Source organism: Nesterenkonia xinjiangensis (assembly GCF_013410745.1).
GTDB lineage: Bacteria > Actinomycetota > Actinomycetes > Actinomycetales > Micrococcaceae > Nesterenkonia > Nesterenkonia xinjiangensis.
Genome location: NZ_JACCFY010000001.1, coordinates 1 through 461,373 on the forward strand (window position 1 = coordinate 1; position 461,373 = coordinate 461,373).

Consider the following 461,373-nt stretch of genomic DNA (forward strand, 5'->3'; position numbering starts at 1 on the left):
TCGAAGAGGGCGATGAGCTCCTCACAGGTGTGGTGGAGCCGCTCGACGGGCACCGCGATGTCCTCCAGCAGGGCGGTGGTGCCGCTGGGCCGACTGCCGGCCACGGCGGTGAACAGGCCCTTGCGGATGTTCCACAGCGCCGTCCGCCGCGCGGAGTCCTGGGAGAGCAGGCTCCCGGGGGCGTCCGGGGAGACGGCGTCGATCGTCGCCAGCGGCAGTCCTGCGAGCGCCTGATCGGCCGCGGCGATCCGTTCGGCGAGGGCGGCGGCGTCGGGCTCCTGGAGCTCCACGAGGAGAGCGGCGTGCCCCACGACGTCGAGATCGGCGAGATCGGCGGGAACCTGAGGGGCCTGCTGCGCGACCCGCAGACTGGCGGCATCCATGAGCTCCACGGTGGCGAACCCGACCTCTACGAGTGCAGGGATGGCCCGGGCGGCGTCGGCGAGGCTGGCGAAGACCAGCAGGCCGGTGGAGGCGTACGGCCGAACCGGCACGGTGCGGAAGGTGGCCTCGGAGAGGAAGGCGAGGGTCCCTTCGCTTCCGATGACCAGATGCTCGAGGATGTCCGCCGGGCGGTCGTGGTCGAGGAAGGAGTTGAGCCCGTAGCCCATCGTGTTCTTGAGGGAGTGCAGCCGCCGCAGCCGCTCCACCGACTCCGGATCGCTGCGGATCCTTTCGCGCAGCTGCTGCAGGCCGGCGTGGATCCGAGGTTCTCCGGCCTGCAGCCGGGCGTCGGCGTCCTCGGCCCCGGTGTCGACGACGGTGCCGCTGGGCAGCACCAGGACCGCAGAGTCCAAGGTGCGGTAGGTGTTGGCCTCGATGCCGCAGGCCATCCCGGACGAGTTGTTGGCCACGACTCCCCCGATGGTGCAGGCGATCTCCGAGGCAGGGTCCGGCCCGAGCTTGGTGCCGTAGGGCATCAGCCGCGCATTGACCGAGCGGACGGTGCTCCCGGGGCCGGCGCGCACGCGGGCACCGTCGTCGAGCACCTCCACGGAGCGGAAGCCGCGCCGGGTGTCCACCAGGACCGCGTCGGTCACGGACTGGCCGCTGAGGCTGGTGCCTCCGGAACGGAACGTCACCGGGACGCGGGCGTCGCGGCAGGCGGCGAGGACCCGTCCGACCTGTGTGACATCGCGGGGCCGGACGACCACCTGCGGGGTGAGCAGGTAGTGGGAGGCGTCGTGGGCGGCGGCCAACCGGTCGGTCGCCCGGAGGCCGAGCGCCACACCTGTGGCCTCGAGTACGGACAGCAGCGTCTCGTCCGGCGCCGGCAGCGACCCGACCGCCCCCCGCGCGGCAGCCGAGTCCTGCGTCTTCTCCGTGGTTCCGCTCACAGCGACTGAGCCCTCAGCTGCTCGGCGATGTACTCCGCCTGGCGGATCGCCAGGGCGACGATGGTCAGGGTCGGATTGGCCGCCGCACCAGTGGTGAACACCGAACCGTCGCTGATGAACAGGTTGGACACATCATGGGTGCGTCCCCAGCGGTCGACGACGCCCTCCTCGGGCCGCTCGCTCATCCTGGTCGTCCCCAGATTGTGCGTGGACGGGTACGGCGGAGTGCGGTGAGTCGAGACCGCGTCCACCGCTTGGTAGACCTTCTCCCCCTGCCCGTAGGCATGCTCTCGCATGGCCACGTCGTTCGGGTGGTCGTCGTAGTGCACGTTGGGCACCGGCAGCCCATTCTGGTCCTTCACCGTGGAGTTGAGCGTGACGCGGTTGGACGCCTGGGGCATGTCCTCCCCCACGATCCACGTCCCGGCGGTGTTTGCGTAGGCATCAATGAGTCGAGTGAAGTCCGGCCCCCAGGCACCGGGCTCGGCGAAGGCCGCCATGAACGCCGGTCCGAGGGAGATGGTCTCCATGTAGTAGCCGCCGGCGAATCCGCGGTCCGGGTCGTGCAGCGACTCGTCGCAGATGACCCCGGCCATCGTCTCCCCGCGGTTCATCCGCACCGGGTTCTCGAACTGGCCCCACACGGTCCCGGTGAGATGGCGCATGTAGTGGCGTCCCACCTGACCGGAGGAGTTCGCCAGCCCATCGGGGAATGCCGGGGTGGCCGAGAGCAGGAGCAGCCTGGAGGTCTCGATCGCGTTGGCCGCCACGCACACCACCTTCGCTCTCTGGCGGTGAAGATTCCCCTCAGAGTCGAGATACAGGACGGCATCGACCGTGCCTTCGGCGTCATGGGTGATCTGCACGGCCTGGGACTCCGGGCGGAGGTCCAGCAGCCCGGTCTTCAGCGCTCGGGGGATCTCGCGGACCATGATCGACCATTTGGAGCCGTTCTTGTCCCCTTGGAAGTTGAAGCCGTCCTGGATGGAGGCCGGTCGCCCGTCATACTCCTCGGCGTTGGTGGCATAGGGGCCGGTGGCGTAGAAGCGGTAGCCGACCCTCTCGGCGCCGTTGGCGAAGACCTTGTAGTTGTTGTTGGCAGGAAGCGGCTTGCGCCCGTGCACATGGGTGGATCCCATGGCCTGCTCCGCCAGGTCGTAGTACGGCTCGAGTTCCTGAAGACTGATCGGCCAGTCCAGGAGATCCGCGTCGTCGACCCGCCCGTAGACGCTGCGGGCCTTGAACTCATGGCTCTTGAACCGCGGTGTGGCACCCGACCAATGGGTGGTGGTCCCTCCCACCGCTTTGACGATCCAGGCCGGAAGGTTGGGGAAGTCCCGGGCGATGCGCCAGGAACCGCTGGTGGTCCGCGGATCCAGCCAGGCCATCTGATTGAAGGCCTCCCACTCATCATTGACATAGTCCTCACCCGTGAGCTGGGGACCGGCCTCGAGGACCACCACGGGGATACCACGGCCCGTGAGCTCGTGGGCCAAGGTCCCTCCACCGGCGCCGGATCCGATGATGACCACGGCGTCCTCCTCCGCCTCGATGCGGGCGCCGTTCGTGGATCCTGCCATCACTTCTTCACCTCTTCCATGTCGCAGCTCGTGGTGCCGGGCTGATTGGTGCTGTCGACGCGCCGTTCCGCGGCGGCCGGGCGCGGCACCTCGAGAGCGTGCGGGGCGATGTCGGGCATCTGCTCGCCCTCGGGGTACTCGATCCTCGGGTCAGGCAGCCAGTCGAGGTCGTCGAACCCGCGGTGCAGGTAGCCCCCTCTGTCGAAGGACGGCCCCTCATAGCCGACGGCCTCCCACACCTCGGCGTCGTCATAGAGGTTCAGCACCGCGGTGCGCCGGACGAAACCGAAGAACTCGGTACCGTCGACCCGCCGCAGGATCCTCAGTGCCTCGTCCGGGTCGACCTCACGGAAATCGCCCCCGGCGAGGTGGTTGAGCGAGAGCAGTCCCTGGGTGAGCGCGACTCGGAACCAGGTCTCCTCCTCGGCTTCCTTGAGGATGGTGTCCGCGGTGCGCTCATAGGGACCGTCCGAAAATTGCGGATGGGGGAAGGCGATGCGCAGGACACGGATCAGCGCCTGCCGCGCCTCCTCCGTCATCTGGGTCGCATTGAGCGAGGGGTACTTCGCAGGGAAGACCATGAGTCTGCTCCTTCGTCTGCTGCGTAGGCTGCTGCCAGCGGGTGCCCTGAAGCTATGTGATCTGCCACACTGTCACCAGGTCGATTCTCATCACATGAGAACCCCGATCCGTGCCCGGGGCGGGCACGGGAAGAGGAGGAGCCCATGCCACAGACTGCTGTGATCACACGGGTCTTCTCCGTGCTGGAGGCGGTCTCCGGCAGCGGCAGCGCGAGCGCCAAGGAGGTCGCCGAGCGCCTCGAGATACCTCTGCCCACCGTCTATCGGCTGCTGCACAAGCTGGTCGACGCCGGGTATCTGACCCACCTGCGTGAGGCGGGCCGCTTCGAACTGGGTCCGAAGGTCTTCGACCTCGGCCTGTCCTTCCGACAGCGGCTGATCGCCCCCTCCCCGATCCGACAGGCCACCGACGAGCTGCACCGCACTCTGGGGACCGCGGCCTACTTCGCGATCTACCGGGGGTCGGACATCCTGCTCACTCACCTCTCAGACTGCGAGACCCACCCCCGGCTGCGGCCGCTGCGGTTCGGCTTCCATGAGGCAGCCCACGCCACGGCCTTCGGAAAGATCCTGCTCTCCGGGATGCCGGAGGATCAGTGCTCGGCCTATCTGCGGGCCCGAGGGATGGTCCGACTGACCGAGCACACCATCGTGGACCCCGTGCTGCTGGCCGACCACCTCCAGGACGTGTCCACCCGTGGAATCGCCTGGGAGCAGGAGGAGTTCATCGCGCGACAGACCTGCGCGGCGGTGGGCATACGCAATGCCCAGGGGGTCAACGTGGGCGCGTTGGCGATCAGCATGCCCGCTCAGCAGAGCAGCAGCCGGGAGCGGGAGGTGGAGGCGGCGCTGCGGGAGTACGCCGGACGCTGCAGCCGATACCTGCGCGCCGCCGGCTGACCCGGCGTCCCGCCTCTTCCTGCCTCAGCGACTCCAGGCCGCCGTGTTCTCATCTGGTGAGAACGTGACTTCCGCCACGTGGATGCGATGTGAGCAGAATGCTGCCACCGATCGTCTCGCCGGCATCTCGGCGCCCCGCATCGGACCAGTCCATCGATCCAGCACTGGAGGCTGACATGCGCACCGAACCCATCCCTGACGCCGTTGCGGGGGCCCGCCATGAGGAGCACACAGCTCGAACCGCCGTGGTCACCGGTGCGGCCCGAGGCATCGGCCGGGGCATCGCCGAACGACTCGGCCGCGATGGACTGCATGTCGTGGTCGCTGACCTGCCAGGCGCCGTCGAGGGGGTGGAAGAGACGGCGCAGACGATCCGTGAGGCCGGCGGCACCGCCACCGAGGCGGAGGTCGACATCACCTCCGAGGCATCCACCGAGGCACTGGTCAGGACCGCCGCGGATGTCGGCGGGCAGCTGGACGTCTTCGTCGCCAATGCGGGAATCGCCCAGGTGGAGGAGCTGGTCGACTACTCCGTCGCCGACTTCCAGACCATGCTGGACGTCAACGTCACCGGGATGTTCCTCTCCTACCGGACCGCCGCCCGGCAGATGATCGCCCAGGGCACCGGGGGCAAGATCATCGGCGCGGCCTCGATCGTCGCCTTTCGGCCCTTCGCGCTGCTTGGCCCGTACTCCGCCTCCAAGTGGGCAGTCCGTGGGCTGACCCAGGCAGCTGCGATGGAGTGGGCCGACCACGGCATCACCGTCAACGCCTATGGTCCCGGAATCGTGGGAACCGCCATGTGGGATCTCATCGATGAGAAGCTCGGCGCGAAGGAAGGGCTGCAGAAGGGCGAAGCCCTGGAGCAGAACGCGCGCTCCATCCTGCTGGGGCGGGTGTCGGTGCCAGCGGACGTGGCCCAGCTCGTCTCGTTCCTCTCGTCCCCCGATTCCGACTACATCACCGGACAGACCATACTGGTGGACGGCGGCATCCAGTTCTCCTGACGCCTGCCCGAAGCCCATCCCCCTCCCGACCCGAAGGAGAGAACCATGATCTTCATCGTCGTGAAGTTCCAGGTCAAGCCAGAGCTGGCTGACCAGTGGCCCGAGATCACCCGTGAGTTCACCGAGGCGACGCGGGCCGAACCCGGCAACAAGTGGTACGAGTGGTCACGCAGCCTGGAGGACCCGAACGAGTACGTCCTCGTCGAGGCCTTCGACGACGACGCCGCGGCCGCGCACGTCACCAGCGAGCACTTCCAGAAGGCCACGGCCCAGGGGAGCCCCATGCACCAGGCGCTGGTGTCGACCCCGAAGATCATCTCTCGGAAGATCGACGGCGACGACTGGGACGAGATGGGCGAGATGACGGTCAGCTGAACCTGCCCTCTCCGCTGCCGAGCCCGGCCCGTCGGGCCCTCCGTTCCGGGAGGGCCCGACGGGGCTCAGCCTCGGGCCGGGGGTGTCGCGCTCTCGGTCAGCGTCGCGGTGGCCCGCTGGCTCTCTGCGCTGGGCGGCCGCAGCCAGGACCCCACCACACAGATCCCGAAGTTCAGCAGCAGCCCGTAGGTGCCGCCGTGCACACCGAGGAACGTACTGTGGCCGCTGAGCGTCATCACGGCGGCGACTGCGGCCCCGACCAGCATGCCCCAGAACACCGCGGTCGAGGACAGCCGCCGCCAGTAGAGTCCGAGCACGAACGCCGGCGCCACCTGGACCAGGATCTCGAACTTCAGCACGAAGATCTGATACAGCGTGCCCGGCGGGTTCCAGGCGATCCACAGCAGCAGGGCGATGAGCACGATGCCGGTGATCTTGCCCACCAGCACCTTCTGCCTGTCCGAGGCGGCAGGACGGATGAGCTTGCCGTAGATGTCGTGGGAGATCATCGAGGAGAAGCTCAGCAGCACCGAGTCCGCGGTGGAGACGATCGCGCCGACCACGGCACCGAACAGGATCACCATCGTCCAGTAGAAGAACGGGTTGAGTGAGGCGACGTCGTTGGCCAGCATCCCGACCAGCTCCTCGGAAGCAGAGACGTCCAGCCCCGGGTAGAGGTCGATGCAGATGATGCCGACGACGAACACCAGCCCGGAGGTGATGAACGGCATCCAGGTCATCCGGGCCAGGGACCGCTTCAGGATCCGTTCGGACCGTGAGGAGTAGATGCGCTGGATGGCGTGGGGGTACATGGCCGCGCCGAATCCCACGATCACGAGCATCGAGAGCCAGTTGATCGAGGTCAGCGTGTCAGGAACGCCGATCTTCTCCGGCTCGTTCTCCGCGATGGAGGCCGTGAGGTCCGTGATCCCGCCGCCGGTCAGGGCGAGGGCGCCGACCAGCATGATCACGATGCCGACCATGAGGATGATCCCCTGCATCGCATCGGTGATGGCGACCGCGCGCATGCCGCCCAGCCATTCATAGACCAGCATGACCACGATGAAGGCGATGACGGCCCATCCATAGGGGATGGCCCCGCCGGTGAGCCCGGAGACGGCGTGGCCGATCGCGACCAGCTGCTCCAACAGGTAGTTGGCCAGGCCCCAGAGCATCAGCACGATGGCCAGTGCCGTGACCGCCCGGGAGTGGAAGCGCTGGCTGATCCAGTCCGTCGGCGTGACGAAGCCGCGCTTCTTCCCCACCGCGTAGAGCCGGGGCGCGAAGAGCAGATAGATGCCGATGATCACGGTGAAGAACGGAATCGACTGCAACCAGGAGAAGCCCTCCCGATAGGCCTGTGGAGCGTAGCCGACCACCGTGTTGCCGCTGTACTGGGTGGCGTACAAGGTGAAGAAGAGCGTGATCACGCCCAGGTTCCGCCCGGCCAGGTAGTACTCGCTGACGCTGCGGCCCAGACCCTTGCCCCGGCCGCACAGCCAGCCGATGAGGATCATCGCGGCCGCGTAGAGACACAGGATGATGATCGCGTCGGCACCGGCGAAGGCGAGCTGAGCGTCCATGGTCTCGTCATCCATGGTTCTTCGCCTCCTCCTCGTCCTCGACGATGTTCCATTGCGTGAGGCAGACCCAGGTGAGGAACGCGCTGAGCCCTGCCGAGAGGGCGAGCACGATGACGACCCAGTATGGGATGCCGAACAGGAACGGCTCGATGCTGCCCTCCGGCAGGAACCATGGGGCGTTGAAGAGGACGAGCGCGCCCAGCACGGCCCAGATCCATGGCCTTCGGATGGGTTCCTTCATGTCCATATCCTTCGGAAAGTTGTATACGAAGCTGCTGCCACTTGACTGCCCCACGTGTGCTGCGGAGGCCTGAGAGGCTCCACTGCAGCCATCTGGTGTCGATTCGGCGACGGCGGACGCGGCGACGGAAGGAATCGTATACTATTGTGTGTGATTTCGCTCACTGCGCCCGCCCGAGGCGGCCGGCCCGACCCACCCAGGAGGACCCACCACGATGGCCCCATCGACGACGGCCGAGGACCCGAGAGGCGAGGCCGCTCATCCGGCGACAGGACCGCTGGCCGGCGTACGGGTCGTGGAGATGGGCCAGCTGATCGCCGGTCCGTTCTGCGGCCAGCTCCTCGGCGACATGGGCGCTGACGTCATCAAGATCGAGGAGCCCACCACTGGGGATCCGCTGCGCCAATGGGGGCGCGCCCATCCGCAGGGCGAGTCGCTGTGGTGGGCCGTGCTCGGTCGGAACAAGCGCTCCCTGGCCCTGGACCTGCGCTCGGCCCCCGGCCAGCGCATCGCCCGCGAGCTCATCGCCGGATGCGACGTGCTCATCGAGAACTTCCGGCCCGGCTCGCTTGAGCGCTGGGGATTGGCACCGGAGGAGCTCATCGAGGACAACCCCGGCCTGGTCATGGTCAGGGTCTCCGGATTCGGCCAGACCGGCCCCTACTCCACCCGCCCCGGCTACGGATCTATCGGCGAGGCGATGGGCGGACTGCGCTACATCGTCGGCGACCCGCAGACCCCGCCCTCGCGGGTCGGGATCTCCATCGGGGACACGCTCGCCGCGACCTTCGCCGCGCTCGGCGCCCTGTCGGCACTGCACGAACGCCATCGCAGCGGCCGCGGCCAGATCGTGGATGCCTCGATCTACGAGTCGGTGCTCGCCGTCATGGAGTCCTTGGTGCCGGACTGGGCACTGGGCGGAGTCCAGCGCGAACGCAGCGGCTCCATCCTGCCGAAGCTCGCTCCCAGCAACGTCTATCCCACCCGCGACGGAGTGTGGACCATCATCGCCGCGAACCAGGACACCGTGTTCCGACGCCTGGCCGAGGCCATGCGCCACCCTGAGCTTGCTGAGGATCCACGATTCGTCGATCATCACGCACGTGGCGAGCACCAGGCGGAGCTGGACCAGATCATCGCCGAGTTCTCCTCCGGTCTGGATGCCGAGGAGCTCGAGGAGCTCCTTGAGGCCCACGCCGTGCCGGTGGGCAAGATCTTCCGCCCGCAGGAGATGCTGACCGACCCGCAGTACCAGGCACGGGAGTCGATCACCGCCGTGCCCCATCCGGTGCTCGGGGAGGTCCCCATGCAGAACACGTTCCCCCGGCTCAGCCGCACCGACGGAGCCGTGCGGTGGCCCGGCCCGGCGCTGGGCGCTCACACCGACGAGATCCTGTCCGAGCTGGGCCGTGACGACGATGCCCGCGCAGGGCTGCGGGCTCAGGGAGTGATCCGATGACCGCCCACTCCACGCCCACCACGCTGAGACAGGCCTGGGGGCTGCCGGACACGACCCGTGTGGTGGAGGTCGGTCTGCGCGACGGCCTCCAGGCGATCAGCACCCCGGTGAGCACCCAGACCAAGCTCGAGATCGTCCATCGGCTCATCGACGCCGGGGTCCGAGAGATCGAGGTCGCCTCCTTCGCCCACCCCCGGGTGCTCCCCCAGCTCGCCGACGCCGAGGAGCTGCTGCGACAGGTCCCTCGCGACCGCGGTGTCACCTATCGGGCGCTCGTGCCCAACCTGCGCGGCATGAGACGTGCCGCCGAATGCGAGATCGACGACGTCGCCGTCGTCGTCCCCGCCGACGACGGGATGGCCCTGAAGAACCAGAACCGCACGACGGCCCAGCTGATCGCAGAGGTCCAAGAGATCGGGCGGATCGCCGCTGACGTCGGTCAGAGGCTCATTGTCGCAGTGGCCTGCGCGTTCTTCGCGCCCTGCCGTGGACCGGTGTCTCGGGCCGAGCGTCTCGCCGTCGTCGAGGGCGCCCTGGAAGCCGGAGCGGCGGCCGTGTATCTGGCCACCACCACCGGCGAGGAGCACCCTGGCGAAGTCCACGACGGCATCGCCGAGGTCCGCGACCGTCACCCGGAACTGGGCTGCGGCGCGCATCTGCACAATCGCAACGGGTTCGCCCCGGCCAATGCGCTGGCCGCACTCTCCGCCGGGGCGGACTGGCTGGAGACGTCCTTCTCCGGCCTGGGCGGGGACATGTGGTTCCCCGGCGATCCCACGGTGCTGGGCAACATGGCCACCGAGGACCTGCTCCACCTGCTCCACAGCATGGGCATCTCGACGGGGATCGACTTCGAGCAGCACCGCCGACTGGCCGCCGACGTCACCGCGATGACCGGCTTCCCGGTCACCTCCTTCGTCGCCCGCGGCGGCAGTCGCGACGATCTCGCCGCCGCCCGATGGCCGGACCAGACGCAGGGGAGAGTCGATGGCCCCGCTCAGCGATGACGTGCTCGGCCTGATCGCGGTCGGCGAGTACACCGGCGGACAATGGCTGCGCGAAGGTGCCCTCGCCGAGCGGCTCGGCGTCTCCCGCACGCCGGTGCGCGATGCGCTGCGCGAGCTGGCGGCGCTGGGGGTCCTGGACCTGGTGCCCCACCGGGGCGCGCGGATCCGGGAGTACGCGTTCGCGGACATCGAACAGATCTATCACGCTCGTGCGCGGGTCGAACCCGCGGTGGTGGCCGACGCAGTGCCCCGTCTGCGAGAAGATCACCTCGAGCGGCTGCGTCAGCTCAGCGACCGCATGCATGCCATGGCACACGACTCCTCGCGGCGCCCCGAGCTCTCGCGGCTGAACAACGAGTTCCACCGGGTCTTCCTCGACGCGGCCGACAACCGTGCGCTCGCCTCCTCGGCCCTGCACCTGGTCACTCCCCTGCTGGTGGCTCACGTCTTCGCCGCCTACTCAGAGGAGGCCCTGGCCCGATCACTGATGCATCACGACGAGCTGATCCTCGCCGCTCAGTCCGGAGACGCCCGCTGGGCCGAGGCGATTATGACCTCGCATATCCTCAGCGGCCTCCATGGGCACCGCGCCGCTCACGCCGCAGCCGGAGAGTCAGGCCCCTCCGCAGCCGATCCCGGGGGCTCCCTCGGACGGTGAGGGGACTCGCCGGACCTGTCACCTGGGCACGGATCCCCGTCACACCCGGACGTCCCGGGACGTCGCCACCACAAACGTGCGGGGAATCCCTATGATGGGACCTGTGCAGATCATGAGCGTGTCCAGCTTGAAAGGCGGGGTCGGGAAGACCTCGGTCACCATGGGGCTGGCGTCGGCAGCCCTCCAACGAGGAGTCAGGACGCTGGTCATCGACCTCGACCCGCATGCTGACTCGACCACCGGCCTCGCGGTCTCCCGTGGCTCAGGCACGGAGGCAGGTCAGCTGCTCAAGGACGCCCGCCGCACCCGGATCTCCGAACACGTGGTGCGGTCCGGCTGGCTGGACCTGCTCCCCGAGGAGCTGCGCGCCGACGCCAGGCTGGACGTCGTCGTCGGCTCGGCCCTCTCTGCCACCTTCGACCGCCCGGACATCCGGCCACGGGACATGCGACGGCTGCGCACCCTGCTGACTGGCCTGACCGACTACGACCTCGTCCTGGTGGACTGCCCGCCGTCGCTGGCCGGGTTGACCCGCATCGCCTGGGCCGCCTCCCACCAGGTGCTCCTGGTCGCCGAGCCGAGCCTGTTCTCAGTGGCCGGCACTGAGCGCACGATGCGTGCGATCCGCCTGTTCTCCAACGAGTACGCCCCGCAGCTCAAATCCGCAGGCGTGGTGGTCAACCGTGCCCGGGCGGACTCCACCGAGCACGAGTACCGCCTCCTGGAGATGGAGCGGCTCTACCAGGAGAAGCTGATGCTGCCGGTGCTCGAGGAGAACGCCTTCTGGCAGCAGATCCAGGGCGCCGCCTATCCGGTTCACCAGTGGCCCGGGGACCAGGCCCGCGACCTGGCGCGATCCTTCGACGAGCTGCTCAAACAGCTCCTCTGAACCGTCGCGGGCAGAGGTCCTGGCATGGCGAAGGGGCCCGATCAGATGATCGGGCCCCTTCGCCATGCCAGGACCTCTGCGTGGGCGTTCCTCTGCCGCCGCGTCCGTCCTGCCGCTCAGGAAGCCTGGGAGCGGCGCCGAGCGCGCATCTTCGCGATCTCATCCTGCTGGCTGAATGCTGAGAGCTCCGAGCCGGCCGCCTGCTCGGCGGAGACCGGAGCGGGAGTCTGATCCTCCACGTCGGAGCGTTCACGAGGAAGTTCGGCAAGGCTGCCCTCAACCTCGCGCCACACCCTGCCCACGGCGATGCCGAACACCCCCTGACCTCCCTGGACCAGGTCGATGACCTCATCCGCGGAGGTGCACTCGTAGACCGAGGCGCCGTCCGACATCAAGGTGATCTGCGCCAGGTCTTCCACGCCGCGTTCACGCAGGTGCTCGATGGCGCTGCGGATCTGTTGCAATGAGACTCCGGTGTCCAGCAGCCGCTTCACCACTTTGAGCACCAGGATGTCCCGGAACGAGTACAGGCGTGCCGAGCCGGAACCGGAAGCGTTGCGCAGGGAGGGCTGCACCAGCTGAGTGCGCGCCCAGTAGTCCAACTGACGGTAGGTGATGCCCGCGGCGGCGCAGGCGATCGGGCCCCGATAGCCCATCTCCTCGTCGAGGTCCGGAAGACCGTCGTCGAACAGCCGCTGCTGCAGCGCGGGTCTGGAGGACGCACGGTGCGCGCCCTCCGGGGTTCTGCTCTGCGCCCGCTGCTCGTCGGCGCGAGAATCAAGACTCACGTGTTGCCTCCTCGGTGCGGTCCCGCCGGGGGAAGTTCGTCGCCCCCAGACCGCACCTCGCGGTGACGACTGAGCAAGTCCGGACGACGCATGCGGAAACCTTCTTCCTCGACGGTAGAACGGCGACAGCCAGGGGTCAAAGACATCCGGTCCTGCCCCCTCGGCGTGTCGTCAGATGCGCGTGTCACCTGCGGAACTGCCCCGCCCCATGACGTCCACACTCTACTCCCCGGGGCTGACAGGCGCACAGGCCCCACGCTCAGGAATTCGACTTTCCGAAGTCCTCCGGTTCCGCACCGTCGAGGAACTTCTGGAACTCCTTGATCTCGTCGGCGGAGATGGGACCACGCTTGGCCACATCCGAGGCCTCCGGGCTCGTCCCCATGGGGGATGCGGGCCGCTGGGGCCCACCGGCGGCACCCTGGGCTTCCCCGCCCTCAGCTGTCCGATAGCGCGGAGTCACGGCCACGGCTCGCAACGTGGACTCGGCCATGGTGATCGGGGAGCCGGTGCGCACGGCCACCGCGATGGCGTCCGAGGCGCGGGAATCGAGCACCTGCCCGCGACGCAGCCGAATCGTGCCGAAATAGGTGGAGCTGTCGAGTAGGCCGATCTCGATGGATTCGACGCCCTCGGCCAAAGTGGAGAGCGCCTCCACGAGGAGATCGTGTGTCATCGGCCGCGGTGGGGTCTGGCCGTCCATCCCCATCGAGATGGCGGTGGCCTCCGAGGTTCCCACCATGATCGCCACGTGGAGATCCTCAGTTCCTGGTTCCGCCCCACGGAGCATCACCACGGGCTGGTGCGAGGGCACTTCAATGCGGACGCCCACCACATCTAGTCGGATCTGCCGCTGTGTCATCGGACTGCGACCTCCCCCGCTCCGGTGCACGTCGCCTCGGGTGCGGCGCGAACTCTCGCGCACGACGTCTGTGCACTTCCATAGTCACCGGGACAGGGAGCAGTTGTCCAGACCTGCCCGCACGTCAGCGGCCTTCAGGCATGATCGCGACTACGGTCGGGGCGGTGACGAAGACGGCCCCCGGTCCACGCGCCGTGTCAGTCCTTGTCGAGGGACTCCACGGCAGTGTCCATCATCGAGGAGCGCAGATCCTTGAGGGACTGCAGCATCTCCTTGGATGACTCGGCCACGCGGGCACGGGCGGCGGCGTCCTTGCGGGCCGCGTAGGGCGCCATAGCCCGGCCGATGAGATCGAGCTCGTTGTCCGCTGAGCGGCGGATGTTCACCAGATGCTTGGGCTCGAGCCCATAGCGGGCGAGCACACGCACAGCCTTGACGGCCTTGAGGTCGTGATGACTGTAGGTGCCCTCCGCATCGGCTCGGATGATCCGAAACTTCTCCAGGGTGTCCAGCATCCCGCGCGTGGCACCCGACTGGGCACGCAGTTCCTTCCGGGTCAGCGGACGGATCCGCCCGGTGATCTGCGCGGCCATCTCAGTGGTGACTTCACGGGGTCCCACCGGCGCCGCCTCGGGGAGGTCATCCGGCTGCTCGCCGGCATCCAGGGCGTCCATCGTCTTCTTGATGACGTCCAGGGGCATGTATCGGTCCCGCTGCAGAGCCAGGATGAAACGGAGCCGCTCGACGTCGGCGGCACAGTACTTGCGATAGCCCGAGTGGGTGCGTGCCGGCTCGACGAGATCCCGTTCCTCGAGGAAACGGAGCTTGGACGCCGTCAGGTCCGGGAAGTCGCTCTGCAGCTCACGGAGGACCTCGGAGATCGTGAAGACGTGCTTGGTCGCCGGGTCGACGTCCTCGACGGACGCCTTCGGCTTCCTCAGGGGCGAGACACTCACGGCGCATCCTCTTTCGGGCTCAGGGGGAAGGAGCAGAGACCAGCCTCAGGATAACCTGCTCAGCAGCAAACCCGGCTCATTTGCTGCCGGCATAGTAGGTGAGCCGGAACTTTCCGATCTGCACCTCGTCCCCGGCCCTGAGGGTGTAGCGGTCGACACGGTCGTGATTGACGTAGGTGCCGTTGAGGCTGCCCAGATCCTCGAGCTCGAAGCCGCCGTCGACCCGGCTGAAGGTCAGATGCCGGCGCGAGACGGTGACGTCGTCGAGGAGGATCTCCGCCTCCGGGTGACGCCCCACTGTGGTGACGTCCTTGTCCAGGAGGAAGCGTGCCCCCTGGTTCGCCCCCGAATGCGCCATCAGCAGCGCCGACCCCTGCGGCAGGGCGGCGATGGCTTCACGGTCATCCTCGGTCAGGCGCGGCTGCGCGGCACTCGCGTCAGCCGGCGGCAGCGAGATGCTCGTGGTCTCAGCGATGTTCTCGCGCTCATCCGGTGCACCCGGCGTCGTGGACACAGCGGCCTCCCTTCCCTTCAGCGATCTCGTCTCAGCCTACCTGGCTTTCATAGTCTTCGGCAGAGAGCAGCGAGTCCAGCGCTGCCGCGTCCGTCAGCTTGACCTCGAACAACCACCCTCCGCCGTAGGGGTCGGAGTTGACCGCACCCGGGTCGGCCTCCAGGGCCTCGTTGATGGCGACCACCTCGCCCGCGACCGGGGCATAGATGTCCGAGACGGACTTGGTGGACTCCACCTCACCGACGACGTCACCGGCGGCGACGATGCTGCCGGTCTCAGGGTGCTCCACGTAGACGACGTCGCCCAGGGCGTCCTGGGCGAAGTCGGTGATCCCGACACGGACGACGCCCTCGGTGTCCGTGGTGGCGATCCACTCGTGCTCGGCGCTGTACTTCAGCTGGGCCGGGATGGTGCTCATGTTCAACTCCGCTCGTCATCGGGCAGGGTCCCCTCGGGGCGCCGGAGAGGCGATCGAGGCGGACGATCCATGGACAACTTAGCACCTGTTCCGGGCCAGGTCAGCCGAGGATCCCCTCATGCAGGGCACGCAGCACCGCATTGGTGCGGTCCCGTGCCCCGAGCTTCTGCAGGATCGTGGAGATGTGGTTCTTCACGGTGCCCTCGGCCAGGTGCACGAGCTCGGCGATCTGCCGGTTCGCGTACCCCTCCGCCACCAGCCGCAGCACCTCCAGTTCGCGCTCAGTGAGCTCCTGGATCACCGCAGGGCCCTCCCCTCCCGGCGCAGGCCCGCTGCGGATGGCCTCCAGCAGCCTGCCGGTGATCGACGGAGCGATGAGCGTGCCACCGGCGGCCAACGTGCGGACAGCCACGGAGAGCTGCTCCACCGTCACGTCCTTGAGCAGATAGCCGCGAGCCCCTGCGCGCAGCGCCTCCAGGACGAGTTCGTCATCGTCGAAGGTGGTCAGCACCAGCACCGGCACCTCATGGCCGTCCTCACGCAGGCGACGCAGCAGCCACAGGCCGTCGTGGCGAGGCATGCGCAGGTCCAGGAGCACCACATCGGGCTCTGTCCGCAGGATCTCCTCCAGCCCCCGGGCGCCGTCGGACGCCTCGGAGACCACCATGATCCCTGCCAGGTCCAGCAGAGTGCGGATGCCCTGCCGCACCAGAGTCTGGTCGTCGACGACGACGACGCGGGCCGGGGTCGACCCGGATGCGCTGGGCGGGGACTCTCCGCCCCCGGGAGCTTCAGGCGCCGCGCCGGGCACGTCAGCGACCATGCCCGACTCTGTCCCGGGACACGGGGAACCAGGCCTCCACCTGGAAGCCGCGGCGTCCCTCGAAGGCGACCTCGCCGCCGAGATGCCCGATCCGTTCCCGCACGCCGGTCAGACCGTGGCCGGGGCGGATCTCCGGCGAGCCTCGGCCGTCATCCGCCGCCTGCAGCGTGACCCTGCCGTCCCGGGCGGCGATCGTGATGCCGAGCTCATGGGCCTCGGCGTGTCGAAGCGTGTTGGTGATGATCTCCTGCCCGGCGCGGATGAGGGCGGCGGTCTGCTCCTCGTCCAGCTCGACCTCAGGGTCGACGTCCACTCTCACCTCGAGGTCAGCCGCGCCCGCGGCGATCCGGCGCAGGGCTTCCTCGACGCCGAGATCTCCCTGGGCACGCAGCTGTCCGACGGTGCGACGCACATCTGCCAGCAGCTCCTTGGCCACGCCTGCCGCCCGGACCAGGTGCGACTCGGCCTCGGCCACGGCGCGATGCCGGGCCGCTTCCAACTCCAGGTTGAGCACCGTGAGCTGGTGCCCGATCTGGTCATGGAGCTCTCGTGATATCCGCAGTCGCTCAGCGTTGCGCGCCTCGGCCTCGAGGACCACAGAGGCGGCCGTGAGCTCGACGGTGCGCTGCTCCAGCTCACGCCTGAGCCGCGACTCGCGGTTCAGAGCCACCGAGCTGAACACCGCGGCCAGGTGGATGAACAGGTAGAAGACGGTCGACGCGCTGGCCTCGACAAGGTCCGCCCGATGCAGAGCCATGGATGCGGCGATGACGAGGCAGTTCAGCCCCACCACCGTGAGCGTCACCCGGAGCGACACCACGTACGTCCCCACCGCGGCGATCACCACGAGCAGGACGGCCAGCATCCCCTGCTGCGGCATCGTGCCCATGACTATCCACGAGGTCACCACGGCGGCGCCGTAGGAGCCCAGCTCCAGCGCACGGCTACGCGGGGCGCTGGCGGCCACCAGCACGGCCGCGAGCGACACACCGAAGAGCGCCGCCCAGGCGGGCAGCGGGATGAGCGGGCGCTCCCCTGCCACGAGCAGCAGGATGCCGATCCCGGCACACATGACCAGGATCAGACCGCCTGAGAGCTCCTCCGCACGACGTGACATGGACCCACCCTATCCACCTGCTCCGAGAGGCAGGGGTGCCGAAAGTCATGGGCACAGGTCATGACCCCGGGCACAGGCGTCGGCGTTGGCCGGCCGGAAGAGTGGAACCATGACGAGACGAACCCAGCACAGAACACCCCCGGACTCGGCCCCTGCGAGACTGCAGAGCCGAGGTCACTCCAGAGAACTCGCCGTCGAGGCGCGGGGGCTCACCAAGAGCTACGGCACGCGCCGCGCGGTCGACGGCGTCTCCCTGGGTATCCGGCGCGGGGAGGTCTTCGGCCTCCTCGGCTCCAACGGAGCGGGCAAGACCTCGACCGTGGAGATGATTGCGGGACTGCGGAGCCCTGACGCCGGAGAGGTCCGCATCCTGGGCCTGAACCCCTGGCGCGACCGCACCGCAGTCCGTCAGATCCTCGGAGTCCAGCTGCAGGAGGCCATGCTGCATGGCTCGCTGACCTGTCGAGAGCTGGTCCGCCTCTACCGCAGCTTCTACCCCGACCCGCTCGGAACAGACCAGGCTCTGTCGATGGTGGAGCTCACCGACAAAGCCTCCACCCGTTTCGACGATCTCTCTGGCGGGCAGATGCAGCGGCTCTCGATCGCTCTCGCCCTGGTCGGCGATCCCTCCGTGGTCATCCTCGACGAGCTCACCACAGGGCTTGACCCGCGCGCACGACGGCGGATCTGGGCCCTGATCGAGTCGCTGCAGGACCGGACCGTGCTGCTGGTCAGCCACGCGATGGACGAGGTCGAGACCTTGTGCGACCGGCTCGCCATCCTCGACGCCGGTCAGATCATCGCCGAGGGCACCCCCGAGCAGATCCGGCAGAAGGCCGGAGCCGACACGCTGGAGGACGCCTTCGTCACACTGACAGGCGGTCCGATCACCACCGAGGAGGACGATGATGAACACTGAGACCCACTCCCCCGGCGGCACCGCCGCACCCGCCGACTCGTCGGTCCGTTCCGGGCGACGCCCCGGGCCCCTGGCCTGGCTGCTCATGGTCGACGCCGAGGCCCGGATGGTCGTCCGCGACACCGCGGGCCTGGTCATCCCTCTGGGTCTGCCGCTGCTGATCATGGTCATGAGCGGCTCCGCCGCAGCCGGTGAGAGCGTCGGCGGAGGCCTGACAGCGATGGACGTCTACGTCATGCCGCTGGTGCTGGTCCTGGTGATCGCCACTGTGGCGGTCATCAACATGCCCAGCTTCCTGGCCAGCTACCGGAAGTTCCGGATCCTGCGGCGTCTCGCCGTCACACCGGCCTCACCGATGATGGTGCTGGTCGCGCAGTTCGTCGTGAGCGCCCTGCAGATCCTGCTCGGGCTGGCCTTGGCCGTGGGCGTGGCCATGATCTTCTTCGATGCCAGTCTGCCCACCCACCTCCTGACCGCCCTGGCGGTGCTCCTGTTGGTCTTCGCCGCCATGTATGCCGTCGGGCTGGTGATCGCTGCACTGGCACCGACTACGAACTCCGCAGTGGCGATCGGACTGGTCCTCTTCTTCGGGATGGGCGCGCTGGGCGGACTCTTCGGCGGCATGGCGAACCTGCCGGACACGCTTGCCGACATCGGCGCCTGGCTTCCCTTCGGCGCTGGCGTCGAAGGACTCCAGGCGGCCTGGCTCGGCGAGAGCATCGACTGGCAGCACTGGTTCAGCCTGGGAGTGACGGCGGTGGTGGGAACCGGGATCGCCACGGCGACCTTCCGCTGGGACTGACGTCTCCGTCACACCTCGAGGGCGTGCGCCCGCACATGGTCGATCGCACAGCGCACCGCTCCGGCCCGCACGGCGTCCGCCCCCAGCGTGGAGGCCTCCACCTGCAGCCAGGGGGCGTAGGGGTTCTCAGGCAGCCGACGCCGCACCGCGTCCATGAGGTCTCCCAGGGCCGGGGCCACGGCGCCGCACAGCACCACGCGGTCAATGTCGAGCAGGCCGCCGAGCAGCATGCACACGCGGGCGAGCCGTCCGGCCAGATCCTCGACGATCTCCAGGGCGAGCGGGTCTTCCCGGTGGGCGGCGGCAAAGACGTGCTCCGCCTGGACGCGGTCGGCGCCGACGCCTGCCAGGCTGCTGTCCCGCCTCCCCTCCGCCAGGGCATCGCGGGCCAGCCGGCGGGCGAGGCCGCCGAGCCCCTCGGACGACCCGACGCCCTCGACCATGTCCAGGAAGCCCATCTCCCCGGTGCGGCCGCGCGGCTGGCGGACGAGCTCGCCGTTCATCACGATCCCGGCGCCGAAACGCTCCCCCGAGAGCAGCGCCGCAAAGGAGGACTCGGGGGCCTCGGCGCTGAGGCGGAGCTCCGCGAGGGCGGCCAGGTTGGCGTCGTTCTCCACGATGGCGGGCCACCCCCGTGCATCACCGAGAGTGATGAGGTCGGGGTTCATGCGTTGCCAGAAGGGGTTGGCGTCCCCCGGGGACAGTCCGTCCAGATCCACCGGGGCCGGAACCCCGAGGACGATGGCACGGATGCGCTCCGGCTCCACCGCCGCCGCGGTCAGGGCTGAATCGATCGCCTCATCGACCTCGTCACGCCGGAATCCTGGGTCCAGCACCTCTGGATCGAGACGGCGATGCGCGCGACCGACCTCGTTGGCCCGAAGGTCGGCGACAGCCGCCGAGATTCCGTGCTGTCCCGCGTCAACTCCGATCACGTAGGCCGCGTCGGGCCGGAAGGCGTAACGCAGCGCGGGCCGCCCCGTCGAGTGTCCACCTCGACGCCGGGCCGTCCCCGCGGAGGTCAACCAGCCCTCGTCGACCAACGCCTTGCACAGGGTGAGGACGGTGGCGCGCGTCAGTCCTGTGACCTCCATGAGCTCCGAGGCCGTGGCCGCTCCGGATCCCCACATGTGCTCCAGAACGCGCTGGGCGTTCTCCCGTCGCAGCTGCTGCATGGAGACACTCCCTTCTGATAGCACCCCGGGGCCCTGGCCGGATCAGCCAGCGGAGCTGCTCTGACGCCCCCGATCCGCCGTCACAATAGTATTGCGTCACTTTTATTTATAGTCTATATTTATGTCGTAGCTCACCCGTCTCCCGGCTCACCGCGTCGCCGATCACCCGTGGTGTCAGGTCGATCACGGGCCCGTCGCTTCACGCTCCCGCCGACGACTCACCAGCCGCGAGCCTCCCGAGACCGGGGACGATCTGCCCACGCTTCTCCAGGAAAGGACCAGCAATTGAGCACTGACACCCGCGCCGCCGCACCCGAGGTGCGAATCTCCGGCATCGACCCGCACTGGTGGCGCCAGGCAGCCGTCTACCAGATCTACCCGCGCTCCTTCGCCGACGCAGACGGCAACGGCATCGGCGACCTGCAGGGCATCATCACCCGGGTCCCCTACCTGGCCCAGCTGGGCATCGATGCCGTCTGGCTCAGCCCGTTCTACCCCTCTGCCCTGGCCGACGGCGGCTACGACGTCGACGACTACCGCGACGTCGACCCGAAGATCGGCACCCTCGAGGAGTTCGACCAGATGGTGGCCGCCCTGCACGCCGAGGGCATCAGAGTGGTCGTGGACATCGTCCCCAACCACTCCTCGGACCGCCACGAGTGGTTCCGTCAGGCACTGGCGGCCGAACCCGGTTCACCGGAGCGCGAGCGCTACATCTTCCGTGACGGCACCGGTCCCGAGGGCGCCGAGCCGCCCACCGACTGGACCAGCATCTTCGGCGGACCGGCCTGGACCCGAGTCCCGGACGGCCAGTGGTACCTGCACCTCTTCGCCCCAGAGCAGCCCGACTTCAACTGGGCCAATCCCGAGGTCCGTGCCGACTTCCTGAAGACGCTGCGCTTCTGGTCCGACCGCGGCGTGGACGGCTTCCGCATCGACGTCGCCCACGCCCTGACCAAGGACCTCACCGACCCGCTGCCCTCGGAGGCGGAGCTGGACGCGATCCCGCGCGACGCCGGCCAGCACCCGATCTGGGACCGTGACGAGGTCCACGAGATCTATGCGGAATGGCGCAGGGTCTTCGACTCCTACGACCCGCCTCGCACCGCGGTGGCTGAGGCCTGGGTGGAACGGCACCGTCGGCCGCGGTATGCCAGCGCCGAGGGCCTGGGGCAGGCCTTCGAGTTCGACCTGCTCACCCAGGAGTTCGACGCCGCGGCGTTCAAGGACGTCGTCGTGGACAGCCTCAGCCTCGCCGCCGAGTCCGGATCCTCCTCGACGTGGGTGCTGTCCAACCACGACGTCGTCCGCCACGCCACCCGGTACGGCCTCCCGCCGCTGCCGGAGACCGTGGGCACCACGGAGCAGGATCGGAAGCAGGGCGCTGCCTGGGTGCTCGCCGGTGCTCCCGAGGACCAGCTCGATCGTGAGAAGGGCGAGCGCCGGGCCCGGGCTGCGACGCTCTTCGAGCTCGCGCTTCCTGGGTCCGCCTACCTGTACCAGGGAGAAGAGCTGGGACTCCATGAGGTCGGTGACATCCCCGACGAGGCTCGGCAGGACCCGACGTTCTTCCGCAGTCCGGGCGTCGACAAGGGTCGCGACGGCTGCCGGGTCCCGCTCCCCTGGTCCAGCACGGGCCTCACGTTCGGGTTCGGCTCCAGCTCGGCCCACCTCCCGCAGCCGCAGTGGTTCGCCGACTACGCGGTCGAGGCACAGGAGCGCGTGGACGGATCCACGCTGGAGATGTACCGTGCGGCCTTGCACCTGCGACGCGAACTGCAGACCGACGAGACCCTGGAGTGGATCGAGACTGGCCGCGACGACGTCCTGGCCTTCCGACGCCCGGGAGGGTGGGTGACGGTCACCAACTTCGGTGAGGATGACGCAGCGCTGCCGTCAGGCGAGGTGCTCCTGGCCAGCAGCCCGCTGGTCGGCGGAAGGCTGCCCGGCGCCACCACAGTCTGGCTGCGCGAGTCGCAGAGCTGACCCCCTTGCCGGCCCCGGCGGTCGAGGCCGACACTGGGCCAGACAGAGGAGCCCCGCACCGCCATGACAGCGGTGCGGGGCTCCTCTGTCCTCCAGGTCAGGCGTTCTTCTGGGCGGCACGCTCGGCGTCGCGCCGGCGATCCTCCCTCGCCAGCCGGGTGAGCTCCTCCCCAGCTTCGGCGTCCCGGGTGAGGTTCTCTCCGGTGGCCGGGTCGAACAGGTGGATCCGCCGAGAATCGACCCACAGCGTGGCAGAGTCGCCGCCTCGCAGACGCGAGGTGGCGTCCACCGCGACCACCAGCTGGGTGCGCAGCTCGTCGGCGTCCATCTCTTCGGCGAGGGTCTGCATCGTCTCGGCGACGCGCGGATCATTCTCATAGGAGACGTACACGTACTGCTCGTTGCCCAGCCACTCGGTGTGGGTCAGCTCCGCCGCAAAGGTGGAGCCCTTGGAGAGCTGCGGCTCGCTCAAGGTGGCGGCGTCCTCGAAGAAGTCCGGACGGATGCCGGCGAGCACGATGTCCCGGTCTCGGCCCGCCGCAGCGGTGTGCTCCGGCAGCTCGATGTCTCCGACCGGGCTGCGCAGCACCGAGCCCTCGATGGTTCCAGGAAGGAAGTTCATCGACGGGGCACCGATGAAGCCCGCCACGAAGAGGTTCGCCGGCTGCTCATAGAGCTCGCGCGGAGAGGCGATCTGCTGCAGCTCGCCCTTCTTCAGCACCGCCACCCGGTCCCCGAGCGTCATAGCCTCGGTCTGATCATGGGTGACGTAGACCGAGGTGGTGTTGAGGCTGCGCTGCAGCCGGGAGATCTCAGCGCGCATCTGCCCACGCAGCTTGGCATCCAGGTTGGAGAGCGGCTCGTCGAAGAGGAACGCGTTGGCGTGCCGGACGATGGCCCGGCCCATCGCCACCCGCTGGCGCTGACCACCCGAGAGGTTCGCCGGCTTACGCTCCAGATGGTCCGTGAGCTCCAGCATGTGGGCGGCGTTGCGCACGCGCTCGTCGACCTCCGTGTCGGAGAACTTGCCCTTGGCCAGCCGCATCGGGAAGGCGATGTTCTCGTAGACGGTCAGGTGCGGGTACAACGCGTAGTTCTGGAAGACCATGGCCAGGTTCCGATCACGCGGAGCCCGTTCGTTGACCCGTTCTCCGCCGATGAGCAGCTCACCGGAGGTGATGTCCTCCAGCCCCACGATCATCCGCAGCAGGGTGGACTTCCCGCATCCCGACGGCCCCACCAGGATGACGAACTCCCCATCCTCAATGTCGATGGAGATGTCATTGACGGCCGGGAAGCCGTCGTCGTACTTCTTCACGATGTTCTTCAGGGTGATGGATGCCATGTTGACGTCTCCTCCACGGTCACGACGCTTCCGACAGCGTCCGGGGCTTCAGGTCTGGGGCTCCCGCTGGGCGGGGTGGTGCGTGGGCCGACGGCACCGACGGGACCGGATGCTCTCATCCCTTCACCGCTCCCTGCGTCAGGCCGGAGACGATCTGCCGCTGGAAGAGCAGCACGAGGACCACCACAGGGATGGTGACCACGATGGCCGCCGCCGAGATCGCCCCGGTGGGTTCCTCGAACTGCGAGGCGCCGGTGAAGAACGCCAGCGCCGCAGGGACTGGACGGGCCGCCTCCGTCGAGGTCAGCGATATCCCGTAGACGAAGTCGTTCCAGGCGATGAAGAACGCGATGATCGCCGTGGTGAACACTCCGGGCATGGCGAGCGGGATGATGGCTCGGCGGAACGCCTGCCACTGGGTCGCGCCGTCCACCTGGGCCGCCTGTTCCAGCTCCCAGGGGATCTGCCGGAAGAACGCCGCCAAGGTCCAGATGGAGATCGGCAGGGTCAGCGACAGGTACGGGATGATCAGGCCGAGCCAGGTGTCATAGAGACCGATGGTGCGCCAAAGGTTGAACAGCGGGGTCACCACGGAGATCACCGGAAAGATGGAGACCGCCAGCGCGGAGCCCAGGATGATCTTCTTGCCCGGGAAGTCCAGGCGGGCGATCGCATAGGCGCACAGCGTGGCCAGCACCACCGCGATGAAGGTGGCGATCAGGGTGATGCCGATCGAGTTCCGCAGTGCGGTGAGGAAGAGCTCCTGGGCGTTGCCCACGAAGATCATCTCGTAGTTGGCCCAGGTCCACGTCGTCGGCAGGAAGGTGTTGTTGCCCAGGTCGCCCGGGGTCTTGAAGCTGGTCGCCAGGATAGCGGCGACCGGGAACAGCGCGTAGACCAGGACCAGAACGGTCAGCACCGTCCAGCCGAGGCGCTTGCGGCCGGTGAGCTTGCCGGGAGCAGCCATCACTTCTTCCCTCCCTTGCCGCCGGAGGCGTCCGTGCCGCTGGCGAGGTCGACTTTGAAGAACTTGATCGCGATGAAGCAGATCAGCAGCACGCACAGGAACAGCACCACGGAGATCGCCGAGCCGAGGCCGATCTCCAATCGCCCGATCGACGTGCGATAGGCCAGCAGCGAGAGCACCTCGGTGTCCGCGTCACCGCCGGTCATGATGAACACGTTGTCGAATATCCGGAAGGCGTCCAGTGCCCGGAAGAGCACCGCCACCATGATCGCGGCCTTCATGTTCGGGATGACGACCCGGCGCATCTGCTGCCACCAGGTCGCCCCGTCCACGCGGGAGGCCTCGAGGAGCTCTTCCGGGACCTGGGCGAGACCAGCCAGCAGGAGCAGCGCGATGAATGGAGTGGTCTTCCAGATCTCCGAGGCCATGATCACGGTGATCGCCGTGCCGAAGTCGGCGAACCAGTCCAGCTCCGCTCCGATGCCGGGCACCCAGCCGAACCAGCTGTTCACGAAGCCGGAGTTGATGTCGAACATGTAGTACCAGGCGAAGGCCGAGACCACAGTGATGATGCCATAGGGCACCAGGATCGCAGTGCGCAGCAACCCACGGAGCCTCTTCAGCGCTCGGTGCATCACCAGGGCCAGGGCGAAGCCCAGTACCAGCTCGACGGCGACCGTCACGATCGTGACCAGTACCGTCACACCCAGAGCGCTCCAGAAGACGCCGTCGGTGAAGATCGTCGTGTAGTTGGACAGAAACACGAAGTCCCGCTCGTCCGGCGCGGTGAGCCGGAAGGCGAACATCGAGTCGAAGACCGCCTGGGCGATCGGGTAGGCGGTCACGGCGAGCATGATGACGAAGGCGGGGCCGGCCAGCAGCCAGCCCAGACGCGCCTCCGCTCTGGATCGGTCCGATCTCACCGCGCGGCGCTGGTCGGTGGCCCGCCGTCGTGCACGGCGGCTGTCATCTGCGGTGGTGGTCACAGGAGACGCTCCCCTCTCAGCACTTCACCCACGGTGGTGTCGGCCTCGGCGGGCGTCCGCTCGGGGTCCACTCCGCTCAGCGGGGTGTAGTTCAGCTGGATGGTTGTCGAGATCTCGTTGTAGTAGGGCGTCTGCGGCCGCGGCGCCGCATTGTCCAGCGCCTCGCGGATCTCGTCGGCCATCGGATAGTCCTCCTCGACGCGCGCGTCGTCGAAGGCGGCTTCGGAGGAGGGCGGATTCCCATTGGTGACGAAGTACTCCGCCTGGTTCTCCGGGGCGACGATGCACTCGATGGCTTCGTAGGCCAGCTCAGGGTGCTCCGACTCCGCTCCCACGCCGAGGTTGATGCCGCCCAACGGCGGTGCTGAGGGAGTGTCCGCGTCCATTCGTGGGTACTGCGCCCAGCCGATGTCATCGGGGAGGTCCGCGTCCACGGTCCCTTCCTCGGCGGCCGCGTTGGTCGCCGCCCAGACGAAGGGCCAGTTGAGCATGAAGGAGCCTTCGTCGCGCTGGAACAGCAGCATCGACTGGTTCTCGTCCATGGAGGCGATGCCAGGGCCGCCGAGGCCCTCGGAACCGATCCGGTGGAGCACCTCGGCGGCGGCACGTCCGGCCTCGGAGTCCAGGTTGGTCTCCAACTCCTCGGAGGCGGCCGAGGGGTCCACCAGGATCGACACGTCCTGGGACTCGACCAGCGCATTGAGCCAGACCGTCATCGACTCGGCGCGGATCCCCTGGACGGAGAGGTGCTTGTCCTGCTCCTCGGCGACGTCCATGATCTGATCCCAGGTGACCGGCTCGTCCATGTCAAGCCCCGCCTCCTCCACGACCGACTCCCGGTACCAGAGCAGCTGGGTGTTGGCCCAGAACGGAACAGTGACCAGCTCGTCGTGCCACATGGCTCCGGCCAGCGCACCCTCCAGCGTGTCGGAGGTGGTGCGTTCAGCGACGCCCTCGGGGATCGGGGCGAGGAAGCCCGGCTCCGCCAGTTCGGGGATGAACGGCGGGTCCAGACTCATGATGTCTAACGAGGTGTCTCCAGCGGCCAAACGCCGGGCGAGCTGCTCACGCTGAGAGGGAGCATCGTTGGGCAGCAGCGAGGTCTGTATCCGATAGGCTCCGTCGGCCTCCTCGGAGCACTGCTGCGCCAGCGCCTCCTGGCCTCCGTCGTCAGGATTGATGTACCAGGTCAGCAGTGGGGTGTCGTCCCCGCCTCCGCAGGCGGAGAGCACAAGTCCTCCGGCGAGGACCACGGCGGCGGCGCGGACGGGACGGGCACGGAGGTGCTGCCGCGAGGAGGCGGCCCTCCCCTCCCGCGAACCGCCTGCAGCCCCGGCGGGCCCTCCCGGCATCGAAGTCTCTGGCATAGACCGTCCACCTCTCTCAGGTCCGAGCGGCATCGGTGAGAAGGCGTCGGTGAAAGGCCCGCCCCCCCGCGATGACTCTGTGAGTGCCCTCACTATATACCCAGGGAAGACCTGGTCAGAGGGATGACATCCCCGCGTCGACTTCGACGGCGCTGGAGGAGGATGACACCGAGGAGGAATCCCCAAGACAGGTGAGTCCCCCGCCGAGATACATCAGCGGGGGACTCACCACATCAGAGAGGGGCGAACGGCATTCTCAGGCCTCGTGGTGAAAGGCTCAGGCGGACTTCTTGCGCAGCTTCTTGGCCTCGGCATGGGTCAGCAGCACCGGATCCACGCCCTCGCGAACGACGTCCTCGGTGATGGTGACCATGGAGACGTCATCCCAGCTCGGCAGATCGAACATCACGGGGTTCAGCACGGCCTCCAGGATGGACCGCAGCCCACGGGCGCCGGTCCCCCGGGCCTCAGCCTGCTCGACGACGGCGGTGAGCGCACCCTCGTCGAACTCGAGTTCCACGCCATCGATGGCGAAGATCTTCTGGTACTGCTTCAGCAGGGCGTTGCGGGGCTCGGTGAGAATCCGGATCAGCGCCTCCTGGTCCAGGTCCTCGACCGTCGCCACCACCGGCAGACGGCCGATGAACTCGGGAATGAGACCGAACTTGTGCAGATCCTCCGGCTCGACGTCGGAGTAGGAAACCTCATCCCTGCTGATGGTGCTCAGCGGTGCGCCGAAGCCGATGCCCTTGCGCCCGGCCCGCGAGCCGATGATCTCATCCAGGCCCGCGAAGGCCCCAGCCACGATGAAGAGCACGTTGGAGGTGTCGATCTGCATGAACTCCTGCTGGGGGTGCTTGCGCCCGCCCTGCGGGGGAACCGAGGCGACGGTGCCCTCCAGGATCTTCAGCAGCGCCTGCTGCACGCCCTCGCCTGAGACGTCGCGGGTGATCGAGGGGTTCTCCGACTTACGCGAGATCTTGTCGATCTCATCGATGTAGATGATGCCCTGCTCAGCCTTCTTGATGTCGCCGTCGGCGGCCTGGATGAGCTTCAACAGGATGTTCTCGACGTCCTCGCCGACATAGCCGGCCTCGGTGAGCGACGTCGCGTCGGCGACGACGAAGGGCACCTGCAGCTTCCGCGCCAGGGACTGGGCCAGATAGGTCTTGCCGGAGCCGGTGGGACCGACCAGCAGGATGTTCGACTTGCCGATCTCGACGTCGTCAAGCGGGCCCTTCTCCAGCGAGGCGGTCTTCTTCGCCGAGCCGGTGGCCTGGATGCGCTTGTAGTGATTGTGCACCGCCACGGCCAGCAGACGCTTGGCCTTGTCCTGCCCGATCACGTACTCATTGAGGAAGTCGCTGATCTCACGGGGAGTGGGCAGCTCGAAGTCGTCCGGCTCCTGGACCTCGTTCAGGTACTCCTCGATGATCTCGTTGCAGAGTTCGATGCACTCGTCGCAGATGTACACCCCGGGGCCCGCGATGAGCTTGTAGCGGACCTGCTTCTGGCTCTTCCCGCAGAAGGAGCATTTCAGCAGATCTGCGCTCTCTCCGATTCGTGCCATGCCTCGCAATCCCCTCAGATCATCGGGTCCTGGGCATCCCCCGGACCATGCCGCCGGAACGATGACCGCCGCCCAGGACGGTACCCGACAAGCCTACTTCACCCCGGTGACATCCTCCGTGACATCGGCCCGTCCCACCGTGTCCGGCCGGCCACCTCCTGGCGACAGGTCAGAGGGGCAGCTTGCGGGAGGCCAGAACCTCGTCCACCAGGCCATAGTCCTTGGCGCCGGCAGCAGAGAGGAACTTGTCCCGATCGATGTCCTCGCGGACCTGCTCCGGGGTCTTGTCCGTGTGCTGAGCCAGCACGTCCTCCATCCAGGTGCGGATGCGCGCGACCTCGTCGGCCTGGATCGCCAGATCGGTGGCGGTGCCGCGCTGGCCGCCCATCGCCGGCTGGTGGATGAGCACCCGGGCGTTGGGCAGCGCCAGACGCTTGCCCGGGGTGCCTGCGGCCAGCAGCACGGCGGCCGCCGAGGCCGCCTGGCCGAGACAGACGGTCTGCACATGCGGGCGGACGAACTGCATCGTGTCGTAGATGGCCGTCATCGCAGTGAAGGAGCCACCCGGGGAGTTGATGTAGAGGGTGATGTCCCGTTCGGAGTCCATCGACTCCAGCACGAGCAGCTGGGCCATGATGTCATCGGCCGAGGCATCGTCCACCTGGCTGCCGAGGAAGACGATGCGGTCCTCGAAGAGCTTCGCGTAGGGGTCCTGACGCTTGAAGCCGTACGGGGTGCGCTCCTCGAACTGCGGCAGGATGTAGCGCGAGCTGGGCATCGCCGGGAGGGTCGGCGCGGCGGCCGGGAGGCCCTGGGCGGAATCGTGGTCGAAGAGGTTCATGTCTGTGGTGCTCCTGTGGTCCTGCTGATCCGCGGGCAGATCAGTCCGGGTGATCGGTACGGAGGTCAGTGGTCCCCGCCGACGCGCGGCCGGCGGGCGCTGCCAGCTGGACGGATCAGACTCCCCCGCCGCCGGAGACGGTGGAGGAACGCTGGGCGATCTTGTCGAAGAAGCCGTACTCCAGCCCCTGCTCGGCGGTGAACCACTTGTCCCGTGCGTTGTCCTTGAGGATCGTCTCCACCGTCTGACCGGTCTGCTCGGCGGTGAGCTCAGCCATGACCTGCTTCATGTGCTGGATCAGCTCCGCCTGGATGCGCACGTCGGATTCGGTGCCGCCGATGCCTCCCGAGGGCTGGTGCATGAGGATGCGGGCATGCGGGGTGGCGAAGCGCTTGCCCGGGGTGCCCGAGGAGAGCAGGAACTGTCCCATGGAGGCGGCCAGGCCGGTGGCGACGGTGACGACGTCGTTCGGGATGAACTGCATGGTGTCGTAGACGGCCATGCCCGCGGTCACCGAACCCCCGGGGGAGTTGATGTAGAGATAGATGTCCCGCTCGGTGTCCTCGGCGGAGAGCAGCAGCATCTGCGAGCAGATGGCGTTGGCGTTGTCATCGCGGACCTCCGACCCCAGCCAGATGATCCGCTCCTTGAGCAGACGGTTGTAGATGTAGTCGTCGCGTGACGCCGGGTCCACGGTCGACATGCTGGGCAGGCTCTCAGACATGGACGTTCCTCCACTCCAGTGTTCTCTCAAGTCCGGGATCGGCCGTCGGCGGGGGACTCGGTCCCGCATCGCCCACACGGCCGTCCGTGCTGTCCCCGACATTACCTGGTGATCGGCCGGGCCCGCGGCACACTGCGGCATCGTTCGCTGTTGGCGCAGGGTGCGCAGGTCAGCTCAGCCGTGGGCAGACGACGACGGCGGGCCGCGGCGCCTCTCGGCTCCACGGCCCGCCGTCGTCGGGCTGGCGGTGCGGCGCCCCGGACGCCGCGGAATCACCGCCGGATCACTTCTCCTCGGAGGTCTCCTGCGTCGACTCCTGAGCCTGGTCGTCGGCGGCGGTCTCGGCCTCGGCGGTCTCGGCGACCTGCTCGGCCGCACCCTCCTCCTCGTCCTCGCCCTGCGGGGTGACGAAGTCGGTCAGGTCCACGGCCTGGCCCTCCGAGTCCTTGACCACCGCGAGCTCGAGGACCTTGGCCAGCGCCTTGCGACGGCGGACCTCACCCATGATCATCGGGACCTGGCCGGCCTGGTCGAGCATCTGCGCGAACTGGTTGGGCTCCATGCCGTACTGGGATGCGGTGGAGACGATGTATTCGATGAGCTCACCCTGGTCGACGCCGATCTCCTCCTTGTCGGCGATCAGGTCCAGCACGACCTCGTTGCGGAAGGCCTCGCGGGTCTGCTCCTCGATCTCCTCGCGGTGCTCTGCGCTGTCGTGGTCGTCGCCCTCAGCGTGGCCGCCCTGGCTGAAGTGCTGCTCCACCTGACCCTCGACCACAGATGCGGGGACGGGGACCTCGACGAGCTCCATGAGCTTCTCGAGGACCTTGTCCCGAGCCTCGACGCCCTGCTCGACGACCAGGTTGTCCTCGGCCTTGGTCGCCAGGTCCGCGCGCAGCTCCTCGATGGTGTCGAACTCGGAGGCGAGCTGGGCGAACTCGTCATCGGCCTCGGGGAGCTCACGCTCCTTGACCGCCTGCAGGGTGACCTTCACCGAGGCGGACTCGCCCGAGTGCTCGCCGCCGGCCAGGGTGGTCTCGAAGGCAGCGTCCTCGCCGGCCGACAGCCCCTCGAGGGCCTCGTCGATGCCCTCGAGCATGGTGCCGGCGCCGACCTGGTACGAAAGCCCGGTGGCGTTGTCGATCTCCTCGTCGCCGATGCTGGCGACCAGGTCGATGGTGACGAAGTCGTCGGTGGCGGCGGGACGGTCGACGTCCTTGAGCGTCCCGAACCGCGAACGCAGCTCGTCCAGCTGCTCCTGGACGGCCTGGTCGTCGGCGGCGCGCGCCTCGACCTCGACCTCGAGGCCGGCGTAGTCGGGCAGCTCCACCTCGGGCTTGACGTCAAGCTCGCCGGTGAACTTCAGCACGCCCTCGTTGGTCTTGGGGTCCGGGATCTCCTCGATCTCTACCTCCGGACGCGACAGCGGAGAGATCTCCGCCTCGGCCAGGCCCTGCTGGTAGAACTCGTTCAGGCCGTCGTTGATCGCGGTCTGGACGACGTATTCACGGCCGACGCGCTGATCGATGATGGGCGCAGGGACCTTGCCCTTGCGGAAGCCGGGGATCTGAACCTGCTCCGCGATGCTCCGGTATGCGGCCTTGATCTTGGGCTCAAGCTCCTCAGAGGTCACCTCGACGGTGAGCTTGACTCGAGTCGGGTTCAGATTTTCAACGGTGCTCTTGACCACGTGGGGGCTCCTGATAGATGACGACTGATCATGTCTGATGCGAGCTCCTCGGCAGAGCCCACAGCGTCGGCCTCGACCGACATCCACCCGGAGAACGACGTTCTCAGGGCGACTCGGCCGCCGTCGGGGTGACAGGATTTGAACCTGCGACCTCACGCTCCCAAAGCGCGCGCTCTACCAAGCTGAGCTACACCCCGATCATCCGCCGGTCTGGACGAGGAGACTCCGCAGGGCGGCGACCCCGCGGCCAGCAGACGGCACGGACCGACTCACAATACCGTGCCGCCGTCGATCCCGGCGAATCCTCTGCCAGGGGATCATCAGCGCCGAACAGACGCCGGGCCTCCCCCGGGGGTTCCTCACGGCCGGCCGTCGACCCTGTCACGGCACAGCACGGCCAGCACGGCCAGCACCGCGAGGAACGATGGCCCCATGCCGGTCAGGGCTCGTAGTGGATGGGCGAGTTCGGCCCCAGCGGAAGGTCCAGCCACATCCAGCCCGTGGTCATCAGCGTCCACGCCGCCATGAACGCCAGGGAGTACGGCAGCATCACCGAGATCAGCGAACCGATGCCGATGCGCTTATCGTAGCGCTGGGCCACGGCGATGACGATCGCGAAGTAGGTCATCAACGGGCTGAGGATGTTGGTGGCCGAATCCGAGACGCGGTAGGCGGCCTGGGTGAACTCAGGAGAGATCCCCAGGTACATCATGATCGGCACCATGATCGGTGCCAGCATGGCCCACTTCGCCGAGGCCGAGCCCACCAGCAGGTTCACCACCGCGACGAAGCCCATGAACACCAGGATCAGCGGCAGCCCGGTGAGGTTGATGGACTCGAGCAGGTCCGCACCCGCCACCGAGACCAGCAGGCCCATGTTGGACTGGTTGAAGTAGGCGATGAACTGCCCGGCGGTGAAGGCCAGCACCAAAAACATGGCCATACCGGCCAGAGTCTTGGAGACGTGGTCCACGACGTCGGTGTCGTTGCGCACCACCTTGGTGACGATGCCGTAGACCAGCCCGGGAACGAAGAACGCGATGATGATGACCACCACCAGAGAGCTCATGAACGGCGACTGGACCACCGCCCCGTCCTCACCGCGCAGGACCGCGTTCTCCGGGACGATGAGCATCAGCAGCAGACCCACGGTGACGACCAGTGAGACGCCGGCCCAGATCATGCCCTTCTTCTCCACGGCAGTGACCTTCAGCTCGGCGCTGTCCTGGTCAGCGATGACGCCTTCTCCGTGCCAGTCTCCGAGACGGGGCTCGATGACGAACTGACTGACCAGGGTCCCCACGATTGCCAGCAGGGCGGTCGAGGCGATGATGAACCAGTAGTTCATCGCCAGATTCATCTGCTCCGCGTAGGCCGGGTCCACCGTGGCGGCGGCCTCGATGGTCAGCTCCCCGAGCATGACGTCGGTGGCGGAGAGCAGCAGGTTGGCGCTGAATCCGGCCGAGACTCCGGCGAAGGCCGCTGCGATGCCGGCCAGCGGGTGCCGCCCCAGCGCGACGAAGAGGATCGCGGCCAAGGGCGGGAGCACGACGTAGCCCGCGTCAGAGGCCACGGAGGACATGATGCCCGCGAAGACGATGCCGAAGGTCACCAGGAATCGCGGGATGGACAGGATGAAGGTCTTCAGAGCGGTGCCGATGAGGCCGCTTTGCTCGGCCATGCCGATGCCGATCATGGTGGCCAGCACCACCCCCAGCGGAGCGAAGCCGATGAAGTTGTCCACTGCGGAGGTGAACATCCATTCGATGCCCTCGGCCGAGAGCAGGTTGAAGACCTCGACCTCCTCCCCTTCGAGGGGATCGGTGACGCTGAGGCCCGCCTGGGACAGCGCCCAGGAGAGCACGACGACGAGTCCTGCCAGCAAGGCGAAGAGCGTGGCCGGATGCGGCAGCTTGTTGCCCAGGTACTCGATGACGTCGAGGAAGCGTTGGAAGCCTCCTCGGCGCTTCCTCGCGCTGGTGCCCCGGCCGCGGGGAGCGTCGTCGCCCTCCGGACCTGACGCGCTTGAGCCGGATTCCGGCTCCTCAGTGGTGGTGCTCATCGGGTGGGTGTCCCCTTATGTTGTGCCTGCACATGGTGATGCGCCCGCCGACAGGTCGGCCCGCGGGCGCTGTGGCACAACATCTTCCGCCCCTCTGTGACTCAGGTCAACTCTGACATGTGCGTGAGAGCTGTCCCACGCGGGGCTCCGAGGGCGGCCGGGGCGGCGGGCGGACCGTGTTTCGTCATCCCCGTGTGCGCTGATCAGGACAGGCGTCCCTGCGCCCCAGAGAGCCGGATCGGGGCCGAGATGCTGACGGATTCCAGTGAGGTCTCGGAGTCTTGTGGGCCATGTCGGGGAGGCCTATCCTGACGACATCTGGACGGAGCTGCCGCCCAGAGAGACCACGAGGAGAATCGCCATGACCAGCCTCGCCCCCGTCGCCTCCTGCGAGGTGACCGCCTGCGCATTCAACGACGGTGCCTGCCGCGCGGACGCCGTCACGATCTCCGGCTCCACGGGTTCACCTACCTGCGGGACCTTCATCGCCCTCGACGTGCGGGGCGGGCTCCCCACCGCAGAGGGACACGTCGGCGCATGCCAACGCCTGGAGTGCGTGCACAACACAGACCTGATGTGCACTGCCGAGGCTGTCACCGTCGGCGGCGACACCGCGAACTGCCTGACCTACTCCCAGGAGTGACACACGCCCGGCGCCGGTGATCTGCGCTCGCGGGCGTGCGGCTCAGGCTGCGGCCGTACGCCAGGACCGCAGGGCCTCCAGCAGGTCGCCTTCATCGCGGACCGGCTGATCGAAGGCGAGGAACGCCGTGCGCACCTGGCCGCCTTCGGCGACGAGCCATGTGCAGCCCTCGGTGTCCACGTCCAGCAGCAGGTGCCTCGGACCCTCGCCGCCACAGTGCGGCACGCCCGCCATGGGCCTTCCGAGGATGCCCCGCCGGGTCCCCTGAGCAAGGTCCTGGAGCAGAACCCCCACGGTGGAGCCGGCGAGGGCGGCCACCGAGTCGACGGCCTGCCACTCCTGTCCGACCCGCGGAAACGCCGCTGCCTGGGAGACTTCGCTCCAGGGCAGCTTCTCCACATCCTCACGGGCATGGACGAGCACGGAGCCGACCTCCGCCATCGCGAGGCATGATCCGGCGGCGCCTGCGGCGTCCCTGACCGGGTCCGAGACGGCATCGTCGGCGAGCAGGAGCTCCGCCTCGGACGCTGCGAGGGGCCGCAGGGTTCCCAGTGCGTGCAGGCTCGCCGTGTGCACACGGATCTCGGCCGGTGCGCCCAGCTGATCGACCTGGATCCGCACCTCAGTCTGCGTGTGAGCACTCAGCCCTGAGGCGTCGGCGAGGGCGAGCAGCCAGTCACCGGCGCCACTCACCCCGTGGGCCAGCACCTGCAGCTCCTGCTGCGGATCCTGCCGATAGGCGACGACGCCGGCGGACCCGGCACCCTGTACCAGGCGGCGAGCCGTCGACTGCGCGCAGCGGCGACGCAGCCCTGCGCCGCCCACGAGACGCGCGACATCACGAGCCGTCCCTGCCATCTCTCCCGCCATGCGTGCTGCTCCCTCGATCGCCTCGGATGATCCTCGGGTGAATCCTGATCCATTGAAGCACAGACTCGGACTTTTACATCATGCGAACATGCGGTAATTATGGTCCCACAGATGGCCACGGATGTGGAGCGGCATCCGTGGACAGCTTCTCCGTCCAGGTCAGGACCGCTCTCCCCGACCCGCGCCTGTCCTCGCACGCTCATTCCCAGCGGACGTCATCGGGCGACTTGTCGAGCCGCAGACCACGCCAGACAGGCTGACGAAGGCGACCCTCACGAGTACGGCCTGAATGGCGCACCTCCCCCACCACCTTCGGGGTGGCCCACCGGACCTCATCGGTCGGCACGGGGAACGTCTCCGGTCGGCGGAGTCTTGCGTTCGATGCGCTCCAACCTCGACCGCAGCGACTCGAGCTCCGCGTCCGAGAAGCCGGTGCCCACGCGCCCGGCGCAGCGCAGAACGCCGTCGTCGACTACAAGGACATCAAGCGCGCCTACGAGGAGGACTCCGACACTGTCATCGTCACCCGGGAGGAGCTCGCGGGACTTCCCGTGGACGAGAGCCGGGAGATCACCGTCCAGCGGTTCGCCCCCGCCGAGCAGGCCGATCCGATGCTGCTGGACCGCAGCTACTCTCTCGAGCCGATCTCAAAGTCCCCCAAGGCCTACGTGCTGCAGACGATGCGATGGGCCGACGAGGTCCGCCAGCCCGTGGTGGAGGAGGACAAGGGCGCCGAGGTCATCAGCCTGATGGTGGCACTGAAGAAGCCAGCCTGAGCCGGGCGTAGACTGTACCCATGGCATCACGCGCATATGACGGACCGCAGAAGGACCCGGGGATCGCCCTGGTGCTGACCATCGTGGGCTTCTTCTTCGTGGCCGGGCTGCAGTACTTCTACCTGGGCAAGATCCTCATGGGACTCCTGTTCCTGTTCACCTTGGGATTCCTCTACGTGGGCACGGTGATCTCCCTGTTCACCATCCGAGGCGAGACCCGCAGGGTCAACTACCTGCGTGCCCGCGGGATGCGCTGAACCACATCCCGCTCGCGGAGCAGCCTCGTGTGCGGCACGCCTGACCGGACGGCTCAGAGAGGCCCTCTCTGAGCCTCTCCGGCCCGCTGAGCTGGTGAGATGAGGATCACGACCCCTGATCTCCCTCCGAGTTGGCGCAGCCTGAGACCCGATGCTAGAGTTTCATGTCGTTGCTCGGGTGACTGAGCAGCACATCGCGGAAGCGACAGCCTGCAGCCGAGGGCCTCTAGCTCAACTGGCAGAGCATCAGACTCTTAATCTGCAGGTTCCGGGTTCAAGTCCCGGGGGGCCCACTCTGACGAGTGCAGGCTGTCGCCTCCGTCCGACGAGGGCCCGGCACCTACAGGTGCCGGGCCCTCGTCGTCGTTCCCGGACGACGGAGGGGGTACTGGCCCAAATGTGTGCACGGGGCCGACCGGGCTCACACCTCAGCGGACCTGCTCAGACCGGGTTCATCTCCTCCAGCCGGTCCATGAAGAAGTCGACGAAGTCGTAGAAGTCCTCCACATCGTGACGCTGACCCAGGGTCACGTCCGGCAGGGCCTCGAAGCTCACCTGAGGATGCACCTCCAGGACGACGCGGTGCCCGGTGGACATCGCGATCTCCAGCTGACGCCCCTCCGCGGCCATGCCCGCCAGATTGGTCAGATTCACGGGCAGCGGCACCGCGGGGACGGCGTCCGCCGCAGGATCCGGGGCAGCACGTGCGACCCGGGAGAGCACGTCGTCGAGATCCACGGGGCAGAGCACCAGCTCCATCGGCTGCCGGCGGTACCCCACCAGCAGATGCTCCGCCAGGCTCACCCCGTCATGGACCGAGCTGATGTGGTGCTCCTGGCCCGAGGCACGGGCGTCCCGGGCATGCAGGTTGGCCGCGTAGAGGATGTTGTAGGACCCGAAGTTCATCACAGAGACGTCGAAGGTGCCCCGCAGCGCGCTGACGAGGCGTTCTTCACTCTCTCCTCGGGTCGGCTGCTCCGCCGTGGGCTCCTCCACCATGCCGGCCAGTCTACGGATCGGGGTCTGGTGTGCACAGCATCATGCGGTCCGAACCTCAGCACGTCGATAGGGTGGAGTCCGCACCGGAGTCGGGCCGGCGCCCTGTCGCACCCGGCTCCGCCGCAGCACATCCGCGTCGCAGTCCCTGCGACACCCCTCGTCGAAAGGTCCCCCGCCATGGCACATCGACTCGCACCGGGCGACGTCGCCCCGACCTTCACCCTTCCCGCCGCCGGCGGGGGCACCGTCGGCCTCGCCGACCTCCGTGGGCAGAAGGTCATCGTCTACTTCTACCCGAAGGCCTCGACGCCGGGCTGCACCAAGGAGGCCTGCGACTTCCGCGACTCCCTCGAGTCCCTGCAGGCCGCCGGGTACGCCGTTCTGGGCGTCTCCCCCGACCCGGTCTCTGCGATCGGGAAGTTCACCGAGAACGAGTCGCTGAACTTCCCGCTGCTCAGCGACGAGGACCACCAGGTCGCCGAGGCCTACGGCGCCTGGGGGGAGAAGAAGAACTACGGCCGTGTCACCGAGGGCCTCATCCGCTCCACCGTCGTCATCGACGCGGAGGGGAATGTCGAGCTGGCCCAGTACAACGTCAAGGCCACCGGGCATGTCGGGCGGCTGCGCGACAAGCTCGACATCTGAGCCCCTCGACGGCTCCGACCTCACGAGCCGCCCCGCTTTCTCGGCGGGGCGGCTCTTGTAGACTGAGGGGCCGCGCCTGCCCCGTGCCTGACGACGGCCCCCTCCGGGCCTCGGTCAGAGCCCGCCGCAGGTGCGACGCGCGGGCGTGGCGGAATTGGTAGACGCGCTGGATTTAGGTTCCAGTGTCTTTGACGTGGGGGTTCAAGTCCCCCCGCCCGCACTCGAGGCGGCGCCTCGGCTGCCGCACGGTCAGCTGACGACCGGGCGGCGCCGTGCGGAGCCCCACAGCACGCCCGCGACCACCAGCGCCCCGCCGAGGATCTCCAGCCCGGCGGGCCGCTCGCCCAGCGCCAGCCAGGCCGCGAAGAACCCGACGACGGGGACCAGCATCGAGAACGGCGCGACCGCCCCGGCGGGGTGCCGGCGCAGCAGCCAGGCCCAGATCGTCGGCGCCACGAGGGATCCCACCAGCACCGTGTACACCAGCCCCGCCCAGGCCGGCACGGCCTCCCAGGAGGAGGAGCCGGAGACCGCCTCAGCGATCTCCTCGGGCCCCTCCACCATCAGCGACAGGCCGAGCATCGGCACCGGTGGCACCACGGACATCCACAAGACCAACGCCAGCGGCCGCTCCGGCATCGCTCGGCGTGAGGCCAGGTTCCCCAGCGCCCAGCCCAGGGCGCCGAGCAGCACCAGCAGGAACGGCCCCCATCCGTCCAGTCCGCCCCGCACCGACCCGGCGACCCCCAGCCCGACCAGCGCCAGCCCGACGCCGGCGGCCGCACGGCCCGTGACCCTCTCGCGCAGCATCAGCGCGCCCAGCAGGACCGTCAACGGCGCCGCACAGGTGAGCACCAAAGAGGCCAGGCCCGCCGGGAACCCTGCCGCCATGCCCAGGTACAGCCCCACGAACTGCAGAGTTCCCGTCCCCAGGCCGAACCCCAGCAGGTGGCGCACCCGGACACCGGGCCAGGGGACGAACAGCACAGCCGGCACCGCCAGCAGCAGGAAGCGCAGCCCGCCGAGGAAGAGCGGGGGGAAGTGTTCGAGCGACTGATGGATGGCCACGATGTTCAGCCCCCAGAAGGCGGCGGCGAGCGCGGCGAGGAGGGCATGTCGGGTAGGCACGATGCCATCCTCCGGTGAACTGTCCTATAGGTCTACCTAATACTTCTGATGGAATCATTTAGGCTGCTTACATGGAGATCAGGCATCTGGAACTGCTCAGGGAACTGTCCGAGCGTGGCAGCCTCGCCGCCGTCGCCCGAGCCACCCACCGCACGCCGGCCGCGCTCTCCCAGCAGCTGCGCACCGCCGAGCGCGAGCTCGGGGTGAAACTGGTCGAGCCGGTCTCCCGAGGGATCCGGCTCACCTCAGCCGGCCAGCTGCTCGCCGACGGCGCCACCGAGATCCTGCACAGCCTCGCGTCCCTGCGTGCTGAGCTCGACGCCGCCACCGGCGAACCCCGGGGGAAGGTCACGGTCCAGGCCCTGCCCAGCGCCGGGGCACCGCTCCTTCCGGACCTGGTCCGGCGGCTCGCCGGGAGTCCCCTCACCGTGCAGCTCAGCGACTTCCTGTCCATGGAGCGTTTCGCCTCCTTCGCCCGCGACGCGGACATCGTCATCGGCCACCACACCACCCCGCGTCCTGCCCCGCAGACTGCCGAAGGACTCATCACGACCGTCCTGGCCCACGAACCGCTCGACATCGCCCTGTCCACCCGCCACCCGCTCGCCGACCAGGACGAGCTGCACCCTTCCCAGCTGGTCGGCCTCCCCTGGGTCGGGGTCCCCGAGGGGTATCCGTTCGATGCCGTGCCGGCCGCCGTGGAGCAGGCCACCGGCGAGCCGGCGCACCGCGTGTGTCGACTGCGCGACAACCATCTGGTCGAAGCGCTCGTCGCCCGCGACGTGGGCGTCGGGGTGCTGCCGCGCTTCGCCTCGCGACCCGGTCCCGGGATCGCGCTGAGACCGCTGGTCGGCGCCCCGGCGGAGCGGACGATCATCGCCCTGAGCCGTCCTGAGCGGCACGCCCGACAGGCCGTGCGCACAGTGCTCGACGAACTCCGGGAGATCGGGCAGACGCTGACCGCTGAAGGGTGACGACGTCGCCGGGACGCCGCGCGGCGTCGGTCCGGCACGGGCGGTAGCATGGGCAGACGCGCCCGGCGGCCGAGGCCCGACGACGAGACCCTGACGACGCCGCGCCACGCCCCTGATGACTGTGTGACGACCTCGAAGAGGAGTGCCTGGATGGCCGACGAGCTCAACCGGCGGCAGATGCTGGGCGCCTCCTCCGCGGCCGCAGCCACCGGACTGCTCCTCGCGCCCTCCATCACCTGGCCGGCCGCCTCCGCAGACCCCGATGACGGGCCGGCCGAGGACGCTGAGCACGAGGCCGAGGAGCTGCGCGAGCGCACCGTGGTGGTCGCCGGCGTCTCCGCCGTCACCTCCCTGGACCCGGCCCTGGCGGTGGACACGGAGACCGAACGCGTCTGCCGGCAGGTCTTCGAGGGTCTGCTGGGCATCGATCAGGAGACCGGAGCCACCCGTCCGCTGCTCGCCCGAGACTGGGACGTCGACGACGACGGCCTCGTCTACACCTTCCAGCTGCGCCAGGGCGTGGTCTTCCACGACGGGACCGCGCTGACCGCCGACTCCGTGGTGGCCAACGTGGAGCGCTGGGGCCGGCTCGACGAGCTCTACGGCACCGGCAACCTGCGCCGCACGGCCACTCTGCCCTTCGAGTCCCTGTTCGGGGGCTATCTGGGCGACGAGACCTGCGTCCTGGATTCGGTCGAGGCCGAGGACGAGTCCACCGTGGTGCTGACCCTCTCGGAGCCGATCGTGTTCCTGCCCCAGGCCCTCACCCTGCCGGCCTTCGGCATCGCGTCGCCGGAGGTGCTCTCCGACTCCGACCCCGACCTGGTCTCCCGCTCCCCGATCGGCACCGGCGCCTACCGCGTCACCGAGGCCGCGGACGGTGACGTCGTCATGGAGGCCTTCGAGGACTATTGGAACGGCGCGGTGACCGCCGGCGCAGAGGACGACGGCCCGGCCGGTCCGCCACCCGAGCGGGTCGAGGTCCGGGCGGTGCCACGGTCTTTCGACCGGCTCCGTGATCTGCAGCGCGGCCAGGTCGACGTCTACGACTACATCACCGCCGACAACCTGCGCCCGCTGGTGCAGTCTGGCCGGATGATCCTGCAGCGCGACCCCTTCTCCATCCTGTATCTGGGATTCAACCTGGAGCACCCGATCATGGAGGACCGCCGGATGCGGGAGGCCGCCGCCCGGGCGGTGGACCGTTCCGCGCTGATCGACGGCCTCTTTCTGGACGGCACCCGCCCCGCCCACCAGTTCACCCCCGCCTCGCTGGGAGTCCACTCCGAGTCCGCCGAGCGCTACGGACGAGATCTGGAGGAGGCCCGCGCGCTGCTCGAGGCGGCCGGCTACGACGGCGAGCCGCTCCGCTTCCACTATCCGATGAACGCGACCCGCAGCTACCTGCCCAGGCCCGAGGCCGTCTACGCCTCGATCGCCCGGGATCTGACCCGGGTCGGGTTCGTCGTCCAGCCGCATCCCGTCCCGTGGGACTCCGGGTACCTGGAGGAGGTGCTCGAGGACGAGGACCGGGCGATGCACCTGCTGGGCCGCAACGGCGGCTACCGCTCCCCCCATTCCTTCTTCGGGCCGCTGTTCCAACGCACCTCCCGTGAATTCGGCTACGACTCTGAGGAGGTCCGGGACCTCCTGCTGCAGGCCCGGGGCGAGACCGACGAGGAGGACCGCGCCGAGCTGTATCGCGAGGTGGCCGACATCGTCGCTGAGGATCTTCCCGCGATGCCGCTGGTCCATCCCATCTCCGGGCTGGCACTGGGGCGTCGGGTGTCCGACTACCCGATGTCTCCGGTGCTCTTCGAACCGTTCCGAGAGATCCGCATGAACCAGGTGTGATCCCTCCGTCACACTGCCCGCGGGGATTTCATGGCTCGTCTCCCCCAGCGGTAAAGTCTCCTCGGAACCCGTCCGAGTTCAGCCGCCGCGCAGCCCCGGCTGACCCTGCGGCCAGCACCCGGCTTGCCGCCCCTCATCCGCCGGACAACCTCAAGGAGAGTTCTGTGGCCACGTCATCGTCGACCAGCGCCGAGCAGCAGTTCGATGTCATCCTCATCGGCGGGGGCATCATGTCCACCACCCTGGGGACCATCCTGAAGGAGCTCGAGCCGAACTGGTCGATCGCTCTCTACGAGACGCTGGACCAGGCTGGCCAGGAGTCCTCGGACCCGTGGAACAACGCCGGCACCGGCCACGCCGCCCTGTGCGAGCTGAACTACACCCCGCGCGGCACCGACGGCGCGATCTCCACCGCTAAGGCACAGGGCATCAACGAGCAGTTCCAGGTCTCCCGCCAGCTGTGGTCCCACTGGGTGGAGAACGGCACCCTGGGTTCCCCGCGGACCTTCATCAATGCGCTGCCGCACGTGAGCTTCGTCTGGGGCGAGGAGAACGCCCGGTACCTGAAGGATCGCTACGAAGCCCTGAAGCCCCTGCCGCTGTTCCGCGACATCGAGCACACCGAGGACCTCGATGAGATCTCGACGTGGGCACCGCTGCTCACAGAAGGTCGTGATCCGCAGCAGCGGGTGGCGGCCTCGAAGATCGACTCCGGCACCGACGTCGACTTCGGGTCGCTGTCCCGTCAGCTGGCCAACCACCTCACCGGCTCCGATGTGGACCTGCGCTACGGCCACGAGGTCACCGCCGTCTCCCGAGGCGCCGACGGCCGCTGGCAGCTGAAGGTCCACAACAAGGCGGCCGGCCAGAAGTTCACCGCCTCAGCTCGTTTCGTGTTCGTCGGGGCCGGCGGCGGCGCTCTGAGCCTGCTGCAGTCCTCCGGCATCCCGGAGATCAAGGGCTTCGGCGGATTCCCGGTCTCCGGCAAGTTCCTGCGCAGCACCGACTCCTCGGTGGCGGAGCGGCATCACGCCAAGGTTTACGGGCTGGCCTCGGTGGGAGCGCCCCCGATGTCCGTGCCGCACCTGGACACCCGCTTCGTCGAGGGGCGGCGGACCCTGATGTTCGGCCCCTACGCCGGATTCTCGACGAGCTTCCTGAAGCACGGCTCCATCACCGACCTGCCGTTCTCGGTGCGTCCGCACAATCTGCTGCCGATGATGCAGGTGGGCGCCTCGAACACCGATCTGGTGACCTACCTGATGAAGGAGGTCACCACCTCCCAGAAGCGCAAGATCGAGGCGCTGCGTCACTTCTACCCGCAGGCCGATGACGAGGCCTGGGAGCTGATCACCGCCGGTCAGCGCGTCCAGGTGATGAAGAAGGACGCCAAGGGCAAGGGTGTGCTGCAGTTCGGCACGGAGCTGGTCGCCGGGGCCGACGGCACCATCGCCGGCCTGCTGGGCGCGTCCCCCGGGGCCTCCACCGCACCCTCGATCATGTTCAGGCTGCTCGAGCGGTGCTTCCCGGCCCAGCTGGAGACCTGGAGGCCACGGCTGCAGGAGATGATCCCCTCCTACGGTCACCAGCTCAACGAGGATCCCCGCCTGCTCGCCGAGATCTCCGCGGCCACGAGCACATCCCTGCAGCTCGACGCCTGACCCTGCCCGGCTGGTGGATCCCGTGAGACGCCTATATCACCCCGCTCCGGAGACCTTCCGCACTCCGTCCGGGCTCACCGCCCATCTGTGGCGCGGCGCCGACGCCGCCCCCGCACCTGTGGTGCTGATCCACGGCTACGGGTCCAACGTGCTGTTCAACTGGGTGAAGACCGGGTGGCTCGAGCCGCTGGCCGAGCACGGGCGCAGCATCCTGGCCGTGGACCTGCCGGGGCACGGCACCTCCGCCGAAGTGGACCCGGCTGGGGTGCGTGCCGAGGACCTGCTGGTCGATCTGCGCACTCTGCTCGTCGATCATCTCCAGGCCGGCGTGTCCACGACTCCTGTCACCGTCCACGGGTATTCCCTCGGTTCCCGGCTGGCTTGGCAGTTCGCCGCCGCGAACCCGGAGCTGTTGGCCCTGCTGGTGATGGGCGGCTCGCCGGCCTCGGACCGGCTCTCCGGGCTGGACTCCGACGCGGCCCGCCGCTGGGCGCGGGAGGGGACTCCTCCGCGGGACGGGCTGACCCGCGCTGTGGTCACGGTGGCCGCGGCGATGCCGGACCAGAACCTGCCCCATGTGGTGGAGTTGCTGCTCAGCCTCGCCCAGGAGCCCTTCGATTTCGCCGCTGCGGTGCCTGCGGTCCCGACTCTGGTGGTCGCCGGGGAGAAGGACGAGATCGCTGTGGGTGCTTCGCACCTGGCGCAGCTGGTCCGCCGCACCGGTGCTGCGGCACGGTTCGTGGAGATCGCGGGCCGCACCCACGTCAATGTGCTGACCTCCCGGATCTACAAGGACTCCGTCCTCGATGCCCTCCCCTGAACGGGCGGTGCGGACCGCTGCGGCCGCAGCGTCAGCATGGCCGGCACCAGCGCACCGCCGACGACGACCGCGGCCGCCCAGGGGCGGCCCGCATGCTCGGCCACCAGACCGGCGGCGCTGAGCCCCAGCACCAGACCCACCAGCAGCGCCCCCGCGACGGTGCTCAGCGTGGAGACCAGGTCCGCGGTGGGCGCACGACGGGCCACGACACGATAGACCTCCACGACCAGCACACCCAGGGAGACTCCGACCCCCAGGAACATCACCGCGGAGAGGACCAGGCCTGGCAGGCCGCCCTGCTGGGCCAGGATCGTTGCGACCACCGCCGCCAGAAGCGCCGCCCACCAGGCCAGGAGCACGGCGAAGAGCCGCCGACGCCTTGGCACGTCCAGGGCGGTGAATCGAGCGGGAAGCCAGCGGGAGCTCAGCATCCCGGCCGCGCCGCAGCACCCCAGCAGCAGGCCTGCCGCACCCGGGCGGTGCACGTCCTGGGCGATGATCAGCGCCACGATCGCTGAGCCGCCCGCGACGATCCCCAGTCCGAGGCTCACCGCCGGCGCCCCCGCCAGGGAGGAGCTGCCGGCACGTCCTCCGGGACCCACAGGGTGAGTGGGCTCTCCCGGGTGTTCCGGGGCGAAGCCCCTGGCCTCGATGACCATCTGCTGGCCGTGCTCCACTGCCGTCAGCGGCACTCGCAGCGGCTCCAGGGGACCGTCCTCGTCCGGGCGCGTGGTCTCATGTGTGGCGTCAAGCTCTGCGGCGATCGGTTCCATCGCATAGGCGGGCACCGCCAGCGCGCCGAGGAGCGCGGCGACCATGAGTCCCGCCCCCGCTCCGAGCGATCCGCTGAGCAGTCCGACCAGCAGCGGAGAGAGAACCAGCAGCAGGTCGTCCACAGACGCTTCCCGACGCATCCACGGGCCGGCAGCGATGCCTCGCTCGGGCCGGTGGCGATGAAGGTGCCAGCCTCGCACTCGGTTCATGGCGCTCACCGCCGGTGCGGTCAGACCGGCGGCGAACGAGAAGACCAGGGCAGCGGCGAGCAGCGTCCACGAAGGCTCCTGGCCCGGTCCGGGGTTCACCGCGGGGATGACCGCCAGGATCAGCACCAACAGGATCACATGGAGCCCGGCAGTGGCCAGCAGCACCGCCCGTTGACCGAACCGATCAGCCGCGGCGCCGGCGCAGGGCACCGAGAGGGCGAGTCCGATCAGGGCGAAGCTGGTCATCAGGGCCGTGACGGTGAGGGAGCCGGCGCCGGTCGCGGCGAAGAGCATCCCGACGGGAAGCAGCGCGGCCGGTGCGCGCGCGGCACCGCTGAGCCATCTCGACGGTGCCACCCGGTACATCCTGCCTCCCTCTCGTCACGACACGAGCCGCTGCACCGGCCTGATGCTGCGGCCGCCGCGCGGCCTGGCCCCGACACACATTCCGCGAGCGAGGGCCGCCCACGGGACGACCTCGTTCAGGGAACGCTGAGCGTGTCCTCCGCAGAGTGTTGCGGGGAGTCTATGGCACCGGGGATCAGCATGCTGACAGTGGAGCCGGTGCGCCGTCGGATGACCTGCAGCTGAGTGGGGATCGCCCGGTGCATCTCTGTCACGTGGCTGACGACCCCGACCCGCCGCCCTTCGCCCTGGAGACGGTGCAGGGCGGCCATCACGTGGTCCAGGCTCTCCTCGTCCAGTGAACCGAAGCCCTCATCGATGAAGAGGCTCTCCAGTCCCACTCCCCCGGCTTCGGACTGCACCACTTCAGCCAGTCCCAGAGCCATCGCCAGGGAGGCCATGAACGTCTCCCCGCCCGAGAGCGACGAGGTGGGTCGCTCATGGTCACTGTGCTCATCATGGACCTTCAGCTCCAGCCCGTGACGCCGTCCCGTGCCCTCGGCATCATCGTGGAGCAGCTGATAACGCCCTTCCGACATGGTCTGCAGGTGTCGGGTCGCGGCGGACGCGACCCTCTCCAGCCGGCCGGCGAGCACGTAGCTGGTCAGCGTCATGCGGCGAGGATTGTCCGGACCGGCACCGTTGAGGGTGGAGGCGAGCTCCGCGAGCCGACGGTGCTCAGCCAGCTCTCCGTCCCGGGCCCGCAGCGCCGCGGTCATCCGCAGACAGGCCTCGCCCGCGGCGCGTCGTCGGTCCTCGAAACGGTCGCGGGCGCTCTGTGCCTGGTGATGACGTGCGTCCGCAGCCTCGGCGTGCTGCTCGGCGGCCCGGACTGTGACCTCCTCGGGGAGCGTCGGCTCCTCCTCGCGGAGGGCGTGGGCCGCCACGATGTCCTGAGACTCCTCCGCAAGACCCAGCCGCTGTTCCTCCCTGTTCCACGCCTGGATCATCTTCTGATGGTCGTGCACGGCGGCGTCGTCCAGGAGAGCGGAGTCGAGCTCCTCCTCAGCGGCCACCGGCGAGTCCTGCAGATGCTGGCGGGCAGACTCGCGAGCCGCCCGGGCCGACCCCTCAGCGTCCCGCCACCGGTTGAGGACCGTCTCGGCCTCCCGGCACCGGGTCTCGAGGAGCTCGAGCGCGGTCAGGCGTGCTCCGACGTCGGGGTGAGAGCCGCGCAGCCGGGTGAGGAGCACGTCCGACGTGGTGATCTCGTGGGTCAGTCGATCCACCTCAGCCTCGGCCCGCTCGAGAGCATGGCCCCCGGCGAGACGGCCGCGCCGCGCGGCGGCGAGCTCCTCGCGGAGCCGCGCGAGGTCCGCCTCCCGTCGGCGCTGGTCCCGCAGACTCTGCTCCGCCATGTCATGCCGCCGCTGCGCGTCCTCGAGCTCGGCGGCGGCAGTCTCCACGAGCGCCTCGCCCGCGCACACCTCCACGCGCGTCGCGGGGGCGGGGTCGGCAGGGTCGGGGTCGGCGCCGCCTGCTTCCCGGAGCTGCCGGGCGAGCTCGGACAGGTCCTCCTCGAGCTCCCGGACCGCTTCGCGGGCGGCCTCGAACGCGGAGTCCGCCCGGGCGCGGGCGCGGGCGGCGTCATGGAGGTGTTCGGTGGCCTGCTCGACGTCCTCCTCACCGACCTCCCGCGCTGGCTCCTCAGAGGCCTCCTGATCGGCGCCTCTCGCGGGATCGGGATGATCGGTGGAGCCGCAGACCAGGCAGGGCTCTCCGGAGACCAGGTCTGCGGCGAGGCGGCGTGCCACCGTGCTCAGGTGCCCGGCGAGGAGCCGGCGCCTGCGGGCGTCGGCCGACTGCTCGGTGCGTTCAGCCTCCAGCGCCGCGGCCCGGGCTTTGTCGGCACGGCCGCGGCGCTGATCCAGCTGACCCGCCAGCTCGGCACGGCGCCGGTGCAACCTCAGGAATCCTTCCAGGACCCTGCTCCGGTGCTCGAGCTCCTCGACGTCTTGCCAGGCTGCGGCGAGCTTCTGCTCACCTTCGGCGATCCCGGTGATCTCCTCGTCGAGCCTGCGGCAGATCTCCTGCTGTTCGCCGACCCGACGCCGGGCGAGGGTCAGCTCGTCGTCGACCTCGCGTCGCCGCCGTTCCAGCCGCGCGGCGTCCTGCTCCTGGAGGGCTCCGCGCAGCTGCGCCAGCTCATCGAGCAGCACCCGGAGCGGCTGCGGATCCGGGGTTCCGTCAGCGGACACCAGCGCGGCGGCCGCCGTCCCGTCGGTGTCGACATCCTGTTGTGCGCCGAGCGTCGCCCGCAGCGCGACGATCTGTTCTGCGGCGTGGTCGCGCCGCGTGCCGGCCTCATGTTCGAGGCGCTCGGCGTTGACAAACCAGTGGCGGATCTCCGTGGCCTGCTGATGCCGGGTGAGCTCGGTGCGGTGCTGCTGCACCGCCTCGCGCCGAGCCTCATGGGCGGCACGTCGCTCCTCGTGGGCAGCGAGCCCCTGCAGCAGGGTCCGACGTCGGCGGAGCACCTCTGCGCGGTCACGCGCAGCCCCTTCCTCGGCGGCGGCGGTCTCCACGCTGCGCGCCAGGTCCCGAGCCAGCCAATCAGCGAGAAGCTCCAGGGCCTCGCCCAGTTCCCCCGGAGGCACCGCAGTGAAGCGCGAGAGGTCCTCCCCCAGCGCCGGCTTCAGCATGGCCTGCGCCTGGGAGCGGACGCCGTCGGCGGTGACCTCCACGCGGTGCTCGGCCCGGGCGATCCGTTCGCGCAGCTGCTTGGCCCGGTCGTTGAGCTCGGCCTCCAAACTCTGGAACAGAGTGGTGTCGAAGAGCTTCTGCAGGAGCTTCTGCTTCTCCATGCTGTTCGCGTGCAGGAACTGGGCGAACTCGCCCTGCGGCAGCAGGATAACCTTGGTGAACTGATGGCGGTCCAGCGGCAGGATGTCCTGGATCTCCTTGGAGGCGGCCTGCACCCCGCTGGTGACCTCCCGCCACTGCTCGCCGTCGTGGACCTGGAGCAGCACGGTCTGGTTCTGCGCGACGAAGCCGGTCTTCGCCCGACGACTCGGCCGCCGATGCGGAGGGGTGCGGCGGATCAGCCAGCGCCGGTCCGACTGGGTGAACTCCAGCTCCACGCTGGGCTCGCGCTCCGGGGGCGCGAGGTGACTGTGGAGCCCTGCCACGTCACGCTGACCCGGCACGTCGCCGTAGAGCGCGAAGGTGACGGCGTCGAGCACCGTCGTCTTGCCGGAGCCGGTGCGGCCGTGCAGCAGGAACAGCCCGTCGGCGCTCAGGGCGTCGAAGTCGATCTCCTCGGTCCCGGGGAACGGGCCGAAGGCGGTCAGCCGCAGCCGATGGAGCCTCATGACGTCCCCTCCTCCGGAGCGGGGCCTCCGGTGCGGGCCAGGTCCACGCGCACCGCGGCCAGCGCCTCGATGAGGATCTCCTGCTCCTCCTCCCCCGGCCCACGTCCGCGGACGTGCTCGAGGAAGGAGTCCACCACCTGCCCCGGCGTCTCCGCCTGATGCAGGGCCTCGGCGTAGCCGGCCGCGGCGCCGGGTTCCTGCGGGGGACGGTGGGCGAAGGTCGCCAGGTGCGGATAGGCCTCCTGGACACGCTGGAATGCGCGCTCAGGGCGCACGGCGTCGGTGACGGTGACCTGGACGAAGTCCTCGCAGTGGCGCCTGACGGTGGACTCGTCCAGGATCTCCTCGAGCGCGCCGCGCAGCTGGGCGAGGTCTCGGCCGATGTGCCAGTCCAGTCCGGTGATCGCGGACCAGTCCGTGCTGTCCCAGAGCCAGGCGCCCTTGGCCTGCCGCGCCTCGGAGAAGGAGTAGCGCAGCGGCGAGCCGCTGTAGCGGACCTGCGGGGCCAGACGCTGCCGACCGTGCAGGTGTCCCAGCGCGGTGTAGTCGAAGCCCTCGAACAGGGACAGCGGGACCACGGCGAGACCGCCGGAGCTCTCCTCCGAGTGCTCCATGGGCTCCCCTGAGGGTGCCTCGACGCCGATGGCCCGCTCCGAGTCGGAACCCACCCCGTGGGCTGCGAACAGGTGGGCCATCAGGACGGTCCGCAGCGTCGCTCCGGGGCGGATGTCCTGGCGGCGGCGGTCGACGTCCGCCTGGATCCTCCTGATGACCTCCTCCATGAGCGCGGTGTGGCTGACCCGCCCGAGACCCAGGCGTGAGGCATAGAGCTGCGGCTCCAGATAGGGCACCCCGTAGACCAGGACGACCTCCTCGCCGTCGTCGAGCGTCACCGGGGTCCAGGCGTCCTCCAGGGAGGTGCGCAGGTGGACGCCCGAGGCCGCCATCAGGCCACGCCCGAATCCCAGCCGCTGGGCGGAGTCATGGTTTCCGGAGGTGATGATGACGGTGACCCCGGCGTCGGCGAGCCGCAGCAGGCAGCGCTCCAGCATGCTCACCGCCCATTCCGGGGGCAGGGCGCGATCGTAGACGTCTCCGGCGACGAGGACCACGCCCACCCGCTGGTCCTCGACCGTCCGGCAGACGGTGTCCAGCATCTCCTGCTGGGCGTCGACCAGAGAGGTGCCGTGGAAGCCGCGTCCCAGATGCCAGTCGGAGGTGTGGAGCCATCGCATGGCTCCACGGTATCGGCAGGCGGTGACGCGTGCCGGCAGACGCGCAGCAGGGCACGCGCGCGGCAGCGGCCACCGGGCGGGTCAGCGGCAGCAGGACGGACTGGTTACAGTATGGGCGTGACCCCCGACGATCCCTCCCTCAGACCTCCGGCCCCCGATGGCTTCTCCGACGCCCGACTGATCACCCGCTTCGCTCCGGTGCTCCGCGCCGGTCTCGGCGCCGCCCTGGCCGCCGGCGACTCCGGCCCCAGGCTGCACGCCGAGGCCCTGCACCAGGTGTGCCTCGCCGATGGTCTGCTGGAGCTGCTGGACTGGACCCGGCAGGGTGTGGCCGCCGACCCGCTGGCCTGCCTCTGGCTGGCCTCGCTGCGCTGGCATCGGCTGCTGACCGGCTCCTTCCCGGAGGGCGCCCCCGAGCCGCCGGCCCGCGCCACCGACCGGGCGCTGGCCGAGCTGCTGAACGGCCGGTCTCCGACGCTGGCACTGATGCCGGACAGCGGAGAGGTCTCCCGCCGGGGACTGGCCACCGGAGAGATGGCCTACCCCTCCTCACCGGCGCAGCCGGAGTGCGCCGACCCTTCCGGTCTGCTGCGGCTGGTGCCGCTGGCGCTGGTCCCCTACGTGGAGGACTCCATGCTGCTGCGCTGGACGGAACAGGCGCTGGCCCTGACCCAGGGCCATCCCCGGCTCCATGCCGACGCAGCTCGGCTCGTCGCGACGGTGCGTGGACTCGGCGCCCAGGAGGAACCCGGTCCGGCGGCGGTCCGGGCGGCGCTCGCGCAGGCGCGAGACATCATGACCGATGCCGACGAGGTCACCGCCGCCGCGGTGCTGGCCCAGGTGCGGGCCGCGGGCGGTCAGCAGCCCGACGTCACCGCCCTTCCGGACGAGCTCGAGGCGACCCTGCAGGCCGCCCTGCTGACGCCCTGGCAGCGCGTCACAGCCCCGGTGTGAGTCGGACGGCGGCGGTCGGCGGCGGACCTGCGGTCGCGGGCCAGGACTCTCCCAGCAGCTCACGGAACTCCTCCTCGGCGAGCACCTGCAGCGCCTGCCCCTGCCGCCGGCGCCGGAGGGCGTCCCGGGACTTGTTGGTCTGCAGCGGGACCTGCTCAGTGGACTCCGTCGAGCGGTAGCCGTCGCCGACCACCAGCAGAGTCGTCCCCGCGGTGACCCGGGAGGTGGTCTGCCCGCCATGGGCGGCCACCAGACGTTTGGCCTCGGGGCGCGGAATGCTCAGACTCCCGGTGAAGACCACCTGCTCCCCATGGAGCGGATGGGCCGGGTCCGCGCCCTCGGAGGGCGGGAGGTTGCGGCCTTCGTCCTGCCAGCGCAGCAGATCCGGCAGCGCCTCGTCGGGGACCGTCCGGACCCGCGAGTCGAAGATCGGCCCCATCGCGCGCACCTGGGCGGTGGCCCGGGAGGGCTCCTCCGGGGATCCGGTCCAGGCCGGCAGATGCAGGGGCTCGAGGCTGCAGGAGAGGAAGAGCTCGTCCAGCTCGACGATCCCCTGCCGAGCAGAGATGTCGCAGACGATCGCCGCGCAGGCCCGTGCGTCCTCCAGGGCATGGTGATGGCGGCCGAGCGTGTGCCCGGCCTCGGCCGCGGACTTCGGCAGCGCGTGGGAGGGCAGATCGTAGACGACCCTCGACAGCTGCACGGAGCACCAGCAGCGCAGCCCTGGGGAGTCCATCCCGCTGACCTCGAGGGCGGCCTGGAAGACCTCGACGTCGAAGGCGGCATTGTGCGCCACCAGGGTGTCGGTGCCGATGAACGCCTCGATGTCCGCGAACGCCTCGGAGAAGCGCGGTGCCACGGCGACGGCCTCCGGGGAGAGCCCGTGCACGGCGACGTTCTTCGGGTCGAAGCGGTCGAAGCCCACCGGGGGGCGCAGTTCGGTGTAGTGGCTGGCCACCTCCACGCCGTCGCGAATCCGCACCAGACCCACCGAACAGGGCGAACCGCGGAACCCGTTGGCCGTCTCGAAGTCCACCGCGGTGAAGTTCAGGCTCACCGTTCGCGTGCTCCCTGCAGGACCTCGACGATCTCATCGCGAAGGGCAGCGAAGGCCTGGCCACGGTGGGAGATGGCGTTCTTCTCCTCCATGGTGAGCTCCGCACAGCTGCGGGTCTCCCCCACCGGCCGCAGGATCGGGTCGTAGCCGAATCCCCCGTCGCCACGGGGTGCGGTCAGCAGCGTGCCCTCCAGCCGGCCCAGCCGGGTGACCTCGCGGCCGTCGGGCAGGACGAGCGCGGCGGCGCAGACGAAGGCCGCGCCGCGGTGCGCGGGGGCGATGTCGGCCAGCTGCTCGAGCAGCAGCTCCAGGTTGCGGGCGTCGGTGGCGTCCGCGCCGGCCCAGCGGGCGGAGAAGATGCCTGGAGCTCCGCCGAGGACCTCCACCGCCAGACCGGAGTCATCGGCCACCGCAGGCAGACCGGTCTCGGCGGCCACAGCATGGGCCTTCAGCAGCGCGTTCTCCTCGAAGGTCACTCCGGTCTCCGGCACCTCGGCGCAGCCGGCGGTGGCGGCGTCGACGACGGCGACGTCCAAGTCCAGGTCTCCGAGCGCGGGGGCCCCGGCCAGCAGGGCGCGGAACTCACGGACCTTCCCGGCGTTGCGGGTGGCCAGCACGATCTGGGCGTCACGGGCGGCGGAGGTCACGAGGCCAGAGCCTCCTGCTGGAGCCGCGTCAGCTGCGCGGTGCCGGCGAGCGCGAGGTCGAGCAGCGCGTCGAGCTCGTCTCGGCGGAAGGGGGCACCCTCCGCGGTGCCCTGCACCTCGACGAACTCTCCTGCCCCGGTGGCGACCACGTTCATGTCGGTCTCGGCGGTGGAATCCTCCGAGTACGGGAGGTCCAGCACCGGGGTGCCGTTGAGCAGGATCCCCACGGAGACGGCTGCCACCGAGTCGGTGAGCACCTCGGCGCGGCGAGCCACATGGCCCTGCTCCCGGGCCCAGGCGACGGCGTCGGCGAGCGCCACGTAGGCGCCGGTGACGGCCGCGGTGCGTGTGCCGCCGTCGGCCTGCAGGACGTCACAGTCCAGGGTGATCATGTTCTCCCCCAGGGCGGCGGTGTCCACCACGGCGCGCAGCGAACGGCCGATCAGCCGGGAGATCTCGTGGGTGCGGCCCCCGATCTTCCCCTTCACGGATTCGCGGGAGGAGCGGGTGTTGGTGGCTCGGGGAAGCATGGCGTACTCGGCGGTGACCCAGCCGGTGCCACGGCCCTTGAGCCAGCGCGGGACGTTGGACTCGAAGGAGGCTGTGCACAGCACCCGGGTGCCGCCGAACTCGATGAGCGCCGAGCCTTCGGCGTGCTCGGACCATCCGCGGGTGATCCTCACCTCGCGCAGCTGGTCGGGGGCACGTCCATCGGCTCGCTGGAGGTTCTCAGTCACGCTGTGCTCTCACGGTCCTCTCGGGGTGGTCGGATGCGACGACGACGGCGGGTGCCGGCGAGGTCTGGGGTGCGGCGTCTCCGGAGGGCCCGACCCGGTAGGTCACTCCCCCGACAGCTACCGCGATGTCACCGGTGAACGTGCCGCGGGCGTGCTCCAGGAGGATCCGCTGGGAGGTCCACACCGGGATGTGGGTCAGCAGCAGCCGCCCGACGCCTGCGGCGGTGGCCATCTCGCCGGCACGGTGGCCGTTGAGGTGCACTCCTTCGATGTGGTCGTCCCGGCCGTCCTCGAAGGCGGCCTCGCAGAGGAAGAGGTCGGCACCCCGGGCGGCCTCGACGAGATTGTCACAGGCGTCGGTGTCCCCGGAATAGGTCAAGGTGCGCAGTCGGCCGTCCTCGCCGGAGACCTGCACCCGCAGCGCGTAGGCCTCGTCGATGGGATGCCGCACCGGGACCGGAGTGATGGTGAAGGGCCCGATCTGTTCGGCCTGCCAGGGGTTCCAGCTGCAGAAGTCGAAGTCCGGGTGCATGCCCGGGTCCGGTTCCATGCCGTAGGCGTTGGCGATGCGCTGGTCGGTGTAGATCGGTCCGAAGACCGGCAGGTGCTTGCCGGGCCAGCCGCCGGGACGCCAGCGGATCGCCACGTGGAGTCCGCAGAGGTCCATGTAGTGGTCGGGGTGCAGGTGGCTCAGGCAGACCGCGTCGAGGTCCTCCAGCGCGATGTGCTGCTGGAGCTTGCCCAGCGCGCCGTTGCCGAGGTCGAGGATGATCCGCCAGGTGCGCCCCTCATGCTCCGCGCTGAGCATGTAGCACGATGCCGGCGACTCGGGCCCGGGGAACGAGCCGCTGCATCCGATGATCGTCAGTTCCATGTCCTGCCCAGTCCCCTCAGGTCGTCTCTCCGCCAGCGGCGGCGCGCGGCACCGATGCAGCCGGTGGCGATGACGTCGACGGCGCGGTCGCACCGGCCAGCATAGCGTCGGTGATCTGTGGAATCACACCGGTGGGGTAGGTCTCCGTCACATGGTCGAGCTGCCGCACCTCCGCGACCTCGGGTCCCAGGAATCGGCGGGCCAGCCGACGGAACGAGTCGGCGGGCCCGGTGGAGAGGAAGATGTGCTCCCCGACCGAGGCGTCGGCGTCACGCAGCAGCCCATGTCGGGTGAGCGCGGCGAAGAGGTCCTTGGCGGTCTCCTCGGCTGAGGAGACCAGGGTGACCGAGTCGCCCATGACATAGGAGAGCACCCCGGTCAGCAGCGGGTAGTGGGTGCAGCCCAGCACCAGGGTGTCCACCTCCTGCTCACGCAGCGGAGCGGTGTACTCCTCGGCGGCGGCGATCAGTTCGGGCGAGGCGGTGATCCCGCGTTCCACGAACTCCACGAATCGTGGACAGGCCGCCGAGGTGACGTGGAGCTGCGGGGCCGCGGCGAAGGTGTCCTCGTAGGCGCGGGAGCCCACCGTGGCGGCCGTGCCGATGACGCCGATCCGTCCGGAGCGGGTCGCCGCCACGGCACGCCGCACCGCCGGCTGGATGACCTCCACCACGGGGATCCCGTAGCGCGCCGTGTACCGCTCCCGTGCGTCCCGGAGCACGGCAGAGGAGGCGGAGTTGCAGGCGATGACCAGGGCCTTGACCCCCGAGTCCACGAGCTCGTCCATGACGCCCAGGGACTGCGCCCGGACCTTCGCGATGGGCAGCGGGCCGTAGGGCCCGTGCGCGGTGTCCCCGATGTAGAGCACCGACTCGCCGGGCAGCTGGTCCAGCACCGCCCGGGCGACGGTCAGCCCGCCGACCCCAGAGTCGAAGATCCCGATGGGCGCCTCGGGATGAGGAGCAGCGGCCTTCACTCCCTGCCCTCCTCGTCGTCCTCGTCCTCGGGGAGGAACTCGACCATGGCGGTGAAGAGGGTCTCCTGCAGCCAGGTGATGAAGGTGTAGATCTCGGCCATGAAGGTCTCGGTGTTCTTCACCCGGCCGGAGACAGCGGCGCGGTGCACCCGCTCGGCATCCTCCTCGGTGCGGATCTCCATCCGGGTGGCCAGGGTCAGGCGCACGTCGTTGATGGCACGGCCGAACAGCGGCGCCTGGTCCTCTGCCAGCTGGACCGGGGAGGACTCCAGCAGCATGCGTGCGGTGCGCAGGTCGGCGATCTTGGACTCACGCAGGGAGGCCTCGGCGAGGCGCCGCAGCTGTCCGGCCTGCTCCGGGTCCCGCGAGGCCGCGGGAAGCAGGCGGGCGAGCACCTCGTCCCGCGGGGCGTCCAGGACCTCCGAGCCGCCGAGTCCGGCCAGCTCGGCGCTGAAGTGGGCGAGGACGGGGTCCTGCCGCAGATGCTGCGTCGACTCGGCATCCTCGTCCGTCACGGGCTCCGCGGAGTCCTCAGCGACCTCGTCGGTCCGCGACTGCAGCAGGTCGATGACGTCGCCGCAGAGCGAGCTCAGCAGACGGCGCTCATGGGCGTCCAGATCGGCGCGATAGCCGTGGGAGGTCGCGCGGAAGGCGGTGGCCATGGGTTCAGGCCTCCTCGAGGGTGGCCTGCAGCCCGAAGTGGTGCATGGCGGTGACGTGACGCTCGACCTGTTCGCGGGTCCCGGTGGCCACCACGGCGCGACCCTGCTCGTGGACCTGCATCATCAGCTGGTGCGCCCGCTGCCGAGAGTGCCCGAAGTAGCTGCGGAACACCCAGGCGACATAGGACATCAGATTGACGGGGTCGTTCCAGACGACGACCTGATACGGACGCTGGACGTGCTGGAGCGTCGAGAACTCTGCCTCGAGATCGGTCTCCTCACGGGTGAGCGTCGACCCTTCCACGGAGCTCATGCTGGTTATTCTACGCTGGGGGGCGTGACACATTCACTCCGACCGGAGGCTCGCGGCTTCTCACCGGCCGCGCCCCGCCCCTCCACCGCGCTTCTCACCGACCAGTACGAGCTGACCATGGTCCAGGCCGCCCTGCGGTCGGGGGCGGCGCATCGCCGCTGCGTGTTCGAGGTGTTCGCCCGCAGCCTGCCGGCAGGGAGGCGCTACGGGGTCGTGGCGGGCACCGGGCGGCTGCTCGAGGGCCTGGCGGACTTCCGCTTCGGGGGTCCGGAGCTGGACTTCCTGGCCGATCACCGGATCGTCGATGACGCCACCGTGGACTTCCTGCGCGAGTACCGCTTCAGCGGGAGCATCCACGGCTATGCCGAGGGCGAGGTCTTCTTCCCGCACTCCCCCGTGCTGCGCGTGGAGGCCAGCTTCGCGGAGGCGACCCTCCTGGAGACCTTCGTCCTCTCCGTGCTCAACCATGACTCGGCCATCGCCTCGGCTTCCTCGCGGATGACGGTGGCCGCAGGTGAGCGCCCCTGTGTGGAGATGGGATCGCGCCGCACGCAGGAGCACTCGGCGGTGGCCGCGGCACGGGCGGCGGTGATCACCGGGTTTTCGGCGACCTCGAACCTCGAGGCCGGGCGTCGTTGGGGGCTGCCCACTCTCGGCACCGCCGCGCACGCCTTCACCCTGCTCCACGATTCCGAGGAGCAGGCTTTCGCCGCACAGGTGGAGGCGTTCGGCGCAGGCACGTCGCTCCTGGTGGACACCTACGACGTCGAGGCCGCCGTGCACCGCGCGGTCGAGATCGCCGGACCGGAGCTGGGCGCGGTGCGGCTGGACTCCGGGGACCTGATCGAGCAGGCCCATCAGGTCCGCACACTGCTGGACTCGCTGGGCAACACCGAGACCCGGATCATCGTGACCTCGGACCTGGACGAGTACGCGATCGCACGTCTGCAGTCCGCCCCGGTGGACTCCTACGGCGTGGGCACCCAGCTGGTGACCGGCTCGGGCGCGCCGACGGCCTCGATGGTCTACAAGCTGGTCGAGCGCACCGACGACGACGGCGTCCCGGTCCCCGTTGCGAAGGCGGCGGTGGGCAAGACCAGCGTGGGCGGAGTCAAGCACCCGGTACGCACCTACGGCACCGACCATGTGGCGCAGGCCGAGGTGGTCGGCATCGGCCGGGCTCCCACCTTCGAGGCCGACGGCCACCGCGAGCTGATGGTGCCGCTGGTGGTCGACGGGGAGATCCGCGCCGAGCACACCGGCGCCGAGGGCGTGGAGCGCGCCCGCCGGCGCCACCGCGCCTCCGTGGACGAGCTTCCGGCCACTGCGACCAGCCTGCAGGACGGCGAGCCGGTGCTGCCGACGATCTTCAGCTGACCTCGGAGTCGACGCGTCCGGCGTCCCCGCCCGTCTGTTCGGGATCGGTGTGCGGCCCCATGGCCTCCTCGCTGAAGAGGCTGATGATCTCCGCCTCCCCGGGGCCGGCCGCGCTGAACGCGTGGGGGATCAGCGTGTCGAACTCCGCGGCCTCCCCGCGGCTGAGGATGACCTCCTCCTCGCCGAGCTGCAGGCGGAGGCGGCCGGAGGTCACATAGAACCATTCGTAGCCCCGGTGGGTGTGGAGCCGCTCATGCGGGGGCCGCTCCGCATAGGTGATCCGGAAGGCGTTGACCGGGGAACGCTCCTCGGAGAGGGGCTGGACCTCCATCCCCTCTGCGCGCCATCCGGGGCGGCTGACTCGGGGGTCGGATGCTTCGTGGACCAGCAGGTCGTCCACTGCGATGCCCAGTTCTCGGGTGAGCGGCAGCAGCAGCTCCAGACTCGCCTGCCGCTTGCCCGACTCCAGACGCGAGATCGTCGAGGTGGAGACCCCTGAGGCTCGGGCCAGCCGGTCCAGGGTCCAGCCCCGTGCCGTGCGTGCGCCACGCAGTCGGATCCCCACCTGCGCGAGTTCTCGGATCACGGTGCCTCGCCCTCCTTCGACGCGTGCGGATGCTTCCAGCCTCCCCAATTATTGCCAATTCTGCAAGATCGCTTTCTGTGAACCGTTCGCAGGAGGAGGATGGGAGCATGAACTCCACTCCTCCCCCCTCCTCCCGTCACACTGTCAGCGCCTCCGACCCTCGCCCTGAGTCAGGCGAGCTCTACGACGCAGTAGTCATCGGTGCGGGGCCGGCCGGCCTCAGCGCCGCCGTCGCCCTGGGCCGCGCCCGCCGTCGGGTGCTGATCATCGACGCCGGCTCACCCCGGAACCGGGCCGCCTCGCACCTGCACACGGTGCTGGGTCACGAGGGCCTGGATCCCGCCGAGCTGCTGCGCACCGGTCGCCAGGAGGCGCTCAGCTATGGAGCGGACCTCGTGCCCGGCGTCGTCGCCCGGGTCTCCGAAGCCTCCGTGGAGAGCGGGCCGGTCACTCTGACGGTCACCCTCGAGGACGGAAGCCAGGTCCTCGGCCGTGCGGTGATCGCCGCCGGCGGGCTCACCGACGAGCTGCCCGACGTGCCTGGGCTCGCCGAGCACTGGGGGTCCTCTGTGCTGCACTGCCCCTACTGCCATGGCTGGGAGGTCCGCGACAAGCGCCTGGGCGTGCTCGCCGCCGGGCCGATGGCCCTGCATCAGGCCGAGCTGCTGCGCCAGTGGACAGATCGGCTGACCTTCTTCAGCGCCGGCGCCGAGCCTCTCTCCGAGGAGACCACACGACGGCTCCGTGCCCGGAGCGTGGCCATCGAGCCTGCCGTCGTCACAGCGGTCCACGGCGAGGGCGGCGCGGTGACCGCCGTCGCGCTGGCCGACGGGCGCGAGGTGCCCGTGGACGCGATCTTCACCGCTGGCGCCCTGCGACCGCACGACGCACCCCTGGAGGAGCTCGGACTCGCACGCAGCGCCACCCCGATGGGTGAGTTCCTGTCCGTGGACCGCACCGGGCGCACCAGCCACCCGCGGGTCTGGGCCGTGGGCAACATCTCCGATCCCGCCGCCAACGTGGTGATGTCGATGAGTGCAGGGACCTTCGCCGGAGCCACGGCGAACATGACTCTGGTCAGCGAGGACTTCGACCTCGCGGAGTCGATCTCCATCCCCGGCTGAGCACGCCAGGGACTCTCCTGCACGCTGCTGCACCGCCGGCCTTCGGTGCAGTAGCGTGGGGGCACGTGGAGGACCCCACGCGCGCCGTTGAAGGAGGAGATCCATGGCCGAGGCCCTGATCATCGTCGACGTCCAGCACGACTTCTGCGAAGGCGGCACGCTCGCCGTGCAGGGCGGAGCCCATGTGGCGGGCGAGATCAGCGAGTTCTTGGAGGAGGCCCACGCGGACTTCGACGCCGTCGTCGCCACCCAGGACTGGCACATCGACCCCGGCGCCCACTTCGCCGAGAACCCCGACTTCCGCACCAGTTGGCCCGTGCACTGTGTGGCGGGCACCCCGGGGGCGGACCTCCACGAGGACTTGGACACCGACCACATCCAGACCCGCTTCCTCAAGGGGCAATACTCCGACGGATACTCCGGGTTCGAGGGCATGGTCGGAGACCCCGAGCGGGTGGGCACCCTCGAGGGCGAGAACGGCACCAAGGTGACCGCCGGCGACGCGGTCGCCGAGGAATCCCTGGACCTGCACGCCTGGCTCACCGATCAGGAGATCGACACGGTGACGATCGTCGGACTGGCCACCGATCATTGTGTGCGGGCCACCGTGCTCGACGCCGTGGAGAACGGCTACCGGGTGCGCGTCATCCGCGAGCTGACCGCCGGAGTCGATGCCGCACGCTCCGCCGAGACCTGGGAGGAGTTCGCCGAGGCTGAGGTCGAGGTACTCAGCCTCGAGGATCTCTGAGCCGACGCGCCGCGGAAGCTCCGAACCGCGCCGGACTCACTTCCGGCCCACGAACCAGTTCTGCAGCTTCTTGAGCCGGGCCTCCAGCTGCGCCTGCGTGGCCTGTCCGACCTGCGGACCGCCGCAGGCCTCGCGCAGCTTGTTGTGGACCGTGCCCTGGTGCATCCCGGTCTTCGCCGAATAGGCCGAGACCGAGGTGTTCAGCTGGCCGCGAATCTTCTTCAGCTGCCGGTGGTCCACCACGTCGGCGGGCCGTTCCTGAGCGACCTCCGGGCGGCGCTTCAGCTGCTGGGCCTGGTGCTGCTTGAGCAGCGTGGACACCTGGTCCGGCTCCAGCAGGCCGGGGATCCCCAGAAAGTCCATCTCCTCCTCGGAGCCCACTGCTCCCCCGAGTCCGAACTCGTCACCGTCGAAGAGGACCTTGTCGAAGGAGGCATTCGAGTGCAGGGCCGCGAACTTGCCCTTGGTGAGCTCCTCGGAGGCACGGTCCTCCTGCTCCGCCTCGTCCAGGAGATCCTGCTCCGGGATCTCGGATTCCTCGCCGGTCTGCGGGACCTCCAGGGCGTGGTCACGCTCCTCCTCCATCTCATTGGCCAGGGCGGTCAGCACCGGCACCGAAGGCAGGAAGACACTGGCGACCTCGTTGGCGTTGCGGCGCCGCACGAAGCGCCCGATCGCCTGAGCGAAGAACAACGGAGTCGACGTCGAGGTCGCATACACGCCCACGCACAGCCGTGGGACGTCCACGCCCTCGGAGACCATCCGCACCGCCACCATCCACATCCGGGACCCGTCCTCGGAGAAGTCCTCGATGCGCTGCGACGCCTCCTTGTCGTCGGAGAGCACGATGGTGGTCTTCTGCCCGGTCAGGCGGTCCAGCTGCGCGGCGTAGGCCCGCGCGCTCTCATGGTCGGTGGCGATGACCAGGCCGCCGGCGTCCTCCACTCTCTCCCGGACGTTGAGCAGCCGCTTGTGCGCGGCCGAGAGGACCGAGGGGATCCACTCGCCCTCCGGATTCAGCGCGGTGCGCCAGGCATGATTGGTGATGTCCTTGGTGGCGGCCGCGCCGAGCTGCGCCTCCATCTCCTCTCCGGAGGAGGTGCGCCAGCGCATGTTCCCCGAATAGGCCATGAAGACCACCGGGCGGACGACCTTGTCCTTCAGCGCCGGGCCGTAGCCGTAGGAGTAGTCGGACTGCGAGCGTCGTACACCGTCGGCGTCCTCGGTGTAGTCCACGAACGGGATCGGAGAGGTGTCGGAGCGGAACGGTGTGCCGGTCAGCGCCAGGCGGCGCGTCGCCGGGGTGAACGCCTCACGGATGCCGTCACCCCAGGAGAGCGCGTCGCCTGCGTGGTGGATCTCGTCGAGGATCACCAGAGTGCGTCCGGCCTCGGTCTTGTTCCGGTGCAGCGCCGGCTTGTTCGCCACCTGGGCGTAGGTGACCGCGACGCCGATGAACTGCCGGCCATGACGGCCGTCGGAGTTCTTGAAGTTGGGGTCGATCGCCAGACCGATGCGGGAGGCCGCGTCGGCCCACTGCCGCTTGAGGTGCTCGGTGGGTGCCACCACGCAGATGCGGTTGATCTCGCCTGAGTCCACCAGCAGCTTCGCCACGCGCAGGGCGAAGGTGGTCTTTCCCGCACCGGGCGTCGCCACGGCCATGAAGTCCTTGGGCGACCTGCGGATGTAGAGATCCAGCGCCTCCTGCTGCCACTGCCGCAGCTTCGGGGCGGTGCCACGAGCGGCTCGGTGCGGATACACCGGTGGCATCGAGGCTCCGACGTCGGTGCCGACGTCGAACAGCGACTCCGTCTGAACGCCTGAGGAATCAGTCACAGCTGTGCATGCACCCTTGAAGGTCGAGGTCCGGTGGTCTGGTTCCGCCCACGCCGGGTCTGCCGCGGGCTCAGGGAACGGCCCCCGCACAGGCAGGGGCCGGGCTGAGGCCAGAGATGCTCACGCGGCGGAGGGGCCCGCCGTCGTCAGGATGGGTCAGCGGTTGCGTCCGAAGCCGAAGAAGCCGCCGCCGCGGCCGGCTGAGCCGCCGTCACCGTCGCCACCCTGGATGCCCTCGTAGATCTCCTGGCACTCGGGGCAGACCGGAAACTTCTTCGGATCACGGGAGGGGATCCAGACCTTGCCGCACAGGGCGACGACCGCGCCCCCCTCGAGAGCCGACTCCATGATCCTGTCCTTCTTCACATAGTGCGAGAAGCGCTCATGGTCGCCCGGCTCGGACAGCTGCTCCTGGTGCTCACGCTCGATCGTGGTCGCCCCGCCCGGGGACGGTGCGGAGGCCGGATCTGCCGTGTGCATGCCGGAGGATGCCACGGTGGGCACGGACGGGAGGTCCTGCGCGCCGGGCAGGCGGACGCTGTGCTGGTGAACCATCATGGACGTCATTCTACCGCTCCATCCCTGACACAGTCATCGCGACGCCACACGGCCGGGATGCTGATCCATCCCCAGCGACCCTCTCTCCTCCCCGCGCCCGGCACCACGGGGCTCAGGCGTGGGCCCGGACCTGCTGGAACAGCTCGGGCTGGCTGCGGTCGTAGATGCGGGCGCCCAGGACCAGCCCCGCGATGAGCAGCGCCGCACCCTTGAGCACGGCCAGGATCCCCGTCAGCACCCCGATCCAGGCGATGTCGACGACCAGCCAGACGATCCAGCCGGCGAGCTCCGGGATCATCAGCACGACGATGGCCAGCATGGAGAGCAGCTGGACGGCCATCACCCGCCCCATCGCACCCTGCGGCTGCTTGAAAGGGCTCTCCCCGGGCCTGGGCACCGGATACGTGAACCGGGCGGAGACGACCAGCGAGACGCCGACCGCGGTGAACAGGGCGCCCAGGCTCAGCCCTGTGGTGAGCAGCACCTGCATGGCGGCCCCGGCGATGAGGGCGGGGATCACCGCGGCCACCAGGGTCGCCGGCAGCGCGAACAACAGCAGCGCGAAGGCTCTGCCGAATCGATCATCGATGCCGCGGACCCCTGACGTCACGTGCAGACTGAAGGCCGTGTGGTCATAGGCCACATCCGCAGAGATGGCGAAGCCCAAAGTGAAGGCCAAGAAGGGACCGAGGGCATAGAGGAAGCCGGTCTGTCCGGTCTGCAGGTGCATCACAGTCACGAGGATCACCAGGCCGGGCACGACCACGAGCGAGCCGCCGTACCGGGGGTCCTTCAGCCAATAGGTCAGGGCACGGGCCGCCACCGCGGCCCACGGGCGATCCGGCAGGAGGGCGAACAGCCCCAGGCGACCCTGCTGGGCGGCTCCGCGGCGGACTGTGGCCGAGCCGGGGCGCTCCGTGATCTTGACCAGACCGGCGCGGATGACCAGCACGGCCGCACCGGCGGTCCCGGCGAGGATGAGCAGGTGGATCAGGAAGCCTCCCCAGTCGCCGGCCGCGACGTCCCCGGGCAGCGCGGTCCCCGCGCCCAGCGGGGTGTAGGAGATGACTCGGGTGACCGTCGGCAGCGCCTCGGCGAGGCTGCCGAAGGCATCCTGCAGGAGCGTGGACGCCGGCCAGATGAGGATCGCCAGGCCCAGCCCGGTGACCGCCATCAGATCACGGAAGCGGCGTCCGTCCAGCCAGGCGCTGGCCGTCGTGGTGACCGCTTGGCTGACCAGCGAGAAGGTCACCAGCAGTATCGGAGCGCTGGCCGCGGCAGTGATCATGGCCGCCGGCTCGGCGCGCCAGTAGAGCACGTGGCCGAGCAGCCACACCACCGTGAGCAGGGCTCCGAGGGACAGCAGGCCACACAGCACCAGGCCCGTGACCAGGGACCGTCGAGGCACCGCTGTGGTCACGAAATGTCGGGGGTCCATCAGACTGTCACGACCGGTGAGGAACAGCGGGATCAGCAGCCAGAGCAGCAGCACGGCAGCACCGAGCAGCACGGAGACGGTGTGCCGAGTCTCCAGCGCCAGGCCGGCGACAGGAGACCCGCTCACCACCAGAGCGGTGACCAGCAGACTCGTCATGCCCAGCCCGTAGAGCAGCATGAACAGCGTGCCGACGACCTGCCAGGCGGAGCGTCTGAAGCTGTTGGCGGCCAGCGCGAGCTTCAGGCGGATCAGAGTCGCAACCATGACAACTCCTCGTGCCCGCCCTCGAGCCCGATCAGCTCCACGAAGCGACTCTCCAGGTCACCGCCGTCTCGGACCTCCTCCACGGTCCCCGAGACCAGCAGACGCCCTTCGGCGATGATGCCCACGTGGGAGCACATCCGTTGCACGAGGTCCATCACGTGGCTGGAGAGGATCACCGTGCCACCGGAGGCCACGTAGCTGTCCAGCAGGCCTCGGATGGTGCGGGCAGAGACCGGGTCCACCGCCTCGAAGGGCTCGTCCAGGACGAGCAGCTCCGGAGCATGGATCATCGCGGAGGCCAGCGCGATCTTCTTGGTCATGCCGGCCGAATAGTCGGCGACGAGCTGACCCGCCGCCTCAATGAGGCCGAGCACGCGCAGCAGGTCCGCCGTCCGCTCGGCGACGGTCTCCCGGTCCATCCCACGCAACAGGCCCGCATAGGTGACGAGCTGCTCCCCGCTCAGCCGGTTGAAGAGCATCACCCCGTCGGCGAGCACACCCATGCTGCGCTTGGCCTGGAGCGGCCGGGCCCACACGTCGACGCCGCCGACCTCCGCTCTGCCGTGGTCCGGGCGCAGCAGGCCGGTGGCCATGGAGAGCGTGGTGGTCTTCCCGGCGCCGTTGGGGCCGACGAAGCCGTAGAACGACCCTCGAGGGACCTCCAGGTCGAGACCGTCCACGGCGAGCTTCTCACCGAACCGCTTCCCCAGGCCGCTCAGCCGCAGGGCGGGCGGGCGGTCGGTGGGTTCGCTGTCGTGCGGCAGTACCGGTGCGGGCGACGTCGTGCGGCCGAGCTCTGTCATGGTCGTCAGGCTAGTCTGTCGGCTGGAGGGCCGGCATCACCCGCGAGGATGATTCATCGGCTCAGAACAGCGCGCGGGCCAGTTGCTGACGCGACGTGTTCACCCGAGGGTCGGTGTCCCCGACGATGGAGTAGAGCTCCACCAGGTGGGCCCTGGCCCGCTCCCGCTCTTCGCCGAAGTGGCCGCGGATGAAGGTGATCAACCGGGCGAAGGCGTCCTCCACGTGACCGCCGAGGACGTCCAGGTCGGCCACAGTGATCTGCGCGCCGACGTCGTCCGGGCTTTGCGCCGCCGCCGAGCGAGCCTGGTGGAGGTCCACGTCCTGGGTGCGCCGCATCAGCCGCACCTGGGCCAGACCGATCGAAGCGTCGGTGTCGCCCGGGTTCTCCCGCAGCGCCTGCTCGTAGGCGTCGATCGCTCCGTCGAGGTCACCGATCTCCAAGCAGTCGTGGGCTTTCTGGTGCAGCGGAGGCAGCTCGGGCTCCTCATCGGCGGCACGCGCACGCCGGCTCTGCGGGGGAAGCTTCTGGGTCATGCCGTTCTGAGTGGCCAGCTGGACCATCTCGGTGACCACCTGGCCGAGCTGGTCGGCCGGCACCGACGAGTCGAACTCGCCGACGGGACGCCCACCGACGAAGGCAGTCGCCACAGGGATCTGATCCGCTCCCTGGGCCTGCGCAAGCTCCGGGCTGATCGAGGCGTCGACCTCGGCGAGCAGCACACGGCCCTGCTGGGCGTCCACGTGGTCTGCCAGCGTGGAGCGCATCGTCGTGGAGGCTTCGTCCTCCCCGTGGATCAGCACGATCACCGGCGCCTGGGCCGAGAGCTGCACGATCTGCTGCAGCTGCTCAGGACGGATCGGCACCACCCAGCTGTCGGCACCGGCGGCGTGCTCGCCGCCGGGCTGTCCCGGCTGGGGGTCCGGCCCACCGGCTCCTCCCAGCTGCGAGAGGTCCACCGCACCACGGGCGTTCACCGAGGCGGTCGCGCCGGTCTCGGATTCGGGTCCTGACTGGGTCACAGAGCTCACTCCTCCATCACTGCTGCTGGTCCGTACCGACTGCTCCCTCCCCGTCGGCCAGAGGCCGGGCGGGCACGGTCAGTCGAGGATGTTCACGTCACTCACGATATCGTGCACGCCGAGCAGGACCACCTGGTCCTCGTCCTCGGCGGGGATGTGGAGGATCATCGACTCCCGGTTGATGACGTCGGCGTCCGCAGTGGTCGTCTGTGTGCCGGCCAGCTCAGCGAGCGTCTCGTCCTCGAAGATGATCTGGTCCCCCGGCTCGAGCGGCCGCAGCTGCATCGTGGAGTCGAAGGACCCCACGGCGAGCACGGAACCGTCGGGAAGCCGCAGCGCGGTGGTGCTCCCCTCCACCAGGGGGCGGGTGTAGGAGATCTCCACGTCGGCAGCCGCCTCGCGGACCTCCTCCTGATAGGACTGCAGGTCCTCGATGTAGGGGTTGTCCTCCACGTGCGCGCCGAAATAGTACTCACGGTTGTTCAGGAACACCGCCGTGCGGATCATGGCGTAGTCCGGGGCGAAGCGGGCGACCTCGGCCTCCGGGTCCACCGGGACGATTCCCCCCTCCTCTGCGGCGATGGCCGGGAACTCGGTGCCGGGCATCATCATCACGGCCTGAGTGAGCCGGTAGTTCTCCCGCGGCGAGTCCTGTTCGATCACCAGCACCTGGGGAATCTCGGACTCTTCGTGTCGGGTGATGACCACGGCCTGGCGCGGGAACTCGGTGGATGAGGTGACGGCGGCGGCGAGCGGTGCGGAGCCGATGGGCTCCGGGCCGGCGGCGTCGCTGATCTCCTGGTTGCGGTAGGTGAGCTCACGGACCTCGAGGGCGTTCCCGTCGACGCGCTCTTCGAGGACCTCAGCATCCTGGTCCTCGTCACCGGCCTCGACGACCTCGACGATGTCCTCCAGGATGTGCTGGAGCTGGCTTTCCAGAAGCACCGAGTACTCACCGGCCTCGGGAACATCAGCGCCGGCGTCCTCAGCGTCCGCGTCGTCGAGCTCCTCCTCAGCCTGCTCATCGGACTGCTCATCGGCCTCCTCGGGCGAGGCGCGCAGGCTCCCGGTGACGTCGGCGCCGGGCACTGCGGTGACGGCCACGGCCGCGAGCACCGCGACCGAGGAACTGCGCCACCAGAATGAGCGGCGTCCGGGCTCCTGGCTGTCAGCGGCAGGGCCCTCAGCCGCAAGATCCTCAGCTGCAAGGTCCTCATCAGGGGTTCCCGCGGGAGCGGGGGCGGTTTCGTCGTCCTCCTCACGCACCGGCACCCCCTCCGAGCCTGCGGTGGTCTCACCGTCGGCTGGGCTCTCCTCCACACCGGGGGTCGCAGGGATCACAGTGGTCTCCTCCGAGGTCAGATCCATGACCTCCTCGCCATCGACGTCCTTGTCGTCGGCATCCTCCTCGTCGATCTCGGCACGATCAGCGGCCTCAGCGTCGGCCGGAGTCCCGGAGGAGGCCTCGGACTCCTCACCCGCGGCGGGGGTGATCGTCGTCGCCGGGGTCGCGTCCGTGGGTTCGGAGGCCCCTGCGTCCTCGACGTCGGCCCCCTCTGCCTCCTGCGCGTCCTCTGGCACCACCTCGCCGTCATAGGCCGCGGCGAGCACATCGCGCTCCCTCCGGCGGGCGGCCATGGCGCGGTAGAACAGCAGCAGGGCCAGCAGGATCAGCAGCGCACCGGCCACGCTCAGCGCGATGCCCAGGGTGCGGTCCACCGGCTGCTCGACCTCGACAGCGACTGCGGCCGGGGCGGCTTCCTCTCCGTCGCGGAAGAGCATCAGCCCCCAGTCCCCGGAGTCATCGGGGGCGACCCAGCGATACTCCAGAGATCCTTCGGCGATCTCCGTGGCGACCCACAGGTCAGAACCTGAAGGGTCCGGCACCTGGGCCTCGCCGTCGACATGCTCCGCGACCACGCTCGGCGGCTCCTCGGCGGAGCCTTCCTCCACACCGGTGATGCGCACATGGGCCGCATCGTCCACCCAGGCGTCGATGTCGTCAAGACGCGCCAGAGCGATCGTGAACTCGCCCTCAGCTTCGATGGTGAACTCCTCACGCCCCTGCTCGGGATCCACTACGCCGTCGGTGATCACCGTCAGCGGGGCCTCCTCGACCTCGGACGTCTGCGCGGTGGAGACCTCCTGCGGAGCCCAGACGGACAGCAGGCCGATGCCGGCCGCCAGGGCGGCCAGTCCGAGCAGGAAGGCGAGGATCGATGACAGGAAACGCACGGATGGGTGTCCTTAGATGTGGAGGGCACATGAACGGACGGACCGCCGCCACATCGGCGGCGGTCCAACACTTTAGACTAACTCACGATAACGATCCGGTCACGCTCGGGAGCACCTTGGCCGGCTCGTCGGCGCGACGTTCCGGACCGCCTCCCGCGCCCCGACAGGGCGCACAGCTAGGCTGACCTCGTGAGTCTCCTGCAGCGAGCTCTCCGGCGACTGACCCCACGGGGGCGTCGCGCGGGGACAGAGGACGCCAGCCCGGACGCCCCCGCGCGCCCTGACGCCGACCTGGGCAAGACCTCTCCGCGGCGCATCTCGCGCCTGCGCCGCTCGCTGCGCCCGATCCTCGAAGACCCTGACGAACCCGTGCGGCGCTACGACGCCTATGGACTGCCGCCCGAAGTGGACCCGAGCCCCGCTGAGCGGGCCACCCCCGGGGCGGTCGGCCCAGCCGGGTCCGCCGTGCGCCCAGCAGACGGCTCCCAGGGGACCTCGTCGGGCTCCTCGCCCCAGCCGATGCAGGACGAGCCCTCCGGACACCCGGACACCGCCGTGACAGGCGTCGACGTCGCACCCACCGACTCCTCCCCGCCGGGTCCCACGCAGCGCGATCCCACGCAGCCCGATCCGCGGGCTCCGCGCGCCCTGCAGCAGTTCACGCAGACCACGCGTCCGGTCTACACAGGCTTCATGTTCACCGTCGGCGTCGGCCTGGCACTGCTGATCTTCTACATCGGACAGACGAACACCCAGCTGCTCGTCTGGATCGGGGCGGCGCTGTTCATCGCTTTGGGCCTGGACCCGGTGGTCCGCGCCCTGGAGCGCCTCGGACTCCCTCGCCCCGCCGGGGTCACCGCGACCATGCTGACCTTCGTCACCACAGTCGCCTCCTTCATCGCGTGGCTGGCTCCCGCGGTGACCCAGCAGATGTCGAACTTCGCAACCTCGATCCCGCAGATCGTCTACGACATGTCACGCACCCCCTGGTTCCGGCGTCTGGACGACGACTTCCAGCTCCAGGACATCATCGACACCGAGGTCAGCCGCTTCGTCGCGGACTCGTCGAACATCACCAATGCCCTGGGCGGACTCTTCGGCGTGGGCGCAGCTGTGCTGACCACAGGCTTCGGGATGCTCGTGGTGGCGGTCCTGGCCCTGTATTTCTTGGCCTCGCTGCCCACCATGAAGGCCTGGGGCTATCGGCTCGTGCCTCGAACCCGCCGCCCGCGCATCCAGCACCTCGGTGAGAGGATCCTCAACGGCGTGGGCTACTACGTCATCGGCCAGGCCTGCGTGGCGTTCCTCAACGGTGTGGTGGCCTACATCGCGATCACCATCGCCGGTGTGCCATTCGGGGCCCTCTTCGCCGTCGTCGTCGGGGTACTGGCCTTCATCCCGCTGGTCGGACCGGTGACCGGCGGCTCACTCGTGACGCTCGTGGCCCTGACCGTGGACTGGCAGACGGCGCTGACCTTCGCGGCGATCTACTTCATCTACCTTCAGATCGAGGCCTACCTGGTCTCTCCGCGCATCATGTCCCGGGCGGTGAAGATCCCAGCCGCGGTCGCCGTGATCTCAGTGATCGCCGGAGGCACGCTGCTCGGCGTCCTGGGCGCCCTGATGGCCATTCCGACGGCGGCCGCCCTCATGCTGCTCATCCGTGAAGTGCTCATCACGCACCAGGACAGTCGCTGAACCCGCGCACCGCGTCCCACCGTCGACCTCAGCCGATCCGCCAGCAGTGGCTGTGCCAGTGGCGACGCTCCGCGGCGGCACGCTCGTCGCCGAAGATCGAGTCCGCCCGCCACGCCACCACGTGCGCGGTGCCGGCCGGGATGGCCAGGTGACATCCCGGGCAGATGTACTCCTTGGCCGCACCGGCTGCGGCGATCCGACGCACATGGTACTCCCCGTCACGGCGGGAGACCGTTCCCGCGGAGAATCCTCCGGCGGAGAGCAAGCCCGGATTCAGGGGACGGGCCTCGCGCTGCCATTTGGAGGGTCCGCGCCCGCCGCGCCGTGATCCTCGAGAGCCCTTCGCCATGGACCCCATTGTGGCAGAGCCGCCCCGGCATCTCACCGCACGGCGTGCACCGCACGCAGCGGCGGAGCGGGTAGGATCGATCACCGTGCGATTGGTGATTGCGACATGCTCCGTGACCTATGCCGGACGACTCAACGCCCACCTGGCCCAGGCGACCCGCCTGCTCATGGTCAAGGCCGACGGCGCGGTGCTCGTCCATTCCGACGGCGGCTCCTACAAGCCGCTGAACTGGATGTCCCCTCCGGCCACCCTGCGCGTCACTGAACCGGACGCCGAGGAGGCCGAGGCCGGCATCGTCGAGATCTGGACCGTCAAGGCCGATAAGAGCGACGACACCCTGCGCATCTCGCTCTCCGAGATCCACCATGACTCCAGCCACGAGCTCGGAGCGGACCCCGGGCTGGTCAAGGACGGGGTGGAGTCTGATCTGCAGCGGCTGCTCTCTGAGCAGATCGATCGTCTCGGCGATGGCCACAGCCTCATCCGCCGCGAGTACCCAACCCCGATCGGCCCGGTGGACATCCTGGCGAAGGGCCCCGGCGGCACCATCGCCGTGGAGCTGAAGCGGCGTGGGGACATCGACGGCGTCGAGCAGCTCACGCGCTACCTGGACCTGCTCAACAGAGACCCGCTGCTGGCCCCGGTGGAAGGCGTCTTCGCGGCGCAGCAGATCAGGCCGCAGGCGCGCACGCTGGCCGAGGACCGGGGCATCCGCTGCGTGGTCCTCGACTATGACGAGATGCGCGGCGTGGACGACGCCGAATCCCGCCTGTTCTGACCCCGCCCCGGCCTGACCTCCCCGCTTTCCATTCGGCACCAGCAGCGCTACGGCGCCAGAGGCCGAGCCCTGCGGTGCGCGCACACACGTAGGCCGCCGTCGGGCCCCTCACGGGGTTCGACGGCGGCCTACGTGTGTGTGAAGTGAGTGTGCCGGTCAGTCCGTGACCAGCTGGGCGTCGTCAGCGACGACGGTCACCCGGTCGGAGTCGACCGAGAAGAAGCCACCGTTGAGATGCGCCCGGACAGGGGCACCCTCCACCGGCTCGATGACTAGCTCACCGGAGGACAGCAGCGCCAGCACCGGAGTGTGACCGGGGAGGATCCCCATGTCACCCTCGATGGTGCGGCCACGGATCGCCTTCGCGGTCCCGGACCACACTGCGCGGTCCTGGGAGACCACCTGGACGTCGAGTTCAGCCATGATCTGTTCCTTCCCCGTGATGTCCGAAGACTCAGGAGTTCTTCTGCAGCTCGGCGTACTTCTGCTCGACGTCGTCCAGGCCACCGACGTTGTAGAACGCCTGCTCCGGAATGTGGTCGAGATCGCCGTTGCAGATCGCGTTGAAGCCCTCGACGGTGTCCTTGATCGGCACCGTCGAACCCTCGACGCCGGTGAACTGCACCGCGGTGTAGGTGTTCTGGGACAGGAACTGCTCGATGCGGCGGGCGCGCGAGACCATGATCTTGTCCTCTTCGGAGAGCTCGTCCACACCGAGGATCGCGATGATGTCCTGCAGTTCCTTGTTCTTCTGCAGGATCTGCTTCACGCGGGTCGCCGTGTCATAGTGCGCCTGACCGATGTACTGCGGGTCCATGATGCGCGAGGTCGAGCTGAGCGGGTCCACCGCGGGGTAGAGACCACGCGAGGCGATCGCACGCGAGAGCTCGGTGGTCGCGTCCAGGTGGGCGAACACGTTCGCCGGCGCCGGGTCGGTGTAGTCGTCGGCGGGGACGTAGACGGCCTGCATCGAGGTGATGGAGTGGCCGCGGGTCGAGGTGATGCGCTCCTGGAGCACACCCATCTCGTCCGCCAGGTTCGGCTGGTAGCCCACTGCCGAGGGCATGCGCCCCAGCAGGGTGGAGACCTCCATGCCGGCCTGGGAGAAGCGGAAGATGTTGTCGATGAAGAGCAGCACGTCCTGGTTCTTCACGTCCCGGAAGTACTCCGCCATCGTCAGAGCGGACAGCGCCACCCGCAGACGGGTGCCGGGCGGCTCATCCATCTGGCCGAACACCAGAGCGGTGTCCTTGAGCACGCCGGCCTCTTCCATCTCGACCCAGAGGTCGTTGCCCTCACGGGTCCGCTCACCGACACCGGCGAAGACCGAGGTGCCGCCGAAGTTTCGGGCCACACGCGTGATCATCTCCTGGATGAGCACGGTCTTGCCCACACCGGCACCACCGAACAGACCGATCTTGCCACCCTGGATGTAGGGGGTCAGCAGGTCGATGACCTTGATGCCGGTCTCCAGCATCTCGGTGGAGCCCTCCAGGGCCGCGAAGTTCGGAGGCTGACGGTGGATCGGCCAGCGGTCCTCGATCTCCAGCTCGGAGGTCGGCATGTCCAGGGTCTCCCCCAGGACGTTGAAGATGTGGCCCTTGACGGAGTCACCCACCGGCACGGAGATCGCCGAGCCGGTGTCGTGCACCGGCAGGCCACGCACGAGACCGTCGGCCCCCTGCATCGAGATGCCCCGGACGAGGTTGTCGCCCAGGTGCTGGGCTGTCTCGAAGGTGATCGTCTTGGTCTCGCCGCCGAGGGTCACCTCGGTGGTCAACGCGTTGTAGATCTCCGGCATGGCGTCAGCAGGGAACTCGATGTCGACGACCGGGCCGATGACCCGGGCGATACGACCGGTCGCACCCGACGGAACGGCCACGGCGGACTGTTCTGCAGTACTGGCAGTCATCTCTCTCACTTCACTTGATGTTGGATGATGTCAAAGCGGTCAGTTCGGGCGGTCGTTGGCTCCGCCCCGTGGGCTGCTTAGCTCGCGGACAGCGCGTCGGCGCCCGCGATGAGCTCAGTGAGCTCCTGGGTGATCTCGGCCTGTCGTGCGTTGTTGCGCAGCAGCGTGTACTTGCGGATCAGCTCGTCGGCGTTGTCTGCGGCAGACTTCATCGCCCGCTGACGTGCGGCCAGCTCCGAGGCTGAGGCTTCGAGCATCGCCGAGAAGATGCGCGACTCGACGTAGCGCGGCAGCAGCGCGTCGAGCACGTCCTCCGGAGTCGGCTCGAACTCGTAGAGCGGCAGCAGCTCGTCCTCGGCCTCGACCTCTTTCTCGACGACGGCCAGCGGCAGCATCCGGTGGACCACCGGCTCCTGGCTGATCATCGACTTGAACTCGGTGTAGACCAGGTACAGCTCGTCCACGCCGCCCTCGGAGGCGTCCTGGACGAAGCGCTCGATCAGGGCATCCCCGATCTCGCGGGCGGTCTCCACCGCCGGAGAGTCAGTCCCTCCGGTCCAGACCTGGTCGTACTCACGCTCACGGAAGTCGAAGTACGCCTGGGCCTTGCGACCGTAGAGATACGGACGGACCTCCTTGTCCTCCTCGCGGAGGTAGGCGATGAGCGACTCGGCACGCTTGAGCACGTTGGTCGAGTAGGCACCGGCGAGACCGCGGTCAGAGGTCATGATCAGCACCGCCGCGCGGGTCGGGTTCTCCGACTTCTGCGTCAGCACATGCTCGATGTCGTCCTGCGAGGCCACGGCCGAGACCGCGCGGGTGATGGCCTCCGAATACGGCAGCGACGCGCGCACGCGCTGGCGCGCCTTGCCGATCCGCGAGGTCGCGATCAGCTCCATCGCTTTGAAGATCTTCTTCATCGACGAGGTCGATGCGATCTTCTCACGGTAGACCCGGATCTGGGCTCCCATGCTTGTCCTTCCCTGAAGTGGTCGGCTCCGCCGCCGACGTGGCGAAGAGCTGGCTCTGCAGCGAGCCCTCTCCTGTGCCGACGTCGACGGCTGGAGTCAGAGTCAGCTCGACTCAGCGGTCCTGAGCGACGATCTCTTCCTGACCGATCTCGTCCGCGGACAGCGCCTCGGCCTGCTCGTTGCCGACGATCGACTGCGGACCCTCCGCGTGGAAGGACCGCTTGAACTCCACGATGGCCTGCTCCAGCTCGGAGAGAGTGTCGTCCTCGAGCTTGCCGGACTCCGCGAGGTTGGTCAGCACGGTCGTCTTGCGACGCAGGTGCTCGATCCAGTCCTGCTCGAAGCGCTTGACGTCGTTGACCTCGACATCATCCAGGTGGCCCTTGGAACCTGCCCAGATGGAGACGACCTGCTCCTCGACCGGGTACGGGGAGTACTGCGCCTGCTTGAGCAGCTCCATCTGACGCTCACCGCGGACCAGCTGCTGACGAGTGGTCGGGTCGAGGTCCGAGGCGAACATCGCGAAAGCCTGCATGTCGCGGTACTGCGCGAGGTCCAGCTTCAGCGTGCCCGCCACCTTCTTCATGGCCTTGACCTGGGCTGCACCGCCGACGCGGGACACCGAGATGCCGACGTCGACCGCGGGGCGCTGGTTGGCGTTGAAGAGGTCCGACTGCAGGAAGATCTGCCCGTCGGTGATGGAGATGACGTTGGTCGGGATGTAGGCCGAGACGTCGTTGGCCTTGGTCTCCACGATCGGCAGTCCGGTCATCGAGCCGGCGCCCAGCTCGTCGGAGAGCTTCGCACAACGCTCCAGCAGACGGGAGTGCAGGTAGAAAACGTCGCCCGGGAAGGCCTCGCGCCCCGGCGGGCGGCGCAGCAGCAGCGAGACCGCACGGTAGGCCTCGGCCTGCTTCGAGAGGTCGTCGAAGATGATCAGGACGTGCTTGCCGCCGTACATCCAGTGCTGGCCGATGGCCGAGCCGGCGAACGGCGCAAGGTACTTGAAGCCCGCCGGGTCAGAGGCCGGCGAGGCCACGATGGTGGTGTACTCCAGCGCTCCCTGCTCCTCCAGCGTCTGGCGCACGGCCGCGATGGTGGAGGCCTTCTGGCCGACCGCGACGTAGATGCAGCGGACCTGCTTGGTGACGTCGCCGGAGTCCCAGTTCGCCTTCTGGTTCAGGATCGTGTCGATGGCGATGGCGGTCTTGCCGGTCTGACGGTCGCCGATGATCAGCTGACGCTGGCCACGGCCGATCGGGATCATCGCGTCGATGCCCTTGATGCCCGTCTGGAGCGGCTCGTGCACGGACTTGCGCTGCACGACCGAGGGGGCCTGGAGCTCCAGCGCGCGGCGACCCTCCGGCTCGATGTCCCCCAGGTCGTCGATCGGGGCTCCCAGCGGGTCCACGACGCGTCCCAGGAACTTGTCGCCCACCGGCACCGAGAGGACCTCGCCGGTGCGGTGCACCTCCTGGCCCTCCTCGATCCCGGAGAAGTCACCGAGGATCACGACGCCGATCTCGCGGGTGTCGAGGTTCTGAGCCAGGCCCAGGGTTCCGTCCTGGAAACGGAGAAGTTCGTTGGCCATGGTCGAGGGCAGTCCCTCGACGCGGGCGATGCCGTCGGCCGCCGAGATCACCCGTCCGACCTCGACGCGCTCGGTGCGCGCCGGGTCGTAGGACGCTGCGAACTCGTTCAAAGCATTGCGGACGTCGTCGGCGTTGATGGTCAAGTCGGCCATCTGCAGTCCCTGCTCTCCTGTGTCGTGGCCGCAGCTGCGGCCGAGTGGTTCAAAGATTCACGTGTATGCCAGCGCCATCGGCGCTGGATGTCAACGGCGCTGCGAGACGCGTGCGCTGCTCCGGGTCCCCGGATCAGCCTGCCAGTCTCCGGTTGAGGTCGTTGAGTCGTGTCGAGACCGTGGAGTCCACCACCTCGTCACCGACCTGCACCCGGATGCCGCCGACCACGGAAGGGTCGACGACGACGTCGAGTTTGAGCTCTCGTCCGAAGTAACGGTCAAGACTGGAGCTCAGCCGCCGCTGGTGGGCGACGTCGAGCTCCTTGGCGACGGTGACCTGGGCGATCCAACGCTGCTGACGCGCCGCCACCTGCCCGGCGAAGCGCTCCACGAGCGCCTCCGGACGCAGACCACGGGGAGCGGTCACCGCCCGATCGATGAGCAGACGGGCTTCAGCGCCGACTCCGGCGGAGAGACGCCCGGCCAGCTTCCGCTTGGCCTCGGCCTCCGCCTGAGGCTCGGTGAGCGCATGCTGCACCTCGTGAGAGGAGGACACCGCGCGCCTGAAGCTCAGGAGATCGGACTCCAGCGCCTCGAGACCCTCGAGACCGCCCTTCTCCGCCTGAACGGCGGCGACCGAGACCGCGAGACGCTCGACCGCGTCACCGAGGTCGCGCTCCCGGCTCCAGCGCTGTGAGGCCACGGCCTCGAGCACGGTCGCGGTGCCGGCCCGCACCTTGGCGCCGAAGAGCGCGCGCACCACAGAGGCACGATCCTGCGCCTCACGGGAAGGGTCGGTCAGGCTCCTGCGCAGCGCGGGCGAGGAGTCCAGCACGTCCAACGCGTGGAAGAGCTCAGCCGCGACCGCGAGCTCGGCACCGTCGAGCGTGTCCGCCAGCTGCTCCTGCAGCGAAGCGAAGGATTCTCCGGTCACCGCAGCCATTACTGTGCCGCTCCTGTCCTGTTCGACTGCTCGGCGTCGAGGTCAGCGAGGAAACGGTCCACCACGCGCTCTGAGCGGGCGTCATCCTCCAGAGCCTCTCCGACGATCCGGCCGGCCAGCTGCGTCGCCAACGCGCCGACGTCCTGGCGCAGCGTCACGGCCGCCTGCTGGCGCTCCGCTGCGATCTGCTGCTGAGCCTGCTCGGTGATGCGAGCAGCCTCTGCCGCCGCCTTCTCCTTGTGCTCGGCGACGATCTGAGCGCCCTCCGCGCGAGCCTCCTCGCGGATGCGGCTGGCCTCGGCACGGGAGTCAGCCAGGTTCTGCTCGTACTCGGCCTTCATCGCCTCGGCCTCGGCCATGGCCTCCTCGGCCTGGCTCAACCCACCCTCGATCGCCGTGCGGCGATCCTGGTAGGCCTTCTCGAAGGCCGGAGCGATGAACTTCACCACGACGGCGAGCAGCGCCAGGAAGCCCAGGATGACGACAAGGGTCTCCCAGAGGTTGGGAACCAGCGGGTTGGCGTCCTCGGCCGCTGCCTGGATCAGTGAAGTGCTGATCATGTGTTCACCCATTTTCACTAGTCAGACGGTCTGAAGGGGGTCCAGGCCAGCTGCACCCCTCACACGGGCTGTGTCAGAGCCTGGTCAGATCACGAAGGCGAAGACGATCGCCAGGACGAAGACCGCCTCAGCCAGGGCGAAGCCGAGGATGGCGATCGGCTGGAGGACACGCTGGGCCTCGGGCTGGCGAGCGACACCGTTGATGTACGCGGCGAAGACCAGGCCGATGGCGATGGCAGCACCGAGACCGGCGATGCCCATGCCGAGCATGTTCAGGGATCCATCCATGGAATTTCTCTCTTTCTGTCTCGATCCCGGTGCGTGTCACCGGGACTGTCTCTGGTCGTCCGGCCGGGGCTGCCGGCCGGACGATCGTTTCTGCGGGTGGGGCGCTCCGTGGAGAGCTCCCCGGGTCTGCGTTCTTGTCCTCGTGCCGATCGCGAGTCTGCCGATGCGGAAGGACGGGGTCAGTGGCGTCGGCCTCGATCGAACCCTGGATGTAGATCGCCGTCAGCAGCGCGAAGACGAAGGCCTGAAGGACCATCATGATCAGTTCCAGGAAGTAGAGCGGGATGGAGCCGAGCAGGATCAGGAAGCCCAGACCGCTGGAGCCGATGCCTTCCTGCTGGGCGATGAGGAACTCCGCACCGGAGCCGGCCAGCATCACGATGATGTGACCTGCCAGCATCACGGCCATCAGACGCAGCGAGTGGGTCAGCGGGCGGATGAGGAAGTTCGAGAGGAACTCGATGGGGACCAGAAGCGGCAGCAGCCACTTCGGCACGCCCGAGGGCACGGTCATCAGTTTCACGAAGCGACCGCCGTGGAGCTTGAAGCCCATGCCGATCCAGGTCACCCAGATGATCGCGGCGATGGCGTAGGCCGAGCCGGCGTGGGAGAAGGTCGGCATCTGCAGGAGGGGCACCGCGCCGAAGAGGTTGTTGAACAGCACGAAGAAGAAGACCGTGAAGAGGAACGGCACCCACGGTTTGAAGTGCTTCTCCCCGAGGATGTCCCGCCCCAGGCTGTTCCGCACGAAGGAGTAGCCACCCTCGGCGATGAACTGGAGCCTCGACGGCACCAGCTCGTGCTTCCGGATGGCGAACATGAAGAACCACCAGATGGCCAGCACGGCGAGGATGACCATCAGCATGTTCTTGCCGAAGCCGGTCCCCCATTCCGCCATCCACGGGAAGATCTCCGGAAGATGGGTCTCACTGATCGTCGGCGGGGTGAAACCACCCTCGTCGGCGGCTACGAGCGCAAGCGACTGCAACGCTGGTCCTCTCTGCGGTGTCCGTCATCGGGCACATGGGGCATGGGCCCCGGGCATCGGCGAGCCGGAGGGTCTCCGTCTCTACGTCGTTCTCGGCGCGATCGGCGGATGCTCTCCAGTGACATGCACACAGAGATATCCCTCAACCCCGGAACGGGGATGAGCTGGGGAATGGTGGTTGGACAGAATCCATCACCGTGATGCGGCCCTCAGTCAGCCTATCAAAGACCGAGGGGACGCACGGCACCTCCCTCGCGCCAGGTACAACTGTACTACGAGCTGTAGAAGTCCACGTCACTGTGACTCACCCCTCGCGACCTCACCCGCACAGCCGTCTCGGTCCGAGGACTCGTGCGACTCCGCCGGAACCAGCACGCAGGAGACGGCTTCAGCCCTCTTCGGGATCGACGGCGATGCGCATCCTCATGAAGGCAGTGATCTCGGCGATCTGCCAGACCACGACGACCCCGGCTGCGGGGAAGAGCGTCCATCCGGGGACGATCCACCCCGGTGCGGGCACCGAGGTCAGCACCACTGCCAGCAGGATGATCTTCACCGCGAATCCCAGCATGAAAGCCGTGATCGCCTGGGCGGGGACCACTCGCTCCGCGATGTCCACCAGCAGCAGGCTCAGCGCCGAGAACACGACCACGATCATTCCGCCGAGAGACGCGCTGAGCGCGGCGTCGGCACCGGCGACCGCCAGGCCGGCCAGAGCGGCGAGCAGCGTCGCGGAGACGCCCGCCGCCAGGGAGACCAGGAGCACCCTCCTCCAGCCGGTGGCACGCGGGAACAGCTTCGTCGTCATCCAGACCTCTCTCGTCGGGCGCGCAGGGCCCGCTCCGCCGCCTGTCGGTTCACCCTGCGGGCTCGGCGGCGCAACCAGGGGCTCAGGGTCAGGGCAGTGGCGGCACCCAGGGTGCCCAGCATCACCAAGCTCACGAACCACCATGGCAGGAAGCTGAAGGAGACCGCGCCGAAGGAGAAGAGTGCGGACCACAGGTAGAGGAGCAGCACCGCCTGCGGATGGGAGTATCCGCCGTCGACCAGTTTGTGATGCAGGTGTCCGCGGTCCGGGCTGAAAGGTGACGCCCCGCGGGCAGTGCGCCGGATGACGGCCAGCGCCAGGTCCAGGAGCGGCAGCAGCGTGACCGCCAGCGGCAGCAGGATCGGCATGTAGGCAGGGACGTTGCGGAAGCGCCAGCCCTCGGAGAGCTGCCCGACGTCCGAGGTCACCGCCACCGCACCGGCGGCCATCACCAGACCCAGCAGCATCGCCCCAGTGTCGCCCATGATGATGCGCGCGGGATGGAAGTTGTGCGGCAGGAAGCCCAGGCAGGCGCCCACCATCACGGCCATGAGCAGGGTGACGAGGTTGGAGGCGTCGAACTGATTGATCGACAGGGTCAGCAGATAGCTGTAGATGAAGAACGCGCTGCCGCCGATCGCCGCGACCCCCGCGGCCAGCCCGTCGAGACCATCGATGAAGTTGAAGGCGTTGATGGTCAGCACGACCAGGAACACCGTCAGGGCCGCCTGGACCGGGGCATCCCCCACTCCCAGCCAGCCGACCGGCATCACTTCCAGCCGCACGCCGTGGATCACGAGCAGAACTCCGGCGCCGATCTGGCCGATCAGTTTGAGGAACCAGTGGATGTCCCAGGCGTCGTCGGCCATCCCCACGATGAGGATCAGCACCATGGCGGCGAACACCCCGCGCACCGGGGTGAGATCGGCGAAGATGCCGCTCAGGTACGGCACTGCGGCCGCGGCCGCCAGACCCACCACCATACCCAGGAACATCCCTGCCCCGCCCCAGCGGGGCAGGGTCTGCCGGTGCATGTCCCGGTCACGGACGGGCGTGTAGACGCCCAGCGTGAGCGCGACCGTGCGCACCAGCGGCGTGACGGCATAGGTCACCACCGCGGAGATGGTGAGCACGATGAGGAAATAGATCATGAGGACGTCGGGGGCCCTTCAGCCCTCGGTGCCGCTGGAGGTGGTGTCCGACTGAGCACCGTGCACCTCGGGGACCACCGCCTGCAGCTCGGCCAGACTGATCGCACCCTCACGCACCACCTGCGGCGGTGTCACGGTGCAGTCCACGATCGTCGAGGGGCGTGTGGTGTCCCGCTCACCGTCGTCGAGGTAGACGCTCACAGCCTCTCCGAGCATCTCGCGGGCCTGCGCCACCTCGGTCGCGGCCGGCAGGCCGGTCCGATTGGCAGAGGAGACCGCCATCGGCCCCGTCTGGTTGAGGAGGTCGAGGGCGAGGTCGTCTGCGGGCATCCGCAGCGCCACGGTGCCACGGGTCTCCCCCAGGTCCCAGGCCAGTGAGGGCTGGGACCGCAGGATGAGGGTCAGCGCGCCGGGCCAGAGGGCCTCGGCGAGAACTCGTGCGGCCTCCGGCACCTCGTCAGCCAGCGCGTCCATGACAGCCTGGCGTCCGATGAGCACCGGCGGTGGCATGGTCCGGTTCCGTCCCTTGGCGGCCAGCAGGATGCTCACCGCCTGCGGGGAGAAGGCGTCCACGCCGATCCCATAGACGGTGTCGGTGGGGATGACGACGCATTCGCCTCGCTGCACAGCATCACGGGCCGCGGCGATCCCCTCGGAACGGGCTTCGAGATCATGACAGTCGACAATCTGGCTCACGCGCGTCATTCTCCCATGCTTGTGCCGCTGGACGGGCGGTGCCCTCGAGCTGTGTCTGGTCGGGCGGCATCGCCACGACCGCGGTCCAGGTCCTGGTCCGCGCGGCGCAGTCGGAGGGCGCTGGTGGCACGGTCCCGTCCGGTGAGGTCCTGGTGAGTGCGCACCTGCGCGAATCGCCGGTCGGACAGCAGCCGGTCTGCAATCGCTCGTGCCTGCGCCTCGGCGTGCTCCATGATCATCCAGCCTCCGTCGATCAGCAGCGACGCGGCGGCCTCCACCACGGCCAGCGGCATCTCCAGACCGTCCGCCCCGCCGCCGTAGAGGGCCAGTCCGGGGTCATGCTCCCGGACCTCGATCTCGGTGGGCACCATGTGCGGCGGGATGTAGGGCGGGTTGGACACGACGACGTCGAAGCTCGCCTGCCATTCCTCGGGCAGGCGGCGCAGATCTCGGCGGTGCAGCGTCACCCCGTGCGGGGTGAGGTTCTCCTCCGCCCAGGCCGCCGCCTGGTCCGAGAGCTCCACGGCGTGCACCTCAGCCGACGGGTGCTCCGCGGCGATCGATGCGGCCAACGCGCCGGAGCCGGTGCCGAGATCGATCACCCGCGGGGACGCGGTCGGCTGTGACCTCAGATGGTCCAGCACCGCCTGCGCGACCTGCTCCGTCTCGGGCCGAGGGATGAACACTCCCGGCCCGACGCGCAGCTCCAGCCCGCGGAACGGTGCCAGACCGGTCAGGTGCTGCAGCGGCACACGGCGGGTGCGCTCGTCGACCAGCGATTCGTACCGAGCCGCCGTGGCCTCGTCGACCGGTGAACCGACCAGCGCCAGAGCGACTGCCCGTCCCCTGCCTTCATCCAGCACGTGGGCCAGCAGCAGCTCGGCGTCCGCACGTGGCGACGGCACCTGGGCCGCGGTGAGACGGTCCACGGCCGCGCGCAGCAGGTCATCGAGCGCAGTCTGCGTCTCCGCTCCCCCGCCGATCATGTGCGGGAGTCCTCGGCCAGTGCGGCGAGCCGCTCCTGCTCGTCCAGCTGGAGGCAGGACTGCACCACAGCCTCCAGATCTCCGTCCATGACGGCGTCGAGGTTGTAGGCCTTATAGCCGGTGCGGTGGTCCGCGACGCGATTCTCCGGGTAGTTGTACGTGCGGATCCGCTCCGAACGGTCCATGGTCCGCACCTGGGACCTGCGCACCTGGGAGTTCTCCGCGTCGATCTGTTCCTGTTGGTGGGCCAGCAGTCGGGACCGGAGCACTCTCATCGCGGCGTCCTTGTTCTGCAGCTGCGACTTCTCGTTCTGCATGGCGACCACGATGCCGGTGGGCAGGTGAGTGATGCGCACCGCGGAGTCCGTGGTGTTCACGCTCTGGCCGCCCGGCCCGGACGAGCGGTAGACGTCGATCTTCAGGTCGTTCTGCTGGAGCTCGATCTCCTCAGGCTCCTCGACCTCCGGGAGCACCAGGACCCCCGCGGCGGACGTGTGGATGCGCCCCTGGGACTCCGTCTCCGGGACCCGTTGGACGCGGTGCACCCCACCCTCGAACTTCAGGTGGGCGAAGACGCCCAGTGCGGGGTCGGTCGCGCCGGACCGGATCGACATCTGGACATCCTTGTAGCCGCCCAGGTCCGAGGGCGTGGAGGAGATGATCTCCGTCTTCCAACCCTTCGACTCGGCATACCGGGTGTACATGCGCAGCAGATCCGCGGCGAACAGTGCAGCCTCGTCCCCGCCGGCGCCTCCCTTGACCTCGATGATCACATCGCGGACGTCGTTCTCATCCCGCGGGATGAGCATGCGCAGCAGACGCTCCGCGGCGGAGTCGAGCTGCTCCCGCAGCAGGATGGCCTCGGCGGCGAAGTCGGCGTCCTCCTCCGCGAGCTCCTGGGCCGCCTCGAGGTCCTCGGTGAGCTGGAACCACCGACGGTGGGCCTCCACCACGCCGCCGAGCCGTGCATAACGACGACCCAGTCGGCGGGCGAGGGCCTGATCAGCATGGACATCAGGGTCGGCGAGGCGTTCCTGAAGCTCAGCATGTTCGGCCAGCAATGTGTCGACCGAGTCGAACATGCGCTTCTCGATGAGGGGATCTGGGACTGCCATGGGGACGGTGACCTTCTTCTGCCGGACGAGAGGGACGGGCGGGCGATGCGACGACGGCGCCGGGAGAGGGCTGTGCGCCCTCTCCCGGCGCCGTCTGTCGTCGTCGGGCCGCTAGTCCTTCTTGTTCTTGTCCCCCAGCGCCGTCTTGCTGGCCAGCATCAGGAACTCCGCGTTCGAGCTGGTCTCCTTGAGCTTGTTGATGAGCAGCTCGAGACCCTGCTGCTGCTCCAGTCCGGAGAGGACACGGCGCAGCTTCCACATGATCTTGATCTCCTCGCCGGAGAGCAGGTTCTCCTCGCGGCGAGTGGAGGACGCGTTGACGTCCACCGCCGGGAAGATACGGCGGTCGGCGAGGTGCCGCGAGAGACGCAGCTCCATGTTGCCGGTGCCCTTGAACTCCTCGAAGATGACCTCGTCCATCTTGGATCCGGTCTCCACCAGCGCCGTGGCGAGGATGGTCAGCGAGCCGCCGTTCTCGATGTTCCGTGCCGCGCCGAAGAAGCGCTTCGGCGGGTAGAGAGCATTGGCGTCCACACCACCGGAGAGGATCCGGCCGGAGGCCGGGGCAGCGGTGTTGTAGGCGCGGCCCAGGCGGGTCATGGAGTCCAGCAGCACGACGACGTCCTTGCCCAGCTCCACCAGTCGCTTGGCCCGCTCGATGGCGAGCTCCGCGACGGTGGTGTGGTCATCGGCCGGCCGGTCGAAGGTCGAGGCGATGACCTCGCCGTCGACGGTGCGCTGCATGTCCGTGACCTCTTCAGGGCGCTCGTCGACCAGCACCATCATGAGGTGGACCTCAGGGTTGTTGATCTTGATCGACTGCGCGAGCGCCTGCAGGATCATCGTCTTGCCCGCCTTGGGCGGGGAGACGATGAGACCACGCTGGCCCTTGCCGATGGGAGCCAGCAGATCGATGACTCGAGGGCTGACCTTCTTGGGGTCGCCCTCCAGACGCAGCCGCTCCTGCGGGTACAGGGGCACCAGCTTGGAGAAGTCGACGCGGTCCGTGTTGGACTCGGCCGGCCGGCCGTTGACCGACTCCAGCTTCACCAGCGCGTTGAACTTCTGACGCTTGTTCTGGTTCTCGCCCTCGCGCGGGGCGCGGATGTGGCCGTGGACGGCGTCACCCTTGCGCAGCGTGTAGCGCTTGACCTGCGCCAGCGAGACATAGACGTCGTTCTGCCCGGGAAGGTATCCGGAGGTGCGGATGAACGCGTAGTTGTCGAGGACGTCGAGGATGCCGGCGACCGGCACCAGGACATCGTCCTCGGTGAACTCGGTGTCGTCGACCTCAGGATCGTTGCGTCCCCGACGACGGTTGCCGCGCTCATTGCGGTTGCGGTTCCGCCGGTTGCGGCGCCCGCCCTCGCCGTCGCGACCACCATCACGGTTGCCATCACGACCACCATCACGGTTGCCGTCACGACCACCATCGCGGCTGTCGCGGCTGTCACGACCACCATCACGGCTGTCACGACCGCCATCGCGGCTGTCACGGCCACCGTCACGGCCGCCGCGGCCTTCGTTCTGGCCCTTCTGGCCGGAGCGCTGACCGTCCTTCTGGCCTCCACGCTGGTCGCCCTTCTGACCCTCGCGCTGCTCGCCCCTCTGGGGCTGGTCCTCACCGCGGCCACGACGGCCACGGCCGCGCTGCTGATCCTGCTTGGAGGACTCGCCGCCCCCCTGGCGGTTGTCCTGGCGGGCGTCCTGGTCCCTGCCCTGATCCTTGCCCTGCGACTTCTCCGAGGACCTGTCGCGGTCCTTGTCACCGGTGTCTGCACGGTCGTCGCGGCCGGAGTCGGCATCCTGCTCGGCCGGCTTCTCCGCCTGATCCGAGCCCTTCGGGCCCTTCGACCCCTTGGCGGAGTCCTTCGGGCTGTCCTTGCTGGAGTCCTTGGCGGAATCCTTCTTGGCACGCTCCTCGCGGTCCGCGACGGCCCCGCCGCGCTGGTGGGCGGAGATCGCCTCGACCAGGGCAGACTTGCGCATCCGGGAGCTTCCCGTGATGCCGAGCTGCTGGGCGAGCGCCTGCAGCTGGGCGAGCTTCAGTCCCGCGAGCCCGGCAGCCTTGCCGTCGGCACCCTCGGTCTCGGTGCCCTCGGCCTTCTCCGTCTTCTTCGCGGCGGAGGCCCTCCTCTGGGTGGTCTTCTTCTCCGCCGGGGCCGAAGTCTCGGCTGTCACGGCGGTCTGTGTCGAGCCGCTCGTCTCGGTGGACTCGGCTCCCTGAGCCTGAGCGGTCTCAGTGGTGGTGTCTGTCACGAAGGATTCCTTCCCCCTCGTCAGGCAGGGGCGGCGCGGGGCGTCTCGGTGCAGAGGTGATCTGCGCGGTTGACGCGGTCCGACGTCGTCGTCCTGCATCGTGTCTTCAACGGCTCCTCAGATGGCCGTCGGCCTGTTCGTCCACTTCCACGCGTCCACAGTCGGGAGAGATTCTCTCTGATGGCTCCGGAACGTCATGCCGACATCGCAAGGCGCGTCCTGTTCCGGGTCGAAGCCCGGAGGCTGGACATGGTGCGCACAGAGAAGAAAGCGACTCGCGCAGAAGAAGTACGGCGATCATCCGCAGGAACTGTGATGTCGTCCTGAGAACTGTGCGGAGTGCTGTCCACGGGAGAACCTCATCCGACCATTGGTCGCATGGGCTGCTGCCGTTGAGCACACCGCGGCGATCACCGCGGGTACCCCTCCACTGTAGCACCTGTGCGGCTGATCGGAAGGATCGCGGGACGCCACGTGTCGCTCGCGATCCCCTCATGTGCGTCGATGTGCGCCTGGGCCTCACGGGCCGACGACTCGCCGTCGGCGAGCACCAGCACCGAGGGACCCGCGCCTGAGATCATTGCGGCGTGCCCCGCGGCCCGCAGCGAGTCGACCAGGGCCATCGACGGGGCGAAGGCGGCGCGCCGCTGCTCCTGATGGAGGCGGTCCTCCGTGGCGGCGAGCAGCAGCTCGGGCGCGGTGGTCAAGGCGTGGACCAGCAGCCCGGTGCGCGCCGAGTTGGCCGCCGCCACCGCATGGGGGACGGTCTCGGGCAGCACCCCACGAGCCTCCGCGGTGGACTGCTCGAAGTCAGGCACGGCCAGCACGGGGCGCAGCCGTTCGTGCGGGATCAGCGGGGTGGTGCGGAAGAGCTCCCCCTCCTGCCAGGACAGGGCCACTCCCCCACGCAGTGCGGGCACGTAGTTGTCCGGGTGCCCCTCGACACGCGCACCGATCTGCAGCTTCTCCTCCTCGGAGAGCCCCACCGGCAGCAGCGCGTCGGCGACGACGACGGCAGAGGCGACGGCGGCAGCGGATGACCCCAGGCCTCGGCTGTGGGGGATCTGGTTCCGGGCACTGACCTGGAGGTCAGGGAGCCGGTACCCCTTCCGAGCCAGGATCTGCCCGACCAGCGAAACGACCAGGTGGGACACGTCGCGAGGCAGGGTGGATGCGCCCTCTCCCTCCACGGTCACTGAGATCCGCGGCTGCGCAGGGTCCTGGCACGGCGAGGCGACCACGTCGATGACGTCGTACAGCTGCAGTGCCATGCCCATGCAGTCATAGCCGGGACCGAGGTTCGCCGACGTGGCGGGCACCCGCAGCCGGAAGGAGAACGTCTCCTCCAGCGGCTCCGCGAGCTCCTGCACGTGGCCGCCGGTCGCGCTCACAGTCCCAGCTGGCGTGCGACGGTCTCCACGTCCTGCGGGAGGCGCGTGGGACTGATGTCACTGCCGTCGGCGTTCTTCAGGGCCCAGTCGGGATCCTTGAGACCGTGCCCGGTCACCGTGATGACGACCTTCGACCCGGCCCGCACCTCACCGGCTGCGTGCTTGCGGATCAGCCCCGCCACGCCGGCGGCCGAGGCGGGCTCGACGAAGACACCCTCCTTGGAGGACAGCCAGCGGTGTGCCGCGAGGATTTCCTCGTCGGTGACCGCTTCGATGACGCCGCCGGACCCTTCACGGGCGGCCTCGGCCTGCTCCCAGGAGGCCGGGTTGCCGATGCGGATCGCGGTGGCGACGGTGTCCGGCTCGGTGATCGGGTGGCCTTCGACGATCGGGGCCGCTCCGGCGGCCTGGAAGCCCCACATGATCGGGGTCCGGGTGGCCTGAGGGGCCAGCGGCTCGGCCCCCTCTCCGTGGTGCGGGTTGCTCCAGGAGGTCGCGTACTCCTGGTACCCCTTCCAATACGCGGTGATGTTGCCGGCGTTGCCGACGGGCAGGAGGTGCAGGTCCGGAGCGTCGCCGAGTGCGTCGACCACTTCGAAGGCACCGGTCTTCTGCCCCTCGATGCGGGCGGGGTTCACAGAGTTGACCAGAAAGACCGGATAGGCCTCGGCAAGTTTGCGGGCGACGTCGAGGCAGCCGTCGAAGTTCCCGTCGATCTGGATCAGCTCGGCACCGTGGGCCACGGCCTGGCTGAGCTTGCCCATGGCGATCTTCCCTGCTGGGACCAGCACCGCGCAGGTCAGCCCCGCCTGGGTGGCGTAGGCCGCGGCGGAGGCGGAGGTGTTCCCCGTGGAAGCGCAGACCACGGCCTTGGCCCCCTGAGCCACCGCGGCAGTGATGGCCATGGTCATCCCACGGTCCTTGAAGGAGCCGGTGGGATTCATACCCTCCACTTTGAGGTGGACCTCACCATCGATGAGCTCGGAGAGCGCCGGGGCGTGCACCAGAGGCGTTCCACCTTCCCCCAGGCTGATGATGCGGGTGTCGTCGTCGACCGGGAGACGGTCGGCGTATTCGCGGATCACTCCGCGCCACTGGTGCGCCACGGCGTTGCTCTCCTGTTCCTGCGGATCTGACGATGGGCGGGCGGGCCTGTCTCGAAGGCCCGCCCGTCGAGGCTACTGTTCGATCTCCACGCGCAGCACCGAGGTGACGGCGCGCACGACCTCGAGGGCCTTGAGGGTGGCGACCGTCTCCGCCAGGGACTTCTCCTGGGCGGGGTGGGTGACCACCTGCAGCACGGCGCCGTTGTCGTGGTCGGTGTCGACCTCACCGTCCACGGAGACGATCCCTGGCTGCCGCATCGCTTCGATGGAGACGTGGTGGTCGGCGAAGACGCGGGCGATCTCAGCGATCACGCCCTCCTCGTCGGCCACCTCCATGTCGATGTAGTACTGGGTGCGGGCCTTCTCGATCGGCAGCGCCGGCACGATCTCCGCCGGTTCCGAGGGCTCCAGCACCGTCGTGCCCTGGCGCAGTAGGCGTGCGGCAGAGACGAGATCGCCCAGCACGGCCGAGGAGGTGGGCACCCCGCCGGCGCCCTGGCCGTAGAACATAAGCTCACCGGCGTTCTCCGCGACCACGAAGACGGCGTTGAAGGCCCCGCGCACGCTGGCCAACGGATGGGTCCGGGGAAGCAGCGTCGGGTGCACACGCAGCACCGCGCCCTCTCCGTCGAACTTCTCCGCGATGGCCAGCAGCTTGATCACATAGCCGGACGCCGCGGCCGCTTCGATGTCGGCGCCGGTCACCGCGGTGATGCCCTCGCAATGGACGTCATCGATGGTGAACGGCGCGTGGAAGGCCAGGGCGCCCAGGATCGCCGCCTTGGCGGCCGCGTCGTGCCCCTCGACGTCGGCCGTCGGGTCCGCCTCCGCGTAGCCCAGGCGCTGGGCCTCGGAGAGCGCGTCCTCGAAGGCCGCACCGGTGGTGTCCATCTGGTCGAGGATGTAGTTCGTGGTGCCGTTGACGATGCCCATCACCTTGGTGATGCGGTCACCGGAGAGGGACTCCTGGATCGGCCGCAGGATCGGGATGGCGCCACCCACGGAGGCCTCGAAGTGGAGCGGCGCGCCGGTCTCGGCGGCGGTCGCAGCGAGCTCCCCGCCACGGACGGCGAGAAGCGCCTTGTTGCCGGTCACGACGCCCGCGCCCCGGCGCAGCGCACGATCGATCAGCGCGCCCGCCGGCTCCAGCCCTCCGAGCAGCTCGATGACCAGGTCGGCCTGGTCCACCAGGGACTCGGCATCCGTGGTGAGCAGCTCACCGGGGATCCGCCAGTCACGGGGGGCCTCGACGTCGCGCACGGCGACACCGATCAGCCGGACCGGCGCACCGACCCGGGCGCTGATGAGGTCACGCTCCTCCACGAGAGTCCGTGCCACCTGGGCACCGACGCTCCCTGCTCCGAGCAGTCCGATCGTCAGCGGTTCTGCGGCGCTGGCCATGGTCACCCCGTTCTGTGTGCGGTCGTGGTCAGGTCGTCAGGGCTGCCATCGTCTCGAGCGCCCCGCGGGATGGTCGGCGCAGGCACACACCTGCGGACGGCTCTCAGCCTCCCGGCAGGTAGCCGGTGTCGCGGCCGAGCATCTGCTCCTCGGTCTCGCGGCGGATGAGCACCTGAGAGGCCCCGTCCTTCACCGCGACGACTGCGGGCCGGGTCAAGCAGTTGTAGTTGCTCGAAAGCGAATGGCAGTAGGCACCGGTCGCGGGGACCGCGATGAGGTCGTCCCGCGCCGTCGTCGTCGGCAAGTATACGTCGCGGACGACGATGTCTCCGGATTCGCAGTGTTTGCCCACTATGCGAGACAGGACATGCTCCCCGGTCACCTGTCGACCGGCGAGCACCGCTGAGTAGTCAGCGTCGTAGAGGACGCCGCGGGCGTTGTCGCTCATCCCTCCGTCGACGGCGACGTAGCGGCGTGACAGGGTCTCACCCGCCGGCCCGTCGACCTGCACGTCCTTCTGCACGCCGACTCGATAGAGGGTCACCCCGGCGGGTCCGACGAGGGCTCGGCCGGGCTCGATGGAGATCCGCGGGATCGCGATGCCCGCCTTCGCGCTGGCGCTTCGGACCGCCCCGGCCAGAGCCTGTGCGATCTCCTGCGGCTGACGCGGAGCATCCGCCTCGGTGTAGGCGATGCCGTGCCCTCCACCGAGGTCCAGCTCAGGGAGCTCCGTTCCGTGGACCTCCCGGACCTGCCCGAGCAGGCCGATGAGCTTGGCTGCGGCGACTTCGAAGCCCTCGGGCTCGAAGATCTGCGACCCGATGTGACAGTGCAGCCCGCGCAGCTCGATGTGCTCGGCCGCCAGCGCCCGCTCCACCGCGGTCCAGGCAGGGGACCCGGCGAAGGGATTCCCGCCGGTGGTCCGCCCCGCATCCTCGATCGAGGCCGGGGTCAGGGAGAGCCCGAACTTCTGGTCCTCGTGCGCGGTGGCGATGTACTCATGGGTCGAAGCGTGCACCCCGGGGGTCAGCCGCAGCATCACGGGAGCGGCGACCCCGGCGGCCGCCGCCAGCTGCTCGATGCGCTCCAGCTCGTCGAGGGAATCGGCGATGATGCGCCCGATGCCTGCCTCCAGAGCCCGGCCGATCTCCGCGTCGGACTTGTTGTTGCCGTGCAGCCCGATCCGGGAGGGCTCGACCCCGCCGGCCAGCGCAAGGGCGAGCTCGCCGCCGGAGGCGGTGTCCACGCACAACCCTTCCTCTGCGGCCCAGCGGGCGACGTGGGTGCTCAGGAAGGCCTTGCCGGCGTAGAAGACGTCGACCTCCGCCTCCGGAGCGAAGGCCTCCGCGAAGGCGCGCCGGAAGGCCCGGGCACGAGCGCGGAAGTCGGCTTCGCTGATGACATAGAGCGGGGTGCCGTGCTGCGCGGCGAGACTGACGACGTCGACACCGCCGAGCACCAGGCGCCCTTCGGGGTCGCGGTGGGCGTCTGCCGGCAGCAGCTGCCGCTCCAGTGCGGCCGAGTCGGTGAGCGGGCGCAGCCATTCGGGGGCCAGCGGATGTGGTGCGGTGATCGCCTCGGCCATCGGGCTCACATCCTCTCCGGGGCGGAGACGCCGAGCAGGGCGAGACCGTTGCGCAGCACCTGGGCGGTGGCATCGTTGAGCCAGAGTCGGGTGCGGTTGGTGTCAGTGATCTCCTCGCCGGCGCGGGGCACCATGCGACAGGTGGCGTACCAGGAGTGGTAGGCCGCCGCGATCGACTCGAGGTGGCGGGCCACTCTGTGGGGCTCGCGCATCTCGGCGGCACGGGCGACGACGGAGGGGAACTTCCCGAGGTGGGCCAGCAGCTCCTCCTCCGCGGTGTGGGAGAGCAGCGCGGCGTCGAAACCGGTGCGGTCCACGCCCGCCTCGACGGCGTTGCGCGCGGCGGCGCAGGCGCGGGCATGGGCGTACTGGACATAGAAGACCGGGTTGTCGTTGGTCTTCGACCGCAGCAGCTCCGGGTCGATGTCGATCGGCGAGTCCGCGGGGAAGCGGGCCAGCGTGTAGCGCAGAGCATCGGCCCCCAGCCAGGTGATCAGGTCGGCCAGCTCGATGATGTTTCCGGCGCGCTTGGAGAGCTTGGCTCCCTTGACGCTCATCAGCTGGCCGATGAGGATCTCGATGTTGCGGTCGGGGTCGTCCCCGGCACAGGCGGCGATGGCCTTGAGCCGGACCACGTAGCCATGGTGGTCCGCCCCGAGCAGGTAGATCTTCTCCTCGAAGCCGCGCTCCCGCTTCGAGAGGTAGTAGGCGGCGTCGGCGGCGAAGTAGGTCGGCTCACCGTCGGCCTTGAACAGCACGCGATCCTTGTCATCGCCGAAGTCGGTGGTGCGCAGCCAGACGGCGCCGTCGCGGTCCTCGATATGGCCCTGGCCGCGCAGCGTCTCCACCGCTGCGGCCACTTTGCCGTCATCGTGGAGGGACTGCTCGGAGAAGTAGACGTCGAAGTGCACGCCGAACTCCGCAAGGGTGTCCTTGATCTGCCCGAACTGCGCCTGGTAGGCGAGCTCTCGGACGATGGGCAGGGCCTCCTCCCGCGGCAGGTCCACCAGGTCGGCGCGCGCCGCGAGGGCCTCCTGGGCCAGCTCCTGAGTGTACTCCCCCGGGTAGCCGCCCTCGGGGACGGCTTCCCCGTGGAGACGCGCCAGCACCGAGGCCGCGAAGACGTTCATCTGGTTGCCGGCGTCGTTGATGTAGTACTCGCTGGTGACCTCGGCGCCGGAGGCACGCAGCAGGCGGGCGAGCGCGTCTCCCAAGGCCGCCCATCGGGTGTGGCCCAGGTGCAGGGGCCCGGTGGGGTTCGCTGAGACGAACTCCATGTTGATGGTGTGTCCGGCCAGCGCCTCGTTGTGCCCGAAGGTCTCCCCGGTCTCCACGATCGTGCGCGCCAGCTGACCGGCCGCCGCGGCGTCGAGGGTGATGTTGATGAAGCCAGGTCCGGCGATCTCCACCGCCGCGATGCCCTCGGCTTCGCGCAGCCGAGCGGCGAGCAGCTCGGCAAGCTGCCGAGGTGCCATGCCCGCCTTCTTGGCCAGCTGCAGAGCCACGGTGGAGGCCCAGTCGCCGTGGCCTCGGCTCTTGGGTCGCTCGATGATGATCGTCTCAGGGATCTCGACGGTCAGCTCACCGGCCTCGACGGCCTCGGAGAGCACATGGGTCACTGCTGAGGAGAGTTCTTCGGGAGTCACCCGAACAGTCTACGGCGGCGGCGGCAGAGCCTGAAAGCGCCACGACCACGGGCCACCGAGCCGCCAGCCCTTGACGGTGGGAGGAGCGGGGCATAACGTACAACCTGATGGTTTCATATCGAGTGCCGCAGACTTCCGGCGTCGCCCCTCTGGAGGACGACGACGTCGACCGGATCTTCCGCGCGCTGGCCGATGCCACGCGGCGCGACATCATTCGCCGCACCCTGGTGGAGGAGGAGACCATCTCCGCCCTGGCGGAGGCCTACGACATGTCCTTCGCCGCCGTGCAGAAGCACGTCACCGCCCTGGCCGCCGCAGGCCTGGTCGCCAAACAGACCCGGGGCCGGGAACGCCTGGTGCGCGCCCGCCCCGAGACCATCCGACACGCGCAGTCCCTCCTGCACCGATACGAGGAGCTCTGGCGCACACGCCTCACGCGACTCGACGACCTGCTGGCTGAGGACTGAGCCCTTCAGGAAGGCAGCACCATGCCCATCACCTCAGTGGACAAAGACCTCGAGGCCCTGACCATGACCGTCACCGCGGACTTCCCGGTCCCGCTGCGCCGCCTGTGGGACGCCTACGCCGACCCACGCCAGCTCGAACGCTTCTGGGGGCCGCGCGAGTGGCCCGCCACCTTCACCCGACATGACATGTTTCCGGGCGGACGCTCCGCGTATGTGATGACCGGCCCGGAGGGGGAGACCTCGGCCGGCTGGTGGGAGTTCCTCGCCGTGACGCCGCCCCACTCCTTCGAGGTCCTGGACGGGTTCGCCGGACCCGACGGCGAGCCGGACCGGAACATGCCGACGATGCGGATGGCCTTCAGCTTCGAGGAGTCCGCCGACGGGTCCCGCCTGCTCGTCCGCACCTTCTTCAACTCAGCCGACGAGCTGGAGGAGCTGCTGACTATGGGAATGGAGGAGGGCCTCCGCTCGGCACTGAGCCAGGTGGACGAGGTCCTCCACGACCCCCTGCCCCGCTCCCCCGCCCGCTCGCAGCTTCTCAACGACACCCAGGTCCGCATCAGCCGGGTCATCGCAGGATCCGTGGAGGATGTCTGGCAGGCCCATCGCAGCCCGGAGCTGCTGCGGCGCTGGATGCTCGGACCTGACGGATGGACGATGCCGGTGTGCGAGGTGGCCGAGGATCCCGGGGACGCGTACCGGTTCGAGTGGGAGTCCGACGAGGGTGAGCAGCGCTTCGGCTTCACCGGGGAGATCCTGGAGTCCCAGCCCCCGCATCGTGAGGTGACGACCGAGCGGATGATCGGCGTCGAGGGCTCCAGCACCACCAATGAGCTGACGCTGACCCCGGTGGACGCAGGGACGCTGCTGAACGTGGTGATCACCTATCCGGACAAGGAGCTGCGCGACACCGTCCTGGGCACCGGCATGGTGGACGGCATGGAGACCAGCTACGCCCGACTCGAGTCAGAGGTGCTCCCTCACCCCTGAGGCACCGGGCGCACCGTGCACCCGACGGGGCCGACCCCGCGGGCGCTCGGCCGATTCCGGCCGCCCACGGAGCCGGCAGCCTGGAGGGGTCACGGTGGGCCTGCCTGTCTCTCGACGACCGTTAGCGCGGCACACCCTTGACATGAACATGCAACGTTGTAACCTGAGCCACATTCCAACGTTGTACATCGCGACACCGGCAGGTGCCGCGAGCTGCGACACAGGGAACCCAGGCGCCGTGGTGCGCCCCACCGGACCATCGCTCGACCGATGAGGAGAACCTGTGACCATCCGGAGCACCCCCCGGAGCGCCGCGGCGACCACGCTCGCCGCCGCGCTGACCCTCACCCTGGCACCGTCGGCCTCCGCGGCCCCGCCGGGGCCCGACCTGCCAGACCCTCCCGCCTTCACCGAGGTCACCGTGCACGACCCTGCACTGGTCGCCGCCGGCGACGAGCATTGGGTCTTCGGCTCCCACCTCGCCGCCGCCAAGACCGAGGACTTCATCGACTGGGAGCAGACCGCCCATCACGTCACCCCGGAGAACCCGCTCTTCGAGGACGTCACACAGGAGCTGGCCGAGACACTCGAATGGGCGGAGTCGGACACGCTGTGGGCGCCCGATGTGGTCCAGCTGCCGGACGGGCGCTTCGCCATGTACTACAACGCCTGCCGTGGCGACTCGCCACGCTCGGCGATGGGTGTGGCCATCGCTGACGAGGTGGACGGCCCCTATGAGGACCAGGGCATCATCCTGCGCTCCGGACATCGCGAGGGCGAGGGTCCCAGTGAGGACGGCACCGCCTATGACGGCACCGTCCACCCCAACGTGGTCGACCCGGACATCTTCTATGACGAGCACGACGACCTCTGGATGGTCTACGGCTCCTACTCCGGGGGCATCTTCCTCCTGGAGCTCGACGAAACCACCGGGCTGCCGAAGCCGGACCAGGGCTACGGCACCCACCTGATGGGCGGCAACCACAGCCGGATTGAAGCGCCGAACATGATGTTCGACGAGGAGAGCGGCTACTACTACCTCTTCACCACTTTCGGGGGCCTCGACGCCGACGGCGGCTACAACATGCGCGTGGCCCGCGCCGAGGACCCGGCCGGACCGTACTACGACGCCGAGGGCCACGACATGCGCGAGGTGAAGTCCGACCCCGAGCTGCCGATATTCGACGACGAGAGCATCGAGCCCTACGGCACCAAGCTGATGGGCAACTTCCTCTTCCAGCGCGAGCTCGGCGACCCCGGCGCGGGCGACGGAGTCGGCTACGTCTCCCCCGGCCACAGCACGAGCCACCTGGACCCGGAGACCGGCAGGATGCACCTGATCTTCCACTCCCGCTTCCCCGGGGAGGGAGAGCGTCACCACGTGCGCACCCATGAGATGCATATGAACTCCCAGGGCTGGCCCGTGGTGGCGCCGTACCGGTACGCCGGCGCCGAGGCGCAGAAGGTGCATCGCCCGCATGCGGTGGGCGACTACCGCCTCATCGATCACGGCAAGGCCATCAGCGATGAGATCGCCCGGGCCGTGGACATCACTCTGGAGCGGAACGGCCGCATCAGAGGCGACGTGGAGGGCCGCTGGAAGCTCACCGGTCAGCACGGGGCCGAGCTCACCATCGACGACGAAACCTACCACGGGGTGTTCACCCACGAATGGGATCCCACCACCTCCGACTGGGTGCTCAGCTTCAGCGTGCTCTCCTCTGCGGGAGTCAGCCTCTGGGGCAGCCAGCTGGAGCCGATGAGCGACGAGGACGTCGTCGCCGCGATCCGCGACGAGCTGCCGCTGCAGGGGGTGGACGAGGTCCTCTCGAGCCTGGAGCTTCCCCAGGAGGCCAGCCGCGGGGCCCAAATCACCTGGACCAGCAGCGACGAATCGATCATCACAGCCGACGGCGACGTCACCCGCCCTGAGCCCGGCTCGGCGGATGCCGAGGTCACGCTCCACGCCGAGATCACCCTGGGCGACCACCAGGAGACCGCACGCTTCGACGTCGTCGTCCCCGCCCGGCCCGAACCCGGCATGGTGGCGCACTACCGCTTCGACGGCAACCTCTCGTCGGCCGAAGGCAGGACCGGGGACGCGGCCGGGGACGGCGTGGTCACCGGAGACCGCATCGAGGACCTCCGCCCGGATGAGCAGGCGAGCTTCACCCAGGGAGTCGACGGCCAGGCCCTGCAGCTGGACGGTGACTCCGGGATCCGCCTGCCGGACGGCCTGATCAGCGATGCCGACTATGCCGTCAGCTTCTGGGTGCGGCCGGCCACGGTGGCCCCCTACACCACCACCTTCTTCGGCGCCCGGTCAGACACCGCCTGGGTCAGCCTGGTGCCCGATGCCGGACCCGACACGGAGGGCAGGACCACCCTGTGGTCCGGCTCGGCGCAGCGCTACCTCGGCGATGCGGGTGAACAGCTGCCCGTGGACGAGTGGACGCACGTGGCGTTCACCGTGGAGGGCGGTGCTGTCGAGGTTCTCCTGGACGGCGAGCTGGCCCATTCCGGTGAGGACTTCCCCGAAGTGTTCACGACCGCTGACGGCGTGTTCGCCCTCGGAGTGAACTGGTGGGACACGCCGTTCCACGGCGCCATCGATGACCTGCGCGTCTTCCACGGCGGGCTCGACACCGAGGAGCTCGCGGAGCTGGCGACACGCTGAGGCAAAGCACCCAGCGCTGACAGAACGTCACGGGAGGGGCGGTCGACCCGAGAGGGTCGACCGCCCCTCTGGCGCGTCAGCCGGATCAGGAGCGACGCCGGGCGCGGCCGCCGGCGCCGACGCTCCAGCGGCGTTGCATCGATACAAGAAAACGATTCACTTTGTCCCACAAGAATGTGAGTCTTGACACACTCCCTCTTTCCGTTGATAGTTGAGCGCAAATGTTGATCATTGTTCGAACGCGTTGACCTCTCCGCCTCGGACCGCACTCCGCTCCTGCCGCACGAAAGGGCACCACCCATGCATCAGCTTCCCCCGGAACCTGCCAGCCGACTCTCTCCCGAGGCGGGCAGCTTCAGCATCGGCATCGTCGGCGCCGGCCAGTTCTCCAAGAGCTTCGCCACACTCTGGGACCGGCACCCCCACGTCTCCCGGCTCAGCATCACCGACCTGCAGCCGGAACGGGCTGAGCAGCTCGCCGCGAATTACGACGGAGCCACCGTGGTGGGCAGCTTCGAGGCGATGCTGGCCTCCGACGTCGACGCCGTCGCGATCTTCACCCAGCGCTGGACGCACGGGCCGCTGGTGCTGGCCGCCCTGGAGGCCGGTAAGCACGTCTACTCCGCGGTGCCGATGGCCGTGGAGCTCACCGAGATCGAACAGATCATCGCCGCCGTGGAGCGCACCGGTCTGACGTACATGATGGGCGAGACCAGCTACTACAACCCGGCCACGGTCTACATGCGGGAGAAGGTCCGCACCGGCGACCTCGGCCAGGTCTTCTACTCCGAGGGCGACTACGTCCACGACATGGACCTGGGCTTCTACGCGGCCTACCAGTACAGCGGCGGCGAGAACTGGAAGGCCACGGCCAGCTACCCTCCCATGCTCTACCCCACCCACGCTGTGGGCGGGGTCCTCGGCGCGCTTCCAGCCAGAGCCGTCAGTGTGAGCTGCCTCGGGGTGAAGGACCGGCGAGCAGACGGCGTCTTCGACCGCGAGGTCAGCCAGTTCGACAACGACGTCTCCAACGCCACCGCCCTGTTCGAACTCTCCGACGGGGGCGTGCTGCGCACCAATGAGATGCGCCGGGTGGGCTACCCCTCCCATATCCGCGAGTCCCGCTTCCGATTCTTCGGCACCGAGGCGAGCTTCGAGCAGCTCGCCCACCAGACGGTCTGGAACGACAAGACCGAGTCCCGCGACATCTCCGATGACTTCCTTCCGGTGCGGGACAGCAGCGGGGACACCGACCTCAGCGACGTCGACCCCGCCCTGCGCGCCGCCTTCACCTCCGGCACGGCCCCGGTGCACGACCGTTCCCGCCTGCCCGCGGAGTTCGAGGGGGCTCCCAACGGCCACGAGGGAGCCCACCACTACCTGGCCGACGACTTCGTGCGCGGCGTGGTCACCGGGGAACGGCCCCCCGTCGACGCCTGGCTGGCCGCGAAGTTCACCGCCCCGGGCATCGTCGCCCACGCCTCGGCCCGTGCCGCCGGCACCCGCATGGACATCCCCGACTTCGGCGACGGACCCGGCCGCTGACGGCGGCGGAGCCCCTGGGAGGACCTGATGAGCGCAGTCGAGAACCCCGCCCCCGCACGGCCGCGTCTCGGCCGACCCCGCACGGCCGGACGCCGCGATGACACCCGGCTGGCCCTGATGTTCATCCTGCCCGCCGCGATCGGACTGGTGGTGTTCTACTTCTGGCCGCTGGTCCGCGGGATCTGGCTCAGCTTCACCTCCTGGGACATCCTCACCCCGGCCCGCTTCGTCGGGCTGGCCAACTATCAGGAGATGATCGGTGATCCGGTCTTCTGGAACGCCGTGCGGGTCACGCTGATCTATGTGGTGATCAACATCGGGGTGCAGACCGTGGTGGCGCTGCTGCTGGCCGTGCTGATGCAGCGCCTGAGCCGCTCCATCCTGCTCCGCTCCCTGGTGCTGACCCCTTTCCTGGTCTCCAATGTCGTCGCGGCCCTGGTGTTCCTGTGGATACTGGACTTCCAGCTCGGCATCGGCAATCAGTTCCTGGACTCGCTGGGGGTCGGCCGGGTCGGCTTCTTCACCACCGAGGCCTGGGTCATCCCGACCATCGCCCTGGTCAACGTCTGGCGACACATGGGCTACACGGCGCTGCTGCTCTTCGCCGGCCTCCAGGCGATCCCGTCCAACCTCTACGAGGCCGCACGGGTGGACGGGGCGTCCGAGCTGCGGCAGTTCTTCACGATCACGGTGCCGCTGCTGCGCCCCATCCTGGGGCTGGTGCTGATCATCTCCGTGATCGGCTCATTCCAGGTCTTCGACACCGTGGCAGTCACCACCAACGGCGGCCCTGTCGACTCCAGCCGCGTGCTGCAGCTCTACATCTATGACAACGCCTTCGGCCAGTTCAACTTCGGCTACGCCGCCGCGCTGAGCGTGGCGCTGCTGGTGATCCTCCTGGTGGTCACCGTCCTGCAGTACCGGGTGACCCGAGCCGGCCAGACGGACCTGAACTGAGGAGGCCACGACCATGACCAGTGCTGCGACCGCCCTCGACCCGACCGAAGCCCGCCCGGCCTCTCCGCCGCCCGCACCTCGACGACGTCCTCCCCCTCCGGGCAGGATCCTCGCCTGGGCCCTGATGGTCATCCTGCTGATCATCACGCTGTTCCCCTTCTTCTGGATGCTGCGCACGGCGCTGTCCAGCAACAGCGCGCTCTACGCCAACACGATCTCGCTGATGCCTGCCGATGCGAATCTGGGAGGGTTCCAGCGGGTCTTCGGACTGCAGGAGACCGAACAGGCCATCGCGGAGGGCGGGTCCGGAGCGTCGATCGACTTCTGGCGCTACCTGATCAACACCGTCCTGATGGCCACCGGCATCACCCTGTGCCAGGTCTTCTTCTCCGCCATGGCGGCCTACGCGTTCTCCCGGCTGCACTGGCGCGGACGGGACTTCGTCTTCGGGCTGTTCCTGATCTCGCTCATGGTGCCGGTGATCTTCACCCTGCTCCCGAACTTCCTCCTGGTACGCGAGCTGGGCCTGATCGACACGCTGCTGGGGATCATGCTGCCCAGCATGTTCATGACCCCCTTCGCCATCTTCTTTCTGCGGCAGTTCTTCATGAACGTGCCCCTGGAGGTGGAGGAGGCGGCGATGATCGACGGCGCCGGCAGGATCAGGGTGTTCTTCACGCTGATCATTCCGATGACGGCGGGGCCGGTCGCCACAGTGTCGATCCTGACCTACATCACGGCCTGGAACGACTACCTGTGGCCGCTCATGGTGTCCTACACCGACGATTCCCGGGTGCTGACCGTGGCCCTGGGCAACTTCACCGAGCAGAGTCCACAGACCGGGCCGGACTGGGCGGGACTGATGGCCGCGACGCTGGTGGCGGCGCTGCCGATGCTGCTGCTCTTCCTAGCATTCGCCCGGCGCATCGTCAGCTCCATCGGCTTCAGCGGGATCAAGTGAGGAGGTCGGAGATGAGAGGCTCACAGGCACCCCGCCACGCGGCACGCTCCGCCGGACTGGGACTCGCCGCCGCCCTGGCGGTCACGGCGACTGGCTGCGGGGTCGCCGTCGGCGATGACTCCGTGGACCTGGACTACTGGCTCTGGGACGCCAACCAGCTACTGCCCTATCAGCAGTGCGTGGACGCCTTCGAAGAGGAGAACCCGGATGTGCGGGTCCGGATCAGCCAGTACGGGTTCGACGACTACTGGATGAAGCTCACCGCCGGCTTCGTGGCCGGCACCGCACCGGATGTGTTCACCGACCATCTCTCGCGCTACCCGGAGTACGTGCAACGGGACCTGCTGCTGGATCTGGACTCCCTGGACGCCACCGCCGCGGTGGACGCCGACGAGTTCCAGGAAGGTCTGGCGGATCTGTGGGTCGGCCAGGACGGCGGCTGGTACGGAATGCCGAAGGACTTCGACACGGTGGCGGTCTTCTACAACGAGACCATGCTCTCCGAGGCCGGGCTGACGCCTGAGGACCTGCAGGACCTGGACTGGAACCCCCAGGACGGCGGCTCCTTCGAAGAGGTCGTGGCCAGGTTGACGGTGGACTCCCAGGGGCATCGCGGGGACGAGGAGGAGTTCGACCCCGACGACGTCGTCACCTACGGGCTGGCCTCGCAGGGATCCGGGGGCACCTCCGGGCAGACGATGTGGTCCTGGACGGCGGGCTCCACCGGTTGGCGGTTCACCGACACCGATGTGTGGGGCCAGGAGTACAACTTCGACGATCCGCGCCTCCACGAATCACTGGACTGGCTGTTCGGCTTCGTGGACAAGGGCTATCTGGCCTCCTATGAGGAGGTCGGTGGCGACGCCAACGCTCAGCAGCAGCTGGGCTCCGGGCAGGCCGCGATGACCACCGACGGGTCCTGGATGATCAACTCCTACACGCGTCTGGACGGCGTGGACGTCGGGATCGCTGGACTTCCCTCGGGCCCGACGGGCCATCCGGTCTCCATGTACAACGGCCTGGCGGACTCGATCAGCGCCGACACCGACCATCCGCAGGAGGCCGCTCGGCTGGTGGCCTTCCTGGGGTCGGAGACCTGCCAGAACATCGTGGGCGACGCGGCGGTGGTCCTCCCGGCCCGGCCCGCGTCCACGGACCGAGCCGTCGAGGCCTTCGCCGAGCGGGGGATCGACGTCTCCCCGTTCACCGACCTGGTGGAGGAGCAGCACACGATGTTCTACCCGGTGACCGACCAGTTCGGAGCGATCGACGCCCTGATGACTCCGGCGATGGATGAGATCTACATCGGCGGCCGCGACGCGGAGACCCTGGCCGACCTCAATGAGCGGGTCAACGCGATGCTGGAGTGACAGGAGCCCTGACCTCCGACACCGCCGAGGCGGGTCAGCGCAGCACCACGGTCTTGCTCCCGTGCAGGATGACCCGGCCCTCTGCGTGCCACCGGACGGCCTCTGAGAGGGCCTTGCACTCGGTGTCCCGCCCGGCTGCGACGAGATCCTCAGGGCCGTGGGTGTGGTCGACCTCCACGACTCGCTGAGCGATGATCGGGCCCTCGTCGAGCTCGCTGTTGACGTAGTGGGCCGTCGCCCCCACCGTCTTGACGCCCCGCTCGTAGGCCTGGTGGTACGGCTTGGCCCCCTTGAAGCTGGGCAGGAAGGAGTGGTGGATGTTGATGACGCGGCCCTCCATCCGTGTCGCCAGCGAGTCGCTGAGGATCTGCATGTAGCGCGCGAGGACCACCAGGTCGATCGACATCCGGTCCACGAGGTCCAGCAGCTCCTGCTCCGCCTGGGGCTTGGTCTCCCGGGTGACGGGGATGTGGAAGAACGGGATCCCGTGCCATTCGACGAGTCGCTGGTGGTCCGGATGGTTCGACACCACCGCCACGATCTCGATCGGCAGGTCGCCCTTTCGCGTGCGGAAGAGCAGGTCGTTGAGACAGTGCTCGAACTTCGAGACCATCACCAGCACTCGAGGCTTGGCGTCGGCGGCACGCAGAGTCCAGTTCATGCCGAAGCGCTCGGCCACGGGGCGCAGCGACGCCTCCACAGCGTCCAGGGAGGACTCCGCGGATGTGGACGACCCGCCGTCGGTGGTGTCGGCCCGTGCCCGCAGGAAGAAATGGCCGGCCCGCGGATCGTTGAACTGGGCGAGCTCCATGATGTTGCAGCCGTGGTCCAGCAGGACTTCGCTCACGGCATGGACGATCCCCAGAGTGGAGGGGCAGTCCAGGGTCAGGATCATCCCACGGTCGCTGGGCATGAGACCTCCTCAGGATGGTCGGACAAGGATGCGGGGCGGTGCTCGCGCGCAGCGTCGAGGAGCCACCGTGCCACGTAGTCGGCGAAGGAGGCCCGCGGCATCAGGCGGAAGCTGTGGAGCTCAGTGCGCCACAGCAGCACAGGGACCGTGCTGAGGGTCGTCGCCACCGCTGACCCCGGGGGCAGCGCACGGGGGTGCAGATCGGCAGGGACCCCCTTCTCCAGCAGGCTCCTGGCCTGGGCGCCACGGACCTCGATGATGGTCCGGTTCGCCGACAGGTCCACCGCCTGACCGGGCGCGTCCCCAAGGGCGGCCCCCAGGGCGGCGGCCAGCAGCGGGTGGCTGTCCGGGGGCGCCACGACGAGGAACTCGTCGGGTGCCAGCCAGAGCACGCCGACCCCGTCCGGGCCGCCGCGGACTTCGCCGACCTGCGCCGGCAGCCCCGCTCCTGTGGCGTCGGCGAGCGCGCGGTGTGCGGCGGTGCCGGGCATCGCGCGCAGACCGATCTGCGTGCTGAAGGGCTGTTCCTGCAGCGTGATCTGAGTCGGCGCCTGCGCGGAGCAGGACGCCAACGCCTCTCGGAGGTGGTCCAGCGGAGCTCGTCTCAGCTCGGCCGGGCCTCGGGTGTGGATGTCAGCCATCGCGACGGCTCCCTTCAGGGTCGAAAAGCACGGTGGGCGAGACGACGACCTCGACTGGTCGATCGTCGACGATCGCATGGAGCGTCTCCCCGATCCTGGTCCGCCCGCCGGTGATCAGCGCCAGCCCGAAGGTGCGCCCCAGCGCCGGGGAACGGTAGGAGGAGGTGACCCACCCCTCCGTGGGCACCGGTATCTTCGTGAGGTCGTTGTCCGGATCGATCAGCTGGGAGCCTTCGGGGAGCCGGAGCTGCTCGTCCCGAGGCAGCACCGAAACCAGGTGTTTGCGGTCTTCTCGCACGTTGTCCGGACGCGAGTACGAACGCCGACCGATGAAGTCCTTGCGGGACGAGACGACCCAGTCCATGCCGGCGTCCTGAGGGGTCACCGTGCCGTCGGTGTCCTGCCCGACGATGATGTACCCCTTCTCCGCGCGCAGCACATGCATGGTCTCGGTTCCGTAGGGAGTGATCCCATAGGGCGCCCCGAGCGCGGCGATGTCCTCCCAGACACGCAGTCCGTACCAGGAGGCCACGTTGACCTCGAAGGCGAGCTCGCCCGAGAAGGAGATCCGGCAGATCCGCGCGGGGATGCCGGAGGCGAGCACCGTCTCACGGAAGGCCATGAACTCGAAGCCCTCCGCGGAGACGTCGAGATCCGGCGCCAGGGCCGCGATGACGTCTCGGGAGCGCGGACCCGCCACGGCCACCGTCGCGTACTGCTCGGTCACCGAGGTGCAGGTGACGTCGAGCTCGGGCCACTCTGTCTGGAGCCACTCCTCCAACCAGTCCAGGACTCCCGCCGCCCCTCCGGTGGTGGTGGTCATCAGGTAGCGGTCGTCCTCAAGGCGGAGGGTCACGCCGTCGTCGAAGATCATCCCGTCCGGGGCGCACATCACCCCGTAACGGGCCTTGCCCGGCGCGAGCTTCTTGAAGGCATTGGTGTAGATCCGGTTAAGAAACTCGCCGGCGTCTGCGCCGCGGATCTCGATCTTGCCCAGCGTGGTGGCGTCCATGAAGCCGACTGAGTCGCGCACGGCGGCACATTCACGCAGCACAGCCGCATCCATGGTCTCTCCGGACCGCGGGAAGTACCAGGGCCGCTTCCACTGGCCGACATCCTCGAACTCGGCCCCCTGCTCCAGGTGCCACGGGTGCATGGGCGTGATCCGCGCCGGGTCGAAGAGCTCTCCTCTCCGTGTCCCGGCGAGCGCGGCGAAGGTCACCGGCGTGTACGGAGGGCGGAACGCGGTGAGCCCGATGCCCGCCGGGTTCTCCTTGCCGAGCAGAGAGGCCAGGGTCGCGACCAGGGCGGCGCTGCTGGTCTTGCCCTGGTCATGGGCGGTGGAGATGGAGGTGTACCGCTTGACGTGCTCCACCGAACGCATCCCGGCTCCGGTGGCACGCATGACGTCGGCGACGGTCTGATCCCGCTGGAAGTCCACGAAGTGGTTCCGGTAGGCCTCCGCGTCGTCTCCGTGGAGCGAGGGCACGAGCCACACGGGCCGGGCCGGCGCCAGCTGCTCCTCCTGGGCCTGCGGCACCTGGGCCGTGCGGGCGAACCCGGTGTCACTCGCGGCAGCCGCACCGGCCTCTGCGCCCTCCAGGAGGGCCCCCGCGAGGTCTGCTCGGCCGTTGATCATGCCGGCTGTCCGCTGGCCCGGCACGGGAGCGTCCGGCACGAAGGCCGCCAGCGCGTCGTGCCACCGGATCCGTCCCTGACGCTGGGTGTGCAGGTGGATGGTCGGGGTGAACCCCCCGGAGAGGGCCAGCACGTCTGCGTCACGGCTGAGGACCTCACCGGTGAGCGTGCCGTCCTCGGCGATCCCGCTGACCGTCACGGAGGCCAGGCCGCCGTCCTCGTCGGCGCCGGTGCCCACGACGACGGAACCGGTGTGGACGGGCACCCCCGCGTCCTGTGCCCGACGGGCCCGTGCGGAGAGCTCCGGGCGGGAGTCGACGACGGCGACGACCTGTCCCCCGGCCTTCCGAAGGTCCTCGACGACCTCGTAGGCCCAGTCTCCGGTGGTGGCGACGACCGTCCGATCCCCGACGAGCACGCGGTGACGATTCAGATAGGACCGCACCGCGCAGGCCAGCATGATGCCGGGGCGATCGTTGTCGGCGAAGACCAGGTGCCGTTCGTGGGCCCCGGTGGCCAGGACCACCTGGGCGGCGCGGATGTGCCACACGCGTTCCCGGGAGACGCCGTCGGGCCTCGGACCCTGCCCGTGGGCGGCGCGGCGCTCGACGGCGATCATGTAGTTCGCGTCGTAGCTGCCCACCACGGTGGTGCGTTGCAGGTGGACCGCTTCGGACTCGTCCTGCAGCTCGCCCACGACCCCGCGCACCCAGGCATGCGCCGACTGGCCGTCGATGCGGGCGTCGCGCCGGGAGAGGAGCTCTCCGCCGGCTTCAGCTCGCTCGTCCAGCAGCATCACCCGGGCCCCAGATCGAGCGGCCTCCCGCGCGGCGACCAGCCCCGCAGGACCGGCGCCCACCACCAGCACGTCGGTGTGGACGTGCTTGTGGTCGTAGTAGGCCTGATCCTGTCCGGGGTCGAGGGTGCCCAGTCCGGAGAGCAGCCTCACATCCATCCCGTCGACCAGCTCCACGCTCGGGGCGGTGAGCATCGACTCGGTGACCTGGTCAGGGTCCCCGGGTCTGACGGAGATCAGTGCGTTGGGCTCCTCGACGCCGGTGGAGAAGATCCCTCGGGGCCGCCGCCGGTAGATCGAGTCGCCGACACGCATGCGCCCGTTGGCGAGCATGGCGCTGGCGACGGTGTCGCCCTCGGCGCCGGCCAGCTCCTCTCCGTCCAGCATGAAGCGACGCGGCCGGGTGGTCTCGATCCGGGCATGCGGAGTCGTGCCTGCGGGGACTCGACGTGACGTGCTGGTCATGTGTGTGGGCCTTTCCCCGGTGTGGACTCGGTCTCGAGCATCCGGCCGACACGGCGGACCTCGTGGAACTCATAGGTGGTGGTGTGCCGCACCGCGTCGAACCACTTCCCGCAGCCGGTCGCGTGCATCCACCGTTCGGCGAAGAGGCCCTTGGTGTTGTCGCGGTAGAACAGGTAGCGGGCCCAGGCGGCGTCGTCCAGGGCGTGGGGGTCATCGGGGTAGGCGACCTGCGCCTGGCCGCCATAGGTGAACTCGTTCTCGTTGCGTGGTCCGCAGTGCGGGCAGGGGATCAGCATCATGGTGGGCACCTCTTCGGGCAGGTGTTCAGTGGGCGACGGCGGCGGCGCCGTGTTCGTCGATGAGGAAGCCGGTCTCAAACCGTTCCAGGGAGAACGGTGCGTTCAGCGGGTGCGGCTCGTCATGGGCGATGGTGTGGGCGAAGGTGTACCCGGCGGCCGGAGTCCCCTTGAAGCCGCCGGTGCCCCAGCCGCAGTTGACGTAGAGCTGGTCGATGGGGGTCTTCGAGATGATCGGCGAGGCGTCGAAGGTCGTGTCCACGACTCCGCCCCAGGTGCGCAGCACATGGGCCCGGGCGAAGATCGGGAACAGCTCGACCGCGGCCGCCATCTGCTCCTCGATGATGTGGAAGGCGCCACGCTGCCCATAGCCGACGTATTGGTCGATGCCGGCGCCCATGACCAGTTCGCCTTTGTGCGCCTGGGAGACGTAGACATGGACGTGGTTGGACATCACCACGGTGGGGTGGACGGGTTCGAAGAGCTCCGAGACGAGCGCCTGCAGCGGGTGCGACTGGATGGGCAGGGGAAGTCCCGCCAGCTCCGCGACCATGGAGGAATGTCCCGCCGCGCAGAGGCCGACCTTCCCGGCATGGATGCGTCCGCGGCTGGTCTCCACTCCGACCACGCGCTCCCCGTCCTTGAGGAACCCGGTGACTTCGCAGTTCTGGATCAGGTCCACGCCGAGCTCCGCCGCCCGCCGCGCCAGCGCCCAGGCCACATGGTCGTGCTTCGCGATGCCGGCCCGGGGCTGGTACGTCGCCCCCATCACGGGGTACCGGATGTCCTCTCCGATGTTGAGGATCGGGCAGACCTCCTTGACCTCCTCCGGAGTCAGCCATTCGGCGTCGACCCCGTTGAGCCGATTGGCCTCGACGCGCCGCACGGACTCGCGGACGTCTCCCAGCGTGTGGGCGAGGTTGAGCACTCCTCGCTGGGAGAAGAGGAAGTCGTAGTCGAGCTCCTCCGGGAGCTGCTCCCACATGCTCAGGGAGCGCTCGTAGAGGTGGGCGCTCTCGTCCCACAGGTAGTTGGAGCGGATGATCGCCGTGTTGCGCGCCATGTTCCCGCCGGCGAGCCAGCCGCGTTCCAGCACGGCCACGTTGGTGATGCCGTGGTGGGCGGCCAGGTAGTAGGCGGTGGCGAGCCCATGCCCTCCTCCGCCGACGATCACCACGTCGTAGGAGGACTTCGGCTCGGAGTTCTCCCAGAGGAACTCCGGGTGCTCAGGCAGCTGTTCGGCCATCAGACGACCTCCTTCACGACGGATTCCATGTGGGGATGCAGCGGAAACCTCCCAGCCAGGGAGGAGACCCGTTCACGCAGCTCCGAGTGGTCTCTGGCGGTCAGCTGAGGGGCAAGAGCGAAGGCGATGATGTCGGCGACCTCGCGGAACTCCTCGTCTCCGAAGCCTCGGGTAGCCAGAGCCGGGGTGCCGATGCGCAGCCCGGAGGAGATCATCGGTGGTCGTGGGTCGAAGGGCACCGCATTGCGATTGACCGTGATGCCCACCTGATGAAGCCGATCCTCCGCCTCACGGCCGTCCAGCTCGGAATGGCGCAGGTCCACCAGGACCAGGTGCACGTCGGTCCCACCGCTGACCAGGCTGATGCCGGAGGCTGCGACGTCGGGCCGCCGCAGCCGTTCCGCCAAGACCTGGGCGCCGTCGAGGGTCCGCTGCTGCCTGTCCCGGAACTCCGGGGTGGCGGCGCTGCGGAAGGCGACCGCCTTGGCGGCGATCACGTGCTCCAGAGGCCCTCCCTGCTGGCCGGGGAAGACTGCTGAGTTGATCTTCTTCGCGAGGCCGGCCCGGGAGAGGATCACACCTCCCCGGGGTCCGCCGAGGGTCTTGTGCGTCGTCGTGGTGACCACGTCGGCGTATGGGATCGGGCTGGGGTGGAGGCCCGCGGCCACAAGCCCGGCGAAGTGTGCCATGTCCACCAGCAGATAGGCTCCGACTTCGTCCGCGATGCGGCGGAACGCCGCGAAGTCCAGCTGGCGGGGATACGCGGACCACCCGGCGATGATCACCTGCGGGCGGTGTTCACGGGCCAGGCGGGCCACCTCATCCATGTCGATCAGATGATCGGACTCCCTCACCCTGTAGGAGACGGCATCATAGAGTCGGCCGGAGAAGTTCAGCCGCATCCCATGGGTCAAGTGACCGCCGTGGGCAAGGTCGAGTCCGAGGATCGTCTCACCGGGCGTGAGGAGGGCGGAGAGCGCCGCCGCATTGGCCTGGGCTCCGGAATGGGGCTGGACATTGGCCGCTTCAGCCCCGAAGAGCTCCCGCACACGGTCGATGGCGATCTGCTCGACCACGTCCACGTGCTCGCAGCCGCCGTAGTATCGAGCACCTGGGTACCCTTCGGCGTACTTGTTGGTCAGCACCGAGCCCTGAGCCTCCATCACGGCCGGCGAGGTGAAGTTCTCCGAAGCGATCATCTCCAGCGTGGTGCTCTGTCGCTCCCGCTCGGCGTCGATCGCCGCGGCGATGTCCGGATCCTCCTCACGCAGCGAGGAGATGGTGTCTGTCATAGGTGTCGCTCCTTGTCTGGTTCGAAGTTCTTGCGGCTTCCCCCGGCTGATCAGCGGCGGAGCTTCAGCATTCGATGACGTTCACAGCCAACCCGCCCTGAGCAGTCTCCTTATACTTCGAGGACATATCCGCCCCCGTCTCACGCATCGTCACGATCACCTCATCCAACGAGACCCGATGCTGCCCATCCCCCATCAACGCCATCCGCGCCGCATTGACCGCCTTAGTCGCCGCAATCGCATTCCGCTCAATACACGGCACCTGCACCAACCCCGAGATCGGATCACAGGTCAACCCCAGATTGTGCTCCATCGCAATCTCCGCAGCATTCTCCACCTGCTCCGCAGACCCACCCAAGACCTCACAAAGCCCAGCAGCCGCCATCGAAGACGCCGAACCCACCTCCCCCTGACACCCCACCTCAGCACCAGAGATCGACGCCTGCTCCTTATACAGCACCCCAATCGCCGCAGCAGTGAGCAAATACCGCACCACCGCCTCTTCACGATCCTCCGGCGCGATGAAACTGCCTCCCGGCCCATAATGGGTCGCATAGAACCCCACCGCCGGAATGATCCCCGCCGCCCCGTTGGTCGGCGCAGTCACCACCCGGCCACCCGAGGCGTTCTCCTCGTTCACGGCCAAAGCCACCAGATTGACCCACTCCTGCCAATACGCATACGACCGATCCGGATCCTGCTCCGTGAGCCGGGCATGCCACCCCGGGGCACGACGCCGGACGTTCAACCCACCCGGCAGCACCCCGGCGCGGCCCAACGCGGAGTTCTTACACTCCTCCATGACCTGCCAGATGTGCAGCACCCCAGCCCGGACCTCCTCCTCCGGGCGCATCACGGTCTCATTGGCCATCATCACCTCAGAGACAGCCCGGCCGGTGCTGCGGCAGTGCTCCATGAGCTCGGCCGCCGTGGTGAAGGGGTGAGGGACCTCCGCCTCCGCGGACTCGACCACCTCACCCAGGGAGGCAGCCTCCGCCTCGGTCACGGTGAGCACGAACCCTCCGCCGATGGAGAAATAGGTCTGCTCAGCCAACGGTGCGCCGGCACCATCGACGGCAGTGAGGACCATCCCATTGGAATGCTGCGGCAGGAAGGTCAGGGGCCGCTGCACGAAGTCCTCCACCCGCAGGGTGACATCCACACCAGAACCAACACCGACCTGGGCACCGACCTGGACCGTCCCGGTGGCGCGCATATCCTCGATGCGCTCATCGACCTCCTCGGGCAGGATCGCCTCTGCGTCCCAGCCCTCCAGGCCCAGCAGCACCGCCTCGAACGTGCCGTGGCCCTGCCCCGTAGCGGCCAGAGACCCATAGAGATCCACCCGGACCTCCACCAGCCCACCCAGATCCTTCTGAGCAGGCAGCTCCTCGACCACGAAACGACGAGCCGCACGCATCGGCCCCACCGTATGGGAAGACGACGGACCGATCCCGACACTGAACAGATCAAAGACACTGATCGTCATCGAGACGCCTGCGCCGCCGTCGCCTGCTCGTCGCGAGCCTCTTTCGGCGCACGCCAGCCGAGAGCTTCATACCACCAGTCGTGGAATTCACTGATGTGGTGCTCGCTGGGCACCAATGCCCCGCCCGAGGCGTAGACCTTCGAGGACATCGACGGCTGCGTCTGTTCACAGGCCTCGAAGTCCTGCTGATTGACCCGATGGAAGAGCTCCACGGATTTCGACACGTCCAGGGACCCTGCGCGGATCTGCTCGACCACCTCGGGCAGGAACAGCCAGTCGCACTCGACGATGGTGCGGCTCTCCGAGACCGGGAACATCCGGTGGAGGATGACGTGGTCCGGAACGGTGTTGATGAAGACCTGTGGCCGGACGGTGATGGCGTAATACTTGCGTTCCTGGTCCGGCGCGATGGCGGGCAGTTCGGAGACCCCGGAGGAACCGTCGACGGTGAAGCCGTCGATCTCGCTGCCGAAAGCGGCTCCATGGACCTCGCCGTTCTCGCGCTGAGAGGCGAGGCCGTCGGCGAACTCGGGGATGACCTCGGTCAGCTCAGGATGGATCGTGGCGCAGTGGTAGCACTCCATGAAGTTCTCGATGATGAGCTTCCAGTTCGCCTGGACGTCGTAGGTCTTCGTCTCCCCGCAGGCGAGGTTCTCGATGCCGTAGTTGTCGATGGACTCCACCTCACCGAAGCTGGTCCTGACCTCGCCGAGCACGGCCTGGTCGAAGTCCGGGGGAATGTCGGCCAGGCAGACCCACACATACCCCAGCCATTCGCGTACGTGGACCGGTCGCAGGCCGTAGGCCTTGTTGTCGACATCGGGCATGGAGGTCAGATTAGGAGCGGCGACGAGCTCCCCCTCCAGCGCGTAGGTCCAGGCATGATAGCCGCACTGCAGGGTCTTGCTGCGCCCCTGATCGGTGGTGCAGACTCGCATCCCCCGATGGCGGCAGACGTTGTAGTAGGCGGCGATGCCGGATCGTCGGGTCCGGACCACGATGATCTCCTCGCGGCCGATCGTCACCTTCTTCCATTCACCGGCCGAGGGCAGAGAATCAGCTCGGAGCACGCAGTTCCACATCTTCTCGAAGATCGCTGCCTGCTCCTGGGCGAAGATCTCCGGGTCGGTGTAGGTGTCCCCCGGCGGTGTGGACCGCAGGGAGGAACCGGGAAGGGGCTCGTCCAGGTGATCGATGATCATGGGGATGTGTTCTCTCTTTCCGGGGTCAGGGGCTCGCCAGGGGCTCAGGCGACCAGCACGTCTGCGGTGCGGATCTGCCGCTGCTTCCGCCACCGCTTGACCTCACGCAGGCGGTTGAAGCCGAGGATCCCCACCTCTGCGCCGTCACGCAGGTAGCTGAGCAGCAGGTCATCGGTCTCGATGCTGCCGTCGACCACGCGCACCTCGTTGGCGTGGCTGATCCGGCCGGCGGCCTGGATCTTCACCTCGTACTGCTCGGACCAGAAATACGGTTCCTGGAAAGGGGCCGGTGAGGTGCCGGTGAGGGATGCTGAGAGGATGCCCGCCTGTTCGACGGCCTCCTGCCAATGTCCGACGGGACGCAGCCCCGACGCCTGCGATGCCCACTGCGCGCAGTCCCCCGCAGCCCAGATGCCGGGCATGCCGGTGAATCCGGTGTCATCGCAGAGGATGGCCCCGCTGGTGGGGTCCAGGCTCAGGACGCCGTCTCTCAGCCAGGAGGTGGCCGGAGTGGCGCCGATGGCGCAGATCACGATGTCCGCCTCCACCCTGTGGCCGTTGGCCAGCACCAGCTCCTGCCCACTGGGCACGTCCCGGACGGAGTCGGCCCGGCTCGCCGGCGCGAAACTGACACCGTGCCGCTCATGGAGCTTCCGCACAGCCTGGCCGACGGGGACTCCCAGTCTGGCGGTGCCGGGGTAGTCCTCTCCGGCGGCCACCGTGACCTCGGCGGCTCCTCGCTCCACGCAGGTGGCTCCCGCCTCGAGAGCCAGGAAACCTCCACCGACGATGGCGATGCGCTTGTTCTCGATCACTCGACTGCGCAGCGCCATCGCGTCGTCGATGTTGCGCAGCACGAAAGTGGCTCCCCCGGACAGCGGCAGACGGCAGGCCTGCGCTCCAGTGGCGACGACGACGGCATCAGCGGCATGGAAACGACCGTCGGAGGTGTGGACGCCCAGGGGAAACGCGGAGAGATGCTCGGCCGCGGCCCCGCCGAACCATGTCACGTCCAAGGGGTTCTCAGGGTCATCCAGCACGAGGTGCTCGAACGCCGCGGCCCCGCTGAGGAAGGCCTTGCTCAATGCGGGACGGTCATAGGCGGGGTGCAGCTCGTCGCCGAGGACGGTGATCGGACCGACGTGGCCGGTGAGCCGGGCCCCGCGTGCCACGTGGTAGCCCGCCAGACCTGCGCCGACGATCAGCAGGTGTCCTTCGGCGGGGAGGCCGGCGCTGGGGTTCTGCATCGAGGTGGTGTCCATCAGACCGTCACCCCCGGAGGCAGGTTCGGTGCGTCCTGGGAGAGCTCCACGAGGACGTCCTCGCCGTCGAGTTCGACGCTGTGGACTCGCACCCCGCGCTTCGCGGGCGGCTGATCGACCGCTCCTGTGCGGAGCGAGAACGTGCTCTCATGCAACGGGCACTCCACCCTGCAGTCCTCGACCCACCCGGCGGCCAGAGAGGCATCCTGATGGGTGCAGGTGTCGTCGATCGCGTGCACCTGGCCGTCTTCGGTCAGGAACACAGCGATCGGGGGGCTCACTGCATCGATGCGCAGACCTTCCCCCGGAGTCAGATCCTGCAGGGAACAGACACGGAAACTCACTTGCCATCACCACCGGTTTCACCTAGTGTTGCCTATAGAGCAACATGATTTGCTATGCGCAACATGTTGTGTGATCAGTTTCACCGCACCTGCTGGTCACGTCAAGGGAATCCACCGATTGATTCGAGAGAAATTTTCATGAAGCCAGAGAACCTGAGCCGCATCCAGTCCGTGGACCGCGCGGTCGAGATCCTGAAGGCCCTCAGCGAAGAGCCACACATGACGATCGCCGAGGTCGCGCGACACCTCGACGTCCACCGCTCCACGGCTTTCCGCCTCCTCGGAACCCTCGAGCTCCACCACCTGGTCGAACAGGAGTCGGAACGCGGCGCCTACCGCCTCGGCATCGGACTGCTGCGCATGGCGAACTCGGTCACCGCCCAGATGGACTTCACCAAGGACGCCCAGATCTGCTGCAACGCACTGGCGGCGCAGCTCAACGAGACGGTCAACATCGCCATCCTCGACGACGGATACGCCGTGACCATCATCCAGGCCACCGATGACCAGATGCTCAGCGTCAGCCACCAGTACGTGGGGCAGCGCGGACCCCTGCATGCCACCTCGACGGGCAAGATGCTGCTCGCGCATGCGGAGGAGGACGAGTTCGACCGACTCGTCGAACGCGGCCTCGACAGCTTCACGGGCATGACGATGACCGACCCCGGAGTCTTGCGGACGGAGCTCGAGACCATCCGTCACCGCAACTGGGCCTCCGCCGTGGCCGAATGGGAGCCGGGGATCAATGCTCTGGCCGTGCCGGTCCGGGGCGAGGGCGGCCAGGTGAAGGCGGCCCTGTCCATCACCGGCCCCTCGTTCCGTCTCCCGGAGTCCCAGTTCGCAGAGCTCGCGACGCTGCTCAAGGAGCAGGCCCGCCCCTTGGAAGCGAGAATGGGATTCTTCGAGGACTGAACATCCAGGGAATCTCCAGCGAAACCCCCTTGTGCTCCCCATCACTCGATTCATAGAGTGGTTGCATCTTCACCACCACGTTTCTTAATCAGCAACACTTGGAGGATGCATGTCCCAGCACGCTGCCCCACACGACCCCCGTGTGGTCATCATCGGCCTAGGAGTCGTCGGGGCCGCTGTCGCGGACGAGCTCGTCCTCCGCGGCTGGCACAACGTCACCGTGGTGGAACAGGGCCCGCTCTACGAGACCGGCGGGTCAAGCTCGCATGCGCCTGGATTCGTCTTCCAGACCTCTCCGAACAAGGCGATGTGTGAGCTCGCACAGCGGACCCTCGACAAGCTCGACGGTGCTGAAGTCGACGGTCGCTGGGTGATGAAGCGTGTCGGTGGACTCGAACTCGCCACCACGGCGGAACGGGAGCAGGAGCTGCGCCGCCGCCGGGACTTCGCTGCCTCCTGGGGTGTGCCCGCACAGCTTCTCGCCCCTCACGAGGTCGCAGAGATCTGGCCCGGGCTGGACACCACGCACGTGCTGAGTGCGTTGCACACCCCGACCGACGCCGTCGTCAAAGGTGCGCGGGCCGTGGAGTTCCAGGCACGACGGGCTGAGGCCGGAGGTGCTCGCATCATCAGCGAGACGCAGGTGACGGGCATCAGGAGGTCGGGCGAGCGGGTGACCGGCGTCGAGACCGTGCCGGTGGGGTCAGACCAGGAGCCCGACGTCATCGATGCCGACATCGTCATCACCTGCGCCGGGCTGTGGGGGCCGAAGCTGGCTCGCGAGCTGCTCGGCATGGACATCCCGATGCTGCCGGTCGAGCACGGCTTCGGCTTCAGCACTCCGGTGGACTCCTTGACCAGTCTCGACGAGCAGACCGAAGTGGCCCGGCCGATGATCCGGCATCAGGGCCACGGCGTGTACTTCCGCGAATGGGGCTCCCGGATCGCCATCGGCGCCTACGAGCACAGGACCATCCCAGTCGAGGATCATGACATCACCAGCCCCGAGGAGATCAGCGAACGGGGCGGCCAGGCCTCGATCCACCCCTTCACACGGCAGGACTTCGAGGCCACCTGGACCGAGGTGCAGAACCTCCTTCCCGAGCTCCAGGACGCCGCCCTGGACGAGGCCGAGAGCTTCAACGGGATCTTCTCGTTCACCCCCGACGGCGGTCCACTCCTAGGACCTGTGCCCGGAATCGAAGGGCTCTGGATGGCCCAATCCGTGTGGGTGACCCAGTCCGCCGGCGTCGGACAGGTCATCGCCGAATGGCTCACCACCGGGAACCCGGGGATCGACACCCATGGACTCGACGTCTCCCGGTTCGACCCGCTCCTGACCTCCCGGCGATCGGCCCGGGAACTGGGTGAGGAGTCCTATGACGAGGTGTACGACATCATCCACCCCCGCGCCACCACTCTGCGCCTGCGCGGGCTCCGAACCTCCCCCTTCTACGAACGCCAACGCGGACGGGGCGCGGCATTCAGCTCTGCCAACGGCTGGGAGCGTCCCCTGTGGTACGAGTCCAATGCGATGCTGCCGGACAAGCGTCCCGCCGTCCCGATGCTGGGCGACTCACCCATGCCCACCCGAGACCAGTGGGCGGCGCAGTTCTGGAGCCCACTCGTGGCGGTCGAGGCACGGCGGCTCCGAGAATCGGTGGGACTGGTGGACATGTCGTCCCTGCCCCGGTGGGAGCTCTCCGGGAAGGGTGCGACAGACTTCCTCAACGGACTCGCCGACGACGGCCTGCTGAGCCGACCGGTCGGCCGATCCGTGGGAAGCATCGTCTACGCACTGATGCTCGACGATCGGGGCGGCATCCTCTCAGACATCACCATCGCTCGCACCGGCGAGGAGACCTACCACCTCGGAGTCAACGGGAGCCAGGACGCTGCGTGGCTGTGGGGCCGGATGCGCGAGCGGTCGATCGTGCTGCACCTGGCCGACGCCTCCTCCGGCTCCTGCGGACTGGGGCTGTGGGGACCCCAGGCCAGAGACGTGCTGGCTCAGCTCGTCGAGGAGGACATCTCCCACGAGGCCTTCCGCTTCTATCGGAGCCGCAGTCTCAGCGTGGGCGGGGTCCCTGTCCTCGCGATGCGGCTCAGCTATGTCGGCGAGCTCGGGTGGGAACTGTACGCACCCGCAGAGTTCGGGCGCTATCTCTGGGACGCATTGATCAGCGCGGGCAAATCCCAGGAGATCCTGCCCGTGGGCCGCCGGGCCTTCGAGAGCCTCCGGCTGGAGAAGGGCATGCGGCTGTGGGGGGCTGACATGACCCGCGAACACACCCCGGCGGAGGCAGGGATCGAGTTCGCGGTGCGCGGCGCCGCACAGGAGAAGCTCAAGGAGCTCGGTGCCGATCGGCCGGCACGCCGTCTCGTCTGCCTGACCCTGGATGACCCTGCAATGGTCCTCATGGGACACGAACCTGTCTACCACGCGCAGGACCCCGAGGGGCGTCCCGTCGGTTACGTCACCAGTGCCGATCAGGGCTACACCACCGGCCTCTCCCTCGCCTATGCCTGGCTCCCCACGGAGCTCGCCGCCGAGGGTTCCGCCGTCGAGGTCTCGTACTTCGGCCGTCGGCTCCACGCCCATGTCGCGGCAGAGCCCGTCTTCGATCCCACCGCTTCACGAATGCGTTCCTGAGACGCCCACCTGCCCCTCATCTGCCATCACAGGAGTACCCATGCCTCATACCGTCAATGCTGTCGTCGTCACCGCCCAAGACGCCCCAGCCACCCTGGAGAAGATCATCATCCCCGACCCCGGCCCCGGAGAGGCCCTGGTGGACATCCTCACCTGCGGGGTCTGCCAAACCGATCAGCACTACCAAAAAGGCCTCATCGGCCAGAACTACCCCTACCTGCTAGGCCACGAAGCCACCGGCCGCGTCACCGCCATCGGCGAAGGAGTCACCTCGATCAGCCCCGGGGACAAAGTCATCCTGAACTGGCGCGCCGTCTGCGCAGACTGCCGCGCCTGCCGCAAAGGCCAGCCCCAATACTGCTTCAACACCCACAACGCCACCCAGAAAATGACCCTGACCGACGGCACCCCCCTAGAACCCGCCCTAGGCATCGGCGCCTTCGCCGAAAAGACCCTGGTCGCCGCCGGCCAATGCACCCTCATCGAAGACACCAAAGAAGAGCACGACGCCGCCATCGGACTCCTGGGCTGCGGGGTGATGGCCGGCATCGGGGCAGCGATCAACACCGGTGAGGTGGCCCGTGGGGAGTCGGTGGCCGTGATCGGCTGCGGCGGAGTCGGCACCGCCGCCATCGCCGGAGCCCGCCTCGCCGGAGCCACCACCATCATCGCCGTAGACCTCGACCCCAGAAAACTCGACAAAGCCCGCCAGCTCGGCGCCACCCACACCGTGGAGGCAGGCAGCACTGATCCGGTAGAAGCCATCCGCGAACTCACCGGCGGATTCGGCGCCGATGTCGTCATCGACGCCGTCGCCCGCCCCGAGACCTACACCCAAGCCTTCTACGCCCGCGACCTCGCCGGCCGCGTCGTACTCGTCGGTGTCCCAGACCCCTCCTGGAGCGTGGAACTGCCCATGATCGACATCTTCGGCCGCGGCGGAGCCCTGAAATCCTCCTGGTACGGCGACTGCCTGCCCAGCCGCGACTTCCCCATGCTGGTGGACCTCTACCGCCAGAATCGCCTAGACCTGGATGCCTTCGTCACCGAACGCATCCGCCTGGACCAAGTCCAAGAAGCCTTCACCACCATGAACCACGGCGACGTGCTGCGCAGCGTCGTCGAAATCGGCTAAGAGGAGTCCACCCGATGACCACCACGGCACGCATCGAACATCTGATCACCGCAGGAACCTTCTCCCTGGACGGAGGAACCTGGGAGGTGGAGAACAACGTCTACCTCCTCGGCGATGACCAGGAAGTGCTCATCATCGACCCCGCCCACGACGCCGAGGCTGTGGCCCAGCAGGTCGGTGACCGCCAGGTCTTGGGCATCCTGCTCACCCATGGCCATGACGATCACATCCGTGAAGTCTTCGAGGTCCAGCGCAAGGTCGGGGGCCGCATCCACCTCAACCCCGCCGATCACGTGCTCTGGGAGCAGGTCCACGCCCATGCCCTGCCTGAGGTGGAGATCTCCGACGGCGATGTCTTCACCATCTCCGACACCCGCCTGACCGCCATCCACACCCCCGGACACTCCCCCGGCTCCACCTGCTTCTACGCCGAAGACCTCCCCCACACCGACGGCTCCCGCGGCTCGGTGCTCTTCTCCGGGGACACCCTCTTCCAAGGAGGCCCCGGAGCCACCGGACGCTCCCACAGCAGCTTCGAGACGATCATCGAGTCCATCCGAGACCAGATCTTCACCAAGCTCCCCGAGAACACCGAGGTCCACCCCGGCCACGGAGACTCCACCCGGATCCAGTCCGAGAAGCCCCACCTCCAAGAATGGGTAGACCGCGGACACTGACACCCGACGGCCGGGATGATCCCGGACCTTGTCGCACACGCGATCATGGCACACAGGCGTCCCCTGCGCTCCAGCACTTGAGAGCTGGTCCGCAGGGGACGCCTGTGTGTGGAGCGGCCCTAACTCCGCACGACGGAGTCCTCCGCCTCCTGCAGGTCCATCGTGGGCGCCGGCCGACGCAGACCGCGGGTGATGACCAGCAGCCAGATCACGCCGACGCCGACCCAGCCCAGCCCCACCATGAAGGCATCAGGGGCCAGTGAAGTCCACAGCCACAGGCACAGTCCGACTCCGATGATGGGCAGCACCACGTGGCGGATGAGGTCTCCGCCGTGATGGCGCCCCCGGTCCACTGCGTGGTACTTGATCACACTGAGGTTCACGAAGGTGAAGGCGATCAAGGCGCCGAAACTGATCATGGCGGCGGCCAGCTCCAGCGGGAACACCAGGGCCAGCAGGGAGACCGCACCGACCACCAGTGCTGCCAGATAGGGGGTCCGGAACCGCGGGTGCAGGACGGCGAAGATCCGTCCCGGCATCGCACCGTCACGGCCCATCGTGTAGAGGATCCGCGTCACGGAGACATGCGACGCCGTCGCCGAGGCCGCACCCCCGGAGATGAAGGCGGCGGTGAAGAAGGCCACCAGGAAGGCCCCACCGGCGCGTGCCATCACGTCGGTGGAGGCTGTGTCCACCGAGCTGTAGGCCGTCCAGTCCGGGAACACCAGGTGCCCCATCCAGGACAGGAAGATGAAGATGAGGCCTGCGCTGAAGGTGCAGATCAGGATGGCCCGCGGGATGGTCCGAGTGGGGTCACGGGTCTCCTCCGAGAGGGTGGAGACCGCATCGAACCCGAGGAAGGACAGGCACAGCACTGCGGCGCCGGCGATCAGCGCGGCGAACTGGAACTCCTCGTTGGCGAAGGGCGCCAACGGGTCGATGGGAGCGTCCTGAGCTGTCAGGGTCACGATGCTCATGATCACAAAGACCACGATGAAGATCACCTGGATCCCCACCAGCATGCTGTTGAATCCGGCGGCGACCTTGATGCCGAGCACGTTCATCGCGGTGACGATCACGATCGTGACCAGGATGATCAGCCACGCGGGCAGCGCGGGCACCGCCGCATGGAGGTAGAGCCCGATGATCATGAAGTTGATCATCGGCAGGAACAGGTAGTCCAGCAGCAGCGACCAGCCCACGAGGAAACCCAGGTTCGGGCCGAAGGCGTGCTGGGTGTACGTGTAGGCCGAACCGGCGACCGGCAATGCCCGGACCATCCGGGTATAGCTCAGAGCCGTGACCAGCATGGCGGTCAGCGTGATCACATAGGCCAAGGCCAGGTGCCCGGAGGTGATGGTGCTGACGATGCCGTAGGTGGTGAAGACGGTCAGCGGAACCATGTAGGCCAGACCGAACAGCACCGCGTAGGGCAGGCCCAGCGTCCGCTTCAGTGCGGGGTTCTCGGTGCTCACAGGGCGATCTCTCTCTCACGGTGGACGACGGTTCCTGCCACGGTGGTCAGGAGCACAGGGGTCTCGCACAGGTCATCGGGGTCGACGTCGACGGGATCCGCTGACCACAGCGCCAGGTCAGCCTGGCCGCCGGGGGCGATGGTGCCCAGGTCACGGCGACCCAGGGCTTCCGCGGCCCACCGCGTGTAGCCGAGCAGAGCCTGCAGCCCGGTCAGCCGCTGGTCGGCTTCGAAGGCCGGCGCCTCGGGTCTTCCGGGGTGTCGGCGCAGGCGGGCCCAGGCAAGGCCGATGCGTGCGTCGCTGGTGGCCACCGGCCAGTCCGAGCCCAGCGCGATCCGCCCGCCGGCGTCCAGCACGTCCTTGATGCGCCAGGCGCGGGCAGCGCGTTCCGGCCCGAGCCGGACGGCCCACGGGTCGGCTCCCCCCGCCTCTCGCCACTGCATGTGCAGCGGCTGCATGGAGGCTACGACCCCTGCGTCGACCAGCTGCTCCACGTCGCGGTCGGTCATCGTCTCCAGGTGCTCGATGCGGTGTGGTGCGGCCGCGGGGTCACCCTGTCCCAGCTCCCGGTACACCTGCGTCACGTGGTCCACTCCTGCGTCGCCGCAGGAATGGGTGGCGAGCTGGAAGCCGGCCTGATGATAAGCGGCCGCGACCTCACGGTACCGGTCCAGCGAGGGCCAGAAGGGGTGGGCCGAATCCCCCGCCGTGTCGGGCTGATGCAACCAGGCTGTGCCGCTGTCGATGACACCGTCGATGAACATCTTGATCATGGCGACCCGGTACCGCTCACCCTCGACGCCGAACAGCGCGATCCTCTCGGCGAGGGCCGTGTCGTCGTCGCCCGGGTGATGCCACAGCGCCACCTGCAGGCGCACCGGCAGACCTCCGGGCAGGGCCTCCAAGGCATCGAGGGTCGACAGAGTGGCCCGGGTGCCGTCCATGATCGTCGCTGTGGTCACTCCGGTGGCGGCCATCTCGGCCAGCTTGGCCTGGACCTTGCGGGCCAGCTCCTCCGGAGGCCCCTGGGGGACGGCGTCGAACACCAGCGTGTAGGCGGGGATCTCCCGGAGTTCACCGGTGGGGGTGCCGTCCTCCTCGACGACGACCTCGCTGGCATCCGAGAACTGCTCGGTGCCGTCGACACCCGCGCGAGCCAGGGCGACGCTGTTGGCGAGTCCGGTGTGCATGTCGAAGAAGCGCACCGCCAGGGGGCGGCCTCCCGTGACCGCGTCGAAGTGGTCTCCGCGGATCCCGGCCTCCTCGAAAGCCTTGTAGTCGAGGTTCCACCCCAGGATCCAGGCGTCGGCAGGCAGCCGGCGCGCTTCCTCAGCGATGGCCTCACGGATCGTCTCCAGGCTGGTCATGCCGCCGAAGTCGACGCCCACCGTCGATTCGCAGCCCAGCACCGGGTGACAGTGGGAGTCGATGAGCCCCGGTGTCAGGGTCGCTCCGCGGGCATCGATGATCTCGGTGTCGCCGGCGGCGAGGGCAAGAATCTCGGCGTCACACCCCAGCGCCGTGATCACACCTCCGGAGACGGCGACGGCGGTCTCCGCCACGGCTTCACCTCCCGTGTCACCGGTCATCGTGCGGATCGTGGCGGAATGGATGATCAGATCGGTCATGACGGTGGTGGCTCCTCCAGATGGAAAGGACTCGGTGGATGAGGGCGACGTCGGCCCGGGACTCGGTCTCGGGGCGCTCGTCGGAGGGACGGGGCTCAACGACTCATCCGGTCCGCGGCGCCGGACGTCGAGGTCGCGGCCTGTCCCTGCGGGAAGGTGGCCAGAGGGTCGCCGGCGGCGACGTCGTGAACGCGGAGCCGGTCCCCTCCCCGCTCCGGCACGCCGCTGCGCCGAGAGATCATCAGCAGCACCAGACCTGCGACCACGCTGACTGCCGAGACCATGGTGGCGAACATCAGAGGTGACGTGTAGGTCACCAGGATCCCGCCCACGGCAGGACCCAGCGCGATGCCGATGATGTAGATGGTGGAGACGAGCACTCCGACTCGCCCCGAGACGTCCATGCGAGCGGCCAGCCCCAGGACCAGCACCAGGGCCGCGCCGTAGGCCAGCCCCCAGGCGACGTTGGCGGCGAGGAAGACTGGCGCGGCGGTGGAGGAGACGATGAGGAACTTCGCCGTGCTGCTGAGGACCAGGATGCCGAAGATCGACAGGGAACGTCCGATCCGCGCCAGCACCAGCGGCGCGACGACGGCGCCGGTGAGGCCACCGATGATCTGCAGGGAGATCACCACGGAGGACTGCCCCGGCGACAGCCCCACGTTCTGGACGGCGAGGATCTCGAGCATGGCGTAGACCATGTCTTCGGAGAGCGACCAGAGGCCGAAGACCGCGGCCAGCAGGATCGCGGCGGGGGTGAAGGGCAGGAGCCTGCCGGTGGGCTTCTCCTGGACGGGCAGGTTCGGCAGGCCTCCGGCGGCGAACAGGCCCGCCGCCCCCAGCAGTGCGAGCACGGTCAGCAGGTGCTGCAGGTCGTTGCCCAGCAGAGGAACGACGGCCAGCAGCAGGGCCGCGCCCGCGCGATTGACGATCGTGACCATAGTGGTGGTCTTGTCCGGGTTCATCGTGACGGCAGTGGACGCGATGCCGGCCGCCATCACCACCCCGCAGCTGATGCCGCCGATGATGACACCGACCTGCACCACGGAGGGTGTCAGCACCGCCGCCGCGCTGCCGAAGCCGATCACCATGCCTGTCAGCCCTGTGCGCGCGACCGTGGCGCGGTCTCCGCGGGCGACGAACCTGTTGGCGGCGAAGAGCCCGGTGGCCGTGCCCAGGGACATCAGGGTCACGAGATTGCCCGCATGAGCCACTGTGAAGCCCAGGTCGTTCACCAGCGCACCGATCAGGACTGGCACGAGGTTGGCGGCCAGGTAGGCCAGGACAAGGGTGCCGATGAACGACACGACCACTCGGGGAGCCAGCCGGGGCGCGGATGCAGACATGCGGGTCTCCTCGAACGATGGGCCCCATTAAATGAACGGGATTCGTTATCTTTGTAACCCGGGTCACATCGGCCTGTCAAGCGGCAGAGCCTGGAGGCCGAGCACAGTTGGGCTCGACGCAGCATCTGACTCTGCGCATACGCAGAGTCAGATGTCAGAGAGTCAGATGTCGGAGAAGCGAGGGAGTCCAGCGCACGAGGGGCGGCGGGGACCAGTGCCGTCGTCGCACATCAGAGACGAGGGACGAGCACCGCCACCGGAGACGAAAAAGTGCTGGGACATCGACGAATCGATGTCCCAGCACTTCCAGTGGTGCCCCCTGCAGGATTCGAACCTGCGGCCTTCTGCTCCGGAGGCAGACGCTCTATCCCCTGAGCTAAGGAGGCGGGGCCAGGTCAGCATTGCTGACGTTCTGACCTCGCTAGATTACCAGTCCTCAGCCGGTGACCGAAATCTGATAGGTCCACAGCTCAGAGGACATGCCCACCGCCGGACGCGCCTGCTCGCCTTCATCGCTGGAGTCAGCGTCGCCGCCCTGGGCATGGGAGCGCCGGAAGTGCGCGGAGCTCCGCCAATTCTCGAAGTCCTCCTCAGAGGCCCACCGAGTGACCACGAGCCACACGTGTCGACCGTCGGTCGGCTGGAGCAGCTCGAAGCCTTCGAATCCGGGAGTGCCCTCCATGGACCCGTGGCGGGCGGCAAAACGGTGACCGAGCTCCTCGCCGGACTCCTCGGGCACGGTGATCGCGTTGATCTTGATGACGCTCATGCGCCCATTGTGGCAGCAGATCGTCGCACCCGTTCGCAGATGTCACCCAAAACTCCCCGAACCTTGGCTTCAGAACAGCGCAGGCTGATGGGGACCCGGGTCCGCGGCGGGCAGGTCCGGCACCGTGCGCTCGCGCCACATCGGATCCTGTCGCCGTTCGAACCCGTGCCGGCGCCGTGCCTCCTTGGCTCGGACCCCCAGCCATTTCCGGTACTCGCTGGAAGCATAGGATCCGCCTCGGTAAATCCGCCGATAGCGTGCGACCAGCTCGGGGTACTCTCGGGCGAGCCACTGCATGTACCACTCGCGAGCCCCGGGCCGCAGGTGCAGAGCTCCCGTGGTGACGTCCACCGCCCCCGCCTCCGCCAAAGCACGGTGGAGGGCATCGAGGTGCTCCTCGGTGTCTGAGAGCCACGGCAGGATCGGCATCGCCAGCACGGTGCACTCCAGGCCGGCGTCCACGACGGACCGGATCAGGTTGAGCCGCGCCCGCGGATCCGGAGTGCCCGGCTCCACCCGTTGCTGCAGCTGCGGGTCCACCATGGCCAGCGAGACGGCCACGGACACGGGAACGTGCTGAGCAGCCTCCGTCAGCAGCGGCAGATCCCGCTTCAGCAGCGGCCCCTTGGTGAGGATGGAGAACGGCGTGCCGGATTCGGCCAGGGCGCGGATGATCCCCGGCATGAGCCGGTAACGACCCTCGGCGCGCATGTATGGATCCGAGTTCGTTCCCAACGCCACATGGTCACGCCCCCAGCTGGGCCTGGCCAGCTCGGCCCGCAGGACCTCCACGACGTTGGTCTTCACCACGATCTGAGTGTCGAAGTCCTCCCCGGAGTCGAAGTCCAGGTACTCGTGGGTCTTCCGCGCGAAGCAGTAGACGCAGCGATGCAGGCATCCACGTGTGGGGTTGATCGTCCAGCCGAACGGCATGTTCGAACCGGCCGGCACGCGGTTCAGTGCCGAACGGCTGGCGATCTCGTGGAAGGTCACACCCTCGAACTCCGGGGTGCGCACCGTGCGCAGCAGGCCCTTCATCGGCAGCAGCGCGCCGCCGTCGTCGTCGACCTTCTGACCCTGCCATCGCATGACAGTCATTCGAACACAGATTCGAACGAGTGTCGAGGGGGCACTCGCTCTGCCCTCGACTCAGAGGAGCAGGACCACTCCGATCAGCGAGACTCCCAGCGCGACCACCGTGCCGAACGCTCCCACGGCCAGGGCCGGCCCGCCTCGTCGCAGCAGCTGAGGCAGGTGGACTCCGGCGCCGATCCCCACCATGGCCATGGTCATCAGCAGGGTCGTGATGGTCCGCGCGGGATCGAGCAGGCCAGCCGGCAGATCGACCAGAGAGGCCAGCGCGGCGGCGGCCAGGAATCCCAGGATGAAGCCCGGCAGCAGCGGAGGACGGCGCCGCCCCGGCCCCGCAGTCTCACCGCTCGCGCGGGCGCCGCGACGCTCGCCGAGTCCGATGAGCACGATGATCGGGGCCAGCAGCACCACGCGGGCCAGCTTCACCATCACGGCGACCGCGAGCGCAGTGGCACCCACCATGCCGCCGGCGGCCACGACCTGGCCGACCTCATGAACTCCTGCACCGATCCAGATCCCTGCCGAGCGCTCGTCCAGTCCGAGCGGCTCGGCCAGCAGCGGCAGCGCCAGCATGACCAGGGTGCCGTAGAAGGTGACCACCGCGATCGCCATGGCCGCCGCCGAGTCCACCGCCCTGCCTGACCGGTCGCGCCCATCCCCACGATCCACGGCGGCTGCCGCCGCGGCGACGGCGGAGGCTCCGCAGATGGCGGTGCCCGTGGCGAGCATGACCGACTCCCCGCGCGGAGTCCCCAACGCCCGAGCTCCCAGCAGCGTGCCCAGAAAGGTCAGCACCACGGTGCCGACGGCGATGACCACCGCCTCCCAGCCCAGCGCGAGCATGTCCCCGAGCACGAGCTGGAGCCCCAGGAGCACGATGCTGGTGCGCAGCAGAGTCTTGGCCGCGAAGCCGAGGCCCGCCTCGAACGGGCGCGGTATCCAGCCCAGGGCACGCAGACCGATTCCCCCCAGGATCGCCAGCAGGAGTCCGGAGACCCCGGGAAGCAGCCCGCCGCCGAGATGGGCTGCGGTGGCAACGAGCAGCGCGAGGGCGACTCCCGGCATCAGCCGGCGCAGGCGCGAAGCCGCGCCCGGGCCTCGCGAGGAACCGCGGGCGGCGGAGCTGGAGCTGGCCGAGAGGCCGGCACGGCGTCGGCGTCGGGCGGGGGTGGTCACCGCGACAGTCTATGCCGCTGCGCGGATGTCGATTCGGCACCCCCTGCCGGCACTTCAGGTTGACATGACCTTATGAGGCAGAGCATAGTGTCAGAGACACCAGAAGGAGGGAGGGCAGCTGTGACGGGCCCTGCAGACAGCTCCACGGACACGACCGCTCGCCCCGCGTGGTCCACGCCGGACGCGTTCGCGTCGCCTGATGCGGTGAACCAGCATCTGGAACTGGCCGTGTCCACCGTGGTGTTCGCCCTGCGGCCGCACCCCGACGCCGAGCGCCCCACTCTGTGGCTCCCCCTGGTGCGCCGCATCCGCGAGCCCTTCCGTGGCCGCTGGGCGCTGCCGGGCGGCCCGCTGGAGGACCACCACGATCTGGCCGCCTCAGCTCGCGAGACCCTGAAGGCCACCACCGGTCTGGAACCGCGCCACCTGGAGCAGCTCTACGCATTCGGCGACGTCGACCGCTCCCCCCAGACCGACCACCGTGTGGTCTCCATCGTCTATTGGGCGCTGGTCCGCCCCGATGAGGACGCGGATGCCCATCACGGGCAGAACGTCCGGTGGTTCCCGGCCGACGAGACTCTGGCCCGACATGAGGACGGCACCGCCCCGCTGGCCTTCGACCACGGGGTGATCCTCCGGTATGCCGTGCAGCGTCTGCGGGCGAAGATCACCTACTCCCCCATCGCCCATGCCTTCCTGCCCGAGGAGTTCCCGCTGACCCGGCTCCGCGAGGTCTACGAGGCGATCCTCGGACGCGACCTGGATCCCTCCAACTTCCGCCGACAGGTGCTGGCCCAGGGTTCCGTGGAGAGCACCGGTCGTCGTATGACCGGCACCCACCACCGCCCGCCGGTGCTGTACCGCTCGGCCCCGAACCGTTCCCGCTACACGCTCACCATCGAGGAGAACCCATGAGCCTGTCCGTCCACGACCGCATCGAGCTCAAGCCCAAGGACTCCTGCAGCACCTCGCTGCCGGAGGGCCCGTGGGAGTTCGACGCCGCACCCGGCTACGGTCCGGGCGCCTCCCAGGCCGATCCCACCCCGGACCGCACCGTGCGTCCGGGCCAGCTTCCCCAGCTCTACCGGGAGCTCGACGACGACGTCCACGCCCGCATCCGTGCGGCCAAGGAGACTCTGGGCGAGAAGCTGGTGATCCTGGGCCATTTCTACCAGCGCGATGAGGTCGTCCAGTACGCCGACTTCGTGGGTGACTCCTTCCAGCTCGCCAACGCCGCACTCACCAAGCCGGAGGCTGAGACCATCGTGTTCTGCGGTGTGCATTTCATGGCCGAGACCGCCGACATCCTCTCCTCTGCCGAGCAGCGGGTCATCCTGCCCAACCTGGCCGCCGGCTGCTCGATGGCCGACATGGCCGACGAAGAGTCGGTCGAGGAGGCCTGGGAGGACATCGCCGAGGTCTACGGCTTCGACCCCGAGGATCCTCAGCCCGACGCCGAGGGGAAGCTGCCGGTGATCCCGGTGACCTACATGAACTCCTCCGCGGCCCTGAAGGCCTTCTGCGGCCGCCATGGCGGGATCGTGTGCACCTCGTCCAACGCCGCCACCGTGCTGGAATGGGCCTTCGCACGCGCCCATCGGGTGCTGTTCTTCCCCGATCAGCATCTGGGTCGCAACACTGCCAAGGCCATGGGAGTGCCGCTGGAGCAGATGCCGATGTGGAACCCCCGCCAGCCGCTGGGCGGCAACAGCGAGCAGGATCTGCTGCAGGGCAAGGTGCTGCTGTGGCATGGGTTCTGCTCCGTGCACCGCCGCTTCACCGTGGACCAGATCGAGCAGGCCCGCACCCAGCACCCAGGGGTCAGGGTCATCGTCCACCCCGAGTGCCCGATGCCGGTGGTCGACGCCGCCGACGCCGCAGGCTCCACCGATGCGATCCAGAAGTTCATCGCCGCCTCCGCCCCCGGCGACACCATCGCCGTGGGCACGGAGATCAACATGGTGAACCGCCTGGCCGCGGAGTATCCGGACCGCACGATCTTCTGCCTGGACCCGGTGATCTGCCCCTGCTCGACGATGTACCGCATCCACCCCGGATACCTCGCCTGGGTGCTGGACGAGCTCGTCGCCGGCCGCGTGGAGAACCAGATCGCGGTCGAGAGCGACGTCGCCGTCGAGGCCAAGGTCGCCCTGGACCGCATGCTCGCCGCGAAGCCGAGGTGAACACGGACATGAACTCCGTCCTGAGCTCCCCGCCCACGGCCGTGCCCCCTGTCGTCGCAGCGGATCCCTTGCTCTCCCCGACCCAGATCGAGAAGGTGGTGCGCCTCGCGTTCGAGGAGGACGTGCCGGCAGGCGACCTGACCTGCTGGGCATTCGTGCCGCAGGACGCCGTCGCCGAGGCCGCCCTGGTGGCCCGTCAGCCCGGGGTACTCAGCGGTGCAGAGGTCTTCCGCACCGCGATGACAGCACTCTCTCCTGAGGTGGACGTGACCCTCCACCGGCACGACGGCGCCCGCTTCAGCTCTGGTGACCGCCTCGCCTCAGTGCGCGGCCCGGCTCGGGCGGTGCTGACCGCGGAACGTGTGGCACTGAACCTGGTGCAGCGGATGACCGCGGTGGCGACCCTGACCGCCCGCTACGTGGACGCCGTCGCCGGCACCGGTGCCCGGATCACCGACACCCGGAAGACCACCCCAGGGCTGCGCGCCCTGGAGCGTCATGCGGTGCGCTGCGGAGGCGGCCACAACCATCGCTTCAGCCTCTCCGACGCCGTGATGGCCAAGGACAACCACATCGGGCTGGTGGAGGACCTCTCCGCCGCCGTCGCCGCAGCCCGAGCCCGCCTGCCGCACACCACCCACATCGAGGTGGAGGTGGACCGGATCGATCAGATCGAACCGGCGCTCGCCGGAGGCGCGGACACGGTCATGCTGGACAACTTCTCCGCTGCGGACCTGCGCCGCGGAGTGGAGATCATCGGCGGACGAGCCGTGGTGGAGGCCTCGGGCGGAGTGCATCTGGACACTGTGGGCGAGATCGCCGCGACCGGCGTCGACGTCATCAGCGTCGGCGCACTGACGCATGGCGTGCCAGCAGTGGATCTCGGTCTTGACCTGACCACGCAGCTCTGAGGGACCTGTCATGACACAGATCGCCGACCCCACGGCTCAGCTCTCCGCCGACGTCTACCTCGACTCCGCGGCCTCGGCCCCGGTGCGTCGTGCGGTGCTCGAGGCCATGTGGCCCCATCTGTCGGGTGAGCATGCCAATCCGTCCAGCCGCCACGAGCCCGGCATGACCGCCGGCCGGGCTCTGGAGCACGCTCGGACACGGGTCGCACACTGCCTGGGCGCCCGCCCCGGAGAGGTCATCTTCACCTCCGGCGGCACTGAGGCTGACAATGCGGCGATCAAGGGCATCGCCCTGGCCTCGCCCCGCGGCAGCCATGTGCTCATCTCCGCTCTCGAGCACCCGGCGGTCTCCGAGTCGGTGGCCTGGCTGGGCCGTCTGGGCTATGAGGTCGAGGTCCTGCCGGTCGACTCTGACGGACGAGTGGAGCCCGAGGAGCTTCGCCTCCGCCTGCGGGAGGACACCACGCTGGTCAGCGTGCAGGCCGCCAGCAACGAGGTCGGCACTGTGCAGGACATCGCAGCGCTGGCCACGATCACAGCGGAGGCGGGCGCCCCGTTCCACACCGATGCCGTCCAGGCCGCGGGCACGGAGACATTGGACGTCCGAGGTCTCGGAGTCCAGGCCCTCACTCTGGCCGGGCACAAGCTGGGCACCCCCAAAGGGGTCGGGGTGCTCTGGCTGCGGCGGCGCACGCCCTTCGAACCGCTGATCCACGGCGGGGGTCAGCAGCGCGGCCGCCGTTCCGGGACCGAGGACGTCGCCGGCGCCGTCGGCATGGCCACCGCCCTGGAGCTCGCCCGGCAGGACGACGTCGCCGCGCTTCGAGCCCGGAGGGACGTCTTCATCGCGGCGGTGGAGGACCGCGTGCCCGGCGCTCGACTGCTCGGGCACCGGAGCCGACGGTTGGCCGGTCATGCCGCCTTCGTGCTGCCCGGTCGCAGCGGCGAAGCCGTGCTGCTCGATTTGGAACGAGAAGGTGTCTACTGCTCCTCGGGCTCGGCCTGCGCCGCCGGGTCCGACGAGCCCAGCCCTGCCCTCATGGCGATGGGCGTCTCCTCGGAGCTCGCCCAGACTGCGGTGCGCTTCACCTTCGGCACCGAGGTCAGCGAGGCAGACCTGATCCGCGCCGCGGAGGCGCTGAGCCGCAGCGCGGGTCCGCGATGACGGGCTCCTCCGTGGGTACTCAGAGCTCGGCGAGCAGCGCCTTCCAGAACGGCTTCCACTGGTCGATCTCCTCGGGAGACTCCAACTTGGTGTGCTCCAATCCCAGAGTCACGCGGTCCTCCCCCTTGGCGGTGATGCCGAGGCCCACTCGGGTGCCGTCAGACAGCTTCACCCGCCAGTAGAGCCACTTGGGGGTCCTGGACGTCGATGCCGGTTCCTCGACCAGGACACCGTTGAACTCCTCGCGGTCCGCCACCAGGTTCAGCCAGGCTTCCATGGCCTCGTCCCGGCTTCCGCGATAGGTCTTGCTCGCCGACGCATGGAAGCTTCCGTCACTGGACTGCCCGGGGATGCGCAGGCCGTGCTCCTGCTCGTAAGCCACGGCGACGCCCTGGGCCCACCAACCGGCATTGTCCAGGTCCGCGGGCATGCGCGCCTCCGCCAGCTCGGCGATCTGCGGGTGCTTCATCGTCTGCGCACCCGCGTCGTCGAGCTCCTGGACCCAGCTATGCCATTCACGTGCCGTCGCCCGAGCGATGGCCGCAGTGTTCTGTGACTTCACCATGTCCTGATCGTAGTCGGCGCCCAGGCTCAGGAGTAGGCTTGTCAGCGCCAGCCGTCACGACAGGAGACCCATGAGCCACGCCCGTCATCTCGCCGCCGAGGATCGTTACGAGCACCTGGACTACCGCCGGGTCGGTCGGTCAGGGCTGGTGCTTCCGCCGCTGTCCCTGGGGATGTGGCACAACTTCGGCGACGACGTCGCCTTCCAGCGTCAGCGCGACATCGTCCGGTTCGCCTTCGACTCCGGGATCACCCATTTCGATCTGGCGAACAACTACGGTCCGCCTCCGGGGTCCGCGGAGGTCAACTTCGGGCGCCTGATGCGGGAGGACCTCTCCCCGTACCGGGACGAGCTGATCATCTCCACCAAGGCCGGCTGGAGCATGCATCCAGGACCGTACGGAGGCCCCGGCGGAAGCCGCAAATATCTGCTCTCCAGCCTGGACGCCTCTCTGGAGCGGATGGGCCTGGACTACGTGGACATCTTCTACTCGCACCGGCCGGATGCGGGCACTCCGCTCGAGGAGTCCATGGCCGCATTGGACACGGCTGTCCGCTCCGGCAGGGCGCTGTATGCAGGCATCTCCTCCTATTCGCCGGAGGACACTCGCCGGGCCACGGCCATCCTCCGGGACCTCGGCACCCCGCTGCTGATCCACCAGCCCTCGTATTCGATGTTCAACCGCTGGATCGAGCACGACGGACTGCTGGACACCGTGGAGGACGAGGGCGTGGGCGTGATCGCCTTCAGCGCCCTGGCCCAGGGCATGCTCACCGAGAAGTATCTCGACGGCGTCCCCTCGGACTCCCGCGCGGCGACGAAGCCTTCGTTCCGAGATGGGTTCCTCAGCCAGGAGAACCTCACGCGGATCCGCGCTCTGCACGCGATCGCTCAGCGGCGCGGCCAGTCGCTCGCCCAGATGGCACTGGCCTGGGCACTGCGCGACGAGCGGGTCACCTCCCTGGTGATCGGCGCCAGCCGGGTGGAGCAGCTGCAGCAGAATCTGGCGGCGCTGCGGTCCCCTGCGTTCAGCGAGCAGGAGCTGGCCGAGATCGACCAGCACGCCGTCGACGCAGGCATCGACATCTGGGGCGACGCGCGGCGCAGCACCGCCTCCTGACCCGGAGTCTCAGCGCAGCCGGAAACCGACGACGTCGACGAGGGCGTCATCCGTGATGTGCGGATAGTGCGTGCGCAGACCTGCGTGCAGCGCTTCCAGGCTGGGCGCGTTCTCCCGGCGCACGTCCTCAGGCGTCAGCTCGCCGAAGGTTCTCTGCTCGATGGTCTCGACCACGCCGTGCAGGATGCGGTAGCCCTCGGCCTCCGCGTCCTCGAAGACCATGGTCACCGGCCCGATCCGCTGGGGATCGTCGAGCCGGACCGTGACGGTCTTCCGACCTGCGGCGACGTCGTCGTGATACTGGGCGGCGAAGTGGAGGACGTTGACTCCGGTGTGGATCCGCCCGGAGACGTCGATCGCGGCGGAGGCCACGGTATGGGTGCTGCCAGGACCGAGTCCGGAGGCGGCGTCATGGGCGGCTTCGAGCACCCGGCGATCGTTCATGGTCAGCACATACGGAAGTCTATTGCACCTCGTGGGCGCTGGGCCCGTCGTCCAGCAAGACGGTGAAGCCACCGTCGTCCTCCACTGCGATCCGCAGATCGGTGAGGTCCTCCACCGCGCACGTGGGGCCGTGGGCAGCCGCGTGGGCGCCGACGCCCACGACGGGCATGCCTGCGGCGAGCCCTGCCTCCACGCCGGCTTGCGAGTCTTCGAAGACCACGCACTCTCCCGGTGCCACACCGAGCCGCTCAGCCGCCTGGAGGAAGCCCTCAGGCGAGGGCTTGCTGGCGGTCACGTCCTCAGCGGTGATGCGGTGCTCCGGAACGCGCAGCCCGGCGGCCTCCATCCGGGCGATGGCCAGGCGCGCGTCGGCCGAGGTCACCAGCGCGTGCGGCAGCTCCTGCAGCGCGTCCAAGAGCTCGGCCGCACCACCGATGGAGATTATTCCGCCGGTGTCAACGGATTCGGTGGCCAGCATCTGCTGGTTCTCGCGATGGTTCTCCTCCGCCGAGCGATCCGGAAGCAGGATCGCCATGGACTCGTGGCCCTGCCGCCCGTGGACGGTCCGCAGCACCGTGTCATGGTCCAGCCCGTGCTGGTCCGCCCAGCGCAGCCACAGCTTCTCCACGACCGCACGGGAATCCACGAGCGTCCCGTCCATGTCCAGCAGCGCGGCGCGGGCGGTGATGACGGGTGAGGGGCCGGGGGCAGCCATGGGTTCTCCTGGGGTCGAGCTGGTGAGGCGACAACGGCCATGTTCGTCACCACCCTATCCGTCTCATCCTCAGCGCGACTCCTCCCCGGCCCGCCGGCAGCAGCGCCGGTACCCCCAGGCACCTGTCGTGCTCAGCAGCGGACGTTCGGATTCGTGGGGGCGAAGATCCCGTCCGGGTTGCCCTGCCAGACCCATACGTGCAGGGTGTGGAACGGCGGTCCGCCATGGGGGTGCGGTGGATCGAACGCGGTGCCGAACAGTTCCGCCTCCTCGTCCCAGGTGGCGTACTCCACCGCCACCAGTTTGTTCCTCCCGTTCGGCAGGGGGGCGTAGACGAGGATCTCCGGGTTCAGCGGGTCGAGGTCCTCGGCGGTGGCGGCCACTCCGCGCTGATAGTGATACCCCATGTTCGGCACGCAGTCAGATACCTGCGCGTAGCCGGCGTCCATCGCGGTCCCCAGGTCGTGGTATGCGGCTGTCGCTGATCGGACCTGAGCCAGGTCCGCCTGTCCGGTCGCATCCGCCGGGCCGACGGTCGCCGCCGCCAGCAGGGCGGCGGATCCCAGCGCCATCGCTAGTCGTCGTCTCATGATCGTGTTCCTTTCCACTCGTGACGGTGTCTCCCTCACGGGTCCTCCTGCCTCAGCCCGGGCCCGCGAGCGGGATCCCGTGGCGAAACAGGTCGTGCGGGTCGAATCGACGTTTCGCAGCTCGTAGGCGATCGAGCGTGTCGGCGTCGAACGCGTGGCGAGAGGCCTGGACCCGTTCGTGCCCCTCGACGAAGTTCAGGTATCCGGGCAGCGGGGCGAGGAGCTCTTTGAGCCGCCGCCAGATCGTGGCGATACGGTGCTCCAGGTCCGTGTCCGCCACAGGATCGGTGATCAGCCCCACCAGTTCGAGCATCCGGTCGCCGTCCCGGGCACCGAAGCTGACCTCCGGATTGTCGCGCCGGATCGCGCCTCCGGCGTGCCGGGCCTCCGCGAAGAGGATCGGTGAGGGACCTTCGCCCCCGCAGACGGCCTCGACCATGGCATCCAGCACGATGCGGTCGAGCCGACTGAGCCAACGCCCGCTGGAGGCCGCCGGCAGCGGATCGACCGGGTCCATCGAGATCTCGGCCGCACGGGCAAAGGGGATGCTCGTCCAGGTGTCCATGAGAGGCGGCTTCCACGCACGCCAGGTGTCCAGCTGTCGCGGCCCCGCGTCAGCATCCGACCCAGGTGCTCCAGCCCAGCAGCCGCGCACGATCACGAAGGTCTGCCCCTGAAGAGGCGGCGGCACGATGTCCAGAGCGGGGAACGCGGTGATGTTGAACGCACTGGTCAGTTCGGCAGGCGCCTGTCCTGACCAGTCGAGGTAGCGGTCGAACACCTCGCCGGCGGCGTCAAGCGGATAGAAGAGGTTCCCGGCGTACACCTCCTCCACTGGCACCAGCGCGGTCGTCATCTCCACGACGACGCCGAGGCCGCTGCCCGCAGTCCCGCACATCGCCCAGAACAGCTCGGGCTCCTCCGCGGGCGAGGTGGTGACGATCCGGCCGTCGGCGAGGACCACACGCATCGACCGGACGGCGTCCACGGCGAGACCATGCTTGCGCGCGAGCCAGCCGAAGCCGCCACCGAGGCTGTACCCCACGGTGCCGACATGCGGGGCGGATCCCAGCAGGGGTGCCAGGCCCTGCCGCTGCGCATCCGCGAGCACCGGATTCCACGTGGTCCCCCCGCCGACCGTCGCGGTCTGCGTCTGAGGATCGACGGAGACCTGATCGAGGCCACCCGTGACGATGAGCAGGGTGCGCTCGTCGGCGGGCACGGTGACGCTGTGCCCGGTGTTCTGCACCGCCACAGTGAGATCGTGGTCGGCGGCATAGCGCACGGCATGCACGACGTCGCCTTCTGAGGTCGCGCCGACCAGGACCGCCGGACGCTGGGTCCAGGCGACGTTCCACCCGGAACACGCCTCGAGGTATTCCGTCCCGTCAGTCGGCAGCCGGACGACGCCCCGGCAGGACGCGGCGAGATGCTCGACGTCTCTGACAAAAGAATGGATGGTCATGGCGGTCCCCTGACAGTTCGGCGGAGATGTCGTGCCCCGAGCGGTGGAGGGATCCGCTGGCTCGCGGCACCTCAAGCATGGGCTCACTCCGCCCCGAGGACCATCCCCGGCCAGGAGGCGTTCTGACGGACCACACCCCCTCATCTGAGGGATGTTCTTGAGGGGCACCATCAGTGCTTGACAGCACACTCCCGCAGGATCACACTCAGGCCATGGTGCTCCTCGACACCACTCCCACCACCGCCGTCCCTCGCGGAAGGCACCGGGACAGCGCCGCCAGGCGGGTCCGGGAGGTCTGTTGCGACGCGCCGAGCACGGCGGAGCTCATCAAGGGCCTGCGCACACCGCTCCATGACGCCCTGGGGATGTCGGGGATGCTGCTGAGCGCGACCGACCCGGACACGCTCGTCCTCTCCACCGCAGCCGTCATCGAGAACCTGCCCGAGGCGATGTGTGCACCGTGGATGCACAATGAGTTCCTTGAGGCGGACTTCAACAAGTTCGCGGACCTGCACCGCAGCGCCGCCAAGGCCACGACCCTGCACCGCGTCACTCAGGGCAACCCCGAGCTGAGCCCTCGCCACAGGGACCTCAACGGTCCCATGGGCTTCGGCGCCGAGCTGCGCACCACGTTCTCCCGGCGCGGGGTCTGCTGGGGCGTGGGCAATTTCCTTCGGGAGCGCCGGGAAGAGGACTTCGCACCAGAGGATCTGGCCTGGCTGGAGCGTCTGCGTCCGGTGATCGCCGCAGGGCTTCAACGCTGCACCGTTCTCGACCTGCGATCCGACGAAGTCGACTGCGCTCCCGGAGTCGTGACGCTCGACCCGCTAGGTCAGGTGGTCTCCATGAACGACAGCGCGCCTCAACTTCTCGCTGAGCTCTGGGCGCACGCGATCGACGCCGGCCCTCAGACCAAGCTGCCGGGCGAGGCCTACATGATCGCCACGCTGACCCGCGCCCGGGCTCGGGGACATCCGAGGGCCGGGCCCCCGGTGACAAGGCTGCACGGTCGGTCCGGACGGTGGCTGACGATCCGAGGCGATCACACGCTGACTCCGGATGGACGACTCTCTTGCATCGTCCTCGTCATCGAACCGTCACGGCCCACTGAGGTCATGCCCCTGGTGGTCGCAGCCTATGGCCTCACCGCGCGCGAGCAGGAGGTGCTCGCCGAGCTGTCGAACGGCCGGCCCACCGGCGAGATCGCCACGCGGCTCTTCATCTCTGAGCATACGGTGCGCGATCACATCAGGTCTGTGCTCTCCAAGACCGGCACCGCCTCACGCGGGGAGCTGCTGAGCCTGCTGTTCCACCATCATGCTGCCCCGGCCACGCAGTTCACCCACGCCTGACTCGATGAGATCTGCCCGGACCAGGGACGCACGCTGTGGAGCGGAAGTTTCACGACGGGAAGGTGTGCCCGACGAAGCCATCACGTGGCCGGTGGCGTCCGGAGCTCAGGAGTCCAGCATCCGGGCTCGGAGCACGTCGAACTCGCACCCCGGCGCGTCCGGATCGAAGCCGTGCTCGGTCAGCCAGCGCGACGCCGTCAGGCTCCGCAGAGACCACCAGGCGCGGATCACCTCGCGATCCACATCGGCGGTGCCGTAGCCGGCGAGCAGGTCGTCCAGCCGTTCCTCGTGTCCGAGCGTCAGGATGGCGAGGTCGAACATGGCATCGCCGGGGGCGGCCTCGGACCAGTCGATGACGCCGGTGACTTCATCGCCGTCGACGAACACGTGGTCGAGCTGAAGATCACCGTGGATGAACACCGGCTTCCGCGGTCTCAGAGCGGGCTCTGCGATCTCGCGGTTGCGCCGGACCACCTCGGCCGGCAGCACGCCGTTGTCCAGCAGCCACGCACATTCCCGGTCTAGCCGGTCCGCCACATCGTCGAGCCTGCGACCCGGCCACGGCGGCAGCGGCGCCTCGTGCAGTCGGCGAACGGCGGCGCCCGCCGCAGACCACGCCGCCTGCGAGGCAGGCGACGGTTCACCGAGGACGCCGAGAGCAGCGCCCGGCACAGCGGCGATGGCGAGCACCGGAGGCTCATGCCAGAGGACCTGCGGGGTGGGGATCGGTGCCATCGCCATCGCGCGGATCTCGACGTCGGTGTGCTCCGGGTCGCCGTCGACCTTCAGGTAGACGTCTCCGACGCGCAGCGTGGCGCGTTCGTTGTGGGAGACGACGACTTCGACCTCGTCCATGCCGGCCATTCTTGCAGAGGACGATGACTCCGCGCCGGACATGCGGAAGCCCCGGCGGGGTGATCCTCGCCGGGGCTTCCGTGAACCATCGGGATGACAGGATGTGAACCTTCGAGCCCTTGGCGGATCCGGCTCATTTCCGGTCTCCGCCGAGTGTCTCGGGAACTCGCGGATTCCCTTGTGTTGACAGGGAACCGGGCGGTTCAGCGACTGTGCGGCCGGTTCCTCGGCAAGGGCTTTGCTCGGACTGGCTGCGCCTTCACAAGGGGCGCGCACCGCGCAGAAACTGTTCGGCTGCTTTGTCCACGAGCCCGTCGAGCAGTTCTCGTTTCACCATGTCGCCGTTCATCAGCGTGGCGATGCCCTGCATAGTGGCGAAAAGCACGATGCCGATCTGCTCGGGATCTCCAGCAGCGAGTTCGCCTGCTTCCTGGCCCTGCGTGATCAACTCATCCATCAAGGTGAAGGCCGGGATCGCGGCCGCTATGACGTGATCGGCGCCCGACCGATGTTTGCTGGTGAACATCAGCTCCAACAGCGCCGCGTTGTCGGTAGCGAAGCGGATGTAAGCCGCCACGGTGGCCCTTAGACGGAATCCGAAGCCCTCTTCCGCGTCAGGACTGGCCGCGCGCAGCTGCGCGTCCAGACGTTCGAAGCCCGTCACGGCAAGGGCATCGAGCAGGGCCTGTCGGTCAGGGAAGTGGCGGCGCGGCGCGGCATGGCTCACGCCGACTTCCCGGGCCAGCTCACGCAGGGACAGCTGATCGACCCCCTGCTCGCGCACGGTGCGTTCTGCAGCAACGAGCAAAGCCACATGAAGTCGCCCGTGATGGTAGGCCCGCTCGTTCGTCTCAGTCACACCCCAATTCTAAGCGATGTTGGCATTGACAACGTAGTAGGCACTGACTACATTTAATCCATGACTCCCTTTTCTCTCGCTGACATCCCTCCCATGACAGGCCGCACCGCGGTCGTCACTGGCGCGAACAGCGGGCTCGGCCGCGCCACTGCCCGCGTACTTGCAGCTAAGGGAGCACGGGTCGTGGTAGCTGTGCGAGACCTTGCCAAAGGCCGCGAGGCGGTCGCGACGATGAACGGCGCCCTCGACGTTCATCGCCTCGACCTCGCCGACCTCGCTTCGGTCCGCACGTTCGCCGAGGACCTCGACGGGCCCATCGACCTGCTCATCAACAACGCGGGCCTGATGGCCCCGCCGCTCGGGCGCACCGCGGACGGGTTCGAGGTGCAGTTCGGGACCAACCACCTCGGGCACTTCGCGCTCACCAACCTACTCCTGCCGAGAATCAGTGAGCGAGTAGTCACTGTCTCCTCCAACGGCCACCGGGCAGGCTCGATCGACTTCGAGGATCTCAACTGGGAACACCGACCGTACCGCGCGGCGAGTGCATACGGGCAGTCCAAACTGGCCAACCTGCTGTTCACCGCGGAACTGCAACGCCGACTCACAGAGGTAGGCTCACCAGTGCTCGCCACCGCCGCGCACCCTGGCATGGCGTCCACGAACTTGCTGCGCCCGCCTGGCAAGCGGCCCAGGCTCGAGGCGATCCAACGACGGATCGCCCACCTGCTAGCCCAGAGCGACGACAACGGTGCGCTGCCTTCTCTCAACGCTGCCGTGGCGGACATTCCGGGCAACAGCTACGTAGGCCCGAGCGGGTTCCTCCAAGGTCGCGGCGCGCCGAAACTGGTCACCCGCTCTCGCAAGGCCCGCGACGGCGACCTCGCACGCCGCCTATGGACAGCCTCCGAGCAGCTCACCGGCGTTGCGTTCTCCCTCACGAACGCCACCCGGTGACGAAGCGCTCATAAGTCCGCCGCTCGTCCCTCGGCTCGCCGACGTCTTCCGCGCATCCGGAACGCGGATGGGCTCCCTCGGCCGATCTGCAAGTCCTCTTCGAGCGAGATCCGGGCCGCACTCCGGTGAGGTCTTGCCCTCGGCTATGAAGGATGCCGTTCGCCCAGATTCCAGTGGCGCTGCGCCGACACCGGGTCAATGCTGTGTGGAACGACCTCGGCCGGCTGGACCCGTCGATCAAGGCCCTCAGCGCGGTCGGCCTTCAGCGCCGCAGCGGCTCCCTCCGGGTCGCGCACCGATGACCACTGACGCCCTTGATTGGCTCAGCACGCTGCGTCGTTCCCCGCCCGAGCCCCGCGTGACCCCGGTGACGATCATGTTCCGGTTGGTGAGGTCGATTCCGGCGAAGACGTCTTCGGCTGTGGAGCAGGAGGTACATCTCGCAACGATCGGATGCCGCTTCTGCGTGCCGTGGTCCGTCATGCCGCCAGCCTGGGAGCCGTGGAGCCGATGGGTATGACCGCCCGTTCCCGCTCTTTAGACGAGCGTCGGACGGCGCCCGCGGACGCGAAAATTCTGAGGGGAGACCCCTACTTCGCGCTTGAAGGCGTTCGAGAAGGCGCTCTCGGAGCCGTAACCCAGTTGGTCGGCGAGGACCCCCACCGGCACGTCGAGGTTCCGCAGAGAACGCTGAGCGAGCATCATGCGCCATCGCGTGAGGTACGCGCGCGGCGGGAGTCCTGCTGCGGTGCGGAACCGCTCAGCGAACGACGTTCGCGACATATGCGCCGCGCGAGCGAGATCGGCCAGTGACCACCGGCTGCGCGGATCTGAGTGGATCGCAGCGACGGCCGGCCGCAGCTGCTCGTCGGAGATCACGCGCAACCAACCGGGCGGCAGGTCCTCCGTTGGCGCTGGTGAGCGAAGGGCCTCGAGCAGCAGGAGCTGACTGTACTGTCGCAAGGCGAATGTCGAGCCCGCGGCGCCGCCCGTGGTCTCCTCCAGGAGGAACCGAAGGCTGCGCTGCACCCTCTGCGCCAGCGACGAGGCGCCCCGAAGGTGCATCACGGGAGGGAGGGATTCGGCAAGGACCACCTGGCCGGTCTCATCGAGATCGACGTGGCCGCCGATCACGACCTCTGCTGGTGCGCCGTCGGTCGTCAGGTCTTCGGCGTATCCGACCGGCGGCGCGACCTCGCGTATCAACCCCGTCTGTCCCCCGCCCCGCAGCTCCAGCCAGGAGCGGCCGTAGAGTACCGCCACGTCACCAGATTCGAGATTCACGGCCACCGCGTCGTCGGTCCGGAGTGTGACGCGCCCCTGCACGACTCCGATGAGTTTCAGGCGGTCACAGGTTGTGGCGCGCGTCGTCCAACGCCCATCGACCGTCATCATCCCGGACAGGGTCGCGCGCACATCGACGAGGTTCAGGAGGTCTGAGAGATGATCGGACGACACGCGTCCTCCTCTTCCACCCTCTCGGGCTGACGTGGTCGAATAGGCTGGGCCCCGGCAGCGAGCTTCTCCATGGTCCAGTCGAGGATGCGTTCGCTCGGCCTCTCATCACTCAGCCGCTCGATGTCCCGAATGCCCGTGGGGCTGGTCACGTTGACCTCGGTCAGGCGTCCGCCGATCACGTCGATGCCGACCAGAACGAGCCCGAGACATTCCAGCTCGGGGCGCAGGCGGCGACAGATCTCGAGGTCGTCGGCGTCGAGAGTTGTCGACTCGGCCATCGCTCCGACGGCGAGGTTGCATCGGAAATCTCCGGCTCCTGCCCTGCGATTGACCACCCCGACCGGCTCTCCGTCGAGGAGGAAGATCCGTTTGTCTCCCTCTGTCACGCCGGGAACGAATTCTTGGAGCACGATCTGCCGGGTTCTCTGCTCGGTGACGAGGTCGATCAGAGCCGTGAGTCCTGGATCGCCGTCGCGCATCATGATAATCCCTCGTCCGCCCGCACCGTCAAGGGGTTTGGCCACCGCCACGCGCCACCGTCCGAGCGCATCGCGGATGTCACGGACATCGGCGGTGACGACGGTGCTCGGCACGATGTCCGGGAGGTTCAGCGACGTCAGCTTCTCGTTGGCCTCGCGTAGCCCACGTGGGGCGTTCAGGACGAGCGCGCCAGCCCGCACTGCGGCGTCGAGCAAGTACGTGGCGCGCAGGTACGCGTCGTCGACCGGCGGGTCGACTCGCATGAAGACGACGTCACCCATGCCGAGCTCGAGCCTCTGCTGTTCGCCCGCCCGCCACCATCGTTCCCGCGCCGCGGAACCGCCGGCTCTGCTACGGAACGCGGGCGCGATCCGTACTGGACGAGCCCACACCGCCGAAGCGATGCCGTCGATGACCAGATCAGCCACACCGGCGACCCACACCTCAGCGTGCCGCCGCTGAGCGGCCTCCATGATCGCGACCGTCGAGTCATGGTCGGGTTGCAACGTCTCGAGCGGATCGGTGACGAAGAGTAGCCGCATTCCCTCCCCTACCGCCGAGCTCGATCGGCGGTCCCCCTCACTCGTCGTGAGCATCAGTTCTGGAAGTGTGGGGCGAGGGAGACGAGCATCTTCGCGGCGGATTCACGCACACGCATACGCTCGTACCATGCAGCTACGTGAGGCCGCTGGGGCACATTGAGCCACGTCGTGCCTTCTCCTTCGATGTTTGTCGCCATGAAGGCGAAAAGCAGGATATCGGCCATGGAGATGTCATTTCCCGCGATGAAATCCTTTCCGTCGAGGTCGTCGTCGAACTGATTCAGGCCGCGCTCGGCAAGCAGCCGATTGCTTCGCCTAGCCTCAGGCTGAAGGATGCGGTGCCCACGGTACGCGTTCTCCGCGGCCTCACTGCCGCGCCAATGGTTCACGAACGGTAAGACCACCTCGAGGTATGCGCGCCGCGTCCACATGTGAATGATGGCCCGTTCCTGCGCGGTCTCGCCGCAGAGTCTCCTGCCACCTCGTGCCATCTCGTCGAAGTAGCCGCAGATGGCAGTGATTTCGGTCAGGACCGTCCCGTCGTCGAGGCGGAGCGCCGGCACCTCGCCTCGAGCGCTAATCTCCGTGAGATAGGCACGCCGTCGGTTCTCAAGGCCCACGAGGTCGATGGTGACCACGTCGAAGTCGAGCCCTCCGCGCTCGTGAGCGAAGAGTCGGACCGTGGTCGGGTTCGGACCCGGGGCGTTGGCGTCGTAAAGGATCATGGGGGCTCCCGGTTGCAGTGGGGGTTACGCTGAATTGGCGCCGGAGACCGAGAAGAAGCATTCCTCGTCTCAAGAGATCATGTCCCGTGATGGGCGCTCTCTCACGCTAGGCCGGCCTGCCGAGCGCGACAATGCGCCTGCGTTCGCTTCATTGGCGCGGGCGTCCGGGGGAGACTCTTCGGGACGTCGGCTCACCCATCTTGGACGCTGAAGCACTCGACGAGAGCATTGAGGAACGGCAGGGGGGACGACGTTGCGTCGCCTTCCCAGGCCACACCCGGCCAGAGCGGCCCGTCTCGCCCTTATCGGAGTCATCCTCGGTGCGCACCGGCCACGCGCCCGGTTACCGGTCATTCTCGGCGTGACCGCTCTCGCGGGGATAGCGCTCGGTGTGGTCGAGCTCTTCATCTGACCGCCCTGCCCCAACCCCTTCGACCGACAGAGCCCTAGTCTGTGACGGCGGTCCACGGTATCGGCGGAGCGTGGAAGGGTGTATCGCACCCTGGGTGGATCCGGGCCTTCTCGGCGCTCTCCGGGCCCGGAAGGCTGATGGCCATGACAACGAAATTTCCTGCATTCACCGATGTCGGGCTGGCTGCCGTGCGCGCTGGCACCGGCCGGCCCCTGCTCCTGACGAACGCAACTGTTCACACTTTCGACCCTCTGATCGGCTCGATGCCTGACGCGGATGTACTCATCGGTGCAGATGTGATCGTGGGGGTGGGTCCCGGCATCGTCAACGCTGCGGAGGATGATGGCGCGGTCGTCATCGATGCGACCGGAACCATGATCTTGCCCGCTCGGCTGGACCTGGCCGCGGCGCTCGGAAGCAGAAGGCGTGGCTGTGGGGCCGGCACGCTTTCACCCGGTTCCGCAGCTGACCTGATCGTTGTCGACGATGCGCTCACCCCGAATCCAGCCGCGGCGTTGGATGTCGCGGCGACTTGTCCCGAGAGAGTACGTGCGCTCCTGATGGGCGGGGTGCCGGTGCATTGGGCGGGACTCGCCATCGGTGACGAGCGGACGAAGGATCGGCCTCTCGACCGGCGCGTGGTGGACCTGCAGCGGGTGGGAGCCTGGGTCGACACCGAGGGCTTCCTGTGTCAGGAGCTCACCGCGGACGGCCGATATGACGAGACCCGCGGCGGGCGGCCGCATGCCTTCCAGGGGCGCTACTGGGTGGACGGCGATCGCATCGACTATCTGGATGACCTGGGCTTCTGGGCCTTCGGCCGGTTCGACGGCGACACCCTCCACCACGCCGGCTACACCATGCACCGAAAGGACGACCGATGACACCCGACGGACAGCTCCTGGAAACGCTGCAGCGTTCAGCCGCAGACCCAGAACGCCGTGTCCTCTTGACGGGGGCGACCGTCGTGACGATGGACCCCGAAGTGGGGGTCATCGATCATGGCGACGTCTTCATCCAGGGCAAGCACATCGTCGAGGTCGGGCGTGACCTGCCGGTCACCGATGCGTTCGTGATCGACGTGACCGGCACCATCGTCGCCCCGGGGATGGTGGACACGCATCGGCATGCGTGGCAGGCGCAGATGCGCCGCAGCATCCCCGATGTCGACGACCTGATGGGCTACCTGCAATCCACCCTGGTACACGTCGCGCCCGCGTATGAGCCCGAGGACATCTACCTCGGCACACGTCTCGCCGCGGTCACCGCGCTCGACGGCGGCATCACCACGATGCTCGACTTCTCGCACAACTCCCGCAGTGCGGCGCACTCCGATTCCGCGATCACCGCGCTCATGGACTCGGGCATACGCGGAGTGCACGCGTCCATGGCACCGCATTTCGGCGCCTGGGACGGGCAGTGGCCGCAGGATCTCGAGCGACTGCGGACGACCTATGCGCCCACCGATGACCAGCTGGTGACCCTGCGGCTTGCGGCACTTGCCACCCCAGACATTGCCGGCGAACGCCTCACCTACGGTCCTGGGTTGGCGAAGGTCGCCAACGACCTGGACATCGGAGTCAGCCTGGACGTGATGTTCGGGCAGGCGGCGTCTGACGCCGTCGTTGACTGGGAGCAGCGAGGGCTGCTGGGGCCGCACCTCGAGTCCATCCACTGCACTGCACTGTCTCCGCATGCGTGGGCGGCAATGCGCGATCACGGCGTCACGGTCTCTCTCGCCCCCACCTCGGACGCCCAGATCGGTCTCGAAGACGCCGTTCCACCGGTGGACGACGCACTCGCTCACGGCATCCGCCCCGGACTGTCGGTGGATGTGGAGGTTGCACTCGCCTCCGACATGTTCACCCAGATGCGAACACTGCTGACCATTCAGCGCATGCGGGCGGTCAATGCCACCTACGGGACGTCCGATGAGCCCTCACGGATCACCACCCGTGACGTTCTCGACTTCGCCACCCTGTCAGGAGCGCGTACGTTGCGGCTGGACGACCGCATCGGATCCATCACGCCCGGCAAGCAGGCCGATCTCATCGTCGTCGACGCGGAAGCCATCAACACCATGCCTTTGCACGACGCCGTCGGGACACTGGTCTTGGGCGCGGATCGCGCAAACATCGTCTCGGTCTGGGTGGCTGGTCAAGTGCGCAAGTGGGACGGAGCACTCGTGGGCGTCGACGTCGAGGCGCTGCGCACGCAGGTCCATGACTCCGTGGCGGATATCGCCGGGCGTCTCGCCGAAGCGGAGCCTCGAGATCGGTGACAGTCAGGGCCAAAGAGAACGCCGACCGCCTCGCCGTTTGCGCCACACGGCTCACCGCGTCACCCGCGTCGCCGCCACGGCTGCTGCGCCGGCTCCCCTGTCGGCGTGCGTGCAGCCGAGCGGAGCGAATCCCGAGCTCTCGACGTCGCGCGCGATCTGCACGTCTCCGATGGAGTCTTGTAGAAGACGGTCGGGACCGCGAAAGCGAAGCGATCGTCGCCCATGGGGCCTACGCGGTGCCGCTCATGGTGGACAGCGCCGTGGCAGAACCAACCGACGCTCAGCGCGGGGTCGACGACGTGGTGCCCGGCAACTCCGCCACCTTCGCCCTCATCCGGCGCCCCGTCAGCGAGCCCCAGGTTCGTCAGGTGCCCATCGGCGACCCCAAGGATCTGATGGCGGCGTGTATCGACGGGCACCTGGAAGTCTGGCAAGGCAGGGCAACCGACCCGTCGGCGGACTGCCACAGCATCTGACCTCCGACGGCCGCTACGCCGGGACGTGAGGTGAGCGTATCAACGCCTACACGGGTCGGTACTGGGTGCGCGGAACAAAGATCACTGACCTGGACGCCTCGGGGTTCTGGGCCTTCGGAGAGTTACTGGGCAGCACGTTGCACCACGCAGGTTTCGTGATGGCCCGTGAATGAGCCGGCCGCCGACGTGACATTGCCGCGCCGCACCGGGGCAACATCACGGAGGAGGTGCACCACGGCCTGGCAGGCTTCGTCTCCTGCACGTACGGTCAGAAGATGACCGCAGATCTCGGCGCCTATCTGAAGACTCGTCGTGGGCAGGTTCAGCCCACCGACGTTGGACTGCACGCGCATACCCCACGCCGGGTGCCCGGCCTCCGCCGGGAGGAGGTCGCGATGCTCGCCGGCGTCAGCGTGGACTACTACGCACGCTTGGAACAAGGACGCGAACGCCACCCCTCGCCCTCGGTGCTCAACGCCCTGGCGAACGCGCTGCTCCTCGATACAGACCAGCGTGAGTACGTGTTCCGGCTCGCCGGGCTGGCACCGGCCGTCCGCACCGAGACCGCCTCGACGCCGGCACAATCACTGCGAGATCTCCTCGACGCGTGGACACAAACGCCAGCGATGATCATCGATCGTCAGCTCAACGTGCTCGCTCAGAATCAGCTCGCTATGGCTCTGTACTCGGCGTTCGCACGACCTGACAACCTCATACGAATGACGTTTCTCGATCCCGCCGGACGTCGTTTCTACGTCGACTGGGAGCGCGCCGCCGAGTCGTGCGTGGCGAGCCTGCGCTTGGCGTTGTCCCACGCGGACTGCGCCGACGATGTGCGCCGTCTGATCATCGACACCTCAGCGGGCAGTGATGTGTTCCGACGCCTATGGTCCGAGGCTCACGATGTGCGAGGGAAAGTCCACGATGCCAAAGCGTTCCGACACCCAGCTGTCGGCGAACTGGTCCTCGACCATCACGCGTTCGAGGTCCGGAGTGCACCCGGCACCCAACTCATCACCTATCACGCGACGCCTTCCTCACCCAGCGCGGAGAAACTCCAGCTGCTCGCGTCGCTGCACGCCACGCGCGGATTCGTGCGCGAGTGACACCGCCCTACGTCTGAATGTCGAGTCAGAGCCTGACCGGCCCGGAACCCAGACGCATGCGGATGGCGAGACCTGGGAGACAGTCGGTATGCGCACCTACGGTGCCGCCCGTCGTTCGGCGACGGATATCGACGTCGGCCGGATACGAGCATTGACCACCCATTCTCGGGCTCAAGCCCGGAGTGACAGCTTCCACATGAAGTTCACCCCCTCCACTGCGTCGGTGAGGGGCGCGACGACGTGGGATCAGATCGCCACCGCACTCGACCTGCCAAGCCTCACCCTGCACGGACTTCGTCACACCGGAGCAACTTGACTCGCTGATGCGGGCATTCCACTCCACGTCCTCCAAGGCATCCTCGGCCACAAGTCCATCGAGACCACCCGCGGCTGCCTGCACCCCGACAGGAGACACCTCACCCACGCGGCCGCTCACGCGAACGCACTCCTCGACGGGCATGAGATTCTCGACCGCGAGGCTCCGGCGATGACCGGTCGGAGGACGGCACCTCAGTGATGACACTGCTCACAGGTCAAGGCGAGAACGGGCTCCAGGTCCCGAACCCCTCCGAAGAAAACCGGGGAGACGACGAAGCCCAGGTGAGAGACCTGCTCTCACCTGGGCTTATCGGTCGGGATGACAGGATTTGAACCTGCGACCCCCTGACCCCCAGTCAGGTGCGCTACCAAGCTGCGCCACATCCCGATTCATCGTGACCGTTCCGGCCACCACGAGAGTCTACAACAACTCACGCGCCGATGCCGCATCGCCGGCCGGCTCTCATTTCTTCCGGCGGCGCTTCTCTCGGACCCGCATGGTCACCTCGATGGGCGTGCCGCTGAAGTCGAAGGTCTCGCGCAGCCGCCGCACGATGAATCGCCGATATCCGGGGTCCAGGAAGCCGGTGGTGAACAGCACGAATCGCGGAGGTCTGCTCGAAGGCTGGGTGGCGAAGAGGATCCTGGGCTGCTTGCCGCTCCGCACCGGATGCGGATGGGCGGCGACGAGCTCACCGAGGAAGGCGTTGAGCCTGCCCGTGGAGATCCGCTGCTCCCAGTTGGTCAGGGAGGTCTCCAGCGCCGGAGCGAGCTTGTCCTTGTGCCAACCGGTCTGTGCCGAGACGTTGACCCGTGGTGCCCAGGCGACGTGGGCCAGATCGCGCTGGATCTCCCGTTCCAGGTAGTAGCGGCGCTCATCCTCGAGGAGGTCCCACTTGTTGCAGGCGATCACCAGCGCCCGGCCGGAGTCCACCGCCAGCTGGACGATGCGCACGTCCTGCTCCGAGATCGGTTCGTCCACGGCCAGCAGCACGACGGCGACCTCGGCCTTGTCCAGCGCCCGCTGAGTGCGCAGCATCGCATAGTACTCCGAGCCCTGCGCCATGTGCTGTCGCCGCCGGATCCCCGCCGTGTCGACGAACCGCCAGCTCTGTCCGCCGAGCTCCACCAGTTCGTCCACCGGGTCCCGAGTGGTGCCGGCGACATCATCGACGACGACGCGCTCCGAGCCTGCCAGCTTGTTCAGCAGCGAGGACTTACCCACGTTGGGACGTCCCACCAGCGCCACACGACGGGGGCCGCCCAGCGGCACCAGCCCGCCATGCTGCGCAGTCTCCGGCATGGCCTTCACCGCGGCGTCCAGCAGATCACCGGTGCCGGTGCCGTGAAGTGCGGAGACCGGGTGGGGCTCCCCCAGCCCGAGGTTCCACAGCCCATAGACCTCAGCCATCTGCGCCTGCGAGTCGACCTTGTTGGCCACCAGCAGCACCGGCTTCTTCTTCCTCCGGAGCATGCGCACCACAGCTTCGTCCACGGCGGTGGCGCCGACGAGCCCGTCGACGACGAAGACCACCGCATCGGCCTCCTCCACCGCCACTTCGGCCTGCTCGGCCACGCGCTGATGCAGACCCCGGGCGTCCTTCTCCCAGCCGCCGGTGTCCACGATGGTGAACTCTTTGCCGTTCCACTCGGCGTCGTAGGAGACACGGTCCCGGGTCACCCCGGGCACGTCCTCCACCACCGCCTGCTTAGACCGGATGATCCGGTTGACCAGGGTGGATTTGCCCACGTTGGGCCGACCGACGATCGCCAGCACCGGCGGCGCCGGCACGGACGGGACGCCGTCGTCGTCGTGGTCCTCCTCGGTGAGCAGCGCCGAGTCCTCGTCCTCGAGCTCGTAGTCCTCCAGCCCGGCGCGCAGCGCGGCGGCCCGGGCTTCGGCCTCCTCCTCGCTGATCGCGGCGAGCCGCTCGGCCAGGCGGTCGTCCTCGACGGCAGGGCTGAACTCCTCGCCGGCCTGAGGGGTCGCGTCATCGTGTCGGGCCATTGCTGCTCCTGGTCTGTGGGAGGTCCGTCGGGAAAGTGTCTGCCGGGGACGAGTCCCCGAGTGGGTGCCCTGCGGTCGCGCAGGCAGGTGCGGCGTCGAAGGCCGTCGCCGGATGCCGGCTCAGCGTACGGACTCCACACGGGAGACCAGCGCGTCCACGGTCTCTTCGAAGGTCAGGTCGGAAGAGTCCAGCACGGCGACCCCGTCAGCCGCCTCGGTGAAGTTCACCGCGGTGGAGTCCTTGGCGTCCCTGGCCAGCACCTGGCGCTGCAGGGCCTCGGTGGACTGGGTGCCGCCCATCTGCAGCCCTCGGCGCGCCAGCCGGACCTCGGCCGACGCCGTGAGGAGCACCCGCACCTGCGCGTCAGGGGCCACCACGGTGGTGATGTCCCGCCCTTCGGCGACGACGAACCCGGCTTCGTCGACGAGCCTCCGCTGGGCGGCGACCAGCAGGGCCCGAGCCTCACGGTTGGTGGCGATCGCCGAAACACGCTCGGAGATCCGGGCCTCCCGAATCGCCTCGGTGACGTCAGCTTGACCGACCGTCACCGTCTGGTGGTCCGGGTCCGTGGACAGGGACAGGGGCAGGTCTTCGACGGCGAGTGCGACGGCGCCCTCGTCGTCCAGGTCGACCCCGCGGTCCAGGCAGTACCAGGTCGCCGCCCGGTACATCGCCCCCGTGTCCAGGTAGGCCGCGCGGAGCCGCCTGGCGGCGGCCCGGCACACGCTGGATTTTCCGGAACCCGAGGGTCCGTCGACGGCGACGACTAGCCGCCTGGCCTGGTGGGCGTGCGACTGGTCCGTCGGGTGGTCCTCCGCGAGCGGGTCTGACGCACTGGTGACGGTGCGGTCGGCCGCGCCTGCAGTCATGATTGGACCACCTTCCATCCGAGTTCGGTCAGCGCCTCGGCCAGCTCTTCGCACCGGCCGGGCAGCACGGACAGCTCCACCATACCGACCTGATGGCCGGCCGAGTGGTCCATGCGCATGTCTTCCACGTTGACGCCCACCTTCGCCACATCGTTGAGCACCGCGGCGATCTGACCTGGACGGTCGTCCACGATGACGATGAGGCGGGCGAAGGACTGAGGCGGGGCGCCGTGTTTGCCCGGCACCCGCGCTCTGCCGGAGTTTCCTTCGGAGATCAGCTGGGCGATGTCGGCCTGCCTGCCTGGGGCCCGAGGGTCCTCCAGGGTGCGGATCAGCCGGACGACGTCGTCGCGCAGGCCGTGGAGGATCTCCACCACCGGCGCGGCGTTGGCCGCGAGGATCTGCACCCACAGGTTGGGATCCGAGGCGGCGATACGGGTGACGTCGCGCAGCCCGTTGCCGGCCAGCGCCAGCGCGGAGGTTGGCGCGTCCTGCAGTCGCGAGGCGATCAGCGAGGCGGCGATCTGCGGCAGATGGGAGATCAGCGCCACCGAGGCGTCATGCTCCTGCGGGTCCATGTAGTGCACCGTGGCGCCGCAGCGGCGGGCGATCTCCTCAGCCCACGCCACGGCGGACGGGGAGGGGATCTGCTCGCCTGTGGCGGGATCGTGGGCGGGTGTGATGACCCACGGCATGGAGGTGAACAGCTCACCGCGGGCGGCCACCGGGCCGGACTGTTCGCGCCCGGCCATCGGATGGGTGCCCACGTAGCGGGTGAGGTCAGCCGGGCTGAGGTCATGGCCTGGGCTCAGCGCGAGCTCACGCAGCTGACGCAGCACCTCGGCCTTGACCGAGGCGACGTCGAGCACGACCGACTCGGGGAACTCCACCAGCGCGTCCGCCGCCTCGGCGGCGGTGACCTCCGGCGGGGCGGCGACGACGACGATCTCCGGGTCGGGATCGCCGGCTTCGCGTATCTGACCGGCGCCGATGTCACGAGCGATGGACTCGGCCGTCCCGGAGGGGTCGGAGAGCTGGACCGCGTGGCCGTCGGCGCTGAGCCGGATCCCGATGCTGGCGCCGAGCAGTCCGGTGCCGCGGACGAGCACCCGGGGCCTCTGACGGCCGGCGTCCGGTGCGGTGCTCAGCGGGTTCACCGATGTCCTCCCCGGTGAGTGCTGTCATCGCCCTGAGTGGTGCCTTCTGCGCTGGTGCCGTCCGGTGCGGCGCTGGTCAGGTCCAGCAGGTGACCCAGCTCCTGCTTGCCCAGGTCCCGGACCGAACCCTGCGGCTGGTCGCCGATGGTGATCGCTCCGATCGCGGTGCGCACCAGGCGTGTGACGGGGTGGCCGACGTGGTCGAAGATCCGCCGCACGATCCTGTTCCGGCCGGAGTGCAGGGTCACCTCCACCATGCTGCGTCCCTGGGCGCTGCCCAGCTGACGGCAGGAGTCGACGGCGATCGGGCCGTCCTCGAGAGTGATTCCGTCCAGGAGCGTGCGGCTCAGGGACTTCGGGACGCGCCCGGAGACCTCCACCAGGTAGGTCTTGGGGACCTCGTAGGAGGGGTGGGTCAGGCGGTGTGCCAGCTCGCCGTCATTGGTGAGCAGCAGCAGACCTTCGGTCTCCCGGTCGAGCCGGCCCACGTGCACCAGTCGGGCGGCGATCATCTCGGGGTCCAGGTAGTCGCCGATGCTGCGGCGGCCCTGCGGGTCGTCCATGGTGGTGACCACGCCTGCCGGCTTGTTGAACATCACGTAGCGATGTTCCACGTCAAGGCTCAGCCGCACGCCGTCCACGTGGATGGTCACCCGATCCGGGACCACCCGCACGCCGGGCTCGACGACGACCAGTCCGTTCAGCTGCACGCGCCCTTCGGCGATGAGGTCCTCACAGACGCGTCGTGAGGCGACTCCCGCCTGAGCGAGGACCTTCTGCAGGCGCACCCCAGCAGGGTCATGGACAGCGGTGAAGTTTTCCTCGGCCTCGCTCAGCCGCGGCTTGTCGCGCCGGGGCCGTCCGGAGATCAGACGCTGCGGGTTCTCGTCGGAGAAGGGCCCGCCGGACTCCCCTGCCCGAGGTGTGCGAGGGGCCCGCACCGCGCGCGGCTCTCTGGGCGCTTCAGGGCGCTTCCCGGAAGAAGTCATGAGCTCCATTCTACGGGCGCGCGCAAACCGGACCGACCCACGGCTCAGCCGTCCTCACCGTGCCCCTCGGCCGCCTCCACTCCCGGCAGATGGGGTGACAGCCGGGGCAGCTCCTCGAGTGAGCCCACCCCCAGCTTCTCCAGGAACGTCCGGGTGGTCGTATACAGCGTGGCGCCGGTGACCGGGTCCGCCCCGGCGGTGTCCACCAGGCCGCGGTGGACCAGGGTGCGCACCACTCCGTCCACGTTAACCCCGCGGATGGCCGCCACCTGCGAGCGCGCCACCGGCTGCCGATAGGCGATGATCGCCAGGGTCTCCAGCGCCGCCTGGGACAGCCGCGCGGTCTGCCCTCCCAGCACGAAGGCCGAGACCTGGTCGGCGTAGTCCATCCGTGAGTAATAGCGATGTCCGCCGGCGACCTCGCGCAGCTCGAAGCCGCGGCGGCGGCCTCCGCCGGCGCCGTCGGCCTCTGCTCGCAGCTCGTCGAGGAGCGAGACCACCTGGTGCTCGGGGATCTTCACCGCGGCGGAGAGCTCCGCTGGGGTCACCGGCTCCTCGGCCACCATGAGGACCGCCTCCACGGCTCCCAGGAAGTCCTCGTGGGCGACCAGCTGCACGCCCTCCGCCGACTCCAGCGCCGGCGCCTGCTGCTCCTCCGGTTCAGCCATCGTGCTCCTCCAGCTCGTCATCCCATTCGGCCGCGGCGCGCTCGGCCGCCTCCGTCTCACCCTGATCGGATCCGGCCCAGCTCACGGTCAGCTCCCCGAGGGGAGAGTACTGGCGCAGCTCGACATCGCGGTCCCGGAAGAGCTCCAGAAGACCCAGGAACCGGACGACGACGACCAGTCGGCTCTCCGCGTCACGGACGAGCTCCGAAAAGGTCAGCGTGCCGGTGTCGCGCAGCCTGACGGTCATCGTGGCCATCTCCTCGCGGACGGTGACCACGGGGGCGTGCAGATGCTCCAGGCGGACGTCGTCGGGCTCCATGGCGGGCCGGGCGAAGGCCTTCTCCGCGATGGCGCGCAGATCCTCCGGCGAGGTGCGCCAGACCAGCTCCGGCAGCAGGCCGGCCAGCTGGGGGTCGGTGCCGGGCTGGCGGGGGTGACGTCCGGAGTTCTCGTCGAAGGTGGCCTGCACCTGGGAGGCGATCTCCTTGAACGCCCGGTACTGCAGCAGCCGAGCGAAGAGCAGGTCCCGGGCCTCCAGGGCGGCGATGTCCTCCTCGGACTCGACCTCGCCGCTGGGCAGCAGCTGAGCGGCCTTGAGGTCCAGCAGGGTGGCTGCCACCAGGATGAAGTTCGACGACTCGTCGAGGGCCTGAGGGCTGAAGTACCCCTCTTCGGCGCCCGCCTCGGCGGAGAGCCGACGCACGTAGGCGACGAACTCGTCGGTGACGGCGGCCAGCGCCACCGCCGTGACGTCCATCTGACGCTTGGCGATCAGCCCGAGCAGCAGGTCGAAGGGCCCGTCGAAGTTCTCCAGGCTCACGGTGAATCCGCTGGTTCCCTCGACCTCGGCGGCGGTCTCAGCGACAGTGTCGGCAGCGAACTCGCTCACGGGAGGCTCCGGAGGGGTCAGGGCGCTCCGCCGCGGGCCACAAGCTCCCGGGCCAGCTGACGGTAGGCCTTGGCGCCCTCGTGCTTATAGGCGTAGGTGGTGATCGGCTCGGCGGCGACCGTGGCGTCCGGGAACTTCACGGTGCGTTTGATGACGGTCTCGAAGACCTTGTCCCCGAAGGCCTCCACGATGCGTGAGATCACCTCGCGGCTGTGCAGCGTGCGGGTGTCGACCATGGTGGCCACCACCCCGTCGATCTCCAGGTCCGGGTTGAGCCGATCCTGGACCTTCTCGATGGTGTCCACCAGCAGCGCGACCGCGCGCAGCGCGAAGAACTCGGCCACCAGCGGGATGATGACCCCGTGGGCGGCGGTGAGCGCGTTGACGGTCAGCAGACCCAACGAGGGCTGGCAGTCGATGATGATGACGTCGTAGTCGTCGCGGACGGGCCGAAGCGCGCGCTCCAGCACCTGCTCCCGGGCGACCTCGTTGACCAGCTGCACTTCGGCGGCCGAGAGGTCGATGTTGGCCGGCAGCAGATCGACCCCGGGTACATGGGTGGTGAGGATGGCGTCTCGGGCGGTGACGTCACGTTCCATCATCACGTTGTAGACCGAGGTCTCCAGCTCGTGCGGGCTGGTGCCCAGGCCGGCCGAGAGGGCGCCCTGGGGGTCGAAGTCGACCATGAGGACCCTGCGGCCGTACTCGGCGAGCGCCGCACCCAAGTTGATCGCGGAGGTGGTCTTGCCCACCCCGCCCTTCTGGTTGACCATCGCGATGGTGCGGGCCGGTCCGGTGCTCTGCAGGGGGTCGGGGACGGCGAACTCGTGCTTGGGACGGCCGGTGGGGCCGATGATCGCTTCACCGTGGATGGTGAAGAGCTCGGTCGGCTGGTCGTTGCTCACTGACTCCCTCGCTTCTCCGTCGCGCCGTCGTCTCGTGTGTCGTCACCTGTCACGCCGCGCATCAGGCGCCGCGGGCGGGCAGAACCCGACCAGACTACCCCCGACCCGGCGCCGACCACACGCTGACTGTTCATCCCGAGATTGAAGGACGGGCCGCCGGGAGCTCAGCGGCTTCGTCTCAGCACCGGGATGAGCTCCTCGAGCACCGAGAGGTCCTCGATGGTGGAAGGCACCCGGTGTTCCTGGCCGTCGGCGATCTGCCGCATGGTCTTGCGCAGGATCTTCCCGGAACGGGTCTTGGGCAGCGCGGGCACCACGGCGACGTCCTTGAAGCCGGCCACCGGGCCGATGGTGCGGCGCACCAGAGAGGTGAGCTCCTCCCGCAGGACCTCGACGTCGACGTCATGGCCGGACTTGAGCACCACGTAGCCTCCGGCACGCTGCCCCTTGAGCTCGTCGGCCAGACCGATGACGGCACACTCGGCCACCGCCGGATGGGCAGCCACCACGGCTTCGATCGCCCCCGTGGAGAGCCGGTGCCCCGCGACGTTGATGACGTCGTCGGTGCGGCCCATGACGAACAGATAGCCGTCCTCGTCCAGGAAGCCGGAGTCCCCGGTGGTGTAGAAGCCCGGAAAGACGGAGAGGTACGAATCGATGTAGCGCTGGTCATCGCCCCATAGGGTGGGCAGGGTCCCCGGCGGCAGCGGCAGCCGCAGGGCGATGTTGCCCTCCTGGCCAGCCGGGAGCTCCTCGCCGAGGGGGTCCAGCACGACGACGTCGTACCCGGCCATCGGCACGGTCGCCGACCCTTCCTTGACCGGCAGTGCCTCGATCCCCACCGGGTTCGCCGCGATCGGCCAGCCAGTCTCGGTCTGCCACCAGTTGTCGATCACCGGCACTGCGAGAGCCTGACCGATCCAGCGCTGGGTCTCGGGATCCAGCCGCTCCCCGGCGGCGAAGAGGTGCTTCAGGGACGAGATGTCATGCTCACCCACCAGCGCCGCCTCGGGATCGGCCTTGCGGATGGCGCGCAGCGCCGTCGGTGCCGTGAAGAGCGCGCTGACGCCGTGCTCGGCGACCATCCGCCAGAACACCCCGGCGTCGGGGGTCCCCACCGGCTTGCCCTCGTAGAGGACGGTGGTCGCCCCCACCAGCAGCGGCCCGTAGACGATGTAGGAATGGCCGACCACCCAACCGACGTCGGAGGCGGTGAGCATCGTCTGGCCCGGCCCGATGTCGAAGACCGCGGCCATCGACCAGCTGAGCGCCACGGCGGTGCCGCCCTGGTCCCGGACCACGCCCTTGGGGCGCCCTGTGGTCCCGGAGGTGTAGAGCACGTAGAGCGGATCCGTGGCTGGTACCGAGACCGGGCCCGCGGGAGGCGCCTGGTCGATGAGCAGGCCCCAGTCCTGCCAGCGGGCCGCGGAGTCCGCGGCGACGTCCTCGATGTCATGCGCGAAGCCCCCGCGATGCTGGACGACCACCTCACGGACCGGATGTCGGGCCAGCGCGACGGCCTCCGCGACGGTGGGCAGATACTCCACCCGCCGGGAGGGCTCGATGCCTCCGGAGGCGGTGAGCACGACGTCGGGGGTCGCGTCGTCGATGCGTGAGGCGAGCTCGGCGGCGGCGAACCCGCCGAAGACCACCGAGTGGACGGCGCCGAGCCGGGCGCAGGCGAGCATCGCGATGGGAGCCTGCGGGATCATGGGGAGGTAGATGATGACCCGGTCTCCTCGGCCGACTCCCAGCTCGGCGAGCATGCCGGCACAGCGGGCGACCTCCTCGGTGAGCTCGGCGTAGGTGTAGCGCCGCACCCTCCCGGTGACCGCCGAGTCATGGATGAGGGCGATGTCTCCGCCGCGACCGGCCTCGAGGTGCCGATCCAGACAGTTGCGGCTGAGGCTCAGCCGGGCGTCGGGGAACCATCGATAGATCGGGGCCGCAGAGTCGTCCACGGCACGATCCGGGCTACGGTCCCAGTCCACGCACTGCGCGGCGTGAAGCCAGAAGTCCTCCCGATCGCGCAGGGAATGCTCGTGGATCTTTCGGTACTCTCCGCGCAGCGTGTGCTCGGCACCCATATCGGTCCTCCTAGTGCTGCCCTGATCGGCCCTGTCCTGGTCACCCGGCGGCGGCTCGCACCCCACCCTTCCCCAGGGTATGACGCAGCTCACAGCAGGTAAAGAGTTCTGTATACAGAGATTGTCGTTCTACGCGACTTCACCCCTGGGTCTCGTGCTTACACCCTCTCGTTGTATACACTGCTGGTATGCGTGCCAGTGATCGCGCCTATCAGAGGCTGCGGAACGAGATCCTCGAGGGGACCCTCGCGGCGGGGACGCTGCTCGGCGAGGTCGAGCAGGCCGAACGGCTCGGCGTCTCCCGCACGCCGCTGCGCGAGGCGCTCTCCCGGCTCACCGCGGACGGCCTGGCCGATCAGACCCAGGGCCGCGGCACGGTGGTCAGCTCTGTCTCCCTGGACGACGTGGACCTGCTCTTCGAGCTTCGCCTGCCCCTGGAGGTCCAGGCTGCTCGGCTGGCCGCGCAGCGCGGCGACGCGGAGCGGTTCACGGCTCTGGCCGAACGCTTCTCCCAGGTCGAAGAGGCCCTGGCCGCTCCGGACGGGGCAGGACGCGAGGACCAGGAGGCCCGGTGCTACGACCTCGCCGAGGAGCTCGATGAGGCCATCGCCGAGGCCGTGGACAACTCCTATCTGACCGGCACGCTGCGAGGCCTGCGCGTCCACCTGGTACGGGTCCGCCGTCTGGCCCGCGACGAGCCGGCCCGCCTGGTCGAGTCGGCCCGCGAGCATCGTACGGTCTGCACCGCCATCGCCTCGGCGGACGGTGAGACCGCCGCCGCGGCGATGCTCATCCATCTGCGCCGCAGCCTCGCCTACATCACCGACCGTTCCGCCGCATCGGCGGACGGCCCGAAGACCAGACCCTGAGAAACCCCTGTCCTGAGAGGAACACCGACACATGATCACCCACCACGTGAGGGTCCGCCGCAGCGAGGAGAACCTGCCCCGCGAGGAGCAGCTGGCCTGGAGGATCGCCCAGGTCGCCGCGGACCCCGTGTCCGTGGATCCCGAGGTCACCGACATGGTGATCAACCGCATCATCGACAACGCCTCGGTGGCCGTGGCCTCGTTGAACCGCGCCCCGATCGTCGCCGCCCGCGCCCAGGCCCTGGACCACCCGGTCTCCGCCTCGGGTTCCGGAGCGTCCATCTTCGGCATCGCGGAGAAGTCCAGTCCCGAATGGGCCACCTGGGCCAACGGGGTGGCCGTCCGCGAGCTCGACTACCACGACACCTTCCTGGCCGCCGACTACTCGCACCCGGGCGACAACATCCCGGCCCTGCTCGCCGTGGCCCAGCACACCGGCCGCTCCGGAGCCCAGCTGATCCGCGGCATCGCCACCGGCTATGAGATCCAGGTGGACCTGGTCAAGGCCATCTGTCTGCACCAGCACAAGATCGACCACGTCGCTCATCTGGGTCCCTCCGCGGCCGCGGGCCTGGGCACACTCCTGGGCCTCGACACCGAGACGATCTTCCAGGCCGTGGGACAGGCGCTGCACACCACCACCGCGACCCGACAGTCCCGCAAGGGGGAGATCTCCACCTGGAAGGCCCATGCCCCGGCCTTCGCCGGGAAGATGGCCGTCGAAGCTGTGGACCGGGCGATGCGCGGCCAGACCTCCCCGGTGCCGATCTACGAAGGCGAGGACGGCGTCATCGCCTGGATGCTCGACGGCCCCGACGCCTCCTACGAGGTGCCGCTGCCGGCCACCGGCGAGTCCAAGCGGGCGATCCTGGACACCTACACCAAGGAGCACTCCGCCGAGTACCAGGCCCAGGCGTGGATCGATCTGGCACGGAAGCTGCACCAGGAGCACCCCGAGGTCACGGATCCCCGTCAGGTGGAGTCGGTGCTGATCCGCACCAGCCACCACACGCACTACGTGATCGGCTCCGGGGCCAACGACCCGCAGAAATACGACCCCACCGCCTCCCGCGAGACGCTGGACCACTCGATCCCCTACATCTTCACCGTCGCGCTGCAGGACGGATCCTGGCACCACGTGGACTCCTATGCCCCGGAGCGTGCCGCACGCGAGGACACCGTGGCGCTGTGGCACAAGGTCACCACCGAGGAGGACCGGGAGTGGACCCGCCGGTACCACTCGCTGGACATCGCCGAGAAAGCCTTCGGCGGCTCCGTGGAGATCCGGCTGACCGACGGACGCACCATCACCGACGAGATCGCCGTGGCCGACGCCCATCCGCTGGGCGCCCGCCCCTTCGCCCGCGAGCAGTACATCGGGAAATTCCGCTCCCTGGCCGCCGGCATCATCGCCGAGCAGGAGATCGAGCGCTTCCTCGACGTCGTCCAGGGACTGGAGTCGCTGCCGGCCGGTGAGCTGGGCCAGCTCAACGTCCAGGCCGCCGAGGGCGTCATCGATCCCACCGCCGGGCCGAAAGGACTCTTCTGAGATGTTGTACTCGACCACCACGCCCCAGCAGAAGCGCCGGGCACTGCGCGAGATGCTCGTCCCCGGGGCGGCCCGCCAGTTCCCGGGAACCTTCACCCCGCTCTCGGCCCCGCTGATCGAGGAGAAGGGCTTCGACGGCATCTACATCTCCGGTGCGGTGCTGGCCAACGAGCTCGGCCTTCCCGACGTCGGCCTGACCACCCTGACCGAGATCACGCAGCGGGCCGGGCAGATCGCCCGAGCCACGGACCTTCCCGCCCTGGTCGACGCCGACACCGGCTTCGGCGAGCCGATGAACGTGGCCCGCACCGTCCAGGAGCTCGAGGACGCCGGCCTGGCCGGCTGCCACATCGAGGACCAGTTCAACCCCAAACGCTGCGGACACCTCGACGGCAAGAACATGGTGGATCTGCAGACCGCCACACAGCGCATCGCGGCCGCCGCCCAGGGACGCCGTGACGAGGACTTCCTCATCATGGCCCGCACCGACCTGCGCGCCGTCGAGGGCCTCGACGCCGCCGTCGACCGAGCCAAGGCGCTCGTCGACGCCGGCGCGGACGCCATCTTCCCCGAAGCGATGAAGGATCTCGGCGAATTCGCCACGGTCTGCGACGCGGTGGACGTCCCGGTGCTGGCCAACATGACAGAGTTCGGGAAGTCCGCCCTGTTCACCCGCGAGCAGCTCGCCTCCGTCGGCGTCGCGATGGTCATCTACCCGGTGACCTCGCTGCGTTCAGCCATGGGGGCCATCGAACGGACCCTGGACACCCTGTCCGCCGACGGCACCCAGGAGGCAGCGGTGAGTCAGATGATGACCCGCGCCCGTCTCTACGAGCTGGTGGACTATGCGGGATACAACTCCTTCGACGCCGGCATCTTCAACTTCGAGGTGCCTGAGATGCACCGCAGGAACGAGCCCAACACCCGACCCGAGGAGGTCACCGATGTCTGACAACCACGACGCCGAACAGGTCCGCAAGGGACTGGCCGGCGTGATCGCCGACCACACTGCGGTCTCCAAGGTGAATCCGGAGACGAACTCCCTGCTCTACCGCGGCTATCCGGTCCAGCAGCTGGCCGCCCAGCTGTCCTTCGAGGAGGTGGCCCTGCTGCTCTGGACCGGCGATCTCCCCACCGAGTCCGAACGGGCGGAGTTCATCGCCTTCGAACGCTCCCACCGGGCGCTCGACGCCCGGGTGAAGGCCGCGATCGACCTGCTGCCCACCGACTGCCACCCGATGGACGTCGGACGCACGGCCGTCTCGGTCCTGGGGGCCAACCACCCGCAGTCCGAGGACTCCTCCCCCGAGGCGGAGCAGGCCAAGGCCCGGGAGCTCTTCGCCGCGTTCCCCGCCGTGGTCGCCTATGACCAGCGCCGCCGCCGCGGCCTCGACGTCGTCGAACCGCGCGAAGACCTGGACTACTCGCAGAACTTCCTCTGGATGACCTTCGGCGAGGAGCAGGCCGCCGAGGTGGTCGACGCGTTCCGCGTCTCGATGGTGCTCTACGCCGAGCACTCCTTCAACGCCTCCACCTTCACCGCACGTGTGGTCACCTCCACGCTGGCGGATCTCCACTCCGCGGTCACCGCGGCGGTCGGGGCGCTGAAGGGCCCGCTGCACGGCGGCGCCAACGAGGCGGTGATGCACACCTTCGAGGAGATCGGCATCGACCCGCAGGAGACCCGTGCCGAAGCGGCCACCCGCGCCAAGGCCTGGATGGAGGAGGCTCTGGTCGAGAAGCGGAAGGTGATGGGCTTCGGCCACCGGGTCTACAAGAACGGCGACTCCCGGGTGCCGACCATGAAGGAGGCCCTCGACGCCATGGTGGCCCACTACGGACGGGGCGAGCTGATGGGCCTCTACGACGGGCTCGAAGCAGCGATGGACGAGGCCAAGGGCATCAAGCCCAACCTCGACTACCCCGCCGGCCCGACGTACCACCTCATGGGCTTCGACACCGAGATGTTCACCCCGCTGTTCATCGCCTCCCGGATCACCGGGTGGACGGCCCACATCATGGAGCAGCGCGCCGAGAATGCGCTGATCCGCCCGTTGAGCGCCTACAACGGGCCCGACGAGCGGAGCCTCTAGCCCGCTCTCCCTGGCCCCGGTCAGACCAGCCGGGTCAGACCAGCGGAGCGTCCAGCGCCTCGTCCGCGGCGGCGACGATCTCGCCGTCGCGGACCAGCGCGACGACCGCCTCGATCTCCGGGGCGAGATACCGGTCCGTGCCCGGCCCCTCGACCCGTGAACGCACCGCCCGACGCACAGCGGTGACCGCCGGCGCGGTGCGCGCCGCCAGCACCCCACCGTCCCGCATGTCCAGGCCGCGGGCCGCGGTGAGGATCTCCACCGCCAGCACCCGGGTGATGCCGTCCACGGCCCGGCGCAGCTTCAGCCCGGCCGCCCAGCCCATGGAGACGTGGTCCTCCTGCATCGCGGAGCTGGGGATCGAGTCCACCGAGGCGGGCACCGCCAGCCGCTTCATCTCCGAGACGATGCCGGCCTGGGTGTACTGGGCGATCATGTGCCCGGAGTCCACCCCCGGGTCATCAGCGAGGAAGGCATTCAGCCCGTGGCTGCGGGAGGTGTCGAGCATCCGATCGGTGCGCCGTTCGGACATCGAGGCGCAGTCCGCCGCAGCGATCGCCAGGAAGTCCAGCACATAGCCCACCGGTGCGCCGTGGAAGTTTCCGTTGGACTCCACCCGACCGTCGATGGTCACCACCGGGTTGTCGATGGCCGAGGCGAGCTCGTAGCCCGCCACCGCCTCCGCATGCGACAGCGTGGAGCGGACCGCACCGTGGACCTGAGGGGCGCAGCGCAGCGAGTAGGCGTCCTGGACTCGGGTCTGCCGATGGTCACCGCCGCGGGTCTCCGCGATCATCTCGGAGCCTGCCAGCAGTCGGCGCAGGTTCGCCGCGGAGTCAGCCTGGCCCGGCTGGGGCCGCAGCGTATGCAGGTCCGCGGAGAAGACGGCGTCGGTGCCGCGCAGCGCCTCGACGGTCAGGGCTGTGGCGACATCCGCGGTGCGCACGAGTCTGCGCAGGTCGGTGACGGCCATCAGCAGCATCCCGAGCATGCCGTCCGTGCCGTTGATCAGCGCCAGGCCCTCCTTCTCCTGAAGCTCGATCGGGTCGACGCCGGCCTCAGCCAGCACGTCTGCGGCCGGCCGGCGGGCACCGGCGGCGTCGAAGACCTCACCCTCGCCCATCACCGCGAGCGCGCAGTGGGACAGCGGCGCCAGGTCTCCGGAGCAGCCCAGCGAGCCGTACTCCCCGACCACCGGAGTGATCCCTGCGTTGAGCAGCGCCGCGTACCGCTGGGCGACCTCGGGCCGCACCCCGGTGCGGCCGGTGGCCATCGTGGAGAGCCGGTTGAGCATCAGCGAGCGGATGACCTCCCGGTCCACCGGCGCGCCGGAGGAGGCGGCGTGGGAGCGGACCAGCGAGCGCTGCAGCTGACGCCGGCGCTGGGGCGGGATCTGCTTGATCGCGAGCGCACCGAACCCGGTGGAGACTCCATAGTGCGGCAGCGGATCCTCAGCCAGGGACTCGATCACTCCGCGGGAGAGGCGCATGGCCCCGACCGCACTCTCCCCCAGCACGACGTCGGCACCATGCCGCGCGACGGCGACGACATCCTCCGGGCGCAGCGGCCCTGTCTCCACGGTGATCCTGGCGGGGCCGCCCTGCTGGAGCCTGCCCGATGCCGCTGTCTTCGACGATGTCATGAACTGAACCTTCCGGTGTTGCCATCTGCTGAAATTCGCGTTTCAATAAGTGAAACGCACTCTCGCCGTCTTGGCAAGGCCCGCCGCACGGGCCGGGAACAGAAGAGGAGATGCCCACAGCATGGCTGAACCGTCGACACGCACTGTGGCCCGCGCGCTGGAGCTGCTGGCCGCCGTCTGCGATGCCGGGGACCTTCCGCTGACCGACGCGGCCCGCCGGACCGAGCTCTCCTCCTCCACCGCGCTGCGCCTGCTGCGGACCTTGGAGGGAGCCGGCTTCGTGCGCCGCGACCCGGACGGGACGTTCCGACCCGGGCTGCGGATCATGCAGCTCGGCGCCCAGGCGCTCAGCTCGGAGTCACTGGTGTCGCTGGCCGCGGACCCGCTGCGCCGTCTCGTCGAAGCCACCGGAGAGTCCTGCTACCTCAGCGTGCCGCATCTGCGGGGCGCTCGGGACGGGCACGGGATCTACCTGGCCATGGAGGAGGGCACCCATTCGGTGCGCCACACCTCATGGGTGGGCCGGACCGTCCCGTTGGACGGCACCGCCGTGGGCGCGGTGCTGCGCGGCGAGGCCCCGACGGACGGGCCGGAGGCCGGCTACGTGGTGGTCGAGGACGCCGTCGAGTCCGACGTGACCGCCATCGCCGCGCCGGTGCGCGTGGCCACCTCGGCAGAGACCGGCCCCGGGGCCGGCGCCATCGTGGCCGCGCTGTCCATCGTCGCCCCCTCCTACCGGATGAGTCCCCAGCGTGCCGCTGACCATGGCCGACTGGTCGCCCAGGAGGCTCGCGGCATCCTGCATGCCGCCGAGGATCACACACCTCAGGACCACACCGCCCAGGACCACACACCTCAGGACCACACACCTCAGATCCACCTCGAAGAAAGGGATCGCTGATCATGACCGACGCGACCACCGCTCGCCACGACTCGACCCGACGGATCCGTGCCGCCCGCGGCTCGGAGCTGACCGCGAAGAGCTGGCAGACCGAAGCACCGCTGCGCATGCTGATGAACAACCTCGACCCCGAGGTCGCCGAGCGCCCCGAAGATCTGGTCGTCTACGGAGGCACCGGTCGCGCCGCCCGCAGCTGGGAGGCCTATGACGCCATCGTCTCCACTCTGGCCGACCTCGAGGAGGACGAGACCCTGCTGGTCCAGTCCGGCAAGCCTGTGGGAGTCCTGCGCACCCACCGCTGGGCGCCGCGGGTGCTGCTGGCCAACTCGAACCTGGTCGGCGACTGGGCGAACTGGCCCGAATTCCGCCGGCTCGAGGCCGAGGGCCTGATGATGTACGGCCAGATGACCGCCGGCTCCTGGATCTACATCGCGACCCAGGGCATTCTGCAGGGCACCTACGAGACTTTCTCCGCCGTCGCGAAGAAGATGCACGCCAAGGGCCGGATCACCGAGCCGACGCTCGCCGGCACGCTCACCGTCACCGGCGGCTGCGGCGGCATGGGCGGAGCCCAGCCGCTGGCCGTGACGCTCAACGGGGGCTCCTGCCTCATCGTCGACGTGGACGAGACCCGGCTGCGCCGCCGTCAGGCCAAGCGCTACCTGGACGACGTCGAGACAGACCTGGACGCGGCCCTGGCGAAGGTCGTCTCCGCGCAGCAGGAGCGCCGTCCGCTCTCCGTCGGCTACGTCGGCAACGCCGCCGACGTCTTCCCGGAGCTGCTGCACCGCCACCGTGCCGGAGAGCTCAGCGTCGACATCGTCACCGACCAGACCTCCGCCCATGACCCCCTGTCCTATCTGCCGGTGGAGCACACGGTGGGCGACTGGGCCGCCGAGGCCGAGGCCGACCCGGTCGGCTTCACCAAGAAGTCCCAGGCCTCCATGGCCCGCCAGGTCGAAGCGATGGTCGGCTTCCAGGACGACGGCGCCGAGGTCTTCGACTACGGCAACTCCATCCGCGACGAGGCCCGCCACGCCGGCTACGAGCGCGCCTTCGAGTTCCCCGGCTTCGTCCCGGCCTACATCCGCCCGCTGTTCTGCGAGGGCCTCGGGCCGTTCCGCTGGGTGGCGCTCTCCGGCGACCCCGAGGACATCCGGGTCACCGACGAGGCCATCAAGGAGCTCTTCCCGGAGAACGAGCACCTGCACCGCTGGATCGACGCCGCACAGAAACACGTGGAGTTCGAGGGCCTGCCAGCACGCATCTGCTGGCTCGGCTACGGCGAACGCCACCAGGCCGGCCTGCTCTTCAACCGCCTCGTCGCCGAGGGCAGAGTCTCCGCGCCGATCGTGATCGGCCGTGACCACCTCGACTCCGGCTCCGTGGCCTCCCCGTACCGGGAGACCGAGGCCATGGCCGACGGGTCGGACGCCGTCGCGGACTGGCCGCTGCTCAACGCGCTCACCTCCACCAGCTCCGGCGCCACCTGGGTCTCCATCCACCACGGCGGCGGAGTCGGCATGGGCCGCTCCATCCACGCTGGCCAGGTCGGCCTGGCCGACGGCACCGACCTGGCCGCGGAGAAGCTCGAGCGGCTGCTCACCAACGACCCCGCCATGGGCGTGATCCGCCATGTCGACGCCGGCTACGACCGCGCCGACGAGGTGGCCGCCGAGCGTGGCGTCCGGGTCCCGATGCGTCCCCGCGGCTGACCGCAGGGACTCGCGGAAGGCTCACCCCATGGACCGCACAGACGCCACGCACCGGACAGCTCCGACCCGGCCACGAGGCCGCTGGAGGTTCTTCCTGTACAGCGGGATCGGGATCCTCATGTTCTTCGTGCCGGTCACCCTCGGCGAGACCACCACGATCCCCCTGGACCACCTCGTCTCCGGGCTGCAGGAGCTGCTCGGAGGCGCCACGGCCTACGTCGCCCTGGCGATCATCCTGGCGGGCACCGTCCGACCCTTCGTGACGGGACGGTGGCGGCAGTCCCCGGCGCGCACGGTGTTCGCACTGCTGAACATCCTCGGACTGGCCACCAGCATCATGATCGTCACCGGCGCCGGACCGGAGTTCCTCTTCGCCCCGGACCTGGGACCTTTCCTCTATGAGGCCCTGGTGATCCCGGTCGGCCTGCTGGTCCCGGTGGGCGCCGTCTTCCTGGCGCTGCTGGTCGGCTACGGGCTGATGGAGTACCTGGGGGTCCTGATGCAGCCGGTGATGCGCCCGCTGTGGCACACCCCGGGCCGATCGGCCATCGACGCGGTCGCCTCCTTCGTGGGCAGCTACTCGCTGGGACTGCTGATCACCAACCGGGTGTACACCTCGGGCCGGTACACCGGACGTGAGGCGGCGATCATCGCCACCGGGTTCTCCACGGTCTCGGCGACCTTCATGGTCGTGGTCGCCCGCACTCTGGACCTGATGCATCTGTGGCTGTGGTACTTCTTCCTGACGCTGGTGGTGACCTATGCGGTGACGGTGATCGTGGTGCGCATACCGCCGATCAGCCGGATCCCCGAGGAATACTTCCCGGGGGCGACCCCGCAGCCGGAGGAGCGGATCAGCTCAGGGCGGCTCCGCGCCGCCTGGCGCGCCTCCGGAGAGTCCCTGGAGGCCGCCCCGGGTGTGGTCCGCAACATGAGCAGGAGTTTCCTCGACGGTCTGCTCATGGCGATGCAGATCCTGCCCTCGATCATGTCGATCGGGCTGATCGGGCTGATTCTGGCCACCTTCACGCCCGTCTTCGAATGGCTCGGCTACCTGTTCCTTCCGCTGACCTGGGCCCTGCAGCTTCCCGACCCGCAGCTGGCCGCCACCGCCTCCGCCCTGGGGATCGCGGAGATGTTCCTTCCCGCCACCCTGGTGGCCGGTCACGAGTCGGAGCTGCTGCGCCTGGTCATCGGCGTGGTCTGCGTCTCGGGCATCATCTTCTTCTCCGCCCTGGTGCCCTCCGTGCTCGCCACCGAGATCCCGGTGAAGATCTGGCAGCTGGTGGTCATCTGGGTGCAGCGGGTGCTGCTGACCCTGCTCTTCGCCACTCCCCTGGCCGCACTGATCATAGGAGTCACATGACTGAGACCTCATCCGCCGTCAACTCACTGATGGCCGCCATCGCCGACGTCGGCACCGATCCACGTCGCGGAGGCTACAGCCGGCCGGTGTGGTCACCGGCCGAGAAGGACCTGCGCGCCTGGTTCCTGCAGGAGGCCCACGCCCGGGGTCTGGACACCGAGGAGGATCGCAACGGCATCCTCTGGGCATGGTGGGACCTGCCCGCCCCGGCGCGTGCAGAATCCCTGGAGGGCTCGAGGCGGGGCGCCCTGGTGACCGGCTCCCACCTGGACTCGGTCCCCGGCGGGGGCGCCTTCGACGGTCCCCTCGGAATCGCGTCGGCACTGGCCGCCGTGGATGTGCTGCGCACCCGGGAGGCCACCGGCACGCTGCGGCGCCGTCGGGCGCTGGCCGTGGCCGTCTTCCCCGAGGAGGAGGGCTCCCGCTTCGGCGTGGCCTGCCTCGGGTCCCGGCTGCTGAGTGGCGCCATTTCCACGCAGAAGGCCCTGGCGCTGCGCGACGCCGACGGCGTCACCTTCGGCGAGGCGGCCCGCGCCGAAGGGCTGGACCCCGCCCATATGGGAGTCGACCCCGAGGCCCTGGCCCGCATCGGGCAGTTCGTGGAGCTGCACGTGGAGCAGGGACGCGGGCTGAACTCCCCCGACCACCTCACCGACGGCGCTCCCGCCCTCGCGGTGGGCTCCACCATCCTGGGCCATGGCCGCTGGCGGATCGCCTTCCACGGTCAGGGCAACCACGCCGGGACCACTCTGATGGCGGACCGCTCCGACCCGATGGTCGCCGCCTCCGAGACGGTGCTCGATGTCCGCCGGCTGGCCAGGACCCAGCCCCAGGCGCGCGCCACCGTGGGCCGGCTGGAGCCGGTCCCCGGGGGCACCAACGTCATCGCCTCCAGGGTGGACCTGTGGATGGACGTGCGCCACCCCGACGACGCCGTGACGGCGGGCCTGGTCGAAGACATCTGGCGCCACGCCCAGCAGGCCGCGCTCGGCGAAGGCTGCACTGCGGAGCTGACCGAGGAGTCCTTCTCCGGGACCGTGCACTTCGACCCGCAGCTGGCCGCCACGCTGACCGAGTCGGTCCGACGCACCGCCCCCACGGCGCCGCTGCTGCCCACCGGCGCCGGCCACGATGCGGGAGTGCTGGCCTCGGCGGTGCCCACCGGGATGATCTACGTGCGCAACCCCAGTGGCGTCAGCCACGCCCCGGAGGAGCATGTCGAGGATGACGACGCCACCCTCGGCGTCCAGGCTCTCGCCGACGCCCTGGAGGAGCTGCTGTGAACATCGCCGACCGCACCACCCTCACCATGCCCGGGCCGGTCAACGCGCACTCCCATGCCTTCCACCGGCTGCTGCGGGGCCGCACCCACGCCGGCCCGCACGGCGCCCCCGGGGACTTCTGGCGCTGGCGGGAGGAGATGTACCGGTCCGCCGAGTCTCTGACCCCGGAGACCATGGAGCGGCTGGCCACCGCCGTCTATGCGGAGATGGCCGCCGCCGGCTGGACCGCCGTGGGCGAGTTCCACTACCTGCACCACGGTCTCGATGGCACCCCCTACGGGGCCGAGGACGACGGAGAGCACGCCATGGAGCGGGCCATGGCCCGGGCCGCCCGGACCGTGGGCCTGCGCCTGGTCCTGCTGGACACCTGCTACCTGCGCGGTGGGCTCTCCCCTGCCGGGGAGCAGCTGGAGCTCAGCCCTGTGCAGCGTCGCTACGCCGATGCCGACGTCGGCGCCTGGGCCTCGCGCTGGGGACGGCTGCGTGCCGCTCTCGCTGAGGAGGACGCCGGAGCCGGGCTGGTCAGCCTGGGGGCGGCGGTGCACTCCCTGCGTGCCGTGGACGCCGCTCAGCTCGCCGAGATCGCCGGCTGGGCCGCGGAGCACCCCGAGGTGCCGCTGCACATCCACCTCTCGGAGCAGCCGGCGGAGAACGCGGCGGTGCAGGCCGCCCAGGGGATGAGCCCGACACGGCTGCTGCACGAGCACGGGCTGCTCAGTCCGCGGCTTTCCGCGGTCCACGCCACCCATCTCAGCGAGGAGGACATATCCCTGCTCGGGGAGGCTCGGGCCACCGTAGTGATGTGCCCGACCACCGAGGCCGACCTCGGTGACGGCATCGGCCCGGCCCGAGAGCTCGCCGATGCCGGGGTGGTGATCGCCCTCGGTTCGGACCAGCACGCCGTGGTGGATCCCTTCCTGGAGATGCGTGCCCTGGAACACGGCGAGCGGCTGCGCAGCGGCGAGCGCGGACGGTTCAGTCCGGCCCAGCTGCGCCGGGCCTCCTCGGACGCCGGCCGGAACAGCCTCGGACTGCCGGCAGATGCCGCCGAGGCGGAATGCGCTGACGATGCCGTCGTGGTGGACTGCGGCTCAGCCCGCACAGCCGGCGGGCACCCAGAGCAGCTGCCGCTGAGCGCCACCGCCGCGGATGTGCTCTCCGTACGCGTGGGCGGTGAGGAGATCGCCCGTGAAGGCCGGCACCTTCAGCTCGGGGACCCGGCAGAGCTGTACCACGCTCTGTTCACCGACCATCCCGAGCTCAGGAGCTGAGATGACCAGCACCAACCACTCCAGCACTGTGATCACCGGCATCGGTGAGCTCACCACCGTCGACCCCGACCACCGAGTGCTCCAGGATGCCGCCGTGGCGATCGAGGACGGCCGGATCGCCTGGATCGGCCCCACGCGTCGGGCACCGGCGGCCGACGTCCGGTGGGACGCCGGCGGCCGTGCCGTGCTGCCCGGCTGGGTGGACTCCCACACGCACCTGGTCTTCGCCGGGGACCGTGGGGCCGAGTTCGAGGCTCGCATGGCCGGGGAGTCCTACAGCGCCGGCGGCATCGGGGTCACCATGGCCGCGACCCGCGCCGCAGACGACGCCGAGCTCGCCAGGCTGCTCGCCGCCCGAGTGGCGGAGGCTCGGGCGGGCGGCACGACCTTCCTGGAGACCAAGACCGGCTATGGGCTCAGCGTGGACGAGGAGGTGCGGCACGCCCGACTGGCCAGCGAGGCCGCCGACGTCGTCACCTTCCTCGGGGCGCATCTGGTGCCGCCGGGCGCGGAGGCCGACGAGTATCTCGACCAGGTGTGCGGCCCCATGCTGCAGGCGGTGAAGGACCATGTGCAGTGGGCCGATGTGTTCTGCGAGCGCGGCGCCTTCGACGAGGACGCCTCCCGGCGGGTGCTCCTGGCCTGCCGAGAGGCCGGGCTCGGGCTGCGCGTGCACGGCAACCAGCTCGGCCCCGGCCCTGGGGTACGGCTGGCCGTGGAGCTGGGCGCGGCCAGCGTGGACCATGTCAACCACCTCGAGGACGCCGACGTCGAGGCTCTTGCCGGCTCCTCCACGGTGGCGACCTGTCTGCCGGCCTGTGATCTCTCCACCCGGCAGCCGCTGGCGCCGGGACGGCGTCTCCTCGATGCCGGAGCGGAGATCGCTCTGGCGTCGAACTGCAACCCGGGCACCAGCTACACCACGGCGATGGGCTTCTGTGTGGCCACCGCTGTGCTGCAGATGAAGCTGAGCCTGCACGAGGCAGTGCGCGCGGCCACGATGGGCGGGGCCCAGGCGCTGCGCGTGGCTGAGGAGGTCGGTTCCGTGGAGCTCGGCAAGCGCGCCGACCTGCAGGTGCTCGACGCCCCGGCGGCGATCCACCTGGCCTACCGGCCGGGGATGCCGCTGACCCACACGGTGTTCAAGGACGGCCGGCCCGACGCCTGAGGCCGGTACGAGAGCCCAGGTGCGGTCAGAGCGCCCGCGGGTGGGCCGAGGCGTAGCTCTCCTGGAGCGCCTCCGCGGTGACCTTGGTGTAGATCTGGGTGGTCGTCACCGAGGCGTGGCCCAGCATCTCCTGGACCATGCGAATCCCGGCCCCGCCTTCGAGCATATGGGTCGCGCAGGAGTGGCGCAGCGTGTGCGGCGACACCTCGGTCTCGATCCCCGCCGTCTCGGCATGGCGGCGCAGCACCGTCCAGGCTGACTGCCGCGAGAGCCGCCCGCCGCGCTGGTTGAGGAACAGCGCCGGGGAGGAGGCTCGCCGTCGTGCCGCCCGGGCCACTGCCTCGGCCAGGGCGGGACGCCCGGCGGTCAGGTAGTCCGCCACCGCCTGCTGCGCGTAGCTGCCCACCGGCACGACCCGCTGCTTGTCCCCCTTGCCCGTGACCCGCACCACGACCAGGCCGTCCCGGGAGCGGGTGCCGGCCTCGCGCAGCTCCACGAGGTCGTCGACATCGAGGCTGACGGCCTCGGTGATGCGCACCCCGGTGGCGTAGAGGAACTCCAGCAGAGCCCGGTCCCGCAGGCCCAGCTCCGTGGTGCGGTCCGGAGCCTCCAGCAGGCGGTGCACCTGATCCACGGTGAGCGCCTTGGGCAGGGACTGTCGGGGCTTGGGGGCCGAGACCTGCGCCGCGGGGTCCCCCGGGCTCCGCCCTTCAGCGGCCCAGTGCCGGTGCAGTCCGCGCACGGCGGCCAGCACCCGGGCCATCGACCGCTGGGAGAGCATGGAGCCGCCGTCGGCGCCGGTGCTCAGCCCCCGCAGGAAGGCGGCGACCGTCTCCTCCTGGACCTGGCGCGGGGCGGTGATGCCCTCTCCGAGCAGGTGCGCGCCATAGCGCAGCAGGTCACGTCGGTAGGACGCCAAGGTGTTGGCGGAGGATCCGCGCTCGATGCGCAGATGCGTCAGGTAGTCCTGGATCTCCCGGCCCACCGGGCTCTCCGGCACCGCCTCGCGCAGTCGGCGATGACGGTCCCGGAGCTCGTCGGCGTCGCCGGTCTGCTCCACCGGGTGCTCAGCCGCGGCGGTCCAGCCCGGCCTTGATGAGCCCGGCGAACAGCGGGTGCGCATCGGTCGGCCGGGACTTCAGCTCCGGGTGGGCCTGGGTGGAGACGTAGTAGGGGTGGGTCGCCCGGGGCAGCTCCACAAACTCGACCAGGCGCCCGTCGGGAGAGGTCCCGGAGAACACCAGGCCCGCCTCGGTGAGCTGCTCACGGTAGGCGTTGTTGACCTCGTAGCGGTGCCGGTGGCGCTCAGAGATCGCTGACGCGCCGTAGGTCTCAGCCACCACGCTGCCGTCGGCGAGGACGGCGTCGTAGGCGCCCAGCCGCATGGTGCCGCCCAGATCCCCGTCGCCGGAGACGATGTCCTTCTGCTCGGCCATCGTGGCGATCACCGGATAGGCGGTATCCGGATCGAACTCCGTGGAGTTCGCCTCGGAGAGTCCGGCCACGTTGCGCGCGTACTCCATGACCATGGTCTGCAGTCCCAGGCACAGGCCCAGGGCCGGGATGCCGCGCTCACGAGCGTGACGGAAGGCGCCGATCTTGCCGTCGAGTCCGCGCACCCCGAAGCCTCCGGGCACGCAGATGGCGTCCACGCCCTCCAGCGCCTTCGCCGCGCCCTCCTCGGAGGCGCACAGGTCGGAGGCCACCCACCGGATCTTGGTCTTGGCCCGGTGGGCGAAGCCACCGGCGCGCAGCGCCTCTGTCACCGAGAGGTAGGCATCGGGCAGGTCGATGTACTTGCCGACCAGCGCGACCTCGACCTCATGGTCTGGGTGATGAACGACATCGAGCAGGCGGTTCCACTTGGACCAGTCGACGTCTTTGAACTTCAGGTCCATCTTCTGCACCACATAGGCGTCGATGGCCTGCTTGTGCAGGATGCGCGGGATGTCGTAGATGCTCGGCGCGTCTGCACAGGTGATGACCGCGTCGTCGTCGACGTCGCACATCCGCGAGATCTTCCCGCGGACGTCCTGGGGCAGCTCACGGTCGGATCGCAGCACAATGCCGTCGGGCTGGATGCCCAGGCTGCGCAGGGCGGCCACGGAGTGCTGGGTCGGCTTGGTCTTCAGCTCCTGGCTGGGGCCGATGTAGGGCACCAGAGAGACGTGCAGGAAGAAGACGTTCTCCCGGCCCACGTCCTGGCGGACCTGGCGGGCAGCCTCCAGGAACGGCTGAGACTCGATGTCACCGACGGTGCCGCCGATCTCGGTGATGATGACGTCTGGGACCTCGCGGTCGTCCTCGGCCTCAGCGGGCAGGCGCATGCGGCGCTTGATCTCGTCGGTGATGTGCGGGATGACCTGGACGGTGTCGCCCAGGTAGTCGCCGCGGCGTTCGCGCTCGATCACCGCAGAGTAGATCTGCCCGGTGGTGACATTGTTGAGGCCGTCGAGGTTCTCGTCGAGGAAACGCTCGTAGTGGCCGATGTCCAGGTCGGTCTCGGCACCGTCCTCGGTGACGAAGACCTCACCGTGCTGGAAGGGATTCATCGTGCCCGGATCCACGTTCAGATAGGGATCGAGCTTCTGCATCACGACGGAGAGCCCGCGTGCCCGGAGCAGATGCCCCAGGGATGAGGCGGTGAGCCCCTTGCCGAGAGAGGAGACAACACCCCCGGTCACGAAGATCTGACGAGGCGTCTGGGGACTGGACTGGTTCCGGGAACTGTTTCGATGCACCACGGAGTTCAAGGCTATCAGGCCCGCACCTCCGGCAGTAGTCCTGGAGGGGATTGCCGGTGTGCGATCTCCCTCACCTGCGGGATCAGCCGGCGCCGGCCGCCTCGAGGAGCTCCTTGGCGTGGGCGCGTGCGGAGGCCGAGTCCTCCTGCCCGGCGAGCATCCGCGCCAGCTCGCTGACCCGCTCCTCCTCGTCCAGCGCGCGGACGTCGGAGGCGGTGAACCCCCCGGCGGAGGAGGCGTCCTCCACGGAGGACTTGTAGACCCGGATGTGGTTCTGCGCCCAGGCGGCGACCTGCGGCAGGTGAGTCACCACGATGACCTGCACGTGCTCGGCCAGCATCGCGAGCCTGCGGCCGATCTGCACAGCGGCCTTGCCGCCGACACCGGCATCGACCTCGTCGAAGATGAAGGTCCCGGCGGAGTCGTGGGCCGCCAGCACCACCTCGATCGCGAGCATCACCCGGGAGAGCTCACCGCCGGAGGCCCCCTTGCCCAGCGGCAGCGGCTCGGCGCCGGCGTGCGGGGCCAGGAGCATGGCGACGACGTCGGCCCCGTGGGGCCCCAGCTCCTCGGTCTCAGTGACGTCCACGACCATCCGGGCGTGCGGCATAGCCAGGGCTGCGAGCTCCTCCCCCACGGCTTCGGCGAGCCGATGGCCGGCCTCGGTCCGCCGGCGGCGCAGCTCGGAGGCCTGCTCCTGGAGGGCCAGCTCGAGCTGGCCGATCTCGGCGGTGAGCCGGGTGATCCGGTCGTCGTCGCTCTGCAGCGTGTTCAGCCGGCGTCGGGCCTCCTCGGCCCAGGCCAGCACAGCATCGACGTCGGGTCCGTAGAGTCTGGACAGCCGGTCCAGGTCCGCGCGGCGCTGGTGCACCTCGCCCAGCCGTTCAGGGCCGGACTCATCGAGGTTCGCCGCGTAGATGCCCAGCTGGGAGGCCGCGTCGTCGAGCAGGGAAGAGACGGAGGCGATCTGCTCGGCGATGTCGGCCAGCTCCTCGTCCTGGTCCTGCACGGGGGCCAGTGCCGTGGAGGACGCCTCGACCAGTTCGACCGCATGGGGCCCTTCGGAGAGCGTCTCAGCCGCATCCGGGCCGGAGAGCGCGTGCTGGGCGGTACGTGCCGCCTCCCGGAGAGCCTCGACGTTCTCGAGCTTGAGGGACTCGGCCTTGAGCCGTTCATCCTCACCGGGCTGCGGGTCGACCTCGTCGATCTGCTCGAGCGCCTGCTGGAGCTGCTCGGCCTCGAGCCGGCGCTCGCGCTCATGGGTGGTGATCTCCTCCAGCTCGGCGCGTCGGGTCTGGTATTCCTCGAAACGAGCGCGGTACTCCCGTGCCAGGGCGGCGAACTCCTGACCGGCGTAGCTGTCCAGCGCCCGCCGCTGCGCGGCCACGGACTTCAGACGCAGCTGGTCCGTCTGGCCGTGGACGGTGACCAGCGCGGAGCCGATCTCTCCGAGCAGCGAGATGGGCACGCTCCGTCCGGAGACGCTCGCACGGCTGCGACCTTTGGCGCTGACCGCACGGCCGAGAAGCAGCGCGGCCTTCTCCACTCCCGCCCGCTCCGAGCCCGGCGCATCTGTCTCGTCGGGGTCGGCGTCGTCGATCCAGGCTCCCGCCTCGCGGGCGAGACGCATGGATCGGTGATCGGAGGCGACCCGCAGCTCGGCGTCGACGGCAGCACGGGGGGCCCCGCTGCGCACGGCGCTGGCATCGGCCCGGGAGCCCAGCAGGAGGCCGAGGGCGGTCACGACCATGGTCTTGCCCGCTCCGGTCTCACCGGTGACGACGTTGAGCCCCGGGTCCAGCTCGAGCTCGGCACGTTCGATGACACCGAGGTCGCTGATGGTCACGTGCTCGATCATGGGGCGTCTCCCTGCGTGTCTCCCGGAGTGCCCGCCGTCATCTCTGAACCCATCGGGTGGGCCGCGGGGCGTTCGTCCGTGGTGACGGTGTTGCTCGCGTCCACCGGGCCGCGCCAGCCTGAGGTCGGAAGGTTGAACTTGTCCACGAGCCGCTCGGAGAACGGCGTCTGGTGGACCCGGGCGAGCAGGACGGGCTCGTCCGATCGGGTGACCTCCACCCGGGAGCCGGCGGGCAGCTCGGTGGAGCGACGGCCGTCGCACCACAGCACGCCCTGTTCGTCCTCACGCTGAAGGACCTCGACGGCGAGGACCGAGTCCGGGGCCACGACCAGGGGGCGGGCGAACAGCGCGTGGGCGGAGATGGGCACCATGACCAGCGCCTCGACCTCGGGCCAGACCACCGGCCCCCCTGCGGAGAACGCATAGGCGGTGGATCCGGTGGGGGTCGCCATCACGACGCCGTCACAGCCGAAGGCGGAGATGGGCCGTCCGTCGACCTCCACGACGAGGTCGACCATGCGTTCCCGGGAGTGCTTCTCCACGCTGGCCTCGTTGAGCGCCCAAGTGCTGCCGACATGTTCGCCGGCGTGCCAGACCTGCACATCGATGGCCATCCGGCGCTCCACCGTGTAGTCCTGATCGACCACCCATTCGACCGAGGAGTCCAGCTCGGTGCGCTCGGATTCGGCGAGGAAACCCACATGGCCCAGGTTGACGCCCATCAGAGGAAGCTCAGCGCCTCGGACCAGCTCGGCTGCCCGGAGGATGGAACCGTCCCCGCCCAGGACCATGCCCACCTCACATCGGGACAGCGGGACCTCTTTTCCTGCGACGGCGAGGGGGACGTCCCGCAGCCGGTCCCCCACGACCTGGGCGAGGGACTCGATGTCCCGGGCGAGCATGACCGGGGTCAGTCCGGCCTGATGGAGCCTCTCGGCGACAGTCGCGGCGGCGTCCACGGCGTCATGGCGCCCGGTATGGGCGAGTACCAGGATCTCCCGCCTGCGGTCCGCCTCCGTCATGGCACCTCCAGTGTGGTTCAGTCGTGGTAGTCGAGCTGTTCCAGCCTAGCGGCCAGGACCGACGCGCCGCTGCACGGCTCCCCCGCGCCGCCCTCGGGGCTACGCAGATGGAGGAAGAACTCGAGGTTGCCGTCCTGGCCGGGCAGCTGGGAGCGATGGGCGGCGAGCAGGCGCAGCCCGGTCTCCTCCGCGGAGTCCACCACACCGATCACCGCCTCCCGTCGCAGGTCAGGGCTGGTGACCACGCCGGTGCGGGAGAGCCGCTCACGGCCCACCTCGAACTGCGGCTTGACCATCAGCAGCAGGTCCGCGCCGACGGCGGCCTGGGCGGCGAGCTGAGCCATCACCAGGCGCAGCGAGATGAAGGAGAGGTCGGCGACGATCAGCGCGAATGGCTCCCCGAGAGCACCCGGCTCCAGGTGTCTCAAGTTCAGTCCCTCGTGGTTCTCCACCCGGGGGTCCTCGCGCAGTCCCACGGCGAGCTGGTCATGTCCGACGTCGACGGCGACCACCCGAGCGGCACCACGGTCCAGGAGGACCTGGGTGAATCCTCCGGTCGAGGCACCGGCGTCCAGACAGCGCCGACCGGCCACGACGATATCGGGGCGGGCCTTCAGGGCGCCGAGCAGCTTGTGCGCCGCTCGGCTCACCCAGGGGTCCGTGACGGTGACCTTCACCGACTGGCCCGGCCGCACGGCGGCTGAAGGCTTGGTGACCGTGAGTCCGTCCAGGGTCACGGCGCCGGCGCTGATCAGCTGCCCCGCGCGGGTGCGGCTGGCCGCCAGTCCTCGGGCGACCAGGGCACGGTCGAGTCGTTCGGTAGGCATCGGGTGGCGTCGCTCCTCGGCCGACTCAGTCCCGAGCCGTGGCCTCGAGCCGGGCCGACAGGTCACGATGCAGCTGCTCGGCGGCACCGATGTGCTCCTCGAGCTCCTCCAGTGTCATACCCTGAGGGTCCTCCTGAGGGGACGTATGCGTCATGTCACGGCTCCTGCGGGATCCTCGGCGAACAGCTCGGACAGCGAATCGATCACATGGTCCGGGCGGTGGGCGGTGTCGGCTGCGGCGGCGCTCTCCCGAGAGTCGATGCCGGTCAGCACCAGGACTGTGGTGAATCGGGCACGGTTGCCGCCGAGGATGTCGGTGTCGAGCCGGTCGCCGATGACCAGCGGCGCCTGGAGCCCCAGAGACTCGGCGGCCTGCTGGAACAGCAGCGGCTCCGGCTTCCCTGCCGCAGTGGGGATCGTCCCGGTGGCCCGGCCGATGGTCTCGACGAGCGCTCCGTTGCCGGGGGCGATGCCGTGTTCGCGCGGGATGGTCATGTCCAGATTGGTGGCGAACCAGCGGGCGCCGTCGTTGACAGCGAACGCCGCCTCAGCCAGATCCGTCCAGCGCAGCTGGGGATCGAAGCCTTGGATGACCGCGGCGGGACGAGCGGCGGCGGAGTCCACGACGCGATAACCCGCCGCCTCGACCAGCTGACGCAGGTAGGCGCTTCCGGTGACCATGACCTTCGCCCCCGCGGGGACCTCGCGGCCCATCAGAGCTACGCCGGCAGGCGCGGAGCCGAAGACCTCACTGGCCGAGGCCACCATGCCCAGGTCGTTCAGATGCGCAGCGATCTCCTCGGCCGAGCGGGAGGCGTTGTTGGTCACGAAGCCGCAGGGGGTTTCTCGGCGACGCAGCTCCTCGAGAGCAGACACCGCCCCGTCGACGGCCCGGGGCCCCGCGTAGAGCACACCGTCGAGGTCGAAGAGGACACCGTCGTGCTGGTCCATCAGGCTTCGGCTCATGCCTCGCCCTCCGCGCGCTGCTCCTTGTCCGGAGTTCCCATGACGTCCTTCACCTTAGGCAGCGCGGCAGGTTCGTCGTCGAAGTCCATGATCTCCGGCGACTCGAACGCACCGGTGCCCAGAGCCTGCTCCGCCACGAACGACTGACGGCGCCACTGCTGGGCCTCGTCCTGCCGTCCCACGTGCTCCAGCGCCTCGGCGTAGGCCGAGAAGAGCCGCGGAGAGAAGCTGAAGGCCCGATCCTTCTGCAGCTCCGGAACCTCCAGGGCGCTGACGGCGGACGCATGATCGCCCAGGTCCGCATGCGCGCCGGCGACGACGATCGCCAGTTCTGCGCGAATCGCACCCTTGAGCTGACGCGCCTCTTCGCTCTCTCCGAGTTCCACGGCCTTCTCCGGACGGCCGAGCCCGCGTTCACAGTCCGCCTGGACCGGCAGGTGCGCCTGGTCCCCACTGATGCGGCGGTAGGTGCGCAGCTCACGCACGGCCTCGGCATAGTCGCCGGCGGCATAGGAGGTGAGCCCCACCGCCTCTCGCACCAGCGCGAGGCGACCCCCACGACGGGACGCCGCCAGGGCGTGCTCCTGAGCGAGGGCGGGATCGACGTCGATCAGCCTGCCCGCCATCACCAGATGCTTGGCGACCAGCTTCCGATTGTTGTCATTGAGGGTGCCCAACTGTCGGGAGGCCTCACGGTCGAGCTCACGGCCGGTGACGTCCTCATCGATCTCCGGCGACCGCGCACGGTCCTCGCGATTGGAGCGGCGCATGTCGTGCGGCCGCCGCGAGGGGCGCTGGTCGGGGCGCTCGGGCCGGCCGCGGTACGGCCCCCGGCGTCGATCGTCGTCTCGAGAGTTCACTGATCCAGGATACCTTTCCGGACGGAGTCGGCGGCTCAGGGGAGCTGCGGACTCTCATGGTCCGCACACACGACAAGAGCCGAGGCGGAGAATCATCGTTGACTCTCCGACTCGGCTCTTGCACTGAAGTGGTGTCCGGCGGTGACCTACTCTCCCACACACTCCCGTGTGCAGTACCATCGGCGCTGTGGGTCTTAGCTTCCGGGTTCGGGATGGGACCGGGCGTTTCCCCCACGCTATGACCGCCGTAACTCTCTCAACCCAACCACACACCACCACAAGCATGGCGTATGACGGGTAAACCTGTTACGAAACACTGTTCAATTCTCACCACCCACCCACACCACAACAAACATCGTCCATGTGGGGGGGGGGTAGGGCTTATTGGTCAGGGACCGCCTAGTGGACGCGAGCACGCTAGTGTTCTCAAATGATTCTTGCAGAGCACCCATACCAGACACACGAAGCATGCGTATCAAGTATGTAGGTGGTGTAAGTGGTCGGCTTATTAGTACCGGTCAGCTTCACACGTCTTTAGTCCGTGCTTCCACATCCGGCCTATCAACCCAGTAGTCTAGCTGGGAGCCTTCACACCTCAAGGGTGATGGAGATCTTATCTTGAAGCCGGCTTCCCGCTTAGATGCTTTCAGCGGTTATCCATCCCGAACGTAGCTAATCAGCGGTGCACTTGGCAGTACAACTGACACACCAGAGGTTCGTCCGTCCCGGTCCTCTCGTACTAAGGACAGACCTTCTCAAATCTCCAACGCGCGCAGCGGATAGGGACCGAACTGTCTCACGACGTTCTAAACCCAGCTCGCGTACCGCTTTAATGGGCGAACAGCCCAACCCTTGGGACCAACTCCAGCCCCAGGATGCGACGAGCCGACATCGAGGTGCCAAACCATGCCGTCGATATGGACTCTTGGGCAGGATCAGCCTGTTATCCCCGAGGTACCTTTTATCCGTTGAGCGACGGCCCTTCCACACGGTGCCGCCGGATCACTAGTCCCAACTTTCGTTCCTGCTCGAGATGCCTCTCTCACAGTCAAGCTCCCTTGTGCACTTACACTCGACACCTGATTGCCAACCAGGCTGAGGGAACCTTTGGGCGCCTCCGTTACTCTTTGGGAGGCAACCGCCCCAGTTAAACTACCCACCAGGCACTGTCCCTGGACCCGATCAGGGCCCGAAGTTAGATGCCTAACAACACCAGAGTGGTATTTCAACGATGACTCCACGATCACTAGCGTGACCGCTTCACAGTCTCCCACCTATCCTACACAAGTGATGTCAAACACCAATACCAAGCTATAGTAAAGGTCTCGGGGTCTTTCCGTCCTGCTGCGCGTAACGAGCATCTTTACTCGTAATGCAATTTCGCCGAGTTCACGGTTGAGACAGCGGGGAAGTCGTTACTCCATTCGTGCAGGTCGGAACTTACCCGACAAGGAATTTCGCTACCTTAGGATGGTTATAGTTACCACCGCCGTTTACTGGGGCTTAAATTCTCCGCTTCGACCCCAAAGGGTCTAACAGGTCCTCTTAACCTTCCAGCACCGGGCAGGAGTCAGTCCGTATACATCGTCTTACGACTTCGCACGGACCTGTGTTTTTAGTAAACAGTCGCTTCCCCCTGGTCTCTGCGGCCCCAACCCGCCTCCCCGCAGCAAGTGCGGTTCACGAGTGAGGCCCCCCTTCTCCCGAAGTTACGGGGGCATTTTGCCGAGTTCCTTAACCGTGATTCTCTCGATCGCCTTGGTATTCTCTACCTGACCACCTGTGTCGGTTTGGGGTACGGGCGGCTAGAACCTCGCGTCGATGCTTTTCTCGGCAGCATAGGATCACCGGATCCCCACCCAAATGGTGGGGCCCATCAAATCTCACCCTTCACGGCCCCCGGATTTACCTAGGAACCAGGCTACATTCTTAGACCTAGACAACCATCGCTAGGCCCGGCTACCTTCCTGCGTCACACCTGTTAATACGCTTGGCTCCCCGGTTCAGGTCCCACGCTCCCCATACACGCAGACTCAAAGAGCCTGTCCAGTATGGTTCGGGTGGTTAGTATCACCAGTTCACCATGGGCGGTTCTTCGCCGGTACGGGAATATCAACCCGTTGTCCATCGACTACGCCTGTCGGCCTCGCCTTAGGTCCCGACTAACCCAGGGCAGATTAGCTTGACCCTGGAACCCTTGGTCATTCGGCGGACACGTTTCTCACGTGTCTTTCGCTACTCATGCCTGCATTCTCACTCGAACACGCTCCACCACAGGCTTCCGCCGCAGCTTCACCGCTGTGTTCGACGCTCCCCTACCCAACCCTCACCACAAGGATGAGAATTGCCACGGTTTCGGCGGTGTGCTTGAGCCCCGCTACATTGTCGGCGCGGAATCACTTGACCAGTGAGCTATTACGCACTCTTTCAAGGATGGCTGCTTCTAAGCCAACCTCCTGGTTGTCTAAGCAACTCCACATCCTTTCCCACTTAGCACACGCTTAGGGGCCTTAACCGGTGGTCTGGGCTGTTTCCCTCTCGACCATGAAGCTTATCCCCCACAGTCTCACTGCTGCGCTCTCACTTACCGGTATTCGGAGTTTAGCTGACGTCAGTAACCTTGTAGGGCCCATCGGCCATCCAGTAGCTCTACCTCCGGCAAGAAACACGCAACGCTGCACCTAAATGCATTTCGGGGAGAACCAGCTATAACAGAGTTTGATTGGCCTTTCACCCCTACCCACAGCTCATCCCCCCAGTTTTCAACCTAGGTGGGTTCGGTCCTCCACGCGCTCTTACACGCGCTTCAACCTGGCCATGGGTAGATCACTCCGCTTCGGGTCTAGACCCAGCGACTCAAACGCCCTATTCAGACTCGCTTTCGCTACGGCTGCCCCACACGGGTTAACCTCGCCACTGAGCACTAACTCGCAGGCTCATTCTTCAAAAGGCACGCCATCACACACCCAAAGGCATGCTCTGACGGCTTGTAGGCACATGGTTTCAGGTACTATTTCACTCCCCTCCCGGGGTACTTTTCACCATTCCCTCACGGTACTGATTCACTATCGGTCAGCAGGGAGTATTCAGGCTTACCAGGTGGTCCTGGCTGATTCACACAAGATTCCTCGAGCCTCGTGCTACTCGGGATACACTCACAGGCCGGCGGAACGCATTACGACTACGGGACTCACACCCTCTCCGGTCACGCACTCAACACGTGTTCGTCTATACGCCCGCACCTCAACCCCCAGGACTGGTAGACCCTGGACGGAATGTCCCACAACCCCGCGCACGCAACCCCTACCAGGTATCACACGCACACGGTTTAGCCCCATCCGCTTTCGCTCGCCACTACTCACGGAATCACTCTTGTTTTCTCTTCCTGTCGGTACTGAGATGTTTCACTTCCCGACGTTCCCTCCAACCGGTCTATACATTCAACCGGCGGTCACACACCATAACAGCATGCGGGGTTTCCCCATTCGGAAATCCTGGCTTCAACGCTCGGTTATCAGCTCCACCAGGCTTATCGCAGATTCCCACGTCCTTCATCGGCTCCTGCTGCCAAGGCATCCACCATGCGCCCTTTAACACTTACACCCACCAACACCCTACAAAAGGCATTGGCAGACAAAATACTCTACCAAGGACAACACAACACGCCACCACTCACAACGAGCGATGACCATGCGATGCTTGACCACGTTTCACATTAAGAAACAAAGATGCTCGCGTCCACTATGCAGTTCCCAAACAACAAACCCCACCACCATCACCACACACCCGCAGAGCACAAGAGGCTCCGAAGAGCCCCTGTGACCACGTTGCGCATGCGGCTACCTGCAGCCAGGGCAACAGATCCAGAAACACCAGACCCCAACCGATCACCAACCAGCGACCGATAACGAGGGCCTGTTGTCCCAGGACCCAACAGTGTGCCAAGCACCATAACCACCAGAACCAGTCCCGACGTTCCCACAACCACCCTCCCCCCTCACGGAGGAAAAGCTTCATGCGTACTTATCAGGACCGACACAGCGACCATGATGACTGAATGTTGATATTCCACCCTTGAGCAAACCACCAGCTGAACGACTGCCAGCATCAGATGGCGGACCCGAACTCGGGTCCAGCTCCTTAGAAAGGAGGTGATCCAGCCGCACCTTCCGGTACGGCTACCTTGTTACGACTTAGTCCCAATCGCCAGTCCCACCTTCGACCACTCCCCCCGGTAAACCGGTTGGGCCGTGGGCTTCGGGTGTTACCAACTTTCGTGACTTGACGGGCGGTGTGTACAAGGCCCGGGAACGTATTCACCGCAGCGTTGCTGATCTGCGATTACTAGCGACTCCAACTTCACGAAGTCGAGTTGCAGACTTCGATCCGAACTGAGACCGGCTTTTAGGGATTAGCTCCACCTCACAGTATCGCAACCCATTGTACCGGCCATTGTAGCATGCGTGAAGCCCAAGACATAAGGGGCATGATGATTTGACGTCGTCCCCACCTTCCTCCGAGTTGACCCCGGCAGTCTCCCATGAGTCCCCACCATCACGTGCTGGCAACATAGGATAGGGGTTGCGCTCGTTGCGGGACTTAACCCAACATCTCACGACACGAGCTGACGACAACCATGCACCACCTGTGAACCAGCCCCGAAGGGAAACTACATCTCTGCAGCGATCCGGTCCATGTCAAGCCTTGGTAAGGTTCTTCGCGTTGCATCGAATTAATCCGCATGCTCCGCCGCTTGTGCGGGCCCCCGTCAATTCCTTTGAGTTTTAGCCTTGCGGCCGTACTCCCCAGGCGGGGCACTTAATGCGTTAGCTACGGCGCGGAAAACGTGGAATGTCCCCCACACCTAGTGCCCAACGTTTACGGCATGGACTACCAGGGTATCTAATCCTGTTCGCTCCCCATGCTTTCGCTCCTCAGCGTCAGTAACAGCCCAGAGACCTGCCTTCGCCATCGGTGTTCCTCCTGATATCTGCGCATTTCACCGCTACACCAGGAATTCCAGTCTCCCCTACTGCACTCTAGCCTGCCCGTACCCACTGCACACCCGGGGTTAAGCCCCGGGCTTTCACAGCAGACGCGACAAGCCGCCTACGAGCTCTTTACGCCCAATAATTCCGGATAACGCTCGCGCCCTACGTATTACCGCGGCTGCTGGCACGTAGTTAGCCGGCGCTTCTTCTGCAGGTACCGTCACAATAAAGCTTCTTCCCTGCTGAAAGCGGTTTACAACCCGAAGGCCGTCATCCCGCACGCGGCGTCGCTGCATCAGGCTTGCGCCCATTGTGCAATATTCCCCACTGCTGCCTCCCGTAGGAGTCTGGGCCGTGTCTCAGTCCCAGTGTGGCCGGTCACCCTCTCAGGCCGGCTACCCGTCATCGCCACGGTGGGCTTCTACCCCACCGTCTAGCTGATAGGCCGCGAGTCCATCCAAGACCGATAAAATCTTTCCACCAGCACCCCATGCGGGGACTGGTCGCATCCGGTATTAGACCCAGTTTCCCAGGCTTATCCCAGAGTCAAGGGCAGGTTACTCACGTGATACTCACCCGTTCGCCACTAATCCACCCGTGCAAGCACGGGCTTCATCGTTCGACTTGCATGTGTTAAGCACGCCGCCAGCGTTCATCCTGAGCCAGGATCAAACTCTCCATCAAAAAATGAGAAGAAACCAGAACACACACCGCACCAGTCCCCAAGACACTGATGGACGATCATGCCGGAAAAACACGATCACCACAGCATCCCTCACAGGAACCAGCCAGGCATGCGATCCAGATAAAACGATCCTTAGCTGATACGTGACACCACCACGGGGGTGGCAGCATCACGCCAACCAAATAATCAATACTTTGGTATCAACAAACTTGGCACACTATTGAGTTCTCAAACAACAGGCGCTCCCGGCACCACCGGAAGAAAACCACTTACCTAGAATATCATATCATATTCTGTGTTCTTAGTTTTCGTTTCCGGATCGCTCCGAAGCAACTTTTCCATCCTAGAACATTTCGTTTCCGGCTGTCAAACCCGGTCCCGATCGATCCTCTGGACGGCAACTTCTCTATCTTACCCTCCTCGATCTCTCCGTGCAAACTCGGTGTCTCACCGGGTTTTCGGGCGCGATCGTCGAAGCTATGAATTTAAGAAGCTGTGCGACGAGAAGTCGCGAAGTGCTCTGGACCGGGTTTCTGCCTCTCGGCTTTCCGCCCTGTGCCCTGAGCACGAGAAGAGACTCTACACAGGGCTCGAGGCGTATGCAAACCAGAATCGGGGTGACCTGCATCTCTTACGGGAGAAGCCGCAGGATCGGCGTCCATAGGGCGCTGACCTGCGGCTTCTCTCGAGGAGGCAGAATTTCTGATCAGTCTCCGCCGCTGCGCACGATCGCGAGGTTCTTTTTTCCGCGCCGCAGCACCAGGTACTGGCCGAAGAGCCACTCGCCGGAGGACACGGGCACCTCGCCGTCGTCGACCTTGGTGTTGTTCACGTAGGCGCCGCCGTCCTTGACGGCACGCCGCGCCTCGGACTTCGAACCCACCAGTCCCGTCGCGACCAGAGCCTCTACGACCGTGGCAGACTCGGCCGGCAGCTCTGCCACCGGCAGCTCCGCCGAGGCGCCGCGCAGCGTGGGCTCATCGATCTCGGAGATCTCCCCCTTGCCGAACAGCGCCTCAGAGGCGGCGATGACCTTCCGTGTCGTCTCCTCCCCGTGAACCAGGGTGGTCACGTCCCAGGCGAGGGCCTTCTGCGCCTGCCGGGCGAAGGGGCGCTCCTCGACCTCGCGCGCCAGGGCTTCGATCTCCTCCCGGCTGCGGAAGGTGAAGACCTTGAGCCGATCGATCACATCGGCGTCGGCCTGGTTCAGCCAGTACTGGTAGAACGTGTACGGCGAACAGAGCTCGGCGTCGATCCAGATGGCGTTGCCTTCGGACTTGCCGAGCTTGGTGCCGTCAGAGTTGGTGATCAGCGGAGTGCCCAACGCATGGACGTGCGCATTCTCCACCCGACGGACCAGCTCAGTGCCAGAGGTGATGTTCCCCCACTGATCGGAGCCCCCGAACTGCAGGGTGCAGTCGTACTCGCGGTAGAGCTGCAGGTAGTCGAGTCCCTGCAGGATCTGGTAGCTGAACTCCGTGTAGGAGAGGCCCTCCTCGGAGCTCAGCCGTTTGGCCACCAGGTCCTTCTTGATCATGGTGCCCACCCGGAAGTACCTCCCGATGTCCCGGAGGAACTCGATGGCGCTGATTCCCTGGGTCCAGTCCAGGTTGTTGACCATGCGCGCGGCGTTCTCCCCCTCGAAGGAGATGTAGGGCCGGACCTGGTCCTGGATGCTCTGCACCCAGCCGGCCACGGTCTCCGGAGTGTTGAGCACACGCTCCCCGGAGGCACGCGGGTCCCCAATCAGCCCCGTGGACCCGCCCACCAGGGCCAGCGGCTTATGACCGGCCAGCTGGATGCGGCGCATCGTCAGCAGCTGCACCAGGTGTCCCAGGTGCAGGGAGGCCGCGGTCGGGTCGAAGCCGCAGTAATAGGTGAGGGTCTCCCCAGCCAGCGCCTCTTCGAGGGCGGTCTCATCGGTGGACACCTGCACGAGGCCGCGCCACTTCAGCTCCTGCCAGATGTTCTCGAAGCTGTCATCATTGCGCTGCTCGGTCAGCCCAGGGGTGTTCTCCACGAGGTTCTTCTCCATCACAACTCGTACGGTAGCAGTGTCGAGCCGCGATATGCCGCCCGACATTCAGGTCACTGCGCCTCGAACCCCGCCGGAAGATCTCCGGAGGAGACGACATGCAGAGACTGGGTCGGTCGGGTCAGCGCGACATAGAGGCTGCCGATCCGACCGGCCGCCTCCGCGCGCAGCTCAGCGGGCTCGGCCACCACGACGGCGTCGAACTCCAGCCCCTTGGCCTCGTCGGCGGTGAGCACCACGATGTCCTGGCTCAACGAACCCGCGCCATCCCCGACGCGATCGCCGAAACGTTCCCGCAGGGCCCGGCGCGCAGCCGAGTGCAGCCGCTCGGGCACGATGGCGGCCACCAACCCGTCCCCGACCTTCTCGAACTCCGCGGCCACTGCCTCCACAGTCCCGGGCACGACCTCGTCGACGGAGACCCGATCCACCGTCGGGGAGTGGTCGCCCTCGCGCACGGTCCGCAGCGACGTGATCTCCAGGCCGTCGGCACGCGCGACCGCCTCGGCCAGCGCCACGATCCGTCGCGGGGTGCGGTAGTTGACGGTGAGCTCCTCGATCCGCAGCCGCTCGCCCACGAACGGCTCCATCGCAGCCTCCCAGCTCAACGACGCCGACGGCGAGGACCCCTGGGCGATGTCGCCCACCACGGTGAAGGACTTCAGCGGGCAGCGACGCATGAGCACATGCCACTGCATCGGAGACAGCTCCTGGGCCTCGTCGACCACGACATGACCGTAGGTCCACGTGCGATCCACGACGGCACGCTCGGCGGCACTGAGCCGCCCGGTGGTCTCCTCGTTGAGAGCCACGACGTCCTCCGCGTTGAGGAAGCCCTCGATGCCCATCTCCTCCATCTGCGGAGTGGCGTTCTCCACCGCCCGGCGAGCATTCTCGAGCTGGCTCTCCCGAGCGGCCTTCTGCCGGGCCTCCTCGCGCCCGGCAGACTCGTCGAGATCTCCGAGCAGCTCGGCGGCCTCATCGAGGAGCGGAATGTCCGCCAGAGTGAACGGCGCTCCGGGCTTCCGACTGAGAAGTTCGCGTTCCTCGGCGGTCAGCTGAGGGGCCGCCGTCTTGAGATAGCCCGGACGGCTCCACAGGTCCTCCAGCAGGTTCCGCGGGGTCCGCGGCATCCAGCACAGGTTCAGCAGCACCCGCACATCACGGGCGGTGCGGACGTCCTCCACCAGATAGGAGCGATCCGCGTCATTGCCTTGGGAACGTTTGGCCAGAATGCGCTCCAGCTTCTCCGCGATGTCCTTGACCACGACCTTCACGAAGGTCGCCCGTGCCTCGTTGTACGGCTTCCCGGTGGCGCGTGCCCGCTCCCGGGCACGGTTGATCATCGCCGGGGTCACGGTGACCTTCACACCGTCGACCTCGACCTCCTGCGGGCCGGCGATGGTGCGCTGCCGCTGGGCGACCGCATCACCGATGACGTCGACCATGGCCAGCCGTCCCTTGATCTCCGCGACGCGCGGGTCCTGCTCCTCCACACCACGCACCCCGGGGTAGAGCTCGGCCAGCGAAGACATCACCACGCCGGTCTCGCCGAGCGAGGGCAACACACGGTCGATGTAGGACATGAAGGTGGAGTTGGGCCCCACGATCAGCACACCGGCGGACTTCAGCCGCTCACGGTGGCTGTAGAGCAGGTACGCCGCGCGGTGCAGCGCCACCGCGGTCTTCCCCGTGCCGGGGCCGCCCTGGACCACGAGCACCCCAGAGAGGTCAGAGCGGATCACCCGGTCCTGCTCGGCCTGGATGGTCGCGACGATGTCACCCATCTGACCCGTGCGGCGCGCGTTCAGCGCCGCCAGCAGCGCACCGTCGCCGTGGTTCTCGGCGGTCTCCTCCAGCAGGTCGGGGTCGAGGACTTCATCCTCCACGCCCTGGACCTCACGGCGACGCAGCATCAGATGACGCCGACGTCGCACCCCCTGCCTGTCGAAGGCGGTGGCCTGATAGAAGACCCCTGACTCCGGAGCGCGCCAGTCCAACATGAGTCGCTGACGCTGCGCCGTGGTCAGTCCGATACGTCCGATGTATCGGCAGGTGCCGCCGTCGAGGTCCAGTCGTCCGAAGACCAGCCTGTCGTCCACCGCGTTGAGCTGGGCCAGCCGATCCTGGTACATGGTCGCGAAGGCGTCGCGTTCGGAGACGTTCTGCATCGTGCCCTGCGCCCCGGTGCCGCGCACCTGGGACAGCTGGGTCTCCTTCTCCGCCCGGAGCTCATCGAGCCGGTGATAGAGCAGCGCCACATAGTCGCGCTCCTGGTCGACTCCGGCGTCGAGGGCAGGGACCGGTACATCGGCATCGGCGGGTTGATCTCTCACTGAACCTCCGGAGCGACCGTTGCGCACGGCCGGGCGATCCGGGACGACCTCGGACGGGCTCGAGCTGGTGGTGTCACTCATCAAGCGGATCGGCTCTCATGTCTGAAACAGATGACCACCCATCCTACCCGCATCGCGGTGAACTGGACATGACGACGTCGCCGTCAGCCCGCGTGCTCCTGGGTGGAGCTCCGCAGCGGGACGTTCCGCCCCGGACGATAGGCCGAGACGCTGGAGGCTCGGGCCACCCAGTATCGCCAGGGGAACTCCGCTCCACCGCCCGCTCCGGAGACGCCCACCCGTGGGCCGGAGAGAATCTCGGCGGCAGGCTCCGAGGGCGGGGCGAGCACGAACGCCGCGCCCTCCCCCGGGAGATCCACAAGCTGGTGCTCCTCCGAGGAGGTGAGCGCCACCGGCGTGGCATCCATCGACAAGGTGATGCCGAGCCCCTGACCCAGCCGTCCAGGTCCGGAGAGCAGCTTCACCCCGGTGTCGCGGCGCCGCCGCTCCACCGCCAGCTCATGCCCGTGGAGCACCTCCCCGGCTCGCAGCAGCACTCCCCCGGCCGTGCCCTCAGGGCCGCAGGCCAGGTTCAGACAGCGGTGGATCCCGTAGTTCAGATAGACGTAGGTGCGCCGCGGCGGGCCGAACAGGGAATCATTGCGTGCGGTGCGGCCGCGGAAGCTGTGCGCCCCCGGATCCTCACCCTGGTCCCCGTAGGCCTCCACCTCGGTGAGCCGCACGGTCACCGCACCCTGTGGGGTGGTCACCGTGAGTCGACATCCGAGCAGGGCAGGGGCCAGGGACGTGGCGTGGCCGTCGAAGAGCGCATCGAGCTGCTGAAGTTCCACGGCCCCATTCTTCCAGGGCCGCGCCTGCGAACCCCGCAGCCTCAGAGGTTCGGTGCGGTCCGCCAGTCCGGAAAGGGGTCCGGGAACGTGGCCCACAGCATCGGACCGGCGGCCAGTTCGTCGTCGTCGAGGGCCGCCTCGTCCAACGCCGCGGTCAGCCGGTCCGCGTCCAGGCCCAGCCCGAAGATGGCGAGCTCCTGGCCGAAGGCGAGCACCTCGTCCTCCGTCCGCATCTGATGGTCGAAGCTCAGCGGCTCCAGGGCGAAGCCGGCACCCACGTGATCCCACTGCGCGGTGACATGTGGACGTGTGGCCAGTCGGCAGAAGCCCGCGGAGCGCACGACCTGGCCGGCGCCGCGCTCGAAGAGGTACGTCTCCAGGACCGCATGCAGGCGCCCCGGGTGGAAGGGGCGCAGCTGCTCATAATGCACCACCGTCACGTCCTCGGACCGGATCGACGGGTCGAAGTCCGCATTGAGCAGGCTCACCCATCCGGCGCGCGTCTGCTCCTGGGAGTACTCCTCCTCGTGGACCGGGCGCGGCCCGACGGCGCGCTCCGCAGCACGGCTGACCGAGGCCTGCGGGCTCAGTGCGCTGAGCAGGGCCTCCAGGGTGTGGATGCGTCGGGCGGACAGCCCGGCCGTGTTGACCAGCACGATCTCCGAGGCGTACTCGATCTGCTGGACCATCAGCTCGGCGCGGGCGGCATGGTGGGTTCCGTCGAGAAGGGGCACGAAGTCCTCGGCCTCCAGGTCCGTGACGAGGTGCGTCGCGTCGACCACGCAGATCACCGCGCTCAGCCGGGTGGGCATGGAGGGGTCGGCGAGCATGCCGATGATCTCCATGGCCGGGGTCTCCAGCGGATGCTCCACGACCAGCCCGCTGGTCGCTCGCATCCGACCCAGCAGGGAGACCGCCTGGTCCAGCACCTCCGGCTCGGTACGCAGCCGACGCGCGGGCAGCAGGACACGCCCCTCGGACGTCGCAAGCCGTTCGGCGTGCTCCTGCCGCTCCGGGCCGCAGGCCCCGACGACGGCGACCACGTCCACCCGGCGTCCGATGCCGCCGGCCTCCGGGGCCTCCTCCGATGAGAGATCCATTCGCGTCCTTCCAGGGTCGAAGCGTATGATCACCGCTAATGCTAATCATTATCACTAGGAGGTCACAATGAAGGTCCGCAAGTCCCTGCGCTCTCTGAAGAAGAAGCCCGGCTCCCAGGTGGTGCGCCGCCGCGGCAAGACCTACGTCATCAACAAGAAGAACCCACGACTGAAGGCCCGGCAGGGCTGAGCTCATGCCCCGGCTCGACGAGTACGAGCTGATCGGCGAGCTCCATGACCTCTTCCTGGGCGAGGAGGTGTGGAGCTCGATCCGACCCGCTCTCCAGGACGCATTCGGACCGCTGCCGGAGACGGCGCTCGTGGCGGACATCGGGGCGGGCACCGGATTGAGCACCCGGCTGCTGGCCGGATGCTTCCCCGGGCGCCTGGCCGCGGTGGAGCCGTCGGCGCTCATGCGGACCGGCCTGCTGACCCGGACCTCCGACGACGCCGCTCTCGCCGCCCGGGTCAGCGTCATCGCCGGCACAGCACCCAGCGCCCTGGATCAGCTGCCGGGACCGCTCGACGGCTTCCTCTGCGCCCACATGCTGGGCCACCTGGAGAGCACGGAGCGTGGGGCGCTCTTCCGCGCGCTGAGCCGCCGCCTGGCCCCCGGTGGCGTCGGGATCGTCACCGCACCACGGCTGCGCCCCGAGCCTTCCGGAGAACCCATGGTCCACACGCGTCGGCTGGGCGGGCTGGACTACGTGGCCAGGTATCACCACCAGGACGCCGAAGACGGCACGGAGAACACCCAATGGCAGCGCTACGAGGTGCGCGACGGTGAGACCGTACTGCGCAGCCTCGAGGCGTCCAGCCGGTGGCGCACTGTCACCCAGGGTCAGCTGGCCGAGGAGGCGCGCCCCGCGGGGCTGCACCTGGAGAGCCTCTCCGACGGTCTCGCCGCGCTCAGAATGATCCGGCGTACCGCTCCGCCCAGTCGGCGACGTCGTTGATGTAGGGCACCGACCGGTTGTAGGCGCCGACTGCGGCGGCGAAACCGTCATCCGTGACGACCTCGCCGCCGCGCTCACACAGGAAGACGGCCGCCGTCAGGGAGGCGTCGTCGATGTTCTGCGGGTCCGGCGGGGACCCTACGCCCTGACCACCCGAGCCGTCCTGGGCGTGGAGCTCCCATGTCGTGGGGATGAACTGCATCGGCCCGACCGCGCGATCCCACTCGTCATCGCCGTCGAGCTCTCCGCCATCGGTGTCCGGGATCGCCGCGACCCCTTCTCCGCCGTCCAGCGCGATACCGATGATCGGCGGAGAGGCTGTGCCGTCCTCCGCCAGGGTCGAGCCCCCGTAGGTCCCATGATGGGACTCCACCTGACCGATGCCGGCCAGCGTGTTCCAGCCCAGGCCGCAGTCCAGATGCTCCTCACGCAGCCTCAGCGCCGCGCCCGCATAGGCCTCCAGGGCTCGGTCCGGAATCTGCACGACCTCGGCGGTCTCCGCCACCCAGTCAGGGTCGGCGAGCTCGCGGACCGGAAGCTCCGCCAGAGACTGCGCAGCCCGCGCCTGCTCGGAGAGCGGGGCGTGCCGTTGCACCGGGGCGTCAGGCAGTGAGGCGGCGCTCTCCTCGGAGAAGCCTTCAGGGGTTCCTGCACAGCCACAGAGCAGCACGAGGCCGCACGCCAGGGCCATGTGCCCGACCCGGCGCCGAGTCGCGAAGCTCCCCAGGACCACTCCTGCCCCGGGCGTCAGCCGTCCAGGGCCGCGCGACGCTCCGCAGAACGCTGGGCGGCAGCCTGGAGCTGCTCGGCCACGCGCACGGGGGCCGTGCCGCCGACGGCGTCGCGGGAGGCCAGCGAGCCGTCCACGCTGAGCACATCCCGGACCGCCGGAGTCAGCTCCGGATGGATGGCGGTCAGCTCCTCATCGGTGAGCTCGTGCAGCTCCTTGGCCGGGTCATGCTCCTCACAGGCACGCACGCACTCACCGGCGACCTCATGGGCCACTCGGAAGGGGACACCCTGCCGGACCAGCCACTCCGCCACATCGGTGGCCAGCGAGAAGCCCTGCGGGGCGAGCTCGGCCAGCCGCTCGGGATGGAAGCGCAAGGTGGCGATCATCCCGGAGACGGCCGGCAGCAGCATCTCCAGGGTGTCTACGGCGTCGAAAGCCGGCTCCTTGTCCTCCTGCAGGTCACGGTTGTACGCCAGAGGCAGCGCCTTCAGCGTGGCCAGGAGCCCGGTGTGGTCCCCGATCAGCCGGCCGGCCTTGCCACGCGCCAGCTCAGCGATGTCCGGGTTCTTCTTCTGCGGCATGATCGAACTGCCCGTGGAGTAGGCGTCATCAAGGGTGACGAAGCCGAACTCCTTGGTGGCCCAGAGGATCACCTCTTCACTGATCCGCGAGAGGTCCACCCCGATCATCGCCGTCACCCAGGTGAACTCGGCGACCAGGTCGCGGGAGGCCGTCCCGTCGATCGAGTTCTCCGTGGGGCCGTCGAAGCCCAGCTCCGCGGCGACCTGCGCCGGGTCCAGCCCCAATGACGATCCGGCCAGCGCCCCGGCGCCGTAGGGCGAGCGGGCGAGCCGGCGGTCCAGGTCGCCCAACCGATCGACGTCGCGCAGCAGCGGCCAGGCATGGGCGAGCAGGTGGTGGGCCAGCAGCACCGGCTGAGCGTGCTGCAGATGGGTGCGCCCCGGCATGGGCGTCCCCGGGTGCGCCTGGGCCTGGGCGATCAGCGCATCGACGACGTCGAGCACCCCGGCGGAGATCAGCCGCACCTGACCCCGCAGATACATGCGGACCATGGTGGCGATCTGGTCGTTGCGGGAACGGCCCGCGCGCAGCTTGCCGCCCAGGTCCTCCCCAGCCCGCTCCAGCAGGCCGCGCTCCAGCGCACCGTGGACGTCCTCGTCGGACTCCACGGGGGCGAAGGCCCCGGAGTGGACGTCATCGGCCAGGCGGTCCAGGGCCGAGAGCATGCCGGCGAGCTCCGGCTCCGTCAGCAGCCCCGCCCGGTGCAGCACCCGGGCATGTGCCCGGGAGCCGGCGATGTCATAGGGCGCCAGCTTCCAGTCGAAATGCGTGGACTTGCTCAGCGCGGCCATGACGTCGGCCGGCCCGGAGGCGAACCGTCCGCCCCACAGGGAGCCCTCGTTCGTGCCGTGCTTGTCGTTCGTCGCGTCAGCGGCCATGGGACCGAGGCTCACTTCTCGACGCCGGCGCCGGAGAGGTCGGGTTTGCCGTGGATCCGCTCCTCGCGCTGCGAGGCCGTCCGCGAGGACAGGCCGAAGATGTCGATGAACCCGGGCGCCGAGGCCTGGTCGAAGGAGTCGCCCTCGTCATAGGTGGCCAGGTTGAAGTCATAGAGGGAGGTCTCGGAGCGCCGACCCTGCACCGTGGCGCGGCCGCCGTGCAGCTCCAGACGAATCTCCCCGGAGACGTACTTCTGGGTCTCGTCGATGAAGACGTCGAGGTTGTTCTTCAGCGGGGAGAACCACTGGCCGTCGTAGACCAGCTCGGTCCACCGCTGATCCACCGCCTTCTTGAAGCGGGCCTGCTCGCGCTCCAAAGTGATGTTCTCCAGCTCCCGGTGGGCGGCCATCAGCGCCATCGCGCCGGGGGCCTCGTAGATCTCGCGGGACTTGATGCCGACCAGGCGGTCCTCGACGATGTCGATCCGGCCGATGCCCTGGGCGCCGGCGCGGCGGTTGAGCTCCTCGATGGCCTCCAGCGCGGTGACGCCGCGGCCGTCGAGGGCCACCGGCACGCCCTGATCGAAGGTGATGGTGACGACGTCGGCCGCCGGCGGGAAGGCCGGGTCCTCGGTGTAGTCGTAGACGTCCTTGGTGGGACCGTTCCAGATGTCCTCCAGAAAGCCGGTCTCCACGGCCCGGCCCCAGACGTTCTGGTCGATGGAGAAGGGGTTCTTCTTCGTCGTCTCGATCGGCAGGCTGTTCTTCTCTGCGTACTCGATGGCCTTCTCCCGGGTCAGCGCGAGGTCGCGCACGGGGGCGATGCACTTCAGCTCCGGACCCAGCGTCTGGATGGAGACCTCGAAACGGACCTGGTCGTTGCCCTTGCCGGTGCAGCCGTGGGCCACGGTGGTGGCGCCGAACTGCTGAGCCGCTGCCACCAGGTGCTTGGAGATCACCGGGCGGGAGATGGCCGAGACCAGCGGGTAGGAGTCCATGTAGAGGCCGTTGGCCTTCAGCGTGGGCATGCAGTACTGCTCGGCGAACTCATCGCGGGCGTCGGCCACGTAGGCCTCGACGGCGCCGCAGTCCAGCGCGCGCTGGCGCACGGTCTCCAGGGACTCGCCGCCCTGGCCGACGTCGACGGCGACGGCGACGACCTCAGAACCGGTCGCCTCGGCGATCCAGCCGATGGCCACAGAGGTGTCGAGGCCGCCCGAATAGGCGAGAACGATGCGATCGGTCACGGTCCAGCTCCTTGGAAGTCGTCCCTGTCCGAGCAGGGAGGGGTGGTGGTCGGCTCATCGGCGAGTCTACATAATTATTCACAGCATTGCATACTCTCGCAGTACAGTGGGTCCGGCGAGCCGATCTCTCCCCGGCAGGCTATCGCCTCAGGCAGCCGTCGTCAGCGGCGTTGCGGCCCTCGGCCGACGGGCACCTCGCCTGCGCCGGCGCATCCACCAGGTCAGCGCGGTCAGGTGCGGGAACTCCAGCAGCATCCCGAGCACGATCACCGCCGTGATGACGGCGTTCTCCCCCAGCGCGAGCGCGGTGACCGCCAGCATCAGCGGCGCGTTGCGGGCGGTGGTCGTGAAGACCACCAGGGTCACCTCGTCCTCGGCCAGGCCTGCCCACCGACGCACCAGCTCCGAGAGGGCCAGGCTCACCGCGAAGAACATCACGACCCCGGCGAGCACCCGCCCCAGCGTCGCCGGCTCGAGGGCCGCCTCCCCGAGGCCGGAGGAGAAGAGGCCCAGGATCAGTGCGGCGATCGCCCAGGGCACGCAGCCTCCGGCGATCCCCTGGACCCGCTCGAGGACCGCACGGCCGCCGAGAAGACCGATGAGGACGCGCAGCACCACGGCGACCCCGGCCGGGACCAGCAGCCCCTCGAGCAGCGCGGGCCACAGCGCCTCCACCACCCCGGGCAGACTGCGCCCGGACAGCGCAGAGATCCACACCGGATAGAGCAGCAGCTGGAGCACCAGGCTCACCGGGATCAGCGCCGCACCGAGCGCTGTGCTGCCCCCGGCGACCCGGGTGAAGCCGAGGAACCAGTCGGTGCAGGGGAACAGCAGGTAGATCAGCAGGCCCAGACGCACCAGGTCGTCGTCAGGGACGATCAGCGCGGTCACCCCGAGCGCCACCGCCGGAAGGATCAGGAAGTTCAGCCCGAGCACGACCACGACTGCCCGGCGGGAGCGCAGCAGCTCGCGGCCGCCGCCGAGACGGACCTCGAGGAACAGCAGCCCCAGGAGGACCATGATGATCGGGTCGACCGGGATCGCGACCGGCCCGAACACCCCGAGCATCAGGCCGGCGCCCATGGCGAGCAGGAAGAGCAGAGCGGGGTGCGGCCTCAGCAGGCGCATTCGGCCCCGCATTCGGAGACGTCCTCAGCGAGCATGCCGGCGCTGCGCCAAGCCTCCAGCTCCGAGCAGTCCTTGCCCAGCGACTCCCCGATGACCCTCGCGACGTGGGCGAAGCGCTGGCGGAACTTGTAGATGAAGCAGAAGCGCTGAGCGCCGTGGCGCAGCGCGGGCCCGGAGAGGAAGAGCCCGGGGGCCAGGGTCGACTGATCATCGGCGTCCACCAGCGGCCAGCCGTCCTCGCGACGGTCGAACAGATGCGCCGCCGGACCGAGCCCTGGCCCGAATCCGGTGCCGGCCAGCGGCGGAGAGTCGGCGGTCAGCGTGCCGCCGTCGTCCAACGTGACCGTCCAGCACCGTCCTTCGCGCGCCACAGCGACCGCACGCCGGGACGCCAGGGTGAGCCGGCCGGTCTCCCGAGCGGCGGCGAGCCGCATGCGTGAGCGCGGGGCGAGCCCGTAGGACGGGTCCGAGCCCTGCCCGGCGTCCCAGGGGTGATCAGCGTCGAGGACGGTCACGGCGGCCCCGTGCTCGATGTGGTGGCAGGCGATGTCGATCCCAGACTCACCGCCGCCGAGCACCAGGACACGGCCCTCGCGGGGCGTCCAGGCCTCTTCACGTCCGGTATGGACCAGGGAGTGCCTCCCGGGGATCTGCGGCACCTCGGGGGACTGGAACTCGCCGCCGGCCCAGATCACGGTCCGAGCGGGAATCGGACCGTTCGCGGTGGTGGCGATGAAGCCGACGTCGTCCTGGCGCAGCGAGGTCACCTCGCAGCCTCGGGCCACGGGGATCTCGAAATGACCGGTGACGCTGCGCAGGTACTTCGCGTAGCCGGCGCCGTCGGGGTAGTCCACCCCGAGGCTGAAGGCAGGGGACGTGAGCGGGTGCACCGAATTCAGATCCGTGGCTCCGTAGCCGTTGCCGGTGAAGGAGGGCGTGAGGAACTGTTGCCGGCGGGGCCATCGGTGGAAGGTCTCGCCGATCTCGCCGCGGTCGACGACACCGGCGACAAGACCTTCGACGGCGTCCAGGGCAAGCGCGGAACCGATGCCGGCCGGCCCGGCCCCGATGACGAGGGTGTCGAGTGGCTGCGGACCTGTGGAGGAAGTCATGGGCGCACCTTTCCAGCTTATTGAGAACTGATATCAATAAGCGAGCATACGCGATCCCTCGGATAGACTGGGAGACATGCCACACGACCCCTCCCCCGACACCAACGGCGTGCCCGAGCTGACCGACGAACAGCTGGAGTTCCTCAACTCCATGTTCGATCTCGCACGTCAGGGCCGTGACGAGGAGCTGCTCGGCCTGATCGACCAGGGGATCCCCGTCAATCTGGCCAATTCCAAAGGTGACACGCTGCTGATCCTGGCCACCTACAACAACCACGCGGCGCTGGTGGAGGGCCTCATCAGCCGCGACGCCGACGTCGACCGGCTCAACGACCGCGGGCAGTCCGCCCTGACCTGCGCCGTGTTCCTGCAGAACGAGGAGACCGTGCGGATGCTGCTGGCCGCAGGCGCAGATCCGCGCCACGAGGGCCAGAACGCCTACGCGGCGATCGAGATGTTCGGACTGGAGACCATGCGCACCGTGCTCGACAGCGCCTCCCAGGACTGACCCGACGCCCCGGGATCCCTCAGGTGGAGCACCCGGTTCACCCCACGGGTGCCCCCCCCCGGTGAACATCCTGATCACGCAGCAGCTGATGAGGCCGATGCTCACCCCGTCGATGATCGAGAAGGTCAGCGAGGCTCCTGCAGGTGCGACGCACCAGAGACGACGCGTTCGCCGCCGATCCACACCGTGTCGATGTCAGCCGGTGACCCGAGGCTGAAGAGCTTGGCGACGACGTCCTGGGGGTCACGCGCATGTCGCAGCACCGTCTCCAGCGTCCCACCGGCACCTGGCCGCACCAGCACGGCGTCGAACTGCCGCCCCGCAGAGAGATCTCCCACCGTCTCGGCCAGACCCAGGGCCAGCGCTCCAGAACGGGTGCTCAGATGCAGGAGGTCTGAGGGAGCCAGCTGCACTCCCTCAGCACCGAGCAGCCGCTGCCCGAAGTAAGCCTGCAGCCCTTCCTGGAAGAGCGAGAAGCCGGTGCCTGCGCCGACATCCGAGCCGAGGGCCACCGGCACACCGGCCGCAAGGTGCTGCCGCAGCGGGAACAGGCCGCTGCCCAGGGAGAAGTTCGACGTCGGGCAATGAGCTGCGGCAGTGCGGGTCTGGCCCATGCGCTCCAGCTCCGCAGCCGCGGGATGGACGTTGTGGGCCAGCACCGACCGCGGACCGAGCAGGCCGTGACGGTCATAGGTGTCCACATAGTCGCGGGCCTCAGGGAAGAGCCGCCGGACCTCCTCGATCTCGACGGGGTTCTCATTGACATGCGAGGTGAACCAGAGACCTTCGGACGGCCCTCCCCCTTCACGGAGGAGCACCCCGCAGGACTCCAGCATCTCCTGGCTCGCAGAGAGGGAGAAGCGCGGGGTCACCGCATAGCGGAGCCGACCCTGGCCGTGCCAGCGTTCTGCGAGCGCCCGGCCGACGTCGAGCGCCTGGGACGGGGTGGTCAGCAACGTCTCAGGAAGGATCCTGTCACTGACCACCAGACCTGAGGTCATGCGCAGACCCACCTGCTGCGCCTGGGCGAACAGCACCTCCATCGCCTCGGGGAAATGCGACCCGAACACCAGCGCCGTGGTCGTGCCGGACTGGACCAGACCACTCAGGAACTCCTGTGCGACCTCACCGGCGTGGTCCGCATCCGCCAGCCGCTCCTCCTCGGGCAGGGCGCACCGGGCCAGCCAGTCCAGCAGCGCCATGCCCAGCCCACCGATGATGCGGACCTGCGGAAAGTGCACGTGGGCGTCCACCATCCCCGGCATCAGGATGCCGTCCCGCAGGTCGACCACCGGATGGTCGGGATGGTCCCGCCGCGCCGCCTCGACCCCGGTCCGTGCCAGGATGACGCCGTCGTCGTCGACGACGAGCGCGCAGTCCTGGTCGCTGCGAAGCCCTTCGGGATCCCCCAGGTCCCCGGGGGTATCGAGGACCCTGCTTCGATAGATCGTCATCGTGGTCGGCCGCCCTCCTGACGCTGCGCAGGATCGTCGCGACGGAGAAACTTCGCCGCCACGCCGACGGCGATGCTCGCCGGGTCCTTCCCTGGGATCTCCGCGATCCCGAGGGGGCATTCGATCCGAGAGATCTGCTCGGCCGAGTAGCCGCTCTCGCCCAGGCGCTTGCGGAACCTCGCCCATTTGGCCGCCGACCCGATCAGCCCTACGGAGGCGAGGTCCTCCCGGCCCAGCACGGCTTCACAGAGGAAGAGGTCCTCGGCGTGATCGTGAGTCATGATCAGCACATGAGCTCCCGCCGGCAGACTGCGGATCACCGTCTCCGGCGCCGGCGCATGATGGATCGAGACCCGGGCGTGGCCGCTGCGGATGTCCTCGGCCTCGGCTCGCAGCGCGTGCTCCTCACGACTGTCGACCAGGTGCAGGGAGATCGGCATCCGGGAGAAGATGCGGGCGGCCTCGTAGCCGACATGGCCGAGCCCGAAGATCGCGACCACCGGTGCGACGGCAAGGCGTTCGAAGAGGACGGACACCTGCCCTCCGCAGCATTGCCTCCCGTGGAGGGCCGGGGCGTGCTCGGTCAGGGAGAGATCGAGGATCTCCGGGGCCTCAGCTTCGGAGGCAAGCATGCCCCGGGCATGCTCCACCGCGGTCTTCTCCAGGTTCCCACCGCCGATGCTGTCCCAGGCGGCGTCCGCCGAGACCACCATCTTCGCGCCTGCCTCGCGCGGGGCGTGACCCCGCGTCCGCAGCAGAGTGATGAGCACCCCCGGTTCGCCTCGGGCCTTCAGACCGCCGATCGCCGCATGCCAGTCCATCGGTCATCCGCTCGCCGGCACCGGGGTCTCTGCCGCTGCGACGGTCCGGGCCGCCTGCACCGCCCAGAACACGGCCTCGGGAGTGGCGGGGCTGGGGAGCTGCACCTCGACCCCTCCCGGGCCGAAGGCCCCCGCGGCGGCACGCAGCGCCTCCCGGACGCTGAATGCCAGCATGAGGGGCGGCTCCCCCACCGCTTTGGAGCCGTAGACCACGCCGGGCTCGGTGGCCCGTTCATAGAGATGCACGGTGAACTCCTCAGGCATCTCGGAGAAGCTCGGCAGCTTATAGGTGCTCGCCGACTGGGAGAGCACCCGGCCACGACGTTCCGTCTCGGAGGTGTCCCAGCGGAAGTCCTCCAGCGTCAGCCAGCCGGCCCCCTGAACGAAGCCTCCCTCGATCTGCCCCACATCGATCATCGGCGAGAGTGAATCTCCCACATCGTGGAGGATGTCAGTCCGGAGCAGCCGATAGGCCCCGGTGAAGCCATCGACCTCGACCTCGCTGACAGCGGCCCCGTAGGCGAAGTACTTGAACGGCTCCCCCTGCATCCGTGCCGCGTCCCAGTGGATCCCCTCGGTGCGGTAGTAACCGGCTGCGAAGAGCTGAACGCGCTGCAGGTAGGCGTGCCTGACCACCTCGGCGAACTCGAGGGCCCCCTCCTGGCCCAGCCCGCGCACCTGGCCCGCTTCGAAGCGCACGTCGTGGCAGTGGACGCCCAGGCGGCGAGAGGCCACCTCGGCCAGCCGGCCGCGGATCTGCTCGCAGGCGTTCTTGATCGCGCCGCCGTTGAGGTCCGCCCCGGAGCTGGCCGCCGTCGCCGAGGTGTTGGGCACCTTATCGGTCCGGGTCGGGGCCAGGCGCACCTGGTGGAGCGGGACGCCGAGCGCGGTGGCGGCGACCTGACGCATCTTCGTGTGCAGCCCCTGGCCCATCTCGGTGCCGCCATGGTTGATCAGCACCGAGCCGTCCTTGTACACGTGGACCAGCGCCCCAGCCTGGTTGAACGCGGTGAAGTTGAAGGAGATGCCGAACTTCACCGGTGTCACCGCCATCCCCCGCTTGACATGCCGGTGCGAGACGTTGAACTCGGCGATCTCCTGGTGCCTGCGGGAGACTTCAGCACGCTGGCCCAGCTGCTCCCAGATGTCGCCGATCCGCTCAGCGTGGCGGACCGGCTGCCCGTAGGGCGTGAAGTCTCCGGGCCGGTAGAGGTTGCGACGGCGCAGCTCGTCAGGCTGAATCCCCAGTCGAGGTGCGCAGCGCCCGAGGATGTCCTCGATGACCAGCATGCCCTGTGGCCCGCCGAATCCCCGGAAGGCCGTCTGCGAGGTCTTGTGCGTCTTGGCTATCCGGCCCAGGACCTCCACCGCGGGAATGAGGTAGGCGTTGTCCATGTGGCACAGCGCCCGAGACAGCACCGGCTCCGACAGATCCAGCGCCCAGCCGCCGTCGGCGGTGACCACTGCTCTCAGGCCCAGCAGATGCCCCTGCTCGTCGAAGCTGACCTCCCAGTCGGCGGCGAACGGATGCCGCTTGCCCGTCATCGTCATGTCCTGGGTGCGGTTGAGCCGCAGTCGCACCGGGCGGCCGGTGCGGACTGCTCCGAGCGCTGCCACCGCTGCGAGACCGTGCGGCTGCATCTCCTTGCCGCCGAAGGCCCCGCCCATCCTCAGCGACTGGACGATGACCTCGTGGGAGGGCAGACCCAGCACCTGGGCGACGATCTCCTGGGTCTCGCTGGGGTGCTGAGTCGAGGAATGCACCATCACCTGCCCCGCTTCATCGACGGCGGCGAAGGAGGCGTGGGTCTCCAGGTAGAAGTGGTCCTGCCCGCCGCACTCGAGGTGACCGCTGAAGCGGTGGGGCGCGCTCTCCAGCGCCGCGGCGGCATCACCGCGGCTGAGCACCGGCTGACGCCCCTGGAAGCTGCCTGCCGCGATGGCCTCGTCGAGCGTCACCAGGGAGGGCAGCGGCACGTAGTCGATCTGCACGGCCTCGGCGCCCAGCCGCGCGGCCTCCTCGGTCTCGCCGAGGACCCAGCACACCGCATGGCCGTAGTACATGACCTCCGCGGGGAAGAGCGGCTCGTCCTTCTTGACGCCGGCATCGTTGGTCCCGGGCACGTCCTCGGCGGTGAGCACCTCGACGACGCCGGCGCTGCTGCGCGCCCGGCTGGTGTCCATCGCCACGACCCGGGCGTGGGCGTGGAGGGACTGCACCGGCCAGGCGTGCAGCGCTCGAGGGTCTCGGGCGGCGAGGTCGTCGGTGTACAGGGCAGCTCCTGTGGCATGCAGCGCCGCACTCTCATGTGACTCTGGTGCTCCGACCCCGCTCATGGGGACACCTCCTGGTGGGCTGCCGCCTCCACAGCGGCGTGGAAACAGGGCAGGGCCTGGTGGAGCATCGCGGCCCGGTATCGCGCGCTGGCTCGAAGATCGTCCAGGGGAGTGCCCTCTGCCGCCATGGTCGCCGCCGCCTCGTGGATGGTCTGCTCCGACCACGGCCTGCCGCGGAGCGCCTGCTCGGTGGCTGCGGCACGCAGCGGCGTGGCCGCGACTCCACCGAGTCCTATACGTGCCTCGGTGATGATGCCGTCAGCGACCTGCAGCGCGATGGCGACCGCGACCGACGAGATGTCGTCGAAGCGACGCTTGGCGATCTTGTGGAAGGCGCTGCGTCCCAGCAGCGGCAGCGGGATCCTGATGCTGCGGATCAGCTCGCCCTCCCTCAAGACGGTCTGGCGGTACCCGGTGAAGAACTCTTCCAGCGCCACGTGGCGCTCCCCTTCGGCGGAGGCCAGCACGACCACGGCGTCCAAGGCCAGCAGCGTCGGGGCGGAATCGCCGATCGGCGAGGCTGTCCCCAGATTGCCTCCCAGGGTCGCGGTGTTGCGGATGAGCCGGGAGGCGAACTGCGGGAGGAGCTCGCTCAACAGCGGGACCTGTCCGGCCAGGGCGCGCTCGATCTCCGAGAGCGTCGCGCCCGCCCCGATGTCGATGACATCATCGTCCCTGGTGATATGGCGCAGCTCCTCCAGATGGTCGATCGCCATCAGCTTCGGCGGCCGGGAGTGCCGGATGTTGCGCTCGACGCCGAGATCGGTCGCTCCGGCCACGAGGACCGTCCCGGGCTCCTCGGCGAGCCGCTCCAGCGTCTCGTGCCAGGTGGCGGGCCGCCGGAACTCTGCACCCTCGGCCGTGAGCACAGTGGGCTGCGGAGCAGGAGCCGGGCGATCCTGTCGACGGAGGAGCGGGTCCTTCGCCGGCGCGGCACCGAGGGCATAGGCGGCGTCGCGGATGGGACGATACCCGGTGCAGCGGCAGAGGTTGCCGCTGAGCGCGTGCAGGTCGAATCCGTTCGCCCCGTGGTCCGACGGACAGTCGGCCGCGGCATCGGACGCAGTGCCGGCCACAGGGCTGGGCGCCCGGTCGGCCCGGTAATACTCCGCCGCCATGGCGCAGACGAAGCCAGGAGTGCAGTAGCCGCACTGGGACCCTCCGCGCCGAGCCATCTCCTGCTGCACCGGGTGCAGCTCGTCCAGGGTCTTCTCCAGGGCGGCATCAGGGGCGGAGGCACCGGCGAGCCCTTCGGCGGTGATCACCTCGTGACCCACGAAGGCCGCCGCAGGCGGCAGGCAGGCGTTGACGGCCGTCCAGCGTGAGCGCTGCGGCCCGTCCGGCCGCGCCACCAGCACCGCGCAGGCTCCGCACTCTCCCTCGGCGCAGCCTTCCTTGGCGCCGGTCAGCCCACGGCTCCGCAGCCAGTCCAGGAGGTTCACACGAGGGACGATCTCGTCAGCAGCCTCGTCCCGTCCGTTCACCCTGATCTGCCATGACCCCGCCATGCCATCCTCCTCTGCTGCATGCACGATGCGTCCAGCATCACACAGGAGGAGGCATTGCGGGAGCCTCACTCCGTCATGCGGATTCCTGGAGGTCGGTCTCACCTTCGGCGAAACCGCGGAACCGCGCGGCGGCCTCCGCGCCGCCGTCAGCTCCGGTGGTGACCAGCATGATGGTGTCGTCCCCGGCGATCGTGCCCAGGATCTCCTTGAGCCCGGCGTGGTCCACCGCGCTGGCCAGGAACTGCGCGGCACCCGGAGGGGTGCGCAGGATGACCAGGTTCGCACTGGCCTCCGCCGAGACCAGCAGGTCCCGGCAGAGCGCCACCAGCCGGGCCAGAGTGGTGGCCTCGGTCTGGTCCGACTGCAGCTCCCGCTCGTGGCCCTCCCCCGGCACCGCGTAGATCAGCGCGCCGTCGGCGCCTCGGACCCGCGCCGCGCCGATCTCCACCAGATCCCGGGACAGCGTGCCCTGCGTGACCCGCACGCCCTCCTCAGCCAGCTGCTCGACCAGCTCGGCCTGGGACCGGAGGGCGCCGCGGGTGATCAGCTCGCGGATCTTCGCGTGACGGGCGGTCTTGGTGGTCGGGGTGGTGTGCGAGCTCATCGTCGAGGGATCTCCTCACCCTGCTCGCCGGCACGCACCTGGGCGACCGTGGCGTCATCGGCGAGGCCGGACTCGACCAGCAGCCAGGCCATCAGCGCCTTCTGCGCATGGAGCCGGTTCTCAGCCTCGTCCCAGACCACGGACTGCGGGCCGTCGATGACCTCCGCACCGATCTCCACCCCCCGATAGGCCGGCAGGCAGTGCAGCACGATCGCACCCTCGGCCGCGCGGGCCATCGCCGCGGCGTCCACCCGGTAGTCGCCGAAGAGCCGCATCCGCTGCTCCTTCTCGTCCTCCTGCCCCATGGAGACCCAGGTGTCGGTGGCGACGACGTCGGCCCCCTCCAGTGCCAGGGCTGCCTCGGTGGTGATGGTCACCGAACCGCCGGTGAGTCCGGCCCGCTCCTGAGCGGCCGCGACGATCCGCTCCTCCGGCAGATGATCCTGCGGGCCGGCGATGCGCACATCCATGCCGGCATTGACCCCGGCCAGCAGATAGGAGTTGGCCATGTTGTTGGCCGCATCCCCCAGGTAGGCCAGCGAACGGCCCGTCAGCTCGCCCAGATGCTCACGGACGGTGAGCAGATCGGCCAGCAGCTGGCAGGGGTGGTAGTCGTCGGAGAGCGCGTTGATCACCGGCACGCGGCTGTGCTCGGCCATCTCCTCGAGCCCCGACTGGGCGTAGGTGCGCCAGACGATCAGCGAGACCATCCGGTCCAGCACGTTCGCCGTGTCCGCGATGGACTCCTTGTGGCCCAGCTGCGACTCTCCGGGGTTCACGATCAGCGGCGCCCCGCCCAGCGCGGAGATCCCGGCGGCGAAGGACACCCGGGTGCGGGTGGAGGTCTTGTCGAAGAACACCGCGGCGGTCTGCGGACCGGCCAGCGGCCTGACCGCGTACGGGGCGGCCTTCATCGCTGCCGCGAGGGTCAGCACCCGGTCCAGCTCCTCGGGGCTCAGATCCAGGTCAGCGAGCAGGTGGCGGGTCATGTATTCTCCTTCGCGGCGCGGTGGATGCCCGGCAGGGCCTCCACGAAGCGCATCATCTGGTCCTCGGTGATGGTCAGCGGCGGGGCCAGCCGCAGGGTGCGCGGGCCCGGTGCGTTGATGATGAAGCCGGCCTCCAGCGCCTGGGCGACTATCGCGGGAGCCAACGGTGCGGAGCCGGGGAGGCCGGCGTCGTCGACGTCGAAGCCGATGAGCAGGCCATGGGCGCGCACCTCGGTGACCTCCGCCCGTGCCGCCAGGGCATCGGCGGTGGCTGCCCCGACACGACGCACATTCTCCAGGACACCGCCGGACTCCAGGGCATGGATCGTGGCCAGCGCGGCCGCGGTGGCGACCGGATTCCCACCGAAGGTGGTGCCATGCTGTCCGGCGGAGAGCAGTTCGCTGACCGCCTCGCCGCAGGTGATCAGCGCGCCGATCGGGAATCCGCCGCCCAGCCCCTTGGCCAGAGTCATCGCGTCCGGCTCCACCCCGGTGGAGGCGAACCAGGCGCCGGTCCGACCCACTCCGGTCTGCACCTCGTCGACGATCATCAGCGCCCCGGCCTCCCGGGTGATCTCGCGGACGGCCTGCAGGTACCCCTCGGGCATGCCACGGACTCCGGCCTCACCCTGGATGGGCTCCACGACGACGGCGGCGACGGTCTCGTCCACCGCGGCGCGCAGCGCCGCCACGTCCCCGGCCGGCACCCATTCGACGCCTCCGGGCAGCGGCTCGAAGGGCTCACGGTGGGCAGGCTTCCAGGTCAGCGCCAGCGCCCCCATGGATCGCCCATGGAAGCCGTCCTGCAGCGCGATGATCCGCGGACGGTCTGTGCCGCCATGACGCCGGGCGAGCTTGAAGGCCGCTTCATTGGACTCCGTGCCGGAGTTGGTGAAGAAGACCTTGGAGCCCTCCGGGGCCTCGGAGAGCTGCAGCAGCTTCTCTGCCAGGGCGATCTGCGTGGGGCTGGTGAAGAAGTTGGAGATGTGCCCCAGGGTGGCCGACTGACTGGCCACCACGGAGGTCACCAGCGGATGGGCATGGCCCAGCGCGTTGACGGCGATTCCCGCCAGCAGGTCCAGGTACTCCCGACCCTCGGCATCCCAGACGGTGGCCCCCGAGCCCCGGACCAGGACCCGCTGCGGGGTGCCGAAGACACCCAGCAGCGAGTCTCGGTACCGTCCGAGCAGGGCCTCTCCGGCCTGCGACTCGGCCAGCACGTCAGAGGTCAGCGCGTCGGGGGTCAGCGCGTCGGGGGTCAGCTCCCCCGAGGTCGGCTCAGCCATCAGACGTCCTCCCTGTCCGGCACGACCTGCGTGCCGACTCCCTCGGCGGTGACGATCTCCAGCAGCATCGAGTGCGGCTCTCGGCCGTCGACGATATGGGCCCGCGGCACCCCGTCCTCGACGGCGGTCAGCGCGGCGGTCATCTTCGGGATCATCCCGGACTGCAGGTCGGGCAGCATTCTCCGCAGGTCCGAGACGCTGAGCGAGGAGATCAGCGAGGAACGATCCGGCCAGTCGGCGTAGAGCCCTTCGACGTCGGTGAGCATCACCAGCTTCGCCGCCCCGAGCGCTGAGGCGACGGCGGCCGCTGCGAGGTCGGCGTTGACGTTGAGCACCTCTCCGGTGGGCTGGCCGGCGTCGTCGAACTCCGGGGCGATCGTGGAGATGACCGGGATGCGCTTGGCGGCCAGGAGGTCCTCCACGGCGGCAGGGTTGACCCCGGTGACCTCTCCGACGAGCCCGAGGTCGATCTCCTGCCCGTCGATCACAGCTGTCTTGCGGCGGGCACGCAGCAGGGCGGCGTCCTCCCCGGAGAGTCCTACAGCGTAAGGGCCATGGCTGTTGATCAGCCCGATGAGCTGGCGGCCGACCTGCCCGGTGAGGACCATGCGGACCACGTCCATGGCCTCCGGGGTGGTGACCCGGTAGCCGGCGCGGAACTCCGACTGCACCCCGACGGTCTCCAGCATGGCGTTGATCTGCGGGCCGCCCCCGTGGACCACCACCGGGTTGACCCCGACGTGCCGCAGGAAGACCACGTCCTCGGCGAAGGCGCGGCGGAGGTCCTCGTCGACCATCGCGTTGCCGCCGTACTTGATGACGATGGTCTCCCCGACGAACTTCTGCATCCAGGGCAGCGCCTCGATCAGTGTGGCGGCCTTCGCACCGGCGTCTGCCCGCGGGTCCCGCTCACGGGGCTGCAGGCTGGTGATCTTCTCGGTCACTGGTTCCCCTCAGGTGGAGTAGGCGCTGTTCTCGTGCACGTAGTCGTGGGTGAGGTCATTGGTGAGGATGGTGGCCTCGGAGTCTCCGGACTTGAGATCGATGGTGACCTGCACCGTCCGGCCGGTCAGGTCCACCCCTGCACGATCCTCGCCGATGCCGCCGCCGCGGCAGATCCACACTCCGTTGACCGCCACGTCGATCGTGGCAGGGTCGAAGGCGACGTCGGTGGTGCCCACCGCCGAGAGGATGCGGCCCCAGTTGGGGTCCTGGCCGAAGATCGCCGTCTTGAACAGGTTGGACCGCGCCACCGAGCGTCCGGCGGTCTCGGCGTCCTCCTCGCTGGCGGCGTTCACCGTGGTGATGGCGATCTCGTGGGCCGCGCCCTCGGCGTCGGCGATCAGCTGAGCGGCGAGGTCTCGGCAGACCTCCGTCAGCGCGGCCTGGAACTCGTGCAGATCGACCCCGGACTCATGTGCCTGCGGATGCGCCCCGGAGGCCATCGCGATGACGGTGTCGTTGGTGGACATGCAGCCGTCGGAGTCGGCACGGTCGAAGCTCACCCGCACCGCCTCGCGCAGGGCGGAGTCCAGATCCTGCTGGGAGATGACCGCGTCGGTGGTGATGACCGAGAGCATGGTCGCCATGCCCGGGGCCAGCATGCCGGCGCCCTTGGCCATGCCTCCGACCACGAAGCCGGCCCCGGCGGCCTGCGCGGTCTTGGAGACGCTGTCGGTGGTCCGGATGGCGTCAGCGGCGGACGAGGCGGCGTCGTCGTCATCGGCCAGGACGGCCACGGCGGCGTCCACCCCGGGCAGCAGGGCACCCATGTCCAGCCGCTCCCCGATCAGGCCGGTGGAGCAGACCAGGACGTCCTGGGCAGAGAGGTCGAGGGCTTCGGCCACACGCTCGGCGGTGTGGTGAGTGTCGGCGAAGCCCTCCGGGCCGGTGCAGGCGTTGGCGCCTCCGGAGTTGAGCACGACGGCGTCGGCCCGGCCGTCGCTGATCGCCTGACGAGACCAGAGCACCGGTGCGGCGGCGACCCGGTTGCTGGTGAACACGGCGGCCGCATGCCGCAGCGGGCCGACGTTGACCACCAGGGCGAGGTCGCGGCCCGCCGACTTCAGCCCGGAGGTGACCCCGGCGGCGGTGAATCCTGCGGCTGCGGTGACGCTCATGGGGAGACTCCCAACAGGTTCAGCCCGGTGGTCTCCTCGAGACCCAGGGCGATGTTCATGGACTGGACGGCACCGCCGGCGGTGCCCTTGGTGAGGTTGTCGCTGGCGGAGACCACGATGACTCGCCCGGCACGCTCGTCGACGGCCAGCTGCACGGTGACGTGGTTGGAGCCGACGACGTGTTTGGTGGCCGGCCACTGGCCCTCGGGCAGCAGGTGAACGAAGGGTTCGGCCTCGTAACGGGCTGCGTAGGCCTCCCGCAGCTGGCCGGCTGTGGTCCCCTCGGCCAGCCGTGCGGTGGAGGTGGCCAGGATGCCGCGCGCCATCGGAGCCAAGGTGGGAGTGAAGGAGATCTGCACCTCGGTGCCGGCGATCCCGCCCAGGCCCTGCTCGATCTCCGGGGTGTGACGGTGGATTCCGCCCACGCCGTAGGGGCTCATCCCACCCATCGTCTCGGAGCCCAGCAGGTGGGGTCTGAGCGACTTTCCAGCCCCGGAGGTACCGGTGGCGGCGACGATGACGACGTCGGTCGGCTCGACCAGACCGGCGGCGAAGGCTGGGGCCAGACCCAGGAGGATCGTCGTGGGATAGCAGCCGGGCACGGCGATACGCCGGGCACCGGCGAGCCTCTCGCGCTGACCGGGCAGCTCAGGAAGCCCATAGGGCCAAGTCCCCTGATGCTCGGAGCCGTAGAACGCCTCCCAGGCCCCGGCCGACTCCAGGCGATGGTCCGCGGCGGCGTCGATCACCAACACGTCATCGGCGAGCTGGGCGGCGATCTCACCGCTGGCTCCATGCGGCAGGGCGAGGAAGACGACGTCGTGGCCCGCGAGGTTCTCCGCGGTGGTCTCCAGGATGGTCTTCTCCGCGAGCGGATGCAGATGGGGCTGCACCGAGCCCAGGAGCTCGCCGGCCGAGGAGTGCGCGGTGACCGCACCGACCTCGACCTCGGGGTGGCCCGCGAGCAGGCGCAGGACTTCACCGCCTGCATAGCCGGAGGCGCCGGAGACGGCGATCGAGTAGCTCATAACCACCAGTCTACGCACATGTATGCAGCTTGATCAATATTTATGCATCGCTGGTCGTCGGACGCTGCGTTCTTCATGTCCAGGGGACTTCGATAGTCTGACCGCATGAACGAAAAGAACGTCTTCCCCGAGGACCTGCCCGGCGCCGCACGTGTCACGCGCGCTGACCAGGCCGGCGGACCTGAAGTGTTCACGACGGTCGAGACCCCCTTGCCCGAGCCTGGCCCGGGCCAGGTGCTGGTCGAGACGCGCGCTGCCGGGGTGAACTTCATCGAGACCTACCAGCGCAGCGGGGTCTACCCCGTGGAGTATCCCTTCGTCCCCGGCACCGAGGGCGCCGGCACCGTCATCGCCCAGGGCGACGGCACTGAAGGCCCGCAGATCGGCCAACGGGTGACCACCACCGAGGCCGCTACCGGCACCTACGCCAGCCACTTCCTGGTGGACGCCGCCAAGGCGGTCACCGTGCCCGACGACGTCTCCGACGAGCAGGCGGCGGCACTGCCCCTGCAGGGAGCCACCGCCCACTACCTGATCAACTCGACCTACCGCGTGGCCCCCGGAGAGACCGTACTCACCCACGCCGGCGCCGGCGGGGTGGGCCAGATCCTCACCCAACTGCTCAAGGCCAAGGGTGCTCGGGTCATCACCACCACCTCCACATCGGAGAAGGCGGAGATCGCCCAGGCCGCAGGCGCCGACTATGTGCTGACCTACGACACCTTCGCCGACCAGGTGCGGGAGATCACCAAGGGCGAGGGCGTCTCGGTGGTCTACGACGGCGTCGGCAAGGACACCTTCACCGGTTCGCTGGAGAGCCTCGGAGTCCGCGGGACCCTCGTGCTCTTCGGCGGCGCCTCCGGCCAGGTCCCGCCGCTCGACCTGCAGGAGCTCAACCGGCGCGGCGGCCTCTTCGTGACCCGCCCTGCGCTGCACTGGTACCTGCGCAACGCCGAGGAGCGCGCCTGGCGGTTCTCCGAGCTGTTCAAGTCGCTCACCGACGGGGACCTGACGCTGAACATCGGAGGCACCTACCCGCTCTCCGAAGCCGGGCGTGCCCACGACGACCTCGAGGCACGCCGCACCACCGGCAAGCTCCTGCTGACACCCTGACCACACGCCCGACGGGCCCTTCTGCGAGCGACGACGGCCCCTCCCCTGGTGATCCAGGGTGAGGGGCCGTCGTCGTCGGGACGTGCGCGACAGTCAGCGCTGGACGGCGCCGTGCCGCTCCGCGGCCAGGGCCACGGCCGCGCCGCGCGCCTCCGAGGCTTCGTCCGCGGTGAGGGTGCGGTCTGCGGCGCGGAAGCGCAGCGCGTAGGCCAGCGACTTCCTGCCGACCTCGATCCCCTCGCCGGAATACACGTCGAAGAGCTCGATGTCCTCCAGGAGCTCCCCTGCGCCCTCGGTGAGCGTGGACTCCAGGTCACCGGCCGGCAGCGCCTCATCCACGATCAGCGAGACGTCCTGGGTGGACGGCGGGAACGCCGCGATCGGCTCCGCGACGATCTTCTCCGGCACGGCCGCCAGCACGGCGGAGAGGTCCAGCTCCATGGCCGCGGTGCGGGCCGGCAGGTCCCACTCCTCGGCGACCTTCGGATGCAGCTCACCGGCATAACCGACGACGGCGCCGGAGACCACCAGCTCGGCGGTCCGGCCCGGGTGGAAGGCCTGGTGGCGTCCCTGCCGCAGGGTCAGCTCCACACCCAGCAGCCGAGCCGCGGTGCGGGCCGCGTCGACGGCGTCGGCCCAGTCCCGAGCCCGCCCCGGCAGTCCCGGGGAGGCGGCAGGCTCGGAGCCGGCCAGCGCTACGGCCAAGTGCCAGGGCTGGTGCGGGATGCCGGCCTCGAGCGCGGCGAGGGTCTCCTCCCCCGGGCGCGCACCCAGCGGAGGGATCGACGGAGCGCCCACCGTCTCACCCGGCAGATAGACCAGACCTGCCTCATAGAGGGCGAGATCGCCGAATCCGCGGGAGACGTTGCGCCGCAGAGTGTCCAGCAGACCAGGCAGCACAGCGGTGCGCAGCGTGCCCTGCTGGGACGCGATCGGGTTCTCCAGGCGCAGCATCGCCAACTGCCCGTCGTCCGGGCGGCCGAACAGTGTGTTGGCCTCCTCAGAATAGAAGGGGTAGCTCAGCGTCTCCGTGAACCCGGCGGCCGCCATCCCGCCGAGCACCTGCCGGCGGTGCTGCTGCTCCCGGGAAAGGCCTCGGCCGGCCGGGGCGGCCGGCAGGCGGGAGGGGATCCGGTCATAGCCGATCAGCCGGGCGATCTCCTCGACCAGGTCCTCCCCGATGGTGAGGTCAGGGCGCCAGCTGGGCGGGGTGACGCGCAGCGTCTGGCCCTCCTCGCTCAGCTCGGCGCCGATGGCCCGCAGCGTGGAGCTGATCTGCTCCGGCGTGTACGCCACACCGGTGAGCTTCTCCGGCAGCGCCGGATCCAGCAGGATCGGCTCCGGCAGCACCGGGGCGCCCGCATCGGTGACCTCGCCCGCGTCGGTCCCGCCGGCCAGCTCCACCAGCAGGTCCACCACGCGCTGGGCGGCGAGTGGCGGAAGCAGCGGGTCCACTCCGCGCTCGAATCGCTTGGAGGCCTCGGAGGGGAGCTTGTGTCGGCGCTTGCTCCGACTGACGCTGATCGGGTCGAAATGAGCGGCCTCCACGATCACCGTGGAGGTGGTGCTGTCCACCTCGGTCCGGGCCCCGCCCATCACTCCGGCGATGCCGATCGGACCGCCCTGATCGGCGATGACCAGGTCCTCGGAGTGCAGGGTGCGGACCTTCTCGTCCAGGGTGGTGAGCTGCTCCCCCGCTGTTGCGCGGCGCACGTCGATGCCGCCGTCGAGCTTGGCGGCGTCATAGCAGTGGTTGGGCTGGCCCAGCTCGAGCATCACGTAGTTGGAGATGTCCACCGGAAGCGAGATGGGACGCATCCCGGCCAGGCGCAGCCGGGCTGCCATCCATGGCGGGGTGGGTGCCTCCGGGTTGATCCCAGTGACCTTGTGTGCGACGAAGCGGCTGCAGCCCTCGACCCCATAGATGGGCGCCTGATCGGCGAGGCTGACCTCAAGGCCGGGCCGGGCGGCGTCGTCGGTGCTGATCTGCGCGGCGGGATCACTGAAGGGAGTCCCGGTGGCGTGGGCATACTCGCGAGCCACCCCGCGGATGGAGAACGCGTAGCCACGGTCCGGAGTCACGTTGATCTCCGCCGCCGCGTCGGTCAGGCCGAGCAGCTCGAGGGCGTCGGCGCCGATCTCCGGGTCCAGATTCAGGGTGGAGAGCACGAGGATGCCGTCGTGGTCCTCCCCGATGCCGAGCTCCCGGACCGAGGAGATCATGCCGGCGGAGACGTGGCCGTAGGTCTTCCGGGCGCTGATCCGGAAGTCCCCGGGCAGCACCGCACCGGGCAGGGTCACCACGACCTTGTCCCCGACCTCGAAGTTGTGCGCCCCGCAGACCACGCCCTGGATGCCGTCGGGCGAGATGCCCTCACCGGTGAGGGTCTGCTCCTGGCCCTCGGGGACCACGCGGACCTGACACCAGTTGATGGTCTTGCCGTTGCTCTGCGGCTCCGGGGTCTTCTCCAGGACCTCGCCGACGACGATCGGGCCGGTGATCTCGTCGGAGGGACGGTGGACGTCCTCCTCCTCGAGACCGACGCGGACCAAGTCCGCCATGAGGTCCTCGGGCGTGGCGTCCGCCGGGAGCTGGGTGTGTTCACGAAGCCATGACAGGGGGATGCGCATGTCCTCAGACCTCCATTCCGAAGTGCTGGCTGAAGCGGACGTCGCCCTCGATCATGTCGCGCATGTCGGAGACGTCGTTCCGGAACATGAGCGTGCGCTCCACGCCCATGCCGAAGGCGAACCCGGTATGGACCTCCGGGTCCACTCCGGCGGCGCGCAGCACGTTCGGGTGGACCATGCCGCAGCCGCCCCACTCGATCCACTGCGGGCCGCCCTTGGCCCCCGGATGCCAGATGTCCATCTCGGCACTAGGCTCGGTGAACGGGAAGAAGGAGGGGCGCAGGCGGATGGCGGCCTCGGGGCCGAACATCTGCCGGGCGAAATGCTCCAGGGTGCCGCGCAGGTCGGCCATGGTCAGGCCCTTGTCCACGGCGAGGCCCTCGAACTGGTGGAACACGGGGGTATGGGTGGCGTCGAGCTCATCGGTGCGGAACGTCTTCCCGGGGCAGAGCACGTAGACCGGCAGCTCACGCTCCAGCAGCGAGCGCACCTGCACCGGCGAGGTGTGGGTGCGCAGCACCAGATGCGAATCCTTGGGCTCCACGAAGAAGGTGTCCTGCATCTCGCGCGCCGGGTGGTCCGGATCGAAGTTGAGGGCATCGAAGTTGAACCACTCCGACTCGACCTCGGGCCCCTCGGCGATCTCCCAGCCCATGCCCACGAACACGTCGCTGACCCGTTCCTGCAGGACGGTCAGCGGGTGACGCGCGCCGGCAGGACGGCGGCGGGACGCGGCGGTGACGTCGACGGTCTCCTCCACGAGGATCCGCTCGGCTTGTTCGGCCTCCAGCACCTCGGTGCGTGCCACGAGCGCCTTCTGGATCCGGCCGCGGGCACCGCCGAGCAGCTTGCCGGCCGCCTTCTTGTCCTCCTTCGGGAGGTCCTTGATCTTCCGGTTCGCCAGCGCGATGGGGGCCTTCTCACCGCTGTGCGCGAGCCGGACCTCCTTGAGCTGCTCGAGGTCGGAAGCCTGGTCGAAGGCCGCGAGGGCGTTCTGGACGCAGACTTCGACGGCGGCCTCGTCGAGCGGGTGCGGGACGGCGCCGTCGACGACGCCGGACGCAGCCTCCTGCTCCCGGGTCTCCGGGCTGGTGTCAGTGCTGGACATGCTTCTCCAACTGTCAGCGGGTGGGGGCGAACCCGCTCAGTTTATGCGGTTCGCGATGGCGTTGCCGAGTCGAGTCGCGACCAGCCCTCGAACCAGTGTTCTGACAGTTTTCTCACAGACTTCTCGATTCGAATACACATTCGACACTGGACCAGGAAGGCTTGCAGGACCCCTAGAATACGTGTTCTAATGACAGGGCGCGATGGGAAGCGCGACGCGCGCAGAAGCCCTCCTCACTGCTTCTGCGCGCGTCTCCCATGTCTGGATCCTCCATCCTCGACGCGCCAGAGGTGCGGGGCCGCGTGGACACCTCGCGAGCAGAGGCCCACGTCTCAGCGGATGGCGCAGCGTCTGGAGCTCGACTCCACGCAGATGCCCCACCACATCAAGGGGGCACACGGTCGCTCCGAGGATGAGCTGGGCAGGGCGCCCAAGCCCGGCCCGCATGGGTCCATCACGGCAGCTCCATCAGCCAGGGGTCGAGCTCGACAGCCATGCCAGGGCTGGGTCATCGGGCTGGGTGAGGACCTGCGAGAGATCGCACGTAGTCATGGAGCTGGCGAGCAACGCCTGCCATCACTGCCTCGGCCCCGGGCTGCGCAGCGGCGGTCACTCGGGACTCTGTCAGCGCGGCGATCGCCACCGCTGCACCATCGGCATGCTCCACCACGCCGATCTCGTGACGAAGGTTCAACTGCGTGCCGGTCTTCGACGACCAGCGACTCGCATCGGAGGCGAAATCTGGCGTGAGACGGTGACGATGGACGTTCGCGCCCATGAGATCTCGCATACGACCCGCAACCCAGGGGTCAAGCGATGAGGGGCCTCGTGACGACGGGGAACCTGCCGGCGAGAGGGCTGTCCAGACCGTGTCGAGCATGTCCACCAGCCCCCGCGCCGAACCCACATTCGTGCGGTCGACGTCGAACTGCTCAAGTCGGTGACCACCTCCTTCAGTGCGCTTCTCAATCGCCAAGGCATGAGCCAAATCAGCGTCCTCTGGCGAAAGCACCTCGGCGGGTGTGCGAGTAAGCGGGGAGAGGCCCTCTCGCACAGTGATCGAGCACATGTCCCATCGCCTGAGGGCAGTCATCACGTCAGGAGGGGTGACCAACCCGAACAGTGCGTCGGCCGCAGCATTGTCGCTGAGCGAGACCGCCAGCGAGAGCGCATCTTCTACGGCGATGTCGGCGACGTGCTGAAACCTCGTGATCCCTGTGGGCCCAGGCGTAGTGATGCGCCCAGGCCGAACGTGCAGTCGGCTGGCAGGATCGAGTGTCCCGAGTCGGATGTTCTCCAGAACTGCCAACCCTAGCGGCACTTTCACCAAGGAGGCCAAGGGCAGCGGCAGATCAGGCTCGACACTGAGCTCCTCGCCGGTCGAAAGGTCTCTGACGAGGTATGAACCTCTCAGGCCCGCTCGTTCGAGCTGGCCGCGCAGGTCATCTGTCAAAGCCGTGGCGGGTATGTCAGCATTCGTAGGCACACTATGAAGATACGCCGTCCATCGTCGTTTTCGCGTGGCCGACCCCCAGCGCCTGGCCGATCGGCTCACGGAGTGACTCAGCGAGTGCCCCGGGGTCACTGCCAGAGACGCCGCGGAGGGCGTACGTGCGTTCGAACGCACCGACAGCGATGGCGCGCCAGTGAAGCCCGAACTCAGTGGCCTGCCGAGACGAACACATCACCAGGTCCCCCGAGGCGAGAGTCTCGGTGACAGCGCCGGTCAGGGTCGATGCCAGCTGCACCTGGGAGGGAGCCAATCCGGCTGCGTCTCGGAGGCGCAGGAAGCGGTCCCGGGTCGTCGCTACGTCGTCCTCGGGCTGCAGCCAGATTCGCCGTGCCACGCCTGCGGGGCTGTGGCGTCGAGCCCTCAACGTATCGAGATGGACAGGACGGGAGCCTTCATCGTGGCCCGAGGCCAGCCCCAACGGCACAGTCCAGCGTGCTTGATCCGGTGCGACAGCGATGAGCGCGACCTCGACGTCGTGGGTGCGCAGTTGTTCAGCCCGGTCGGCGGGGTCTGCCTGGTGCAGGTCCAAGACCACGCCTGCTTCTTTGCTCGTCTTCCCCAATTCCGCGAGGTCTCTTACTGTGCAGATCGCTGGTACGGCGCATCGTACGGGAGCCTCGCGGGCATGTGCGGCGTCGCGGCGCAAGGAATCGGCAAGGTGGACCAGCCGCCGGGCTCGGGGCAACAGCTTGACGCCGAAAGGGGTGGGAGCGGCTCGACGACCTGAGCGGTCGATCAGTCGGGCGCCGAGCTCACGTTCCAGAGCGGCGACCCGTCGACTGGCAACTGATTGAGGTATCTGGGCCACGGCAGCACCGATCGTGAAGCTGCCCATATCGCTGACGCTGACGAAGGCGCGACAGGCCGCCAAGAAGTCCATACCCACATCGTATGCCGTTTCAGCATCATTATGGTGCTTTCGTGCTTGGACGGCATGAGACCTCGTACTGCACGCTGAAAATCGCTCGATCCGCATCTCGCTGATCAGTTGAACCCGTAAGGAGACCCCATGACTTCCCCCAGCCTTCGACGCCTCAGTGCTTTCGGCATGTTCGCGCCTGTGGCGTTTCTGATGGCCGCATGTTCTGGCGCCGCACCCGACGACGCCACCTCGTCGGCGAGTCCTTCCCCAGAGCAGACACCGATCGTGGACAGTTTCGAGGAGCTGGAGTCGCGTTTCGATGCCACCCTCGGCGTCTATGCCGTTGACACCGCTACCGGTGAAGAAGTGACCTGGCGTGAGGATGAGCGGTTCGCCTATACCTCCACGATCAAGGCGATCGCCGCTGGCGCGGTCCTGGACGACGTCGGCGTCGCCGGACTCGAGACAGAGATTCCCGTCGAGGAAGAGGACATCGTGCCCCACTCTCCGATCACCGAGAACCATGTCGGTCAGACGATGACTCTCGGAGAGATCGCCGAGGCCGCTGTGACGGTGAGTGACAACGCGGCTGCCAACTTCCTCTTCGATGCGCTCGGCGGTCCTGGCCAGCTCGACGCTGCCCTGGCGGATTTGGGCGATGACGTCACTGAGGTGGTACGTCGTGAGCCCGATCTCAATGAGGCGACTCCAGGTGATGACCGGGATACCACCACGGCTCGTGCGATCACAGGCGATCTGCGGGAGTACCTCTTCGGCACGGTCTTGGATGACGAGGAGAAGTCTCAGCTCGGCGAGTGGTTGATCGACAGTGAAACCGGCGGCACTCTCATCCGCGCCAATCTTCCTTCCGACTGGACCATCGGGGACAAATCTGGAAACGGCGGCTATGCGAGTCGCGGCAACGTCGCGGTGATCTGGCCTACCGATGGTGATCCGATCGTGATGGCGGTCCTGTCCTCACGCGATGAAGCGGACGCCGAACACGATGACCAACTCATCGCCGAGGCAGCCGAGGTGGCCATCTCCCAGCTTCGCTGACGATGCTCCACGTTCTGTCCCACGAACCTCGCCGAGGTGGGTTCTGGCTTCGGCCTGCCTCGGCGAGGACGCTGTCGCAAGAACCTGCGCCGATTCTCGGTATGGCCCGCGGCTATACACCGACCACCTGAACTGCTTCTCGAGACAGGCAGAAGCCCTCCTCACTGCTTCTGCGAGCGTCTCCCATGTCCGGGGTCTCCATCCTTGATGTGCTGGTTCTGTCGCCGGGGCGTGACGCAGGATCCCCTGAAGAAGAACTACAGCCCCCAGCAACTCACTCCGGCTGCGTCACAAGTTCCCCGCACCTGACGAGATCGCCCGGCACCGCGCGTCTCGACGTTGATGGTCACCCCGACGAGTCAGTCGCCTGAACCGCGGAATCAGCGACGGCCCTCGAGGTTAGTCATCACGAGCCTGAGAAGTCGACGCGAAGAACTGAACTGACAACATCGTCAAGATGGATGATGGAACAATGGACGCTGACGCTCTCGAGGACACTCGACTGGGGCTCGGTACATTGCGGACCCCAGGGGGCGAAGAACCGGCGCAGAAAGTCCGGATGCCACGCACCTGATGGGCGTCGAGCTTCGCTTCGAAGATGACGACACCCCCGGCGGAACCGTCTCACGCATGGGATGACAGATACCGAAAGGTAAGCATCATGAATCGTATTTCAGACCAGGACTGGCTTCCCCGTGCCGGCCTCGGCGTGACCGCCCTGGCGGCTCTGACCCTCACTGGCTGCGCTTCCGGTGAGGATCTTGAGCTCGAAGACGACGAATCGACGAGCCACGACGAAGGTGCCGAGGAGGCTGGGGAGACCGCCGATCCCCAGGGCGCCGCTGATGAGGATGGCGCAGGGGTCGACGAAGAAGACCTGGATGCTGATCCCACGGGTGCGGCTGAAGGCGATGGGGACGCCCCCGAAGAGGACGACACCGCATCAGCCGGGCCGCTCGACCCCGACGACGCCATCGAGGCCATTGCCTACGAGGTGCCGGGAGAGAGCAGCTCCACGATCGACGTCGGCCTCCATGATCTGCGTGTCGAGGATGACGTGATGCTGCTGGAGCTCTCATTCACAGGGGATTTCGCCGGCGACGACGCCAAGAACATCTACACCATGTTCAGCAGAACTGCTGTCTACCCAGAACTGAACGACCGGGAGAACCTCACGCAGTACACCGTGATCGGCGACAGTCACAACCGATGGGCGACGGATTCCACCAACTCAGGAGTTCAGTACGAGAGTGGCCAGACCGCACCCTATTGGGCCTATTACCCAGCGCCGGTGGATGATATCGAAACCATCGCCGTCACAGTCGTCCCCGGCGCAGTGGAGTTCGAGGACGTGGAGATCGACTGGGACGGGAATGAGCATTCCGATGTCGAGGATGGTGAGTGACGATGACTGCACAGACATCCGGCCTGCGCGTCCTGCCCCTCCTGACCGCCTGGGCCGTCACCGGCCTGCTATCTGTCAGCTCCTTGCCGGCAGCTGCGGCGCAGATGGACGACCACGAGCCTCCGCCCGAGCCCGAGGGCGGAGTTTCACAAGGGGACCTCGATGCGTCGATCCATGTCTGGGACGTCACAGACAACATCATCGATTTGGGGCAGAACGAGGACGAGGATGACGTCGTCGTCCTCGAGACCGACCTCCTCTTCGCCTCCAATGCGTGGGAGCTGACGAACAGGGCCAGCGCGCGGATCACTGAGCTCATCGAGGAGATCCCCGAGGGAGCCTCGGTAGAGGTACAGGGCCACACAGACTCACGCCCGGTGGATGAGGCTCGATACGGCTTCGACAACCAGGAGCTCTCAGAGAACCGTGCGCAGGCGGTGGCCGAGGTGCTCGAGGAAGGGCGGTCCGACCTCAGCTTGGACGTGGAGGGCTTCGGCGCCTCCGAACCCGCGGTCACCGAAGACCCAGACGACCCCAGCACCTACGCCGACAACCGCCGAGTAGAGATCCGCTACAGCTGAGGGGGTACGGGTGGCGGCTTGCCTCGAGATCACCTCTCCGGGAGAGCGTCTGTTCAGCACATCGTTGCTGGAGTCGGCCTCCGTGCGCCGCGCGTTGAGACGCCGAAAGCTGGCTGGACGGCAGGAAAAGCAGCTCTCTTGATCTGGTCCCGGAGACTGTCAACCTCTCCGTCTCCGCTGCCCGGTCACCATCAGCTGATGACGCGTCGCAGCAGCTCTTCCACGATGGGCCGGTCCGCCGGAATCCAGGGGCGATCGAGCAGGCCGGCAGTCAACGGCGCCCAGTCCAACCGATCATGGTCCTGCAGCGGCCAGGGCTCACCTTCAAGGATCTCACCCAGGTACAGGCGCATCACGGCCGTGCCGGTGAGCCTCCACCCCAGATCCGGCAGGTATGCCTCGTCCTGTCCGTCGACCTCTTCGCCGAGGGCCACTCGAATGCCGAGCTCCTCAGCGATCTCACGATGCACGGCCTCCACCGGGCCCTCCCCCGGCTCCAGCTTGCCGCCCGGGAACTCCCACAGGCGCCTGACCGGCTCCGGCTGGGTCCGTCGGGCGACCAGCATCTCAGCGGGGCCGCGATCGGGGCGACGGATCAGTGCCGCCGCGACGATGGTCTTGACCTGAAGCGCCGATCTCACACTGACTCGGCCAGCGTCTTCAGCCGACTGATCGACGCGGCGAGCATGTCCGCCGAGGTGCTGCGGGCTCGCTCGACGCGGGCCGGGTCGGTGAGCTGCGACCAGTCATAGGTGTGCGTCACCTCCACTGCGCCCGACGGCAGCGTGGCAAGCGACCAGCGCCAGAGGTGTCCGGCCGGCGGCTCCCCCATGGTGGCGGGCTTCCAGGCGACGAGCTCACCTTCGAGGAACTCCACCACGTGGTTCTCCCGCGTCTTGCCGTTGGTGAGCGTCATGCGGAAGACGTCACCCACCCCGGTGACACGCTGGTCCCGCTCAGCGTGGGAGAGGTTGCTGTTGCCGTCCCACTCGGCCTGCCGTGCCGGGTCGGCGATGAGTTCGAAGATCGCGGAGGCAGGAGCGTCGATGACGTCGTGGGCGGTCACGACGCGCCCGCAGTGGTCTGGATCGTAGGCCAGGTCCTCGGCACCGTTCTCCCCATAGGCGGCACACTCACGTGGCGCCCCGGGGACTCCGCCGTCTCTGTCAGCACGCTGTTCTGCGCTCATGGGATCCAGAGTACGCGAAGCGATCGGTAAGGTGTCGGCCCATGGGAGATTTTGACGAGCTGAGGACCTGGGCCGCAGGCTTGCTGAGGGGAGAGGTAGCGGCACTGCGCGCCACCGTTGCTGAGGACCTTCCGATCCTCGCTGAATGGTGGAATCAGCCTGATGTCGCCCTGTTCCAACAGCCCCGGATCGTCCAGCAGCCCCGCGCACAGGTGGAGGAACTCTTCACCACGTGGTCGCGGAACGACTCTCCGGGCGCCGTCGGCTACACCGTGACCCGCGCCCACGACGGCGAAGTGGCCGGTCACGTCTCTCTGCACAGCCTCACCGTCCCCGCCCGGATCGCGACGCTGGGGATCGTGCTCGGTCCCCCGGCCCAAGGGCAAGGACTCGGCGAAGAGGCCGTCAGCCTCATGCTGCGCCTGGCCTTCGATGAGATGGGTGCCAGGAAAGTCGAGTTGAAGGTCTTCTCCTTCAACGATCGTGCGAAGCGCCTCTACGACAAGCTCGGGTTCTGCGTCGAGGGGCGCCGCCGCGAAGCCGTCCTGCACGGGGGCCGATTCCATGACGAGATCTCCATGGGTCTGCTGGAGCCGGAGTATCGGGCCTGGTCGCAAGACTGATCCGCGGCTACGCTATTGATGGCCCTGTCGTCGACCACGAGGTGACCGGTGAAGTCCTGACGTCTGAGACCTGCGCAGTCCAGCCGCCGTCGTGCGGCGTGGCCACTGTGCTCTCTGACGGATCAGCACTTCACAGAACAGCCCGCTGACTCGACCGCCACTTCACTGTGCAGCGTCTCCACGCATCCCCACCCCTGCGTCCTCTGGAGACCACACATGTTGCATCCCACCGGTGCCGTCACCTGCACCGACCTCATCTTCCGCCATGCCGACGGCACATCCGTCCTGGACGGCGTCACCTTCAGCCTCGGCCCGGGCCGGCATGGCATCGTCGGCGACAACGGCTCCGGTAAAACGACCCTGCTGGGGCTGATCGCCGGGGAGCTGAGATCCACGTCGGGCACCGCCCACGTGGTGGGCGAGCTCGCCAGCCTGCCGCAGGACCCCGCACCGGATCCGCACCGCCCCGTGGCCGAGCTGCTCGGGGTCGCTGACACGTTCACCGCGCTCCGCCGCATCGAGGCAGGCTCCGTCGCCGTCGAGGACTTCGAGACCGTCGGCGACGACTGGGACCTCGACGAACGGCTGACCGCCTCACTCGCCCGCGTCGGACTGGAGGGCATCGACCTCGACCGTCCGTCCGGGACGCTCTCCGGTGGGGAGCTGATGCTGCTCAGCCTCACCGGCCTGCTCCTGCGGCGACCCGATGTCCTGCTGCTCGACGAACCGACGAACAACCTCGACGCACAGACCCGGAGCCGGGTCCACGACGTCGTCGCGACCTTCCCCGGGACGCTGCTGGTGGTCAGCCACGACCGCACGCTCCTGGAGAGGCTCGACGCGATCGGGGAGGTCCGCGACGGCGGGGTCCGTTGGTTCGGGGGCGGACTGTCCTTCTACGAAGACGTGGTCGCCGCGGAGCAGGAGGCTGCCGCCCAGGCGGTGGCCACAGCCCGTTCTGATGCCAGACGTCAGCAGCGGGATCTCGTCACCCAGCACGTGAAACAGGCACGCCGGGACCGCCAAGGTCGCAAGAAGGCGGACAGCCTGCCTCCCATCGTGGCCCATGCGTACCGGCGACGAGCCGAAGAGTCCGCAGGACGCCTGCGGACCATGCACGAAGGCCGACTCGAGGACGCCCGCGAACACCTGCAGGAGGCCGAACGGCGTGTGCGCCATGATGCCGAGATCCGCATCGACCTGCCCGATACCGCAGTGCCCGCCCAGCGGGACGTGCTGCGTGCCCGAGGACTCCGTGCGCCCCATGGCTCCACGGCCCTGGAACTGGCGATGCGCGGCCCCGAGCGGGTGGCCCTCACCGGCCCCAACGGCGTGGGGAAGACGTCCCTGCTGCGCTGCCTCACCGGACAACAACCAGCCCTGTCCGGGGAGGCGGAGATCCTGGTGCCTCACCGGCTGCTGCCGCAGAACCTCCACGTGCTCGACCCGGCGCTGAGCGTGCTGGAGAACGTGCAGCGGGCGGCTCCGGAGACGGACCCGACCCGGATCCGCCACCAACTGGCCCTGTTCCTGCTGCGGGGCGACGCCGTCCACCAGCCGGCCGGCAGCCTCTCCGGAGGCGAACGCTGGCGGGCCACGCTGGCCAGCATGTTGCTGGCCGAACCGGCGCCGCAGCTGCTGATCCTCGATGAACCCACCAACAACCTGGACTTCGCCAGCGTGCGGCACCTGATCCAATCCCTGCAGGCCCATCACGGCGCACTGCTGGTGGTCAGCCACGACGAGCACTTTCTCGACCAGCTCGACCTGGACCGCCGCATCGCCCTCACCGGCACGAAGGAGCCACCCGATGCCTGAGCCGCGGCACCTGAGTTCACCGTCGACCTGCCGACGAGGGGTCGCCTTCGCCATGATTCCGTTCTTGCAGGAAGTCGACTCATCATTAACACAACAGAAACATTATTGAATCACTTAGCTTAAGCAGTTTTGCCATGATGGAGCGGTCGCTGCATCGGCGGCGACCTCCACAGAAATGATCCCTGATGAAAGGTGCCGCACCATGGTCTCTGGTCTGCTTGGAACTGTTCTGGACATCGTCGGAGGGCTGACCGACACGCTCCTCGACCTGCTGACCGGCCTGGGGCTCTGAGCCTCCACGCACACCCACGGCGTGCCGCCCGTCGCTGAGCCCCACGCTCAGCTGTGACGGGCGGCACTGTCATGATCGGCACCATCGCCAGCGACCGTAGAATCGCTCCATGCCCGCCGACTCCCTGCAGCCACTGCCAGACGTCCGCTTCCCGCACTCCCCCGCGGAGGACCTCCTGGGCATGCTGACCGGCACGTTCCTGGCCTCCTTCGGCCTCCACCTGCTGCATGCCTCGCAGGCGGTCACCGGCGGAACAGCCGGGCTCTCCCTGCTGCTCACGTATGCGACGCCGTTGAGTTTCGCTGGGCTCTTCATGCTCGTGAACATCCCATTCTTCGTCCTGGCGATCTGGAAGAAGGGATGGAGATTCACCCTCCGCACCGCACTCGCAGTGGCGATGGTCTCCGGGTTCTCCCTGGTGCATGAGCGTTTCATCCCACTGCCTGAGCTGCACCCCATCTACGCAGTGGTCGCCGGGAATCTCCTCGCCGGTGTCGGCCTGCTCATCCTATTCCGCCACGGCGCGAGTCTCGGCGGCTTCAACATCGTGGCGCTGATCCTCCAGGAGCGGGCGGGGCTCCGTGCCGGATATGTACAGATGGCCATGGACCTGTGCGTGATCCTGCTGGCGCTCACCGTGATGGCCCCGGCCCAGGTAGCTCTGTCCGCGCTCGGCGCCATCGTGCTCAACATCGTGCTGGCCTTCAACCACCGCCCGGAACGATACCGCGCCTGACCCCCTAGGCTGTCGTCCATGCGGATCACCATCGTCGAAGGCGACATCACCATCCAGGACGTTGATGCCATCGTCAATGCGGCGAACTCCTCTCTGCTCGGCGGGGGCGGGGTGGACGGCGCTATCCATCGCGCCGCCGGTGAGGAGCTCTTGGAGCACTGCCGAGAACTGCGAGCCCGAGACTGGCCCGAGGGACTGCCACCGGGCCGCGCCGCCTCCACTCCGGCGGGCCGCCTCCCGGCTGATCACGTCATCCACACCGTCGGGCCGAACCGCCGGGCGGGTCAGACCGATCCCGATGTGCTCGCCTCCTGCTTCAGAGAGTCCCTGGCCGAGGCTGTCAGACTGGGCGTGCGACGCGTGGCCTTCCCTGCCATCGGGGCCGGCGTCTACGGCTGGGACGCCGACGACGTCGCCGCGGCGGCCCACCAGGTGCTCACCGACGAGTCCTCACGCTGGGAACCCTTGGACGAGGTCAGATTCGTCCTCTTCTCCGAAGCGGTCGCGGCGGTTTTCCGACGTCGAATGCTATGACTCTTCGATCACACGGTCTGGTCCCTGCCGGAGCAGATGGGGAACACCGTAGACACCGCCACCACGGATCCCGTGCAGCGCCGGCCTCCCGCCACGCCATGCAGCAGGGAAGCTCATGAAACTCCTGCACGCCCTCAGGAAGAGATTCATACACGCCCTCAGGGCGCTGGTGCCGATCCTCTGCGTCGTGGTGCTCTTTCAGGCGGCGGTGTTCCGCCAGGTGCCGGAGGGCTGGGGCTCCATCCTCATCGGTCTCCTCATCGTCGCCGCAGGGATCGCTCTCTTCCTCGAGGGCCTGGAGCGCAGCGTCTTCCCCGTCGGGAAGTCCATCACGAACAAGCTCGTCAAGTCGGCCTCGTTGTGGAAGCTGCTTCCCTTCTGCTTCGCCATCGGATTCGCGGCCGTCATCGCAGAACCGGCGCTGATCTCAGTCGCCGACCAAGCCGAACTCGTCAGCGAAGGACGTCTCGACAGCCTCGTCCTACGACTCGTCATCGCCCTCAGCGTCGGCGCCGTCATGATCCTGGGGGCGTTGCGAGTCTTCCTCGGCTGGCCCCTGCACAGGGTGCTGATCGTCGGCTACGCGGCCGTCCTGGCCCTGACCTCCGTGGCGCCGCCCGAAGTCTCCAGCCTCGCCTACGATTCGGGCGGAGTGACGACCAACATCGTCACCGTGCCCCTCATCGCCGCCATCGGCATCGGCATGGCCGCTTCGATCACCGGGCGCAGCAGACTCAGGGATGGGTTCGGCCTCGTCGCGCTGTGTGTGATGGTCCCTATGATCAGCGTCCAGCTCTACGGCATCCTGGTCTACCAGGTCGGCGATGCCGAGAGTGTGGCCGCCGAGGGGACACAGGGGTCGGACGCCTGGTGGCTCGACCTGCTGGCAGGCCTCGGGACCGTGATCAGGGATGTCGCTCCGGTGATCGGCGTCGTGCTCTTCTTCCAGTTCGTCGTTCTGCGCCGACGTCTGGGAAACCCCGTCCAGGCGACCGTCGGTTTCAGCATGGTCATCCTCGGCCTCTTCGGTTTCATCGTGGGCCTGGAGATCGGGCTGCTGCCGATGGGGAGTCGGATGGCTGAGCAGCTCATCGAGACCGACCAGCGTCTGCTCATCATCGGTTTCGGTGTGCTGATCGGATTCGCCACGACGATGGCAGAGCCAGCGCTGATGGCCATCGCCGAGGAGGCCGAGGACATCTCCGAGAAGGGTCTCCGTGCGAACACCCTGCGCGTCCTCGTCGCCTGCGGAGTCGCGGGAGGCATCGGCATCGGCGTTCTGAGGATCCTCACCGGTGGCTCCTTCGCCCTCATCATCGCCAGCATGTACCTCCTAGTACTGTCGCTGGTTCTGCTGGCACCCAAGGAGCTCGTTCCTATCGCCTTCGACCTCGGCGGAGTGACGACCAGTGAGATCACGGTTCCACTCATCACAGCCCTGGGGATCGGGCTCGCATCGGCGATCCCTGGTCGCGACATCCTCATCGACGGCTTCGGCCTCATCGCCTTCGCATCAGTGGGTCCAGTCCTGGCTGTACTTGGCTATGCTGTGCTAGTCAGGTTCACCGCGAAGGCGGAGCCCCGCTCCTCCGCACCTGCCGCTCCGAGGGAGGCATGATGTCTCAGAAGGCCGTGTTCGTCGTCATCCCGGATGATCGGGAGGAGAGGGCCATCGCTCTCGTCGAGGACGCCGGAGCCACCGGTGTCACAGCCCTGTCGGCGCGAGGCGTCGGCAAGCACGCCCGCAAGACGTTCTTCGGAGCGAGGTTCTCCGGCGCACAATCTGCGTTGATCATGCTTGTGCCGGAGGACAAGGTGACACCGATCATGTCCTGCCTCGACGAGGTCATCTACGAGGGGCAGGAAGCCCACGGAATCTGCTTCACCGTCCCTGTGGAACAGATCTCTCCACCCGAGCCCTCAACCGACTCCTCCTGACGTTCTCACCTCGACCATTCAGCCCGCATAGGCCTTCCAGTCAAAGGTCTCCCCGACGTCCTGGGCGTTGAGCGCGTAGGAGATCTGCCCGTCCAGGTGCTCACGGATGAGATCGGCATGCCCCGCATGGCGTGCCACCTCCGCGACCAGATGCTGAGCCACCCAGCGCACGTTCCAGGACTCCAGGTCCTTCGGGAACCACGGAGCGTCCGGAATCGGCACCCGGGTGTCGAAGTCCACGGCGCCCAGCACAGGTCGTACCAGGTCCCGGGCCGTATTGAGCCGGGCGCGCAGTGTGGCACCGTCGACCTCAGGCACCTCCTCGCCGGTCCAGAAGCCGTCGAAGCCCAGGGCGAAGGCCTCCTCGGCAAGCCCTCTGTCCGACTCGGCGACTCCGTGGACGTAGACATGGTGCAGCCAGCGGATCACAGTCTGGGTCACATGGGCGAACAGACCTCCCATGCTCAACGTGCCTGCGGTGGGGGCGGCACGCAGCTGGACATCGTCGAGGTCCAGCGCGGAGATGCGCAGCTGCTCAAGCTGCTGGATGACATAGGTGGCGCAGGCGTCGCGCTCATCGGTCACCTCGGGGGTCAGGAAGGGCATGACATTCTCCTCTCGGGGTTCGTGGTGCCGAGTCTTCCTCCCTCTGCGGACAGATACTGTCCGCATCCCAGGCGTATCCTGAGGGCATGGCCAGCGACACCACCGACCCCACTCGCCGGGCGCTCCAGATCCTCGGGTTCATGCAGGCCCGCTCCTCCGCCAGCGCCGAGGAGATCGCGGAGCGACTGGGCGTCACCACGCGCACCGTACGACGCGACGTGCAACGCCTTCGAGACCTCGGATACGGGATCGAGTCGACAGCCGGACAGGGCGGCGGGTACCGCCTGGTGGCAGGCTCCAACCGGCCGGTGCTGGTGCTGGAGCCGGAGGAGGCTTCCGCCGTCGTGCTCGGCCTGGCCCACCTCACCGACCTCGGCCTCTCCGGTCTGGAGGACGCCGCGCTCTCCGCCCTGGCCAAGGTCAGCCGGACCATGCCGCCTCAGGTCTCGGCTGCGGCGGAGAAGGTCCGGCGCGGCACCGCCGTCGTCGGCGCACGCGATGCACAGACCCCGGTGGAACACGTGGCGCTGCTGGCCGAAGCAGCCGCCGAGCGACGCACCGTCACCTTCTCCCACCGCCGCGAGGGCAGCCCGAGGGATCGGCGGGCGGATCCCTACCGGGTCGTGTCGTTCGCCGGCCGCTGGTACCTGTTCGCCTGGTGCCACCTGCGCCAGGACTGGCGCACCTTCCGAGTGGACCGGATCGGCGAGGTCCATGTCACCACGCTGCACTACACGGTCGCTCCCTCCCCTGACCCGGTGGCCACGGTGAAGGACGCGGTGCTCCGCTCCCCGTACCCCCTGGTGGCGCGGGTGATCGTGGGGGCACCGGCCGACCAGGTGCGGCCTCGGCTCTCCCCGCATGCCGCCGACGTCGAGCCTGCCGGCCCTCACCACGCGCTGGTGACCATCGGCGCACAGGAGGCCGGCTGGGTGGCAGTCCACTTGGCAGGGCTGAGGCTTCCGCTGCAGGTGATCGAGCCTCCTGAACTCGTCGAGGAGCTGCGGCTGCTGGGGCGGGACCTCACCGCCGTGACGCTCGCGGCTGACCCCGGTGTGGCCCGCGCCATAGACTGACCCCCATGGCGCGATCGACACTCTTCTCCCTGAAGGCCCTCCGGCTGCGTCCGGCCGTCCCCGACGAGGATCAGGCGCATCTGCGGCGACTGCCGATCCGCCGCGGGCCAGTGAACATCGCCCGGCAAGTGATGCTGCGTTCGGCCAATGTGGGGCTCACCGCCGCCTATCGGCTCTACCGCGCCGACCCCGCGCTCTGGCGGTTCACCGCACGGCACTATCACCCAGCACTGGAGCGCTTCGCACAGCTCAACGCCTGGATGATCTGCCAACACGCCTCGCTGGACGTCCCCGCCTATCAGGACCATCTGGCCCGCAGCGGCTACGAGTTCAGCTGGTGGGATCTGAACTCCTACACCCCCACCTCCAAGGACGGCTACGTACGCCGCTACCAAGAGGCCACTCGGTGTTGGAACGGACGCATCGACGTCGCCGGCACCGTGGTGGACGAGTCCTCCGGCTCCTCGGGGACCCCTTTCAACTGGATGAGGTCCAAACAGGAGCTCGACACCGTGCACAAGAACGTGGCCGGGTATGTGACGACGCTCTTCGGCGAGGAGAACCTATTCTGTATCAACGCGTTCTCCATGGGCGCCTGGGCCACCGGCACCAACACCGGGCAGGCCATGGCAAAGATCGCCATGGTCAAGAACACCGGCCCGGACCTGGACAAGATCCTGGATACCATGCGCCACTTCGGCCCTCGATTCACCTACCTGATCACCGCCTACCCGCCCTTCCTCAAGCATCTGACAGACCGGATGGAGGCTGCCGGGGACGAGTTCGCCGAGTTTCGGCTCAACGGGTTCGTCGGCGGTGAGGCGATGACCGAGGGACTGCGCGACCACCTGCAGCGCCGCTTCCATCGGGTCTACTCCGGCTACGGCGCCTCGGACCTGACGATCGGCATGGGCGGCGAAACCGACCTGTCCGTGACCCTGCGGCGGGAGCTGATCGCGGACTCGGCCTTCCGCACCCGGGTGCTCGGCGAGGACGAGACGCGCATCCCTATGGTGTTCCAGTACAACCCGCTGGAGACCTATCTGGAGACCACCAAGGATGATGAACTGGTGGTGACGATCAACTCAGCGGCGGTGATGAGCCCTCGGCTGCGGTACAACATCGGCGACGAGGCCCGGCTGCTCTCCTTCCCGGAAATGGTGGAGCTCACCGCCGACTTCCCAGACCTGGTCCCCCGACTCAAGCGCGCCTACCGGCACCAGCGGATGAAGCTGCCCTTCCTGCTGCTCTTCGGCCGCACTGATTCGACCATCTCCTACATGGGCGCGAACATCTACCCGGTGGACGTGCAGAACGGCCTCTACCGGGACCCGCAGGTCGCCCGGCTCATCGAGTCGTTCCAGATCGAGCTGTTGCAGACCGACGAGCTGGAGCAGCGCCCCACCCTGCACGTTCAGCTGCACGAGCCGCAGCTCCACCCGGACGCCGACCTCGACGACGACGCCCGCGCCGACCTGGCCCAGACCCTGGCCTCCGGGATGCTGGAGCATCTGGCCTCCGTCTCCCGGGACGTGGCCGAATCGCTGGAGGAGGACGAGAGCGCCGGGGATCTGCGGGTCCACGTGCACCGCTGGCGCACGGGCCCCTTCGCTGACGACGCCTCCCGCCGCAAGATCAAGAACGTCTACCTCAGGACCGGGGAGAGCTGACCATGCGCACCCGCGACTTCTCCGCCTGCCGTGCACCACAGGCCCGCACCGGCGCGCTCTTCCTGGGCTGCAACGAATACCGCAGCCCCAAGGCCTTCGCCGAGCAGCTGATCACTTGGGCGCCGCTGGGCCGGGCGCTGAAGCGGGCGCCGGGCTACCTGTGGCACCGCAGCTACTACGAGTTCCCGCTGCGCATCGGCCTGGTGGTCAGCTTCGAGTCCCGGGAGTCGCTGATGGAGTTCGCCAAGATGCCGGAGCACCAGGCGATCATGCATTGGCTCGTCGGAACCTCTCCGGAGACCGGCACCCGCTCCGCAGACCCGGCGAAGGCTCCGGTGGTCGGCGGGTTCATCCGCATTCTGGAGGCCGAGGACGTCGGGTATGCCAATGGCACCTGGCGGGCCGACTCCGAGGAGCTGCATATGGTGGAGCGGTGGCAGGACCAGCGGCCCGGGGATCGACGTCCGGAGGATCTCCCGGATCGGCTGCGCGCCACGGTCACCGGCGTGGGCCAGATCACCGCCCTGGCGCGAGCGCTGAATCCGCTGCGCCGGAGGCGCTGATGCAGACGTCGCGACTCACCCTGGAGGAGGTCCGCACCCCGGCGGCCTGCGAGGAGTTCCTGGCGCTGCCCGCCACCGACCCCCGCGAGGTGCCGGTGCTGGCCGACGACGTACGCGCCTGGTTCCGCGGGGAGCATCCGCATGTCGACTCGGTGGTGCTGCTGCTGGTCCGAGACGAGAGCGGCGCCCCGGTGGGCCGGTGTCTCACCCACCGGTCCTCTGAGGCCGACGCTGTGCTGGCCGCCGGGCTCGGGCCCGGCCCGTTCCAGCTCTTCGGCGCGGTGGCGGCCGGGTCCGCGGAGGCGCTGAGGGCTCTGCTCGATGAGGTTTTCCGGCGCGCCCAGGCCGCGGGCGCAGCAGGAGTCTTCGGCCCGGTGACCTTGCTGCCGAATCAGCTCGGCGGCGCGCTGACCGCAGGGTTCGAGGACGCGGGGTTCTTCGACTCGCCCTGGACTCCGGCGCTGCTGGCCGAGAGCCTCACCGCCGCGGGCTTCCAGCCCTGGTACCCGGCGGCCACCTGGGAGATTCCGGTGCGGCATATCCCGCCCGAGAAGCGCCGACGACCCACGAAGACGGAGCTCGCCGCGGCCGGGGTGCGTCGTCTCCCGGCCTCGCGCCTGCGACTGCGCGGGCCCCGCGGCCAAGTGGAGCTGATGCGCCAGGCGCTCAACGCCTCCTTCGCCCAGCTGCCCTACTACACGTCGATCTCCCGTCGGCAGATGACCCGCCAGACCGCGGGCCTGGAGCTGCTGATGGACCCGCGCCTGGTGGTGATGCTCGGTGACGGCTCGGGCGATCTGGCGAGCTTCGCTCTGGTGGTGCCGGATCCCGCGCCCCTGCTGCGCCGCTCCCGTGGCGAGCTGGGGCTGCGTCAGCTTCCGGCGCTGCTCCGGCGGGGCCGGCTCAGGGATGCAGTGCTCATCGTCCAGGGCACCCGGCCGGACCGCCAGGGTGAGGGCCTGCTCACCCTCGTGGCCCGGGAGCTGTTCGCCGCGCTGCACGCAGGAGGTTGGGATCACCTGCGGGTCACGTTCATCGGCGAGGAGAATCACGGGTCCTCGGCGGTGTTCGCGAAGGCGGGAGGCCGCCCGCTGCACCGGCTGAGCTTCTTCCATCGCCGTCTGCCCCGTCCTGGCCGTTCCCCGGACCCTCAGTCCTGGTGCCTGATCGCAGCCCGCGCCCCGAGCGCACACAACACTCAGCCCTGGGAACCTCAGCTCCTCGACGACGGCGCCGAGCCGCGCATCGAACTGACTGTGGACCCGGCACGCACCCTGCCGGTGGGAGATCCGGATCACCGCGACCTGCACCTAAGCCTGGGGGCCTGGATCGAGTCCTTCGCCGTGGCCGCAGCCGCCGAGGGCCAGCAGGTGCGGATCGACGATGTCCGAGGTGCCGGGCCAGAGATTCGCATCGTGCTGACCTGGACCGCCGGTGAGGCGCAGGAGGTGACCGCCGACGTCGATGACGTGCTTACCCGCCGGGTCCACCGCGGCACGTTGCTGCCCCCGGGTGAACTGCACCTTCCAGAGGGTTTCCAATCCCTCGATGCCCTGGACGCCGACCCGCTGGAACGGCGTGCGGGCCGCCATCTCGCCTCCTCCCCGTCCTTGGTGGCGGAGCTCTTGGACTGGCTGCGCCTGGACCCGTCGGATCCACGCTGGCATGAGGACGGTCTCTCGGCGGAATGTCTCCAACTGCCCCGGACCCTGCGCAGGGGCCTGAACCTCGGGCTCAGGGGGCTGCGCCCTGTGCTGCCTCCTCTGCTGGGCCGGTTCTCCCCTCCGCTGGCCGGGGCCGGTACCGGTGTTCCGGTGGTCATGGAGGCCCGGGACCTCTCCCCCGCAGGGCTGGTTGAGGCCGGACGCCGCCTCCAACGGCTCTGGCTGGAGCTGCACCGGCAGGGTATGGCAGCGTCCCCGGCCTCTCAGGTCATCGACTGCCCGGCCACGGTCGGCTCCTTGGGCGTGGACCACCCGGTCGCCTACTTCAGGGTGGGCATCCCCGACGACGTGCCGCCGCGCTCGGCCCGGCGGCACCGGTGAGTCAGTGCAGCGGCACGAACCGGTACTGTCCGTGCACACTGGCCTGGACGCCGTCGGCACTGCGCCGGATGCGGCACATCTCCCCGACCACGGGGACCACGAGCACGCCGTCGTCGTCGAGCTGGTCGATCAGGTCGTCAGGGGTCCGCGGCGCGTCGGCGGAGACGAGGATCCGGTCGAAGGGTGCGGCGTCGGGCAGCCCGAGCACGCCCCGCTGGGCCTGATGCACCTGCACCCAGGGCATCTCTTGCCGAGCGACCGCCTCTTGGGCGTGGGCCACCAGTTCGGGGATCAGCTCCACCCCGAGGACCTCGCCCTCCGGACCGACCAGACGGCCCAGCAGCGCAGCGGACCACCCAGAGCCGGAGCCGACGTCGAGCACCCGCTGCCCGGGGCGCACATCGAGCAGACGCAGCATGCGCGCCACCGTGCTCGGCTGGGAGTTCGTCTGGCCGTGGCCGATCGACAGAGGCTCGTCCGCAGCAGCGAGCTGCCGCTGCGGCCCGGGCAGGAAGTCGACGCGGCGCACCTCGTCCATCGCGCGGACGACGGGATCGGCTCCGGCAGGATAGTCCATGGTGCCCTCATGATAAAGGGTGTCACCATGCTGGGCGAAGGGCCTGGGATCTCCCGGCGGCTCAGGGCACGCGGTGCCCGGCGACGCGCAGCAGCTCGTACCATTCGGGCCTGGTCAGCGGGATCTCGGAGCCTGTGGCGGCTTCCGCGACACGGTCCGGACGAGTGGTGCCCAGCACCACCTGCATCCCTGCAGGATGGCGGGTGATCCACGCGGTGGCGATCGCCGTCGGGGTGACGGCGTACTTCTGCGCCAGGCGGTCCAGCACCGCATTGAGCTCCGGGTACTGGGGAGAGCCGATGAACACTCCGTGCGGGGACTGGTAGGGCGACCAGGCCTGCAGGGTGATGCCGTTGATCCGGCAGTACTCCACGATCCCTTCCCCGTTCGGGGACACCACGGAGGACAGCCCCAGGGTGTTGGCCATGATCCCCTCCGCGAGGATCGCCGCATGGGGCAGCGAGAGCTGCACCTGGTTGACCACCAGAGGCTGGCTGACAGCGGTGCGCAGCAGTTCGATCTGCCCCGGGGTGTGGTTGGAGACACCGAAGTGGCGGACCTTCCCGGTCGAGGCCAGGTGGTCGAAGGCCCGAGCGACCTCCTCCGGCTCGACGAGGATGTCCGGACGGTGGAGCAGCATGATGTCGAGGTAGTCGGTCTGCAGAGACCGCAGCGACTCCTCCGCCGAACTGACGATGTGCTCATAGGAGAAGTCGTAGTAGGGGCCGTCCTTGACGATCCCGGTCTTCGTCTGGAGAGTGATCTCCTCCCGCTCGGCGGAACTCAGCTGCATCGCCTCGGCGAAACGCCGCTCACACCCGTGCGTGGTCAGGCCTGGGCCGTAGATGTCCGCGTGGTCGAAGAAGTCGATCCCCGCCCTCCGGGCGGTGCTGACCAGCTCACGGATCTCTTCGTCGGTCTTCTCCGGGATCCTCATCAGGCCGAGCGTGACGTTGGGTGCGGTGATGTCGGTATGGGCGATGCTCTGAGTGCGCATGGTCACAGCCTACTCCGGAAGGGCGTCGGGCCGGTTCCGGAAAGCACGCTCCCGCACATGACGATGCGCCTCCCGCAACGTGGCGAGCTGCTCCTCCGCATCCTCCACCAGCTGAGCGAACACCCCCTCATCCATACCGAGCTCTTCGGCGTGCTCCTGCAGGACCAGCCATCCATGCATCTTGGCGGTGATCGCGCTGGACATCAGTTCGCATTCGAGCAGCAGCTCCGAGGGCGAACGGTTCAAGGGTGCCCGGCCGTAGGGCTTCAGCCGCGCGGCCTTCTCCCCCACCCAGGCCAGCGCGGAGGATGCTCCGGGGCGGGGGAAGTCCTGGCTGGCCATGAGCTTCTGCAGGAAGCTGTGTTCCCGACGGATCTCCTCGGCCACCTTGGAGAGCTCAGGGAAGACGGGGGTGTCCGAGTAGGCCTCGGCCATGGCCTCGATGCGCTCCACCCCGGCGGTGGCTCCGGTGAGATGGTCAGCCATGTACTGACGCAGCAGGTCGGCGTCGAGGTCCTGTGGCAGCTGGTGGTCCCGTGTCGGCAGCGGAGTGGGGTCCACACGCGGGCCGGACCGTGGGCGCATCGGCAGCGAGGCGGCGCCGTCGCCCTGGGCCATGCCCTGCAGCAGGCTCTCCGCCGCCTCGGCGGCGCTGCGGCGCGGACGCCAGCCCAGCTCCTCCCGGGCACGGGTGGTGTCCATGATCGGGGCTTTCATCCCCATGTCCAGCCACCCCTCGTCCGCAGGCAGCAGCCGAGCCCGGTGGGCGGCCCGCATCGCGGTCCGCAGCGGGCGGGACGGAAGGACCACGGCTCTGCCACGGCCGCCTGAGACGATCTGCGCCAAACGCTGGGCATCGAGCAGATCATCGGCCGCGATGTTGAAAGGACCATGAGCGCCTCGGATCACCGCTTCGGCGTAGGCCGAGGCGACGTCGGCGGCGTGCACCGCCTGGGCGCGCACACCTCGAGGCAGGGGCACCACGGGTGGGCGGACGGCGTCGAGCACCTGCACCGGGGCCCACCGTCCGGCGAAGTATCGTTGGATCTCCGATCCGGCACAGCCTTGGAAGATGAGTCCGGGGCGCAGGCGCGCCAGCGCGATGCCGGGGTGCGCGGTCTCGAACTCATCCAGCACCCGCTCCTGGGCGGCCTTGTCCACGCTGTAGTGCGACCCCGGGATCCCTTCAGTGGGCCAGTCCTCACGGCGCGGCTCATCGTCGTCGACCGGCGAGTACGCGCCCACCGAGGAGGCCACGGCGATCCGCTCCACCCCGGCCTCAGCCGCTGCCTCGAGCACGTGACGCGTGCCGTCCACGTTGACGCGGCGCAGCAGCTCACGCTCCGAGTTGGGCTGGATCAGCCAGGCCAGGTGGATGACGGCGTCGGCATCCTGGAACGCCTGTGCGAGGGATTCCCGAGATTCAGGGAACTGGATGTCGATGGTGGCCCACTCAGGGTGCGAGTACGGCTCGGTGTCCGTGTCCGGAAGGCGCCGCGCGATGCCGATCACGGACGTGACCTCCGGACGCAGATGCAGCTCCCTGAGCACGGCCGTGCCGGCATTCCCAGTGGCTCCGACGACAGCGATCCGCACGGAGTCCTCCTTCTCCTCGGTGTCCTTGACCTGCTGGTCCTTTCCTACAAGACCACGCCGCGGCGCCGGACACAAGGGCGCCTCAGACAAGCAGGTTGACGGCTCCCACGGCGGTCAGCACCAGGACGAGCCGATCGAACATCCGCTGCGAGATGCGGGTGGCCAACCAACGACCGGCGAAGGCCGCGACCACGACCAGCGGCACCAGGACGGCGGCGATCGTCAGCACCTCCAGGGTCAGCAGACCCAGCCCCACCTGGAACGGAAGCTTGGCGAGGTTGACCGCGAAGAAGAAGTAGGCGGTGGTGCCCAGGAAGGCCTTCACCGGCAGCCGCATGGCCAGCAGGTACATGCTCATCACCGGGCCTCCTGCGTTCGCGACCATCGTGGTGAACCCGCCCAGCCATCCGTAGCCGTAGGCCGCCGTGCGACCGAGCTCCGTGGCGTCGGTGCGGGAACGTCTCCGCCACAGGGTGAAGGCGAGCAGCGCCAGCAGGATCCCACCGATGACGCGGCGGACGACGGCGTCGGAGGAGAGGCCCAGGAAGACCACCCCGACCAGCAGGCCCACCAGGACCGCAGGCACCAGTCGGCGCAGAGTGGCCCAGTCGACGTCGTGACGGTACATCCAGACGGCGAACAGGTCTCCGACCAACAGCAGGATCAGCAGGGCCGCCGTGGACTCTCGGGCGGGCATGGTCGCGGCGAAGATCGCCACCGCCAGCGTGGCCGCACCAGGCAGTGCGGTCTTGGACAGACCGACGATGAGCGCGCCGAGAGCGAGCAGGAGCCAGCTGAGGGAATCGAGGTCGATCACCGTGACAGCCTAGTGCGCGGCGGCCCAGCAAGCGGGCTCTTGCCCCAGGACCCCTCACCGGGTTCCATGGATGCATGACGGTACAGCGCGTGACACCTATCCTGACGGTGGACGACCTCCCTGCAGCCATCCGCCGGCACCGCGAGATCCTGGAGCTGGACGTGGTGATGAACCTCGGATGGGTGGCCTTCCTGGCCGACGACGCCGGACATCAGCTCGGCCTGATGACCCAAGACGCCTCCGCCTCGGTGAATCCGGAGGTCTCGGTGTTCGTCGACGACGTCGAGCGCACCTACCGCCTCGCCCAGGAGTCGGGGGCCGAGATCGCCCATCCGTTGTCGCTGGAGGCCTGGGGTGTGAAGAGGTTCTTCTACCGCGACGACTCAGGCCGGGTGGTCAATGTCGGGACGCACGTGTGACGCCACCGTTCAGCGCCGCGGGTCGATCATCGTCATGCCCGCCCGTGATGCGGTCTCCATGGAAGGCAGCGCCGATGCGGCGTCCTCCAGCCCGATGGTGCGGGCGATGAGCTGCTCAGGGTCCAGACGGCCCTGGGCGATCATGGCGAGCATCCCCGGGTAGGCGCCGGCTGCCATGCCGTGGCTGCCGAAGACGTCGAGCTCCCAGGCGATCACCCGGTCCATGGGGACGCGCGGGTGCCCTTCGATCGCCGGAAGCAGACCTATCTGGACATGTCGGCCCCGGCGGCGGAGGCTGTGGATCGCATCCGCACAGGTCTCTTCAGTCCCCACGGCGTCGACGGTCACCTGGGCGCCGCCATCGGTGAGTTCGCTGATGACGGCGGGCACGTCGACGTCAGGTCCGGCCATGACGGTGTCGTCGGCGCCCAGCTCGGCGGCAAGGTCCAGTGCCGGCTGGCTGCGGTCCACGGCGATGACACGGGCACCCAGCGCATGTCCGATCATGACCGCGCTGAGCCCCACCCCTCCGACGCCGATCACGGCGAGCGTCTGGCCCTCGCTGAGTCCGGCGCGGCTGATGAGCCCTCGGTAGGCCGTCGCGAAGCGGCAGCCGAGGCTCGCGGCGGCCTCTGCGCTCACACTCTGCGGAACGGCGACCAGGTTGGCGTCGGCGGCATGAAGTGCCACACGTTCGGCGAACGATCCCCAGTGGGTGAAGCCGGGCTGCTCCTGGTCCGGACAGACCTGCGGCTCACCCTGAAGGCACCATCGACAGCGGCCACAGCCGCACACGAAGGGCACGGTGACGCGGTCCCCCGCCTGCCACCTCTGCACTCCAGCCCCGACAGCGGTGATGGTACCGGCGAGCTCATGGCCAGGAACATGCGGCAGCGTGATCTCCTCGTGGCCGGCCCATGCGTGCCAGTCGCTGCGGCACAGTCCGCTGGCATGGACCTCGACGACGACGCCTCCCTCGGGCGCGACGGGCTCGGGGACGTCGCGGACCTCGGGCTGAGCGCGGATGGCATCGAAGACGACTGCTCGCATGGGATCGATCATGGCACAGCGGCGCCACCGTGAAGCCCAAGCCGTCGGACTTGACCTGCCCTCAACGCCGCGCCGCCCGCGACGCCGCCGGCACCCTACTCCGCCCTGAACTGGTGGAACGCTTCGATGCCGCCGACGCCCCCGACTGAAGTCCCACGGTCTGCTCGCCCTCCGCTACCCATCCGACAAGGCAGTACCGGCAACCACGATGACACCGCCGTCATCGCCATCCGAACGGCCACCGCGACCCCACCGCTCCCAGCACATGCCCCCGCCCCACACGCTGAGGACGGCACCCACCCGGGTGTAGCCCTCAGCATGCCCACGCCACTCCGTGGCCGCTGCAGCTACGCTGTCTCCATGAGTGACGTGTCCCGCCGAACTGACATCGAGCATCTCGCGCTGCTCGCCGCTCTGCAGCGGGAGTTCCACGCGCATCTGCTCGTCGCCGACTCCGAGGCACCAGTGCCTGCCTGCGGCTGGTGGACCGTCGAGGACCTCACCGAGCACCTCTGTGACGTCTACATCTGGGCGGCAGACATGGCCCGGGGCCGGGCCGCGGCTCCTAGGGAGGAGCGCCCCGCAGAACGCCCGGACGGCCTCGCCGCGTACTATCGATCCTGCGCCGCCCATCTCCACGAGACCCTCACTCAGCTGGGCCCCGAGGCTCCCGCGCGGATCTTCGGAGGCGACGGGGCGGCGGCGTTCTGGCATCGCCGCCAGGTCCACGAGACCCTGGTCCACCTCGATGACCTCGCCGCGGCCCTCGACGCCGACCCACCACACGTGGCGGCGGAGGTCTGGGCCGACGGGATCGATGAGATCGTCACGGTCCTGTATGCCCATCAGCTGCGATTGGGACGTGCGGAGCCGCCGTCGTCTCCGGTCCTGATCACTGCGACAGACGCCGAGAGCAGCTGGACCATGCCCGCAGGCACAGAGAACCCGGCCGCGGAGATCCGCGGCCGGGCTCAGGAAATCGATCTTCTGCTGTGGGGGCGCCGTGGCCTCGCGAACTCATCCCTCGAGGTGCGGGGCGATCGCGTCCCTGTGCGGCAGCTGCTGGATCAGCCGGTCACTCCGTGACGTCGATGATGATCTTCCCGGATCCGTCACCGGACTGGTTGTGCCTCATCGCCTCGGCCGCCTGCTCCAGCGGGAAGTGCCGGTCGATCTCCACGCTCAGAGTGCCGTCTGCGACCTTCGTCAGGAGCTGTCCCAGCCTCTGCCCGTCGGGGCGCACCCACACCCAGCGACCGTCGTGCTCCTCCACCGCGGGGTCCGCGATCGACACGTGGCGACCGTCATCGGCCAGCACAGCGAGAGTCTGCTCGAGGACTCCGCCGGCGAAGTCGGCCACGGCGGTGACCCCTGTGGGCGCCAGGTCGCGGACACGCTCCTCGAGTCCGTCACCATAGCGGAGCGGCTCCACTCCCAGGGCACGGAGCTTCTCGTGGTTCCGCTCCGAGGCGGTGCCGAGGACCCGTGCACCACCGGCCGCTGCCAACTGGGCCGCGACATGACCCACCCCGCCTGAAGCGCCGTGGATCAGCAGCGTGTCGTCTCCGGACAGGTTCAGCATCTCCAGGGAGCGCAGCGCGGTGAGCCCCACCAGCGGCAGGCCTGCGGCGGCGTCGACGGAGACGCCCTCGGGGACGCGCGCCACGGAGGCGGCCGGCACCGCCACATACTGGGCGTAGGTGCCGCCGTGGACGACGTCCTTGCGCGCGTAGGACGCCACCCGGTCACCGGGAGAGAACTCCGGGACGTCCGGGCCCACGGCCTCGACCACCCCGGAGACGTCCCAGCCCGGGATCACGGGGAACACGGCGTCAAGCATGCCGTCGAGCCCTCCGGCCATGAGTTTCCAGTCCACGGGGTTGACCGCGGCACGCTCCACCGCGATGAGCACCGCGCCAGGGCCCAGCTTCGGGGTCGGCTGCTCGGTGAGATGCAGAGTGTCAGGGGATCCGTACTCGGAATAGGTCATTGCACGCATGGTGGCGGCAACCGTCACGGATCCGCACACATTCCCGGTGTTCACTCTCAGGAGAGCTGCCGAACGCCGGTTGCGACTCGAGAGAATCCGCAGGCCTTGAACAGAGCACGGTCCTGAGCGTCAGCGAAGTCGGCGAAGAGCCGGCAGTGTCCGGCCGCCCGCGCCTCCTCGGCGGCCCGCTGCACCAGCGCCTCCCCCAGCTGGTGGTGCTCAGGATCGAGGAGCAGCTCGATCAGGACGGCATCCCGATCCCCGTCGCCTACCATCCGGACGAACCCCACCAGGCGGCCGGAGATCGTCGCCGCCACCCAGCTCTCCCGCCCGTCGGCGGTGCGCGGAGACCAGGTCGAGGCGGATCCGTCGGGGTGGACCCGGGCGCGCAGGTCATCGAGCGCCTCCTCATCGAGCTCGCCGGCGACCTGCAGCTGCGGCTCCGACGCTGACGCACCGTCCCGCCGTCGACGACGGCGACCCACGCGACGCTCGGACCGGTTCCTGGCGAAGGCACCGCCCAGAGAGGCGGCGATGGTGACGAACAGCCCCACGGCCAGCATGGCGTAGAGCATGGTGAAGATCTTCGCCAGCGGGCTGCTCGGCGTCAAGTCCCCGTACCCGACGGTGAGGCCGCTGACCACGGAGAAGTACAGGGCGTCGAGGACGGTCCAGCCCTCAGTGAGCGTGTAGAAGATCGTGGCGCTGAGCACCAGCATCAGCAGGCTCAACAGCGCCCCGCGGAACACGAGGTCCTGCCACGCCGTCCGGAGAGCAGAGAGGAAACGGGTGAACATCAGCGTCAGACCGAACATGACGGCATCCTACGCCGACACCGATCACCCCGGACCGACGTTGACGCGTATGCTCGGCCCATGGAACACCTGCAGCTGAATTCTGGCACCAGCATCCCGCAGATCGGTTATGGCACCGGACGATCCTCGGACCCCGCGAGAAACGTCGCCGCTGCCCTCGAGGCGGGCTACCGGCATGTGGACACCGCCCAGATGTACGACAACGAGGCCGGCGTCGGCGAAGGAGTCCGCGCATCCGGAGTGCCGCGTGACGACGTCTTCATCACCACCAAGCTGGGCAACGGGAATCACGCGCCCGACGCCGTCGACCGCACTCTGGACGAGTCGCTGGTGCGCCTCGGCGTCGACGCGGTGGACCTGTTCCTCGTCCACTGGCCCATGCCTGGGCTGGACATCGACTACGTGGACACCTGGCGAGCCATGATCTCCGTGGCCGAGACCGGGCGGGCTCGAGCGATCGGCGTCTCGAACTTCGAATCCCACCACCTGGAGCGGATCATCGAGGCCACCGGCGTCTTCCCGGCGGTGAACCAGATCGAGATCCACCCGTACTTCGCCAACAACGAGCTGCGCCGCTGGTGCTGGAACCACGGGCTCGCCGTCGAGGCGTGGAGCCCGCTGGGCAAGGGCGACGACCTCGACGATCCAGCCGTCCAGGAGCTGGCCACGCGGCTGGGCCGCACCCCGGCCCAGGTGATCCTGCGCTGGCACCTGCAGCGCGGCGACGTGATCATCCCCAAGACCGATCACCTCGAGCGGATGGCCAGCAACCTGGAGATCCTCGACTGGCAGCTCGATGAGCACGACGCGGCAGTCCTGGACGCATTGGACCGCGGTGAGGAAGGTCGGCGCACCGCCCATCCGGACCACGCCGTTTCGACACGTTGACCGGGGTCAGTCCCCGTAGGTGATCTCCACCCGACGATTCGCCGCGAAGGTGGCGGGATCCTCCTCGTCCTCGGTGACCGCGGGTTCGGTGTCTCCGCGGCCGGCCACGTGGAGCTCAAGGTCCGGACGCTCCTGTTCGAGAACCTCGGCCACAGCCTCGGCACGGTTCTCCGAGAGCACCTGGTTGTCGAAGTCCTCCCCGGTGGGGACCGAATCGGTGTGCCCGGTGACCTGCACCTCTGCCCCGTCGGGGATCTCGGCCACCAGCTCCGCGATGCGTGCCCCTGCCCCGTCCGGCAGCTCCCAGCTGTTGATCCGGAAGAGGATGTCGGTGGACAGCGAGATCAGGTTCGCCTCCTCATCCTCCGTCCGCGGGTCACCGAGCTGTTCGATGAAGTCCTGAGGATCAAAGCGGTAGATGAACGGGCCGGCGTCATACGGCACGACGGCGTCGTCCGTCTGCAGGCCCTCGGGACGCTCCGGTGGGGCGTCGAGCCGCTCCTGATCCGGCACCGGAGCGCCGACGTGCCCCGGGGAGACCGCCCCCGTCAGGACGACGAGCAGCGCGAGCCCTGCTGCAGCGATCCCAGCCGGGGCGGTGCCGTAGGCGCTCATCGCTGGATCTCCACGCCCTCGAACTCCTGCACACCGGGTATCACGGCGACGTCGACGATGTCGACGTCGTCCACCGGAGCCGGGAAGTAGGCCCAATGGGTGACCTGCTCACCCGACTGGACCTCGACGTCGCCGATCGCTGAGGCCCACGCGCCCTGCCCGAAGGCGCCGCTGAGCCAGCCCCCGCCCTGGGCGAACTGGTTCGAGGTCTGACGAGGCACATGATAGGCGGTGAAGTTCTGGCGGTCGTTGATCACTGGGAGCAGCACCGAGCCGGCATCGTGGCCGTGGAGAGTGCGGAAGCGGTGGACCGCGTTCTCGTCCTCGTATTCGGGGATGAAGCTGACGGTGAGCAGCATGCCCTGGTCATCGACCTCCAACGAGTGCAGGCCCATGGTGATCTCGCCTTCGGCCGCATCTCCCTGGATCGGGTAGGTCACCGTGTACTGGGCGTCCGCGATGTCCAGGGACATATCCTCGCCGGCCCCCTCGGGGTCCTCGGGGTCCTCAGAAGGCTCCTCCGCAGTGTCATCTGCGCCCCCTTCGGCCTCTCCCTCGGTATCCTCCGCTGGTTCCGGGTTCGCATCGGGAGTCGCATCGTCGCCGTCGCCGTCGAGCAGACCGCAGCCGGTGAGCGCGAGGAGTCCCGCGATGCTCAGGGTGGTAAGTGCCGGTCGGATGTTCACAGGTGCCTCCAGGATGACGATCTCGAGTTTGCTATAGCAACACCCTACTGCTGTTCACAGTTGCGAACAACCCCGAGGCACAGATGTCCGAAACTTCTCCGGGTTCCATTCACCGACCACAACGATCGGGACGCTCCCACGGCCACTCGGCGATGATCCAGGACTCGAGCGCCTCGGCCAACGGCGCGTCGAGTCCGGCACGGTCGGCACGCACCCAGGACTGGACGGTGACGTCATGGCCCTCCGCTTCGGGGGGATACAGGTAGACGCACCCGATCACCTCACCCTCATCCGGGTCCATCACGGTGAACGTGAAGCCCTTGCGCGCCGTGAAGTCGGCAGCATGACGCCTCAGGTCGGCCAGGTTCGCCTCCAGCGACATCCCCTCCACGGGCGGCCAGGAGCCGTCCGGATACCCGGGAGTCGCGCGGATGTGCTCGATGCTCGAAGACCATGCCGCGTGGTCCGCCTCGTTGTGCTGCGGCCCGAGGGGTTCCAGGCGGAACGCTTCGGTGACCAGCGACGTCGGGGGCTCGAAGTCAGACGGGACGAAGTGATCGGTGGACATGGCGAAATCCTACGCGGCCCATGGATCCGGGGATGAGCCTGCAGGCTCGAGTTCCACCTGCTCGACGCTGAACGGCCAGCCGCAGAAGAAGCCGATCAGGCGAGTCCCCGCGGCGGAGAAGGCAGACTCCACATCGGAATGCCATCTGCGGACGAGCTCATCGGGCAGTCTGTGTGAGGAGGACACCGCCACGGCGACCGAGGGGACACCGATGCCGGCCAACGCTGCCAGGATCTCGCGACGCTCCTCCTCCGGCGCGGACCATTCCACCTCGGCGATGGCGATCGGAGAGGGGTAGGCGATGTCATGCTCATCGCAGGGCAGGAGCAGCAGAGTGTCCTCGGCACGCATGGACTCGCGGAGGACCAGATCGACGACGTCGACTGCGAGGCCCGGGGTCGACAGCGGAAGGTGGGTCCAGTTCTGGGGGAGATCCTCAAAGCTCATGCTCCGATACTCGCCACCCGGCAGAGCGTCACGCCACCCCGCGGATGCAACTGTGGACAACTTCTCCACAGGCGCGTCACTCAGTCCTGGTGCGCGAAGAAATGGCGCAGCACGGAGGTGAAGACCTCCGGCTGGTCCGCGTGGACCCAATGGCCGGCGTCGTTGATCCGCAACAGATGTGTCTGAGGGAACAGGGTCCGCATGGGCGACCGGTGCTCCTCGGTGATGTAGTCGGAGTCCGCGCCCGCGATCAAGAGCACAGGACCGGTGAACTGTGTGTCCGTGAGGTCAGGGAATCCACCGATGACGTCGAGCTCGGCGCGCAGCAGGTCCAGGTTCGAGAGCCACCCGAATCCGCCGTCGCGCCGAACCAGACTCTGCAGCAGGAATCCGCGGATCATCGGATCGGCGATGTTCTCCTGAAGCTGCTCGTCGGCCTCTCCCCGGGAGGAGATCTGCGTCAGGTCCAGCTCCGCCAGGCTTCCCAGCAGGTGCTCGAACTGCCCCATGGAGCCGCCGGTGGCCACCGGGGCGATGTCGACGACGACCAGCCTGTCGATCAGCTCCGGATGGCGCAGGGCCAGCACCATGGCGACCTTGCCGCCCATGGAGTGGCCCACCAGATGGACCGGCTGATCAGCGGCGACGCCGGCCCGCAGCTCCTCGGCGACCAGGTCAGCCATCTCTGGGTAGTCGAGCTGCTCGGTCCAGTCGGAGCGTCCGTGGTTGGGCAGGTCCACCAGCAGGCTCTGATGGTCCGGCGTCAGCCCCTTGGCGATCTGGGTGAAGTTCTTGCCCTGCCCGAAGAGCCCATGTAGGAAGACGACCGTCGAGCCGGAGTCCCCGACCGTCGTCGTGTGCAGGCTGAAATCTGCTGAGATGCTCACCCACCCAGCCTACTGGGCGTCGGGACGGCGTTCGTTCTCCGGAAAGCTCTCCGTTGCTAGCCTGACGGCCATGCCCTGGAGCTTCGTCACCGAGCTCATCGAGTGGCGTGGACCCGCGCCGTTCGTGTTCGCACCCATGCCGGAGGAGATGTCCGCCGAGCTGAAGGAGGCCGCACGCGGACTCATGTACTGGGGGCAAGTGCCTGTCACCGCGATCATCGGGGCCACCGAGTTCGACACTGCCGTCTGGCCCCGGGACGGGCGCTTTCTGGTGCCGATCAAGGCGGTGGTCCAACGCGCGGAACGTGTCGACGTCGGCGACGCCGTCTCCGTCCGCCTGGACGTGAGGGAAGATCAGCTCCGGGACTGACGCAGCACGGTGACGGCGAAGTCGGCGTCATCGTGCCAGGCCTTCAGATCCCAGGTGGCGAACCGGTGTTCCACGCGCAGTCCGGCTTCAGCCACGTACTGGTCGAAATCGGTGAGCTTGAGGTGCCGGTCCACGTGGAAGCCGAGGATGATGAAGCCTTCGGCCGTGAGGCAGGCCCGCAGCCGGCGCAGCACCTGTGTTTCCGTGCCCGGTGCGAGGAAGACCATGACGTTGCCCGCCGCGAGCACGGCGTCGAAGGGCTGGTCCATACCGAGCGCGTCCAGGTGCAGCTCGGTCAGGTCGACCACAGCGTAGGACGGACCCGGATGGTCCTGTGCGGCGGCTGCGATCAGCTCAGGGTCCGCATCGACGCCGACGACGGCGTGCCCCCGCTGGTGCAGGTCCCCCGAGAGCCGGCCGGTGCCGCATCCCGCATCCAGAATCCTGGCCTGCCGTGGGACCATGGCGTCGACCAGCCGGGCCTCACCGACGAGGTCCTCCCCCTGAGCCGCCGTCCTGCGGAATCGGTCGATGTACCACTGGGAGTGGTCATCCTTGGTCTCGGTCACCCAACGCGTCGGTTCTGCCATGGATCCCACTGTACTGTCGGCTCGTCATGCATCGATGGCAGGATCGCCGCTCCCGGCCGAGCCTGTGCTGAACCGTTCCGCCAGCGAACGCCGCCAAGCTGGCGGCTCCTCGCCTCCGAGGTGCACCCAGTATTCGACCGATCTCGTGATCCGGCCGTCCACGACCTCCATGAAGGCCGCCGTCCGGAAGACCCCGACATCGGCCTGCGGCACTTCGACTTCAGCGACCACCAACGAGCCACTGCCCACCAGTCGCACCACCCGGATCTCCCACCCCTCCGGATACTCGGCATTCACAGCGACCACGTGGTCGACTCCGACGAAGATCTCGTTCGTCACCGGCCACTCCACCACCACGTCCTCAGCCAATGTCGCCCGCACACCGTGCCAGTCACGACGCTGCATGTGCTCCCAGAATGCACGGACCGTCTCGACAGGATTCATGGTGGCTCCTCGGCTGGGGGCGTCTTGGGTGGATCTTCAGAATATCCTTGGCGACGGGCTCTTGCCTCACCCTGGGTGTCACACGCGCCCGACTCATGCCCCTCTACGATGCAGCCATGCGCATACGACCCGCAGTCCCCGAGGACGCCGTGGAGCTGACCGATCTCCACCTCGACGTCTGGGATGAGGCCTACAGCGGTCTCATCTCCGAGGATGTGCTGGCAGAACGCCGCGCACGCCGCGACCAGCGGCTCCACAGGTGGAAGTCGACTACGCCCAGGACCTGCCCAGCCGCGAGGTGAAGGCACTGTATGTGCTCGCCGAGGTGTACGGGACCGGCGTCGGCCATGCTCTGCTCACCTCTGGGATCGGCGAGGACCCCGCGTATCTCTGGGTGCTTGCCGGCAACGACCGGGCCATCGCCTTCTACGCCAGGCAGGGCTTCCGGCTCGACGGCGCGACGAAATCTGATCCGGTCGGGACGGAAAAGCGCATGGTACGCCCGTGAGGCAGGCTCAGCGCACCGGGCCGCTTCGCTGGGCCCGCTTGCGGGCATAGGCGCGCGCGGCACGGACTCGATCTCCACACCGCGTCGAGCACCACTGCCGGCGAGCATGCGTGCGCAGGAAGAACCACTGGCATGAGGGTGCCTCGCAGGCCGCGAGTGACGGCTCCTCGCTTCCCGTGAGCAGAGAGGCAGCGTCCTCCGCGATGACGGCCATGGCATGCTCGACGACCTGCGTGGCCGGGTGATCCACGCTCCGGCTGAACCGCACTGTCGGATCGAACCGGAGAAGCAGAGCACCGGGTGCGCTGGTCAGAGCCCGGTTGACGGCATCGAGCGCCTCAGGACTCGGACAATCGCCGGTGACATGCGCAGTGAACAGATCACGGAGATCCTCGCGCAGCCCGACCAGCCGACGCTGACAGTGCTCGTACAGCACCGCTTCCGGTGCGATCAGGTCATGCTCGGCCAACCAGGCGGTCGCCCCTTCCGGCGTGGACAGGGCATCGCTGCTCCTGCCCGGTGCGCCGCCCTCGACGCTGTCGACCAGCGCGAGGCTGGGGTGCTCATGCGCGCCGGGCACAAGGGGCTTCGGTGACTCAGGCATAGGTCTCATGGTAACTATTTTCGCTTTCCATGACACCTCTGCTAGCCTGACTCACGTCAAAAGCCCTTTCCTCCCATGAGAGCAGAGACCACCCATGCAGTTCGGCTCCCCTGCCGGCACCGCGCCGTTCGCGCTGTCCGTCCTCGCAGGAGGTGGCACCGGCGTCGGCACCACCGCCGCGGAAGGGCTGGCCGCCACGGCCTCCCCGGCCCGGACCGCCGACCAGCACGGGTACCACCGGTTCTGGATGTCAGAGCATCACGCCATGGGAGCGACCTCCCATATGAACAACCCCTGATGAAACGGAGAACACCATGACCGCACCCCGCCGAGCCCTCATCGTCATCGACGCCCAGCAGGAGTATTTCGAGGGCCTGCTGCCGATCCAGCATCCCAACCGCGACGAGTCCGTCGCACGAGTCCGCTCCGCCATCGACGCCGCCGCCGAATCCGGGGCACCCGTGGTCGTCGTGCAGCACGAACTGCAGGAGGGCACCCCCGTCTTCGCCGCCGGATCCACCACCTGGCAGAACCACCCGGACATCGCCGCCGTCCAGGATCACGCCTCGACGCGGATCAGCAAGCAGTACTCCAGCGTCTTTGCCGGAACCGGCCTCGAGGACTGGTTGCGCGAACAGGAGATCGACACGATCACCCTGGTCGGCTACATGACGAACAACTGCGTACTGGCCTCGGCCGCGGCCGCCGAGCCGCTCGGGATCGCCGTCGAGGTGCTCTCGGACGCGACCGGCGCCATCGATCTCGCCAACGACGCCGGCAGCGCGTCCGCCCAGCAGGTCCACGAGACCTTGATGGCTCTGCTGCAGTCGAACTGGGCGGCAGTCGCCGACACGGAGACCTGGATCAGCGCATTGAAGGCCGGCGACCCGCTGGAGACGAGCGATCTGGTCACCTCTGCGACCCAGGGCCGCGAGAGCGCCTGAGCGCAGATCACCGGCAGACCTCAGGCCGTGCTGGCGCCTCCACCGCAGGAGGCGCCAGCACACCTCACGCCCCGCCCCAGAATGCATCCTCAGCGGCTCCGTCCTCGGAGAACAGATGCACCGCGACGATCTTGCCGTCCTGGATGGTCAGCAGGTCCACCCCTGCCATGTCCATCGCGGCGCCGGATCGCGTGGCGCTGAAGCGGACCGGCACGGCGATGAACCCACCGTTGACCATCGCGGGCCCCGTGGGCGCCAACTGGAAGGTCCCTTCGCTGGCCTCCATCATGCGCCCCAGGTGTGCACCGACGGCCTCGACGCCGATGTGCTGGCCGGAGAACCGGTGCGCCCCCGGCTGGTGCCACACCACCTGCTCACCGAGCTGGGCCATCGCCGTCGGCATGTCGCCGCGCGCCAGGGCCTCGAAGTACGTGGCGGCTACTGCCGCCGGAGTGCTCTCACTCATGGTGTCATCCTTGTCGTCGGGAGGTCGCGGAATCGTCTGATCCGCGCCACCCCTGACAGTAACCAGTGGCAACCTGTTACCTCAACGTAACCGTAGATGAGGGGCCCTGATGGAACAGCCACCGTGGAACGTGATGGTCGCGACGTGCCCGTCGCGCACGTCCCTGGCGCGCATCGCGAACAAGTGGACGGCGATGATCGTCATCGCTCTCAGCAGAGGACGCCTCCGCTTCGGGGAGATCCGTCGAGCAGTGGACGGCATCAGCGGCAAGGTCCTGGCCGACACGCTGCGGGACCTCGAACGCGACGGAATCGTCTCTCGGACCGCCTATGACGAGATGCCGCCGCGCGTCGAGTATGACCTCACGCCCCTCGGCCGCTCACTGCGCGAGCCACTCACGGCGCTCGGCCGATGGGCGGAGGCGCATATCGAGAAAGTCGAGGCCGCCCGGGCGGCGTACGACGAGAAGACCATGCCCGAGGAGATCTCGATGCGTTGATCAGTTGGACAACGCATCGTCGCACAGTAGGTTGTTGGTGATGATGACCAGTCAGGCCATGACCGGCCGCTCCCGGACAGGCGACCTGGTCGTGCCCTGATCCGCGCCCCTCCTTGCGTGAGTGCTCTGCCCCACCCACTCACGACCCACCAGGAGAACCATGACAGCGCGTTTCAACCACACGATCATCGCCTCAACTGACCCCGCCGAGATGGCGGGGTTCTACCGCGACCTGCTCGAAGCAGACCAGGCCCCCTCGTGGGGCCCCTTCCACAACGTCCAGCTCACCGACGGCGTGCTCCTCCAGTTCGCCACACCGCCGATGGAATTTCCGCCGCAGCATTACGCGTACCTGGTCGACGACGACCACTTCGATCGCGCCTATCAGAAGATCACGGACCAGCAGATCCCACACTGGGCGGACCCTCAGAGATCCCAGCCCGGGAAGATCAATCAGGGACACGGTGGCCGCGGCGTCTATCTGCTGGATCCTTCAGGGCACTATCTGGAGCTCCTCACCCGCCCCTACCTCTGACGGACAAGCGCCCCTTCCAGTGATGCTTCGGACGAGGAGGACCGGGGAGGACTAGAGGGCGATGATCTGCCACAGGTGCCCGTCGACGTCGGCGCAGACCGCGACGTATCCCCAGCCCTGACGCTGCGGAGGGGAGGTCACCTCCCCTCCTGCCGCGTGAGTGCGCTCGGCCAGACGGTCGACCTCCTCCGCGGTGTCCACTGTGAGGCTCAGCACACATTCGCTCTGGCCTGTGGGGGCGGCCGGCCGGGGGTCGATCACCCAGCCGAACCCTCCCCTCGGGATCAGCATCAGCGTGACACCGGCAGTGACGCTGAACTGCAGAGGCTCGGGGACGCCGTCGTCGGCGAGCGGGCCGACCGGTTCGAAGCCGAAGGCGTCCCGGTAGAAGTCCATGGCACGCCGTCGATCGTCGATCGGCAGGCAGACGGTGAGGGGCTGATGCGGGGAGGTCATGGCCTCCCTCCTTTCCGTGGTGGCAGGCGCCGTACGGCTCCTGGGTGGTGGGTCAGGCGTCGACGATGATGTTCTTGCCGTCCTCGACGGTGACGCTGAGCGAGTTCCCGAAGTCGCGGGGCGTCATCTCCGTGGCAAAGACCCCGCTGGCGGTGACGGTGCTCTGCTCGACACGCATCGCCGTCGGTGGCGTGTCCGGAGTGAAGATCCTGGATCCGGCACCGACGACCACCGGGGCGACGAGGAACCGGTAGATGTCGACCAGGCCGGCCTCGTGCAGCGTCCTCGCCAGGTGGATGCTGCCGTGGACCTGCAGCTCGAGGTCATCCTCCACCGCTTTGAGCCTGGCGACGTCCTCGAGGAAGCCGTCGCCGAGGAGTGTGCTCGTGTCCGCCCAGGTCTCGCCCAGGGGTGAGGATGTGACCACATACTTGTGCCCCCTGTTGATCTGAGCGGCCACTGAATCCTCCGGGTCGGTGACATGCGGCCAGTGGGAGGCGAAGGTGTCGAAGGTGCGCCGCCCCAGCAGCAGGGCGCCGCAGCGCTCGTACCACGCGTCGATCGCATGACCGCAGCCCTCGTCGAAGAACGGCATGAACCATCCCCCGTGTCTGAATCCGCCGCGAGTGTCCTCCTCGGCGCTTCCGGGGCTCTGGCTGACGCCGTCGAATGTCGTGAAGAGATGGATGCTGAGTTTCATGGCTCAAGGCCCTTCTGACGCGGTCGGGGAAACAGTGAGGGCCAGCGGGACGTGGAACGCCTGGGCGAAGACCTCAAGGTCTGCGGCAGGACCCTCGATGGTGAGCTCCCCGGAGGTGACGGCGTCCTCCGGGGAGAGGCGGCCGGCCAACAGCAGCCTCAGCCGGGGCCCGGCGTGGATGACCACGTCAGGGTCGCAGACGGGGATGTCGGCCCCGACGTCGAGGTCTTCGCCTCCGGCGGACGCCCAGGCACTCGCGGCTCCTGCATGGATGAGGTAGGTCGTGGGAGCCGAGATGATGCCCGGCCGATAGGCCGCACGAAGTGCAGCCGCCAAAGACGAACTCGTGAGAATCTCGCCGGGCTCCGGGGCGCTCATGCGCTGGGCGCCCCATCGCCCGAGTCTGTCCAAAATGGGCGTGAGTTCGGCCCCGTACGCTGTGAGGGCGTAGAGCACTCCCCCTCCGGGCTGCTCGGCGGCGCGCCGCTCCAGGACCTCCATCTGTTCCAACTCGCGCAGCCGCGTGGTGAGCACACTCGTCGGCACTCCGGGGAGCCCCTCGTGGATGTCCTTGAATCGCCGCGGTCCGACGCTCAGATCACGCACGATGAGAAGCGCCCACCGCTCCCCCAGCACGCGGGCCGCCCTCGCGAGGCCGCAGAACTGGCCGTAGTCCTTCGTCATGACTTCACAATACGAAGTCAACTCCGGAATGACAAGGGTTCGTCAGCGGGGCCGCAGGCCCGCCAGAACCATGGCCAGCACACCATCGGCGAACTCGTCATCCAGCGGGCCGGTTCGCAGCAGCCAGCGGTGGAAGAGCGGGCCGAAGAGGAGCTCCGCCGCCAGCTGCGGATTCACGGACTCACCGGCCTGACCAGCCTGCACCCCTGCCGTGATGCGCGCCGCGGTGGCGTCGAGCTGAGGACGGAGCAGACGGTGCACCAACTCGTCAGCGACGACGAGGTCCGCCTGAATCTCTGCGGTGATCGCGCGCTGGAGGCGGTCGGTGGCGGGCTCGGTCAGCGCGGCGACGGTCCCCCGCAGCACGGCCCGGAGATCCGATTCGAGGTCACCGGTGTCCGGCAACGCCACGGACCCGCCGTCCTGCGAGTTGGCCTCCAGAATCGCATCAAAGACGACGGCGGCCTTTGACCTCCACCAGCGGTAGATCGTCTGCTTGCCGACGCCGGCGGCCGAGGCGATGCCTTCGATGCTCAGCCGGGCGTAGCCGACGTCGCTGATCAGCTCGCGCGTCGCAGAGAGGATCGCTCGGCGGGCTCGATCACTGCGTCGGGACGCGTCAGGTTCCCGCGCTCCCGACGTGGAGGTCTCCGGCGTAGGCGTCATGCCGGTAGAGTACCTCATCGCGAGACGAGACGCACCGTCTTGACAGGATGAAGCGTCGCTCATGATACTGGCGAGACGAACCGTTTCGCTGAAGGGAACTTGCCATGCCTGAGACACCAGCTCGCGTCCGCACCTGGCTCATCACCGGCGCAGGCCGCGGACTGGGTCGCGCCTTCGCGCAGGCCGCCCTGGCACAGGGAGACCGCGTCATCGGAACCGTCCGCAGCCCCGGAGCGATGTCGCAGCTGGTCGATGCCCATCCGAACTCAGCCCGGGAGGTTCTGCTCGACGTCCGTGACGCCCAGGCCGTCACCGCCGTCGTCGATGACGCGGCCCAGGAGTCCGGCGGTCTCGACGTCGTCGTGAACAACGCCGGCGCGGGCTTCGTCGGCGCGATCGAGGAGGTCGAGGAGCAGCAGGCCCGCGACCTCGTGGACCTGAACCTGTTCGGCGCCATGTGGGTCTCACGCGCCGCGATCCCCCACCTGCGGGCCGGCGGCGGTGGCGACATCGTGCAGATCTCCACGGTGGGCGCCGTCGGAGCCATGCCGACGTTCGGGGTGTACAACGCCAGCAAATGGGCCCTCGAAGGGTTCAGCGAGGCGCTGTCCGCCGAGGTCGCGCAGTTCGGCATCCGGGTGACGATCGCCCAGTTGGGCGGCTTCGCGACCGACTGGGCCGGGACGAGCATGACGTTCGCCGAACCGAAGCCCGAGTACGACGCGCTGCGCACCGACCTCTTCGGCACCCCCGTTGTCCCGTGGCCCGCCCCTGATGCCGACACGCAGCCGACGGACGCCGATCCTCGCCTCGCCGCCGACGCCCTGATCGCGCACTTGGGCGACCCCGACCGCCCCCTGCGGGTCCTGATCGGCGACGACGCCCCGGAGCAGGCCACCCTGGCCTACGCCGCCCGCCGTGATTCCTACGGGACACGCCGACCGTTCGACTGGCCGGAGGACTCGGCCTGACGAGCGCCCCTGCCCCGGCCTGCCGCTAGCATGAGCGCATGGAGAGTCGATGACGGGCTGGACCTTCGACGCAGAGCTCATCGAATGGCGCGGACCTGCACCATTCGTCTTTGCGCCCATGCCGGAAGAGGTCTCCGCCCAGATGAAGGAGGCCGCCCGGGGTCTCATGTATTGGGGGCAGGTGCCGGTGAGCGCCACCATCGGCGCCACCGACTTCGACACGGCCGTCTGGCCGAAGGACGGCCGCTTCCTGGTGCCGGTGAAAGTGGCGGTGCAGCGGGCCGAGCGGATCGACGTCGGTGACCACGTCACCGTCACGGTGGAGGTGCGGGGTCAGCGACCGTGACGGTCCGGGTTCTCCCAGGGCCAGGCGACGACCAGCCAGTCCGCCACCGCCTGGGCGAGCGGCTCGTCCAGCTCGGCGCGGTCCTGCCGCACCCAGGACTGTACCTCCACGTCATGCTCCGGGGAAGCGCAGGGATACAGGTACACGCAGCCGATGACGTCGTCGTCGGGATCGAGCACCGTGAAGGTGAAACCTCGACGCGCGACGAAGTCGGCCGCGTGCCGGGTGAGGTCGGCGAGGTTCTCTTCCGGGCTCGTGCCCTGCTCCGGCGGCCAGGAGCCGTCCGGATACCCCGGAGTGGCCCTGATGTGCGCGATGCTCGATGTCCACGCCCGGAGGTCGGCCTCATTGTGCTGCGGACCCAGCGGCTCGAGCCGGAACTGCCGGGTGGCCAATGCGGTCGGCGGGTCGAAGTCTGCGGGGACGAATTCGTGAGGCGCCATGGGGAGAGCCTACGCGCCCCTTCGGGCACTGAGCTCCCGCAGCCCGCTCACGCCCTGAGCCTCAGCGCCACCGGCTCCACCGTGAGAGGCCAGACGCTGAAGAACCCCAGCAGCCAGGTGCCCGCGTCGTCGAAGATCTCCTGCAGATCAGTGGCCCAGGCGGCGACGACGGCGTCGGACAGGCGATGACGGAAGGACGCCGCCACCAACGCAGAGTCCAGCTGCAGGGAGGCCAGGGCCTCCAGCATCTCTCGACGCTCGGACGGCCCGACGTGCCAGTCGATCTCGCTGATCAGCACTGGGGCGGGGTAGGCGACGCCGCGGGCATCGCAGGGCAGCAGAAGCATCGTGCTCTGTGCACGGTCCTTCTCACTGATCAGCAGATCCACCACGTCGGCTGCCAGCTGCTGCGAGGTCAGGGGCATCTCGGTCCAGTTCTCCGGGAGGTCTTCGAAACTCATGCCTCGATCCTCCGCCGGGCGTCGCACCGGCCACCACCCCCTCCGGGCATCTGTGGATAACTCGGAAGCGAGGGTGGTCTGCGCCCACCGCTCAGCGGCCATCGCCCACTCGGAGCGTGCCCAGCAGGGACTGCCAAGACGGTGCGCGTACCATCGGGAGCATGGATCGCATCTTCGACACCATCCGCTCGCTCGGCTTCCGGCGAGGCCCTGACCGTCTCGTCGCAGGAATCGGCGGGGCCATCGCCGAGAAGCTCGGGGCGAATGTCTGGCTCGTGCGGGCCCTGCTGCTCGCATCGTTCCTTCTCCCGGTGCTGGGGGTCGGTGCCTATGTGATCGTCTGGCTCCTGACGCCGTGGCAGGACGGCCGCATTCCGCTCGAGCAGGCCCTGCGGCGCACCTGAGAGCGGCGGGTGCCCTCAGTCCACCACTGCGGCCACGGCTTCGATCTCGACCAGCTGGTCGTCATAGCCGAGGACGGTGACCCCCATCAGCGTGCTCGGGACATCATGGTCTCCGAACGCATCACGCACCACCTCCCAGGCCGCCACGAGATCAGCCTGGGACGATGACGCCACCAGCACGCGCGTGCTGAGGACGTCATCAATCCGGGCTCCTGCCGCGGCCAAGGCGTCCTTCATCGTCGCCACGCATGCCGCCGCCTGACCGGCATAGTCGCCGACTGCGACCGTGGCGCCGTCGGCATTGAGCGGGCAGGCCCCGGCGAGGAAGACCAACCTGGCCTCCTTGGGTGCGGTGGCCGCGTAGGCGTACTCGGCGACGTCGGAGAGGGTGTCAGAACGGATGAGATTCACGGCACTGGGCATAGGACCAGCATCCCAGATCAGACGACCTTGTAGCCTGGGGATGATGGCACGTCCAACCGACGATGGGCCCAGCAATGTCGAAACGACTCACTCTTGATCTGCATGACATCTTCAACAGGAGCCGCGACATCGACCGTGCGCTCACTGAGATCATCGACGAAGCCGAACGCACGAAGGTGAAGACCGTGGAGATCATTCCCGGCAAGGGCAGCGGACAGCTGAAGAAGCGGGTGCTGCGGTTCCTGGACCGCAAGGACGTCAAGGCCAGATATCACCGGGTGGAGAAGGACAGCAAGAACTTCGGGCGCGTGTTCGTGCACTTCAAGCACTGACGAGCCTTGCGCCCGGATGGTGGGGGCGACGGCATCGGCTGACGTGTGGTCGACCGGTCAGCCGACGGCGATCACGTACAGGTCAGCAGAGGAACTCGATGACAACCACGATTGACCTCGACTACCCGTCCTCAGGAAAGTGGCTCGTGGAGAACAGCCCAGCTGACCGAGTGCCGAGCCATGGTACGTCGGTGTTCGCTTCAGCGTACGCCATCGATTTCGCCCCCGTGAGCACCAGCGGGCGCACTGCACCGATGCGTCTTGGATCATTCATCCGTCCAGAACCACCACATCGATTTCCCGGGTTCCGGCGCCCGATCCTCTCGCCGATCGATGGCGTCGTCGTGGCGACGCGCGATGACGCGCCTGACCATGTCGCCCACCGCGGGCTGCCTTCCCTCAGCTACGCACTCTCACAACGCCAGCGGGTGGCCGGCGGATGGGAGAGCCTCGCCGGCAACTACGTGTTCATCGAGTCCGACGGCGCCGTCATAGCCCTATGCCATCTCCAGCAGGCAAGTGTCGCGGTCGGCCCAGGACAGCGGGTCAGCCCAGGAGAGATCATCGCCGGCTGCGGGAACTCAGGGAACAGCACCGAGCCGCATCTTCATGTCCAGGCGGTCGACAGCACGGACATCGGCTCGGCCCGCCCCATACCCGTGACGTTCCGAGGCTCCGTGCCTCACAACCGCGAGACAGTTGACGTTTCCAGGTAGCCGACGCGGGCCCCTCGGGGTCTGACCTGCGCGCATGGATTGTCACGGTGTTCGCCACTTACATTTCCTCATCGCAGGCGGACGCCTCACAACAGGAGCCTGCCGACGGCGTCAGCATCCACCTGCTCAGCAGTGGCGGTCCGTCAGACACTCCAGATGAAGACATCTCAGCCATAGAGCAGATGGCCTTCATCTCCCGAGACCGGGCGGAACAGGCGCTGGTAGATGCCGCTGGTGATGATTCATCAGTCGACCCACGACTGAGGACTCTGGTCCTCGGACGCGAGCTTTCGCACGGTACCTGAGGTGCGCTCACGACCGTCGATGAACGGACCCAAGATCACCGGAGACCAGTGCAGCCGAGGCATGAGAGACCGCAGCGGCGAACCACTCCGACGACTCACACGTCGAGGCGGACGAGCACCGCATTCAGTCACGTCTGGCGATCCGACACACGGCACTGCTCAGCGGCGCGCCAGCCCCTCCCGCACCCGCGCCACGAGCTCGCCGACCAGCCTCAGGCCCTCAATCCTGGCCAGTATCCCAAGACAGCCTACTGGTTGTGTTTTACGATCAGTCACCGCTATCCTCAGACTGATCGTAAAGTGCGATCAGTCAGGAGAGCGCCATGACCACGCCAGCAACGAAGGCCATCCTCGTCCCCGGAGCCTGGATGGGACGTTGGATCTGGCAGCAGTCCGCCGAGCGGCTGCGAAACCGGGGCATCGACGCGGAAGCGATCACGCTCAAGGGGCTCGCATCCGGTCAATCCGATGCAGATATCGCAGAAGTACGCCTCGACGACCATGTCAATCAACTCATCGAACACGTCAGCAGCGACAGCTCGCGGCCTGTCGTACTGATCTCACACTCCTACTCAGGCGTCGTCACATCCTCAGCGGCGGACCGCCTCAAAGACCACGTGGTCGGCCTCATCCATGTCGGCGCATTCATCGCGAAAGACAAGCGATCCCTCCTCGACGACTGGGGCGGGTCAGACGTACAGCGCGCACAGGAGCGGGCAGACATCGAGGCAGCGGGCAATCTGTGGCACGCCCCCACTCGGCAGATGCTCGACTTCGAGACAGACCTCTCCCCCAGTGAGCGAGACCATCTGGCCTCACGCTTCACACCGCACCCAGGGCGAACAATCCTCGACCAGGCCCACCTATCGACCCCTGCAGAATGGCAGCCTTCGACCTATGTCGCTCTCACACCCAGCGGAGGATTCGACGAGGCTTGGAAGGAGGCTCCCCCTGTCGCCACGTCGGCTGCGGGATGGCGGCGCAGGCACCTCGTCAGCGGACATTGGCCCATGGTCTCGGCCCTCGACGCCACGGTCGATCTGCTCGAGGCGGAGTTCCGTCACTACGCTTCCGCGAAGGCCTGAGCAGTGGCTGCAACCGGACGGTCAGGCTGCCCGATCAACCTCGCCGTCGAGCTGTTCGGAGACCGGTGGACGTTGCTGATCCTGCGTGACATCGCCTTCGCACATCGTCGACACTTCCGCGAAATTCTGCGCGGCTCGGATGAGGGCCTGACCAGCAGCGTCCTCGCCGACCGCCTCGACCGACTCGTCGACGCCGGCATCCTCACCCGCGCCGATGACCCGACGCACAAGCAGAAAGCCATCTACAACCTCACTGACAGCGGCATCGATCTCGTCCCCGTCCTCGCGACGATCGGGACCTGGGGCGCAGTACATTGCCCCGCCGACCCCGATAAGGCCGTCATTGCGCGCGAACTGGACTACGAGGTCCCCGCGTCGTGGGCTGCGCGCATGAAGAGTCTTCGAGCCAAGAACGCAACGTGACACCTACGCATACGGGCCCGCTGAAGGTTCAGTTGACTATGAACCGTCCTGGGTCTCGTTCCGCTCCCTATGAGCGGAAAGATATGAACATGCCGAAGAAGTGCAGCCCAGAGTTCAAGGACCGGGCGGTCAGGATGGTCACCGATCATCAACGCGCCGAACAGTCCGGCAACTGGAATGCTCTGGTGGCCGTCAGCGACGCGCTGGGAGGCGTCTCGCCCCACACGTTGCGCAACTGGGTCGAACAATCCCGACTCGCAGCCGAGCAGACCCATCAGGGTCGCACTGATGGTGGAGCTGAGGATCAGCAGGAGCTGGCGAGACTGCGCCGGGAGAACGCCGAACTGCGCCGGGCCAACGAAATCCTCAAGACCGCCTCGACGTTTTTCGCCGCAGAGCTCGACCGCCCCACCACGAGATGATCCGGTTCATCGACGAGTACCGGGGTCGTTTCGGGGTCGAGCTCATCTGCCGCGTGTTCAGCGAGGCAGAAGGTGGGTTCATCACCTCGCGAGGGTACCGTGCCGCCAAGGCCCGGCAGCCCTCGGCGAGGGCGCTACGCGATCGGCTGCTCATCGGAGAGATCACTCGGCTGCATTCCGAGAACTTCGCCGTCTACGGGGTGCGGAAGATGTGGCATGTGATGCACCGGGCAGGCTGGCAGATCGGCCGCGACCAGATCGCCAGGTTGATGCGCGAGGCCGGGGTCAGCGGGGGTGGTGCGCGGGCGCAGGCCGCGTACCACTGTGGCCGCGCCTGGTGCCACCGATGAGCGTCCGGATCTGGTCGAGCGGGACTTCGCCGCCGCAGCGCCCGGGAAGTTGTGGGTTGCTGATATCACCTACGTGCGGACCTCGTGCGGCTTCGTCTATACCGCCTTCGTCACTGATGCTCACAGCAGGCGGATCGTCGGTTGGGCGACACGATCATCAATGACCACCGAGGCACTTTCGCTCGAAGCGCTGGAACATGCGCTGAACACCGCCAGGGATGATTCCGGCCAGAACCTCGGCCATGAACTGGTTCATCATTCGGACCGTGGCTCTCAGGGCGGATTCAATCGGTCGTCGCAACACCGTAACCAGGAGGGTGTTGATGGGCAGACCAGCTGGATGGTTGAAGGAACTCACGGGCCGGTCGGCGATGATCTCGCCGGGGGCTCCGGCGACCCCGCGCAGCGTCGAGCGTCAGTTCTGGAAGGAGATTACGAAGGGGCTCTCCTCTGAGGACGCCGCCGGAGCGGTAGGCGTGTCCCCGGCGGTCGGGGCTCGCTGGTTCCGGCAGGGTGGCGGTATGTCGACGATCGAGCTGACCGAGCCTGGCGGGCGCTACCTGTCCTTTTCCGAGCGGGACGAGATCACGATCCTGAAGGCTCAGAACATCGGGGTACGGCAGATCGCGCGCAGACTCGGCAGGGACCCGGCCACGATTTCGCGGGAGCTACGGCGTAATGCCGCCACTCGGGGTGGCAAGCTGGAATATCGGGCCTCGGTGGCACAGTGGAAGGCCGAGCTGATGGCTCGGCGTCCGAAGACCGCCAAGCTCGTGATCAACCCAAGGCTGAGGGACTACGTCCAGGACCGGCTCAGCGGCGAGGTACGCCGGCCGGATGGCACGATCGTGGCCGGCCCCTCAGTGCCGGTGTGGAAGGGCCGGGCCAAGCCTCACAGGGCCGATCGGCGGTGGGCCACCGCGTGGAGCCCGGAACAGATCGCCAACAGGCTCAAGATCGACTTCCCCGAGGATGAATCCATGCGCATCAGCCACGAGGCGATCTACCAGTCCCTGTTCATCGAGGGCCGGGGCGCGCTCAAGCGCGAACTCGTCGCGTGCCTGCGCACCGGCCGATCGCTGCGGGTTCCCCGGGCCCGGTCGCGGAACAAGCCCCAGGGTCACGTCACCGAGGACGTGGTGATCAGCGAACGTCCTGCCGAAGCCGCAGACCGTGCCGTTCCGGGGCATTGGGAAGGGGATCTGATCATCGGCACACATCGCTCCGCGATCGGCACCGTCATCGAACGCAAAAGCCGGGCCACCATGCTCGTGCACCTGCCCCGGCTCAAGGGATACGGCCAGACCCCGCGGGTCAAGAACGGTCCTGCGCTGGCCGGCTACGGCGCCACGGCGATGAACGCGGCCCTGGCCGCATCGATGACCACTCTGCCCGAGCAGCTGCGTAGAACGCTGACCTGGGATCGCGGCAAGGAGCTGTCTGGACACGCCCAGTTCACGCTGGAGACCGGGACGAAGGTGTTCTTCGCCGATCCGCACTCACCCTGGCAGCGACCCACAAATGAGAACACCAACGGGCTGTTGCGCCAGTACTTCCCGAAGGGCACCGACCTGTCCCGGTGGAGCGCCGATGACCTCGAAGCAGTCGCTCTGGCGGTCAACAACCGCCCCCGGAGAATCCTCGACTGGAAGACCCCGGCAGAGGTGTTCACCGAACAGCTAAAGTTACTTGAATTAGGCGGTGTTGCGACGACCGATTGAATCCGCCCAGTACGTCGCCATCGCCTAGACCGAGAAGCTCGCCGAACACGGGATCAGGCCTTCTGTCGGGACAGTGGGCGACTCGTATGACTGTCAGTCTGTTTCCACCAGGTTCCGCAAGAATCGGGTAGTCCCGGTCGGAGTGTTCTGCCCCATCGTTACGATTGGCCCGCAGGGTGCCTTGGCGTTGATCTGTCGAGCCTCCGGCCGGGCGCGCAGTAACCACTGCCGCCGGATCGGGCGTGACCCAATAGGAGCCTGGAGCAGCCTGGTCAAAGCGTCCCCATGACAGTCCTGTCCACCCGCCGGCGACAGCGTGATACCCACGCTAATCGGCAGGAGGAACAGAAACCATGACTACGACCGAGACCGCCCGTTCCGGGCACGTCATCATCGGGGTCGACACCCACAAGCACATCCACGTCGCTGCTGTGATGGATTCCATCGGCGGGATCCTGGCCACACTCACAATCGCCACAGACGCTACGGGCTATAAGCAGCTGCTGGAGTGGGCAGCCGGGTTCGGCAAGATCATCGGCTTCGGCATCGAGGGAACCGGCTCCTACGGGGCCGCGCTGACCTCATTCCTGAGGCGGCATGACTGCAAAGTCATCGAGGTCGCCCGACCGGATCGCCGGCTACGGCGTCTGAACGGCAAGTCAGACACCCTGGATGCCGAGAACGCCGCCCGGGCCGTACTGGCAGGGTTCGCCACCGCGGTCCCCAAAAGCGCCGACGGGGCTGTAGAGATGATCCGCCAGCTGAAAGTCGCCCACGATACCGCGGTCAAGGACAGGACCGGGGCGATGATCACGCTCAAAGCCATGCTGGTCCACGCTTCAGAATACCTGCGCCGTGAAACAGCCGGGAAGACCCAGAAGATGATCGCTCGCCACTGTGCCACGCTACGCCCACGCGGACTGAACACCCCAGAGGATGCCAACCGCCACGTACTGCGCTCGATCGCCAAGCGTTGGCTCGCGCTCAATGACGAGATCACTGAACTGGAGGCGATGCTCAAGGACCTCGTGGCCCAGCGGGCACCGCACCTGCTGGAGCGATTCGGCATCGGGGTCGACACCGCCGCCGAGATCCTCATCGTCGCAGGCGATAACCCCGAGCGCATCAAAAGCGAAGCAGCATTCGCGAAACTCGCCGGCATCAGCCCCATCCCGGCAGGGTCAGGGAAGACTAGCGGGAAACATCGCATCAACCAAGGCGGACACAGACAGCTCAATGCGGCGATCTACCGCACCGTGATCGTCAGGATGAGATTCCACGAACCAACGATCGCCTACGTTGCCCGCCGCACCGCCGAGGGCAAGTCCAAACGCGACATCATCCGTTGCCTAAAACGCTACGTGATCCGAGAGGTCTACCACCTCGTCAAGACAGACCCCCACACCGGGGTGATCCGCAGTTGACAACTATAGGAGCATCAATGCGCTGGCCGAGACGGTTCACGGACTCTACAAAGCCGAGCTGATCTACTCACAGCCAGCATGGCCCGGACTGGCCGAAGTGGAGTTCGCCACGATGAATTGGGTCCACTGGTGGAACACGCGCCGGCTTCACGAGCATCTCGGCTATCGCACTCCTGCTGAGGTCGAGGCCGAGTACCATGACCACCATCAGCGAGAGGCTGCTCTCGCTACCGCTTGACGGAACGAAACCCAGGACGGTTCAATGAGCTGCTAGCTGGAACCTGGCAGAGGTCTAGCGCGCTCCGTCAGCGGACATCGAAGCTGAGGTGAGTGGCGAGTGGAGAGGCGACGACTTCGGCCTGCCTCAGTGCCAGGGGCGCACCCACGAGATCGAACAGTCGCGTCCCCGATCCCATGATGACGGGCGAGAGATGGATGCGTAGTCGATCGACCAGTCCGGCCACGAGTGCGGTGTCGATGACCTCGGCTCCGCCCATGATGACGACCTCACGGTCACCTGCCAGCCGGCGGGCTTCGCTCACCGCCGCATCGATTCCCTCAGTGACGAAGATGAATCCCTCCGCATGGCGAGTCTCCTCCGGCGCGGAGTGCGTGAGGACGACCACTGGCGGTCGCTCCGGGACATCATGATCGTACGCATAGTTGATCGTGTCGTCCCAGCCGTTCGGGCCGTCGACGAAATCGAAGGTCCGGCGGCCCATGACCACCGCTCCGGCCCTTTCTCCACCCTGCTCGAGGACCTTGCGGTCCTCAGGCGACTCCGCCGAGCGGAAGACCCATTCCTGGATGGCCTCACCGCCGGCGCCCAAGCCGCTCTCACGGCTCGGATGCGGTCCTGTGACATACCCGTCCAGGGACATGCTGATGTCCGCACTGACAAAGCTCATGGCGATCCTTCTCTGGGTCGTGGTTCTGGCAGATGGTGGGCCTGTTGGCTCACTGCTCGACGATGACGTCCTGGCCGTCCTGCACGGCCGCTGCGAGCGAATTGTCGAAGGCACGTGGAGTCATCTCGAGGGAGAGGACTCCACTCGACGTCACGGTGCTCTGCTCGATGCGCATCGCGGAGGCGGGACCGTCCGTGCCGAAGACACGCGAGCCCCCTCCGACGACTGCGGGCGCCACCAGGAAACGGTAGATGTCGACGAGGCCCGCCTCGTGCAGCGTCCGGGCCAGGTGGATGCTGCCGTGGACCTGCAGCTCGAGATCGTCGTCGGCCTCTCTGAATCGGGCGATCTCCTTGAGGAACCCCTCACCGAGGATCGTGCTGGAGTCTTCCCAGACCGTTCCCAGCGGGGACGAGGTGACCACGTACTTGCGGAGATTGTTGATCTTCCAGGCCACGGCATCTGCCGGATCGGTGACGTGGGGCCAGTGGGAGGCGAAGGTGTCGAACGTGCGTCGCCCCAGCAGCAGGGCGCCGCAGCGCTGGTACCACGAGTTGACCGCCTGGCCGCAGCCCTCATCGAAGAACGGCATGAGCCATCCCCCGCGGGTGAAGTCGCCGCGGGTGTCCTCGTCCGCACTGCCTGGACCCTGGCTGACTCCGTCCAACGTGGTGAACAGGTTGATGCTGAGTTTCATGATGGAACGCCCTTCAGGGATCGTCGTGGGATCGGGTTCGTCGAGTCATGCCACGGTGGTGACGTCGTCGAGGGGCACGTGGAACGCCTGGAGAAAGGTCACCAGCTCCGTGTCGGACCCTTCGATCTCGAGTGCACCGGAGGAGATCGCCTCCGCCGGTGAGAGCCGCCCGGCCAGGAGCAGCCTCAGCTGCGGTCCGGCGTGGATGGTCAGATCCGGATCGGATTCGGGAAGACCGGTCTTGATGACGACCTCCTCGCCGTCGACCATGGCCCAGGCCGTCACCGGGCCGGCATGGATCAGATAGGTCCTGGGGGTCGTGATGACCCCGGGCCGGTAGGCCGCCCGCAGCGCAGCGGCCAGCGATGAACTCGTGATGACGTCCTCCGGTGCGGGCACGCTCATGCGCTGGGCCCCCCATCGTCCGAGACTGTCGAGGATCGGCGTGAGCTCGGCCCCGTACCGAGTGAGCGCGTAGAGCACTCCCCGTCCGGGCTGCTTCGCGGGCCGCCGCTCCACGATGTCCATCTGCTCCAGCTCCCGCAGGCGGGTGGTGAGCACGCTCGTCGGAACTCCAGGGAGGCCCTCGTGGAGTTCCTTGAATCGCCGCGACCCCACGCTGAGATCACGCACGATCAGGAGCGCCCACCGCTCCCCCAGCACTCGGGCAGCCTTCGCGAGGCCGCAGAACTGGCCGTAGTCCTTCGTCATGACTTCATAATATGGAGTTGGCTTTGAAATGGCAAGCACTTTTTCAGGGCGGCGACGCCACCAGTTGAGCGACCCGCCCTGCTCTGCACCACACGCCTGGCATGCGGCACACTCGTCCTATGGACGATCTGCGCGTGCCACCGGGGCCCGGAGCGCCCCGCGGCCTCAGAATCCCCGAGGGAGAGCTCATCGAGCAGTTCTCCCGCGCCTCCGGCCCCGGGGGCCAGGGCGTCAACACCACGGACTCACGGGTGCAGCTCAGCCTGGACCTGGGCACGACGACGGCGCTGGACGACACCCAGCGGTCCCGCGCCCTCGACCGGCTCGCCGAGAGGCTCACCGGCACCGTGCTGACGATCAGCGCCTCCGAGCATCGCTCCCAGCGGCGGAACCGGAGTGCGGCGAGGCAGCGCCTCTCCGCCCTGCTCGGTGAGGCGGTGGCCCCCGCCGTCGTCCGCCGTCCGACCCGTCCCACAAGAGGCTCCCGACGTCGACGACTGGACGCAAAGCGCAGACGCTCTGAGACCAAGAGCTACCGCAGGCCGCCCAGGGCCGAGTGAGGTTGCCGACGGATAGACTTCGGCATGGCAGACGATGGGGCGATCTGCCGCGAAGGGAGAAGGAACCATGCGCACGGAACAGCAGGCATTGTCCATCTCACTGGCAGGCGTTCTTATGGTGTCAGCACTGGGCATCAGCTTCGGGCTGGTGTCCGGCTCGTTCGCGATCATCTTCGACGGCATGATCTCGATCGTGGACGCGGTGATCTCCATCCTGTCGATCTGGGTGGCGCGGCTGATCCTCCGCTCCACCACACAGGGCGTCAGTAGGCGGTTCAGCATGGGATTCTGGCACCTGGAGCCTCTTCTCCTCGCCTTCAGCTCACTGTTGATGATGCTGATCGCCGGATACGCGGTGGCTCAAGCCGTGTCGGCGCTCCTTTCGGGCGGCCGGGAGATGGAGTTCGGTCCGGCCATCATCTACGCGGTCGTCGTGATGGTGCTGACCACCGTGTTCGCACTCGTCGAACACCGCGCGAATCGCCGCATCGGTTCTGCACTGGTCGCCATGGACGTCAAAGGCTGGATCATGACCGGCGGCGTCACGAGCGCCCTTCTCGTGGCATTCGTCGTCGGGATCTTCCTCGACGGCACCGACCTTGAGCACCTGACGCCATACGTCGACCCGCTGATCCTGATCATCGTCGCGACGGTGCTGATCCCACTGCCGTTCTCGACGTTCCGGCGCGCGCTGTCCGAGATAGGACTCGCCACACCAGCCCCGCTGCGTCGCGAAGTCGAGAACGTCGCTGAACGGGTGACCGCGGATGAGGGTTTCCTCTCGAGCCATGTGTACACAGCCACGGTCGGACGATCACGCCAGGTGGAACTGGTCTTCCTCGTCCCAGAAGGCCTGCCAGAGCGCCCGCTGGAGGACTGGGACGCCATCCGTCGCGAGGTCACCGACGAGCTGGGGCACGGAGACCCGAACAGCTGGATCACAGTGGCCGTCACGACGGATCCGCAGCTGGTCTAGGCGCAGGCGTCAGAGCCCGGAGGCGGAACCGCGATCATGTGACGACACGAAAGACCCTTCGGCCCTTGCCTCGGGTGAATCCGAATCGCTCACAGGCTGCCAAGAGGTCATCGTCATCGGCTGCCGCGACGGCGACGGCGCCACGAGGCAATGTGCCCATGAGGTTGCGGGTCAGGAGCAGCGCAGACATGCTCGTTCCTGGCCTCTGAGCCAGAGCCGCGACCTGCCACCGCTCCCCCACGGGGGTCTCAGGCCCGGTCGGGGTCGCCGAGAGCGAGCCGGCACTCATCTGCCACAGACCCACGATGAAAGGCAGCCACAGGAGGGCGGCCAAGCCGATGCCCATCGGCCCGTCGTTGCCTACGACCAGGACGAGGGCCGCCATGAAGAGCAGTGCCAGCAGCACTCCTGCGATGATCTCGTGGAGGAGCCGGAAGCGTCCGAAGACGACCATGCCATGGCCATCTGAAGATTCGTAGAGCTGCCGACGCAACGCGGAGAACCCCACGATCAGCAGAGACAGAGGGTACGCCATGATCGCCCCGGGCCGGTGCCGGGTGAAGGCGCGCGCCATGATCCAACTCAGGATGAACACCCGGTGCAGCGGGGCGGGCTCTGCCGCTGGTCTCATGAGGCACGATCCTACTCAACGGCCACGGCGGCCTCAACGATGCCCCCTCACGACACCGGGAAGCGCCGCCGTGCGTTTCAGGCTCCCTGAGCGCGATCTGGGTCAGTCCCCTAAGGGCCAGACCTCGACGACACCGTGTGCGACCGCGCAGGGAGTATCGGCTGCCAGAGCTGCTGCATGGTCAAGGTCCTTCGCCTCGATGATGGTGAACCCTGCGACCGGCAGGTCTGAGCTCATGAAGGTGCCGGGTTGATAGTGGGCACCTGCCCCCTCCGGGTTTCGGACCTGTACCGGTCTCCCCGCGATGCCCATTCGCGCACCGTGCTCGCGCAGTTTCTCGTCATGCGCGTGCGCCCGGCCGCGAACGTCCGGCGCCGTTCTCTCGTACCCGTCGGCGTCGCCATAGCCGATGGCGATGAATGTTGGCATGTGTGGCGCCCTCCGGTCGAAAAACTCGGGCCAGGTCCTTGCCCGTGGGTCACCCTCAGCTCGGTGAGGGCATCGTGTGCCGAGATTCCCGGCAGCCTGATCATGACGTCGTCAGAGTACATCGGCCGGTTGCCCGGTGACGATGGTTGATGGGCGGTATCGGTGCTGCGGATGTTCCCGGACTATGCCGGTATGCCTGGCGAATCTCCGCTGCTCGCTCTCCTCCGTCCGATGCGCAACCTAGCCTAGTAACCGTTAAAAGCCTTTGATACGGTTATTTGGAGTTGCCGCAGAACAGGAGGACATGATGAAGCGCTCAGCGAAGACGAGACACAGGTACCTGGAGGTGGAGGGCCTGCAGCTGCGCTACCGTGAGGCGGGAGTACCCTCGTCGACCGCAGTCATCCTGCTGCACGGAGCCCCGAGCTCATCCCACTCCTTCCGTGAGGTCCTGCCGATCCTGGGCCATCACGCGTACGTAGTTGCACCGGACATCCCCGGATTCGGATTCTCCGATGCACCTGGCGTGGACGAGTACGAGTACACCTACGAGAACCTGTCACACGTGATCGATGCATTGATCGAGGAGCTCGGTGTGCACAGGTACGTGCTGTACGTGACGGACTACAGCACGCCGGTGGGGTATTTCATGGCCACTCGACACCCCGAGCGGGTGCTGGGGCTCGTGGTGCAGAACGGCAACGCGCACGAGGCGGGCCTCAATGAGGGATGGGACTCTGCTCGCAGGTTCTGGGTGGAGCCGACCGCGGAGAACAGGGCCGCCTTGCCGGAATGGCTGACCTTCGAGGGAACTCGAGACACCTACCTCGCGGGCCTGCCTGAACACCTCGCAGAGCTGCACCCGCGAGAGTCGTGGCATCTGGACTGGGAGCGCCTGTGCCGACCGGGCAACACGGAGGTGTACTTCCAGTTCTTCTACGACTACCGCAAGCACGTGGCGCGTTTCCCCGAGATCGCTGAATACCATGCGGCGTTCCAGCCGCCATGCCTGGTGCTCTGGGGCCGCCACGACACTGCGTTCGACATCGCTGAGGTATTCGCGTACCACCAGGCGTTGGCCCATGTCGAGGCACACATCTACGACGCCGGACACTTCCTTCTGGAGACCCACGCCACCGAGGTCGCAGACCTCCTGGTCACCTTCGTCCACGACATACTCGAGCGCACGAGGATGGCCGCATGACTTCTCCTCAGTGGACGATCACCCCGTTGACACAGGAGAACTGGTCCGACTTCGAGGCAGTGATGGGCGAGCGGGGCGGATCACGTGGCTGCTGGTGCATGCACTGGCGACTGAGCATCGCTGAGTGGATGGCCAACAAGGGCGAGGGCAACAAAGCAGCCATGCGCGCCGTGGCAGGAGGTGCGGCGACACCAGGAGTGGTGGGCTCCCTCGACGGTGAACCGCTGGCGTGGTGCTCTTTCGGCGACCGCGCTGACTTTCCCCGGATGCGACGGTCTCCCCTGCTGATGCCGATCGATGACCAACCGGTCGTGTCGCTGGCCTGCCTTCTCCTCAGGAGAGACCGTCGGGGTCAGGACCTGTTGGCAGCATGGATCACGGCGGTGTGCGGCTACCTGGCGGAGACCTCCTCGATCCGGACCGTCGAGGCCTACCCGGTCGAGCCGCCCCATGGCCGGACCGCCGGCCCGGACACCGCGATGACCGGTATCGCCAGCGCGTTCGCCGCCGCCGGTTTCATCGAGGTCGCCCGCCCCTCGTTCGACCGGCCCGTGATGAGGTACCAGCTGCCATGACCGCCACCACCGAGTGGGTCGAGGATCATTTCATCGCTGGAGACTTCGCCCTGGATTTCGCCAACACCGTCTTCCGTCGCCGGCCAGAACCAGGCGCGGACCTGTTCACCGACACCACTGCGCTCAACGCCTGGCTCGCCCGCACAGGCTTGCTGCCCGCATCTGAGGAGCGGGGTGGCGGAACCACGGAAGCCGATCTGGCGGACGCCTGTGCGTTGCGTGCACTGCTCTGGACGGTCTTCGACGCGCAGAAGGACCATCAGACGATCCCCTCAGGCGCATTCACAGAACTGCTCGGGACAGCCCGTCACGGGATTGAGGACCTGAGCATCCACCCTGACGGAACCACCACGCCACTCACGGCGCAGGGCGCTTTCGCCACCGTGGCGCTGCGTGCCATCACGCTGATACTCAATCCACCAGCGCAGACCATTCGCGCCTGTGACCGATGCGGCTGGTTCTTCATCGACTCGTCACGAGGCCGTCGGCGTCGCTGGTGCAGCATGAAGACCTGCGGAAACCAGGCCAAAGCCGCCCGCTATCGGTCGGCGAACGCACAGGATGGCTGAAGGCCGGTGCCGTCGTCGCCACGGCGAGCAACCCAGACTTCCCGTGAAGCCAGATGAGGTCTTCCCCTGACACGCAGGTGCTGGTGCGCCGGCTGGCGGACCTGGACAATCTGATGCCGACAGTGGTCTTCTTCTAACTATGTTAGGTAAAACTACGCGTGATAGACAGGCCGAGCGTCGTGAGGCGACTCGGGCAGAGATCATTGAGGCCGCCTGGGACATGACACGAGAAGTAGGGCTGGCACAGATCACGCTGCGCGGGGTGGCCGACCGAGTGGGCATGCGGGCGCCGTCGCTCTACACGCACTTCGACTCGAAGAACGCCATCTACGATGCGATGTTCGGCCAGGCCTGGACCGAGTGCCTCGCGCATTTCGAGTCACTCAAAGACCAGGCGCCCGCCGATGCGCGTGAGGCGCTCCGGTTCACCGCGCGCACCTTCTTCGACTTCGCGGTCAGAGATCTGGCCCGTCATCAGCTGATGAACCTCCGAACGATTCCCGGTTTCGATCCCAGCGAGGAGAACTACGCCCCTGCGGTCGCCACACTCGATCTGGCACAAGAGCTCTTCCTCAGACACGGCATCACCGCCACGGAGGATCTGGATCTGTTCACGGCACTGATAGGGGGCCTGATCGACGCGCAGCACGCCAACGATCCGGGAGGCGACCGATGGGCCCGCCTGCTCGACCGTGCTGTGGACATGTTTGCCGACCACCTCGATCTGCCTTGAGCCCACACGCATCCACATCCAGCACCAAGGAGCAGTCATCATGGGCCCCACTTCGCAAACACCCACTGCCAGAGACAATGCACGACGTCCTCAGCTTGACCGCGATTCCGCGATGCGACTGGCCACCACCGAGTATGCGCGCGTCTCTGAACTTCTGGACCGGCTGACTCCTGAACAGTGGTCTGCCCAGACCGACTGCCCCGCGTGGGACGTGCGCGCGATGGCCGGTCACATGCTGGGTATGGTCCAGATGGTCGCGTCAGTTCCCGAACTCATGCGTCAGCAGTTGACCGCCACCCGCCGGGCGAAGCATCAGGGCGGCTTCCAGATCGACGCGCTCACAGCTTGGCAGGTGGAGAAGAACCTCACCCTCACTCCTGACGAAGTCGTCAGTGAATACAAAAGACTGAGCCCCCGGGCGGTGAGAAACAGGCGCCGAGCACCGGCCTTCCTCCGAAATCGAACGATGCAGGACGAGACAGATGGTCAATGGACCTTCGGCTATCTCCTCGACGTGATCCTCACCCGTGACCCCTTCATGCACCGGATCGACATCAGCCGCGCCACGGGGCTGCCGATGGTTGCCACTGCGGAGCACGAAGGGACCATCGTCGACGACGTCGTGCACGAATGGGCACAACGCCACGGCGAGCCGTACACCCTGGAGCTCAGTGGACCCGCGGGCGGACATTGGCAGGCCGGGGATGGTGACCGCATCGCCCTGGACCCGTTCGAGTTCTGCCGCGCAGTCAGCGGACGCATACCGGGGACCGCCGGGCAGCTCGCAACAGAGGTCCCGTTCTGAACCTCCCGGACACGGGTCTTCAGGTAGAGACTCAGCCTGGGGTGTCGGGGTGGAGTGCGACGCGACCACGTCGCCAGCTCGAGAGACCCCTGCTTCCCTGTGGCACGAGACGGGATGCTGCCCTCACGTGCAGATTCCGTCGAGGACAAACGTGGTTCGGCGATCGTAGTCCGCCCGGGGCGGCCGCCCACCATACTTGAGAGCAAGGGCGTTGTGTAGGGTCATCGCCTGAAAATCTCCGGGTGTGAACCCGTCGGCCAGGACGCCGGCGGCATGCCCCTCCTCGACCAGGTCGTCATGGAATCCCCCTGCCACCTGACAAAGCGCCATGAGCGCTTCCGAGTCAGGAAACTCCTGCAGCAGGACGTCGTTGACTGCTGGCAGTCGGTACTGAAGCTCCCGCAAACCACCGACGTAGGCCCGAATCCGCTCGCCGACATCAGGGACCGGCCGCACCCGTTCGATGAGACCTCTCATCTCCTCCGCGACGAGGACGTCGATGACCGCGTCGATCAGTCCGACCCGCCCCCCGAATCTGTTGAAGATGGTTCCCTTGCTCACGCGGGCGGCCGCCGCGACATCCTCGAGCGGCACGGACAGACCACGTTCACGGAACACATCCATGGCCGCAGCGCTGATGCGGTCGACGTTGCGGCGCGCATCGGACCTCAGCGTCGGGGAGGTGTCTGCCTCGGTCACCATCAGCCTTCCTCGTATGGGTCTCGTCAACTTGACCATGCAAGTCAATTTCATGCACGATGATACCCGACAGAAACTTGACTATGCGAGTCAACTTCACTGTCGGGGTGTGCCTCAGCTCCCCGACCCCCGACGAAAGGGCACCACCATGATCATCGTGACCGGAGCGACCGGGGTCCTCAACGGGGCCACCGTGGACCACCTTCTGCAGCGGGTCCCGGCAGAGCAGATCGGCGTCAGCGTCCGTGACCCATCGCGCGCCGAACATCTGGCGCGACGCGGCGTCCGGGTGCGCGAGGGCAGCTACGACGACCCTGAGCTCCTGCGTCACTCGTTCGCCGACGCGGAGCAGGTGCTTCTGATCTCCTCCAGTGACGTCGCCGCCGACGTCGTCGCCCAGCACCGAGCCGCGATCGACGCCGCCGTCGCGGCCGGAGCAGAGCGAATCCTCTACACCAGCACCTTCGGAGCCGGCTTCGACACGCCATATCCCCCGCTGGCGATCCACGCTGCCACGGAGAAGCATCTCGCCGACTCCGGGGCCCCGTGGACCGCCCTTCGCAACGGCTTCTACGGAGACCTGGGCGCGCTGCTCGGCCCGTGGCAGGACACAGAGAGGATCGCCAAGCCCGCCGACGGCCCGTTTCCGTGGGTGGACCGGCGTGACGCAGCGGAGGCTGCGGCCGCGATCCTCAGCGGCGACGCCGTATTCGACGGCCCTGTCGATCTGATCCCCCTCAAGCCGGTGGCCCTTGCGGACTTCGCCGCAGCCGCCTCCGAGCTCACGGACCGCCGCATTGAGCGCGTCGTCGTCGACGACGAGACATGGGTCGCCGACGCGGTGGACGCCGGCATGCCGGAACCGGCCGCCCGCTTCACCCTGTCGATGTTCCAGGCCACGCGAAACGGCTACTTCGCAGACCCCGACTCCACGCTGACCCGACTCCTCGGCCGGACTCCGCGCAACGTCACCGATCTGCTGAAGGAGCAGATCGGCCAGTGACGAGATGCCGCTGCGGCGAACGGCAGGGCTCTACCCCTGAACCACGGGGGCCATCTCCTCGATGCGGCCCCCGAAACCGTCACGCGCATGGAAGCGGGTGCATCACTCGACGGCGTCCCGCGCCGCCCAGGACAGCTCGTAGTCCGGTAACACCTTGAGGAGCTCACAGCCGCCGGGCCGTGGTCATCGTCGGACACCGAAGGCACGCGCGATGAGGCGATCGAACACCCGATCCGGGAGGACTCTGCTGAGCGCTATCGCCGGGGCCGATCCGCGGCCGATCGCATATCGGGACCGTGGACGGCGCGCACCCGCAGCCCTGACGATCCCTCGTGCAACGACCTCGGGATCGGAGGCCGCGCGGAAGTCGGGGCGCGCGCTGGCATCGAGAGTCTTCGCGACGGCTTCCGCCTGCCGGGCATACGGGCCGGAGCCTGAGGCGTGGCGAACCTTCTCAGCGGCGATCGAGCCCCATGCGGATCGGATCGAGCCGGGCTCGATGACGACGACGTCGATGCCGAAGGGGGCGAGCTCGAGTCGCATCGCGTCACTGAGAGCCTCGACGGCGTACTTGCTGGCGTGATACCAGCCGCCGAGCGGGGTGACGAACCGGCCTCCCATCGAGCTGATGTTGATGATCGTCCCGGACCCGCGCGCACGCATCCCCGGCAACACCAACTGGGCCATTCGAGCCAGGCCGAGGACGTTGACGTCGAGCTGTGCCTGAGCCTCTGTGAGGGGCACATCCTCCACGGCTCCGTACGAGCCGTATCCGGCGTTGTTCACCAGGACGTCGATCCCACCTGACTCAGCGACGATCCCCTCGACTGCCCGGCGGGCTGAGGCCTCGTCGGTGACGTCGAGCGTGACCGTATGCACCCCCGCCTCTTCGAGGCCAGCCATCTTGTCGGCACGACGTGCCGCGGCGTAGACCGTGAATCCGGCGTCGTGCAGCTGCCGGGCCGTGATCTCGCCGATGCCTGAGGACCCACCGGTGACGAGCGCGACGTCGCCACCCATGTCTTGCTCCTCCCACTGGGCCGGCCGCCCGTCGCGTACCAGCGAGCCCTAACCTAAGAGATTGGCGATCTGCGGTCAATGGACCGTCAGCGTCAGCTCTGAGCGCCTCCGCATGGAGCTTGTAGCCTGGTCACAGCGACACGTCGAACACCGATCCGACCCAGGTGGGGCACCCCACGACCTGTGGGTGGGGCTCAATGTGCGTCAGCACGCTGAGCTGAGACCACGCCGAGGAGCACCGATGCGACTCAAGCTGGACCTGCACGAGATCTACAACAAGGGCCGGGACATCGACCGCGCGCTTGCCGACATCCTCGACGAGGCCGAGCGCACCAAAGCGAAGACCGTCGAGATCATCCCAGGAAAAGGCAGCGGGCAGCTGAAGAAGCGCGTGCTGCGCTTCTTGGACCGCAAGGACGTCAAAGCCCGCTACCACCGGGTGGAGAAGGACAGCAAGAACTTCGGGCGAGTGTTCGTGCATTTCAAGCACTGACGGCGTCGCCCTGACCTCGGCGGCACCATTGCCGTCCGTGGCGCGACGCGCCCCCACGATGAACGGGCACCCGACCACATCCGTCGCGGTGCACTGTAACCAGCGGCACACACATTGAGGCAAGCTGACCTTGCACCTATTCCCACAGGCAAGCTAGGCTTGCTTCATGGTTGCTGACATGAAGATCCGCCGAACCCGCGCTGTTCTCCTGTTCATCCTGATTGCTGGCCTCGCCCTCGGAGCGTTCGGGCTGATGATCGGGATCGGTCTGCCAGGGCTCATTCTGAGCGTGACGGGCTGGATCGCCTTCATCCTCGCCATCGTCTGGCTCCTCGTCAGTGCACTCACCAGGCCCGCAGGCCCATCTCATGGCACGGCCTGGCGGCCGGCCGACCGGGACTGACCCGATGGGCGCTCAAGACCCGCAGCTCGCACTTGAACTGTCGAAACTCGTCGGTCGCCTCGGGGAGACGGCGGACGGAACAACACGCGAACCCTCGGAAGCCGAACGCCTGCTGCAGTCCGTCAGTCATTTCGGGGACTTGGCTCGGGTGAGCTCTGATCTGCAGGCCGAAGCCGTCCGCTCTGCCCACGAAGCAGGCTTGAGCTGGGCGCGGATCGGGAAGCACCTGGGCATCTCTCGCCAGGCCGTCCAACAACGCTTCGACCCCAGCTACCACGAGGACGAATCGGACGCCGACGGGACGAGGACCCTGGGTCCGGTCTCTCGCGTTGAGGAGCTGGACCACCTCAATGCAGCTGGAGCTGAGGGATGGCGGCCCATACGTTCGCTTCATGGCCAGCACATCATGCAACGCGACCGGAGGCACTGGGAGGTGCGACGAGTCTCTGTACTCACCGCTGGCAGCATGCCCTCTGAGAACGACGGGTGGCGGGCAGCCACCACTCGTTTTCCCGACTGCTTCTACATACGCGAGGTCAACTGACAGCACTCCGGGCACGAAAAGCATGCGCCGTCGTCTCAACGACGAGGCCCATCGCATAGGCCCACTTCTGCCTCATGTGCTGATGCGCACCACGGCTACACCCTGCATGGGGCCCGCCTCGTTGCCGCGCGAATAAACGCCTGGCGGCGGTCGTCGAAGGGGCAGCACGAACCGCCGGAGGCTGCATCCCAGGGAGCGAGCCCCCAACCGAAGGGAGCGAGGGGGTCCGGCATTTCTCGCTGCGATGCCCGAGGCGCAGACCTGAGGCAACCTGATGTGGCGCACGGGTACACCGTCCGTGGGACAGCGCAGGAGAGCGTGTCACGTGCCTCTGGCGATCCCTTCAGTCGGCGTGGCCGTGCGGGGCCGGTGGTCCGCTGCAGGATCGCCATGTAGTCGACGTCGCCCAGCCGTCGTCCACCTTCAGGCCTGCCGCTCGGTGCCCTCGTGGACGAATCCGACGTTCTCGTCGACGTGGCAGGCCCGCGGGTTGACGTCAAAGACCTCCAGACCGATTCTGTTCAGTCCCAGCGCCCCCCGGCCGGCATCACCCGGCCACCCGAGGCCCAGCCCACGGTCCGTCAGACAATCCGAGCATCGGTCCGCGACCCAGGACCTATAGATCCCCCAGAGCCTCTCCGGGGAAAGCCGGGCAGCGGACCGATGCTGGAGTGTACCGACCCGGTTCACAGGGTCGGCTTGTGCGAAACGAGCGCACCGTCGTCAGGGTGGGAAGTGAGGCATGAGGCTCGTCCAACCGACGCTCAGTCGACCACCGAACGAACGATCTCCACGATGCGCCTCTGGGTGGCCTCATCCACAGTCTCGAAATACCACGCAGCCGGCATCAGTGCCCCATCCTCGCCACCTGCCGGCCTGAAGGGTGCCTTCTCGGTGATCGCCAGATTCAAACGCTCGTCGTTCCGCAGGGTCACGAGTGCGGGGGTGCTCGCCGCCTTCGCGTAGGCAGGCATTCCGTACCAGATCCGCGGCTTCAGAGTAGGGGCCGCACTCACGATGATGTCGTGCACCTGCCGCACGACTGATCGCCGGGGCTCGTCCATCTTCGAGATCTTGTCGATCACCTGCGAGAGGTTCTTCTCGTCCTTCGACAACATGGCACATCCTTTCGTCAGCCGATGTCGGGCATCGGCGGAATGAAGTTGGCGCATCAGTGCGCCGCACCCCATCCGGACGTGTCCTGAAGTCCTCAGGCCTCTCCGCGATGATTCACGTGGTCGTCACGTGGAAGCGCAGTCGGTGGCGCGTACCACCATGACCAGGATACTTGACGTGCAGAAGACCACCCAGCAGACAATGCAGACGACGTCACACGTTAGAGCGGAACTCCACCGAGTTCCGACACGTACGACCATTTGCCCGTCACCGTGCAGGCGGGACCTCCGTGTCCGACAACAGCCAACCGCGCAGGGCACCAATCCACTCATCGAAAGCGTCAAGATGCGCATCGTGGCTCCCCGCCGATAAGTCGATGCGCTCGGTCCCTAAACGACGCCGAACCAACTCGTCCTTATCGGAATCGCTGAACATCCCGTTCTTCGCGAACATCGCGAGCGTCGGAGTCCCCAGAGACTCCCACTCGTCCCAGCGCGGCTCGTTCACGGCCTCGATCGTGCGCTGCATGACGTCGGCGTCGAAGCGCGGTCGCAGTCCACCGTGGGTCACCTCAAGGTCAGCGATCCACGCATCGACGATCGCACCCGATCCGAGGAAGGTACGCGCCTCGTCCTCGCCGGTGAACGGCACAGGCCACGACGCGAAGTACTCTCCCAGCCCGACGGCCTCCCCCGGATCGTCGCTGCCGGCGACATGCCCTTCGAGCATCACGAGCCGTTCGACGAGTTCCGGGCGCGCCGCGGCCGTGAGGAACGCCGTGTGCGCGCCCATCGACTGACCGACGAGAATGCACCGCTGCCCCGGCGCGTACTGCTCGAGGACCTGGACGACGTCGTCGACGAAGGCCTCGCGCGACAGGTCCGCCGGTCGCCGAGTACTGAGCCCGTGCCCGCGCTGATCGATGAGCAGTACACGGAAGGCGTCACTCAGCGCCCATGCCGTCGGAAGCATCTCTCGGGAGCTCCCGCCAAGGCCATGAAGAAGCACCAACGGCGGGCCGTCGCCGCCGAACTCGGCCACGGCGATCGACTCGTGTTCACTCACGCGAGAGTCCAAGGGTCGACCAGCTCAATGCCAGTATGCGCGAAGTCCTTCGCGTTGCGCGTCGCGCAGGTCGCGTCGTGGGTCAGGCAGATCGCGGCGATCTGCGCATCGGCCGTGCTGATCGGGGCTCCCGCGTTCTCTCGAGCCAGGAGCACGTCGGCATAGCGGTCGGCCGCCACGTCATCGAACGGCAGCACAGCGCGACTGCCCCGGTACGGCTCGACTGCTGCGTGGATGCGTTTGGTCAACTCATCCCTGCGCCGACCGTCCGGGACTCGCCGCACACCTGCCAACAACTCGGCAAGCGTCACGGACGTAATCGCAACATCACCCGTCAACGACGCGAGCCAGTCCACCACGTGTACCTCCGGAGCCGGCCTGAAGATCTCCGAGATGACGTTCGTGTCGAGGACGATCACTCGAACTCGACCGCCCGCGCGACGTCATCGCGCACCGGGACCTGCAGGTCTTCGACTCCGCCGACTTCCTGCACGGCAGACAACAGCGCCATCCCGATGTGCGGCCACCGCGCCGCCTTGGTCAAGATGTCGCGGACCTCCGCCTCCATGGACCGACCATGCTCCTTCGCCTGCGTGGCGAGTTGCTGCTTCACAGCGTCGTCGAGACCTCGAACGATGATCGATGACATGAGAGACCACCTCCTTTGCTATCAATCATGATAGCGCCACCCGGAGTGAGCACACCAGAGGTTATGGCACTGCCCTGCTATGACACCGCCCCGGCCGCCTCGTGTCGAGACGTCCGGGGCGGTGTGCGACTCCGAGGTCGCAACGAGTCACACGTTGAAGCGGAACTCCACGGCGCGCCCACACGTAGAGCCATCTGCGACGCTGGTACACCGCCCTCGTTCATAATCGAGACATGACGACAACTGTCGAGCACGCAGGGGACCCGCTCCACCCCGATCACGAGAAGTATCTCCTCGAGCTCGGCAAGGCAACGTACGCAGCGGCGGGGCTTGCCGGAATTGCGTTCGACGTCTTGCGCATTCACAGCGGCATATCCTCCAGTGCCCTGTATAGCGACCCGCTCGGCACGCTCGAGAATCGACTACGAGGCAGCCGCGTCGATCTCGAAGGCATAGACGAGTTCATCGAGCTACTGCACGATGCGCGCCTCTTGCGAAACGACCTCATGCACGCTCTGCCAGTGAAGCACGGCCTCCACCGACGCATGAGGAAGGACCTCGGCTACGTGAAGAATTTCTTCGATGTCGAGTCGCTGCGTACAGCACGGAAGCTCTTCGAGAGCGCAAGAAGAACAGGCAATCGTGTCCTGTACTCGGATGACGGAGAAGCGGTCAGACGCTGGTACACGCGCTGAAGTTTGCGTGCCGATCCGCAGTTCCGACCAGGGGCTTTCAGGAGAACTGGCTCTTCAGATAACCTGTTGCGGATCAGTCTCCGCTCCTACCGGCTGTCCTGGTGTTCCAGGCTGTCGACAACGACTCAGTCGAACGGACGGATGCGCAAGCTTGGTCTAATGCAGACCAGATGGCAAGTCTTGCACCCGCTCCAAGCCCATCACGGGCAGAGGCGGGCCCCACTCGTAGGTGTGCGGCCGATCGGAACGCATCAACCCCTACCGGAAATCAGCCACGTTCCGGCGCTTCACCCGTGGAGCGTGATACAAGGTGCCCAGAGCAACGGCCGCCAGCGCTATCGCAAATACCCCGACCATTCCTGCAGCAACCATGAATAGCCAGAACAGCACGGGCTTCGCCACGAGGGCGAAACCAGCAGAAACTAGACCGTAGACCCTTCAACCGCCCACGAACGCGACGAAGACCAGCGCGGCAACGTTGCCTCCGTCTAGTTGGCGAGTCAGACGGTGCGTCTGCCGATCCTTGAGCACCTGTGCCTCACTCGCGAGGAGCGCGTCCAAGTGAGCGATTGCACCAGCACTCCCCTCAAATTTCTGCCGGATGTCCACATGCACGACGATTCGCCTCGCAAGTCGACCGCTGATCTCGCCCTGCAGCAACGAGCAACAACGACGGTCAAGATCGCGACCGAGATCGCGCTCCACAACTGGATCACTAGAGCTCCAGACGTCGTTGCGCCCTCGCCCCAAGTGCCCCATCGGAAGCTGTTTGCGAACGCGTCAGTCCGCTCCTTGAGACTCCTTGGCCCCCATCATCATCTCGTAATGAGCATAATGATTAGACTTCTCGAAAACATGCCTAAACGTATCCAAGTACACATCCTGGGTAATTTGACTCGGAGAATAATGCAGGTTCTCGAACACCCCATGCGACCCCTCATTGAACCAATTGAATAGTGACCGCAAAACCGGCCGCTCCGCCGGATCCAAGAACTGGACGATCTCATCCTCCCAAATTCCGCCCGCGATTCGGAAGTAATTCTCCAGGATTCTGCGAAGGACGTTCTCCAGGCCAATGACGCTCATCTGCACACCCTGCGAGGCTCGTCGAACTTCCGACCAGAGGCGTTCGTACTCGGTGCTAACAGGGTTCTCGGCGTACGCCTCGATGACATTGGCATCGGTCAGACTCTTCCTGATCACATGGTAACGGCGACCCGAGCCCTCTTCCTTATGCCTGACCTGAGTTACCTCCTTGTGGAAGTACACGTTGTGCGTCAGAACGATTACCTGCGCCACGTGATCAGTCTTGGATAGCGCTCGGTTGATGAGGTCGCGAACAAGCGTACTTACAATGAAGAGGACGTCACTGTCCAGGCTGGAAATCGGGTCGTCGATCACCGCCAGAATCTTCCCCGATGCTGCAGTTTCCTCTCGCCCGTTGAGTAGGAAGTAATAATATAGGAAGGCGATGAACGTTCGCTCTCCCTCACTAAGGGAATGTTCGTCGAGTTGCACACCGTTGCGCGCGAGCATGTAGCCATCATCGAGCTCATCAGAGTTGACGATGTGGAACGAGGTGAATCCCGATCGCTTGAGAAGTCGGTTAATCTCATCAATCACTGGTTGCGAAGATTCGACGGAACGTTGCAGATGGCGTACATCCTCATCGAGTTTGCCAATTGCCGCCGACGCCTCTTCCTTCCTCTTTAGTGTGCTATCGACACCCCTCTGCAGACCAACGGACTTCTGCTTGTAGGCCTGGAGCTCTTCACTGAGGAGAACGTCGGCCAAGTAGGTCCAGCACTTGGCGGCCAGCTTGGGCTTCTCTTCTTTTTGCGACTCGACCAGTCGATTGTGTGCGTCGATCTTGGTATTCGCCTCGCTGATGACGGCGTTGAGAGCGTCAATCGGAGCGTTCGACGCGGAGACCGCCACTGGCTCAGACGCCGCTCCCAGCTTCTGCTCGAGCAGTTTTTCATTGACACCATTGATGGTGTTCAACGATCCGAGGGCCTTCTGGTAGGCAGCCTCATCGAGGTAGCTGATGGACTCCGCGCTCCAGTCCTCGATGACCTCTACAAGGGACCGGACCCAGAATGAATAGGCTTCTGCCAAGCGCTTCAGCTCTTCGAGCTGCTCTGTGTACCGGTGATCAAACATGGCCTCAAGCTGCTTGGCGAGGTCTTCCGGTGCCTTCTGTTGGCAGAATGGGCAGAGCCCCTCTGCGTTGTGCAGGTGCTGGCGTCCGGCCTGAACCCAGTCCTCGCTTCCCAGCCTCTCTACAAGCTCGCTAAGCGAGACTTCAGAACTGCCCACGATCTTTTGATCCAGAAGAGCTGAACCGTCGTGTTCGCTCCACCGGAACTCGCCGATCTCGGTGAGCCGGGCACGGGATGTCGCTCCCGAGTCGAATACTGCCTCGGCTTCAGCGAGAAGATCCTCGAGCTCGGGCAGGGATTCGGACTCGCTCAGCGATCCTCGCTCGAGAAGGCGCGTCACAAGCATGTCCTTGTTCTTGTCTACGCCTCTTTGGCCGGTGAAGGCAGGCAACAAGGTTGTGTGTTCGTCGACGAGTGCACGATACTTCTTCCACGCGGCAGTTCTTAACGCCCCTTGGGCGTCTGCCTGGCGTTCTTCTGCGTCTTTGTGGCTGGTCTGAGCGCGCTCGTACCTGTCGACGGCCAGCGCGCGCTCGCCTCCAGGCTTCTCGATCTCGTCAAGGCGATTCTGGGCATCGACGCTGTTCTCACCAAGGACGAAGACACCGGGAATCCTGTTGGACTCTCGCAGTATCTGGTCCACGAGGTCTCTGTTGTAGACCCGGATCGTCATTTCGGCACCAGCCTGCCACTCCGGTTCGAGTTCCAGAGAGCCGTAACCAGCGAAGGCTCGGCTGATCGTCGTCTTCCCAGATCCGTTGGGGCCGTAGAAGAAACTTGCGGGTTTCAAGTCGGTGATCGGAAGCGGACTGTCTCCAAAACAGGTGCCGCCGACAATCTTCACCTCCCGTAGCATGAAAGCACCGCCCCCACCGACCAGGGGTCCACTCGCCCGCAGAGAGCGGCGTCGCCGAGCAGACGGCAACACGAACCTGCACCCCGGGTCGCCACGACGTTTTCTTGGGCCATATTCGTTCCTCCTCGAGTGCTACGAAAGTGGCTACCGGGCGGCGTGTCGCTACACTATTCTGTAGCAGACACTAGGCTTCTGACCTGGCGTTTACACGTTGAAACGAAACTCCACCACGTCGCCATCCTTCATCACGTAGTCCTTGCCCTCCATGCGGACCTTGCCAGCGGCCTTGGCGTCGTTCATGGTACCGGCTGCGGTGAGGTCCTCGAAGGAGACGATCTCTGCCTTGATGAAGCCCTTCTGGAAGTCGGTGTGGATCACACCGGCGGCCTCGGGGGCGGTGTCGCCCTTGTTGATCGTCCAGGCACGGGCTTCCTTGGGACCTGCGGTGAGGTAGGTCTGCAGGCCGAGGGTGTCGAAACCGACGCGGGCCAGCTGGTCCAGGCCGGACTCCTCCTGGCCGTTGAGCTCCAGCATCTCGCGAGCCTCCTCCTCGGAGAGCTCCACCAGGTCCGCTTCCAGCTTGGCATCCAGGAACACGGCCTGGGCCGGTGCCACGAGCTCGGCGAGCTCCTGCTGGCGTTCGGCAGAGTTCAGCACCGCCTCATCCGCGTTGAAGACGTAGATGAATGGCTTGGCGGTCAGCAGCGAGAGCTGGGCCAGCTGATCCATGTCCAGCTTCTCGGACTCGATGGCTGAGAAGATCGTGTCGCCGCGCTCCAGGACCGTCTGGGCGGCCAGGTAGGCGTCGAGCTGGGCCTGCTCGGCCTTCCTCTGCTTGACCTGCTTCTCCAGCTTCGGGACCGCGTTCTCCAGGGTCTGCAGATCCGCCAGCACCAGCTCGGTGTTGATGGTCTCCATGTCAGAGGTGGGATCCACCTTGCCGTCCACGTGGATGACGTTGTCGTCCTCGAAGACCCGCACCACCTGGGCGATCGCATGGGCCTCACGGATGTTTGCGAGAAACTGGTTGCCCAGCCCCTCCCCCTCCGAGGCGCCCTTGACGATGCCGGCGATGTCCACGAAAGAGACGGTCGCCGGCAGGATCCGGTCCGAGCCGAAGATCTCGGCAAGCGTGTCCAGGCGCTTGTCAGGCAGGTTCACCACCCCGACGTTCGGTTCGATCGTCGCGAACGGGTAGTTCGCCGCGAGGATCGTCTGCCGGGTGAGCGCGTTGAAGAGTGTCGACTTGCCCACGTTGGGGAGTCCCACGATTCCGATAGTCAGTGCCACGGTCACCCAACCTATCGCGCGCGGTCATGCCGAAGCGACTCGAACCGCCCATGCGGTGCGGAGAGCGTTCTCCGGAACGTGGACCGGGGACAGGGGATCGCGGCCCCGATAGGATCACACCACGTCGGACACCAGATGAGACGACAACACACACCGCACACGCACTTCTGGGCATGTTTCAAGGGAAGGACACGTCATGGCAGCCGCCACGGATCACTCGCCCGCCGACGCGGAGAAGGAGGGCGGATCAGGCACCGGGGGGCGCCTGAAGAACTCCAAGCTCAACCCGCCCGTCTTCTTCGGCGCAGCGGCGATCATCGTCGCTTTCACCATCTGGGCCTGGCTGGCCCCGGACACGGCCTACACCACTCTTGAGGCAGTCTTCCTGTGGATCGGCGAGCACCTCGGCTGGTACTACATCCTCACCGCCGGCGTCGTGGTCGTCTTCGTCCTGATCGTGGCGTTCTCCCGCGTGGGCCGCACCAAGATGGGTCCAGACCATTCCACCCCGAAGTACAACCTCTTCACCTGGACGGCGATGCTCTTCGCCGCCGGCATCGGTGTGGACCTCATGTTCTTCGCCATCTCCGGTCCGGCCACAAACCTGACCACGGCCCCCGGCAACGAGGTGGGCTCCTCCCAGGCCACCGAGATGGCCGTGCTGTGGACGCTGTTCCACTACGGCATCCCCGGCTGGGCGATGTATGCGCTGATGGGCATGGCGTTCGGGCTCTTCGCCTACCGCTACCACATGCCTCTGAGCATCCGCAGCGCGTTGTACCCCATCATCGGCAAACGCGCCCAGGGCGCCGCCGGGCACGGCATCGAGATCGCCGCCGTCATCGGCACCATCTTCGGCATCGCCACCAGCCTCGGCATCGGCGTGGTCTTCCTCAACTACGGCCTCGAGCTGCTCTTCGGCATCCCGCAGGGCACCGCGGCACAGGTCGGGCTCATCATCCTGGCCGCCATCGTGGTCACCTTCTCCACTGTCTCCGGCGTCGACAAGGGCATCCGCCGCCTGTCGGAGCTGAATGTGATCTTCGCGGTGCTCCTGCTGCTCTACGTGCTGATCGCCGGTCACACCACCGATCTGCTCAACGCCCTGGTGAAGAACATCGGTGACTTCGCCGCCTACTTCCCCTCCATGCTGCTGGACACCTTCGCCTACGACCCGCCGGAGGGTCAGTGGCTCGAGTGGTGGACGCTGTTCTTCTGGGCATGGTGGATCGCCTGGGCGCCGTTCGTCGGGCTCTTCCTGGCACGCATCTCCCGGGGCCGCACCCTGCGGCAGTTCGTGGTCGGCACGCTGATCATCCCCTTCGGCTTCATCCTGCTGTGGATCTCGATCTTCGGCAACGGGGCCATCTGGGAGTTCATCTCCGGCAACACCGAGTTCCTCACCGCCGCGGTCGAGACCCCAGAGTCGGGCTACTACATGCTCCTCGAGCAGTACCCCGGTGCCACCTTCACCATCGGCCTCTCGGTGCTGACCGGCCTGCTGTTCTACATCACCTCCGCGGACTCCGGGGCCCTGGTGATGTCCAACTTCACCTCCAAGGCGGAGAACAGCACCGACGACGGCGCCCCCTGGCTGCGGATCTTCTGGGCCATCGCCACCGGTGCCCTCACCCTGGCGGTCCTGATGCTCGACGGCGTCTACACGCTGCAGATGGCCACGGTCATCATCGGGCTTCCGTTCTCGGTGGTGATGTACCTCCTCATGCTGGGCATCTGGCGGGCTCTGCGCGTGGAGGGCTTCAACCAGGCGTCCCAGGAGGCCTCCCTGCCCTGGATGCTCTCCGGGCGGATCCGGGATGCCTCGGACCGCGGCGGAGGATGGCGACGGCGCCTGGCCCGTCACATGACCTTCCCCACTGCCAAGCAGGTCACCCGATACCTCGAAGAGACGGCCATCCCGGCGGTGGAGGAGGTGGCCGCCGAGCTGAAGGACCAGGGCGCCGACGTGACCTGCACGCGCGGGCTGCTCGCGGACACCGAGCTGCCGCAGATCGACCTGCACGTGCGGTTCGGCGACCAGAACGAGTTCAAGTATCAGGTGTACCCGATCGCCTACTCCGCACCGAACTTCGCCCAGAACATGAAGGCCGTGGAGGACGTCTACTTCCGGGTGGAGATCTTCTCCGCCAACGGGTCACAGGGTCACGACATCATGGGATACACCAAGGACCAGGTCATCACCGACATCCTCGACGCCTATGAGCGGCACCTGACCTTCCTCACGCTCAGCGAGGATGTGAACACCCAGTCACTCGGCACCGGGGGCCACATCCCCGACGAGTGGGACCACGACCGGACGAACTGAGAAGGAGCACCATGACCACCGCAACACTGTTCATCGACGGAGCGTGGGTCCCCGCCGCATCAGGCGAGACCCGCACCATCCACTGCCCCGCCGACGGACGTGAGGTCGCCGTCGTCTCCGAGGCCGGAGAGGCCGACGCCCTCGCCGCGATCGCGGCGGCGCGGCGCGCATTCGACTCCCGCACGTGGGCCGACACCCCCGCCGCGCAGCGCGGCGAGCTCCTGTTCAAGGTCGCCGAGTCGCTGACCGAACGCAAGGACGAGTTCGCCCGCGCCGAGGCCCTGGACACCGGCAAGCGCCTCGTCGAAGCCGAGATCGACATGGACGACATCATCGGCTGCTTCAAGCATTTCGGGAAGCTGGCCGACTCGAACCCGGGCCGCCTCGTCGACGCCGGAGACCCCACCGTCGTCTCCAAGGTCGTCTACGAGCCGGTCGGCGTCTGCGGGATGATCACCCCGTGGAACTTCCCGCTGCTGCAGGCCGCCTGGAAGATCGCCCCTGCGCTGGCCGCCGGCAACAGCTTCGTCCTCAAGCCCGCCGAGCTGACCCCGCACACCGCCATCCTGATCATGGACGTCCTCGACAAGCTCGGGCTGCCGGCCGGAGTGGCGAACCTGGTCACCGGGGCGGGGGCGAACGCCGGCGCCCCGCTGGCCTCCCACCCCGACGTCGACCTCGTCTCCTTCACCGGAGGGCTGGTCACCGGCCGCAAGATCGCCGCTGCGGCCTCCGAGACCGTCAAGAAGGTCGCCCTGGAGCTCGGCGGCAAGAACCCCAACGTGGTGTTCGCCGACGCCGATTTCGACGCCGCCGTCGACAACGCCCTCAACGCCGGTTTCCTGGACTCAGGCCTGGTCTGCTCCGCCGGCAGCCGGCTCATCGTTGAGGAGTCCATCGCCGAGCGCTTCGTGGACGAGCTGGTCCGCCGCGCCGAGAACATCCGCATGGGCGGGCCGTTCGACGAGCAGGCTGAGACGGGCCCGCTGATCTCCGCCGAGCACCGGGACAAGGTCACCGACTACGTCAAGCGCGGCGTCGAGGAGGGTGCGACCCTCCGCACCGGCGGCCACTGGGGCGGCGAGGAGCACAAGGACGGCTACTTCTACGCCCCCACCGTGCTCACCGACGTCCGCCGCGGCATGAGCGTGGTCGTCGAGGAGGCCTTCGGCCCGGTGATCACCGTGGAGACCTTCACCACCGAGGAGGAGGCCATCACCACGGCGAACGACACGAACTACGGGCTCGCCGGTGCGGTGTGGACCTCCGACGCCGGCCGCGCCCACCGCGTCTCCTCGCGGCTGCGCCACGGCACGATCTGGATCAACGACTACCACCCCTACCTGCCGCAGGCCGAGTGGGGCGGATTCAAGCAGTCCGGAGTGGGCCGCGAGCTGGGCCACGCCGGCCTCGAGGAGTACCGCGAGGCCAAGCACATCTACCAGAACACCGAACCGGCTGTCTCCGGCTGGTTCTCCATGCCCGCGAAGTGAGTGAGGAGCACAACGTGACTGAGAAGACCTTCGACTACGTCGTCGTCGGCGGGGGCTCCGCCGGCGCGGCCGTCGCCGCCCGCCTGAGCGAGGATGCCGACGTCAGCGTGGCGCTGCTGGAAGCCGGCCCCACGGACACCGACAAGGACGTCATCCTGCAGCTCAACCGCTGGATGGAGCTGCTCGAGTCCGGCTACGACTGGGACTACCCCATCGAGGAGCAGGCCCAGGGCAACTCCTTCATGCGCCACGCGCGCGCCAAGGTGCTCGGCGGCTGCTCCTCCCACAACTCCTGCATCGCCTTCTGGGCTCCGCAGGAGGACATGGACGAGTGGGAGCAGATGGGGGCCGCCGGCTGGAACGCCGAGTCCACCTATCCGCTGTTCCAGCGTCTGGAGACCAACGACTCCCCCGGCGAGCACCACGGACGCACCGGGCCGGTGCACTTGATGAGCATCCCGCCGCACGACCCCTGCGGCGTCGCCCTGCTCGACGCCTGCGAACAGGCCGGCATCCCGCGCGCCGACTTCAACTCCGGGGAGACAGTGGTCAAGGGCGCGAACTTCTTCCAGATCAACCGCCAGCAGGACGGGACCCGGGCGTCGTCGTCAGTGTCCTACCTGCACCCGATCCTGGACCGGAAGAACCTCACCGTCCTCACCGACAGCTGGGTGCGGAAGATCCTGATCGACGACGAGCGGCGCGCCACCGGAGTCGAGGTCGTCACCAACGCCTTCGGCCGCGCCGAGACCGTCTCCGCCACACGCGAGGTCATCATCTCCGCCGGCGCCATCGACTCCCCCAAGCTGCTGATGCTCTCCGGCATCGGACCGGCCGCGCATCTGGCCGAACACGGCATCGACGCCGTCGTCGACGCCCCCGGCGTCGGAGAGAACCTGCAGGACCACCCTGAGGCCGTCATCGGCTGGGACGCCAGGAAGCCGATGATCACCGAGGGCTACCAGTGGTGGGAGATCGGCATCTTCGCCGACACCCGGGAAGGCACCGGAGAGTCCGACAAGCCCGGCCGCCCGGACCTGATGATGCACTACGGCGCCGTGCCCTTCGACATGCACACCCTGCGCCAGGGTTACCCGACCAGCGACAACACCTTCTGCCTGACCCCCAACATCACCCACGCCAAGTCCCGCGGCACAGTGCGCCTGCGCTCCCGGGACTTCCGTGACAAGCCGAAGGTGGACCCGCGGTACTTCACCGATGCCGAAGGTCACGACATGCGCGTGGCGGTCGAGGGCATCAAGCTGGCCCGGCAGATCGTCTCCCAGCCGGCAATGGCCGAATGGGCCGGTGAGGAGCTCTACCCCGGCAAGGACGTGCAGTCCGACGAGGAGATCGCCGACTACGTCTCCCGGACCCACAACACCGTCTACCACCCCGCCGGCACCGTCCGGATGGGAGCGGTGGAAGATGAGATGTCCCCGCTGGATCCGGACCTGCGGGTCAAGGGCGTGACCGGACTGCGCGTGGCCGACGCCTCGGTGATGCCGGAGCTGACCACGGTCAACCCGAACATCACCACCATGATGATCGGTGAGCGCTGCGCAGATCTGCTCAAAGTGGCCCGCTGACATCTGTCATGGGGCATCGATGACACTAGCCCTATGACACATCCGACGCCCCGGGCGAGACTGTTGGCATGGACACAGCCATCATCTCCGCCCGGGGCGTCGCCATGTCATTCCGCGACGGCGCCGGAGGCCGCACCCGGGCCGTCGACGGCGTCGACCTCACGGTCACCCGCGGCGAGGTCCTCGCCCTGCTCGGCCCCAACGGGGCGGGCAAGACCACCCTGCTGGACATCATCCTGGGGCTCACCGCCCCCGAATCGGGCGAGGTGCTCGTGGACGGAGGCACCCCGCAGGCGGCGGTGCAGGCCGGCCGGCTCTCCGCGCTGCTGCAGACCGGCGGCCTGCTGCCCGACCTCACCGCCGCCGAGACGGTCCGCATGGTCGCCGCCCTGCACCGCGACCCGGCGGATGTCGACGACGTCATCGACATCGCCGGTGTGCGCAGCTTCGCCTCGCGCCCGGTGGGCAAATGTTCCGGCGGGCAGCAGCAGCGGCTGCGCTTCGCCTTGGCGCTCCTCCCCCGCCCGGAGATCATCATCCTCGACGAACCCACCGCGGGCATGGACGTCTCCGCCCGGCACGAGTTCTGGGAGCGGATGCGCACCCAAGCCGACGACGGCGTCACCGTCATCTTCGCCACCCACTATCTGGAGGAGGCCGAGCAGTTCGCCCGCCGCACCGTGCTGATGGACCGCGGCCGGGTGCTCGCCGACGGCGCCACCGACGAGGTCCGCTCACGGGCCGGCGCCGCGCACGTGGCCGTGACCTGGACACCCACTCCGGAGGAGGTCGAGGCGCTGCCTCATGTGCTCTCTGTGACCTCTGAGGGACCACGGGTCAGCTTCCGTACCGACGACGCCGACACCCTGGCCCGGCATTTGCTCACCGGCACCGATGCGCACGGGCTCACCGTCCGACCGGCCAGCCTCGAGGAGGCCTTCCGGCTGCTCACCGAGACCCCCGCCGAGGAGACCACGGAGGTGCGCTCATGAGCCGCAGCTACCACCTGGGCCGATACATCGCCCTCGACTTCTGGCGGAACCTGCGCAACATCGGGAACAGCTTCTTCGTCATCGTGCTGCCCACCGCGCTGTTCCTGTTCTTCGGCACCACCATGGACTGGTCGGACAACCCGGTGGGCCAGGGCAACGTCAGCGCCTGGACGATGATCGCGATCGCGTCCTACGGCGCCGCCATGGCCACCACCTCCCTGGCGGGGGCCGCAGCCCTGGAGATCCAGCAGGGCTGGGGACGCCAGCTGGCGCTGACCGCCATGCCGCACGGCGCCTTCGTGCTGGCCAAGTCGGTGGTCGCCGTCAGCATCGCCGTGCTGCCGGTGGTGGTGCTCAACGTCGTCGGCATCCTCACCGTGGCGGACATGCCGCCCGGGGTGTGGCTGGCCACCGCCTCCCTGACGGTGCTGGGCTCGCTGCCCTTCGCGCTCTACGGGCTGGCGATCGGGCTGAGCTTCCGATCGGACGCGGCAGTGGGGGCCGCCACCGGGCTGCTGGTGATCTTCAGCTTCCTCGGCAACGCCTTCATGCCGCTGGACGGCATCCTGCTGGACATCGGCCGATTCACCCCCATGTACGGGGTCGTCGCGCTGGCCCGCTACCCGCTCACCGAAGGGGACCTGATCTCCATGGACGCAGCCAGCCAGCAGGACCCGCTGTGGGCCGTGCTGCTGAACATCATCGCCTGGACGGTCATCTTCGGCGCCGCCTGCCTGGCGCTGCAGCACCGCAGGACCTCCCGTCGCTGAGGGCCTCCCTCGCTGACATGGGGCAGGATAGGGGCATGGGACAGGACGGGGGCATGGGGATCCGGATCTATCGGCTGGTCTATGCCGGCATCTGGCTGGTGTTCCTCAGCCTGCCGGTGGCCTATGCCCTGCGCCCTGAGACTCCCTCCGGGTGGCGCATCACCGCCCTGGTCACCACCGCCGCCTTCATCCTCCTCTACCTGTGGATCTTCTGGCGGAGCCGAGACGCCCACGAGGTGACCGCGGATGCTCGGTGGACCGTGGCCGCCGTCGTCGTGCTGGGGCTGCTGGCCGCCGCCTCCGTGCCCGCAGCCGGATACGCGGCGCTCAGCTTCGTCCCGTTCCTCAGCGCGGTGCTGGTGTTCACCCTGCCCCTCCGCTCAGGACTGCTCAGCGGCACGCTGGTGTGGCTGGTGGCCTGCCTACTCTCCCTGCCCTTCGCCGACACGCTGTGGCCGGTGTTCGGAACCGGGATGGGCGTGCTGTTCATCGTGGTGATCCGTCTGGCCGACAACTTCGAGCAGCGTCAGCTCGACGCCGAGGAGGAGCTGCGCCGGGCCGCCGAGCGGGACGCGATCGCCCGGGACGTCCATGATGTGCTGGGCCACTCGTTGACCGTGCTCTCCATCCGAGCCCAGCTGGCCCGCCGGCTCATCGACCATGACCCGGCGCAGGCCCGTGAGGAGGTGGATCGGATCGACTCCCTGGCACGCGAATCGCTGGCGCAGGTCCGTTCCACGGTGAACCGCCTGCGCACCCCTCGGCTTGTCACCGAGCTCGAGGCGGCCCGGGAGGCGCTGACCGCCGCCGGCATCACCGCCGAGGTGATCGGCGACGCCGCCCCCGACTCCCGGCATGCAGAACTCTTCGCCTGGGCCCTGCGCGAGACGGTGACCAATGTGGTCCGGCACTCACAGGCCGGCCGCTGCGTCATCCAGGTGGGCCCGGACCAGCTGCGCGTCCAGGACGACGGCGTCGGCCTGGCCTGCGCCGGAGGGCCCGAGGGTCACGGGCTCCGCGGGCTGCGCGAGCGTGCCGCCGTCGGCGGAGCCACCCTGCACCTCGGGCCGGCCGCCGACGGCGCAGAGCGCCCTGGCACCGTGGTGGAAGTGAGCCTGCGATGAACGAGACACGAGGCATCCGGCTGCTGCTGGCCGATGACCAGGACCTGGTCCGCGGCGGGCTGGCCGCCCTCTTGTCGCTGGAGCCTGACCTGGAGGTCGTGGCCCAGGTCGGCCGGGGAGACGAGGTGCTCGCCGCGGTGCAGGAGCACCGACCGGACGTCGCACTGATCGACATTGAGATGCCCGGTCAGGACGGCATCGAAGCGACCGCACAGATCATCGCCTCCGAGGTGGGCTGCCGGTGCCTGATCGTGACCACCTTCGGCCGCCCAGGTTACCTGCGCCGCGCCATGGAGGCCGGTGCATCGGGATTCGTGGTCAAGGACACCCCCGCCGAGCAGCTGGCGCAGATGGTCCGCCGGGTCGCCGCCGGCCACCGGGTGGTCGACCCGGCCCTGGCCGCCGACTCCCTCTCCGGGGGCATCGACCCGCTCACCGAGCGGGAGCGGGATGTGCTGCGCGCCGCCGTCGACGGCTCCTCGGTGAAGGCGGTGGCGGCTCAGCTGCACCTCTCCCCCGGCACCGTGCGGAACCACCTCTCCGCGGCCATCGGCAAGACGGGGGCAGAGAACCGGTACGCGGCGACTCGGATCGCACGAGACCGCGGCTGGATCTGATGCACGGCAGCTTCATCGACCTCACCCCGCTGCGCAGCTCCTCCGGCTTCCGACGCCTCTGGCTGGGCGGGCTGGTGTCCGCGTTCGCCGCGCAGCTCGCCGTCGTCGCGGTGCTCTTCCACGTGTGGGAGGAGACCGGCAGCCCGTTGTGGACCGGCATGGTGGGACTGGTCTCGGCGGCGGCGATGACAGCAGGATCCCTGCTGGGCGGCACGGCGGCTGATCGGTACGACCGCACCCGAGTGCTGCGCTGGACCACGCTGGGGCAGCTGCTCGCCGCCCTCGGGCTCACCGTCCAGGCGCTGCCGAATCTCGCCCTGGGTGCCGCACCGGGGGTCACGCTGGTGCTGGTCCTGGTGGCGGCCAACGCCTTCTGCGCCGGGTTCGGCGCCGCCTCCCGGCGGAGCCTTCCTGCCCGGCTGCTGGATCACCTGCAGCTGCCGGCTGGCATCGCCCTGCTCCACCTGGGCGTCCAGGGCGCGCTGCTGCTGGGGCCGGCGATCGGCGGCGTCGTCATCGGGGCATTCGGCCTGGCGGCCTGCTTCGGTATCTGCGCCGCGGCGCTGTGCGTGGCATTGTGGACGGTGCTCCGGCTGCCGCCGGTGCCCCCGCCGGCCGCCACCGGGGCGAGCCCCTGGGCGATGACCCGGGAGGGCCTCCGGCACGTGAGCCGCCCGGGGGCGGTGCGCGGGGCCTTCGGAACCGACCTGTTCGCCACCCTGCTGGTCATGCCGGTCTCGCTGTTCCCGATGATCAATGAGATGCGCCTCGACGGCGCCCCGGAGACGCTGGGCATGATGACCAGCTCGGTGGCGGTGGGCGGGCTGCTCGCGGGGCTGCTCTCCGGGGCGGTGGTGCGCCGGCAGCGGCTGGGACGGATCCAGTCCGGCGCCGCGGCGGTGTGGTGCCTGGCGCTGATCGGTTACGGGCTGAGCCCCACGCTGGGGACGATCCTGCTGTGTCTGGCGGTGGCCGGCGCGGCGGACACGGTGAGTGTCATCGCCCGCGGGGCCATTGTGCAGCTGGTGACCCCCGACGCGAGGCGCGGCCGGGTCTCCGCCGCGGAGCATGTGATCGGTGCGGCGGGTCCGGATGTCGGCAATGCCCGGTCCGGCCTGGTGGCCCAGCTGGTGGGCGCCCCAGCCAGCCTGGTCGGCGGAGGCGTCCTGGCGCTGATCGGCATCGGATGGATCGCGGCGCGCAATCGGCACCTGCGGGACTTCCGCCGGTCAGACTTCTCCCGAGGGGATCAGACGGACACGCTCTGAGTCGCCGAGGGGTTCAGCAGCTCCGGGGAGAGGTTCAGCACGCGCAGCCGCGACTGGGCGATGATCTGCTCATCAGTGAGGCCCGCGATGTGCGCAGCCTCATCCTCCGGGGTGAGCGCGTCGTCCAACCCGCTCCGCGGCAGCGAACTGCTCACCGGGCCCAGAGTCAACGGCACGTCCACCACCGTCGCCGAGGCCGGGGTCAACGGGATGGACTGAGCACGGTCGATCAGATCCAGGTGCTCCAGCAGCACGCGCAGGGCAGCCCCATGGCTGACCACCACAGCGGTGCGCACCGCAAAGCTCAGGTCCGGAGACGCGGTGGGCCGGATCTGGGCAGTCTCCCGGACGACGCCGCAGAAGACAGAGAGCATGCGCTCGGCCAGCTGCTGATGGGTCTCCCCGCCGGCAGGGGTATACGTCCCTGCCCGCCAGGCGGAGAACTCCTCGGGTTCGCGATCGCGGATCTCCGCGGCGTAGGAGCCTTCCCACTCGCCGAGGTTCTGCTCCATGAGCTCGTCCCACACGCGCGGCTGCAGGTCCAAGTTGAACTGCGCGAAGGTCTGCTGGGTGCGCACCAGAGAGGAGACATGCCCCTGCTGAGGGTTCTGAGCGCGGACGAACCCTCCGGTGATGGAGGCCTGCCGTTCCCCCGAGGAGGCCAGCGAGATGTCGGAGCGACCCTGCAGCCGGTGGTCACGGTTCCAGTCGGTCTCGCCGTGGCGGCACAGCAGGACTCGGATCATGGGAGGCACTCCTGACGGTGAGGGTTCCTGATGAGGATTCCGAATGATGGTTTCTGACGATGACACCCTATGCCATCGCGCGGCGGCGGGGCCGTGTCAGCGGCAGGTGCGATGCTGGTGATCATGGAATGGACGTTGTTTCCCCTCGGTCTGCTGCTCGGTCTGATCCTCGGCGTCGCAGGTGCCCTGGTGCTGCTGCGTCGCATGCGCGGTGATGCTGACGACGGCGACTCCCTCCGCGAGCAGCTCCACGCCGCCCAGCTGGAGGCCGGAGCGGCGACGGCGCGTCTGCAGGCCATCGAGCAGCAGCGTGAGGACGACGCCGGGGCTGCCCGGGAACGCGAGACCCTGGTGGAGATGCTCCACCCGGTGCGCCGCGGAGTGACCGAGATGCAGCAGCGGGTCCAGGAGCTGGAGAAGGAGCGTGCCGCCCAGCACGCCACGCTGAGCCGGCAGCTCACCGAGGCCGCGCAGAACGACCAGCGGCTCTACGACTCCACCCAGGCGCTGATGGGCAGCCTGCATTCGACCTCGGCTCGCGGCTACTGGGGCGAGGTGCAGCTGCGCCGCATCGTGGAGGCCGCCGGGATGATCCCCCATGTGGACTTCGTGGAGCAGCATTCCGGCACCGGCGGCGACGGCGCCGTGCTCCGCCCGGACATGGTGGTCCACCTGCCCGGGGGCCGGCAGCTGGTCATCGACTCCAAGGCGCCGCTGAATCCGAAGGACGGCACCGCCCAGGCCCGGGCGCTGAAGCAGCATGTGGGTGTGCTGGCCGCCAAGGACTACACCGCCACCGTGGAGAACTCCCCCGAGGTGATCTTCTGCTTCATACCGGCGGAGTCGCTGCTCTCCTCCGCCCTGGAGGCCGACCCGGAGCTGCTCGACCACGCCCTGGGCAGAGGAGTCTCACTGGTCTCCCCCTCCTCGCTGCTGGCCGCGCTGAAGGCCGTGGAGACCTCGTGGCGGCAGGAGCGGCTCGCCCACAACATTCGGGAGATCGTGGACCACTCCCGGGAGCTGTACCGACGTCTGGCCAAGATGAGCGAGCATCTCGCCAAGACCGGGGATCGACTTCGTCAGGCCGTCCAGGCCTACAACCAGCTCATCGGCAACATCGAACGCCAGGTGCTGCCCAAGGTGGAGACCATCAGCCGCCTGCAGCTGGCCCCGGAGAAGGAACACGAGCAGGCACCGTTGGAGGATCTCGGCGAGACGCTGTCCCTGCAGACGGTGGAGGCCGAGGTCAATGACCTCGGCCCCCGCCTCGCCCAAGGTGAGCAGTGACCTACAGGCTCAGGCCGAACACCCACAGCAGCAGCGTCATGGACACCAGGGTGATCACCACGACGGCGGCGACGTTGAGCAAGATGCCGCCCTTGACCATCTGGCCGATGGTCACGTACCCGGAGCCGTAGGCGATCGCGTTCGGCGGCGTCGCCACCGGAAGCATGAAGGCGCAGGTGGCGGCCAGGGCCACCGGTGCTGCGAGCACCAGCGGGTCCACTCCTGTGCCCATGGCCACACCGGAGGCCACCGGCAGGAAGGTGGCAGCCGTCGCGGTGTTGGAGGTCATCTCCGTGAGGATCAGGACCCCTGCCGCGGCCAGCAGGACGAGCACCCACACGGGGACGGTGCTCAGCCCTTCCATCTGCTCACCCATCCAGGAGCTGAGGCCCGAGGCCGAGAACTGTGAGGAGAGCGCCAGTCCGCCGCCGAAGAGCAGCAGCACACCCCAGGGCAGCTTCGCCGCGTACTCCCAGTCCAGCAGCCGGACCCCGCGGTTCGCTCCACCGGGCAGCAGGAAGAGCAGCAGCCCGACCACCATGGCGATGCCGGCGTCGGAGATGAACGGCTCAGTGTCCTCCTCGAGCACACCGGCACCGATCAGCAGATCGGTGCCCAGCGGGATGCTCACCCAGGAGACCGCCGCCAGAATAAAGATGAGCAGCACCCTCAGCTCTCCTGAGCTCATCGGGCCCAGCTTGCGCAGTTCACCACGGATGAGGTCTGAGCCACCGGGGATCGTCTTGATCTCCGGGCGGAACAGCAGCCGGGTGAGCACCACCCAGACGAGCACGAGCATGACGATCGCGATGGGCACGCCCACCAACATCCACTGGCCGAAGCCGATGGTGACGTCATGGTTGGTGCTCATATGCCCCACCAGCAGGGCGTTCGGCGGAGTTCCGATGATGGTGGAGACCGATCCGACCGAGGCCGCGTAAGCGATGCCCAGCATGAGGGCGGTGCCGAAGTTCGACTTGACCGCCTGGGCCTTCTCCGCCGGGTCGGCATCGTCCTCCGAGATCGATCCGGGGTCCTCTCCCTTGGCGATGCGCTGGACGAGCATGAGCACCGAGATCCCGATCGGCAGCATCATCACCGCGGTGGCCGTGTTCGAGACCCACATGGACAGGAACGCGGTGGCGATCATGAAGCCGCCGATCAGATTGACCGGCTTCGAGCCCATGGCGCGCAGAGTCAGCAAGGCGATGCGTCGGTGCAGGTTCCATCTCTGCATCGCCAGGGCCAGCATGAAACCGCCCATGAACAGGAAGATGATGTTGTGGCCGTAGTTCGCGCCGATCACGTCCACGGTCACGGGTTCATCGCCGGCCTCCGCGGCGGGCACCAGCATGGGGAACACCACCAGGGGCACCAGGGCGGTGGCGGGGATCGGAATCGCCTCGGTCATCCACCAGACCGCCATCAGTACGGCGGTGGCGGCGGTCAGACGGGGCCAGACATCCATGTCCCCCGGCATGACCAGAAACATCAGTCCGGCCCCGACCAGGCCCCCGAAGAGCCCGATGATCCGGCGGAGGAAAGTGGGCCTGGGCAGAGACTCGGCACGGGCACCGACTGAGAGCTGCTCCTGCTGCTCCCGGGCGGACTTCCGCGGATCGTACTTCCTGAGGTGCTCCCCGGTGACGCGGGAACCCGGTGTCATCATGATCTGCGCTCCTGATCTGAGGTCGTCAGCGCGTCACAGCTCACGGTCTGTGACAGACGCCACAGAGTCTACCGGCAGGTCAGCTCCTGGACTTGGAGCGATTGCCGCCGCGGGCGCCCTCGCCGTCGCCGACCTCCTGGAGCGCCTTGCGGATCTCCTTGGGGAGGCTGAAGATGATGTCCTCCTCAGCGGTGACGACCTCTTCGACGTCGTCGTAGCCGTAGTCCGCCAGCAGGCGCAGCACGTCCTGGACGAGGACCTCCGGCACTGAGGCGCCCGAGGTGACGCCGATGGTCTGGGCGTCCTCGAACCAGGCCTCATCGACCTGGTTGGCGAAGTCCACCCGCTCGGCCCGGCGCGCTCCGTACTCCGTGGCGACCTCTTTCAGCCGCACCGAGTTCGAGGAGTTGGCCGAGCCGACCACGATCACCAGGTCAGTCTCCGGCGAGACCTTCTTGATGGCCGCCTGCCGGTTGGAGGTGGCGTAGCAGATGTCATCGCTGGGCGGGTCCTGCAGGTTGGGGAACCGCTCCTTGAGCTTCTGGACCGTCTCCATGGCCTCATCCACCGAGAGCGTGGTCTGCGACAGCCAGATGAGCTTGTCCGGATCCGGAACCTCGATCTGGTCGACCTCCCACGGGCCGTTCACGATCGTCGTGTTCTCCGGAGCGTGCCCAAAGGTCCCCTCGACCTCCTCATGGCCGTCGTGGCCGATGAGCAGGATGTGGAAGTCGTCCTTGGTGGTGAAACGCACCGCCTCCCGATGGACCTTCGTCACCAGCGGACAGGTCGCATCGATGGTCTGCAGGTTGCGGTCGGACGCGGCCTGCTTCACCGCAGGGGAGACGCCGTGGGCCGAGAAGACCAGCAGCTCGCCCTCGGGGACCTCATCGGCCTCCTCCACGAAGACCACGCCCTTCTCGGTGAGTGTGTCGACCACATGGCGGTTGTGCACGATCTCCTTGCGCACATAGACGGGCGGACCATAGCGCTCAAGGGCCTTCTCCACCGCCACCACCGCTCGGTCCACCCCGGCGCAGTAGCCGCGCGGCGCCGCCAGCAGGACCTTCCGGTCCCCGGAGAACGACGAGGCCGCCGCCACCTCCTCGGGGCTGCGGCGCTGGCGCGGCACCATCGGCATGGGCACGGAGATGTGCCCGGAGCGCGAAGGAGCTTCGGGAGTCGCACGGGTAGTCATGGGGCTCAGTCTACCGGCCGGGGTGGGCTGCTCAGACTCGGAGCAGGTCATCGTGACCCACGGAACTCCCCGCCGGGTCAGGCCCTCGCGACGGCGTCAGCACCGCACCCAGCAGCCCGACCACGACGACGACGCTGCAGGCTCCGGTGAAGATCCACCAGGCGGGTCGGGCCCAGTCGGTGAGTCGTGCCTGGACGTGGCCCAGCAGCACCTCAGCCGCCGGTGGAATCGGCTGAGGCGGGGTCAGGTCCGGGGAGGCGACGGCCAGCGCGATCCACAGTCCCAGCCCGAGGCCGAGTCCGAGCAGCCCGCCCAGCGCGAGGGCGGCCCACCGGCCACGGCCGACACCGATGACCATCGCCAGCAGACCCAGCAGCGCCGCACCTCCGGCCATCACCGTCCAGTGCTTGGAGGCCTCGGCGCCCGCCGCCCACTGGTACGGGTCGGCCCCGTCCTCGGCGACGGCGTCGAGGTTCACCACGATCTCCGGGGCGAGGGCGTCGAAGCTGGACTCGTCGAAGAACGGCAGCCAGCCGAGCAGGCCCTCCAGGCGCTCACGCAGTGGCTCCGTCGTCGCCGCGGCCATCGGGCTGAGGTCCAGTGCGACGACGAGGTCCTCCGGGGACCCCGTCCCGCCCTCATGGAAGAGCCTCTCCAGCTCGCCGGCGAAGTCCTCCCGACTGGTCTGCAGGGACTCGTCCCAGGCCTCCAGGGTCTGGTCCTCCTTCAGCACCGAGGACGCCATCCCGGAGACGGCCTCCTGCACACCGGAGGGCAGCGCGTCCTCGTCCTCTCCGGTGAGCTCCTCGACCATCATCTCGACCGCGGCCTCGGCGAAGCCCTCCTGGGCGGGGAGATCCCCGGCGATCTCCCGGACGGGCTCCTCCTCACGGAGGAGCTGGTCTATCTGACCTCCGGCGAGTGCGGCGGCCGCCAGAAGGGCGGCCAGCACGGCGCAGAGGGTGCTCAGCACGTGACGCACTGGATCTCCTGTCTTCCACTCGGCGCTGTTCCTCCACAGGTTTCGATGCTGTGCGGGTCTTCTCCACACCCGTGGACCACCGGGAGGAACGCGTCGGCGCAGATGAGTAGAGTGTCTGGCAGCATCGATCGTACCGGCGCCGAGGAGGAACTGTGAGTCAGGCACACGCGGGGGACGGTCCTGAGCTGTCCGCCATGCCGGCGACCAGCCGTGAGACCTCCCCGGAGACGCCGTGGCCGCTGAGCCACTTCTCCGGAAAACTCAAGACGCACATCGAGAAAGTCGCCCCCACCTGGGTGGAGGGGCAGCTGGTGGAGTTCACCCTGCGCAACGGCAACGCCTGGATGACGCTGCGGGACCTCGAGCAGGAGGTCTCCTTCAGCGCCGTGGCGTGGCGCCAGGTGGCCTCCGGGCTCGACGGCGTGGTCCAGCCCGGTTCCCGCGTGGTCGCCCAGGTGCGCCCGAACCTGTATGAGAAGACGGGCCGGCTCTCCCTGGTGACCCAACAGATGCGCCCCGTCGGGCTCGGCGACCTGCTCGCCCGGGTGGAGCAGCTGAAGAAGCAGCTGGCCGCCGAGGGGCTGTTCGCCGCCGACCGGAAGCGGCCGCTGCCGGTGCTCCCCCGCCGGATCGGGCTGATCACCGGCCGGAACTCCGATGCGAAGAAGGACATCCTGCGCAACACCCATGCGCGGTGGGCCGCCGCACAGTTCGAGATCCGTGAGGTCGCCACCCAGGGCACCGCCGCTCCGCTGGAGGTCGCCGCCGCGCTGGCCGAGCTCGACGCCGACCCGGCCGTGGACGTGATCGTGATCGCCCGCGGCGGCGGAGCACTGGAGGAGGTCGTGCTGCCGTTCTCGGACGAACGCCTGATCCGGGCCGTCGCCGCCGCACGGACCCCGGTGGTCTCGGCGATCGGGCACGAGGCCGACCGTCCGCTGCTCGACGAGGTCGCCGACGTCCGCGCCTCCACTCCCACCGGTTCGGCCAAGCTGCTGGTGGTGGACGAGGTGCTGGAGCGGGAGAACATCGCCCAGGCCCGCGCGCGGATGTCGTCCGGGGTGCAACGGATGGTCGCCCGCGAGGCCGAATGGCTCAGCTCCGTGCGCTCCCGCCCCGTGCTGGCCCAGCCGGAGACCATGGTCACCGTGCGTGCTGAGGAGCTGACCGGGCTGCGACGCCGGGCGCTGGTCTCCGTGGAGGCCTCGGTGGCGCGCGCCCGCGACTGGGTCGGTCAGGCCCGCGCCCGGGTGACCGGGCTCTCTCCGCAGTCCACTCTGGACCGCGGCTATGCGGTGGTCCAGTCCCATCCGGAGCACAGCGCCCTGGACGAGGCCGGCCGACCGGTGGCCCGCAGCGGATGGCACATCGTCCGGGACGCCTCCGAGGTGGAGCAGGGGTCGCCTCTGCGCGTCATGGTGGCCCGCGGCGAGCTGACAGCCCGCGCGGCTCACGTGCTGGCGGGCGAGGGCCCGGCTGCCGAAGGCGCAGCTCACGAGGATCAGAACTGAGAGGAAGAGGGCAGCAGATGGCACAGAACCCGGAAGAGGGCTTCTCCGGCGCCCAGCTCGAGGACATCGAGACGATGACCTACGAGCAGGCGCGGGAAGAGCTGATCGCGGTGGTCACCAAACTGGAGACCGGCGGCGCGCCCTTGGAGCAGTCGCTGGCCCTGTGGCAGCGCGGAGAGGCGCTGGCGGACCGCTGTGAGCGCTGGCTCGACGGCGCCTCGGCACGGCTCGAAGAGGTCCGGCGCAGCCTGGAGAGCACCCAGGAGGCGGAGCAGTCCTGAGCAGGTCGGCTCCGGCCCGACCTACAGCCAGCTCTGCAGCAGACGGGCTCGCTCCGCATCGATGTCATAGCCAGCCCGGGGCCAGCCCAGATCCAGGTCCTCCAAGGCGGCGATGAGCAGCTCCTGGACCGCGAGTCGGGAGTACCATTTCCGGTCCGCCCCGACGATGTGCCACGGCGCCCAATCGGCGTCGGTGGCTTCCAGCAGGCCCGAGTAGACAGTGCGGAAGGTGTCGAAGTCGGCGCGGGCATCAGCATCGGAGGGGTCGTACTTCCAATGCTTCTCGCGCCGGTCCAGTCGAGAGAGGAGCCGTTCCAGCTGTTCCTCCGGGGACAGATGCAGGAACACCTTGACGAGGGCGAAGCCGCGACGCACCAGCTCGTCCTCGAAGAGACGCAGCGTCTCGGTGCGTCCGGCCAGCGCGTCGGCGTCCAGGTCGCCGCTGACCGCCGGGACCAGCACGTCCTCGTAGTGCGAGCGGTCGAAGACTCCCACCATGCCGGGCGCGGGCAGCCGACGGATGACCCGACGCAGATAGTGCTCGCGGCGTTCCGCCTCGGTCGGCCGCCCGAATCCGGTGACCGAGACGCCCAGCGGGTCCATCGAACCGGCCACATGCTTGACCGTGCCTCCCTTGCCCGAGGCGTCCATGCCCTGGAGGACCAGCAGCACCCGGGGGCCCTGCTCCACGTCGCGCAGCGCCTCGAGGACCTCAGCGGTGAGCACCTGCTCACGCCGTCCTCGCTGGTCACCGGTGAGCTGCGGGACCCGGCTGGTGAGCCGCTCCATGACGGCGGCACGGGTCTCGTCAGCGGCGGCGACCTGGTGCGCCCAGAGCCGCTCCTGGGCGTCGGCGAGGACCTCGGCACGTTCGGCGAGCAGGCGCCGCCCGCGCTTCTTCTTCCCGGAGAACTCCAGGCGCCTGCCGGTGGGGACCTCCTCCAGATGCAGCGGCGCGCCCCAGCCAGGGGCTCGCCAGATGCCGCGGGGGTCGGCGTCGAAGGGCAGGTCAGTCACAGAGACCTCTCAGCTGCGCGCCGCGGCGTTCCGGTACGCCTCCAGGAACTCGGAGATCCCACCGATGGCGACCTCCAGCTCCTCCACGCCGGGCAGGGTGACCAGCCGGAAATGATTGTCATCGATCCAGTTGAAGGCCCGGCCATGAGAGACCAGGATCTTCTGCTGCCGCAGCAGCTCGATGACGAAGGCCTCGTCATCCTCGATCGGATAGATCTCCGGATCCAGCCGCGGGAACAGGTACAGCGCACCGTCGGCCTGCTCCACGGTGACACCTTCGATCTCGGAGAGCAGCCTGTGCGCCGTGGTGCGCTGCTCGTGCAGACGTCCGCCCGGAGCGATCAGGTCCTGGATGGACTGGTGACCGCCGAGAGCGGCCTGGATCGCATGCTGAGCCGGCACATTGGCGCACATGCGCATGTTCATCAGCAGAGTCAGGCCTTCGAGGTAGTTCTTCGCCCGGTGCTTGGGCCCGGAGACGTAGATCCACCCGGAGCGGAAGCCCGCCACCCGCCAGGTCTTCGACAGACCCGAAAAGGTGATCGTGAAGACATCGTCGGAGAGCGTGCAGACGTTGACCATCTCGGCCTCGTCGAAGGTGATGTTCTCGTAGATCTCGTCCGAGAGCAGGATCAGGTTGTGCCGCCGGGCGATGTCGACCATCGCCTCCAGAACCTCCCGCGGATACACCGCCCCGGTGGGATTGTTCGGGTTGATGATCACCAGCGCCTTGGTGCGGTCAGTGACCTTGGACTCGATCTCCTCCGGATCCGGCCACCAGTGGTTCTGCTCATCACAGAGGTAATGCACCGCGCGACCCCCGGCCAGCGTGGTCGCTCCCGTCCACAGCGGGTAGTCCGGGGCCGGGATGAGGACCTCGTCCCCAGGTGCCAGCATCGCCTGCAGCACCATGGTGATCAGCTCAGAGACCCCGTTGCCCAGATAGATGTCATCCGGGTCGGTGTCGGTCATGCCGCGGGACTGGTAATACTGCGCCACCGCGATGCGCGCAGAATAGATGCCCTGCGAGTCCGAGTAGCCCTGAGCGTCCGCCAGGTTGTTGATCATCGTCATCCGGATCGAGTCCGGCGCCTCGAAGCCGAACGGGGCCGGGTTGCCGATGTTCAGCCGGGTGATCTTGTGCCCTTCACGTTCCAGCCGCGCCGCCTCCTGGGCGATCGGTCCTCGGACGTCGTAACGGACGTCTCGGAGCTTGGGCGACTGGGTGAACTCCTCGAACTCCTGCATCCCCCCATCTTGCCTCACCGGAGGTCGCCGTCGCGCAGATGACACCCTGAGCCCCGAGGACACCCCACGCTCACAGCATCCTGCTCGCGGCGACGGCGTCCCGATAGCCCGCAAGGAACTCGGAGATGCCGCCGATGGCCTCCTCGAGCTCCTCCACCGCCGGAAGGGTGACCAGCCGGAAATGATTGTCATCGATCCAGTTGAAGGCCCGGCCATGAGAGACCAGGATCTTCTGCTGCCGCAGCAGCTCGATGACGAAGGCCTCGTCGCTCTCGATCGGGTAGATCTCCGGATCCAGCCGCGGGAACAGATACAGCGCACCGTCAGCCTGATGGACTTCGACGCCCTCGATCTGGCGCAGCAGCTCATAGGCCACATTGCGCTGCTCATAGAGCCGGCCGCCGGGCTCGATGAACTCATTGATGGACTGGTACCCGCCCAGCGCCGTCTGGATCGCATGCTGAGCCGGCACATTGGGACACATCCGCAGATTCGACATCAGCGTCAGGCCTTCGAGGTAGTTCTTCGCCCGGTGCTTGGGCCCGGAGATGTAGATCCACCCGGAGCGGAAGCCCGCCACCCGCCAGGTCTTCGACAGACCCGAAAAGGTGATCGTGAAGACATCGTCGGAGAGCGTGCAGACATTGACCGTCTCCGCGTCGTCGTAGGTGATCTTCTCGTAGATCTCGTCCGAGAGCAGGATCAGGTTGTGACGCCGGGCGATGTCGACCATCGCCTCCAGAATCTCCCGCGGATACACCGCCCCGGTGGGGTTGTTCGGGTTGATGATCACCAGCGCCTTGGTGCGGTCGGTGACCTTGGACTCGATCTCCTCCGGATCCGGCCACCAGTGGTTCTGCTCATCACAGATGTAATGCACCGGCCGTCCGCCGGCCAGCGTGGTCACCGCGGTCCACAGCGGGTAGTCCGGGGCCGGGATGAGGACCTCGTCACCGGGGTTCAGCATCGCCTGCAGCACCAGGGAGATCAGCTCAGAGACCCCATTGCCCAGGATCACGTCCTCGACCTCGGCCTCCCTCATCCCTCGGGTCTGGTAATACTGCGCCACTGCGGTGCGGGCGGAATAGATGCCCTGAGACTCGGAGTAGCCCTGTGCGGTCGGCAGGTTCTTGATCATGTCGACCAGGATGGAATCGGGCGCCTCGAAGCCGAACGGGGCGAGGTTTCCGATGTTCAGCTTGGTGATGCGGTGTCCGGCCGCCTCGAGGCGGGCGGCCTCCTCGGCGATGGGACCGCGCACGTCATAGCGGACTCCGCGCAGCTTGTGCGACTGGGTGAACTCCTCGAACTCCTCCATGAAGCAATACTGCCTCATGCGTCAAGACTCCCACGAGCCTCGAGGCCCTGGTCAGCCCCAGTCCTCGGGCTCGGCGACGAGACCCTCCTCCACCAGCCAGTACTCGGCCGCCTCCTGCGGCCCGAGCCCGTCCTCCCCGTCGATGAGCTGACGCAGGGTCACCATCGCCTCGTCGTCCAGCCGCCGGGCGACCTCGTCGACGATGTCGGGCATGTCCTCGGCGATGCCGGGGACCACCACCGGCACGTACTGCTCCTCCCCGAAGGCCTGCTCGGCGTCGGTGAGCGCCACCAGGGCGTGCTCACGGATGCCAGGGTGGGAATCGGTGATGATCGCCGCATCGATCTCCGCGGTGATCACCTGCTGCAGCAGCTCTCCCTCCGTGCCGGCGGTCACCTCCTCCGGCTCACAGTCATAGAGCTCCTCGAGCAGCGGCTCCGGGTCCGGCAGGTCCTGGCGGATCCCGATGCGCAGCTCGTCGCAGGCCGCGGCGAAGGCCGGATCATCGGCCTCCGCGCTCAGGTCGATCTCGTGCAGCTCCGCAGTCACCGAGGTGATCACCAGAGCATTGGAGAGCACCGCGGCCGAGGGCTCCAGCAGCTGGGCCCCGGGCAGGTGGGTCTCCGCCGCGTCGACCAGCTCCTGAGCGGCCGGGCCGGGCTCGACGCCGTCGGCCTCGCCGTCGGCCTCGCCGTCAGCACCTTCGTGCTCCAGCTGATCGACCAGCGGGAGGGTTCGGGCCAGGACCATGTCATAGCCCGGGTCCTCCTCCCCGGTGAGCGCAGAGGCGAGCGCTCCGACACCGCCGTCGTGGATCTCCACCACGGCAGGGGTCTCCCGGGAGTTCAGCGCAAGAGAATAGATGTGCGCCACCGCACGGTCCAGCGCGTGGTCGGGGACGGCGATGGTCCAGGCCCGCTCGGCAGCCTCACCGGTGGGCTCCTCGGCGGGGGGCGGACCGGAGCATCCGGCCACCAGCGTGATCAGGGCCAACAGGGTCGCCGCAGGCAGGGCGGAGCTGCGGACGGCCGGAGAAGTCATGGCTGCCATTGTAGGCAGGAGGTGCTCCCACGGCGCCGACGGTGCGCGTCATGATCCCAGAACACATAGGCTGGAGGTGATGACCAGTGATCCTGCCGATGTCGACGTGGAGCTGCCCGGCGCCGCTCCGCTGATCACCCGTCTGCAGTCCCTGCTGCACGGACCGCAGACCGTCGAGCCGCGCGCCGAGACCTCCCGCGGCTGGCTGGACCTCGCCTATGAGGCGGCCTACGGCGAGCGCTATGCCGCGGCCGCGGAGGCCGCACAGGCGGGCCTGGACGCCGCAGGAAGCGAGGACCCGGACAACCGGCTGATGCTTCTGCGGATCCTCTCGGGCGTGCATGAGATGCGCGGCGACACCGGGGCCTCATCGCCCTACGTGATAGAGCGGGTGGCCCTGCTGCGGCGACTCGGTCGCACCCGACAGGCCCGCATCGAGGAGGAGCTGGGAGCGATGCTCCTGCGCGAGCCCGACCACGTGGAGGGGGAGATCCTCGCCCGAGTGGCCGAACAGCTCCGTGACGAGGACGCAGCCACCGGAGCACCCACCCTGGAGCTCGCCGACGTGCTCTCCTCCCAGGCGGTGCGGGTCCTGCACGACGAAGGCCCTGAGGCCGCCCTGCCGGTGGTCGAAGAAGCCGTGGACATCCTCACCCGACTGGACCGCCCCGAGGCACTGGCCGGGGCACGGATGTTCCTCGCTCACACTTTGCTGCTCACCGGAGACTCCGCCCGCGCGCTGCAGGTCACCGATGACGTCATGGGAGCGCCGGCCAACCGGGCAGTGCGCGGGGCCATGGCGATGCTGCGCGCCACCATCCACCACCACGACGACAAGCCTCACGAGGCGATCACCGACGCGATCAGCTCCGTGGAGCTCTACGCCGCCTGCGGGGTGCGCAAGGGCGCGGCCTCCGCTGCCGCGCTCCTGGCAGGCCTGAGCTCCGCCGTCGACGAGGGCGAAGCCTCCGTGCTGGCCTGGAAGGTCGCCGTGCAGCAGGCAGAGCTGGGCGAGTTCCCCGAGTCTCGGATGCTCACTCTGGCCCTGGGTCAGCAGCTGCTCGAGCTGGAACGCTTCGACGAGGCGGAGAAGGTCCTCGACGCGCTCTCGGTCCGGCTGGCCAGCTCCGAGGAGGACATCGCGGTGCGGGCCCGATCTCTGATGGGCCTGGGCCACTCCGTCACCCAGCAGAAGCGCCCCCTGGAGGCCATGGCGCACTGGGAGGAGGCCGCTGAGCTGTTCCTCTCTGCCCAGGAGCTGGAGGAGTCCGCACGCGCACGCCTGGCCGCCGGCGCGCTGGCCGCCTCGCTGGAGCGGTTCGAGGCCGCCGAGACGCACCACCGGAAGGCCCTCGAGCTGGCACGCAGGGCCCAGGATGACGATCCGGCGATCCTGGTCCAGGCACTGCACGCGTTGGGACACCTGCTGACCCGCACCGAGGACCCTGACGGCGTCGACCTCCTCCAGGAGGCGCTCAAGGTCGCCCAGGAGCATGGGACCGACTGGCAGGTGGCTGACATCACCGATTCCCTCGCCCGCGGCTATGTCTCGCTCGGGGAGGGATCCGCCGCCGTCGCCCGCGCCCTGGACGCCGCAGACCTGTTCCTGGCCGCCGGAGACGACCGCTCCGCCGGCGGTGCGGAGATCCTCGCCGGGAAGGTCCTCCTGGAGATGGGCCGCGCCGACGAGGCCGAGGCGATCCTGCGGATGGCCGTCGGTGACCGGCAGGCCGAGCACGATCTCGTCGCCGAGGCCCTGGAGGGCCGCATCGACGCGCTCATGCGCCAGGGCAAGGCCGACGAGGCCGCCGAGCTGCGCCGCGAGCTCACCCGGCTGAAACGACGGATGAAGCCGTGAGACGCTGGGCGGTCCGCACGCGCGTGCTGCTGTTCATGGTGTTCCTCACCGTGCTGACCCTCGTCCTCGCCGGCGCTGCCGCCTACCTGCTGCAGCGGGTGGAGAACTATCGGACCATGGACGACGCACTGGCCCGCACCGTCACCGAGTTCATCCAGCTCGGCGAAGACGGCAACGATCCGGAGACCGGGGAGCCCTGGAGCACCGCCGACCGGCTGATCCAGGTGGGCATGCAGCGCACCCTGCTGGCCGAGCACGAGTCCATGCTCGCCCTGCGTGACGGCACGGTGCGCTGGACCCCGAACGAGCAGCAGCCGGTCCGGCTTGAGGAGGACCCGGAGTTCGTCGACTGGGTGCTGGACCAGGAGCCGATCACCGAGCACCGGATCCATACCGTGCAGACCGCGGCCTCGACCTACCGGGCCGTCGTCGTCCCGGTGATGATGGCCGAGGACGACTCCCCCACCCTGTTCGTGCTGGCCGTCGACGTCGAGTCCGGCATGGCCGCGCTGAACCGCACCTTCCTCACCTACACCGCAGTGGGTCTGGGGGCGGTGGCCGTCACCGGCTTCCTCGGCTGGCTGATGGTGGGCCGGCTGCTGGAGCCCATCCGACGGCTGCGGCAGACCGTCCGGTCCATCACCGAGACCGACATCTCACGGCGCATCGACGTCCACTCCCGGGACGACCTCGGCGAGCTGACCGTCACCGTCAACGAGATGCTGGACCGCCTGGAGACCGCGGTGACCTCCCAGCGGCGGCTCCTCGACGACGTCGGCCACGAGCTGCGCACCCCCATCACCATCGTCCGCGGTCACCTGGAGCTGGTGGACCCGGAGGACCCCTCCGAGGTGATCGCTACCCGGGACCTCGCCGTCGACGAGCTGGACCGGATGAGCCGTCTCGTCGAGGACCTGGTCACCCTCGCCAAGTCCGACCAGATCGACTTCCTCACCCCGGCGGCCACGGACGTGGATCTGCTCACCGATCAGGTCTTCGAGAAGGCCGTGCAGCTGGGTGACCGGACCTGGCTGCGGGATGTCAGGGCCCAAGCGGTGCTGCCCCTGGACGCTCAGCGCATCACCCAGGCCTGGCTGCAGCTGGCGCACAACGCAGTGAAGTTCTCCGCCCCGGGCGCTGAGATCTCGTTGGGCTCCGCCCTGCGCGGCGACGCCCTGCACCTGTGGGTGCGTGATGCCGGGGCTGGGATCAGCCCGGAAGACCAGCAGACGATCTTCCTCCGCTTCGCCCGGGGCACGAACTCCTCACGCGCCGAAGGATCCGGCCTGGGCCTGACCATCGTGGACACCATCGCCCGGCTGCACGGCGGGCAGGTCCACGTGGAGTCTGCCGCCGGGCAGGGATCCACCTTCACCATCGTGCTGCCGCTGCAGGAGCTCGAGGCGCTGGAGCAGGCGGGCCAGACGACAGCGATCATCCCAGGAGGAGAGAGATGAGCAGGATCCTCATCGTCGAGGACGAGGACCGGATCAGCGCCTTCGTGGCCAAAGGGCTCCAGGCAGCGGGCTTCGAGTCACAGATCGCGCGCAGCGGCACCGAAGCGATCGTCCAGCTCGCCAACGCCCACTTCGACCTCGTCATCCTCGATCTCGGGCTGCCGCAGATGAACGGCTTCGAGGTGCTGGAGAAGCTCCGTTCCGGGGGCAGCGCCGTGCCGGTCATCATCCTGACCGCCCGTTCCTCCGTGGAGGACACCGTCCAGGGGCTCTCCTCAGGAGCGCAGGACTACATGGCCAAGCCCTTCCGGGTGGAGGAGCTGGTGGCCCGGGTGCGGCTGCGGCTGCGGCCGGTCGCACAGACTGACGAAGCGGCCGCGGAGATCACCGAGCTGGAGCACGCCGGGCTGCGTCTGGACCTGCAGAGCCGGCAGGCCAGCGTGGAAGGCCGGGGCGTGGAGCTCTCCGCACGGGAGTTCGCCCTCGCGGAGGTGCTGCTGGACCACCCGCGGCAGGTCCTCTCCCGGGACCAGCTGCTGGACATGGTGTGGGAGTCGGGCCCGGAGACCAGCTCCAACGTGGTCGACGTCTACATCCGTTATCTGCGCACCAAGCTGGGCGCCGAGCGCATCGTCACCGTCCGTGGTGCGGGATATCGCCTGGCCACTGCGGAAGAGCTGGCCCGGGGCTGACGAAGCCCATCAGCGCTTCGGCGCAGGTCAGTCGATGCTCGGCCTGGGCCTCCCAGCCGTCGCGCCGAGAGTCTCGAGCACCGGCCACCAGGGACAGCGCCACCGAGGCCGCCCGCAGCCGCAGCGCCTCAGGGTCCACCACCTGGGCGAAGGCTCGAGCGAAACGCGCCAGCGCCGCGGGGGCATGCACGTAGCGGGAGTCCACGGCCGGCAGCACGGCGACGTGGCCCAGGAAGCAGGCCAGATCGTCCACCCGATGTCCGGGGCCCAGCGAGTCGACGTCGAGCAGGCAGGAGACCGCGTTGTGAGCCATGAGCACGTTGGCCTCATAGAAGTCCCCGTGGGTGGGCACCACGGGGCCGCGGTCGGTGCGCGGCAGCCCGGTCAGCACGGCGCGCTCCAGACGACGGATCCGGTCGGCGCAATGCGGCAGGGCGGAGACCGCCGCAGAGGCGTAGGCCGGCAGCCGGTCGGTCCAGGCGTCACGGGCCGGCAGGGTCATCACCGAGACCGGCATGGTGTCCAGCAGGCGCAGGAACTGAGCGGGGTCCACGGTGGCGCCGCCGTCGGCCAGGAGCTGCTCAGCCAGGGACTCGCCTGGGCCCTCCTGCAGGGCGACGACGTCGGCCACCGGCTCACGCACCGGCAGCGGGGCCGGGATCCCGGCGCCGAGCAGCATCCGGTGGCGGGCGTCGAGGTCCATGGCACGGCCGGCGCGGAGGACCTTCAGATATAGGCGCGTGCCGTCGTCGAAGTCTGCGGCGATCACCGCACGGCGCAGCGGCCGATAACTGATGGTCTCCAGGCCGACCAGTCGGCGCCCCATGCCCCACTGCGCCACCACGGAGGCCGGGTCGGTGGCCAGACGCAGGCCGGGCAGCGACGGGTCCAGAGGGTGCTGCCAGATCGCCAGGCGTCCATAGGGGCTGTGCGAGTAGATGATGCCGTCAGAGTCGGCCGGGACCGCCTCGGTGGTCATCCCCACGTAGAGCTCGTCCACATGATCGGAGGTCTCGGTGTAGACGCCGGAGGGCCAGTTCCGGGGCATCACCGGTCGCGCAGTGGCCACCCGGTAGATGCCGGTGACCCCGGCCCCGGGTCGGTGCTGGAGGGACTCCAGGTGGATGGAGGTCGGGTAGACACCGGTGTGCTGGACGGCCACCGAGATCGGCGAGTGGGCGTCATAGGACTCCATGAACGCCAGCTGTTTAGCCTCCAGCTGGGCGGTGCCCGGCGAGGGCGCGGCCCGTGGGGCCTGCGGTGGAAGGTCGACGGCCATGGAGGTGGTCGCGGCTCAGGCCCGCCGGCGCTTCAGCACAGCGTCGAGGTCGAGAGACTGCTGGACGGCCGTCTGCGGACGGGCCGGGGCCGGCGGTGCCACGGCCGGGCCGGAGGCCGCACGGCCGATCTTCACGTCTGCGGAGGGTTTGGGCGCCTCGGGGGTGATCGGCTCGGGCAGCGGACGCTCGGCCTTCTCCACCTCCAGATACTTCGGCTTGGGCAGCTCGCGCGGCTCCCAGGGCTCCGCGGGCGAGGCGGCGGCCGGGGCCGGCTGCTCCCCTGCCGGGAATGTCTCAGCGAGGTCGACCGGCAGTCCGTCGGCATCGACCTCCTGCAGCGAGCGGGGCCCGCCGACTCCGCGCTCGTCGGAACTCAACGCGTCGAACGGGCCCGTGCGGGCAGAGTGCTCGGTGACCGCGGCGGCGGTGCTGGGCACCGTCGGCCGGCGCAGTCCGGCCTCGTCCACATCAGGGTTCATGGCTTCCCGCAGCGCTGCATCCAGGCGACGACGACGGCGACGACGCCGACGGGAGGCGGCCATGGTGCGCAGCGTGGCCAGGCTGGCCAGGAAGACGGCGCCGGAGATCAGCGGCACAGTGACAGTGAGCGAGGTGGCGGCGGCCAGCACGCCGGTGACCGTCGCGGTCAGCAGCGCGAGCAGGCCCAGCAGCACCACCGAGGTCCTGCCCCAGTGGACGGTGAAACGGCTCGCAGGCTGGGCCGCGGGCGCTCCGGTCGTCGATGCGGCGCTGGCTCCGCCGCGTGAGGTGGTCGCAGACATGCTTGCCCTTCTTCGGGAGGTCTCCGAGGGTCGGCTCGGCAGTCGCTGGGCCCGGATGATCAGCGCCGCCAGGAAGAGCCCGGCGATCAGGGCGAACAGCACTGAAGAGTGGATGGGCAGACTGGGGATCACGTTGATGATCGCCATCTCGAGGCGACCGATGCCCAGCGTCACCGTGACTCCACCTGCCCTTCTTCAGCACCTTCATCTCCTGCGCACCGGGGGTTACGCCGATCATGAGGTACAGCTCCCCAGCGTAGCCGATCGGAGCTCCGGTTCCGGCGATCCCCGCCCGGCGACGCGAGGCGTGTCACATCAGCCGCGCGAGCAGCCCCGGGCCCACTTCCTCCGAGGTCAGCGCGAAGCTCCGGTGGTCGGTCCATTCCCCGGCGATGTGCAGATACCTCCGGCGCAGCCCCTCCTCCCGGAAGCCGAGCTTCTCCACCACCCGCAGGCTCGGGGTGTTCTCCGGGCGGATGTTGATCTCCACCCGGTGCAGGCCCCGTTCGAAGAAGAGGTGGTCGCAGGCCAGCGCGACCGCCGAGGTCATCAGCCCACGGCCGGCATGGCCCTGGTCCAACCAGTAGCCGATGGAGGTGGTGCGTGCCGAGCCGCCGATGATCGGCCCGACGGTCACCTGCCCGACCATCTGGTGGGCGGTGTCGGTGCCGGTGTCGGTCTCGCGGAACCAGAGGAGCCAGGGCAGGTGGGTCCCCGCCCGGGCGTGACGGGCCATGGTGCGGAGCATCTTCCGGACGCCGGCCTGAGTGGGCTCCGCGACCACGGGGCTCTCCGGCGTGGTGGCGTCCCACGGGGCCAGCCAGTCCTGATTGGTCCGTCGAAGTGCCAGGTAGCCGTGCTCGTCCCCGGGCGTGCACGGGCGCAGCCAGATCTGGCCTGCAGGGAGCTCCGCCGTCAGGGTCACCGGCCGTACGGACGTTCGGAAGGGGTTGGGCGCCATGGTCAGTTCCGTGCCAGGGCGAATCGGAGGGTGTCCAGGCCCAACATCCCCAGCTGCAGGACCTCGGTGTGGAAGGCCCGCAGATCGAACTGAGCGCCCTCGGCGGCCTCACGCTCGGCACGCACCTGCTCGAAGACCCGCTGACCGACCTTGTAGGAGGGGGCCTGGCCGGGCCAGCCGAGGTAGCGCACGAATTCGAAGTCCAGCTGCGCCTCGGAGATCGGCAGGTGCTCGCGCAGAAAGGCCCGCCCGGCCTCGGGCGTCCAGGTGCCGCCGCCATGCTGCTGCGGGGCAGGCATGCGGCAGTGCACGCCGATGTCGAAGACCACCCGTGCCGCGCGCATGCGCTGCATGTCCAGCATGCCCATCGCGTCACCCGGGTCGGAGAGATGGCCCAGTTCGCCCATGAGCTCCTCGGCGTAGAGCGCCCAGCCCTCTGCGTATCCGGAGACGAAGCAGCCGTGGCGCCGCCAGGAGTTCAGCCGGTCCTTGACCAGGGTGGCGGTGGCGATCTGCAGATGATGGCCGGGCACGCCCTCGTGATAGACGGTGGTGGTCTCCGCCCAGGTGGTGAAGCTGGTGTCCTCCGGCGGCACGGACCACCACATGCGGCCGGGACGACTGAAGTCATCGCTGGGGCCGGTGTAGTAGACACCGCCGTCCTGAGTGGGGGCGATGCGACATTCCACCACGTCCATGGGCGCCGGGATGTCGAAGTGGGTGTCCTTCAGTGCGACGACGGCGGCATCGGAGAGGCGCTGCATCCAGGCCTGCAGGGCCTCGGTGCCGTGCAGCTGGCGGGTGGGATCGGCGTCGAGGATCTGCTTGGCCTCGGCGATGCCGGTCCCGGGACGGATGCGCTCGGCGACCTTCTGCTGCGCGGCGACGAGCCGGGAGAGCTCTTCGAGCCCCCACTGGTAGGTCTCCTCCAGGTCCAGCACGGTGCCCGTGAACATCTGAGAGGCCAGCCGGTAGTGCTCGGGGCCGACGGCGTCCTCCTCCGGAGCGGCGGGCAGCAGCCCGTCGACGAGTCGGGCGGCCAACTGCTGATAGCCGCCCGCCGCAGCGGCCACACCGTCGGTGACATGGGCGACGACGTCGTCGCCGAGACCGGCCTGCCGAGCGGCCTCGATCAGGGTGGACAGCGCACCGTCGGTGCGCGCGTAGTCACGGCACTGCTCGGCGACTGCGAGCACCTGCCGGCGGGCCGGGACGTGACCGAGGCTCTGGGAGTGGCGCAGCGACTCCCAGTGACCCTCCAACGCACCGGGAAGATTGTGCAGCCGACCGGCGATGTGGGCGAAGTCTTCGGCCGAGGACTGCGGCATCAGCTCCAGGACCATCCGCACCTCTTGGGAGGGCGAGGCGAGAATATTCAGCTCCGTGCGGCCGGTCTCGTGCAGGGCGATCTCCAGGCCGAGACGCTCGCGCATCGCGTGCACGGTCACCTCATCGGTGCGGTCCTGCGCGGTGAGTCCGTCCAGGCCGGCGAGCGCCCGCCGGTGCTCGGCGACGACCTCCTCACGGCCTGCCGGGGAGAGATCCGAGTATTCGGTCTCGGCTCCGGAACGGCCCAGCATGGTGGCCTCTTCGGGGCTGATCGCCAGAAGCCTCTCGAAGTGTTCCTCAGCGTGGGCGTCGACGGCGGTGGGTGCGCGGGAGGTCATCCCCACATGCTAGCCGCGTGCAGGTCAGCGCGGACTGCGGTGCACGGCCCACCCGATCTAGAGGTGCACGTGCAGGCGGCGCGCGGCCTCGGCCAGCGACCCGGACAGCGAGGGATACACGGTGAAGGTGGCGGCGACGTCGTCGACGTGGATCTTCTGGGTGACCGCCAGCGCGAGCGGGAAGATCAGCTCCGAGGCCCGCGGAGCGACGACCACGGCGCCGATGACGGTCCCCGAGCCTTTGCGCGAGAAGATCTTGACGAAACCGTCCTTGACGTTGGTCATCTTGGCCCGCGGATTGGTGGCCAGGTCCAGCTTGACGACGTCGGCCTGGTACTTGCCGGAGTCGACCTGCTCCTGGGTGACGCCGACGGTCGCGATCTCCGGGGAGGTGAACACGTTGGAGGCCACCTGGTGCAGCTTGAGCGGCTTCACCGCGTCTCCCCGCATGTGGGAGACGGCCACGCGACCCTGCATGGCGGCCACGGAGGCCAGCGGCATCATGCCGGTGCAGTCACCGGCGGCGTAGATGTTGTTCGCCGTGGTGCGCGAGACGTGATCCACCAGGATGTGCCCGGACTCGGCGATCTCCACGCCGCATTCCTGGAGCCCGATGTCCTCGGTGTTCGGGATGCCTCCGACGGCCATCAGGCAGTGTGTGCCCTCCAGGACGCTGCCGTCGGTGAGGGTCACCCGCACACCGTCGGTGGTGCGCTCCACCGCCTCGGCGCGGCTCCGGGAGGCGACCTTGACCCCGACTCGGGCGAAGGAGTTCTCCAGGACACGGGCGGCGTCCGCATCCTCGCCCGGCAGCACCCGGTCACGCGAGGAGACCAGGGTGACCCCGGCGCCGAGACGCCGGTAGGCGGATGCGAACTCCGCCCCGGTGACTCCGGAGCCCACCACGATCATGTGCTCCGGCACCTCGGTGAGGTTGTAGGCCTGGGTCCAGTTCAGGATGCGCTCACCGTCGGGCACGGCCGAGGCCAGCTCGCGAGGGTGAGCGCCGGTCGCGACGATGAGGGCGTCGGCCTCGACCAGCCGCGTCTCTCCGCCCGGAGTGGTGACCTCGATGTGGTGGGGCGGCACGAGCCGCCCCCGGCCCTGGATGATGGTGACGCCGATGGCCTCCAGGGACGCGTGGATGTCCCGGGACTGGTCGTGGGCCAGCTTCAGCAGCCGCTCGTTGACCTTGGAGATGTCGGCCCAGGCCTCGGTCTCATAGGCGTCGCTGCTGTGCTCGCCGAAGCGCACCCCGAAGGCGGTGGAGGCATTGACCCGCCGCATGGCGTCGGCGGTGGCGATCAGCGTCTTGGACGGCACGACGTCAGTCAGCACGGCGGATCCGCCGAGGCCCTTGTCCTCCACGATGGTGACGTCGGCGCCCGCGTCGGCGGCGACGAGGGCTGCCTCATAACCGCCCGGGCCGCCACCCAGGATCGCGACACGGTCAGGGGCGAAATGCTTGCGGAGGTCAGATGAAGTCACGGGGACCATTGTGCCGACTAGGCGGCGCTTTTTCCTAGCGGACCTTCCGGACCGGGCGTGGCCTCCTCCAACAGCCGGGTCCGCAGAAGCGCGACCCCCGGCCCCTCCAGCTCGTCGAGCGCGACGGCGCGACCGGTCACCCCCAGCGCGAGTGCTTCCAACGTGCCACGCACCGGGGCCCCGACCCCTGCCTGCCAGCCGGCGTCGACGGCGATCAGCTCCAGCCCCGCGATCCGACCCGGCGGGACGAGGCCAGGGATGACGGCAGGGCCCGCCAGATGGTCCATCAACACCTCCCAGTGCCGAGCCGGGACATCAGCCTTGAGCCGCAGCGGCCTGGCGATGTCGCGCAGGTGGATGCAGGAGTCGGAAAATGGCCCCATCGGACCCACTCGCGGCGGGTCAAGGCGATCATCGCTGTGCCGCCGCAGCGCAGCGGTCAGCTCCTCGCGCGGTCGACGAGCCAGCCGACGGGTGATCGCATCGACGGTGCGAGCAGTGTTCCCGCGGTGCCGCAGTGCAGCAAGCAAGAACTGCGGGAACCCCACCACCATGGGCTGGACGAGATGAGCGGCCATGTGGTGGACCGTCCACCCGGTGCAGAGGGTCTCGGTCCGCCACTGGGTGCCGTCGAGGGATTCGAGAAGCTCCGCCAGGCGCAGGCGGTTCACAGTGGTCAGCTCCCAGATCGCCTCGTCACTGACTCGCCTGTCTTCAGCCATGACCGCAATGGTAGGGCTGTTCTCCGCGGCTCAGCCAGGGACCGCGTCCGGCTGGCCGGACGCGGTCTCCCGCACACACCCGCACGCAGGTAGATTGGGGCAGATGAGTGAGAACACGCAGCATGTGGCCCCTGAGCCCGCACTGACCCCCACGAACGACCCCACCGCCCCGGCCAACAAGCTGGCCGAGGCGGCCGCGCGGGTGCTTCTGGAGCGCACCGGCGTCGAGTCCTTCGACCTGGCCTGCACCCTGGGCTCAGGATGGGGCGACGCCGCCGGACAGCTGGGCGAGGTCATCGCTGAGGTCAGCGCCGATGACGTCCCTGGATTTCACGTCTCAGGGGTCTCCGGGCACACCGGCACCCTGCGGGCGATCCGCACCACGCAGGGCCGCACCATCCTGGTGGTCGGGGCCCGCACCCACTACTACGAGGGGCGCGGCGTCGACGCCGTCGCCCACGGGGTCCGCACCGCGGCCGCCTCCGGTGCGAAGACGATGGTGCTCACCAACGGATGCGGCGGCCTGAATCCGGACTGGGTGCCCGGCACGCCCGTGCTGATCAAGGACCACCTCAACCTCACCGGGACCTCGCCGCTGCGCGGGGCGCATTTCGTGGACATGACGGATCTCTACTCGCCGCGCCTCCGAGGAATCGCCCGGCAGATCGATCCGGAGCTGCCGGAAGGCGTCTATGCGCAGTTCCCCGGCCCGCACTACGAGACGCCCGCAGAGGTCCGCCACGCAGGCATCATCGGGGCGGACCTGGTCGGAATGTCCACCGCACTGGAGTCCATCGCCGCACGCGCCGCCGGGATGGAGGTCTTCGGCATCTCCCTGGTGACCAATCTGGCCGCAGGCATCTCCCCGGTGCCGCTGAGCCACCAGGAGGTGCTCGACGCAGGCCAGGAGGCCGCGCCGCGGATCGCCTCCCTGCTGGCTCGCATCATCGCCCGAGCCCTGGAGGACTGAGCCCAGGCTCCCGCTCACGGCTGCGCCCGACTAGGCTGTGACCCACCGTCTGCCACACCGTATGAGCCCGCGACCGAGGAGTTGAGACGCGTGTCGGAGAACACGAACGTCACCGTCCAGGACGAGCTGCTGAGCACCGTCCGCCGCTGGATCCGGCTGGACCCGGACCCCGTCACGCGCCGCGAGCTGGAGTCCCTGCTCGCCCGGGCCACGGAGAGCCCTGAGGCCGCTGAGCAGCTCGACCGACTCTTTGCAGGGCGTCTGGCTTTCGGCACGGCCGGGCTGCGTGCCGAGCTGGGTCCCGGGCCGCTGCGGATGAACCGTCTTGTGGTCCGGCAGACCGCCGCCGGCCTGCTGCGCTACGCCGAGGAGAAGCTGGCCGCCGTCGACGGAACCGCCGGAGGCGCCCGGCGCATCGTCATCGGTTACGACGCCCGCCACCAGTCCGACGAGTTCGCCGCCGAGACGGCACGGATCTTCGCCGACGCTGACTGGGAGGTCCACATCTTCGACCGGCCCGGCCCCACGCCCCTGCTGGCCCGGCAGGTGCTGGTCCGTGAAGCCTCGGTGGGCGTGATGGTCACCGCCAGTCACAACCCGCCGCGGGACAACGGCTACAAGGTATACCTCGGAGGGACGCTCTCACGCCTGCTGGAGCCCCACGGCCGGGGCGCCGGCGCGCAGATCACCGCGCCGGTGGACCGAGAGATCGCCACGACCATCGAGGCAGTGGTCGCCGAGGAGTTCGCCTCCTCGACCGAGACCCCTCCGGGCGAGGCCCCGGAGGTGCCGTCCGGAGCCCTGGCCATCGACGACGACGCCCGCGACTCCTACCGGGAGGAGGCCCTGGAGCTCCTGGACCCGGAGGGCTTCCCGCACCGGGACCTGACCATCATCTACACCGCCATGCACGGCGTCGGCGGGGAGATGGTCACCGAGCTGCTCGCCAAGGGCGGCTTCTCCCGGGTGGTGCCGGTGACTGAGCAGTTCGCTCCGGACCCGGACTTCCCCACCGCCGACTTCCCCAATCCGGAGGAGCCCGGCGCTCTGGACTTGGGGCTGCAGGCCGCCCAGGAGCATGACGCGGACCTGCTCCTGGCCAACGACCCCGACGCGGACCGGCTCTCCGCCGCCGTCTACGACCCGGCCAGGACGCAGTGGCGGCAGCTCTCCGGCGATGAGATGGGTGCCCTGCTCGGCGCCCATCTGCTGCGCCGCGGCCCGTTGCGCCCTCGCGAGGACGGATCCCCGGTGGTGATGGCCAACTCGATCGTCTCCTCCCGGCTCCTCGAGCGGCTCTGTGAGATCCGCGGCGTCGGCCACGCCGCCACGCTGACCGGATTCAAGTGGCTCGCCCGGGTGGAGGCCATGAGCTTCGGCTACGAGGAGGCCATCGGCTTCAACGTGGACCCCACCATGGTCAAGGACAAGGATGGGGTCTCGACCGCCCTGATCTTCGCGGAGCTCGTCGCTGACCTCAAGGCCGCCGGCAAGACGGCGATCGACGCGCTCGACGAGATCGCCGCCGAGGCCGGCGTCTTCATCACCGGGCAGGTCACCATCAAGGTCGACGATCTCAGCCAGCTGGGGCAGATCACCTCCGGGCTGCGTGCCGAACCTCCGACGGAGATCGCCGGCTCCGCCGTCGTCGAGTCCCTGGACCTGACGAAGGACCCGTTGCCCGGTGCCGAGGTGAACGAGGCCACCACCACCGATGCGCTGATCTACCTCACCGAGCAGGGCGACCGCGTCATCGTCCGGCCCTCCGGGACCGAGCCCAAGGTCAAGTGCTATCTGGAGGCTGTGGCCGACACCCCCGGCCTCGACGCTTCCGCCGACGCCATCGCCGAGGCCCGGCAGCGTGCCGCCGACCGCCTCGCCGAGCTCCGTGAGAGCATGGAGCGGCTCCTCGGCTGACCCTGCCGCGAGCCCTCGACCGCCCCCGCGACACCCCGCAGGAGAGACCCATGAGCACCACGCCCGACGGCGCACCCGCGCCTGCCCCCCGCGAGATGGCGGGCCTGATCGATCACACGGCCCTGAAGCCAGACACCGACGAGGCCACTGTGCGCCGCGTCGTCTCCGAGGCCCGGGAGCACGGGTTCGCCGCCGTCTGTGTGAACCCCCGCTGGGTGCCGCTGGTGGTCGCCGAGCTCACCGGCTCCACGGTGAAGACCTGCACGGTGGTCGGCTTCCCGCTGGGCGCAAGCACCACCGCCTCGAAGGTCGCCGAGACCCAGGAGGCGGTCGCCGCCGGCGCCCAGGAGATCGACATGGTCGTCGACATCGCCGACGCCCTCGCCGGGGACAGCGCGGCCGTGGAGACCCAGATCCGCGTCCTCGCCGACGCCGCGCACGCCGGGGGCGCGATCCTGAAGGTCATCCTGGAGACGGCGCTGCTCAGCGAGGACGCCAAGGAGCTGGTCTGCCGGGCCTCCGAGGCTGCCGGCGCCGACTTCGTGAAGACCTCCACCGGTTTCGCCGGCGGCGGCGCCACGGTGGAGGACATCGCCCTGATGCACCGCCTGGTCGGAGGCAGGCTGGGGATCAAGGCCTCCGGCGGGGTGCGCAGCTATGCCGATGCCGTCGCGATGGTGTCCGCCGGGGCAACACGCATCGGCGCGAGCTCCTCTCTTGATATCGTGGGAGCAGACGAGACGACATCCGCTCCAGGCGCCGCAGACGACTACTGAGCAGCGGACCGAGCACACTTCCTCAGGGGGACCACATGATCAGCAACGGCCAGGTCAAGGCCTTCTCCGGCCAGGGCAACCTCGTCGGAAACCTCATCGCATTCATCTTCGTGTTCGGCCTGCTCATCGGCTCTGTGGTGGCCATCGGGTTCTGGTCCCTGGAGAACGCCTGGATCCCCGGGCTGGCCTTCATGGCCCTGTGGACCCTGGCCTTCTTCGTGGCCCAGGAGGTCGTGGGCCGCTCGGACTCCCTGGAGCAGCAGGACCTCCACGGTGAGCACGGTGAGCCGCTGGACGCCATGGCCTCCCGCGCGGCCGAGTCCCAGGCTCCCATCCACGAGCCGAAGGCCCACTGAGCTCGTCCCCTGCGCTGAGAGCCCACTGAGACCCTGACGCCACTCAACCCCGACCCCACTCCCCCTGACCCCGCCTCCGGCCGGAACATCGGGGTGGACCTGCTGCGGGTCATCTCGGTGGCCGCCGTCGTCATCGGTCACGCGTATCCGGCGATGCCCGGCGAGGAGTACCTGCAGATCTGGCGGATGCCGCTGTTCTTCTTCCTCGCCGGGTTCTTCTTCTCGACCTCCAGGACGTTCAGCGGAGAGTTCGCGGTCCGATGGAGGACCCTGGCCACCCCCTACATCAGCTGGTTCCTGATCCTGCTGGTGGCCGTCTGGGCCATGGAGCACACCCCCTGGCCCTTCGATGAGCACGTCATCTCCGGTGCTCTGGCCGGCGGCGCCTCCACCGACATGCCGTTTCTGGCGTTCTGGTTCATCTCGGTGATGTTCTTCGCCGCGCTGCTGCTGCGCATCCTGGTCAGCCTCCCGTGGTGGGTGGGCGTCATCGTCGCGCTGGTGGGCCTCACCCTGGCCGAGATCCCCGAGTCCCGCATGGCCTATACGGTGCTCGGCATCGGCCTGGTGCCGGCCTGCGTGACCTACATGTTCGCCGGGTACTGGTTCCGCCGGCACTTCTGGCGGATCCCCCGGCCGGTGCCGGTGGGCCTGGCGTGCCTCGTCCTCGGATTCGGCGCCGTGGCGATGGGCGCGGAGACCATGAACATGAAGTGGTCCGGATTCGGCACCTATCTGCTCTCCCCCGCCCTGGCGATCATCATCTGCTGCGGAATGGTGCTGCTCTTCTCCACCCGCATCGACGCCGTCCTGCGCCGCTCCGCACCTGTGGTGACGGTGATCTCCGAGCTGGTGCGCACCGGAACCCTGGTGGTCTTCGCCCACGCGCTGGTGCTCTATCTGGCGCTGCGCTGGCTGGACATCGAGGAGCCTCTCACGCGCACCCTGCTGGCCCTTCTCCTGTGCTGGGGCCTCGGCGTGCTGGTCAACCGGACGCCGGCGTCGCCGTACCTGACAGGGCTGCCGGCGCGAAGATCGCCTCGAAAACCTGCGCGAGCCACTCCAGCAGCGCCCCGTCCGTGAGGTCCTGACCGCCGATGCGGGAGGTCGCCGGACGTGGGATGAGCACGGCGCTGATCGAGGATTTGATCTGTGAGCCCGGGTACATCCGCTCCAGGCGCATCTGCCGCGACTCCGGCAGCTCCTGGACCGGGCCGAAGCGGATGAACTTGCCCTGCACCCCGATGTCGGAGAGTCCCACGGAACGGGCGCGGTTGCGCAGCCGAGCGACCTCCACCAGGTTCTGCACCGCCTCGGGCAGCTCCCCGTAGCGGTCCTGCCATTCGGTGACGACCTCGGTGATCTTCTCCTCGGTGTCTGCGGCGGCCATCTTGCGGTAGCCCTCCAAGCGCAGCCGTTCCCCGGGCACGTACTCCGCGGGCAGGTGCGCGTTGATCGGCAGCTCGATCTTGACCTCGACGATCTTCTCCTCGGAGTCACCGCGATAATCGGCCACCGCCTCACCCACCAGGCGCAGGTAGAGATCGAAGCCGACCCCGGCGATGTGGCCGGACTGCTCGCCGCCGAGCAGGTTTCCCGCCCCTCGGATCTCCAGGTCCTTCATGGCCAGCTGCAGGCCGGCGCCGAGCTCGTTGTTCGCAGCGACCGCCTTCAGCCGCTCCAGGGCCACCTCCCCCAGCGGCTTCTCAGCGGGGTAGAGGAAGTAGGCGTAGGCCCGCTCCCGGGACCGGCCCACCCGGCCGCGCAGCTGGTGCAGCTGGGAGAGCCCGTAGGTGGAGGCCCGGTCCACGATCAGCGTGTTCGCGTTGGAGATGTCCAGGCCGGTCTCGATGATCGTGGTGGAGACCAGCACGTCGAACCTCTTCTCCCAGAAGTCCTGGATGATCTGCTCCAGGCGCGCCTCGCTCATCTGCCCGTGGGCCACCTCGACCCGGGCCTCGGGGACGAGTTCACGGACCTTCGCCGCCGTGGCCTCGATGGAGGAGACCCGGTTGTGCACCACGAACACCTGGCCCTCACGCATGAGCTCACGGCGGATGGCGGCGGAGACCTGCTTGTCGGTGAACGGCCCCACATAGGTCAGGACCGGGTGCCGCTCCTCCGGCGGTGTGGCCAGGGTGGAGGTCTCACGGATTCCCGCCATGGACATCTCCAGGGTGCGAGGGATCGGCGTGGCCGACATCGCCAGGACATCGACATCGGTGCGCAGCTTCTTCAGCGCCTCCTTGTGCTCGACGCCGAAGCGCTGCTCCTCGTCGATGATCACCAGGCCCAGGTCCTTGAACTGGACCTCCCGGGAGAGCAGCCGGTGGGTGCCGATGACGACGTCGATGCTTCCGTCGGCCAGCCCGGAGATGACTTCCCGGGACTGCTTGGGAGTCTGGAACCGGGACAGTGCCCGCACGGTCACCGGGAATCCGGCGAAACGCTCGGTGAAGGTCTCCAGGTGCTGTGAGGCCAGCAGCGTGGTGGGAACCAGCACCCCGACCTGCTTGCCGTCCTGGACGGCCTTGAACGCCGCACGGACGGCGATCTCGGTCTTCCCGTAGCCGACGTCGCCGGAGATCAGCCGGTCCATGGGCACCTCACGCTCCATGTCCCGCTTGACCTCCTCCATGGTGGTGAGCTGGTCCGGGGTCTCCGGATGCGGGAAGGCGTCCTCCAGCTCGGCCTGCCAGGGGGTGTCCGGGCTGAACGCGTGCCCGCGGGAGGCCATGCGTGCGGCATAGAGCCGGATCAGTTCACCGGCGATCTCCTTGACCGCCCTCTTGGCCTTGCTCTTGGTCTGCGCCCAGTCGCTGCCGCCCATCTTGGACAGGCTCGGAGCATCCCCGCCCACGTACTGAGAGACCTGGTCCAGCTGGTCGGTGGGGACCATCAGCCGGTCCTTCGGGCCGCCCCGCTTGGAGGGGGCGTACTCGAGCACCAGGTACTCGCGGATCCCGGCGGTGCCGGCCCGGACAGCCTGAGGAGACCCGACGGGACGCTGCATCAGTTCCACGAACTGGCCGATGCCGTGCTGCTCGTGAACGACGTGATCGCCCTTCTTCAGCGCCAGCGGGTCCACCGCGTTGCGCCGACGACGTGCCGGCATACGGCGCCCGCCGGTGGATCCGGAGCGCATCGAGCGGCCCAGCATCTCCGACTCGGTGAGAAGCGCCAGCTGCAGGGCGTCGACGGCGAAGCCCTGCGAGACCTCCGCGGTGGTGACCGTGATACGGCCGGGCGCGGGGGCGTCGTCGAGGGTCTCGACGAGTTCAGCAGGCACATCGTGTTCCTTGAGCAGCTCGACCACGCGCTGCGCGGAGCCGTGCCCCGCGGTGGTGACCACCACCGACCAGCGGTTCCGGGCGCGATCGGCCAGGAACTGCATGACCTCATCCACGCTGCCGCGGTAGCCGATGGGCTCCCGGGAGTCGAGGGAGACGATGTCCGCGTCCTGCTCGAGCTCCTCGTCAAGGCCCAGGGAGGTGATGGACCACCACCCGGCTCCGTGCTCCAGGGAGGCGTCCCGCGTCTCGGCGAGGGTGGCGAAGGAGCCGGCGGCCAGGCCCTCCTCCTCGGCGGCGGTGATGTCCAACGGCGCGGACCCGCCGTCCGGGGCTGCGGCCCAGGCCGCAGCGAGGAACTCCTCGTTGGTGGCGGCCAGATCGTGGGCCCGGCCGCGAGTCCGCTCCGGTTCGATCACCAGGGTCAGGGAGCCGGCGGGCAGCTGGCTGACCAGCGGCACCATCTCCTCGACCAGCACCGGGGCCAGAGACTCCATGCCCTCGGCGGCTATGCCGTCAGCGATCTTGGTCAGCAAATCCTGGGCGTGCGGCATCTGCGGCAGCAGCTCCTTGGCCCGGGCTCTGACGGCCTCGCTGATGAGCAGCTCGCGGCAGGGCGCGGCGTCGAGCACCGTGGGGTGCTCATCATCGTCGAGGGAACGCTGGTCGGCCACGGAGAAGTGGCGCATCTGCTCGACCTCGTCACCGAAGAACTCCACCCGCACCGGGTGGGACTCGGTGGGCGGAAACACGTCCAGGATTCCGCCCCGCACTGCGAACTCACCACGGCGGGTGACCATGTCCACCCTGGAGTAGGCGGCGTCGGCCAACGCGGCGACGACCTCGTCGAAATCGCGCTCATGGCCGGTCTCCAGGCGGACCGGAGCGAGGTTCCCCAGACCCGCCACCAGCGGCTGGACCACCGCACGGACCGGCGCGACGACGACGTCGAGCCTCCCGGCGTCCTCCGGGTGGGCGAGCCGACGCAGCACGCCAAGACGCCGCCCCACCGTGTCCGAGCGCGGAGAGAGCCGCTCATGGGGCAGGGTCTCCCAGGAGGGGAAATGGGCGACCTGGATGCCCGGCGCATAGCTGCGCAGCGAGGTGGCGAGGTCATCAGCCTCGCGGTCCGTGGCGGTGACGGCCAACAGCACGCCGGTGCCCTCGGCGCTGCGCAGCCGGGAGGTGATCTCGGCGACCAGGGCGGGGCGCAGCCCTGTGGTGGCCGCGATCTGCAGCTCCTCGGTACGTTCGGACGCCGGATGCGAGGCCGCGGCGGCGACCCGCCCGTAGGGGGAGCTTGCCGCCAGTGCCGTGCGCAGTCCGGACAGAGCCATGGGGTGGGACGCCTCGCTTCGTGACAGTTCAGATGTTCGGTGCCGGGGATTCAGGGCCGAGCGGCCTCCCACAGGATACTGCGCATCCGACGCCCCGAGCATCCGCGTCCGCTCTCAGCGGCTCAGGCTGACCTCATGAACCGTGGCGACCCGAGCGCTGTGTGCTCCCTGCCTCAGCTGGGTCGGATCCACCTGGCCGGCCACGAGGGCCGCGAGCGCCAGCGCGAAGCCGCTCAGCTGCCACCAGGTGAAGGCCTCTCCGAGCAGAACCGCGCCCAGCAGCGCCGCCACCAGCGGGGAGAGCAGCCCGAGCAGGGCGGTGGCGGTCACCGGCAGCCGCCGCAGCCCGTCGAACCAGAGCCCGTAGGCCAGCAGGCCGCCCACCAGCCCCAGCCAGGCGTATCCGAGGACGGCGCCGGCGTCGATGCCCGCGGGGACTCCCTCCAGGGCGAGCGCGGGCACCAGCAGCACCAACCCTCCGGCGGTCAGCTGCCAGCCCGCATAGCCCACGGGTCCCACGCCCTCCGGCCGGCCCCACCGCTTCGTGAGGATGACGCCGGTGGCCATGCACAGCGCCCCACCCAGTCCTGCGGCGACCCCGACGCCGTCCAGGGCGGCGGCCGGGCCGAGCACCACCATCCCGACCCCGAGGACGCCGACCATCCCCCACAGCAGCCGCCAGCGGCACAGCCGCTCGGAGAGCACGAGGACGGCGAGCACGGTCACCAGCAGCGGCTGGACCGCCCCCAGGGTGGCGGCCGCGCCACCGGGGAGCCGTTCGGCGGCGAGGAACAGCAGAGGGAAGAACGCCCCGATGTTCAGCATGCCCAGCACCAGCGCCTTCCACCACCAGTGGCCGCGCGGCAGCCGTCGGGCGATCAGCAGGGCCAGCAGGCCGGCCGGAAGAGCTCGCAGGAGCCCCGCGACGAGCGGACTGTCAGCGGGGAGCAGCTGGGTGGTGACGATGAAGGTGGTGCCCCAGGCGGCCGGGGCCAAAGCGGTGAGCACGGTGACGCGCGCGAGATCGGTCATGCCTTCAGCCTCCGCTGATGACTATCAATGAGTCCAACACATCCTTGTCATCGCATCGATCGTAATTCACGATAGATCCATGGATCTCCAGCAGATGCGCTACGTCCTCGCGGTCGCCGAGCACGGCAGCTTCACCCGGGCCGCCCAGCGATGCTTCGTGGTGCAGTCCGCGCTCAGCCACCAGATCGCCGTGCTGGAACGGGAGCTCGGGCTGAGGCTCTTCGCCCGGTCCAGCCGGCGGGTGGAGCTCACCGCCGCCGGTCAGGCCTTCCTTCCCGCAGCCCGCCAGGCGCTCGAGGCCGCCGACCGGGCGGCCGCGCAGGCTGCGGCCGCCGCCGGAGAGGTCCGCGGCACCGTGCGCATCGGCATCATCCCCACGGTGACCGCCGTGGACCTGCCGGTGCTGCTTCGCCGTTTCCATGAGGCGCACCCTCAGGTGGCCGTGAGCCTGCGGGTGGCGCGCAGCGATGAGACCGTCGCCGACATCCGGGCGGGCCGGCTCGACGTCGGGATCCTGGGACTTCCCGCCGGGCAGACCCCCGTCGGAGTGAGCTCACGGATGCTCGCGCAGGATCGGCATGTGGCCGTGATCGCCTCTGGTCATCGACTCGCGGGCAGGAAGCGGGTCCGTCTGGCCGAGCTCGCCGAGGAGCCCTTCGCCGACTTCCCCGCGGACTCTCCTGGCCGCGCGCAGACCGATCTGGCCTTCGCCGAGGCAGGGCTGGTCCGGGAGGTGGCCTACGAATCGACCACGGCGGACCTGATCGTGGGGCTGGTGCGGCAGGGGCTGGCCGTCGCGCTGCTGCCGTCGGCGCTGCGGCGCGAGTTCTCCGGACTGCACATCCTGGCGGTGACCGGCGGACCCACCCGCACCGAGCATCTGGCCTGGGACGGGTTCAACACCTCCCCGGCGGCCGCCGCACTGCTGGAGCTGCTCGAGGCCTGACAGGGCGGGGCGGACAGGCTCAGCCGGAGAGCCGCTGCCGGCGACCGTGACGCAGCCCGACCTCGTAGCCCACCAGGGCGATGATCCACAGGGCCGTCATCGGGAGCACGAACCACATCATCGCCACGCTGAACGGCCCCAGCGCGGCGTGATGGGCGGCTGCCATGACGAGGTAAGCCACGTAGGAGGCGTAGAGGGCCACCAGCAGCGCCCCCTCCCACCGCCCGATGGACTGGCCGGTGAAGGCCAGCGGCAGCAGCACCAGGGCGGTGGCCAGCATGACCGGCAGATCGAAGTGGATCGCCGCCGGGTCGATGGCGATGCCCTGCGGCGCGATCACCGCGGTCACCCCGATGACGGCTCCGATGTTGAAGATGTTGGAACCCACCAGATTGCCCACCGCCATCTCCCGGTCACCGCGCAGGGCCGCGATGATGCTGGTGGCCAGCTCCGGCAGCGAGGTGCCGATGGCGACCACCGTCAGACCGATGATCAGCTCTGAGACACCGAACGCCTCGGCGATGTCCGTGGCCCCGGAGACCAGCATCCGGGCGCCGCCCACCAGCAGCGCCACCCCGACGGCGACCAGCACCAGATCTGTCAGCACCGAGCGCAGCGTGGTGGCCCGCAGCGCGCGCACCAGCTCACCTGGCCCACCGTCGTCGTCCTCACCATCCTCGGCGGCGACGTCGACCTGTGGCGCCGCACCGTGGACCTGCTGCCGGCGGGCATAGAGCAGCAGCGCGACGAGATACGCCACCAGCAGCACCAGGAGCAGGACCCCGTCCCCGGTGGAGAAGCCGCCATCGAGTGCCAGCACGAGCAGGAGCACGGAGAAGCCGATCATCACCGGGATGTCCGCGCGGATGAGCTGCAGCCGCACCGCCAGGGCTCCGAAGATGGCCGTCAGCCCGAGGACGAAGAGGATGTTGGCGATGTTGCTGCCCACCACGTTGCCCACCGCCAGCCCCGGAGATCCGGACAGCGCCGCGCCGGTGGAGACGGCGAGCTCGGGGCTCGAGGTGGCGAAGGAGACGATGGTGAGTCCTACGACCAGCGAGGACAGGCCGGCGGTGCGTCCCAGGGACCCGGCGCCGCGGACGAGCGCTTCGCCACCGGCGACGAGGAGGACGAACCCGCCGAGCAGCAGGAGGATGCTGAGGATTGTCACAGCACCAGAGTACTCAGGTGCTGGCCCGTCCGAGCCGCATCCGCCGCCGCGTCGTCGGCGTGACCTCTCGGCGCGTGAGGCCTTGCGCGGACGGAAGCCCCGCGGCAGACTCTGCATGGACCCAGCTAGACGCTTCCACCGGCAGGAGCGGCACGACGATGACTGTGACCCAGCTGGTCGGCATTCTCATCGCCGGGTTCTCCGGCCTGGCGATCGCTGCCATCGGAGCCATCTACCTCGTGGCTCCCAGGAGGGCAGCGAGCGGCTTCGGACTGCCGTCGCTGCCCCAGGAATCTGCCACGCCGTGGTTGCAGCTGAAGGGCCTCCGCGACCTCGCCACCGGAGTGGTGGCAGGAGTCCTCCTGGTCACCGCCCCCGTACCCACTCTGGGGTGGGCGTTGCTCGCCTTCACGCTCATACCGGCGGGGGATGCGCTCGTCGTGCTCCGCTCCGGTGGGCGACGCGGGATGGCGTGGGGCGTCCACGGTGGGACAGCCAGCCTCATGACGGTGGGAGCTGTGCTGCTCCTCGCCGGCTGATCTGTGCCTCTGCCCAGGGCAGAAACCCTGGGCGACGCCGTCAGGGGCGGTCTACTGTGGGCCCATGAGCGAGAGGGCGTGGGACCAGACGACGTCGGGCCAGGCCCCGTGGCGGCAGCACCGCTGTGGCACCCATGGTCGGCAGGAGCCGCTGTGGCGTGAAGTGCTGGGGGCGCGGCTGCGCCGCCTGCGCAAGCACCAGGGGCTGACGCTGCACGAGCTCGCCGCCGAGGCAGGGATCTCCCCGCAGTACCTCTCCGAGATCGAGCGCGGCCGCAAGGAGCCCTCCTCTGAGATGATCGCCGCCGTCTCCGGCGCTCTGGGGATCGGGCTGGTGGATCTCACCGCCGAGGTGGCGGACGAGCTGCGTCGCGACACCCTCTCCTTCATCGGCTTCTCCCCCGCCACGGACTTCGCAACGGCCCCGGGGCACCCTCGGGCCGACGTCGGGGCGGCTCCGGTGGTGAGCCTGAGCGCTGTGGCCTGAGCGGTCGGGCCCGAGGGTCCGGACGGTCGACGAGGGCACGGATACGGGACTGCTCCATGCGTTCCTCGGGGCCGGGGCGCAGAATTGAAACCTTTCACCTGACCAGAAATCCTGTTACGGTGCAGCGCATCATGTGATGTAGACCACATGATGAGAGCCTGCGGATCTGTCTGGATGTCTTCGCCGTCGAAGAATTCCAACGTTGCATGCTTTCCACCGCATCCCGATGAGAGGACTCGACGATGACACCCTCAGCCCTACCCGCACGCCCTGGGGACGCACGACGCAGGTTCCCCCACCTCCCCCGCCTGCTCGGTGCCCTCCTGGCCGCCCTCGCCCTGTGCGCGGCGTCGCTGTCCGGCGGCACCCTCGCCACGGCGGCCGTGCCGGAGGAGGCCCGAGCCTCCCAGCAGGCCTGCGGCGGCGGAGACGCCGTGGTGACCGGCAGCCAGAGCGCCGGATTCACCACCACCTACCGCGGAACGACCGTCTACCAGGGCGACAACTACATCATCGCCATCTGGGAGGCGCTGGGAAGCCTCACTCCCGGACGCACCACCCAGGAGAGCGTCTCCGTGATGGCCAGCGGCTGGATCGGGAACAACACCATCGATCTGCCCAGCCACACCTCCTTCGAGGTCTGCGGCACCATGGGAGTCGGCAGCACCAGCGGGCGCGGCGCCATCGAGGCCTTCGACGCCACCGACGTGGCGATCCCGCACCTGACCATGACCGGCAGCCCTTGGTTCGGCATGCACTTCGGGGCGGTCCGCGGCCTGCACCTGGGTCAGATCACCCTCACCCTCGACACCGGCCTGGGCATCCGCTTCGACCGCCAGGCCTCCGACAGCACCTCGGTGGTCATGGACCACGTGTTCGTCTCAGGGACCGACAACCACGGCGTGGAGACCTGGAACATCAACGGCCTGGACATCGGCACGGTGATCGCCCGCGACGTCGGCTACGCCGGTCTGCTGCTGAACAACACCCGCAACGCCCGCATCGGGCTCGTCGACGGGCACAACGTGGCCACGGGCACCGGCTACGCCACCTTCCGCATGGCCAACACCGCAGGACGGGCCGCCGACGGCGGCTACGCCACCAATGTGGTGGTGGATCGAGTGGTCGCCCATGGCGGCGGTCGCGGCATCTTCTGCGTCTCCCAGTCCGGCGGTCTGCACATCGGCGAGGTGGAGCTCAGCGGCAACGGCGGCAACTCCGTGCTGATCGAGAACTGCTACAACGTCACGCTGGCCTCCGGCACCGTCGACGGCGGAGGCGAGGTCAGGATCTCCTCGCGCAGCGAGTTCCCGGTCACCCGAGATGTCAGCATCAGCCTGGACGTGAACGGCACCGCGGTACGCGAATCACCCTGCGGTCAGAACATCTCCTGGCAGATCACCGGGGACGCGCCCCAACACATCTGCTGATCAGGCGGCCAGCGGCCTCGCCGCCGCCGTCGAACGGGTGCTGAGCACCTCGTCCACCAGCCCGTAGTCCAGGGCTTGGGCCGCGGTGAACACCCGGTCCCGATCGGTGTCTCGGCGCAGCTGCTCGACGTCCCGGCCGGTGTGACGGGCCAGCACCTCCTCGAGCTCCCCGCGGACGCGGACCAGCTCGTCGGCGTGGAGGATGAGATCAGGGATGGCGCCGCGGCCGGCGCCGATCGCCGGCTGGTGCAGCACGATCCTGGTGTGCGGCAGCATCGCCCGCGCCCCGGCCTCGCCGCCCGCCAGCAGCACCGCCCCGGCGGCGAAGGCCTGCCCCACGCAGGTCGTCGCCACCGGGGCGCGGATGTACTGCATGGTGTCGTAGATGGCCAGCGTGGCCGAGGGGTCCCCGCCCTCGCAGTTGATGTAGAGGTTCACCGGCGTGTCCGGGTCCGCGGACTCCAGGTGGAGCAGCTGGGCGATGACGGCGTTGGCCACCCCGGAGTCGATGCCCGTGCCCAGGTAGATGATGCGCTCGTGCAGCAGCTGGGAATAGACGTCCATGGCGCGTTCGCCACGTCCGTCCCGGGTGATGACCTGGGGGATGGTGTAGGCGCTCATCGCGTCTCCTCCCCTGCGACACGTTCCAGGTGGGAGGTCAGTCCCACCGGACGCCGTCGGGCCCGCGGCACGATCCCGCCGAAGTCCTCGGCCACCCCGTCCACGAACCCGTAGGTCACAGCCTCGGCCGCGCTGAACCAAGTGTCGCGCAGCGAGTCGTCGAAGACCTGCCCGAGCGGCCGACCGGTGTCCTCGGCGATCAGCCCCAGCACGGTGTCCCGGGTGCTGCGCAGATCCTGGGCCTGGAGCTCGACGTCGGCCGTCGAGCCCCCGATGCCCGAGGAACCCTGGTGCATGAGGATCTTCGCGTGTGGCAGCGCTCGGCGGCGGCCCGGCGTGCCGGCCGAGAGCAGGAACTGCCCGGCGCTGGCGGCCACGCCGAGGGCGAGCGTGGACACCGGGCAGGGCACGAAGCCCATCAGGTCGCGCAGGGCGAGCATCGCCGGCACGGAGCCGCCCGGAGAGTGGATCCACAGGGCGATCTCGGTCTGCGGATCATCGGCGGCCAGGGTCATCAGCTGGGTCATCAGCAGGGTGCCGTTGTCGTCGTCGAGGACGCCGTCGAGGACCAGGACTCGACGATGGAGCATCTCCTGGCGTGCGTTCTCACCGAACATCGGGGCTGCGGGGGTCTCTTCGCTCATGAGTCCAGGCTCGCCGTTCAGAAGCCCTGAGGAGGAAGAAACCTGCTGGGGGCGGATCTGCCGTGGGCTGATCAGCTCAGAGCGGCGCCGGCCCTATGATGGAGGGCACCATCATCCAACGAGAAGGAGCACCACCCGTGGCGCTTGAAGCTGAGACCGTCATCTCCCACGACGTCGACAAGATCGTCGCCGCCTACGCCTCGCGCGACTTCCACCAGCACCTTGCTGACACGGTCGGTTCCACGTTGGAGAGCTTCGAGGTCAGCGGGGACCCGGCGCATGCCTTCGAGGTGACCTCGAAGCAGTCGATGTCGGTGGACCGCCTGCCCGACATCGCCAGGAAGGTCATCAAGGGGCAGGTCACCGTGACTGTCACCGAGCGCTGGTCGAAGCCCGACGCCGACGGCTCACGGCGATCTGACATGGACGTCAAGATCCACTCCGCTCCGGTGAGCGCGGCTGCCTCCCAGGTGCTGCACTCGCGCGGCTCCTCTGAGACGCTGTCCACCGTGCGCGGCGAGGTCTCCACCTCGATCCCGCTGATCGGCAAGAAGCTGAAGTCCGCGGCGGAGCCCTACATGAAGAAGCTCGTCGCGGTGCAGTCCCGCGAGGTCGCGAAGTGGATCGAGCAGAACGGCTGAGGCTTCGCTGAGCCTCAGGCCTGGTGGACGGTGTTCTGCGCGCCGGTGAGACCCTCGGTGATGATCAGCTCGACGGCGTCGGCGGCACGCTGGACCAGCTGCGGCAGCTCGTCGGCCTGGTCGGGGGAGAACTTCTGGAGCACGTAGTCTGCGGTCTCCATGCGCCCCGGCGGACGCGAGACCCCCACCCGGACACGGATGTAGTCCCGGTCGCCCCTGAGGTGCTGGGTGATGGACTTCAGCCCGTTGTGCCCGCCCTCGGAGCCGCCGCGCTTGAGCTTGATGCGGCCGAAGTCGAGGTCGACCTCGTCGTGGACGACCACCAGCCGGGCCGGGTCGACGTCGAAGTAGTCGACGAGACCGCGGATCGGCTTGCCGGAGGTGTTCATATATCCCTCGGAGACGGCCAGGACCACTTTGGGCCCGCCCAGTCCGAGGCGGGCCGCCACGACCTGGGCGCCGACCTTGGTGCGGGTGTACTTCGCGTCCATGCGGTCGACGAGCTCGTCGAGGACCATGTGCCCGATGTTGTGCCGGGTATGACGATAGCGGGACCCGGGATTCCCGAGTCCCGCTATCAGCCAGGTGTCAGATGCCATGCCCCGCAGTCTATCGAGGAGCGGCGATCCTTCGAATCAGCGTCGGATCAGCGTGAAGCTGATCAGGCGTCGTCACTCTCGGACTCGCCCTCGGAGGTCGACTCCGCCTCGGACTCCTCGGCGGTCTCGTCCTCGTCGCCGAGGTCCTGGACGGTCGGCTCGTAGATCGTGACGACCGGAGACTCCAGGTCGGTGATCGCCAGGGTGACGCCTGCGGGCAGCTGAAGGTGCTCCGGCAGGGCGTTCTCCTCGCGGTCGGTGATGTCGATGCTGATCGAGTCCGGCAGGTGCGTGGCCTCGGCCTCCACTGCCACGGTCGGCTGGTCGAGCAGGTACTCGAGGCCGCTGGCCGGCTCGCCGATGACCTCGACCGGAGCGTCGACGACGACCTTCTCGCCGGAGCGCACGGCCAGCAGGTCCAGGTGGTCGACGCTGCGGTAGATGGCGTCACGCTGGATGTCCTTGGGCAGCACGAGCTGCTTCTTGCCCTCGATGTCGAGGGTGATCAGGGCATTGGGATTGCGGACCGCCAGGGTGGTCTCGTGGTTCGGCAGGAGGATGTGGATCGGGTCCTCGCCGTGGCCGTAGACGACGCCGGGGATGTAACCGCTGCGGCGGGCCTTGCGGGCTGCGCCCTTGCCGAAGTCGGTGCGCGTGGTGGCCGGAATGACGATCTTGTCTGCCATGATGTGTCCTTCGTCGGTTGTCTGCTGGAAGTTCCAGGGCCTGGGGCCGGAACCGACGAGTTCACGAGACAGGGCTGATGAGCGTCCTGTCCGTCGCCTCGTCGATCACGGAGCCGCCGCCGGACCGTCATCGGTCAGCCGGCGCTCCCTCGCCTGGGCACAGTTGATCATGGTACCACGGGGCCACCTGTCGGTCGCCGCCGTGTTCGGCGGGCGGCCATACCGAAGTTCCGCCATACTCAGAATCATGGACACCGCACCGATCCTGACCACGACGACGCTGCGCACCTGCGAGGACCCGCACCGGCTGCTCATCCTGGTCCCGGGCCTCGGCACCGATGTCGCCTCCACCTGGGCGCACGTCTCCCCGAAGCTGGCTCCGGGTGTCTTGGCCGTGGGCCTGGACCTCCCCGGCCATGGCCTCTCGGCGCCCTGGACCGACGCACCGAAGGCGCCCACGATGCGGCTGCTCGCCGAGGCCGTGGTGGACAGTCTGGAGCGACTCCGCGAGCAGCGGCCGAGCCTGCGGGGCATCCCGGCCCGCCTGGCAGGCACCTCGCTGTCCGGCGGGCTGGCGCTGGAGCTGGCGGCCTTCCACAGCGATGCTCTGGAGGCCACGGCCGTGATCGGCGGCCTGCCCCGCTTCGGCACCGCGGAGCTCTGGCAGCAGAGGGCGCAGCAGGTCCTCGACGACGGCACGGCCGCACTGGTCGAGCCGACCCTGGGGCGCTGGTTCTCTCCAGGGTTCCGCACGGCGGCCCCCGAGGCCGTGGAGGCGGTGATGGCCTCCCTGCGCGCCGCCGACAACGCCTCCTACGCCGTCTTGTGCTCAGTGCTGAGCCGTTTCGATCTGCGGACCCAGCTGTCCGAGATCCGCACTCCGGTCCACCTGGTCGCCGGTGAGTTGGACGAGGTGGCGGCACCGGCGCTGCTGCGCGAGGTCGCCGAGACCGTTCCCGACGCCGAGTTCACCATGGTCGAGGGCGTCGCCCATCAGATCGCGGTGGAACGACCCCGGCAGATCGCCGCGCTGCTCAGCGCCTGAGACCTGCCCCACCCCTGAGACCTGGCCGAAGCGAGAGGATCAGGCGTGGTCGCGGCATGAGCCGCCCAGAGGTCATGTGACACGAGACACTCTCAGCCCTGGTCCCGCTAATGTAATATCTGGTACGTTACCGGCCATGGTGACCTCCATCGCATCCGTCTGCCTCTCCGGCGGACTCACAGACAAGATCCATGCATGCGCCGCGGCCGGATTCGACGGCATCGAAATCATGGACTCGGACCTCACGGTCGCCCATGAGTCGCCGGAGGAGATCCGCGCGCTGTGCGAGCGCCTCGGACTCCGGATCGACATGCTCCAGCCGTTCCGCGACGCCGAGGGCGTCGACGAGGACCTGTTCGCCGACACGCTCCGGCGGGCACGCGAGAAGTTCCGCACCGCCCAGAGGCTCGGCACCGACCTCATCCTGGTGTGCAGCAATGCCGCCACCGCCACCGTCGACGACGACGCCGTGACCGCCCGCCAGCTCGGCGAGCTCGCCGATCTCGCCGCCGAGCACGGCATCCGCCTCGCCTATGAGGCGCTCGCCTGGGGGCGATTCGTCAACGATTATCGACATGCCTGGCGCCTCGTGCAGCTGGCCGACCGGCCGAATCTGGGAACCTGCCTGGACAGCTTCCACATCCTCTCCCGCGGCCACGACCCGGCCGCCATCGAGGAGATCGACGGCGAGAAGATCTTCTTCCTGCAGCTGGCGGACGCACCGGACCTCAACATGGACGTGCTCTCCTGGAGCCGACACCACCGGCTCTTCCCCGGCGAGGGATCCTTCGACCTGGTGACGTTCCTGACCCATGTGCTCCGTGCCGGCTACACCGGACCGCTGTCCCTGGAGGTCTTCAACGACACGTTCCGCCAGACAGACACCGGACGCACCGCCGCGCACGCCAGACGATCCTTGACCTGGCTGGCAGATCGCGTGGCCACGACCGACAGCCATGACGACAGACGGATCCCCGAGGCACAGTGCCCGCATGCCGTCGACTTCGTCGAGATCTCCGGGGCAGACCTCTCCACGGCCGACCACATGCTGGAGCAGCTGGGCTTCACCTTCCGCGGATCCCACCACCGCAAGCCCGTGCGGCTGTGGACCCTCGGCACAGCGCGCCTCGTCCTCGACGAGCAGGACAAACATGAGACTCCGCACCTCTCCGGCATCGGCCTGTCGGTGGACGACTCCGACCGCGCCTCGGCCCGCGCCGAGGCTCTGGGCGCGCCTCCGGCCTTCCGCCGGACCCACACCGGGGACCATGAGCTCAGAGCCGTGGCCTCGCCGGACGGCACGCAGGTCTACTGGAACGATCAGCCCGCCGAGACCTGGACCGAGGAGTTCACCGGGGGCGACGACGGCGACAGCTCCGGCGCCGTCGTCGATCACATCAACCTCTCCTACCCGTGGCAGGACTTCGACGAGGCGGTGCTGTTCTCCACCAGCGTCCTCGGCCTGGACGCCCAGGCCTCTTCCGAGGTCCCGGGTCCCCGAGGCCTGGTCCGCAGCCAGGTGATGCGCTCCCCCGACGGCGTCGTGCGCGTGCCGCTGAATCTGGCGCCGCCCACGGCGCCGACCCCGCCGCGCCATGTGGCCATCAGCTGCCAGGACGTGATCGGCGTGGCCGAGCGGGCCCGCGCCCGGGGACTGCAGTTCCTGGCCGTGCCCGCCAACTACTATGACGACCTCGCCGCCCGATTCGCACTGGACACGGCCTTCGTCGACCGCCTGCGCAGACTGGATCTGCTCTACGACCGTGACGACGACGGCGAGTTCATCCACTTCTACACTCCGACCCTCGGAGACGTCTTCCTCGAACTCGTGGAGCGGCGCGGACACTACGACGGCTACGGCGCCCCGAACGCTCCGGTGCGACTGGCCGCGCAGCGACCAGCTTCCTGACCAGGGACGACAGAGGGACATCGGGGCACTGTTGACGCCTAATGTAATAACCGGTACGTTCGTAAACAGCACCGAGTGACCCTGATCACACCTCTGCAGCTGCCCTCGGGAGGCACCCATGACACCACCGCCACGTGGCCTGCTCCACCGAGCCGGCCGGATCATGGACGGCCTGGAGATCAGCCTGGGCTCGGTCATGCTCCTGGCGATCTTCGTGCTCGTCCTCATCCAGGCCGCCCAACGTCACCTTCCCGGCGACAGCCTCCCCTGGACAGGAGAGGTCTCCCGATTCGCGCTGGCCTGGCTGACCTTCAGCGTGGTCGGAGTGCTGATCAGCCGCGGCGGCCACATCACTCTGGAAGTGGTGGACATCCTGCCCCTACCTCGCCTGGTCCGTACCGTCCAGGTGTTCGCTCTGATCATCGTGGCTGTGACGGCGGGGGCCTTCACCCTGGAGGCCTGGGCCCTCGTCCAGACCCAGGGCGCCCTGCGCTCCCCGGTGCTAGGCCTCTCCATGGCGCTGGTCTACGTGCCCGTCCTGCTGGGACTCACCAGCAGCACGGTGCGTGCCCTCATCGGGGCCGCCCGCATCGCCCTCCACGGCCCAGTCCGCTCCGAACTCGCCGAAGAGGTGGCCCGATGACCCTGCTGCTGCTCGCGCTCGCCATCGCGGTCCTGCTCACCCTGCGGGTCCCGGTCGCCTTCGCCTTCCTCGGCCCTTCCCTGGTGTACATGCTGGCCCACGGGCACTCTTCGGGCATGAGCCTGCGCCAGGTCTCCGACGCCGCCCAGAGCTTCCCGCTGCTGGCGGTCCCACTCTTCGTCTTCCTCGGCGCGCTGGCCAACCACGCCGGGATCGCGGACCAGCTGTTCCGCTTCGCCCTGGCTCTGCTGGCCCGCCTACGCGGCAACCTCGGCTACGTCACGGTGGGCGTGAGCGTGGGCTTCTCCTGGATGAGCGGCTCCGCCGTGGCCGACGCCGCTGCCCTCGGCAAGGTCCAGATCCCGGCGATGCTGCGCAACGGCTACAGCCGCCGCTTCGCCACCGGGATCTCGGCGACCTCCTCCCTCATCGCGCCGGTCATGCCGCCGAGCATCCCTGCGGTGATCTTCGCCGGGCTGGCCGCCGCCTCGACGGGGGCGCTGTTCGCCGCCGCCGTCGTCCCTGCCCTCGCCGTGGCTCTCGGCCTGCTCGTCGTCGTCTTCCTCCTGGTGCGCCGCGAACCAGGGGTCAGCCGTGGGGAGTTCGACGCCCGCGAGCTGCTGGCCTCCACCCGCGGGGTGCTGCTGCCGGCGCTGACCCCGGTCATCATCCTGGGCGGGATCCTCGGCGGATGGTTCACCCCCACCGAGGCGGCCTCGGTGGCCGTCGCCTACGTCCTGCTCATCGCCCTGGTCCAGCGTTCGCTGTCCTGGTCCGGGTTCCTGACCGCCGTGCGCGAGACCGTGGTGACCACGGCCGGCATCATGCTGATCGTCGCCTCCGCCGCGCTGCTGGGACACATCCTGGCCCGCGAACGGCTGCCGCAGCTGATGACCGAGCTGCTGTTCGGCATCACTGAGGAACCGGTCCTCTTCCTGCTGCTCATCGCGGGCCTGATGCTGGTGCTGGGCACCGTCATCGACGCCACCGCCGTGCTCGTGCTGACAGTGCCGGTGCTGCTGCCGATCGCCCTCCAGTACGGCGTCGATCCGATCGTCCTCGGTGTGGTCATCATCCTCTCGCTGATGATCGGGCTCCTCACTCCCCCGGTGGGCACCGTCCTGTTCGTGACGGCGGCGGTCTCCGAGACTCGGGTGGGTGAGGTCTTCCGGGGCGCGCTGCCGTTCATGATCCCAGCCGTGGTGGTCACGGTGCTGGTGATCCTCTTCCCCGAAGCCGTGCTGTTGATCCCGGAGGTGCTGGGCCTGTGACCGAAGCGAACGACCGTGCCGTGCTGATCGGTCTGATCGGCCATGGGGTGGGGCCGTCCCTGACGCCCCGCATGCATGAGCTGGAGGGCGCCCGCCATGGACTCCGGCACATCTACCGGACCGTGGAGCTGTCCGAGACCGAAGACCCTGCCGCCGAGCTGGAGCGTCTGCTGACGGCCGCCGAGACCTTCGGCTTCGACGGGCTGAACCTCACCCATCCGGTCAAGCAGACGGCGATTCCCCTTCTCGACGAGCTCTCTGACCCTGCCCTCCGGGTCGAGGCTGTCAACACCGTCGTCTGGCGGCAGGGACGGCGCGTGGGCCACAACACCGACGTCTCCGGGTTCGCCGCGTCCCTCGAGGACGCGATCGGCCCTCAGCCCCGGGGGCGGGTCGTGCTGCTGGGAGCAGGCGGGGCCGGCTCCGCAGCGGCCCACGCCCTCGCATCAGCTGGACTGGACCGGCTGACCGTCGTCGACGTCGACCGTCGCCGGGCCGAAGAGGTCGCCGGGGCTGTGGCCCAGCACCATGAGGTGAACAGTGCCGCGGCCACGCCGCATGAGCTGCCGACATTGCTTCCCGAGGCGAACGGGCTGGTCAATGCCACACCCATCGGCATGGCCCACCATCCGGGCTCCCCGGTGCCGCGCCACCATCTGCATCCGGGGCTCTGGGTGTGCGACGTCATCTACCGGCCAGTGGACACCCCGCTGCTGCTCGAGGCCCGCTCCCTCGGCTGCCGGACCGTCAGCGGTCTCGGCATGGCCATGCACCAGGCCGCCGAGGCCTTCGAGATCTTCACCGGCGAACCCGCCGACCGGAAGGCGATGCTCAGCGATCTGCAGGGTCTCGTCGCCGCCGAACAGAAGCTGTCCCCCACTCCCCGTTGAAAGGTCACACCATGACACGCACGACGAAGCTACCCACTCTGCTCACGCTGGCGACGGTGCCGGCACTGGCCCTGGTGGCCTGCGGAGACGGCGGAGACGGCGGCGACGCCTCCGACGGTTCGGTCTCGCTGACGCTGGCCCACAGCTACAACGACGACCAGCCCCAGGCGCGCTGCGGCGCCGATCTCATCAAGGACGAGGTGGAGGCCGCCGACGTCGGGCTCGAGATCGAGATCTTCGGATCCAGCCAGCTCGGAGGCGACGCCGATCGTATCGCCTCCGTCGCGTCGGGGGACATCGACATCGACATCCAGGGCGCCTCCGCCCTGGGCGCGGTCCACGAGCCGATCAGCATCCTGGACGCCGCCTATGTGTTCGACGACGCGGAGCACCTCGCCACCTTCATGGACAGCCCAGAGGGCGCCGGGGTGATCGAGGACTTCGCCGACGCGGCGGACATCCACACGCTGGGGGCATGGTCGGCGGGAGCACGGCACTTCACCGCCGACGAGCCCATCCGGAGCCCGGAGGACCTCTCAGGCCTGCGCGTCCGCTTTCCCGGCTCGCCCCAGTACCTGATGAACGCCCGGGCGCTGGGCGCTGATGCCACCGAGGTCGCCTACGAGGAGCTGTACCTGTCCCTCCAGCAGGGCGCCGTCGACGGTCAGGAGAACCCGATCACGAACATCGACTCGGAGAACCTCGCGGAGGTCCAGGACTACCTGAGCCTCTCCTCCCATCAGCTGAACACGAACCTGATCATCATGTCGGACCGGTGGAACGAGGTCTCCGAGGAGCAGCAGGAGGCGCTGACCGCAGCGGTCGAGTCGGCCGTCGACGCGGTGACCGAGTGCGTCGCAGAAGATGAGGAGGCGACCCTCGAGCAGTGGCGCTCCGGTGACGACTGGGAGGTCATCGACGACGTCGACGTCGAGGCCTTCCAGGGCCAGGCGTTGGAGTACCTCGGCGACTCCCTCGAGGACGACTCGCTCGAAGTGTTCGAGGCGATCCGCTCGACCAGCGAGTGACCCACACGCCGGCTGGCCGCAGCCGGGTCAGGGACCGCTGTTCTGGTACTGTCGCGGATCGAGAGGGAGGTTCCATTGGACGAGACGCCTATCCGCCAGCGGGACGCGGTCCGCACCCGCGCAGAGCTGCTCGACGTGGCCACCGAGGTCTTCGCCGACTCCGGCTACTCCGGGGCTCGCATCGATGAGATCGCCCGCCGCACCCGCACCACCAAGCGGATGATCTACTACTACTTCGGCGGCAAGGAGCAGCTTTATCTGGCTGTGCTGGAGAAGGCGTACCGCGGCATCCGAGAGAAGGAGCAGACGCTTCAGGTGCAGGATCTGGATCCCGCCGAGTCCTTGCGTCGGCTGGCCGAGCTGACCTACGACCACCACCTGGAGAACACCGAGTTCATCCGGCTGGTCGCCATCGAGAACATCCACCGCGGCCGGTTCATCCGACAGATCGACTCCTTGCGTGACCTGGGAAAGCCCGCCCTGGGCCTGCTGGAGGAGGTCCTCGTCCGCGGACGGGAGGACGGCACGTTCCGCGCGGACGTCGACGCCGTCGACGTCCACCTGCTGATCAGCTCCTACTGCGTGTTCCAGGTGGCCAACCGCTACACCTTCGGCCACCTGTTCGATTTGGACCTGGACGCCGCCGAGAACCGTGACCGCCTGCGCCGGGTGATCGGCGACGTGGTCGTCGCCTGGCTCACCGCCGCTGCGCGCACCGCCGAGTGACCTGCCCACCGGATCTGCTGGACATGCGACGGCGGCGCCGTCCCTCTGCTCGCTGTGGAGAGAGGGACGGCGCCGCCGTCGTGTCTGCGCCCGTCAGGCGTGGCCGTCGAAGAGCGAGGTCACCGAACCGTCAGCGAAGACCTCCTTGATGGCGCGCGCCAGGGTCGGAGCGATCGAGAGCACAGTGAGCTGCTCGAAACGCTTCTCGTCCGGGATCGGCAAGGTGTTGGTCACCACGACCTCCCGGGCACCGCAGGCGGCGAGCCGTTCGGCGGCCGGCTCGGAGAACACCGCGTGCGTCGCGGCGATGATGACGTCCTTGGCTCCAGCATCCTTGAGCACCTTCACGGCACCGGAGATGGTGCCGCCGGTGTCGATCATGTCGTCGATCAGCACGCAGGTGCGGCCCTCGATCTCACCGACGACCTGCTTGGAGACAGCCTTGTTCGGCATCGTGAGGTCGCGGGACTTGTGCACGAAGGCCAGCGGGGCGCCGCCGAGACGTTCGGCCCACTGCTCGGCCACCCGCACCCGTCCGGTGTCGGGCGAGACCACGGTGACCTCGTCGTCGGCGACCTGCTCTCGGATGTAGTCGGCCAGCAGCGGCACTGCGAAGAGATGGTCCACCGGGCCGTCGAAGAAGCCCTGGATCTGCGCAGTGTGCAGGTCCACGCTCATGATGCGGTCAGCACCGGCGGTCTTGTAGAGGTCGGCCACCAGGCGGGCCGAGATCGGCTCGCGGCCGCGGCCCTTTTTGTCCTGCCGAGCGTAGGGATAGAACGGGGACACCACGGTGATCCGCTTGGCAGAGGCACGCTTCATGGAGTCGACCATGATCAGCTGCTCCATCAGCCAGTTGTTCAAGGGGTAGGGGTGGGACTGGAGCAGGAACACGTCCTTGCCGCGCACCGATTCGGAGGAGCGCACGTAGAGCTCGCCGTTGGCGAAGTCGTAGGCGCTCATCGGAAGGAGCTCGGTGCCGAGCTCGGCGGCGATCTCCTCAGCCAACTCCGGGTGGGCCCGCCCTGAGGCGACCACCAGAGTCTTTTCGCCGCTCAGCCTGATCTCATCCATGCTGGTCTTCCTTCTCTCCGGTTCCCTGGGCTGTCACTGCTTCTCGGAGTCTGTGTGCCGCTCGGCGCGGTCCGGTCCCGTGGCGTCGCCGGCCTGGGCGGCGGCCTGGGCGGCCGCGGATCCGGGGCGCCGGGTCTCCACCCAGCCGTCGGCGTTGCGCTGCGGGGCCACGGAGAGGGCCAGCGCACCAGCGGGGACGTCCTTGCGCACCACCGCACCGGCGCCCGTGTAGGCGCCGTCGCCGACCTCCACCGGTGCCACGAAGACCGTGTTGGATGCGGTGCGCACGTGGCTGCCGATGACGGTGCGGTGCTTGTTCTCACCGTCGTAGTTGGCGGTGATGTTGCCGCAGCCGATGTTGGTGTGCTCACCGATGGTGGCGTCTCCGGCGTAACCCAGGTGCGAGAGCTTCGAGCCGCGGCCGATGGTGACGTTCTTCGTTTCGTAGAACGCACCGATCTTGCCGTCGGAGCCCAGCTGAGTGCCCGGACGCAGGTAGGTGAAGGGGCCGACGGTGGCGCCGTCGCCGATCTGCGCACCGGACCCGTGGGTGCGGGTCACCGTGGCGCCCTCGCCGACGCGGACGTCGGTGAGGGTGGTGTCCGGGCCCACGACGGCGTCGCGGCCGAGGTGAGTGGCACCGTGCAGCTGGGTGCCGGGCAGCACGGTGGTGTCCTCCTCCAACGTCACGGTGGCATCGATCCAGGTGCTCGCAGGGTCCACCACTGTCGTGCCGGCACGCATGGCGGCCGCGACGGTGCGACGGTTGAGCTCAGCACTCAGGGCCTGCAGCTGCACACGGTCGTTGGCACCTTCGACCTGCCAGCGATCGTCCGTGACGACGGCGGCGACGCGGCCACCCTCGGCGCGAGCCAAGGCCAGCACGTCGGTGAGGTACTTCTCCCCCTGCACGTTCTCCGTGGTGACCTGGGTGAGCGCCCGGGTCAGCACTTCGGCGTCGAAGGCGTAGATCCCGGAGTTGATCTCGCGGATCGCCCGCTGGGCGGGGCTGGCGTCCTTATGCTCCACGATGCCGGTGACGGAGCCGTCATCGGCACGGATGATGCGGCCGTAGCCGGCGGCGTCGTCGAGGACCGCGGTGAGCACTGTGACGGCGTTGGCCTCGGACTCATGGGAGCGGACGAGTTCGGTCAGCATCTCCGTGGTCAGCAGTGGGACGTCACCGTAGGTCACCACGACGGTGCCGGTCAGCACAGAGGGGCCGCCCTGCGCGGCGGAGAGGGCCTCGAGCCCGCATTCGACGGCGCGGCCGGTGCCGGGCACCTCGTCCTGGTCAGCGATGATCGCGCCGGTCTTCAGCTGATCGATGTGCGCGGAGACCTTCTCTCGCTGATGGCGCACCACCGCGACGAGATGTTCGGGCTCGAGCCCAGCCGCCGCGGCGAGCGCGTGGCCGATCATGGAGCGACCGCCCATGCCATGCATGATCTTCGGGGTGCGCGACTTCATCCGGGTCCCCGCCCCAGCGGCCAGGACGATCACTGCGGTGGGACGGACATCGGGAGTGGGCACGAACAGAAGCTCCTTGACGCGGGAATCGGCGAACCCCTCAATCCTAACGGCGCACGGGCCGTGAGGGGCCGTTCCGCCCCTAGGACTCGAACCTAGACTGCACAGCTCCAAAGGCTGGCGTGCTGCCATTACACCAGGGCGGAGTGCGCGCCACGAAGCACGCGTGGTTCATCTTCGCATGAGTGCCGATCGAGTTCACATCTTGACTTCCCTATCGCAAACTTCTATATTTGCTTACGTGAATATCAGCGAAGATCCCTGCGATCTCTTCACAGACGGGAACAATCATGACACGCACCCCATGCGCCACCGGCGCCACCAGCATCGCTGGCATCGCCCTGCTCACGCTGACCGGATGCGTCGGCCTCGGCCCCGGCGAGAGCCAGGCGGGCCCATCGACCGACGCGACCCGTGGGGACGGGGTGCAGATCCCCGACGAACATGGCGCGGAGCTGGTCCATCCGCTCGAGGACCCGGAGATCTTCGCCGAGATGCGCACTGCGGCCGAGGACCTCGAAAGCCTGCGGATGGGCGCGACGATGACCTTCGAGCTGGACGCTCCCTGGCTCACCCAGGAGCAGCACCTCGAGATGACCGCCGAGGGCGCGGCCGACTTCAGCGAGGTCCACGTGACCGCCTCCCTGACGGAGCAGGGAGACCCAGTGGAAGACATTGAGGCCTACATCCAGGACGGCACGGGCGTCGAGAACATCGACGACCAGGGCTGGACGGACTCCCCCTCCAGCACGATCGACGAGGGGACCGACAGCACCTACGCGGCCGTCCTGGAGGCCGTCATCGCGATGGAGGACCTCCTGGAGGTCGACTACGACGACGATTCCTACACCCTGGAGTACGCCGGCAGCGATGCGGAGATCTTCGACTCGCTGGAGGACCCCTTCTCCCTGAACCTGGACGGCTATGAACCCGAAGAGACCGACATGACCGTCGAGGTCCTCCTCGATCCGCAGACGCTGTTGATGGAGGAGTTCGAGTTCACCCTGTACACCCAGGAGTCGCCGAACCCGATCAGCCTCGGCATGGAGATCAGCGTGGAGTACTCCATGTTCAACGAGGTTCCGCCGCTGGAGATCCCCGAGGACGTCCTCGAAGAGGCGTACGGGCCTCAGCACTGAGCACGGCCGGACCTCAGTCGCTCAGAAGAGATCCTTGTGGCGGGTGAAGTGCTCATGGGCTGGTCCGACCGGCCCGATGCCGTAGGTGTGCAGCACTTCAGCCAGAGCCGGAGCGGTGCTCTCCAACTGCTCGGCGGCCTCTTTGATCTGCTGCCCAGAGGCGACGGCGCGCAGCAGGTGGCGCATGCCGGCGACGACAGCGGCATCCCCGGCCTCGGCCGAGACCATCGAGGTGGTGCGGGTGAACCGCCCCGTGGAGGCCTTGATCCCTTCAAGCCGACCCGGCACCTCCTCCCGGGATACGGCCCCTTGGTCGAGCTGCTCCGCGAGCTCGTCGAGCGACTGCAGGCGCTGGAGCACGGCGGGATTGCCGATCTTCACGCGCTGGGCGCTGTTGAGCTGCGACAGCATCGGCGCGGACATTCCGAGGATGCCAGCAAGTTCGGACTGATTCATGCCGAAGGCCTGCTTGACCCGCCCGAAGATCTCCGAGAGCTGCTCGCCGTACGCGGCCCGCTGGGCCTCGATGTTCTCTTCCACGCTCATGGACGCCTCTTCTCCGCCAGTCGCCATCATTCACTCACGCGAAGTCTACTCGCCATGATCCCCCGGCGCGATGCCCCCGTCAGGGCAGGCCAGACAGGACCTGAGGCCCCATCGGCCCGACCCCATGCCATCCTGATCCCACCTCTCAACTTTGCTTTAGCGACTCCCTAGCGTTGCTTGTGAAAATACGTGACTCCTCGAGGAGCACATCATGGACACCCGAGCATGGCGCACCGCACTCCCCTGGCCCACGCATGGGAGAGGGCCGCCCGCGAGCACTGGGGCAAGGTCCCGCAGCCGGAGACCGGCGCGCAGTACGTCGATGCGTTGACCCACCAGACGCTGCATGACCGGATCCCGCGTCAGGTGGGGAACTGCTCGATCCATGTCGGGCTCACCACCCATGATCCGGACGGCGTCTCCGACTGGATCCAGGTGGAGCTGGGGACCTGGTGCGGCGATCGCGGCGCCGGGGAGACTACGACCGGCTTCCATTTCTCCACGCTGGACGTCCTGGGCACCGCACAGGCCTCCGCCTACCGGGACCCGGCGCTCGCCGAAGGCAAGGATCCCTGTGGGGAGGACGACGAGCTGATCCTCTCCGTGGAGCCCTTCGGAGATCCGGAGGACGCCGAGACGGTGGGTCCACCCTTCGAACTGACGATCCATGAGGAGCCGGAGGCCCAGGACTCCGATCTCCTGCCCCTGAGGTCGAGCGGGAGGGGTCGGGCTGGACGGACATGGGACGCGATGCCGGGGGCGCGCAGGACGTCCTCGGCGGAATGGGGCGAGCACCCGCAGGCGGGCCGACCGGCCCGACGACGGCGCGACCCCGAGCCTCCCCCATCGGCCCACCGTGGCCACCTTCGGTGAGGCCGGCCGGGGCGAGCCGGACGACGCATCCGACCCCGAGGAGCTGCGTCCCGGCCGGGACGAGCGGGAGGTGGATCGCGAGGAGGGCCCAGGAGCCGGTGACGAGACCTGAGGCCCTGCCTGGAAGCTGATCCCGCCGCGGCGGTCCCGATCCTGGAGCCCGAATCTCCGAACACGGGGCCGCCGTTCTGCAGCACCTGGGCGCAGTAGACTGCCGTCGAAGGATCCTGCCGGACATCTTTCAGCGCTCTTGATTTTGCTTCCGCAATTTTACTAGAATTGCAGACGTGAATTATCGCGGTGAGGCGTCAGGAGGACTCCATGGCAGGGCCGAGGCATCCACAGCAGCACACCGTCGAAGAGGCCAGGGAGATGACCATCAGAACCCCCCTGCGGACCATCACCGCCATGGGCGGCGCCCTGCTGCTGATGCTCCTCACCGGACCCGATGCGGGCGCCGTCGAACCGGCCCCGGACGATGTGCGTCCAGTGCTCCAGGGCGAGGAGATCAGCGGCGGCGGAAATCTGGGGGACGCCGTGGAGCTCAGCTCCGGCACCCAGTACCTGGACGAGTTCTCCGCCGGGACCCTCCACTACCGGATCCCCCGGGAGGTCGACCACTCCACCATCCACATCGGAGTGACCACGCTGGGCCAGGACGGCGAAGGGGACTCCGTCCGCGTGGAGACAGGCACGTGGGAGGGTGACCTCTGCTCCTCCGACACGATCTCCAGCAGCGCCGCAGGCTTCCGGGATCACCTGCGCACCACGCATGTTGCCGCCGGCCCGCCGCTGGACGGCGGGGCCGACGGTGCCTGCGGGAGCTCCGAGGAGATCGTGCTGACCATCGAGCTGACCATGGACCCGGAGGACTCGCGCAGCGTCGGGCAGCCCGTGGAGATCCTCGTCCACGAGGAGCCGCGCCCGGTGCGGCTCGGGACCCTTCCCCCATCCGACGAGGACTTCGACGGCGGGGAATGGCAGGACATCGGGCGCAACGTGGCCGGCGCCCTGGAGGTCACGCCCAGCCGATCCTTCGGCGGAGCTCCCGAGCTGGAGCCCGGAAGCACCTATGACGTCACGATCCACCCCGGGGAGACCCAGATCTTCCGCGTGCCCTTGGACTGGGGACAGCGCCTGCAGGCAGAGGCCTACTTCCCGGAGCCGGACGAGGCGCTCGCCGATCAGCTGAGCGGAATGGGCTCGGTCGCGCTGATGGCCGCCAATCCCCTGCGGGCCGGGCTGGATCATGATTCCGGAGCCCCGAGCATGAGTTCCTCGAGCCAGCACCGCGTCAGCACCGGGCCGATCCGCTGGTTCAACCGCGAGTCCTCCCACGCCATGCTCGCCGGCGATCATTTCCTGGTGGTCACCGCCGACCAGCATGACTCCGGTGCGGACATCTCGATGCTGTACCGACTCACCCTGGACACCTTCGGGGAGGCCGGCGACGGCGCCCCGGAGTACCCAGAGGGTCACGAAGACGCCTGGCCGGTCTTCGAAGGGGGCGAGGTGACCGCCGATCGATCGGGGGCGGATGCGCTCTCCAGGATCAGCGCACTGGGCGACAGCTCCGCCGTGGTGGCCGCCCTGGCCACCGTCGGACTGCTGCTGCTGGGCACCGGGATCGTCGTGCTGGTGCGGGTGATCGGTGATCCTCGCCCGCTGCCCGAGAGCGCACCGCAGACTGTCGTGCCGCATTCTCCTGGTCCACATCCTCCTGGACCGAAGCCTCCTGGACCGCAGCCTCCCCGCGGGCAGAACCCCTCTGCCGGGCCTCCCCCTCAGGCGGGCGGCCCAGCGCCCTGGGGGCACGGTGCGCAGCACCGCTGAGGTCTCACGTCAGCACTATCCAGACGGTCGCGATCAGCACCAGAAGGCCCAGCAGGATCAGCCCTAGCGCGATCCCGAGCCCGCGGACTCTGCCCTGAACGGAGAACCGCCCACGTGGCGGATCCTGCGGTGGCGGATCCTGCCGTGGCGGATCCTGCCGTGGCGGATCCTGCCGTGGCGGATCCTGCCGTGGCGACGTCGGCCGGGCCATCGGCTGCGCCGCAGACAGGACGGGAGCATGGGGGGCGGGGCGCGTCGGTGCCTCCCGGCGGCCCGGCATCGCGGTGGAGACCACGGCGGGAGTCGGGGCGCCGGAAGGCGTTGCCGCCCCCGCGGGTGAGCCGGCGCCGCGCCCGTCCACAGGTCCGCGCGCGGACCAGCCTGCCGGGAACTCCGGGACGTGGTCGAAGACCTCCACCTCCCCGAGGATGCCCTCCATCGGCACCTGGTCGGCGCACAGCTGGGACTCGGCGAGCGCCCGGCGGGCGGCCGCCGCTTCCTGGGTGCGGGCCGTCAAGCTCGGCGCCGCCAGGCGTGTGACGACGTCGACCAGCTGCGGCGGCAGCGAGTGAGGGAGCTCGGCCTGAGCGAGCGCCTCGACGGCGTCGGTGTCCTGATCCGGGCGCAGCCCGACGAGCATCTCCACCGCGCACATGCCCGCCGAGTAGAGATCAGCGCGCGGATCTGGATCCCAGCCCCGACGCAGGCATTCCGGGGCGAGATAACCGGGGGTGCCCAACGCATAAGGGCCCTGGGTGAGCCGCGGCTCATCGATTCCGGCGGCGATCCCGAAGTCCCCCAGCCACAGCTGCGGGCGCTGACGACCGGTGGCGTCGAGGAGCAGGTTGGCGGGCTTGACGTCGCGGTGGACGAGCCCTTCGGCGTGGATGGCCCCCAGAGCGGCCAGCAGCTGGTCCAGCAGCAGGGCGACCAGCCGGGGCGGCAGCGGTCCGAAGTCCCCCACCAGGGTGGAGACGGAGCCGCCGCGGATGATCGGCAGGGTGAAGAGGACCTTGTCGTCCTCGCCGGCCCATCCGGTGGGGGCCAGCACATGCGGGTGGTCCAGGCGCAGGCTCTGCTCACGGATGAAGCGCAGCAGAGAGGTGGCGTCCACCTGCCGCAGCACCTTGGCCGCGCAGTAGGCCTGCTGGCGGTGGTCCCAGGCGCGCCACACCGTGCCGACGCCGCCTTCTCCCAGCGGGTCGACGAGTTCATAGCGTCCGGCGAAGACATCCCCCATCAGTGGCCAGTGTAGCGACAGCCCGGGTCAGAGCCCGGGCTCTGACCCGGGAAGCGCCCAGCGGAGCGGGTTGGAGTTCCACGAGTTGCCCACCGAGAGCAGAATCCGTCCGGAGATGTAGCGGTCGGTGGACCATTCCAGCACCCGTCCGGCCGGGTCCCGGGAGACCCGCCGGTGCATCAGCAGGGCTGTGCCGCGGGAGATCCCCAGCATGGTCGCGTCCCGGGCCTTGGCGCCTTCGGCGCCGAACATGTGCTCGGCATGGCTGAAGTGGACCTGGTGGCGATCCGCCAACACTGCGGTGACCGACGGGGTCTCCGGGGGCAGGGCCTCGACGATCTCGCCGAGCCATTCGGGATAGTGGGTTCGCTCGAGCATGACCGTCTCCCCGTCGAGAGAGCGGAGGCGGGTCACAGCGAGCACCCGCTGCCCGACCCGGGCCTGCAGCAGCGCCTCGTCCATCTCTGAGGCGATCTGCCAGCGGTTCTCCATGACCTGCCCGCCGGGCTCCCGGCCGTGCCCGCGGGCCCACTGGGCGAAGCTGTGGAACTCCCCGAAGCTGGACTGCGGGCGAGGCACCCGGACCACGGTCTTCGGTCGCCCACGGGTGCCGTCCACCGTGCCCTCGGAGACCAGTTCCTTGAGCGCGACGCGCACTGTGCCCGGCGAGACGCCGAATCGCTCGCTCAGGGCACGCTCGGAGGGCAGGGAGTCCCCCACGCCGAGCACTCCGGCGCGGATCTCCTCGCGCAGCGCCTCGGCGATGCTGGTGAAGGCGAAGCCTGTCATCCGCCGCCCCTTCCTCGGTGTCGTCCCCGTCTGGCCCCAGCGTCTGCCGGGAACGGTGCTGGTCAGTGTAGGCGCCGTCGCCGCGCGCATCCCGGAGCCGCACCGGCGACGTCTTGGCAAGGCCACGACTGGCCCGGCCAAGGCGTCGCCGAACGTTCATCCGGCATGCACCTTACCTCCCCTCTGCTGTCACATCCACTAGTGATCTTTGACTTGACTTCGATTACTTCACTAGTGAACATGGAGTCGTTCAGCGTCCTCGGCACACCGGACAGATGCTCCGGCTCGACGATGCCCCCGATCACTCGACACCTGAAGAAGGGCTTGGAACCGCACTGATGAGCATTCGCACAAGCACCCTGCTCGGCACCCTGACCATCACCGCAGTGGCAGTGACCGCCTGCGGCGGCGACGCAGGAGAGTCAGACACCTCCGCCGCCTGGCGTGAGGCCACCTCCGCTGAGGACGGAGGCGGCATGGACCAGCTCATCGAGGACGCCCAGGCCGAGGGCACCTTCACTGCGATGGGTCTCTACGACGACTGGGCCAACTACGGCGGCCTGCTGGAGGCCTTCTCGGAGAAGTACGACATCGAGATCGTCAATGACACCTCCACCGGCTCCAGCCAGGACCTGATCAACGCCGTGGTCAACCGCCAGGGGCAGGCCGACTCGTTGGACTACCTGGACACCGGGGTCAGCTTCGCCCATGACGCCGACGAGGACGGCCTGCTGGCGGAGTACGCCCCGGCCACGATCGACGACATCGATGAGGAGTTCATCGGCGAGAACGGCACCTGGATCAACCACCTGGGCGGCACCATCGCCATCGGCTGCGACACCTCGCGGATCGAGGAGTGCCCGACCAGCTTCGCCGACCTGCTCGACGACGCCTACCGCGGCCAGGTCGCGATCCCCGGGGACCCCACCACCGGTGAGTCCGGCTTCATGATCGTCCACGCCGCAGCCCTGGCCAACGGCGGCAGCCTCGACGACATCGAGCCCGGCATCGAGTTCTTCTCGGAGCTGGACGAGATCGGCAACTTCATCCCTGTGGAAGCCGGCGCCGGCACCATCGAGACCGGGGAGACCCCGATCGTGCTCGAGTGGGACTACAACCTGCAGCCCATCGCCGAGGATCTCGCCGAGGACGCCGACATCGAGCTGGAGATCAACACCCCTTCTGACGGTGAGGTCTCCTCCTTCTACGCCGCCTCCCTCAACGACGATGCCCCGCATCCGGCCGTGGCGCGGCTGTTCTTCGAGTTCCTCTTCTCCGACGAGGGCCAGAACCTGCTCCTCGAGGGTGCGGTGAGCCCGGTGCGCCTGGACGCCATGATCGAGTCCGGAACCGTGGACCAGGACGCCCTGGACGAGCTTCCCAACTCGGACGGGATCACCGCCCCGATGCCCACCCTGGAGCAGCGCCAGGCCAACCAGGCCGTCATCAACGAGCAGTGGTCCGGGGCCATCCAGTGAACCGCACGGCCGCCAGCGCCGCGGCACCTGCGTCCACACCGACGCGAGGACGGCGCGCCGGCGGAGCTCTGAGCTCCCCTGCCGTCCTCGCCCTGGCCCCGATGACGCTGGTGCTGCTGGCCTTCTTCATCGTGCCCATCCTCGGGATGGGGATGGTCGCCTTCACCGTGGACGCACCGGACGGCGGCACGGCCCTCGGGCTGGACCACTTCCTGGGACTGACCGACCACTCCCGGGCGATCGGCAACTCGGTGAAGGTCTCGCTGGTGGGCGCCGCCATAGGCGCACTCATCGGGACGATCACGTCCTTCTGCATCGCGCAGATCCGCAGCCGCCGGCTGGACTCGGTGGTGGCGGTGCTCTCCTCGGTGCTGGCCAACGACGGCGGCGCCCCGCTGGCGTTCTCCTTCATCGTCACCCTGGGCAACACCGGCCTGCTCTTCGGGCTGCTGGGCCTCGACGCCATCGGCTTCTCGCTCTACAGCTGGCAGGGGCTGGTGGTGATGTACCAGTACTTCCTCATCCCCACGATGATCATGGTCACCCTGCCGACCTTCGTCGGTCTGCGCCGCGAATGGCAGGAGGCCAACACCGCTCTGGGCGGATCCCCCTGGACGTTCTGGCGCCGAGTCGGTCTGCCGGTGGCCACGCCGGCGCTGCTGGGCGGATGGATCCTGCTCTTCGGCTCCGCCTACGCCACCCACGCCTCGGCCGCGGTGCTGATCGGCACCGGTGTCTATCCGCTGGTCCCGCTGAGCATCGCCTCCGAGCTGCGCTCCGGGGCCTCCGGCGGAGGCGAGGCCACAGCCATGGCGCTGGGCGTGACCATGGTCGTCATCGCCATCGTCGTGCTGTTCCTGTTCACCCGCCTACAGAGGAGGTCCGCCCGATGGCTCCAGTGACCCGACACGGCTGGCTGCGCTGGCTGCCGGTCGTGGCCGTGGCGGTCTACATCGCCGTGCCGCTGATCTGCTCAGTGATCTACGCCGTCTTTCCCGGTGGAAGCTTCTCCCTGCGCGCCTACTCCGTGCTCACCGAGGACGCCAGCCTGCTCGCGGCCGCCCTGCGCACCGTCACGGTGGCCGGGCTGACCATCGCCGCGCTTCTCGCCGTGCTGGTGCCCGCCGTCGTCGCCGTCCACCTGTGGGCCCCGCGGCTGCGCCCGGTGTTGGAGATCCTGTGCACGCTGCCCCTGGTGGTTCCGGCCATCGCGCTGGCGGCCGGCATCGTCGGGCTGCTGCGCTGGGGCGCCCAGCAGGGGCGCGGGTCCTTCGCCAGCCAGATCAGCCAGTTCATGCAGAACCCTGATCTGCCGCTGATCCTGGTGGGCACCTATGTGGTGCTGTGCCTGCCGTTCACCTTCCGCTCGATCGACGCCGGGCTGCGCACGATCCCGCTCAAGGCCATGGTCGAAGGCTCCGCCTCGCTGGGGTCCTCCACCTGGGGGACCATCTGGCGCGTGGTGATGCCCAACATCCGCGGGCCGGTGCTGTTCTCGATCTTCTTCGCCACGGCACTGTGCTTCGGCGAGTTCTCCGTGGCCGCCACGCTGAGCCAGCAGACCGTGCCGGTGTGGCTGTTCACCGTCTCGAACACGGATTTCCGGGCCTCCATCGCGGTGGCGGTCCTGCTGAACCTGACCACCTGGGCGCTGATGCTGACCGCCACGCTGATCGCCGGACGGTCCGCCCCCAGTGCGCGGACCACGGATGCCGCGGAGGACATCTCCACCCCCGACGACGACGCCGGCCCCGTTCCGACCCCCGACCTGCAGAAAGTGAGCGTGTGATGAGCACCGCCACCGACACCCCCGCCCGGCAGACCGCGAGCGCCGGCGCCGCGACGTCGACTTCCGAGAACGAGGTCGTCCTCGAAGACGTCACCAAGCGTTTCGGCCGCACCACTGTGCTGGAGAGCCTGAACCTTCGCCTGGCTCCCGGCGAGCTGATCTCCGTGCTGGGGCCCTCAGGCTGCGGCAAGACCACGGCGCTGCGCATCCTGGCCGGCTTCGAACGCCCCACCGCAGGCCGGGTCCTGGTGGCCGGTCAGGATGTCACCGCGATGCCGCCGAACCGTCGGGACATCGGCATGGTCTTCCAGGCCTACAGCCTCTTCCCCAACCTCTCGGTCCGGCAGAACGTCGAGTACGGTCTGCGTGTGCGCCGGGTCCGGGCCGAGGCCCGCCGCCGTGCGGCCGAGGAGCTGCTGGAGATGTGCGGGCTCGGGAGTCTGGGCGAGCGCTATCCCCACCAGCTCTCCGGAGGCCAGCAGCAGCGGGTCGCGCTGGCCCGCGCCCTGGCCGTGCAGCCCTCGGTGCTGCTGCTCGACGAGCCGCTCTCCGCCCTGGACGCCATCGTGCGCACCCAGATCCGCGAGGAGATCCGCCGGCTGCAGCAGCAGCTGGGGATCACCACCATGTTCGTCACCCATGATCAGGAGGAGGCGCTGGCCATCGCCGACCGCGTGGCGGTGCTCAACGGCGGGGTCATCGAACAGATCGACGTTCCGCAGGCCGTCTACCAGAGGCCGGCCAGCGAGTTCGTGGCCCGCTTCGTCGGCACGGTCACCACGCTCGGCGCCGAGGCGTCCTTCACCCGCGGAGCACTGCCCGCCCGACTCCCGGGCCCCGGTCTGGACACCGTCTTCATCCGGCCCGAAGACCTCACGTTGGTGCCCGCGGCGGACGGCGGCTGCACTGTGGTCTCACAGGTCTACACGGGCGAACGCACAGTGGTGCGGGCAGAGTCCGCAGAGGGCCCCACCGTGACCACGTCGGTCTCATCCTCCGAGGCGGCCGATCTGCTGCCCGGCACCCGGGTCACCCCGCATGTGCTGGCAGCGCCGGCCCTGCGTCTGCCCGCCGGTGCGGCCCAGCGGGTCTCGCCATGATCGGGGCCGGAGAGCGTGCCCTGTTCAGCCGGGAAGGAGATCCGCGGACCGTGCTGAGCGCCGAGGCTGTGGTCTTCGACTGCGACGGCCTGCTGGTGGACTCCGAATCCGTGTGGATGGAGCTGATCGCCGCCTGGCTGCCCCGAGACGAGGCCTCACGGGCCGTCAGGCTGGAGGGCTTCCGTGGGCTCGGCGTGGACGACGCCGCCCGCCGGCTGGCCGATCTGCTCGGCCGTCCTTGGACCTCCGCAGGGATCCAGGAAGAGCTGGTGGAGCGCTACTCGGCGCTGCTGGCCGACGGTGTCCGCCCGATGCCCGGAGCGGTGGAGCTGGTCGGGTCGCTCTCCGGCCGGATACCGCTGGCCGTGGCCAGCAACGGGCTGCGCACTGACGTGCTCGCCATGCTGGCCGACGTGGGGATCCTGGAGATGGTCGACGTCGTGCGCACCCTCGATGACGTCTCGGCAGGCAAGCCCGCTCCGGATCTGTACCTGGCCGCAGCCGCGGCTCTGGGGGTGAGCCCGGACCGCGCAGTGGCGTTCGAGGACTCCCCCGCGGGCGCCCATGCGGCAGGCGCGGCCGGGATGACGGTGATCGGTGTGAACGCCGACCACGCCGTGGAGCTGGACTGCACTCTGCGGATGACGTGCCTCTCCGAGCTGGCCCGTGACGATCGGCGGAACCCGCAGGTGGCGCCGGCGGCGTCCAGGCTGAAGACTGACCCGCTGTGACCGCTGACGAGCACCATGAGCATGATGAGACCGACCTGGAGGAGACCATGACCTCGCCCACCTCACCGGCGACCCCGACCGCCCTGACCGCGGAGACCGACCGTCCCGCACTGCGCCTGTTCTGCTGGAACCTCTGGTTCGGCGGCGAGAAGGTGAACCTCGGCCGGCACAAGCAGGTCGATGTGCTGCGGGGGCAGCAGATCGACCTGCTCTTCCTGCAGGAGTGCTGGGGCGACGCCGGCGGCCGGCTCGGCCGCACCCTGGGGATGACGGTGGCCCAGCAGTCCTGGGACAACGCGGTGCTCGCCGCGGGAGGGGTCCGGCTGCTGGGCACCGGCACCGCTCCGTACGCGACCGCCGCGATCGCCCAGACCCGGGTCGGTGAGGTGCTCGCCTGGTCGGTGCACCTGGCTCCGCAGGACTACGGGCCCTACCGGTCCGCCGAGCTGCCCGAGAGGCCGGACGCGGTCTTCGCCCAGGAGGGAGAGCTGACCCGCGACCAGCAGGCCCAGCAGGTGCTCGCCGAGACCGACCGGATCCTGACCGAGCACGGTGACATGCCCGTGATCATCGCCGGGGACTTCAACGTGCCCTCCCCGGTGGACTGGGAGGGCACGGACCGTCCAGCGGCCGACTGGCCGGCCACCCGACGGCTCATCGACGCCGGCTACACCGACGCGTTCCGTGCCGTGCACCCGGACCCGGTGCGCACCCCGGGCCGGTCCTGGTCCCAGATCCATACGCTGACCGATGAGCCGCGGGACCGGATCGACTTCATCTATGTCCGCGGCCTCGACGTCCTCGCCGCCGACCATCTGGGAGGGGCGGCCGACGGCGAGGATGCCCCTGACGATCAGGGCTTCGTGGAGTACGGCGGGGTGTGCCGGCACATCCCGGATCACGAGGACAACGAGTTCCCCTCAGACCACCTGGCCGTGCGAGCCGTGGTCGCCGCCGGCTGAGCCGACGACGTACCCGCATCCATCGAGTGGGCGATTTGACGGCTTTTCCGGAGCTCAGAGGCCTCGAGATCCCTTCGAATCGCCCACTCGATGAGGGGGCAGGCCCCTCAGCCGTGCAGCGGCGAGACCGTCAGGCGATCGATGATCGGGGCCTCGCCGGCTCGCAGCGGGATCCCCGGCCAGTTGTCCTCCGCGTGGGTCTCCCCGTCGAAGTTCGGCTGCTCCTCCGCGGAGATCGTCACGGTGTTCATCCCTTCCTCCAGGTCCAGCATGATGGTGCGCTCGAAGAAGCTGTTCTCATGGAAGGTCGGAGCGAACATGTGCCGCTGAGACTCCCCACCGTTGACCGAGAACGCGGCGTGGCGCCCCATCGGATTGGGGTTGTAATGCGTCGCCGGCACCTGCTCCGGATTGGAGTACCTCACCACCACCGCATGCGGACCGGCCTGGGCGGCGTCGACGGTGAAGGTCACGGTGTTCTCATTGCCGGGCTCGCCCCCGACGCCGGTCACCGCGGTGCCGTCTGCGGCCAGCGAGAGCTCGGAGAGAGCGGCCTCCCCGGCCAGCTCGCCGTCTGAGGCCGCCAGCTCGGTCACCGGCAGCTGCCCTTCGGAGGGTGCCACGGTGAGGCTGTCGACCATGAGCCACTTGCGGTCTCCGGTGTGGGTGACGGTGACCTTGTTGATCCCGCCCTCCAGGTGGGCGGCGATCTCGACGTCGCCGTCCACCTGCGCCAGCTCTCGATCGTTGAGGCTCAGCGTGCCTTCGGCCCGGCCGAAGGTGGAGAGCTGCAGCTGCGCCTCGCCGTCGACGGCGCCGTAGACCCAGAAGGTCACACTCTCCCCCTGGGCCAGCTTCGCCCCGCCCGATCCCGTGCCGTCCTCAGGCTTGTCATGCTCGGCGAAGGACCCCTCATGCTGGGCGGTCTCGGCAGGATAGACGTCGACGCCGTCCCGCGGGTGGGACAGAGTGATGCGGTCCACGAGGGCATCGCCCCGAGTCGTCCGCTCCCCGTCCAGGCTGTGGGTGGACAGCGAGATGGTGTGCGTGCCCTCGGTGAGCTCCACCGTGGTCTCGGTGTGGTCCCAGACCACCCATTTGTATCCCAACGGCAGGAAGATCTCCTGCTCATCCTCCCCGTCCACGGTGAGGAACACGTTGGTGGGCCCCTGCTCCTGCACCAGGTCGACGGTGTTCAGGCTGTTGGCGAAGACCGAGAGATCGTAAGTGCCGTCCTCAGGAACCTCGACGGTGAAGTCGATGGACCCCTGCCCCCCGGTCCGCAGCCCGCCGACGTTGTAGCCCCCGGAGGTGTAGAACCGGTCCACCGCGGACGGTGAGCCCTCGGGTCCGTTGATGCTGAAGCCCTCACCGGTGAGCTGGGCGTCCTCGGCCTCATAGCTGGCCTCCCAACCGTCGTCGACGGTGTCCTCCCTGCCCGCGCCGGCCGGGGCGAGCACGATCTCATAGGCTGAGGACTCCCTGAGCATCGGCAGCGTCGTGCCGTCGAAGTCCACCCGGACCTGGCCGTCCTGCACCGGCAGGACGAGTTCGGCGAGCTGCCGAGGCTGGGCAGAGTCGCCCAGCTGTCCGGTCCAGGGGATCTCCTGGACCCAGGCCCGGACCTCCTCGCCGAACGTGTCGGCGGGGACGTTGTCGAAGGTCACCGGTGCCACGCCATCGGCTCCGCCGATGAGCGTGCGGGCGGTGCGTTTCTTCTCGTCCAGGGCGGCCACCCCCTGCAGGGTGTAGTTCTCCCCGGGGTGGGGCGCGGTCAGCTCGACGGTCTCGCCGCTGAGCTTCGCGTAGGCGTTGTAGAGCCACCACTGACCGTTGCCCCGGTTGGCCTGCACCGCAGAGTCCGCCAGGTTGCCGTTGATGTTCCAGAAGGCGATCATCGCATCGACCTTCGTGTCCTCGATGGCCGAGATCCACTGGATCATCTGGCCCGGCACCGAGGTGTGATAGTTGAAGGCGTACTCGTTGATGTTGATGGGCAGCTCCACACCCTCATACGCAGTGCCGGCATAGATCTCCTGCTCCCAGCTGCGGAACTGGGCCACCGAGTCGCGGATCGCCTGCGGGTGGGTCAGCTCGTGCCAGGTGACGATGTCCGGCAGGGTGCCCTCGGCCACCGTGTGCTCCAGGTACCCTTCGATCTGCGGCCACAGATGTTCAGCCCCAGGGCCGGCGATGCGCATCTCCAGGCCGGTCCGCTCGGACCAGTCCCGGATCGTGCGGGTGACCTCGTCCCAGGTCTGGAAGAACAGCTCGGGCTCCGTCAGCCAGGACTCCCCCGGAGCCTGCACGGTCCAGTCGGCGTTGGGACGGTCGCTGAACATGTTGCCCTCGGGCTCGTTGAACGGCTCGATCACCAGGTTCTCCGCCACCTGACGGCGTTCCTCCTCGCCGCGATCTGCGTACTCCTCGATCATCTCCAGCTGCTCATCGAGGACGCGCAGGAAGTCCTGGCGGCGCTCCTCCGGGGTCTCCCCGGGGATCTGGTAAGGGAACCCGCGGTACCAGTCGGTGATCCGCAGGTAGATGTCACCGCCGGTGGTCTCGGCGAGCTGCGGCAGCACCTCCAGCGCGTCGGAGCCCGGATGCTGGGAGCCATCCTGCGCCTTGGTGGCCACCGACTGCAGGTTCATCCCCTCGATGAGGTTGTCCGTGGGCATCCCCTCGTCGTAGAGGCCGTAGAGCACGCCGGAGGCGCCGCCGTGGACTGCCCCGCTGCTGCCGGCCAGATCCACGGTGACCTCATGGTCCTTCACCGTGACTCGGGCGGTGACCGCGGTCCCAGCAGCGTCCCCGGTGACGCTGAACTCTCCGGCCTGCGCGTAGTCCGCCGGATCGATCTCCTCCCAGCTCACCGGCACGGCCCGCGGGTAGCCGTCGGTGTACTCGGCCCGGACCGCCTCGGGCAGCTGCGGGGCGGATCCGGTGGAGGCCTGGATCTCGACCTCGGTCTCGATCGACTCCCTCTCGGGGACGTCGCTGTCCTGGAGCTCGGCCACCTGGTCCTCCGTGAGTGCGGCGTCGTAGATGCGGAAGTCATCGACCTCGCCGGTGAAGGGCGGGTCGGAGTAGAAGGAGCGGCCGATGTACCCGCTGATCTCTGCCTCGGGGCCCCAAAGCTCCGCTGCGCTGACGGTGGTCGGGGTGCTGCCCACCGCCACCCCGTTGAGATAGGTCGTCAGGGTGTCCGCCGCCGAGTCGAGGGTGACAGTCAGCGTCGCCCACTCCTCGGCGTGCAGTGGGCTCAGTCCGGTGATGGTCGACTCTCCCCCGGCCCCCTCGGTGGTGATCGCCGAGCGGAACTGGCCGTCCCCGTGGGAGGGCGTGGTGAACAGGTATCGCTCGGTGTCGGCGCCAAGTGCGAGGAGCCACTGCCAGGCGCCGCCGTCCCCGCTCCACCTCACCCGGGTGGAGACGGTCAGATCCTCGGCCTCCTGGAACTGGCCGGAGGGGATGGCCACGTGGCCGCCGCCCAGGCGCAGCACGGTACCATCCTGGGCCTCGACGACGTCGACCTCGCCGGAGATCCTCCCGTCCAGACCGTTGCCCGAGGCATCGACGATCCTGTCGCCGTCCACCTCGTCCATGGTGTAATGCACGACCGGTTCGGGCGGGGCGGCATGGGCCGGGGATCCCCCGGCCAGCGTGCCCGCGCCCAGGACGACGGCCGCTGCCGTCGCCGTCGCGCGGGGCGATCTGCCACGCCGTCTCTTCGGGTGCTGCATGGATATGTCACCTCTCTGTATCGGTGGCGATTCGGTGGTGTTGCTGGTTCGGTGCTACTGGTTCGGTGCTGCTGCTAGGTCCTGCTGCCGGATCTGGACGGTCTCAGCCGACCGGGAGGAAGATGCGCATGGTGGAGGGGCCGCGCTCGGCCCAACGGTGGTAAGGGATCAGCGCCCCCTCGAACGTCTCGGGCTCCCCGTCCGCTGCTGGCGGCGCGTGTCCGAACGGCGGGCGCCCAGGAGCCGGCTTCCCAGCGGGGCGGACGAGGAGCCGTACGCTGGCGCCGTCGCGGTGGGCCCGCAGGGGCTGGTCCAGATCGATCCGCACGTCCTCCAGGGCGACGCCCTCCGGCAGGTCGGTGGACTCCAGGCAGAGGACCAGCGGGCCACGCTCGACGGCGACGGTGCCGCGCACTGCATCGATGCGCGGGTCCGGCCAGGTCAGCCGCGGGGCCGTGCCGAGGTCCAGGTGAAGCACGTCGCCGGGAGCCAGGTCGGTGGGCACCTCCGCCCAGCCGGGCCGCACGGCACGCCGGGACCGCCGGATGCCGTCCGCCCCGGTCACGCTCAGCCGCGCGTCCACGGCCCAGGCGGGCACCCGAAGGCGCAGTCGCACGGGACCTGGTGGGGCCTCGGTGACCGTGAGGCGGACGAGCTGCTGATCCGGATAGTCGCCCTCCACGCGCAGCCCGAGATGCCCCACGGCGAGCTCGGCCCGGATTTCCCCGGCCATGTACTGGAGCACGGAGACGGTCGGCGCTCCTGCCTTCCCTGCTTCCTCTGCCTCCCCTGCTTCCTCGACCGAGATCACGTAGTTCTGCAGGGAGGCGAGAGTGCGCGCCACATTGGTCGGGCAGCAGGAGACGTCGAACCAGGGGGCCCGCAGCCCGCCCTCTGCGCGCATGTGCACACCCTCGGCCTCCTGGACGTCGGGCTCCTCGCGCAGCTGCAGCGGATTGGCATAGAAGAAGGCCCGGCCGTCCTCGGCGGCAGACGTAGCGATCACGTTGAACAGGGTGCGCTCGATCAGGTCCAGGTGCTCCACGCCGCCTGTGCTCAGATACAGCCGCCAGGAGACCATGACGGAGGCGACCCCGGCGCACGTCTCGCAATAGGCACGATCACAGGGCAGTTCGAAGTCCTCCCCGAAGCCCTCGTCCTGGTGCCGGGACCCCATGCCGCCGGTGAGGTAGGTCCGCCGCTCCACAGTGCGCCGCCACTGGCCGATCACCGCCTCCAGCAGCTGCTCGTCCTCGGTGTCGACAGCCAGGTCCACCGCACCGGCGGTCAGATACAGGGCACGCACCGCGTGGCCGCGCAGCACCTCCGCGCGACGCACCGGCACATCGTCTTGGAAGTAGTCCGCGGCCAGCAGCGCCGGGACCGGGAGGCTTCCGTGTCCCCGCCGGTCCAGGAACAGCCGCGCCTGCTCCCGATACCGGGGCTCCCCCAGGGCACGTCCCAGTTCCACCAGGGCGACCTCCACCTCCGGATGTCCACAGATCCCCTGGCGGGCCTCCGGGCCGAATTCGGTGCAGATGTGATCCGCTGCAGCGCGAGCGACGCCGACCAGCTGATCCTCCTGGGCCCGCTGCGAGCCCAGCAGACGCGCACGGGCCACAGCCGCCTGGATCAGATGACCCATGTTGTACAGCTCATGGCCCATGGACAGGTCTGAATAGCGCGGGGGCAGCCCGGGGTGGCCGAAGGCGGTGCCCAGGTAGCCGTCGTCGTCCTGGGCCGCCGCGATGCGGGCGACCAGCCCGCCATGCAGCTTCTCCAGCTCCGGGTCGCCGGTGCGGGACTGCTCCCAGGCCACCGCCTCCAACAGCTTGTAGACCTCAGAGTCGGAGAACTGCCAGCCCGGGCGGTCCTCGGTGGGTTCGCCCCGGCCGACACGGTCGAAGTTCTCCAGCCAGCCCAGCCGTTCCATCCACTCCACGCAGTGCGGCAGGGTCGCCGCGGCGTTGACCTCCTGACGACGGCCCCAGAAGCTCGCCGGGTCCAGCCGGACCTCAGTGGACCGGGCCCCGCGGCGTCGACCGTGCGCCGGCACCACCGGAGCCGTCGTCAGGGCCCCGTGCGCGCCCCGGCCCTCAGGGCCGACGGCGAGCTGTCGGGGACGATGGTCGGTGTGATGAAGAGTCACGGATCAGTCCTTCACTGCCCCGGCGGTCACGCCGGCGGCCACGTAGCGCTGGGCGATGACGAGCAGCACCGCCGCAGGGATGGAGGCCACGACGGCGGTCGCCATGATGGCGTTCCACTGGGTCGTGTTGTTGCCGATGAACGAATAGATGCTCAGCGTGATCGGGATGAAGTCCGCGTTGCGGCTCAGCGTGGATGCGAAGATGAAGTCCGACCACGCCCACAGGAAGGCGAAGAGCGAGACCGTCAGGATCGAGTTGCGACTCATCGGCAGCACGATCGACACGAAGACCCGCCAGACGTTCGCGCCGTCGATGGCGGCCGCCTGGAGCAGCTCCCGCGGCAGCCCGCTCATGAACGCCGTGAACAGCAGCACCGCGAAGGGCACCGCGATCGTCGAGTCGGCCAGGATCAGCCCCCAGACGGTGTTCAGCAGCCCCAGGCGGACATAGACCGCATAGAACCCCATGGCCATCACCACTGCGGGCAGCATCTGGGCGACCAGCAGCACGAAGTTCAAGGTTCGTCCCCCGCGCAGGTTCAGCAGCGCGATCGCGTATCCGGCCGGAGCGGCGATGACCACGGTGAGCAGCACACATCCCAGAGCGATGACCAGGCTGGTGCCCAACGCCGGAAGCTGCTGGTCGAAGACGGCCGCGTACCCTTCCAGCGTGGGCTCCGTGGGGAAGAGCTGCGGCGGGCTTGAGCGCAGATCACCGGTGCGGGTCAACGAGACGTTGAGCATCCAGTAGACCGGGAAGAGCATCAGGGCGGTCAGGACCAGCCCGAGGATCGTCTTCCACCAGGGGCGGCGCGCGGTCATGACTCCTCCTGACGACGCTGGACCCGAAGGTAGATGAACCCGCAGATCAGCGCGATGACGATGAGCAGATTCCCGACGGCGGCGGCCGGAGACATGTCCGGCTGACCGGTGCCGAAGGCCTGGCGGTAGGACCAGATCGCCAATGTGGTGGTCGAGTTCGCCGGTCCGCCGGAGGTCATGATCCAGATGATGTCCACGACCTTGAGCGTGTACACCAGCCCGAGCAGCAGGGTGATCGCTGAGACCGGGCGCAGCAGCGGGAAGGTGATGCTGACGAACTGTCGCCATGGCCCGGCCCCGTCCAGGGAGGCCGCCTCATAGAGCTCCTCAGGGATGTTCTGCAACCCCGAGTAGAGGATGACGAGGTTGAAGGGGATGCCCAACCAGATGTTGGCGATCAGCACCCCGATCATCGCGGTGTCCGGTGAGGTGAGCCAGTTGACCTGGCCGATGCCGAAGATGCTCAGGAAGGAGTTGACGATCCCGTTGTCACTGTTGAGCATCCAGGCCCACGCCGAGCCGGAGACGATCAGCGGCAGCAGCCACGGCACCAGGAACAGCGCCCGCAGGATCGCAGAGAGCCGGAACCCGGATCGGAAGAAGACCGCCAGGGCCAGACCGATCGTGTACTGGAAGAGCAACGAGACCAGCACGAACACCGCGGTGTTCCACATGGCCTGCGCGAACAGGCTCGAGGTGATGACGTCCACGTAGTTCGAGAACCCGACGAACTCGGCGTCGCCCTGGACGAATGCCCGAACCGTGTAGTCGTGGATGCTGAGGTCGATGCTGCGCATCAGCGGATACGCATAGAAGGCGATCAGGTAGATCACCAGCGGTGCCGCGAATCCCGCTGCGGCCAGCTGTGATCTGCTGAGCCGGCGTCGTGCGCGGGCTGCCGCGGCACGCGTGGAGGGGCCCTGCCCCGCTGCAGGCCGGTCAGGGCCGCCGGGGCGCCCCGGCCCGCCCGACCCGCCGCCGGGCAGCACGGTCGTGTGCTCCCGTCCGGCGGGCGCAGCAGGGTGGACCGGAGCGTCGGTCGGTGGAGTGCTCATGGGGAGAGTTCCTCGCAGGATGGATCAGTCTTGGGAGGAGACCTGCGACTCGGCGGCCTCCTGCGCGTCGGAGAGCGCCTCCTCCGGAGTCTTGGCCCCGGAGAGTGCGTTCTGCACGGCGGTCCAGAGCTGCTCGGAGATCACCGGGTAGTCGGTCCCCAGGTCGTCACTGGTTCGCCCCTTCGCGGACTGCACGGCCTGCACCCAGGTCTCCAGCTCCGCGTTGTCCTCCAGGAAGGCGTCCTGGCCCTCCGGCGTCGGCGGGATGTAGTAGGCGAAGGTCTCCGCGGTCTCCACGAAGCCCTCGGGAGTGGTCATGCACTCGATGATCTGCACTGTGGTCTCGTATCGGTCCTCCTCGGACTGGACGGGCGCGATGATGAACTCGCCTCCCGTGGGAGCCGGAGCAGTCCCGCCGTCAGGGGTGGGCAGCTCCATCACCCCGACCTCGAAGTCGGCCTCGGCTGCGGCGTTGACCTGCCAGGTGCCGTTCTCTACGAAGGCGAAGTCCCCGGTGAGGAACTCCTCCCAAGTGCTGTTCTGCGAGTTGTCGATGACCGACTGCGGCGCGTAGCCCTCGTCGAGCCAGGAGGTCCACAGCTCCAGCGCCTCGACGGCCTCCGGCGAGTCCAGCTGGCGCAGATCCGCCCCGGCGCCCCAGAACCACGGCAGGAACTGGAAGGAGCCCTCCTCGGTGTTGATGCCGGCGAAGGTGATGCCACGGTGTCCGGCCTCGTCCACCGACTCGAGGGCCTCGGTGAGCGACTCCCAGCCGGAGATGGTCTCCGGGTCCACCCCGGCCTCCTCGAGGATCTCGGCGTTGTAGTACAGCGCCAGCGTGTTGGCCCCGACAGGGATCCCGTAAGTCTCGCCGTCGAGCTGGCCGGCGGCCAGAAGGTTCTCATCGACGTGTGAGACGTCGAGCCCGAGCTCGTCGACGGTGGTGAGCATGTCGGTCTCGGCCAGGGTGGACACTGCGGGGTTGTCCAGCAGGATGACGTCCGGCGAGGTGCCCTCCTGGGCGGAGAGCAGCGCCTGATTCGTCAGCGAGGTGGTGTCGTAGGCGGTGCGGTCGATGCTCACCCCGGCCTCCTCGCCGCAGCGCTGCACGCGCTCGTCCCAGTCTGAGCCGTCCTCATGCTGGGGGTAGGGATCCCACCAGGTGAAGGTCCCATCAGCGGCCTCGGCCTCACCTCCTGCGCCGCCGCAGGCGGTCAGGATGCCGAGGGATGCGGTGGCGGTGAGCGCGGCGAGACTCATCCGGGTGCCTCTGCGGGTGCTCGTGCGGGTCATGATGTCTCCTCATGGGCGAGATGTGCTGTCAAGGTGATGGACGGTGACATGTGCTGACTATCGAACGGGGCTGAAGCTGGTCGGCGGACGGTCGGCGTCGTCAGCGGCCGGGCGGGGCGGCGAGGCTGCCGCGGTCGGTGAGCGTGGGCGCCAGGAGTTCGACGCCGGGAGGAGCCTCGTCCGACACCCGTCCGGTGATGCGACCCACCAGACGGTCGACGGCGGCGCGGCCAAGCTCGTCCGCGGCGCTGTCGATGGCGGAGAACGGCAGGGAGAAGGTGCGGGCGAAGTCGTCGGAATAGCGGCCGATCACCGACAGGTCCTCGGGCGCGCGCAGGCCACGCGACCAGAGGACATTGGGCAGCGCCGCGGCGGCGGCCTCGTTGTTGAGCAGCAGCCCCGTGGCGTTCGGGTGGGTGTCGAGAACCTCGTGCAGGTCCTCCCCGATCGCCGGCTGGGAGGAGGAGCCGAAGCAGGCGTGCACGGTGACGCCGAGCTGGGTCGCCCGCTCACAGGCGGCGTCGGCCAGCCGCCAGACGTAGGCACCGCCGCGGGCCACCACGTGCTCAGGCTGGGAGACCAGCACCAGTTCGCGGTGTCCCAGATCGTGCATCCTGTCGACCATCAGACGCCCGGCCGCGGCGAAGTCCAGGTCAAAGATGTCGACGTCGCCGGTGCGGCCGGGCAGTCCCACAGTGGAAGCCGGCTGCGACACCTTCACGAGTGCGTCGAGACGCTCATCCTCCTCGGAGACGTTGAGCAGCAGGAAGCCGTCGACCTTCCGGGAGCGGGAGAGCCGCTGCAGGGCCCGGACGCCGTCCTCCTCGGTGACCATGAGCGTGTCGTAGCCCAGCGAACGTGCGTGATCGGTGACTCCGAGGATGTACTCGAGCATCGCGGGAGCGAACTCGTCGTCCAGGAACCGCGCCAGCAGCGCCAGCACGTGGGTGCGGGAGGTGGCCAGCGCCTTCGCTCCGGCGTTGGCGGTGTAGCCGAGCTCCTCCACGGCGGTCTGGATCCGCTCCTTGACCACCGGGGAGATGGGCCGCTTCCCGGAGAGCGCATAGGACACCGTGCTCCGAGACACTCCTGCCTCGCGTGCGACGTCGCCGATCGTGACCATGGGAGCCTCCGTGATGTCGAACCGATTCGATTCATCGAACCGGTTCTACAGTAACGTGTCCCAGATCACAGGCACAAGGGTGCTTCAGTGCGTTCGACGAGCAGCCGCCCGGCAGGGCAGTGCGTATCCGCAGGTCAGGGCTGACGTGGATGGATCTCAGAAAATTGTGCGAGGCCGTGGCGTTCGACGCCTCACGACCGGCCGGCACCCCCGGGCTCCCGCCCCGCCACCATCGAGTGGTCGATTTGACCGCCATTTTCGGGTTCAGAAGCCCCGAAATCCCGTCGAATCGACCACTCGATGCAGGAGCGCGGTCACTCCATGAGCTCGCCGGCCTCCAGCCAGATCTCCTCCAGCTCGGCGAGCTCGACGTCGACGCCGTCGAGCTCGGACTGGAGCTTCCTCAGCCGATCGAGGTCCACTGATTCAGAGGCAGCGGCCATCTGATCATGGAGCTTCTGCTGACGCTCGGAGAGCTTCTCCATCTGCTTCTCGATCCGCGCCATCTGCTTCTTGGCCTGACGCTTCTCCGCCTCGGAGGCCCCGGAGTCCGCAGAGCCCACGGATCCCGTCCGCGTGCCAGCCGATCCGCCCACCGGCGCAACCGGCCTCGAACCGCCGGCCTGCCCCTTCCCCGGCGTCGAGGCCGCCTGGAGCGTGGACTGGCCGCGGTATGTCCTCGCCGTCGCCCCGGGCACAGGCTCTCTGCCCGCCCGGATGCGCAGGTACTGCTCCACTCCCCCGGGCAGCGCGCGCACCGCGCCGTCGCCGAGCAGCGCCACCTGATGATCGGTGACCCTCTCCAGCAGGTACCGGTCATGGCTGACCACCACCAGTGTGCCGGGCCACCCGTCGAGGAGGTCCTCCATGGAGGCCAGGGTGTCGGTGTCGAGGTCGTTGGTGGGCTCGTCGAGCATCAGCACGTTCGGTTCTCCGGTCAGCAGCTTCAGCAGCTGCAGGCGCCGCCGCTCGCCTCCGGAGAGATCGCCCACCGGAGTCCACTGGCGCGTCCGGTTGAACCCGAGGGTCTCCAGCAGCTGGGCACCGGAGAGCTCCTTGCCGCCGACTTCGAAGACGTTCTTCTCCTCGGTCATCACTTCGTGGACGCGCATATGGTTCCGCTCGCGCAGCTCCTCGACCTCCTGAGAGAGGATCGCGGTGCGCACGGTCTTGCCGCGCTTGACCCGCCCCACATCGGGCTCGGTGCGCCCGTCCAGCAGGTGCAGCAGGGTTGACTTGCCGGCCCCGTTGACCCCCACGACGCCGACCCGCTCCCCCGGCCCGAGCCGGAAGGTCACATCGTCGAAGAGCACCTTCTCTCGCCCCTCGGCGTGCACGGTGAGCCCGACGTGCTCCAGATCCAGGACGTCCTTGCCCAGCCGTGCGGTGGCCATCTTCCTCAGGCCCACCGTGTCCCGCGGCTCGGGGACGTCGTCGATCAGCGCGTTGGCCGCGTCGATGCGGAACTTCGGCTTCGACGTGCGGGCGGGAGCACCGCGGCGGAGCCAGGCGAGCTCCTTCTTGACCAGCTGCTGGCGCTTCTGCTCCTCCACAGCCGCAGACCGATCGCGTTCGGCCCGAGCCAGCGTGTAGGCCGCGTAGCCGCCGTCGAAGGACTCCACCGTGGCGTCGTGGACCTCCCAGGTCAACGTGCAGACCTCGTCGAGGAACCAACGGTCGTGGGTGACGACCAGGAAGGCCCCCTCGTCAGCCTTCCAGCGGGTCTTCAGATGGTGCGCCAGCCAGGCGACGCCTTCGACGTCGAGATGGTTGGTGGGCTCGTCAAGCATGAGCACGTCGTGCTCGCTCATCAGCAGCCTGGCCAGCGCCACCCGGCGGCGCTGCCCTCCGGAGAGCGCCCCGATGGGCTGCTCCCAGTCCAGGCCGTCGAGCAGGCCGGAGGCGATGTCGCGCATGCGCGGATCGGAGGCCCACTCATGGTCGGCCATGTCCCCGACGACGGCGTCACGGATGCTGGACTCGCCGTCCAGGACGTCGGACTGATCCAGGAATCCCACGGAGACTCCACCTCGCCAGGTCACCCGACCGGAGTCCGCCGCGCTCATGCGGGCCAGAAGCCGCATCAGGGTGGACTTCCCGTCCCCGTTGCGGCCCACGATGCCGATCCTGTCCCCCGCGTCGATGCCGAGGGTGATGTCGTCCAGGACGGTGCGAGTGCCGAACGTGATGCTGAGCCCTTCGGCTCCGAGGAGATGCGCCATGCGTTAACACTTACCCCAGATGCCCCGCCTGCTCCCAAACTGCGGGTGTGCGCTTCGCCTCGCCCCGCCGCTTCAGCCCTGCCGTCTCGCCCCGCAGCCTCACCCCTGCTCCCTCATCCCTGCCGCCGCCGGTAGGCCGCCGCGGCGAGCCGGTTTCCGCAGGTCACCGAGCAGAATCGGCGGGACCTGTTCCGCGAGAGATCCACCAGCACCTGACCGCAGTCCTCGGCCGCGCAGATCCTCAACCGGTCCAGTTCCTCGGCCCTGATGACGTCGGCCAGCGCCATGGCCGCCTCCACTGCCATGCGCTGCCACAGCGGAGCCTCCGGCGCCGTGGCGTGCAGGTGCCAGCCGAACTCATCATGGGTGACCAGCTGCGGCAGCGCCCGTGCCTCGGAGAGCCAGGCGTTGACCTGGTCGACGAGGTCCTCGGCCTCCATGGTCCAGACGTCGTGCAGCCGACCCCTGAGGTCCTGCACCCCACGCAGCTCCGCGGCGTCATGGGTGCGGCTTCCGGTCCACCGCCAGCTCGCCACGAAGTCATCGAGTGCGGCGACGTCGGGCAGCCTCTCCCTCTGGCCGACACCTCCGCAGGGCAGCCACGGGGCGGTGTTCACCAACGCTGCGGCATTCTGCAGCGCCACATCGACATCATGGGTGAAAGTCATCTTTGTACGTGATCTCCGCTCGGTCTACCATCACTGACGAACCTGCTCGACACCCATGATAGGAGGAGCTGTGGCCTCTCCCGCCCCACCCCATGCTTCCGACCGGCGGGGCGGCCTCACCGGCCGAGGGCTCGCAGTCGGCCTGCTCATCGCCCTGGTCTCCGCAGTCGCCTTCGGATCCTCCGGAGGTGTGGCCAAGGGCCTGCTGGACTCCGGATGGTCGCCGGCGGCGGCCGTGACCGTGCGTGTCCTCATCGGGGCGGTCGTCCTGCTGCCGCTGGCCGTGTGGGAGATGCAGGGACGCTGGCACCTGCTGCGCGGTCGACAGACCTGGCTCCACGTGGCTCTGTTCGGATCTTTGGCGGTAGCCGGCTGCCAGCTGTTCTTCTTCCTGGCGGTGACCCACCTGCCAGTGGGCGTGGCCCTGATGCTGGAGTACCTCGGCCCCGTCCTGGTGGTCCTGTGGCTCTGGCTGGCGCGTCGACAGCCTCCCCGACTGCTCACCCTCCTCGGGATCGGGCTGGCGCTGGCCGGGCTGCTGCTGGTGCTCGATGTCTTCAGCGACGTGCAGATCAGCATGCTCGGGGTGCTCTGGGGGCTGCTCGCCGCCGTCGGCCTGGCCGCGTTCTTCCTGATCGGCGCCGACGAGTCCACCGGTCTGCCGCCGCTGGCCTTCACCTCCCTGGCCATGCTGCTGGGCGCCGCGTCCCTCGCCGTGGCCGGTGCGCTGGGCGTGGTGCCCTTCCACGTGAACGCCGAGCAGGTGCTGCTGGCCGGGTTCAGCGTGCCCTGGTGGGTCCCGGTGCTGTGGCTGGGCCTGATCGCGGCCGGGATCGCCTATGCCACCGGAGTGATCGCCGCGCGGCGGCTGCAGGCCAAGCTGGCCTCCTTCGTGGGCCTCACGGAGGTGCTCTTCGCCGTGCTCTGGGCCTGGGCGCTGCTCGGCGAGCTTCCCGCCGTCATCCAGTTGGCCGGTGGCCTGCTCATCCTGGCCGGGGTCATCTGCATCCGGCTCGACGAGCCGTCGCGACCCCAGCCCAGCGCCCCGCTCAGCGCCCCGCCCAGCGCCCCGCCCAGCGCCCCGCTCAGCTCGTCGGCAGACTCAACCGGTGTGAGCGCATCGCCGCCAGGTGGAGCATCCCGCCGACTGCGGCACCGATGATCCAGGCGAAGCCGCTGTAGTCGTCGAGCTGCGGGGTCCAGACCAGCACGATGGACAGCACCGAGGCCACCGAGAACGCCAGGATCGCCCGGACGTTCCAGCCCTTCTGGTACCAGTAGGCGCCGGCGGGGTCCGAGGAGTAGAGCTCCTGGACATTCAGCCGCTGCCGCTTCACCAGGTAGTAGTCGGCCACGATGATCCCGTACAGCGGAGCGAGAAGAGCCCCGAGGGTGTCCACGAACAGCGGCAGGCCGAACTCCGAGATGACCGACACCCACAAGCCGCCGATGATGAATCCGGCTCCCGCGGTGATCCATCCCGCCCGGGTGAAGTTGATGTGCCTCGGGGCGATGTTCGACAACGAGTATGCCGGTGGGATGAAGTTCGCCACGACGTTGATACCCAGGGTGGCGACCAGGAAGGTCACTGCGGCGAGCACCGTCAGCGGGGTGTTGTCCACCGCGGCGACGATGTCGGTCGGGTTGGTCATCGGCTCGCCCTGGCCCTCCTGGTAGAGGACATAGGCGCCGGCGGTGATGAAGACCGAGAGGAAGGTGAACAGTGCCAGGCTCACCGGAAGCCCCAGGAAGTTTCCCGTGCGCATGGCGCGCTGGCTGCGAACGTTCCTGGCGAAGTCTCCGTAGTTGATGACCACCGCGGCGAAATAGGCGACCATGGTGCCGGTCACCCCGACGAAGGCGCTGACCGCGGCCCAGCCGGTGACCTCGCCGCGCGAGAAGACACCCGCCACCGCGCTGGGCAGATCGGCGCCGACCTGGACCCAGATGGCGACCAGCAGAGCGATCATCACGAGGTAGACCCCGGGGCCGGCGATGTTGAGGAACCGGCCGATACGTTCGATGCCTCCGATGAACAGGGCCACCTGCAGCACCGAGGCCAGCACATAGGAGGACCAGGCGACCGCATCCATGCCCAGCACAGTCGCGCCGCCGGGCGAACCCAGCAGCGCGTTCACGGCCAGGGCGATGGCCGTGGAGGCGAAGTACGTCTGGGCGCCGTACCAGAAGATTGCCACCAGGGCCCTGACAAGGGCCGGGAACTGCGCCCCGCGGACCCCCATCGAGGATCGCGCCAGGACGGGGTACGGGAAGCCGTACTTCACGCTGGGCTTGCCGCTGAGGTCCACGAGGACCTGAATGATGAACCCCGCCAGCAGGATCGCGGCGAAGACATACCATCCGTTGATCCCTGCGGCGATGAACAGGCTGGCCGCCAGGGTATAGCCCGCCAGGGACTGGATGTCATTGGACCAGACGTTGAAGATCTCGAAGGCACCCCAGGTGCGCTTCGCCTGGGGCAGCGGGGCGAGGCTCTCGTTGTACAGTCCCGGATCCGCGGCGGCGGGGTCGAAGGACTCCGCACAGTCGGTCCCTTCGCCCATAGCTGCCTCCCGACCAACGTGGACCCCCGCATGAGTGTGCGGCCCGGTGGACTTCTCGATTCTGTGCCTCGTCATGACGTCTCCTCATCAGCCCGCCCGGGTGCACCTGCTGCATGGCAGCTGGACACTGGTTCAGCCAGGATGCCTCGCCCATGTTTCCGGCGTGTGAAATAAAGTATCCAGGATGTGACAACGAGTGTAATCCGGCTCACAGTAGGTGAAGTCAAGAGGTCACGCGAAGAGATTGGGGCCGACGGCGGCCGGTTCATTCCCCCGGACGGTGAGTCAGCAGATGCGCTCCTGGCGCAGGCCCACTCACCGGAATCGCCCACACCGAGGTGCGATCCTCCAGTCGAGTGGCCAGCTGACCAGCGGATTCCGCATCGCGAGCCAGGAACAGCACGCTGGGCCCCGAGCCGGAGACCATGCCCTGCAGCGCGCCGTCCACCAGGCCGACGTCCATCATGTCCTCCAACGAGGGCACCATGCTCACCGCCGGAGCCTGCAGGTCGTTGGACATCAGCGAGGCGATCAGCTCGGCGTCTGCGGTGGAGACCGCGCGGACCAGATCCGGGTCCAGCACCGGCTCCTCGGCCTCCACCTCGGCGTCGCCGCGCATGACGTCGAGACGGCGGTAGACCTCCGGGGTGGCGAGCCCGGTGTTCGACGGCACGATCACCAGATGCAGCTCGCCACGGGTCAGCAGCGGGGAGAGCTCATCGCCCACGCCCTGCCCGACGGCGGCGCCGCCGAGGATCGCGAAGGGGACGTCGGCGCCGAGCTCTGAGCCGAGCTCTGCCAGCTGCTCCTTGGACAGACCGGCCTCCCACAGGGCTGAACAGGCCACCAGGGTCGCGGCGGCGTCGGCAGATCCTCCACCCATGCCCCCGGCCACCGGCACATTCTTGGTGATGGTCAAGTCCACCCCGCGACGGTGCCCCAGGCGCTGGCGCAGCAGCGTCGCCGCACGGTGGGCGAGGTTGGACTCGTCCAGCGGGATCGCCGCGGTGACGGTCTCCCCGGACTCCGGGTCCTGGAACTGCACATCGGTGAAGGCGGAACGCTCCGAGAGGCTCACCGTGATCGCCTCGTCCTCACGGGGCGCGGCGGTGACCTCCTCGGTGAGCGAGACGGCCAGGTACAGCGTGGCGACGTCGTGATAGCCGTCCGCGCGCAGCGGACCCACTCTCAGGCTCATGTTGACCTTGCCGGGTGCGACGGCGGTGACGTGTCCGAAGAATTCACTGTCCTTCATGCGCTGTCCCTCATGCTGCCTGCCTCATCCTCCACGTCGTGCCGGGGTCTGCCGTCAGGGTGCTCCACCTGGTGCCTCAGCACTCTACCGCTCGGGGCTGACACCGCCTCACGCCTCGGCGTCGGGCATCTCCCGCAGCGCCGCGGCGATGCGCGTGTAGGCGGTGACGTCGAGGGTCTCCCCCCGGGCCTGGGGGTCCACTCCAGCGGCACGCAGCACCTGCTCGGCCCGCACCCCGCTGCCCACCAGCGTGGACAGCGCGGCGCGCAGGGTCTTGCGGCGCTGGGCGAAGGCGGCGTCGACGACGGCGAAGACCTCCTTCCGGGCCACGGTCTCGGAGGCGGGCTCGACGCGGTCGAACCGGACCAGCCCGGAGGAGATCCGCGGCTCCGGCCAGAAGACTCTTTTGCCGACCACCCCGGCCTTGCGCATGTGGGTGTCCCAGGCGGCCTTCACGCTGGGCACCCCGTAGATCTTCGAACCCGGGCCGGCGCAGAGTCGGTCGGCGACCTCCTCCTGGACCATCACCAGCCCCTTGCGCAGCGAGGGCAGGATCTGCAGCAGGTGCAGCACCACCGGGACCGCCACGTTGTAGGGCAGGTTGGCCACCAGCACCTCTGGACCGGCGTCGTCCCAGCTCAGCTGCTCCGCCGGCACGCGCAGGGCGTCATGGGCGACCACGCGCAGCGCGGTGGCCCGTTCGGGGCGCATCAGGGTCACCGTCTCGTCCAGCTGACCGGCCAACTTCGGGTCGATCTCCACGGCGGTGACCTTGGCGGCCTCGTCCAGCAGCCCCAGGGTCAGCGACCCCAGACCGGGCCCGACCTCCAGGACGTGCTCGTCCCCGGTGAGCTCGGCGAGACCCACGATGCGCCGGATGGTGTTGGGGTCGATGACGAAGTTCTGCCCCCACTGCTTGGTGGGGCGGATGCCCAGGCCCTCGGCGAGGTCCCGGATATGGGAGGCGGAGAGCAGCTCCGGGTGCTCCCCGCTCATGTCCAGCTCCCGTAGGCCTGGACGGTGTTGAGCATGACCTGCTGGCACAGCGAATCCAGTCCTGTCTGCCGCACCTCGGCCATCAGCCGCATGGTCTGCGGGATCAGGTACGGCGCATTGGGCCGACCACGGTGAGGATGCGGGGTGAGGAAGGGGGTGTCGGTCTCCACCAGGATCAGCTGCGGGTCGGCGATCTCCAGGGCCTCGCGCAGGTGCTGGGCGTTCTTGAAGGTCACCGTCCCGGCGAAGGACATGTACCAGCCGTGCGCGTTGCAGATCCGGGCGAGCTCGGCGTCTCCGGAGTAGCAGTGGAACACCACCGAGCGGGGCAGCTCCGGGGCATCCTGCAGTACGGCCACGACGTCCTCGTGGGCGTCACGGTCGTGGATCTGCATTGCGAGGTCCAGCTCCACGGCCAGGGCGATGTGCCGGCGGAAGCTCTCCTGCTGCGCGGCGACGCCGTCGGCCCCGGTGCGGAAATAGTCCAACCCGGTCTCGCCCACGGCGACCACCTGGTCCTGCCGAGCGAGTTCGGCGATCCGGGCGAAGGCGGCGTCGAACTCTCCGGCGGCGGTCAGCTGCGGGGCTTCGTTGGGGTGCAGGGCGACTGCGGCCTTCAGCCGCGGCTCGGCGGCAGACGCAGTGACGGAGAACTCGGAGGAAGCCACGTCATAGCCCACGCAGATCGCTCCCGCCACGCCGACCGCCTCGGCGGCTTCGAGGGCGGCCTCCACGGAGACGGCCACCTGCCCGTCCCGGAAGTCCAGGTGCGCATGGTTGTCGATCACCGACACGGGCAGGGGCTCCGGCGCCGGCGGGTATTCCAGCCGACGACGACGCCCCGAGCCCTCCTCGGACTCGTCACGGACCGGTGCGCCGTCCTCGGGGGCGCGCTCCGGGGCCGGGACATAGGCCTCCGGGGTCCGGCCGGGGGTCACCGGGGTCTGCTGGCGGGACTCACTCACCTGGCGGGATTCACTCACAGCGCTCCAGCCTAATGCCCTGGGGCGCGAGACCCGAGCTCATCGCGCGTAGAGCGCCTCGACATCCTCGGCGAAGTCGGCGATGACCTTGTGGCGCTGCAGCTTCATCGACGGGGTCAGATGCCCGGACTCCTCGGTCAGCTCCACATCCAGGATGCGGACCCTGCGGATCGACTCAGCTCGAGAGACCGTGGCGTTGGCCTCGTCCACGGCGGTCTGCACGGCCGCCCGCACACGGTCGTCGGTGCAGGCCTGCTCCAGGCTCAGCTCCCCGGCGCCCTGCTCAGCGCACCAGGCCGGCAGCGCCTCGGCGTCCAGGGTGACCAAGGCGGAGACGAAGGGACGGTCATCACCGACGACGACGGCCTGGGCCACCAGCCGATGCGCGCGGACGGTCTCCTCCAGCGGCGCCGGGTGCACGTTCTTGCCGCCGGCGGTGACCAGCAGCTCCTTCTTCCGCCCGGTGATGGAGAGGAATCCGTCGGCGTCGAGGGCACCGAGGTCCCCGGTGCGGAAGAAGCCGTCGACGAAGGCCTCCGCTGTGGCGTCCTCGTGGTGGTCGTACCCGTCGAAGACCACCGGACCGGCCAGCAGCACCTCTCCGTCCTCGGCGATGCGCACCGTCGTACCCGGCACCGGCAGGCCCACTGACCCGATGCGCGTCGCCCCGGGGATGTTCAGCGTGATCGGAGCAGTGGTCTCGGTCAGTCCATAACCTTCCTTGACCGGCACCCCGATTCCGGTGAAGAAGTGGGCGATCTCAGGGTTCAACGGGGAGGCTCCGGAGATCATGTACTCCGCACTGCCGCCGAGCCGGGCGTGGAGCTTGGCGTAGACCAGCCGGGAGAACAGCGCACGACGGGCCTTCAGCCCCACCGAGGGGCCGGGGCCGCGGCCGGCGGCGGCATCGTCGAGGGCTCGTGAGTACTCCACAGCCGTGCGCCGGGCGGCCTCGAAGATCCGGCCCTTCCCGGCGGCCTCGGCTGCGGCCGCCGCCCCGTGGTAGACCTTCTCGAACACCCGCGGCACCCCCAGCAGCCAACGCGGCCGGAAGCTGGCGAGGTCCTGCGCCAGGGTGGCGGTGCTGGGGCTGTGCGCCACCTGGACCCCGCGGTGCAGGCAGATCAGCTGCACCGCCCGGGCCAGCACATGGGCCAGCGGCAGGAAGAGCAGCGTGCGAGAGGGGCCCTCGCCGACGATCTCACGGACGAAGGGCATCAGGTTCGCCGCACCCTCGGCCAGGTTGCGGTGGGTGATCCGCACCCCTTTGGGCCGGCCGGTGGTGCCGGAGGTGTAGACCAGCGTGGCGACGTCGTCGAGGCCCGCAGCGGTGCGGGCACGCTCGAGGGCGGCAGCCTCGACGCCGACGCCGTAGGCCGCGATCGCCTCAAGCTCCTGGTGCGTGCGCATGCCCCGCACAGGGACCTGTGCGGTCTCGTCGCCGACCTGCTCGACGGCGGTCCGGACGGTGGCGGCGATCTCGTCACCCCCGGTGAGCACCAGCACTGCGCCCGAGTCGGCGAGCAGGTCACCCACCTGACGCGAGGAGCTGGTCTCATAGATGGGCACCGAGACCCCTCCGACGAACCAGATGGCCTGGTCCACCACGGCCCAGGAGTAGCAGGTCGGTGACATCACGGCCACGCGCTGGCCTGGTTCGATCCCGAGGCCCAGCAGACCCTTGGCCACGGCGCGGACCTGCGCCACGAAGCTGCGGATCGAGACGTCCACCCAACCGCCTGAGCCGTTGGGGACCGCATAGACGGGACGCTCGGGCGAAGCCTCCTCCAGGGCCAGGACCCCGTCGGTGACGTTGGTGCTCGGATCCAGCTGGACGACCTGTTCGGTAGTGGCCTCGGTGAGGGGTTCGGTGGAAGTCACGGCAGTCACTATAGCCGCGCAGGAAGGCGTGGATGTGAGCTGGGCGACATTGTTACTTCCGAGTAGGGCCGCGTGTCCTCGAGTCCCTGTTCACACACCCTGCCGATCAGATCCAGGACGGCAGCCACATGCGCAGACGCCACTGCTCATAGGTGATCGTCTCCCCCGTCCACAGCGGCAGGAAGAAGATCGACACGGCCGTGGCCAGCAGCAGGAAGCACAGCACCACCACGGTGTTGCGCCGTCGGTTCGCCCGGATCGCCCGGGAAGAGAAGCGCGCAGGATCGGTGCCGGTCCGCAGCACCGCTGCGGCCACCGCCACCAGGGAGAGGATGAGGAACGGGTGGTAGGCGATGGTGTAGAAGAAGAACATCGTCCGGTCCGGGAACAGCAGCCAGACGGCGAAGCCGGCCGCATAGCCGGAGAGGATCGCGCCGTGCCGCCAGTCCCGGCGGCCCAGCCACAGCGCGCACACGAGCACCAGGGCTGCCAGCCCGGCCCACCAGATCACCGGATTCGCCAGGTCGAGGATGGCCTGTGAGCAGCGCGACGCGGCGCAGCCGGCCTCGCCCTGCTCGTAGGACTCGTAGTGGAAGGACACCGGCCGGCCCATGAACAGCCAGGTCCACGGCGTGGAGGCGTAGTCATGACCGGCGTCGAGGCCGGTGTGGAAGTCCGTGGCGCTGAGGTGGTACTGCCACAGCGAGCGCAGCGGGTCAGGCACCAGAGCGCCCAGCCCCTCAGCCGGGTGGCTCTCGTGCCACAGCCGCCCCCATCCGGTCTGCGAACGCAGCCATCCGCCCCAGGAGGCCAGATAGGTCAGCACCGCCACCGGCAGCACGGTGAGCACCGCGAGCCCTGCGTCGCGCAGCCCGGCCGCGCCCCAGCGCCGAGCCCCCGCGTCACGGCGGGACTGCAGATCCCAGAGGATCACCAGGACCCCGAAGACGGCGAGGAAGGCCAGCGCGGAGAGCTTCACCGCCACCGCCGCCCCCAGCAGCACCCCGGCGAGCAGCCGCCAGGGCCGCCAGGCCAGCCAAGCCTCGGGGCTGGAGTCGGCCAGCCGTCGTCGCCCCTGGTAGCGGTCCGCCAGCAGCGCGCCGAAGGCCGCCAGCACGAAGAGCATCAGGAAGATGTCCAGCAGTGCCACCCGGCTCATCACCAGATGGTGCCCCTCCGCGGCGGTGAGCACCCCGGCGACGCCGCCGAGCAGCACCGAGCGGAACATCCGTTGGGCGATCAACGCCACCAGCAGCACGGACAGCGTCCCGGCCACTGCCGCGGAGATCCGCCAGCCCGCGGCCGACTCCGGTCCGAGTGCCTGGATGCCCAGCGCGATGAGCCATTTGCCCAGCGGAGGGTGCACCACATAGGAGGGCTCATCTGTGGGCGCCGGGTCACCGGCCAGCCAGGCCGTGTCGGCGTCCTCGGGCCAGACCAGCTCATGACCGGCGATCAGCAGCGCGTAGGCGTCCTTGGCGTAGTAGGTCTCGTCGAAGATCAGCAGATGCGGGCGTCCCAGACCGGGCAGGCGCAGCCCGGCCGCCAGGAGCGTGGCCAGTGCGGGCACGATCCAGCCGAGCAGACCAGGACGGAACGGCTCGACGCCGAGCCGACGGCGCCGGAGGTCCCGATCGTCGGGACGCGCCCCGGTGAGGTGCGCGGCGGAGGTGCGTCGCCTGGTCAGAGTCCCGTCCACCCTGGGTATGCTACGTGACCGACCCATGTTCCCAGCAGAGAGTCGGCCACCATGGCGTCCCACGCCCCTTCCTCCCCCGAACCGACCTCATCCTCGACCCCGACGGCCCATTCCGGCGGGCTCTGGGACGCCCCGGTGGTGCTGGCTGCGACCCCCATCGGGAACCTCTCCGACGCCACTGGGCGACTCCGCGCCCTGCTGGAGACGGCCGAGATCATCGCCGCCGAGGACACCCGGCGCACGCGTCATCTGTGCCAGGCGTTGCGAGTGTCCGCGCCGGGCCGGATGGTGAGCCTGCATGAGCACAACGAGGCCTCGCGCTCGGAGGAGCTGGTGGCCGAGGCGGCCGACGGCGCCCGGGTCCTGGTGGTCTCCGACGCCGGCATGCCCGGGGTCTCAGACCCAGGCTTCCGGCTCGTGAGCGCCGCGATCGCCGCAGGGGTCTCCGTGACAGTCGCCCCGGGCGCCTCCGCGGTGACCACGGCGTTGGCCCTCTCCGGGCTGCCTACGGACCGGTTCACCTTCGCCGGTTTCCCCGCCCGCAAGGGCGCTGAGCGCCGGCGGCTGCTCCAGCGCCTGGCGGCCGAGGAATGGACGACGGTGCTCTTCGAGTCCCCGCATCGCACCGCCGCCACCGTGGCGGAGCTGGCCGAGGCTCTGGGGACGGGGCGTCCGGCGGCGGTCTGCCGCGAGCTGACCAAGAAGCATGAGGAGGTCCTCCGCGGGAGCCTGGGAGAGCTGGCCGAGCAGCTGGCCGACCGTGAGGTGCGCGGGGAGGTGGTCCTCGTGGTCGGCGGCGCCGAAGACACCGCGGAGGAGGCCAGCGCCGAGGAGCTGGCCGCTGAGGTGCTCCGCCGGGTGGAGGCGGGCGTGAAGCTCAAGGTCGCCGCCAAGGAGGTCGCCGCCGACCGCGGGATCAGCGCCCGGGAGCTCTACGACGCCGCATTGGCAGCTCGGAAGAACTGAGTCTCAGCACAGCGCCGGTGACGCTGCCCAAGGGACACTGCCCCCGTGACGCTGCCCCCGTGACGGCGTGCTGCCATGTTCAGAGGTGGTTCCAGGCATCGCGGATGATGTCCTCCAGGCTGTGCCGCGGCTGCCAGCCGAGCACCTCCCGGGCCTTCTGCCCGGACGCCACCAGGGTGGCCGGGTCACCGGCGCGCCGGGGGTGCTCCTCCACGGGCACGCTGCGGCCGGTCACCCGTTCGACGGCGTCGATCACCTCGCGCACGCTGGAGCCCACCCCGGTGCCCAGGTTGAAGATCTCGTGGGTGCCGGGTGCCACCCACTCCATGGCCTGCAGGTGTGCGGCGGCCAGGTCCAGGATGTGGATGTAGTCGCGGACCGCAGTGCCGTCGGGGGTCGGATAGTCGGTGCCGAAGAGCTTCGCGGTGTCGCCGTGGCCCGCGGCGGCCTTGAGCAGGTTCGGGATCAGATGGGTTTCGGGGTCGTGCCGTTCGGAGAGCCCGTCGCTGGCCCCGCCCACGTTGAAGTACCGCAGGCTGACCGCGGCCAGCCCGTGGGCCTTCGCCTCGGCACTGAGCATGTGGTCGATGGCGAGCTTGGAGGCCCCATAGGGGTTGATCGGCGCGGCCGGGTGGTCCTCGGCGATGGTCTCGGTGAGCGGGCTGCCGTACACCGCGGCGGTGGAGGAGAACACCATGCGCCGCACCCCGGCGGCGCGCATCGCGTCGATCAGCCCCAGCGAGGCGACGACATTGCCGTGCCAGTAGCGCTCGGGGTGCTCCACCGACTCCCCCACCAGCGACTTCGCCGCGAGGTGGATGACGGCGTCGACGCTGGGGTCCAGCACCTCTGCGGCGTCCTCCAGTCCACCCGGGTGCCAGATGGCCCCAGGCAGCACTGAGTCGGCATGTCCCTTGGAGAGGTCATCGAGCACGATCACCTCGTGTCCGGCGCGCAACAGCTGTTGGGCCACCACACTGCCGATGTAGCCGGCGCCGCCGGTCACCAGAACCTTCATCCGTGCTCTCCTCGGGGTCGTCGTCAGCGGCCCACAGCTAGGGGCTGCGCTCTGTTCCATCACAGGAATTCGTCGTCTGCCCCATCACAGTCTCTGGAAGGACTCTACACAAGAATCTCTGGAACCAACAGAAGTCGACATTTTCCCACAATCCTTGCCATGGTCACTCGGTGAGCCCACAGTGCCACGACAGCCTGGGCCCGACGGGCGGGGCTGACTCGCAAGACATGGCCCGGCATCCGTCTCATGAACTCCTCATGTGCTTCTCATCGTTCTCTCATGAACAAGCCCGAGTCTGGACAGCGATGACGATACTCGCACCGACGTCCCGATTGGACCTGCTGAGAGGGCACCCATGAGCATCACGATCGCCATGTACTCCCATGATTCCGTGGGCTTGGGCCATGCCCGCCGCAACCGTGCGATCGCCCACGCCCTGGCAGCCGACCTGCCGCGGCTCACCGGTGAGACGGTGGGCGGGCTGCTCATCGCCGGGCATCCCGACGCCGCCCGGGACTCCCTGCCGGCAGGCTGGGATTGGCTGGTGCTGCCGGGGTTCACCCACACCACCGCCGGGTACGCGGCCCGGAGGATGAGCCTGCCGGCCGAGCAGATGTCTGCGCTGCGCGGCGCCACGGTGGCCGCCGCGGTCGACGCCGTCTCCCCCGACCTGTTCATCGCCGATCGCCACCCCTTTGGCGTGGGAGGGGAGCTCACCGAGGCGCTGGATCTGCTGCGCGGCAGGCCTGACTGCCGCACCGTGCTCGGACTGCGCGACGTCCTCGACGCCCCTGAGGCGGCAGGACGTGAATGGGACGCCGTCGGCGGCGCCGAGCGGGTCGCCGAGGCCTACGACCAGATGTGGATCTACGGCGATGCCGCTGTCTACGATCCGCGCCGCACCGGGGAGATACCGGCCGCCCTGGCGGCGAAAGGGCGCACCACCGGCTACCTCGCCCATGGCAGGCCCGATGACGACGGCGCTCCAGCCGCCCGGCCCTATGTGCTCACCATGGTCGGCGGCGGCTCCGACGGGGCACACATCGCCCTGGCGTCCGCGCTATCCGAGCCTCCGGCGGGACACCGGCACCTCATCGTGACCGGGCCGCAGATGCCCACCGAGGACGTCGCGCGGATCCGCGAGGCCGTGGACCGCCGCCAGGAGTCCAGCCCCGGCCGGGGCGGGGAGCCGCGGGTGCAGGTGCTGCGCAGCGCGGGCAACGTGCCGGCACTGGTCCGCGACGCAACCGCCGTCGTCTCGATGGCCGGATACAACTCGGTGGCCGAGGTCATGGCCACCACGACGCCGGCTCTGCTGGTCCCCCGTCACACCCGCCGCGCGGAGCAGCCACGACGCACCGCGGCCCTGGCCGCCATCGGAGCCCTCGACTCCCTGCCCGCTGTGGAACTGAGTCCGCAGGCGCTGACCCGCTGGCTCGCCGGCGCCGTGAACCGCCGCACCCCGCGCGACCAGGTGGACCTCGACGGGCTCACCCGCGTAGGGGGCTTCGCGGCCGAGCTGATCGGCGCAGCCCGCACCACCCCGACGGAGGTACCCGCCCATGCCTGAATCGACCACGCCCGTCGTCGGCTACGTGCTGAAGATGTATCCGCGCTTCTCCGAGACCTTCGTGGTCTCGGAGATCCTGGCCCGCGAGGCCCAGGGCGAGCAGATCGTGATCTTCTCCCTGCGTCCCACCACGGACAGCCGCTTCCATCCGGAGCTGGCCCGAGTGCAGGCCCCGGTGATCCACGTGCCGCGCCCCAGCTCGGCCACCCGCCTGTGGGACGCTCTCAGCTCCGGGCCGGCGTCGGGCGTGGCCGCAGCCTGGGAGGAGCTGCGCCGGCACAGCCATGACGACGCCGCCCAGGCGGTCGCCGTCGCCCGGCTGGCCCGCGAGCACGGGGTCACGCACCTCCACGCCCATTTCGCCTCGGTGGCGACCACGGTGGCACGGCTGGCCGGGCGCATCGCCGGGCTGCCCTACTCCTTCACCGCGCACGCCAAGGACATCTTCCACCAGGACGTGGACCCTACGGACCTGGAGGCCAAGCTCGCCGACGCCCACCACGCGATCACCATCAGCGAGTACAACCTGGCCGACCTCCGCCGTCGGTTCCCTCAAGCCACCGGCACTCTGCATCTGGTGCGCAACGGCCTGGAGCTGGAACGCTTCCCCTTCACCCCCGACAGGCCCCAAGCCACCGACGTCCCGCCGCGTCTGCTCGCGGTGGGGCGCCTGGTGGAGAAGAAGGGCTTCCGTCTGCTGATCGAAGCAGTGGACGTGCTGCGCTCCCGTGACCTCGACGTCAGCGCAGACATCGCCGGCGACGGACCGCTTGCCGAGGAGCTGGCCGCGGAGATCACGCTCCGCGGGCTGGACGACCGCATCCGCCTGCTGGGCCCGCTCACCCAGGCGGAGCTCTCGAAGCGTCTCGGAACCGACGACGTCTTCGTCGCCCCCTTCGTGGTCGGCACCGACGGCAATGCCGATGGGCTGCCCACCGTGCTGCTGGAGGCGATGGCCCGCGGCATCCGCTGCGTGGCCGCCGACGTCACCGCCGTCGGCGAGGTGGTCGTCCCGGGCGAGACCGGGTGGCTGGTGCCCAGTGACGATGCCCCCGCCCTGGCCGATGCGATCCAGGAGGCCGTGGCTGAGGCATCCGCGGAGGGCCAGATGGTCCGTCGGGCCCGCGCTCTGGTGGAGGAGCTCTTCGCCTCCCGCCGTCAGGCCGCCGCCCTGCGCGCCCTGGTGCCCGTGGAGCGCCCCTCCGTGTCCGCCGGAGGTGCCCGATGAGGATCGCCTATCTGCTCGCTGACCCGGGCATCGGCGTCTTCGGCACTAAGGGAGCCTGCGTGCACGTCCAGGAGATGGTCCGCGCCCTGCGGTCCCACAACCACGAGGTGACCGTCTATTGCACCAAGCGTGGGGACCGCCCAGGCCGGCCGGAGACCGAATCCGTCCCAGACGACCTGGCGGACCTGCCGGTGGTGGTCATCCCGGTGCCCGGGGCCAGGGACGCCGCGGCACGGGAAGCCGCCGTGGCGCAGGCCGCCGAGCAGATGGCCCGCCTGGCCGCCGCCGACGGCGCCGAAGCCGCCTATGAGCGCTACTCGCTGTTCTCCGAGGCCGGAGCCCGGCTGGTCGAGCTGACCGGCGTCCCGCTGGCGGTGGAGGTCAATGCCCCGCTGATCGAGGAGCAGCGTGACCATCGCACCCTCCACGACGAGACGACGGCCTGGAGCGCCACCCGCCGCACCTTCGCCGCCGCCGACGTCGTCTCCTGCGTCTCCGAGCCGGTGGCCCGCTGGGTGGCGCGGGTGGAGCCCTCCGCGCAGGTCGCCGTCATCCCCAACGGCGTCAACACCGAGCGGATCCGCCCGCAGGCCGAGGACCAGGCAGGTCAGGCCACGAGACCGTTCACCATCGGTTTCGTCGGCACCCTGAAACCCTGGCACGGCACCGAGATGCTGCTGCGCGCCGTGGCGACGGCCAGCGGCCGCGAACCGGGCGGCTGGCGGCTGGAGATCTGCGGGTACGGACCGGAGCTGGCCCGGCTGCGCGCCCTGGCCGAGGAGCTCGGGCTCGAGGGCACCGTGCACTTCCTGGGAGCCGTGCCCCCGGCGCGGATCCCGCGGATCCTCGAGGGCTTCGACGTCGCTGTGGCCCCGTATCCGCGGCCCGCCTCCGGCGAGCACTATTTCTCCCCGCTGAAGGTCTACGAGTACCTCGCCGCCCAGGTCGCCGTGGTGGCCTCCGCCGTCGGGGACCTGCCCGAGGTGCTCGGCCACGGCTCCTGCGGCCTGCTCGTCAGCCCCGGCGACGTCGACGCGCTGGCCAACGCATTGGACCAGCTCGCCCGCCACCCCGAGCTGCGGGCCCGGCTGGCCGCCGCCGGCCGCGCCGCCGTCGTGGCCGAGCACAGCTGGCACCGCCGCTGCGCACAGCTGCTCACGATGCTCGGACACCGCCCCCAGGCGGTGATCCCCGGATGAGCGCCGCCTCTGCCTCCGCCCGCCGCCAGCACCGCCGGGCCGTCTCCCGCACACTGCGGATGCTGGTCCCACATCTGGGAGAGCACAAGCTGCTCATCGCACTGGGGCTGCTCGCCCTGGCCGGCGACGTCGCGTTCCGCATCCTGGAGCCCTGGCCGGTGAAGTTCGCCGTCGACGCCGTCACGGAGGCCCTCGGTGCCCGTCTGGCGGAGACCACCGGGATCGCCGGCGACGTCTCCACCACAGTGGTGCTGTGGGCGCTGCTGCTGGCCGGCATCGTGGGGGGACGGGCGGTGTGCAACTACATCTCCACGATCGCCTTCGCCAAGACCGGGGTGAAGGTGGTGACCCGCCTGCGCACGAGGGTCTTCGACCACGTCCAGTCGCTGTCCCTGCGCTACCACTCCACTGCCTCGGTGGGAGACACCTCCCAGCGTCTGGTGGGAGACATGGGGCGGCTGCAGGAGGTCGCCGTCACGGCCGGACTGCCCCTGGTGGGCAATGTGATGACCCTGCTGGCGCTCTTCGTGGTGGTCATCATCATGAACCCGACCCTCTCCCTGGTGGTGCTGGTGACCGCCGGCCTGTACTTCCTCATCTCCCGAGTCTCCTCGCCGAAGATCTCCTCAGCCTCCCGGGACACCCGCAAGGGCGAGGGCCGGTTGGTCGGCGACGCCGCTGAGGCGCTGGCCGCCATCCGGGTGGTGCAGGCCTACGGACTGGAGGACACCGTGGCCGCGGGGTTCGCCGCAGGCAACGCCCAGGCGCTCAAGGCCGGGATCAGAGCCCGGAAGCTCGCCGCCCGCCTGGAACGCTCCACCGATGTGCTCGTCGGAGTCTCCACCGCAGTGGTGCTCGGCTTCGGCGGCTGGCAGGTGCTGCGCGGGGTGATGACCCCCGGTGACATGGTGCTGTTCCTGATGTACCTGAAGATCGCGATGAAGCCGCTGCGAGACATGGCCAAGTACACCGGACGCATCGCGCGGGCGGCCGCCTCCGGCGAGCGCATCGCGGATCTCATGGACGAGCCGGTGGAGATCACGGATCCGGACCCTGCCCTGCCCATGGGCCGAGTCAGCGGCGACGTCGCGTTCTACCGGGTGAGCGCCCGCGACGGCCATGGTCGGGAGCTGTTCCGGGACCTGAGCCTGCATCTTCCCGCCGGGCAGCGGGTCGGGCTGCTGGGCCCCTCCGGGTCGGGGAAGTCCACGCTGGCCGGTTACCTGCTGCGCCTGGCCGACCCTGACGAGGGAGCGGTGCTGGTGGACGGTTGCGACACCCGCCGCGTCCGCCGAGAGGACCTGCGCCGCAACATGGCCATCCTGCTGCAGGAGTCGGTGCTCTTCGCGACCACGGTGCGCGAGAACATCCGCTACGGGCGGCTCGAGGCCACCGACGACGAGGTCGAGCAGGCCGCGCGGCGGTCGGGGGCCCACGATTTCGTCACCGCGCTGCCCCAGGGCTACGAGACGGTGCTCGGAGCCCGCGGCGACACCCTCTCCGGCGGGCAGCGGCAGCGTATCGCCATCGCCCGGGCACTGGTCCGCGACGCCCCGATCGTGATCCTCGACGAGGCCACCACCGGCCTGGATCCCGCCTCTCGAGATCTCGTGGAGTCCTCCCTTCAGGAGCTGACCCGGGGGCGGACCACAGTCGCCATCACGCATGATCTCAGCACTCTCCAAGGTGTGGACCGCATACTCTGGCTTCAGGATGGTCGCATCGTCGAGGACGGCTCCCCGGAGGAGCTGCTCGCTCACGAGGGCAGCCGAGTCGCTCGCTGGGCCGCGGCCCAGCGGGAGTCCTCCGCCCAAGAGGAAGCCGGGCGGACTCCGGCAGAGGCCATCCACGGAACGGCGGAGACCCCCGCGGTGCAGCAGCAGCCGGAGGGGACCGCCCAGGACGAGAGGGCCAACGCGTGACCGCTTCACGAGCCGCATCCCAGGACCTGCCCCGGGGCGCACAGCAGATCGGCGAGGCCTCATCCGCCTCGATCGACGAGCTGGAGACCCCCATGGAGTCCCCGGAGATCCCCGCCGGCGCCGCCGATCCGGACGAACAGCTCGCGCAGGCCTCCCACCTGACGATTCCGGTGCCGCCGGTGAAGGTCCGCGCCCCGCGGGCCGCGGACGCCGACGCCGCCGTCGCCGCCCTCACGCACCTGCAGCATGCTGAGGGCCTGTTCGACGACGACGCCCTCTCCTCCTGGTTGGGCTTCCCCGTGCACGGACGCCATGTCCGGATCAAGCCCGAGCGCAGCGTGCTCATGGCCTGGGAGCGCACCGACGGGGACCGATCCGCACCGGACGGCGCCGACGGACCCGCCCAGCACGGCTGGACGGAGGTGTCCCTGGACACCGACAAGTACGCCAAGACCCTCGCCCGCGCCGAACGGGTGGGGCGGCAGCTGACCATCCACCGGGAGGACCCGGTGTACCTCGTCTCGGGGTCGATGTGGTCGGACCGGATGCTGGGCCGCGAGCTGGCCGAGGCCCAGGACGCGCTCGGCCCCGAGGTTCCCTGGCAGGTGCTGCGCTACAACCCAGGGCGCCGGGTGGTCGCCGGCGTGCAGCTCGAGGGCGCACAGCATGTGGTGCGGGTGAGCGCCGGCGAGGTTGCTCCCCAGCTGGCGGCGGCCGACCGGTGGCGTCGGCTGGGGGTCCCCATGGAGCCGATGCAGCCCCTCGGTGAACGCGGGACCGCGGTCATCTCCCCGCGGTGGGGTCTGGGTGATCTCCTGCAGCACCCCGTGGGAGCCGCCGCCGAGACTGCCGGAATCGTCTTCGGTGAGCTCCACACCCGCTCCTCGGAGCTCGAGGTGCAGCCCGACAGCGTGCTGATCCCGGAGGTCGCCGAGGCCGTGCATGCCATCGGGCTGGTGGCCCCGTGGCTGGGGCAGCGGGCGGACATGTTGGCAGAGATGCTCTCCCCGCAGCTGGAGGACCTCGGCGAGACCGACGAGCTGGTGGAGCTCCATGGCGACCTCTCCCCCGACCAGGTGCTGGTCTCCGACCTCGACGGCTCGCGAGTGCGGATCATCGATCTGGACCGAGCCGGCCGGGGGCCGGCGATGCGTGATGTCGGCTCCTGGGTCGCCTCCTGCCGGGCGGCCGACCATGTGGAGCTGGCCGACGCGTTCCTGCACGGTTATCGCGAGGTGGCGCCGATCGATGAGGATTCGCAGGCCGCCTGGGAGGCGTATGCGCATCTGCGCGCCGCCTTGGACTCCTTCCGCCGTCGGGAGGCGAACTGGCCCCAGCAGGCCTCCCGGCGCATGTCGATGGCCGAGCGGGCGCTGCAGAGATGACCCGGACGGGCACCTCGGGTTCTGTCGTGCTGCCGCCGGAGCATGCCGAGGTCGAGGGCGGAATCGTCACCATCACCCGGGTATGGCCGGAGAAGGCCTCGACGAGCCGTGGGGCTCACGGCTCGTCGAGGCTGGCCGTCGAGGCGGTGGATGCTCAGGGTCGCCTGCGCGCCGGCTGGTTCCAGGGCGCCGGGGACGGGCGTCTCGACCTCTTCCCCGCCGGAACGGATCCTCGGCTCCCACAGCTGGAGCAGCTGAGCGGGAGCGGGGTCGTGGTGTCGCATCGTCCGCACCGCCGCGCCGTGGTGCGCACTGAGCTCGCTCCGGAGAACGCCGGTGCTGCGGGCTCCCGATTCATCAAGCTGGTCCGCCCAGGACGCGCCCAGGGGATTCTCGACGGCGTGGCGCGGGCGGCGGCCTTCGACGGCCCGTTCCGCACTCCGGAGGTGCTGGGCCATGATGAGGCCTCGGTGACCTTCTCCGCCCTGGCCGGCTCGAGCCTGCACGAGGTCAGCGACGACGGCGCCCCCCTGGACTGGGCGCGGGCCTGGGATGAGGTGCTGGCTGCCTGGGGTGAGGCGGTGCGCCGGCCTGTGGACGGGCAGGACCTGCCGGTGCATGACGCGGCGGGGGAGGTAGCGGTGCTGCACCGGTGGACCGAACTGGCCATGCCGGTGCTGCGGGCCCGGGGCCCGGAGCCGGAGCTGTTCGTGGAGGCGGTGGCCGCGGCCGCTGAGGCCCTGGCCGGACTGCCGGTGGGGAGCCCCCGCCCGGCGCACCGGGACCTGCATGACAAGCAGGTGCTGTGGTCCGCCGAACTGGGGCCGGGGCTGCTCGACGTCGACACCGCCTGCCTGGCGGATCCTGCCCTGGACCTGGGCAATCTGCGCGCGCACGCCACCTGGCGGCAGCGTCAGGGCGTGTGGAGCACCGCGCAGGCCGAGACCGTGCGCGGATGTGTGGACGCCACGGCCGAGAAGCTCTCCGGCGCGTCGGGTGCCTCCGTGGCGGAGGCGGTGGCCGTCTACGAGCAAGCGAGCCTGCTGCGTCTGCTGTGCGTCTACGCCTTCCGTCCTCAGTACACGGGGCTGGTCGACCAGCTGCGGGGCGAGCTGCGACCGGGGCGGGCGTGATCGACGACGACTACTACCCTGGACCCATGGGAGAGATCGGGGCGGCCAAACGTCAGGTCCGAGGGCGGGTCCGCGACGCCCGACGCGCCCTGGGCGCCGAGGCTCGACGACGTCTCGGCGACGCCCTGGCTCGGGTCCTGGAGGAGCACGTGCCGGCCGGATCCCGTGTGGCGGCCTATCTGCCGATGCCGGAGGAGCCGGACGTGCGCCCATTCCTGGCACACCACCTGGCTCGCGGCGGGGAGGTGGCCCTGCCCCGAGTGGCGGAGACGGCGGAGCCGCAGCTGGAATGGGTGGACTGGACCCTGGAGGCGCCGACTCGCCGTCACCCGGTGCTGCCGCTGGACGAGCCGGAGGGCCCGGGCCGGGAGATCGAGCGGCTGCTTGACCAGGGGCCGCTGCTGATGCTGCTGCCCGCCCTGGCGGTGGACACCCGGGGGCACCGGCTGGGCCAGGGCGGCGGGTACTACGACCGGCTCTTCGCCCGACTGGACGCGGCAGGACGACTCACCGACGTCGCCGCCTGGGCGGTGGTGGGCCCCGGTGAGGTGCTCCCGCCGGGCACGTTCCCGGTGGAGGCTCATGACCTGCAGGTGGAAGCCGTGGTGACTCCCGAGCGGCTGCGTCGGCTTGTCCTCTGAGCGCTGAACGGCATCCGCTGTGATGCCGCGTGCGGAGCCGTGCCGCTGAGCGGTATAGAATCAGTGGTCGGCAGATGTCTCCGTGGCGGCCTGTGCAGCATGGGTCCGCCGCCTGTCCCCAGACCGAGGAATCCGATGCCCACCTATTCGTACGCCTGCAAGGACTGCACCCACTCCTTCGACATCGTCCAGTCGTTCAGTGACGACTCGCTGACCCTGTGCCCGGAGTGCTCCGGCACTCTGCGCAAGAAGTTCGGCAGCGTCGGCGTCAGCTTCAAGGGCTCAGGGTTCTACCGGACCGACTCCCGCAGCGCGGCCAGCTCCTCGGCCAGCTCCAGCTCCGACTCGTCGACATCCACCTCGGACTCGTCGAGCTCCGCCAGCAAGACTCCGGCGGCGGCCACCGCGGCCGACTGAGTCACCACCTCCTCTCACCCCACCAGGCTCAGGTGAAGGTGCCCCTCGTGGGCGGCCTGCGCGATGTCCTGAGCCGTGGACGGGCTGACGCCGATGACCACCACCTGTCCGCCGTCACCGGGTTGGGGGAACCAGTCGTCCCCCTCCCCCGAGGGCGTCCACAGCACCGGCGCCGCACGCGCCACGGTCCTTGAGGAGGTGCCCTCCTCCAGCGACTCTGCCGAGAGGATCACATCCACCTCCTGGCCTGGGGTGAGCATCCCCACGAGAGCCGTGTCCGCCGGACGGACCGGCACCGCCACATCCCCCTCGGGCTGACCCGCCAGCAAGCCCGGCCCGACGAGCAGCGAGGTCAGCACCACCGCGCCACTGGGCAGCGGCACCGCCGCCTGCCGCCCCGCAACCTCCTCGGCGGTGGCGGGTTCCCCACCCGGGACCGCCTCGGCGTCCACACTGACCTCTTCCAACATGCCGACGGCCAGCTCCTCCCCCGCGGGCACGTCCTGGGTGACGCGCACGGCGGTGACGGTCTCTCCCTGGGACTCGACGCCGGCGAGCAGCCCCGCCGCGACCGCGCTGAGACCGCACAGCAGCGCCAGCGGGATCCGCAGACGACGCACCCAGAGGCCCAGCCCTGTGCCGCGCAGACGCCGGGCCACGCGCGGCCGACGCCGCCGCAGCGGCTGAGCCGAGCGCCCACGGGACGACGTGCCGGAACGAGATCTGCGGCGGCGGGTCCGTCGGGATCCTGCGGCTGGAGCCTGCGGGTACGCCCTATGCCGCGCGGCAGGCGTGGACGCACCCCCATCGGAGGAGCCCGCGCGGGGTCGCACGGCAGGGGGCGCGGGGAATCGGCGGGGTTCGGCGGTGAGGGTCATGCCCTCCACTGTGCGAGCACCAGCCGGTCCCGACCATCCCGCCGGGCATGGCTGGGGAGCGTTCGGCGTGTCGGCCCCTGTGCCCACCCCGCTGTGGAGGAAGAGCCGCTCAGCCCCAGTGCGGAGGCCGCTGGTCCAGGATCCAGCGATCGCGAGGGCTCAGTGCAGGCGCGTTCGCCGATGTGCTCTCCGGCTTCTTCGTCCCCGCGGTCTCCTCGGAATTCGTCTCACCGCGGGTCCTGTCCTCCGAGGGCTCTTCTTCCGAGACTTTTCGATCAGCGGCCGCGCCGCCCTCGGGCCCCTGGTCAGCGGCCTTCGGGGAGGTCTCCTCGCGTGCCTCGCCGGCCTCCAGCGAGGCCGAGCGGAACACCTGCGACTCGACCTCCTCCGGCTGCCCGGAGGTCGCCGGGGCGACCACACGACGCCGTCCGCGCCGGCCCCGGGGCTTCTCTGTGCTCACCGCACCCACTTGCCGCGCTCCCGCGGCGAGGCCCAGGTGGTCGCTCGGCGGTGCGAGTCCTCGTCCTCGGCGTCGGCGGCACCGCCGAAGCGGACCCGGGAGCCGGCGCCGTCGCGCGGCAGCCGCTCCGCGAGCGCCCCGGTGGTGTTCAGCGCGATGCGTCCATGCTCGGCGAACTCCGGCCCTTCAGCCAGGCCCACCTTCTCGGCCACCACCTCGGTGCAACGGATCGGATCCGAGAAGACCTCGATGGTCCACAGCACCAGGTAGTTCCAGCCCAACGCCTCGAAGTCGGCAGGTCGCTGCCTGGACCGCTCGCGCACGCTCATCTCCGCGTAGCTGTCCGTGCCGTCGGAGACCATCGCCAGCGGAGTCACCGGAGACTGCGGGCTGATCTTGCGCGGGCAGGCCGCCAGGTCCAGCGTGCCGCGGAAGCCGTCCTCCACCCGTCCGCCGCGTGCACGGATCCGATCCACCAGGTCCAGCACCAGCGGGTCGGTCAGCGAGCCTGAGGCGGTCGGGTTGTCCGTCCCCTCCAGCCCGAGGGTGATCAGTCGGTGCATCAGGGCCGCACCACGCTCCAGACCGGCGGGATCCAGGTCCCCCGGCGCCAAGGAGGTCACCACGGTCAGCTCACCGCGGGCGCGCGTGGTGGCCACCGCGAAGAGCTCCTCCCCCCGAGCTTCGGAGAGGTCCCCGAAGTGATGCACGGGCTCGCCCTTGATGCTGCGGCCGTAGCCCAGCGAGAAGATGACCCGGTCCCGCACCAGGTGATGGGCGCGCTCCACCGGGGCGACGACGAAGCCCTCGCCCTCCTCCGTCTCGAAGAACGGGCGCGCCCACGTGTGGTTGGCCAGGTTCACCCGGATCGCGTCGGCCACCCGGCGGGCGTGCCACTCCGAGCCGGTGATCACCGCCAGGGAGCTGTCCTTGCGGGTGCGCACGTGGTCGAAGACCATGTCCACCACCCGGTTGACCTCCACGGTCGGAGACTCCACCGAGTCCCGCGCCCCGGGCCGGCCCAGCGCATCACCGAGGTGCTCGACCACCAGACGGCGGCCCTGCCCGGTCAGCTGTGCGGCGTCCGGGATGCGCAGCAGCTCGCCGTCGTAGAGCGCCTCGGAGAGCAGCCCGGTGAGCTCCTGGTCCACCCCGCGGTGCACTCGGCGGAGCTGATGCTGAGGCAGCACCTCGACCAGCTCCGAGAAGATCGACGCCGGCACCTGCTGCTCGGCCTCCCGGGCCACCGGGTCCGCCGAGACGTGGAAGGGCTTCGGGGTCCCCGAGACCGGGTCTCCGAAGGCGATGACCTGGTCCGCCCGGGAGATCGCCCCCAGGGCGGCCGGCACAGAGAGGGTCTCGGCATCGAGCAGGATGACGGCGTCGAAGCGGGCCTCCGCCGGGAACTGCTCGGAGAGTCCCAGCGGCGAGGTCGTCCACACCGGCACCAGCGGTTGGATCAGGGCGTCGTCGACGGCTCCCAGTCCGGCCACGGTCGGTTCGGCGTCGCGCAGCAGCGTCTTCAGCCGCGTGGCGGCCTCGGCGTGGGACTCGACCGCGGACTTCCAACGCACCGCGAGGGCATGGGTCAGCCGTTGGGCGCCGGTCTCGACGTGCGCGGCGTCGGCCTCACGGAACTCGGATTCGATGGTGCGCAGATTCTCCCCGGTGGTCATCGCCAGGTAGTCGTCCCCGGAGATCATCGCCTCCAGCGCGGACTGCCACCAGGCCAGCTCCATCTCGTCGGCGACCTGCGCCGCGGGGACCTCCCGCTCGGCGAAGTCCTCCATCAGCTCCCGGAAGCCCTGCTCGCGCAGCTGCTCGGTGACGAGGGTGCGCTCGGGCAGGGTCTCCAGGGGCTTCTCATCCTCGGCGAGGGTCTCCACCGTGGCGATCATCGTCTCGGCCGGCATGTCCAGCAGGTCGTGGTCCGTGGCGTCGTCGGGGTCCACCGGGCGCAGCACGCCCACCAGCTTCTCCAGCCGGGTCTGCACATGCCCGATGGTGTCGGCCAGCCGGTCCAGGCTCTTGGGCACCTTCGGCAGGGACTCCTCCACCGCCTGCCGGGCCCATTCCTCCCGCTCGGCCTGGACGTCGATCAACGAGGAGTGCAGGTCGTTGATGGACACACCGGAACGCACGTACTCCTTGGCCACGCGGCGCAGCCGGGAGCGGACCATGGAGGTCATCTCCACCCCGTGCTGCCGGCGCCACCAGCCGGGAGCGGTGGCGGCGATCAGGTCGTCCACCGGCTTGGCGTAGACGTCGTGGCTGAACCGTCCCAGGGACTCCTGGACACGCTGGAAGAGCAGCACCTGGGCGTGCCAGGCGGAGAAGCTCTCCCCCAGCTTCACCCCCGTCACCGCCGTGGCGACCTCCATCTGGGCCTTCAGCTTCGGCAGCTCCTCACGGAGGTCCTGCACCAGGGCCATGGCGTCCTCGGTCTCCTGCCGGTTCCGCAGCCGAGCGTTGTACCAGGGGCTGCTGCGGGTCTCGGAGGCGAAGGCCCCCAGCTCCGCGGCACGGCGAAGCTTCACCGTGACCTGGCTGCGGTCCACGGTGTTGTCCAGCACTGACCGTTTCAGACGCACAGGGGTCGACGGCGCTGGGCTCAGCGAGGTCAGCGCAGCCAGAGCCTGCATCGCCTGATAGGGCGAGCAGGACCAGCGGGTGCGCAGGTTGTGCAGCGACTTCACGTGGTCAAGCAGCTGGTGCCGGCGATCGACCAGGCGCTGGTGCAGCGCGCCCAGTCGCGGCGGCTCGGCCCGCTCGGCCCGCTTGATCGCGCGGACCATCTGCTCGCGAAGATCCTGGCCCCCGGCGGAGGCGGGCACGTGCAGCGCCAAGGTGCCCAGGCGGACGTCCTTCATGCGGAGGCGGAACTCCTCCAGGGTGGAGGCGCGTTCGGCGACCACGAGTGTGCGTTTCCCCGTCCAGGCCAGCGCCGCGGCCGCGTTGATCGCCGTCTGCGTCTGACCGGTGCCCGGAGGCGCGGAGACCACCACGGAGGCGCCCGCCTCGATGGCGTCCAGGGCCTTCTGCTGGTCCGGGTCGGCGTCGGCGACCAGCTTCTCCTCCCGCGGGTCGCGGGCATCCAGCGGCACCGCCTCCACGGCGGGAGCGTCGAGGCGATCCGAGGTGGCCAGGGCGCGCAGCACCGGGTGTTCACGGTCCAGCGCCTCAGGGTTCCCCAGGTCTGCCAGGTCCGCGAACGTGGAGATGTAGGTCTGCCGCCACACCTGCAGCGCGTCGACCGATTCGGAGACGAGCCGGCTAAGCAGGTCCGCGGTGCGCACTGGGTCGAAGCGCGCTGTGGCGTAGCCGGTGGCGTGGAACTCCTCGGCGTCGAGGGTGATCCCGTGCCTGCCGAGCATGTGCCGAGCCAGGGCGGGGTTCAGCCTGGCCGGAGCGGTGAACTGAACCTCGTAGTCATCGTGCTCCGCACGTGGCCGCAGGGCGACCGGCACGAGCATCACCGGAGCGGTGAACTGCTCCGCCCCAGCATCGGTGGTCTCGGTCCAGGAGGCGACACCGGCCGCCAGGAAGCCGACGTCGATGCCCCGTTCCGTGGACATCTCCCGCACCTTGGCCCGGATGCGGCGCGCCGCCTCCTGCCCCGCGGCGAAGGCCCCGGACTCGTTGAGCAGGGTGGAGAGCCGTGTCTTGCGGCCGGCCAGCAGCTGCATGAGCCCTGAGGAGTTCGACTCGGTGAGGTCGATGGCGTTGTGCTGCGAGGGAGTGAAACGCAGCATCGTGTCGTTCTCCGTGCCGGAGTGCAGCGCCTCCACCCAGGCGGTCACCGGATCATCGGTCACCGAGGTGCGGATCTCCGCCAGCTCGCTCTGGGTGAACTCAGAGGTGTCCGCGGGCTGGAAGTCATCGGCCTGCGACTCGGCCTCGGCCGCCGCTTCGATCTCTGCGTCGGACAGCGGGATACGCTCCTCAGACGTGGATTCGTCTCTGCTCACTTCTGACCTTCCGGCAGGATCACCTTCACGTGGACGACGATGCTAGATCATTCCCATTCGATGGTCCCCGGGGGCTTCGAGGTGACGTCGAGGGTTACCCGGTTGATCTCCTCCACCTCATTGGTGATGCGGTTGGAGATGCGCGCCAGCAGATCGAAGGGCAGCCGCGACCAGTCAGCGGTCATGGCATCCTCTGAGCTGACCGGACGCAGCACCACCGGGTGACCATAGGTGCGGCCGTCTCCCTGCACGCCCACGGAGCGGACGTCGGCGAGCAGCACCACCGGCATCTGCCAGACCTCACCGTCCAGGCCGGCCGCCGTCAGCTCCTCGCGGGCGATCGCGTCGGCACGGCGCAGGATCTCCAGACGCTCCGCCGTGACCGCTCCGATGATGCGGATGCCCAGCCCGGGCCCCGGGAACGGCTGGCGCTGGACGATCTCGGCGGGCAAGCCCAGTTCGGCGCCGACGGCACGCACCTCGTCCTTGAAGAGGCTGCGCAGCGGCTCGACGAGCTTGAACTCCATGTCCTCGGGCAGTCCGCCCACATTGTGGTGGGACTTGATGTTGGCCGCGCCCTCACCTCCGCCGGACTCGACGACGTCGGGGTAGAGGGTCCCCTGGACGAGGAACTCCACCCGGGCGCCGTCGGCGGCGGCCTCCTGCAGCACCGCGGCCTCGGCGGCCTCAAAGGCGCGGATGAACTCCCGGCCGATGATCTTGCGCTTCTGCTCGGGATCGGTCACTCCGGCCAGCGCGCTCAGGAAGCGGTCTCGCTCGTCAGCGACGTGCAGCCTGGCACCGGTGGCGGCGACGAAGTCGCGCTCCACCTGCTCGGCCTCACCCTGCCGCAGCAGCCCGTGGTCGATGAACACGCAGGTCAGCTGCTCCCCCACAGCCTTCTGGACAAGGGCCGCGGCCACTGCGGAGTCCACACCGCCGGAGAGGCCGCAGATGACGCGAGCCTCGCCGACCTGCTCACGGATCGCGGAGACCTGCTCTTCGACGATGTTGCCGGTGGTCCACTCCGGGGTGAGACCGGCGCCGTCGTAGAGGAAGTTCTCCAGCACACGCTGGCCCTGGGGAGAGTGCTTGACCTCGGGGTGCCACTGGACGCCGTATAGACGGCGAGCCTCGTCGGCGAAGGCGGCGACAGGGGCGCCGTCGGAGGCGGCCAGCACCTCGAAGCCCTCGGGCGCGGCCTGTACGGAGTCCGAATGGGACATCCAGGTGGTCTGTACCGCTTCGGTGCCGTCCAACAGCGAGTGCGGCGCGTTGGTGGCGCGGACCTCCGTCTTGCCGTACTCGCGGTCCCCGGTGCGGGCGACCTCCCCGCCCAGGGCGTGGGCCATGGCCTGGAAGCCGTAGCAGATGCCCAGCACAGGAACCCCGGCTTCGAAGAGCTCGGCCTGCACCGACGGGGCGCCCTCGGCATAGACGCTGGAGGGGCCGCCGGAGAGGATCACCGCGGAGGGGCGACGATCCAGGATCTCCTGGGCCGAGAGCGTATGCGGGACGACCTCGGAGTAGACGCGTGCCTCACGGACACGACGGGCGATCAGCTGGGCATACTGGGCGCCGTAGTCGACCACCAGCACGGTCTGCGCGCTGTGTGTCGGACGTTCGGCGGCGGGGGCGGGGCTCTCAGATGTCACCCGGCCATCCTACCGGTGCGGCACACCCCTCGCCGAGCCGCCGTCCCGCCCCTGCTCGGCAATCACTGCTTGACGGAGCCGAGCATGATCCCGCGCACGAAATACTTCTGCAGAAACGGATACAGACAGATAATCGGCAACGTGGTCAACAACATCGTCACCGCCCGCACATTGGAAGCGATCTGAGTGGCCTCCGCAGCCTCACCACCCATCTGCTCAGTACCAGTAGCCCCAGCCAACAGATTCCGCAGATACACCGTCACCGGATACAGCTCCCGCCGATCCAGATACAAAAACGCCTGAAACCACGCATTCCAGAAACTGACCGCATAGAAGAGCACCATCGTGGCGATCACCGCCTTCGACAACGGGATCACGATCCGCCACAACACCCCATAGGTGCTCAGCCCATCGATCTGCGCAGCCTCCTCCAACTCCGTGGAGAAGTTCTCGAAGAAGGCCTTCATCACCAACAGGTTGAAGATGCTGATCGCATTGGGCAACACGATCGCCCACATCGTGTTCGTCATCCCCAACGCATTGATCAGCACGTAGTTCGGGATCAGCCCACCATTGAAGAACATGGTGAACACCGCGACCCCGATGAAGAACCCCCGGCCCTTCAGATGCCGCTTCGAGAGCGCATAGGCAAAGCTGGTGGTCAGCACCATCGCGATCGCCGTAGCCACCACCGTATAGATGACCGTGTTCGCATAATTGCGCCAGAACATCGAATCCGACATCACCACATCGAAAGTAGTGATGTTGAACCCGCGCGGGATGATGCTGACCTGCCCAGAGTTGATGTACCCCTCGGAGGAGAAGGCCTGAGCGATGATGTTCAGGAACGGATACAGCGTCGCCGCGCAGATCAGGATGATCGCCAACCCATTGACCACCCGGAAGGCGGTATAGGACCTCGTGTCCTGGATGGCAGTGGAACGGGTGCCCCGCTTCGAGACGAGGACCTGCTCCTCAGGGTTCTGCTGGCCGGGATCCGGGACCGGACCAGCCGGAGGCCGGGCCCCGGGGACCTCGGTATTGATGGCTACCACAGGCTGTTGCCTCCCATCTTCCGGGCGATCCCATTAGCACTCAGGATCAGGATGAGTCCGATGATGGCCTCAAACAGGCCGATGGCTGTCGCATAAGAGAAGTTCGAACTGGTGATACCCACCCGATAGACATAGGTGGCGATGATGTCCGCGGTCGAATAGATCAGCGGGTTATACAACAGCAACACCTTCTCGAAGCCCACCGCCATGAAGGTACCCACATTAAGGATCAGCAGCACCACCATCGTCGGAGCGATCCCGGGCAGGGTCACATGCCACATCTGCTTCCACCGATTAGCCCCATCGATACGTGCTGCTTCATAGAGCTGAGGATCGATAGTGGTCAGCGCGGCCAGATACAGGATCGTGCCCCACCCCACCGTCTGCCATACCTCCGAGGAGACATAGATCGTGCGGAACCATTGCGGCTGCTGCATGAACGCGACGCTCTCCGCCCCGAAGAGCCCCAGGATCTGATTGAAGGTCCCATTGAGCGAGGTCAGCTGCAGCACGATCCCGGCCACGATCACGATCGACATGAAGTGCGGCAGATACGAGATCGACTGAGCCACCCGCTTGAAAGCGTTCGAGCGCAGCTCATTGAACATCAGCGCCAGAATGATCGGCAGCGGGAAACAGATCGCCAGAGTCAGTCCACCCAGGATCACGGTGTTCCAGAAGACCCGCCAGAAGGTGGGGTCATTGATGAACATCTCGATGTAATGGAACCCGACCCACTCATCACCAAAGATGCTGGACCCAGGACGGAACCGCCGGAAAGCGATGACATTGCCCGCCATCGGCAGATAACGAAAGATCAGCAGAAACACCAGAGGCAGGACCAGCAAGCTATAAAGCCGCCAATCCTTCTTCAACGCATACCGCCAGGTATTCGTATTGTTCGTCCCGGCATACAGACTCCGACGCCGGGACCCACGCCGGGGCTCCGACACCAGATCATCGACGACGGCGGCCTCCGCCGCGCCGCGTCCCGGGAGGGTGCCGGGACCGGACTGGATGGTCGTCATCACTCGCCCTCCGCCTGCCCCTCGGCCTCGTCGAGCTCGTCGAGCATCTCCTGACCCCGCTGGTATGCCTCGTTGGCGAGCTCGACGTACTCGGTCATGTTCCGCGCCTCGAGCTCCGCCACGTAGGTGTCCCAGTCGTCCAGGTCCCGCTGGCCCAGGATGAACTGGGCTGTGGCCTGGTTGACCTGGTCCGTCAAGGAGTTCTGCCACAGCGCAGCCTGTTCCAGCTCGAGCTCGTCGAACGGGATGTTCGGCTGCAGGGGCAGCTCCTCCTTATCGGCCATCTGATCCTGCAGCTCGACGATCTCGTCGCTCATCAGCGACAGGAAGATCTCGGTGTCAGACCCGAAATTGTGCGTGAACACGCCGTTGTAGAAGCCATGATCGATGGAGAGATGCTCCTCGGCACCGGAGTTGAAACCCTTGATATCCACGTCCTCGGCCAGCTGCCGCTCACCATCGTCGTCGATCTCATAGGTCTCGCCCTCCACACCCCAGGTGGCGAAGACCAGTCCCTCGTCGGAGTAGTAGAGCCAGTCGAGGAACTGCAGCATGGCGATGAAGTCCTCACGTTCCGCCGTGTGGGCTCCGATCACCATCCCGACGTCGAAGCGACCGCCGCTGGCCACGTTGTCGCCTGCAGGCCCGGCAGGCACCCGGATCATCCGAACCTCCGCGTCGTCCTCACCGATCTCCTCGAAGGCGGTGCGCAGGGTCTCCAGCTCCTCCTCGTTGGAGGCGATCGCCGCCGACTGCCCGGAGGCGAACTTCTGCACGGCCGAGTCGTCGTCCTGGGTCAGCGACTCGGAATCCAACAGGCCGTCCTGGGTCAGTCCGGCGAAGTACTCCAGCATCTGACGGTACTCGTCAGTGGCGCCGGTGAAGACCAACTCATCAGCCTCGGCGTCGTAGTAGAGGCCGTTGCCCAGCCCCCACCCACCGGTGGTGTCGAAGTTGGGGCCGGCGAGGTTCAGGGTGGCGTTCATCTCCCACCGGTCAGACCACGGAACCATCTCCGGATGCTCGGCACGGATCTGCTCCAGCTGGCCCTGGAACTCGTCCCACGTCTCAGGATCCCCGAACCCCATGTCCTGCCAGATGTCATCCCGGATGGCCACGCTCCAGTTGTGGAACGGGTCCTCCCGCATGCCCGGCAGGATGTAGGCCCTACCGTCGTCCTGTCGCAGGTTGTCGAACTCCTCCTGCAGGTCCCACCGCTCAAGCTTGTCGGTGAAGTTCGGCATGTACTCCAGGTAGTCGCTCACGGGCAGCAGCGCCCCTCCGGAGATGTAGGGGATCTCATCCCCCGGCCACATCACGGGCACATAGTCGGGGATCTCCCCGGAACCGATGAGCACCGAGCGCCGATCCTCGAAGTCGCTCAGCGGCGCCACCACAGGATCCAGAGTGACCCCATGCTCCTCCTCCAGAAGTTCGAGGATCATCCAGTCGTCCTGCAGCGGGTAGTTGGGGTGGTCCCGATACAGCAGCGAGACGGTGATCGGCTCCTCGGCGATGAAGGTCTCACCGACGGAGTAGTCCCCCATCGCGCCCACTCCCTGGGCCTCCTCGTCGATCTCGGCCTGCTCGGAGGCTGTTCCGGAACCGCAGCCGGCCAGCAGCAGGGAGGTCACTCCCAGCACAGCGGCCGATGTTCTCCAGCGTCGCATCTCAGGCATCGTCCTCACCCTGCTCCTCGGCCTGCTCCTCGATCTGTTCCTCGATCTGTTCCTGGGCCCGCTCATAGGCCTCGTTGGCCATGTCCACCAGGCTCTGCATGTTCAGGCTCTCCAGCTCGGCCACATAGGCGTCCCAGTCGTCGACGCTGCGCTGCCCCAGGATGAACTGAGCGGTGGCCGTCTGGACGTGATCCGTCAGGCTGGTGGACCACAGGCCCAACTGCTCCAGCTCGAGATCGGTGAAGGGATACGCCGGTGTCACCGGGCGCTCCTCCTTGTGCTGCATGCTCTCCTGCCACTCGATGACATGCGGACGCAGGCCCGAGTGGACGAACTCCGTCAGCGAGCCCGCGGCATGCATGAACGGCTGGTTGTGGAACCCGTAGTCACGCAGCAGATGCTCCTCGGCATCAGGGTGGAGGCTGTTGAGGTCGATGTCCTCGCCCAGCGCGATCGCACCATCCTCATCACGCTCGTAGGTCTCGCCCTCCACTCCCCATGTGGCGAACTCGAGTCCGTCGTCCGAGTAATAGAGCCAGTCGATGAACTGCAGCAGCGCCAGGAAGTCGTCCTCGTCAGCGACCGAGTTGGAGATCATCAACCCGGAGTCGGTCCGGGCCCCGCTGTGCACGAAGTCACCGTCACGACCCCCAGGGATGGGGATGAGCCGAGCTTCGGCTCCTTCGGTGCCGAGCTCCTCGAATCCGCGGTGATAGATGGTCGTGGACTCGTCGTTGCCTCCGATGACGAAGGAGTCCCCGGCGGAGAACTTCTGCTCCGCCATCTGGTCGTCCTGGGTCATGGTCTCGGCATCCATGAGCCCTTCCTCCACCAGACCGGCGAAGAACTCCACGAGATCGCGGTACTCGTCCGAGGCACCGGCGTAGATGAACTCGTCGTTCTCATGGTCGAAGTACAGACCTTGCCCGTAGCCCCAGCCTGCCACGGTGTCGAAGTTGGCCGAGGCGATGTTCAGGGTGCTCTGCAGCTCCCACCGGTCGGACATCGGGGTCACATCCGGGTAGGCGTCCTTGACCTCGCGCAGCTGGTCGGCCAGCTCGTCCCAGGTCTCGGGGTTCTCCAGTCCCAGCTCGTCCCAGATGTCTCCGCGGACCACCATGCTGAAGATGTAGAAGGGGTCCTCGCGGAGCCCTGGGAGCATGTAGGCCTTGCCGTCCTCCTGACGCAGCGCGTCGAACTCATCCCAGAGCTCCCACTGGTCCAGCTTGTCGGTGAAGTTCGGCAGATACTCCAGGTAGTCGCTGACCGGCAGCACGGCGCCCCCGCCCAGATAGGGGACCTCCTGGCCGGGATAGGTCACCGGGACGTAGTCCGGCATCTCCCCGGCGCCGATGAGCAGGGAGCGCTGCTCCTCGAAGTCGCTCAGCGGCGCATCGACCAGGCTCAGGGAGACGTTGTGCTCTTCCTCGAGCTGCTCGAAGAACATCCAGTCCTCATCGAGGCCGTGATCGGGGTTGTTGCGGTAGAGCAGGGAGATGTCCACGGGCTCGGTGGCGACGAAGGTGTCGCCGACGCCGAAGTCCTCCATGGCGCCACGGCCGACATGGTCCTCGTCCACCTCGACGCCGTTCTCCTCAGCGCTTCCCGCTCCCCCGCAGGAGGTCAGCAGCAGGGCCCCGGTGATCGCCAGGGCTGTGGTGGTCCTCCACGGGCAGATCCCCCCGGATCGGTTGTGCGCAGCATGCCTCATGGTGCAGTTCCCTTCAGGTGCGATGGAAGGTGCGGTGCCACGGTCTTATGTTTTGTTGTGACATGAGGCACAATAAGCGGAGACCTCACACTGTGCAACAGCTCACAGTGCGGAACGAGCGATTCCACGCCCGGCGACGCGGGGCGCGGTCAGCGTGCCTGGAAACGGCCCTCGCCGGGCAAGCAGATTCGCCGGGCAAGCAGAACAGCCCCCGCCGTGACGGCAGGGGCTGCTTCTCGGGGACGTGTCGGCTGAGGGAACACGCGTGCGGAGCAGGCTCACCCCCCCCAGTATCGGCCCACGGCCCTCGGATCGGCCTGGATATCACGGCCGACGATGCCACCGTCATGTGGCTGACGGTGCGGCGGCGACCTCCTGACTCCTCACGCAGGATTCCCCCGGCGGAACCAGGAGGCGGCCGGGGGAAGCGCCTCAGCCAGCGGGGCGATCTGCGGGTGCCAGCGACGCTCCCACTCCAGGGACACCCAGCCCGTGAAATCCTGCAGCAGGCGCGCCTGCTGCAGGACGGGAACCTGCCCTTCGCCCACGACCACCGGCACCCACGTCCCGTCCCGCCAGACGGCGTCCTTGACCTGGAAGTACGCGAGGTGGTCGCCGAGCAGCTCCCTGGTCTCCTCCGGGTCCTCTCCGCTGCGCCAGGGGTGCAGACCATCCCACAGCACGGCCGCCAGGCGGGGCTCCCCGAGCTCCTGCACCAGCCGCAGGGCCTGGCGCCCCGTGGGGTGACTGTCATGGGTCTCCACCAGCAGCCGGACCCCTGCCGCGCGCAGCTGCGGAAGCACCGCGGCGATCCGGTCCTGCGCGCCCGCGTCAGCCTCGTCCTCGCCGCCGGGGAACACTCGGACAGCCTCGGCCCCGGTGACCTCGGCCAGCCGGATCAGTGCACGCAGCTCCTCCACCACCCTCGCGTCCTCACCAGGGCGGCAGACCCGCACGTACCCGGCCAGCGCGGAGATGGCGAGGCCCGCAGCTCGGACCTGCTCACCGATGCCTGCCGCCTCCGGCTCGGAGAGACCCAAATGGAGGAACTCCTCCTCATGGACACGCAGCTCCACCCCCTGCGCGTCGTTCTCGGCAGCCAGACCCAGGACATCCTCCAGGGAGGCTCCGGGGCAGCCCAGCGTGCTGAACGCGAACCTCCAGCTCACGCCGCACCCCCGGCGGTACGGGTCACGGCCACCGGGTCCAGGGACACCACCGTGTCCTGGGTGTCCCCCGCCCAGCCGAAGACGACCGAGTCTTCGGCGATCCGCAGATCACGGATGATCTCCGCCGCGTCGGAGACGGCGCCGTCGTCATGGGTCAAGGCCGCCAGTGCGACGAAGACCTGTGTGGAATCCGGCTCTGTGGCCGCACGCAGCCGCGGCACTCGTGCCGAGGCGACATGAGCGGTGCCGGTGGGGGCAGCCACCTCGTCGAGCTGCTTCCATCCGGCCAGCGGCAGCAGCACCGAACGCAGGTCGGTCTCGAGCTGAGGACCGGCGACGGCCCAGCCGGTGGACTCCACCGTGGCACCGATCGGGCAGCCGGCGACCTGATGGATACGCAGCTCATAGGCGCCTCGTGCCACCACGATGCTGTCCACGCGCAGTCCCGGCACCGCGGAGGACGCTCCTCCGCCGAAGATCGGCTTGTGCCAGGAGGCCGCCCATCCCCAGTCCCCGTATGACGCCGCGCCCAGGCTGCGGGCTCTGACTCGAGAACCGCGACGCTCGCGCCAGATGACGGCGAGATCGTTGTCCGGCTGGTTGTGCCGGGCAGTGGGGCCGGTGTGCGAGGAGTAGGACCAGCGGGCATAGAGAGGGTCCGGGGCCGCGGCGGCCTCGCCGGACTCCTCGCGCAGAGGATCGGTGCCGTGGTTGTGCATGCGGGCCACACCGTCTGCCACAGTGGACTGCAGCAGGAAGCCGGCGCTGGGCACCGCGACCACGTGGTCCTGCAGCTCTGTGGGCATCGGCTCCTCGGTGGCCGTCCATAGCGGATGGTCCGCCGGAGCCAACAGGGCGGAGAACGCCTTGGAGGCCCAATACGGTGAGGCCGGGCCCGAGTAGGGCTGCAGGCTGGCCTCATGCTCGCCGAACCAGCCTAGGCTCAGCAGCCCGTGCTCGTTGAGCGCCCCCTGGTCCAGGAAGCAGCGCAGCGTCCCGGACATGATCCGCCGGGAGGCGCCCGGGGTCAGCGGGGAGACGTCAGCCGCGGCTCCGAGCCCCACCGCCGAGGCGGCTGCGAACCGGTAGGTCATTGACCGGCCCATATAGATCGGCGCCCCGTTGGGCGCGAAGAAATGGCTGAAGGTCTCCAGGTGCTCGCTGAGCCGGTCACCGTAGATGCCGGCGATCGGCTCGGGGGCGTTACCGGATTCACGGGCGGACATGACCGCGTCCAACACCGGGTAGAGGTGCAGGGCCCAGCCGATGTAGTAGTCGATGCCGCCGCGGTCGCCGTCGGTGTACCAACCCTCTCCCTGGTACCAGCTCTCCAGCAGGTCGAGACCACGGCGCCGGATGCGGGCGGTCTCCGCATCGCCTCGTCCCACCGATTCGAGGAACCCGGCCACCGTGTAGGGGAAGAGGTACCAGTTGTTCGGCGCAGGCAGGGAGCGGAGGGAGCCGCGCAGCCAGTGCTCGATCTTCTCCTGCTGGATCTCGTTGAGCTGATCCCACAGCCAGGGCCTCGTGAGCCGCAGGCCGATGGCCACCGAGGCGGACTCCACCATGGGCTGGCCGAACACGTCGAAGTCGCGGATGATCGGCCAGGACTCGGGGTCGTCGGCCCCCGCGTTCTCGGTGCCTGCCACCACGCCCGAGGCGTAGCGGTCCACCCAGTTATGCGGGTCCGCGCCGCCGGCCCCGGCCACCCGGAACGCAGCAGCCAGGAAGGTGCGGGCGTAGCCCTCGAGCCCGTCGGAGCGCACGCCGGAGCGCGAGCTGCGGCCAGGAAGGTCCAGACGACCTCCGCGCGGCGAGGCCCAGCGCCACGCGTTGGCCACCATGCCGTCGGCGGCGGCCTCCCAATGCTCGCGTGTGAAGCCTGTGTACGGGCTCAGCGTCCGGTGTTCCGCCGGCAGAGTGAGTCCCGTGTACTGCAGGGTGTCGTGGGTGGTCGAGGTGGTCATGCGGTCAGCTCCAGAGTCTCGTGACGGACAGGGTGAAGGAGGGGTTCGCCGGCGACGGCGCGCGCCAGGTCGGCCAGGGCGGAGCGGCGCATTCGGATCAGCTCGTTGCCCTGTGAACCGGCAAGATGCGGTGTGATCAGCACGTTCTCGCATCCCCACAGGGGATGCTCCGGCGGAAGCGTCTCGGGGTCGGTGACATCGAGCACCGCACGAATACGTCCGGCCACGGCGGCCTCGGTCAGCGCGTCCTGATCCACCACCGCACCGCGAGCGGTGTTGATCAGCGTGGCTCCAGGCTTCATGGCTGCGATCAGCTCCGCACTGACCAGTCCGCGGGTGGCCGCGAGCAAGGGGGTGTGCAGGGAGACGATGTCGCTGCGTGCGAAGAGGTCCTCATTGGTGACCAGCTCCGCGCCCCACCCTGCGGCTTCGTCCGCCTCGACGTAAGGGTCCGCCACGAGCAGGTCCATGTCGTGCCACGCAAGACGCTCCAGCACCCCCCGGCCGATGAGCGAGGCGGAGAGTACCCCTACCGTGGTCCCATGGTTGCCCAGCCCCCGGGGAATCTCCCCCAGCGACGGCTGGCGACAGGTCCGGGCGTAGGCTTGGGCTCGAGGCAGCACCTTCTTGCCCTCGAGAAGGATCATCGCCAGGGTGTATTCGATGACAGGCTTGGCATTGGCCGCCGCCGCCGAGGAGACCACGATCCCGCGAGCGAAAACCTCCGGTCCCACATGCCCGCGCACCGAGCCGGCAGTATGGATGATGGCGCGCAGCTTCGGTGCCGCGGCGAGCTGTGCCTCCCCCACCGGAGGGCACCCCCACCCGGTGATGAGGACCTCGACATCGCCGAGCAGCGCCTCGGCCTCCGGGGTGCTGAAGTCGGTCAACGGCATATCGGTCAGCAACCGTGCGTGCTCGGCGATCTCCGCCCGCCCGGCCTCGCCGATGAGCGCCTCATCGGTCGCCGGGGCCATGGCCAGCAGGGCGGTCGGCGTCGTCGTCATGTTTTCCATGGTCCCGTTTCTGCGCGGAGTCTGCCCTGCGCTCATTTCACCGACCCCGCGGTCAGGCCGGCCTTCCAGAACCGCTGCAGCAGCATGAACGCCAGGATCAGGGGCAGCAGGCCCAGCAACGAGCCCGTGATGACCACCAGCTGGTACTCCGGTGAGACCGTGGCCATGGAGTTCCAGTTGTACAGGCCCAGAGCCACCGGGTAGAGCTCCTGGTCGGAGAGCATCACCATCGGCAGGAAGAAGTTGTTCCAGATGGCGGTCAGCTGGAACAGGAAGACGGTCATCACGCCGGGGGCGAGCATCTTCAGCGCCACGGTGAAGAACATCTTCACCTCTCCCGAACCGTCCATACGTGCGGCATCGAGCACCTCGTCGGGGATGTACCCCTCGGAGAAGATGCGGCCCAGGTAGACGCCGAAGGGATTGAACAGCACGGGGATGAACACCGCCCAGAACGTGTTGACCAGGCCGATCTCTGAAGCGATCAGGTACAGCGGCAGCGCCAGCACCGTCTGCGGGACCATCACGGCCAGGAGCACCAGCCCGAAGAGCTTCTCCTTGTGCCGGTAGTCGTATTTGTCGAACGCGTAGCCGGCGGCCACACTGATCAGCGAAGCAAGGATGCCGCCGAGGGCCGCATACAGGATGGTGTTGAGATACCAACGGGCGTAGAGCCCTCCATCGGTGGCGAACAGCTCCCGAATATTGTCGAAGAGGGCGAACTCGCGGAGGCTGAACACCTGTGCCGAGGAGAGCGCGTCCGCATCGGAGGCGGCGGCGAAGAACAGCCAGGCCACCGGGGCCAAGGTGTAGATGACGAACACGCCCAGGACCAGGTAGACCACCGGCCGCCCCAGCAGGAACGGGCGGCGTGGCCTCGTCGTCATCGGCGCGGATCCTCCCGCGCCGGAGCTGGAGCGCTCAGCAGGGGCTTCTTGCCCGCTGCGAAGCGGATCAGTGATGGTGGTGCTCATGTCAACGTCCTTCCTGCCGCTGGAGCCGATTCGACAGCTTGGTCAGCCCGAAGGACAGTGCCATGGTCGCCACCATGAGCACGACGGCGGCAGCTGCGGCCAGACCGTAGTTGTTGCGGGTGAAGGCGGCGTCATAGATGTACATCGACGGGGAGAACCGAGAATTGATGGCCGGCGTCGACTGGCTCAGCAGCATCGGCTCGGTGAACAGCTGCAGGGTCCAGATCATGGCGAAGAGCAGCACCATCACCAGTGAGGACGTGATCATCGGCAGCTTCACCAGGGTGGCGATGCGCACCGGACCGGCGCCGTCCATGCGGGCGGCCTCCAGCACCTCCCCGGGGACCGCCTGCAGGGCGGCGTAGAAGATCACGGAGAAGTAGCCCAGCGAGGACCACACCGCGATGTTGATGATCGAGGGGACCACCATGTTCACGCCCAGGAAGTTGATCTCCAGATCCAATCGGGACAGCGCCTCCGTGACCGGGCTGATGCCGGGGGTGTAGAGGTAGAGCCAGATGATGGCGGCGATGATGCCGGGCACGGCATGGGGCAGGAAGAGACCCAGCTGGATCACCGAGCGCAGCCGGGAGATCCCAGAGTCCAACAGCAGCGCCAGCAGCAGGGCGCCCACAGCGACCACTGGAATGTAGACCACGCAGAAGAGCAGGATCAGCCCCAGCGATCCCATGAAGGTGGGGTCGGAGAACACCGCCACGTAGCTGCGCAGCCCCACGAAGGTCTGTTCAGGGGCGCCGAAGCCGAGCCCCGTGTTGTCCTGGGAGAAGAAGCTCATGTAGAGCGCCATGGCCAACGGGGCGACGAACACCCCCGCCATGAGCAGGAAGAACGGGGCCATCAGCATCCCGGAGGCGCGCAGCTTCTGCCTGCGCCCCGGGGACCCTGCGGGGAGATGTCCTCCCGCCGGCCCTGTGGACCGCGACGGGTCAGGCGGGGCCGGCGCCGTCGTCGGGCGGTGGTCTGTCACACTCATCCTGTCACCTCTCTGACCGACAGTCCCAGGGCGCGCAGGTCGGGCACGGTGCCGGCCTGGGAGGCACGCACCGCATCCAGCAGGGTGTCCTCACCGGCGGGGACACGGGCGAAATTGTCCTGCATCACCTGCAGGGTGGATGTCATGCGTGGCCCCCAATTCCAGTCGTCGCGCACTTTGGGCGCCTCCTGGGCGAAAAGGCTGTAGATGTCCTGGCCGCCGTAGTAGGACTCGTCGAAGGCCTCACGTGCCACCTCCACCAGCTCTTCGACCACCGGGAACATGCTCGAGGTCCCGGCAGAGAGGCGCGCGGCCATGGAGTCTGGGTGGCTCACCTGCCACCGGATGAACTCCAGGGCGGCCTCGGGCTCGCGGCTGTCTCCGGTCAGGGCGAAGGTCGATCCGCCATGGTCGCCCAGAGATGCTTCGCCCTGGGACCACTGCGGCAGCGGGGCTATCCGCCAGAGTCCGGCCTGGCCGGGCCGTGCGCCCATCTGGGCACCGGCGTCCCAGGCGCCGGAGAGCCGGGTGAGGATCCGGTCGGAGCTGAGCAGCGCATCGAACTCCTGGCCGTCCGGCATGATGCGGACGATGTCCTCATCGATCATGGACTGCCAGAACTGGGCGACCCTGCGAGTCTCCTCGTCGGCCATCTCGACGTGCCACGCGTCGTCACGGGTGTCGAACCACCGACCTCCGGCCTGCTGGCTGTAACCGGCGAAGTAGGTGCCGCCGTTCGTCGGGAAGATGGCGATGCGTCTGCCGTCGCGCTCGTCGCGGATGCGCCGGCCCAGTTCAGCGAACTCGTCCCAGGTGGCGGGGATCCCGTATCCGCGGTCCGTGAAGATGTCGTCGCGGTAGTGCATCACCAGCGGCTCCAGGTCGTTGGGGACGGCGTAGATCCCGTCCCCGTACGTGGTGCGGGCCAGCGCCGCAGGCAGCAGCTGGTCGTGGAAATCCGGGCTCATCATCGAGCTGATGTCCTGGGCGATGCCGTCCACCACGAACTCGGGCACCTGGGGGTACTCAAGGGTGACCACGTCCGGAGCGTTGCCAGCACGGGAGGCATTGCGCAGGATCGCGTACCCGCCCTCGCCTCCGGTGGGTATCTGGTTGAAGACGACCTCGATGTCATCGTGGGTGTCGTTGAAGGCCTGGACCACCTCGTGACTGCCGCGCAGCGAGGACCAGAAGGTCACCTGCGTCTTCCCTCCGGGGCGCGGACGGGTGCCGGATGTTCCTCCCGGGCCGCAGGCGGTGAGACCGCCCAGCAGCGGCAGGGCCAGCCCCATGCTCAGCAGGCTCCGGCGGTTGACGGCCTCTGACATGTCGACCTCCACATCCTTTCCCCATCATGTGATGCCTGACACAGCGGACGGTGATAAGTATCATTATCGATCTCATATCAGTCAAACGATCAAACGATCTCTTATGGAAACATGAGCCCCCAGGCTGTCCTCGTAGATGGCGAGTGATTCTGCTCGTGCGCGTCGACCGGCACCTCCCCTCAGTCGCCGAACCTGCGATGGGGAGGGCACGCCTGATCGCACCTATACTTCACTCAAACGATCATCCATGCACAGAAGGAGCCGAGGTGCGAGAGTCTGCGGAGGATCGACGTCAGAGGATTCTGGAGATCATCGACCACCGTGATGAGGTCAAGGTCGCGCATCTGGCAGCCCTGCTGGGAGTCTCCATGGTGACCGTCCGGCGGGACCTGGAGGCCCTGACCCGTCAGGGCGCGGTGGTGAGGCTGCACGGGAAGGTGACCGCACCGCGGCGCACCACCGGAGAACCGGCAGCTGCCGACGGCGCGGCGGGGACGGTGTCGATCATCTCCCCGGAGAGGCATCCCTACCTGAACGAAGTGGTGCAGAGCGCACGACAGTCCCTGCAGCATGCCGGATATCGCGTGGTGCTGCATCTCACCCCGAACGAGCGCACCCCCGCGGACCACCAGTGGCGGCATCTGATCGACGACGAATCCGACGGGCTGCTGCTGGCCCCGCGGTGGCGCTCGGCGGAGGTGATGCAGGCAGAGGCACAGGCACTGAAGGACGTGGCGCTCCCCACGGTGCTCATGGAGCGCCGGCCGCCCCGAGGTCCGGCATGGCAGCACTTGGACGCAGTCTCCAGCGACCATGAGCACGGGGTCTCCCTGGCGGTGGAGCACCTGGTGGACCTGGGGCACCGCAGGATCCTGCTGGCGACCCGGCAGGACTCCCCCACGGCGCGCGCCGTGAGCACGGCCTTCGCCTCAGTCGCCGCCGCGCACCCTCAGGTGGAGCACCACATGAGCGTGCTCAGCTCCCCCGATGCTGCCGGAGAGGACCATGGCGCGGTGGTAGGAGCAGTTCAGGTGGCCTACCCGGACCACGACGACCCGTCATGGCTGCCCCGGCTGCTGAAGGATCAGGGATTCACCGCCGCACTGATCCACAGCGACGAGAACGCCTTGGTGCTTGCCCATCGCCTCACCGCAGCAGGGCTATCCCTGCCGGAGGACTGCGCGGTGGTGGCCTATGACGACGTCGTCGCCGGACTGGGCTCCGTGCCGCTGACGGCAGTCGCTCCGCCGAAGGCGGCGGTGGGCCAGGTGGCGGCACAGCTGCTCATCGAACGCATCCGCACCCAGCGCAAGGAGCAGTCATGGACCCCGCGCCGCATCGAGCTGCTGCCGACTCTCGAGGTCCGCGACTCCACCTGACGGCCAGCCACCGGCCCGACGATCCCGCTGAGCACGCCGTTCAGCACCTCCGGACCGCCTCTGGATTGGTGTGGACGTCGCGGCGCACCTCGGCGGCGAGCACATCATGCGTCCGACGAGCTCACCGGCTGGTGCCCTACTGGATCGCGGCGGGGACCTCCGGAATCCAGACTCGCATGGTGGAGGGGCCCCGATTGGCCCTGCGGTGATAGGGAATCATGGGCACATGAGCCAGCGGCGTCTCGTCATCGGGCTCCTGGGGGCGCCGCGCGGGGAAGGGCCACTGCGATTCGGAGTTCCGGTGCCGGCGCACCGGCAGCATGACCTGCCCCTCGGTGAGGGTCAGGGGGTGGCGCGGATCGGCACGGACCGTCGCAACATCGGCGTCCGCTGCCTCGACGGCGTCCGGAGCCGCTGCCGCAACGTCCGGCGACTCCAGCGCCATGACCAGAGGCCCGCACTCGACGGCGACGTGGCCGCGCACCGCATCCACGCGCGGATCCGCCCACGACCACCGCGGGGCCACCGGCAGATCCAGGGTCACGGTTTCGCCGGCGCGCAGAGGTCGGGGCAGCTCAAACATGCCGGGTTCGACCATCTGAGGAGCTTCTCCCGTGATCCAGGCCCTGGCACCGTCGGCCCAGCTCGGGATGCGCATGCTCAGCGTCCACGCCTGAGGGGCCTGTTCCACCCGCACCTGGATGTTCCCGTGGTGGGGGTAGTCGGTCTCCACCAGCAGCCGGAGGGGTTCTCCGTGCAGCTCCGTGGTGATCGTTCCCTGCGCGTACTGGTGGATCTGGAGGCCCTGGTCATCCGCCGTGGCGACGTAGGCGGCCAGGGAGGCCAGCGTGCGGGTGAGGTTGGTGGGACAGCACGACACGTCGAACCAGGGGGCTCGCATGCCGGAGGCCGCACGCGGGCTGGCCTCGCCTGCTGGAGGCCGCCTGCCTGCCTCGCGCTGGTGCAGGGTGTTGGTGTAGAAGAAGCTGTGCCCGTCCTCGGCCACTGCTGCAGCCACCACATTGAACAGGGTGCGCTCCACCGCATCGGCGTGCAACGGGTCTCCGGTCGCCAGCAGCAGCCTGTGGTTGAGCTGGACCGAGGCGATCCCGGCGCAGGTCTCTGAATAGGACCTGTCGGGGGGCAGCGCGAAGTCGGCCCCGAAGGACTCGCCCTCATGCTGTGCTCCCATCCCTCCGGTGATGTAGGTGCGTCGGGCGAGGGTGCGCCGGACCTGCTGCGCCGCGGCGGTGAGCAGTCCATCGTCATCGGTGTCCATGGCCACGTCCACAGCTCCGGCGGAGAGATAGAGGGCCCGCACTGCATGACCGCGCAGGATCTCGGCTGCGCGTACGGGGGTGTCATCCTGGAAATACTCCTGGCCGAGGAAGATCTTGCCCAGGTTTCCGTGGCCGCGCCGCTCCACGAACTTCTTGGCCTGCTGGAGGTACTTCGGCCGACCGGTGGCCCGGGCGAGCTCGGCCAGCGCGGTTTCGATCTCCGGGTGTCCGCAGACGCGGGTGTCACCCTCATCGCCGAACTCCCTGCAGACGTGGTCTGCTGCGGCAACTGCGGTGCGCACCAAGAGGTCCTCGCCATAGGTGCGCAGTCGTGCCACACCTGCCTGGATCAGGTGCCCATAGCAGTAGAGCTCGTGGCCCCATTCCAGGTCCGAGTATCTCGGCCGTTGCCCTGGACGGCCGAAGGCCGTGCTCAGGTAGCCGTCGGCCTCCTGAGCAGAGGCCACTCGCCGGCTCAACCTGGCGAATCGTTCTTCCATCTCCGGGTTCGGACGGCGCCCCAGCTCCCAGGCCATACCTTCGAGCAGCTTGTAGACCTCCGAATCGGCGAACTCTCGGCCGCTGCGGCCCTCGGGAAGACCCCCTGTCACGGCCAGGTCGAAGTTCCCCGCCCACCCCAGGCGCTCCAGCCAGTGCTCCACATGCGGAATGATCTCCTCCGCGTTCAGCTGCTGGCGGTCCCCCCAGAACCCGGGGTCAAGCGTCACCTCGTGGATGCCGAGGGGTCGCAGCCGGGGATGATCGGGCATGACAGGTGTTGGGGTGCTCATGGTGAAGGCTCCTTGTGTCGGCACTACTTCACCGCGCCGACGGTCAGTCCGTCGCGCAGCAGGCGGTAGCTGGAGATGAAGACGATCAGGATGGGGATGGACGTCAGGACGGCCAGAGCCATCAGGCCCGGCCAGTCGATTCCGAAGGCGGACACCTGCTGGGACAGCAGCGCGGACAGCGGATACCCTCCGGGGCTGAGCATGAAGCTCACCGCGTAGAGGAATTCGCCCCAGGCCAGCAGGAAGGTGATGGAGCTGATGGTCAGCACTCCGTTGCGCGCCAGCGGCAGGACGATCAGCCAAAAGGTACGGAACAGCCCTGCCCCGTCCAATGCCCCGGATTCCTCCAGAGACATGGGCACCGCTCGGAAGAACGGCCGAAGCAGCAGAGTGGCGAACGGTGTGAGCAGCGCGGCGTCGGCGATGATCACCCCGGCCAGCGAGTCCAGCAGTCCCCAGTCGCCGAAGAGCCTGAACAGGGGGATGACCATGGCTGTCTGAGGCATCATCTGCAGGACGATGAGCGCGATCAGCCCGACCGTGACCGACCAATGAGTCACTCTGGCCAGTGCGTAGGCGGCAGGGACGGAGATCAGGAGCACCAGAACGGTGGCCCCGACAGCGATCGCCACAGACTGACCGAGCGCATCGATGAGATTGCTGTTCACGTTCCGTGTATAGGCCTGGGCTGTCGGTTCGAAGAGCAGCGCCGACGAAGGTTCGAACACGTCCGCGGAGTCTTTGAACGAGGTCAGAACGATCCACAGCAGCGGCACTCCGTAGAGCACCGTGAAGAACAGCTTGGTGACGATCGCCACCGGCCCGGCGTGGAAATTCATGTCCTCTCCTCCCGGCGGATCGTCCAGGCGTAGGCGCCGGCGAGCGCCAGCACGCCGACGACCGCCAGGAAAGAGGTCGCCGATCCGAGCCCATAGTCGTAGCGGTTGAACGCCTGCAGGTACCCGAGAAACGGCAGGGTGGCTGTGGCGGTGCCCGGGCCTCCGAAGGTCATCACGTAGATGTAGTCGAAGCTGCGGAACCCGTAGACCACGGTGAGCACGAACAGCACCAGGGTGGTGCCGCGGACGGCCGGCACCATGATGAAGCGAATCTCCTGGAACTTGCTTGCCCCGTCCACGGCAGCAGCCTCGAACACCTCCGGGGGAATGGCCATCAGCGCGGCCCGGAAGACCAGGGCGTTGAAGGGGATGACGGCGAAGGCCGCCACGGAGGCGACCGAGATCAGCGCCCATTGCGGGTCGTAGAGGAAGGGGAGGGTGTCCAATCCGAGGGCGCCCAGCACAGTGTTGAACAGGCCGCGTTCGGCCAGCAGGAACTTCCAGACCGAGCCGTTGACCACCGGCGGCAGCGCCCAGACGAACACCATCAGCGCCAGCAGCGCCGCGGACCACCATCCGGAGGTCCGCATGGCGATCGCCGCGACGAACCCGAGCAGCATGCCCGCGGTGGTGACGACCGCGACGACGACCAAGGTCCTGTTCACCGCGGCCGCGCTCTCACCGGCGGTGAAGCCCCTGATGAAGTTCTCCAGACCGACGAACTCCCACCCTGGGACGTTGAGCGTCGCCTGGGTGACATCGTGGACGCTCATCCACGCCAGCTGGAGCAGCGGATAGACAGCGAATGCGGCCATGAACGCGGCAGCGGGGATCAGGAAGACCAGGTGCCGCCGCGAGTTCTGGAACCCGCGGCGGCTCCTGGGGGTCGTCAGGGGTGCTGTGGTCACTGTTCGAGCAGACTCTCGAGCGTGGCCATCGCCTCGGCGGCGGCCTCCTCAGGTGAAGACTGCTTGCCGATCACCGCGCTCCACGCCTGTGCCATGCTGACCTGCACATCTCCCACCGCTTCGGGCGGCAGCACCGTATCCGGGTAGTTCGCCCCGAGCTCCGTGACGGTCTCGCTGAAGGCGGAAAGAATCTCATCTTCGGTGACCAGATCGTCTTCGGCAGAGTCCGAGCGAGATGGCAGGGACCCTACGATCTCCAGCGCATGAAGCTGTCCCTCGGCGTCGAGAAGGGTGCTCTCGAGGTAATCCCATGCCAAGTCGGGATTCTCACTGTTGACGCCGATGCCCTGGCCTTCGCCGCCCAGGTACACCCCACCGCTCTCACCCAACGGCAGCGGCGCCACACCGTAGTCGAAGTCAGCGTCGGCTTCGGCGTTGCCGCGCTGCCAGTTGCCGTTCACGGCGAAGGCGGTGTCTCCGGAGGCCCATTCCTGGAACGGCACCGTCTGGTCCCACGTCACCGCTTCCTGGGAGAGCCACCCCTCGTCGACCCACGTCTCCGCGCGGGTCAGAGCCTCGACCAGTGCCTCTTCATCGGGGGACTCGTAGCTGAAGCCGGCAGCCGTGAGCCAGGGGTAGGCCTGCCATTCACCCTGGGAATTGGGCAGTCCGGTCAGCGTAATGCCCCGGTATCCGGCCTCCTCAGCGGCGCCCATGGCGGATTCGAGCTCGTCGATGGTGGTCGGCGGCTCCTCTCCGAGCTCGTCGAGGATCTCTGCGTTGTACCACAGCCCCAGCAGGTTGACGTAGCCCTGGACGGCGTAGATGTCCCCGTCGATCTGGTGCAGCACGGATTCTTGGACGAGGTCGGCGTCGTCGAAGCTGTCCCAGTAATCGTTGATCGGGGTCAGCGCACCACCCAGGGCGATGATCGACGTCTCTGCGCCGTTGAAGAAGGCGACGTCGGGCCCTTCTCCGGCGCCTGCGGCGTTGACCAGGCGCGAATTCATCTGGTCATAGGGGACGTAGACGTTCTCGACCGTCACGTCGTCGCGCTGCGCTTCGAACTCCTCGGCGTAGGTGTCCATCAGCTCCACCTGTGCATCCTCGGACTGGTAGTGCCAGACGGTCAGCGTCTGCGGACCCTCCTGGGCTCCGGAGTCGCCGGGCGCGTCACCATCGCCGTCACCTCCGCAGGCAGTGATCGTGAGCAGCGTCGCGACGCTGGCGATGCCTAGAGCTCGGCCGCCGTTGTTCGTTGACATGAGTTCCTCCGGGTGCGAGTGCGAGCGGTGATGGAAACTTTTGGAAAACGTTTTCGGTCACGCTAGCAGTGACATCACTCACATACAAGGGTCGCTCTCCGGCGGTTCCAGGCTATTCTTGACTGACCAGCGATCAAGGATGGGCTCAGTGAACGAAACAGAAGCACCGCTTCGACGGCGGGTGACGCTGCGGGATGTCGCCGCCCTGGCAGGCGTCTCGCCCAGCACCGCGTCGAAGGCCCTCAACGATCGTCCGGGACAGGTCAGCACCTCCACGAAGGAACGCGTTCGAGAGGTCGCCGAGAGGCTGGGCTTCACCCCCAATGCACTGGCTCAGGCCATGCACAGCAGCCGCACCGGCACGGTGGGGCTGATCACCGATGATCTGGAGGGCCGATTCAGCCTGCCGATCCTGATGGGTGCCGAGGATGCCTTCGGTGCGGGACGAACCTCAGTGTTCCTCTGCGACGGGCGAGGTGACCCCATCCGGGAGAGCCACCACCTCAAGGCCCTGGTCGGGCGGGACGTGGATGGCCTGATCGTCGTCGGGGCGCGCCCCGACGCCCGGCCATCGGTCAGTCACCGTGTGCCCATGCCGGTGGTCTACGCCTACGCGCCCTCCGAGGACTCGCAGGATCTGGCCGTCGTGCCGGACAATACGCGTGCCGGCGAGCTGGCAGCTGAACACCTCGTGGCGATGGGCCGTACCCGTATCGCCCACATCTCCGGTGACCCCACATATTCTGCCGCCCAGAACCGTGCTGCCGGCATCGCGACGGTTCTGGACGCCCATGGCCTGGAGCAGGTCGGGCCCACCCAGTTCGGAGCCTGGGATGAGCCATGGGGACGAGCCGCGACTCGCAACCTCCTGGAGCACCGCACCGCAGTGGATGCCATCATCGGAGGCAGCGACCGCATCACCCGGGGAATCATCGAGACCGTGCGAGCCTCGGGCAGGGAGATCCCCTCCGACATCGCCATCGTCAGTTTCGACAACTGGGAGCCCCTGATCAGTGGGTCACAGCCCAGTCTGACCAGCGTGGACTTCGGCTTCAAACAGATCGGCCGACGCGCGGCGCATCTGCTGTCTGCCGCGTTGGACGGGCAGCCCCCCGCACAACGTGTCGAGACGGTCACTCCCAAGCTGGTGATTCGCAATTCGTCGACCGGAACATAGCCATGCCAGCTGCCCGACACTCACCATGAGCACCCCGCTCAGTACCTCCGGACCGCCTCCGGGTTGGTGTGGACGTCGCGGCGCACCTCGGCGGCGATGCGACGCTCGACGATGAAGCTCAGGAACGGCACCACCCCGCCCAGCACGATGGTCACCAGCCGGGAGAAGCGCCAGTTCATCAGGAACCAGAGACGGAAGCCGGCGATCACGTAGACCACATAGATCCAGCCGTGCACCACGGCCGTCCAGTAGGAGATTCCTGTGCCGTCGACCACTGACTCCTTCGGATGGAAGCCCAGCGTGTTGTCTGCGCCCGCAGCCGTGGTGCCGCCGGCATAGAGCTCGTAGCCGAAGCCGTAGTCCATGATCATCTTGGCCACCAGGATCAGCAGCATGATCCCGGTGGTGAAGGCGAAGATCTTATAGAAGGTCAGGGAGCCGTTGATCTGCTGCATCGTGCCCTGGAAGCGGCGCTTCTGCGGGCGCTTCGGCGCGGCGGGCACCTCGGGTGCGGTGCCCTGGAGGGATCCGGTGTTCTCGGTCATCGTGCGTCCTTCTCGTCAAGCGTGCGTGCCGCCTCATCCGTGGCGGTCTGTTCGGCCTGCTCCGGGCTCTGCCCGGACTCGATCGCGGCCAGGTACTCGAGCCGCCACTGCTCCTCCCACTCGGTGTCGAGCGCGGAGGCCTCCTGCTCCTTCTCGTGGGCGTCCTTGACCAGGCGCCACCAGAGATAGAAGGCGAAGCCGGCGAAGACCACCCACTCCACGGCATAGAACAGGTTCAGCCAGTTCACCGAGGAGCCCTCCGGCTGTGGCCCCACCCAGACCGGCTCCAAGGGCGAGGCCGGGTCCTCGGCACCGATCTCCTGACCGGAGGCGTCGACGACGTCGAAGGCCACCAGGAACCCGGAGTAGGAGGGCAGGTCCCAGACGTTGATCAGCTCCGCCGGAGAGAGGCTCGAGAAGACGTGTGCGGCCTCGCGCTCCCCCGGGATCGGCGCCTCCGGGGGCAGCAGACGCCCCTGCAGCTCGAGCTGCCGGCCGGCCGGCAGGGAGTCCACCGCGTCGACGTCGTCGGTCCAGCCGCGCACCACCGGGATCACCTCATCCGCCGGGGCACCGTCGACGGCGAAGGCCCCGACGACCCACCAGCCGGACTCGCCGTCCTGCAGGCGCTCATCGATGAGCACCTGGGTCTCTTCGATGAACTCGCCGGAGAGGGTCACGATGCGGTCCGCCTGCTCCAGGGCCATCGGCTGCTCGGGCTCGTGGACCTCGGTCAGCGGGACCGGCTCCTCGGTGATCTCCTCCGAGGGAGCACTCTCCGTACGGGACTGGCCGAACTGCCAGGCGCTGAGCACCACGAACACAGTGGCCAGGATCAGGGCCAGGGCGAGCATCGCGATCCACTTGGGCTGCAGCGCGGTCTTGAGCACCGCACCAGGATACGCGTGACAGCTGCGACCCGCTCCAGAGGCTCCGATTATTTCTACTTTCGGTAGAAGAAACCCCAGGTCGTCACGAAGATGACCCCGATTGGTGACGAGGAGCACGCTGGTGTCAGTATGGACCCATGATGCGCTTGGATCACGTCTCTTATGCGGTCGGCCCGGATGGCATGGACGCCACGGTCGAGAGGATCGTCCATGAGCTGGGCGTGGAACGAGTCAAGGGTGGTATCCACCCGCGCTTCGGCACACGCAGCTCGATCATCCCGCTGCGAAACCGCCAGTACCTGGAGATCGTCGAGGTTCTCGACCACCCCTCCGCCAACAAGGCACCGTTCGGCCAGGCGGTGCGCAACCGCTCCCAGGTGGGCGGCGGCTGGATGGGCTGGTGCGTGACGGTGGACGACCTCTCCCACTTCGAGGAGCGGCTGGGCCGCAAGGCCGTGCCGGGCAATCGCAAGTTCCCTGACGGCCAGGAGCTCACCTGGCAGCAGATCGGCATCAAGGGTCTTATCGCTGACCCCCAGGTGCCCTATCTGCTCCGGTGGGACGAGGGCACCGAAGACCTGCACCCCTCCCAGGCCTACCCGCCGCAGGCGGAGCTGGTGCGGCTCTCCATCGCCGGTTCCCCGGACCGGGTGGCCGACTGGCTGGCCTGTCCCAACGGCGATCCCTTCCAGGACGTCGCAGTGGACTGGGTGGCCCCCTCGGGCACGCCCGGGCTCATGTCAGTCACCTTCCGGACCCCCAAGGGCGACATCACCATCTGATCAGTCGGCCCCTGCGAGCCTCGCCTGGACTTCAGGCGGGGTCGGACAGGTGCCGGCGGGCGCGCTCGAGCACAGCCTGCGCCGCCTGCTCGGCGCCGTCGGAGAACGGCTCCCGCGGGCCGGCCAGTTCCGCGCCGCGAGCGTCCATGGTCTCCAGCGCTGCGGTGAGCCGGGCGCGCAGACGGTCGACGTCGTGCGGGCCCTCCAGCTCCTCGCGCAGACCCCAGCCGGCATCGGCGGCGCGCACCGCTCGAGTGCGCAGCGCCTGCTGCTGCTCGGGGCGCAGCCGACGCCGCGAGCGACGGGCCGCCCCGCGGAGGGGCTCCTCACCGGCAGGTCCCTCGGTGAGCCATAGGGCCGGCACCCCGGCGGGCACCCAGGTGTGCAGGGCCCGGAATCCCGGGACTGCCAGCGCCGCCACGGTGCGAGCCACCAGTTCAGGCGTCAGCCCACCGGCGACCTTCTCGGCTCCTGCGGGCACGCGCCGGGCCACGGCGCTGTCCAGCAGGGCGACAGTCCACTGCTTCTGATGCGCAGCGAACCACTCCAGGGCCAGGTCCTCGGCCGCGGCGGCGGTGTCCGGGCTCAGCCCGGCCAGATCCACGACCACCGTGGGCCGTGCGGTGGCGTCTCCGGCGAGGTTCGCCTCGGCGTTCTGTGCGCTCCCCGCGGCGGCATCCAGCACGGCGGCGTCCAGCACGGGGTCCACCTCGACGCGGCTGTGCGCGGCGGTTCCGGAGGAGCGTGAGGTGAGGCGGCCGTCCACCAGCTCACCGACCTCGATGGTGAGTTCGGCGGTGCGCGGGGCCGCTCCGCTGCGCTCCTGGGCGTCCATCGCGGAGACGACGTCGACCCACGACACGCCGTGGGTGCGACGCAGCCGGTCCAGCAGCCAGGCGGGGAAGTCGCCGTCGACCACGAGAACGTCCGGCTCGAAGCCGCCGATGAGCCGGTCCAGGCGAGGAAGGAGGTAGTCCTTCGCCCACGTCTCGGGATCCATGTTCAGCCGGCGCGCCGAGCCGATGCGCTGCAGCGGGAAGGGCGGACCCTGCGGCCCGGGCGGCTCGGTGGAGGACAGCGTCGCCATGACCACGTCGGCCTGGCTGTGGAGCTTCTCTCCGATGCGCGTGAGGCGGCGCAGGGTGCCGGTGACGGCGTCGTCGTCGCTGAGCAGCAGCACGCGGGGACGGGTGTGCGGCATGGTTCGTTCCTTCGTCTCGGCGAGATGTCGTCCAGCCCTGGGGCTCAGAGTCTCTCGATGCCCTCAGCAGTGGTCGCTCCACGCGTGTCGAAGAGCAACTCCGCAGACGCAGCAATAGCTTCCAAGTCATAGACCGCATGCGGCTGCAGAACCACCACGATATCCGCCTCCCCCAAAGCCTCATCCAGATCCGGAACCCGCTGCAGCGACCCACCACCCACAAACCAGGTCTCCACATACGGATCATGAAAAGACACCAACGCCTTCTTCTCCCGCAGCACCTTCGCCACCGGCACCGCCGGAGACTCCCGCTGATCCGCAATATCCGGCTTATACGTCACCCCCAACAACAACACCTTCGACCCATTGAGCGGCTTACGCACCTCATTGAGCGCCTCACCGATCCGCGCAGCCACATACGTCGGCATCGAGTTGTTGATCTCCTGAGCCAACTCCACGAACCGGAACTGATACCCCAGAGTCTTACGCACCTGAAAGCTCAAATAATTCGGATCGATCGGAATGCAATGACCCCCCACGCCAGGACCAGGAGTGAACTTCTGGAACCCGAACGGCTTCGTCCCAGCCCCCCGGATCACCTCCCAGATATCAATGTCCAGATCATGACAGAACCGCGCCATCTCATTGACCAACGCGATGTTCACATGCCGATACGTGTTCTCCAGCAGCTTCGCCGTCTCCGCCTCCTTGGTGCCCGAGACCGGCACCACCTCCTCGACGAACCGGCCATAGAACCCCGACGCCACCCGCGTAGCCTCCGCAGAAAGCCCACCCACCAGCTTCGGAGTGTTCGTGATCCCATACCTCGTAGACCCAGGATCCACCCGCTCCGGCGAGTAGGCCAACAGAAAGTCCTCACCATGGACCAGCCCTGAAGACTCCAGAATCGGCAGCACCACATCCTCAGTGGTCCCCGGATACGTCGTCGACTCCAGAATCACCGTGGTCCCCGGCACCAGATGCTCAGCAATCGTGCGCGCAGAAGCCTCCACCGCCCGCAGATCCGGACCACCCTCCTCACTGAGCGGAGTCGGCACACAGATCACAATCACCGAAGCCCCCGCCAGATCCCCCGGATCCACACTGGCCCTAAACCCCTGGGAGAGCATCACCGCGACATCCTCATCACTGAGGTCATCCACATGCGAGACACCAGCGTTGAGCTGATCCACCAACGACTCCGAGACATCAAAACCCACCGTGGGAATCCCCACCGCCACAGCCGCCTGAGCCAACGGAAGACCCACATACCCCTGCCCCACAATCACAGCAGGACGCTCGTGGGCGTCCTCGGCGCCGGTGACTGAGAGGGCGTCGGCAGGGTGATTCGATGCAGGTGTCACGCAGGTCCTTCGTTCCGAGGGGGTCTCCACCGGGGAGGCGTCCTCCGTCCGGCTGAGCCCACTGTATCGCCCGCAGCTGAGACTCCTGAGATGCGCCATGCTCGTGATCGCAAGTTGCCTCAGAATGCGCTCCGAGCACGCACGCGAGCCGGCCGAGAATCGTCCGCGAAACGGGGAGGTCCTGATCGCAACGATCGCGCTCGTCGTCTTCGCGCTGATCAACGCGCACCGCGGCGGAGGCCCAGCCCGGCTGCAGTCCTTCAGGCGTATGCTCATGCCCCTTGCGATGGCCAGCCTCCTGGTCGACACGTGCTCCCTCACCCCGGGGCACGCTGCAGAACCTCTCTCCGGCGTGCCCTCCTGATGTGGTTCCGTGGGCCGGAGTCCTCACCATCGTCGTGCTCGCCCCATGGGCCATCATCGGATTCGACAACATTCCCCAGACTGCGGAGAAGCTCCGGCTTTCCCCGGCGAAGGCCTTCCGACTGATCGTCGGCTCCCTCATCCCAGCGACGGCGGTCTATCGCGCGATGATCGTCACCACCACGGCCGGAGCCCCGTGGCAGGCGGAGCAGGAGCGGCAGCCGGTGTGGGGCCTGGTTCACCGTGGCCGTCTGACTGATCGCTCCATGGTTCGGCCGCACAGCGCTCACCTGAATGGTCGACATGGCGTCCATCGGCTTCATGTTCGCCTTCGCGCACGCGTGCCTCTGGGCCAACCGGATGTTCCGCTGGACCGGTCAGCCCGAGTGGGTAGAGCCTGCCGCGTCGACCCCTCTCAAGCTGCTGGCCGCGGCCGGGCTCCTGGTGGCCCTAGCCTTCACCGTGCCGCTACTCGCGCCCCGGTTCTCCGGCACAGCTGACCGTCCCGCCGTTCGTCGCGCTCAGCGCGTGGATCCCGCTCGGTATGGTGCTCTTCGCGGGCCAGAGAAACCACAGCCGCACCGTTACCGACGAGGTCGACACTGCGGTGCTGGCGGCGGCCCGACCGCGCCGGGTCAGGTGAGCGGGTGCGACGCGGTCACCGATGAGCTGTTCTGCGCGATCCACCGCACGAGGTCCACGAGGCTGCCGCCGATCACCTGATGCCCAGCGACGAGTTTCGGCCGGGACACCATCCCCTCGACCAGCGGGCGTGCCCAGGGCCGGCCCGCGGCACGGCGCGGGATCACCACGTCGACGGGTGCCCAGCGCAGCTCAGGGACCGACCGCACAGCACGGACGGCCGCCCGTGCTGCTGTCTCGATGACCTCCTCGGGTAGGAGCTCCTGACGCCTGGCGGCCGTCACCCACAAGACCTCGTCACGGGTGGCGTACAGCCGGATCCGGGCACCGGCCGGACGTGTCTGGACGAGCCACTCCCCCTTCGACTCCTCCAGGAGCTCCACAGCCTCAGGGAGTCGGAGCCTGCGCTGTCTGGGATCGCCCCACCGTGCCTTGGGCGGAGTGAGCACCAGCGGTGCCGTGCTGTCTGCGAAGATCCGCCGGCAGTCCTCGGCATTGGAGACTACGGCGCCGCGGGGGCGCAGGATGAGGGACTCGCCGAGCAGCTGGCGGACCAGCTCATGCCGCCGCAGTATCCGGCGGGTGGAGAGCATGTCCTGGGTCGTGGGACCGCTGCGGAGGAACCAGAGCTCGCTCCCGGCTCCATCGCGGGCCTGCTTCACGGCGCCCCACGAAGTCACTCCCCAGCCGTCAGCGGCCAGGACCGCGCGCATGACGTCTCCGAGCAGCAGGCCGTTCGTCCCATCCGGCCAGTCTTCCGGGACCTCGTCCCTCACCGCACAAGGCGCTGCAGGTGCGGGAGGAGCCGCCCGGCCCAACGGGGCGTCCGTCGAGCCCTGCTCGCGACGGATCTCCCAGATCGCCCCTGCCACATCCTGAGGGCGCCCTTGCACCGGGTGGGTGGCGCCGCCGTAGCCCGCGCTGACGTTGGCCTCCAGGACGCAGGGCGCCCCGGTCCTTTGGTCGATCACGACGTCCACGCCGCCCCAGTGCAGGCCCGGGATCGCCTTGGCGGCCTCCACAGCGAGCCTCGGAACGCGGGGGTCCACGGTGTCCGACACCTCGTGGGGCTCGCCGCCGCCGGAGATGCCCCCGACATTGCGCACCAGGACCTCGTGGCCCGGGTTCACCACGGAGGTGAGGTCCAGCCCCTGCGCCGCCAGCACGGTGTCCACCACGCTGTCCTTGGGGATCGGGATGCGCTCCAGCATGGGGTTCCGTCGCCGTTCCTCGTTCTTGGCATCGATCAGCGCCTCGAGGGATCTCACCCCATCCCCGATGACGCGCGGCAGCACCCGGCGGACGACGGCGAAGCACCGCTGGGGAGTCACCAGGCAGCGGTACTCCTCCGCAAACTCGATCTGTTCCTCCACCACGACTCCCTGACGGTGCTTCGCTGCGCGGTGGAACGCCCTGACGATGCTCTCCGGGTCGGTGAGACGGACACTCACGCCGCGGCCGGCCGACCCGACACGGGGCTTCACGACGACGGGAGCTCCGCGGCTCTCTGCCCAGGCCACCGCCTCGTCGGCGTCCATGACCAGGCGTCCTTGGGGCGTGCTGACCCCTGCGGCGCGGAGGAAGCGCCGTGCCAGCTCCTTGTCGTCCACGATCAGGGCCGCCACCGATGACTCATGGTTGATGGCCCCGTCGATCAGGTAGCGCCGCCCTCGGGACTGCAGGACACCCTGGCGAGTGCTGAGCCAGGTGACCTCGCCGCCGTCGCGGGCTCCCGCTGTGGCGGCGAGCTGCCCAGCCACCCTGTTCAGCGTCGGCGACCAGATCAGCTCCTGGACATCAACGTCTCGCAGATCCATGTCCCCCACCTTGTCAACTTCATCTGTGCGTTGCGCCACGTCCTGCCTCATCTTCGGCCGGCGGCCCCGGGCGTGCCGTCACTGATCCGGTATGTGCCCAGCTGGCTGTCGAGGAATTTCACCGACGGCCCTCGGCGCCAGGCCTCCAGAGTGAGGCCCAGGCTCGTTAGCCGTCCGCCCCGGTGGAGAACCCGGACACACCGGTGGCCGACGCCGGCCGGGAGTCCACACACATGAGGTGCTCACCGGCGAGGGTCCCGGCGACGGCCAGCTCGTTGAACAGGGCGACGGCTGCCGCAGATCCCTCCAGGTGGCCCCGGGCGATCCCGCCCACCACGTCCTCGGCCCGCGCGTAACCACGCAGTCCGGAGCCGGCCGCGGCCCTGGCGAGGTGCTCCAGAAAGTCCTCCATCACGGAGACGCCCTCCCAGCGGACATCGAGGGCGACGGTCGCCTGCGGCTCTCCGAACGCCTCGCCCGCCCCCTCGGCCACCGTGCGGGCCAAGATCCGACGAGCCAGTTCGAGGCTCCAGGCGGGGTCCTCGGCGGACTGCATAGACAGCCACGGTCGCTCAGAGACATCCACGACGACGACGTCCTGGGTCTCCAGAGGGCTCTTCGCCCCTCGGCTGAGGACGACGTCGACGGCGATCACCGCGAGCCCGGGGAAGACGGATGCGACCTCCTCCGAGTGGGTGACCAGCGACGGGTGGATCGTGGAGCGCACCTCTGCCCCGCCTCCGCCGGTGCCCCAGGCTCCAGCCGGCGAGTGGAAGGCCGAGACGACCTCACCGGCGATGAGCAGGAAACGGACGAACTCCCCACGGACCTGCTCCTCGATCAGGTACCGGTAGTTCTTCCGTGTCCTGGTCTGGTCATCCTCCCGCGGAGTATGGATCGCCGTGAAGGCGTAGGAGGCCGTGGTGTAGTCCGGGCGCAGCTGGGGAGCCACGCGCAGATCACGGATGCCTTCCAGCAGGTCTTCGGTGCTGGTGATCCCGGTGCGGGTCTCGATGGTGTTGTCGCCCACCATGGGCTTGAGCACCACAGGGAAACCGCGCCGCTCGGCGAAGGCCAGGGCGGCGCGGGTGCCGCCGCCGATGGTGAACGTGGCACCCTCGGGCACCCGGATGCGATGCTGCTCGAGCATGGCACGACGCACCCGCCGGTCCTGGACCAGGGTCGCGGTGGAGAGCTGGGTCTGCTGCGGGACGCCATGGGCGAAGGAGCCGCCGTCGAGGGTGCCGTCCTCATGGGTCAGCAGCAGAGCCTGCCCCGGGAAGAGCAGGGTCCCACAGCCGGCCTGCAGCGCGGCAGCGTGCACGAGCCAGCCGTCGGTGAGCTCGGGAGGGCAGTCTGCGGCGAGGGCCGCTGACGTCTCCCCTGCGGTCTGAGGCGAGCGAGGTGAGGTGGACATCAGTTCCCCTTCCTGACCAGACGGGCTGCGCGCCGTGTCACCGCCGAGGTGATGCGGGCGGGGTCGCGCAGCACACGGGCTGCGCGGACGGGATCGCTCAGTGCCCGTCTCGCCCGTGCCGACGCGCTTCGGGAGGCGTCCTGCCCGGCGACGGGATTCTTCCGGATCTCGAAGCCCTCGACCCCCGGGTCCTGCACGTGCACGGTGGTCACCGAGGTCGGACGGGCGCGCCGGGGGCCCAGCACCGCGGCGGTGGCCAGGGCGGCGACCGCGTCTGTGGGCCCCGACACCACGGCCTCCACGGACCGGTCGGACTTGCGGCGGATCCATCCGGTGCAGCCGAACTCGGCGGCACGACGGCTGAACCAGCCCCGGTACCCCACGCCGACGACCCTCCCCCGAGCACGGATGCGCACGCTGAGCCTCTCGGCCCGCTCCGGGAGGACGTGCAGGCCGAACTCTCCGGCGGCCCGACGCAGGAACTGGCTGGAGACCCGACGCGGGGTGCCGAACATGGGGTACTCGGCCACCGGGAGCGCCGCCACGGCGTTGAGCTCGCAGATCGCACCCTCCTGCTCATCGAGCGGGCGGGTATGGTCCTCCAGCAGGAAGTCCACTCCGCAGTAGGCCAGCCCGGGGACGGCCTTCACCGCCTCCACCGAGGCCTTCAGGATGCTGGGGTGGATCTCGTCGAGTATCTCGATGGAGTCTCCGCCCTGGGTGAGGTTGTTCCCGCTGTTGAGCAGGACCCGCTCCCCGGCGGGGATCACGCTGTCCCCCTGATACCCGGCCTTCGCGCTCTCATGCCGAGCGGTGGCGTTCCACTTCAGCTTCAGCGTGGCCAGGTGGGAGTTCTGCTTGCGGGCGGCGTTCTTCGCCAGGATCAGCTCGATCAGCGTGGAGGTCCCGTCTCCCACCACGGAGGCGGGCACTCGCTCGACGGCGGCCACGACCTCATCGCCGAGCACCATGATCCGATAGTCGCGCCCATGGATGTGCTTCTCCACGATGAAGTCCCCCGAGCCCATGACGCTCTGCCTCATACGGTCCAGGGCGGAGCCCAGCTCCTCGGCGTTGACGATGTTGGCGGTGACGCCCACACCCATGGATCCAGCGGCAGGTTTGAGGACCACCGGGAAGCCGATGCGCTCCGCGTACTGCAGGGCGCTGCCGGCGTCGCCGTTGCTGAAGGTGCGTCCGAGCGGAACCGGGCAGCCGTTGCGGTGCAGCAGGATCCGGGTGGACTCCTTGTGCCGGACGATGGAGGCCGCCACCACGCTGGAGAGCGGCCAGCGGGCGGTGCGGAACGACAGCGGCGACCGTTCACCGTCATCGGCCTGGAATGTCGATTTGTTGAACCGGCGGGTGTTCAGCCCGTAGGCCAGAGCTTCCCGCTCCACGATGTGCCCGTGCACCGCGTAGGACCCCATGGGGCGGATGTAGTCGACGTCGTCGTAGGTCAGCGCAGGGCGGCCCTCCAGCGTCGGGGCCGGCGGGGTCGGGTAGGTGGCGTAGTGGACGACGACGCCCACGAGATTCTCGTAGGCGAGATCGACGCCCAGTCCCGGGACCGAAGGGACGACGACCTGGTGGAGCACATCATCGGCGTCGTACTCCGGCTCGTACTCGGTCTCGTCATCCTCCTCGACCTCGTCGTCGACGTCGTGGCCGCCCTCGCGCGGTCCGGTGTCGTCATCCTCATCGTCGGTCCGCGCCGCCCGGCGTGCAGACTCGAGCTCCGCATCGGCGTCCGTCTCGACGTCGGCCGCGACGCCCACCCCAATGGCGGTCTCCGACTCGGCGGCGGTCTCCGTCTCGGCGGCAGCCTCACTCTCCGCGGAGTCTCCATCAGCACCTTCGGCGAGCGCGTCGTCCTCGATCGGCTCCTCGGCCCCCTCCCAGCCGAAGTCCGCCTCCTGCTCCTCCGTCCGGCGGCTCGCGGTCTCGGCAGCCGCCTGCGCCTCTTCCGCCTGGGCGTCGGCGGCGGCCTCTCGGGCTGCGGCCAGGGCCGCCTGCTCCGGGTCCAGGACTCGGGTGGTGATCTCCACATGGTTCTCCACCACGGCGGCCAGCCGGGCGGAATCGATGCGCGGCAGGGCCAGCGCCAGGTGCCGCAGCGCGGAGGTGGTCAGGCGGCTGGCGCCGACCATGCGGGTCAGGGCCACGGTGGCGTCGGGGTTCGCACGCAGCACAGCCTCGGCCAGATCGATGCTCTCCAACAGGCCACCGGCCTGGGCGGGACGGACGTTGACCGCCCGCAGGGGACGCCCTCCGTGCCCGGCGACGACGTCGGCGGCGTCCCACATCGAGCCGTCGCCCATGATGCGCAGGTCCACCTGGCGGTCACGCCTCAGCCAGGTCTGACGGTCGGCACGGCGCTGCAGGGACCGCAGCTGATCACCGTCCCCGGAGGGGACCGGCTGGCCCAGCACCAGCTGGGAGGGCAGGCGACCGCGGCTCATCTCACGGGCCAGTCGGCCGACCAGCCGGTGGGCCTCCTGGGAGCTGAGCGTACGGGCCACGGTGACCCAGAGCGGTCGGTCAGCAGCCTCCTCCCCGGCGGCCCGGTTGGCGGCCGTCACGTCCGTCAGGAAGGCCAGAGCCTCGTCGACGTCGGCGGGCACGGTCACCCGGCTGTGGTCGTAGCGCTCACGCTGGCCGTCCAGGCGGTCGAGCACCCGCTGGTGGTCGGCGCGCGGGGACACTGTGGTGGGAGCCAGGGGGGCGGCATCCCGACGACGTCCCAGCAGGTCGACCAGTGGGAGGTCGTGGGCTCGGGACGCCAGGTCGAGCAGAGCGACCTCGAGTCCGAGCAGCGTCCCGCGGAACGGCCGGGTGTGACCGTCCCGGCCCTGAGCGGAGGCCAGGGCACGCAGCCGGGCCATGGATTGGCGGATGGCGTGCAGAGTATCGGCAGGCGTCGCCACCGCCAGGGTGTGCCCTTGCAGGGATTCCACCGCCGTCTGGGCGAACGCCCAGGAGTCGCCGGCGTCGTCACCGGTGCGGCCGCCACGGGGCTGTCCCTCTCCCTGCCCACGGATCTCGGAGCCGTCTGCGGTGACGGCGCCGAGGGCGAAGATGATGTTGCTGGGCCGCACGGAGGACCGACGACGCGGCACCCGATAGGACAGCGCGCGGGCGAAGGTGATGCGGATGGTGCCCTCAGGGGCCGTCGGGGATCCCGCGACCTCAGTGGCGTCAGAGTGGGTCATCGTCTCAGCGGCGCTCTCGTCGATCAGTCTCGTGGGGTGCTCCGGCCAGTTGGGCCGGGCAGTCGATCGGGCAGGGACCAGACCGCTGCGATGCTATCACCGCAGCCATCCCGGATCGGGGCACAGAGGACGCGATTCAGCAGCAGCTCAGCCTCATTCCCCTGCTCCGCCTCCGGTCAGGCGGCGAAGCCGTCTCAGCGTGCTGCGGAGGGCTCTTCCGAGGCCGCTGCCCGAGGCTCCCTGCCGAGCAGCCGTCGTCGTGGCGTGCACAGCCTGCCGAGCCTCCTCGGGGCCGTCGGCCCGCAGCACCCGCTCCGGTCCGAAGCGGCCCAGCGCCTCCTGATGCAGCTCAGTGACGGAGTCCGTCTCCGACGCAGGGACTGCGATATGCGTGACCAGCACCGCGGCGGGAGCGTCCAGGTCTGCGAGGCTCTCCACCCAGAGCACGGACGGGCAGCCGGTGTGTTCGCCGCGGATCAGCGCCTCCAGCGTCTGCGGGTCCGGGGCGTCGTCGAGACCTCGCGCCGCCTTCCCCGCGTGCAGCAGCAGCGGCAGTTCTCGGGTGCTCATGATGCCTCCTCAGCCGCGCCGCAGCGGGGTGGGATCGGTCTCAGTCAGGCGGTTCTCATGCCGACGCAGCCACAGCGCCAGCAGGGCGAGTCCGCGGATCAGGTGCTGGGCCCGGGTACGGGTGAGCTGACGGCGCCACAGCTCGGCGTCGCCGTCGCGCAGCTTCTCCCCGAGCAGGGCCGCCGCCGGGGAGGCCATGACAAGCTCCCGATACCAGGCGGCCGCGTCCAGCGAGGCGCCGCGGCGCACATGCTGACGGCCCGTGGTGAGGTCCGCGGCGGTGGGGATGTCGTCGAACTCAGGACGCACCCGGCGCAGCAGGTCCGGGTACCAGCGGCCGTCCCGTTTCGCCGCGGGCTCCACACGCAGAGCCTGCGAGACCACCTGGTGGGACATGATCGGCACCGCCGTCGGCCGGCTTCCGCCCAGCACGGCGGCTGGGGCCATGCTGATGCCGGGCAGCGTGCGGGTCAGGTAGGCCGTGAGCGTCGCCCCCTGCGGGTGCTCGGCCAAGGGTTCGGCGATCGTCATGAAGTCATCGCGCCCTGCGGCGGTCAACGCGCCCGCCACTCCCGGGGCGAGGAGCTCCTCGGCCACCTGCAGGTATCGGGCCAGGCGGCCGAACCGGGAGGTCATCAGCTCCTGCGACCCGCCTCCCTCCTGGAGCACGGCAGGATCGTCGGGGAATCCGCCGCCCAGGAAGACCCCTCCGCCGAGACCGTCGAGCACGGTCCCCTGCTGACGGGCCAGCTCACGTGCCACCGGCATGAGCCACACATGGAAGGAGGCCTGATGCCCCGTCACCTCAGCGTAGTCCGCGAAGTCCTGCGCGAAGCCGTCGTGCCGGCCGGGCACGATCCGCTGCCGGATTCCCAGACCGGAGGCGATCCGGGCCGCGGTGAGCTCCTCCAGAGTCGTGCCGGTGTCGGAGCTGGTGGTCCAGGCGGTCAGCCCGCCGGGCTGGCCCAACTCGTCTGCGAGGCCGGTCAGCAGCCGGGAGTCACGGCCTCCGGAGAGCATCGGCTGCAGCGGGCCGCTCTCGCCGAGCGCGGCGACCTGACCACGCATCGCCTCCAGGACTTCGCTGGTGAGGCTCTCCGGGGTCAGGCCCGGTTCCGGGGTGATCTGCTCCCAGGGCCAGGTCACACGGCTGCGGCGCGGAGCGCCGCCGCGCTCCAGACGCACCTGCTCCATGGGGCCCAGACGGCGGATCCCCTCCACGGTGGTGCGTCCGGCCAGGGGCGCGCCGATGCCGATGATCTGTGCCCAGCCGGTCCAGTCGGGGGCGAGCGGCCCCGGCGCGGTGTCCACCAGCAGATTCAGCTGGGTGGCGAAGTAGACGACGTCCTCATGCTGCTCCACGTAGACGGGCTGGACCCCGGAGATGCCGGTGTGCAGGACCGTCGCGCCGTCAGGCTCCAGGACCACTCCCGCGACGTCGGCGTCACGGGCGGCGTGCTCCCACCGCACCGGCGCGGTCCCGAGCCCCGCGGGCTCCGGAGTGGCGGTGGAGAACATCCAGGCCTCGCCACAGTCCTCGGGGCGGGCCCGCAGCGCGGTGCTGCCGATGAGCAGCGCCGCAGGACGGTCGACGATCACCGCGGTGCCACTCTCCTGTGGAGTGAGTCCGGCCGCGCCGGCCATGCGCCGCACACGCGCAGGATCGCCGGCTCCGAGCATGCCGCAGACTCGGGTCGTCTCGGTCACAGACATCTCCTTGCGCGCCCGGTGCCCGGACGCCGACTCTTCGGGGACCTCGGATGCACGAGGATGGCAGAGGCCCGGGGCGTCGGCGAAGCACCGCGCCTCCGGCTTGGTACGATCCTAACGCTCGTGAACCCCTGCACCTGGAGGCGACCACACCGATGGATTCCGCGGCCGACCACGGACGGCACCCCGCCCCAGACGGTGCGGCACAGCCCGTGCCCTCGCCGACGCCTCCCCCGCCCTCCTTCCCCCGGAAGGTGGTGCGGAAGTCCCGGCAGATCGCCCGCAAGGCGGACCACAAGCGCCGCAACTGGCGCAAGGAGGTGCGCAAATCACGTCGCTGGGCCGAGGACTACCGGAAGTTCCTCCGCAAGGAGTTCCGGTGGGAGACCTCACCGGATATGCGTCGCCCTCAGTGGTGGGCCCAGGGTTTCCTCTCCCGTTCCGTGACCCTCTACGACCTCCCCAATGAGGACCAGCAGGACTACGTCACCGATGTCCAGCGATACACGCGCACCAAGCGGATGGTGCACCCCCACCTGCAGGAGATCCTTGACAACAAGTTCTCCTTCTTCCTGCTGATGAATCAGCTCGGGCTCGATTCCGACGTCGTGCCGCTGCTGGGCCTCTACTCCCGAGGAGAGGTCCACGTCTTCCCGAACGACGACCAGGTCCCCCTCCGGGAGTTCCTCGAGACCCGCCTGGAGGTCGGCCAGCGAGTCTTCGTCAAGCCCCTGCGGGGTGCGGAGGGGCGGTTCGTCGTCTCGGTCCGCCGCACCGCGGACGGCTGGAGGATGAACGGCCAGGATCGCAGCTTCGAGGACGTCGCCTCCTGGATCGAGGCTCGCCCCAAGCCGATGATCTTCGAAGCCGCCGTCCCGCAGGCCGAGTCCCAGGCCCAGCTCAATCCGCATTCCACCAACACACTGCGGGTGCTGACCATGCCGGACCTCACCCAGGGCAAAGAGCCGTTCATCGCCGTCGCGGTCCAGCGCATCGGCACCTCCCGCTCGGCCCATGTGGACAACTGGACCCAGGGCGGGCTCAGCGCGAAGATCGACATCGCCACGGGCACCCTCTCCCGCGCCGGGCAGCTTCCCGACGACCACACCCCGGTGTGGCACACCGTGCATCCGGACTCCGGGGCGCAGATCGAAGGCGCGACTGTCCCCTTTTGGGAGGAGACCAAGGCGCTGGTGCTCGAGGGCGCGAAGCGGCTGAACTTCATGGAGTACATCGGCTGGGACATCATCGTCAGCCCCACGGGCCCGGTCATCCTCGAGGCCAACGTCAACTCCGGGATGAACGTGCTGCAGGTCCACGGCCCGCTGTTGAAGGACGAGCGGGTGCGGCGCTACTTCGAGAAGCGCGGAGTGGTTCCCAAGAAGCGCAACTGAACCTCCCCCGCTGGCGACTCAGAGGGGCGGACCTCAGAGTGTGGTGGCCAGGTGGATCCTGCGCAGCCGGTCCAGGGCCGTGGGCAGCTCGGCGGCACGGATCCGGGTGCTCGCCCCATAGCCCATGAGCAGCTCCGCGCTCCAACCGGTGCCCGGCTCCTCCGGACGGTGCAGCACGACGACTCCGTCCAGCCCGTCGGGCACCGGCTGCTCCTCCTGCTGCTGGTCGGTGATGAGCAGCAGCGGCCCGGCCGCACCGACGGCCCGAGCGGCGCCCTCCCCTGCGGCACGGAGCAGCGCCTGATGCAGCCGCTCGGCCGTGGGACCGGCGGCCTCAGCCCGGCCTATGCGCACCACTGACCATCCGGACTCCGAGGCCCAGCCCTGCAGCGCCTCGCCGGCGGTGACGCCGTCGGCGACGATGACCCCGGCAGAGTCCCCGCCGATGACGGTGACCGTCGGAGTGAAACCCTCACCGAGGTCCAGCTGCCGAGCGAGGCCGTCCTCGAGGGCTCCCCGCCACCAGCCGCGCAGGGCCCTCTCCTCCTGAGAAGCCGACCCACCAGCCTGCGGCCCCTCGGGCAGCGCCTGGCGGGCCAGCTCTGCGGCGGTGGACATGATCTTCTCCGGCGCCCGAGAGAAGGCTCCCACCCGGGCGATGTCCGCCAGGACCTGCTCAGGGCTCTCGGGGGCCAACACCAGCGAGGCGCCGTACTGCCGGCGCGCCCACTCCAGGTGGTCGACGGCGGCCGGGAGCCAGTTCTCCCCCTGCAGCGCGGCCCAGTCGGCCTCACCGAGCAGGTGTTCCACGGTCCAGTCCACAGTACGCACGGGCGCGCTGGTCGGCACATCGGTGACGACCACCATGCGGAAGGCATAGGTGGCCTCACGGATGATCTCCACGGCCCGAGTCAGCGCGGCGTGCAGCGAGGCGCTGCGCCGTGTCATCACCGCCATCACGACCGGCAGCTCGTAGAAGGTCTGGGGGCGCAGGGTGCCCAGCGGAGCGAAGTCCATCGTGCTCGCCACGGTCAGCACCTTCTCACCGTGACGGCCGCGGGCCCAGGTCTCCAGGCTCGTGGACCAGGAGTCCGCGGAGGCGGCGCCGGCCGGCGCCTGACCGACGCGCGTGTCACTGGTCGGCGTCGAGCTGCTCGACGTGGAGGAGGTCTGCATCAGCGGGACTCCTGTCCTTCCCTGGGTGCATGGTGTGCGAGCGGGGCCTCCGCGGCGGTCCCGGGGGCCCTCGGCAGCTGGGAGGGCGTCATCACGCGACGGAAGCAGCTGGCCACCCGAGGCTCGGGGGCGACGTCGTCGCCGGCGCGGCCGCGCACCCAGGTGCCCGGGACATCGGCCCAGGCCAAGGCCCTGAGCACTCCTTCGGGGACCTCCTCCCCCACCACGAGCACCAGCCCGGGACGGTGAGTGCGCAGCAGCCGTCGCAGGCTGCCGTGGAGGTGGCTCTGCCAGGTCTGATCATCGGTCTGCAGCGCCGCGGCGGTGGGCAGCTGCACCGTGGGACCAGAGCCGTCGGGTCCACGACCGAGGCGGTCGGTCAGGTCCACGCGCAGCACAGAGCGGTCCCCGGAGGCCCGCAGGTGGGCGAGCGCCCGCTCCAGGACATCCTCCTCGGCCTGGGCGGCGACCAGCAGCGTAGGACCGGGCAGGGCCGGGACCTCCCCCGGCTCGGCGTCGACGGGGGTGCCGGGTGCCTCGACGCCGAGTTCTTCGAGCCGCCGGATGTGCATCTCCGGGCTGAACGCCAGGGCGAAGTCCTGCGCACGTGCGGACTGCTTCAGGAACTTCGCCGGGTCCGCGTAGTACTCGTCCACGGTGCGCTGGACCTCCCGCGGCGAGGCGTAGAGCGCGGCGTCGCCGAAGAGCTCCTCCATATAGGGCGGCATGATGGCCACGCAGCCGGCCGCCAGCGCCTCCATGGCCGCCCGGCCGAACGCCTCCTTGAGGTCCGGGTGGTGCATGTACACCCAGAAATCGATGCGTTCCAGGAAGTGCTCCGGCTCTTCGCCGCCGAACTCCACCACGTGCCAGCGGGAGGGCACGTAGCCCAGTTTGTGCTCGGCCACCTGCGCTCCGCCGAGGATCTCCACCTGATAGCGCGGCGAGTCCGGGTAGGCCTGCAGGATGTCCCGTCCGGTGGCCGGCCACTTTCCCGGCTGCGGACGGGAGTGCCGGCCGATCACCGGCCGATCCGCGATGAAGCCGGTGCGGCGACGGATCTCCCCGGAGATGCGGAAGATGTTGACCCAGTCCTTCTCCCGCAGCGGGACGCGGGTGGTCTGGTCCAGCACGGTCTGGCGCACCACCGGGCCGATGGGGGCCCACACCGGGGCGACGCCGAAGAGCCGGCGAACCCGCGCGTCGGTGGCCTCCACCGGGTAGTGCCAGGTGTCCGCGGCGTCGACCGCGGCATGGTTGACCACGATGATCACGTGGTCTGCGGTGATCCCCTCGCAGGCGGAGAGCGTGCTGTAGATCACCGTGGGGTGCCTGATGACCAGCACCTTGGCGTGGATCCGTTCCCGTGGGGAGGCGATGCGCACTCCGGGAAGGTCCAGGATGCGCTGGATGTGGGTGCTCCAGGGATTCGGGTAGTTGGTGATCGAGCCCGCGGCATGGACCAGTGCCGTGCTGATCCCGGCCTCCGCCTGGGCGCGGACCTCCTCGGCGATGCTGCTGGTGGTGCCGCCGGGCAGTCGGAAGTCGGAGAGGATGACGACGTCGACGTCGTACGTGTCAGCTGGCCCAGCCAGGACCGATGCCATGGCCGCCCTCAGTCCTGCTCGGGCGCCCGGGAAGCGTCCGGGGAGAAGGACTCTTGGAAGAGCCGACGGCGCAGCTGGGTCTGCGCAGCCTCCTGCTGCTCCAGCAGCCGGGCCAGGCGCTGCTCATTGCCGCCGTGGGCCTCGAGCTGCTCGCGCACACCTTCGATGACGTCCTCCGGGGAGATCTCCGGGCGAGGCTCACCGACGCGGCCTTCTTCGGACCGGGTCCGAGTGCGCAGCACCGCCCGGTGCAGCACCACGGCGCAGCCGGCGATCAGCCCCTGGGTAGCCAGCAGCAGGATGACCAGACCTGCGGTGTCATGGCCGAACAGCACCGCGAGGATCCCACACAGGGACACCACCGCCGCGGCGGCGCAGACCGCGAGCATCAGGCGCATCCGGCGCAGTCGCCGACCGATCATCGTCACCCGTCCCACTCCCCACGGTTCATTCTGCAAGACCACATCATTCATACCAGAGCCGGGCACCTGTGCGGCGTCGGCGCACCGGGCGACGGACACCCTCGCGGCACGCACCATACGGTCAGCGGATCACCAGCGATCACCCAGTCTCACCGCGCATCATGGCACCTGTGCCAGAACCTCGCGAGTACGACATCTCCCAGCATATGGCCTCCTTCGGGAGGCGGCCGCTGAGCACCGTGCTGCTCGAGCGCGAATGCCTGCGGCACGGCCTGGGCACCCTGCGCAGCGGCGGGCTGACCTTCACCGCCACGGACCCCGCGGGACGGAGCATGGTCTTCTCCCGCACCGGCTCGGTGCTGAACTCCAGCCCGGCCTCGTCCGTGGCACGGAACAAGCAGTCCACCCGGCTCCTCCTCGAGGAGGCCGGGGTGCCCGCGCCGCGTGGTCGACGCTTCGCCGGCGGCCAGTTCGACGCCGCCCGGGCCTTCGCCGAGCAGATCGGCTATCCGGTGGTCTGCAAACCGGTAGACGGCACCGAGGGCAAAGGCGTGGTCACCGGCATCCGCGACGCCGAGGAGCTGCGCTGGGCCTTCGACGCCTCCCTGGAGGCGGCACGTGGCGCCCGCGAGGCGCTTGTCGAGGAGCATGTGGAAGGGGAGGCCCACCGGATCATCGTCATCGCTGGTGAGGTGGTCTCCGCGCTGATCAGCCGCCGCGGCGCAGTGATCGGTGACGGCGAGCGCACGGTGGCCGAGCTGCTCGACGAGCGGCAGGCCCTGCGGGAGCGCAACCCGCACCTGATCGGCCGCCCCATCCCTCGTGGCGAGCCGCTGGATCGCCTGCTGGCTCGTCAGGGCACCGCACTGGACGCCGTGCCGGGCCCCGGGGCACGGGTGGAGTTCTCCTATGGCTCGAACACTCATCAGGGTGGCGAGCACGCCCAGGTGCTGCTGGACATGCACCCGTCCCTGCTCGAGGCGGCCCGCCGAGCCGTCGCGCTCATCCCGGGCCTGGACTCGGCCGGGGTGGACTTCATCATCGAGGACATCACCCGGCCCCTGCAGGAGCAGCGCGCCGCGATCTGCGAGATCAACTCAGTGCCGGCCATCGACTCCCACGAATACCCGGTCTACGGCCCGGCGCTGCCAGTGGCCGCCCAGCTGGTGGCACGGGCCGCTGCCCGGGCGGGCCTGCAGCTGACCCAGCCCGCTCCTGAGGCTGACTCTGCGACGCTGAGCGTAGAGATGACCGTCACAGGTCGCCTGCCGCACAAGGAGCATCCCCGCTGGTTCGCCGAGACAGCCCGGCAGATGAACCTGGTCGGCAGCTACCGCCGCGTGGACGACCGGGTGGTCCGCGCAGTGGTCTCCGGCCTGGCGGAGAACGTGGGGGTCTTCCTCTCGCGCGCCTACGACGGCTCGGAGCACTCTGCGGTGCACACCGTCGAGTCCCGGCCCTGCGTAGCACCAGAGACGGATCGCTTCAAAGTGTTTGACGCCGACCCCGCAGACTCCTGGGCTCCTCGCCGCTCGCCTGGATCGCTCGACCTGCCCGGTGACGTCGCCCACGAGCTGCTGCGCGGCCAGGAGCCGGACCTCTGGCTGGTCCATACCGCCCTGCTGGAGGCCGGACTGAGCACCCGGTCCCTGCCCGGCGGCTCGCTGGCGGCCGCCGCACGCGGCAGCCGGCCACGCGCAGATGAGGCGTCCGTCTCCTTCTCGTATGTGCGCTCCACGGGCAACAGCTTCGGCGGCGCGGCCATGACCCGAGATCGGGCGGCGCTGTGGCCGCTGCTGGAGGCTCGAGGAGTCCCCACTCCACTGTGGCGCCGTTTTCCGGTGGGCGCCCACCGAGCGATGACCGAGTTCGCCGACTCGTTGGGCTGGCCGGTGAGGATGGGCGCCCCGGGGCCGGGAGAGGACGTCGTCGTCGAGGACGCTGAGTCACTGGCGGTCTCCGCCCGGCAGGCGGGGGCCCGGAGCCGCCGCTCTGTGGTGATCTCCTCGCACCGGCCGGGCCGGCGGCTGGATCTGCTGATCGCCGGGCGCGAGGTCCTCGCCGCGATCGAGCACGGACCCGACGAGGCGCGCACTCCGATCCCGGTCGCGAAGATCTCCGCGGGACTGCGCGGACTGGCGGTGCGTGCACTCGCGGAGCTCCCCGGCATGGCGCTCGCCCAGGTGCACCTGGCGGTGACCGATGTGACGGCGCCGCTGGGGGATCAGCAGACTCTGCTGGTGGAAGGCATCACCTCAGCACGACAGCTGAACAGCTTCAGCGCGTCCGGCCTCCCGGGTGCGCTGGAGCTGGCCCGCGAACTGGTCCGCCGGGAGCTGACCCGGTCGGGCCTGCCTCCCGAGCCGAACGCCTCCTCCCCGGAGGGCGCCGAGCAGGTCCGGCAGCTGGAGCTGCTGGGTGTGCCCGATGCGGAGGCGACGACGCGGCGGATGGAAGCGCTGGCCCAGCGGATCGGATGCCGCCCGTCCCAGGTGCAGGCGGATGTGGCCCGCGCGACGTTGCGCGCCGAGATCTCGGGCACGCCCGCGGAGCTCGCCCTGCTCGCCACCGCGCTGCTCACGGCACGCACGGGCGCCCGCGCGGACGCCGCCCTCCTCAGCTGACGATGACCGAGCCCGACGGCGCCTGAGCGTAGCCCACACGTCACCGATGAACGCCGGTGACGCCGTCTTGTCCCTGAGCCGCGCTAGACTCTGCCTGGATCGACCTCGGTCATGCTCCCTGTCCGCCGCCTGTCGGCGTGCGGGGGGAGGTTTGTAGACTGTGGGGCAACTGTGGCTGGGCGCACGCGTCAGCTCCGGTCGCAGCGATCACGCACGCAGCAGTCGGAGGCTCCCCGCGCGGGACGCACCAGGGAGCACACCGTCACAGATGAGGCCGACCACGAGGAGTCCAGCAGCGATGACGGGAACGGTCACCGAACCCTCGAATGAGCGCACCCAGGAGCTGAAGCCGGTTCCGGATCTTCCCGCGCCGCCGCAGGGCGAGCAGCTGGACCCCCTGGTGGTGCAGCTCCTCGAGCAGCACCGCGCCCTGCTGCGCGAGCTGCAGTGGGCCTATAAGCAGCTCGACACCTTCCACCGGCTGGAGGTCGAGGGCGTGCTGAAGGATCTCTCCCGCAGCATCGACGAGAAGATGGCGGACCGCCAGCTCGCCAAGCAGGTGGAGAGGCTCTCCAAGGACGTCGAGAAGCTCACCCGGGACGTCAAGTACGTGAAGAGGAACACGCCTGAGCAGTCCGCCCGGATCACCCACTCCGCCCGGCGCGCCGTCAAGGTCGCCGCGACCGACCCCAGGCGCGCCGCCCGGGCCGCGGCGCGTCGTCTGCCCCGCCCGGTGAAGGATCGCCTCAAGCGGCTCTCCGGGGGCGCCGGCAGATGACGCCGGAGCCGAACACCCTCCAGTACCGCATCGCCCAGCTCGAACAGGGACTGGAGCTCTTCGAGGACCTCGGCACCGAGCTCACGGGCCACAAGGCCTCGCTCGAAGGCCTGCTGCAGGACACCCGATTCCGCCAGCTCTCTCCGCTGCGCGCGACCCCCTTCACCCACGGCGCGCTCAACGCCGAGCAGCTGCTGGAGGACGTCCGCCCCGCTGTGGAGGCCCTGCCGCCCGGGGAGATGGGCATCTCCCGCCCGCACAGTCAGCTGAGGATCGCCGTCGTCTGCGACAGCTTCTTCCACCAGTCCATGGACGGCCTGGTGGACCTGGTCCCGCTGAAGCCCAAGGACTGGCGCAACCAGCTCACCGAGGAGAACCGCCCGGACCTGCTGCTGGTCGCGGCCACCTGGAAGGGTGTGGACGGCAAGTCCTGGATCGGCAACGCCCGCCCCGACTCCTGGCGGCGTCGGCAGCTCACGGACGTGATCATGCGGACCTTCCGCGAGCACGGCATCCCGGTCGTCTATTACGGCAAGGAGGATCCGCCCAACTATGAGCTCTTCCTCTCCCTGGCCCAGGCCGCGGACCACATCCTCACCACCGCGGAGGAGATGGTCCCGCACTACGAGCGGGACTGCCCGGACGCGCAGAGCATCGGGGTGCTGCCCTTCGGGGTGAACCCGCTGGTCCACACGCCCATCGGTTCCCGGCCCGCCGCCAGCGACCTGATCCACTTCGCCGGCTCCTGGCTGCCGGAGAAGTACCCGCAGCGCACCACCTACGGCTCCTGGGCGCTCAACGGGGTCATCCAGTCCGGCTACCCGCTGGTGATCATCGACCGCCACTCGGCCTTCGAGCCCAGCCCCTATGACCGCCGCTACTCCTACCCGCGCGGCTACACCCCTTACATCGCGCCCGCGCAGCCGCGTGAGGACCTCATGGAGATGCAGCGGGTGACGGATGTCGCGGTGAACCTCAACTCGGTGGTCGCCTCCCAGTCGATGTTCGCCAACCGGGTCCTGGAGCTGCAGGCCTCCGGCACGATGGTGATCTCCACCTACAACCAGGGGGTGAACTCGTTCTACCCGCAGGTGCACATCGCCAACTCGGCCGACGACGTCGCCGCCATGTTGAACTCCATCACGCTGGAGGAGCTGCGCCGGGTCCAGGGCGACGGCATCCGCAAGGTCTTCCTGGACGATCACGCGATCAACCGGCTGGCCAGCATCGCCCGGGCCGCCGGCGCCACCCCGCCGCAGGACAGCGAGCGCATCCTGGCGGTGACGGACAGACCCACCGACGCCCTGGCCCGGGAGATGGCCGAGCAGACGCATTCCGCCGTGCCGCTGACCAGCTGGGACAGGCTGCACGAGCACGACGGCGACTACGACATCCTGCTGCCCGTGACCCCGTCCCGGCACTACACGCCTCGCTACGCCGCCGACCACGCCGCGGCCTTCACCTACCAGTCGGCCGCGGTCACCACCAAGCTGGCGGGCACCGCCGCAGAGACCGACGACGACGCCCACCGCCACCACACCGGCATCCGCCGGCTGGACCTCACCGCCTGGTGGCGTCCGGACCTGGACGGCGTGGACTCCGCGACGAGTCTGACTCTCCGCGCCCGCCAGGCCCGGGTGTACGCCGTGGACCATCTGAACCATCACCCGGCGGACCGCACCGTGACGATCTCGCCGAACACCGGGGAGCTCTCCGGTGTGGCCCAGGCGCTGAAGGACATCCAGGAGGACCTGGTGTTCTCCAATGCGGACCCTGCCCAGCTGGACCACTCCGCCCATGCTCCGCTGGCCCGGCGCATCCTCACTCCCCGCCGGCCGGCCCCTGACCGGTTCCGCGGCGACGACCTCGACTCCGCCGGCCGGGAGTTCCGTGCAGTGGCGGAGAAGTACGGCCTGCAGCTCTCGGTGGTGGTGCCGGTCTACAACAACGGCGATCACCTGCGGCACAAGGCCTTCGCCTCGCTGCGCCGCTCCACGATCTTCGACGTGATGCATGTGCTGCTGATCAACGACGGCTCCACGGATCCGGCCACCGCCGACACCGTGGAGGACCTGGCGCACACCTATCCGAACGTCTCGGCCTTCCACCACCCTGAGGGTGGCTCCGGCTCGGCGTCGCGGCCGCGCAACACCGGGCTGGCGCTGGCCTCCACCCCGTATGTGACCTATCTGGACCCGGACAACGAGGCCGTGGAGTCGGGGTACACCCGGCTCTACCAGGAGTTCGTGGAGCACCCGGAGGTCGACTTCGTGCTGGGGCACATGACCTTGTGGCGCAACGCCCCGACCAAGCGGCAGCAGAAGAACGTCAAGACGGTGAAGTTCCTCAACAGCCTGGCCAAAGGCATGGAGGAGGATGAGCACGGGAACCTGATCAGCCCGGACGATGTGCTCTCCCGCACCGCCTTCATGCCGTTCAGCATCCAGGCGATGATCGCCCGCACCTCGTGGCTGAAACGGCTGGGACTCACCCAGCCGGTGGGCGGCGTCGGGCAGGACTCCTACTTCTCCCAGCAGATGCTGCACTACGCGCGTCGGATCCGTCCGGTGCGCACCAAGGTGCACACCTACTACAGCGAAGTCAGCGACTCCACCGTCAATGCCGTCAGCGCCCGGCTCTTCCACCGCTACGTGCCGTTGGAGCGGGACCGTTCCGAGTGGCTGCGCTCGGTGGGCCTGCTGGACGAGTACCGCCGGACACGGCTGGAGGGCTTCCTGGTCAGCTGGTACCTGAAGAAGCTCGACGCCGTCCCGGCCGAGCAGTGGCAGGAGGCGGCTGAGACCCTGGCCTGGATCGTGGACCTCTACGGAGGCTACGACGGCGACCATCCGCGGATCCTGGACTTCTACCGATCGCTGCACGACGCACGGCCCGAGGCTGCCCAGGAGGATGCTCGATGACCCGCCCACCCGCCGGGGAGTTCTCCTCCCGCGTCGCCGAGCTCGACGCCGGTCTGGAGGCCCTGGAGTCGCTGATATCCGGAGGAGGGTCCCAGCGGGGGCTGCGCCGGACGCTGCTGCGTGAAGGGTCGCCCCACCTCTCCAGCCCCTTCATCCGGGACGCTCAGGACGTCGGCGAGCTGATCGATCGTCTGGCGCCCGTGCTTCAGGAGCTTCCCCCCGGCGAACCGGGGATCGCGAAGCCGCACACCGGGCTGCGCGTGGCGATCATCTGTGACGAGCCGCTGCATCGGAGCTTCACCGGGCTGGCTGACCTGATCTACCTGAGCCCCGAGTCCTGGCAGGAGCAGCTTGCCGAGTCGGGGCCCCCTGACCTGCTGCTGGTGACCCCGGTGGTCTCCGGGATCGACGGCGGCTGGTCCGGCGTCGAGCGGCTCTCCTCCGCCCCGCGGACCGCGCTGACCGGACGCATCATCCCGCACCTGCGCGCCCGGGGTGTCCCGGTGGTCTTCTGGGGCACCCAGGTGCCGCGCTTCTACCCGCACTGGCAGGGCATCGCCGAGCAGGCGGATCACATCCTCACCGCCACCGCGGAGCATCTCCCCCGGTACGCGCAGGACTGCCCGCGGGCGCAGTCGATCGGGCTGCTGACGATGGGGGTGAACCCGGTGCACCACTCCCCGATCGGCACCCGCCCGGCGGCCACAGACCTGATCCCGTTCTTCGGGACCTGGCACGAGCAGCTCTTCCCCCAACGACGCGAATACGCCGGCTGGCTGCTGGACGGGGTGCTCGAGTCCGGCCGGCCGCTGGCGCTGATGGACCGCCGCTCCCAGGATCCGGCCCGCACCGGCGAGACCGCCTGGCCCCCGCGCTGCACCCCGTACCTGACCACGACTCGTCCGCGGGACCTGGTGGCTCGGCTGCACCGGGCCACGGACCGTGCGATCGCGTTGAACTCCGCGGTCGGCTCGCAGACGATGTTCAGCGACCGGATCCTGGAGCTCGAGGCCTCCGGGACGATGGTGCTCTCCACCTACAACCAGGGCGTGAACTCCGAGCACCCGCATGTGCACATCGCCCAGTCTCCCCAGGACGTGGCCGCCGCCTTAGAGGTGCTCACCCACCGGGAGCTGCGCCGCACCCAGGCCGAAGGCATCCGGAAGGCCTTCCTGGACCACCATGCCGCGGACCGGCTGATGACGATCGCCGCGGCCGCCGGCGTCGGGACGCTGCCACGCTCTCCACGGCTGCTGGCCGTCACCGAGGAGCCCAGTGAGACGCTGCGCCGGGACCTCGCGGGGCAGAGCCTCGGCCCGGTGGAGCTGATCGACTGGGAGCAGCTCTCCCGCCGAGCCTCCGCCGGCATCGCAGAGGTGGACATGCTGCTGCCGGTGAGTCCGCGGCACCGCTACGCCCCCACCTACGCGGCCGACCACCTGGCCTCCTTCGCCCACCAGCGGGACTGTGTGACCACCAAGCTCGCCTCCCCGGGCGTCCCGACCGGAACCCTGGACGGCACGCGGCCCAGCACCACCGCCGACGCCGTCGCCCGGTCGGATCGGCACTCCCACCGGCACCGTGTGGGTGTCGAGGACCTCGCACTCAGCGCCTGGTGGCGCCCGGCAGCCGACCGGCTGGTCTCCGCCGAGCGGCTGGGGCAGGTGGCGCGCAGCGTGCAGGCCTACGCGATCGACGGATTCGGACATCACCCGGCGAGCACGCAGATCACCCTGCGGGACGCCGCTCCGGACCTCGACGACGACGTGGAGACCTTCGCCGCCGAGGTCCGCGAGACCGCCGAGACCCTCGGGCTGCGCCTGAGTGTGGTGATCCCGGTCTATGAGAACGGCGACCACCTGCGGCACAAGGCCTTCGCCTCGCTGCGCCGCTCCAGCCTCTTCGACCAGATGCACATCCTGCTTCTCGACGACGGCTCCAGTGACCAGGCGACGCTGCAGACCGTGGACGAGCTGGCCCGCGAGCACCCGCAGGTCAGCGCCTACCGCTTCGCCCAGGGCGGCTCCGGTTCTGCCTCACGCCCCAGGGACTTGGGGGTCCGACTGGCCGCCACCGAGCAGATCGCCTTCCTCGACCCGGACGATGAGATGGTCGAGGACGGGCTCGCCCGACTGGTGGCTGAGCTGGACGCTCATCCGGACGTGGACTTCGTGCTGGGCAACTTCACCCGTTGGTCCACCCGGCATCAGCGTCTGGACCACCACGCGGAGATCCAGGAGACCTTCGCGGATCATCTCGATGCGGCGGGCACTGTCGTGCTGCCGGCCAGCCCGCACGAGCTGTGGGGGTTCCGCTCGCTGCGCATCCACGCCGCGGTGGTGCGCACCGCCTGGCTGCAGTCGCTGGAGCCGGTCCAGCCGGTGGGCGCGGCCGGGCAGGACAACTTCCTGGCCCAGCAGATGATGCACCGGGCGCGCAGGATCCGCTCTGTGGACACCCCGGTGAACGCGTACTACAGCGAGGTCAGCGGGTCGATGGTGAACTCGGTGTCCCCCCGGTACTTCCGCAAGTATCTGCCGCTGGACCGTGCCCGCGCCCGCTGGCTGCGCGAGAACGACCTCCTGGAGACCTACCGCCGCACCCGGTTCGAGGGGTACACGGTCAACTGGTATCTGAAGAAGCTGCGCACTGTGCCCCGGGAGCAGTGGCTGGAGGCCGCCGAGACGATCGCCGAGATCCTCGCCTGCTACGGGGAGCACGAGTGGACCGACCCCGTGGTGGGGCAGTTCTTCTCCGGTCTGGAGACCGCCCGGGCGGGTCAGGGTGGGAACGGCGCCGATGGTTGAGCCGCCCGCACGTCGGGGGCCGGCTGAGCCGACCACCGACGCGAACCTCGCCTTCGTGCAGCGGCACCTGGCGCACCGGCATCTGCAGTTCACCCCGCTGGCCTCATGGCCGGGACACCGTGGTGCCTTGACACGTGAGGCCAAGCGCCGGGGCCTGACGGTGCGCGAGCAGGACAAGTCGATGTACTTCTTCCAGGCCGGCCGCTGCATCGGCGGCACGGTGGGGCTGATCAGCACCCTGGTCGGGTACTCCGCGGCCCGCACCACCCGCTCCAAGACCTTCACCAAGGATCTGCTGGCCCGCGCCGGGCTCCCGGTGCCCCGGGGCCGGCACTTCCCGGCCACCCGGCTGGAGACCGCGGTGAGCTGGTGGGCGGAGCAGACCACCGACGGCGGACTCGGCGAGGTCGTCGTCAAACCCGCCGACGGCAACGCGGGCCGGGGGGTCAGTGTGGAGGTCCGCACCGAGGATCAGCTGCGCAGCGCGTGGCAGCGTGCCCGCCGCGAGTCCAGCAGAAAGCAGGTGATCCTGGAGGAACAGGTGCGCGGGGTCGACACCCGGGTGTTCGTGGTCGGCGACCGCGCGGTCGCGGCGACGGTCCGGGTCCCCGCCCATGTGATCGGCGACGGCTCCCGCAGCGTGGCAAAGCTCGCCGAAGAGTACGAGCAGGCCCGCACCGTGCACAAGTACCTCTCCTCGCGCCCCACGTTTCTCGACGTGACGCTGATGGGCCGGCGCGGCATCGGACTGGACGACGTCCCCGCCACCAGTGAGGTGGTCTTCCTCAACGGGACGGCGAACGTCTCCCAGGGTGGGGTGACGGTCGACGTCACCGAGGAGATCCATCCCGAGCTGCTGGAGCTTGCAGTACGCGCGGTCTCGGCCTTCCCGGACCTGCGGTGCGCCGGCGTCGACCTGCTGGTCCCTGAGCTCGGCTCCCCGGAGGGCGCGACGGTGATCGAGCTGAACACCTCGGCGAATCTCTCCATCAATCAGGTACCCGGATACGGGACGCCGCGGGACGTGGCCGCGGCTCTGCTGGAGGAGATGCAGCGCGGCCGATGAGCGAAGGTCCAGGAATTGAGAAGGCCGGCGCCGGCCGAGCGAGCAGGCCCTGGGGCATCTAGACTGATGACGGCCGGGAGCAGGGGGTGCTCTCGGACGAGACCATACCGAGCACACATCACAGAACGTGGACTGGACGAACAAGGAGTCACCCGTGACAGCAGGGGCAGCGGCATCGGAGAGTGAAGCGACCACCTTCGAGGGCAGGACGGACATCACCGCCACGGACGACGGCGACGGCAGGGGGCCGATCGCCGTGGAGGAGCCGCTCCCTGACGTCGTCGACGCCCTGCTGGACCAGCAGCGTGCCCTCCTGCGTGAGCTGCAGTGGACCTATCAGCAGCTGGACACCTTCAACCGCAATGAGACCCAGCGGGTGCTGAAGAACCTGGCCTCGAAGATCGCCAGCTCACCTGCGGTCTCCACCGAGACCGTGGAGAAGGCCGAGGATTCGCTGCGCAAAGAGGTCCGCCAGGTCGGCAACTACGCCCAGCGCGTGCCCTCCGGGTTCCCCAAGCGGTTCCAACAGCTGGAGCGGCGCCTGGACGGTCTCGAGAAGCGCCTCTCCTCCATGGAGCAGCGGCTGAAGGCGCTGGAGGATCCCCTGACGAAGCTGTCCTCGACGATGACCCGCATCGACCGTTCTGTGGCTCGGATCTCCCGTGCCCAGGACGAGCGAGGGGCGGTCCAGCGCCGGGTGAAGACGGTCGTGCGGAACACCGTCCCCAGCCCGGTGGTGCGCCGGGTCCGCCAGGTGATCTCCCGGGCGGGTGCTGACCGTTGAGTCCCGCGCCGCACTCGGTCAGGTTCCGGCTTGAGCAGGTGCAGCAGCGCCTGGGCCAGTTCGAGGAGGTCAGCAGCGGCCACCAGCCGCGCCGCGCCCTGCTCGCACCGGAAGGGGCTGTCACCGCGGCGGCTTCGGCGCCGTTCGTGCATGACGCCCGGGATGCCCGGGAGCTCTTCGAACGCCTCCTCCCGTCCCTGCATCAGCTTCCCGCCGGGCAGATGGGGATCTCCCGGCCGCACACCGGGCTGCGCATCGCCATCATCTCGGACAAGTTCCTCTTCGAGTCCTTCGCCGGCCTGGCGGAGCTGATCCCGCTCACCCCACGGAACTGGGAGGAGCCGCTGGAGCAGGAGCAGCTGCCCGACATCCTCCTGGTGGCAGCGACCTGGCGGGGGCTCAATGAACGCTCCTGGCGGGGCCTGTCGAATCCGAGGTCGAACCGGCGACGGCTGACGGTCGAAGAGATCATGCCGGCCTACCGGCGCCGCGGCATCCCGGTGGTCTACTACGGCAAGGAGGACCCGCCGAACTACTCCTCCTTCGTGGGCCTCGCCCAGGCCGCCGACCACATCTTCACCACAGCCGCAGAGATGATCCCCGACTACCGCCGGGACTGCCCGCAGGCAGCCAGCATCGAGGTGCTGCCCTTCGCCGTCAACCCGCTGGTGCACACCCCGCTGGGGTCGCGCCCGGCAGTGAGCCCGATGATCCACTTCGCCGGTTCATGGCTGCCGGACAAGTACCCGCAGCGCAGCCGGTACGGCACCTGGGCGCTCAACGGCGCCGCGCTGTCTGACCGCCCGCTGGTGATCTTCGACCGCAACTCGGACCTGTTCCTGGGAGACCCGCGGTACTCGTTCCCCACCGGATACTCCCCGTATCTGGCGCCGGCGCGGGAACGTGAGGACCTGATGCTGCTCCAGCGCGGCACGGACATCGCGGTGAACCTGAACTCGGTGGTCGCCTCGCAGACGATGTTCGCCAACCGGGTCCTGGAGCTCCAGGCCACCGGCACGATGGTCATCTCCTCCTACAATCAGGGGGTCAACTCCTACTACCCGCAGGTGCACATCGCCAACTCCACGGCAGACGTCTCCGGCATGCTGGAGGCGCTCACCACCGAGGAGCTGCGTCGCATCCAGGGTGATGGGATCCGCAAGGTCTTCAGCGATGACCACGGGGTGAACCGCCTGGCGGCGATCTGCCGGGTGGCGGGGGTGCCGGAGCCGCAGGATCATGACGTGGTCCTGGCGGTGGCCGAGCATCCCACGCCCCAGCTGGTGCGGGATCTGCGGCATCAGACCCACTCCGCAGTGGACGTGGTCAGCTGGGAGCAGCTGCCCCAGCGGCATGGCACCTATGACATCCTGCTGCCGGTCTCCGCTTCCCGGCGGTACTCCCCCACTTATGTGGCTGACCATGCAGCCTCCTTCGCCTACAGCGCGGCCGCGGCGAGCCACAAGCTCGACGGCGACGCCGAGGCCGCGGACCCGCTGGCACACCGGCACCACCAGGGCGCCTCCGCGCTGCCTGACCTGTCGCTGTCGTCCTGGTGGAGGCCTGGGACGGAGCAGGTGAGCTCCCCGCAGGCCCTGCACCACCATGCGGAGCAGGCCGAGATCTACGCCATCGACCATCTGGGGCACCGGGCCGCGGCCGAGTCCGTGACCCTTCAGCCTCAGCAGGAGACCCCCGCCGAGACCGGCGGCATCGAGGCGCCGCTCTACACCGGGGACGATGTCGAGGCCAAGGCCGCGGAGTTCCGCGCGCTGGTGGAGGAGCTGGATCTCACGCTCGCGGTGGTGGTCCCGGTGTACAACAACGCCGATCACCTCCGGCACAAGGCGTTCCAGTCGCTGCGCCGGTCGCGGAACTTCCACCGGATGCACATCCTGCTGGTCAATGACGGCTCCACCGACATGCACACGGTGGACACCGTGGACGAGCTGGCTGCCTCCTGGCCGAACGTCTCTGCCTTCCATCACTCCCCCGGCGGCTCCGGATCCGCCTCCCGGCCCCGGAACACCGGCCTGGATCTGAGCTTCACCGAATTCGTGACCTATCTGGACCCAGATGATGAAGAGTACCGGGACGGGTACTCGGTCCTCATGGAGGCGCTGGAGGCCCGGCCGGACGCCGAGTTCGCCGTGGGTGACATGATCCGCTGGCGTTCCGGCCGGAAGCACATGCACTATGTGAACCACATGAACCGCCACATCGAGGAGCGCGACGGTCTGCTGCGCCCCGCGCACGACTCGCTGCGCCAGATGCGCTTCGTCCCCGTCTCCATCGAGGCGGTGGTGGCACGCACCGACTGGCTGAAGTCGCTGGGTCTGACCCAGCCGGTGGGCGCCACCGGCCAGGACACCTACTTCTTCCAGCAGATGCTGTACTACTCGACAGCGATCCTCACCATCTCCAAAGCGGTCTACACCTACTACGGCGCGGTGGACACCTCCATCGTCAACGTGGTCTCTCCGCGGTACTTCCGCAAGTACCTGATCCTGGAGGAGCACCGCACCCGGTGGCTCGAGGAGACGGGCCTGATGCAGGACTATCGGGACACGCGCCTGGAGCCGTTCTTCCGCTCCTGGTACCTGAACAAGCTGGAGAAGGTCCCCGCGGATCAGCGCCAGGAGGCCGACGACGTCGTCCGCGACCTTGCGGCGCTCTATGGCGACCACCAGTGGCAGGATCCGGCGATCCGCTGCTTCCTGCAGCTCGAGGAGGTCGCCCGATGAGCGTGGAGACACCCCGGAGCCCGGGTGCGGACATCACCGCCCGGCTTCACCAGCTCGAGTCAGCCGTGTCCCAGCTGGACCAGGTCCACGCCGGCAGACTCGACGCCGCGGAGTACCTGGCCGACGCCGCCCTGGCCGGGCCGCACCCCTCGACACCCTTCGCCCACGGCGGGGTCAACGCGCAGGACCTCGTGGAGGAGCTGAAGCCTGTGCTGTCCGCCCTGCCCGAGGGCGAGGCGGGAATCAGCCGTCCGCACACGGGGCTGCGCATCGCCCTGATCGCGGATCCGCAGCTGATCCAGATGCTCGAGGGAGCTGCACAGCTGCACCAACTGGCTCCCACCGCCTGGCGCGGGATGCTGACCGCCGGAGAGGACAAGCGTCCGGACCTGCTGCTGGTCACCCCGGTCCAAGAGGGCCGGAAGGGCAGCTGGAGGAACGCGGACATCCCGGGCACCTACCTGCGCCGTCGGATCACCGAAAAAATCATGCCCGCCTTCCGAGAGGCCGGCATCCCGGTGGTCTTCTGGGGGACCCAGGAGGCCCGCTTCTATGACGACTGGGTGGATGTCGCCCGCCAGGCGGACCATGTCCTGACCACCGGTGAGGAGCTGCTGGACCGGTACACCGCCGACTGCTCCCAGGCGCAGTCGGTCTCGCTGCTGCGGACCGGGGTCAACCCGCTGCGACATTCGCCGATCGGCACCCGACCGGCGGGCTCGGATCTGATCTCCTATGCCGGCACCTGGCATGCGAAGCTGTTCCCCCAGCGACGTCAGTACGCGACCGCCCTGCTGGAGGGAGTCATCCGTGCCGAGCGGCGCCTGCTGCTGGTGGATCCCCGCTCCCAGGCGGCCACCCGGGACGACCGTTTCGCCTACCCACGAGGCTTCACGCCCTACGTGGCTCCACAGATGGGAAGAAGACGCCTGCTGCGCCTGCAGAGGGCCTCGGACACGGCGGTGGCCCTGAACTCCACCGTGGACTCGCAGACCGCACTTTCGCAGACCGTGTTGGAGCTGCAGGCCTGCGGCACCGCGGTGCTCTCCACGTACAACCAGGGGGTGAACTCCGAGTATGCGCATGTCCACATCGCCCAGTCCGCAGGTGACGTCGCCGCGCATCTGGAGACCCTGACCCTGGAGGAGCTGCGCCGCACCCAGGCCGCCGGGCTCCGCCGCGTGTTCCTTAAGGACCATGTGGTGGACCGTCTGCACGAGCTGGCCAGGATCGCCGGCGTCGTCCCCCGTGGTCAGGCGCCGGTGCAGGATCTCCGGGTGCTGGCGGTCGCGGAGGAGCATTCAGAAGCGCTGCAGCGGCAGATGGCACAGCAGAGCATCGGCCCGGTGGAGCTCGTGGCCTGGGATGAGGCCGCCCTCTGGCGGCGCGACGTCGATGTGCTGCTTCCGATCTCCGCCGAGCGGCTCTACGGGCCGGAGTACGCGGCCGACCATGTGGCCGCCTTCGCTTACCAGTCCGCACCGGTGACCGCCAAGGTGGAGGGACCCGCCGAGGCCGCGGATCAACTGTCTCACCGGAGGATCGACGGCAGCTTCGTCCCACTGGAGCTGAGCGCGTGGTGGAGGCCCGAAGCCGCGCTGCTGACGAGCAGGGAGCGGCTGGGCATGGCACGCCGGGAGTTCCCCGTCTACGCGGTCGATCATGGCGAGCATGGCCGGACCGACGGTCCGCTCACTGCGGCGGCGGACGCCACAGGCGGCCCAGGTGCGGACGATGACGTCGAGGCGACGCAGCAGGTGATCCGCAGGACGGCGGAGGAGCTGGGGCTGAAGCTGAGCGTCGTCGTGCCGGTCTTCAACAACGGGGCGCATCTGCGGCACAAGGGCTTCGCCTCGCTGCGGCGATCCTCGATCTTCGAGCAGATGCATGTGCTGCTGATCGACGACGGCTCCACAGATCCGGTGACCAGGGCGACGGTGGACGAGCTGGCCGAGGAGCACCCCAATGTCTCGGCCTTTCGTTTCGCCTCCGGCGGTTCCGGCTCGGCCTCCCGCCCCCGGAACCTGGGGGTCCGACTGACCGCCACACCGTATGTGACCTACCTGGATCCTGATGACGAGATGGTCGAGGACGGCCTGGCCGCTCTGGTCACCGAGCTGGACGCCCATCCGGAGGTGGACCTGGTGATGGGCAACTTCCTGCGCTGGTCCACCCGGAAGCTGAGGATCAATCATCATCGGGAGCTCCAGGAGGCGTTCTCCGAGGTCCTCGATGATTCCGGCACGCTGCACCTGCCGGAGGACTCCCTGGCGCAGTGGGGCTTCCGCTCCCTGCGCATCCACTCGGCGGTGATCCGCACCGACTGGCTGAAGCCCTTGGATCTGCAGATGCCGCACGGCGCGGTCGGGCAGGACAACTACCTCTCCCAGCAGATCCTGCATCATGCCCGGCGGATCCGGACTCTCGATGTCGACGTCAACGCCTACTACTCCGAGGTCACCGGCTCGGCGGTGAACGCGATCTCGCCGACGTACTTCCGGAAGTATCTGCCCCTGGAGCAGGACCGTGTCGCCTGGCTGCGGGAGCAGGGGCTGCTGGAGGCGTATCGGCGGACCCGCCTGGAGGGGTATGTGACCAACTGGTACCTCAAGAAGCTCAGCTTCGTGGCGGCGGAGCAGTGGCGTGAGGCTGCGGAGCACATCGCCGAGATCCTCGCCCTGTACGAGGACGGCCCGTGGCTGAGTCCGGAGATCGAGGAGTTCCTGACCAGACTGCGCTCCGCCCTGGACGGCGCCTGACCTATCCTGCTGGACATCTGCGAGGAGACTCCGTTGACGATCACCCATCTGGCCCCGCATCGCCGCTTCATCGAGAACCATGTGGTGCCGCGCTACCGCGCCATGAACACCTGTGCCGTGTGGCCCGGCCACCGCGGGGGCATCATGCAGTGTGCCCGGGAACGGGGCATGGAGGTCATCGAGCATGGCAAGACGGCCATGTTCTTCCGGGATGGGCGGCTGATCGGCGGCCTGAACAGGTTCGCGCCCTCGCTGACCGGGGGCCTGGCGGAGCGGGTGTGCCTGTCCAAGACGTTGACGAAGGTCGCCCTGGGCCAGGCCGGCGCCCCTATCCCCCGGGGCGTGTTCCTGACGGTGAAGCAGCTCGACGCCGGGCTGGCGCATCTGCGCGGCGCCGAGGGCCGGGCGCTGGTCCTGAAGCCCTCTGATGGCAATGCCGGTCGTGGTGTCACCACGAACATCACCACGGAGGAGCAGCTGCGGGCGGCGTGGGCCGAGGCCCGCCGGGAGACCGCGAACGGGCGGCTGATCCTGGAGGATCATGTCGAGGGGGTCGACCTGCGCACCTATGTGGTCGACGGCGAGCTGATCGGAGCCGCTGTGCGGGTCCCCGCCCATGTGGTGGGCGACGGCACGGCCAGCGTCTCCACCCTGGTGGAGGAGCTGACGGCGATGCGCGCCTCCCACGCCTACCTGCGTTCCAAGAAACTCCAGGTGGACGGCCGCGTCCTGGCGGCTCAGGGGCTGGAGGCGGAGGCGAGTCCCGAGGAGGGTCAGGTGGTCCTGCTGAACTCCGAACCGTATCTGGGCACCGGCGGTATCAATGTGGACGTCACCGATGTCCTGCACGAGGATCTGCACCGGCTCTCCCTGGAGACTGCGGCCGCCATACCCGGGCTGCATGCCGTGGGACTGGATCTGATGGTCCCGGACGTGCAGAGCGGCGAGGGGGCCTTCATCACGGAGCTGAACTCGCGGGCGAACCTGTCCATGAACCAGTGGCCCGCCTACGGCCAGGAGCGGCCGGTGGTCAGCCGGCTCGTGGACGCCATGGAGCGGCTGGGAGCCGTTCAGGGAGTCTGAGTGTCCTCATCTTCCGGGGTGGGCTGCCCCCGCAGTGCCTCAACTTCGGTCTGGGCCTGCTTGAGCTTCTTCTTCAGGACGGCGTTCTCCTTCTGGAGCTCCGTCTTGCGGGCGTAAGTCTTGTCTCCGCGCTGGAACTCTGCCACAGGGATGTTGAGGTCGGGCGCGCGCCACTTCTTGCCGTTGACGTAGAACTTCACCAGCTGTGGTTCGCTGCGCTCAATGATGGCTCGGAAGAGGCCCTTCTGGGCACGGACCGCTTCGGGGACCTGCAGCATGAGCTGGATCATCCGGCGGGAGCCGTAGAGGCTGTAAGTGTCGAACGTGAAGTCGGACTCCACCAGGTGCGCCAGGCCCCAGTAGGCGGTCCGGTGCTCCCACTGGAAGATGTCGCTGATCAGATAGCCGTTGGGGACGCTGCGAAGCTGCGTGGAGTCGATGTACTCCTGGAACGCCTCGATGCCCGGCCGGAATGCTGAGCGGGGTTTCTTCGTCCTGCGCAGGGCCCGACCATGTTTGGTCAGGGTCGCCATGCGTTCGGCGCTGAAGTTGTGGTCCTCGGCGTGGTGCATCAGGTGCCCGTAGTGCCATTTGCCGATGCCGTTGACCTGGGATCTCAGGTGGATGGCGTCATGGGGAAGCTTGCGGTGGTAGACCCACGCCAACTTGCGCATGTGTGCTCGCGGGCTGGCCTCCTCCAGCACGGCGCGGAAGGCCTCCGGGGTGGCCTCCTCCTCGTCCAGGTGGAAGACGGTGTGGTCCAGTCCGTAACGTTCTGCGATGCGTCCGGCCAGCTGCCCGTCCCGGGAGAGCATCCGGGAGGTCGAGTCACCGGGCCGCTTCTCCTTGGAGTACGTGAAAGTCTTCAGGGTGTCGTAGTGGCCGCTGAACGCCGCCAGCGAGGTTCGGGTGTCTACGCCGGCGCTCATCGAGAGCAGGATCTGCCGGTCCTCATCCAGCAGGAGGTCCCGCTGGATCTCCAGCTGGGGAAGCATCCTCTCCACGGCCTCATCGACGGTCAGCGGGTCGTAGGGGCGAGGCCCGACACGGGTGATCTCCCCGGTGCCGACGGTGACCTCGGTGTTGGGCATCAGGAACCAGACGTCCGCGTACTCCGTGGAACGCCCAGGCATGTCGAAGGACTGGGTGTCCCCGATCCACTTCGCGATGCGACTCAGCGGGGCTCCGACGACCATCCCGACCAGGTTGACGTGCGAACCGAGTACTCGAGCGTCGGAGTCGTGGAACATAGCACGGGCGCCGGAGGCGTCGGTCTGCGCCTTCACGGTGCTGCCCTGACGATCCAGCACCACGTACTGGCCGAACATGTCCTCGAGGTCGTCCAGGAACGCCTGTCGGCTCTCGGCCAGGGAGGCCACCAGGGCACGCGCGATCTCTCCGACATCGGTGGTGCGGTGACCGGTATGAAGTACATGCCCACAGACGAGGACCTCGACGTCGCCGCGCCGCGCTACGGCCAGCCCGGAGCGGGGATCCCAATGAAAGGTTCCGCCGGCGAACTCCACGCGCTGCCAGTGTGAGACTGACGGCTGGACGCTCCGGTCCGACGTATAGAGATATCCCCTGCTGTACCGCAGGTGGCCGAAGTCGTCCTGTGGCTCGGTGAATTCAGTCAGACGAGGCTTGGCGTCGACGACGATGCCGTCCTTGACTTCAGCCGGTTCCGACACTGTCAGAGCGGCACGCTGCCGGGCGAACTGCTCGTCCACCCACTGCGGGCTCTGGTGCCTGCGAGCCTCCTGTTCCAGGTCCGACAGGGCCTCGGCCCTGTCTTTCTGCACGAAGACACGTGCGAGGCTGACGATCGCCGATCTGGTAGGCCCGAGCCGCAGCGATTCGGTGAGGTGTCGTTCGGCTTCCGTCCAACGGCCCTGGCGGACGAGATCGCGCCCGCGCTCGGTGTGATAGGTCGGATCGCCCTCTGTGGGCAGCTCGACCACCGGGACCTTGTCTTTCTCGACGATCCCGGCGATGAACTCATCCGCCAGGCCGTTCTCTCGCAGAACCTCCAGCACACGGCGCCCGGTGTAAGGGAAATCCAGATATGTCCCCTCGGGGTAGGCAGGTCGGATCAGCTCATCGATGAATCGCGTGTCCTCCTCCCGCCGTGGGTCGCTCAGGATCACCGGGGCCAACGCCGAAACGGGCTGCTGGCTGATCTCTTCGTGATAGAAGGGCTGATCACGGTGCTTGCGCGTGCGGATCAGCGGGTGGGAGGGGTTACGGGGTGAGGCGGCGATGATCTTCGCCCCGATCGCCCCGCCGTAGTAGACCGCTGCGTAGCCGCCCAGGGCCGCACCATAGGTGACGACCCGTTCGCGCCCCTCGGTCAGGGGCGCGACAGCCTCGACAAAGGCCTCAAGTGAGAGTTCCTGATACTGGGAAGAGGCAGCTCGACCCACGAAGACATAGTCGTAGCCGGCGCGTGCAGCGAGCCGGTGGCCGATCCCGCGTTCGGCCTCCCCTGAGTTGGCGCCGGCGAAGCCGATCAGCAGAACCCGATTCGGCTCCCTGCCAGGCCAGTACGTGATGCGGTACCCCGGTTGATCGGCGAGCACCGCCTTACCCTGCGTCTCGGGGGGGCGGAGGCTGGAATTCGGCCGGTGGTCTCGCTCGTCTTCGGTGGGCGTCATCGTTGCTCTCTCAGGTCCGTTCCCTCATGGTCAAGTCTCCTCACCGGTCTACCTCCGGCCGAGAAACCTGTCCGACGTGTACCTTCTCATGGACTGGTTCGCCCAGGATCAGCTTCCCTGCCGGGACTGCTCCGTTTCCTCCGTCCGGGCCGTGGCCATATCCCCAGAACCGAGCCGTGGTCTCTGTGCACCGGCGACTCAGGGCCAGACGCTCCTGCTCGTCGGTGAGCAGCGCCAGGGTCTGGCCCAGGTCCCGCTGCGGCGGGGAATCGCCGGGAGGGTCGAGGTGGAGCAGCCCGATCTTGTGCTTGGCCGCCCACCGTCCGCGGGCCAGCTGGTCATCGGTCGCGGTCGCGGTGTTGGGCACCCACAGCGTCGGCATGCCGACCTGATTCCATTCATGGAACGCGTTGTACCCGCAGGCCGACACCACAGCATCGAAGGCGCGGGCGAAGCGAGCCAAGGGATAAACCCGCAGCGTCTCGACATTGTCCTCCGACCCGCGGGATCTCTCCCGTGCGATCGGTGAGCGGGTGATCACCACGCGCCAGCCGGGCCGCTCCCGCTGGAACCAGTCGATGATCTCCTCCTGGAGACTCCTCGTGTCGTTAATGTTCCCCGCGCCGAGTGTCACCAATGCCACCTCGTCTTCTGCCGAGTACCCGAGAGCCGCCCTCGCCTCTTCTCGGGACAGGATCTGCGGGCCGGAGATCAAAGTGATGGGAGGAACACGGACGGCGTCGCTCTGACGGACGGTCGCTCCAGTGTCTTCGTCACCCGCAAGCTCCCCCGGTTCGATGATCTCGTCGAAATGCTGTGCCCTCTCCAGCACATCCTCACCGATGTCGGGAAGCCACATACCGCGCCGCATCCAGACACGACGCATTTCGCGTCCTTCCATGGCGGTCACCAGGCCCCGATACGGGTGCGTGCCGTCGAAGACCAGCGTGTCCGGCTCCACGGCGTCTAGCAGCAGGGAGAGCCTCCCATGGAGGTACCCCTCCCACGCGGTCCAGCTCATGTTGAGCGCTGAGGGCGAGGCAATATATTCGTAGGGCATGTCATAGCGCCCCACCACGGACACGCCGGTGGACAGCGAGGCGAACGTGACATCGACGTCCTCGGGCAAGCGGGCGGCAACGGCGAGCATCCGTGTCAGGTGCCCCATGCCCGACCCGTTGCTCGTCACGACGAGGACCCGACGGCGGCCCCCCATGTCTCTGGGAGTCTGTGCTGTCATGGATGCGCCTCAGAGTCTCTCGATGCCCTCAGCAGTGGTCGCTCCACGCGTGTCGAAGAGCAACTCCGCAGACGCAGCAATAGCTTCCAAGTCATAGACCGCATGCGGCTGCAGAACCACCACGATATCCGCCTCCCCCAAAGCCTCATCCAGATCCGGAACCCGCTGCAGCGACCCACCACCCACAAACCAGGTCTCCACATACGGATCATGAAAAGACACCAACGCCTTCTTCTCCCGCAGCACCTTCGCCACCGGCACCGCCGGAGACTCCCGCTGATCCGCAATATCCGGCTTATACGTCACCCCCAACAACAACACCTTCGACCCATTGAGCGGCTTACGCACCTCATTGAGCGCCTCACCGATCCGCGCAGCCACATACGTCGGCATCGAGTTGTTGATCTCCTGAGCCAACTCCACGAACCGGAACTGATACCCCAGAGTCTTACGCACCTGAAAGCTCAAATAATTCGGATCGATCGGAATGCAATGACCCCCCACGCCAGGACCAGGAGTGAACTTCTGGAACCCGAACGGCTTCGTCCCAGCCCCCCGGATCACCTCCCAGATATCAATGTCCAGATCATGACAAAACCGCGCCATCTCATTGACCAACGCAATGTTCACATGCCGATACGTGTTCTCCAGCAGCTTCGCCGTCTCCGCCTCCTTGGTGCCCGAGACCGGCACCACCTCCTCGACGAACCGGCCATAGAACCCCGACGCCACCCGCGTGGCCTCCGCAGAAAGCCCACCCACCAGCTTCGGAGTGTTCGTGATCCCATACCTCGTAGACCCAGGATCCACCCGCTCCGGCGAATAGGCCAACAGAAAGTCCTCACCATGGACCAGCCCTGAAGACTCCAGAATCGGCAGCACCACATCCTCAGTGGTCCCCGGATACGTCGTCGACTCCAGAATCACCGTGGTCCCCGGCACCAGATGCTCAGCAATCGTGCGCGCAGAAGCCTCCACCGCCCGCAGATCCGGACCACCCTCCTCACTGAGCGGAGTCGGCACACAGATCACAATCACCGAAGCCCCCGCCAGATCCCCCGGATCCACACTGGCCCGGAACCCCTGGGAGAGCATCACCGCGACATCCTCATCACTGAGGTCATCCACATGCGAGACACCAGCGTTGAGCTGATCCACCAACGACTCCGAGACATCAAAACCCACCGTGGGAATCCCCACCGCCACAGCCGCCTGAGCCAACGGAAGACCCACATACCCCTGCCCCACAATCACAGCAGGACGCTCGGCGCGACTGTCCAAGGTCACTGTGGTCTCCTGTCGATCGGCGGTGCTCCAGTCATACATGTTACCGGCGACCGGGCACATCGGAGGTCCCGTGTCAGCAGAGCAGGGTCACGGTGCCAGGACTGGCGAGGGCTCCTACGGAGCCCAGCAGCGCTCTGATCTCAGCGCGATCGAGGAGCAGACGGCCCGCGTCGCGCGACCCGTCCGCGAAGAAGGTCTCGGCGGCAGATTCGGCGCCGACCCGCAGCGCCTCGGTTCGGGCCATCACAGGGAGAGGGCGACCACGCGTTGGGGCGCCCCTCGCACCCAGGTCATCCAGTCTTCGGAGTGGCGCCTCGGCCGCGGATGATCATCTCCGTGACGTCCTCGAGGGACCCGGCCAGCGTGACCGCGTCACGGCTGAGGCGAGGGTTGAAGGTCAGCCCTTCCACCAAGGCTGTCAGGGGATGTTCCAGGTCCCTCCGCCCTCGTCCCAGGCTCACATTCACTGCTATCCAGCGCAGCTCGGGCACAGCTCGGCAGGCCTGCGCTGCAATGTCGGCGATCTGACGGGTCATCTCCGGAGACAGCTGCTCGACCAGGTCCGCGGCCCCGCACATCCACAGGATCCGCCGCGGGGTCGTGAACACAGTGATCCGATGCGCGGCCGTGCGTGACCTCTGGATCAGCCATGGCCCCAGTGCGGGGTCCAGGGCCGTGTCAAGCTCTTCGACGTCGCGAACCGTGGCAGCATGCGAGGACGCCCATTCCTTGAGCTGAGGAACCAGGACGCACGCGCCCGGATGGGCCGACATGAA

412 protein-coding genes, 6 tRNA genes, 3 rRNA genes and 3 pseudogenes (1 of these 424 only partly in view) are annotated in these 461,373 nt (G+C 68.4%); 173 read left to right on the forward strand and 251 right to left on the reverse strand.

What is annotated here, in order from left to right:
• The 3 genes from HNR09_RS00005 to HNR09_RS00015 all read right to left on the reverse strand — a co-directional run.
• The coding region (locus HNR09_RS00005; protein ID WP_343047378.1) for an FAD-binding oxidoreductase at positions 1–1,337 on the reverse strand (1,337 nt) is incomplete at its 3' end.
• On the reverse strand, positions 1,334–2,917 hold the full coding sequence (locus HNR09_RS00010) for a GMC family oxidoreductase (RefSeq protein WP_179540186.1): 1,584 nt from the start codon (positions 2,915–2,917) through the stop codon (positions 1,334–1,336). The genes HNR09_RS00010 and HNR09_RS00005, both read right to left, overlap by 4 nt.
• Entirely contained in the window at positions 2,917–3,498 is a 582-nt protein-coding gene (locus HNR09_RS00015) for a hypothetical protein (RefSeq protein WP_179540187.1), read from the reverse strand. The genes HNR09_RS00010 and HNR09_RS00015 overlap by 1 nt, the downstream gene beginning before the upstream one ends.
• 144 nt (positions 3,499–3,642) lie before the next feature.
• Between HNR09_RS00015 and HNR09_RS00020 the strand changes: the two genes are divergently transcribed.
• The 3 genes from HNR09_RS00020 to HNR09_RS00030 all read left to right on the forward strand — a co-directional run bounded on the left by HNR09_RS00020 (position 3,643) and on the right by HNR09_RS00030 (position 5,780).
• The gene (locus tag HNR09_RS00020) at positions 3,643–4,398 is read left to right on the forward strand and encodes an IclR family transcriptional regulator (protein WP_179540188.1); all 756 of its coding nucleotides are present in this window, start codon (positions 3,643–3,645) and stop codon (positions 4,396–4,398) included.
• 176 nt (positions 4,399–4,574) lie between these two features.
• Positions 4,575–5,405 carry an SDR family oxidoreductase gene (locus HNR09_RS00025; RefSeq protein WP_179540189.1) on the forward strand — a complete coding sequence of 277 codons (831 nt, stop codon included), beginning with the start codon at positions 4,575–4,577 and terminating at the stop codon, positions 5,403–5,405.
• Between the two features lie 45 nt (positions 5,406–5,450).
• On the forward strand, positions 5,451–5,780 hold the full coding sequence (locus HNR09_RS00030; protein ID WP_179540190.1) for a putative quinol monooxygenase: 330 nt from the start codon (positions 5,451–5,453) through the stop codon (positions 5,778–5,780).
• 65 nt (positions 5,781–5,845) lie between these two features.
• Here HNR09_RS00030 and HNR09_RS00035 read toward each other — a convergent pair whose 3' ends face one another.
• Positions 5,846–7,378 carry a sodium:solute symporter family protein gene (locus tag HNR09_RS00035; RefSeq protein ID WP_218881848.1) on the reverse strand — a complete coding sequence of 511 codons (1,533 nt, stop codon included), beginning with the start codon at positions 7,376–7,378 and terminating at the stop codon, positions 5,846–5,848.
• Positions 7,371–7,604, reverse strand: a complete 234-nt coding sequence (locus HNR09_RS00040; protein WP_218881849.1) for a hypothetical protein — start codon at positions 7,602–7,604, stop codon at positions 7,371–7,373. The genes HNR09_RS00035 and HNR09_RS00040 overlap by 8 nt, the downstream gene beginning before the upstream one ends.
• A gap of 214 nt (positions 7,605–7,818) precedes the next feature.
• On the opposite strand from HNR09_RS00040, the gene HNR09_RS00045 reads away from it, so the two are divergent.
• The 4 genes from HNR09_RS00045 to HNR09_RS00060 all read left to right on the forward strand — a co-directional run bounded on the left by HNR09_RS00045 (position 7,819) and on the right by HNR09_RS00060 (position 11,617).
• Positions 7,819–9,063, forward strand: coding sequence for a CaiB/BaiF CoA transferase family protein (locus HNR09_RS00045; RefSeq protein ID WP_179540192.1), 1,245 nt, complete (start codon positions 7,819–7,821; stop codon positions 9,061–9,063).
• Positions 9,060–10,070 (forward strand): hydroxymethylglutaryl-CoA lyase, encoded by a 1,011-nt coding sequence (locus HNR09_RS00050; RefSeq protein ID WP_179540193.1) that lies wholly within the window; start codon positions 9,060–9,062, stop codon positions 10,068–10,070. Before HNR09_RS00045 ends, HNR09_RS00050 begins: the two co-directional genes overlap by 4 nt.
• Positions 10,051–10,728 (forward strand): GntR family transcriptional regulator, encoded by a 678-nt coding sequence (locus HNR09_RS00055; RefSeq protein ID WP_179540194.1) that lies wholly within the window; start codon positions 10,051–10,053, stop codon positions 10,726–10,728. The genes HNR09_RS00050 and HNR09_RS00055 overlap by 20 nt, the downstream gene beginning before the upstream one ends.
• A gap of 103 nt (positions 10,729–10,831) precedes the next feature.
• Positions 10,832–11,617 (forward strand): AAA family ATPase, encoded by a 786-nt coding sequence (locus tag HNR09_RS00060; RefSeq protein ID WP_179540195.1) that lies wholly within the window; start codon positions 10,832–10,834, stop codon positions 11,615–11,617.
• Positions 11,618–11,733: 116 nt separating this feature from the next.
• On the opposite strand, the gene HNR09_RS00065 is transcribed toward HNR09_RS00060, so the two are convergent.
• The 7 genes from HNR09_RS00065 to HNR09_RS00095 all read right to left on the reverse strand — a co-directional run bounded on the left by HNR09_RS00065 (position 11,734) and on the right by HNR09_RS00095 (position 17,095).
• Entirely contained in the window at positions 11,734–12,321 is a 588-nt protein-coding gene (locus HNR09_RS00065; RefSeq protein ID WP_246348923.1) for a MerR family transcriptional regulator, read from the reverse strand.
• 343 nt (positions 12,322–12,664) lie between these two features.
• Positions 12,665–13,267 carry a bifunctional nuclease family protein gene (locus HNR09_RS00070; RefSeq protein ID WP_179540196.1) on the reverse strand — a complete coding sequence of 201 codons (603 nt, stop codon included), beginning with the start codon at positions 13,265–13,267 and terminating at the stop codon, positions 12,665–12,667.
• 197 nt (positions 13,268–13,464) lie between these two features.
• Positions 13,465–14,223, reverse strand: coding sequence for a transcriptional regulator FtsR (gene ftsR / locus HNR09_RS00075; RefSeq protein WP_343047380.1), 759 nt, complete (start codon positions 14,221–14,223; stop codon positions 13,465–13,467).
• 76 nt (positions 14,224–14,299) lie between these two features.
• Positions 14,300–14,737, reverse strand: coding sequence for an FHA domain-containing protein (locus HNR09_RS00080; protein WP_179540197.1), 438 nt, complete (start codon positions 14,735–14,737; stop codon positions 14,300–14,302).
• Between the two features lie 31 nt (positions 14,738–14,768).
• The gene (gene gcvH / locus HNR09_RS00085) at positions 14,769–15,155 is read right to left on the reverse strand and encodes a glycine cleavage system protein GcvH (RefSeq protein WP_179540198.1); all 387 of its coding nucleotides are present in this window, start codon (positions 15,153–15,155) and stop codon (positions 14,769–14,771) included.
• 100 nt (positions 15,156–15,255) lie between these two features.
• Positions 15,256–15,978 (reverse strand): response regulator, encoded by a 723-nt coding sequence (locus HNR09_RS00090; protein WP_179540199.1) that lies wholly within the window; start codon positions 15,976–15,978, stop codon positions 15,256–15,258.
• Entirely contained in the window at positions 15,968–17,095 is a 1,128-nt protein-coding gene (locus HNR09_RS00095) for a sensor histidine kinase (protein WP_179540200.1), read from the reverse strand. The genes HNR09_RS00090 and HNR09_RS00095 overlap by 11 nt, the downstream gene beginning before the upstream one ends.
• A 109-nt stretch (positions 17,096–17,204) precedes the next feature.
• On the opposite strand from HNR09_RS00095, the gene HNR09_RS00100 reads away from it, so the two are divergent.
• On the forward strand, positions 17,205–18,014 hold the full coding sequence (locus HNR09_RS00100; protein WP_179540201.1) for an ABC transporter ATP-binding protein: 810 nt from the start codon (positions 17,205–17,207) through the stop codon (positions 18,012–18,014).
• Positions 18,001–18,816 (forward strand): ABC transporter permease, encoded by an 816-nt coding sequence (locus HNR09_RS00105; RefSeq protein ID WP_246348659.1) that lies wholly within the window; start codon positions 18,001–18,003, stop codon positions 18,814–18,816. The genes HNR09_RS00100 and HNR09_RS00105 overlap by 14 nt, the downstream gene beginning before the upstream one ends.
• Positions 18,817–18,824: 8 nt before the next feature.
• Here HNR09_RS00105 and HNR09_RS00110 read toward each other — a convergent pair whose 3' ends face one another.
• Entirely contained in the window at positions 18,825–19,991 is a 1,167-nt protein-coding gene (locus tag HNR09_RS00110; protein WP_179540202.1) for an ROK family transcriptional regulator, read from the reverse strand.
• Positions 19,992–20,276: 285 nt separating this feature from the next.
• Between HNR09_RS00110 and HNR09_RS00115 the strand changes: the two genes are divergently transcribed.
• Entirely contained in the window at positions 20,277–21,977 is a 1,701-nt protein-coding gene (locus HNR09_RS00115; RefSeq protein ID WP_179540203.1) for a glycoside hydrolase family 13 protein, read from the forward strand.
• A 97-nt stretch (positions 21,978–22,074) separates the two neighbouring features.
• Here the strand turns inward: HNR09_RS00115 and HNR09_RS00120 are convergent, their stop codons facing one another.
• The 10 genes from HNR09_RS00120 to HNR09_RS00165 all read right to left on the reverse strand — a co-directional run bounded on the left by HNR09_RS00120 (position 22,075) and on the right by HNR09_RS00165 (position 33,529).
• The gene (locus HNR09_RS00120; protein ID WP_179540204.1) at positions 22,075–23,322 is read right to left on the reverse strand and encodes an ABC transporter ATP-binding protein; all 1,248 of its coding nucleotides are present in this window, start codon (positions 23,320–23,322) and stop codon (positions 22,075–22,077) included.
• 115 nt (positions 23,323–23,437) lie between these two features.
• Positions 23,438–24,289 carry a carbohydrate ABC transporter permease gene (locus HNR09_RS00125; protein WP_179540205.1) on the reverse strand — a complete coding sequence of 284 codons (852 nt, stop codon included), beginning with the start codon at positions 24,287–24,289 and terminating at the stop codon, positions 23,438–23,440.
• Entirely contained in the window at positions 24,289–25,275 is a 987-nt protein-coding gene (locus HNR09_RS00130; protein WP_322479736.1) for a carbohydrate ABC transporter permease, read from the reverse strand. Before HNR09_RS00130 ends, HNR09_RS00125 begins: the two co-directional genes overlap by 1 nt.
• The gene (locus tag HNR09_RS00135; RefSeq protein ID WP_246348664.1) at positions 25,272–26,642 is read right to left on the reverse strand and encodes an extracellular solute-binding protein; all 1,371 of its coding nucleotides are present in this window, start codon (positions 26,640–26,642) and stop codon (positions 25,272–25,274) included. The genes HNR09_RS00130 and HNR09_RS00135 overlap by 4 nt, the downstream gene beginning before the upstream one ends.
• A 277-nt stretch (positions 26,643–26,919) precedes the next feature.
• The gene (clpX, locus tag HNR09_RS00140; RefSeq protein WP_179540206.1) at positions 26,920–28,212 is read right to left on the reverse strand and encodes an ATP-dependent Clp protease ATP-binding subunit ClpX; all 1,293 of its coding nucleotides are present in this window, start codon (positions 28,210–28,212) and stop codon (positions 26,920–26,922) included.
• A 169-nt stretch (positions 28,213–28,381) separates the two neighbouring features.
• Entirely contained in the window at positions 28,382–28,990 is a 609-nt protein-coding gene (locus HNR09_RS00145) for an ATP-dependent Clp protease proteolytic subunit (protein ID WP_246348926.1), read from the reverse strand.
• 178 nt (positions 28,991–29,168) lie between these two features.
• On the reverse strand, positions 29,169–29,756 hold the full coding sequence (locus HNR09_RS00150; RefSeq protein ID WP_179542920.1) for an ATP-dependent Clp protease proteolytic subunit: 588 nt from the start codon (positions 29,754–29,756) through the stop codon (positions 29,169–29,171).
• Between the two features lie 304 nt (positions 29,757–30,060).
• The gene (tig, locus tag HNR09_RS00155; RefSeq protein ID WP_179540208.1) at positions 30,061–31,467 is read right to left on the reverse strand and encodes a trigger factor; all 1,407 of its coding nucleotides are present in this window, start codon (positions 31,465–31,467) and stop codon (positions 30,061–30,063) included.
• Positions 31,468–31,590: 123 nt separating this feature from the next.
• Positions 31,591–31,664, reverse strand: a tRNA-Pro gene (locus HNR09_RS00160).
• Between the two features lie 242 nt (positions 31,665–31,906).
• Positions 31,907–33,529: an AbgT family transporter gene (locus tag HNR09_RS00165; protein ID WP_179540209.1), complete on the reverse strand. Its 1,623-nt coding sequence runs from the start codon at positions 33,527–33,529 to the stop codon at positions 31,907–31,909.
• Between the two features lie 361 nt (positions 33,530–33,890).
• Between HNR09_RS00165 and HNR09_RS00170 the strand changes: the two genes are divergently transcribed.
• Positions 33,891–34,172 carry a DUF1540 domain-containing protein gene (locus tag HNR09_RS00170; protein WP_179540210.1) on the forward strand — a complete coding sequence of 94 codons (282 nt, stop codon included), beginning with the start codon at positions 33,891–33,893 and terminating at the stop codon, positions 34,170–34,172.
• 42 nt (positions 34,173–34,214) lie between these two features.
• On the opposite strand, the gene HNR09_RS00175 is transcribed toward HNR09_RS00170, so the two are convergent.
• Complete coding sequence (locus tag HNR09_RS00175; protein WP_179540211.1) at positions 34,215–35,042, reverse strand: hypothetical protein; 828 nt, start codon at positions 35,040–35,042, stop codon at positions 34,215–34,217.
• Positions 35,043–35,241: 199 nt separating this feature from the next.
• Positions 35,242–35,388, reverse strand: a complete 147-nt coding sequence (locus tag HNR09_RS16410; RefSeq protein ID WP_179540212.1) for an ATP dependent DNA ligase — start codon at positions 35,386–35,388, stop codon at positions 35,242–35,244.
• Between HNR09_RS16410 and HNR09_RS16550 the strand changes: the two genes are divergently transcribed.
• The 3 genes from HNR09_RS16550 (at position 35,360) to HNR09_RS00195 (ending at position 36,368) form a co-directional block, all read left to right on the forward strand.
• Positions 35,360–35,818: a Ku protein gene (locus HNR09_RS16550; protein WP_179540213.1), complete on the forward strand. Its 459-nt coding sequence runs from the start codon at positions 35,360–35,362 to the stop codon at positions 35,816–35,818. The two genes, HNR09_RS16410 and HNR09_RS16550, sit on opposite strands and share 29 nt — an antisense overlap.
• A 20-nt stretch (positions 35,819–35,838) precedes the next feature.
• The gene (locus HNR09_RS00190; protein ID WP_179540214.1) at positions 35,839–36,075 is read left to right on the forward strand and encodes an NINE protein; all 237 of its coding nucleotides are present in this window, start codon (positions 35,839–35,841) and stop codon (positions 36,073–36,075) included.
• A gap of 220 nt (positions 36,076–36,295) precedes the next feature.
• Positions 36,296–36,368: transfer RNA gene (locus tag HNR09_RS00195), tRNA-Lys, on the forward strand.
• Positions 36,369–36,516: 148 nt separating this feature from the next.
• Here HNR09_RS00195 and HNR09_RS00200 read toward each other — a convergent pair.
• Positions 36,517–37,074 carry a hypothetical protein gene (locus HNR09_RS00200; protein ID WP_179540215.1) on the reverse strand — a complete coding sequence of 186 codons (558 nt, stop codon included), beginning with the start codon at positions 37,072–37,074 and terminating at the stop codon, positions 36,517–36,519.
• 177 nt (positions 37,075–37,251) lie between these two features.
• Here HNR09_RS00200 and bcp point away from each other — a divergent pair, with 177 nt between their 5' ends.
• Together bcp and HNR09_RS00210 are read left to right on the forward strand one after the other, a co-directional pair.
• On the forward strand, positions 37,252–37,719 hold the full coding sequence (gene bcp / locus HNR09_RS00205) for a thioredoxin-dependent thiol peroxidase (RefSeq protein ID WP_179540216.1): 468 nt from the start codon (positions 37,252–37,254) through the stop codon (positions 37,717–37,719).
• Between the two features lie 139 nt (positions 37,720–37,858).
• A tRNA-Leu gene (locus HNR09_RS00210) sits at positions 37,859–37,939 on the forward strand.
• Positions 37,940–37,968: 29 nt separating this feature from the next.
• On the opposite strand, the gene HNR09_RS16420 is transcribed toward HNR09_RS00210, so the two are convergent.
• Complete coding sequence (locus HNR09_RS16420) at positions 37,969–38,847, reverse strand: EamA family transporter (RefSeq protein WP_179540217.1); 879 nt, start codon at positions 38,845–38,847, stop codon at positions 37,969–37,971.
• A gap of 71 nt (positions 38,848–38,918) precedes the next feature.
• Here HNR09_RS16420 and HNR09_RS00220 point away from each other — a divergent pair, with 71 nt between their 5' ends.
• From HNR09_RS00220 to HNR09_RS00235, 4 genes are all read left to right on the forward strand, one after another.
• Positions 38,919–39,821, forward strand: coding sequence for a LysR family transcriptional regulator (locus HNR09_RS00220; RefSeq protein ID WP_179540218.1), 903 nt, complete (start codon positions 38,919–38,921; stop codon positions 39,819–39,821).
• Positions 39,822–39,971: 150 nt separating this feature from the next.
• Positions 39,972–41,675: an ABC transporter substrate-binding protein gene (locus HNR09_RS00225; protein ID WP_179540219.1), complete on the forward strand. Its 1,704-nt coding sequence runs from the start codon at positions 39,972–39,974 to the stop codon at positions 41,673–41,675.
• 164 nt (positions 41,676–41,839) lie between these two features.
• Positions 41,840–43,336: a malate:quinone oxidoreductase gene (locus HNR09_RS00230; RefSeq protein ID WP_179540220.1), complete on the forward strand. Its 1,497-nt coding sequence runs from the start codon at positions 41,840–41,842 to the stop codon at positions 43,334–43,336.
• Positions 43,337–43,358: 22 nt separating this feature from the next.
• Positions 43,359–44,156 carry an alpha/beta fold hydrolase gene (locus HNR09_RS00235; protein WP_179540221.1) on the forward strand — a complete coding sequence of 266 codons (798 nt, stop codon included), beginning with the start codon at positions 43,359–43,361 and terminating at the stop codon, positions 44,154–44,156.
• Here the strand turns inward: HNR09_RS00235 and HNR09_RS00240 are convergent.
• The 3 genes from HNR09_RS00240 to HNR09_RS00250 form a co-directional block, all read right to left on the reverse strand.
• A complete protein-coding gene (locus tag HNR09_RS00240; RefSeq protein WP_179540222.1) occupies positions 44,123–45,496 on the reverse strand; it encodes a hypothetical protein in 1,374 nt (457 codons plus the stop codon). The two genes, HNR09_RS00235 and HNR09_RS00240, sit on opposite strands and share 34 nt — an antisense overlap.
• Before the next feature lie 125 nt (positions 45,497–45,621).
• Positions 45,622–48,855: an AAA family ATPase gene (locus HNR09_RS00245; protein ID WP_179540223.1), complete on the reverse strand. Its 3,234-nt coding sequence runs from the start codon at positions 48,853–48,855 to the stop codon at positions 45,622–45,624.
• On the reverse strand, positions 48,852–50,090 hold the full coding sequence (locus tag HNR09_RS00250) for an exonuclease SbcCD subunit D (protein ID WP_179540224.1): 1,239 nt from the start codon (positions 50,088–50,090) through the stop codon (positions 48,852–48,854). The genes HNR09_RS00245 and HNR09_RS00250 overlap by 4 nt, the downstream gene beginning before the upstream one ends.
• 117 nt (positions 50,091–50,207) lie before the next feature.
• On the opposite strand from HNR09_RS00250, the gene HNR09_RS00255 reads away from it, so the two are divergent.
• Positions 50,208–51,044: an ADP-ribosylglycohydrolase family protein gene (locus tag HNR09_RS00255; RefSeq protein ID WP_179540225.1), complete on the forward strand. Its 837-nt coding sequence runs from the start codon at positions 50,208–50,210 to the stop codon at positions 51,042–51,044.
• Here the strand turns inward: HNR09_RS00255 and HNR09_RS00260 are convergent.
• From HNR09_RS00260 to clpS, 7 genes are read right to left on the reverse strand one after another with little or no spacing between them, the layout of a single operon-like run.
• Positions 51,028–52,101, reverse strand: coding sequence for an exonuclease domain-containing protein (locus HNR09_RS00260; protein ID WP_179540226.1), 1,074 nt, complete (start codon positions 52,099–52,101; stop codon positions 51,028–51,030). The genes HNR09_RS00255 and HNR09_RS00260 overlap by 17 nt on opposite strands.
• Positions 52,098–52,748 carry an RdgB/HAM1 family non-canonical purine NTP pyrophosphatase gene (gene rdgB, locus HNR09_RS00265; RefSeq protein WP_179540227.1) on the reverse strand — a complete coding sequence of 217 codons (651 nt, stop codon included), beginning with the start codon at positions 52,746–52,748 and terminating at the stop codon, positions 52,098–52,100. The genes HNR09_RS00260 and rdgB overlap by 4 nt, the downstream gene beginning before the upstream one ends.
• Positions 52,745–53,485: a ribonuclease PH gene (gene rph / locus HNR09_RS00270; RefSeq protein ID WP_179540228.1), complete on the reverse strand. Its 741-nt coding sequence runs from the start codon at positions 53,483–53,485 to the stop codon at positions 52,745–52,747. Before rph ends, rdgB begins: the two co-directional genes overlap by 4 nt.
• Positions 53,478–54,359, reverse strand: a complete 882-nt coding sequence (locus tag HNR09_RS00275) for an MBL fold metallo-hydrolase (RefSeq protein WP_179540229.1) — start codon at positions 54,357–54,359, stop codon at positions 53,478–53,480. The genes rph and HNR09_RS00275 overlap by 8 nt, the downstream gene beginning before the upstream one ends.
• 16 nt (positions 54,360–54,375) lie before the next feature.
• Entirely contained in the window at positions 54,376–55,335 is a 960-nt protein-coding gene (gene murI, locus HNR09_RS00280) for a glutamate racemase (protein WP_179540230.1), read from the reverse strand.
• Positions 55,332–55,997 carry a DUF2017 family protein gene (locus tag HNR09_RS00285; protein WP_179540231.1) on the reverse strand — a complete coding sequence of 222 codons (666 nt, stop codon included), beginning with the start codon at positions 55,995–55,997 and terminating at the stop codon, positions 55,332–55,334. The genes murI and HNR09_RS00285 overlap by 4 nt, the downstream gene beginning before the upstream one ends.
• Positions 55,998–56,001: 4 nt before the next feature.
• Positions 56,002–56,310 (reverse strand): ATP-dependent Clp protease adapter ClpS, encoded by a 309-nt coding sequence (clpS, locus tag HNR09_RS15910; protein WP_218881851.1) that lies wholly within the window; start codon positions 56,308–56,310, stop codon positions 56,002–56,004.
• Positions 56,311–56,334: 24 nt separating this feature from the next.
• Here clpS and HNR09_RS00290 point away from each other — a divergent pair, with 24 nt between their 5' ends.
• A complete protein-coding gene (locus tag HNR09_RS00290; protein ID WP_343047382.1) occupies positions 56,335–57,687 on the forward strand; it encodes a nicotinate phosphoribosyltransferase in 1,353 nt (450 codons plus the stop codon).
• Here the strand turns inward: HNR09_RS00290 and HNR09_RS00295 are convergent.
• On the reverse strand, positions 57,680–58,273 hold the full coding sequence (locus HNR09_RS00295; protein WP_179540233.1) for a cupin domain-containing protein: 594 nt from the start codon (positions 58,271–58,273) through the stop codon (positions 57,680–57,682). The two genes, HNR09_RS00290 and HNR09_RS00295, sit on opposite strands and share 8 nt — an antisense overlap.
• A 107-nt stretch (positions 58,274–58,380) precedes the next feature.
• On the opposite strand from HNR09_RS00295, the gene HNR09_RS00300 reads away from it, so the two are divergent.
• Together HNR09_RS00300 and HNR09_RS00305 are read left to right on the forward strand one after the other, a co-directional pair.
• Positions 58,381–59,397 (forward strand): NAD(P)/FAD-dependent oxidoreductase, encoded by a 1,017-nt coding sequence (locus HNR09_RS00300; protein ID WP_179540234.1) that lies wholly within the window; start codon positions 58,381–58,383, stop codon positions 59,395–59,397.
• 103 nt (positions 59,398–59,500) lie between these two features.
• Positions 59,501–60,145, forward strand: a complete 645-nt coding sequence (locus HNR09_RS00305) for an isochorismatase family protein (RefSeq protein ID WP_179540235.1) — start codon at positions 59,501–59,503, stop codon at positions 60,143–60,145.
• Positions 60,146–60,181: 36 nt separating this feature from the next.
• On the opposite strand, the gene HNR09_RS00310 is transcribed toward HNR09_RS00305, so the two are convergent.
• From HNR09_RS00310 to HNR09_RS00335, 6 genes are all read right to left on the reverse strand, one after another.
• On the reverse strand, positions 60,182–61,915 hold the full coding sequence (locus HNR09_RS00310) for a DEAD/DEAH box helicase (RefSeq protein WP_179542921.1): 1,734 nt from the start codon (positions 61,913–61,915) through the stop codon (positions 60,182–60,184).
• A 222-nt stretch (positions 61,916–62,137) separates the two neighbouring features.
• On the reverse strand, positions 62,138–62,539 hold the full coding sequence (locus HNR09_RS00315; RefSeq protein WP_378938879.1) for a DUF3039 domain-containing protein: 402 nt from the start codon (positions 62,537–62,539) through the stop codon (positions 62,138–62,140).
• Between the two features lie 112 nt (positions 62,540–62,651).
• Entirely contained in the window at positions 62,652–64,241 is a 1,590-nt protein-coding gene (locus HNR09_RS00320) for a transporter (RefSeq protein WP_179540236.1), read from the reverse strand.
• Positions 64,226–65,044: an ABC transporter ATP-binding protein gene (locus HNR09_RS00325; protein ID WP_179540237.1), complete on the reverse strand. Its 819-nt coding sequence runs from the start codon at positions 65,042–65,044 to the stop codon at positions 64,226–64,228. Before HNR09_RS00325 ends, HNR09_RS00320 begins: the two co-directional genes overlap by 16 nt.
• Before the next feature lie 61 nt (positions 65,045–65,105).
• Positions 65,106–66,065 (reverse strand): tetratricopeptide repeat protein, encoded by a 960-nt coding sequence (locus HNR09_RS16425; protein WP_179540238.1) that lies wholly within the window; start codon positions 66,063–66,065, stop codon positions 65,106–65,108.
• A 78-nt stretch (positions 66,066–66,143) separates the two neighbouring features.
• Positions 66,144–68,300, reverse strand: coding sequence for an ICP22 family protein (locus HNR09_RS00335; RefSeq protein ID WP_179540239.1), 2,157 nt, complete (start codon positions 68,298–68,300; stop codon positions 66,144–66,146).
• A 189-nt stretch (positions 68,301–68,489) separates the two neighbouring features.
• On the opposite strand from HNR09_RS00335, the gene HNR09_RS00340 reads away from it, so the two are divergent.
• Positions 68,490–69,998: an AI-2E family transporter gene (locus HNR09_RS00340; RefSeq protein WP_343047383.1), complete on the forward strand. Its 1,509-nt coding sequence runs from the start codon at positions 68,490–68,492 to the stop codon at positions 69,996–69,998.
• 28 nt (positions 69,999–70,026) lie between these two features.
• Here HNR09_RS00340 and HNR09_RS00345 read toward each other — a convergent pair whose 3' ends face one another.
• Complete coding sequence (locus HNR09_RS00345; protein WP_246348666.1) at positions 70,027–70,347, reverse strand: hypothetical protein; 321 nt, start codon at positions 70,345–70,347, stop codon at positions 70,027–70,029.
• An 85-nt stretch (positions 70,348–70,432) separates the two neighbouring features.
• Between HNR09_RS00345 and nucS the strand changes: the two genes are divergently transcribed.
• Entirely contained in the window at positions 70,433–71,125 is a 693-nt protein-coding gene (gene nucS, locus HNR09_RS00350; RefSeq protein ID WP_179540240.1) for an endonuclease NucS, read from the forward strand.
• 156 nt (positions 71,126–71,281) lie between these two features.
• Here the strand turns inward: nucS and HNR09_RS00355 are convergent, their stop codons facing one another.
• The 19 genes and pseudogenes from HNR09_RS00355 to argS all read right to left on the reverse strand — a co-directional run bounded on the left by HNR09_RS00355 (position 71,282) and on the right by argS (position 92,675).
• On the reverse strand, positions 71,282–71,548 hold the full coding sequence (locus HNR09_RS00355) for a F0F1 ATP synthase subunit epsilon (protein ID WP_179540241.1): 267 nt from the start codon (positions 71,546–71,548) through the stop codon (positions 71,282–71,284).
• 31 nt (positions 71,549–71,579) lie between these two features.
• Entirely contained in the window at positions 71,580–73,037 is a 1,458-nt protein-coding gene (atpD, locus tag HNR09_RS00360) for a F0F1 ATP synthase subunit beta (RefSeq protein WP_179540242.1), read from the reverse strand.
• Positions 73,038–73,114: 77 nt separating this feature from the next.
• Positions 73,115–74,008, reverse strand: coding sequence for a F0F1 ATP synthase subunit gamma (locus HNR09_RS00365; RefSeq protein WP_179540243.1), 894 nt, complete (start codon positions 74,006–74,008; stop codon positions 73,115–73,117).
• A gap of 112 nt (positions 74,009–74,120) precedes the next feature.
• The gene (gene atpA / locus HNR09_RS00370) at positions 74,121–75,752 is read right to left on the reverse strand and encodes a F0F1 ATP synthase subunit alpha (protein ID WP_179540244.1); all 1,632 of its coding nucleotides are present in this window, start codon (positions 75,750–75,752) and stop codon (positions 74,121–74,123) included.
• Between the two features lie 133 nt (positions 75,753–75,885).
• A complete protein-coding gene (locus tag HNR09_RS00375; protein WP_179540245.1) occupies positions 75,886–76,695 on the reverse strand; it encodes a F0F1 ATP synthase subunit delta in 810 nt (269 codons plus the stop codon).
• Positions 76,695–77,255, reverse strand: a complete 561-nt coding sequence (locus HNR09_RS00380) for a F0F1 ATP synthase subunit B (RefSeq protein WP_179540246.1) — start codon at positions 77,253–77,255, stop codon at positions 76,695–76,697. Before HNR09_RS00380 ends, HNR09_RS00375 begins: the two co-directional genes overlap by 1 nt.
• A gap of 84 nt (positions 77,256–77,339) precedes the next feature.
• Positions 77,340–77,543, reverse strand: coding sequence for an ATP synthase F0 subunit C (locus HNR09_RS00385; protein ID WP_179540247.1), 204 nt, complete (start codon positions 77,541–77,543; stop codon positions 77,340–77,342).
• 184 nt (positions 77,544–77,727) lie between these two features.
• Positions 77,728–78,531: pseudogene (gene atpB, locus HNR09_RS00390) on the reverse strand (F0F1 ATP synthase subunit A); the annotation flags it as partial.
• Between the two features lie 388 nt (positions 78,532–78,919).
• Positions 78,920–79,339 carry an ATP synthase subunit I gene (locus HNR09_RS00395; protein WP_179540248.1) on the reverse strand — a complete coding sequence of 140 codons (420 nt, stop codon included), beginning with the start codon at positions 79,337–79,339 and terminating at the stop codon, positions 78,920–78,922.
• Positions 79,336–80,490, reverse strand: a complete 1,155-nt coding sequence (locus HNR09_RS00400) for an MraY family glycosyltransferase (RefSeq protein ID WP_179540249.1) — start codon at positions 80,488–80,490, stop codon at positions 79,336–79,338. The genes HNR09_RS00395 and HNR09_RS00400 overlap by 4 nt, the downstream gene beginning before the upstream one ends.
• An 18-nt stretch (positions 80,491–80,508) precedes the next feature.
• A complete protein-coding gene (locus HNR09_RS00405) occupies positions 80,509–81,195 on the reverse strand; it encodes an L-threonylcarbamoyladenylate synthase (protein ID WP_179540250.1) in 687 nt (228 codons plus the stop codon).
• Positions 81,192–82,172: a peptide chain release factor N(5)-glutamine methyltransferase gene (prmC, locus tag HNR09_RS00410; RefSeq protein WP_179540251.1), complete on the reverse strand. Its 981-nt coding sequence runs from the start codon at positions 82,170–82,172 to the stop codon at positions 81,192–81,194. Before prmC ends, HNR09_RS00405 begins: the two co-directional genes overlap by 4 nt.
• Positions 82,169–83,254 carry a peptide chain release factor 1 gene (prfA, locus tag HNR09_RS00415; protein WP_179542925.1) on the reverse strand — a complete coding sequence of 362 codons (1,086 nt, stop codon included), beginning with the start codon at positions 83,252–83,254 and terminating at the stop codon, positions 82,169–82,171. Before prfA ends, prmC begins: the two co-directional genes overlap by 4 nt.
• Positions 83,255–83,398: 144 nt before the next feature.
• The gene (gene rho / locus HNR09_RS00420) at positions 83,399–85,468 is read right to left on the reverse strand and encodes a transcription termination factor Rho (protein WP_425488285.1); all 2,070 of its coding nucleotides are present in this window, start codon (positions 85,466–85,468) and stop codon (positions 83,399–83,401) included.
• 488 nt (positions 85,469–85,956) lie between these two features.
• A complete protein-coding gene (thrB, locus tag HNR09_RS00425) occupies positions 85,957–86,937 on the reverse strand; it encodes a homoserine kinase (RefSeq protein WP_179540253.1) in 981 nt (326 codons plus the stop codon).
• Positions 86,934–88,043: a threonine synthase gene (gene thrC, locus HNR09_RS00430; RefSeq protein WP_179540254.1), complete on the reverse strand. Its 1,110-nt coding sequence runs from the start codon at positions 88,041–88,043 to the stop codon at positions 86,934–86,936. Before thrC ends, thrB begins: the two co-directional genes overlap by 4 nt.
• Before the next feature lie 72 nt (positions 88,044–88,115).
• A complete protein-coding gene (locus HNR09_RS00435) occupies positions 88,116–89,444 on the reverse strand; it encodes a homoserine dehydrogenase (RefSeq protein WP_179542926.1) in 1,329 nt (442 codons plus the stop codon).
• A gap of 103 nt (positions 89,445–89,547) precedes the next feature.
• Positions 89,548–91,029 (reverse strand): diaminopimelate decarboxylase, encoded by a 1,482-nt coding sequence (gene lysA, locus HNR09_RS00440; RefSeq protein ID WP_179540255.1) that lies wholly within the window; start codon positions 91,027–91,029, stop codon positions 89,548–89,550.
• 5 nt (positions 91,030–91,034) lie between these two features.
• Complete coding sequence (argS, locus tag HNR09_RS00445; RefSeq protein ID WP_179540256.1) at positions 91,035–92,675, reverse strand: arginine--tRNA ligase; 1,641 nt, start codon at positions 92,673–92,675, stop codon at positions 91,035–91,037.
• A gap of 107 nt (positions 92,676–92,782) precedes the next feature.
• Between argS and HNR09_RS00450 the strand changes: the two genes are divergently transcribed.
• The 7 genes from HNR09_RS00450 (at position 92,783) to HNR09_RS00480 (ending at position 101,642) form a co-directional block, all read left to right on the forward strand.
• Positions 92,783–93,142 (forward strand): ArsR/SmtB family transcription factor, encoded by a 360-nt coding sequence (locus tag HNR09_RS00450; RefSeq protein WP_179540257.1) that lies wholly within the window; start codon positions 92,783–92,785, stop codon positions 93,140–93,142.
• 21 nt (positions 93,143–93,163) lie between these two features.
• A complete protein-coding gene (locus HNR09_RS00455; protein ID WP_179540258.1) occupies positions 93,164–94,132 on the forward strand; it encodes an SRPBCC family protein in 969 nt (322 codons plus the stop codon).
• Between the two features lie 283 nt (positions 94,133–94,415).
• Positions 94,416–96,809, forward strand: a complete 2,394-nt coding sequence (locus HNR09_RS00460) for a LamG-like jellyroll fold domain-containing protein (protein WP_343047385.1) — start codon at positions 94,416–94,418, stop codon at positions 96,807–96,809.
• Positions 96,810–97,109: 300 nt separating this feature from the next.
• Positions 97,110–98,354, forward strand: a complete 1,245-nt coding sequence (locus tag HNR09_RS00465) for a Gfo/Idh/MocA family protein (protein ID WP_179540259.1) — start codon at positions 97,110–97,112, stop codon at positions 98,352–98,354.
• 27 nt (positions 98,355–98,381) lie between these two features.
• On the forward strand, positions 98,382–99,311 hold the full coding sequence (locus HNR09_RS00470; protein ID WP_179540260.1) for a carbohydrate ABC transporter permease: 930 nt from the start codon (positions 98,382–98,384) through the stop codon (positions 99,309–99,311).
• 13 nt (positions 99,312–99,324) lie between these two features.
• On the forward strand, positions 99,325–100,272 hold the full coding sequence (locus HNR09_RS00475) for a carbohydrate ABC transporter permease (RefSeq protein ID WP_179540261.1): 948 nt from the start codon (positions 99,325–99,327) through the stop codon (positions 100,270–100,272).
• 11 nt (positions 100,273–100,283) lie between these two features.
• The gene (locus HNR09_RS00480) at positions 100,284–101,642 is read left to right on the forward strand and encodes an ABC transporter substrate-binding protein (protein WP_179540262.1); all 1,359 of its coding nucleotides are present in this window, start codon (positions 100,284–100,286) and stop codon (positions 101,640–101,642) included.
• Positions 101,643–101,676: 34 nt separating this feature from the next.
• On the opposite strand, the gene purU is transcribed toward HNR09_RS00480, so the two are convergent.
• The 10 genes from purU to HNR09_RS00530 form a co-directional block, all read right to left on the reverse strand.
• Positions 101,677–102,555 carry a formyltetrahydrofolate deformylase gene (purU, locus tag HNR09_RS00485; protein ID WP_179540263.1) on the reverse strand — a complete coding sequence of 293 codons (879 nt, stop codon included), beginning with the start codon at positions 102,553–102,555 and terminating at the stop codon, positions 101,677–101,679.
• Positions 102,534–103,196, reverse strand: coding sequence for a sarcosine oxidase subunit gamma (locus tag HNR09_RS00490; RefSeq protein ID WP_179540264.1), 663 nt, complete (start codon positions 103,194–103,196; stop codon positions 102,534–102,536). Before HNR09_RS00490 ends, purU begins: the two co-directional genes overlap by 22 nt.
• Positions 103,189–106,095, reverse strand: a complete 2,907-nt coding sequence (locus HNR09_RS00495) for a sarcosine oxidase subunit alpha family protein (RefSeq protein WP_179540265.1) — start codon at positions 106,093–106,095, stop codon at positions 103,189–103,191. The genes HNR09_RS00490 and HNR09_RS00495 overlap by 8 nt, the downstream gene beginning before the upstream one ends.
• Entirely contained in the window at positions 106,092–106,394 is a 303-nt protein-coding gene (locus HNR09_RS00500) for a sarcosine oxidase subunit delta (RefSeq protein ID WP_179540266.1), read from the reverse strand. Before HNR09_RS00500 ends, HNR09_RS00495 begins: the two co-directional genes overlap by 4 nt.
• A 25-nt stretch (positions 106,395–106,419) precedes the next feature.
• Positions 106,420–107,637, reverse strand: a complete 1,218-nt coding sequence (locus HNR09_RS00505) for a sarcosine oxidase subunit beta family protein (protein ID WP_179540267.1) — start codon at positions 107,635–107,637, stop codon at positions 106,420–106,422.
• Positions 107,637–108,929: a serine hydroxymethyltransferase gene (gene glyA / locus HNR09_RS00510; protein WP_179540268.1), complete on the reverse strand. Its 1,293-nt coding sequence runs from the start codon at positions 108,927–108,929 to the stop codon at positions 107,637–107,639. The genes HNR09_RS00505 and glyA overlap by 1 nt, the downstream gene beginning before the upstream one ends.
• A 64-nt stretch (positions 108,930–108,993) precedes the next feature.
• Positions 108,994–110,418 carry an L-serine ammonia-lyase gene (locus tag HNR09_RS00515; RefSeq protein ID WP_179540269.1) on the reverse strand — a complete coding sequence of 475 codons (1,425 nt, stop codon included), beginning with the start codon at positions 110,416–110,418 and terminating at the stop codon, positions 108,994–108,996.
• Entirely contained in the window at positions 110,415–111,620 is a 1,206-nt protein-coding gene (locus HNR09_RS00520; protein ID WP_179540270.1) for an aromatic ring-hydroxylating oxygenase subunit alpha, read from the reverse strand. The genes HNR09_RS00515 and HNR09_RS00520 overlap by 4 nt, the downstream gene beginning before the upstream one ends.
• A gap of 44 nt (positions 111,621–111,664) precedes the next feature.
• A complete protein-coding gene (locus tag HNR09_RS00525; protein ID WP_179540271.1) occupies positions 111,665–112,882 on the reverse strand; it encodes an NAD(P)/FAD-dependent oxidoreductase in 1,218 nt (405 codons plus the stop codon).
• Positions 112,882–113,226, reverse strand: a complete 345-nt coding sequence (locus HNR09_RS00530) for a bifunctional 3-phenylpropionate/cinnamic acid dioxygenase ferredoxin subunit (RefSeq protein ID WP_179540272.1) — start codon at positions 113,224–113,226, stop codon at positions 112,882–112,884. Before HNR09_RS00530 ends, HNR09_RS00525 begins: the two co-directional genes overlap by 1 nt.
• A gap of 138 nt (positions 113,227–113,364) precedes the next feature.
• Here HNR09_RS00530 and HNR09_RS00535 point away from each other — a divergent pair, with 138 nt between their 5' ends.
• The 4 genes from HNR09_RS00535 (at position 113,365) to HNR09_RS00550 (ending at position 118,603) form a co-directional block, all read left to right on the forward strand.
• On the forward strand, positions 113,365–114,138 hold the full coding sequence (locus HNR09_RS00535; protein WP_179540273.1) for an IclR family transcriptional regulator: 774 nt from the start codon (positions 113,365–113,367) through the stop codon (positions 114,136–114,138).
• A gap of 109 nt (positions 114,139–114,247) precedes the next feature.
• Positions 114,248–116,791 (forward strand): GcvT family protein, encoded by a 2,544-nt coding sequence (locus HNR09_RS00540; protein ID WP_179540274.1) that lies wholly within the window; start codon positions 114,248–114,250, stop codon positions 116,789–116,791.
• 40 nt (positions 116,792–116,831) lie between these two features.
• The gene (locus tag HNR09_RS00545; protein WP_179540275.1) at positions 116,832–117,926 is read left to right on the forward strand and encodes an S-(hydroxymethyl)mycothiol dehydrogenase; all 1,095 of its coding nucleotides are present in this window, start codon (positions 116,832–116,834) and stop codon (positions 117,924–117,926) included.
• Between the two features lie 14 nt (positions 117,927–117,940).
• Positions 117,941–118,603 (forward strand): MBL fold metallo-hydrolase, encoded by a 663-nt coding sequence (locus HNR09_RS00550; protein ID WP_179540276.1) that lies wholly within the window; start codon positions 117,941–117,943, stop codon positions 118,601–118,603.
• Positions 118,604–118,722: 119 nt separating this feature from the next.
• On the opposite strand, the gene HNR09_RS00555 is transcribed toward HNR09_RS00550, so the two are convergent.
• From HNR09_RS00555 to HNR09_RS00585, 7 genes are all read right to left on the reverse strand, one after another.
• The gene (locus tag HNR09_RS00555; RefSeq protein WP_343047387.1) at positions 118,723–120,078 is read right to left on the reverse strand and encodes an APC family permease; all 1,356 of its coding nucleotides are present in this window, start codon (positions 120,076–120,078) and stop codon (positions 118,723–118,725) included.
• Positions 120,075–121,706 carry an amidohydrolase gene (locus HNR09_RS00560; protein ID WP_179540277.1) on the reverse strand — a complete coding sequence of 544 codons (1,632 nt, stop codon included), beginning with the start codon at positions 121,704–121,706 and terminating at the stop codon, positions 120,075–120,077. Before HNR09_RS00560 ends, HNR09_RS00555 begins: the two co-directional genes overlap by 4 nt.
• A 95-nt stretch (positions 121,707–121,801) precedes the next feature.
• Positions 121,802–123,052 carry an MFS transporter gene (locus tag HNR09_RS00565; RefSeq protein ID WP_179540278.1) on the reverse strand — a complete coding sequence of 417 codons (1,251 nt, stop codon included), beginning with the start codon at positions 123,050–123,052 and terminating at the stop codon, positions 121,802–121,804.
• 310 nt (positions 123,053–123,362) lie between these two features.
• Positions 123,363–123,438 (reverse strand) — tRNA-Arg (locus HNR09_RS00570).
• 50 nt (positions 123,439–123,488) lie between these two features.
• The gene (locus HNR09_RS00575; RefSeq protein ID WP_179540279.1) at positions 123,489–123,821 is read right to left on the reverse strand and encodes an antibiotic biosynthesis monooxygenase family protein; all 333 of its coding nucleotides are present in this window, start codon (positions 123,819–123,821) and stop codon (positions 123,489–123,491) included.
• 69 nt (positions 123,822–123,890) lie between these two features.
• A complete protein-coding gene (locus HNR09_RS00580) occupies positions 123,891–124,910 on the reverse strand; it encodes an Rv2578c family radical SAM protein (protein WP_179540280.1) in 1,020 nt (339 codons plus the stop codon).
• A gap of 60 nt (positions 124,911–124,970) precedes the next feature.
• A complete protein-coding gene (locus tag HNR09_RS00585; RefSeq protein WP_179540281.1) occupies positions 124,971–126,089 on the reverse strand; it encodes a putative sulfate exporter family transporter in 1,119 nt (372 codons plus the stop codon).
• A gap of 204 nt (positions 126,090–126,293) precedes the next feature.
• Here HNR09_RS00585 and HNR09_RS00590 point away from each other — a divergent pair, with 204 nt between their 5' ends.
• The 4 genes from HNR09_RS00590 (at position 126,294) to HNR09_RS00605 (ending at position 130,348) form a co-directional block, all read left to right on the forward strand.
• Positions 126,294–127,004 carry an NUDIX hydrolase gene (locus HNR09_RS00590; protein WP_343047388.1) on the forward strand — a complete coding sequence of 237 codons (711 nt, stop codon included), beginning with the start codon at positions 126,294–126,296 and terminating at the stop codon, positions 127,002–127,004.
• A complete protein-coding gene (gene nadA, locus HNR09_RS00595) occupies positions 127,001–128,272 on the forward strand; it encodes a quinolinate synthase NadA (protein ID WP_179540283.1) in 1,272 nt (423 codons plus the stop codon). Before HNR09_RS00590 ends, nadA begins: the two co-directional genes overlap by 4 nt.
• Positions 128,273–128,340: 68 nt before the next feature.
• Positions 128,341–129,183, forward strand: a complete 843-nt coding sequence (gene nadC, locus HNR09_RS00600; RefSeq protein WP_179542929.1) for a carboxylating nicotinate-nucleotide diphosphorylase — start codon at positions 128,341–128,343, stop codon at positions 129,181–129,183.
• A 10-nt stretch (positions 129,184–129,193) separates the two neighbouring features.
• The gene (locus HNR09_RS00605; protein ID WP_179540284.1) at positions 129,194–130,348 is read left to right on the forward strand and encodes a cysteine desulfurase family protein; all 1,155 of its coding nucleotides are present in this window, start codon (positions 129,194–129,196) and stop codon (positions 130,346–130,348) included.
• 19 nt (positions 130,349–130,367) lie between these two features.
• On the opposite strand, the gene HNR09_RS00610 is transcribed toward HNR09_RS00605, so the two are convergent.
• Positions 130,368–130,913, reverse strand: coding sequence for a hypothetical protein (locus HNR09_RS00610; protein WP_179540285.1), 546 nt, complete (start codon positions 130,911–130,913; stop codon positions 130,368–130,370).
• 70 nt (positions 130,914–130,983) lie between these two features.
• Here HNR09_RS00610 and mgrA point away from each other — a divergent pair, with 70 nt between their 5' ends.
• The gene (gene mgrA / locus HNR09_RS00615; RefSeq protein WP_179540286.1) at positions 130,984–132,033 is read left to right on the forward strand and encodes an L-glyceraldehyde 3-phosphate reductase; all 1,050 of its coding nucleotides are present in this window, start codon (positions 130,984–130,986) and stop codon (positions 132,031–132,033) included.
• A gap of 9 nt (positions 132,034–132,042) precedes the next feature.
• On the opposite strand, the gene HNR09_RS00620 is transcribed toward mgrA, so the two are convergent.
• The 4 genes from HNR09_RS00620 to HNR09_RS00635 form a co-directional block, all read right to left on the reverse strand.
• Complete coding sequence (locus HNR09_RS00620; protein ID WP_246348970.1) at positions 132,043–132,477, reverse strand: ASCH domain-containing protein; 435 nt, start codon at positions 132,475–132,477, stop codon at positions 132,043–132,045.
• 19 nt (positions 132,478–132,496) lie between these two features.
• Entirely contained in the window at positions 132,497–133,192 is a 696-nt protein-coding gene (locus HNR09_RS00625; RefSeq protein ID WP_179540288.1) for an HAD-IA family hydrolase, read from the reverse strand.
• 131 nt (positions 133,193–133,323) lie between these two features.
• Positions 133,324–133,782, reverse strand: a complete 459-nt coding sequence (locus HNR09_RS00630) for a hypothetical protein (protein WP_179540289.1) — start codon at positions 133,780–133,782, stop codon at positions 133,324–133,326.
• A gap of 52 nt (positions 133,783–133,834) precedes the next feature.
• Complete coding sequence (locus HNR09_RS00635) at positions 133,835–135,247, reverse strand: FAD-binding oxidoreductase (protein ID WP_179540290.1); 1,413 nt, start codon at positions 135,245–135,247, stop codon at positions 133,835–133,837.
• A 212-nt stretch (positions 135,248–135,459) separates the two neighbouring features.
• Here HNR09_RS00635 and HNR09_RS16295 point away from each other — a divergent pair, with 212 nt between their 5' ends.
• Positions 135,460–136,599 carry a helix-turn-helix transcriptional regulator gene (locus HNR09_RS16295; RefSeq protein WP_281366330.1) on the forward strand — a complete coding sequence of 380 codons (1,140 nt, stop codon included), beginning with the start codon at positions 135,460–135,462 and terminating at the stop codon, positions 136,597–136,599.
• 105 nt (positions 136,600–136,704) lie between these two features.
• Here the strand turns inward: HNR09_RS16295 and HNR09_RS00645 are convergent, their stop codons facing one another.
• Both HNR09_RS00645 and HNR09_RS00650 read right to left on the reverse strand, forming a co-directional pair.
• Entirely contained in the window at positions 136,705–137,454 is a 750-nt protein-coding gene (locus tag HNR09_RS00645) for a phosphotransferase family protein (RefSeq protein WP_179540291.1), read from the reverse strand.
• A gap of 259 nt (positions 137,455–137,713) precedes the next feature.
• The gene (locus HNR09_RS00650; RefSeq protein WP_179540292.1) at positions 137,714–138,313 is read right to left on the reverse strand and encodes a TetR family transcriptional regulator; all 600 of its coding nucleotides are present in this window, start codon (positions 138,311–138,313) and stop codon (positions 137,714–137,716) included.
• A 60-nt stretch (positions 138,314–138,373) separates the two neighbouring features.
• Here HNR09_RS00650 and HNR09_RS00655 point away from each other — a divergent pair, with 60 nt between their 5' ends.
• Complete coding sequence (locus HNR09_RS00655; RefSeq protein WP_179540293.1) at positions 138,374–139,270, forward strand: oxidoreductase; 897 nt, start codon at positions 138,374–138,376, stop codon at positions 139,268–139,270.
• Between the two features lie 152 nt (positions 139,271–139,422).
• Positions 139,423–139,572, forward strand: a complete 150-nt coding sequence (locus tag HNR09_RS00660) for a hypothetical protein (protein WP_179540294.1) — start codon at positions 139,423–139,425, stop codon at positions 139,570–139,572.
• 235 nt (positions 139,573–139,807) lie between these two features.
• Here HNR09_RS00660 and HNR09_RS00665 read toward each other — a convergent pair whose 3' ends face one another.
• Genes HNR09_RS00665 through HNR09_RS00675 form a run of 3 tightly spaced genes read right to left on the reverse strand, consistent with a single transcriptional unit; the run spans position 139,808 to position 142,475 of the window.
• Entirely contained in the window at positions 139,808–140,728 is a 921-nt protein-coding gene (locus HNR09_RS00665) for a cupin domain-containing protein (RefSeq protein ID WP_179540295.1), read from the reverse strand.
• Positions 140,698–141,750, reverse strand: coding sequence for a glutathione synthase (gene gshB, locus HNR09_RS00670; protein ID WP_179540296.1), 1,053 nt, complete (start codon positions 141,748–141,750; stop codon positions 140,698–140,700). Before gshB ends, HNR09_RS00665 begins: the two co-directional genes overlap by 31 nt.
• 53 nt (positions 141,751–141,803) lie before the next feature.
• On the reverse strand, positions 141,804–142,475 hold the full coding sequence (locus HNR09_RS00675) for a glutathione S-transferase family protein (RefSeq protein ID WP_179540297.1): 672 nt from the start codon (positions 142,473–142,475) through the stop codon (positions 141,804–141,806).
• Positions 142,476–143,024: 549 nt separating this feature from the next.
• Here HNR09_RS00675 and HNR09_RS16015 point away from each other — a divergent pair.
• The 5 genes from HNR09_RS16015 to HNR09_RS00700 all read left to right on the forward strand — a co-directional run bounded on the left by HNR09_RS16015 (position 143,025) and on the right by HNR09_RS00700 (position 146,750).
• Positions 143,025–143,771, forward strand: coding sequence for an Atu4866 domain-containing protein (locus HNR09_RS16015; RefSeq protein WP_246348667.1), 747 nt, complete (start codon positions 143,025–143,027; stop codon positions 143,769–143,771).
• The gene (locus HNR09_RS00685) at positions 143,768–145,168 is read left to right on the forward strand and encodes an amidohydrolase family protein (protein ID WP_179540298.1); all 1,401 of its coding nucleotides are present in this window, start codon (positions 143,768–143,770) and stop codon (positions 145,166–145,168) included. Before HNR09_RS16015 ends, HNR09_RS00685 begins: the two co-directional genes overlap by 4 nt.
• A 245-nt stretch (positions 145,169–145,413) precedes the next feature.
• Positions 145,414–145,644, forward strand: coding sequence for a hypothetical protein (locus HNR09_RS00690; protein ID WP_179540299.1), 231 nt, complete (start codon positions 145,414–145,416; stop codon positions 145,642–145,644).
• A 38-nt stretch (positions 145,645–145,682) separates the two neighbouring features.
• The gene (locus HNR09_RS16555; RefSeq protein ID WP_378939138.1) at positions 145,683–145,817 is read left to right on the forward strand and encodes an Atu4866 domain-containing protein; all 135 of its coding nucleotides are present in this window, start codon (positions 145,683–145,685) and stop codon (positions 145,815–145,817) included.
• 102 nt (positions 145,818–145,919) lie between these two features.
• On the forward strand, positions 145,920–146,750 hold the full coding sequence (locus HNR09_RS00700) for a helix-turn-helix domain-containing protein (protein ID WP_179540301.1): 831 nt from the start codon (positions 145,920–145,922) through the stop codon (positions 146,748–146,750).
• Between the two features lie 632 nt (positions 146,751–147,382).
• Here HNR09_RS00700 and HNR09_RS00705 read toward each other — a convergent pair.
• The 9 genes from HNR09_RS00705 to HNR09_RS00745 form a co-directional block, all read right to left on the reverse strand.
• A tRNA-Pro gene (locus HNR09_RS00705) sits at positions 147,383–147,456 on the reverse strand.
• Between the two features lie 75 nt (positions 147,457–147,531).
• On the reverse strand, positions 147,532–149,076 hold the full coding sequence (gene der / locus HNR09_RS00710) for a ribosome biogenesis GTPase Der (RefSeq protein ID WP_179540302.1): 1,545 nt from the start codon (positions 149,074–149,076) through the stop codon (positions 147,532–147,534).
• 120 nt (positions 149,077–149,196) lie between these two features.
• Positions 149,197–149,946, reverse strand: coding sequence for a (d)CMP kinase (cmk, locus tag HNR09_RS00715; RefSeq protein WP_179540303.1), 750 nt, complete (start codon positions 149,944–149,946; stop codon positions 149,197–149,199).
• Entirely contained in the window at positions 149,943–151,103 is a 1,161-nt protein-coding gene (locus tag HNR09_RS00720; protein ID WP_179540304.1) for a prephenate dehydrogenase, read from the reverse strand. The genes cmk and HNR09_RS00720 overlap by 4 nt, the downstream gene beginning before the upstream one ends.
• Positions 151,100–152,092 carry a pseudouridine synthase gene (locus tag HNR09_RS00725; protein WP_246348673.1) on the reverse strand — a complete coding sequence of 331 codons (993 nt, stop codon included), beginning with the start codon at positions 152,090–152,092 and terminating at the stop codon, positions 151,100–151,102. The genes HNR09_RS00720 and HNR09_RS00725 overlap by 4 nt, the downstream gene beginning before the upstream one ends.
• Positions 152,093–152,136: 44 nt before the next feature.
• Positions 152,137–152,760, reverse strand: a complete 624-nt coding sequence (gene scpB, locus HNR09_RS00730) for an SMC-Scp complex subunit ScpB (RefSeq protein ID WP_179540306.1) — start codon at positions 152,758–152,760, stop codon at positions 152,137–152,139.
• Complete coding sequence (locus HNR09_RS00735) at positions 152,753–153,649, reverse strand: segregation and condensation protein A (protein WP_343047392.1); 897 nt, start codon at positions 153,647–153,649, stop codon at positions 152,753–152,755. Before HNR09_RS00735 ends, scpB begins: the two co-directional genes overlap by 8 nt.
• Before the next feature lie 17 nt (positions 153,650–153,666).
• Positions 153,667–154,554, reverse strand: coding sequence for an AAA family ATPase (locus HNR09_RS00740; RefSeq protein WP_179540307.1), 888 nt, complete (start codon positions 154,552–154,554; stop codon positions 153,667–153,669).
• A 164-nt stretch (positions 154,555–154,718) separates the two neighbouring features.
• Complete coding sequence (locus HNR09_RS00745) at positions 154,719–156,641, reverse strand: AMP-binding protein (RefSeq protein WP_179540308.1); 1,923 nt, start codon at positions 156,639–156,641, stop codon at positions 154,719–154,721.
• Positions 156,642–156,829: 188 nt separating this feature from the next.
• Here HNR09_RS00745 and HNR09_RS00750 point away from each other — a divergent pair, with 188 nt between their 5' ends.
• The 4 genes from HNR09_RS00750 to HNR09_RS00765 are packed head-to-tail and all read left to right on the forward strand — an operon-like array spanning position 156,830 to position 161,152.
• A complete protein-coding gene (locus tag HNR09_RS00750) occupies positions 156,830–157,510 on the forward strand; it encodes a GntR family transcriptional regulator (RefSeq protein ID WP_179540309.1) in 681 nt (226 codons plus the stop codon).
• A gap of 31 nt (positions 157,511–157,541) precedes the next feature.
• Positions 157,542–159,059 carry an MmgE/PrpD family protein gene (locus tag HNR09_RS00755; RefSeq protein WP_179540310.1) on the forward strand — a complete coding sequence of 506 codons (1,518 nt, stop codon included), beginning with the start codon at positions 157,542–157,544 and terminating at the stop codon, positions 159,057–159,059.
• 1 nt (position 159,060) lies between these two features.
• Positions 159,061–160,011, forward strand: coding sequence for a methylisocitrate lyase (gene prpB, locus HNR09_RS00760; RefSeq protein WP_179540311.1), 951 nt, complete (start codon positions 159,061–159,063; stop codon positions 160,009–160,011).
• The gene (locus tag HNR09_RS00765) at positions 160,004–161,152 is read left to right on the forward strand and encodes a bifunctional 2-methylcitrate synthase/citrate synthase (RefSeq protein WP_179540312.1); all 1,149 of its coding nucleotides are present in this window, start codon (positions 160,004–160,006) and stop codon (positions 161,150–161,152) included. Before prpB ends, HNR09_RS00765 begins: the two co-directional genes overlap by 8 nt.
• Before the next feature lie 34 nt (positions 161,153–161,186).
• Here HNR09_RS00765 and hutH read toward each other — a convergent pair whose 3' ends face one another.
• Complete coding sequence (gene hutH, locus HNR09_RS00770) at positions 161,187–162,794, reverse strand: histidine ammonia-lyase (RefSeq protein WP_179540313.1); 1,608 nt, start codon at positions 162,792–162,794, stop codon at positions 161,187–161,189.
• 121 nt (positions 162,795–162,915) lie between these two features.
• Here hutH and HNR09_RS00775 point away from each other — a divergent pair, with 121 nt between their 5' ends.
• The 6 genes from HNR09_RS00775 to hutI are packed head-to-tail and all read left to right on the forward strand — an operon-like array spanning position 162,916 to position 170,498.
• Positions 162,916–163,695, forward strand: a complete 780-nt coding sequence (locus HNR09_RS00775) for an IclR family transcriptional regulator (RefSeq protein WP_179540314.1) — start codon at positions 162,916–162,918, stop codon at positions 163,693–163,695.
• A 2-nt stretch (positions 163,696–163,697) separates the two neighbouring features.
• Positions 163,698–165,410: a urocanate hydratase gene (locus HNR09_RS00780; protein ID WP_179540315.1), complete on the forward strand. Its 1,713-nt coding sequence runs from the start codon at positions 163,698–163,700 to the stop codon at positions 165,408–165,410.
• Between the two features lie 28 nt (positions 165,411–165,438).
• A complete protein-coding gene (locus HNR09_RS00785; RefSeq protein WP_179540316.1) occupies positions 165,439–166,776 on the forward strand; it encodes a YjiH family protein in 1,338 nt (445 codons plus the stop codon).
• Complete coding sequence (locus tag HNR09_RS00790; protein ID WP_179540317.1) at positions 166,773–168,059, forward strand: allantoate amidohydrolase; 1,287 nt, start codon at positions 166,773–166,775, stop codon at positions 168,057–168,059. Before HNR09_RS00785 ends, HNR09_RS00790 begins: the two co-directional genes overlap by 4 nt.
• On the forward strand, positions 168,056–169,330 hold the full coding sequence (locus tag HNR09_RS00795) for a formimidoylglutamate deiminase (RefSeq protein ID WP_343047393.1): 1,275 nt from the start codon (positions 168,056–168,058) through the stop codon (positions 169,328–169,330). Before HNR09_RS00790 ends, HNR09_RS00795 begins: the two co-directional genes overlap by 4 nt.
• Position 169,331: 1 nt before the next feature.
• Positions 169,332–170,498 (forward strand): imidazolonepropionase, encoded by a 1,167-nt coding sequence (gene hutI, locus HNR09_RS00800; protein ID WP_179540318.1) that lies wholly within the window; start codon positions 169,332–169,334, stop codon positions 170,496–170,498.
• A gap of 25 nt (positions 170,499–170,523) precedes the next feature.
• Here hutI and HNR09_RS00805 read toward each other — a convergent pair whose 3' ends face one another.
• From HNR09_RS00805 to HNR09_RS00870, 15 genes are all read right to left on the reverse strand, one after another.
• A complete protein-coding gene (locus tag HNR09_RS00805; protein WP_343047394.1) occupies positions 170,524–171,558 on the reverse strand; it encodes a site-specific tyrosine recombinase XerD in 1,035 nt (344 codons plus the stop codon).
• Positions 171,559–171,565: 7 nt separating this feature from the next.
• Positions 171,566–173,260 (reverse strand): CTP synthase, encoded by a 1,695-nt coding sequence (gene pyrG, locus HNR09_RS00810; RefSeq protein ID WP_179542934.1) that lies wholly within the window; start codon positions 173,258–173,260, stop codon positions 171,566–171,568.
• Between the two features lie 64 nt (positions 173,261–173,324).
• Positions 173,325–175,100: a DNA repair protein RecN gene (gene recN / locus HNR09_RS00815; RefSeq protein WP_179540320.1), complete on the reverse strand. Its 1,776-nt coding sequence runs from the start codon at positions 175,098–175,100 to the stop codon at positions 173,325–173,327.
• The gene (locus HNR09_RS00820; protein WP_179540321.1) at positions 175,097–176,122 is read right to left on the reverse strand and encodes an NAD kinase; all 1,026 of its coding nucleotides are present in this window, start codon (positions 176,120–176,122) and stop codon (positions 175,097–175,099) included. The genes recN and HNR09_RS00820 overlap by 4 nt, the downstream gene beginning before the upstream one ends.
• Before the next feature lie 17 nt (positions 176,123–176,139).
• Positions 176,140–176,949 (reverse strand): TlyA family RNA methyltransferase, encoded by an 810-nt coding sequence (locus tag HNR09_RS00825; RefSeq protein ID WP_179540322.1) that lies wholly within the window; start codon positions 176,947–176,949, stop codon positions 176,140–176,142.
• Positions 176,950–176,974: 25 nt separating this feature from the next.
• Positions 176,975–177,103 (reverse strand): hypothetical protein, encoded by a 129-nt coding sequence (locus HNR09_RS16300; protein WP_281366331.1) that lies wholly within the window; start codon positions 177,101–177,103, stop codon positions 176,975–176,977.
• A complete protein-coding gene (locus HNR09_RS00830) occupies positions 177,100–177,915 on the reverse strand; it encodes an HAD-IIA family hydrolase (RefSeq protein ID WP_179540323.1) in 816 nt (271 codons plus the stop codon). Before HNR09_RS00830 ends, HNR09_RS16300 begins: the two co-directional genes overlap by 4 nt.
• Positions 177,912–178,775 (reverse strand): tetratricopeptide repeat protein, encoded by an 864-nt coding sequence (locus HNR09_RS00835; RefSeq protein ID WP_343047395.1) that lies wholly within the window; start codon positions 178,773–178,775, stop codon positions 177,912–177,914. The genes HNR09_RS00830 and HNR09_RS00835 overlap by 4 nt, the downstream gene beginning before the upstream one ends.
• 133 nt (positions 178,776–178,908) lie before the next feature.
• Positions 178,909–179,025, reverse strand: a 5S ribosomal RNA gene (gene rrf, locus HNR09_RS00840).
• 238 nt (positions 179,026–179,263) lie between these two features.
• Positions 179,264–182,378, reverse strand: a 23S ribosomal RNA gene (locus HNR09_RS00845).
• A 541-nt stretch (positions 182,379–182,919) separates the two neighbouring features.
• A 16S ribosomal RNA gene (locus tag HNR09_RS00850) occupies positions 182,920–184,450 on the reverse strand.
• The 16S, 23S and 5S rRNA genes sit together here, the layout of an rRNA operon.
• Before the next feature lie 707 nt (positions 184,451–185,157).
• Complete coding sequence (gene tyrS, locus HNR09_RS00855) at positions 185,158–186,486, reverse strand: tyrosine--tRNA ligase (protein ID WP_179540324.1); 1,329 nt, start codon at positions 186,484–186,486, stop codon at positions 185,158–185,160.
• 53 nt (positions 186,487–186,539) lie between these two features.
• On the reverse strand, positions 186,540–188,903 hold the full coding sequence (locus tag HNR09_RS00860; RefSeq protein WP_179540325.1) for a HelD family protein: 2,364 nt from the start codon (positions 188,901–188,903) through the stop codon (positions 186,540–186,542).
• 83 nt (positions 188,904–188,986) lie between these two features.
• Entirely contained in the window at positions 188,987–189,673 is a 687-nt protein-coding gene (locus HNR09_RS00865; protein WP_179540326.1) for a DNA-3-methyladenine glycosylase, read from the reverse strand.
• Between the two features lie 41 nt (positions 189,674–189,714).
• Positions 189,715–190,773: a GTP-binding protein gene (locus HNR09_RS00870; protein ID WP_179540327.1), complete on the reverse strand. Its 1,059-nt coding sequence runs from the start codon at positions 190,771–190,773 to the stop codon at positions 189,715–189,717.
• 67 nt (positions 190,774–190,840) lie between these two features.
• Between HNR09_RS00870 and ykgO the strand changes: the two genes are divergently transcribed.
• Complete coding sequence (ykgO, locus tag HNR09_RS00875) at positions 190,841–190,963, forward strand: type B 50S ribosomal protein L36 (protein WP_179540328.1); 123 nt, start codon at positions 190,841–190,843, stop codon at positions 190,961–190,963.
• Positions 190,964–190,967: 4 nt separating this feature from the next.
• Positions 190,968–191,729 carry a class I SAM-dependent methyltransferase gene (locus tag HNR09_RS00880; protein ID WP_179540329.1) on the forward strand — a complete coding sequence of 254 codons (762 nt, stop codon included), beginning with the start codon at positions 190,968–190,970 and terminating at the stop codon, positions 191,727–191,729.
• Here the strand turns inward: HNR09_RS00880 and HNR09_RS00885 are convergent.
• The 5 genes from HNR09_RS00885 to HNR09_RS00905 form a co-directional block, all read right to left on the reverse strand.
• Positions 191,683–192,420 (reverse strand): lytic transglycosylase domain-containing protein, encoded by a 738-nt coding sequence (locus HNR09_RS00885; RefSeq protein ID WP_179540330.1) that lies wholly within the window; start codon positions 192,418–192,420, stop codon positions 191,683–191,685. The genes HNR09_RS00880 and HNR09_RS00885 overlap by 47 nt on opposite strands.
• A gap of 56 nt (positions 192,421–192,476) precedes the next feature.
• A complete protein-coding gene (gene argH / locus HNR09_RS00890; RefSeq protein WP_179540331.1) occupies positions 192,477–193,922 on the reverse strand; it encodes an argininosuccinate lyase in 1,446 nt (481 codons plus the stop codon).
• An 11-nt stretch (positions 193,923–193,933) separates the two neighbouring features.
• The gene (locus tag HNR09_RS00895; RefSeq protein WP_179540332.1) at positions 193,934–195,169 is read right to left on the reverse strand and encodes an argininosuccinate synthase; all 1,236 of its coding nucleotides are present in this window, start codon (positions 195,167–195,169) and stop codon (positions 193,934–193,936) included.
• A 147-nt stretch (positions 195,170–195,316) separates the two neighbouring features.
• On the reverse strand, positions 195,317–196,309 hold the full coding sequence (locus tag HNR09_RS00900) for an arsenic resistance protein (RefSeq protein WP_179540333.1): 993 nt from the start codon (positions 196,307–196,309) through the stop codon (positions 195,317–195,319).
• Positions 196,285–197,409: an NAD(P)/FAD-dependent oxidoreductase gene (locus tag HNR09_RS00905; protein ID WP_179540334.1), complete on the reverse strand. Its 1,125-nt coding sequence runs from the start codon at positions 197,407–197,409 to the stop codon at positions 196,285–196,287. The genes HNR09_RS00900 and HNR09_RS00905 overlap by 25 nt, the downstream gene beginning before the upstream one ends.
• A 76-nt stretch (positions 197,410–197,485) precedes the next feature.
• On the opposite strand from HNR09_RS00905, the gene HNR09_RS00910 reads away from it, so the two are divergent.
• Entirely contained in the window at positions 197,486–197,917 is a 432-nt protein-coding gene (locus HNR09_RS00910; RefSeq protein ID WP_218881854.1) for an ankyrin repeat domain-containing protein, read from the forward strand.
• A 125-nt stretch (positions 197,918–198,042) separates the two neighbouring features.
• Here the strand turns inward: HNR09_RS00910 and HNR09_RS00915 are convergent, their stop codons facing one another.
• From HNR09_RS00915 to argC, 10 genes are all read right to left on the reverse strand, one after another.
• The gene (locus tag HNR09_RS00915) at positions 198,043–199,371 is read right to left on the reverse strand and encodes a guanine deaminase (RefSeq protein ID WP_179540335.1); all 1,329 of its coding nucleotides are present in this window, start codon (positions 199,369–199,371) and stop codon (positions 198,043–198,045) included.
• Positions 199,368–200,192, reverse strand: a complete 825-nt coding sequence (xdhC, locus tag HNR09_RS00920) for a xanthine dehydrogenase accessory protein XdhC (RefSeq protein ID WP_179540336.1) — start codon at positions 200,190–200,192, stop codon at positions 199,368–199,370. Before xdhC ends, HNR09_RS00915 begins: the two co-directional genes overlap by 4 nt.
• A gap of 3 nt (positions 200,193–200,195) precedes the next feature.
• Positions 200,196–202,529: a xanthine dehydrogenase molybdopterin binding subunit gene (gene xdhB, locus HNR09_RS00925; RefSeq protein WP_179540337.1), complete on the reverse strand. Its 2,334-nt coding sequence runs from the start codon at positions 202,527–202,529 to the stop codon at positions 200,196–200,198.
• Complete coding sequence (locus HNR09_RS00930; protein ID WP_179540338.1) at positions 202,526–204,037, reverse strand: xanthine dehydrogenase small subunit; 1,512 nt, start codon at positions 204,035–204,037, stop codon at positions 202,526–202,528. Before HNR09_RS00930 ends, xdhB begins: the two co-directional genes overlap by 4 nt.
• A 73-nt stretch (positions 204,038–204,110) precedes the next feature.
• On the reverse strand, positions 204,111–204,641 hold the full coding sequence (locus tag HNR09_RS00935) for an arginine repressor (protein ID WP_179540339.1): 531 nt from the start codon (positions 204,639–204,641) through the stop codon (positions 204,111–204,113).
• Positions 204,638–205,630, reverse strand: a complete 993-nt coding sequence (gene argF, locus HNR09_RS00940; RefSeq protein WP_179540340.1) for an ornithine carbamoyltransferase — start codon at positions 205,628–205,630, stop codon at positions 204,638–204,640. Before argF ends, HNR09_RS00935 begins: the two co-directional genes overlap by 4 nt.
• A complete protein-coding gene (locus tag HNR09_RS00945; RefSeq protein ID WP_179540341.1) occupies positions 205,627–206,916 on the reverse strand; it encodes an acetylornithine transaminase in 1,290 nt (429 codons plus the stop codon). Before HNR09_RS00945 ends, argF begins: the two co-directional genes overlap by 4 nt.
• Positions 206,916–207,860, reverse strand: coding sequence for an acetylglutamate kinase (argB, locus tag HNR09_RS00950; RefSeq protein WP_343047396.1), 945 nt, complete (start codon positions 207,858–207,860; stop codon positions 206,916–206,918). Before argB ends, HNR09_RS00945 begins: the two co-directional genes overlap by 1 nt.
• 9 nt (positions 207,861–207,869) lie before the next feature.
• Positions 207,870–209,036: a bifunctional glutamate N-acetyltransferase/amino-acid acetyltransferase ArgJ gene (gene argJ, locus HNR09_RS00955; RefSeq protein ID WP_179540342.1), complete on the reverse strand. Its 1,167-nt coding sequence runs from the start codon at positions 209,034–209,036 to the stop codon at positions 207,870–207,872.
• Positions 209,033–210,064: an N-acetyl-gamma-glutamyl-phosphate reductase gene (gene argC / locus HNR09_RS00960; RefSeq protein WP_179540343.1), complete on the reverse strand. Its 1,032-nt coding sequence runs from the start codon at positions 210,062–210,064 to the stop codon at positions 209,033–209,035. Before argC ends, argJ begins: the two co-directional genes overlap by 4 nt.
• 105 nt (positions 210,065–210,169) lie before the next feature.
• Between argC and HNR09_RS00965 the strand changes: the two genes are divergently transcribed.
• Complete coding sequence (locus tag HNR09_RS00965) at positions 210,170–211,177, forward strand: quinone oxidoreductase family protein (protein WP_179540344.1); 1,008 nt, start codon at positions 210,170–210,172, stop codon at positions 211,175–211,177.
• 93 nt (positions 211,178–211,270) lie between these two features.
• Here the strand turns inward: HNR09_RS00965 and pheT are convergent, their stop codons facing one another.
• The 4 genes from pheT to HNR09_RS00985 form a co-directional block, all read right to left on the reverse strand.
• Positions 211,271–213,808, reverse strand: a complete 2,538-nt coding sequence (gene pheT, locus HNR09_RS00970) for a phenylalanine--tRNA ligase subunit beta (RefSeq protein WP_179540345.1) — start codon at positions 213,806–213,808, stop codon at positions 211,271–211,273.
• Positions 213,809–213,812: 4 nt separating this feature from the next.
• The gene (gene pheS / locus HNR09_RS00975) at positions 213,813–214,916 is read right to left on the reverse strand and encodes a phenylalanine--tRNA ligase subunit alpha (protein WP_179540346.1); all 1,104 of its coding nucleotides are present in this window, start codon (positions 214,914–214,916) and stop codon (positions 213,813–213,815) included.
• A 508-nt stretch (positions 214,917–215,424) separates the two neighbouring features.
• Positions 215,425–216,369, reverse strand: a complete 945-nt coding sequence (locus HNR09_RS00980; protein ID WP_218881855.1) for a serine hydrolase — start codon at positions 216,367–216,369, stop codon at positions 215,425–215,427.
• Positions 216,370–216,403: 34 nt separating this feature from the next.
• Positions 216,404–217,309, reverse strand: a complete 906-nt coding sequence (locus HNR09_RS00985; protein ID WP_179540347.1) for a LysR family transcriptional regulator — start codon at positions 217,307–217,309, stop codon at positions 216,404–216,406.
• Positions 217,310–217,438: 129 nt separating this feature from the next.
• Between HNR09_RS00985 and bla the strand changes: the two genes are divergently transcribed.
• The 3 genes from bla (at position 217,439) to HNR09_RS01000 (ending at position 220,336) form a co-directional block, all read left to right on the forward strand.
• On the forward strand, positions 217,439–218,350 hold the full coding sequence (bla, locus tag HNR09_RS00990) for a class A beta-lactamase (protein WP_179540348.1): 912 nt from the start codon (positions 217,439–217,441) through the stop codon (positions 218,348–218,350).
• A 598-nt stretch (positions 218,351–218,948) separates the two neighbouring features.
• Positions 218,949–219,755 carry a hypothetical protein gene (locus tag HNR09_RS00995; RefSeq protein ID WP_179540349.1) on the forward strand — a complete coding sequence of 269 codons (807 nt, stop codon included), beginning with the start codon at positions 218,949–218,951 and terminating at the stop codon, positions 219,753–219,755.
• A 2-nt stretch (positions 219,756–219,757) separates the two neighbouring features.
• Positions 219,758–220,336, forward strand: coding sequence for an OmpA family protein (locus tag HNR09_RS01000; protein WP_179540350.1), 579 nt, complete (start codon positions 219,758–219,760; stop codon positions 220,334–220,336).
• Between the two features lie 191 nt (positions 220,337–220,527).
• Here HNR09_RS01000 and HNR09_RS01005 read toward each other — a convergent pair whose 3' ends face one another.
• Both HNR09_RS01005 and HNR09_RS01010 read right to left on the reverse strand, forming a co-directional pair.
• Positions 220,528–220,977: an NUDIX domain-containing protein gene (locus HNR09_RS01005; protein ID WP_322479933.1), complete on the reverse strand. Its 450-nt coding sequence runs from the start codon at positions 220,975–220,977 to the stop codon at positions 220,528–220,530.
• Entirely contained in the window at positions 220,974–221,525 is a 552-nt protein-coding gene (locus HNR09_RS01010; RefSeq protein ID WP_179540351.1) for an SRPBCC family protein, read from the reverse strand. The genes HNR09_RS01005 and HNR09_RS01010 overlap by 4 nt, the downstream gene beginning before the upstream one ends.
• Positions 221,526–221,566: 41 nt before the next feature.
• Here HNR09_RS01010 and HNR09_RS01015 point away from each other — a divergent pair, with 41 nt between their 5' ends.
• The 6 genes from HNR09_RS01015 (at position 221,567) to HNR09_RS01040 (ending at position 227,466) form a co-directional block, all read left to right on the forward strand.
• Positions 221,567–222,148, forward strand: a complete 582-nt coding sequence (locus HNR09_RS01015) for a GNAT family N-acetyltransferase (protein WP_179540352.1) — start codon at positions 221,567–221,569, stop codon at positions 222,146–222,148.
• A 216-nt stretch (positions 222,149–222,364) separates the two neighbouring features.
• Complete coding sequence (locus tag HNR09_RS01020; protein ID WP_179540353.1) at positions 222,365–223,966, forward strand: ABC-F family ATP-binding cassette domain-containing protein; 1,602 nt, start codon at positions 222,365–222,367, stop codon at positions 223,964–223,966.
• Between the two features lie 401 nt (positions 223,967–224,367).
• Positions 224,368–224,994, forward strand: coding sequence for a YitT family protein (locus HNR09_RS01025; protein ID WP_179540354.1), 627 nt, complete (start codon positions 224,368–224,370; stop codon positions 224,992–224,994).
• 18 nt (positions 224,995–225,012) lie between these two features.
• The gene (locus HNR09_RS01030) at positions 225,013–225,528 is read left to right on the forward strand and encodes an O-acetyl-ADP-ribose deacetylase (protein ID WP_179540355.1); all 516 of its coding nucleotides are present in this window, start codon (positions 225,013–225,015) and stop codon (positions 225,526–225,528) included.
• 187 nt (positions 225,529–225,715) lie between these two features.
• On the forward strand, positions 225,716–227,146 hold the full coding sequence (locus tag HNR09_RS01035) for a DUF1538 domain-containing protein (protein WP_343047397.1): 1,431 nt from the start codon (positions 225,716–225,718) through the stop codon (positions 227,144–227,146).
• Positions 227,143–227,466 carry a P-II family nitrogen regulator gene (locus HNR09_RS01040; protein ID WP_179540357.1) on the forward strand — a complete coding sequence of 108 codons (324 nt, stop codon included), beginning with the start codon at positions 227,143–227,145 and terminating at the stop codon, positions 227,464–227,466. The genes HNR09_RS01035 and HNR09_RS01040 overlap by 4 nt, the downstream gene beginning before the upstream one ends.
• Before the next feature lie 18 nt (positions 227,467–227,484).
• On the opposite strand, the gene HNR09_RS01045 is transcribed toward HNR09_RS01040, so the two are convergent.
• Positions 227,485–228,072: a mycothiol transferase gene (locus HNR09_RS01045; RefSeq protein WP_179540358.1), complete on the reverse strand. Its 588-nt coding sequence runs from the start codon at positions 228,070–228,072 to the stop codon at positions 227,485–227,487.
• An 86-nt stretch (positions 228,073–228,158) separates the two neighbouring features.
• Here HNR09_RS01045 and HNR09_RS01050 point away from each other — a divergent pair, with 86 nt between their 5' ends.
• From HNR09_RS01050 to HNR09_RS01065, 4 genes are read left to right on the forward strand one after another with little or no spacing between them, the layout of a single operon-like run.
• On the forward strand, positions 228,159–229,148 hold the full coding sequence (locus tag HNR09_RS01050) for a helix-turn-helix transcriptional regulator (protein ID WP_179540359.1): 990 nt from the start codon (positions 228,159–228,161) through the stop codon (positions 229,146–229,148).
• A 5-nt stretch (positions 229,149–229,153) separates the two neighbouring features.
• Complete coding sequence (locus HNR09_RS01055; RefSeq protein WP_246348676.1) at positions 229,154–230,818, forward strand: phenylacetate--CoA ligase family protein; 1,665 nt, start codon at positions 229,154–229,156, stop codon at positions 230,816–230,818.
• Positions 230,819–230,820: 2 nt separating this feature from the next.
• A complete protein-coding gene (locus HNR09_RS01060) occupies positions 230,821–231,381 on the forward strand; it encodes a hypothetical protein (RefSeq protein ID WP_179540360.1) in 561 nt (186 codons plus the stop codon).
• Positions 231,381–233,426 (forward strand): nitroreductase family protein, encoded by a 2,046-nt coding sequence (locus HNR09_RS01065; RefSeq protein WP_179540361.1) that lies wholly within the window; start codon positions 231,381–231,383, stop codon positions 233,424–233,426. The genes HNR09_RS01060 and HNR09_RS01065 overlap by 1 nt, the downstream gene beginning before the upstream one ends.
• A gap of 1 nt (position 233,427) precedes the next feature.
• Here the strand turns inward: HNR09_RS01065 and HNR09_RS01070 are convergent, their stop codons facing one another.
• The 4 genes from HNR09_RS01070 to HNR09_RS01085 all read right to left on the reverse strand — a co-directional run bounded on the left by HNR09_RS01070 (position 233,428) and on the right by HNR09_RS01085 (position 237,413).
• Positions 233,428–234,003 carry a protein-L-isoaspartate O-methyltransferase family protein gene (locus HNR09_RS01070; RefSeq protein WP_179540362.1) on the reverse strand — a complete coding sequence of 192 codons (576 nt, stop codon included), beginning with the start codon at positions 234,001–234,003 and terminating at the stop codon, positions 233,428–233,430.
• Between the two features lie 61 nt (positions 234,004–234,064).
• The gene (locus HNR09_RS01075; protein WP_179540363.1) at positions 234,065–235,000 is read right to left on the reverse strand and encodes an aldo/keto reductase; all 936 of its coding nucleotides are present in this window, start codon (positions 234,998–235,000) and stop codon (positions 234,065–234,067) included.
• Between the two features lie 9 nt (positions 235,001–235,009).
• On the reverse strand, positions 235,010–236,596 hold the full coding sequence (locus HNR09_RS01080; RefSeq protein WP_179540364.1) for an NAD-dependent epimerase/dehydratase family protein: 1,587 nt from the start codon (positions 236,594–236,596) through the stop codon (positions 235,010–235,012).
• 82 nt (positions 236,597–236,678) lie between these two features.
• Complete coding sequence (locus HNR09_RS01085; RefSeq protein WP_179540365.1) at positions 236,679–237,413, reverse strand: TSUP family transporter; 735 nt, start codon at positions 237,411–237,413, stop codon at positions 236,679–236,681.
• Between the two features lie 89 nt (positions 237,414–237,502).
• Here HNR09_RS01085 and HNR09_RS01090 point away from each other — a divergent pair, with 89 nt between their 5' ends.
• On the forward strand, positions 237,503–237,832 hold the full coding sequence (locus HNR09_RS01090; RefSeq protein WP_343047398.1) for a VOC family protein: 330 nt from the start codon (positions 237,503–237,505) through the stop codon (positions 237,830–237,832).
• Positions 237,833–237,841: 9 nt separating this feature from the next.
• Here HNR09_RS01090 and HNR09_RS01095 read toward each other — a convergent pair whose 3' ends face one another.
• Positions 237,842–238,882 (reverse strand): zinc-dependent alcohol dehydrogenase family protein, encoded by a 1,041-nt coding sequence (locus tag HNR09_RS01095; RefSeq protein WP_179540367.1) that lies wholly within the window; start codon positions 238,880–238,882, stop codon positions 237,842–237,844.
• 360 nt (positions 238,883–239,242) lie between these two features.
• Between HNR09_RS01095 and HNR09_RS01100 the strand changes: the two genes are divergently transcribed.
• Complete coding sequence (locus HNR09_RS01100; RefSeq protein ID WP_179540368.1) at positions 239,243–239,968, forward strand: maleylpyruvate isomerase family mycothiol-dependent enzyme; 726 nt, start codon at positions 239,243–239,245, stop codon at positions 239,966–239,968.
• On the opposite strand, the gene HNR09_RS01105 is transcribed toward HNR09_RS01100, so the two are convergent.
• Positions 239,958–240,872: an NADP-dependent oxidoreductase gene (locus HNR09_RS01105; RefSeq protein WP_343047399.1), complete on the reverse strand. Its 915-nt coding sequence runs from the start codon at positions 240,870–240,872 to the stop codon at positions 239,958–239,960. The two genes, HNR09_RS01100 and HNR09_RS01105, sit on opposite strands and share 11 nt — an antisense overlap.
• A 56-nt stretch (positions 240,873–240,928) precedes the next feature.
• Entirely contained in the window at positions 240,929–241,687 is a 759-nt protein-coding gene (locus HNR09_RS01110) for a potassium channel family protein (protein WP_179540369.1), read from the reverse strand.
• A 60-nt stretch (positions 241,688–241,747) separates the two neighbouring features.
• Between HNR09_RS01110 and HNR09_RS01115 the strand changes: the two genes are divergently transcribed.
• On the forward strand, positions 241,748–242,575 hold the full coding sequence (locus HNR09_RS01115) for an aldo/keto reductase (RefSeq protein ID WP_179540370.1): 828 nt from the start codon (positions 241,748–241,750) through the stop codon (positions 242,573–242,575).
• 6 nt (positions 242,576–242,581) lie between these two features.
• Here the strand turns inward: HNR09_RS01115 and HNR09_RS01120 are convergent, their stop codons facing one another.
• The 5 genes from HNR09_RS01120 to HNR09_RS01140 form a co-directional block, all read right to left on the reverse strand.
• A complete protein-coding gene (locus HNR09_RS01120) occupies positions 242,582–243,190 on the reverse strand; it encodes an OmpA family protein (RefSeq protein WP_179540371.1) in 609 nt (202 codons plus the stop codon).
• The gene (locus HNR09_RS01125; RefSeq protein ID WP_179540372.1) at positions 243,187–243,876 is read right to left on the reverse strand and encodes a hypothetical protein; all 690 of its coding nucleotides are present in this window, start codon (positions 243,874–243,876) and stop codon (positions 243,187–243,189) included. The genes HNR09_RS01120 and HNR09_RS01125 overlap by 4 nt, the downstream gene beginning before the upstream one ends.
• Before the next feature lie 109 nt (positions 243,877–243,985).
• Positions 243,986–244,444, reverse strand: a complete 459-nt coding sequence (locus tag HNR09_RS01130) for a GNAT family N-acetyltransferase (RefSeq protein WP_179540373.1) — start codon at positions 244,442–244,444, stop codon at positions 243,986–243,988.
• Between the two features lie 9 nt (positions 244,445–244,453).
• Entirely contained in the window at positions 244,454–244,891 is a 438-nt protein-coding gene (locus HNR09_RS01135; RefSeq protein ID WP_179540374.1) for a hypothetical protein, read from the reverse strand.
• An 80-nt stretch (positions 244,892–244,971) separates the two neighbouring features.
• Positions 244,972–245,778, reverse strand: coding sequence for an alpha/beta fold hydrolase (locus HNR09_RS01140; protein ID WP_179540375.1), 807 nt, complete (start codon positions 245,776–245,778; stop codon positions 244,972–244,974).
• A gap of 70 nt (positions 245,779–245,848) precedes the next feature.
• Here HNR09_RS01140 and HNR09_RS01145 point away from each other — a divergent pair, with 70 nt between their 5' ends.
• Positions 245,849–246,148, forward strand: a complete 300-nt coding sequence (locus HNR09_RS01145; protein ID WP_179540376.1) for a DUF1905 domain-containing protein — start codon at positions 245,849–245,851, stop codon at positions 246,146–246,148.
• On the opposite strand, the gene HNR09_RS01150 is transcribed toward HNR09_RS01145, so the two are convergent.
• Both HNR09_RS01150 and HNR09_RS01155 read right to left on the reverse strand, forming a co-directional pair.
• Positions 246,133–246,738, reverse strand: coding sequence for a class I SAM-dependent methyltransferase (locus tag HNR09_RS01150; RefSeq protein WP_179540377.1), 606 nt, complete (start codon positions 246,736–246,738; stop codon positions 246,133–246,135). The genes HNR09_RS01145 and HNR09_RS01150 overlap by 16 nt on opposite strands.
• 24 nt (positions 246,739–246,762) lie before the next feature.
• Positions 246,763–247,182 carry a nuclear transport factor 2 family protein gene (locus HNR09_RS01155; protein ID WP_179540378.1) on the reverse strand — a complete coding sequence of 140 codons (420 nt, stop codon included), beginning with the start codon at positions 247,180–247,182 and terminating at the stop codon, positions 246,763–246,765.
• 116 nt (positions 247,183–247,298) lie between these two features.
• Here HNR09_RS01155 and HNR09_RS01160 point away from each other — a divergent pair, with 116 nt between their 5' ends.
• Together HNR09_RS01160 and HNR09_RS01165 are read left to right on the forward strand one after the other, a co-directional pair.
• Complete coding sequence (locus HNR09_RS01160; RefSeq protein ID WP_179540379.1) at positions 247,299–247,484, forward strand: hypothetical protein; 186 nt, start codon at positions 247,299–247,301, stop codon at positions 247,482–247,484.
• Entirely contained in the window at positions 247,442–247,690 is a 249-nt protein-coding gene (locus HNR09_RS01165) for a GNAT family N-acetyltransferase (RefSeq protein ID WP_179540380.1), read from the forward strand. Before HNR09_RS01160 ends, HNR09_RS01165 begins: the two co-directional genes overlap by 43 nt.
• A gap of 7 nt (positions 247,691–247,697) precedes the next feature.
• On the opposite strand, the gene HNR09_RS01170 is transcribed toward HNR09_RS01165, so the two are convergent.
• Positions 247,698–248,330 (reverse strand): CGNR zinc finger domain-containing protein, encoded by a 633-nt coding sequence (locus HNR09_RS01170; protein ID WP_343047400.1) that lies wholly within the window; start codon positions 248,328–248,330, stop codon positions 247,698–247,700.
• 58 nt (positions 248,331–248,388) lie between these two features.
• Here HNR09_RS01170 and HNR09_RS01175 point away from each other — a divergent pair, with 58 nt between their 5' ends.
• Together HNR09_RS01175 and HNR09_RS01180 are read left to right on the forward strand one after the other, a co-directional pair.
• Entirely contained in the window at positions 248,389–248,592 is a 204-nt protein-coding gene (locus HNR09_RS01175; protein ID WP_218881856.1) for a hypothetical protein, read from the forward strand.
• Positions 248,593–248,608: 16 nt separating this feature from the next.
• Positions 248,609–249,238 (forward strand): isochorismatase family protein, encoded by a 630-nt coding sequence (locus tag HNR09_RS01180; protein WP_179540381.1) that lies wholly within the window; start codon positions 248,609–248,611, stop codon positions 249,236–249,238.
• Positions 249,239–249,302: 64 nt separating this feature from the next.
• Here HNR09_RS01180 and HNR09_RS01185 read toward each other — a convergent pair whose 3' ends face one another.
• A complete protein-coding gene (locus HNR09_RS01185) occupies positions 249,303–249,704 on the reverse strand; it encodes a nuclear transport factor 2 family protein (protein WP_179540382.1) in 402 nt (133 codons plus the stop codon).
• Between the two features lie 109 nt (positions 249,705–249,813).
• On the opposite strand from HNR09_RS01185, the gene HNR09_RS01190 reads away from it, so the two are divergent.
• Together HNR09_RS01190 and HNR09_RS01195 are read left to right on the forward strand one after the other, a co-directional pair.
• Complete coding sequence (locus tag HNR09_RS01190; protein WP_179540383.1) at positions 249,814–250,203, forward strand: winged helix-turn-helix transcriptional regulator; 390 nt, start codon at positions 249,814–249,816, stop codon at positions 250,201–250,203.
• Positions 250,204–250,363: 160 nt separating this feature from the next.
• A complete protein-coding gene (locus HNR09_RS01195) occupies positions 250,364–250,738 on the forward strand; it encodes a VOC family protein (RefSeq protein WP_179540384.1) in 375 nt (124 codons plus the stop codon).
• Positions 250,739–250,789: 51 nt separating this feature from the next.
• Here the strand turns inward: HNR09_RS01195 and HNR09_RS01200 are convergent, their stop codons facing one another.
• The 4 genes from HNR09_RS01200 to HNR09_RS01215 are packed head-to-tail and all read right to left on the reverse strand — an operon-like array spanning position 250,790 to position 253,244.
• Positions 250,790–251,194: a VOC family protein gene (locus HNR09_RS01200; RefSeq protein WP_179540385.1), complete on the reverse strand. Its 405-nt coding sequence runs from the start codon at positions 251,192–251,194 to the stop codon at positions 250,790–250,792.
• Positions 251,195–251,246: 52 nt separating this feature from the next.
• Positions 251,247–251,894 (reverse strand): dihydrofolate reductase family protein, encoded by a 648-nt coding sequence (locus tag HNR09_RS01205; RefSeq protein ID WP_179540386.1) that lies wholly within the window; start codon positions 251,892–251,894, stop codon positions 251,247–251,249.
• A 3-nt stretch (positions 251,895–251,897) separates the two neighbouring features.
• Positions 251,898–252,578 (reverse strand): winged helix-turn-helix transcriptional regulator, encoded by a 681-nt coding sequence (locus tag HNR09_RS01210; protein WP_179540387.1) that lies wholly within the window; start codon positions 252,576–252,578, stop codon positions 251,898–251,900.
• A gap of 42 nt (positions 252,579–252,620) precedes the next feature.
• Positions 252,621–253,244 (reverse strand): TetR/AcrR family transcriptional regulator, encoded by a 624-nt coding sequence (locus HNR09_RS01215; protein ID WP_179540388.1) that lies wholly within the window; start codon positions 253,242–253,244, stop codon positions 252,621–252,623.
• A gap of 104 nt (positions 253,245–253,348) precedes the next feature.
• On the opposite strand from HNR09_RS01215, the gene HNR09_RS01220 reads away from it, so the two are divergent.
• Both HNR09_RS01220 and HNR09_RS01225 read left to right on the forward strand, forming a co-directional pair.
• Positions 253,349–254,215, forward strand: a complete 867-nt coding sequence (locus HNR09_RS01220) for an SDR family NAD(P)-dependent oxidoreductase (RefSeq protein ID WP_179540389.1) — start codon at positions 253,349–253,351, stop codon at positions 254,213–254,215.
• A gap of 49 nt (positions 254,216–254,264) precedes the next feature.
• On the forward strand, positions 254,265–254,561 hold the full coding sequence (locus HNR09_RS01225) for a DUF1905 domain-containing protein (protein ID WP_070161895.1): 297 nt from the start codon (positions 254,265–254,267) through the stop codon (positions 254,559–254,561).
• Here HNR09_RS01225 and HNR09_RS01230 read toward each other — a convergent pair.
• Positions 254,549–255,004: a GNAT family N-acetyltransferase gene (locus HNR09_RS01230; protein ID WP_179540390.1), complete on the reverse strand. Its 456-nt coding sequence runs from the start codon at positions 255,002–255,004 to the stop codon at positions 254,549–254,551. The two genes, HNR09_RS01225 and HNR09_RS01230, sit on opposite strands and share 13 nt — an antisense overlap.
• A 47-nt stretch (positions 255,005–255,051) precedes the next feature.
• Entirely contained in the window at positions 255,052–255,465 is a 414-nt protein-coding gene (locus HNR09_RS01235; RefSeq protein ID WP_179540391.1) for a hypothetical protein, read from the reverse strand.
• A 161-nt stretch (positions 255,466–255,626) separates the two neighbouring features.
• Between HNR09_RS01235 and HNR09_RS01240 the strand changes: the two genes are divergently transcribed.
• On the forward strand, positions 255,627–255,869 hold the full coding sequence (locus HNR09_RS01240) for a PspC domain-containing protein (RefSeq protein ID WP_179540392.1): 243 nt from the start codon (positions 255,627–255,629) through the stop codon (positions 255,867–255,869).
• A 15-nt stretch (positions 255,870–255,884) separates the two neighbouring features.
• On the opposite strand, the gene HNR09_RS01245 is transcribed toward HNR09_RS01240, so the two are convergent.
• Positions 255,885–256,292 (reverse strand): RidA family protein, encoded by a 408-nt coding sequence (locus HNR09_RS01245; protein ID WP_179540393.1) that lies wholly within the window; start codon positions 256,290–256,292, stop codon positions 255,885–255,887.
• A gap of 74 nt (positions 256,293–256,366) precedes the next feature.
• On the opposite strand from HNR09_RS01245, the gene HNR09_RS01250 reads away from it, so the two are divergent.
• The 8 genes and pseudogenes from HNR09_RS01250 to HNR09_RS01295 all read left to right on the forward strand — a co-directional run.
• Positions 256,367–256,624, forward strand: a complete 258-nt coding sequence (locus HNR09_RS01250) for a Smr/MutS family protein (RefSeq protein WP_179540394.1) — start codon at positions 256,367–256,369, stop codon at positions 256,622–256,624.
• Between the two features lie 98 nt (positions 256,625–256,722).
• Positions 256,723–257,340, forward strand: coding sequence for a M23 family metallopeptidase (locus HNR09_RS01255; RefSeq protein ID WP_179540395.1), 618 nt, complete (start codon positions 256,723–256,725; stop codon positions 257,338–257,340).
• Between the two features lie 628 nt (positions 257,341–257,968).
• Positions 257,969–258,730 carry an alpha/beta hydrolase gene (locus tag HNR09_RS01260; protein ID WP_179540396.1) on the forward strand — a complete coding sequence of 254 codons (762 nt, stop codon included), beginning with the start codon at positions 257,969–257,971 and terminating at the stop codon, positions 258,728–258,730.
• 3 nt (positions 258,731–258,733) lie between these two features.
• A complete protein-coding gene (locus HNR09_RS01265) occupies positions 258,734–259,153 on the forward strand; it encodes a winged helix-turn-helix transcriptional regulator (protein WP_179540397.1) in 420 nt (139 codons plus the stop codon).
• Between the two features lie 89 nt (positions 259,154–259,242).
• A pseudogene (locus HNR09_RS16020) lies at positions 259,243–260,202 on the forward strand (IS3 family transposase); the annotation flags it as partial.
• A 46-nt stretch (positions 260,203–260,248) separates the two neighbouring features.
• Entirely contained in the window at positions 260,249–261,646 is a 1,398-nt protein-coding gene (locus HNR09_RS01285) for an IS30 family transposase (protein WP_378938398.1), read from the forward strand.
• Positions 261,647–261,999: 353 nt separating this feature from the next.
• Complete coding sequence (locus HNR09_RS01290; protein ID WP_179540402.1) at positions 262,000–263,070, forward strand: IS110 family RNA-guided transposase; 1,071 nt, start codon at positions 262,000–262,002, stop codon at positions 263,068–263,070.
• Positions 263,071–263,086: 16 nt separating this feature from the next.
• A pseudogene (locus HNR09_RS01295) lies at positions 263,087–263,308 on the forward strand (integrase core domain-containing protein); the annotation flags it as partial.
• A gap of 67 nt (positions 263,309–263,375) precedes the next feature.
• Here the strand turns inward: HNR09_RS01295 and HNR09_RS01300 are convergent.
• The 3 genes from HNR09_RS01300 to HNR09_RS01310 are packed head-to-tail and all read right to left on the reverse strand — an operon-like array spanning position 263,376 to position 265,386.
• On the reverse strand, positions 263,376–263,978 hold the full coding sequence (locus HNR09_RS01300) for a dihydrofolate reductase family protein (protein WP_179540403.1): 603 nt from the start codon (positions 263,976–263,978) through the stop codon (positions 263,376–263,378).
• Between the two features lie 49 nt (positions 263,979–264,027).
• Positions 264,028–264,675, reverse strand: coding sequence for a dihydrofolate reductase family protein (locus HNR09_RS01305; protein ID WP_179540404.1), 648 nt, complete (start codon positions 264,673–264,675; stop codon positions 264,028–264,030).
• A 45-nt stretch (positions 264,676–264,720) separates the two neighbouring features.
• A complete protein-coding gene (locus HNR09_RS01310) occupies positions 264,721–265,386 on the reverse strand; it encodes a winged helix-turn-helix transcriptional regulator (protein WP_179540405.1) in 666 nt (221 codons plus the stop codon).
• 119 nt (positions 265,387–265,505) lie between these two features.
• Here HNR09_RS01310 and arfB point away from each other — a divergent pair, with 119 nt between their 5' ends.
• Positions 265,506–265,946, forward strand: coding sequence for an alternative ribosome rescue aminoacyl-tRNA hydrolase ArfB (gene arfB, locus HNR09_RS01315; protein ID WP_179540406.1), 441 nt, complete (start codon positions 265,506–265,508; stop codon positions 265,944–265,946).
• 67 nt (positions 265,947–266,013) lie between these two features.
• The gene (locus HNR09_RS01320; RefSeq protein ID WP_179540407.1) at positions 266,014–266,922 is read left to right on the forward strand and encodes a cation diffusion facilitator family transporter; all 909 of its coding nucleotides are present in this window, start codon (positions 266,014–266,016) and stop codon (positions 266,920–266,922) included.
• Positions 266,923–266,956: 34 nt separating this feature from the next.
• On the opposite strand, the gene HNR09_RS01325 is transcribed toward HNR09_RS01320, so the two are convergent.
• Both HNR09_RS01325 and HNR09_RS01330 read right to left on the reverse strand, forming a co-directional pair.
• Complete coding sequence (locus tag HNR09_RS01325) at positions 266,957–267,553, reverse strand: hypothetical protein (RefSeq protein WP_179540408.1); 597 nt, start codon at positions 267,551–267,553, stop codon at positions 266,957–266,959.
• Positions 267,554–267,655: 102 nt separating this feature from the next.
• Positions 267,656–267,982: a YciI family protein gene (locus HNR09_RS01330; RefSeq protein ID WP_179540409.1), complete on the reverse strand. Its 327-nt coding sequence runs from the start codon at positions 267,980–267,982 to the stop codon at positions 267,656–267,658.
• Between the two features lie 304 nt (positions 267,983–268,286).
• Between HNR09_RS01330 and HNR09_RS01335 the strand changes: the two genes are divergently transcribed.
• The 5 genes from HNR09_RS01335 to HNR09_RS01355 all read left to right on the forward strand — a co-directional run bounded on the left by HNR09_RS01335 (position 268,287) and on the right by HNR09_RS01355 (position 271,868).
• Positions 268,287–269,186: an alpha/beta fold hydrolase gene (locus tag HNR09_RS01335; RefSeq protein ID WP_218881857.1), complete on the forward strand. Its 900-nt coding sequence runs from the start codon at positions 268,287–268,289 to the stop codon at positions 269,184–269,186.
• Positions 269,183–269,761 (forward strand): GNAT family N-acetyltransferase, encoded by a 579-nt coding sequence (locus HNR09_RS01340; protein ID WP_179540410.1) that lies wholly within the window; start codon positions 269,183–269,185, stop codon positions 269,759–269,761. Before HNR09_RS01335 ends, HNR09_RS01340 begins: the two co-directional genes overlap by 4 nt.
• A complete protein-coding gene (locus HNR09_RS01345) occupies positions 269,758–270,330 on the forward strand; it encodes a CGNR zinc finger domain-containing protein (RefSeq protein ID WP_179540411.1) in 573 nt (190 codons plus the stop codon). The genes HNR09_RS01340 and HNR09_RS01345 overlap by 4 nt, the downstream gene beginning before the upstream one ends.
• 139 nt (positions 270,331–270,469) lie before the next feature.
• Positions 270,470–271,063, forward strand: a complete 594-nt coding sequence (locus HNR09_RS01350) for a TetR/AcrR family transcriptional regulator (protein ID WP_281366332.1) — start codon at positions 270,470–270,472, stop codon at positions 271,061–271,063.
• A gap of 40 nt (positions 271,064–271,103) precedes the next feature.
• Positions 271,104–271,868, forward strand: a complete 765-nt coding sequence (locus HNR09_RS01355; protein ID WP_179540413.1) for a maleylpyruvate isomerase family mycothiol-dependent enzyme — start codon at positions 271,104–271,106, stop codon at positions 271,866–271,868.
• Between the two features lie 123 nt (positions 271,869–271,991).
• On the opposite strand, the gene HNR09_RS01360 is transcribed toward HNR09_RS01355, so the two are convergent.
• Positions 271,992–272,570 (reverse strand): TetR/AcrR family transcriptional regulator, encoded by a 579-nt coding sequence (locus HNR09_RS01360; RefSeq protein ID WP_179540414.1) that lies wholly within the window; start codon positions 272,568–272,570, stop codon positions 271,992–271,994.
• 145 nt (positions 272,571–272,715) lie between these two features.
• Here HNR09_RS01360 and HNR09_RS01365 point away from each other — a divergent pair, with 145 nt between their 5' ends.
• Positions 272,716–273,570 carry an NAD(P)H-binding protein gene (locus tag HNR09_RS01365; RefSeq protein ID WP_179540415.1) on the forward strand — a complete coding sequence of 285 codons (855 nt, stop codon included), beginning with the start codon at positions 272,716–272,718 and terminating at the stop codon, positions 273,568–273,570.
• Between the two features lie 183 nt (positions 273,571–273,753).
• Here the strand turns inward: HNR09_RS01365 and HNR09_RS01370 are convergent, their stop codons facing one another.
• On the reverse strand, positions 273,754–274,590 hold the full coding sequence (locus HNR09_RS01370; protein ID WP_179540416.1) for an oxidoreductase: 837 nt from the start codon (positions 274,588–274,590) through the stop codon (positions 273,754–273,756).
• Positions 274,591–274,831: 241 nt separating this feature from the next.
• Between HNR09_RS01370 and HNR09_RS01375 the strand changes: the two genes are divergently transcribed.
• Both HNR09_RS01375 and HNR09_RS01380 read left to right on the forward strand, forming a co-directional pair.
• Positions 274,832–275,083, forward strand: a complete 252-nt coding sequence (locus tag HNR09_RS01375; protein WP_179540417.1) for a Smr/MutS family protein — start codon at positions 274,832–274,834, stop codon at positions 275,081–275,083.
• A gap of 166 nt (positions 275,084–275,249) precedes the next feature.
• Positions 275,250–275,486 (forward strand): hypothetical protein, encoded by a 237-nt coding sequence (locus tag HNR09_RS01380; protein ID WP_179540418.1) that lies wholly within the window; start codon positions 275,250–275,252, stop codon positions 275,484–275,486.
• 1,308 nt (positions 275,487–276,794) lie between these two features.
• Here the strand turns inward: HNR09_RS01380 and HNR09_RS01385 are convergent.
• From HNR09_RS01385 to HNR09_RS01400, 4 genes are all read right to left on the reverse strand, one after another.
• Positions 276,795–277,148: a DUF1801 domain-containing protein gene (locus HNR09_RS01385; protein ID WP_179540419.1), complete on the reverse strand. Its 354-nt coding sequence runs from the start codon at positions 277,146–277,148 to the stop codon at positions 276,795–276,797.
• A 265-nt stretch (positions 277,149–277,413) separates the two neighbouring features.
• A complete protein-coding gene (locus tag HNR09_RS01390) occupies positions 277,414–278,187 on the reverse strand; it encodes an alpha/beta fold hydrolase (RefSeq protein ID WP_343047402.1) in 774 nt (257 codons plus the stop codon).
• A 20-nt stretch (positions 278,188–278,207) separates the two neighbouring features.
• Positions 278,208–278,630, reverse strand: a complete 423-nt coding sequence (locus HNR09_RS01395) for a PIN domain-containing protein (RefSeq protein WP_179540421.1) — start codon at positions 278,628–278,630, stop codon at positions 278,208–278,210.
• Positions 278,627–278,860 (reverse strand): FitA-like ribbon-helix-helix domain-containing protein, encoded by a 234-nt coding sequence (locus HNR09_RS01400; protein WP_179540422.1) that lies wholly within the window; start codon positions 278,858–278,860, stop codon positions 278,627–278,629. The genes HNR09_RS01395 and HNR09_RS01400 overlap by 4 nt, the downstream gene beginning before the upstream one ends.
• Positions 278,861–279,093: 233 nt before the next feature.
• Between HNR09_RS01400 and HNR09_RS01405 the strand changes: the two genes are divergently transcribed.
• On the forward strand, positions 279,094–279,555 hold the full coding sequence (locus tag HNR09_RS01405) for a hypothetical protein (protein ID WP_179540423.1): 462 nt from the start codon (positions 279,094–279,096) through the stop codon (positions 279,553–279,555).
• Positions 279,556–280,335: 780 nt separating this feature from the next.
• Here the strand turns inward: HNR09_RS01405 and HNR09_RS01410 are convergent.
• Complete coding sequence (locus tag HNR09_RS01410) at positions 280,336–282,561, reverse strand: AAA family ATPase (RefSeq protein ID WP_179540424.1); 2,226 nt, start codon at positions 282,559–282,561, stop codon at positions 280,336–280,338.
• A 216-nt stretch (positions 282,562–282,777) separates the two neighbouring features.
• Entirely contained in the window at positions 282,778–283,863 is a 1,086-nt protein-coding gene (ychF, locus tag HNR09_RS01415; protein ID WP_179540425.1) for a redox-regulated ATPase YchF, read from the reverse strand.
• Between the two features lie 196 nt (positions 283,864–284,059).
• On the opposite strand from ychF, the gene betT reads away from it, so the two are divergent.
• From betT to HNR09_RS01455, 8 genes are all read left to right on the forward strand, one after another.
• Positions 284,060–286,189 (forward strand): choline BCCT transporter BetT, encoded by a 2,130-nt coding sequence (gene betT, locus HNR09_RS01420; protein WP_179540426.1) that lies wholly within the window; start codon positions 284,060–284,062, stop codon positions 286,187–286,189.
• An 11-nt stretch (positions 286,190–286,200) separates the two neighbouring features.
• A complete protein-coding gene (locus HNR09_RS01425) occupies positions 286,201–287,682 on the forward strand; it encodes an aldehyde dehydrogenase family protein (protein WP_179540427.1) in 1,482 nt (493 codons plus the stop codon).
• Positions 287,683–287,696: 14 nt separating this feature from the next.
• Entirely contained in the window at positions 287,697–289,271 is a 1,575-nt protein-coding gene (locus HNR09_RS01430; RefSeq protein WP_179540428.1) for a GMC family oxidoreductase N-terminal domain-containing protein, read from the forward strand.
• A 68-nt stretch (positions 289,272–289,339) separates the two neighbouring features.
• The gene (locus tag HNR09_RS01435) at positions 289,340–290,263 is read left to right on the forward strand and encodes an ABC transporter ATP-binding protein (protein ID WP_179540429.1); all 924 of its coding nucleotides are present in this window, start codon (positions 289,340–289,342) and stop codon (positions 290,261–290,263) included.
• The gene (locus HNR09_RS01440; protein ID WP_179540430.1) at positions 290,260–291,033 is read left to right on the forward strand and encodes an ABC transporter permease; all 774 of its coding nucleotides are present in this window, start codon (positions 290,260–290,262) and stop codon (positions 291,031–291,033) included. The genes HNR09_RS01435 and HNR09_RS01440 overlap by 4 nt, the downstream gene beginning before the upstream one ends.
• Before the next feature lie 35 nt (positions 291,034–291,068).
• Positions 291,069–292,157, forward strand: coding sequence for a sensor histidine kinase (locus HNR09_RS01445; protein WP_179540431.1), 1,089 nt, complete (start codon positions 291,069–291,071; stop codon positions 292,155–292,157).
• Positions 292,154–292,774, forward strand: a complete 621-nt coding sequence (locus HNR09_RS01450; protein WP_179540432.1) for a response regulator transcription factor — start codon at positions 292,154–292,156, stop codon at positions 292,772–292,774. Before HNR09_RS01445 ends, HNR09_RS01450 begins: the two co-directional genes overlap by 4 nt.
• The gene (locus HNR09_RS01455) at positions 292,774–294,042 is read left to right on the forward strand and encodes an MFS transporter (RefSeq protein ID WP_179540433.1); all 1,269 of its coding nucleotides are present in this window, start codon (positions 292,774–292,776) and stop codon (positions 294,040–294,042) included. The genes HNR09_RS01450 and HNR09_RS01455 overlap by 1 nt, the downstream gene beginning before the upstream one ends.
• Here HNR09_RS01455 and HNR09_RS01460 read toward each other — a convergent pair.
• Positions 294,024–294,788, reverse strand: coding sequence for a histidine phosphatase family protein (locus tag HNR09_RS01460; RefSeq protein WP_179540434.1), 765 nt, complete (start codon positions 294,786–294,788; stop codon positions 294,024–294,026). The two genes, HNR09_RS01455 and HNR09_RS01460, sit on opposite strands and share 19 nt — an antisense overlap.
• Positions 294,789–294,857: 69 nt before the next feature.
• Between HNR09_RS01460 and HNR09_RS01465 the strand changes: the two genes are divergently transcribed.
• A complete protein-coding gene (locus HNR09_RS01465) occupies positions 294,858–296,075 on the forward strand; it encodes a DNA recombination protein RmuC (RefSeq protein WP_179540435.1) in 1,218 nt (405 codons plus the stop codon).
• A gap of 1 nt (position 296,076) precedes the next feature.
• Here the strand turns inward: HNR09_RS01465 and HNR09_RS01470 are convergent, their stop codons facing one another.
• From HNR09_RS01470 to HNR09_RS01480, 3 genes are all read right to left on the reverse strand, one after another.
• The gene (locus HNR09_RS01470; RefSeq protein ID WP_246348682.1) at positions 296,077–297,744 is read right to left on the reverse strand and encodes an SLC13 family permease; all 1,668 of its coding nucleotides are present in this window, start codon (positions 297,742–297,744) and stop codon (positions 296,077–296,079) included.
• A gap of 79 nt (positions 297,745–297,823) precedes the next feature.
• Entirely contained in the window at positions 297,824–298,942 is a 1,119-nt protein-coding gene (locus HNR09_RS01475) for a 4-hydroxy-3-methylbut-2-enyl diphosphate reductase (RefSeq protein WP_378938437.1), read from the reverse strand.
• 31 nt (positions 298,943–298,973) lie between these two features.
• Entirely contained in the window at positions 298,974–299,915 is a 942-nt protein-coding gene (locus HNR09_RS01480) for a hypothetical protein (protein WP_179540436.1), read from the reverse strand.
• A gap of 203 nt (positions 299,916–300,118) precedes the next feature.
• Here HNR09_RS01480 and xseA point away from each other — a divergent pair, with 203 nt between their 5' ends.
• Entirely contained in the window at positions 300,119–301,435 is a 1,317-nt protein-coding gene (gene xseA / locus HNR09_RS01485) for an exodeoxyribonuclease VII large subunit (RefSeq protein ID WP_179542947.1), read from the forward strand.
• A 17-nt stretch (positions 301,436–301,452) separates the two neighbouring features.
• Positions 301,453–301,716 (forward strand): exodeoxyribonuclease VII small subunit, encoded by a 264-nt coding sequence (locus tag HNR09_RS01490; protein WP_179540437.1) that lies wholly within the window; start codon positions 301,453–301,455, stop codon positions 301,714–301,716.
• A 21-nt stretch (positions 301,717–301,737) separates the two neighbouring features.
• Here the strand turns inward: HNR09_RS01490 and HNR09_RS01495 are convergent, their stop codons facing one another.
• The 4 genes from HNR09_RS01495 to HNR09_RS01510 form a co-directional block, all read right to left on the reverse strand.
• Positions 301,738–302,733 carry a PPK2 family polyphosphate kinase gene (locus tag HNR09_RS01495; protein ID WP_179540438.1) on the reverse strand — a complete coding sequence of 332 codons (996 nt, stop codon included), beginning with the start codon at positions 302,731–302,733 and terminating at the stop codon, positions 301,738–301,740.
• Positions 302,734–302,742: 9 nt separating this feature from the next.
• The gene (locus HNR09_RS01500; RefSeq protein WP_179540439.1) at positions 302,743–303,981 is read right to left on the reverse strand and encodes a pyridoxal phosphate-dependent aminotransferase; all 1,239 of its coding nucleotides are present in this window, start codon (positions 303,979–303,981) and stop codon (positions 302,743–302,745) included.
• A 70-nt stretch (positions 303,982–304,051) separates the two neighbouring features.
• On the reverse strand, positions 304,052–305,299 hold the full coding sequence (locus HNR09_RS01505) for a pyridoxal phosphate-dependent aminotransferase (protein WP_179542948.1): 1,248 nt from the start codon (positions 305,297–305,299) through the stop codon (positions 304,052–304,054).
• Positions 305,300–305,350: 51 nt separating this feature from the next.
• Complete coding sequence (locus HNR09_RS01510; RefSeq protein ID WP_179540440.1) at positions 305,351–306,340, reverse strand: glycine betaine ABC transporter substrate-binding protein; 990 nt, start codon at positions 306,338–306,340, stop codon at positions 305,351–305,353.
• 79 nt (positions 306,341–306,419) lie between these two features.
• Between HNR09_RS01510 and HNR09_RS01515 the strand changes: the two genes are divergently transcribed.
• The 3 genes from HNR09_RS01515 to HNR09_RS01525 are packed head-to-tail and all read left to right on the forward strand — an operon-like array spanning position 306,420 to position 310,347.
• Positions 306,420–308,198 carry a tetratricopeptide repeat protein gene (locus tag HNR09_RS01515; RefSeq protein WP_179540441.1) on the forward strand — a complete coding sequence of 593 codons (1,779 nt, stop codon included), beginning with the start codon at positions 306,420–306,422 and terminating at the stop codon, positions 308,196–308,198.
• Complete coding sequence (locus HNR09_RS01520; protein ID WP_343047404.1) at positions 308,195–309,655, forward strand: sensor histidine kinase; 1,461 nt, start codon at positions 308,195–308,197, stop codon at positions 309,653–309,655. Before HNR09_RS01515 ends, HNR09_RS01520 begins: the two co-directional genes overlap by 4 nt.
• Positions 309,652–310,347 (forward strand): response regulator transcription factor, encoded by a 696-nt coding sequence (locus tag HNR09_RS01525; protein ID WP_179540442.1) that lies wholly within the window; start codon positions 309,652–309,654, stop codon positions 310,345–310,347. The genes HNR09_RS01520 and HNR09_RS01525 overlap by 4 nt, the downstream gene beginning before the upstream one ends.
• Here HNR09_RS01525 and HNR09_RS01530 read toward each other — a convergent pair.
• From HNR09_RS01530 to HNR09_RS01555, 6 genes are all read right to left on the reverse strand, one after another.
• A complete protein-coding gene (locus HNR09_RS01530; RefSeq protein WP_179540443.1) occupies positions 310,289–311,626 on the reverse strand; it encodes a protein kinase family protein in 1,338 nt (445 codons plus the stop codon). The two genes, HNR09_RS01525 and HNR09_RS01530, sit on opposite strands and share 59 nt — an antisense overlap.
• 15 nt (positions 311,627–311,641) lie before the next feature.
• Positions 311,642–312,583, reverse strand: coding sequence for a hypothetical protein (locus HNR09_RS01535; protein WP_179540444.1), 942 nt, complete (start codon positions 312,581–312,583; stop codon positions 311,642–311,644).
• A gap of 136 nt (positions 312,584–312,719) precedes the next feature.
• A complete protein-coding gene (locus HNR09_RS01540) occupies positions 312,720–313,370 on the reverse strand; it encodes a GNAT family N-acetyltransferase (RefSeq protein WP_179540445.1) in 651 nt (216 codons plus the stop codon).
• 2 nt (positions 313,371–313,372) lie between these two features.
• Positions 313,373–315,037, reverse strand: coding sequence for a DUF885 domain-containing protein (locus HNR09_RS01545; RefSeq protein ID WP_179540446.1), 1,665 nt, complete (start codon positions 315,035–315,037; stop codon positions 313,373–313,375).
• A gap of 57 nt (positions 315,038–315,094) precedes the next feature.
• Positions 315,095–316,534 carry an NAD(P)H-quinone dehydrogenase gene (locus HNR09_RS01550; protein ID WP_179540447.1) on the reverse strand — a complete coding sequence of 480 codons (1,440 nt, stop codon included), beginning with the start codon at positions 316,532–316,534 and terminating at the stop codon, positions 315,095–315,097.
• A gap of 8 nt (positions 316,535–316,542) precedes the next feature.
• On the reverse strand, positions 316,543–317,247 hold the full coding sequence (locus HNR09_RS01555; RefSeq protein WP_179540448.1) for a maleylpyruvate isomerase family mycothiol-dependent enzyme: 705 nt from the start codon (positions 317,245–317,247) through the stop codon (positions 316,543–316,545).
• Between the two features lie 103 nt (positions 317,248–317,350).
• On the opposite strand from HNR09_RS01555, the gene HNR09_RS01560 reads away from it, so the two are divergent.
• From HNR09_RS01560 to HNR09_RS01580, 5 genes are all read left to right on the forward strand, one after another.
• The gene (locus tag HNR09_RS01560) at positions 317,351–318,217 is read left to right on the forward strand and encodes a purine-nucleoside phosphorylase (RefSeq protein WP_179540449.1); all 867 of its coding nucleotides are present in this window, start codon (positions 317,351–317,353) and stop codon (positions 318,215–318,217) included.
• Positions 318,218–318,307: 90 nt separating this feature from the next.
• Positions 318,308–320,134, forward strand: a complete 1,827-nt coding sequence (locus HNR09_RS01565) for a phospho-sugar mutase (protein WP_343047405.1) — start codon at positions 318,308–318,310, stop codon at positions 320,132–320,134.
• A gap of 50 nt (positions 320,135–320,184) precedes the next feature.
• The gene (gene deoC / locus HNR09_RS01570; protein WP_179540450.1) at positions 320,185–320,910 is read left to right on the forward strand and encodes a deoxyribose-phosphate aldolase; all 726 of its coding nucleotides are present in this window, start codon (positions 320,185–320,187) and stop codon (positions 320,908–320,910) included.
• A gap of 35 nt (positions 320,911–320,945) precedes the next feature.
• The gene (locus HNR09_RS01575; RefSeq protein WP_179540451.1) at positions 320,946–321,266 is read left to right on the forward strand and encodes a hypothetical protein; all 321 of its coding nucleotides are present in this window, start codon (positions 320,946–320,948) and stop codon (positions 321,264–321,266) included.
• Positions 321,267–321,359: 93 nt separating this feature from the next.
• Positions 321,360–322,349 (forward strand): acyltransferase family protein, encoded by a 990-nt coding sequence (locus HNR09_RS01580; protein ID WP_179540452.1) that lies wholly within the window; start codon positions 321,360–321,362, stop codon positions 322,347–322,349.
• On the opposite strand, the gene mfd is transcribed toward HNR09_RS01580, so the two are convergent.
• Together mfd and HNR09_RS01590 are read right to left on the reverse strand one after the other, a co-directional pair.
• Positions 322,252–325,893, reverse strand: a complete 3,642-nt coding sequence (gene mfd, locus HNR09_RS01585; protein WP_179540453.1) for a transcription-repair coupling factor — start codon at positions 325,891–325,893, stop codon at positions 322,252–322,254. The two genes, HNR09_RS01580 and mfd, sit on opposite strands and share 98 nt — an antisense overlap.
• A gap of 114 nt (positions 325,894–326,007) precedes the next feature.
• Positions 326,008–326,925 carry an EamA family transporter gene (locus HNR09_RS01590; RefSeq protein WP_179540454.1) on the reverse strand — a complete coding sequence of 306 codons (918 nt, stop codon included), beginning with the start codon at positions 326,923–326,925 and terminating at the stop codon, positions 326,008–326,010.
• 79 nt (positions 326,926–327,004) lie between these two features.
• Between HNR09_RS01590 and HNR09_RS01595 the strand changes: the two genes are divergently transcribed.
• Positions 327,005–327,871 carry a LysR family transcriptional regulator gene (locus HNR09_RS01595; RefSeq protein WP_179540455.1) on the forward strand — a complete coding sequence of 289 codons (867 nt, stop codon included), beginning with the start codon at positions 327,005–327,007 and terminating at the stop codon, positions 327,869–327,871.
• A gap of 19 nt (positions 327,872–327,890) precedes the next feature.
• Here the strand turns inward: HNR09_RS01595 and HNR09_RS01600 are convergent, their stop codons facing one another.
• Positions 327,891–329,042: a calcium/sodium antiporter gene (locus HNR09_RS01600; protein WP_179540456.1), complete on the reverse strand. Its 1,152-nt coding sequence runs from the start codon at positions 329,040–329,042 to the stop codon at positions 327,891–327,893.
• Positions 329,043–329,200: 158 nt separating this feature from the next.
• Between HNR09_RS01600 and HNR09_RS01605 the strand changes: the two genes are divergently transcribed.
• The 3 genes from HNR09_RS01605 (at position 329,201) to HNR09_RS01615 (ending at position 331,498) form a co-directional block, all read left to right on the forward strand.
• Positions 329,201–329,581: a DUF4267 domain-containing protein gene (locus HNR09_RS01605; RefSeq protein WP_179540457.1), complete on the forward strand. Its 381-nt coding sequence runs from the start codon at positions 329,201–329,203 to the stop codon at positions 329,579–329,581.
• A gap of 64 nt (positions 329,582–329,645) precedes the next feature.
• Entirely contained in the window at positions 329,646–330,068 is a 423-nt protein-coding gene (locus HNR09_RS01610) for a helix-turn-helix domain-containing protein (protein ID WP_179540458.1), read from the forward strand.
• Between the two features lie 242 nt (positions 330,069–330,310).
• A complete protein-coding gene (locus tag HNR09_RS01615; protein ID WP_179540459.1) occupies positions 330,311–331,498 on the forward strand; it encodes a right-handed parallel beta-helix repeat-containing protein in 1,188 nt (395 codons plus the stop codon).
• Here HNR09_RS01615 and HNR09_RS01620 read toward each other — a convergent pair whose 3' ends face one another.
• A complete protein-coding gene (locus HNR09_RS01620; RefSeq protein ID WP_179540460.1) occupies positions 331,499–332,119 on the reverse strand; it encodes a ClpP family protease in 621 nt (206 codons plus the stop codon).
• Positions 332,116–332,763 (reverse strand): ClpP family protease, encoded by a 648-nt coding sequence (locus HNR09_RS01625; RefSeq protein WP_179540461.1) that lies wholly within the window; start codon positions 332,761–332,763, stop codon positions 332,116–332,118. Before HNR09_RS01625 ends, HNR09_RS01620 begins: the two co-directional genes overlap by 4 nt.
• A 137-nt stretch (positions 332,764–332,900) precedes the next feature.
• Here HNR09_RS01625 and HNR09_RS01630 point away from each other — a divergent pair, with 137 nt between their 5' ends.
• Positions 332,901–333,404, forward strand: coding sequence for a DUF2505 family protein (locus tag HNR09_RS01630; protein WP_179540462.1), 504 nt, complete (start codon positions 332,901–332,903; stop codon positions 333,402–333,404).
• Positions 333,405–333,418: 14 nt separating this feature from the next.
• Here the strand turns inward: HNR09_RS01630 and pth are convergent, their stop codons facing one another.
• Both pth and HNR09_RS01640 read right to left on the reverse strand, forming a co-directional pair.
• Positions 333,419–334,003, reverse strand: a complete 585-nt coding sequence (pth, locus tag HNR09_RS01635; RefSeq protein WP_179540463.1) for an aminoacyl-tRNA hydrolase — start codon at positions 334,001–334,003, stop codon at positions 333,419–333,421.
• Positions 334,004–334,065: 62 nt separating this feature from the next.
• Positions 334,066–334,689, reverse strand: coding sequence for a 50S ribosomal protein L25/general stress protein Ctc (locus tag HNR09_RS01640; protein ID WP_179540464.1), 624 nt, complete (start codon positions 334,687–334,689; stop codon positions 334,066–334,068).
• A 247-nt stretch (positions 334,690–334,936) separates the two neighbouring features.
• Here HNR09_RS01640 and HNR09_RS01645 point away from each other — a divergent pair, with 247 nt between their 5' ends.
• The 7 genes from HNR09_RS01645 (at position 334,937) to HNR09_RS01675 (ending at position 342,201) form a co-directional block, all read left to right on the forward strand.
• Positions 334,937–335,734 (forward strand): alpha/beta fold hydrolase, encoded by a 798-nt coding sequence (locus HNR09_RS01645; RefSeq protein ID WP_179540465.1) that lies wholly within the window; start codon positions 334,937–334,939, stop codon positions 335,732–335,734.
• A 136-nt stretch (positions 335,735–335,870) separates the two neighbouring features.
• On the forward strand, positions 335,871–337,643 hold the full coding sequence (locus tag HNR09_RS01650; RefSeq protein WP_179540466.1) for a sugar phosphate isomerase/epimerase and 4-hydroxyphenylpyruvate domain-containing protein: 1,773 nt from the start codon (positions 335,871–335,873) through the stop codon (positions 337,641–337,643).
• 118 nt (positions 337,644–337,761) lie between these two features.
• Positions 337,762–338,286 (forward strand): TRAP transporter small permease, encoded by a 525-nt coding sequence (locus HNR09_RS01655; protein ID WP_179540467.1) that lies wholly within the window; start codon positions 337,762–337,764, stop codon positions 338,284–338,286.
• Positions 338,283–339,557: a TRAP transporter large permease gene (locus HNR09_RS01660; RefSeq protein WP_179540468.1), complete on the forward strand. Its 1,275-nt coding sequence runs from the start codon at positions 338,283–338,285 to the stop codon at positions 339,555–339,557. Before HNR09_RS01655 ends, HNR09_RS01660 begins: the two co-directional genes overlap by 4 nt.
• The gene (locus HNR09_RS01665; RefSeq protein WP_179540469.1) at positions 339,554–340,447 is read left to right on the forward strand and encodes a shikimate dehydrogenase; all 894 of its coding nucleotides are present in this window, start codon (positions 339,554–339,556) and stop codon (positions 340,445–340,447) included. The genes HNR09_RS01660 and HNR09_RS01665 overlap by 4 nt, the downstream gene beginning before the upstream one ends.
• An 11-nt stretch (positions 340,448–340,458) precedes the next feature.
• Positions 340,459–341,475: a DctP family TRAP transporter solute-binding subunit gene (locus tag HNR09_RS01670; protein ID WP_179540470.1), complete on the forward strand. Its 1,017-nt coding sequence runs from the start codon at positions 340,459–340,461 to the stop codon at positions 341,473–341,475.
• Positions 341,476–341,550: 75 nt separating this feature from the next.
• Positions 341,551–342,201 (forward strand): TetR/AcrR family transcriptional regulator, encoded by a 651-nt coding sequence (locus HNR09_RS01675; RefSeq protein ID WP_179540471.1) that lies wholly within the window; start codon positions 341,551–341,553, stop codon positions 342,199–342,201.
• 93 nt (positions 342,202–342,294) lie between these two features.
• On the opposite strand, the gene HNR09_RS01680 is transcribed toward HNR09_RS01675, so the two are convergent.
• From HNR09_RS01680 to HNR09_RS01690, 3 genes are all read right to left on the reverse strand, one after another.
• Positions 342,295–343,275: a ribose-phosphate diphosphokinase gene (locus HNR09_RS01680; RefSeq protein WP_179540472.1), complete on the reverse strand. Its 981-nt coding sequence runs from the start codon at positions 343,273–343,275 to the stop codon at positions 342,295–342,297.
• Positions 343,276–343,308: 33 nt separating this feature from the next.
• Complete coding sequence (gene glmU / locus HNR09_RS01685; protein ID WP_179540473.1) at positions 343,309–344,808, reverse strand: bifunctional UDP-N-acetylglucosamine diphosphorylase/glucosamine-1-phosphate N-acetyltransferase GlmU; 1,500 nt, start codon at positions 344,806–344,808, stop codon at positions 343,309–343,311.
• Between the two features lie 71 nt (positions 344,809–344,879).
• Positions 344,880–344,951 (reverse strand) — tRNA-Gln (locus HNR09_RS01690).
• A gap of 144 nt (positions 344,952–345,095) precedes the next feature.
• Between HNR09_RS01690 and HNR09_RS01695 the strand changes: the two genes are divergently transcribed.
• Positions 345,096–345,944, forward strand: coding sequence for a DUF6612 family protein (locus HNR09_RS01695; RefSeq protein WP_179540474.1), 849 nt, complete (start codon positions 345,096–345,098; stop codon positions 345,942–345,944).
• Between the two features lie 21 nt (positions 345,945–345,965).
• On the opposite strand, the gene HNR09_RS01700 is transcribed toward HNR09_RS01695, so the two are convergent.
• Entirely contained in the window at positions 345,966–346,490 is a 525-nt protein-coding gene (locus HNR09_RS01700; RefSeq protein WP_179540475.1) for a DNA-binding protein, read from the reverse strand.
• 225 nt (positions 346,491–346,715) lie between these two features.
• Here HNR09_RS01700 and HNR09_RS01705 point away from each other — a divergent pair, with 225 nt between their 5' ends.
• From HNR09_RS01705 to HNR09_RS01710, 3 genes are all read left to right on the forward strand, one after another.
• Positions 346,716–347,363: a hypothetical protein gene (locus tag HNR09_RS01705; protein WP_179540476.1), complete on the forward strand. Its 648-nt coding sequence runs from the start codon at positions 346,716–346,718 to the stop codon at positions 347,361–347,363.
• Positions 347,347–347,475, forward strand: a complete 129-nt coding sequence (locus tag HNR09_RS16305; RefSeq protein WP_281366333.1) for a hypothetical protein — start codon at positions 347,347–347,349, stop codon at positions 347,473–347,475. Before HNR09_RS01705 ends, HNR09_RS16305 begins: the two co-directional genes overlap by 17 nt.
• 260 nt (positions 347,476–347,735) lie before the next feature.
• The gene (locus HNR09_RS01710; protein ID WP_179540477.1) at positions 347,736–349,196 is read left to right on the forward strand and encodes a hypothetical protein; all 1,461 of its coding nucleotides are present in this window, start codon (positions 347,736–347,738) and stop codon (positions 349,194–349,196) included.
• 4 nt (positions 349,197–349,200) lie between these two features.
• Here the strand turns inward: HNR09_RS01710 and HNR09_RS15920 are convergent, their stop codons facing one another.
• Positions 349,201–350,436 (reverse strand): serine/threonine-protein kinase, encoded by a 1,236-nt coding sequence (locus tag HNR09_RS15920; RefSeq protein ID WP_218881859.1) that lies wholly within the window; start codon positions 350,434–350,436, stop codon positions 349,201–349,203.
• A gap of 27 nt (positions 350,437–350,463) precedes the next feature.
• On the reverse strand, positions 350,464–351,225 hold the full coding sequence (locus tag HNR09_RS01720) for a GntR family transcriptional regulator (protein WP_179540478.1): 762 nt from the start codon (positions 351,223–351,225) through the stop codon (positions 350,464–350,466).
• A 338-nt stretch (positions 351,226–351,563) separates the two neighbouring features.
• Between HNR09_RS01720 and HNR09_RS01725 the strand changes: the two genes are divergently transcribed.
• The 6 genes from HNR09_RS01725 to HNR09_RS01750 are packed head-to-tail and all read left to right on the forward strand — an operon-like array spanning position 351,564 to position 357,285.
• The gene (locus tag HNR09_RS01725) at positions 351,564–352,703 is read left to right on the forward strand and encodes an ABC transporter substrate-binding protein (RefSeq protein ID WP_179540479.1); all 1,140 of its coding nucleotides are present in this window, start codon (positions 351,564–351,566) and stop codon (positions 352,701–352,703) included.
• Positions 352,700–353,605: an ABC transporter permease gene (locus HNR09_RS01730; protein WP_343047406.1), complete on the forward strand. Its 906-nt coding sequence runs from the start codon at positions 352,700–352,702 to the stop codon at positions 353,603–353,605. Before HNR09_RS01725 ends, HNR09_RS01730 begins: the two co-directional genes overlap by 4 nt.
• The gene (locus HNR09_RS01735) at positions 353,593–354,492 is read left to right on the forward strand and encodes an ABC transporter permease (RefSeq protein WP_179540480.1); all 900 of its coding nucleotides are present in this window, start codon (positions 353,593–353,595) and stop codon (positions 354,490–354,492) included. The genes HNR09_RS01730 and HNR09_RS01735 overlap by 13 nt, the downstream gene beginning before the upstream one ends.
• Positions 354,492–355,592, forward strand: coding sequence for an ABC transporter ATP-binding protein (locus HNR09_RS01740; RefSeq protein ID WP_179540481.1), 1,101 nt, complete (start codon positions 354,492–354,494; stop codon positions 355,590–355,592). Before HNR09_RS01735 ends, HNR09_RS01740 begins: the two co-directional genes overlap by 1 nt.
• A complete protein-coding gene (locus HNR09_RS01745) occupies positions 355,589–356,323 on the forward strand; it encodes an HAD family hydrolase (protein WP_179540482.1) in 735 nt (244 codons plus the stop codon). Before HNR09_RS01740 ends, HNR09_RS01745 begins: the two co-directional genes overlap by 4 nt.
• Positions 356,320–357,285 carry an endonuclease/exonuclease/phosphatase family protein gene (locus tag HNR09_RS01750; protein ID WP_179540483.1) on the forward strand — a complete coding sequence of 322 codons (966 nt, stop codon included), beginning with the start codon at positions 356,320–356,322 and terminating at the stop codon, positions 357,283–357,285. The genes HNR09_RS01745 and HNR09_RS01750 overlap by 4 nt, the downstream gene beginning before the upstream one ends.
• 107 nt (positions 357,286–357,392) lie before the next feature.
• On the opposite strand, the gene HNR09_RS01755 is transcribed toward HNR09_RS01750, so the two are convergent.
• From HNR09_RS01755 to HNR09_RS01790, 8 genes are all read right to left on the reverse strand, one after another.
• Positions 357,393–361,028, reverse strand: a complete 3,636-nt coding sequence (locus HNR09_RS01755) for a LamG-like jellyroll fold domain-containing protein (RefSeq protein WP_179540484.1) — start codon at positions 361,026–361,028, stop codon at positions 357,393–357,395.
• A 103-nt stretch (positions 361,029–361,131) separates the two neighbouring features.
• Complete coding sequence (locus HNR09_RS01760) at positions 361,132–363,177, reverse strand: glycoside hydrolase family 127 protein (protein ID WP_343047407.1); 2,046 nt, start codon at positions 363,175–363,177, stop codon at positions 361,132–361,134.
• A gap of 3 nt (positions 363,178–363,180) precedes the next feature.
• Positions 363,181–363,999 carry a carbohydrate ABC transporter permease gene (locus HNR09_RS01765; protein WP_179540485.1) on the reverse strand — a complete coding sequence of 273 codons (819 nt, stop codon included), beginning with the start codon at positions 363,997–363,999 and terminating at the stop codon, positions 363,181–363,183.
• Positions 363,996–365,054, reverse strand: coding sequence for a carbohydrate ABC transporter permease (locus tag HNR09_RS01770; RefSeq protein WP_246348683.1), 1,059 nt, complete (start codon positions 365,052–365,054; stop codon positions 363,996–363,998). Before HNR09_RS01770 ends, HNR09_RS01765 begins: the two co-directional genes overlap by 4 nt.
• 24 nt (positions 365,055–365,078) lie before the next feature.
• The gene (locus HNR09_RS01775) at positions 365,079–366,347 is read right to left on the reverse strand and encodes a sugar ABC transporter substrate-binding protein (RefSeq protein WP_179540486.1); all 1,269 of its coding nucleotides are present in this window, start codon (positions 366,345–366,347) and stop codon (positions 365,079–365,081) included.
• Positions 366,348–366,447: 100 nt separating this feature from the next.
• Positions 366,448–367,470: a LacI family DNA-binding transcriptional regulator gene (locus tag HNR09_RS01780; protein ID WP_179540487.1), complete on the reverse strand. Its 1,023-nt coding sequence runs from the start codon at positions 367,468–367,470 to the stop codon at positions 366,448–366,450.
• Between the two features lie 314 nt (positions 367,471–367,784).
• Complete coding sequence (locus HNR09_RS01785; RefSeq protein WP_179540488.1) at positions 367,785–369,692, reverse strand: ABC-F family ATP-binding cassette domain-containing protein; 1,908 nt, start codon at positions 369,690–369,692, stop codon at positions 367,785–367,787.
• Between the two features lie 113 nt (positions 369,693–369,805).
• Positions 369,806–370,360 carry a CGNR zinc finger domain-containing protein gene (locus HNR09_RS01790; protein ID WP_179540489.1) on the reverse strand — a complete coding sequence of 185 codons (555 nt, stop codon included), beginning with the start codon at positions 370,358–370,360 and terminating at the stop codon, positions 369,806–369,808.
• Between the two features lie 70 nt (positions 370,361–370,430).
• Here HNR09_RS01790 and HNR09_RS01795 point away from each other — a divergent pair, with 70 nt between their 5' ends.
• Positions 370,431–371,522, forward strand: a complete 1,092-nt coding sequence (locus HNR09_RS01795) for an EamA family transporter (protein ID WP_343047409.1) — start codon at positions 370,431–370,433, stop codon at positions 371,520–371,522.
• Here the strand turns inward: HNR09_RS01795 and HNR09_RS01800 are convergent.
• From HNR09_RS01800 to HNR09_RS01825, 6 genes are all read right to left on the reverse strand, one after another.
• Positions 371,446–372,999, reverse strand: a complete 1,554-nt coding sequence (locus HNR09_RS01800; RefSeq protein WP_246348684.1) for an NCS1 family nucleobase:cation symporter-1 — start codon at positions 372,997–372,999, stop codon at positions 371,446–371,448. The genes HNR09_RS01795 and HNR09_RS01800 overlap by 77 nt on opposite strands.
• Positions 373,000–373,189: 190 nt before the next feature.
• Positions 373,190–374,179, reverse strand: coding sequence for a 4-(cytidine 5'-diphospho)-2-C-methyl-D-erythritol kinase (locus HNR09_RS01805; protein WP_179540491.1), 990 nt, complete (start codon positions 374,177–374,179; stop codon positions 373,190–373,192).
• A 108-nt stretch (positions 374,180–374,287) separates the two neighbouring features.
• Positions 374,288–375,175 carry a 16S rRNA (adenine(1518)-N(6)/adenine(1519)-N(6))-dimethyltransferase RsmA gene (gene rsmA / locus HNR09_RS01810; protein WP_179540492.1) on the reverse strand — a complete coding sequence of 296 codons (888 nt, stop codon included), beginning with the start codon at positions 375,173–375,175 and terminating at the stop codon, positions 374,288–374,290.
• Positions 375,172–376,113 carry a TatD family hydrolase gene (locus tag HNR09_RS01815; RefSeq protein WP_179542955.1) on the reverse strand — a complete coding sequence of 314 codons (942 nt, stop codon included), beginning with the start codon at positions 376,111–376,113 and terminating at the stop codon, positions 375,172–375,174. Before HNR09_RS01815 ends, rsmA begins: the two co-directional genes overlap by 4 nt.
• Before the next feature lie 84 nt (positions 376,114–376,197).
• The gene (locus tag HNR09_RS01820) at positions 376,198–378,039 is read right to left on the reverse strand and encodes an AMP-binding protein (protein ID WP_179540493.1); all 1,842 of its coding nucleotides are present in this window, start codon (positions 378,037–378,039) and stop codon (positions 376,198–376,200) included.
• A 106-nt stretch (positions 378,040–378,145) separates the two neighbouring features.
• Positions 378,146–379,738, reverse strand: coding sequence for a dolichyl-phosphate-mannose--protein mannosyltransferase (locus HNR09_RS01825; protein ID WP_343047410.1), 1,593 nt, complete (start codon positions 379,736–379,738; stop codon positions 378,146–378,148).
• A gap of 51 nt (positions 379,739–379,789) precedes the next feature.
• On the opposite strand from HNR09_RS01825, the gene rsmI reads away from it, so the two are divergent.
• Positions 379,790–380,704 (forward strand): 16S rRNA (cytidine(1402)-2'-O)-methyltransferase, encoded by a 915-nt coding sequence (rsmI, locus tag HNR09_RS01830; RefSeq protein WP_179540495.1) that lies wholly within the window; start codon positions 379,790–379,792, stop codon positions 380,702–380,704.
• Between the two features lie 79 nt (positions 380,705–380,783).
• Here the strand turns inward: rsmI and galE are convergent, their stop codons facing one another.
• Positions 380,784–381,722 carry a UDP-glucose 4-epimerase GalE gene (gene galE, locus HNR09_RS01835; RefSeq protein WP_179540496.1) on the reverse strand — a complete coding sequence of 313 codons (939 nt, stop codon included), beginning with the start codon at positions 381,720–381,722 and terminating at the stop codon, positions 380,784–380,786.
• Positions 381,723–382,077: 355 nt separating this feature from the next.
• Here galE and HNR09_RS01840 point away from each other — a divergent pair, with 355 nt between their 5' ends.
• The 8 genes from HNR09_RS01840 to HNR09_RS01875 all read left to right on the forward strand — a co-directional run bounded on the left by HNR09_RS01840 (position 382,078) and on the right by HNR09_RS01875 (position 391,217).
• A complete protein-coding gene (locus tag HNR09_RS01840; protein ID WP_179540497.1) occupies positions 382,078–383,292 on the forward strand; it encodes a glycosyltransferase family protein in 1,215 nt (404 codons plus the stop codon).
• Entirely contained in the window at positions 383,285–384,520 is a 1,236-nt protein-coding gene (locus HNR09_RS01845; RefSeq protein ID WP_179540498.1) for a glycosyltransferase family 4 protein, read from the forward strand. Before HNR09_RS01840 ends, HNR09_RS01845 begins: the two co-directional genes overlap by 8 nt.
• Positions 384,517–385,719 (forward strand): glycosyltransferase family 4 protein, encoded by a 1,203-nt coding sequence (locus HNR09_RS01850; RefSeq protein WP_179540499.1) that lies wholly within the window; start codon positions 384,517–384,519, stop codon positions 385,717–385,719. Before HNR09_RS01845 ends, HNR09_RS01850 begins: the two co-directional genes overlap by 4 nt.
• Positions 385,716–387,641: an ABC transporter ATP-binding protein gene (locus HNR09_RS01855; RefSeq protein ID WP_179540500.1), complete on the forward strand. Its 1,926-nt coding sequence runs from the start codon at positions 385,716–385,718 to the stop codon at positions 387,639–387,641. Before HNR09_RS01850 ends, HNR09_RS01855 begins: the two co-directional genes overlap by 4 nt.
• Positions 387,638–389,026: a phosphotransferase gene (locus HNR09_RS16430; RefSeq protein WP_179540501.1), complete on the forward strand. Its 1,389-nt coding sequence runs from the start codon at positions 387,638–387,640 to the stop codon at positions 389,024–389,026. Before HNR09_RS01855 ends, HNR09_RS16430 begins: the two co-directional genes overlap by 4 nt.
• Positions 389,023–390,159 carry a hypothetical protein gene (locus HNR09_RS01865; protein ID WP_179540502.1) on the forward strand — a complete coding sequence of 379 codons (1,137 nt, stop codon included), beginning with the start codon at positions 389,023–389,025 and terminating at the stop codon, positions 390,157–390,159. Before HNR09_RS16430 ends, HNR09_RS01865 begins: the two co-directional genes overlap by 4 nt.
• Positions 390,160–390,185: 26 nt before the next feature.
• Entirely contained in the window at positions 390,186–390,800 is a 615-nt protein-coding gene (locus HNR09_RS01870; RefSeq protein WP_179540503.1) for a 5-formyltetrahydrofolate cyclo-ligase, read from the forward strand.
• Positions 390,801–390,935: 135 nt separating this feature from the next.
• Entirely contained in the window at positions 390,936–391,217 is a 282-nt protein-coding gene (locus tag HNR09_RS01875) for an FmdB family zinc ribbon protein (RefSeq protein WP_179540504.1), read from the forward strand.
• 14 nt (positions 391,218–391,231) lie between these two features.
• On the opposite strand, the gene cpaB is transcribed toward HNR09_RS01875, so the two are convergent.
• From cpaB to HNR09_RS01945, 14 genes are all read right to left on the reverse strand, one after another.
• Positions 391,232–391,876, reverse strand: coding sequence for an RcpC/CpaB family pilus assembly protein (gene cpaB, locus HNR09_RS16315; RefSeq protein ID WP_179540505.1), 645 nt, complete (start codon positions 391,874–391,876; stop codon positions 391,232–391,234).
• Between the two features lie 328 nt (positions 391,877–392,204).
• Positions 392,205–392,555 (reverse strand): hypothetical protein, encoded by a 351-nt coding sequence (locus HNR09_RS01885; RefSeq protein ID WP_179540506.1) that lies wholly within the window; start codon positions 392,553–392,555, stop codon positions 392,205–392,207.
• Positions 392,552–396,523 carry a DUF4011 domain-containing protein gene (locus HNR09_RS01890; protein WP_179540507.1) on the reverse strand — a complete coding sequence of 1,324 codons (3,972 nt, stop codon included), beginning with the start codon at positions 396,521–396,523 and terminating at the stop codon, positions 392,552–392,554. Before HNR09_RS01890 ends, HNR09_RS01885 begins: the two co-directional genes overlap by 4 nt.
• 47 nt (positions 396,524–396,570) lie before the next feature.
• A complete protein-coding gene (guaA, locus tag HNR09_RS01895) occupies positions 396,571–398,121 on the reverse strand; it encodes a glutamine-hydrolyzing GMP synthase (protein ID WP_179542956.1) in 1,551 nt (516 codons plus the stop codon).
• A gap of 119 nt (positions 398,122–398,240) precedes the next feature.
• Complete coding sequence (locus tag HNR09_RS01900; RefSeq protein WP_179542957.1) at positions 398,241–399,110, reverse strand: ABC transporter permease subunit; 870 nt, start codon at positions 399,108–399,110, stop codon at positions 398,241–398,243.
• Positions 399,111–399,226: 116 nt separating this feature from the next.
• Positions 399,227–400,261 carry an ABC transporter permease gene (locus tag HNR09_RS01905; RefSeq protein WP_179540508.1) on the reverse strand — a complete coding sequence of 345 codons (1,035 nt, stop codon included), beginning with the start codon at positions 400,259–400,261 and terminating at the stop codon, positions 399,227–399,229.
• Entirely contained in the window at positions 400,261–401,940 is a 1,680-nt protein-coding gene (locus HNR09_RS01910) for an ABC transporter substrate-binding protein (RefSeq protein ID WP_179540509.1), read from the reverse strand. Before HNR09_RS01910 ends, HNR09_RS01905 begins: the two co-directional genes overlap by 1 nt.
• Positions 401,933–403,651 carry an ABC transporter substrate-binding protein gene (locus HNR09_RS01915; RefSeq protein WP_179540510.1) on the reverse strand — a complete coding sequence of 573 codons (1,719 nt, stop codon included), beginning with the start codon at positions 403,649–403,651 and terminating at the stop codon, positions 401,933–401,935. The genes HNR09_RS01910 and HNR09_RS01915 overlap by 8 nt, the downstream gene beginning before the upstream one ends.
• Before the next feature lie 383 nt (positions 403,652–404,034).
• Entirely contained in the window at positions 404,035–404,820 is a 786-nt protein-coding gene (locus HNR09_RS01920; protein WP_179540511.1) for a TIM barrel protein, read from the reverse strand.
• Positions 404,817–406,787 (reverse strand): DUF2264 domain-containing protein, encoded by a 1,971-nt coding sequence (locus HNR09_RS01925; RefSeq protein ID WP_179540512.1) that lies wholly within the window; start codon positions 406,785–406,787, stop codon positions 404,817–404,819. Before HNR09_RS01925 ends, HNR09_RS01920 begins: the two co-directional genes overlap by 4 nt.
• A complete protein-coding gene (locus tag HNR09_RS01930) occupies positions 406,784–407,794 on the reverse strand; it encodes a hydroxyacid dehydrogenase (protein ID WP_179540513.1) in 1,011 nt (336 codons plus the stop codon). The genes HNR09_RS01925 and HNR09_RS01930 overlap by 4 nt, the downstream gene beginning before the upstream one ends.
• Before the next feature lie 41 nt (positions 407,795–407,835).
• Positions 407,836–408,777: a carbohydrate ABC transporter permease gene (locus HNR09_RS01935; RefSeq protein ID WP_218881860.1), complete on the reverse strand. Its 942-nt coding sequence runs from the start codon at positions 408,775–408,777 to the stop codon at positions 407,836–407,838.
• 1 nt (position 408,778) lies between these two features.
• Positions 408,779–409,771, reverse strand: a complete 993-nt coding sequence (locus HNR09_RS01940) for a carbohydrate ABC transporter permease (RefSeq protein WP_179540514.1) — start codon at positions 409,769–409,771, stop codon at positions 408,779–408,781.
• A complete protein-coding gene (locus tag HNR09_RS01945; protein WP_179540515.1) occupies positions 409,768–411,099 on the reverse strand; it encodes an ABC transporter substrate-binding protein in 1,332 nt (443 codons plus the stop codon). Before HNR09_RS01945 ends, HNR09_RS01940 begins: the two co-directional genes overlap by 4 nt.
• A gap of 266 nt (positions 411,100–411,365) precedes the next feature.
• Here HNR09_RS01945 and HNR09_RS01950 point away from each other — a divergent pair, with 266 nt between their 5' ends.
• Positions 411,366–412,478: a substrate-binding domain-containing protein gene (locus HNR09_RS01950; RefSeq protein WP_218881861.1), complete on the forward strand. Its 1,113-nt coding sequence runs from the start codon at positions 411,366–411,368 to the stop codon at positions 412,476–412,478.
• 136 nt (positions 412,479–412,614) lie between these two features.
• Here the strand turns inward: HNR09_RS01950 and HNR09_RS01955 are convergent, their stop codons facing one another.
• Genes HNR09_RS01955 through HNR09_RS01970 form a run of 4 tightly spaced genes read right to left on the reverse strand, consistent with a single transcriptional unit; the run spans position 412,615 to position 417,561 of the window.
• Positions 412,615–414,549, reverse strand: a complete 1,935-nt coding sequence (locus HNR09_RS01955) for a glycoside hydrolase family 127 protein (RefSeq protein ID WP_179540516.1) — start codon at positions 414,547–414,549, stop codon at positions 412,615–412,617.
• A gap of 23 nt (positions 414,550–414,572) precedes the next feature.
• Entirely contained in the window at positions 414,573–415,388 is an 816-nt protein-coding gene (locus HNR09_RS01960; protein WP_179540517.1) for a carbohydrate ABC transporter permease, read from the reverse strand.
• Positions 415,385–416,296 (reverse strand): ABC transporter permease subunit, encoded by a 912-nt coding sequence (locus HNR09_RS01965; RefSeq protein ID WP_179540518.1) that lies wholly within the window; start codon positions 416,294–416,296, stop codon positions 415,385–415,387. Before HNR09_RS01965 ends, HNR09_RS01960 begins: the two co-directional genes overlap by 4 nt.
• Positions 416,293–417,561 (reverse strand): sugar ABC transporter substrate-binding protein, encoded by a 1,269-nt coding sequence (locus HNR09_RS01970; protein ID WP_179540519.1) that lies wholly within the window; start codon positions 417,559–417,561, stop codon positions 416,293–416,295. Before HNR09_RS01970 ends, HNR09_RS01965 begins: the two co-directional genes overlap by 4 nt.
• A gap of 148 nt (positions 417,562–417,709) precedes the next feature.
• Between HNR09_RS01970 and HNR09_RS01975 the strand changes: the two genes are divergently transcribed.
• Positions 417,710–418,738, forward strand: coding sequence for a LacI family DNA-binding transcriptional regulator (locus HNR09_RS01975; protein ID WP_378939251.1), 1,029 nt, complete (start codon positions 417,710–417,712; stop codon positions 418,736–418,738).
• 38 nt (positions 418,739–418,776) lie between these two features.
• Here HNR09_RS01975 and HNR09_RS01980 read toward each other — a convergent pair whose 3' ends face one another.
• Together HNR09_RS01980 and HNR09_RS01985 are read right to left on the reverse strand one after the other, a co-directional pair.
• A complete protein-coding gene (locus tag HNR09_RS01980; RefSeq protein ID WP_179540521.1) occupies positions 418,777–419,283 on the reverse strand; it encodes a DUF3817 domain-containing protein in 507 nt (168 codons plus the stop codon).
• Complete coding sequence (locus HNR09_RS01985) at positions 419,280–420,173, reverse strand: SURF1 family cytochrome oxidase biogenesis protein (protein WP_179540522.1); 894 nt, start codon at positions 420,171–420,173, stop codon at positions 419,280–419,282. The genes HNR09_RS01980 and HNR09_RS01985 overlap by 4 nt, the downstream gene beginning before the upstream one ends.
• Before the next feature lie 137 nt (positions 420,174–420,310).
• On the opposite strand from HNR09_RS01985, the gene HNR09_RS01990 reads away from it, so the two are divergent.
• Positions 420,311–420,955, forward strand: a complete 645-nt coding sequence (locus tag HNR09_RS01990; RefSeq protein ID WP_179540523.1) for a VOC family protein — start codon at positions 420,311–420,313, stop codon at positions 420,953–420,955.
• 31 nt (positions 420,956–420,986) lie between these two features.
• Here HNR09_RS01990 and HNR09_RS01995 read toward each other — a convergent pair whose 3' ends face one another.
• From HNR09_RS01995 to HNR09_RS16435, 7 genes are all read right to left on the reverse strand, one after another.
• Entirely contained in the window at positions 420,987–422,156 is a 1,170-nt protein-coding gene (locus HNR09_RS01995; RefSeq protein ID WP_179540524.1) for a hypothetical protein, read from the reverse strand.
• A gap of 44 nt (positions 422,157–422,200) precedes the next feature.
• On the reverse strand, positions 422,201–423,841 hold the full coding sequence (locus HNR09_RS02000) for a nucleotide sugar dehydrogenase (protein ID WP_343047414.1): 1,641 nt from the start codon (positions 423,839–423,841) through the stop codon (positions 422,201–422,203).
• Between the two features lie 677 nt (positions 423,842–424,518).
• Complete coding sequence (locus HNR09_RS02005; protein WP_179540525.1) at positions 424,519–426,342, reverse strand: ATP-grasp domain-containing protein; 1,824 nt, start codon at positions 426,340–426,342, stop codon at positions 424,519–424,521.
• Between the two features lie 166 nt (positions 426,343–426,508).
• On the reverse strand, positions 426,509–427,759 hold the full coding sequence (locus tag HNR09_RS02010; RefSeq protein WP_179540526.1) for a hypothetical protein: 1,251 nt from the start codon (positions 427,757–427,759) through the stop codon (positions 426,509–426,511).
• Positions 427,759–430,971, reverse strand: a complete 3,213-nt coding sequence (locus HNR09_RS02015; protein WP_179540527.1) for an acylphosphatase — start codon at positions 430,969–430,971, stop codon at positions 427,759–427,761. Before HNR09_RS02015 ends, HNR09_RS02010 begins: the two co-directional genes overlap by 1 nt.
• A 153-nt stretch (positions 430,972–431,124) precedes the next feature.
• Positions 431,125–431,541: a hypothetical protein gene (locus HNR09_RS02020; protein WP_179540528.1), complete on the reverse strand. Its 417-nt coding sequence runs from the start codon at positions 431,539–431,541 to the stop codon at positions 431,125–431,127.
• Positions 431,542–431,550: 9 nt separating this feature from the next.
• Entirely contained in the window at positions 431,551–433,248 is a 1,698-nt protein-coding gene (locus HNR09_RS16435; RefSeq protein WP_179540529.1) for an asparagine synthase-related protein, read from the reverse strand.
• 158 nt (positions 433,249–433,406) lie between these two features.
• Between HNR09_RS16435 and HNR09_RS02030 the strand changes: the two genes are divergently transcribed.
• The gene (locus tag HNR09_RS02030; protein ID WP_179540530.1) at positions 433,407–434,645 is read left to right on the forward strand and encodes a sugar-transfer associated ATP-grasp domain-containing protein; all 1,239 of its coding nucleotides are present in this window, start codon (positions 433,407–433,409) and stop codon (positions 434,643–434,645) included.
• 33 nt (positions 434,646–434,678) lie between these two features.
• On the opposite strand, the gene HNR09_RS02035 is transcribed toward HNR09_RS02030, so the two are convergent.
• Genes HNR09_RS02035 through HNR09_RS02045 form a run of 3 tightly spaced genes read right to left on the reverse strand, consistent with a single transcriptional unit; the run spans position 434,679 to position 437,886 of the window.
• Entirely contained in the window at positions 434,679–435,821 is a 1,143-nt protein-coding gene (locus HNR09_RS02035) for a hypothetical protein (RefSeq protein ID WP_179540531.1), read from the reverse strand.
• Positions 435,821–437,428 (reverse strand): glycosyltransferase, encoded by a 1,608-nt coding sequence (locus tag HNR09_RS02040; RefSeq protein ID WP_179540532.1) that lies wholly within the window; start codon positions 437,426–437,428, stop codon positions 435,821–435,823. The genes HNR09_RS02035 and HNR09_RS02040 overlap by 1 nt, the downstream gene beginning before the upstream one ends.
• 8 nt (positions 437,429–437,436) lie before the next feature.
• A complete protein-coding gene (locus tag HNR09_RS02045) occupies positions 437,437–437,886 on the reverse strand; it encodes a hypothetical protein (protein ID WP_179540533.1) in 450 nt (149 codons plus the stop codon).
• 134 nt (positions 437,887–438,020) lie between these two features.
• On the opposite strand from HNR09_RS02045, the gene HNR09_RS02050 reads away from it, so the two are divergent.
• The 9 genes from HNR09_RS02050 to HNR09_RS02090 all read left to right on the forward strand — a co-directional run bounded on the left by HNR09_RS02050 (position 438,021) and on the right by HNR09_RS02090 (position 455,416).
• Entirely contained in the window at positions 438,021–440,474 is a 2,454-nt protein-coding gene (locus HNR09_RS02050) for an ATP-binding protein (protein ID WP_179540534.1), read from the forward strand.
• Positions 440,475–440,772: 298 nt separating this feature from the next.
• Positions 440,773–441,252: a hypothetical protein gene (locus HNR09_RS02055; RefSeq protein WP_179540535.1), complete on the forward strand. Its 480-nt coding sequence runs from the start codon at positions 440,773–440,775 to the stop codon at positions 441,250–441,252.
• Positions 441,249–444,173, forward strand: a complete 2,925-nt coding sequence (locus HNR09_RS02060) for a glycosyltransferase (RefSeq protein ID WP_179540536.1) — start codon at positions 441,249–441,251, stop codon at positions 444,171–444,173. Before HNR09_RS02055 ends, HNR09_RS02060 begins: the two co-directional genes overlap by 4 nt.
• Positions 444,170–446,980 (forward strand): glycosyltransferase, encoded by a 2,811-nt coding sequence (locus tag HNR09_RS02065; protein WP_179540537.1) that lies wholly within the window; start codon positions 444,170–444,172, stop codon positions 446,978–446,980. The genes HNR09_RS02060 and HNR09_RS02065 overlap by 4 nt, the downstream gene beginning before the upstream one ends.
• Positions 446,973–448,046, forward strand: coding sequence for an ATP-grasp domain-containing protein (locus HNR09_RS02070; protein ID WP_179540538.1), 1,074 nt, complete (start codon positions 446,973–446,975; stop codon positions 448,044–448,046). The genes HNR09_RS02065 and HNR09_RS02070 overlap by 8 nt, the downstream gene beginning before the upstream one ends.
• Before the next feature lie 154 nt (positions 448,047–448,200).
• A complete protein-coding gene (locus HNR09_RS02075) occupies positions 448,201–448,830 on the forward strand; it encodes a hypothetical protein (protein ID WP_179540539.1) in 630 nt (209 codons plus the stop codon).
• A 38-nt stretch (positions 448,831–448,868) separates the two neighbouring features.
• Positions 448,869–451,574 carry a glycosyltransferase gene (locus tag HNR09_RS16440; RefSeq protein ID WP_179540540.1) on the forward strand — a complete coding sequence of 902 codons (2,706 nt, stop codon included), beginning with the start codon at positions 448,869–448,871 and terminating at the stop codon, positions 451,572–451,574.
• The gene (locus HNR09_RS02085; RefSeq protein WP_179540541.1) at positions 451,571–454,333 is read left to right on the forward strand and encodes a glycosyltransferase; all 2,763 of its coding nucleotides are present in this window, start codon (positions 451,571–451,573) and stop codon (positions 454,331–454,333) included. The genes HNR09_RS16440 and HNR09_RS02085 overlap by 4 nt, the downstream gene beginning before the upstream one ends.
• 33 nt (positions 454,334–454,366) lie before the next feature.
• Positions 454,367–455,416: a hypothetical protein gene (locus HNR09_RS02090; protein WP_179540542.1), complete on the forward strand. Its 1,050-nt coding sequence runs from the start codon at positions 454,367–454,369 to the stop codon at positions 455,414–455,416.
• Here HNR09_RS02090 and HNR09_RS02095 read toward each other — a convergent pair.
• The 5 genes from HNR09_RS02095 to HNR09_RS02115 all read right to left on the reverse strand — a co-directional run.
• Positions 455,404–457,995, reverse strand: a complete 2,592-nt coding sequence (locus HNR09_RS02095) for an asparagine synthetase B family protein (RefSeq protein WP_179540543.1) — start codon at positions 457,993–457,995, stop codon at positions 455,404–455,406. The two genes, HNR09_RS02090 and HNR09_RS02095, sit on opposite strands and share 13 nt — an antisense overlap.
• 115 nt (positions 457,996–458,110) lie before the next feature.
• On the reverse strand, positions 458,111–459,310 hold the full coding sequence (locus tag HNR09_RS02100; protein ID WP_179540544.1) for a UDP-N-acetylglucosamine--LPS N-acetylglucosamine transferase: 1,200 nt from the start codon (positions 459,308–459,310) through the stop codon (positions 458,111–458,113).
• Between the two features lie 9 nt (positions 459,311–459,319).
• A complete protein-coding gene (locus HNR09_RS02105) occupies positions 459,320–460,591 on the reverse strand; it encodes a nucleotide sugar dehydrogenase (RefSeq protein WP_246349036.1) in 1,272 nt (423 codons plus the stop codon).
• A gap of 79 nt (positions 460,592–460,670) precedes the next feature.
• Positions 460,671–460,841 (reverse strand): hypothetical protein, encoded by a 171-nt coding sequence (locus tag HNR09_RS02110; protein ID WP_179540546.1) that lies wholly within the window; start codon positions 460,839–460,841, stop codon positions 460,671–460,673.
• Between the two features lie 46 nt (positions 460,842–460,887).
• Positions 460,888–461,373, reverse strand: partial view of an ATP-grasp domain-containing protein gene (locus tag HNR09_RS02115; protein WP_179540547.1) — the end only. 1,401 nt of this gene lie beyond the right edge of the window; only the last 486 of its 1,887 coding nucleotides appear in the window; the start codon falls outside the window, past its right edge; it ends in the stop codon at positions 460,888–460,890.

Bases quoted from the DNA above. Each gene is read 5' to 3' on its own strand.
- HNR09_RS00010 (WP_179540186.1), bottom strand. From the start codon at position 2,917: ATGGCAGGATCCACGAACGGCGCCCGCATCGAGGCGGAGGAGGACGCC.
- HNR09_RS00015 (WP_179540187.1), bottom strand. From the start codon at position 3,498: ATGGTCTTCCCTGCGAAGTACCCCTCGCTCAATGCGACCCAGATGACG.
- HNR09_RS00020 (WP_179540188.1), top strand. From the start codon at position 3,643: ATGCCACAGACTGCTGTGATCACACGGGTCTTCTCCGTGCTGGAGGCG.
- HNR09_RS00025 (WP_179540189.1), top strand. From the start codon at position 4,575: ATGCGCACCGAACCCATCCCTGACGCCGTTGCGGGGGCCCGCCATGAG.
- HNR09_RS00030 (WP_179540190.1), top strand. From the start codon at position 5,451: ATGATCTTCATCGTCGTGAAGTTCCAGGTCAAGCCAGAGCTGGCTGAC.
- HNR09_RS00035 (WP_218881848.1), bottom strand. From the start codon at position 7,378: ATGGATGACGAGACCATGGACGCTCAGCTCGCCTTCGCCGGTGCCGAC.
- HNR09_RS00040 (WP_218881849.1), bottom strand. From the start codon at position 7,604: ATGAAGGAACCCATCCGAAGGCCATGGATCTGGGCCGTGCTGGGCGCG.
- HNR09_RS00045 (WP_179540192.1), top strand. From the start codon at position 7,819: ATGGCCCCATCGACGACGGCCGAGGACCCGAGAGGCGAGGCCGCTCAT.
- HNR09_RS00050 (WP_179540193.1), top strand. From the start codon at position 9,060: ATGACCGCCCACTCCACGCCCACCACGCTGAGACAGGCCTGGGGGCTG.
- HNR09_RS00055 (WP_179540194.1), top strand. From the start codon at position 10,051: ATGGCCCCGCTCAGCGATGACGTGCTCGGCCTGATCGCGGTCGGCGAG.
- HNR09_RS00070 (WP_179540196.1), bottom strand. From the start codon at position 13,267: ATGACACAGCGGCAGATCCGACTAGATGTGGTGGGCGTCCGCATTGAA.
- gcvH (WP_179540198.1), bottom strand. From the start codon at position 15,155: ATGAGCACCATCCCGGCCCAGCTGAAGTACAGCGCCGAGCACGAGTGG.
- HNR09_RS00090 (WP_179540199.1), bottom strand. From the start codon at position 15,978: ATGGTCGCTGACGTGCCCGGCGCGGCGCCTGAAGCTCCCGGGGGCGGA.
- HNR09_RS00095 (WP_179540200.1), bottom strand. From the start codon at position 17,095: ATGTCACGTCGTGCGGAGGAGCTCTCAGGCGGTCTGATCCTGGTCATG.
- HNR09_RS00100 (WP_179540201.1), top strand. From the start codon at position 17,205: ATGACGAGACGAACCCAGCACAGAACACCCCCGGACTCGGCCCCTGCG.
- HNR09_RS00105 (WP_246348659.1), top strand. From the start codon at position 18,001: ATGATGAACACTGAGACCCACTCCCCCGGCGGCACCGCCGCACCCGCC.
- HNR09_RS00110 (WP_179540202.1), bottom strand. From the start codon at position 19,991: ATGCAGCAGCTGCGACGGGAGAACGCCCAGCGCGTTCTGGAGCACATG.
- HNR09_RS00120 (WP_179540204.1), bottom strand. From the start codon at position 23,322: ATGGCATCCATCACCCTGAAGAACATCGTGAAGAAGTACGACGACGGC.
- HNR09_RS00125 (WP_179540205.1), bottom strand. From the start codon at position 24,289: ATGGCTGCTCCCGGCAAGCTCACCGGCCGCAAGCGCCTCGGCTGGACG.
- HNR09_RS00135 (WP_246348664.1), bottom strand. From the start codon at position 26,642: ATGCCAGAGACTTCGATGCCGGGAGGGCCCGCCGGGGCTGCAGGCGGT.
- clpX (WP_179540206.1), bottom strand. From the start codon at position 28,212: ATGGCACGAATCGGAGAGAGCGCAGATCTGCTGAAATGCTCCTTCTGC.
- HNR09_RS00145 (WP_246348926.1), bottom strand. From the start codon at position 28,990: ATGCCCAGCTCGCGCTACATCCTGCCGCAGTTCGAGGAGCGCACCCCG.
- HNR09_RS00150 (WP_179542920.1), bottom strand. From the start codon at position 29,756: ATGTCGACCGTGGACCCGGCGTCACGCGACGACTACATCTACAACCGT.
- HNR09_RS00165 (WP_179540209.1), bottom strand. From the start codon at position 33,529: ATGAGCACCACCACTGAGGAGCCGGAATCCGGCTCAAGCGCGTCAGGT.
- HNR09_RS00170 (WP_179540210.1), top strand. From the start codon at position 33,891: ATGACCAGCCTCGCCCCCGTCGCCTCCTGCGAGGTGACCGCCTGCGCA.
- HNR09_RS00175 (WP_179540211.1), bottom strand. From the start codon at position 35,042: ATGGCGGGAGAGATGGCAGGGACGGCTCGTGATGTCGCGCGTCTCGTG.
- HNR09_RS00190 (WP_179540214.1), top strand. From the start codon at position 35,839: ATGGCATCACGCGCATATGACGGACCGCAGAAGGACCCGGGGATCGCC.
- HNR09_RS00200 (WP_179540215.1), bottom strand. From the start codon at position 37,074: ATGGTGGAGGAGCCCACGGCGGAGCAGCCGACCCGAGGAGAGAGTGAA.
- bcp (WP_179540216.1), top strand. From the start codon at position 37,252: ATGGCACATCGACTCGCACCGGGCGACGTCGCCCCGACCTTCACCCTT.
- HNR09_RS00220 (WP_179540218.1), top strand. From the start codon at position 38,919: ATGGAGATCAGGCATCTGGAACTGCTCAGGGAACTGTCCGAGCGTGGC.
- HNR09_RS00225 (WP_179540219.1), top strand. From the start codon at position 39,972: ATGGCCGACGAGCTCAACCGGCGGCAGATGCTGGGCGCCTCCTCCGCG.
- HNR09_RS00245 (WP_179540223.1), bottom strand. From the start codon at position 48,855: ATGAGGCTCCATCGGCTGCGGCTGACCGCCTTCGGCCCGTTCCCCGGG.
- HNR09_RS00250 (WP_179540224.1), bottom strand. From the start codon at position 50,090: ATGCGATGGCTCCACACCTCCGACTGGCATCTGGGACGCGGCTTCCAC.
- HNR09_RS00275 (WP_179540229.1), bottom strand. From the start codon at position 54,359: ATGGAACTGACGATCATCGGATGCAGCGGCTCGTTCCCCGGGCCCGAG.
- HNR09_RS00285 (WP_179540231.1), bottom strand. From the start codon at position 55,997: ATGGCCACCGCCTTCCGCGCGACCTCCCACGGCTATCGCGCCGATCTG.
- clpS (WP_218881851.1), bottom strand. From the start codon at position 56,310: ATGAGCTCCGTGGAAGGGTCGACGCTCACCCGTGAGGAGACCGATCTC.
- HNR09_RS00300 (WP_179540234.1), top strand. From the start codon at position 58,381: ATGAACTCCACTCCTCCCCCCTCCTCCCGTCACACTGTCAGCGCCTCC.
- HNR09_RS00305 (WP_179540235.1), top strand. From the start codon at position 59,501: ATGGCCGAGGCCCTGATCATCGTCGACGTCCAGCACGACTTCTGCGAA.
- HNR09_RS00310 (WP_179542921.1), bottom strand. From the start codon at position 61,915: ATGCCACCGGTGTATCCGCACCGAGCCGCTCGTGGCACCGCCCCGAAG.
- HNR09_RS00315 (WP_378938879.1), bottom strand. From the start codon at position 62,539: ATGATGGTTCACCAGCACAGCGTCCGCCTGCCCGGCGCGCAGGACCTC.
- HNR09_RS00320 (WP_179540236.1), bottom strand. From the start codon at position 64,241: ATGGTTGCGACTCTGATCCGCCTGAAGCTCGCGCTGGCCGCCAACAGC.
- HNR09_RS00325 (WP_179540237.1), bottom strand. From the start codon at position 65,044: ATGACAGAGCTCGGCCGCACGACGTCGCCCGCACCGGTACTGCCGCAC.
- HNR09_RS00345 (WP_246348666.1), bottom strand. From the start codon at position 70,347: ATGGCGAAGGGCTCTCGAGGATCACGGCGCGGCGGGCGCGGACCCTCC.
- HNR09_RS00355 (WP_179540241.1), bottom strand. From the start codon at position 71,548: ATGGCTGAACTCGACGTCCAGGTGGTCTCCCAGGACCGCGCAGTGTGG.
- atpD (WP_179540242.1), bottom strand. From the start codon at position 73,037: ATGACTGCCAGTACTGCAGAACAGTCCGCCGTGGCCGTTCCGTCGGGT.
- HNR09_RS00365 (WP_179540243.1), bottom strand. From the start codon at position 74,008: ATGGGAGCCCAGATCCGGGTCTACCGTGAGAAGATCGCATCGACCTCG.
- atpA (WP_179540244.1), bottom strand. From the start codon at position 75,752: ATGGCCGACTTGACCATCAACGCCGACGACGTCCGCAATGCTTTGAAC.
- HNR09_RS00375 (WP_179540245.1), bottom strand. From the start codon at position 76,695: ATGGCTGCGGTGACCGGAGAATCCTTCGCTTCGCTGCAGGAGCAGCTG.
- HNR09_RS00380 (WP_179540246.1), bottom strand. From the start codon at position 77,255: ATGATCAGCACTTCACTGATCCAGGCAGCGGCCGAGGACGCCAACCCG.
- HNR09_RS00385 (WP_179540247.1), bottom strand. From the start codon at position 77,543: ATGGATGGATCCCTGAACATGCTCGGCATGGGCATCGCCGGTCTCGGT.
- HNR09_RS00395 (WP_179540248.1), bottom strand. From the start codon at position 79,339: ATGACGACGAAGCTGTTCCCGCGTGCCACCGGCTGGAGGAGGGTGCTC.
- HNR09_RS00400 (WP_179540249.1), bottom strand. From the start codon at position 80,490: ATGATCTATTTCCTCATCGTGCTCACCATCTCCGCGGTGGTGACCTAT.
- HNR09_RS00405 (WP_179540250.1), bottom strand. From the start codon at position 81,195: ATGACGCGCGTGAGCCAGATTGTCGACTGTCATGATCTCGAAGCCCGT.
- prmC (WP_179540251.1), bottom strand. From the start codon at position 82,172: ATGATCGGCGGGGGAGCGGAGACGCAGACTGCGCTCGATGACCTGCTG.
- prfA (WP_179542925.1), bottom strand. From the start codon at position 83,254: ATGTTCGACTCGGTCGACACATTGCTGGCCGAACATGCTGAGCTTCAG.
- HNR09_RS00435 (WP_179542926.1), bottom strand. From the start codon at position 89,444: ATGGCCAGCGCCGCAGAACCGCTGACGATCGGACTGCTCGGAGCAGGG.
- lysA (WP_179540255.1), bottom strand. From the start codon at position 91,029: ATGGCCGAGGCGATCACCGCACCACATCCGCTGGCCCCCGAATGGCTG.
- HNR09_RS00450 (WP_179540257.1), top strand. From the start codon at position 92,783: ATGGTTTCATATCGAGTGCCGCAGACTTCCGGCGTCGCCCCTCTGGAG.
- HNR09_RS00455 (WP_179540258.1), top strand. From the start codon at position 93,164: ATGCCCATCACCTCAGTGGACAAAGACCTCGAGGCCCTGACCATGACC.
- HNR09_RS00465 (WP_179540259.1), top strand. From the start codon at position 97,110: ATGCATCAGCTTCCCCCGGAACCTGCCAGCCGACTCTCTCCCGAGGCG.
- HNR09_RS00470 (WP_179540260.1), top strand. From the start codon at position 98,382: ATGAGCGCAGTCGAGAACCCCGCCCCCGCACGGCCGCGTCTCGGCCGA.
- HNR09_RS00475 (WP_179540261.1), top strand. From the start codon at position 99,325: ATGACCAGTGCTGCGACCGCCCTCGACCCGACCGAAGCCCGCCCGGCC.
- HNR09_RS00480 (WP_179540262.1), top strand. From the start codon at position 100,284: ATGAGAGGCTCACAGGCACCCCGCCACGCGGCACGCTCCGCCGGACTG.
- purU (WP_179540263.1), bottom strand. From the start codon at position 102,555: ATGCCCAGCGACCGTGGGATGATCCTGACCCTGGACTGCCCCTCCACT.
- HNR09_RS00490 (WP_179540264.1), bottom strand. From the start codon at position 103,196: ATGGCTGACATCCACACCCGAGGCCCGGCCGAGCTGAGACGAGCTCCG.
- HNR09_RS00495 (WP_179540265.1), bottom strand. From the start codon at position 106,095: ATGACCAGCACGTCACGTCGAGTCCCCGCAGGCACGACTCCGCATGCC.
- HNR09_RS00500 (WP_179540266.1), bottom strand. From the start codon at position 106,394: ATGATGCTGATCCCCTGCCCGCACTGCGGACCACGCAACGAGAACGAG.
- HNR09_RS00505 (WP_179540267.1), bottom strand. From the start codon at position 107,637: ATGGCCGAACAGCTGCCTGAGCACCCGGAGTTCCTCTGGGAGAACTCC.
- glyA (WP_179540268.1), bottom strand. From the start codon at position 108,929: ATGACAGACACCATCTCCTCGCTGCGTGAGGAGGATCCGGACATCGCC.
- HNR09_RS00515 (WP_179540269.1), bottom strand. From the start codon at position 110,418: ATGACGATCAGTGTCTTTGATCTGTTCAGTGTCGGGATCGGTCCGTCG.
- HNR09_RS00520 (WP_179540270.1), bottom strand. From the start codon at position 111,620: ATGATCATCGATCACCTGGACGAGCCCCTTCCCGGTTCCTCCCTGCGG.
- HNR09_RS00525 (WP_179540271.1), bottom strand. From the start codon at position 112,882: ATGGACACCACCTCGATGCAGAACCCCAGCGCCGGCCTCCCCGCCGAA.
- HNR09_RS00535 (WP_179540273.1), top strand. From the start codon at position 113,365: ATGAAGCCAGAGAACCTGAGCCGCATCCAGTCCGTGGACCGCGCGGTC.
- HNR09_RS00540 (WP_179540274.1), top strand. From the start codon at position 114,248: ATGTCCCAGCACGCTGCCCCACACGACCCCCGTGTGGTCATCATCGGC.
- HNR09_RS00545 (WP_179540275.1), top strand. From the start codon at position 116,832: ATGCCTCATACCGTCAATGCTGTCGTCGTCACCGCCCAAGACGCCCCA.
- HNR09_RS00550 (WP_179540276.1), top strand. From the start codon at position 117,941: ATGACCACCACGGCACGCATCGAACATCTGATCACCGCAGGAACCTTC.
- HNR09_RS00560 (WP_179540277.1), bottom strand. From the start codon at position 121,706: ATGACCGATCTGATCATCCATTCCGCCACGATCCGCACGATGACCGGT.
- HNR09_RS00565 (WP_179540278.1), bottom strand. From the start codon at position 123,052: ATGTCTGCATCCGCGCCCCGGCTGGCTCCCCGAGTGGTCGTGTCGTTC.
- HNR09_RS00575 (WP_179540279.1), bottom strand. From the start codon at position 123,821: ATGAGCGTCATCAAGATCAACGCGATCACCGTGCCCGAGGAGTCCGGC.
- HNR09_RS00580 (WP_179540280.1), bottom strand. From the start codon at position 124,910: ATGCGATGGCAGGGTCAGAAGGTCGACGACGACGGCGGCGCGCTGCTG.
- nadA (WP_179540283.1), top strand. From the start codon at position 127,001: ATGAGCCTGTCCGTCCACGACCGCATCGAGCTCAAGCCCAAGGACTCC.
- HNR09_RS00605 (WP_179540284.1), top strand. From the start codon at position 129,194: ATGACACAGATCGCCGACCCCACGGCTCAGCTCTCCGCCGACGTCTAC.
- HNR09_RS00610 (WP_179540285.1), bottom strand. From the start codon at position 130,913: ATGGTGAAGTCACAGAACACTGCGGCCATCGCTCGGGCGACGGCACGT.
- mgrA (WP_179540286.1), top strand. From the start codon at position 130,984: ATGAGCCACGCCCGTCATCTCGCCGCCGAGGATCGTTACGAGCACCTG.
- HNR09_RS00620 (WP_246348970.1), bottom strand. From the start codon at position 132,477: ATGAACGATCGCCGGGTGCTCGAAGCCGCCCATGACGCCGCCTCCGGA.
- HNR09_RS00625 (WP_179540288.1), bottom strand. From the start codon at position 133,192: ATGGCTGCCCCCGGCCCCTCACCCGTCATCACCGCCCGCGCCGCGCTG.
- HNR09_RS00630 (WP_179540289.1), bottom strand. From the start codon at position 133,782: ATGAGACGACGACTAGCGATGGCGCTGGGATCCGCCGCCCTGCTGGCG.
- HNR09_RS00635 (WP_179540290.1), bottom strand. From the start codon at position 135,247: ATGACCATCCATTCTTTTGTCAGAGACGTCGAGCATCTCGCCGCGTCC.
- HNR09_RS16295 (WP_281366330.1), top strand. From the start codon at position 135,460: ATGGTGCTCCTCGACACCACTCCCACCACCGCCGTCCCTCGCGGAAGG.
- HNR09_RS00645 (WP_179540291.1), bottom strand. From the start codon at position 137,454: ATGGACGAGGTCGAAGTCGTCGTCTCCCACAACGAACGCGCCACGCTG.
- HNR09_RS00655 (WP_179540293.1), top strand. From the start codon at position 138,374: ATGACTCCCTTTTCTCTCGCTGACATCCCTCCCATGACAGGCCGCACC.
- HNR09_RS00660 (WP_179540294.1), top strand. From the start codon at position 139,423: ATGCCGTTCGCCCAGATTCCAGTGGCGCTGCGCCGACACCGGGTCAAT.
- gshB (WP_179540296.1), bottom strand. From the start codon at position 141,750: ATGCGGCTACTCTTCGTCACCGATCCGCTCGAGACGTTGCAACCCGAC.
- HNR09_RS00675 (WP_179540297.1), bottom strand. From the start codon at position 142,475: ATGATCCTTTACGACGCCAACGCCCCGGGTCCGAACCCGACCACGGTC.
- HNR09_RS16015 (WP_246348667.1), top strand. From the start codon at position 143,025: ATGGCCATGACAACGAAATTTCCTGCATTCACCGATGTCGGGCTGGCT.
- HNR09_RS00685 (WP_179540298.1), top strand. From the start codon at position 143,768: ATGACACCCGACGGACAGCTCCTGGAAACGCTGCAGCGTTCAGCCGCA.
- HNR09_RS00690 (WP_179540299.1), top strand. From the start codon at position 145,414: ATGGTGGACAGCGCCGTGGCAGAACCAACCGACGCTCAGCGCGGGGTC.
- HNR09_RS00700 (WP_179540301.1), top strand. From the start codon at position 145,920: ATGACCGCAGATCTCGGCGCCTATCTGAAGACTCGTCGTGGGCAGGTT.
- der (WP_179540302.1), bottom strand. From the start codon at position 149,076: ATGGCCCGACACGATGACGCGACCCCTCAGGCCGGCGAGGAGTTCAGC.
- cmk (WP_179540303.1), bottom strand. From the start codon at position 149,946: ATGACTGCAGGCGCGGCCGACCGCACCGTCACCAGTGCGTCAGACCCG.
- HNR09_RS00725 (WP_246348673.1), bottom strand. From the start codon at position 152,092: ATGACTTCTTCCGGGAAGCGCCCTGAAGCGCCCAGAGAGCCGCGCGCG.
- scpB (WP_179540306.1), bottom strand. From the start codon at position 152,760: ATGGCTGAACCGGAGGAGCAGCAGGCGCCGGCGCTGGAGTCGGCGGAG.
- HNR09_RS00745 (WP_179540308.1), bottom strand. From the start codon at position 156,641: ATGGGTGCCGAGCACACGCTGCGCGGAGAGTACCGAAAGATCCACGAG.
- HNR09_RS00750 (WP_179540309.1), top strand. From the start codon at position 156,830: ATGCGTGCCAGTGATCGCGCCTATCAGAGGCTGCGGAACGAGATCCTC.
- HNR09_RS00755 (WP_179540310.1), top strand. From the start codon at position 157,542: ATGATCACCCACCACGTGAGGGTCCGCCGCAGCGAGGAGAACCTGCCC.
- prpB (WP_179540311.1), top strand. From the start codon at position 159,061: ATGTTGTACTCGACCACCACGCCCCAGCAGAAGCGCCGGGCACTGCGC.
- HNR09_RS00765 (WP_179540312.1), top strand. From the start codon at position 160,004: ATGTCTGACAACCACGACGCCGAACAGGTCCGCAAGGGACTGGCCGGC.
- hutH (WP_179540313.1), bottom strand. From the start codon at position 162,794: ATGACATCGTCGAAGACAGCGGCATCGGGCAGGCTCCAGCAGGGCGGC.
- HNR09_RS00775 (WP_179540314.1), top strand. From the start codon at position 162,916: ATGGCTGAACCGTCGACACGCACTGTGGCCCGCGCGCTGGAGCTGCTG.
- HNR09_RS00780 (WP_179540315.1), top strand. From the start codon at position 163,698: ATGACCGACGCGACCACCGCTCGCCACGACTCGACCCGACGGATCCGT.
- HNR09_RS00785 (WP_179540316.1), top strand. From the start codon at position 165,439: ATGGACCGCACAGACGCCACGCACCGGACAGCTCCGACCCGGCCACGA.
- HNR09_RS00790 (WP_179540317.1), top strand. From the start codon at position 166,773: ATGACTGAGACCTCATCCGCCGTCAACTCACTGATGGCCGCCATCGCC.
- hutI (WP_179540318.1), top strand. From the start codon at position 169,332: ATGACCAGCACCAACCACTCCAGCACTGTGATCACCGGCATCGGTGAG.
- recN (WP_179540320.1), bottom strand. From the start codon at position 175,100: ATGATCGAGCACGTGACCATCAGCGACCTCGGTGTCATCGAACGTGCC.
- HNR09_RS00820 (WP_179540321.1), bottom strand. From the start codon at position 176,122: ATGACGGAGGCGGACCGCAGGCGGGAGATCCTGGTACTCGCCCATACC.
- HNR09_RS00825 (WP_179540322.1), bottom strand. From the start codon at position 176,949: ATGCCTACCGAACGACTCGACCGTGCCCTGGTCGCCCGAGGACTGGCG.
- HNR09_RS16300 (WP_281366331.1), bottom strand. From the start codon at position 177,103: ATGACGCATACGTCCCCTCAGGAGGACCCTCAGGGTATGACACTGGAG.
- HNR09_RS00830 (WP_179540323.1), bottom strand. From the start codon at position 177,915: ATGAGCCGAAGCCTGATGGACCAGCACGACGGTGTCCTCTTCGACCTC.
- tyrS (WP_179540324.1), bottom strand. From the start codon at position 186,486: ATGGAGAAGAACCTCGTGGAGAACACCCCTGGGCTGACCGAGCAGCGC.
- HNR09_RS00860 (WP_179540325.1), bottom strand. From the start codon at position 188,903: ATGAGTGACACCACCAGCTCGAGCCCGTCCGAGGTCGTCCCGGATCGC.
- HNR09_RS00870 (WP_179540327.1), bottom strand. From the start codon at position 190,773: ATGGATCTCTCATCGGAGGAGGCCCCGGAGGCCGGCGGCATCGGACGC.
- ykgO (WP_179540328.1), top strand. From the start codon at position 190,841: ATGAAGGTCCGCAAGTCCCTGCGCTCTCTGAAGAAGAAGCCCGGCTCC.
- HNR09_RS00880 (WP_179540329.1), top strand. From the start codon at position 190,968: ATGCCCCGGCTCGACGAGTACGAGCTGATCGGCGAGCTCCATGACCTC.
- HNR09_RS00885 (WP_179540330.1), bottom strand. From the start codon at position 192,420: ATGGCCCTGGCGTGCGGCCTCGTGCTGCTCTGTGGCTGTGCAGGAACC.
- argH (WP_179540331.1), bottom strand. From the start codon at position 193,922: ATGGCCGCTGACGCGACGAACGACAAGCACGGCACGAACGAGGGCTCC.
- HNR09_RS00900 (WP_179540333.1), bottom strand. From the start codon at position 196,309: ATGCGGGGCCGAATGCGCCTGCTGAGGCCGCACCCCGCTCTGCTCTTC.
- HNR09_RS00905 (WP_179540334.1), bottom strand. From the start codon at position 197,409: ATGACTTCCTCCACAGGTCCGCAGCCACTCGACACCCTCGTCATCGGG.
- HNR09_RS00910 (WP_218881854.1), top strand. From the start codon at position 197,486: ATGCCACACGACCCCTCCCCCGACACCAACGGCGTGCCCGAGCTGACC.
- HNR09_RS00915 (WP_179540335.1), bottom strand. From the start codon at position 199,371: ATGACGATCTATCGAAGCAGGGTCCTCGATACCCCCGGGGACCTGGGG.
- xdhC (WP_179540336.1), bottom strand. From the start codon at position 200,192: ATGGACTGGCATGCGGCGATCGGCGGTCTGAAGGCCCGAGGCGAACCG.
- xdhB (WP_179540337.1), bottom strand. From the start codon at position 202,529: ATGAGCGGGGTCGGAGCACCAGAGTCACATGAGAGTGCGGCGCTGCAT.
- HNR09_RS00930 (WP_179540338.1), bottom strand. From the start codon at position 204,037: ATGGCGGGGTCATGGCAGATCAGGGTGAACGGACGGGACGAGGCTGCT.
- HNR09_RS00935 (WP_179540339.1), bottom strand. From the start codon at position 204,641: ATGAGCTCGCACACCACCCCGACCACCAAGACCGCCCGTCACGCGAAG.
- argF (WP_179540340.1), bottom strand. From the start codon at position 205,630: ATGACCCGCCACCTGCTCGCTGACCTGGATCTGAGCCCCGAGGAGCTG.
- HNR09_RS00945 (WP_179540341.1), bottom strand. From the start codon at position 206,916: ATGGCTGAGCCGACCTCGGGGGAGCTGACCCCCGACGCGCTGACCCCC.
- argJ (WP_179540342.1), bottom strand. From the start codon at position 209,036: ATGAGCGTCACCGCAGCCGCAGGATTCACCGCCGCCGGGGTCACCTCC.
- argC (WP_179540343.1), bottom strand. From the start codon at position 210,064: ATGAGCTACTCGATCGCCGTCTCCGGCGCCTCCGGCTATGCAGGCGGT.
- HNR09_RS00965 (WP_179540344.1), top strand. From the start codon at position 210,170: ATGAACGAAAAGAACGTCTTCCCCGAGGACCTGCCCGGCGCCGCACGT.
- pheT (WP_179540345.1), bottom strand. From the start codon at position 213,808: ATGCGCATCCCCCTGTCATGGCTTCGTGAACACACCCAGCTCCCGGCG.
- pheS (WP_179540346.1), bottom strand. From the start codon at position 214,916: ATGTCCAGCACTGACACCAGCCCGGAGACCCGGGAGCAGGAGGCTGCG.
- HNR09_RS00985 (WP_179540347.1), bottom strand. From the start codon at position 217,309: ATGGACTTCTTGGCGGCCTGTCGCGCCTTCGTCAGCGTCAGCGATATG.
- bla (WP_179540348.1), top strand. From the start codon at position 217,439: ATGACTTCCCCCAGCCTTCGACGCCTCAGTGCTTTCGGCATGTTCGCG.
- HNR09_RS00995 (WP_179540349.1), top strand. From the start codon at position 218,949: ATGACGACACCCCCGGCGGAACCGTCTCACGCATGGGATGACAGATAC.
- HNR09_RS01000 (WP_179540350.1), top strand. From the start codon at position 219,758: ATGACTGCACAGACATCCGGCCTGCGCGTCCTGCCCCTCCTGACCGCC.
- HNR09_RS01010 (WP_179540351.1), bottom strand. From the start codon at position 221,525: ATGAGCGCAGAACAGCGTGCTGACAGAGACGGCGGAGTCCCCGGGGCG.
- HNR09_RS01015 (WP_179540352.1), top strand. From the start codon at position 221,567: ATGGGAGATTTTGACGAGCTGAGGACCTGGGCCGCAGGCTTGCTGAGG.
- HNR09_RS01020 (WP_179540353.1), top strand. From the start codon at position 222,365: ATGTTGCATCCCACCGGTGCCGTCACCTGCACCGACCTCATCTTCCGC.
- HNR09_RS01025 (WP_179540354.1), top strand. From the start codon at position 224,368: ATGCCCGCCGACTCCCTGCAGCCACTGCCAGACGTCCGCTTCCCGCAC.
- HNR09_RS01030 (WP_179540355.1), top strand. From the start codon at position 225,013: ATGCGGATCACCATCGTCGAAGGCGACATCACCATCCAGGACGTTGAT.
- HNR09_RS01040 (WP_179540357.1), top strand. From the start codon at position 227,143: ATGATGTCTCAGAAGGCCGTGTTCGTCGTCATCCCGGATGATCGGGAG.
- HNR09_RS01045 (WP_179540358.1), bottom strand. From the start codon at position 228,072: ATGCCCTTCCTGACCCCCGAGGTGACCGATGAGCGCGACGCCTGCGCC.
- HNR09_RS01050 (WP_179540359.1), top strand. From the start codon at position 228,159: ATGGCCAGCGACACCACCGACCCCACTCGCCGGGCGCTCCAGATCCTC.
- HNR09_RS01055 (WP_246348676.1), top strand. From the start codon at position 229,154: ATGGCGCGATCGACACTCTTCTCCCTGAAGGCCCTCCGGCTGCGTCCG.
- HNR09_RS01060 (WP_179540360.1), top strand. From the start codon at position 230,821: ATGCGCACCCGCGACTTCTCCGCCTGCCGTGCACCACAGGCCCGCACC.
- HNR09_RS01065 (WP_179540361.1), top strand. From the start codon at position 231,381: ATGCAGACGTCGCGACTCACCCTGGAGGAGGTCCGCACCCCGGCGGCC.
- HNR09_RS01070 (WP_179540362.1), bottom strand. From the start codon at position 234,003: ATGGACTATCCTGCCGGAGCCGATCCCGTCGTCCGCGCGATGGACGAG.
- HNR09_RS01075 (WP_179540363.1), bottom strand. From the start codon at position 235,000: ATGCGCACTCAGAGCATCGCCCATACCGACATCACCGCACCCAACGTC.
- HNR09_RS01095 (WP_179540367.1), bottom strand. From the start codon at position 238,882: ATGCGAGCAGTCGTCTTCGATGCCATCCGCGCTCAGCCCGAGGTCCGC.
- HNR09_RS01100 (WP_179540368.1), top strand. From the start codon at position 239,243: ATGAGTGACGTGTCCCGCCGAACTGACATCGAGCATCTCGCGCTGCTC.
- HNR09_RS01105 (WP_343047399.1), bottom strand. From the start codon at position 240,872: ATGACCTATTCCGAGTACGGATCCCCTGACACTCTGCATCTCACCGAG.
- HNR09_RS01110 (WP_179540369.1), bottom strand. From the start codon at position 241,687: ATGTTCGGTCTGACGCTGATGTTCACCCGTTTCCTCTCTGCTCTCCGG.
- HNR09_RS01115 (WP_179540370.1), top strand. From the start codon at position 241,748: ATGGAACACCTGCAGCTGAATTCTGGCACCAGCATCCCGCAGATCGGT.
- HNR09_RS01120 (WP_179540371.1), bottom strand. From the start codon at position 243,190: ATGAGCGCCTACGGCACCGCCCCGGCTGGGATCGCTGCAGCAGGGCTC.
- HNR09_RS01130 (WP_179540373.1), bottom strand. From the start codon at position 244,444: ATGTCCACCGATCACTTCGTCCCGTCTGACTTCGAGCCCCCGACGTCG.
- HNR09_RS01135 (WP_179540374.1), bottom strand. From the start codon at position 244,891: ATGAGCTTTGAGGATCTCCCCCAGAACTGGACCCACCTTCCGCTGTCG.
- HNR09_RS01145 (WP_179540376.1), top strand. From the start codon at position 245,849: ATGCCCTGGAGCTTCGTCACCGAGCTCATCGAGTGGCGTGGACCCGCG.
- HNR09_RS01150 (WP_179540377.1), bottom strand. From the start codon at position 246,738: ATGGCAGAACCGACGCGTTGGGTGACCGAGACCAAGGATGACCACTCC.
- HNR09_RS01155 (WP_179540378.1), bottom strand. From the start codon at position 247,182: ATGAATCCTGTCGAGACGGTCCGTGCATTCTGGGAGCACATGCAGCGT.
- HNR09_RS01160 (WP_179540379.1), top strand. From the start codon at position 247,299: ATGCGCATACGACCCGCAGTCCCCGAGGACGCCGTGGAGCTGACCGAT.
- HNR09_RS01175 (WP_218881856.1), top strand. From the start codon at position 248,389: ATGCAGTTCGGCTCCCCTGCCGGCACCGCGCCGTTCGCGCTGTCCGTC.
- HNR09_RS01180 (WP_179540381.1), top strand. From the start codon at position 248,609: ATGACCGCACCCCGCCGAGCCCTCATCGTCATCGACGCCCAGCAGGAG.
- HNR09_RS01185 (WP_179540382.1), bottom strand. From the start codon at position 249,704: ATGAGTGAGAGCACTCCGGCGGCAGTAGCCGCCACGTACTTCGAGGCC.
- HNR09_RS01190 (WP_179540383.1), top strand. From the start codon at position 249,814: ATGGAACAGCCACCGTGGAACGTGATGGTCGCGACGTGCCCGTCGCGC.
- HNR09_RS01195 (WP_179540384.1), top strand. From the start codon at position 250,364: ATGACAGCGCGTTTCAACCACACGATCATCGCCTCAACTGACCCCGCC.
- HNR09_RS01200 (WP_179540385.1), bottom strand. From the start codon at position 251,194: ATGACCTCCCCGCATCAGCCCCTCACCGTCTGCCTGCCGATCGACGAT.
- HNR09_RS01205 (WP_179540386.1), bottom strand. From the start codon at position 251,894: ATGAAACTCAGCATCCATCTCTTCACGACATTCGACGGCGTCAGCCAG.
- HNR09_RS01210 (WP_179540387.1), bottom strand. From the start codon at position 252,578: ATGACGAAGGACTACGGCCAGTTCTGCGGCCTCGCGAGGGCGGCCCGC.
- HNR09_RS01215 (WP_179540388.1), bottom strand. From the start codon at position 253,244: ATGACGCCTACGCCGGAGACCTCCACGTCGGGAGCGCGGGAACCTGAC.
- HNR09_RS01220 (WP_179540389.1), top strand. From the start codon at position 253,349: ATGCCTGAGACACCAGCTCGCGTCCGCACCTGGCTCATCACCGGCGCA.
- HNR09_RS01225 (WP_070161895.1), top strand. From the start codon at position 254,265: ATGACGGGCTGGACCTTCGACGCAGAGCTCATCGAATGGCGCGGACCT.
- HNR09_RS01230 (WP_179540390.1), bottom strand. From the start codon at position 255,004: ATGGCGCCTCACGAATTCGTCCCCGCAGACTTCGACCCGCCGACCGCA.
- HNR09_RS01235 (WP_179540391.1), bottom strand. From the start codon at position 255,465: ATGAGTTTCGAAGACCTCCCGGAGAACTGGACCGAGATGCCCCTGACC.
- HNR09_RS01240 (WP_179540392.1), top strand. From the start codon at position 255,627: ATGGATCGCATCTTCGACACCATCCGCTCGCTCGGCTTCCGGCGAGGC.
- HNR09_RS01245 (WP_179540393.1), bottom strand. From the start codon at position 256,292: ATGCCCAGTGCCGTGAATCTCATCCGTTCTGACACCCTCTCCGACGTC.
- HNR09_RS01250 (WP_179540394.1), top strand. From the start codon at position 256,367: ATGTCGAAACGACTCACTCTTGATCTGCATGACATCTTCAACAGGAGC.
- HNR09_RS01255 (WP_179540395.1), top strand. From the start codon at position 256,723: ATGACAACCACGATTGACCTCGACTACCCGTCCTCAGGAAAGTGGCTC.
- HNR09_RS01260 (WP_179540396.1), top strand. From the start codon at position 257,969: ATGACCACGCCAGCAACGAAGGCCATCCTCGTCCCCGGAGCCTGGATG.
- HNR09_RS01285 (WP_378938398.1), top strand. From the start codon at position 260,249: ATGGGCAGACCAGCTGGATGGTTGAAGGAACTCACGGGCCGGTCGGCG.
- HNR09_RS01290 (WP_179540402.1), top strand. From the start codon at position 262,000: ATGACTACGACCGAGACCGCCCGTTCCGGGCACGTCATCATCGGGGTC.
- HNR09_RS01300 (WP_179540403.1), bottom strand. From the start codon at position 263,978: ATGAGCTTTGTCAGTGCGGACATCAGCATGTCCCTGGACGGGTATGTC.
- HNR09_RS01305 (WP_179540404.1), bottom strand. From the start codon at position 264,675: ATGAAACTCAGCATCAACCTGTTCACCACGTTGGACGGAGTCAGCCAG.
- HNR09_RS01310 (WP_179540405.1), bottom strand. From the start codon at position 265,386: ATGACGAAGGACTACGGCCAGTTCTGCGGCCTCGCGAAGGCTGCCCGA.
- arfB (WP_179540406.1), top strand. From the start codon at position 265,506: ATGGACGATCTGCGCGTGCCACCGGGGCCCGGAGCGCCCCGCGGCCTC.
- HNR09_RS01320 (WP_179540407.1), top strand. From the start codon at position 266,014: ATGCGCACGGAACAGCAGGCATTGTCCATCTCACTGGCAGGCGTTCTT.
- HNR09_RS01325 (WP_179540408.1), bottom strand. From the start codon at position 267,553: ATGAGACCAGCGGCAGAGCCCGCCCCGCTGCACCGGGTGTTCATCCTG.
- HNR09_RS01330 (WP_179540409.1), bottom strand. From the start codon at position 267,982: ATGCCAACATTCATCGCCATCGGCTATGGCGACGCCGACGGGTACGAG.
- HNR09_RS01335 (WP_218881857.1), top strand. From the start codon at position 268,287: ATGATGAAGCGCTCAGCGAAGACGAGACACAGGTACCTGGAGGTGGAG.
- HNR09_RS01340 (WP_179540410.1), top strand. From the start codon at position 269,183: ATGACTTCTCCTCAGTGGACGATCACCCCGTTGACACAGGAGAACTGG.
- HNR09_RS01345 (WP_179540411.1), top strand. From the start codon at position 269,758: ATGACCGCCACCACCGAGTGGGTCGAGGATCATTTCATCGCTGGAGAC.
- HNR09_RS01350 (WP_281366332.1), top strand. From the start codon at position 270,470: ATGTTAGGTAAAACTACGCGTGATAGACAGGCCGAGCGTCGTGAGGCG.
- HNR09_RS01355 (WP_179540413.1), top strand. From the start codon at position 271,104: ATGGGCCCCACTTCGCAAACACCCACTGCCAGAGACAATGCACGACGT.
- HNR09_RS01360 (WP_179540414.1), bottom strand. From the start codon at position 272,570: ATGGTGACCGAGGCAGACACCTCCCCGACGCTGAGGTCCGATGCGCGC.
- HNR09_RS01365 (WP_179540415.1), top strand. From the start codon at position 272,716: ATGATCATCGTGACCGGAGCGACCGGGGTCCTCAACGGGGCCACCGTG.
- HNR09_RS01370 (WP_179540416.1), bottom strand. From the start codon at position 274,590: ATGGGTGGCGACGTCGCGCTCGTCACCGGTGGGTCCTCAGGCATCGGC.
- HNR09_RS01375 (WP_179540417.1), top strand. From the start codon at position 274,832: ATGCGACTCAAGCTGGACCTGCACGAGATCTACAACAAGGGCCGGGAC.
- HNR09_RS01380 (WP_179540418.1), top strand. From the start codon at position 275,250: ATGGTTGCTGACATGAAGATCCGCCGAACCCGCGCTGTTCTCCTGTTC.
- HNR09_RS01385 (WP_179540419.1), bottom strand. From the start codon at position 277,148: ATGTTGTCGAAGGACGAGAAGAACCTCTCGCAGGTGATCGACAAGATC.
- HNR09_RS01400 (WP_179540422.1), bottom strand. From the start codon at position 278,860: ATGTCATCGATCATCGTTCGAGGTCTCGACGACGCTGTGAAGCAGCAA.
- HNR09_RS01405 (WP_179540423.1), top strand. From the start codon at position 279,094: ATGACGACAACTGTCGAGCACGCAGGGGACCCGCTCCACCCCGATCAC.
- betT (WP_179540426.1), top strand. From the start codon at position 284,060: ATGGCAGCCGCCACGGATCACTCGCCCGCCGACGCGGAGAAGGAGGGC.
- HNR09_RS01425 (WP_179540427.1), top strand. From the start codon at position 286,201: ATGACCACCGCAACACTGTTCATCGACGGAGCGTGGGTCCCCGCCGCA.
- HNR09_RS01435 (WP_179540429.1), top strand. From the start codon at position 289,340: ATGGACACAGCCATCATCTCCGCCCGGGGCGTCGCCATGTCATTCCGC.
- HNR09_RS01440 (WP_179540430.1), top strand. From the start codon at position 290,260: ATGAGCCGCAGCTACCACCTGGGCCGATACATCGCCCTCGACTTCTGG.
- HNR09_RS01445 (WP_179540431.1), top strand. From the start codon at position 291,069: ATGGGACAGGACGGGGGCATGGGGATCCGGATCTATCGGCTGGTCTAT.
- HNR09_RS01450 (WP_179540432.1), top strand. From the start codon at position 292,154: ATGAACGAGACACGAGGCATCCGGCTGCTGCTGGCCGATGACCAGGAC.
- HNR09_RS01455 (WP_179540433.1), top strand. From the start codon at position 292,774: ATGCACGGCAGCTTCATCGACCTCACCCCGCTGCGCAGCTCCTCCGGC.
- HNR09_RS01460 (WP_179540434.1), bottom strand. From the start codon at position 294,788: ATGATCCGAGTCCTGCTGTGCCGCCACGGCGAGACCGACTGGAACCGT.
- HNR09_RS01465 (WP_179540435.1), top strand. From the start codon at position 294,858: ATGCCATCGCGCGGCGGCGGGGCCGTGTCAGCGGCAGGTGCGATGCTG.
- HNR09_RS01470 (WP_246348682.1), bottom strand. From the start codon at position 297,744: ATGATGACACCGGGTTCCCGCGTCACCGGGGAGCACCTCAGGAAGTAC.
- HNR09_RS01475 (WP_378938437.1), bottom strand. From the start codon at position 298,942: ATGACTACCCGTGCGACTCCCGAAGCTCCTTCGCGCTCCGGGCACATC.
- xseA (WP_179542947.1), top strand. From the start codon at position 300,119: ATGCCGGCGACCAGCCGTGAGACCTCCCCGGAGACGCCGTGGCCGCTG.
- HNR09_RS01490 (WP_179540437.1), top strand. From the start codon at position 301,453: ATGGCACAGAACCCGGAAGAGGGCTTCTCCGGCGCCCAGCTCGAGGAC.
- HNR09_RS01500 (WP_179540439.1), bottom strand. From the start codon at position 303,981: ATGCAGGAGTTCGAGGAGTTCACCCAGTCGCCCAAGCTCCGAGACGTC.
- HNR09_RS01505 (WP_179542948.1), bottom strand. From the start codon at position 305,299: ATGGAGGAGTTCGAGGAGTTCACCCAGTCGCACAAGCTGCGCGGAGTC.
- HNR09_RS01510 (WP_179540440.1), bottom strand. From the start codon at position 306,340: ATGACTTCTCCGGCCGTCCGCAGCTCCGCCCTGCCTGCGGCGACCCTG.
- HNR09_RS01515 (WP_179540441.1), top strand. From the start codon at position 306,420: ATGACCAGTGATCCTGCCGATGTCGACGTGGAGCTGCCCGGCGCCGCT.
- HNR09_RS01525 (WP_179540442.1), top strand. From the start codon at position 309,652: ATGAGCAGGATCCTCATCGTCGAGGACGAGGACCGGATCAGCGCCTTC.
- HNR09_RS01530 (WP_179540443.1), bottom strand. From the start codon at position 311,626: ATGGCCGTCGACCTTCCACCGCAGGCCCCACGGGCCGCGCCCTCGCCG.
- HNR09_RS01540 (WP_179540445.1), bottom strand. From the start codon at position 313,370: ATGGCGCCCAACCCCTTCCGAACGTCCGTACGGCCGGTGACCCTGACG.
- HNR09_RS01545 (WP_179540446.1), bottom strand. From the start codon at position 315,037: ATGACCTCCCGCGCACCCACCGCCGTCGACGCCCACGCTGAGGAACAC.
- HNR09_RS01550 (WP_179540447.1), bottom strand. From the start codon at position 316,534: ATGGTCCCCGTGACTTCATCTGACCTCCGCAAGCATTTCGCCCCTGAC.
- HNR09_RS01555 (WP_179540448.1), bottom strand. From the start codon at position 317,247: ATGGCTGAAGACAGGCGAGTCAGTGACGAGGCGATCTGGGAGCTGACC.
- HNR09_RS01560 (WP_179540449.1), top strand. From the start codon at position 317,351: ATGAGTGAGAACACGCAGCATGTGGCCCCTGAGCCCGCACTGACCCCC.
- deoC (WP_179540450.1), top strand. From the start codon at position 320,185: ATGAGCACCACGCCCGACGGCGCACCCGCGCCTGCCCCCCGCGAGATG.
- HNR09_RS01575 (WP_179540451.1), top strand. From the start codon at position 320,946: ATGATCAGCAACGGCCAGGTCAAGGCCTTCTCCGGCCAGGGCAACCTC.
- mfd (WP_179540453.1), bottom strand. From the start codon at position 325,893: ATGGCTCTGTCCGGACTGCGCACGGCACTGGCGGCAAGCTCCCCCTAC.
- HNR09_RS01590 (WP_179540454.1), bottom strand. From the start codon at position 326,925: ATGACCGATCTCGCGCGCGTCACCGTGCTCACCGCTTTGGCCCCGGCC.
- HNR09_RS01595 (WP_179540455.1), top strand. From the start codon at position 327,005: ATGGATCTCCAGCAGATGCGCTACGTCCTCGCGGTCGCCGAGCACGGC.
- HNR09_RS01605 (WP_179540457.1), top strand. From the start codon at position 329,201: ATGACTGTGACCCAGCTGGTCGGCATTCTCATCGCCGGGTTCTCCGGC.
- HNR09_RS01610 (WP_179540458.1), top strand. From the start codon at position 329,646: ATGAGCGAGAGGGCGTGGGACCAGACGACGTCGGGCCAGGCCCCGTGG.
- HNR09_RS01615 (WP_179540459.1), top strand. From the start codon at position 330,311: ATGACACCCTCAGCCCTACCCGCACGCCCTGGGGACGCACGACGCAGG.
- HNR09_RS01620 (WP_179540460.1), bottom strand. From the start codon at position 332,119: ATGAGCGCCTACACCATCCCCCAGGTCATCACCCGGGACGGACGTGGC.
- HNR09_RS01625 (WP_179540461.1), bottom strand. From the start codon at position 332,763: ATGAGCGAAGAGACCCCCGCAGCCCCGATGTTCGGTGAGAACGCACGC.
- pth (WP_179540463.1), bottom strand. From the start codon at position 334,003: ATGGCATCTGACACCTGGCTGATAGCGGGACTCGGGAATCCCGGGTCC.
- HNR09_RS01640 (WP_179540464.1), bottom strand. From the start codon at position 334,689: ATGGCAGACAAGATCGTCATTCCGGCCACCACGCGCACCGACTTCGGC.
- HNR09_RS01645 (WP_179540465.1), top strand. From the start codon at position 334,937: ATGGACACCGCACCGATCCTGACCACGACGACGCTGCGCACCTGCGAG.
- HNR09_RS01650 (WP_179540466.1), top strand. From the start codon at position 335,871: ATGGTGACCTCCATCGCATCCGTCTGCCTCTCCGGCGGACTCACAGAC.
- HNR09_RS01655 (WP_179540467.1), top strand. From the start codon at position 337,762: ATGACACCACCGCCACGTGGCCTGCTCCACCGAGCCGGCCGGATCATG.
- HNR09_RS01660 (WP_179540468.1), top strand. From the start codon at position 338,283: ATGACCCTGCTGCTGCTCGCGCTCGCCATCGCGGTCCTGCTCACCCTG.
- HNR09_RS01670 (WP_179540470.1), top strand. From the start codon at position 340,459: ATGACACGCACGACGAAGCTACCCACTCTGCTCACGCTGGCGACGGTG.
- HNR09_RS01680 (WP_179540472.1), bottom strand. From the start codon at position 343,275: ATGGATGAGATCAGGCTGAGCGGCGAAAAGACTCTGGTGGTCGCCTCA.
- HNR09_RS01695 (WP_179540474.1), top strand. From the start codon at position 345,096: ATGACACGCACCCCATGCGCCACCGGCGCCACCAGCATCGCTGGCATC.
- HNR09_RS01700 (WP_179540475.1), bottom strand. From the start codon at position 346,490: ATGAGCGTGGAAGAGAACATCGAGGCCCAGCGGGCCGCGTACGGCGAG.
- HNR09_RS01705 (WP_179540476.1), top strand. From the start codon at position 346,716: ATGGCGCACCGCACTCCCCTGGCCCACGCATGGGAGAGGGCCGCCCGC.
- HNR09_RS01710 (WP_179540477.1), top strand. From the start codon at position 347,736: ATGACCATCAGAACCCCCCTGCGGACCATCACCGCCATGGGCGGCGCC.
- HNR09_RS15920 (WP_218881859.1), bottom strand. From the start codon at position 350,436: ATGGGGGATGTCTTCGCCGGACGCTATGAACTCGTCGACCCGCTGGGA.
- HNR09_RS01720 (WP_179540478.1), bottom strand. From the start codon at position 351,225: ATGACAGGCTTCGCCTTCACCAGCATCGCCGAGGCGCTGCGCGAGGAG.
- HNR09_RS01725 (WP_179540479.1), top strand. From the start codon at position 351,564: ATGAGCATTCGCACAAGCACCCTGCTCGGCACCCTGACCATCACCGCA.
- HNR09_RS01735 (WP_179540480.1), top strand. From the start codon at position 353,593: ATGGCTCCAGTGACCCGACACGGCTGGCTGCGCTGGCTGCCGGTCGTG.
- HNR09_RS01740 (WP_179540481.1), top strand. From the start codon at position 354,492: ATGAGCACCGCCACCGACACCCCCGCCCGGCAGACCGCGAGCGCCGGC.
- HNR09_RS01745 (WP_179540482.1), top strand. From the start codon at position 355,589: ATGATCGGGGCCGGAGAGCGTGCCCTGTTCAGCCGGGAAGGAGATCCG.
- HNR09_RS01755 (WP_179540484.1), bottom strand. From the start codon at position 361,028: ATGCAGCACCCGAAGAGACGGCGTGGCAGATCGCCCCGCGCGACGGCG.
- HNR09_RS01765 (WP_179540485.1), bottom strand. From the start codon at position 363,999: ATGACCGCGCGCCGCCCCTGGTGGAAGACGATCCTCGGGCTGGTCCTG.
- HNR09_RS01770 (WP_246348683.1), bottom strand. From the start codon at position 365,054: ATGAGCACTCCACCGACCGACGCTCCGGTCCACCCTGCTGCGCCCGCC.
- HNR09_RS01775 (WP_179540486.1), bottom strand. From the start codon at position 366,347: ATGACCCGCACGAGCACCCGCAGAGGCACCCGGATGAGTCTCGCCGCG.
- HNR09_RS01780 (WP_179540487.1), bottom strand. From the start codon at position 367,470: ATGGTCACGATCGGCGACGTCGCACGCGAGGCAGGAGTGTCTCGGAGC.
- HNR09_RS01785 (WP_179540488.1), bottom strand. From the start codon at position 369,692: ATGGCGCATCTCCTCGGAGCCGAAGGGCTCAGCATCACGTTCGGCACT.
- HNR09_RS01790 (WP_179540489.1), bottom strand. From the start codon at position 370,360: ATGACTTTCACCCATGATGTCGATGTGGCGCTGCAGAATGCCGCAGCG.
- HNR09_RS01800 (WP_246348684.1), bottom strand. From the start codon at position 372,999: ATGACGAGGCACAGAATCGAGAAGTCCACCGGGCCGCACACTCATGCG.
- HNR09_RS01805 (WP_179540491.1), bottom strand. From the start codon at position 374,179: ATGAAGGACAGTGAATTCTTCGGACACGTCACCGCCGTCGCACCCGGC.
- rsmA (WP_179540492.1), bottom strand. From the start codon at position 375,175: ATGAGCGGGGAGCACCCGGAGCTGCTCTCCGCCTCCCATATCCGGGAC.
- rsmI (WP_179540495.1), top strand. From the start codon at position 379,790: ATGGCGTCCCACGCCCCTTCCTCCCCCGAACCGACCTCATCCTCGACC.
- galE (WP_179540496.1), bottom strand. From the start codon at position 381,722: ATGAAGGTTCTGGTGACCGGCGGCGCCGGCTACATCGGCAGTGTGGTG.
- HNR09_RS01840 (WP_179540497.1), top strand. From the start codon at position 382,078: ATGAGCATCACGATCGCCATGTACTCCCATGATTCCGTGGGCTTGGGC.
- HNR09_RS01845 (WP_179540498.1), top strand. From the start codon at position 383,285: ATGCCTGAATCGACCACGCCCGTCGTCGGCTACGTGCTGAAGATGTAT.
- HNR09_RS01850 (WP_179540499.1), top strand. From the start codon at position 384,517: ATGAGGATCGCCTATCTGCTCGCTGACCCGGGCATCGGCGTCTTCGGC.
- HNR09_RS01855 (WP_179540500.1), top strand. From the start codon at position 385,716: ATGAGCGCCGCCTCTGCCTCCGCCCGCCGCCAGCACCGCCGGGCCGTC.
- HNR09_RS01865 (WP_179540502.1), top strand. From the start codon at position 389,023: ATGACCCGGACGGGCACCTCGGGTTCTGTCGTGCTGCCGCCGGAGCAT.
- HNR09_RS01870 (WP_179540503.1), top strand. From the start codon at position 390,186: ATGGGAGAGATCGGGGCGGCCAAACGTCAGGTCCGAGGGCGGGTCCGC.
- HNR09_RS01875 (WP_179540504.1), top strand. From the start codon at position 390,936: ATGCCCACCTATTCGTACGCCTGCAAGGACTGCACCCACTCCTTCGAC.
- HNR09_RS01905 (WP_179540508.1), bottom strand. From the start codon at position 400,261: ATGACGACCATCCAGTCCGGTCCCGGCACCCTCCCGGGACGCGGCGCG.
- HNR09_RS01910 (WP_179540509.1), bottom strand. From the start codon at position 401,940: ATGCCTGAGATGCGACGCTGGAGAACATCGGCCGCTGTGCTGGGAGTG.
- HNR09_RS01915 (WP_179540510.1), bottom strand. From the start codon at position 403,651: ATGAGGCATGCTGCGCACAACCGATCCGGGGGGATCTGCCCGTGGAGG.
- HNR09_RS01925 (WP_179540512.1), bottom strand. From the start codon at position 406,787: ATGACCACCTCGACCACCCACGACACCCTGCAGTACACGGGACTCACT.
- HNR09_RS01930 (WP_179540513.1), bottom strand. From the start codon at position 407,794: ATGACGACGACGCCGACCGCCCTGCTGGCCATGGCCCCGGCGACCGAT.
- HNR09_RS01935 (WP_218881860.1), bottom strand. From the start codon at position 408,777: ATGAGCACCACCATCACTGATCCGCTTCGCAGCGGGCAAGAAGCCCCT.
- HNR09_RS01940 (WP_179540514.1), bottom strand. From the start codon at position 409,771: ATGAGTGTGACAGACCACCGCCCGACGACGGCGCCGGCCCCGCCTGAC.
- HNR09_RS01945 (WP_179540515.1), bottom strand. From the start codon at position 411,099: ATGTCAGAGGCCGTCAACCGCCGGAGCCTGCTGAGCATGGGGCTGGCC.
- HNR09_RS01955 (WP_179540516.1), bottom strand. From the start codon at position 414,549: ATGAGCACCCCAACACCTGTCATGCCCGATCATCCCCGGCTGCGACCC.
- HNR09_RS01960 (WP_179540517.1), bottom strand. From the start codon at position 415,388: ATGAATTTCCACGCCGGGCCGGTGGCGATCGTCACCAAGCTGTTCTTC.
- HNR09_RS01970 (WP_179540519.1), bottom strand. From the start codon at position 417,561: ATGTCAACGAACAACGGCGGCCGAGCTCTAGGCATCGCCAGCGTCGCG.
- HNR09_RS01980 (WP_179540521.1), bottom strand. From the start codon at position 419,283: ATGACCGAGAACACCGGATCCCTCCAGGGCACCGCACCCGAGGTGCCC.
- HNR09_RS01990 (WP_179540523.1), top strand. From the start codon at position 420,311: ATGATGCGCTTGGATCACGTCTCTTATGCGGTCGGCCCGGATGGCATG.
- HNR09_RS01995 (WP_179540524.1), bottom strand. From the start codon at position 422,156: ATGCCGCACACCCGTCCCCGCGTGCTGCTGCTCAGCGACGACGACGCC.
- HNR09_RS02005 (WP_179540525.1), bottom strand. From the start codon at position 426,342: ATGGATCTGCGAGACGTTGATGTCCAGGAGCTGATCTGGTCGCCGACG.
- HNR09_RS02010 (WP_179540526.1), bottom strand. From the start codon at position 427,759: ATGTCCACCTCACCTCGCTCGCCTCAGACCGCAGGGGAGACGTCAGCG.
- HNR09_RS02015 (WP_179540527.1), bottom strand. From the start codon at position 430,971: ATGACCCACTCTGACGCCACTGAGGTCGCGGGATCCCCGACGGCCCCT.
- HNR09_RS02020 (WP_179540528.1), bottom strand. From the start codon at position 431,541: ATGAGCACCCGAGAACTGCCGCTGCTGCTGCACGCGGGGAAGGCGGCG.
- HNR09_RS02030 (WP_179540530.1), top strand. From the start codon at position 433,407: ATGGATTCCGCGGCCGACCACGGACGGCACCCCGCCCCAGACGGTGCG.
- HNR09_RS02035 (WP_179540531.1), bottom strand. From the start codon at position 435,821: ATGCAGACCTCCTCCACGTCGAGCAGCTCGACGCCGACCAGTGACACG.
- HNR09_RS02040 (WP_179540532.1), bottom strand. From the start codon at position 437,428: ATGGCATCGGTCCTGGCTGGGCCAGCTGACACGTACGACGTCGACGTC.
- HNR09_RS02055 (WP_179540535.1), top strand. From the start codon at position 440,773: ATGACGGGAACGGTCACCGAACCCTCGAATGAGCGCACCCAGGAGCTG.
- HNR09_RS02060 (WP_179540536.1), top strand. From the start codon at position 441,249: ATGACGCCGGAGCCGAACACCCTCCAGTACCGCATCGCCCAGCTCGAA.
- HNR09_RS02065 (WP_179540537.1), top strand. From the start codon at position 444,170: ATGACCCGCCCACCCGCCGGGGAGTTCTCCTCCCGCGTCGCCGAGCTC.
- HNR09_RS02070 (WP_179540538.1), top strand. From the start codon at position 446,973: ATGGTTGAGCCGCCCGCACGTCGGGGGCCGGCTGAGCCGACCACCGAC.
- HNR09_RS02085 (WP_179540541.1), top strand. From the start codon at position 451,571: ATGAGCGTGGAGACACCCCGGAGCCCGGGTGCGGACATCACCGCCCGG.
- HNR09_RS02100 (WP_179540544.1), bottom strand. From the start codon at position 459,310: ATGACAGCACAGACTCCCAGAGACATGGGGGGCCGCCGTCGGGTCCTC.
- HNR09_RS02110 (WP_179540546.1), bottom strand. From the start codon at position 460,841: ATGGCCCGAACCGAGGCGCTGCGGGTCGGCGCCGAATCTGCCGCCGAG.